The sequence below is a fragment of the Aeromonas sp. TECH754 genome (genome assembly GCF_056279295.1).
Genome location: NZ_JBWBRA010000001.1, coordinates 1436460 through 1897832, shown reverse-complemented (window position 1 = coordinate 1897832; position 461373 = coordinate 1436460). Strand labels below are relative to the sequence as shown.

At 60.2% G+C, this 461373-nt stretch carries 403 protein-coding genes, 5 tRNA genes, 1 other RNA gene, 6 pseudogenes and 1 other annotated feature (2 of these 416 running past the window's edge); of the genes and pseudogenes, 228 read left to right on the top strand and 187 right to left on the bottom strand.

The features are described from left to right. A protein-coding gene (locus ACZ9IL_RS08290) for a citrate synthase (RefSeq protein WP_476003078.1) crosses the window boundary here: on the bottom strand, positions 1-1193 show its 5' portion. 94 nt of this gene lie to the left of the window's left edge; only the first 1193 of its 1287 coding nucleotides appear in the window; the start codon lies at positions 1191-1193; the stop codon falls past the left edge of the window. Positions 1194-1617: 424 nt separating this feature from the next. Here ACZ9IL_RS08290 and sdhC point away from each other — a divergent pair, with 424 nt between their 5' ends. The 9 genes from sdhC (at position 1618) to ACZ9IL_RS08245 (ending at position 12710) form a co-directional block, all read left to right on the top strand. Then, positions 1618-2007, top strand: coding sequence for a succinate dehydrogenase cytochrome b556 subunit (sdhC, locus tag ACZ9IL_RS08285; RefSeq protein ID WP_476003077.1), 390 nt, complete (start codon positions 1618-1620; stop codon positions 2005-2007). Continuing rightward, complete coding sequence (gene sdhD, locus ACZ9IL_RS08280; RefSeq protein ID WP_033132490.1) at positions 2001-2345, top strand: succinate dehydrogenase, hydrophobic membrane anchor protein; 345 nt, start codon at positions 2001-2003, stop codon at positions 2343-2345. The genes sdhC and sdhD overlap by 7 nt, the downstream gene beginning before the upstream one ends. Before the next feature lies 1 nt (position 2346). Further along, positions 2347-4113, top strand: a complete 1767-nt coding sequence (sdhA, locus tag ACZ9IL_RS08275; protein WP_476003076.1) for a succinate dehydrogenase flavoprotein subunit — start codon at positions 2347-2349, stop codon at positions 4111-4113. A gap of 130 nt (positions 4114-4243) precedes the next feature. Beyond that, a complete protein-coding gene (locus ACZ9IL_RS08270) occupies positions 4244-4960 on the top strand; it encodes a succinate dehydrogenase iron-sulfur subunit (protein ID WP_476003075.1) in 717 nt (238 codons plus the stop codon). Between the two features lie 125 nt (positions 4961-5085). Continuing rightward, on the top strand, positions 5086-7896 hold the full coding sequence (gene sucA, locus ACZ9IL_RS08265) for a 2-oxoglutarate dehydrogenase E1 component (RefSeq protein WP_476005324.1): 2811 nt from the start codon (positions 5086-5088) through the stop codon (positions 7894-7896). 94 nt (positions 7897-7990) lie between these two features. Further along, complete coding sequence (odhB, locus tag ACZ9IL_RS08260) at positions 7991-9175, top strand: 2-oxoglutarate dehydrogenase complex dihydrolipoyllysine-residue succinyltransferase (RefSeq protein ID WP_476003074.1); 1185 nt, start codon at positions 7991-7993, stop codon at positions 9173-9175. 174 nt (positions 9176-9349) lie between these two features. Next, positions 9350-10516: an ADP-forming succinate--CoA ligase subunit beta gene (gene sucC / locus ACZ9IL_RS08255; protein ID WP_476003073.1), complete on the top strand. Its 1167-nt coding sequence runs from the start codon at positions 9350-9352 to the stop codon at positions 10514-10516. Next, entirely contained in the window at positions 10516-11388 is an 873-nt protein-coding gene (sucD, locus tag ACZ9IL_RS08250) for a succinate--CoA ligase subunit alpha (protein ID WP_042653610.1), read from the top strand. Before sucC ends, sucD begins: the two co-directional genes overlap by 1 nt. An 884-nt stretch (positions 11389-12272) precedes the next feature. After that, positions 12273-12710, top strand: coding sequence for a YcgN family cysteine cluster protein (locus ACZ9IL_RS08245; RefSeq protein WP_476005323.1), 438 nt, complete (start codon positions 12273-12275; stop codon positions 12708-12710). A 622-nt stretch (positions 12711-13332) separates the two neighbouring features. Here ACZ9IL_RS08245 and pflB read toward each other — a convergent pair. The 3 genes from pflB to ycaO all read right to left on the bottom strand — a co-directional run bounded on the left by pflB (position 13333) and on the right by ycaO (position 18648). Further along, the gene (gene pflB, locus ACZ9IL_RS08240; protein ID WP_042638995.1) at positions 13333-15615 is read right to left on the bottom strand and encodes a formate C-acetyltransferase; all 2283 of its coding nucleotides are present in this window, start codon (positions 15613-15615) and stop codon (positions 13333-13335) included. A gap of 41 nt (positions 15616-15656) precedes the next feature. Next, positions 15657-16505 carry a formate transporter FocA gene (gene focA / locus ACZ9IL_RS08235; protein ID WP_476003072.1) on the bottom strand — a complete coding sequence of 283 codons (849 nt, stop codon included), beginning with the start codon at positions 16503-16505 and terminating at the stop codon, positions 15657-15659. 382 nt (positions 16506-16887) lie between these two features. Continuing rightward, a complete protein-coding gene (gene ycaO, locus ACZ9IL_RS08230) occupies positions 16888-18648 on the bottom strand; it encodes a 30S ribosomal protein S12 methylthiotransferase accessory factor YcaO (RefSeq protein WP_476003071.1) in 1761 nt (586 codons plus the stop codon). A 287-nt stretch (positions 18649-18935) separates the two neighbouring features. Between ycaO and ACZ9IL_RS08225 the strand changes: the two genes are divergently transcribed. Continuing rightward, the gene (locus ACZ9IL_RS08225; protein WP_476003070.1) at positions 18936-19634 is read left to right on the top strand and encodes a B3/B4 domain-containing protein; all 699 of its coding nucleotides are present in this window, start codon (positions 18936-18938) and stop codon (positions 19632-19634) included. 266 nt (positions 19635-19900) lie between these two features. On the opposite strand, the gene sugE is transcribed toward ACZ9IL_RS08225, so the two are convergent. Beyond that, complete coding sequence (gene sugE, locus ACZ9IL_RS08220) at positions 19901-20215, bottom strand: quaternary ammonium compound efflux SMR transporter SugE (RefSeq protein WP_476005322.1); 315 nt, start codon at positions 20213-20215, stop codon at positions 19901-19903. A gap of 335 nt (positions 20216-20550) precedes the next feature. Between sugE and asd the strand changes: the two genes are divergently transcribed. Further along, positions 20551-21663, top strand: a complete 1113-nt coding sequence (asd, locus tag ACZ9IL_RS08215) for an aspartate-semialdehyde dehydrogenase (protein WP_476003069.1) — start codon at positions 20551-20553, stop codon at positions 21661-21663. 127 nt (positions 21664-21790) lie between these two features. Here asd and cspD read toward each other — a convergent pair whose 3' ends face one another. Further along, entirely contained in the window at positions 21791-22009 is a 219-nt protein-coding gene (gene cspD, locus ACZ9IL_RS08210) for a cold shock-like protein CspD (protein ID WP_005300025.1), read from the bottom strand. Between the two features lie 228 nt (positions 22010-22237). Between cspD and clpS the strand changes: the two genes are divergently transcribed. Beyond that, positions 22238-22555 carry an ATP-dependent Clp protease adapter ClpS gene (clpS, locus tag ACZ9IL_RS08205; RefSeq protein ID WP_476003068.1) on the top strand — a complete coding sequence of 106 codons (318 nt, stop codon included), beginning with the start codon at positions 22238-22240 and terminating at the stop codon, positions 22553-22555. Positions 22556-22615: 60 nt separating this feature from the next. After that, positions 22616-24874 (top strand): ATP-dependent Clp protease ATP-binding subunit ClpA, encoded by a 2259-nt coding sequence (gene clpA / locus ACZ9IL_RS08200; protein WP_476003067.1) that lies wholly within the window; start codon positions 22616-22618, stop codon positions 24872-24874. Positions 24875-24943: 69 nt separating this feature from the next. On the opposite strand, the gene infA is transcribed toward clpA, so the two are convergent. The 3 genes from infA to aat form a co-directional block, all read right to left on the bottom strand. Further along, positions 24944-25162, bottom strand: coding sequence for a translation initiation factor IF-1 (gene infA / locus ACZ9IL_RS08195; protein WP_005300033.1), 219 nt, complete (start codon positions 25160-25162; stop codon positions 24944-24946). Between the two features lie 68 nt (positions 25163-25230). Beyond that, on the bottom strand, positions 25231-25947 hold the full coding sequence (locus ACZ9IL_RS08190; protein WP_476003066.1) for an arginyltransferase: 717 nt from the start codon (positions 25945-25947) through the stop codon (positions 25231-25233). Further along, entirely contained in the window at positions 25944-26651 is a 708-nt protein-coding gene (gene aat, locus ACZ9IL_RS08185; RefSeq protein WP_476003065.1) for a leucyl/phenylalanyl-tRNA--protein transferase, read from the bottom strand. Before aat ends, ACZ9IL_RS08190 begins: the two co-directional genes overlap by 4 nt. Positions 26652-26668: 17 nt before the next feature. Here aat and ACZ9IL_RS08180 point away from each other — a divergent pair, with 17 nt between their 5' ends. Further along, complete coding sequence (locus ACZ9IL_RS08180) at positions 26669-27139, top strand: glycine zipper 2TM domain-containing protein (RefSeq protein ID WP_476003064.1); 471 nt, start codon at positions 26669-26671, stop codon at positions 27137-27139. 107 nt (positions 27140-27246) lie between these two features. Here the strand turns inward: ACZ9IL_RS08180 and ACZ9IL_RS08175 are convergent, their stop codons facing one another. From ACZ9IL_RS08175 to ald, 3 genes are all read right to left on the bottom strand, one after another. Then, positions 27247-28494: a diguanylate cyclase gene (locus ACZ9IL_RS08175; protein WP_476003063.1), complete on the bottom strand. Its 1248-nt coding sequence runs from the start codon at positions 28492-28494 to the stop codon at positions 27247-27249. A 56-nt stretch (positions 28495-28550) separates the two neighbouring features. Beyond that, entirely contained in the window at positions 28551-29501 is a 951-nt protein-coding gene (gene trxB / locus ACZ9IL_RS08170) for a thioredoxin-disulfide reductase (protein WP_476003062.1), read from the bottom strand. Positions 29502-29685: 184 nt separating this feature from the next. Next, on the bottom strand, positions 29686-30801 hold the full coding sequence (gene ald, locus ACZ9IL_RS08165) for an alanine dehydrogenase (RefSeq protein ID WP_476003061.1): 1116 nt from the start codon (positions 30799-30801) through the stop codon (positions 29686-29688). Between the two features lie 150 nt (positions 30802-30951). Between ald and lrp the strand changes: the two genes are divergently transcribed. The 7 genes from lrp (at position 30952) to purF (ending at position 40055) form a co-directional block, all read left to right on the top strand. Beyond that, positions 30952-31443, top strand: a complete 492-nt coding sequence (gene lrp, locus ACZ9IL_RS08160) for a leucine-responsive transcriptional regulator Lrp (protein WP_005300047.1) — start codon at positions 30952-30954, stop codon at positions 31441-31443. Between the two features lie 206 nt (positions 31444-31649). Then, positions 31650-34145 carry a DNA translocase FtsK gene (locus ACZ9IL_RS08155; RefSeq protein ID WP_476003060.1) on the top strand — a complete coding sequence of 832 codons (2496 nt, stop codon included), beginning with the start codon at positions 31650-31652 and terminating at the stop codon, positions 34143-34145. Positions 34146-34215: 70 nt separating this feature from the next. Further along, complete coding sequence (lolA, locus tag ACZ9IL_RS08150; protein ID WP_476003059.1) at positions 34216-34824, top strand: outer membrane lipoprotein periplasmic chaperone LolA; 609 nt, start codon at positions 34216-34218, stop codon at positions 34822-34824. Between the two features lie 76 nt (positions 34825-34900). Further along, positions 34901-36238 (top strand): replication-associated recombination protein A, encoded by a 1338-nt coding sequence (locus ACZ9IL_RS08145; RefSeq protein WP_476003058.1) that lies wholly within the window; start codon positions 34901-34903, stop codon positions 36236-36238. Between the two features lie 302 nt (positions 36239-36540). Then, positions 36541-37836: a serine--tRNA ligase gene (gene serS / locus ACZ9IL_RS08140; protein WP_476003057.1), complete on the top strand. Its 1296-nt coding sequence runs from the start codon at positions 36541-36543 to the stop codon at positions 37834-37836. A gap of 188 nt (positions 37837-38024) precedes the next feature. Continuing rightward, positions 38025-38516, top strand: a complete 492-nt coding sequence (locus tag ACZ9IL_RS08135) for a CvpA family protein (protein WP_476003056.1) — start codon at positions 38025-38027, stop codon at positions 38514-38516. Between the two features lie 18 nt (positions 38517-38534). Beyond that, entirely contained in the window at positions 38535-40055 is a 1521-nt protein-coding gene (purF, locus tag ACZ9IL_RS08130) for an amidophosphoribosyltransferase (protein WP_476003055.1), read from the top strand. A gap of 76 nt (positions 40056-40131) precedes the next feature. Here the strand turns inward: purF and ACZ9IL_RS08125 are convergent, their stop codons facing one another. The 3 genes and pseudogenes from ACZ9IL_RS08125 to ACZ9IL_RS08115 form a co-directional block, all read right to left on the bottom strand. Further along, positions 40132-41562: a 6-phospho-beta-glucosidase gene (locus ACZ9IL_RS08125; RefSeq protein ID WP_476003054.1), complete on the bottom strand. Its 1431-nt coding sequence runs from the start codon at positions 41560-41562 to the stop codon at positions 40132-40134. A 33-nt stretch (positions 41563-41595) separates the two neighbouring features. Continuing rightward, positions 41596-42297, bottom strand: coding sequence for a PTS transporter subunit EIIC (locus ACZ9IL_RS08120; protein WP_476005321.1), 702 nt, complete (start codon positions 42295-42297; stop codon positions 41596-41598). A gap of 103 nt (positions 42298-42400) precedes the next feature. Beyond that, positions 42401-43054: pseudogene (locus tag ACZ9IL_RS08115) on the bottom strand (PTS transporter subunit EIIB); the annotation flags it as partial. A 259-nt stretch (positions 43055-43313) separates the two neighbouring features. Here ACZ9IL_RS08115 and ACZ9IL_RS08110 point away from each other — a divergent pair. Continuing rightward, positions 43314-44324 carry a LacI family DNA-binding transcriptional regulator gene (locus ACZ9IL_RS08110; RefSeq protein WP_476003053.1) on the top strand — a complete coding sequence of 337 codons (1011 nt, stop codon included), beginning with the start codon at positions 43314-43316 and terminating at the stop codon, positions 44322-44324. A gap of 104 nt (positions 44325-44428) precedes the next feature. Then, on the top strand, positions 44429-45187 hold the full coding sequence (miaE, locus tag ACZ9IL_RS08105) for a tRNA isopentenyl-2-thiomethyl-A-37 hydroxylase MiaE (RefSeq protein WP_476003052.1): 759 nt from the start codon (positions 44429-44431) through the stop codon (positions 45185-45187). Positions 45188-45332: 145 nt separating this feature from the next. Here miaE and ACZ9IL_RS08100 read toward each other — a convergent pair whose 3' ends face one another. From ACZ9IL_RS08100 to pspF, 7 genes are all read right to left on the bottom strand, one after another. Further along, positions 45333-46118 carry a peptide ABC transporter ATP-binding protein gene (locus ACZ9IL_RS08100; protein ID WP_033129639.1) on the bottom strand — a complete coding sequence of 262 codons (786 nt, stop codon included), beginning with the start codon at positions 46116-46118 and terminating at the stop codon, positions 45333-45335. Positions 46119-46269: 151 nt separating this feature from the next. Further along, positions 46270-47268: a peptide ABC transporter ATP-binding protein gene (locus ACZ9IL_RS08095; protein ID WP_476003051.1), complete on the bottom strand. Its 999-nt coding sequence runs from the start codon at positions 47266-47268 to the stop codon at positions 46270-46272. Positions 47269-47350: 82 nt separating this feature from the next. Continuing rightward, on the bottom strand, positions 47351-47479 hold the full coding sequence (locus tag ACZ9IL_RS08090) for a hypothetical protein (protein ID WP_476003050.1): 129 nt from the start codon (positions 47477-47479) through the stop codon (positions 47351-47353). After that, positions 47479-48372 (bottom strand): ABC transporter permease subunit, encoded by an 894-nt coding sequence (locus tag ACZ9IL_RS08085; RefSeq protein ID WP_476003049.1) that lies wholly within the window; start codon positions 48370-48372, stop codon positions 47479-47481. Before ACZ9IL_RS08085 ends, ACZ9IL_RS08090 begins: the two co-directional genes overlap by 1 nt. Before the next feature lie 383 nt (positions 48373-48755). Further along, a complete protein-coding gene (locus tag ACZ9IL_RS08080) occupies positions 48756-49715 on the bottom strand; it encodes an ABC transporter permease (protein WP_476003048.1) in 960 nt (319 codons plus the stop codon). A gap of 79 nt (positions 49716-49794) precedes the next feature. After that, positions 49795-51387, bottom strand: coding sequence for an ABC transporter substrate-binding protein SapA (sapA, locus tag ACZ9IL_RS08075; protein WP_476005320.1), 1593 nt, complete (start codon positions 51385-51387; stop codon positions 49795-49797). 195 nt (positions 51388-51582) lie between these two features. Further along, the gene (gene pspF / locus ACZ9IL_RS08070; protein WP_476003047.1) at positions 51583-52629 is read right to left on the bottom strand and encodes a phage shock protein operon transcriptional activator; all 1047 of its coding nucleotides are present in this window, start codon (positions 52627-52629) and stop codon (positions 51583-51585) included. 196 nt (positions 52630-52825) lie between these two features. Here pspF and pspA point away from each other — a divergent pair, with 196 nt between their 5' ends. The 12 genes from pspA (at position 52826) to hutW (ending at position 64008) form a co-directional block, all read left to right on the top strand. Beyond that, positions 52826-53503, top strand: coding sequence for a phage shock protein PspA (gene pspA / locus ACZ9IL_RS08065; protein WP_476003046.1), 678 nt, complete (start codon positions 52826-52828; stop codon positions 53501-53503). 3 nt (positions 53504-53506) lie between these two features. Continuing rightward, complete coding sequence (gene pspB / locus ACZ9IL_RS08060) at positions 53507-53743, top strand: envelope stress response membrane protein PspB (RefSeq protein ID WP_033129602.1); 237 nt, start codon at positions 53507-53509, stop codon at positions 53741-53743. Further along, on the top strand, positions 53740-54144 hold the full coding sequence (pspC, locus tag ACZ9IL_RS08055; RefSeq protein WP_476003045.1) for an envelope stress response membrane protein PspC: 405 nt from the start codon (positions 53740-53742) through the stop codon (positions 54142-54144). The genes pspB and pspC overlap by 4 nt, the downstream gene beginning before the upstream one ends. An 83-nt stretch (positions 54145-54227) precedes the next feature. Further along, entirely contained in the window at positions 54228-55634 is a 1407-nt protein-coding gene (locus ACZ9IL_RS08050) for a YcjX family GTP-binding protein (RefSeq protein ID WP_476005319.1), read from the top strand. A 55-nt stretch (positions 55635-55689) separates the two neighbouring features. After that, on the top strand, positions 55690-56736 hold the full coding sequence (locus tag ACZ9IL_RS08045) for a YcjF family protein (RefSeq protein ID WP_476003044.1): 1047 nt from the start codon (positions 55690-55692) through the stop codon (positions 56734-56736). Positions 56737-56913: 177 nt separating this feature from the next. Further along, a complete protein-coding gene (gene phhA / locus ACZ9IL_RS08040; protein WP_476003043.1) occupies positions 56914-57735 on the top strand; it encodes a phenylalanine 4-monooxygenase in 822 nt (273 codons plus the stop codon). 50 nt (positions 57736-57785) lie between these two features. Then, positions 57786-58136, top strand: coding sequence for a 4a-hydroxytetrahydrobiopterin dehydratase (locus ACZ9IL_RS08035; protein ID WP_476003042.1), 351 nt, complete (start codon positions 57786-57788; stop codon positions 58134-58136). A 132-nt stretch (positions 58137-58268) separates the two neighbouring features. Then, positions 58269-59816, top strand: a complete 1548-nt coding sequence (tyrR, locus tag ACZ9IL_RS08030; RefSeq protein WP_476003041.1) for a transcriptional regulator TyrR — start codon at positions 58269-58271, stop codon at positions 59814-59816. Between the two features lie 198 nt (positions 59817-60014). Then, on the top strand, positions 60015-60563 hold the full coding sequence (yfiR, locus tag ACZ9IL_RS08025) for a regulatory sequestration protein YfiR (protein WP_476003040.1): 549 nt from the start codon (positions 60015-60017) through the stop codon (positions 60561-60563). Continuing rightward, positions 60560-61807 (top strand): diguanylate cyclase DgcN/YfiN, encoded by a 1248-nt coding sequence (gene dgcN / locus ACZ9IL_RS08020; protein ID WP_476003039.1) that lies wholly within the window; start codon positions 60560-60562, stop codon positions 61805-61807. The genes yfiR and dgcN overlap by 4 nt, the downstream gene beginning before the upstream one ends. A gap of 38 nt (positions 61808-61845) precedes the next feature. Then, positions 61846-62334 carry an outer membrane lipoprotein YfiB gene (gene yfiB / locus ACZ9IL_RS08015; protein WP_476003038.1) on the top strand — a complete coding sequence of 163 codons (489 nt, stop codon included), beginning with the start codon at positions 61846-61848 and terminating at the stop codon, positions 62332-62334. Positions 62335-62652: 318 nt separating this feature from the next. Next, the gene (gene hutW, locus ACZ9IL_RS08010; RefSeq protein ID WP_476005318.1) at positions 62653-64008 is read left to right on the top strand and encodes a heme anaerobic degradation radical SAM methyltransferase ChuW/HutW; all 1356 of its coding nucleotides are present in this window, start codon (positions 62653-62655) and stop codon (positions 64006-64008) included. Between the two features lie 70 nt (positions 64009-64078). Here the strand turns inward: hutW and xseA are convergent, their stop codons facing one another. From xseA to ACZ9IL_RS07985, 5 genes are all read right to left on the bottom strand, one after another. Continuing rightward, positions 64079-65437, bottom strand: a complete 1359-nt coding sequence (gene xseA / locus ACZ9IL_RS08005) for an exodeoxyribonuclease VII large subunit (RefSeq protein ID WP_476003037.1) — start codon at positions 65435-65437, stop codon at positions 64079-64081. Between the two features lie 124 nt (positions 65438-65561). Next, complete coding sequence (locus tag ACZ9IL_RS08000; protein WP_476003036.1) at positions 65562-66473, bottom strand: DMT family transporter; 912 nt, start codon at positions 66471-66473, stop codon at positions 65562-65564. A 148-nt stretch (positions 66474-66621) separates the two neighbouring features. After that, positions 66622-67044, bottom strand: a complete 423-nt coding sequence (locus ACZ9IL_RS07995; protein ID WP_476003035.1) for an ExbD/TolR family protein — start codon at positions 67042-67044, stop codon at positions 66622-66624. Next, a complete protein-coding gene (locus tag ACZ9IL_RS07990) occupies positions 67044-67799 on the bottom strand; it encodes a MotA/TolQ/ExbB proton channel family protein (protein ID WP_476003034.1) in 756 nt (251 codons plus the stop codon). The genes ACZ9IL_RS07995 and ACZ9IL_RS07990 overlap by 1 nt, the downstream gene beginning before the upstream one ends. A 3-nt stretch (positions 67800-67802) precedes the next feature. Beyond that, positions 67803-68591 (bottom strand): energy transducer TonB, encoded by a 789-nt coding sequence (locus ACZ9IL_RS07985; RefSeq protein WP_476003033.1) that lies wholly within the window; start codon positions 68589-68591, stop codon positions 67803-67805. A 460-nt stretch (positions 68592-69051) separates the two neighbouring features. Between ACZ9IL_RS07985 and ACZ9IL_RS07980 the strand changes: the two genes are divergently transcribed. The 6 genes from ACZ9IL_RS07980 to ACZ9IL_RS07955 all read left to right on the top strand — a co-directional run bounded on the left by ACZ9IL_RS07980 (position 69052) and on the right by ACZ9IL_RS07955 (position 79680). Then, positions 69052-72261, top strand: a complete 3210-nt coding sequence (locus tag ACZ9IL_RS07980; protein ID WP_476003032.1) for an alpha-amylase family glycosyl hydrolase — start codon at positions 69052-69054, stop codon at positions 72259-72261. Positions 72262-72853: 592 nt separating this feature from the next. After that, positions 72854-73489, top strand: coding sequence for a YitT family protein (locus ACZ9IL_RS07975; protein WP_476003031.1), 636 nt, complete (start codon positions 72854-72856; stop codon positions 73487-73489). Between the two features lie 257 nt (positions 73490-73746). Further along, complete coding sequence (guaB, locus tag ACZ9IL_RS07970) at positions 73747-75210, top strand: IMP dehydrogenase (RefSeq protein ID WP_476003030.1); 1464 nt, start codon at positions 73747-73749, stop codon at positions 75208-75210. Between the two features lie 83 nt (positions 75211-75293). Further along, a complete protein-coding gene (gene guaA, locus ACZ9IL_RS07965) occupies positions 75294-76883 on the top strand; it encodes a glutamine-hydrolyzing GMP synthase (protein ID WP_476003029.1) in 1590 nt (529 codons plus the stop codon). A gap of 588 nt (positions 76884-77471) precedes the next feature. Further along, positions 77472-78827, top strand: coding sequence for a leucine-rich repeat-containing protein kinase family protein (locus tag ACZ9IL_RS07960; RefSeq protein WP_476003028.1), 1356 nt, complete (start codon positions 77472-77474; stop codon positions 78825-78827). A 205-nt stretch (positions 78828-79032) separates the two neighbouring features. Further along, entirely contained in the window at positions 79033-79680 is a 648-nt protein-coding gene (locus ACZ9IL_RS07955; RefSeq protein ID WP_476003027.1) for a thiopurine S-methyltransferase, read from the top strand. A 281-nt stretch (positions 79681-79961) separates the two neighbouring features. On the opposite strand, the gene ACZ9IL_RS07950 is transcribed toward ACZ9IL_RS07955, so the two are convergent. Continuing rightward, positions 79962-82736 carry an insulinase family protein gene (locus tag ACZ9IL_RS07950; protein WP_476003026.1) on the bottom strand — a complete coding sequence of 925 codons (2775 nt, stop codon included), beginning with the start codon at positions 82734-82736 and terminating at the stop codon, positions 79962-79964. A 161-nt stretch (positions 82737-82897) separates the two neighbouring features. Here ACZ9IL_RS07950 and sixA point away from each other — a divergent pair, with 161 nt between their 5' ends. From sixA to ACZ9IL_RS07935, 3 genes are all read left to right on the top strand, one after another. Next, the gene (gene sixA, locus ACZ9IL_RS07945; RefSeq protein WP_476003025.1) at positions 82898-83365 is read left to right on the top strand and encodes a phosphohistidine phosphatase SixA; all 468 of its coding nucleotides are present in this window, start codon (positions 82898-82900) and stop codon (positions 83363-83365) included. Between the two features lie 133 nt (positions 83366-83498). Further along, positions 83499-83705, top strand: coding sequence for a DUF1107 domain-containing protein (locus tag ACZ9IL_RS07940; protein WP_005324080.1), 207 nt, complete (start codon positions 83499-83501; stop codon positions 83703-83705). 199 nt (positions 83706-83904) lie between these two features. Beyond that, a complete protein-coding gene (locus ACZ9IL_RS07935; RefSeq protein ID WP_476003024.1) occupies positions 83905-84825 on the top strand; it encodes a DMT family transporter in 921 nt (306 codons plus the stop codon). 59 nt (positions 84826-84884) lie between these two features. On the opposite strand, the gene ACZ9IL_RS07930 is transcribed toward ACZ9IL_RS07935, so the two are convergent. Then, on the bottom strand, positions 84885-86501 hold the full coding sequence (locus ACZ9IL_RS07930) for a peptide ABC transporter substrate-binding protein (RefSeq protein WP_476003023.1): 1617 nt from the start codon (positions 86499-86501) through the stop codon (positions 84885-84887). 368 nt (positions 86502-86869) lie between these two features. Between ACZ9IL_RS07930 and fbp the strand changes: the two genes are divergently transcribed. Then, positions 86870-87904, top strand: coding sequence for a class 1 fructose-bisphosphatase (fbp, locus tag ACZ9IL_RS07925; RefSeq protein ID WP_042638614.1), 1035 nt, complete (start codon positions 86870-86872; stop codon positions 87902-87904). Positions 87905-88109: 205 nt separating this feature from the next. Here fbp and mfd read toward each other — a convergent pair whose 3' ends face one another. Both mfd and ACZ9IL_RS07915 read right to left on the bottom strand, forming a co-directional pair. Further along, on the bottom strand, positions 88110-91574 hold the full coding sequence (gene mfd, locus ACZ9IL_RS07920; RefSeq protein WP_476003022.1) for a transcription-repair coupling factor: 3465 nt from the start codon (positions 91572-91574) through the stop codon (positions 88110-88112). Between the two features lie 56 nt (positions 91575-91630). After that, on the bottom strand, positions 91631-92206 hold the full coding sequence (locus tag ACZ9IL_RS07915) for a PilZ domain-containing protein (protein WP_476003021.1): 576 nt from the start codon (positions 92204-92206) through the stop codon (positions 91631-91633). Between the two features lie 76 nt (positions 92207-92282). Between ACZ9IL_RS07915 and ACZ9IL_RS07910 the strand changes: the two genes are divergently transcribed. The 3 genes from ACZ9IL_RS07910 to lolE all read left to right on the top strand — a co-directional run bounded on the left by ACZ9IL_RS07910 (position 92283) and on the right by lolE (position 95525). Further along, positions 92283-93518 carry a lipoprotein-releasing ABC transporter permease subunit gene (locus ACZ9IL_RS07910; protein WP_476003020.1) on the top strand — a complete coding sequence of 412 codons (1236 nt, stop codon included), beginning with the start codon at positions 92283-92285 and terminating at the stop codon, positions 93516-93518. 82 nt (positions 93519-93600) lie between these two features. Beyond that, complete coding sequence (lolD, locus tag ACZ9IL_RS07905) at positions 93601-94284, top strand: lipoprotein-releasing ABC transporter ATP-binding protein LolD (protein ID WP_476003019.1); 684 nt, start codon at positions 93601-93603, stop codon at positions 94282-94284. After that, positions 94284-95525: a lipoprotein-releasing ABC transporter permease subunit LolE gene (gene lolE / locus ACZ9IL_RS07900; protein WP_476003018.1), complete on the top strand. Its 1242-nt coding sequence runs from the start codon at positions 94284-94286 to the stop codon at positions 95523-95525. The genes lolD and lolE overlap by 1 nt, the downstream gene beginning before the upstream one ends. Positions 95526-95660: 135 nt before the next feature. Here the strand turns inward: lolE and yfbR are convergent, their stop codons facing one another. Further along, entirely contained in the window at positions 95661-96251 is a 591-nt protein-coding gene (gene yfbR, locus ACZ9IL_RS07895; RefSeq protein WP_476003017.1) for a 5'-deoxynucleotidase, read from the bottom strand. Positions 96252-96341: 90 nt separating this feature from the next. After that, the gene (locus ACZ9IL_RS07890) at positions 96342-96776 is read right to left on the bottom strand and encodes a YccF domain-containing protein (protein WP_476003016.1); all 435 of its coding nucleotides are present in this window, start codon (positions 96774-96776) and stop codon (positions 96342-96344) included. A 430-nt stretch (positions 96777-97206) separates the two neighbouring features. Between ACZ9IL_RS07890 and tig the strand changes: the two genes are divergently transcribed. From tig to ppiD, 6 genes are all read left to right on the top strand, one after another. After that, entirely contained in the window at positions 97207-98517 is a 1311-nt protein-coding gene (gene tig, locus ACZ9IL_RS07885) for a trigger factor (protein WP_476003015.1), read from the top strand. An 86-nt stretch (positions 98518-98603) separates the two neighbouring features. Continuing rightward, on the top strand, positions 98604-99227 hold the full coding sequence (gene clpP / locus ACZ9IL_RS07880) for an ATP-dependent Clp endopeptidase proteolytic subunit ClpP (protein WP_005324106.1): 624 nt from the start codon (positions 98604-98606) through the stop codon (positions 99225-99227). Between the two features lie 70 nt (positions 99228-99297). Next, on the top strand, positions 99298-100572 hold the full coding sequence (clpX, locus tag ACZ9IL_RS07875) for an ATP-dependent protease ATP-binding subunit ClpX (RefSeq protein ID WP_033129954.1): 1275 nt from the start codon (positions 99298-99300) through the stop codon (positions 100570-100572). A 140-nt stretch (positions 100573-100712) separates the two neighbouring features. Then, positions 100713-103067, top strand: coding sequence for an endopeptidase La (gene lon, locus ACZ9IL_RS07870; protein WP_476003014.1), 2355 nt, complete (start codon positions 100713-100715; stop codon positions 103065-103067). Between the two features lie 240 nt (positions 103068-103307). Next, a complete protein-coding gene (gene hupB, locus ACZ9IL_RS07865) occupies positions 103308-103580 on the top strand; it encodes a nucleoid-associated protein HU-beta (protein ID WP_005315375.1) in 273 nt (90 codons plus the stop codon). A 149-nt stretch (positions 103581-103729) separates the two neighbouring features. Continuing rightward, on the top strand, positions 103730-105643 hold the full coding sequence (ppiD, locus tag ACZ9IL_RS07860) for a peptidylprolyl isomerase (protein WP_476003013.1): 1914 nt from the start codon (positions 103730-103732) through the stop codon (positions 105641-105643). Between the two features lie 233 nt (positions 105644-105876). On the opposite strand, the gene ACZ9IL_RS07855 is transcribed toward ppiD, so the two are convergent. The 5 genes from ACZ9IL_RS07855 to ACZ9IL_RS07835 form a co-directional block, all read right to left on the bottom strand. Continuing rightward, on the bottom strand, positions 105877-107469 hold the full coding sequence (locus ACZ9IL_RS07855) for an ABC-F family ATPase (protein ID WP_476003012.1): 1593 nt from the start codon (positions 107467-107469) through the stop codon (positions 105877-105879). 154 nt (positions 107470-107623) lie between these two features. Continuing rightward, positions 107624-109279, bottom strand: coding sequence for a cation acetate symporter (locus tag ACZ9IL_RS07850; RefSeq protein ID WP_476003011.1), 1656 nt, complete (start codon positions 109277-109279; stop codon positions 107624-107626). Next, positions 109276-109587 carry a DUF485 domain-containing protein gene (locus ACZ9IL_RS07845; RefSeq protein ID WP_476003010.1) on the bottom strand — a complete coding sequence of 104 codons (312 nt, stop codon included), beginning with the start codon at positions 109585-109587 and terminating at the stop codon, positions 109276-109278. Before ACZ9IL_RS07845 ends, ACZ9IL_RS07850 begins: the two co-directional genes overlap by 4 nt. Positions 109588-109694: 107 nt before the next feature. Beyond that, on the bottom strand, positions 109695-110327 hold the full coding sequence (locus ACZ9IL_RS07840; protein ID WP_476003009.1) for a 3'-5' exonuclease: 633 nt from the start codon (positions 110325-110327) through the stop codon (positions 109695-109697). Next, positions 110324-112111, bottom strand: coding sequence for a putative nucleotidyltransferase substrate binding domain-containing protein (locus tag ACZ9IL_RS07835; RefSeq protein WP_476003008.1), 1788 nt, complete (start codon positions 112109-112111; stop codon positions 110324-110326). The genes ACZ9IL_RS07840 and ACZ9IL_RS07835 overlap by 4 nt, the downstream gene beginning before the upstream one ends. 154 nt (positions 112112-112265) lie before the next feature. On the opposite strand from ACZ9IL_RS07835, the gene ACZ9IL_RS07830 reads away from it, so the two are divergent. Continuing rightward, positions 112266-113072, top strand: a complete 807-nt coding sequence (locus ACZ9IL_RS07830; RefSeq protein ID WP_476003007.1) for a crotonase/enoyl-CoA hydratase family protein — start codon at positions 112266-112268, stop codon at positions 113070-113072. 64 nt (positions 113073-113136) lie between these two features. On the opposite strand, the gene ACZ9IL_RS07825 is transcribed toward ACZ9IL_RS07830, so the two are convergent. Then, positions 113137-114630: an alanine/glycine:cation symporter family protein gene (locus tag ACZ9IL_RS07825; RefSeq protein ID WP_476003006.1), complete on the bottom strand. Its 1494-nt coding sequence runs from the start codon at positions 114628-114630 to the stop codon at positions 113137-113139. Positions 114631-114932: 302 nt separating this feature from the next. Here ACZ9IL_RS07825 and ACZ9IL_RS07820 point away from each other — a divergent pair, with 302 nt between their 5' ends. Both ACZ9IL_RS07820 and ACZ9IL_RS07815 read left to right on the top strand, forming a co-directional pair. Next, a complete protein-coding gene (locus ACZ9IL_RS07820) occupies positions 114933-115370 on the top strand; it encodes a GNAT family N-acetyltransferase (RefSeq protein ID WP_476003005.1) in 438 nt (145 codons plus the stop codon). An 18-nt stretch (positions 115371-115388) separates the two neighbouring features. Then, entirely contained in the window at positions 115389-116183 is a 795-nt protein-coding gene (locus ACZ9IL_RS07815; protein WP_476003004.1) for a M90 family metallopeptidase, read from the top strand. Positions 116184-116283: 100 nt separating this feature from the next. On the opposite strand, the gene ACZ9IL_RS07810 is transcribed toward ACZ9IL_RS07815, so the two are convergent. The 8 genes and pseudogenes from ACZ9IL_RS07810 to ACZ9IL_RS07775 form a co-directional block, all read right to left on the bottom strand. Next, the gene (locus tag ACZ9IL_RS07810) at positions 116284-116880 is read right to left on the bottom strand and encodes an acetate uptake transporter (RefSeq protein WP_476003003.1); all 597 of its coding nucleotides are present in this window, start codon (positions 116878-116880) and stop codon (positions 116284-116286) included. A 628-nt stretch (positions 116881-117508) separates the two neighbouring features. Then, a pseudogene (locus tag ACZ9IL_RS07805) lies at positions 117509-120449 on the bottom strand (DUF748 domain-containing protein). A 301-nt stretch (positions 120450-120750) separates the two neighbouring features. Next, a complete protein-coding gene (locus tag ACZ9IL_RS07800) occupies positions 120751-121164 on the bottom strand; it encodes a MerR family transcriptional regulator (RefSeq protein ID WP_476003002.1) in 414 nt (137 codons plus the stop codon). Positions 121165-121239: 75 nt separating this feature from the next. Beyond that, positions 121240-122211 carry a hydroxymethylglutaryl-CoA lyase gene (locus ACZ9IL_RS07795; protein WP_476003001.1) on the bottom strand — a complete coding sequence of 324 codons (972 nt, stop codon included), beginning with the start codon at positions 122209-122211 and terminating at the stop codon, positions 121240-121242. Then, positions 122208-124217: an acetyl/propionyl/methylcrotonyl-CoA carboxylase subunit alpha gene (locus tag ACZ9IL_RS07790; protein ID WP_476003000.1), complete on the bottom strand. Its 2010-nt coding sequence runs from the start codon at positions 124215-124217 to the stop codon at positions 122208-122210. The genes ACZ9IL_RS07795 and ACZ9IL_RS07790 overlap by 4 nt, the downstream gene beginning before the upstream one ends. 103 nt (positions 124218-124320) lie before the next feature. After that, positions 124321-125169, bottom strand: a complete 849-nt coding sequence (locus tag ACZ9IL_RS07785) for an enoyl-CoA hydratase-related protein (RefSeq protein ID WP_476002999.1) — start codon at positions 125167-125169, stop codon at positions 124321-124323. A gap of 10 nt (positions 125170-125179) precedes the next feature. Continuing rightward, entirely contained in the window at positions 125180-126826 is a 1647-nt protein-coding gene (locus tag ACZ9IL_RS07780; protein ID WP_476002998.1) for a carboxyl transferase domain-containing protein, read from the bottom strand. Then, positions 126823-127971, bottom strand: a complete 1149-nt coding sequence (locus tag ACZ9IL_RS07775; RefSeq protein WP_476002997.1) for an isovaleryl-CoA dehydrogenase — start codon at positions 127969-127971, stop codon at positions 126823-126825. The genes ACZ9IL_RS07780 and ACZ9IL_RS07775 overlap by 4 nt, the downstream gene beginning before the upstream one ends. Positions 127972-128106: 135 nt before the next feature. Between ACZ9IL_RS07775 and ACZ9IL_RS07770 the strand changes: the two genes are divergently transcribed. From ACZ9IL_RS07770 to ACZ9IL_RS07640, 27 genes are all read left to right on the top strand, one after another. After that, on the top strand, positions 128107-128235 hold the full coding sequence (locus ACZ9IL_RS07770) for a hypothetical protein (protein WP_476002996.1): 129 nt from the start codon (positions 128107-128109) through the stop codon (positions 128233-128235). A gap of 37 nt (positions 128236-128272) precedes the next feature. Then, the gene (locus ACZ9IL_RS07765; RefSeq protein ID WP_476005317.1) at positions 128273-129784 is read left to right on the top strand and encodes a CoA-acylating methylmalonate-semialdehyde dehydrogenase; all 1512 of its coding nucleotides are present in this window, start codon (positions 128273-128275) and stop codon (positions 129782-129784) included. Positions 129785-129894: 110 nt separating this feature from the next. Continuing rightward, positions 129895-131052 (top strand): acyl-CoA dehydrogenase family protein, encoded by a 1158-nt coding sequence (locus ACZ9IL_RS07760; protein ID WP_476002995.1) that lies wholly within the window; start codon positions 129895-129897, stop codon positions 131050-131052. A 99-nt stretch (positions 131053-131151) separates the two neighbouring features. Next, positions 131152-131958, top strand: a complete 807-nt coding sequence (locus tag ACZ9IL_RS07755) for an enoyl-CoA hydratase (protein WP_476002994.1) — start codon at positions 131152-131154, stop codon at positions 131956-131958. Between the two features lie 50 nt (positions 131959-132008). Continuing rightward, positions 132009-133115: an enoyl-CoA hydratase/isomerase family protein gene (locus ACZ9IL_RS07750; protein ID WP_476002993.1), complete on the top strand. Its 1107-nt coding sequence runs from the start codon at positions 132009-132011 to the stop codon at positions 133113-133115. A gap of 131 nt (positions 133116-133246) precedes the next feature. Then, the gene (mmsB, locus tag ACZ9IL_RS07745) at positions 133247-134155 is read left to right on the top strand and encodes a 3-hydroxyisobutyrate dehydrogenase (protein ID WP_476002992.1); all 909 of its coding nucleotides are present in this window, start codon (positions 133247-133249) and stop codon (positions 134153-134155) included. Between the two features lie 85 nt (positions 134156-134240). Beyond that, a complete protein-coding gene (locus ACZ9IL_RS07740; RefSeq protein WP_476002991.1) occupies positions 134241-135002 on the top strand; it encodes an SDR family oxidoreductase in 762 nt (253 codons plus the stop codon). 381 nt (positions 135003-135383) lie between these two features. Continuing rightward, complete coding sequence (gene arcD, locus ACZ9IL_RS07735) at positions 135384-136820, top strand: arginine-ornithine antiporter (RefSeq protein WP_476002990.1); 1437 nt, start codon at positions 135384-135386, stop codon at positions 136818-136820. Between the two features lie 92 nt (positions 136821-136912). Then, the gene (locus ACZ9IL_RS07730) at positions 136913-137701 is read left to right on the top strand and encodes a sulfite exporter TauE/SafE family protein (RefSeq protein WP_476002989.1); all 789 of its coding nucleotides are present in this window, start codon (positions 136913-136915) and stop codon (positions 137699-137701) included. A 102-nt stretch (positions 137702-137803) separates the two neighbouring features. Beyond that, an RNA gene (ffs, locus tag ACZ9IL_RS07725) (signal recognition particle sRNA small type) lies at positions 137804-137900 on the top strand. A gap of 113 nt (positions 137901-138013) precedes the next feature. Further along, entirely contained in the window at positions 138014-139231 is a 1218-nt protein-coding gene (locus tag ACZ9IL_RS07720; RefSeq protein ID WP_476002988.1) for a tyrosine-type recombinase/integrase, read from the top strand. Between the two features lie 314 nt (positions 139232-139545). Further along, positions 139546-139848 (top strand): hypothetical protein, encoded by a 303-nt coding sequence (locus ACZ9IL_RS07715; protein WP_429009950.1) that lies wholly within the window; start codon positions 139546-139548, stop codon positions 139846-139848. Further along, positions 139835-140764, top strand: coding sequence for a hypothetical protein (locus ACZ9IL_RS07710; RefSeq protein ID WP_476002987.1), 930 nt, complete (start codon positions 139835-139837; stop codon positions 140762-140764). The genes ACZ9IL_RS07715 and ACZ9IL_RS07710 overlap by 14 nt, the downstream gene beginning before the upstream one ends. An 812-nt stretch (positions 140765-141576) precedes the next feature. Beyond that, positions 141577-141777: a hypothetical protein gene (locus ACZ9IL_RS07705; RefSeq protein WP_059169927.1), complete on the top strand. Its 201-nt coding sequence runs from the start codon at positions 141577-141579 to the stop codon at positions 141775-141777. 130 nt (positions 141778-141907) lie between these two features. Continuing rightward, entirely contained in the window at positions 141908-142534 is a 627-nt protein-coding gene (locus ACZ9IL_RS07700; protein WP_476002986.1) for a helix-turn-helix domain-containing protein, read from the top strand. A 161-nt stretch (positions 142535-142695) separates the two neighbouring features. Beyond that, a complete protein-coding gene (locus ACZ9IL_RS07695; RefSeq protein ID WP_476002985.1) occupies positions 142696-142938 on the top strand; it encodes a hypothetical protein in 243 nt (80 codons plus the stop codon). A 35-nt stretch (positions 142939-142973) separates the two neighbouring features. Then, positions 142974-143450: a hypothetical protein gene (locus ACZ9IL_RS07690; protein WP_476002984.1), complete on the top strand. Its 477-nt coding sequence runs from the start codon at positions 142974-142976 to the stop codon at positions 143448-143450. 565 nt (positions 143451-144015) lie between these two features. Further along, a complete protein-coding gene (locus ACZ9IL_RS07685; protein WP_476002983.1) occupies positions 144016-145797 on the top strand; it encodes a hypothetical protein in 1782 nt (593 codons plus the stop codon). A 482-nt stretch (positions 145798-146279) separates the two neighbouring features. After that, positions 146280-146609 carry a hypothetical protein gene (locus tag ACZ9IL_RS07680; protein ID WP_201355933.1) on the top strand — a complete coding sequence of 110 codons (330 nt, stop codon included), beginning with the start codon at positions 146280-146282 and terminating at the stop codon, positions 146607-146609. Beyond that, positions 146610-146942, top strand: a complete 333-nt coding sequence (locus tag ACZ9IL_RS07675; protein WP_124929597.1) for a hypothetical protein — start codon at positions 146610-146612, stop codon at positions 146940-146942. It begins immediately after the preceding gene. Positions 146943-146999: 57 nt separating this feature from the next. Continuing rightward, on the top strand, positions 147000-148019 hold the full coding sequence (locus ACZ9IL_RS07670; protein WP_476002982.1) for a major capsid protein: 1020 nt from the start codon (positions 147000-147002) through the stop codon (positions 148017-148019). A 2080-nt stretch (positions 148020-150099) separates the two neighbouring features. Further along, positions 150100-150240, top strand: a complete 141-nt coding sequence (locus ACZ9IL_RS07665; RefSeq protein WP_476002981.1) for a hypothetical protein — start codon at positions 150100-150102, stop codon at positions 150238-150240. Positions 150241-150246: 6 nt separating this feature from the next. Beyond that, complete coding sequence (locus tag ACZ9IL_RS07660; protein ID WP_476002980.1) at positions 150247-151059, top strand: hypothetical protein; 813 nt, start codon at positions 150247-150249, stop codon at positions 151057-151059. Positions 151060-151999: 940 nt separating this feature from the next. Beyond that, entirely contained in the window at positions 152000-153793 is a 1794-nt protein-coding gene (locus tag ACZ9IL_RS07655) for a type I secretion system permease/ATPase (RefSeq protein WP_476002979.1), read from the top strand. Then, positions 153790-155148 (top strand): HlyD family type I secretion periplasmic adaptor subunit, encoded by a 1359-nt coding sequence (locus tag ACZ9IL_RS07650; RefSeq protein ID WP_476002978.1) that lies wholly within the window; start codon positions 153790-153792, stop codon positions 155146-155148. Before ACZ9IL_RS07655 ends, ACZ9IL_RS07650 begins: the two co-directional genes overlap by 4 nt. A 102-nt stretch (positions 155149-155250) precedes the next feature. Further along, a complete protein-coding gene (locus tag ACZ9IL_RS07645) occupies positions 155251-157182 on the top strand; it encodes a multicopper oxidase family protein (RefSeq protein ID WP_476002977.1) in 1932 nt (643 codons plus the stop codon). Between the two features lie 52 nt (positions 157183-157234). Next, on the top strand, positions 157235-157855 hold the full coding sequence (locus ACZ9IL_RS07640; protein WP_476002976.1) for an SCO family protein: 621 nt from the start codon (positions 157235-157237) through the stop codon (positions 157853-157855). A 121-nt stretch (positions 157856-157976) separates the two neighbouring features. Here the strand turns inward: ACZ9IL_RS07640 and ACZ9IL_RS07635 are convergent, their stop codons facing one another. Continuing rightward, positions 157977-158621, bottom strand: coding sequence for a LuxR C-terminal-related transcriptional regulator (locus ACZ9IL_RS07635; protein ID WP_476002975.1), 645 nt, complete (start codon positions 158619-158621; stop codon positions 157977-157979). Between the two features lie 1480 nt (positions 158622-160101). On the opposite strand from ACZ9IL_RS07635, the gene ACZ9IL_RS07630 reads away from it, so the two are divergent. Next, positions 160102-171813, top strand: coding sequence for a peroxidase family protein (locus ACZ9IL_RS07630; protein ID WP_476002974.1), 11712 nt, complete (start codon positions 160102-160104; stop codon positions 171811-171813). Positions 171814-172173: 360 nt separating this feature from the next. Here the strand turns inward: ACZ9IL_RS07630 and ACZ9IL_RS07625 are convergent, their stop codons facing one another. Then, positions 172174-172347, bottom strand: coding sequence for a hypothetical protein (locus ACZ9IL_RS07625; protein WP_476002973.1), 174 nt, complete (start codon positions 172345-172347; stop codon positions 172174-172176). Between the two features lie 184 nt (positions 172348-172531). On the opposite strand from ACZ9IL_RS07625, the gene ACZ9IL_RS07620 reads away from it, so the two are divergent. Beyond that, on the top strand, positions 172532-172828 hold the full coding sequence (locus tag ACZ9IL_RS07620; RefSeq protein ID WP_476002972.1) for a hypothetical protein: 297 nt from the start codon (positions 172532-172534) through the stop codon (positions 172826-172828). Positions 172829-172903: 75 nt separating this feature from the next. Here the strand turns inward: ACZ9IL_RS07620 and yjfF are convergent, their stop codons facing one another. The 4 genes from yjfF to ytfQ form a co-directional block, all read right to left on the bottom strand. Next, complete coding sequence (yjfF, locus tag ACZ9IL_RS07615; RefSeq protein WP_476002971.1) at positions 172904-173920, bottom strand: galactofuranose ABC transporter, permease protein YjfF; 1017 nt, start codon at positions 173918-173920, stop codon at positions 172904-172906. Further along, positions 173913-174935: a galactofuranose ABC transporter, ATP-binding protein YtfT gene (ytfT, locus tag ACZ9IL_RS07610; RefSeq protein ID WP_476002970.1), complete on the bottom strand. Its 1023-nt coding sequence runs from the start codon at positions 174933-174935 to the stop codon at positions 173913-173915. The genes yjfF and ytfT overlap by 8 nt, the downstream gene beginning before the upstream one ends. Before the next feature lie 8 nt (positions 174936-174943). Continuing rightward, on the bottom strand, positions 174944-176446 hold the full coding sequence (gene ytfR, locus ACZ9IL_RS07605) for a galactofuranose ABC transporter, ATP-binding protein YtfR (protein WP_476002969.1): 1503 nt from the start codon (positions 176444-176446) through the stop codon (positions 174944-174946). Positions 176447-176536: 90 nt separating this feature from the next. Continuing rightward, positions 176537-177496 (bottom strand): galactofuranose ABC transporter, galactofuranose-binding protein YtfQ, encoded by a 960-nt coding sequence (ytfQ, locus tag ACZ9IL_RS07600; RefSeq protein WP_476002968.1) that lies wholly within the window; start codon positions 177494-177496, stop codon positions 176537-176539. 496 nt (positions 177497-177992) lie between these two features. Here ytfQ and ACZ9IL_RS07595 point away from each other — a divergent pair, with 496 nt between their 5' ends. Beyond that, positions 177993-181658, top strand: coding sequence for an ImpA family metalloprotease (locus ACZ9IL_RS07595; protein ID WP_476002967.1), 3666 nt, complete (start codon positions 177993-177995; stop codon positions 181656-181658). 92 nt (positions 181659-181750) lie between these two features. Here ACZ9IL_RS07595 and ACZ9IL_RS07590 read toward each other — a convergent pair whose 3' ends face one another. Then, positions 181751-182620: a LysR family transcriptional regulator gene (locus tag ACZ9IL_RS07590; RefSeq protein ID WP_476002966.1), complete on the bottom strand. Its 870-nt coding sequence runs from the start codon at positions 182618-182620 to the stop codon at positions 181751-181753. A gap of 161 nt (positions 182621-182781) precedes the next feature. On the opposite strand from ACZ9IL_RS07590, the gene fdhD reads away from it, so the two are divergent. The 3 genes from fdhD to ACZ9IL_RS07575 all read left to right on the top strand — a co-directional run bounded on the left by fdhD (position 182782) and on the right by ACZ9IL_RS07575 (position 187250). Next, positions 182782-183567: a formate dehydrogenase accessory sulfurtransferase FdhD gene (fdhD, locus tag ACZ9IL_RS07585; protein ID WP_476002965.1), complete on the top strand. Its 786-nt coding sequence runs from the start codon at positions 182782-182784 to the stop codon at positions 183565-183567. Next, positions 183551-185848, top strand: coding sequence for an FdhF/YdeP family oxidoreductase (locus ACZ9IL_RS07580; RefSeq protein WP_476002964.1), 2298 nt, complete (start codon positions 183551-183553; stop codon positions 185846-185848). The genes fdhD and ACZ9IL_RS07580 overlap by 17 nt, the downstream gene beginning before the upstream one ends. Positions 185849-186116: 268 nt before the next feature. Beyond that, the gene (locus ACZ9IL_RS07575; protein WP_476002963.1) at positions 186117-187250 is read left to right on the top strand and encodes a hypothetical protein; all 1134 of its coding nucleotides are present in this window, start codon (positions 186117-186119) and stop codon (positions 187248-187250) included. Positions 187251-187278: 28 nt separating this feature from the next. On the opposite strand, the gene ACZ9IL_RS07570 is transcribed toward ACZ9IL_RS07575, so the two are convergent. The 3 genes from ACZ9IL_RS07570 to ACZ9IL_RS07560 all read right to left on the bottom strand — a co-directional run bounded on the left by ACZ9IL_RS07570 (position 187279) and on the right by ACZ9IL_RS07560 (position 190095). Then, positions 187279-188856: a sensor domain-containing diguanylate cyclase gene (locus ACZ9IL_RS07570; protein WP_476002962.1), complete on the bottom strand. Its 1578-nt coding sequence runs from the start codon at positions 188854-188856 to the stop codon at positions 187279-187281. 82 nt (positions 188857-188938) lie between these two features. Further along, entirely contained in the window at positions 188939-189181 is a 243-nt protein-coding gene (locus tag ACZ9IL_RS07565) for a hypothetical protein (RefSeq protein ID WP_476002961.1), read from the bottom strand. A 23-nt stretch (positions 189182-189204) separates the two neighbouring features. Further along, on the bottom strand, positions 189205-190095 hold the full coding sequence (locus ACZ9IL_RS07560; protein WP_476002960.1) for a LysR family transcriptional regulator: 891 nt from the start codon (positions 190093-190095) through the stop codon (positions 189205-189207). Between the two features lie 199 nt (positions 190096-190294). Here ACZ9IL_RS07560 and ACZ9IL_RS07555 point away from each other — a divergent pair, with 199 nt between their 5' ends. Then, positions 190295-191728 (top strand): glycoside hydrolase family 1 protein, encoded by a 1434-nt coding sequence (locus ACZ9IL_RS07555; RefSeq protein WP_476005316.1) that lies wholly within the window; start codon positions 190295-190297, stop codon positions 191726-191728. 116 nt (positions 191729-191844) lie between these two features. Here the strand turns inward: ACZ9IL_RS07555 and ACZ9IL_RS07550 are convergent, their stop codons facing one another. After that, positions 191845-192855, bottom strand: a complete 1011-nt coding sequence (locus ACZ9IL_RS07550) for a helix-turn-helix domain-containing protein (protein ID WP_476002959.1) — start codon at positions 192853-192855, stop codon at positions 191845-191847. 228 nt (positions 192856-193083) lie between these two features. Here ACZ9IL_RS07550 and ACZ9IL_RS07545 point away from each other — a divergent pair, with 228 nt between their 5' ends. From ACZ9IL_RS07545 to ACZ9IL_RS07535, 3 genes are all read left to right on the top strand, one after another. Beyond that, positions 193084-195120 carry a glycoside hydrolase family 3 protein gene (locus ACZ9IL_RS07545; RefSeq protein WP_476002958.1) on the top strand — a complete coding sequence of 679 codons (2037 nt, stop codon included), beginning with the start codon at positions 193084-193086 and terminating at the stop codon, positions 195118-195120. A gap of 210 nt (positions 195121-195330) precedes the next feature. Next, the gene (gene nfo, locus ACZ9IL_RS07540) at positions 195331-196176 is read left to right on the top strand and encodes a deoxyribonuclease IV (RefSeq protein WP_476002957.1); all 846 of its coding nucleotides are present in this window, start codon (positions 195331-195333) and stop codon (positions 196174-196176) included. Positions 196177-196219: 43 nt separating this feature from the next. After that, positions 196220-197230: a Gfo/Idh/MocA family protein gene (locus tag ACZ9IL_RS07535; RefSeq protein WP_476002956.1), complete on the top strand. Its 1011-nt coding sequence runs from the start codon at positions 196220-196222 to the stop codon at positions 197228-197230. A gap of 88 nt (positions 197231-197318) precedes the next feature. Here the strand turns inward: ACZ9IL_RS07535 and ACZ9IL_RS07530 are convergent, their stop codons facing one another. Continuing rightward, the gene (locus ACZ9IL_RS07530) at positions 197319-198209 is read right to left on the bottom strand and encodes a LysR substrate-binding domain-containing protein (protein WP_476002955.1); all 891 of its coding nucleotides are present in this window, start codon (positions 198207-198209) and stop codon (positions 197319-197321) included. A gap of 102 nt (positions 198210-198311) precedes the next feature. Between ACZ9IL_RS07530 and ACZ9IL_RS07525 the strand changes: the two genes are divergently transcribed. The 4 genes from ACZ9IL_RS07525 (at position 198312) to ACZ9IL_RS07510 (ending at position 202759) form a co-directional block, all read left to right on the top strand. Continuing rightward, positions 198312-199292, top strand: a complete 981-nt coding sequence (locus tag ACZ9IL_RS07525; RefSeq protein ID WP_476002954.1) for a TDT family transporter — start codon at positions 198312-198314, stop codon at positions 199290-199292. Between the two features lie 259 nt (positions 199293-199551). Next, a complete protein-coding gene (lpxM, locus tag ACZ9IL_RS07520) occupies positions 199552-200541 on the top strand; it encodes a lauroyl-Kdo(2)-lipid IV(A) myristoyltransferase (protein ID WP_476002953.1) in 990 nt (329 codons plus the stop codon). A 153-nt stretch (positions 200542-200694) separates the two neighbouring features. Beyond that, entirely contained in the window at positions 200695-201690 is a 996-nt protein-coding gene (locus ACZ9IL_RS07515; protein ID WP_476002952.1) for an LpxL/LpxP family acyltransferase, read from the top strand. A 208-nt stretch (positions 201691-201898) separates the two neighbouring features. Further along, a complete protein-coding gene (locus tag ACZ9IL_RS07510; protein ID WP_476002951.1) occupies positions 201899-202759 on the top strand; it encodes a PA4780 family RIO1-like protein kinase in 861 nt (286 codons plus the stop codon). 143 nt (positions 202760-202902) lie between these two features. Here the strand turns inward: ACZ9IL_RS07510 and ACZ9IL_RS07505 are convergent, their stop codons facing one another. The 3 genes from ACZ9IL_RS07505 to ACZ9IL_RS07495 form a co-directional block, all read right to left on the bottom strand. Beyond that, entirely contained in the window at positions 202903-203211 is a 309-nt protein-coding gene (locus ACZ9IL_RS07505) for a hypothetical protein (protein WP_476002950.1), read from the bottom strand. A 132-nt stretch (positions 203212-203343) separates the two neighbouring features. Beyond that, the gene (locus ACZ9IL_RS07500) at positions 203344-204222 is read right to left on the bottom strand and encodes a pirin family protein (protein ID WP_476002949.1); all 879 of its coding nucleotides are present in this window, start codon (positions 204220-204222) and stop codon (positions 203344-203346) included. Positions 204223-204311: 89 nt separating this feature from the next. Continuing rightward, positions 204312-205169, bottom strand: a complete 858-nt coding sequence (locus ACZ9IL_RS07495; RefSeq protein WP_476002948.1) for a hypothetical protein — start codon at positions 205167-205169, stop codon at positions 204312-204314. Between the two features lie 188 nt (positions 205170-205357). On the opposite strand from ACZ9IL_RS07495, the gene ACZ9IL_RS07490 reads away from it, so the two are divergent. Next, entirely contained in the window at positions 205358-207760 is a 2403-nt protein-coding gene (locus tag ACZ9IL_RS07490) for a DNA polymerase II (RefSeq protein ID WP_476002947.1), read from the top strand. A gap of 604 nt (positions 207761-208364) precedes the next feature. Here the strand turns inward: ACZ9IL_RS07490 and ACZ9IL_RS07485 are convergent. After that, on the bottom strand, positions 208365-209459 hold the full coding sequence (locus ACZ9IL_RS07485; RefSeq protein WP_476002946.1) for an NADH:flavin oxidoreductase/NADH oxidase: 1095 nt from the start codon (positions 209457-209459) through the stop codon (positions 208365-208367). A 188-nt stretch (positions 209460-209647) separates the two neighbouring features. On the opposite strand from ACZ9IL_RS07485, the gene ACZ9IL_RS07480 reads away from it, so the two are divergent. Beyond that, complete coding sequence (locus tag ACZ9IL_RS07480) at positions 209648-210556, top strand: AraC family transcriptional regulator (protein ID WP_476002945.1); 909 nt, start codon at positions 209648-209650, stop codon at positions 210554-210556. Between the two features lie 362 nt (positions 210557-210918). On the opposite strand, the gene ACZ9IL_RS07475 is transcribed toward ACZ9IL_RS07480, so the two are convergent. The 7 genes from ACZ9IL_RS07475 to ACZ9IL_RS07445 form a co-directional block, all read right to left on the bottom strand. Then, positions 210919-210995, bottom strand: a tRNA-Val gene (locus tag ACZ9IL_RS07475). Positions 210996-211029: 34 nt separating this feature from the next. Next, a tRNA-Val gene (locus ACZ9IL_RS07470) sits at positions 211030-211106 on the bottom strand. A 110-nt stretch (positions 211107-211216) separates the two neighbouring features. Further along, positions 211217-211293, bottom strand: a tRNA-Val gene (locus ACZ9IL_RS07465). A gap of 15 nt (positions 211294-211308) precedes the next feature. Continuing rightward, positions 211309-211385 (bottom strand) — tRNA-Val (locus tag ACZ9IL_RS07460). An 11-nt stretch (positions 211386-211396) separates the two neighbouring features. After that, positions 211397-211473: transfer RNA gene (locus tag ACZ9IL_RS07455), tRNA-Val, on the bottom strand. A gap of 172 nt (positions 211474-211645) precedes the next feature. Further along, the gene (locus ACZ9IL_RS07450; RefSeq protein ID WP_476002944.1) at positions 211646-213025 is read right to left on the bottom strand and encodes an MATE family efflux transporter; all 1380 of its coding nucleotides are present in this window, start codon (positions 213023-213025) and stop codon (positions 211646-211648) included. A gap of 153 nt (positions 213026-213178) precedes the next feature. Beyond that, on the bottom strand, positions 213179-213385 hold the full coding sequence (locus ACZ9IL_RS07445) for a YaeP family protein (protein ID WP_476002943.1): 207 nt from the start codon (positions 213383-213385) through the stop codon (positions 213179-213181). A 147-nt stretch (positions 213386-213532) separates the two neighbouring features. On the opposite strand from ACZ9IL_RS07445, the gene ACZ9IL_RS07440 reads away from it, so the two are divergent. Next, entirely contained in the window at positions 213533-214144 is a 612-nt protein-coding gene (locus tag ACZ9IL_RS07440) for a riboflavin synthase subunit alpha (RefSeq protein WP_476002942.1), read from the top strand. A gap of 141 nt (positions 214145-214285) precedes the next feature. Here the strand turns inward: ACZ9IL_RS07440 and ACZ9IL_RS07435 are convergent, their stop codons facing one another. The 5 genes and pseudogenes from ACZ9IL_RS07435 to ACZ9IL_RS07415 form a co-directional block, all read right to left on the bottom strand. Beyond that, positions 214286-214489 carry a CPXCG motif-containing cysteine-rich protein gene (locus ACZ9IL_RS07435; RefSeq protein ID WP_476002941.1) on the bottom strand — a complete coding sequence of 68 codons (204 nt, stop codon included), beginning with the start codon at positions 214487-214489 and terminating at the stop codon, positions 214286-214288. A gap of 353 nt (positions 214490-214842) precedes the next feature. Next, positions 214843-214941, bottom strand: a pseudogene (locus ACZ9IL_RS07430) (hexitol phosphatase HxpB); the annotation flags it as partial. 31 nt (positions 214942-214972) lie between these two features. Beyond that, positions 214973-215632: a hexitol phosphatase HxpB gene (gene hxpB / locus ACZ9IL_RS07425; protein WP_476002940.1), complete on the bottom strand. Its 660-nt coding sequence runs from the start codon at positions 215630-215632 to the stop codon at positions 214973-214975. 106 nt (positions 215633-215738) lie between these two features. Further along, positions 215739-216917, bottom strand: coding sequence for a formate-dependent phosphoribosylglycinamide formyltransferase (gene purT / locus ACZ9IL_RS07420; protein WP_476002939.1), 1179 nt, complete (start codon positions 216915-216917; stop codon positions 215739-215741). 70 nt (positions 216918-216987) lie between these two features. Next, complete coding sequence (locus ACZ9IL_RS07415; protein WP_476002938.1) at positions 216988-217878, bottom strand: DMT family transporter; 891 nt, start codon at positions 217876-217878, stop codon at positions 216988-216990. A gap of 225 nt (positions 217879-218103) precedes the next feature. Between ACZ9IL_RS07415 and ACZ9IL_RS07410 the strand changes: the two genes are divergently transcribed. Further along, positions 218104-218691, top strand: coding sequence for an FMN-dependent NADH-azoreductase (locus tag ACZ9IL_RS07410; RefSeq protein ID WP_476002937.1), 588 nt, complete (start codon positions 218104-218106; stop codon positions 218689-218691). An 81-nt stretch (positions 218692-218772) separates the two neighbouring features. Here ACZ9IL_RS07410 and ACZ9IL_RS07405 read toward each other — a convergent pair whose 3' ends face one another. The 3 genes from ACZ9IL_RS07405 to ACZ9IL_RS07395 all read right to left on the bottom strand — a co-directional run bounded on the left by ACZ9IL_RS07405 (position 218773) and on the right by ACZ9IL_RS07395 (position 219765). Then, positions 218773-218949 (bottom strand): hypothetical protein, encoded by a 177-nt coding sequence (locus ACZ9IL_RS07405; protein ID WP_476002936.1) that lies wholly within the window; start codon positions 218947-218949, stop codon positions 218773-218775. Positions 218950-219109: 160 nt separating this feature from the next. Further along, complete coding sequence (locus ACZ9IL_RS07400) at positions 219110-219298, bottom strand: DUF4250 domain-containing protein (RefSeq protein WP_476002935.1); 189 nt, start codon at positions 219296-219298, stop codon at positions 219110-219112. Continuing rightward, positions 219295-219765 (bottom strand): MarR family winged helix-turn-helix transcriptional regulator, encoded by a 471-nt coding sequence (locus tag ACZ9IL_RS07395; protein WP_476002934.1) that lies wholly within the window; start codon positions 219763-219765, stop codon positions 219295-219297. Before ACZ9IL_RS07395 ends, ACZ9IL_RS07400 begins: the two co-directional genes overlap by 4 nt. Before the next feature lie 594 nt (positions 219766-220359). Between ACZ9IL_RS07395 and ACZ9IL_RS07390 the strand changes: the two genes are divergently transcribed. Further along, positions 220360-221241 carry a CvfB family protein gene (locus tag ACZ9IL_RS07390; protein WP_476002933.1) on the top strand — a complete coding sequence of 294 codons (882 nt, stop codon included), beginning with the start codon at positions 220360-220362 and terminating at the stop codon, positions 221239-221241. Beyond that, a complete protein-coding gene (locus ACZ9IL_RS07385) occupies positions 221242-221553 on the top strand; it encodes a DUF1289 domain-containing protein (RefSeq protein WP_476002932.1) in 312 nt (103 codons plus the stop codon). A gap of 38 nt (positions 221554-221591) precedes the next feature. Here the strand turns inward: ACZ9IL_RS07385 and ACZ9IL_RS07380 are convergent, their stop codons facing one another. The 6 genes from ACZ9IL_RS07380 to minC all read right to left on the bottom strand — a co-directional run bounded on the left by ACZ9IL_RS07380 (position 221592) and on the right by minC (position 225305). Continuing rightward, a complete protein-coding gene (locus tag ACZ9IL_RS07380) occupies positions 221592-221915 on the bottom strand; it encodes an HI1450 family dsDNA-mimic protein (RefSeq protein ID WP_476002931.1) in 324 nt (107 codons plus the stop codon). Positions 221916-222201: 286 nt separating this feature from the next. Continuing rightward, complete coding sequence (mtgA, locus tag ACZ9IL_RS07375; protein WP_476005315.1) at positions 222202-222909, bottom strand: monofunctional biosynthetic peptidoglycan transglycosylase; 708 nt, start codon at positions 222907-222909, stop codon at positions 222202-222204. 53 nt (positions 222910-222962) lie between these two features. After that, positions 222963-223289: an HI1450 family dsDNA-mimic protein gene (locus ACZ9IL_RS07370; RefSeq protein ID WP_042638474.1), complete on the bottom strand. Its 327-nt coding sequence runs from the start codon at positions 223287-223289 to the stop codon at positions 222963-222965. Between the two features lie 193 nt (positions 223290-223482). Further along, a complete protein-coding gene (minE, locus tag ACZ9IL_RS07365; protein WP_005311265.1) occupies positions 223483-223749 on the bottom strand; it encodes a cell division topological specificity factor MinE in 267 nt (88 codons plus the stop codon). A gap of 2 nt (positions 223750-223751) precedes the next feature. Next, entirely contained in the window at positions 223752-224564 is an 813-nt protein-coding gene (minD, locus tag ACZ9IL_RS07360) for a septum site-determining protein MinD (protein WP_005311266.1), read from the bottom strand. A gap of 18 nt (positions 224565-224582) precedes the next feature. Next, positions 224583-225305 (bottom strand): septum site-determining protein MinC, encoded by a 723-nt coding sequence (minC, locus tag ACZ9IL_RS07355; protein ID WP_476002930.1) that lies wholly within the window; start codon positions 225303-225305, stop codon positions 224583-224585. Between the two features lie 106 nt (positions 225306-225411). Here minC and ACZ9IL_RS07350 point away from each other — a divergent pair, with 106 nt between their 5' ends. Both ACZ9IL_RS07350 and ACZ9IL_RS07345 read left to right on the top strand, forming a co-directional pair. Then, the gene (locus ACZ9IL_RS07350; protein WP_476002929.1) at positions 225412-225690 is read left to right on the top strand and encodes a YcgL domain-containing protein; all 279 of its coding nucleotides are present in this window, start codon (positions 225412-225414) and stop codon (positions 225688-225690) included. Further along, positions 225690-226649 carry a lytic murein transglycosylase gene (locus ACZ9IL_RS07345; protein WP_476002928.1) on the top strand — a complete coding sequence of 320 codons (960 nt, stop codon included), beginning with the start codon at positions 225690-225692 and terminating at the stop codon, positions 226647-226649. The genes ACZ9IL_RS07350 and ACZ9IL_RS07345 overlap by 1 nt, the downstream gene beginning before the upstream one ends. A 143-nt stretch (positions 226650-226792) precedes the next feature. Here the strand turns inward: ACZ9IL_RS07345 and ACZ9IL_RS07340 are convergent, their stop codons facing one another. From ACZ9IL_RS07340 to ppnP, 3 genes are all read right to left on the bottom strand, one after another. Continuing rightward, on the bottom strand, positions 226793-228163 hold the full coding sequence (locus tag ACZ9IL_RS07340; RefSeq protein WP_476002927.1) for an L-serine ammonia-lyase: 1371 nt from the start codon (positions 228161-228163) through the stop codon (positions 226793-226795). A gap of 288 nt (positions 228164-228451) precedes the next feature. Beyond that, complete coding sequence (locus ACZ9IL_RS07335; RefSeq protein ID WP_476002926.1) at positions 228452-229834, bottom strand: L-serine ammonia-lyase; 1383 nt, start codon at positions 229832-229834, stop codon at positions 228452-228454. A 169-nt stretch (positions 229835-230003) separates the two neighbouring features. Beyond that, entirely contained in the window at positions 230004-230288 is a 285-nt protein-coding gene (gene ppnP, locus ACZ9IL_RS07330) for a pyrimidine/purine nucleoside phosphorylase (RefSeq protein ID WP_476002925.1), read from the bottom strand. A gap of 269 nt (positions 230289-230557) precedes the next feature. Between ppnP and ACZ9IL_RS07325 the strand changes: the two genes are divergently transcribed. After that, positions 230558-231805, top strand: coding sequence for a dicarboxylate/amino acid:cation symporter (locus ACZ9IL_RS07325; protein WP_476002924.1), 1248 nt, complete (start codon positions 230558-230560; stop codon positions 231803-231805). Positions 231806-231922: 117 nt separating this feature from the next. On the opposite strand, the gene ACZ9IL_RS07320 is transcribed toward ACZ9IL_RS07325, so the two are convergent. Then, the gene (locus tag ACZ9IL_RS07320; RefSeq protein WP_476002923.1) at positions 231923-232321 is read right to left on the bottom strand and encodes a MerR family transcriptional regulator; all 399 of its coding nucleotides are present in this window, start codon (positions 232319-232321) and stop codon (positions 231923-231925) included. Positions 232322-232456: 135 nt separating this feature from the next. Between ACZ9IL_RS07320 and ACZ9IL_RS07315 the strand changes: the two genes are divergently transcribed. Continuing rightward, positions 232457-233620, top strand: coding sequence for a thiolase family protein (locus ACZ9IL_RS07315; protein ID WP_476002922.1), 1164 nt, complete (start codon positions 232457-232459; stop codon positions 233618-233620). Positions 233621-234067: 447 nt separating this feature from the next. Then, complete coding sequence (locus ACZ9IL_RS07310; RefSeq protein WP_476002921.1) at positions 234068-235372, top strand: outer membrane protein transport protein; 1305 nt, start codon at positions 234068-234070, stop codon at positions 235370-235372. A 163-nt stretch (positions 235373-235535) separates the two neighbouring features. On the opposite strand, the pseudogene ACZ9IL_RS07305 reads toward ACZ9IL_RS07310, so the two are convergent. The 11 genes and pseudogenes from ACZ9IL_RS07305 to ACZ9IL_RS07255 all read right to left on the bottom strand — a co-directional run. After that, a pseudogene (locus ACZ9IL_RS07305) lies at positions 235536-236153 on the bottom strand (EAL and HDOD domain-containing protein); the annotation flags it as partial. Between the two features lie 117 nt (positions 236154-236270). Beyond that, positions 236271-237527 (bottom strand): OmpP1/FadL family transporter, encoded by a 1257-nt coding sequence (locus ACZ9IL_RS07300; protein ID WP_476002920.1) that lies wholly within the window; start codon positions 237525-237527, stop codon positions 236271-236273. 251 nt (positions 237528-237778) lie between these two features. Continuing rightward, positions 237779-239065, bottom strand: a complete 1287-nt coding sequence (locus ACZ9IL_RS07295; protein WP_476002919.1) for an outer membrane protein transport protein — start codon at positions 239063-239065, stop codon at positions 237779-237781. A 408-nt stretch (positions 239066-239473) separates the two neighbouring features. Further along, positions 239474-240220 (bottom strand): DUF3379 domain-containing protein, encoded by a 747-nt coding sequence (locus tag ACZ9IL_RS07290; protein ID WP_476002918.1) that lies wholly within the window; start codon positions 240218-240220, stop codon positions 239474-239476. Next, the gene (locus tag ACZ9IL_RS07285) at positions 240213-240803 is read right to left on the bottom strand and encodes a sigma-70 family RNA polymerase sigma factor (RefSeq protein ID WP_476002917.1); all 591 of its coding nucleotides are present in this window, start codon (positions 240801-240803) and stop codon (positions 240213-240215) included. The genes ACZ9IL_RS07290 and ACZ9IL_RS07285 overlap by 8 nt, the downstream gene beginning before the upstream one ends. A 40-nt stretch (positions 240804-240843) precedes the next feature. After that, positions 240844-242301 carry a BatD family protein gene (locus tag ACZ9IL_RS07280; RefSeq protein ID WP_476005314.1) on the bottom strand — a complete coding sequence of 486 codons (1458 nt, stop codon included), beginning with the start codon at positions 242299-242301 and terminating at the stop codon, positions 240844-240846. 68 nt (positions 242302-242369) lie between these two features. Continuing rightward, positions 242370-243908 carry a tetratricopeptide repeat protein gene (locus tag ACZ9IL_RS07275; RefSeq protein WP_476002916.1) on the bottom strand — a complete coding sequence of 513 codons (1539 nt, stop codon included), beginning with the start codon at positions 243906-243908 and terminating at the stop codon, positions 242370-242372. Positions 243909-243926: 18 nt separating this feature from the next. Continuing rightward, complete coding sequence (locus tag ACZ9IL_RS07270; protein WP_476002915.1) at positions 243927-244925, bottom strand: VWA domain-containing protein; 999 nt, start codon at positions 244923-244925, stop codon at positions 243927-243929. After that, positions 244922-245497: a DUF4381 domain-containing protein gene (locus tag ACZ9IL_RS07265; protein WP_476002914.1), complete on the bottom strand. Its 576-nt coding sequence runs from the start codon at positions 245495-245497 to the stop codon at positions 244922-244924. Before ACZ9IL_RS07265 ends, ACZ9IL_RS07270 begins: the two co-directional genes overlap by 4 nt. Further along, positions 245482-246498, bottom strand: coding sequence for a DUF58 domain-containing protein (locus tag ACZ9IL_RS07260; RefSeq protein WP_476002913.1), 1017 nt, complete (start codon positions 246496-246498; stop codon positions 245482-245484). Before ACZ9IL_RS07260 ends, ACZ9IL_RS07265 begins: the two co-directional genes overlap by 16 nt. Then, the gene (locus tag ACZ9IL_RS07255) at positions 246479-247429 is read right to left on the bottom strand and encodes an AAA family ATPase (protein WP_476002912.1); all 951 of its coding nucleotides are present in this window, start codon (positions 247427-247429) and stop codon (positions 246479-246481) included. Before ACZ9IL_RS07255 ends, ACZ9IL_RS07260 begins: the two co-directional genes overlap by 20 nt. Positions 247430-247611: 182 nt before the next feature. Between ACZ9IL_RS07255 and fadI the strand changes: the two genes are divergently transcribed. The 4 genes from fadI (at position 247612) to ACZ9IL_RS07235 (ending at position 252250) form a co-directional block, all read left to right on the top strand. After that, on the top strand, positions 247612-248922 hold the full coding sequence (fadI, locus tag ACZ9IL_RS07250; protein ID WP_476002911.1) for an acetyl-CoA C-acyltransferase FadI: 1311 nt from the start codon (positions 247612-247614) through the stop codon (positions 248920-248922). Between the two features lie 14 nt (positions 248923-248936). Beyond that, complete coding sequence (gene fadJ / locus ACZ9IL_RS07245) at positions 248937-251087, top strand: fatty acid oxidation complex subunit alpha FadJ (protein ID WP_476002910.1); 2151 nt, start codon at positions 248937-248939, stop codon at positions 251085-251087. Positions 251088-251383: 296 nt separating this feature from the next. After that, the gene (locus tag ACZ9IL_RS07240) at positions 251384-251524 is read left to right on the top strand and encodes a TIGR02808 family protein (RefSeq protein ID WP_081966246.1); all 141 of its coding nucleotides are present in this window, start codon (positions 251384-251386) and stop codon (positions 251522-251524) included. Positions 251525-251692: 168 nt separating this feature from the next. Further along, entirely contained in the window at positions 251693-252250 is a 558-nt protein-coding gene (locus ACZ9IL_RS07235) for a YaeQ family protein (RefSeq protein ID WP_476002909.1), read from the top strand. Between the two features lie 112 nt (positions 252251-252362). Here the strand turns inward: ACZ9IL_RS07235 and ACZ9IL_RS07230 are convergent, their stop codons facing one another. The 3 genes from ACZ9IL_RS07230 to ACZ9IL_RS07220 all read right to left on the bottom strand — a co-directional run bounded on the left by ACZ9IL_RS07230 (position 252363) and on the right by ACZ9IL_RS07220 (position 254650). Continuing rightward, complete coding sequence (locus ACZ9IL_RS07230) at positions 252363-252902, bottom strand: glycine zipper 2TM domain-containing protein (protein ID WP_476002908.1); 540 nt, start codon at positions 252900-252902, stop codon at positions 252363-252365. A 276-nt stretch (positions 252903-253178) separates the two neighbouring features. After that, positions 253179-253718 (bottom strand): glycine zipper 2TM domain-containing protein, encoded by a 540-nt coding sequence (locus ACZ9IL_RS07225; RefSeq protein WP_476002906.1) that lies wholly within the window; start codon positions 253716-253718, stop codon positions 253179-253181. 191 nt (positions 253719-253909) lie between these two features. After that, a complete protein-coding gene (locus ACZ9IL_RS07220; RefSeq protein ID WP_476002905.1) occupies positions 253910-254650 on the bottom strand; it encodes a hypothetical protein in 741 nt (246 codons plus the stop codon). A gap of 438 nt (positions 254651-255088) precedes the next feature. Between ACZ9IL_RS07220 and ACZ9IL_RS07215 the strand changes: the two genes are divergently transcribed. Next, complete coding sequence (locus ACZ9IL_RS07215; RefSeq protein ID WP_476002904.1) at positions 255089-256711, top strand: acyl-CoA synthetase; 1623 nt, start codon at positions 255089-255091, stop codon at positions 256709-256711. Positions 256712-256902: 191 nt separating this feature from the next. Here the strand turns inward: ACZ9IL_RS07215 and ACZ9IL_RS07210 are convergent, their stop codons facing one another. From ACZ9IL_RS07210 to hisG, 11 genes are all read right to left on the bottom strand, one after another. After that, positions 256903-257199, bottom strand: a complete 297-nt coding sequence (locus tag ACZ9IL_RS07210) for a hypothetical protein (protein WP_476002903.1) — start codon at positions 257197-257199, stop codon at positions 256903-256905. Positions 257200-257390: 191 nt separating this feature from the next. Continuing rightward, positions 257391-258026, bottom strand: coding sequence for a bifunctional phosphoribosyl-AMP cyclohydrolase/phosphoribosyl-ATP diphosphatase HisIE (gene hisIE / locus ACZ9IL_RS07205; protein WP_476002902.1), 636 nt, complete (start codon positions 258024-258026; stop codon positions 257391-257393). Further along, on the bottom strand, positions 258019-258792 hold the full coding sequence (gene hisF / locus ACZ9IL_RS07200) for an imidazole glycerol phosphate synthase subunit HisF (RefSeq protein ID WP_476002901.1): 774 nt from the start codon (positions 258790-258792) through the stop codon (positions 258019-258021). The genes hisIE and hisF overlap by 8 nt, the downstream gene beginning before the upstream one ends. Positions 258793-259013: 221 nt before the next feature. Beyond that, positions 259014-262436, bottom strand: a complete 3423-nt coding sequence (locus ACZ9IL_RS07195) for a PAS domain S-box protein (protein ID WP_476002900.1) — start codon at positions 262434-262436, stop codon at positions 259014-259016. Between the two features lie 90 nt (positions 262437-262526). After that, a complete protein-coding gene (locus ACZ9IL_RS07190) occupies positions 262527-263636 on the bottom strand; it encodes a response regulator (RefSeq protein ID WP_476002899.1) in 1110 nt (369 codons plus the stop codon). 129 nt (positions 263637-263765) lie between these two features. Next, entirely contained in the window at positions 263766-264500 is a 735-nt protein-coding gene (gene hisA, locus ACZ9IL_RS07185; protein ID WP_476002898.1) for a 1-(5-phosphoribosyl)-5-[(5-phosphoribosylamino)methylideneamino]imidazole-4-carboxamide isomerase, read from the bottom strand. 5 nt (positions 264501-264505) lie between these two features. Continuing rightward, positions 264506-265132 (bottom strand): imidazole glycerol phosphate synthase subunit HisH, encoded by a 627-nt coding sequence (gene hisH / locus ACZ9IL_RS07180; protein WP_476002897.1) that lies wholly within the window; start codon positions 265130-265132, stop codon positions 264506-264508. Between the two features lie 64 nt (positions 265133-265196). Then, complete coding sequence (gene hisB, locus ACZ9IL_RS07175; protein WP_476002896.1) at positions 265197-266330, bottom strand: bifunctional histidinol-phosphatase/imidazoleglycerol-phosphate dehydratase HisB; 1134 nt, start codon at positions 266328-266330, stop codon at positions 265197-265199. Positions 266331-266344: 14 nt separating this feature from the next. After that, positions 266345-267442, bottom strand: coding sequence for a histidinol-phosphate transaminase (gene hisC, locus ACZ9IL_RS07170; protein ID WP_476002895.1), 1098 nt, complete (start codon positions 267440-267442; stop codon positions 266345-266347). Further along, the gene (gene hisD, locus ACZ9IL_RS07165) at positions 267439-268758 is read right to left on the bottom strand and encodes a histidinol dehydrogenase (RefSeq protein WP_476002894.1); all 1320 of its coding nucleotides are present in this window, start codon (positions 268756-268758) and stop codon (positions 267439-267441) included. The genes hisC and hisD overlap by 4 nt, the downstream gene beginning before the upstream one ends. A 10-nt stretch (positions 268759-268768) precedes the next feature. Then, entirely contained in the window at positions 268769-269665 is an 897-nt protein-coding gene (hisG, locus tag ACZ9IL_RS07160; RefSeq protein ID WP_476002893.1) for an ATP phosphoribosyltransferase, read from the bottom strand. Positions 269666-269690: 25 nt separating this feature from the next. Continuing rightward, positions 269691-269819: a sequence feature (His leader region), on the bottom strand. A 185-nt stretch (positions 269820-270004) separates the two neighbouring features. On the opposite strand from hisG, the gene ACZ9IL_RS07155 reads away from it, so the two are divergent. From ACZ9IL_RS07155 to rnd, 7 genes are all read left to right on the top strand, one after another. Continuing rightward, positions 270005-270247 (top strand): hypothetical protein, encoded by a 243-nt coding sequence (locus tag ACZ9IL_RS07155; RefSeq protein WP_476002892.1) that lies wholly within the window; start codon positions 270005-270007, stop codon positions 270245-270247. Positions 270248-270375: 128 nt separating this feature from the next. Further along, positions 270376-272313: an ATP-dependent DNA helicase gene (locus tag ACZ9IL_RS07150; protein WP_476002891.1), complete on the top strand. Its 1938-nt coding sequence runs from the start codon at positions 270376-270378 to the stop codon at positions 272311-272313. A 120-nt stretch (positions 272314-272433) separates the two neighbouring features. Beyond that, positions 272434-273147, top strand: a complete 714-nt coding sequence (gene tsaB / locus ACZ9IL_RS07145; protein WP_476002890.1) for a tRNA (adenosine(37)-N6)-threonylcarbamoyltransferase complex dimerization subunit type 1 TsaB — start codon at positions 272434-272436, stop codon at positions 273145-273147. 41 nt (positions 273148-273188) lie between these two features. Beyond that, positions 273189-273707 carry a Slp family lipoprotein gene (locus ACZ9IL_RS07140; RefSeq protein ID WP_476002889.1) on the top strand — a complete coding sequence of 173 codons (519 nt, stop codon included), beginning with the start codon at positions 273189-273191 and terminating at the stop codon, positions 273705-273707. 26 nt (positions 273708-273733) lie between these two features. After that, complete coding sequence (locus ACZ9IL_RS07135; RefSeq protein WP_476002888.1) at positions 273734-274573, top strand: alpha/beta fold hydrolase; 840 nt, start codon at positions 273734-273736, stop codon at positions 274571-274573. A gap of 196 nt (positions 274574-274769) precedes the next feature. Further along, entirely contained in the window at positions 274770-276446 is a 1677-nt protein-coding gene (gene fadD / locus ACZ9IL_RS07130) for a long-chain-fatty-acid--CoA ligase FadD (RefSeq protein ID WP_476005313.1), read from the top strand. 91 nt (positions 276447-276537) lie between these two features. Next, positions 276538-277650 carry a ribonuclease D gene (gene rnd / locus ACZ9IL_RS07125; protein ID WP_476002887.1) on the top strand — a complete coding sequence of 371 codons (1113 nt, stop codon included), beginning with the start codon at positions 276538-276540 and terminating at the stop codon, positions 277648-277650. 197 nt (positions 277651-277847) lie between these two features. On the opposite strand, the gene ACZ9IL_RS07120 is transcribed toward rnd, so the two are convergent. Both ACZ9IL_RS07120 and dusC read right to left on the bottom strand, forming a co-directional pair. After that, positions 277848-278216 (bottom strand): TraR/DksA family transcriptional regulator, encoded by a 369-nt coding sequence (locus tag ACZ9IL_RS07120; protein ID WP_476005312.1) that lies wholly within the window; start codon positions 278214-278216, stop codon positions 277848-277850. A 96-nt stretch (positions 278217-278312) separates the two neighbouring features. Beyond that, a complete protein-coding gene (gene dusC, locus ACZ9IL_RS07115) occupies positions 278313-279257 on the bottom strand; it encodes a tRNA dihydrouridine(16) synthase DusC (protein WP_476002886.1) in 945 nt (314 codons plus the stop codon). 235 nt (positions 279258-279492) lie between these two features. Here dusC and ACZ9IL_RS07110 point away from each other — a divergent pair, with 235 nt between their 5' ends. The 4 genes from ACZ9IL_RS07110 (at position 279493) to ACZ9IL_RS07095 (ending at position 283768) form a co-directional block, all read left to right on the top strand. Further along, positions 279493-279870 (top strand): YbaN family protein, encoded by a 378-nt coding sequence (locus ACZ9IL_RS07110; protein WP_476002885.1) that lies wholly within the window; start codon positions 279493-279495, stop codon positions 279868-279870. A gap of 133 nt (positions 279871-280003) precedes the next feature. Further along, on the top strand, positions 280004-280549 hold the full coding sequence (apt, locus tag ACZ9IL_RS07105) for an adenine phosphoribosyltransferase (RefSeq protein ID WP_476002884.1): 546 nt from the start codon (positions 280004-280006) through the stop codon (positions 280547-280549). 183 nt (positions 280550-280732) lie between these two features. Next, positions 280733-283309: a DNA polymerase III subunit gamma/tau gene (gene dnaX / locus ACZ9IL_RS07100; protein WP_476002883.1), complete on the top strand. Its 2577-nt coding sequence runs from the start codon at positions 280733-280735 to the stop codon at positions 283307-283309. 129 nt (positions 283310-283438) lie between these two features. Further along, positions 283439-283768 carry a YbaB/EbfC family nucleoid-associated protein gene (locus ACZ9IL_RS07095; RefSeq protein ID WP_100858344.1) on the top strand — a complete coding sequence of 110 codons (330 nt, stop codon included), beginning with the start codon at positions 283439-283441 and terminating at the stop codon, positions 283766-283768. Positions 283769-283970: 202 nt separating this feature from the next. Here the strand turns inward: ACZ9IL_RS07095 and ACZ9IL_RS07090 are convergent, their stop codons facing one another. Beyond that, complete coding sequence (locus ACZ9IL_RS07090) at positions 283971-284891, bottom strand: LysR family transcriptional regulator (protein ID WP_476002882.1); 921 nt, start codon at positions 284889-284891, stop codon at positions 283971-283973. Positions 284892-285008: 117 nt separating this feature from the next. Between ACZ9IL_RS07090 and ACZ9IL_RS07085 the strand changes: the two genes are divergently transcribed. From ACZ9IL_RS07085 to rplY, 9 genes are all read left to right on the top strand, one after another. Beyond that, positions 285009-285875 (top strand): pirin family protein, encoded by an 867-nt coding sequence (locus tag ACZ9IL_RS07085; protein ID WP_476002881.1) that lies wholly within the window; start codon positions 285009-285011, stop codon positions 285873-285875. A gap of 532 nt (positions 285876-286407) precedes the next feature. Beyond that, positions 286408-287187, top strand: coding sequence for a COG4705 family protein (locus ACZ9IL_RS07080; protein ID WP_476002880.1), 780 nt, complete (start codon positions 286408-286410; stop codon positions 287185-287187). Positions 287188-287659: 472 nt separating this feature from the next. Continuing rightward, positions 287660-288187, top strand: coding sequence for a phosphatase PAP2 family protein (locus tag ACZ9IL_RS07075; RefSeq protein WP_476002879.1), 528 nt, complete (start codon positions 287660-287662; stop codon positions 288185-288187). Positions 288188-288364: 177 nt separating this feature from the next. Next, positions 288365-290233, top strand: coding sequence for a potassium transporter Kup (locus tag ACZ9IL_RS07070; RefSeq protein WP_476002878.1), 1869 nt, complete (start codon positions 288365-288367; stop codon positions 290231-290233). Positions 290234-290556: 323 nt separating this feature from the next. Beyond that, on the top strand, positions 290557-291627 hold the full coding sequence (locus ACZ9IL_RS07065; RefSeq protein ID WP_476002877.1) for a helix-turn-helix transcriptional regulator: 1071 nt from the start codon (positions 290557-290559) through the stop codon (positions 291625-291627). Positions 291628-291711: 84 nt separating this feature from the next. Further along, on the top strand, positions 291712-292134 hold the full coding sequence (locus ACZ9IL_RS07060; protein ID WP_476002876.1) for a CBS domain-containing protein: 423 nt from the start codon (positions 291712-291714) through the stop codon (positions 292132-292134). Positions 292135-292307: 173 nt separating this feature from the next. After that, positions 292308-296243, top strand: coding sequence for an ATP-dependent RNA helicase HrpA (gene hrpA, locus ACZ9IL_RS07055; RefSeq protein WP_476002875.1), 3936 nt, complete (start codon positions 292308-292310; stop codon positions 296241-296243). Between the two features lie 86 nt (positions 296244-296329). Next, positions 296330-297175: a type IV pilus assembly protein FimV gene (locus ACZ9IL_RS07050; protein ID WP_476002874.1), complete on the top strand. Its 846-nt coding sequence runs from the start codon at positions 296330-296332 to the stop codon at positions 297173-297175. A gap of 256 nt (positions 297176-297431) precedes the next feature. Next, complete coding sequence (gene rplY, locus ACZ9IL_RS07045; protein WP_476002873.1) at positions 297432-297719, top strand: 50S ribosomal protein L25; 288 nt, start codon at positions 297432-297434, stop codon at positions 297717-297719. Positions 297720-297854: 135 nt separating this feature from the next. Here rplY and ACZ9IL_RS07040 read toward each other — a convergent pair whose 3' ends face one another. The 3 genes from ACZ9IL_RS07040 to selD are packed head-to-tail and all read right to left on the bottom strand — an operon-like array spanning position 297855 to position 300657. Beyond that, entirely contained in the window at positions 297855-298499 is a 645-nt protein-coding gene (locus tag ACZ9IL_RS07040; protein WP_476002872.1) for an MBL fold metallo-hydrolase, read from the bottom strand. Then, the gene (gene mnmH, locus ACZ9IL_RS07035; RefSeq protein WP_476002871.1) at positions 298493-299623 is read right to left on the bottom strand and encodes a tRNA 2-selenouridine(34) synthase MnmH; all 1131 of its coding nucleotides are present in this window, start codon (positions 299621-299623) and stop codon (positions 298493-298495) included. Before mnmH ends, ACZ9IL_RS07040 begins: the two co-directional genes overlap by 7 nt. Beyond that, positions 299620-300657 (bottom strand): selenide, water dikinase SelD, encoded by a 1038-nt coding sequence (gene selD / locus ACZ9IL_RS07030; RefSeq protein ID WP_476002870.1) that lies wholly within the window; start codon positions 300655-300657, stop codon positions 299620-299622. The genes mnmH and selD overlap by 4 nt, the downstream gene beginning before the upstream one ends. A gap of 353 nt (positions 300658-301010) precedes the next feature. Here selD and ACZ9IL_RS07025 point away from each other — a divergent pair, with 353 nt between their 5' ends. After that, the gene (locus tag ACZ9IL_RS07025; RefSeq protein ID WP_476002869.1) at positions 301011-301451 is read left to right on the top strand and encodes an EamA family transporter; all 441 of its coding nucleotides are present in this window, start codon (positions 301011-301013) and stop codon (positions 301449-301451) included. Between the two features lie 106 nt (positions 301452-301557). Beyond that, positions 301558-302202 carry a glutathione S-transferase family protein gene (locus ACZ9IL_RS07020; protein ID WP_476002868.1) on the top strand — a complete coding sequence of 215 codons (645 nt, stop codon included), beginning with the start codon at positions 301558-301560 and terminating at the stop codon, positions 302200-302202. Between the two features lie 70 nt (positions 302203-302272). Here ACZ9IL_RS07020 and ACZ9IL_RS07015 read toward each other — a convergent pair whose 3' ends face one another. Next, the gene (locus ACZ9IL_RS07015; RefSeq protein WP_476002867.1) at positions 302273-303463 is read right to left on the bottom strand and encodes a class I SAM-dependent methyltransferase; all 1191 of its coding nucleotides are present in this window, start codon (positions 303461-303463) and stop codon (positions 302273-302275) included. Between the two features lie 166 nt (positions 303464-303629). Further along, positions 303630-305060 carry a methyl-accepting chemotaxis protein gene (locus tag ACZ9IL_RS07010; RefSeq protein ID WP_476002866.1) on the bottom strand — a complete coding sequence of 477 codons (1431 nt, stop codon included), beginning with the start codon at positions 305058-305060 and terminating at the stop codon, positions 303630-303632. 82 nt (positions 305061-305142) lie between these two features. Between ACZ9IL_RS07010 and ACZ9IL_RS07005 the strand changes: the two genes are divergently transcribed. After that, the gene (locus tag ACZ9IL_RS07005) at positions 305143-305415 is read left to right on the top strand and encodes an acylphosphatase (RefSeq protein ID WP_476002865.1); all 273 of its coding nucleotides are present in this window, start codon (positions 305143-305145) and stop codon (positions 305413-305415) included. Between the two features lie 14 nt (positions 305416-305429). Then, positions 305430-306185 carry a CHAD domain-containing protein gene (locus ACZ9IL_RS07000; RefSeq protein WP_476002864.1) on the top strand — a complete coding sequence of 252 codons (756 nt, stop codon included), beginning with the start codon at positions 305430-305432 and terminating at the stop codon, positions 306183-306185. Positions 306186-306275: 90 nt separating this feature from the next. On the opposite strand, the gene metG is transcribed toward ACZ9IL_RS07000, so the two are convergent. Further along, positions 306276-308309: a methionine--tRNA ligase gene (gene metG / locus ACZ9IL_RS06995; protein ID WP_476002863.1), complete on the bottom strand. Its 2034-nt coding sequence runs from the start codon at positions 308307-308309 to the stop codon at positions 306276-306278. A gap of 185 nt (positions 308310-308494) precedes the next feature. Between metG and apbC the strand changes: the two genes are divergently transcribed. From apbC to ACZ9IL_RS06975, 4 genes are all read left to right on the top strand, one after another. After that, positions 308495-309577 (top strand): iron-sulfur cluster carrier protein ApbC, encoded by a 1083-nt coding sequence (gene apbC / locus ACZ9IL_RS06990; RefSeq protein WP_476002862.1) that lies wholly within the window; start codon positions 308495-308497, stop codon positions 309575-309577. A 108-nt stretch (positions 309578-309685) separates the two neighbouring features. Continuing rightward, complete coding sequence (udk, locus tag ACZ9IL_RS06985; RefSeq protein WP_476002861.1) at positions 309686-310330, top strand: uridine kinase; 645 nt, start codon at positions 309686-309688, stop codon at positions 310328-310330. A 63-nt stretch (positions 310331-310393) separates the two neighbouring features. Beyond that, positions 310394-310975 carry a dCTP deaminase gene (dcd, locus tag ACZ9IL_RS06980; protein WP_476002860.1) on the top strand — a complete coding sequence of 194 codons (582 nt, stop codon included), beginning with the start codon at positions 310394-310396 and terminating at the stop codon, positions 310973-310975. A gap of 359 nt (positions 310976-311334) precedes the next feature. Beyond that, complete coding sequence (locus ACZ9IL_RS06975; protein WP_476002859.1) at positions 311335-312807, top strand: inorganic phosphate transporter; 1473 nt, start codon at positions 311335-311337, stop codon at positions 312805-312807. 623 nt (positions 312808-313430) lie between these two features. On the opposite strand, the gene rne is transcribed toward ACZ9IL_RS06975, so the two are convergent. Beyond that, a complete protein-coding gene (gene rne, locus ACZ9IL_RS06970) occupies positions 313431-316628 on the bottom strand; it encodes a ribonuclease E (protein ID WP_476002858.1) in 3198 nt (1065 codons plus the stop codon). Positions 316629-317041: 413 nt separating this feature from the next. Between rne and rluC the strand changes: the two genes are divergently transcribed. Both rluC and ACZ9IL_RS06960 read left to right on the top strand, forming a co-directional pair. Next, positions 317042-317986 (top strand): 23S rRNA pseudouridine(955/2504/2580) synthase RluC, encoded by a 945-nt coding sequence (gene rluC, locus ACZ9IL_RS06965; protein WP_202963165.1) that lies wholly within the window; start codon positions 317042-317044, stop codon positions 317984-317986. After that, positions 317986-318633, top strand: a complete 648-nt coding sequence (locus ACZ9IL_RS06960) for an HAD family hydrolase (protein ID WP_476002857.1) — start codon at positions 317986-317988, stop codon at positions 318631-318633. The genes rluC and ACZ9IL_RS06960 overlap by 1 nt, the downstream gene beginning before the upstream one ends. A gap of 76 nt (positions 318634-318709) precedes the next feature. On the opposite strand, the gene ACZ9IL_RS06955 is transcribed toward ACZ9IL_RS06960, so the two are convergent. Further along, positions 318710-319291 (bottom strand): Maf family protein, encoded by a 582-nt coding sequence (locus tag ACZ9IL_RS06955; RefSeq protein ID WP_476002856.1) that lies wholly within the window; start codon positions 319289-319291, stop codon positions 318710-318712. Positions 319292-319500: 209 nt separating this feature from the next. Here ACZ9IL_RS06955 and ACZ9IL_RS06950 point away from each other — a divergent pair, with 209 nt between their 5' ends. Then, positions 319501-320151, top strand: coding sequence for an START domain-containing protein (locus ACZ9IL_RS06950; protein WP_476002855.1), 651 nt, complete (start codon positions 319501-319503; stop codon positions 320149-320151). Between the two features lie 27 nt (positions 320152-320178). Here ACZ9IL_RS06950 and ACZ9IL_RS06945 read toward each other — a convergent pair whose 3' ends face one another. Next, the gene (locus ACZ9IL_RS06945) at positions 320179-320532 is read right to left on the bottom strand and encodes a hypothetical protein (protein WP_476002854.1); all 354 of its coding nucleotides are present in this window, start codon (positions 320530-320532) and stop codon (positions 320179-320181) included. Positions 320533-320892: 360 nt separating this feature from the next. On the opposite strand from ACZ9IL_RS06945, the gene yceD reads away from it, so the two are divergent. The 15 genes from yceD (at position 320893) to ACZ9IL_RS06870 (ending at position 333084) form a co-directional block, all read left to right on the top strand. Continuing rightward, complete coding sequence (gene yceD, locus ACZ9IL_RS06940) at positions 320893-321414, top strand: 23S rRNA accumulation protein YceD (RefSeq protein ID WP_042638331.1); 522 nt, start codon at positions 320893-320895, stop codon at positions 321412-321414. A 21-nt stretch (positions 321415-321435) separates the two neighbouring features. After that, positions 321436-321603: a 50S ribosomal protein L32 gene (gene rpmF / locus ACZ9IL_RS06935; protein ID WP_081966227.1), complete on the top strand. Its 168-nt coding sequence runs from the start codon at positions 321436-321438 to the stop codon at positions 321601-321603. Positions 321604-321612: 9 nt separating this feature from the next. Continuing rightward, entirely contained in the window at positions 321613-322632 is a 1020-nt protein-coding gene (plsX, locus tag ACZ9IL_RS06930; RefSeq protein ID WP_476002853.1) for a phosphate acyltransferase PlsX, read from the top strand. Between the two features lie 7 nt (positions 322633-322639). Beyond that, positions 322640-323599 (top strand): beta-ketoacyl-ACP synthase III, encoded by a 960-nt coding sequence (locus ACZ9IL_RS06925; protein ID WP_476002852.1) that lies wholly within the window; start codon positions 322640-322642, stop codon positions 323597-323599. Between the two features lie 73 nt (positions 323600-323672). Further along, positions 323673-324608, top strand: coding sequence for an ACP S-malonyltransferase (gene fabD / locus ACZ9IL_RS06920; protein ID WP_476002851.1), 936 nt, complete (start codon positions 323673-323675; stop codon positions 324606-324608). 13 nt (positions 324609-324621) lie between these two features. Continuing rightward, positions 324622-325356 carry a 3-oxoacyl-ACP reductase FabG gene (gene fabG / locus ACZ9IL_RS06915; RefSeq protein WP_476002850.1) on the top strand — a complete coding sequence of 245 codons (735 nt, stop codon included), beginning with the start codon at positions 324622-324624 and terminating at the stop codon, positions 325354-325356. Positions 325357-325513: 157 nt separating this feature from the next. Beyond that, a complete protein-coding gene (gene acpP, locus ACZ9IL_RS06910) occupies positions 325514-325750 on the top strand; it encodes an acyl carrier protein (RefSeq protein ID WP_005300909.1) in 237 nt (78 codons plus the stop codon). Positions 325751-325832: 82 nt separating this feature from the next. After that, positions 325833-327074, top strand: a complete 1242-nt coding sequence (fabF, locus tag ACZ9IL_RS06905) for a beta-ketoacyl-ACP synthase II (RefSeq protein ID WP_476002849.1) — start codon at positions 325833-325835, stop codon at positions 327072-327074. Between the two features lie 78 nt (positions 327075-327152). Next, entirely contained in the window at positions 327153-327959 is an 807-nt protein-coding gene (gene pabC / locus ACZ9IL_RS06900; protein WP_476002848.1) for an aminodeoxychorismate lyase, read from the top strand. Further along, the gene (gene mltG, locus ACZ9IL_RS06895; protein ID WP_476002847.1) at positions 327949-328950 is read left to right on the top strand and encodes an endolytic transglycosylase MltG; all 1002 of its coding nucleotides are present in this window, start codon (positions 327949-327951) and stop codon (positions 328948-328950) included. The genes pabC and mltG overlap by 11 nt, the downstream gene beginning before the upstream one ends. Next, positions 328950-329591 (top strand): dTMP kinase, encoded by a 642-nt coding sequence (gene tmk, locus ACZ9IL_RS06890; RefSeq protein WP_476002846.1) that lies wholly within the window; start codon positions 328950-328952, stop codon positions 329589-329591. The genes mltG and tmk overlap by 1 nt, the downstream gene beginning before the upstream one ends. Continuing rightward, positions 329576-330523, top strand: a complete 948-nt coding sequence (gene holB / locus ACZ9IL_RS06885; protein ID WP_476002845.1) for a DNA polymerase III subunit delta' — start codon at positions 329576-329578, stop codon at positions 330521-330523. Before tmk ends, holB begins: the two co-directional genes overlap by 16 nt. Before the next feature lie 31 nt (positions 330524-330554). Further along, positions 330555-331334 carry a TatD family hydrolase gene (locus ACZ9IL_RS06880; RefSeq protein ID WP_476002844.1) on the top strand — a complete coding sequence of 260 codons (780 nt, stop codon included), beginning with the start codon at positions 330555-330557 and terminating at the stop codon, positions 331332-331334. Between the two features lie 370 nt (positions 331335-331704). Further along, the gene (locus ACZ9IL_RS06875) at positions 331705-332646 is read left to right on the top strand and encodes a site-specific integrase (RefSeq protein WP_476002843.1); all 942 of its coding nucleotides are present in this window, start codon (positions 331705-331707) and stop codon (positions 332644-332646) included. 159 nt (positions 332647-332805) lie between these two features. Beyond that, entirely contained in the window at positions 332806-333084 is a 279-nt protein-coding gene (locus ACZ9IL_RS06870) for a RepB family protein (protein WP_476002842.1), read from the top strand. 238 nt (positions 333085-333322) lie between these two features. On the opposite strand, the gene rsmF is transcribed toward ACZ9IL_RS06870, so the two are convergent. From rsmF to ACZ9IL_RS06850, 4 genes are all read right to left on the bottom strand, one after another. Next, positions 333323-334753, bottom strand: coding sequence for a 16S rRNA (cytosine(1407)-C(5))-methyltransferase RsmF (gene rsmF, locus ACZ9IL_RS06865; RefSeq protein WP_476002841.1), 1431 nt, complete (start codon positions 334751-334753; stop codon positions 333323-333325). Positions 334754-334900: 147 nt separating this feature from the next. Further along, positions 334901-337453, bottom strand: coding sequence for a PqiB family protein (locus ACZ9IL_RS06860; protein ID WP_476002840.1), 2553 nt, complete (start codon positions 337451-337453; stop codon positions 334901-334903). A 54-nt stretch (positions 337454-337507) separates the two neighbouring features. Continuing rightward, positions 337508-338110 (bottom strand): paraquat-inducible protein A, encoded by a 603-nt coding sequence (locus tag ACZ9IL_RS06855; RefSeq protein ID WP_476002839.1) that lies wholly within the window; start codon positions 338108-338110, stop codon positions 337508-337510. Further along, entirely contained in the window at positions 338094-338720 is a 627-nt protein-coding gene (locus ACZ9IL_RS06850; RefSeq protein WP_476002838.1) for a paraquat-inducible protein A, read from the bottom strand. Before ACZ9IL_RS06850 ends, ACZ9IL_RS06855 begins: the two co-directional genes overlap by 17 nt. A 264-nt stretch (positions 338721-338984) precedes the next feature. Between ACZ9IL_RS06850 and ACZ9IL_RS06845 the strand changes: the two genes are divergently transcribed. The 3 genes from ACZ9IL_RS06845 to ACZ9IL_RS06835 all read left to right on the top strand — a co-directional run bounded on the left by ACZ9IL_RS06845 (position 338985) and on the right by ACZ9IL_RS06835 (position 341522). Beyond that, complete coding sequence (locus tag ACZ9IL_RS06845) at positions 338985-339299, top strand: YebG family protein (protein WP_476002837.1); 315 nt, start codon at positions 338985-338987, stop codon at positions 339297-339299. Positions 339300-339575: 276 nt separating this feature from the next. Next, a complete protein-coding gene (locus ACZ9IL_RS06840) occupies positions 339576-340859 on the top strand; it encodes a tyrosine-type recombinase/integrase (RefSeq protein WP_476002836.1) in 1284 nt (427 codons plus the stop codon). Between the two features lie 474 nt (positions 340860-341333). Then, positions 341334-341522 carry a hypothetical protein gene (locus ACZ9IL_RS06835; protein ID WP_476002835.1) on the top strand — a complete coding sequence of 63 codons (189 nt, stop codon included), beginning with the start codon at positions 341334-341336 and terminating at the stop codon, positions 341520-341522. Positions 341523-341547: 25 nt separating this feature from the next. Here the strand turns inward: ACZ9IL_RS06835 and ACZ9IL_RS06830 are convergent, their stop codons facing one another. Beyond that, a complete protein-coding gene (locus ACZ9IL_RS06830; RefSeq protein ID WP_476002834.1) occupies positions 341548-341946 on the bottom strand; it encodes a hypothetical protein in 399 nt (132 codons plus the stop codon). A gap of 703 nt (positions 341947-342649) precedes the next feature. Here ACZ9IL_RS06830 and ACZ9IL_RS06825 point away from each other — a divergent pair. Further along, positions 342650-343000, top strand: a complete 351-nt coding sequence (locus tag ACZ9IL_RS06825; RefSeq protein ID WP_476002833.1) for a DUF3653 domain-containing protein — start codon at positions 342650-342652, stop codon at positions 342998-343000. A gap of 39 nt (positions 343001-343039) precedes the next feature. On the opposite strand, the gene ACZ9IL_RS06820 is transcribed toward ACZ9IL_RS06825, so the two are convergent. The 9 genes from ACZ9IL_RS06820 to ACZ9IL_RS06780 all read right to left on the bottom strand — a co-directional run bounded on the left by ACZ9IL_RS06820 (position 343040) and on the right by ACZ9IL_RS06780 (position 349683). Then, a complete protein-coding gene (locus tag ACZ9IL_RS06820) occupies positions 343040-343291 on the bottom strand; it encodes a hypothetical protein (protein WP_476002832.1) in 252 nt (83 codons plus the stop codon). Between the two features lie 427 nt (positions 343292-343718). Continuing rightward, positions 343719-343997 (bottom strand): hypothetical protein, encoded by a 279-nt coding sequence (locus ACZ9IL_RS06815; protein ID WP_476002831.1) that lies wholly within the window; start codon positions 343995-343997, stop codon positions 343719-343721. A 200-nt stretch (positions 343998-344197) separates the two neighbouring features. After that, positions 344198-345400 carry a zonular occludens toxin family protein gene (locus ACZ9IL_RS06810; protein ID WP_476002830.1) on the bottom strand — a complete coding sequence of 401 codons (1203 nt, stop codon included), beginning with the start codon at positions 345398-345400 and terminating at the stop codon, positions 344198-344200. A 3-nt stretch (positions 345401-345403) separates the two neighbouring features. Next, positions 345404-345718 carry a DUF2523 family protein gene (locus ACZ9IL_RS06805; RefSeq protein ID WP_476002829.1) on the bottom strand — a complete coding sequence of 105 codons (315 nt, stop codon included), beginning with the start codon at positions 345716-345718 and terminating at the stop codon, positions 345404-345406. Between the two features lie 3 nt (positions 345719-345721). After that, on the bottom strand, positions 345722-346987 hold the full coding sequence (locus ACZ9IL_RS06800; protein ID WP_476002828.1) for a hypothetical protein: 1266 nt from the start codon (positions 346985-346987) through the stop codon (positions 345722-345724). Positions 346988-347116: 129 nt separating this feature from the next. Next, a complete protein-coding gene (locus tag ACZ9IL_RS06795; protein ID WP_476002827.1) occupies positions 347117-347326 on the bottom strand; it encodes a Flexible pilin in 210 nt (69 codons plus the stop codon). Between the two features lie 304 nt (positions 347327-347630). Next, positions 347631-347951, bottom strand: a complete 321-nt coding sequence (locus ACZ9IL_RS06790; protein WP_042653776.1) for a hypothetical protein — start codon at positions 347949-347951, stop codon at positions 347631-347633. 27 nt (positions 347952-347978) lie between these two features. Further along, positions 347979-349445 (bottom strand): replication initiation factor domain-containing protein, encoded by a 1467-nt coding sequence (locus ACZ9IL_RS06785; RefSeq protein ID WP_476002826.1) that lies wholly within the window; start codon positions 349443-349445, stop codon positions 347979-347981. After that, positions 349432-349683, bottom strand: a complete 252-nt coding sequence (locus ACZ9IL_RS06780) for a hypothetical protein (RefSeq protein WP_050717044.1) — start codon at positions 349681-349683, stop codon at positions 349432-349434. Before ACZ9IL_RS06780 ends, ACZ9IL_RS06785 begins: the two co-directional genes overlap by 14 nt. Before the next feature lie 125 nt (positions 349684-349808). On the opposite strand from ACZ9IL_RS06780, the gene ACZ9IL_RS06775 reads away from it, so the two are divergent. The 3 genes from ACZ9IL_RS06775 to fabA all read left to right on the top strand — a co-directional run bounded on the left by ACZ9IL_RS06775 (position 349809) and on the right by fabA (position 352867). After that, entirely contained in the window at positions 349809-350198 is a 390-nt protein-coding gene (locus ACZ9IL_RS06775) for a helix-turn-helix domain-containing protein (RefSeq protein WP_476002825.1), read from the top strand. A gap of 53 nt (positions 350199-350251) precedes the next feature. Beyond that, positions 350252-352228, top strand: coding sequence for a Lon protease family protein (locus ACZ9IL_RS06770; protein ID WP_476002824.1), 1977 nt, complete (start codon positions 350252-350254; stop codon positions 352226-352228). A 78-nt stretch (positions 352229-352306) separates the two neighbouring features. Then, on the top strand, positions 352307-352867 hold the full coding sequence (gene fabA, locus ACZ9IL_RS06765) for a 3-hydroxyacyl-[acyl-carrier-protein] dehydratase FabA (protein ID WP_476002823.1): 561 nt from the start codon (positions 352307-352309) through the stop codon (positions 352865-352867). A 174-nt stretch (positions 352868-353041) separates the two neighbouring features. Here fabA and rmf read toward each other — a convergent pair whose 3' ends face one another. The 14 genes from rmf to ACZ9IL_RS06695 form a co-directional block, all read right to left on the bottom strand. Further along, positions 353042-353221 (bottom strand): ribosome modulation factor, encoded by a 180-nt coding sequence (gene rmf / locus ACZ9IL_RS06760; RefSeq protein WP_005315693.1) that lies wholly within the window; start codon positions 353219-353221, stop codon positions 353042-353044. Between the two features lie 159 nt (positions 353222-353380). After that, positions 353381-355033, bottom strand: coding sequence for a DUF3466 family protein (locus tag ACZ9IL_RS06755; RefSeq protein WP_476002822.1), 1653 nt, complete (start codon positions 355031-355033; stop codon positions 353381-353383). Positions 355034-355041: 8 nt separating this feature from the next. Next, a complete protein-coding gene (gene uup / locus ACZ9IL_RS06750; RefSeq protein ID WP_476002821.1) occupies positions 355042-356952 on the bottom strand; it encodes an ATP-binding cassette ATPase Uup in 1911 nt (636 codons plus the stop codon). Between the two features lie 85 nt (positions 356953-357037). Further along, positions 357038-357280: a glutaredoxin family protein gene (locus ACZ9IL_RS06745; protein ID WP_476002820.1), complete on the bottom strand. Its 243-nt coding sequence runs from the start codon at positions 357278-357280 to the stop codon at positions 357038-357040. After that, positions 357280-359484: a bifunctional 23S rRNA (guanine(2069)-N(7))-methyltransferase RlmK/23S rRNA (guanine(2445)-N(2))-methyltransferase RlmL gene (gene rlmKL, locus ACZ9IL_RS06740; RefSeq protein ID WP_476002819.1), complete on the bottom strand. Its 2205-nt coding sequence runs from the start codon at positions 359482-359484 to the stop codon at positions 357280-357282. Before rlmKL ends, ACZ9IL_RS06745 begins: the two co-directional genes overlap by 1 nt. 325 nt (positions 359485-359809) lie before the next feature. After that, positions 359810-360346, bottom strand: coding sequence for a cell division protein ZapC (locus ACZ9IL_RS06735; protein ID WP_476002818.1), 537 nt, complete (start codon positions 360344-360346; stop codon positions 359810-359812). 85 nt (positions 360347-360431) lie between these two features. After that, positions 360432-361442 carry a quinone-dependent dihydroorotate dehydrogenase gene (gene pyrD, locus ACZ9IL_RS06730; RefSeq protein WP_476002817.1) on the bottom strand — a complete coding sequence of 337 codons (1011 nt, stop codon included), beginning with the start codon at positions 361440-361442 and terminating at the stop codon, positions 360432-360434. A gap of 59 nt (positions 361443-361501) precedes the next feature. Then, positions 361502-366343, bottom strand: a complete 4842-nt coding sequence (locus tag ACZ9IL_RS06725; RefSeq protein WP_476002816.1) for an NAD-glutamate dehydrogenase — start codon at positions 366341-366343, stop codon at positions 361502-361504. A gap of 274 nt (positions 366344-366617) precedes the next feature. Continuing rightward, complete coding sequence (locus tag ACZ9IL_RS06720; protein ID WP_476002815.1) at positions 366618-366839, bottom strand: DUF2835 family protein; 222 nt, start codon at positions 366837-366839, stop codon at positions 366618-366620. An 88-nt stretch (positions 366840-366927) separates the two neighbouring features. Then, the gene (gene pepN / locus ACZ9IL_RS06715; protein WP_476002814.1) at positions 366928-369552 is read right to left on the bottom strand and encodes an aminopeptidase N; all 2625 of its coding nucleotides are present in this window, start codon (positions 369550-369552) and stop codon (positions 366928-366930) included. 150 nt (positions 369553-369702) lie between these two features. Beyond that, positions 369703-371718 (bottom strand): carboxy terminal-processing peptidase, encoded by a 2016-nt coding sequence (gene prc, locus ACZ9IL_RS06710; RefSeq protein WP_476002813.1) that lies wholly within the window; start codon positions 371716-371718, stop codon positions 369703-369705. Positions 371719-371726: 8 nt separating this feature from the next. Continuing rightward, positions 371727-372365, bottom strand: coding sequence for an RNA chaperone ProQ (proQ, locus tag ACZ9IL_RS06705; RefSeq protein WP_476002812.1), 639 nt, complete (start codon positions 372363-372365; stop codon positions 371727-371729). Positions 372366-372467: 102 nt separating this feature from the next. Then, positions 372468-372926, bottom strand: a complete 459-nt coding sequence (locus ACZ9IL_RS06700; protein WP_476002811.1) for a GAF domain-containing protein — start codon at positions 372924-372926, stop codon at positions 372468-372470. Positions 372927-373035: 109 nt separating this feature from the next. After that, positions 373036-373494 carry a hypothetical protein gene (locus ACZ9IL_RS06695; RefSeq protein WP_476002810.1) on the bottom strand — a complete coding sequence of 153 codons (459 nt, stop codon included), beginning with the start codon at positions 373492-373494 and terminating at the stop codon, positions 373036-373038. 281 nt (positions 373495-373775) lie between these two features. On the opposite strand from ACZ9IL_RS06695, the gene ccoN reads away from it, so the two are divergent. The 11 genes from ccoN to ttcA all read left to right on the top strand — a co-directional run bounded on the left by ccoN (position 373776) and on the right by ttcA (position 383978). Then, complete coding sequence (gene ccoN / locus ACZ9IL_RS06690) at positions 373776-375200, top strand: cytochrome-c oxidase, cbb3-type subunit I (protein ID WP_476002809.1); 1425 nt, start codon at positions 373776-373778, stop codon at positions 375198-375200. Positions 375201-375216: 16 nt separating this feature from the next. Continuing rightward, a complete protein-coding gene (ccoO, locus tag ACZ9IL_RS06685; protein WP_476002808.1) occupies positions 375217-375831 on the top strand; it encodes a cytochrome-c oxidase, cbb3-type subunit II in 615 nt (204 codons plus the stop codon). Between the two features lie 11 nt (positions 375832-375842). Then, complete coding sequence (locus tag ACZ9IL_RS06680; protein WP_033131822.1) at positions 375843-376022, top strand: cbb3-type cytochrome oxidase subunit 3; 180 nt, start codon at positions 375843-375845, stop codon at positions 376020-376022. Continuing rightward, complete coding sequence (ccoP, locus tag ACZ9IL_RS06675) at positions 376022-377011, top strand: cytochrome-c oxidase, cbb3-type subunit III (protein ID WP_476002807.1); 990 nt, start codon at positions 376022-376024, stop codon at positions 377009-377011. Before ACZ9IL_RS06680 ends, ccoP begins: the two co-directional genes overlap by 1 nt. Before the next feature lie 113 nt (positions 377012-377124). Further along, entirely contained in the window at positions 377125-377613 is a 489-nt protein-coding gene (locus ACZ9IL_RS06670) for a FixH family protein (protein WP_476002806.1), read from the top strand. Between the two features lie 90 nt (positions 377614-377703). After that, positions 377704-380112 carry a heavy metal translocating P-type ATPase gene (locus ACZ9IL_RS06665; RefSeq protein ID WP_476002805.1) on the top strand — a complete coding sequence of 803 codons (2409 nt, stop codon included), beginning with the start codon at positions 377704-377706 and terminating at the stop codon, positions 380110-380112. 118 nt (positions 380113-380230) lie between these two features. Further along, on the top strand, positions 380231-380419 hold the full coding sequence (ccoS, locus tag ACZ9IL_RS06660; protein WP_476002804.1) for a cbb3-type cytochrome oxidase assembly protein CcoS: 189 nt from the start codon (positions 380231-380233) through the stop codon (positions 380417-380419). Further along, the gene (locus ACZ9IL_RS06655; protein ID WP_476002803.1) at positions 380403-381089 is read left to right on the top strand and encodes a sulfite exporter TauE/SafE family protein; all 687 of its coding nucleotides are present in this window, start codon (positions 380403-380405) and stop codon (positions 381087-381089) included. The genes ccoS and ACZ9IL_RS06655 overlap by 17 nt, the downstream gene beginning before the upstream one ends. 68 nt (positions 381090-381157) lie before the next feature. Then, positions 381158-381913, top strand: a complete 756-nt coding sequence (locus ACZ9IL_RS06650) for an FNR family transcription factor (RefSeq protein ID WP_476002802.1) — start codon at positions 381158-381160, stop codon at positions 381911-381913. A gap of 141 nt (positions 381914-382054) precedes the next feature. Continuing rightward, entirely contained in the window at positions 382055-383002 is a 948-nt protein-coding gene (uspE, locus tag ACZ9IL_RS06645) for a universal stress protein UspE (protein ID WP_476002801.1), read from the top strand. A gap of 67 nt (positions 383003-383069) precedes the next feature. Then, complete coding sequence (gene ttcA, locus ACZ9IL_RS06640) at positions 383070-383978, top strand: tRNA 2-thiocytidine(32) synthetase TtcA (protein WP_476002800.1); 909 nt, start codon at positions 383070-383072, stop codon at positions 383976-383978. Between the two features lie 86 nt (positions 383979-384064). On the opposite strand, the gene ACZ9IL_RS06635 is transcribed toward ttcA, so the two are convergent. Next, positions 384065-384730: a DUF2987 domain-containing protein gene (locus tag ACZ9IL_RS06635; RefSeq protein ID WP_476002799.1), complete on the bottom strand. Its 666-nt coding sequence runs from the start codon at positions 384728-384730 to the stop codon at positions 384065-384067. Positions 384731-384757: 27 nt separating this feature from the next. Continuing rightward, entirely contained in the window at positions 384758-385510 is a 753-nt protein-coding gene (locus ACZ9IL_RS06630; protein ID WP_476002798.1) for a hypothetical protein, read from the bottom strand. A gap of 302 nt (positions 385511-385812) precedes the next feature. Here ACZ9IL_RS06630 and ACZ9IL_RS06625 point away from each other — a divergent pair, with 302 nt between their 5' ends. From ACZ9IL_RS06625 to ACZ9IL_RS06595, 7 genes are all read left to right on the top strand, one after another. Continuing rightward, positions 385813-386430, top strand: a complete 618-nt coding sequence (locus tag ACZ9IL_RS06625) for a glutathione S-transferase family protein (RefSeq protein ID WP_476002797.1) — start codon at positions 385813-385815, stop codon at positions 386428-386430. A gap of 205 nt (positions 386431-386635) precedes the next feature. After that, the gene (gene rbsD / locus ACZ9IL_RS06620) at positions 386636-387055 is read left to right on the top strand and encodes a D-ribose pyranase (RefSeq protein WP_476002796.1); all 420 of its coding nucleotides are present in this window, start codon (positions 386636-386638) and stop codon (positions 387053-387055) included. A 19-nt stretch (positions 387056-387074) separates the two neighbouring features. Beyond that, positions 387075-388607 (top strand): ribose ABC transporter ATP-binding protein RbsA, encoded by a 1533-nt coding sequence (gene rbsA, locus ACZ9IL_RS06615; protein WP_476002795.1) that lies wholly within the window; start codon positions 387075-387077, stop codon positions 388605-388607. Next, positions 388604-389572 (top strand): ribose ABC transporter permease, encoded by a 969-nt coding sequence (gene rbsC, locus ACZ9IL_RS06610; RefSeq protein WP_476002794.1) that lies wholly within the window; start codon positions 388604-388606, stop codon positions 389570-389572. Before rbsA ends, rbsC begins: the two co-directional genes overlap by 4 nt. Positions 389573-389607: 35 nt before the next feature. After that, positions 389608-390483: a ribose ABC transporter substrate-binding protein RbsB gene (rbsB, locus tag ACZ9IL_RS06605; protein ID WP_476002793.1), complete on the top strand. Its 876-nt coding sequence runs from the start codon at positions 389608-389610 to the stop codon at positions 390481-390483. Positions 390484-390588: 105 nt separating this feature from the next. After that, positions 390589-391521 (top strand): ribokinase, encoded by a 933-nt coding sequence (gene rbsK, locus ACZ9IL_RS06600; protein WP_476002792.1) that lies wholly within the window; start codon positions 390589-390591, stop codon positions 391519-391521. After that, positions 391521-392543, top strand: a complete 1023-nt coding sequence (locus ACZ9IL_RS06595) for a substrate-binding domain-containing protein (protein WP_476002791.1) — start codon at positions 391521-391523, stop codon at positions 392541-392543. The genes rbsK and ACZ9IL_RS06595 overlap by 1 nt, the downstream gene beginning before the upstream one ends. Before the next feature lie 102 nt (positions 392544-392645). On the opposite strand, the gene ACZ9IL_RS06590 is transcribed toward ACZ9IL_RS06595, so the two are convergent. The 9 genes from ACZ9IL_RS06590 to pheS form a co-directional block, all read right to left on the bottom strand. Next, positions 392646-394289: a GGDEF domain-containing protein gene (locus ACZ9IL_RS06590; protein WP_476002790.1), complete on the bottom strand. Its 1644-nt coding sequence runs from the start codon at positions 394287-394289 to the stop codon at positions 392646-392648. Beyond that, positions 394286-394762, bottom strand: coding sequence for a putative pterin-binding protein (locus ACZ9IL_RS06585; RefSeq protein ID WP_476002789.1), 477 nt, complete (start codon positions 394760-394762; stop codon positions 394286-394288). Before ACZ9IL_RS06585 ends, ACZ9IL_RS06590 begins: the two co-directional genes overlap by 4 nt. Positions 394763-394848: 86 nt before the next feature. Beyond that, a complete protein-coding gene (gene cobB, locus ACZ9IL_RS06580) occupies positions 394849-395622 on the bottom strand; it encodes a Sir2 family NAD+-dependent deacetylase (protein WP_476002788.1) in 774 nt (257 codons plus the stop codon). Positions 395623-395694: 72 nt separating this feature from the next. Next, complete coding sequence (locus tag ACZ9IL_RS06575) at positions 395695-396309, bottom strand: GNAT family N-acetyltransferase (protein WP_476002787.1); 615 nt, start codon at positions 396307-396309, stop codon at positions 395695-395697. Then, on the bottom strand, positions 396306-397556 hold the full coding sequence (locus tag ACZ9IL_RS06570; RefSeq protein ID WP_476002786.1) for a response regulator: 1251 nt from the start codon (positions 397554-397556) through the stop codon (positions 396306-396308). The genes ACZ9IL_RS06575 and ACZ9IL_RS06570 overlap by 4 nt, the downstream gene beginning before the upstream one ends. A 1-nt stretch (position 397557) precedes the next feature. Beyond that, the gene (locus tag ACZ9IL_RS06565) at positions 397558-401493 is read right to left on the bottom strand and encodes an ATP-binding protein (RefSeq protein WP_476005311.1); all 3936 of its coding nucleotides are present in this window, start codon (positions 401491-401493) and stop codon (positions 397558-397560) included. A 54-nt stretch (positions 401494-401547) separates the two neighbouring features. Then, entirely contained in the window at positions 401548-401844 is a 297-nt protein-coding gene (gene ihfA, locus ACZ9IL_RS06560; RefSeq protein ID WP_005300715.1) for an integration host factor subunit alpha, read from the bottom strand. A 3-nt stretch (positions 401845-401847) separates the two neighbouring features. Continuing rightward, positions 401848-404235, bottom strand: coding sequence for a phenylalanine--tRNA ligase subunit beta (pheT, locus tag ACZ9IL_RS06555; RefSeq protein ID WP_476002785.1), 2388 nt, complete (start codon positions 404233-404235; stop codon positions 401848-401850). 12 nt (positions 404236-404247) lie between these two features. Continuing rightward, complete coding sequence (pheS, locus tag ACZ9IL_RS06550) at positions 404248-405231, bottom strand: phenylalanine--tRNA ligase subunit alpha (RefSeq protein ID WP_476002784.1); 984 nt, start codon at positions 405229-405231, stop codon at positions 404248-404250. Between the two features lie 558 nt (positions 405232-405789). Here pheS and ACZ9IL_RS06545 point away from each other — a divergent pair. Next, positions 405790-406511 (top strand): annotated as a pseudogene (locus ACZ9IL_RS06545) (aldo/keto reductase); the annotation flags it as partial. A 279-nt stretch (positions 406512-406790) separates the two neighbouring features. Here ACZ9IL_RS06545 and ACZ9IL_RS06540 read toward each other — a convergent pair. Next, on the bottom strand, positions 406791-406940 hold the full coding sequence (locus ACZ9IL_RS06540) for a hypothetical protein (protein ID WP_476002783.1): 150 nt from the start codon (positions 406938-406940) through the stop codon (positions 406791-406793). Between the two features lie 94 nt (positions 406941-407034). Between ACZ9IL_RS06540 and ACZ9IL_RS06535 the strand changes: the two genes are divergently transcribed. Next, complete coding sequence (locus tag ACZ9IL_RS06535) at positions 407035-407727, top strand: alpha/beta hydrolase (protein ID WP_476002782.1); 693 nt, start codon at positions 407035-407037, stop codon at positions 407725-407727. A gap of 115 nt (positions 407728-407842) precedes the next feature. Then, a pseudogene (locus ACZ9IL_RS06530) lies at positions 407843-408117 on the top strand (IS1595 family transposase); the annotation flags it as partial. Positions 408118-408321: 204 nt separating this feature from the next. Here the strand turns inward: ACZ9IL_RS06530 and ACZ9IL_RS06525 are convergent. After that, positions 408322-409308, bottom strand: coding sequence for a phage integrase (locus ACZ9IL_RS06525; RefSeq protein ID WP_476002781.1), 987 nt, complete (start codon positions 409306-409308; stop codon positions 408322-408324). 282 nt (positions 409309-409590) lie between these two features. Between ACZ9IL_RS06525 and ACZ9IL_RS06520 the strand changes: the two genes are divergently transcribed. Next, on the top strand, positions 409591-409776 hold the full coding sequence (locus tag ACZ9IL_RS06520; protein ID WP_476002780.1) for a hypothetical protein: 186 nt from the start codon (positions 409591-409593) through the stop codon (positions 409774-409776). Between the two features lie 93 nt (positions 409777-409869). Beyond that, entirely contained in the window at positions 409870-410124 is a 255-nt protein-coding gene (locus tag ACZ9IL_RS06515) for a DUF6868 family protein (RefSeq protein WP_476002779.1), read from the top strand. A 351-nt stretch (positions 410125-410475) separates the two neighbouring features. Here ACZ9IL_RS06515 and ACZ9IL_RS06510 read toward each other — a convergent pair whose 3' ends face one another. From ACZ9IL_RS06510 to ACZ9IL_RS06495, 4 genes are all read right to left on the bottom strand, one after another. Continuing rightward, entirely contained in the window at positions 410476-411363 is an 888-nt protein-coding gene (locus tag ACZ9IL_RS06510; protein ID WP_476002778.1) for a putative phage abortive infection protein, read from the bottom strand. 321 nt (positions 411364-411684) lie between these two features. Then, positions 411685-411927, bottom strand: coding sequence for a DUF8087 domain-containing protein (locus tag ACZ9IL_RS06505; RefSeq protein ID WP_476002777.1), 243 nt, complete (start codon positions 411925-411927; stop codon positions 411685-411687). A gap of 67 nt (positions 411928-411994) precedes the next feature. After that, a complete protein-coding gene (locus ACZ9IL_RS06500) occupies positions 411995-412420 on the bottom strand; it encodes a hypothetical protein (protein ID WP_476002776.1) in 426 nt (141 codons plus the stop codon). Positions 412421-412569: 149 nt separating this feature from the next. Continuing rightward, a complete protein-coding gene (locus tag ACZ9IL_RS06495) occupies positions 412570-413259 on the bottom strand; it encodes a LexA family protein (RefSeq protein ID WP_476002775.1) in 690 nt (229 codons plus the stop codon). Between the two features lie 122 nt (positions 413260-413381). Between ACZ9IL_RS06495 and ACZ9IL_RS06490 the strand changes: the two genes are divergently transcribed. The 10 genes from ACZ9IL_RS06490 (at position 413382) to ACZ9IL_RS06445 (ending at position 418877) form a co-directional block, all read left to right on the top strand. Further along, a complete protein-coding gene (locus tag ACZ9IL_RS06490; RefSeq protein WP_476002774.1) occupies positions 413382-413579 on the top strand; it encodes a Cro/CI family transcriptional regulator in 198 nt (65 codons plus the stop codon). 19 nt (positions 413580-413598) lie between these two features. Continuing rightward, entirely contained in the window at positions 413599-413868 is a 270-nt protein-coding gene (locus tag ACZ9IL_RS06485; protein ID WP_476002773.1) for a DNA-binding protein, read from the top strand. A gap of 37 nt (positions 413869-413905) precedes the next feature. After that, positions 413906-414415 (top strand): phage regulatory CII family protein, encoded by a 510-nt coding sequence (locus ACZ9IL_RS06480; protein WP_476002772.1) that lies wholly within the window; start codon positions 413906-413908, stop codon positions 414413-414415. Positions 414416-414428: 13 nt separating this feature from the next. After that, positions 414429-414881 carry a hypothetical protein gene (locus tag ACZ9IL_RS06475; RefSeq protein ID WP_476002771.1) on the top strand — a complete coding sequence of 151 codons (453 nt, stop codon included), beginning with the start codon at positions 414429-414431 and terminating at the stop codon, positions 414879-414881. 67 nt (positions 414882-414948) lie between these two features. Continuing rightward, a complete protein-coding gene (locus ACZ9IL_RS06470; RefSeq protein WP_476002770.1) occupies positions 414949-415125 on the top strand; it encodes a hypothetical protein in 177 nt (58 codons plus the stop codon). Between the two features lie 2 nt (positions 415126-415127). Continuing rightward, positions 415128-415388 carry a helix-turn-helix domain-containing protein gene (locus ACZ9IL_RS06465; protein ID WP_476002769.1) on the top strand — a complete coding sequence of 87 codons (261 nt, stop codon included), beginning with the start codon at positions 415128-415130 and terminating at the stop codon, positions 415386-415388. Continuing rightward, positions 415381-415836, top strand: a complete 456-nt coding sequence (locus ACZ9IL_RS06460; RefSeq protein ID WP_476002768.1) for a hypothetical protein — start codon at positions 415381-415383, stop codon at positions 415834-415836. Before ACZ9IL_RS06465 ends, ACZ9IL_RS06460 begins: the two co-directional genes overlap by 8 nt. After that, entirely contained in the window at positions 415833-416090 is a 258-nt protein-coding gene (locus tag ACZ9IL_RS06455; RefSeq protein ID WP_476002767.1) for a hypothetical protein, read from the top strand. The genes ACZ9IL_RS06460 and ACZ9IL_RS06455 overlap by 4 nt, the downstream gene beginning before the upstream one ends. Next, positions 416087-418378 (top strand): replication endonuclease, encoded by a 2292-nt coding sequence (locus ACZ9IL_RS06450; RefSeq protein WP_476002766.1) that lies wholly within the window; start codon positions 416087-416089, stop codon positions 418376-418378. The genes ACZ9IL_RS06455 and ACZ9IL_RS06450 overlap by 4 nt, the downstream gene beginning before the upstream one ends. Then, complete coding sequence (locus tag ACZ9IL_RS06445) at positions 418368-418877, top strand: hypothetical protein (RefSeq protein WP_476002765.1); 510 nt, start codon at positions 418368-418370, stop codon at positions 418875-418877. Before ACZ9IL_RS06450 ends, ACZ9IL_RS06445 begins: the two co-directional genes overlap by 11 nt. A gap of 153 nt (positions 418878-419030) precedes the next feature. On the opposite strand, the gene ACZ9IL_RS06440 is transcribed toward ACZ9IL_RS06445, so the two are convergent. From ACZ9IL_RS06440 to ACZ9IL_RS06425, 4 genes are all read right to left on the bottom strand, one after another. Then, positions 419031-419492 (bottom strand): right-handed parallel beta-helix repeat-containing protein, encoded by a 462-nt coding sequence (locus tag ACZ9IL_RS06440; RefSeq protein WP_476002764.1) that lies wholly within the window; start codon positions 419490-419492, stop codon positions 419031-419033. 292 nt (positions 419493-419784) lie between these two features. Then, the gene (locus tag ACZ9IL_RS06435; protein ID WP_476002763.1) at positions 419785-420036 is read right to left on the bottom strand and encodes an Ogr/Delta-like zinc finger protein; all 252 of its coding nucleotides are present in this window, start codon (positions 420034-420036) and stop codon (positions 419785-419787) included. A gap of 59 nt (positions 420037-420095) precedes the next feature. After that, positions 420096-421115, bottom strand: coding sequence for a phage portal protein (locus ACZ9IL_RS06430; RefSeq protein ID WP_476002762.1), 1020 nt, complete (start codon positions 421113-421115; stop codon positions 420096-420098). Beyond that, complete coding sequence (locus ACZ9IL_RS06425) at positions 421112-422935, bottom strand: terminase large subunit domain-containing protein (protein WP_476002761.1); 1824 nt, start codon at positions 422933-422935, stop codon at positions 421112-421114. Before ACZ9IL_RS06425 ends, ACZ9IL_RS06430 begins: the two co-directional genes overlap by 4 nt. A 190-nt stretch (positions 422936-423125) precedes the next feature. On the opposite strand from ACZ9IL_RS06425, the gene ACZ9IL_RS06420 reads away from it, so the two are divergent. From ACZ9IL_RS06420 to ACZ9IL_RS06325, 20 genes are all read left to right on the top strand, one after another. Further along, complete coding sequence (locus ACZ9IL_RS06420) at positions 423126-424007, top strand: GPO family capsid scaffolding protein (protein WP_476002760.1); 882 nt, start codon at positions 423126-423128, stop codon at positions 424005-424007. A gap of 14 nt (positions 424008-424021) precedes the next feature. Then, the gene (locus ACZ9IL_RS06415) at positions 424022-425098 is read left to right on the top strand and encodes a phage major capsid protein, P2 family (protein ID WP_476002759.1); all 1077 of its coding nucleotides are present in this window, start codon (positions 424022-424024) and stop codon (positions 425096-425098) included. Between the two features lie 3 nt (positions 425099-425101). Beyond that, entirely contained in the window at positions 425102-425818 is a 717-nt protein-coding gene (locus tag ACZ9IL_RS06410) for a phage terminase small subunit (protein ID WP_476002758.1), read from the top strand. A 110-nt stretch (positions 425819-425928) separates the two neighbouring features. Further along, on the top strand, positions 425929-426390 hold the full coding sequence (locus ACZ9IL_RS06405; RefSeq protein ID WP_476002757.1) for a head completion/stabilization protein: 462 nt from the start codon (positions 425929-425931) through the stop codon (positions 426388-426390). Beyond that, on the top strand, positions 426387-426896 hold the full coding sequence (locus tag ACZ9IL_RS06400; protein ID WP_476002756.1) for a phage tail protein: 510 nt from the start codon (positions 426387-426389) through the stop codon (positions 426894-426896). The genes ACZ9IL_RS06405 and ACZ9IL_RS06400 overlap by 4 nt, the downstream gene beginning before the upstream one ends. After that, positions 426893-427618, top strand: coding sequence for a phage virion morphogenesis family protein (locus tag ACZ9IL_RS06395; protein ID WP_476002755.1), 726 nt, complete (start codon positions 426893-426895; stop codon positions 427616-427618). Before ACZ9IL_RS06400 ends, ACZ9IL_RS06395 begins: the two co-directional genes overlap by 4 nt. A 1-nt stretch (position 427619) precedes the next feature. Next, positions 427620-428729: a DUF2586 domain-containing protein gene (locus tag ACZ9IL_RS06390; protein ID WP_476002754.1), complete on the top strand. Its 1110-nt coding sequence runs from the start codon at positions 427620-427622 to the stop codon at positions 428727-428729. A gap of 3 nt (positions 428730-428732) precedes the next feature. Continuing rightward, positions 428733-429185, top strand: coding sequence for a phage protein (locus ACZ9IL_RS06385; RefSeq protein ID WP_476002753.1), 453 nt, complete (start codon positions 428733-428735; stop codon positions 429183-429185). A gap of 16 nt (positions 429186-429201) precedes the next feature. Beyond that, entirely contained in the window at positions 429202-429516 is a 315-nt protein-coding gene (locus ACZ9IL_RS06380; protein ID WP_476002752.1) for a phage holin, lambda family, read from the top strand. A gap of 27 nt (positions 429517-429543) precedes the next feature. Further along, positions 429544-429804, top strand: coding sequence for a putative phage tail assembly chaperone (locus tag ACZ9IL_RS06375; RefSeq protein ID WP_476002751.1), 261 nt, complete (start codon positions 429544-429546; stop codon positions 429802-429804). Positions 429805-429845: 41 nt separating this feature from the next. After that, a complete protein-coding gene (locus ACZ9IL_RS06370; RefSeq protein ID WP_476002750.1) occupies positions 429846-429989 on the top strand; it encodes a DUF6890 family protein in 144 nt (47 codons plus the stop codon). Positions 429990-429993: 4 nt separating this feature from the next. After that, the gene (locus ACZ9IL_RS06365; RefSeq protein ID WP_476002749.1) at positions 429994-431871 is read left to right on the top strand and encodes a phage tail tape measure protein; all 1878 of its coding nucleotides are present in this window, start codon (positions 429994-429996) and stop codon (positions 431869-431871) included. Beyond that, positions 431868-432203, top strand: a complete 336-nt coding sequence (locus tag ACZ9IL_RS06360) for a DUF2590 family protein (protein WP_476002748.1) — start codon at positions 431868-431870, stop codon at positions 432201-432203. Before ACZ9IL_RS06365 ends, ACZ9IL_RS06360 begins: the two co-directional genes overlap by 4 nt. Next, positions 432200-433387: a baseplate J/gp47 family protein gene (locus ACZ9IL_RS06355; RefSeq protein WP_476002747.1), complete on the top strand. Its 1188-nt coding sequence runs from the start codon at positions 432200-432202 to the stop codon at positions 433385-433387. Before ACZ9IL_RS06360 ends, ACZ9IL_RS06355 begins: the two co-directional genes overlap by 4 nt. Beyond that, positions 433380-433970, top strand: a complete 591-nt coding sequence (locus tag ACZ9IL_RS06350) for a phage tail protein (protein WP_476002746.1) — start codon at positions 433380-433382, stop codon at positions 433968-433970. Before ACZ9IL_RS06355 ends, ACZ9IL_RS06350 begins: the two co-directional genes overlap by 8 nt. Beyond that, complete coding sequence (locus ACZ9IL_RS06345) at positions 433967-436630, top strand: phage tail-collar fiber domain-containing protein (protein WP_476002745.1); 2664 nt, start codon at positions 433967-433969, stop codon at positions 436628-436630. Before ACZ9IL_RS06350 ends, ACZ9IL_RS06345 begins: the two co-directional genes overlap by 4 nt. After that, the gene (locus ACZ9IL_RS06340; RefSeq protein WP_476002744.1) at positions 436627-437505 is read left to right on the top strand and encodes an MCP four helix bundle domain-containing protein; all 879 of its coding nucleotides are present in this window, start codon (positions 436627-436629) and stop codon (positions 437503-437505) included. Before ACZ9IL_RS06345 ends, ACZ9IL_RS06340 begins: the two co-directional genes overlap by 4 nt. Further along, a complete protein-coding gene (locus tag ACZ9IL_RS06335; RefSeq protein WP_476002743.1) occupies positions 437502-438050 on the top strand; it encodes a baseplate complex protein in 549 nt (182 codons plus the stop codon). The genes ACZ9IL_RS06340 and ACZ9IL_RS06335 overlap by 4 nt, the downstream gene beginning before the upstream one ends. Then, positions 438047-439663: a hypothetical protein gene (locus ACZ9IL_RS06330; protein WP_476002742.1), complete on the top strand. Its 1617-nt coding sequence runs from the start codon at positions 438047-438049 to the stop codon at positions 439661-439663. The genes ACZ9IL_RS06335 and ACZ9IL_RS06330 overlap by 4 nt, the downstream gene beginning before the upstream one ends. 635 nt (positions 439664-440298) lie before the next feature. After that, on the top strand, positions 440299-441120 hold the full coding sequence (locus ACZ9IL_RS06325) for a hypothetical protein (protein ID WP_476002741.1): 822 nt from the start codon (positions 440299-440301) through the stop codon (positions 441118-441120). A gap of 168 nt (positions 441121-441288) precedes the next feature. On the opposite strand, the gene nadS is transcribed toward ACZ9IL_RS06325, so the two are convergent. From nadS to thrS, 6 genes are all read right to left on the bottom strand, one after another. Beyond that, positions 441289-441495 carry a NadS family protein gene (gene nadS / locus ACZ9IL_RS06320; protein WP_476002740.1) on the bottom strand — a complete coding sequence of 69 codons (207 nt, stop codon included), beginning with the start codon at positions 441493-441495 and terminating at the stop codon, positions 441289-441291. Between the two features lies 1 nt (position 441496). Next, entirely contained in the window at positions 441497-441829 is a 333-nt protein-coding gene (locus ACZ9IL_RS06315; RefSeq protein WP_279986724.1) for a type II toxin-antitoxin system RelE/ParE family toxin, read from the bottom strand. A 253-nt stretch (positions 441830-442082) separates the two neighbouring features. Next, positions 442083-442439, bottom strand: coding sequence for a 50S ribosomal protein L20 (gene rplT / locus ACZ9IL_RS06310; RefSeq protein ID WP_005300683.1), 357 nt, complete (start codon positions 442437-442439; stop codon positions 442083-442085). Positions 442440-442453: 14 nt separating this feature from the next. Beyond that, positions 442454-442651 carry a 50S ribosomal protein L35 gene (gene rpmI, locus ACZ9IL_RS06305; protein WP_005315535.1) on the bottom strand — a complete coding sequence of 66 codons (198 nt, stop codon included), beginning with the start codon at positions 442649-442651 and terminating at the stop codon, positions 442454-442456. 85 nt (positions 442652-442736) lie between these two features. After that, positions 442737-443267 carry a translation initiation factor IF-3 gene (gene infC, locus ACZ9IL_RS06300; protein ID WP_476005310.1) on the bottom strand — a complete coding sequence of 177 codons (531 nt, stop codon included), beginning with the start codon at positions 443265-443267 and terminating at the stop codon, positions 442737-442739. 21 nt (positions 443268-443288) lie between these two features. Further along, positions 443289-445217, bottom strand: a complete 1929-nt coding sequence (thrS, locus tag ACZ9IL_RS06295; RefSeq protein WP_476002739.1) for a threonine--tRNA ligase — start codon at positions 445215-445217, stop codon at positions 443289-443291. Positions 445218-445535: 318 nt separating this feature from the next. On the opposite strand from thrS, the gene ACZ9IL_RS06290 reads away from it, so the two are divergent. Continuing rightward, a complete protein-coding gene (locus ACZ9IL_RS06290; RefSeq protein ID WP_476002738.1) occupies positions 445536-445748 on the top strand; it encodes a hypothetical protein in 213 nt (70 codons plus the stop codon). Between the two features lie 44 nt (positions 445749-445792). Here ACZ9IL_RS06290 and ACZ9IL_RS06285 read toward each other — a convergent pair whose 3' ends face one another. After that, a complete protein-coding gene (locus ACZ9IL_RS06285; protein ID WP_476002737.1) occupies positions 445793-446383 on the bottom strand; it encodes a tetratricopeptide repeat protein in 591 nt (196 codons plus the stop codon). Between the two features lie 172 nt (positions 446384-446555). Between ACZ9IL_RS06285 and ACZ9IL_RS06280 the strand changes: the two genes are divergently transcribed. Next, entirely contained in the window at positions 446556-447611 is a 1056-nt protein-coding gene (locus ACZ9IL_RS06280) for a PA0069 family radical SAM protein (protein ID WP_476002736.1), read from the top strand. Between the two features lie 13 nt (positions 447612-447624). Here ACZ9IL_RS06280 and ACZ9IL_RS06275 read toward each other — a convergent pair whose 3' ends face one another. Both ACZ9IL_RS06275 and gyrA read right to left on the bottom strand, forming a co-directional pair. After that, positions 447625-447921, bottom strand: a complete 297-nt coding sequence (locus tag ACZ9IL_RS06275; protein ID WP_476005396.1) for a hypothetical protein — start codon at positions 447919-447921, stop codon at positions 447625-447627. A gap of 212 nt (positions 447922-448133) precedes the next feature. Next, positions 448134-450905 carry a DNA topoisomerase (ATP-hydrolyzing) subunit A gene (gene gyrA / locus ACZ9IL_RS06270; protein ID WP_476002735.1) on the bottom strand — a complete coding sequence of 924 codons (2772 nt, stop codon included), beginning with the start codon at positions 450903-450905 and terminating at the stop codon, positions 448134-448136. A 187-nt stretch (positions 450906-451092) separates the two neighbouring features. Between gyrA and ubiG the strand changes: the two genes are divergently transcribed. The 5 genes from ubiG to yfaE all read left to right on the top strand — a co-directional run bounded on the left by ubiG (position 451093) and on the right by yfaE (position 456892). Next, complete coding sequence (ubiG, locus tag ACZ9IL_RS06265; RefSeq protein WP_476002734.1) at positions 451093-451809, top strand: bifunctional 2-polyprenyl-6-hydroxyphenol methylase/3-demethylubiquinol 3-O-methyltransferase UbiG; 717 nt, start codon at positions 451093-451095, stop codon at positions 451807-451809. Next, the gene (locus tag ACZ9IL_RS06260; protein ID WP_476002733.1) at positions 451809-452495 is read left to right on the top strand and encodes an HAD family hydrolase; all 687 of its coding nucleotides are present in this window, start codon (positions 451809-451811) and stop codon (positions 452493-452495) included. The genes ubiG and ACZ9IL_RS06260 overlap by 1 nt, the downstream gene beginning before the upstream one ends. A 551-nt stretch (positions 452496-453046) precedes the next feature. After that, complete coding sequence (gene nrdA / locus ACZ9IL_RS06255; RefSeq protein WP_476002732.1) at positions 453047-455314, top strand: class 1a ribonucleoside-diphosphate reductase subunit alpha; 2268 nt, start codon at positions 453047-453049, stop codon at positions 455312-455314. Positions 455315-455380: 66 nt separating this feature from the next. Beyond that, on the top strand, positions 455381-456514 hold the full coding sequence (gene nrdB, locus ACZ9IL_RS06250; protein ID WP_476002731.1) for a class Ia ribonucleoside-diphosphate reductase subunit beta: 1134 nt from the start codon (positions 455381-455383) through the stop codon (positions 456512-456514). A gap of 60 nt (positions 456515-456574) precedes the next feature. Then, complete coding sequence (yfaE, locus tag ACZ9IL_RS06245; protein WP_476002730.1) at positions 456575-456892, top strand: class I ribonucleotide reductase maintenance protein YfaE; 318 nt, start codon at positions 456575-456577, stop codon at positions 456890-456892. Between the two features lie 123 nt (positions 456893-457015). On the opposite strand, the gene mltA is transcribed toward yfaE, so the two are convergent. Next, positions 457016-458167 carry a murein transglycosylase A gene (gene mltA, locus ACZ9IL_RS06240; protein ID WP_476002729.1) on the bottom strand — a complete coding sequence of 384 codons (1152 nt, stop codon included), beginning with the start codon at positions 458165-458167 and terminating at the stop codon, positions 457016-457018. Positions 458168-458484: 317 nt separating this feature from the next. Then, positions 458485-459042 (bottom strand): hypothetical protein, encoded by a 558-nt coding sequence (locus ACZ9IL_RS06235; RefSeq protein WP_476002728.1) that lies wholly within the window; start codon positions 459040-459042, stop codon positions 458485-458487. Positions 459043-459256: 214 nt separating this feature from the next. On the opposite strand from ACZ9IL_RS06235, the gene ACZ9IL_RS06230 reads away from it, so the two are divergent. After that, positions 459257-459532, top strand: coding sequence for a DUF1289 domain-containing protein (locus ACZ9IL_RS06230; RefSeq protein ID WP_476002727.1), 276 nt, complete (start codon positions 459257-459259; stop codon positions 459530-459532). 20 nt (positions 459533-459552) lie between these two features. Here the strand turns inward: ACZ9IL_RS06230 and ACZ9IL_RS06225 are convergent, their stop codons facing one another. Together ACZ9IL_RS06225 and ACZ9IL_RS06220 are read right to left on the bottom strand one after the other, a co-directional pair. Continuing rightward, positions 459553-460707, bottom strand: a complete 1155-nt coding sequence (locus ACZ9IL_RS06225; RefSeq protein ID WP_476002726.1) for an AGE family epimerase/isomerase — start codon at positions 460705-460707, stop codon at positions 459553-459555. A gap of 72 nt (positions 460708-460779) precedes the next feature. Further along, positions 460780-461373: the 3' portion of a PTS system mannose/fructose/sorbose family transporter subunit IID gene (locus ACZ9IL_RS06220; RefSeq protein ID WP_476002725.1), read on the bottom strand. It continues 255 nt past the right edge of the window; the window shows 594 of its 849 coding nt (coding positions 256-849); its start codon lies beyond the right edge, outside the window — the gene reads right to left on this strand; its stop codon occupies positions 460780-460782.

Here is a 461373-nt window from a genome sequence, read left to right as displayed (position 1 = left end):
TCATTCCAGTGAGCGATCCAGCCGATGGTGCGGGAGATGGCGAAGATCACGGTGAACATGGACATGGGGATGCCGATGGCCTTCATGATGATGCCGGAGTAGAAGTCCACGTTCGGGTAGAGCTTCTTCTCGATGAAGTAGGAGTCCGACAGCGCGATACGCTCCAGCTCCATGGCCACATCCAGCAGCGGATCCTTGATCTGCAGCTCTTGCAGCACCTCGTGACAGGTCTGGCGCATGACCTGGGCACGGGGATCGTGGTTCTTGTAAACCCGGTGTCCGAAGCCCATCAGACGGAAGGGATCGTTCTTGTCCTTGGCCTTGGCGATGAACTCGGGAATGCGTTCCACCGAGCCAATCTCTTCGAGCATCTTGAGGCAGGCTTCGTTGGCGCCGCCGTGCGCCGGGCCCCACAGGGAAGCGATCCCCGCGGCGATACAGGCGAACGGGTTGGCACCGGAGGAGCCGGCCAGACGGACGGTGGAGGTAGAGGCGTTCTGCTCGTGATCCGCATGCAGGGTGAAGATGCGGTCCATGGCCCGTTCGACGATGGGGTTGACCTTGTACTCTTCGGTCGGCACACCAAACATCATGTGCAGGAAGTTGCCGGCATAGGAGAGGGCGTTACGCGGCTGCATGAACGGCTGACCGATGGAGTACTTGTAGCACATGGCGGCCAGGGTCGGCATCTTGGAGAGCAGACGGAAGGCGCAGATCTCGCGGTGCTCTTCGTTGTTGATGTCGAGGGCATCGTGATAGAAGGCGGACAGGGCACTGACCACTCCGCACATGATCGCCATGGGGTGGGAGTCACGACGGAAGCCGCGGAAGAAGAAGGCGATCTGCTCGTGCACCATGGTGTGGCGGGTGACCAGACGTTCAAATTCAGCGTATTGCGTCTTGGTGGGCGCCTCGCCATACAACAGGATGTAACAGACTTCGAGGTAGCTGGCCTGGGTGGCCAACTGGGCGATGGGGTAACCACGGTGCAGCAAGACACCCTGATCGCCGTCGATATAGGTAATGGATGATTTACAGGCACCGGTGGCCATAAAACCGGGATCGAAGGTGAAGTACCCTTGTGCACCGAGTTTTCTGACATCGATGACATCGGGGCCGACGGTACCGGACAGGATCGGTAGTTCTACCGGCTCTTTTCCGGGCAGATGTAGGGTGGCTATTTTATCAGCCATAGCACGTCTCCTTTGCTCTTTTATAATTTGGTTCCAGTCCTACTTTATTACGACTTTCATGACGCTGGCAAAGGTTCTTATCCCGTACCACGGCGGCTGGAGCGCCTTATTTGAACCAGAAATCCACTGCTTTGTCAATTTTTCAGGATGATCATTAATGACTTGTTAAAGTCGTTGTGGGATCTGGTTTACGGTTTTGGGTTTTCTATGTAGCTAATTGATTGTCATTGGTTAAGGCCGCCGATATACTGCGCCACGTGGGTGATGGTCGTCGGTGTTTGAAACGCTTTCGCAAAGCCAGATGTGATATTGAAAATGTTATTTTTGGCTTTCCTGAGTTGTTTTGGTAACAAAAACCTAACAAATGCCACTCCTAGCCCTCAAAGCGTGTAAAAACAATAACTAACGTGCTCAATGGAGCTGAGTGGGCAAAGCCGTGAAAAATAAACAGAGACCTGTAAACCTCGACCTACAGACGATCAGCTTTCCTGTCACCGCCATCGCTTCCATCTTGCATCGTGTCTCAGGGGTCATCACCTTTGTGGCGCTTGCCATCTTGCTGTGGATGCTTGGTACTTCACTCTCCTCTCCCGAAGGATTTGATACCGTCGTTGCCATCATGGACAACTTCCTGGTCAAGTTCGTGTTATGGGGGATCCTGACTGCGCTGGCTTACCACATTGTGGGCGGCTTGCGTCACCTGGTCATGGACATGGGGCATTGGGAAGAGCTGGATTCCGCGAATCAGAGTGCCCGTGTGGCCTTCGTGATCACCGCGGTTCTGGCGGTATTGGCGGGGGTACTTGTATGGTAACCAATTCTGCAACTTTCGGGCGCAGCGGTGTTCATGATTACATCCTGATCCGCGCCACCGCCCTCATCATGACGGCTTACGTCCTCTACCTGGTTGGCTTTGTCGCGTTCAACGACATCAGCTACGAGGTGTGGACCGGCTTCTTCGCTAAAACCTTCACCAAGGTCTTCACCCTGCTGACACTGCTGTGCATCCTGATCCACGCCTGGATCGGCCTGTGGCAGGTGCTGACCGACTATATCAAACCGGTCGGATTGCGCGGCGCGCTGCAATTTGCATTGGTTGTGGTGCTGTTTGTCTATCTGATGACGGGTTTCGTCGTGCTGTGGGGGGTGTAAGGTGACTATTCCAACTCGTGAATTTGATGCGGTCGTGATCGGTGCCGGTGGCGCCGGCATGCGCGCCGCGCTGCAGATTGCCCAGTCCGGCAAGACCTGCGCCCTGTTGTCCAAAGTATTCCCGACCCGTTCCCACACCGTTTCCGCCCAGGGCGGGATCACGGTTGCGCTGGGCAATGCCCACGACGACAACTGGCAGTGGCACATGTACGACACCGTCAAGGGCTCCGACTACATCGGTGACCAGGAAGCGATCGAATACATGTGCAAGACGGGTCCGGAAGCCGTCTATGAGCTGGAGAACATGGGCTTGCCCTTCTCCCGCTTCGACAACGGCTCCGTCTATCAGCGCCCGTTTGGCGGCCAGTCCAAGAATTTTGGTGGCGAGCAGGCGGCCCGTACCGCGGCTGCGGCCGACCGGACCGGTCATGCGCTGCTGCATACCCTCTATCAGCAGAACGTCAAGAACAAGACCACCGTCTTCTCCGAGTGGTATGCGCTGGATCTGGTGAAAAACCAGGACGGCCACGTCGTCGGCTGTACCGCCATCGACATGGAGAGCGGCGAAGTCGTATACTTCAAGGCCAAGGCCACCGTACTCGCCACTGGCGGCGCCGGTCGCATCTACCAGTCCACCACCAACGCTCACATCAACACCGGTGACGGTGTCGGCATGGCGCTGCGCGCCGGCGTCGGCGTGCAGGACATGGAGTTCTGGCAGTTCCACCCGACCGGCATCGCCGGGGCCGGGGTGCTGGTGACCGAAGGTTGCCGTGGTGAAGGCGGCTATCTGCTCAATAAAGATGGCGAACGCTTCATGGAGCGTTATGCGCCGAACGCCAAGGATCTCGCCGGTCGCGACGTGGTGGCCCGCTCCATCATGATCGAGATCCGCGAAGGTCGTGGCTGTGACGGCCCCTGGGGTCCGCACATCAAGCTCAAGCTGGATCACCTTGGCAAAGAGGTGCTGGAATCGCGTCTGCCGGGGATCTGCGAGTTGTCGCGTACCTTCGCCCACGTGGATCCGGTCAAGGAACCCATCCCCATCATCCCGACCTGCCACTACATGATGGGCGGCGTGCCGACCAGCGTGAACGGGCAGTGCCTGACCCAGGACAAGAGCGGCAACGACGTGCCGGTGGTCGGCCTGTTCGCGGTGGGCGAAATTGCCTGTGTCTCGGTGCACGGTGCCAACCGTCTGGGCGGCAACTCGCTGCTGGATCTCATTGTGTTTGGCCGCGCCGCGGGCATGCACCTGGTGGAGACCCTTGGCTCGATGGAGCATGGCCGTGAGGCCTCCGAGGCCGACATCGCGACCGCGCTGGCCCGCTTCAACCGCTGGGAAGCCAACCGTGACGGGGAAGACCCGGCCCAGATCCGCAAGGACTTGCAGCGCTGCATGCAGAACAACTTCTCGGTGTTCCGCGAAGGGGATGCCATGGCAGAAGGGTTGGCTGAGCTCAAACTCATCCGCGAGCGCCTCAAGAACGCCCGACTGGACGACACCTCAAGGGAGTTCAACACCCAGCGCATCGAGTGCCTGGAGCTGGACAACCTGATGGAGACGGCCTATGCCACTGCGGTGGCGGCGAACTTCCGTACCGAGAGCCGTGGCGCCCACAGCCGATTCGACTTCCCGGACAGGGACGACGAGGGCTGGTTGTGTCATAGCCTCTATCACCCTGACACCGAGTCCATGACCCGTCGTGCTGTCAACATGTCTCCAAAAACGCGCGAGGCATTCCCACCCAAGGTGCGGACCTACTGACGATGGAGCCAAGTGCAATGCAGGCCACATTATCGATGTATCGCTACATCCGCTGGTCTGCGAAGAGGTGGGAGGCATTCCCATCTCTCTCATCCAAGGTGCGGACTCAACGATTGCGGAGCCAAGTACAATGAACGTCACATTCTCGCTATATCGCTATAACCCGGACGTTGATAACGTTCCTCATATGAAGGATTATCAGCTCGATATTCCTGAAGGCTCCGACATGATGGTGCTCGATGCACTGATCCAGCTCAAAGAGCTGGATCCCACGCTCTCCTTCCGCCGCTCCTGCCGCGAAGGGGTCTGTGGATCAGACGGTCTCAACATGAATGGCAAGAACGGTCTTGCCTGTATCACCCCGCTCTCTGATCTGCTCAAAAAAGGCAACAAGGTCGTCCTTCGTCCTCTGCCTGGCCTGCCGGTGATCCGCGATCTGGTGATCGACATGACCCAGTTCTACACCCAGTGGGAGAAGGTTAAACCCTTCCTCATCAACGACGAAAAACTGCCGCCCGTGCGTGAGCACCTGCAATCCCCCGAAGAGCGCGCCAAGCTGGACGGTCTGTACGAGTGTATTCTCTGTGCCTGCTGCTCCACCTCTTGCCCCTCCTTCTGGTGGAACCCGGACAAGTTCATCGGCCCGGCCGGGCTGCTCGCCGCCTACCGCTGGTTGGCAGACAGCCGCGACACCGCCGCGACCGAACGACTGGGTAACCTGGACGACGCCTTTAGCGTGTTCCGCTGCCACGGCATCATGAACTGCGTGAACGTCTGCCCCAAAGGCTTGAATCCGACCAAGGCCATCGGTCAGATCAAGTCGATGTTGCTCAACCGGGCTGTGTAGTATCAGGGCAGGGCGCCTGGCGCCGGGCCCGCCTCTGGATAGCCATCCAACACCCCAGGGATGCGGGATGGCTATTTAAACCCTACGAGCTGCGCATGCAGCGACAAGATGTACAAGGGATAGAAATGCATAACGGCGTGATGAAGGCCTGGTTGGAGTCATCTCACCTGGCTGGTGCGAATGCAAGCTATATTGAGGATTTGTACGAATCCTTCCTGGAAAACCCCGAATCCGTGGCCGATGAGTGGCGCAGCCTGTTCGAACAGCTGCCCCAGGTCAATGGTCATGTGGTAGAACAACCTCACTCCCCGGTCCGCGACTATTTCCGCCGCCTGGCCAAGGACAACTCCCGTTACAGCACCCCTGTCAGCGATCCCCAGGTGGACGCCAAGCAGGTTCGCGTGCTGCAAATGATCAACGCCTTCCGTTTCCGTGGCCATCAGAATGCCAATCTGGATCCGCTCGGCCTATGGCAGCGTGAAACCGTTGCCGAACTGGATCCCGCGTTTCACAACCTGCAGGGTGCAGACATGGAGGCCACTTTCAACGTGGGCTCCTACGCCATCGGTCGCGAGACCATGGTGCTGTCCGATCTCTACGCCTCCCTGAAGAAGACTTACTGCGGCAGCATCGGCGCCGACTACATGCACATCACCTCTACCGAGGAGAAGCGCTGGCTGCAAGACCGTCTTGAATCTATCGAAGCCACCGGCAATTACAGCGCCGAGGAGAAGACCCGCTTCCTCGAGAGCCTGACCGCCGCCGAAGGGCTGGAAAAATACCTGGGGGCCAAGTTCCCGGGGGCCAAGCGTTTCTCCCTGGAAGGGGGCGATGCCATGGTGCCCATGCTCAAGGAGCTGATCCGTCGCGCCGGTGAGCAGGGCTGCAAGGAAGCCGTCATCGGCATGGCCCACCGTGGCCGCCTCAACGTGCTGATCAACGTGCTCGGCAAGCGGGCGCAAGAATTGTTCGACGAGTTCGCCGGCAAGCACGGCGAGTCCTGGGGCACCGGGGACGTGAAGTACCACATGGGCTTCTCCTCCGACTTCGCGACCCCGGGCGGCAACGTCCACCTGGCGCTGGCGTTCAACCCATCCCATCTGGAGATCGTCAACCCGGTGGTCATCGGCTCGGTACGGGCGCGGATGGACAGACACGGCGACAAGGATGGCTCCAGCGTCCTGCCCATCACCATTCACGGTGACTCGGCCATCGCCGGCCAGGGGGTCGTGGCAGAAACCTTCAACATGTCCCTGACCCGTGCCTACGGCGTCGGTGGCACGGTGCGCATCGTCATCAACAACCAGGTGGGTTTCACCACCTCCCATTTCCGGGATCTCCGCTCCACCGAATATTGCACCGACATTGCCAAGGCGGTGCAGGCCCCCGTGCTGCACGTCAACGGTGACGATCCGGAAGCCGTGGTGCTGGTGACCCAGATTGCGCTGGATTACCGCAACACCTTCAAGCGCGACGTGGTGATCGAGCTGGTCTGCTACCGTCGTCACGGTCACAACGAGGCCGATGAGCCGAGTGCAACCCAGCCGCTGATGTACCAGAAGATCAAACAGCATCCGACCCCGCGCAAGATCTACGCCGATCAGCTGATCGCCGAAGGCTGCGTCACGCCGGAGCTGGTGACCGCCCAGCTCAACGACTATCGCGACGCCTTGGACAAGGGGGAGCGGGTGAGCAAGGAGTGGCGTCCGATGGAGCTGCACTCCGTCGACTGGACTCCTTATCTGGGTCACGACTGGGCCATGAGCTACGACAGCACTGTGCCGATGGACCACCTCAAGTCCCTGGGGGAGCGCATCAGCCAGTACCCAGCCACTCACGTGCTGCAGCGCCAGGTCGAGAAAATCTACGAAGACCGCCGCCTGATGGCCGCCGGCGAGAAGCTGCTGGATTGGGGCTTTGCCGAGACCCTGGCCTACGCCACTCTGGTGGACAAGGGGGCCCGCATCCGCTTCACCGGGGAAGACTCCGGCCGTGGCACCTTCTTCCACCGCCACGCCGTGCTGCACAACCAGACCGATGCCAGCACCTATACCCCGCTGTGCAACCTGCACGACAAGCAAGGTCCGTTTGAAATTTACGACTCCGTGCTGACCGAAAACGCGGTACTGGCGTTCGAATACGGCTACGCCAGCGCCGAGCCGGCCGGTCTCACCATCTGGGAAGCCCAGTTCGGTGACTTCGCCAACTGCGCCCAGGTGGTAGTGGATCAGTTCCTCTCCTCCGGTGAGCAGAAGTGGGGCCGGATGTGCGGTCTGACCATGCTGCTGCCCCACGGCTATGAGGGACAGGGCCCGGAGCACTCCTCCGCCCGTCTGGAGCGTTACCTGCAGATGTGCGCCCAGCACAACATGCAGGTCTGTGTGCCGTCCAACCCGGCCCAGGTGTTCCACATGCTGCGCCGCCAGGTGGTACGCCCGATGCGCCGTCCGCTCATCGTGATGACGCCCAAATCCCTGCTGCGCCATCCGCTGGCGGTGAGCAGGCTTGAGGAGCTGGCGGAAGGCACCTTCCAGAACGCCATCGGCGAGATCGATGCGCTGGATCCCAAGGGCGTCAAGCGCGTGGTGTTCTGCTCCGGCAAGGTCTACTACGACCTGCTCGATGCCCGTCGCAAGGCCGAACAGCAAGACGTGGCACTGGTGCGGATCGAACAGCTCTACCCCTTCCCGGAAGAGGAGGTGCGCGCCATCCTCGCCGATTACGCTCACGTCACCGATTTCGTCTGGTGTCAGGAAGAGCCGCAGAACCAGGGCGCCTGGTACAGCACCCGCCATCACTACGATAGCGTGCTGCCAAGCGTTGCCCGTCTGCGTTATGCCGGTCGTCCGGCCTCGGCCTCACCCGCCGTCGGCTACATGTCCGTCCACGCCAAGCAGCAAAAAGCGCTGGTGGAAGACGCTCTGACCCTGGAATAAACGAGTTGCGAAGGAGAGGGCGCTCCTCGGGAGCCGACCCTCTCCGACTCTGGAATTAAGCCTGCTGGCCAAGAAGTAACAAGGAACTGATTACATGACTATCGAGATCAAGGTACCGGACCTGCCCGAATCAGTGGCAGATGCCACCATCGCCACCTGGCACAAGAAACCGGGCGATCTGGTTGCCCGTGACGAAGTGCTGGTTGACATCGAAACCGATAAAGTCGTGCTGGAAGTCCCCGCGCCGGAAGCCGGCGTGCTGGGCGACATCCTGCAAAACGAAGGGGCGACCGTGCTGTCCCGCCAGCTGATCGCCATGCTCAAGCCCGCCCCGGTGGCCGGTGAAGAGACCCGCGAGAAGCCGGTGGAAGCCGTTGCCGATGACAGCACCGAGGCCTTGAGCCCCTCCGTGCGCCGCCTGATCGCCGAGCACAGCCTGGATGTCGCCAAGCTGAGCGGCACCGGCAAGGGTGGTCGCATCACCAAGGAAGACGTGGAAGCCTTCATCAAGGTTGGCAACAAGCCGGCCCCTGCACCGGTCGTCGCCGCGCCTGCCGCCCCGATCGCACCGCTGGCGAGCCGCACCGAGAAGCGCGTGCCCATGACCCGTCTGCGCAAGCGCATCGCCGAGCGTCTGCTGGAGGCCAAGAACACCACCGCCATGCTGACCACCTTCAACGAGATCAACATGGCGCCCATCATGAAGCTGCGCAAGCAGTACGGCGAGATCTTCGAGAAGAAGCACGGCATCAAGCTCGGCTTCATGTCCTTCTACGTGAAGGCAGTTGTTGAATCCCTCAAGCGCTACCCGGAAGTGAACGCGGCGCTGGATGGGGACGACATCGTCTACCACAACTACTTCGACGTCAGCATCGCCGTCTCCACCCCCCGTGGTCTGGTGACACCGGTGCTGCGCGACTGCGACAACATGAGCCTCGCCGACATCGAGAAGGCCATCAAGGATCTGGCCGGCAAGGGCCGTGACGGCAAGCTGACCGTGGATGAACTGACCGGCGGCAACTTCACCATCACCAACGGTGGCGTGTTCGGCTCCCTGATGTCCACCCCGATCATCAACCCGCCCCAGAGCGCCATCCTGGGGATGCACAAGATCCAGGACCGCCCCATGGCCGTTGATGGCAAGGTCGAGATCCTGCCGATGATGTACTTGGCGCTCTCCTACGATCACCGCATCGTCGATGGTCGCGAATCGGTCGGTTTCCTGGTCTCCATCAAGGAGCTGCTGGAAGATCCGACCCGCCTGTTACTCGACGTCTAAGTAGCAAGATGATGATCGTCGGGGCATCAGAGGCCCCGACCGATCTGAGTCAGGGTTGCTGGATGTGTGAGCGAAATTAAAAAGATAACGAGGGGCCCCCGAGGCCCCTTTCACAGGGGATTGAGAAACAACCAGCCCCGGACAGTAAAGACCTACAACACGGATAGAGCATCTATGAATCTGCATGAATATCAGGCAAAACAGCTGTTTGCCGAGTATGGCCTGCCGGTCTCCGAAGGTTATGCCTGCGCCACCCCGCAGGAAGCGGCCGAAGCGGCCGACAAGATTGGCGGCAACACCTGGGTCGTCAAATGCCAGGTCCACGCCGGTGGCCGCGGTAAAGCGGGCGGCGTCAAGCTGGCCAAGAGCAAGGACGAGATCCGTGCCTTCGCCCAGGACTGGCTCGGCAAGAACCTGGTGACTTACCAGACTGACGCCAACGGTCAGCTGGTCACCAAGATCCTGGTGGAGTCCTGCACCGACATCGCCAAGGAGCTGTACCTCGGCGCCGTGGTCGATCGTGGCAGCCGCCGCGTGGTCTTCATGGCTTCTACCGAAGGTGGCGTGGACATCGAGAAGATCGCTCATGAGACCCCGGAACTGATTCACAAGGCGGCCATCGATCCGCTGGTGGGCCCGCAGGCCTACCAGGCTCGCGAGCTGGCCTTCAAGCTGGGTCTGGTCGGCGATCAGATCAAGCAGTTCACCAAGATCTTCATGGGTCTTGGCCAGATGTTCCTGGACTGCGACTTCGCCCTCTTGGAAATCAACCCGCTGGTGATCACCGCCCAGGGCAACCTGCACTGCCTGGATGGCAAGATCAACATCGACGCCAACGCCCTGTATCGTCAGCCCAAGCTGCGCCAGATGCATGACCCGTCCCAGGACGACCCCCGCGAAGCGCACGCCGCCCAGTGGGAGCTGAACTATGTGGCGCTCGATGGCAACATCGGCTGCATGGTCAACGGCGCCGGTCTGGCCATGGGTACCATGGACATCGTCAACCTGCACGGTGGCTCACCGGCCAACTTCCTGGACGTCGGCGGCGGTGCCACCAAGGAGCGCGTGACCGAGGCCTTCAAGATCATCCTGTCTGACAGCAAGGTCCAGGCCGTGCTGGTCAACATCTTCGGCGGCATTGTGCGCTGCGACATGATCGCGGAAGGCATTATCGGTGCGGTCAAGGAAGTGGGGGTCAAGGTCCCCGTGGTAGTGCGTCTGGAAGGCAACAACGCCGAACTGGGTGCCCGTAAGCTGGCCGACAGCGGCCTCAACATCATCGCCGCGACGAGTCTGACTGATGCAGCTCAGCAAGTGGTTAAAGCCGCGGAGGCCAAATAATGAGCGTTCTGATCAACAAAGACACCAAGGTGATCTGCCAGGGCTTCACCGGCGGTCAGGGTACCTTCCACTCCGAACAGGCGATTGCCTACGGAACCCAGATGGTCGGCGGCGTGTCCCCGGGCAAGGGCGGTACCACTCACCTGGGCCTGCCGGTGTTCAACACCGTCCGTGACGCGGTCGAAGTGACCGGCGCCACCGCCTCCGTCATCTATGTGCCGGCCCCGTTCTGCAAGGACGCCATCCTGGAAGCCATCGATGCCGGCATCAAGCTCATCGTCACCATCACCGAAGGCATTCCGACCTTGGACATGCTGCAGGTCAAGGTGAAGCTGCAGGAAACCGGCGTGCGCATGATAGGGCCCAACTGCCCGGGCGTCATCACCCCGGGTGAGTGCAAGATCGGCATCATGCCGGGCCACATCCACAAGCCGGGCAAGGTAGGCATCGTCTCCCGCTCCGGCACCCTGACCTACGAAGCGGTCAAGCAGACCACGGACGAAGGTTTCGGCCAGTCCACCTGCGTCGGCATCGGTGGTGACCCCATCCCGGGCTCCAACTTCATCGACATTCTGGAGATGTTCCAGAAGGATCCGCAGACCGAAGCCATCGTCATGATCGGCGAGATTGGCGGCAGCGCCGAAGAAGAGGCGGCGGCCTACATCAAGGCTCACGTCACCAAGCCGGTGGTCTCTTACATCGCGGGCGTCACCGCCCCGGCGGGCAAGCGCATGGGTCATGCGGGTGCCATCATCGCCGGTGGCAAAGGCACCGCGGCAGAGAAATTTGCCGCCCTGGAAGATGCCGGCGTGAAAACCGTGCGCTCCCTTGCCGACATCGGCAAGGCCCTGCGCGAAGTCACCGGCTGGTAAGTCTTTCAGCCCGTTACTTCTGCTAAAAATGCCGCCTTAGGGCGGCATTTTTTATGCCTGCGGGGTTTCAGTACGCGCAGTGCCAACCTGCCTCTTTCCGCTGTGTCGGTTGAGGCTGGGCTGGTGGCCGGAAGGAGGGTCCAAACGCCGGCCCGATGAAATGGCCTGAGGCCTGAGATGGGCCCTGGGGAAGCGGCCAGGGCTGTGCACTTATTCTGTTAAAACAGCGATGTCCTGCTGGGCATGCTGTGGGAGGGTGGCAGCAAAGTTATTCTGACCCCCTCCTTTGCCATAAGGGTGATCCACTCCTCCAGACGGGGGATCACCTCCCGCGGCAGGCGCTTCTCCCGGGAACTCCGAGGAGGAGCAGGACGCGAGCAATAGCGAAGCCGCTATTAGCAACGCAAGTTTCAACGTCTTCATGACAACGTCCTCTGTCCAGCTAACGGGCTGGACTTGCGACTAATCAGTTTAGGTCCTGTTGACCGGGCGCAATGCCTCAAGGGGGATTGACTCTGTAGCCATTGGAAGCTGGCTGGCGGGAAACTTTTACAAATTCAACGGCAATAAGGCCACGGCAAATTTGCCAAAAAATGCGTGGAAGTCGACAACGGTGAGTCATGCTCGGCTCTTTGGATGAACGCCGACCGAAAACGGAGCCAGTCTGGTTGATGTCGCCGATGGAAAGCGATCCACTCAAGCGTGGGGTTAATCGGCCTTGGGCGCGGCTTCGCGAAGTGAAGCCCAAGGTTTATCCCCCATTTTCGACTTTTTCGCCGCGCTGGGATCTTCTCATCTACCTTGAAAAATCAGGCCATAAAGGGTATAACCACGCGCTTTCCTGGTCTATTGAGCGAGCCCCTTCCATGCAGCAAGTCGAGAACATGCAGCCAACTCCCTTTTGGCAGGCGAAGACCCTGCAGCAGATGACCATGGCCGAGTGGGAGTCCCTGTGCGATGGCTGCGGCAAGTGCTGCCTGAACAAACTCATCGACGAGGACACCGAGGAGCTGGTGTTCACCAACGTCGCCTGCAACCTGCTCAATACCAAGACCTGCCAGTGTTCCGATTACGGCAACCGCTTTAAAAAAGAGCCGGATTGCCTGCAGATCACCGTCGACAAGATTGCCGAGTACGACTGGCTGCCGTCGAGCTGCGCCTATCGCCTGCTGGCGGAAGGGGAAACCCTGCCGGCCTGGCATCCGCTGATCACCGGCAGCCGCAGCGCCATGCACCAGGCTGGCCAGTCGGTGCGCGGCAAGGTGGTGCACGAGGCGCAGGCCGGTGACTGGGCCGACCATATCATTACCTGGGCGAGCTAAGCCTTAAACCGCCGTTTATCGCTGAATACAGGGACAGGGTAGTAATACTCCACTGTCCCTGTTGCTTTTGGCATATAAATGATGTGTTTTTTGCGTCAAAGGCAGTTTAAAGTGCTATGGCGAGGCGAAAGCATCGTGAAGTCGTGAGAGGTCGTCCCTAACGCCGCCAGTCCCCGTTAAACCGCTTCCAGATAACAAGGGCAGCAGAGTTCACACTCTGCTGCCCTTGTTGCTTTGTGGCGCCTTCTAGCTTCCCCTCACCCTGGCCCTCTCCCAAGGGGAGAGGGAATAGATCGAGGTTGCTAGGCAAAACCCGTGGTGGTCGAGCATGGTTCTGCTCTGCTTTTCTGAGTGCCTGAGTGCCTGAGTGCCTGAGTGCCTGAGTGCCTGAGTGCCTGAGTGCCTGAGTGCCTGAGTGCCTGAGTGCTTGTGAGCGCATCAGTGCATAAAGCGGAGGAAGGGAGTGGAGAGGGGCGTTATGGGAGTTAACGCTTAGTCAGAGCCAGTGGATCAGCGGGTCAACGCCAGTGGGTCTGTGAGGTGGGAACCGGCTCGGCGACCTGCAAACAGCCATAAAAAAACCGGCGCCTAGGCGCCGGTTTTTAGTCACTGCGACTCTTGATTACAGAGAAGCGGTGAAGGTACGGGTGATGACGTCTTGCTGTTGCTCTTTGGTCAAAGAGTTGAAGCGAACGGCATAACCGGATACGCGGATGGTCAACTGCGGATATTTCTCCGGGTTTTCCATGGCGTCCAGCAGCATTTCACGGTTCATCACGTTGACGTTCAGGTGCTGACCGCCTTCCAGGTTGGTTTCGTGATGGAAGTAACCATCCATCAGACCCGCCAGGTTGGATTTCTGGGATTCCATGTCTTTACCCAGGGCGTTCGGTACGATGGAGAAGGTATAGGAGATACCATCTTTGGCGTAGGCGAACGGCAGCTTGGCGACGGACGTCAGTGAGGCAACGGCGCCCTTCTGATCACGACCGTGCATCGGGTTGGCACCCGGGCCGAACGGCGCACCGGCGCGACGGCCATCCGGGGTGTTACCGGTCTTCTTGCCGTACACCACGTTGGAGGTGATGGTCAGCACGGACTGGGTCGCCACGGCGTTGCGATAGGTGTTGAGCTTCTGGATCTTCTTCATGAAGCGCTCGACCAGGTCACAGGCGATGTCATCGACGCGAGCGTCGTTGTTACCGAACTGCGGGTACTCGCCGTCGATTTCGAAGTCGATGGCGACGCCATCTTCGTCACGGATCGGCTTGACCTTGGCGTACTTGATGGCAGACAGGGAGTCCGCTGCCACGGACAGACCGGCGATGCCGCAAGCCATGGTGCGGTAGACATCACGGTCGTGCAGCGCCATCAGGGAGGCTTCGTAGCTGTACTTGTCGTGCATGTAGTGGATGATGTTCAGGGCGGCGACATACTGCTTGGCCAGCCAGTCCATGAAGTGATCCAGCCTGTCCATCACGTCGTTGTACTCGAGGTACTCGCCCTTGACCATTTCGGTCTTGGGACCGATCTGGATCTTGAGCTTCTCGTCGATACCGCCGTTGATTGCGTACAGCATGGTCTTGGCCAAGTTGGCACGAGCACCGAAGAACTGCATCTGTTTGCCGATGATCATCGGGGACACGCAGCAAGCGATGGCATAGTCATCGTTGTTGAAGTCCGGACGCATCAGATCGTCGTTCTCGTACTGAACGGAAGAGGTCTCGATGGATACCTTGGCGCAGTACTTCTTGAAACCGACCGGCAGCTTCTCGGACCACAGGATGGTCAGGTTCGGCTCAGGGGACGGGCCCATGGTGTACAGGGTGTTCAGCATACGGAAGCTGTTCTTGGTGACCAGGGTACGGCCATCAACGCCCATACCGGCCAGGGTCTCGGTCGCCCACATCGGGTCGCCGGAGAACAGTGAATCGTATTCAGGAGTACGCAGGAAGCGAACCATGCGCAGCTTCATGACCATGTGGTCCATCAGCTCCTGGGCTTCTTGCTCGGTGATCAGGCCTTTCTTCAGGTCACGTTCGATGTACACGTCCAGGAAGCTGGAGGTACGACCGAAGGACATGGCGGCACCGTTCTGGGACTTGACTGCCGCCAGGTAGGCGAAGTAGGTCCACTGCACGGCTTCTTTGGCGTTTTTGGCCGGGACGGAGATGTCGCAACCGTATTTGGCGGCCATCACCTTCATCTGTGCCAGGGCACGGTGCTGCTCGGAGATCTCTTCACGCAGACGGATGGTGGCTTCCAGGTTGACGCCGTTTTCCAGATCGGCTTGCAGGGACTTGAACTGGGCCAGCTTGTCGGCCATCAGGAAGTCGATGCCGTACAGGGCGACACGACGGTAGTCACCGATGATACGGCCACGGCCGTAGGCATCCGGCAGACCGGTGATGACGCCAGATTTACGGCAGTTCAGGATGTCCTTGGTGTAGACATCGAACACGCCTTGGTTGTGGGTCTTGCGGTATTCGGTGAAGATCTTCTCGACCATGGGGTCAAGCTGACGGCCGTACACTTCGCAGGAGGTCTTGACCATCTTGATACCGCCGTTGGCGATGATGGCGCGCTTGAGCGGCTTGTCAGTCTGCAGACCGACGATTTGCTCCAGGCTCTGGTCGATATAGCCGGCATCGTGAGCGGTAATGGTGGAGGGCAGGTCAGTATCAAAATCGACCGGCGCATGAGTGCGGTTCTCGATCTTGATGCCTTCCATGACCTTGTCCCACAGCTTGGTGGTCGCTTCGGTCGCGCCAACCAGGAAGGACTCGTCACCTTCATACGGGGTGTAGTTCTTCTGGATGAAGTCACGGGTGTTGACAGAGGTCTGCCATTCACCGGCCGCGAAGCCTTCCCATGCTTTTTGGAACTGTTCGTTAAGTTCTGCCATTTTCATTACCTCTCAAGGTATTTATGTGTCTGCCGCCATCCTTAATGATGGCGACGGAAGATAAACCAGTAAGTCAGACCAACCATCACGCCACCACCAATGATATTACCTATGGTGACCGGGATCAGGTTGTGTAGAACGAAGTTGGATACGGTCAGATCGGCGAAGGTCGCCGGGTCCTGGCCGATGGCCTGCCAGAATTCCGGGCTCGCGACGCTGTGAATCGCGATACCGACCGGGATCATAAACATGTTGGCGATGCTGTGCTCAAAACCGGAGGCCACGAACATGGCGACGGGGAGCAACATGACCATCACCTTGTCGGTGGCACTGCGGGCGCCGAACGCCATCCACACGGCGAGACACACCATGAGGTTGCACAGGATGCCGAGGGTGAGGGCCTCGAAGAAACCGTGATGGATCTTGTGCTGGGCGACCTTGAGCGCATTCAGACCCCATTGACCATCCGCCGCCATGTACTCGGCCGAGACGATGATGAGCCCGACCACGATGAGCCCGCCGATGAAGTTGCCAAAGTAGACCAGTCCCCAGTTCTTGAGCAGTTGTGCCCAGGTGATGCGGTTGGCGGCCTTGGCCACCAGCGTCAACGTGGTGGAGGTGAACAGCTCGGCACCGAGCAGTACGCACAGGATGAGGCCGAGGGAGAAGCAGAGACCACCGACCAGCTTGCTGAGGCCCCAGGCCACATTGCCGGCGCCGGTGGTGACGGTGATGTAGAAAACAAACGCAAGAGCGATGAAGACGCCCGCGGTGATGGCCAGAGGGATGACCTTGTATGCGGGCTTGGTGGCCTTGGCATAGGTAATGTCTTCTGCCAGGGCGGCGATGGCTTCGGGCTTCAGACAATCAAAGGGAGATTCTGCTTTCAATTCTCATGTACCTGCATATTTTGCCTGTGGAAATCATAACAAAGGGCCTGATCGCCAAAATTGACATCGATCAAGAATTACAGATTGTGAATGTAATTTTACTACAGAAATTTGAGCCCTCTGGCAGCTTGACTTTACAGCCTATTTCAGGTGAAACAGAATTGATGTAATTTGTAAGCCTATGATTTTAAATCATTTAAAATTATTTATTCTTAAAATATATCGGCAAGATATCTTTGCGGCAACACTGCACACAACTGGCCTGGTTGACAACCCCCTAAGAGGTATTTTTTGTTTTTTATTTCATCCCTGAATAACAGCCAGCCAAAGCGTAGACCATAAAACTGAAGGGGCCATCAGGCCCCTTCGTCACATTACCACATCAGGCCCAGGAATGGGCTCGTTTGGCCTTCTGTAGTTTCTCATAGGCCGCCAGCAGCTTCTGGTGCAGCGGGAACTGGGACAGGGACAGATCCGCCGCCTCCAGCCCGTGGAAGCGTGCCTCGCCGCTGGCATGGGCCCAGGCCTCGGCCAGCGTCGCTTCCCCGAACATGCGGCTGAACACGGCGCGGTACTGCTCGGGATCGCGCTCCTCATCCAGGAACAGCTCGACACAGGCGCGCAGGGCACGGTAGTAGTTCGCGCGATCGCTCGGGAACACCGACTGGTTGTACTCCATGGTCCAGTCGATGAGATCCAGCGCGCTTTCCAGCTCGCCGGCGGCCAGCGCCAGCATGGCTTTGAGCTCGCCGACCCGCAGGGTGTGCAGGGCAGTGCCCTTGGCGGCGGCGATGCCGAGCAGCTCGCGCACCCGGGTACGCTCGTCGTGGCCTTCTTCGTCCAGCTGGTCGAACAGCGCCATGTACTGCTCCGCGTCCCACTCCAGCGCCGGCAGGGCCAGCAGGGTTTCACGCAGGTGGGCGCCCATGGTGTTGTTGGCCAGCAGCAGATCCTCGACCGGATAGATGTCGGACATGCCAGGCACCAGGATGCGACAGGCGTAGACGCCGAGGTGCTCGTAGTCGGCGATGTAGACCGGCTGCTCCAGCTCGTGGAAGATGCCGATCAGGTGATCGAACTCCTCTTGCGAGGTGCCGCGGAAGTCCCAGTCGGCGAACTCGAAGTCCGCTTCCTGTTTGAACAGATCCCAGCTGATGAGGCCGGAGGAGTCGATGAAGTGGGTCTCCAGATTGTGGTGATCCGCCACCTGCTCGTTGTCAAACGAGGGCGGCACGAACACGTCCAGATCCTTCAGACCACGGCCCTGCAGCAGCTCGGTGACGGTGCGCTCGAACGCCACTTCGAAGCGCGGGTGGGCGCCGAAGGAGGCGAAGCAGGTGCCGTTGCGCGGGTTGAGCAGCACCACGCAGATGACCGGGTAGCGACCACCGAGGGAGGCATCGAAGCTGTAGATGGGGAAGCCTTCGGCCTCGAGTGCGGCGATGGAGGCCGCTATGCCGGGATAGCGGGCAATCACCTCGGCCGGGATCTCCGGCAGGCTGATGGCCTCGGCGATGATCTTGTTCTTCACGTGGCGCTCGAACACCTCGGACAGCCCCTGGGTGCGGGCCTCGGTCTTGGTGTTGCCGGCGCTCATGCCGTTGGAGACATAGAGGTTGCCGATGATGTTCATCGGGATGTAGACGGTCTGATGATCGGACTGGCGCTCGAACGGCAGCGCGACGATGCCGCGCTCCTCGTTGCCCGATTGCAGATCCACCAGCATGTCGGCGGTCACTTCCCCGTCCGGGTTGTAGAACTTGCGGGTGAAGCCGTCGAGCAGGCCGGCCGGCAGTTGATCCCCCTCGATGGGGAACCACTTCTCGTTCGGGTAGTGGACGAAGTCGCCGTTGGCAACTTGCTCCCCCAGATAGAAGTCGGCGAAGAAGTAGTTGGTGGAGAGACGCTCGAAGTATTCGCCGAGCGCGGAGGCCAGGGCCGCCTTCTTGCTGGCGCCCTTGCCGTTGGTGAAACAGAGGGCGCACTCCTTGTCGCGGATGTGCACGGACCAGACATTGGGCACGGGGTTGAGCCAGGAAGCCTCTTCGATATCAAAGCCCAAGGCTTGCAGCTTGGTCTGGAAGCGTTCGATGGAGTCTTCCAGTGCCGCGTCCTTGCCGGGAATAAAAGTGTGGTCGGTCATCACAATATCCTGATTTTTATTGACTCATGTTTGGTCGCAGATAATAGCATGAGTCGGCGCAGAAGCGGCCAGGACAATGGCGCCCTGGATGCGTTTCGGGGCCCGGCGGCGGCAGTAGAGGAGGGTTGGTTATTAAAATTTCTTAACAGGATTAAGAATAAGTAGCTTTTATTATGTCCAGCAGTTTCCCATGATGTGGCCATCTTCACCCGGGCGAGCCGCGCCCCCATGTCGCCCGCTGGTCATCGTTCACCCGGTTCGCCCTTTATCACCCTTTGGGAGTCTTTATGTCGTCCATGACACCGTTAATCGATGCCGATATCGCCGCCGTCGCCCCCGGGTTTCGGGCCCTCAGCATCCTGGTCGAGGCCGCCCCCGTGGCCGATCGACACATTGGCGCCCAGGCGCTGGCGCAGGCCTGCCAAGCCGTCATCGCGGGCAGTGTCCCTTGGGCTCAGGATCATCTGTCGGCCTGGGCCGAGGTGTTCAAGCAGTTTGGCGCCAAGCCGCAGCGGTTTCCCTGCTCGGCAGAGGCCCTGCGCAAGCGGGTGCTGCGCGATGGCGATCTGCCGAGCATCGATCCCGTCGTCGATCTCTACAACGCCATCAGCATCGAGTACGCCATCCCGGTCGGCGGGGAGAACCTGGTGGCCTATGAGGGTGTGCCTCGGCTGGTCATCGCACAGGGCAGCGAGCTGTTCGACACCATGAAGGAGGGGCTCCCCGTCCATGAGAATCCGGAGCCCGGTGAGGTGGTCTGGCGCGACGACAAAGGGGTGACCTGCCGCAGGTGGAACTGGCGGCAGGGGGTCAGAACCCGACTCAGCGTGGAGTCCGAGCAGATGTGGTTCATCCTGGAGAGCTTGCCGCAGATGCCGCTGGCCGCGCTGCATGAGGCCGGCGATCGGCTGATCGATGGCTTGAGGCAGATGATGCCCGGGGCCCGCATCGAGAAAGAGCTGATCGGGATCCCGCTCGGTGCATAGGGCAGGGAAGGAAAGAGGAAAGAAAAAATGGCCACCTTGAGGTGGCCATTTTTATACGTGGCGATGGACGCAGGTTGCGGCCATCGACACGTCGGATGGCGCCGGGATAGGGCAGATAAACCCACCACCCGGCATCCATGTTACCGACAAAAACAGATTAAAAATTACACGAAACAGTAGATTGTCGTCCTGCGTGCAGGGGCACTGGCACTTGTCACGGCCTCGCCGCAGAAAGGCGGTGATCCCGGCGCCCGGCTTGTTGCCCCTTATCCGATGAATTTCAGACCCAATATCCCGCCAACGATCAGCGCCAGGCAGAGTACCCGGGCCAGGTTGGCCGGCTCGTTGAACAGCCAGATCCCCATCAACACGGTGCCGACCGCGCCGATGCCGGTCCAGACCGCATAGGCGGTGCCGAGCGGCAGCTGTTTGACCGCCATGGCGAGCAGCAGCACGCTCACTCCCATGGCAGCCAGGGTCAGCAGGGTGGGGAGGGGGCGGCTGAAGCCGTCGGTGTATTTGAGGCCAATGGCCCAGGCGACCTCGAACAGGCCGGCCAGTAGCAGCAGTATCCATGCCATCATGGGTTTTCCACAGGGGCAGGGTCGTCCCTGCGAAAGAAAGGAAGCCTCGGGGTCGTCCCCGAGGGGCAGTCACTGCCAGTGGGTGTCAATCATGCCTAAAGGTGGCTGCCGTGCCAAGGGGCTTGCCTGCCAGAGGGGCGGTGGATATTGCGGCAATCGACACAGAATATTGCGCAATTCGACTTGCGCCTGTCGCCACAATCCGTAATGTGGACAAACGCATATCTTGCAACTCAATCGTTGTGACGAACTTGTGAACGGACCCGCGTCCGGCAAGGGGTCACGGTGTATGACGCTTCGTTTTCAATAGCAGCTATCCAGGGTAGGACATTATGAAAAAAGTAGGTTTGGTCGGTTGGCGTGGCATGGTGGGTTCGGTGCTGATGAGCCGGATGCAGGAAGAAAAAGACTTTGCCCGCATTCAACCCACCTTCTTCACCACCTCCCAGGCCGGTGAGGCCGCCCCCAACTTCGGTGTCGATGCCGGCACCTTGCAAGATGCCTTCGATCTCGAGGCGCTGGCTGCGCAAGAGATCATCATCACGGCCCAGGGCGGCGACTACACCAAGGATGTCTACCCGCGCCTGCTGGCCGCCGGCTGGAAAGGCTACTGGATCGATGCCGCGTCCTCCCTGCGCATGGAGAAGGACGCGGTCATCATCCTGGATCCGGTCAACGGCGACGTCATCGACGAAGCGCTGGCCAAGGGCGTCAAGACCTTCGTCGGTGGCAACTGTACCGTCAGCCTGATGCTGCTGGCCCTCGGTGGCCTGTTCAAGGCCGATCTGGTGGAGTGGGTGAGCGTGGCGACCTATCAGGCCGCCTCCGGTGGTGGTGCCCGCCACATGCGCGAGCTGGTCACCCAGATGGGGCTGCTGCGCGATGAAGTGGCGGTGGAGCTGGCGGATCCCGCCTCGGCCATCCTCGACATCGAGCGCAAGATCACCGAGAAGACCCGCTCCGGCACCCTGCCGGTGGACAACTTCGGCGTGCCGCTGGCCGGTGGTCTCATCCCCTGGATCGACACCAAGCTCGACAACGGCCAGAGCCGCGAGGAGTGGAAGGGGCAGGCGGAGACCAACAAGATCCTGGGGATTGAAGACGCTGCCATCCCGGTGGACGGTCTGTGCGTGCGGATCGGCGCCCTGCGCTGCCACAGCCAGGCCTTCACCATCAAGTTGAAGAAGGATGTGCCGCTGGCCGAGATCGAAGCGCTGATCGCCGCTCACAACGACTGGGTCAAGGTGATCCCGAACGAGCGCGACATCACCGCTCGCGAGCTGACCCCGGCCGCCGTCACCGGCACCCTCAGCATCCCGGTGGGGCGTCTGCGCAAGCTCAACATGGGGCCGGAATACCTGGCGGCCTTCACCGTGGGTGATCAGCTGCTGTGGGGCGCCGCCGAGCCGCTGCGCCGCATGCTGAACATCCTGCTGGCGCGCTGACAAGCCGTTCGCCACGGGAACTGATACAAAAGGAAGGCTCAGCCTTCCTTTGTTGTTTCTGATGGCGTTGGCCATAAAAAAACGGCAGCCGCCTGGCATGCCGTTTTTTATTGATCCAGTTTGACTCTTACATGTTCTGTGCTTCGTTTGGCACGATGACAGAGGCGTGATTTCCTTTCGGCCCCTGCTGCAGTTCAAAGTTGACTGCCTGACCCGCTTTCAGGGTCTTGTAACCTTCCATTTGTATCGTGGAGTAGTGAGCGAAGATATCTTCACCACCGCCTTCCGGACAGATAAACCCAAATCCTTTTGCGTTGTTGAACCACTTGACTGTTCCGGTTGCCATACATCTACATCCTTTTATTGATTACCCTGAAGTCGTTGAGTAACCTGCGCCAGCCTTATATAACTAGAACATCAGCCCATAGCAGACGGGCGCCGATTAGCAAGTAACCAATCTAGTCCAACTTTTGAACGAGTCAAGAAGATGTTAACAACCGATGTGATCTGGTTAACAAGTCTATTGACAATCTTCGGCGAGACGGTAGTAATCTAGAGGTACCACAGCGCAATTATGAGCAAGCAGAAAGAACTCTTTGCTAATGAAGAGATTGCAGAGGCAGAGAAAACGAAGCTGCAACCGCCACCCATGTACAAGGTCGTGTTGAACAACGATGACTACACGCCCATGGAGTTCGTGGTGGAGGTGCTGCAAAGGTTCTTTGGTATGGATCTGGACAAGGCCACTCAGGTGATGCTGAGCGTGCATTATAGTGGTAAGGGAGTCTGCGGCACATTCACCGCCGAGATTGCCGAAACCAAGATGGTCCAGGTGAACACCTACGCACGTAACAACGAACATCCACTGCTATGTACCATGGAAAAGGCTTGAATCTGATGACTTGATGGCGATAACGACACCGCATTGTTGTTGTACTGAGGGGAGGTGCCTATGTTGAACAAAGATCTAGAAAAGACGCTGAACGAGGCTTTCAAGTTGGCTCGTGACGAGCGCCACGAATTCATGACTGTCGAGCACCTGTTGTTAGCCCTGTTGGATAACAGCTCCGCCCATGAGGCGCTGAGCTCATGTGGTGCTGATGTGGAGTTGATGCGCAAGGAGATCCGCGCATTCATCAATCAAACGACCCCGCTCATTCCCCGCGATGATGAAGACCGCGAAACCCAACCCACCCTGGGCTTCCAGCGCGTGCTGCAACGGGCCGTGTTCCATGTCCAGTCGTCCGGCAATACCGAGGTGAGCGGTGCCAATGTCCTGGTCGCCATCTTCAGCGAGCAGGAATCCCAGGCCGCCTACTTCCTGAAAAAAGCCGAGGTCAGCCGGCTGGACGTGGTGAATTTTCTCTCCCACGGGGTGCGCAAAGACAGCAAACCCGAGAGTGGCAACAGCGGCAACAATGCCGAGTCTGACGACGAGGTCTCCTCTGCCCAGATAGAGAGCTTTGCCACCAACCTCAATCAGCTGGTGCTGGAAGGGCGCATCGATCCGCTCATCGGCCGGGATCAGGAGCTGAGCCGTACCATCCAGGTATTGTGCCGTCGCCGCAAGAACAACCCGCTGCTGGTGGGGGAAGCCGGTGTTGGCAAGACCGCCATCGCCGAGGGGTTAGCCTACCGCATCGTCAAGGGCGATGTGCCCGAGGTGATTGCAAACAGTACCATCTATTCGCTGGACATGGGCTCTCTGCTGGCGGGGACCAAGTATCGCGGTGACTTCGAAAAACGCCTCAAGGTGCTGCTCAAGCAGATCGAGCGTCAGGAAGGGGCCATCCTGTTTATCGACGAGATCCACACGATCATTGGGGCGGGTGCCGCCTCTGGTGGTCAGCTGGATGCAGCCAACCTCATCAAGCCGCTGCTCTCCAATGGCTTGCTGCGCTGTGTGGGGTCCACCACCTATCAAGAATATTCCCAGATCTTCGAAAAAGACCGCGCCTTGGCCCGTCGCTTCCAGAAGATCGACATCGTCGAGCCGAGCGTGGACGACACCACTCGCATCCTGATGGGGCTCAAGAGCCGCTATGAGTCACACCATGGCGTGCGTTACACCGTCAAGGCCATCCGGGCTGCGGTGGAGCTCTCGGCCAAGTACATCAACGACCGCCACCTGCCGGACAAGGCGATCGACGTGATCGACGAGGCGGGTGCCGGGCAGCGTCTGCTGCCGGCCAGCAAGCGCAAGAAGGTGATCAATGTGCCGGAGATCGAGGCGATCGTTGCCAAGATTGCCCGCATCCCGGAAAAATCGGTCTCCTCCTCCGACAAGGAGGTGCTGAAAAATCTGGAGCGCAATCTCAAGATGGTGGTGTTCGGGCAGGACAAGGCCATCAGCGTGCTGACCGATGCCATCCGCCTGTCACGCTCCGGCTTGGGCAATGAACGCCGACCCGTGGGTTGCTTCCTGTTTGCCGGCCCGACCGGGGTGGGCAAGACCGAAGTCACCCAGCAGCTTGGCAAGGCGCTCGGGGTCGAGGTGCTGCGTTTTGACATGTCCGAGTACATGGAGCGCCACACCGTCTCTCGCCTGATCGGGGCACCTCCCGGCTATGTCGGTTTCGAACAGGGGGGCTTGTTGACCGATTCGGTGCTCAAGCACCCGCACTCTGTGGTGTTGCTCGATGAAATCGAGAAGGCGCACCCGGATGTTTTCAATCTGCTGCTGCAGGTGATGGATAACGGCACCCTGACGGACAACAACGGGCGCAAGGCGGATTTTCGCAATGTGATCCTGGTGATGACCACCAACGCGGGCGTGCAGGAGACCCAGCGCAAGTCCATCGGCTTCCAGCAACAGGACATGAGCCACGACGCCATGGCGGTGATCAACAAGACCTTCAGCCCGGAATTCCGCAACCGGCTCGATCACACCATCTGGTTCAATCATCTGGACATGGCCGTGATCAATCAGGTCGTCGACAAGTTCATCGTCGAACTGCAGGTACAGCTGGATGCCAAGGGCGTGTCACTGGAGGTATCCGAAGAGGCGCGTCACTGGCTGGCCGAGAAGGGCTACGATCGGGCAATGGGTGCCAGACCCATGGGACGGGTCATTCAGGAGCACCTCAAGAAGCCGTTGGCCAATGAGATCCTGTTTGGTTCACTGGTCGATGGCGGGGTGGTGAGGGTAGAGTTGGTGGATAACAGCCTCAGCTTTGATTTTCAGGTCAATGTTGAAGCTGTCTCCCACTAAGTGTGTTCAATGCCAGAAATGACAAAAAACCCCAGCCGAGAGGCTGGGGTTTTTTGCTGAATTCCTGGCTTAGCGAGAGCGGAAAACAATACGTCCCTTGGAGAGATCGTACGGAGTCAGAGCCACCGTTACTTTGTCCCCAGTCAGGATACGGATGTAGTTTTTGCGCATCTTGCCGGAAATATGAGCGATAACCACGTGACCATTTTCCAGTTCCACACGGAACATGGTATTGGGCAAGGTTTCGAGAATGGTACCCTGCATCTCAATACTGTCTTCTTTAGCCATTGAATCCTCTTGATAAGCCACAACAAAAAACCGCTGGATCATGCCGGATTTAAGGCTATGTGTAAAGTTTACTCGGGCCTGGTGTCGAATTTTTTCCATTCTCCCTGTACCAGCAGCTCGTGGGGCAGGTATTGGCGCTTGTAATTCATCTTGCGGCACGCCTCCACCAGATAGCCGAGATACAGCCAACTGCGACCGGTGCGCCGGGCAAGTTCCAACTGACTCAGAATGGCGAAGGTACCAAGGGAGCGATCGGCATAGTCCGGATCGAAGAAGGTGTACATGGCGCTTAAGGAATGGGGCAGCAGATCGGTGGTGGCGACCCCGATGAGCCGCCCTTCTTTGCGCATCTCGAGGTAGAGCGGGGGCATCCAGTCGCAATGCAGGAAGCCCTTGTACTGGGTACGGCTCGGCGGGTACATGCTGCCATCGCGGTGGCGCTCGCGAATGTAGCGCTCGTAGAGCTGGTAATATTCGGGCTTGTCGTCGTAGCTCAGCACCAGCTCCAGGTCCCGGTTCAGCTGGCGAATGCGTTTCTGGCCGCGACTCGGTACGAAGCGCTCGCTATGGATACGCAGGGATTGGCAGGCGCTGCAAGCCGGGCAGTGGGGGCGATAGATGTCGTTGCCGCTGCGCCTGAAGCCCGCCGTCAGCAGCCGTTCATAGCCCGCGGCATTGAGCAACTCGTGATCCATCAGCACCAGCAACTGCTCCTGCTCGTGGCCGAGATAACTGCAGGGGTGTTTGGGGGTCAGCCCCACCTTGAGGATCACTTCTTCGGTCATAGACTGATGCTCCCTGCCTGCCAGCAGCCATCGGCCAGCTGCTGCTGACTCAGATTCGTCAGGGCCGTGAGAAACTGGCGCCTTGGCCACTGCTCTATCCCCAAGGTCGCGAGGAAGTCGTTTTGCATCTGGCAGTCGATGAGGGCGCCACCATGGCGGGCGAAGTGGCGACAGAGCGCCACCATGGCCAGTTTGGCGCCGTTATCGATGCGGCTGAACATGGACTCGCCGCAGAAGACGCGACCGAGAGAGAGACCGTACAACCCGGCCTGCAACTGGCCGTTCTGCCAGATCTCGATGGAGTGGGCGTGGCCCAGGCGATGAAGTTGCTGATAGGCGTCGATCATGGGAGTGCTTATCCAGGTTCCACTGGCACTGCGACGGGGGGCGGCGCAGGCCGCTATCACCTCATTAAAGGCGCAATTGATGGAAATATCGAATGAGGTTCGGCGGATAAACTTGTGCAGGCTGCGCCCGATGTGTAACTGCTCGGGTTCAATGACGCCTCTGGGATCCGGCGACCACCACAGCAGGGGCTGGTGCGGCTCATTCCACGGGAAGATCCCCCTGTGATAAGCTGCCAGCAAGCGGTCAGGAGAGAGATCGCCGCCGATGGCCAGCAGGCCGTTGGGCTCCTCCAGTGCATGGCTGGGGGAGGGGAACCAGCACAGCTCATCATCCAGTTGGGTAAGATAGCGAGACATAAGACAGAGGTTCATAGATGAAGGCCATTATCCTGATAGTATCCAGCTTGCTCGGCTTTGTCACGGCGCCTGCCTGGAGCGCAGTTTACGAGCGCAACACGGCGCGCCCCGTGGATCAGGTGGTGTTTGGTCAGGTGGATACGGTGCGCAACATCACCCAGCGCCAGATAGTGGAATCCGAGCATTCCGGTTGGAAAACCCTGGGTGGCGCCCTACTGGGCGGCCTGCTAGGCAACCAGTTTGGCGGCGGGCACGGGCGGGAGATCGCCACCGCGGTGGGGGCCCTGGCGGGGGCGGCCGTGGCACAGCAATACCAGTCCGGCGGCAGCGTGGTGGAGAACAAGCTGGTGGAGCTGCTCATTCGCAACGAGCAGGACGGGCTCATCAACGTGATCCAGGATTACGATCCGGCCATGGTGTTCGCCAGTGGCGACAAGGTGCGGATCCTCTACTTCAGCGATGGGGTGCGGGTCGATAAGACCTATTGAGTCAGGCCGTCTGTCGGGAAGAGAAAGCAAGAAGGGAGATTAAAAGCGGGAAGAATAACCCGGCAGCCCCGCGAGGGGCGCCGGCGGTACTACACGGAATACCCCTGTCAGGCAGAGGTGTCCTGAGACACTACCTTGTCGCGGCCGGTGTTCTTCGCCTGATACAACTGGCGATCCGCCTCGCTCAGCGCCTCGTCCATGGAGAGCCGTCCGACGTTGATTACGCCAAAACTGGCGCGCACGAACAGCGATATCTCCCGGGACAGGGGTTGCTGACGCATCTGCTGTCGTAGCCCCTCCAGCCGCTTGAGCAGCACGGACACGGTGCAATGGGGCACCATCAGCGCAAACTCCTCGCCACCGAAGCGGGCAATCATGGCGTCGGGGAAGAACTGGGTGAGCAGCCGGGTCAGGTGGCAGAGCAGCAGATCGCCGATGGCATGGCCCCAGTGATCATTCACTTGCTTGAAGTGATCCACGTCGAGCACGCACAGGGTGAGCTGCGCTTGCTGGCGCTGATGCTCCTCGAACCACTTCTGTCCCTCATTGAACCAGTAGCGCCGATTGTAGAGCCCGGTCAGGTAGTCGCGATTGGCCGACTCCTGAATGCTGTTGAACTGCTCCAGCGCCTCCAGATTGTGGCTGACCCGGCACTGCAGCTCCTCGGGTTCGAACGGCTGGTTGAGAAAATCGTTCGCACCTTGCTTGAGGTAACGGGCGGAGAGTCCGCGCTTGTCCGACACCGAGATGCCGATGATGGCGAGCCGCTGCTTGCTGTAGCGCTCCCGCAACATGCGCACCAGGCTGATGCCGTCGATCTCCGGCATGTAGTAGTCCACCAGCATCAGTCGAATGGCGGGATTCTGCTCGAGGATGGCGAGGGCGTCGCGGGCGCTGTTGGCCTCATGCACCAGCAACAGCTGTTTGCGCAACTGGGCCATGGTGCGGTGGCGGGCGGTACGGGAGTCATCGACCACCAACACCTCGATGGCCTGGTTGAGGTAGAGACGGTGCACCAGGCTGACGGCGTATTGCAGGGAGTGGCGTGAGTCCTTCATCACATAGTCCATCACGCCGGCCTCCAGCCAGGCCTCCCGCTTCTCCTCGCTGATGTCGGCGGTGAGGATCACTACCGGCAGGCCCTGAGTCAGCAGCACATTGACCGCTTCTCCATTGGGGGCATCCGGCAGGGTGAGATCCACCAGGGCGACCACGTACTCTTCCCCCTTACAGTGGCTGGCCCCCGCCAGCGTGTCGAAGGCGTCGATCTCTAGCCCGGTTTGCTGGGTGATGGCCTGGATCAGCATGCGACGGATCGTCAGGCTGTCTTCGACTATCAATATTTTACGTTTCATCCGGCTCCTTAAAACAAAAGGGCATGCCTCTTGGCATGCCCTTTATATCTTTGCGCTTATTGTGCGTCCAGATATCGCTCTGCATCCAGTGCCGCCATGCAGCCGGTGCCGGCAGAGGTGATCGCCTGACGGTAGACATGGTCGGCCACGTCCCCTGCGGCAAACACGCCTGGGATGCTGGTCTGGGTCGCGAAGCCTTCCAGGCCGCCACGCACCTTGAGGTAGCCATTCTCCATGGCCAGCTGGCCCGCGAAGATCTGGGTATTGGGCTGGTGGCCGATGGCGATGAAGACCCCCATCAGCGACAGCTCGGAGGTGGACTCATCCCGGGTGCTGCGCAGGCGCACGCCGGTCACGCCCATGTTGTCACCCAGCACTTCATCCAGAGTCTGATGGGTGTGCAGCACGATATTGCCGCTGGCCACCTTGTCGTGCAGGCGCTTGATCAGGATCTTCTCGGCGCGGAACTCGTCGCGGCGATGGATCAGGTGCACCTTCTTGGCGATGTTGGCCAGGTAGAGCGCCTCTTCCACGGCGGTGTTGCCGCCACCGATCACGGCCACTTCCTGGTTGCGATAGAAGAAGCCGTCGCAGGTGGCACAGGCGGAGACGCCACGGCCCTTGAACGCCTCTTCGGAGGGCAGCCCCAGATACTTGGCGGAGGCGCCGGTGGCGATGATCAGCGCATCGCAGCTGTATTCGCCGTTGTCACCCTTGAGACGGAACGGACGCTGGGTCAGCTCCACTTCATTGATGTGATCGAACAGGATACGGGTATCGAATTTTTCCGCATGGGCCTGCATGCGCTCCATCAGGGCCGGACCGGTCAGCCCTTCTGCATCACCTGGCCAGTTTTCCACCTCGGTGGTGGTGGTCAGTTGACCACCTTGCTGCATGCCGGTGATGAGCAGGGGATTGAGGTTGGCGCGGGCGGCATAGACGGCGGCGGTGTAGCCTGCCGGGCCTGACCCCAGGATCAGCAGTTTGCTGTGAGTAACTTGGCTCATGATGTGATTTCCGAGACGTGATGAGTTTGCGCGATTGTAGGTAATTCGTGATCCGGGGTCAAAGGCCAGCGCATCGATTGTGGCAATCGCCCCCGAGAGGGAAAGGGGCTGGGATGACGCCATAAAAAAACCGCCCATCGCGGGCGGATTTTCACTCATCACGTCCCCTTGCGGGGCCGGGCGATCAGTTCAGCAGGGTCAGGGGGTCCGTGTAGGCCAGATTGTGCGCCTCGGCGACTTCCCGGCAGGTGATCTTGCCGTCCATCACGTTCAGCCCGTGCAGCAGATGGGGATCTCCCAGCAGCGCCTTGCGATAGCCCTGCTCGGCCAGTCGGATGATGAAGGGCAGGGTGGCGTTGTTGAGGGCCACGGTGGAGGTTCTGGCCACGGCACCCGGCATGTTGGCCACGCAGTAGTGCACCACCTCATCGACGATGAAAGTCGGATCCTGGTGGGTGGTGGCGTGGGAGGTTTCCACGCAGCCGCCCTGATCGATGGCCACGTCGACCACGGCCGAGCCCGGCTTCATGCGCGCAATGTGGTCACGGCTGACAAGTTTTGGCGCAGTGGCACCGGGTACCAGCACGCCGCCAATCACCAGATCCGCCGCCAGGATGTGGCGCTCCAGGGTCTCGCGGTTGGAGTAAACCACCTTGGCGGCTCCCTGGAATTCGCTGTCGAGGCGACGCAGGGTGTCGATGTTGTTGTCGAGGATGGTGACGTCGGCGCGCAGGCCGATGGCCATACGGGCTGCGTTGGAACCCACCACTCCGCCACCGATGATCACCACCTTGGCAGGTTCGACACCGGGCACACCGCCGAGCAGCATGCCGCTACCGCCACGGGACTTCTCCAGCGCCTGGGCACCGGCCTGAATAGACATGCGCCCCGCCACCTCCGACATGGGGGCCAGCAGCGGCAGGCCACCGCGGCTATCGGTGACGGTTTCATAGGCGATGCAGACCGCGCCGCTGTCCTGCAATTCACGGGTCTGGGCCAGGTCCGGCGCCAGATGCAGGTAGGTGAACAGGGTCTGGCCCGGGCGCAGCATGGCGCGCTCGACAGCCTGGGGCTCCTTGACCTTGACGATCATCTCGGCTTTGGCGAAAACATCGCCAGCAGAGGCCAAAATTTCGGCTCCGGCAGCCAGATAATCTGCGTCACTGAAGCCAATGCCACTTCCTGCGCCGCTTTGGACGAAAACAGTATGGTTTCGTGCTGTTAGTTCACGTACACTGGCTGGAACCATGCCTACGCGATATTCATGGTTTTTTATTTCCTTAGGTACACCGATAATCATGCTATCCCTCGTCTATCGATTGGTGGTTTATGTTGCCGTTATGTTAAGCGACATTTGCGCCTAGTATATTCAGGTATTGACAGGATTTGTGACCATAATTATAAGATAGCTGGTGATTCTTACCAAAAAATAGCCAAAGGATGGAATTAAATGATGGAAGCTAAGAGTCGGCTAAAGGATTTGGACAGGATTGACCGCAACATTTTGAATGAACTGCAAAAGGACGGCAGGATTTCGAATGTTGAGTTGTCCAAACGAGTTGGCCTGAGTCCTACACCGTGTCTGGAACGGGTTCGTCGCCTTGAGCGACAAGGTTATATCGAAGGATATGCCGCTATTCTGAACCCTCATTATCTGGATGCGTCTCTGTTGGTATTCGTGGAGATTACCCTCAATCGTGGCGCCCCCGATGTGTTCGAGCAGTTCAACAAGGCTGTTCAGGTGCTCGAAGAGATCCAGGAATGCCACTTGGTCTCCGGTGATTTCGATTATCTGCTCAAGACCCGCGTCAGTGACATGTCGGCTTACCGCCGCTTGCTTGGGGAGACGCTGCTGCGTCTGCCCGGGGTCAATGACACCCGCACCTACGTGGTGATGGAAGAGGTCAAGCAGAGTAGTCGTCTGGTGATCAGCACCCGCTAAGCGGGTTATGCTGTGACTTGCAAGTTCCATGACGAGTCACGATAGTCAGAAACGAGCGGCTGGTCCGCTCGTTTCTTCTTATGGCGTATTCATGTTATTACCCTGTTCATGGCCCCGCCTCAGGCACAGGCTGACAATGGGTGGGCTTTTCAGGGATACTAGGCCCCCTATCCCCGCATTAGTTGTTTTCAGAAAGGAGCCGGAGTTTGGCCGATAAAAAGCTGTTTACTCCTTTATCAGGTACCCAACGGATCTTCGAGGCCGTCTTGATCGCCATCACCCTGATGGCTGCCTATCTCTTGCTTGCCCTGTTGTCCTATCACCCCGCCGATCCCGGTTGGTCCCAGACCTCCTGGCAGGGGGAGGTGAAGAACCTGGCAGGCAGCGCCGGTGCCTGGCTTGCCGATATCACTATGTTCACCTTCGGCGCTTTCTCCTATCTGGTCCCCCCGCTGGTGGTGCTGCTCGGCTGGAGCCTGTTCTGGCGCCCGAGTCGACTGCTGGAGGTGGACTATCTCACTCTGTCGGTGCGGATCATCGGCTTCGTGCTGACCGTGCTCGGCATGTCGGCCATCGCCAGCATGAACTTCAACGACTTGCAGAATTTCTCCGCCGGCGGCCTGGTGGGAGACGTGATCGCCTCCGCCGTGGTGCCGCTGTTTGGCGGCGTCGGTGCCAACCTGATGCTGCTCTGCTTCGTGGCCACCGGCATCACCCTGTTTACCGGCTGGTCCTGGCTCACCATCGTCGAGCGGATCGGTGCCACCTGCACCGGCAGCGTCAGCGCCGTCTATCACTTCCCCACCACCCTGGGCCGCTGGTTGACCGGTGGCTGGCGCCAGCCCCGCTATGAGGGGCCGGATCCCCTGCTGGAAGGGGGCGTTGGCGCCCTCGATCTGGGTGACGAAGACGATGAGCCGCACAGCAGCTGGACGCGCAATCCCAAGGCCGGCGGCAAGGCCCAGCAGGCAAAATCTGACCAATGGCTGCCGGAGCTCGACGAGGATACCTTCCAGTTCGACCCGCAGTTTGACGACGAGGATGACGAGGCGCCGGCACCGGTTGCCAAGCCCCGTCGCGTAGCCAATACCCGTCCGCAGCCAATCGTGGATGAGGACGATCTCGATCTGCCCTGGGCGGAAGGGGAGGACGAGCCCGCGGCACCGGTTGCCGTCGCGCCCAAACCCAAGCGTCGCCCGCAGCCGAACATGGCCCCCTTGCCGAGCGTTGAGCTGCTGGACAGACCGCCCGCCAAGACCCAGATGATGAGCAAGGACGAGCTGGACCGCATGGGCCGGCTGGTGGAAGCCAAACTCGCCGATTACAACGTGCAGGCCAAGGTGGTCGGCGTCTATCCGGGGCCCGTCATCACCCGCTTCGAGCTGGATCTCGCGCCTGGCATGAAGGCGAGCAAAATAACCAACCTGTCCCGCGATCTTGCGCGCTCGCTGTCGGCCAGCAGCGTGCGGGTGGTGGAAGTCATTCCGGGCAAGACCTTCGTCGGCATCGAGTTGCCAAACCGGGTGCGCCAGACCGTCTACCTGCGCGAGACTCTGGACTGCGAGGCCTTCCGCGAGAGCCGCAACCCGCTCACCATGGGCTTGGGTCAGGACATCGCCGGCGAGCCCGTGGTGGTCAACCTCGCCAAGATGCCGCACCTGCTGGTGGCCGGTACCACCGGCTCGGGCAAATCGGTGGGGGTGAACACCATGATCATCTCCATGCTCTACAAGTCGTCCCCCGACGATCTGCGTTTCATCATGATCGACCCCAAGATGCTGGAGCTGTCGGTCTACGAGGGGATCCCGCACCTGCTGACCGAGGTGGTCACCGACATGAAGGACGCCGCCAACGCCCTGCGCTGGTGCGTGGGCGAGATGGAGCGTCGCTACAAGCTGATGTCCGCGGTCGGGGTGCGCAACCTCAAGGGTTACAACGACAAGGTGCTGGCCGCGGCCGCCGAGGGGCAACCCCTGCGCGATCCCCTGTGGCGCCCTGGTGACTCCATGGATCAGATGGCGCCTGAGCTCGAGAAGCTGCCCCACATCGTGGTGGTGGTGGACGAGTTCGCCGACATGATGATGATCGTCGGCAAGAAGGTGGAAGAGCTTATCGCCCGTATCGCCCAGAAGGCGCGGGCCGCCGGTATTCACCTCATCCTCGCGACCCAGCGTCCGTCGGTGGATGTGATAACGGGCCTCATCAAGGCCAACATCCCGACCCGGATCTCGTTCCAGGTATCGAGCAAGATCGATTCACGCACCATCCTGGATCAGGGCGGCGCCGAATCCCTGCTCGGCATGGGTGACATGCTCTACATGCCGGCCGGCACCTCCAACCCGACCCGGGTGCACGGTGCCTTCGTCGACGACCACGAGGTTCACAAGGTGGTGGCCGACTGGAAACTGCGCGGCGAGCCGAACTACATCGACGAGATCCTCTCCGGTGAATCGGACGGCGAGGGTGGCGGTGGCGACTACGGCAGCAATGGCAACGAAGAGCTCGATGCCCTGTTCGACGAGGCGGTGGCCTTCGTGGTGGAATCCCGCCGTGGCTCCACCTCCAGCGTACAGCGCAAGTTCAAGATCGGTTACAACCGGGCGGCCCGTCTCATCGAGCAGATGGAGAATCAGGGCATCGTCAGTGCCCCGGGCGGCAACGGTCAGCGCGACGTGCTGGCCCCGCCGCCGGTACGTGACTAAGCCTCCATATCATCCTGGCCATGTCTGCGGACATGGCCTGTTATCTGACCCTCTTATTACGGGAATCGTGATGAAAAAAGCATTATTGATGGGTTCTGTTCTGCTGCTGGCCAGCAGCCAGGTGTGGGCCGATGCCGCCAGCGATCTCAAGCAGAAACTGGCCGGCGTGAGCCTGTTCTCCGCCAAGTTTGCCCAGGTGGTCTACGACAGCAAGGGCAAGGAGCTGCAACGGGCTGGCGGCGATCTGCTGGTGCAGCGACCAAATCGCTTCAACTGGCACACCACCACCCCGGATGAGAGCCTGATCGTGGCCGATGGCAAGGATGTCTGGGTCTACGATCCCTTCGTCGAGCAGGTCACCGCCCTCAAGCTCAAGGACGCCGTGCTCAATACTCCCTTCGTGCTGATTGCCGGCAACGACAACGCGCTCTGGAAGAACTACGACGTGACCCAGCAAGGGGATGTCTATACCGTCACCAGTCGCAATCAGGACGAGCTGATCGCCTCCTTCCGCATCACCTTCGATCGGGCCAACAACATCAGCCGCTTCGACGTGAAAGAGGCGCAGGGGCAGTGGAGCGAATTCACCCTGAGCGGCTTCAATCGCAAGCCGGTGCTCAAGGGCAACGAATTCGTGTTCAAGGCTCCGAAGGGGGTCACGCTGGACGATCAGCGTTGATAAGCACGCTGGTGCCGGATTTTTCGTCGGGCTGCCTCCTGCTGGCGGCTCGCATCACGCTGGATGACCGAGGCTGATGAACAACCTGTCGCTGGATTTTTCGTCTGACTTTCGCCCGCTGGCGGCCCGGATGCGGCCGCAAACCCTCGACCAATACATAGGTCAGCAGCACATCCTGGGGGCGGACAAGCCCCTGCGCAAGGCCATACTGGCGGGGCATTGCCACTCCATGATCCTGTGGGGGCCTCCCGGCACCGGCAAGACCACCTTGGCCGAGCTGATGGCGCACTATTGCCAGGCCGAGGTGGAGCGCCTCTCCGCAGTCACCTCCGGCATCAAGGAGATCCGCGCCGCCATCGACAAGGCGAAGGAGAACAGCTGGCGCGGGGTGCGTACCATTCTGTTCGTGGACGAGGTGCACCGTTTCAACAAGAGCCAGCAGGATGTGTTCCTGCCCCATATCGAAGACGGCACCATCACCTTCATCGGTGCCACCACCGAAAACCCCTCGTTCGAACTCAACAACGCACTGCTCTCCCGGGCCCGGGTCTACCTGCTCAAACGACTGGAAGAGGACGATATCCTCGCCATGATCGATCAGGCGCTGAGCGATCCCCGCGGTCTCAATGACCCGACCCTGACCTTCGCCCCCGGGGTGAAGGAGGCGCTGGCCAAGGCGGTGGACGGGGACGGACGCAAGTCTCTCAACTACCTCGAGCTGCTGGCCGACATGGCCGAAGCCGACGGGGCAGGGAAGCGCATCATCGACAGCGCCCTGCTGGCCGCCGTGGTGGGGGAGCACGTGGCCCGCTTCGACAAGGGCGGCGATCACTTCTACGACCTCATCTCGGCGGTGCACAAGTCCATCCGTGGCTCGGCGCCGGATGCGGCGCTCTACTGGTATGCCCGCATGGTGAGCGCCGGTTGCGATCCGCTCTATATCGCGCGTCGGCTGCTGGCCATCGCCTCGGAAGACGTGGGCAATGCGGATCCCCGCGCCATGCAGGTGGCGCTGTCTGCCTGGGACTGCTTCCACCGCATCGGTCCGGCGGAAGGGGAGCGGGCCATCGCCCAGGCGATCGTCTATCTCGCCTGCGCCCCCAAGAGCAATGCGGTCTACACCGCCTGGAAGGCGGCGCTTCACGATGCCAAGAACCTGCCGGACTTTGAGGTGCCGCCGCACCTGCGCAATGCGCCGACCAGGCTGATGAGCGAACTCGGCTACGGCGCCGAGTACCGCTACGCCCACGACGAGCCCGGCGCCTATGCGGCGGGGGAGAGCTACTTCCCTCCCGAGCTCGCCGGCAAGCACTACTATCAGCCGACGGAGCGGGGTCTGGAGAAGCAGATCGGCCAGAAGCTCGACTACCTGCGTGAACTCGACCGCCAGAGCCCGCGCAAAAGAGACGAGTAGCCCTCGTCTGGGCGCCTGGGCGGCAATCGGCCGGACAGACGAACATTGCCCTGCCGACCCCCTCAAACTTGGTAAAAACGACAGCAATACGCCCTGTTCGGGCGGGGGTGCGGTCTGTTACACTGCCCCTCTGACCCCGTTTGTCTTGGCCTGGTGCCATCTTCTTGATTTTGAAGGCCTGATGTTCACGGCTCGATACTCAAAGACGACAGGGGTGCGCCAACCGATGTTAACTTCCGGATCTGTATTCTCGCCAGGGCGGATAACCCAGGCCAGATCCCATTACAAAAAGTAGGTAAACCATGCTGGATCCCAAATATCTGCGCAGCGATATCGCCGAGGCTGCCGCTCGTCTGGCGACACGTGGCTACGTTTTGGACGTAGCGGCTGTCAATGCTCTGGAAGAGAAACGCAAGGATCTGCAGTCCCGCACCCAGGAGCTGCAGGCCGAGCGCAACGCCCGCTCCAAGTCCATCGGTGAGGCGGCTCGTCGTGGTGAAGATGTGGCCCCGCTCAAGGCCGAGGTGACCAAGATCAACGACGAGCTGGAGACCAGCAAGGTCGAGCTCGAAGCGCTGCTGGCCGACATCAAGGCCATCGCCGACGCCATCCCCAACCTGCCGAGCGACACCACCCCGGTGGGTCGTGACGAGAACGACAACGTGGAAGTGCGTCGCTGGGGCACCCCGCGCGAATTCGACTTCCCGGTGCGCGATCATATCGATCTCGGCGAAGCGGCCAAGGGCGTGGATTTCAAGAACGGCGTCAAGCTCTCCGGTGCCCGCTTCGTGGTGATGAAGGGGCAGATCGCTCGTCTGCACCGCGCCCTGGCGCAGTTCATGCTTGACCTGCACACCCAGCAGCACGGTTACACCGAGTGCTACGTGCCCTATCTGGTGAACCCGGACAGCCTGTACGGCACCGGCCAGCTGCCGAAGTTCTCCGAAGACCTGTTCAACACCGGCATCAACGGGGAAGGGGACGACGAGGGCAAGGTGCGCAAGTTCTCCCTGATCCCGACCTCCGAAGTGCCGCTCACCAACATGGCCCGCGACGAGATCTTCGACGAGCAGGAACTGCCCATCAAGATGACCGCCCACAGCCCCTGCTTCCGCTCCGAAGCCGGCTCCTACGGTCGTGATACCCGCGGTCTCATCCGCATGCACCAGTTCGACAAGGTCGAGATGGTGCAACTGGTTCACCCGGAAAAATCCTGGGATGCGCTGGAAGAGATGGCCGGTCACGCCGAGAAGGTGCTGCAACTGCTGGAGCTGCCGTATCGCGTGATGGCGCTCTGCACCGGCGACATGGGCTTCTGCGCCGCCAAGACGTACGATCTGGAAGTGTGGCTGCCGGCCCAGAATACCTACCGCGAGATCTCGTCCGTCTCCAACTGCACCGACTTCCAGGCGCGCCGCATGCAGGCTCGTGTGCGCATCGACGGCAAGCCCCAGCTGCTGCACACCCTCAACGGCTCCGGCCTGGCGGTGGGTCGCACCCTGGTGGCGGTGATCGAGAACTACCAGCAGGCCGACGGTCGCATCGCCATCCCGGCGGCGCTGCAGCCCTACATGGGCGGCCTGAGCCACATCGGCTAAGCCCGCGCCGGTAACGACAACGCCATGGCCATGCCATGGCGTTGTGCATTTCGGCGCCGCTCAATCGTTTGAATAGGGCTGAAAGCCGTCTCCATTGGCCCCCTGTTGGGTTGTTAACACAATTTTATCAAGCATTGCGCAATCGTTTTTGTTAGACTGCGCCGCAATTTCGCAGGACATCTTTTTCTATGGTCTGGATTGATTACGCCATCATCGGCATCGTCGGTTTCTCCGCGCTCATCAGCCTGGTGCGCGGCTTCGTCAAGGAAGCCATGTCCCTCGTCACCTGGTTTATCGCCTTCTTCATCGCCAGCCATTTCTATCCTGATCTCGCCGTTTACTTCACTTCGTTCTCAGATGATCTCGTGCGCAATGGCCTGGCCATCGCCGCCCTGTTCGTGGCGACCCTGATCCTCGGCAGCGTGGTGAACTATGTGGTGGGCTTGCTGGTAGACAAGACCGGCCTGTCCGGTACGGACAGGGTGCTCGGCGTCTGCTTTGGCGCCATTCGCGGGGTGCTGATCGTCAGTGCCCTGCTGTTTTTTATGGACACCTTCACCGGTCTCTCCCAGAGTGACTGGTGGCTGGCGTCCAAGCTGGTGCCGGAGTTCAAGCCGGTGATCCAGTGGTTTTTCGGGTTCATGTTGAACTCATCGAGTTTTCTCCAACAGGTACAGTGACTTCGAGGTAGCAAAGACATGTGCGGTATTGTCGGTATAGTTGGCACCACCCCCGTCAATCAGGCCCTCTACGACGCCTTGACGGTGTTGCAGCACAGGGGACAGGATGCCGCCGGGATCGTGACCATTGACAGTGGAAACTTCCGGCAACGCAAGGCCAACGGCCTGGTGAAGGATGTGTTTGAAGTGCGCCACATGCAGCGGCTGCAAGGGAATATCGGCATAGGACATGTCCGTTATCCCACCGCAGGCAGCTCCAGTGCCGCAGAAGCCCAACCTTTTTACGTCAACTCTCCCTACGGCATGGTGCTGGCCCACAACGGCAACCTCACCAACGCCAAGGCGCTCAAGGAGCAGCAGTTCAAGGTGGCCCGCCGCCACATCAACACCACCTCCGACTCGGAAGTACTGCTGAACGTGCTGGCCCACGAGCTGGACTTGTGTGACAAGATGGAACTGCGCCCGGAGGATATCTTCTCTGCGGTGCGCAAGACCCACCAGCAGATCCGCGGCGCCTACGCCGTGGTCACCCTGGTGATCGGCCACGGTCTCATCGGTTTCCGTGATCCCAACGGCATCCGTCCCTTGATCCTGGGTCGCCGCGCCGACGAGCAGGGCCAGGTGGAGTACATGCTCGCCTCCGAGAGCGTGGCGCTCGACGCCATCGGTTTCGAGACGGTGCGCGATGTCGCCCCGGGCGAGGCCATCTACATCACCGAGCAGGGTCAGCTGTTCTCCGAGCAGTGTGCCGAGCACCCGCAGATGAGCTCCTGCATCTTCGAGTACGTCTACTTCGCCCGTCCCGATTCCTGCATCGACAAGGTCTCGGTTTATGCCGCCCGCCTCAACATGGGCCGCAAGCTGGGCAAGAAGATCGCCCGCGAGTGGGAAGATCTCGACATCGATGTGGTCATTCCCATCCCCGAGACCTCCTGCGACGTGGCGCTGGAAATCGCCCATACCCTGGACCTGCCATACCGTCAGGGCTTCGTGAAGAACCGCTACATCGGCCGTACCTTCATCATGCCGGGCCAGACCCAGCGCAAGAAGTCGGTGCGCCGCAAGCTCAACGCCATCGGCTCCGAATTCAAGGGCAAGAGGGTGCTGCTGGTGGATGACAGCATAGTGCGCGGGACCACCTCCGAGCAGATCATCCAGATGGCGCGGGAAGCCGGTGCGGCCAAGGTCTACTTTGCCTCCGCCGCCCCCGAGATCCGCTTCCCCAACGTCTACGGCATCGACATGCCCACCGCCAACGAGCTGATCGCCCATGGCCGGGAAGTGGACGAGGTGTGCAAGCTGATTGGCGCCGATGGCCTGATTTTCCAGGATCTGGAAGATCTGGAAGAAGCGGTGCGGGAGATCAACCCCGAGCTGCGTCACTTCGAGACCTCGGTGTTCAACGGTCACTACGTCACCTCGGACGTGGATCAGAGCTACCTGGATCACCTCAACGCCATGCGCAGCGACGACAACAAGGCGGTGCGCGAATGGCAGGAAGGCACCAGCAACCTGGAAATTTTTAACGAAGGCAGTTAAACGTTTTCTCGCCGTCGATGAAATGAAGAGGGGGGCCTGGGCCCCCCTCTTTTTTATCTGTTTTACTGCGATCCCGTCACGCCAGATCTTCCCCGTGGCTGGCGATTACCTTCTTGTACCACCAGAACGACTTCTTGCGCTTGCGCGCCAGGGTGCCCTTGCCGGCATCGTCCCTGTCCACATACACGAAGCCATAGCGCTTGCGCATCTCGCCGGTGGAGGCGGCCACCAGATCGATGCAGCCCCAGCTGGTGTAGCCCATGAGCGGCACGCCGTCCTCGATGGCATCCCCCATGGCGCTGATGTGCTCACGCAGGTAAGCGATGCGGTAGTCATCCTCGATCTCGCCCTGCTCGTTGATCTCATCGACGGCGCCAAGGCCATTTTCCACCAGAAACAGCGGCTTCTGGTAGCGATCATAGAGGGTGTTCATGGTGATGCGCAGGCCGAGGGGATCGATGCCCCAACCCCATTCGCTGACCTTGATATGGGGGTTGCGCAGAGACTTGACCACATTGGCGGCGCTGGTGTTGCCCGCGTTCATGTCGGCGGAGGCGCAGCGGGAGGCGTAGTAGCTGAAGGAGACGAAGTCGACCGTGTGTTTCAGGATCTCGTCATCCCCCGGCTCCTTGATCAGGGTCACGCCCTTCTCGCGAAACAGGCTGGCGGCATAGGCCGGGTAGGCGCCGCGGGCCTGCACGTCGATGAACAGCAGGTTCTCCCGCTCCTTTTGCAGCGCAGCCCAGATGTCTTCCGGCTTGCAGGTGTAGGGATAGAAGTTGCCCCCCGCCAGCATGCAACCGACCTGATTGCTCGGGTTCACCTCATGGGCGATGCGGGTCGCCAGCGCACTCGCGACGAGCTCGTGGTGGGCCGCCTGATACTTGACCTGCTCCTGATCTTCACCCGCGTCGAACACCAGCCCGGCGCCGGAGAAGGGGCTGTGCAGCATGATGTTGATCTCGTTGAAGGTGAGCCAGTACTTCACCAGCCCATCGAACTGCTCGAAGCAGGTGCGGGCGTAGCGGGTGAAGAATTCCACCATCTTGCGGTTGCGCCAGGAGCCGTACTCCACCACCAGGTGCATGGGCACGTCGAAGTGGCACAGGGTCACCAGCGGCTCGATGCCGTATTTCTTGCACTCCTCGAACACCGCCCGGTAGAAGGCGATGCCCTCGGGGTTGGGCTCTTGCTCGTCACCCTTGGGGTAGAGCCGGGCCCAGGCGATGGAGGTGCGAAATACGGTGAAGCCCATCTCGGCCATCAGCGCGATGTCTTCCTGGTAGCGGTGATAAAAATCGATGGCGTCGTGGCTCGGATAATACTCGTCGTCGCGCAGGGTGAAGCGCTGCTCCTGGCCGAGCTTCACCGCCATGCGGTTCGGGCCGTGGGGGATCATGTCGACCGTGGTCAGGCCCTTGCCCCCCTCGCGGTAGCCCCCCTCCGCCTGGTTGGCGGCCAGCGCGCCGCCCCAGAGGAAGTCTTGTGGAAATCTTGCTAACGACATCTGTTACCTCTTGTCATGTCGGATGATGCGAATTCACAGGCTGGCGGCCGTCTTGACCTGCAGCGTCGGCACGGCCTCATCGGAGGCGGCCCTGGGGTGCTCCTCCTGTACCGGAATGTCTTCAAAGCCCATCAGCAGGGTGAGCACGAAGGAGAGCACCACCGAAAGCGCCATGACCCCGAACACCCAGGCGATGCTCATGGGGTTGGCCGGATCGAAGAACTGGACGCTGGTAAAGAGGCCAGGGGCCGCCATGGAGTGACTGGCAAGCCCGGCCATGCCGGCCACGGCGCCGCAGATGAAGCCGCTGATGAGGCTGGCGATGAGTGGCCGCTTCAGGCGCAGGGCCACCCCGTAGAGCGCGGGCTCGGAGATCCCCGCCATGATGGCGGAAGCCGCCGCGGCCAGCGCGGTCTGGCGCAGCTCGGGGTTCTTGGTACGCCAGGCCACCGCTAGGGAGGAGCCACCAAGGGAGAGATTGGCACCGATCTCGGAGGGCATCACCATGCCTTCCTTGCCGGTCTCGGCGATGGTCTGGATGATGGTCGGGGTAAAGACGCGGTGCATGCCGGTCATCACCAGCAGCGGCCACAGGGCCCCCATGATGGCCACCGACAGCCAGCCCAGATAGTCGTGAACGGTATAGACCAGGCCGGAGATGGCGGTGCCGATCCAGATGCCGATGGGGCCGATCAGCAGGATGGCCAGCGGCGCCGCGATCAGCACGATCAGCATGGGTTTCAAGAAGTTCTTGGTCACCGCCGGGGTGGATGCGGTCGACCCAGCGCTCGATGTAGGAGAGGCACCAGGTCATCACCAGGGCCGGGATCACGGTGTAGGTGTATTTCACCGCGGTGACCGGGATAAAGCCGAAGCTGACCTGCTCCCCCTGGGCGGCCCTGGCCATCAGTTCGATGAAGCTTGGGTGCACCAGCACGCCGGCGATGGCGATGGCGAGCGACATGTTGGTCTTGAACTTGACCGCCGCCGAGGCCGCCACCATCAGGGGCAGGAAGAAGAAGGCGCCGTCACCGATGGCGTTGAGGATGATGTAGCTGGGGGAGGTGACTTCGACCATGCCGCTCATGCTGAGCACCATGGCCAGCAGCTTGACCATGGAGCCGCCGATGATCGCCGGAATGAGCGGCGACATGGTGCCGATCAGGGCGTCGAGGATGCCGGCGCCGAGGCGCTTGAGGCTGAAGCCGGGCTGCACCTCCGGCACCATCCCGTGCTCTCCCGCAGGCAGCAGGGCCTGCACCTCGCGGTAGGCGTGGGACACCATGTTGCCGATGATCACCTGGCACTGGTTGTCATTGTTCACTACCCCCATCACCCCGGAGGTGGCTTTCAGGGCGGGGTTGTCCACTCGGCTTGGATCCTTCAAGACGAAGCGCAGGCGCGTCATGCAGTGGGTGACCGCGACGATGTTGTCTGCTCCCCCCAGGGCACTGACGACGGCACTGGCCAGGGCCGCATAGTTCTTTGACATCTGGTTTATCCTTTTTGACCAAGAGAGACCGGCCATAGCCCGCCAGTGGCGTGGGGATGGACGGTGTGAAACTGCACGTGTGGAACCGGTTCCACACAGAGTGCTCAGTTTCTTTCTGCGATACAAGATGGTCCCCCGATCATTGTGCAGATCCGTGAATGGGATCACTCAATGACCCCTCCTGCCCGCATTCTTGCTACGACAACCCCAGGCCGGTGCAGTACACTGCGGCCCGTCAAGCATAACGGGATGGAGCAAAATGACGACGATGCTGGAGGTGGCAAGACGGGCAGGGGTGTCGAAGGCGACGGTCTCTCGCGTGTTGTCGGGCAATGGCTACACCAGCCAGGAGACCCGGGATCGGGTGTTTCAGGCCATCGAGGAGAGTGGCTATCGCCCCAACCTGCTGGCGAGACAGCTGGCGACCAGGAACACCCAGACCCTGGGGCTGGTGGTGACCAACACCCTGTATCACGGTGTCTATTTCAGCGAGCTGCTCTCCCATGCGGCGCGGATGACCGAGGAGCGCGGCCGCCAGCTGATCCTGGCCGATGGCAAGCACAGCGCCGAGGAAGAGCGTCAGGCCATCCAGTACCTGCTGGATTTGCGCTGTGACGGCATCATCATCTACCCGCGCTTCCTGAGCGTCGAGGAGATGGACGAGATCATCGAGCAGCACGCCCAGCCCATCATGGTGCTCAACCGCAAGCTGCGGCGACATCAGGATCACTGCGTCTATTCGGATCAACAGGCGGCGGCGGAGGCCGTGGTGCACCAGCTGGTGGAGATGGGGCACACCGACATCGCCTTCATCAGCGGCTCGGCGGACTCGCCGACCGGCATCGAGCGGCTGGCCGGCTACCGCCAGGCCTTGGCCCGGCACGGGATCCCGCTGCGCGCCGAGCTGATCGCCCCCGGCAAGTGGACGCCCGCCTGCGGCGCGGCCGGGGTCGCCGCCCTGCTGGCGCGAGGGGCCCGCTTCAGCGCCCTGGTGGCCTGCAACGACGACATGGCGATCGGCGCCATCAAGCAGTTGCACGAGGCTGGGGTGTCGGTGCCACAGCAGGTCTCGGTGGTGGGGTTTGATGACATAGCGCTGGCGCCCTATGTGATCCCGTCCCTTGCCAGCGTCAAGATGCCGGTGACCGAGATGATCCAGGAAACCATCAGCCGGCTGATCGCCATGGTGGAGGAGGGGGAGGCCGGTGAGCCGCCCTCCTTCAGCGGCAAGCTGGTGCGGCGTGACTCCCTCAAGCGTCTGCTGGAGTGAGGCGCTGATCCATCTTCAAGGTGGTGGGCAGCACAGACGGGATCCGCTAGCATAGGCGCCCCGGCGCCTGGCGCCGACTGTCACAGCAACAAATGAGACTTTAGATGGATGACCTGCTCGCCCCCGTTCGCCAGTTCCTGCATTGTGAGACCCCCGACGAGTGGGTGGCGATGGCGCGGGATCCCGCCCAGTTGCCGACCCTGCTCATCGATCACGCCAACTGCGAGAACAAGGCCGCGCTGACCGCTCACAGCCTGGTGCGCCGCTACTGCCTGCCCAAGGGCAAGCGCCATCTGCTGCCCAAGCTGGAGTTTTACCGTGAGCTGGACGCCATCCCCGAGAAGGCGGAGATCCTGGGCAAGAGAACCATGGGGGAGGCCGATCTCACCGTCTTCGCCGAGCTGGAGCGCAATCCGCTGCTGTTTCCCATGGTGCGGCTCATTCAAGAAGAGCTGCATCACTTCGAGCAGGTGCTGGCGCTGATGCAGGCGCGCGGCATTGCCTACGGCCCGGTCAGCGCGTCGCGCTACGCCCGCAGCCTGCTCACCCATGTGCGTACCTACGAGCCGGCCGCGGTGGTGGACAAGATGATCATCGGCGCCTACATCGAAGCGCGCTCCTGCGAGCGTTTCGCCAAGCTGGCGCCGCACCTGGACGAGGAGCTTGGCCGCTTCTATGTCTCTCTGCTGCGCTCCGAGGCGCGCCACTACCAGGACTACCTGGCCCTGGCACAGCAGTATGCGGGGGAGGACATCAGCGAACGGGTGGCTTTCTTCGGCGCCATCGAGGCCGAGCTCATCTGCTCACCGGACCCACAATTCAGGTTCCATAGCGGACTGCCTGTCAGATTTGACAGTTGTTGAGCCCGCGGGGCCCACCTACTATCGCGGTGTTCCTACTACGAGCGACGCAATCACTTTTTGAGCGCAATACCCGGCACTGATACGACATCAGGCCGGGTTTTTTTATGGCAGCGGGAAGGAGGACAGGGGGCCGGAGCCCCGGGGATCAGCGGCGGTATTCGTTGTTGTAGTTCTGGATGAGGCGGCGGGTCACCTCGTGCTGGGGATCGGCAAACACCTTGAGGGTCTTGCCGCGCTCCACCACCCGACCGTCGTGCATCACCAGCACCTCGTCGCTGATGTGGCTGACGATGCCCAGATCGTTGGCCACCAGCACATAGCTCAGCCCCATGGTCTCCTGCATCTCCAGCAGCAGGTTGATGATCTGGGAGCGTACCGAGATATCCAGGGTCGACAGGGCTTCATCCGCTACCACGATTTTGGGGTTGAGGATCAGCGCCCGTGCCAGCCCCACTCGTTGTTGCTGACCGGCGGAGAGCATCTGCGGGTAGAAGAGAGCGTGATCCGCCAGCATGCCCACCATGCGCAGGGTCTGCACCACCTTGTCGCGGCGCTCCTCCTCGCTCATCTCGGTGTTGAGGCGCAGCGGCGTCTCCAGGATCTGGCCGACCCGAATTTTTCGGTTAAGAGACGTGTTGGGATCCTGGAAGATCATCCGCAGCAGCTTGCAGCGAGTCTGGTAGTCACCGTGCACCAGGCGCTGGCCCTCGACGGCTATTTCGCCGCCGCTCGGCTCTATCATGCCGGCCAGGATGCGGGCGAGGGTGCTCTTGCCTGAACCCGCCTCACCGACGATGGCCAGGGTCTGGCCCACGCCGAGATCGAACGACAGCGGCTTGATGGCCTCCACTGCCTGGCGCCGGAACAGACCGGTGCGGTTCTGGTAGGTTTTACAGAGGCCTCTGACCTGTAACAGAGCGGGTTCGATCACTGTATTGACTCCTTCGTAGCGAACTCTGCTGCCACGAATCGATAACGTAGTAGATGCATATGGTGGGCGCTGCCGCCCTCGGCGGGATCTGGTCGCTGAAGCCAGGGTCCTTGGCGCTGTGCATTGATCACCGATTGGGGATGGGCCTGGATCATTTTTTCGGCTCTTCCATGTTCAGCGGGAAGTGGCAGCTGAACTGGTGACCCTTGATCTTGCTCATCAGCGGGGTCTGGACGCACTGCTTCTGGGCATAGGGGCAACGGGGACCGAGCCGGCAACCGATGGGCAGGTGCTGCAGCGGCGGGATCACCCCGGGCAGGGTCTCGAGCCGGGACTTGTGGCGTACCAGCTTGTCGAAGTCGGGAATGGACTTGAGCAGGGCGTCCGTATAGGGATGATGGGGCGATGTCAGGATCTGTTCCCGGGTGCCGACCTCCACCATCTGGCCGCAATACATGATGTTGATGGTATCGGTCAGGTTCGCGATGGCGGCGATGTCGTTGCTGATGATGAGGATGGTGGTGTTGCCCAGCTTGTTCATCTTGTCCAGCAGTCGCAGGATCTGGGAGTGGGTGGTGGACTCCATGGCGCTGGTGGGCTCGTCCGCCACCAGCAGACGCGGCTGGTTGGCGATGGCCATGGCGATCATCACCTTCTGGCACATGCCGTCCGACAGCTCGTGGGGGTAGGCGCGCATCACCTTGCGGTGATCCTTGACGCCGACCCGGTGCAGCAGGGCGATGGCCCGCTTCTTGCGCCACTGGAAGCGCTGCCAGAATTTGCCGACGAAGGCGCTGGTCGGAATGGCCTCCTCCAGCTGGGTGCCTATCTCCTCGGAAGGGTCGAGACAGCTGATGGGGTCCTGGAAGATCATGGCGATCTCGCGGCCCATGATGCGGCGCCGCTCCTTGGGGGCCATGGTCAGCAAGTCCATGTCGTTGAAGCGCATCCGGTCGGCGCGCACTATCCAGTTGTCCTTCTGGATGCCGACGATCACCTTGGCCACCAGGCTCTTGCCGGAGCCCGATTCACCCACCAGACCGCGAATTTCCCCCTCGTTCAGGGTCAGGCTGACCCTGTCCACCGCCTTGACCTTGCCCTGGGGCGTGTCGATCTCGATGGTGAGGTTGCGTATATCAAGCAGAGGCATCAGTGGCGCTCCTCATGAGGGTGTGGCACGGCGTGTTGCATCGGGGCGATGTGGTCCTTGATGGTATAGAGCAACAAGATCATCAATCGTTCCCCTCTTTGAGCGCTTCGCAGATGCCTTCACCCACCAGCGATCGGTTGACCAGCACGCCGTACAGGAATGGGCAGGGGCCAAGGGTGAACATGCCTATCTTGGGCAGAGAGCGCTGCATCAATCGTTCCCCTCTTTGAGTGCTTCGCGGATGCCTTCACCCACTAAATTGGTCACCAGCACGCTGAACAGGATGGCCATGCCCGGCAGGGTCACGGTCCAGGGGGCCAGATAGATGAGATCGCTTGAATCCGCCAGCATGGCGCCCCACTCCGGCTGCGGCGACTGGGCGCCGAGGCCGAGGAAGCCCACCGCCGAGATGTCCAGGATGGCGGCGGAGAGGGTGCGGGTGGTTTGCGCCACCAGGGTCTCGACGATGTTCGGCAAGATGGCCAGCCGCATGATCCGCCAGGGGGGCGAGCCATCGAGGCGGCTGGCGATGATGTACTCCTTCTGCATCTCGGCGTGGACCGCGTTGTAGGTCGCCCGGATGAAGGGGGGGATGAGTGCCAGCGTGATGGCGATCAGGGTGTTGAAGAGGCCAGGCCCCAGGATGGCCACCACTATGATGGCCAGCAGCAGGGAGGGAATGGAGAGCAGGGTGTCGAGCAGGTGATGCAGCACGCTCGACTTCACTCCCTTGCTCATGCCGCCGAGGATGCCGATGGTGGAGCCGACGACGAGGGCAATCATCACCACCAGCAGGGCGTTGCCGAAGGTGAGGCGGGCGCCCACCACCAGGCGCGAGAGGATGTCGCGGCCCAGATCGTCGGTACCGAGGAAGTAGTCGATATTGCCGGTGCTGGCCCAGGAGGGCTCCAGCAGCAGGCGGCTGCTGTGCTGATCGTCGATGCCATAGGGCACCACCAGGGGGCCGATCAGGGTGACCAGCAACAGCAACACGAAGCACCAGAGGCCGCCCATGGCCAGCGGATTGCGACGATAGGAGGCCCAGGTCTGCTCCAGCGGAGAGAGGATCCTGAGCTCCGGGTAGATGTTCGATTTATCTTGCATGAGTCAGGCTCCAGCTCAGGGCATGAGCAGGTTTGGTCTTGTTGTGCATAGCGTGCTTTGCGCCCTGCCGGGTACCGCATAACGGCGGTGAGCAGCTCGGCACCGACGATATGGCCCTTGCGTAGCAGGGGCTCGCCATTTGGGCACGTTCGATCTTGTCTTGCATAGCGTGCTTTGCGCCGTGCCGGATACCGCATGACGGCGGTGAGCAGCTCGGCGCCGACAATATGGCGCTTGCATAGCAAGGGCTCGCCATTTGGGCACGTTCAATCTTGTCTTGCATAGCGTGCTTTGCGCCCTGCCGGATACCGCATGACGGCGGTGAGCAGCTCGGCGCCGACAATATGGCGCTTGCGCAACAGCGGCTTGCCCGATAAGCGAATTCAGTCCTGTTTTGCATAGAGCTCTTTACGCCGTGCCGGGTACATGATGGTGGTAAGCAACTCGGTGCTGACGCTGATGAAGATCACGAAGCTGGCCACCACCAGGAAGGCGCCCCGGATGGCGGCGTAGTCCTGCAGCGCTATGCTGTTGACCAGCCAGCGGCCGATGCCGGGCCAGTCGAACACGAATTCGGTGATCATGGCGGAGGTGAGCACGCTGCCAAGCTGCAGGCCGAGCAGCGGCAACACCGGTGGCAGGGCATTCTTGAGGCCGTGGCGCCAGACGATCTGGCGGCGGGAGAGGCCCCGGCTCGCCGCGGCCTTGATGTAGTTCTGCTTCATCACGTCGATGAGGGAGCTGCGCACATGGCGGATCACCTCGGTGGTGGGCACCACCGCCAGCACCAGGGACGGCAGCACCAGATGGCGCAGGGCATCGTGCAGGGCTGCGTCGCGCCAGGGTTCGTGGCTCAGCAGCACATCGACGATGGCGATGCCGGTGATGGAGGGCACGTCGTAGAGCAGGCTGATCTGGCCGGAGGCGGGCAACCAGCCGAGATCCAGCGAGAACAGCATCACCATCAGCAAGGCGAGCCAGAACACCGGCACGGCGTAGCCGATGAGGCCGGCGGCCATGATGGAGAGATCCAGTCCGCGTCCCTGATAAAGCGCGGCCAGGGTGCCGAGCGGAATGCCCACCAGCAGCGAGATGGCGAAGGCCGCGAGACAGAGCGTCAGGGTTGCCGGGAAGTAGTGACGGATCTCGTCCAGCACCGGCAGGCCGGAGACGCTGGAGAGGCCGAAATCACCGGCGAAGATGCGGCGCAGGAAGTCCGGGTAGCCGTGCCAGAGATCCAGCACCTGACCGATGAGACGAAACTCCAGCAGGTAGGCCGCCAGGGTCAGCACCAGCAGGGTGATGAGCAGCAGGGTGATGCGGCGCAGGATATAGAAGAACATGGTTATGCCTCCGCTCGCGGGCTGGTCGCTGACCGGCAAGAGATGCGATCAGCGATGAAGTGGATATCGAAACGCATGCTCACTCCCGATAGGCCTGGTTGAAGGTGGTGCCACCGAAGGGCATCAGGGTCAGTCCCTCGATGTCGCTGCGGCTCACCTGGGTGCGCAGGGCATGGGCCAGCGGGATCAGCGGCAACTGCTCGTTGAGCAGGGTCTGGGCATAGTAGTAATTGCGCAGGCGGAAGGCGAGCTGAGGGGTGGTCACCGCATCGTCCAGCAGTTGATCGAAGGCCGGGCTGCACCAGCGGCTGTAGTTGTTGCCCCGCTCGACGGCGGCGCAGCTCAGCAACTGGCGGAAGAAGTTGTCCGGATCGGCGTTGTCGGCGATCCAGCCGGACAGCAGGCTGTCATATTGCCCCTTGGCGAGCCGGGTCTCGATGACCGGCCAGGCCTGCTGCACGATTTTCAGCTTCACCCCTATCTTGGCGAGATCGCTGCGCATCAACTGGGCGGTCTTGAGGCCGTCCGGGTTGTAGGGACGGGCGCCTGGTTGCACCAGCACCTGCATCTCGAAGCCCTGCGGGAAGCCGGCCTCCGCGAGCAGTTTGCGGGCGAGCTTGAGGTCTGGCTTGCGCAGTTGCAGGGAGGGATTGTAACCCCAGGACAGCGGCGGCAGCAGGCTGGTGGCGGGCTGCCCGGTTTCGAAGTAGACCGCCTGCAACAGGTTTTGCACGTTGATGGCACTGGCCAGCGCCTGGCGCACCTGCACCTTGTTGAAGGGCGCCTTGCGGGTATTGAGGGCCAGGAAGGCGACGTTCATGCCCGACTGTACCGACAGATTGAGGTGGGAGTCCTTGTCGATCACCGACAGCTGGCTGGCGGAGGGGGTGCTCATCACGTCGCACTCGCCGGTCAGCAGCTTGGCGAGCCGTTTGGACGATCTGGGGGTGATGTCGTAGACCAGCTGCTCGATCTTGGCCTCGCCGCCCCAGTAACCGGGATGGCGCAGGTAGCGCACGAACTCGTTGTGGCGGTACTCCTTGAAGCTGAAGGGGCCGGTGCCGATGGGGCGGCTGTCGAGCAGCGTGGGGGTGCCGGCCTTGATCATCTGTTCCCCATACTCGGCCGACAGCACGATGGCGTAGTCGCTGGCCAAGGTGGCGAGGAAGGAGGCATCCGGCCGGTTGAGCTCGAACACCACCTCGTGGGGCCCGTGCTTGTCGACCCGCTTGATGAGGGACGCCAGCCCCATGCTGTAGAAATAGGGGTACTCGCCGCCCGAGATGGCGTGGTAGGGATGACGGTCGTCCAGCAGGCGATGATAGGTGAACAGCACGTCGTCGGCGTTGAACTGGCGAGAGGGGCTGAACCAGGGCGTGCGATGGAAGGTGACCCCCTTGCGCAGGGTGAGGGTATAGGAGAGGCCATCCTCGCTCACGCGCCAGTGGGTGGCGAGGCCTCCCTCGAGACTCAAGGTATTGGCATTGACCTCAAGCAGGCGATCGTAGAGCGGGCGGGCGCTGGCATCCAGGGTCATGCCCGAGTTGGCGAGCTGCGGGTTGAAGGTCTGGGGCGCCCCGTCGGCGCAGTAGATGAGCCCCGTCTTTGAGGCATCGTCTTGTTTCTGACAGCCGGTGAGTACCAGGAGACCGAGCAGCAGTGGTGTGAGCATTCTCATTGTGGAGCCATGTCTTCATGCGAAATGTGTTCATGCAAGGTTGCCCGCGGGAGGGCGGGCGCGTTGCGGGATCCTGCCGGGCAGGGCATCCCTGCGGGATCAGCCGAGCTTAGCGCTGTCATTGTTGCCATCCCTCTCGAGTCGCAGGTCATCGTGCGGTATTCCCCGAGGAGGGATGCTGATTCAGAGTCAGGCAGTCTCTGCATTGCCATTGTTGTCATCCCCCTCGAGCAGCTGGTATTTACGCAGCATACCCCTGAACTGGTGGTAGCTCAGGGCCAGCAGATCGGCCGCTTTGCGCTGATTATACTGGGATTGCTGCATCGCTTGCTTGAGTAAATTGACTTCGAACTCAGCGACCGTGCTCTTGAGATCCAGCGGCAGGCTGGGGGCCTGCGGTTCAGTGGTTGATGCCAACCCGGCTGACTCGGCAGGCACTTCGGTCCGGGCCCGGGGGCGCCAGGGGGAATCGAAGGGATTGATCACCAGCTCTGCCAGCGGCAACTGTGGGTTGCCCTGGCGATAGAGGCTGCGCTCCACCACGTTTTTGAGCTCCCGCACGTTGCCGGGCCAGGGGTAGTCCAGCAGCAGCTGGGTCGCCTTGCGGGAGAACCCGGCAAACAGCGGATAGCCCAGCTCCCGGGTCATGCTGTGGGCGAAGTGCTCCGCCAGCATCAGGATGTCGTCCCGTCGCTCCCGCAGGGGGGGCAATGTGATGACGTCGAACGCCAGCCGGTCCAGCAGATCGTGGCGAAACTGGCCCCGCTCGGCCAGCGCGGGCAGATCCTCGTTGGTGGCGCACACCAGTCGCACATCCACCTTGAGGGGCTTGGCACCGCCCACCCGCTCGAACTCGCCATATTCGATGACCCGCAGCAGTTTTTCCTGCACCCGGGCGCTGGTGGTGGCCAGCTCGTCGAGGAACAGGGTGCCGCCATCGGCGCGCTCGAACCGGCCCTGATGGCGCTTGGCAGCGCCGGTGAAGGCGCCCGCCTCGTGGCCGAACAGCTCGGTTTCCAGCAGGCTCTCGCTCAAGGTGGCGCAGTTGATGGTGACAAAGCTTTGATCCCAGCGGGCCGAGAGATAATGTAGGCGGTGGGCGATGAGCTCCTTGCCGGTCCCTCGCTCGCCGATGATCAGCACGGGTTTGCGCAGGGGCGCGAGGCGGGAGGTCTGCTCGATGATCTCAAGAAACGCGTTGGACTCACCCAACAGGCTTTCCGTGTCTGTGCTCATCCTTACACCCTGCTCGTTGAAAAATCTGGTCAATCTTACCAAAAGTTAGTGATTTTTATCACCCGTTGTTCCGGGTGACTTGAAACTCATGAAGTGTGCCCATATAAATCAATGAGTTAAAATTTGTTCCAGATTGGCACACAAGTTGCCATTGTCAATGGAGAAACAACCCAATGCCCATCACAGGAGTAGAGTCATGAGTATTTTTTCCCGCCTGGCCGACATCATCAATTCCAATCTGACGGCCCTGCTCGACAAGGCAGAAGATCCCCAGAAGATGGTGCGCCTGATCATTCAGGAGATGGAAGACGAGCTGGTGAAGGAGCGCTCCAACCTGGCCCGCTTCCTCGCGAACCAGAAAGAGATTGGCCGCCAGGTCAGCCGCCATCAGGAGCGGGTGAACGAATGGCAAGCCAAGGCCGAACTGGCCCTGACCAAGGGGCGCGACGATCTGGCCCGCGCCGCCCTCATCGAGAAGAAGAAACAGACCGAGCTGGCCGATGCGCTGGTGCGTGAACAGCAGGCGGTGGACAGCGGCATCGACAAGCTGGGCGACGAAATTCGCCAGCTGGAAGCCAAGCTCGAAGACGCCCGCACCCGCCAGAAGGCGATGGCCATTCGCAGCGAGGCGGCCAGCAGCCGTTTGAACGTGCAAAGCCAGGTGGCCCGTGGCGACAGCCAGGCCGTGGTCAGCAAGTTCGAGCGCATGGAGCGCCGCATCGACGAGATGGAGGCCCGCGCCGATCTCGGTCAGTCCGACAAGGCGCTGGCCCAGCAATTTGCCGAGCTGGAGGTGGACGATCAGATCAGCCGTGAGCTCGAGGCCATGCGCCAGAAGCTGGGCCAGAGCGACGCCACCAAGCAGGGGGAGTAACGAATGGAAGATATCATTGGCATATTGGCGACGCCGCTCATCGTCTTCATGGTGATAGTGGCCCCCATCTGGCTGGTGTTGCACTATCGCGCCAAGGGGCGGATCGGTGTGGGTCTCGCCGACGGTGAGCGGCAGCAGCTGGAAGGGCTGCTGGTGCGCGCCGAGAAGATGCAGGAGCGAGTGGGGGCACTGGAATCCATTCTCGATGCCGAGGTCCCCGGCTGGAGGAACAAGGTATGACGCTGTCAAATCAGACGAGTCGCAATCTCTACCGTGACCCCCAGCGGGGCAAGATAGCGGGGATCTGCGCCGGCCTCGCCGACTACTTCGGGGTGGAGATCTGGATAGTGCGGCTGCTGGCCATCACCGGCCTCATCTTCGCCGGTTTCATCACCTTCACTGCCTACATTGCGGCCTGGTTCCTGCTCGACAAGAAGCCGATCACCCTCTATGGGGAGAAGGATGCCGAGTTCAGCGATCTGCGCATGAAATCGCGCAGTTGGCAGGCGGGGGTGACACCTCACCAGGCGCTGGGCCGCATCGCGCAGGAGCTGGATGCGCTCGAACCCAGAGTGCAGCGCATCGAGAAGCTGGTGACCTCCAAGGAGTTCAACTTGCAACGGGAATTCAGCAAGCTGTGATGAGATGACCCATAGCGTCCCGGGCCAGGGAGGGCCGGGGCGCGACCACAGAGAGGATTGAGCACGCCTTGACACCTAAAAAATTGCTACGCAACAAGCTCGAACAGCAGTGGTCTGTGCTGCAGCACAAGGCCAATGAGGTGGTGAACCGGGTACGGGATCGCCACATCCGGCTGGCGGTCACCGGCCTGTCCCGCAGCGGCAAGACAGCCTTCATCACGGCGCTGGTGAACCAGCTGGAGCACGCGGCCATCGATGGCCGGCTGCCCCTGTGGGATGCCCAGCGCCAGGGGCGGATCCTGGGGGCACGCCGGGTGCCCCAGCAAAATGCCCACATCCCCACCTTCCCCTACGAGCGCGGGCTCGACTCCCTGTTTGGGGATCCTCCCGCCTGGCCGGAGCCGACCCGCGGGGTGGCCGAGGTGCGCCTCGAAATTCGCTATCGCACCCGCCATCCCCTGCGCAAGCACCTGGGGGAGATCTCCACCCTCTACGTGGATCTGGTGGACTACCCGGGGGAGTGGCTGCTGGACTTGCCGCTGCTCGAACTCAGCTACGAGCAGTGGAGCGAGCAGGTGCAACAGCAACTGCGCCGCCCCGAACTGCAGGCGCTCGCGAGCGGCTGGCTTGAACCGCGCTGGCAGGCCGAACAGTCCTTCGAGGAGCGGCCCGCCAGCGAGCTGGCCGAGCGTTACACCGATTATCTGCACGCCTGCAAGCGCGAGCTCGGCCTGCACCTCATTCAGCCCGGTCGCTTCGTCTTGCCCGGGGAGTATGCCGGTGCACCGCTGCTGCAGTTCGTGCCCTGGGTGTGGGACAAGCCCACCGGCGAGCCCGCCGATGGCAGCCTCTATGCCACCTTCAAGCAGCGCTTCGAGCAGTACAAGCAGCACCTGGTGCAGGGTTTCTACGAGCAGCACTTCGCCGGTTTCGATCGCCAGATAGTGCTGGTGGATTGCCTGCAGCCCCTCAACGCCGGCGCCGCCAGCTTCGGCGACATGCAGCAGGCCATCGCCCGCATCATGGAGAGCTTCGCCTACGGCAAGAGCAACTGGTGGCGGCGGCTGTTCGCCCCGCGTATCGACAAATTGCTGTTCGTGGCGAGCAAGGCGGATCACGTGACGCCGGAGCAGCACGGACCCCTGGTCTCCCTGCTGCAACATCTGGTGAGTAGCGGCCGCGGTCAGGCGCGCTTCGAGGGCATAGAGACCGAATGCCTGGCGCTCGCCGCCATCAAGGCGACCGAGGTGGGCAAGGGGATCGCCAACGGCCGCGAGTTTCCGGCCATTCGCGGCACCAGCTTAGGGGGCGAGCCGCTGCTGCTGTTCCCGGGGGAGGTGCCGTCCCATATTCCACCGGCTCAGTGGTGGCACAGCCAGGGCTTCGATTTCCAGGCGTTTCGCCCGCTGCCCATGAGCGCCCATCAGGCCTTGCCCCATATCCGGCTCGATGCGGCGCTGGAATTCCTGCTCGGGGATCACCTCGAATAATCAGCTGGCCGCTCTGCGGGTTAACCCCGCAGTGCGGCGCGGAGGAAGATAAGCGATGAACGATCAGACCAAATTGCGGACGCCAGACGAGGGCGTCCCGCTGCAAGGCAAGGTGGTGCTGGAGCCGGTGATCTCGGCGGCGCCAGCGGAGCAGGCGCCCGCCCCGGCCCAGCGGCTGGAGGAGGCAAGTTTCGAGCGCCTTGATGAGCTCAGCGACTTCACTGAAGTCGAGCCGGCCCTGACCATCAAACCCCGCCGCCGTCACCGCCTGCTGGGCTGGGGGCTGGGGGCGGTCGGCCTGCTGTCCCTCGGCCAGTTTGGCAGCTTCCTTTATGATCAGTTCGTCTCATCCCCGCTCTGGGGCGGCGCCTGGCTGCTGGCCTCCGGCCTGGTGCTGGTCGGCACGGCCGGGGTGGCGGGGCGGGAGTGGCTGCGACTACGCACCCTCAAGCGGCGCCAGGATGTGCGCTCGCGCGCCGAAGACCTGCTGGCCCGCCAGGGGGTGGGGCAGGGGCAGGCGTTTTGCGAAGCCCTGGCGACGCGCAGCGGTGACAAGGGGCGGGAGGGGTACAACCACTGGTTATCTCAGCTCGACGAGAGCCACAGCGATCGGGAGGTGCTGACCCTCTACAGCCAGTTGGTGCTGACCGAGCGCGACAAGCTGGCCCAGGCCAGGGTCGCCAAATGGTCGGGGGAGGCCGCCGTGCTGGTGGCCCTGAGTCCGCTCGCCACCGTCGACATGATGCTGATGTTGTGGCGCAATCTGCGGATGATTGAAGATATTGCGGACGTTTATGCCATCGAACTCGGTTACTGGAGTCGCATTCAATTAATCCGTCAGGTGTTTCGCAACATGCTCTACGCCGGCGCCACCGAGCTGGTGACCGAGGTGGGCATGGATCTGCTGGGGGCCGAGCTCACCGCCAAGCTCTCCGCCCGCGCAGCGCAAGGGGTGGGGGCCGGTCTGCTCACCGCGAGGCTGGGGCTGCGCACCATGGAGGCGTGCCGCCCGCTGCCCTGGTGCGGCGATGAGAAGCCCAAGTTGGGTGAGTTGCGCAAGCGGCTCATCGGTCAGCTGGCAGGTTATCTCAACAAGTCCTGAGGCGTGGCGACGGCCCTGTCTGTCACAAATTATTTACATCTCTGGCAAGCAGCCGACCTCAGGGTCGGCTGCTTTTTCAGGGGGCAAACCGTTACAGTGATCCCATAGACCTGCGCAGACAGCCTGTGCAAACAGACCAATGCAACATCGCCCTTGAGGGCGGAGTGGAACCGGATCATGGCAAGCCTCTACACGGCACATCAAGCGGACGAGCAGGGCGTCATCCACTACAGCGATGAAGAGCACGGCACCTGGCAGATCCTGATCGATCGTCAGCTCGCTGCGCTGGACGGCAAGGCCTGCGACGAGTACCTGGCGGGGCTGGCACGCCTCGATCTGCCGCGGGATCGCATCCCGCAGCTCGGCGAGATCAACGCCGTGCTGACCCCTGTCACCGGCTGGTCGGTGGTGGCCGTGCCGGCGCTCATCTCCTTCGATCGCTTCTTCTCGCTCTTGGCCAACCGCCAGTTCCCGGTCGCCACCTTCATCCGGCGCCGGGACGAGCTCGACTACCTGCAAGAGCCCGACATCTTCCACGAGATTTTCGGCCACTGCGCCATGCTGACCAACCCGGCCTTCGCCCACTTCACCCATGTCTATGGCCAGCTTGGCCTGCGGGCGAGCAAGGAGGATCGGGTCTATCTGGCGCGGCTCTACTGGTTCACGGTGGAGTTTGGTCTGGTGCGAGCGGATTTGGCTCAGCAAGGGGAGGGGCTGCGCATCTACGGCGGCGGTATTCTCTCCTCCATCGGCGAGACCGCCTATGCCCTCGGCGGTGAGCCCGTATTGCAGCCGTTCGACCCCATAGAAGTGCTGCGCACCCCCTATCGCATCGACATCATGCAGCCCATCTACTTTGTCCTGCCGCGGCTCGACGAGCTCTATCAGCTGGCGGATAGGGACATCATGGCGATGCTGGGGGAGGCTCGCCGTCTCGGCCTGCATGCCCCGCGCTTCGCACCCGACTTCCATAAACACCTGGGCAAGCAGGCGAGCTGACGGCCGCGTTTCCCCATTTTCTGCGATCCATTGATGATAAGGAGTCCCGAATGTCCGAACTGGCAAGCCAACGGTGCGAAGCGTGTCGCGCCGATGCCCCCAAGGTCAGCGACGAGGAGCTGAGCGAACTGATGCATCTCATCCCCGATTGGCAACCTCTGGTGGTGAAGGGGGAGCTGCAACTGCGCCGGGAGTTCGCGTTTCGCAACTTCAAGGAGGCGCTGGCCTTCACCAACCGGCTCGGCGCGCTGGCGGAGGCGGAGTTTCACCACCCGGCTATCTTGCTGGAGTGGGGCAAGGTGACCGTCAGCTGGTGGACCCACAAGATAGGGGGCCTGCACCGCAACGACTTCATCATGGCGGCGCGCACCGATGAGCTGATGACGTCAGCCGCGGCTTAACGCGCGAGACCAGCAGGGCCTGCCCGGTGAAAACGGGGTGGGCCCGCATTTTTATGGGTCAGCCCTCGCACTGGCGGGATCGAGTCTGTATCATTCGGTTATTCAGAATGTTAGCTAGGAAGTGTGTGCCGAATGCGTCTTGAAGTCAGCTGTGAAGACCGCTTGGGCCTGACCCGGGAACTGCTCGATCGTCTGGTGGAGCACAACATCGATCTGCGCGGCATCGAAATCGATACCTCAGGCATCATCTATCTCAATTTCCCCGAGCTGGAGTTTCGTGATTTCCAGCATCTGATGCCGGAGATCCGCCGCATTCCCGGCATCTACGACGTCAAGACTATCCCCTACATGCCCTCGGAGCGGGAGCATCACGAGATAGAGGCGCTGCTCAAGGCATTGCCGGATCTGGTGTTCTCCCTCGATGGCAAGGGCCGGGTGACCCAGGCCAATCAGGCCGCCCTCACCACCCTGGCGCTGCCGCCGGAAGAGGTGCGCGGCGTCTCCCTTGGCTCCCTGGTCAAGGGCTTCTCTTTCAGCCGCTGGCTGGAGGCGAGCGAGATCCGGCCCCAGACCTGCAAGCTCAGCCTCGGCGGCGAGGAGTACCTCGGCGATCTGATGCCGTTGTTCGTGGCCGAGGAGAAGGGCAAGCAGGCCCTGGCCGGCGCCGTGGTGGTATTGAAATCCGCCCGCCGGGTCGGCATGCACTTCAGCGCACTGCACGCGGTGGAGGTGGGTGGCTTCGAGCACCTGCAGGCGGAGAGCCAGAAGATGAAAGAGGTGCTGGCCCAGGCTGCGAAGCTTGCGATGCAGGATGCCCCCTTGCTCATCGTCGGCGAGACTGGCACCGGCAAGGAGCTGCTGGCCCGCGCCTGCCATGGCGCCAGCCTGCGATCCAGTCACCCCTTCATGGCGCTCAACTGCGCCGCCATGCCGGACAATGTGGCCGAGAGCGAGCTGTTCGGTTACGCCCCCGGCGCCTTTGGCAACAACACCGAGGGCAAGCGCGGCGTGCTGGAGCTGGCGAGCGGCGGCACCCTGATGCTGGACGAGATCGGCGACATGTCCCCCCATCTGCAGACCAAGTTCCTGCGGGTGCTGCAAGATGGCGTGTTTCGCCGGGTTGGTGACGAGCAGGAGGTACGGGTCAACGTGCGCTTCATCTGCACCACCCAGAAACAGCTGCTGGATCTGGTGCACGAGGGTAAGTTCCGCGAAGATCTCTACTATCGCCTCAACGTGCTGAGCTTGGCGCTGCCCCCCCTGCGCGAGCGCAAGGCGGACATCATGGCGCTGGCCCAGCAGTTTGTCTCCCGCTTTGCCAGCGAATTGCAGCGGCCCCGTCCGCGCTTTACCCGCAACATGGCCGAATACCTGACCGCCTACCGTTGGCCCGGCAACGTGCGCCAGCTGCGCAACTGCCTCTACCGGGCCATGACCCTGCTGGAAGGGGACGAGATTGGCCCCGAACACGTGGACTTGCCGGTGGCGGCCGACGCCATGCCACTCATCGACGAGTGGTTCGAGGGGGGGCTGGACGAGGCGGTGAAGCGCTTCGAGAGCCGGCTGCTGGAGCGGCTCTATCCGGCGTTTCCTTCCACCCGCCAACTGGCCAAGCGGCTCGGGGTGTCTCACACCGCCATCGCCAACAAGCTGCGAGAATACGGGATCGGCAAGAAGTAGCCGGATGAAGGTGTATGTTTCATGGCGCCCGACTCAGGTCGGGCGCTTGTCATTGCTGCGACACGGGGTGACGCAATCGGCGCGCGGCCTGATGGGGGCCGGCCTTGGGGCTGATAAGCTCGAGGCGACTCCTCTCTGGCACTCCCTTCATGGGCGCCGGGCCACCTCGGTCCCGGTGTGGGCATAAGCGCAGGCATCATGCAATCATTCCATCTCATCCGGGCCATGGCCTTGCTCGCCCCCCTGTGCTATTCGCTGACCTTGATGGCGGAGCCCGGGGCCCTGACCTCGGCCGAGGTCCGCAGCGATCACGTGCGTCAAACCGTGCTCGACATCCTCAGCTACACCCGCTGGCCCAGCGAACCCACCGAGCTGCGACTGTGCATCACGGCGCCGACGGCGTACGCCAGCACTCTGCTTACCATCAAGCAGCAGGCCAACGGCCGCCTGGTCGATGTGCACCGCTACGAGACCGATGACGAGGCGCTGAGTCAGCGCTGCGATGTGATCTACCTGGGGGTTTTGGCCCCCGAGCAGCGGCTGGCACTGTTCGAGCGGCTGCGGGGACACGCCATCCTCAGCATCAGCGAGCAGAGCAGTGAATGCATCGCCGATGCGGTGTTCTGCCTGCAGGCCGGGCTGGATCGGGTGCGCTTTCGGGTCAATCTGGATGCGCTGGCCCGCAGCGGCGTGCGGGTGCATCCGGCGGTGCTGAAACTGGCCAGGGCGGACGAGGGGGCGCGATGAAAAACCACGCTCATTCCGTCGGCCCGCGCATCACCCTGCGCCAGAGTCTGGGGCGCACCCACATGGTGACCTCCCTGACCGCCGTCTGCATGGCGGGGGTGTTCCTGACCATCACCGCCTTGCTGGCGCTGCGACTCTATGCGGATCACAACCTGGAGCTGCTGGCTCGCGCCATCAGCTACACCACTGAGGCGGCCGTGGTGTTCCACGACGAGGATGCGGCCAAGGATGCCTTGCAGACCATCACCGCTCACGAGGACGTGGTCAGCGCCACTATCCTGCTGCCCAATGGTCAGGTGCTGGCGAGCTGGACCCGCGACATCACCAGTCCCTGGTCCAATCTGGGGCAGTACCTGGCGCGGCTGATCCTGCCGGGCCCGGTGGATCTGCCGATGATGCGCGAGGGCAAGGAGATAGCCCGCATCCATCTGGTCGGTCACGGCCAATACCTGCTGCGCTTCTTGCTGCAGACCCTGCTGGCGACCCTGGTCTGCCTGCTGCTCAGCATACTGGCGGCCCTCCATGTGGCGCGCCGGATGCAATATTCCATCACCGCGCCCCTCAAGGCGCTGGCGCAGGTCGCCTACAGCGTCCGCCGCCGGCGCACCCTCAACCAGCGGGTGCCCTCCGCCAACATCGCCGAACTGCACGAGCTGGGGGAGGATTTCAACTCCCTGCTCGACGAGCTGGAGGCCTGGCAGGCCCACCAGAAGCGGGAGAATGCCAGCCTGCTGCATCAGGCGACCCACGACTCCCTGACCGGTCTCCCCAATCGCTCCCTGTTCGAGGCTCGTCTGGCTCAGGCCATCAGGTTTGGCGAGGCGACCAATGAGCGATTCGCCTTGCTGTACCTCGATTGCGATCGCTTCAAGCAGATCAACGACAGCCTGGGCCACGCCGCCGGAGACGATGTGCTGGTCGCCCTGGCGCGGCGGGTGCAGCATCAACTCAGGCCCATGGACCTGGTGTGCCGGTTGGGGGGGGACGAGTTCGCCATCCTGCTGGCGCCGGTGCAGCACGAGCACGAAGTGCGTGAGGTGATGCTGCGGATCCAGCAGGCGATGGTGGCCCCCGTGGTGTTGGGAGATGGTCATCATCTGGTGGCCGACGTCAGTGTCGGCTATGCCATGTACCCCGAGCAGGGGGTGACGGCCGACGAGCTGCTGCAGCATGCGGACAGCGACATGTATCAGGCAAAACGGCAACGCAGGGAGGGGATCACCGGCAAGCAAACGAAAAATTGATGTTTTTTTCAGGCAAAAATAATAAAAGGATAATAACAATGCACATTTCCAACCTGATGAAGGCAGGCCTCGTGGGGCTGCTGCTGAGCGTGCTGGCGGCTTGTCAGAGCGCACCGCGGGGTCTCTCGGCTGAGCAGGTCGCCGTACTCAAGGAGCAGGGATTCCATCTCACCGACGAGGGCTGGACCCTGGATATCTCCAACAAGGTGCTGTTCGCCAACAACGTGGGTGCCCTCAATCCCGGCACCCGCCAGGTGGTGGAGCAGCTTGGCAAGGCCCTGATCTCGGTGGGCCTGAACAAGGCCAGGGTAGACGGCCATACCGACTCCAACGGCGAGGCAACCTACAACCAGCAGCTCTCCCTGAAACGGGCCCAGTCCGTGGCAGACGTCCTGGTGTCGGTGGGCATGCCGGCGGCCAATGTGGATATTCGCGGCCGGGGTGAAGAGGCGCCGATTGCCGACAACGGCAACGCCGCCGGACGGGCGGAGAATCGCCGGGTTGCCATCATCATCGGCAACGACTGATCCCGGTCGTGCATCAACAGCTAGCACCTTCTGTTTTGCGGGCCATGACCCACCTCTCTTGTTAGTCTGAATGCGTGTGTACGACCACTCTCCTGCCAGCACCGCTGCAGACGGGGGAGTGGCTATCGCCGCAAGCAGCGTCTTCTTTGCACGATACTCGGCCAATCGACCGGGGATCGTTCGATACCCTGGGCTTAACTGCCGCCCAGTGCCCCTGACTTGATCCAGCACAAGGTCATGGTTAACTGATATTCGTTATCATTTGCATTATTTTCTGATGGTAACTTGCCAGTGACGACAGCACAGATCACCCCGACCATGACCGGACTCGCTACTCCGGACCCCCTCAAATTCGCCTTCGCCGCCAAGACCTCGGCCCATGCCAGCCGCGGCGGTATCCGCCCTCTGACCCTTGACGACACCGGTTGGCAAGCCTGGTGGCAGCAGGAGAGCCAGGCGGATGAGCGAGCGATCTACATCCACATTCCGTTTTGCCGCAAACGCTGCAGCTTCTGCAACTTCTTCGAAAATGGCGCCAATCCGGCGCGGATGAGCCGTTACATGGCAGCCTTGTGTGGCAGCCTGCAGCAGGCCGCCGACTCTCCCCTTGGCAAGAGCAGGCCCTTCTCGGCCGTCTATGTGGGGGGTGGAACCCCCACCGACATGGCGGCGGGCGATCTGGCGCGCCTTGCCGGGGCCATTCGCCGTTTTCCGCTGACGGCCGATGCGGAAGTGACCCTGGAGGGGCGCCTGAACGGCTTCGATGACGAGAAGTGGCAGATCGCCCTCGCGGGAGGCTTCAACCGCTTCTCATTCGGGGTGCAGAGCTTCGATACACAAGTGCGTCAGCAGGCGGCCCGTTTCGATGACAGGGAGACCCTGCTGGCCCGGCTGGAGTCGCTGACTCGAGATGATGCTGCCGTGATAGTGGCGGATCTAATCTTCGGCCTGCCGGGTCAGGACGATGCCGTGTGGCGCCAAGACATCGCGGACGTGATGGCGAGCGGGGTGCACGGGGTGGATCTCTATCAGCTCATCGCCATGGCGGGCACCAATCTGGAGCGCGCCGAGGCGAAGGGCAAGCTCGGCTGGTCGGCCGATGGCCCGCAGCGCGCCAGCATGTATGCCTATGGTGCCCAGACCCTGGAGCAGGGCGGTTGGCAGCGTCTCTCCAGCAGCCATTGGCGCCGCGGTGACGCCGAGCAGAGCCGCTATAACCAGATGGCGAAGCGCGGCGCCGAGATCCTCCCCTTCGGGGCGGGGGCGGGGGGCAGCGTGCACGGGCATGGCCTGATGTATGGCCGGGATCTGGCACTCTGGCATGAGGCACTGGCGCAAGGGGGTCGTGCCCCCGGCATGGTGATGGGGCGCAATCCCAATGCGCGCATCGACGGTCTGCTGCGCGGTGCGCTGGACACCGGCTGGCTCGCCCTCGACCGCCTGCCCGCGCCCTTGCAAGCCCATCTGCTGCCGCTGTTTGAGAGTTGGCAGCGCCACGGGCTGGCGGAGCTGACCGACCAGCGGCTCGAGTTGACCCTAGCGGGCCGCTTCTGGAACGTCAACCTGCAGGCCGGGTTGTTCGAATTCCTGCAGCTCAACCCCCTGGGGGGCGGGCCAGCCCTCTCCGCCAGTCTGGGGCACCCGGGCGGAGCGGTACGACATTCGCTGGTATGAGTGAATTGCACACTATAAAAATGGCCCATCCTGTGATGGGCCATTTTTTATGCTGATAAATGCCTTGTGGCTAGTCGCCGATGCTGTCTACCCGCACCCGCAGGCTGCCCTCGGCCAAGGTGGTAACAAGCTGCTGGCCGGCGCTCACCTGGTGGGCGTGACTGACTACCTCGCCGTGCTGGGTGCGGGTGATGGAGTAGCCCCGGCCCAGGGTGGCCAGCGGGCTGACCCCGTCGAGCCGGGCGCTCAGCATGGCGAGGCGATGGTCGGCGAGACTCTGGCGCTTGGCCATCAGGCTATGGAGGCGCTCCTCGGCCAGCTGATGACGGCGCCGACCGGCCGCCAGCAGCTTCTCGGGGCTCTGGGCCTGCAGGCGAAGCTCGAGGTTGGCGAGGCGCCGCTCTCCCCGCTGCAGGCGTTGGCCGAGCAACTGCTGCAAGCGGCTGCTGAGCTCGTCGAGGCGCTGGGATTGCTGCTCCAACCGGCGCTTGGGATCCTGGTGTTCCAGCCGTTTTTGCAGCAGGGCGAAGCCGTGGCAGGCGGTAGTCTGGCGCCGCGCCATGGCCTGAGCGAGCCGCTGGCGCAGGTGAGTGAGACGTTGGGCTCGGGCGCTTTGATCCGGTGCCACCAGTTCGGCGGCGGCGGAGGGAGTGGGGGCGCGCAGGTCGGCGGCAAAGTCGCTGATGGTGACATCCACCTCATGGCCGACCGCGCTCACCACCGGAATGGCGGAGCGGCTGATGGCGCGGGCCACCGCCTCTTCGTTGAAGCACCAGAGATCTTCGAGCGAGCCGCCACCGCGACCGACGATCAGCACGTCCACCTCGGCGCGGCGGTTGGCCAGTGCAATGGCCGCCACTATCTGGCCGATGGCGGCGCTGCCCTGCACCTGGGTCGGATAGATAAATATCGGCAAGTCCGGCGCCCGGCGCCCCAGCACCGTCAGCATGTCGTGCAGGGCGGCGCCGGTGGCGGAGGTGATCAGCCCCACGGCGCGCGGCTCGCGGGGCAGCGGTCGTTTGCGAGCCTCGTCGAACAGCCCCTCGGCGTCGAGCCGGCGCTTGAGCTCCTCGAAGCGCAGGGCCAGCATGCCGTCGCCGGCGGGCTGCATGCTTTCAATGATGAGCTGGTAGTCGCCGCGGGGCTCGTAGAGGGAGACCCGCGCCTGTACCAGCACCTGCATGCCGTCTTGCGGGCGGAACGGCACCCGTCGGTTGTTGCCCTTGAACATGGCGCAGCGCACCTGGGCGGACATGTCTTTGAGGGAGAAGTACCAGTGACCGGAGCTTGGCATCGCCAGGTTGGAGAGTTCCCCGGTCAGCCACACCAGCCCGAGATCCTGCTCCAGGATCATGCGCACGGCGCTGTTGAGGCGGGTGACGGTGAAGATCTGCTGCCTGTTTTGGCTGGATTCGTCGCGGTGATTCAAGGTTGGTCCTGCTGCTGTGCCCGGCCCGAGGCGGGGGAGAAGACGATGGGGCCTATCTTACCCCAGTTCCAACAAGGAGCCGAGCCCGTGTGGGCTCGGCGCGACAGTTGAAACAAGGTGCGGGTTAGCGTATCGGCTGGCCCGCGGGTTTCGCGGTTTTGGCCGGGCTCACCACCAGCCAGACCGCGAGGCAGACGACGGCACCGCCGACGACGAAGCCGCCGGTGAGGGTCTCGCCGAGCACCAGATAGCCCCACAAAATGCCGAACGGGGGGATGAGGAAGGTGACCGTCAGGGAGCGCAGCGGCCCGATATCTGCGATCAGCCGGAAATAGAGCAGGTAGGCGAGGGCGGTACAGAGGAAGCCGACGGCCAGGATGCTGGCCCACACCTCGGGGATGGCCCAGTTGACGGCAGGTCCGGCCACCATGGTGTAACCGAAGAAGGGCAGCAGGAACAGGCAGGCCCCCAGCTGGCTGCCGAAGGCGACCAGCTTGGCATCGAGACCGCCCTGCTCGGTGATCCAGCGCCGGGTCAGGAAGCCGGCGCAGCCGTAGCAGGCGGTGGCGAGCAGACAGGCCAGTACCCCGGTGATGAAGTTGCCGGTCAGGCTCAGCTCCCCCGTGGTGGTGATGAGGGCTATCCCCACCAGGCCCAGCATGACGCCGGCCCATTTGCGCAGGCTCAGCGGCTCGTTGAAGCAGGAGAAACCGATCAGCGCCCCCATCAGCGGGGTGGTCGCGTTCAGGATGGCCGAGTAGCCGGCGGGCAACCAGAGCGCGGCGATGGCGTACATCAGGAAGGGCACCCCCGAGTTGATGATGCCGAGCACCATGGCGGACTTCAGCTTGCCCTTGAAGCTCAGGGGGGTGCGCAGCAGAAGCAGCATGACGGCGAGCCCGATGAGGGCGAAGAAGACCCGCAGGAAGGTGGTGTTGACCGAGCCGAACGCCGGCGCCGCGATGCGCATGAACAGGAAGCTGGCGCCCCAGATGGCGGCCAGCGCCAGCAGTCTCACATAATCCGATGTTCTCATCTTCTCTCCTTGAAATGGCGGGGCGGCCTTGCATCATGCAGGGCAGTCCCGCCTCTGGCAACCGGGTGAACGGGGGGCAAATAAACAAGGCACCACCCGGGTGATGCCTTGCTGCTACTCAATCTCTGAATCTGCGCTGGAATATGTGTTATTCGGCTTCCGGCTGGCTGACAAAGGCTATCTTGTGCAGACCGTGCCGGGAGGCTTGGGCCATCACCTTGGCGATGGCGCCGTACTCCACGCTCTTGTCGATGCGCAGCTGGATCTCGGGGATCTCCGGCTTGGCCTCGCTGGCCTTGACCATCTGGGCGAGCAGCGCCGGCTCATCGACCTCTTTGTCGTTCCAGTACATCTTGCCGGCCCCGTCGATGGAGAGGATCACATCCTCCTGCTTGGGCTGGTTGACCTGACTGCTGGCCTCGGGCAACTCGAGCTTGACCGCGTTGGTGAGCAGGGGGGCGGTGATCATGAAGACGATCAGCAACACCAGCATGACGTCGATCATCGGGATCATGTTGATCTCGGACAGCGGCTGCTCATCCGCATCCCCGGGAAGTTTGCCGAAGGCCATTACATCTGCCCCTTCTTGGCGGTCTCTACATCGGACAGCTGGGTCACGTTGGATGGGGTCTTCTCGAATCCGGTCACCAGCAGGGCAAACAGGTCGTAGGCAAACTCGTCGAGGGCGGCAAGCTTGAGGCGATTGCGACGCACGAAGAAGTTGTAGATGAGCACCGCCGGCAGGGCGACGGCGAGGCCGAAGCCCGTCATGATCAGCGCCTCACCAACCGGGCCCGCCACCTTGTCCAGGCTGCTCTGGCCGGCCGCACCTATGGCCAGCAGCGCGTGATAGATGCCCCAGACGGTACCAAAGAGCCCGATGAAGGGTGCCGCCGATCCCACCGAGGCGAGGAAGGCCAGGCCATGCTCGAGGCGGATCCGCTCCGTGGTGATGGCGTGACGCAGGGCGCGCAGCAGGAAGTCGTCAGGGGAACCCAGCTTGAGGGAGACGGCGCGCTCCTGGGCCCGATCCAGCTGGGCAACGGCCCCAAGGGCTGCGTTGGTGATCCGGCCATAGGCCTCTTCGGGAGGGGTATGGGAGAGGTGGCGCTCCATATCCTGCACGCTCGCATGCTGCCAGAACTGATTCACGAAGCGGGCGTTCAGGCGCTGCTCGCGATAGCCGAGGTAGAGTTTGAGCAGTGCATAGTAGCAGGTGCCAAGCGACATCAGTACCAGCAGGATCAGTGGGACCAGACCCACCCCGGTGTTTTGGCTGAGCAGGTGGTAGATGCCCATCGAGTTTGTTTCGATTTCCGGATTCATGGCTTATGCCCCTAACTTGAAAATAATGGTGACCCCTGTCCAGGCAGCAACGGCGGTATTGTTCTGCTTGGCTGGAATGAAGCGCCAACGGCTGACGGTCTTGCGGGCGACCATGTCCAGGCGTCGATGGCCACTGCTGCGCTCAACTTCGACCGACTCGGCGGTGCCCTCTTTGGTGACGCGTACCTTCAATACCACGCGCCCTTCTTCACCCCGTCTGCGCGACTCCTGGGGGTAGGGGGGCTCGGGGTTGTTCAATCTGGCATCCCGTGCGATCGGGGCGCTGCTGCCGGCCCCGGCACCCGTTTGGCGGGCCTTGGTCGGCGGCGCATGGGCGCCACTGGTGCTCGGATTCGTGCTAGTGGCGGCCGTCTGCGGGGTCGCGGGCGCGGATGGCGCCACGACCGGCGCGGCTTTGACCACTGGCGCAGGCTTGGTGACCGGTACTGGTCTGGGCTTGGGCGGAGTAGGGGCCGGCTTGGGTATGGGTTTCTTGGCGACCGGCTTGACCACCTTGGGCGGAACCGGTGTCGGCTTCTTCACCACGGGTGGCGCAGGGACGGCCGCTGGTGCCGCCGGTTTGGCCGGTGCGTCATCGATGTTTGACTCGCCGGCCCAGCGGGCAGACAAGGTGATGGGTTCGGGTGGCTGGATGGGGTCGGGGCGGGTGCTGTAGACCAGCCACAGGATGGCGAGATGCAGCGCAATCGCGGCGACCAGACAAACCAGCTGAGCAGGGCCAAACGGCAGAGTGTCACGACAGGGTGCTGGCCTCGATATGCAGGCGTCCATCACCCTTCTTTCTTCCAGATCGTCATATTCATACTCAAAAAACGTAATGGTGCAGGCGCCAGAACAGGGCCCAAGCGCCCAAGAATGCGACATTTCACGGACGCAAACAAGAAACATTATCAATCTTACTTTAATCGTATGCGCAGAGGGTCGGAGTGACTCCCAAAAGAGGGGCGGTTCGGTTCTGTTTCATCGACAGGGAGGGGAGATCGCCCCGGTCGGTGAGCGAGTCCTCGCCCTTCGTCTGCCCAGCAATGCCGGCGCAGAAATGAAAGCGCTATCAATCACATCTCGCCGATATCGAAGTCGATTGTGGTCACATTCCGCACGATTTAGCCGTGAATCCGTTTTTTTGCGCCCTAGACTGGCAGGGCTCATCTGAAGGCGGGACTGTAGCGGATGGGGGAATGCCGGGGCACACCGGCGTCACACACAAAACAATGAAAATAAAGGACTATCAATGGCTAGATGGATAATCGCGGCCGGATTGTTGGGGACACTCATGGCCTCGCCCGGCGTAACGGCGGCTGAGTGGTTCTTCCGCGGCACCGCGAACGGGTGGGCGGCGACCGCCATGGTCTCGACCGATGGCGTCAACTTCGATACCTGCCAGTTGTTCCAGAGCGGGGATGCCAGCGGCGGCCCGCGCTTCAAGATAGACAGATACGGCAACTGGCAACAGAGCTACCCGGCGGCCGACAAGCTAGTCAATGCCAATACCCACTATCAGATCCGGATCAATGCCGGCACCCAGGCCATCACCGCCACGGCGGTCGACCGCTGTGCGGCATCCGGTTTTGCCAAGAGCTGGCCACAGATGCAGGTGCGCGGCACCTTCAACGGCTGGGCCAGCCTCCCCATGGCGCTGGTAGCGGATCACCTGTGGCAGGCCGAGGCCTACATGGATGGCAAGGCCAGCCAGCGCCTCAAGTTCGATCAGGCCGGTGACTGGGTAACCAGCTTTGGCGACAGCAACGCCGACGGGGTGCTCGAGCGCAGCGGCGGCGACATCTTCTGGAGCGGGACCGGCACGGTGCGCTTGCAGGTCAACGACGAGACCCTGGCCTACAGCATCACCCCCTTCGGCGACGACAACCAGCCACCGCTGGCGGTCATCACCCCGGGCGGCACGGTGCGGGTCGCGGTGGGGGACGCCTTGACCCTGAGCGGCAGCGACTCCACGGATCCCGATGGTCAGATAGCCAGCTACCTCTGGAGCAGCGGCGAGACCACCGAGAGCATCGTCGTCAACACCAGCCAGACGGGTACCTTCACCTACGGCCTGACGGTCACTGACGATCAGGGGGCCAAGGCCAGCAGCAGCGCCAGCGTGGCGGTGGCGACCCCGCCAGTCGGCGACAACTGGTACTTCCGCGGCACCCCCAACAACTGGGGCCTCACCGCCATGACCAGCCAGGACGGGGTGATCTTCTGTACCGAGCAGGCCTTTGGCAGCAGTGATCCCCGCTTCAAGGTGGATCACAAGGGTGACTGGACCGAGGCCTATCCGGCCCAGGACTACAAGGTGACCGGCAACACCCGCTACCGCATCTGCTTCGATGCCCAGCGCAAGGCGCTGGACGTGGCCCCGGTTGCGGGCGCGGACACCCAGGCACCGACGGTCAGCGCGAGCCCGGCCTCCGGCAACTATGCCCAGGCCCAGTCCATCACCCTCACGGTGAGCGACGACAAGGACAGCGCGCCCAAGGTGTATTTCACCCTGGATGGCAGCACCCCCACCACCGGCTCAGCCCTCTATAGCGGGCAGGTGTTCAGTGCCAGCGACAAGGGCAGCGGCGCCGATCTGGTGATCAAAACCCTGGGCGTTGATGCTGCCGGCAATCGCCGTGAGCAGAGTTTCAGCTACTACATCGGCGATCAGGCAGTGGCTGCGGGTGATTTCCGCGGGGAGAGCATCTACTTCCTGCTGACCGCCCGCTTCTATGACGGGGATGCCGGCAACAACTATTACAACCGGGATCGCTACAAGGCGGGGGACCCGCACTGGCGCGGTGACTTCAAGGGGCTCATCGGGAAGCTCGACTACATCAAGGATCTCGGTTTCACCGCCATCTGGGTGACGCCGCCGGTGGAGAACCGATCCGGCCTCGATTACCACGGCTACCATGCCTACGACTTCTACCGGGTCGATCCCCGACTGGAGTCGCCGGGGGCGGGTTACCGGGAGTTTATCCAGGCGGCCCATGCCAAGGGGATCAAGGTCATCCAGGACGTGGTGATCAACCACTCCAGCCAGTACGGCCTGCGCGGCAAGACCTGGATCGATCGCCTGCCCGTCAAATACTATGTGCCGACCGGCTCCAAACAGGGACTGATCAACAACGGCCCTTACCAGGGCAACCTCGGGGATTACGCCAGCGCGAACCGCTGCGATGATGACAACCCGGCGGCTCCGGACTGGTACAAGGCGCGCTGTCAGTCCGATCCGGAAGGGCTGGTGCCGCTGGTGGATCCCAAAACCGGCAGCACGGTGCCGAGCGCCGGCTACAACCCCAACCGCTTCTTTGGCATCGACGCCCAGACGCTGGATCCCGCCTGGTATCATCTTGACGGCTTCATGTCCGGCGGTGACTGGGAGAATCCGCTCTCCCTGCAGCGCAAGCACATGGCGGGGGACTGCATCGATCTCGCGACCGGCAACCAGAACGTCAAGGACTACATCAATGGCGCCATCCACCAGTACCTCGACATGGGGGTCGACGCCATCCGCATCGATACCCTCAAGCACATCGAGCGTGACGAGCTGCTGACCTATGTCCACGACTGGCAGGCCCACAAGCCGGGGCTGTTCGTGTTCGGCGAGAACCTGGTGAAGGGCACCGGCTGGGGATCGGAGATCGCCAATGACAACGCCTCGGCGGTGATCCGCCCCTGGTGGTACACCCGCACCACCCGCGATCCGGCCAACCCGCGCGCCGGCGGTGACTCCGGTCTGTCGGTGCTCGACTTCTCGCTGTTCTCCACCTTCCGTGACAACGTCACCAAGGGCAGCTTCGGCGGCGTCGGCGGGATCTTCGGCATGGACTGGGTCTATGGGGATGCCACCAAGCTCATCACCTTCTTCCAGAACCACGACGTGGGGCCGGACAACGACTTCAAGTACCGCTACGGCGGGGAAGAGGGCAATGCGGCCATGACCTACAACCTGCTGTGGACGGCGCGCGGCATCCCGACGCTCTACTACGGGGAGGAGGTGATGTTCCAGGCCGGCAAGCCGCAGGACATCGACGGTGCCACCATGACGGTGGATCAGACCGGTCGCGCCTACTATGGCGATGTGCTGGACAACCCGGCGACCGCCTCCCACCCCCTCTATCAGCACATCAAGCGCCTGAACCAGATCCGCAAGGCGGTGCCCGCTTTGCAAAAAGCGCCCATGAGCCAGGTGAGCGAGTGGGGCAGCGGCATGAGCTTCGTGCGGGATCTCGGCGCCGAGGGCAGCTACGCAGCGGTGGGTCTTACCGCCAACTCGGCCCAGCAGATCACCATCAGCGGCGTCAAGAACGGCAGCTACACCGATGCGGTGACCGGCACCACGCTCAGCGCCAGCAACGGCAGCCTGAGCTTCCAGGTACCGGCCTACTCGGCCCGGATCTGGGTGCTCGGCGGCCCCGGCAAGATAGGGAGCGATGGCAAATACCTGAAGTGATGAGGCTGGTGCTGCCCCGCCTGACAAGGCGGGGTAGCACGTCGCTGGCGTGATAACGAACCAGTACCGAGAGTCGGCCTGCGGGCCGACTTTTTCATGCCCGCTGTCTGCCCGCAGAGTGCGTAGAGGACGGGCGAGGGGATAGGGTTGCACCGAAATGAGGCGGGCGCACAAATTTGGTGCGCTCTTTCAGGCTGGTCGGCATCGAGCTGACCCTGACAATGTCGCCGCAGGTGGCTGTCAACGGCAACCCCTGCATGGCGCCAAGGCTTGTGGAACAAGGGCTGGCGGCGTGAGCCCGTGAGCCCGGGAGCGTCGCCGCGCGGCCCCTTCATCGCCAACATCGCAAATATGCTGGCTGGCCGGATCCTGCCGTTTTCAGACTGGTGTTATCGACTGGTATCAGTCTGTGTATTGGAATTTAAATTCGAATATGTGGTGTTTATCGGGCTCTTGTTTTGATTGGCGCCGTTTTTGCTGTGCTTTATCGCGGGGTTTGCCCATGGAAAGGGCAAGTCCCCCATTCCCGTCAAACACGGCGTCTCATCGGCCGCAAAAACGGGCCAGCAGTTCTGTTATTGAAAGGAGTCATATGGAAGGTGAAATGACCATGCAGCCGCTCAGCGCGAGCAAGGGGCTGGCCCATACCCTCAAGGACGATGTCTACGGCATGGTGCTCGGCATCATGTTCATCGCCGTGGGACTCAACCTGCTCAAGTGTTCCGGCATGATCACCGGCGGCATCGCCGGCATTGCGCTGCTGCTCGCCCATGTCAGCAGCCTGCCCATCGGCCTGCTGTTCTTCCTCGCCAACCTGCCTTTTCTGGTGTTCTGCTACTTCAGCATGGGGCGTGACTTCATGTTCAAGACGCTGGTGGTCAACGTGGCGCTCTCGGCCGCCACGCAAGCGGTACCGCTGCTGCTGACGGTCAGCTACATACACCCGCTGTTCGCCGCCTTGGTAGGAGGCACTTTCCTCGGCATGGGGGTGCTCTCGCTTGCACGGCACAATGCGTCGGTGGGGGGCATAGGCGTGGTGACGCTCTGGTTGCAACGCCGCGCCGGCATCAACGCGGGTAAGAGCCAGATGCTGCTCGACGTGCTGGTATTTGCCCTCTCCCTGCTCACCCTGCCGCTGCCCTTGTTGCTCTGGTCTACCTTGAGTGCACTCGCCATGAACGCCATGCTGATGAACTGGCACAAGCCGGGTCGTTATCAGGGCGGTTGATGACGGGCGAGGGCATGCTGAAACATTGCCGGTTCGTGCGCGTCGAGACCGAACCGGGACCACCGCCAAAACAGATCCTCTTGTCGTGGAAAACGGCATGGTTGCAGCTGAATTTATTGGTTTTTTGCCCCGTTGGCGGCGTTAAACCGGGCTACGTCATAAAAAATTCAAAATACTTCTTTACCAGTGGCCAATGCATGAGTAAAATTTGTCGGCAATATTTTCCACCCCCACTTCCACAACGGTGAGATATTGCCATGCTCAGGATTGCCAAAGAAGCGCTGACCTTCGACGATGTATTGTTGGTTCCAGCCCACTCCACTGTTCTTCCGAATACCGCTGACCTGCGCACCAAGCTCACGTCTGCTATCTCCCTGAATATTCCGATGATTTCCGCTGCCATGGACACAGTGACCGAAGCCCGTCTGGCTATCGCACTGGCCCAGGAAGGCGGTATCGGCTTCATTCACAAGAACATGTCCATCGAGCAACAGGCCTTCGAAGTGCGCAAGGTCAAGAAGTACGAGAGCGGTGTCGTCTCCGACCCGGTCACCGTGCGTCCCGACATGACCATCGCCCAGATCAAGGAGCTGAGCCTCAAGAACGGCTTCGCCGGTTACCCCGTGGTGACCGACGGCAATCAGCTGGTCGGCATCATCACCGGCCGTGATGTGCGCTTCGTGATCGATCTCTCCCAGACCGTCGAACAGGTCATGACCCAGAAAGACCGCCTGGTCACCGTGCGTGAAGGGGCACCTCGTGAAGAGGTGGTCGCCCTGATGCAGAAGCACCGTATCGAGAAGGTGCTGGTAGTCGATGCGGACTTCAAACTGAAAGGCATGATCACCGTTAAAGATTTCCAGAAAGCCGAGCGCAAGCCGAACGCCTGTAAAGACGAACGCGGTCGCCTGCGGGTCGGTGCCGCCGTCGGTGCCGGTGCGGGCAACGAGGAACGCGTCGCTGCCCTGGTGGAAGCCGGTGTGGACGTGCTGCTGATTGATTCCTCCCACGGCCACTCCCAGGGCGTGCTGGATCGCATCAAGGCCACTCGCGCCGCCTATCCTGACTTGCAGATCATCGGTGGCAACGTGGCCACCGGCGCCGGCGCACTGGCGCTGGTTGCGGCCGGCGTCAATGCCGTCAAGGTCGGTATCGGCCCGGGCTCCATCTGTACTACCCGCATCGTGACCGGTGTCGGCGTGCCCCAGATCACCGCCATCTCCGACGCCGTCGATGCGCTGGAAGGCACCGGTATTCCGGTGATTGCCGATGGCGGCATCCGCTTCTCCGGTGACTTGGCCAAGGCCATTGCCGCCGGCGCCAGCAGCGTCATGGTCGGCTCCATGTTCGCCGGTACCGAAGAGGCGCCGGGCGAGATCGAGCTCTACCAGGGTCGTTCCTTCAAGTCCTACCGCGGCATGGGGTCTCTCGGTGCCATGTCCAAGGGCTCAAGCGATCGCTACTTCCAGACCGACAACGCCGCCGACAAGCTGGTGCCGGAAGGGATCGAAGGGCGGGTGCCGTACAAGGGCCGCCTCAAGGAGATCATTCACCAGCAGATGGGCGGCCTGCGCTCCTCCATGGGCCTGACCGGCAGCGCCACCATCGATGAGATGCGCACCAAGGCCGAGTTCGTGCGCATTTCGGGCGCCGGGATGAAAGAGTCCCACGTCCACGACGTGACTATCACCAAAGAAGCCCCCAACTATCGGATGGGCTGACAAAACGGGGCTCTGGCCCCGTTTCTTTAACCCCTTTTTCTCCCCACGCTTTTTGTGATAAATCAGCTTGATGCAGGAATAAAATGACTAACAATATTCACGCTCACCGCATTCTCATCTTGGATTTCGGTTCCCAGTACACCCAGCTTATTGCCCGCCGCGTCCGTGAAATCGGTGTCTACTGCGAGCTCTGGGCCTGGGATGTGACCGAAGCGCAGATCCGCGAATTCAACCCCAACGGCATCATCCTCTCCGGCGGCCCCGAGTCCGTGACCGAGGCTGGCAGCCCCCGTGCCCCCGAGTACGTGTTCAACGCCGGCGTGCCGGTGTTTGGTATCTGCTACGGCATGCAGACCATGGCCGAGCAGCTCGGCGGCAAGGTGCAATCCTCCACCGAACGTGAATTTGGCTATGCCCAGGTTGAAGTGCTGGGTCAGTCCGGCCAGACCAGCGCCTTGCTGCGCAACATCGAAGACGCCATCGCCCCGAGTGGCCAGGCCCTGCTGGACGTCTGGATGAGCCACGGCGACAAGGTCACCGAGATCCCGGCCGGCTTCACCACCATCGCCCAGACTGCCACCTGCCCACACGCCGCCATGGCCTGTGAAGAGAAGAAATTCTACGGCGTGCAGTTCCACCCGGAGGTGACCCACACCCGTCAGGGTGCCCGTCTGCTCGAGCACTTCGTCAAAGACATCTGCGGCTGCGCATGCCTGTGGACCCCGGCCACCATTATCGATGACGCCGTTGCTCGCATCCGCGCGCAGGTGGGTGACGACGAGGTGATCCTGGGTCTGTCCGGCGGGGTGGACTCCTCCGTCGTCGCCATGCTGGTGCACCGCGCCATCGGCGATCGCCTGACTTGCGTGTTCGTGGACAACGGCCTGCTGCGCCTGAACGAAGGCGCCCAGGTGATGGAGATGTTCGGTGACCACTTCGGTCTGAAGATCATCAAGGTCGACGCCGAGGATCGCTTCCTGTCGGCTCTCGCGGGCATCGACGAGCCGGAAGCCAAGCGCAAGGCCATCGGCCGCGTCTTCGTGGAAGTGTTCGACGACGAAGCCAAGAAGCTGAAAAACGCCAAATGGCTGGCTCAGGGCACCATCTACCCGGACGTCATCGAATCTGCCGCCAGCGCCACCGGCAAGGCCCACGTCATCAAGTCTCACCACAACGTCGGCGGCCTGCCGGCCGAGATGAAGATGGGCCTGGTGGAGCCGCTGCGCGAGCTGTTCAAGGACGAGGTGCGCCGCGTCGGTCTGGAGCTGGGCCTGCCCTACGACATGCTCTACCGTCACCCGTTCCCGGGCCCGGGTCTGGGTGTGCGGGTGCTGGGCGAAGTGAAGAAAGAGTACTGCGAACTGCTGCGCAAGGCCGATGCCATCTTCATCGAAGAGCTGCGCAAGGCCGACCTCTACAACCAGGTCAGCCAGGCGTTCGCCGTCTTCCTGCCGGTGCGCTCCGTCGGCGTCATGGGCGATGGTCGCAAGTATGACTGGGTCATTGCCCTGCGCGCCGTCGAGACCATCGACTTCATGACTGCTCACTGGGCCCATCTGCCCTATGACTTCCTGGGTCTGGTGTCGAATCGCATCATCAACGAGATCAACGGCATCTCCCGCGTGGTGTACGACGTCTCCGGCAAGCCGCCTGCAACCATCGAGTGGGAATAAGCGGTTAACGCTGTTTTCTGCCGATAGTGCAAAACTGTCAAAAAGACGCCCTTGAGGCGTCTTTTCTTTTTCCAATCGTTTGCGCAGCAATCGGCTTCTATAGCAGGGTTTCTGCAGGTCTGATTACGATGACTCTTTTCGGGTCAAAAATCGTTCATTTCCTTGAGCTGATGGGCTTTCTCATTAAATGGGTTATTGATTTACCTCTGAAGATGATAAGAGCGTCCTATTTGAGGGAAGGTGTCGTGGCCATTTTTGATATTGAGAAAGACGAATTACTCCGGTTCTCCGATACCCAGCGCGAAGAGTTGATCGCGCACCTTGCCGAGACTGAGATAGCAGCCCATGACCATAGCCCTGCCTATGTACGTTGCGCTTGTTGCACTCTACCGGGGAGGGGTTCGTAAATCCGGATGGAAGCAGCGTCGTTGACCATCATGCACCGTCACCAAAGCAACAAAAGGGGCGATCTGTACCCCAAATTCTCTATAATGCTCCCCTTTATAACCGCCGGGCCCATGTCCGGCGGTGCCATATGGTCTGCTTTAGCGTCGCTAAGCAGGGCCACGACAAGATTGAGAAACGGTTATGCATACCCTGGCACAGCTGCGCGCTGGCGAATTGAACGGCGCTCGCCATCTGAAACTCGCTGAAAACCTGACGGTATTTCCACCCGAAATCCTGAGCCTGAAAGAGACGCTGGAGGTGCTGGATCTCACCGGCAACCAGTTGAGCTCGCTGCCGGACGAGCTGGCCGAGTGCACCAAGCTGCGCATCATTTTCTGCTCCGAGAACAACTTCACCGCGCTGCCCGAGGTGCTGGGGTCTTGCCCGGCGCTCTCTATGGTGGGCTTCAAGGCCAATCGGATCAGGGTGGTTTCCCCCCAGTCGCTGCCCGCCCAGCTGCGCTGGTTGATCCTGACCGACAACGCCATCGAGCAGTTGCCCGATGAGTTGGGTCAGTGCACAAGCCTGCAAAAGCTGATGCTGGCGGGCAACCGACTCACCGCCTTGCCAGAGACACTCGCCAACTGTCGACGCCTCGAATTGCTGCGCATCGCCGCCAACCGGCTAACGGAATTTCCTGCGTGGTTGCTCTCCTTGCCACGGCTCGCCTGGCTGGCCTACTCGGGCAATCCCTTCTGTGAGACGTGGGAGCAAGAGGCTGGTAGGGCGACGGTCGTCACCGATATCCCCTGGCGCGAGCTGACGCTGGGCGAGCTGCTGGGGCAGGGGGCCTCCGGGGTTATCCATCAGGCGCAGTGGCACTCTGATGGGGAAGTGCCTCGCACCCTGGCACTCAAGCTGTTCAAGGGTGCGGTGACCAGCGATGGCTTGCCGGGGGCCGAGATGACGGCCGCCATGGCGGTGGGCCGGCATCCGGCGCTCATCGAGGTGCAGGGGCGGATAAGCGATCACCCCTCGGGCATCCCGGCGCTGGCGATGGAGCTCATCGAACCTGATCTGCAAAACCTCGCCGGCCCGCCCAGCCTGGTGTCTTGTACCCGTGATATCTATCCGGCCGAGCTCAGGTTCACGCTGCCGGCTGCGCTGACGATGGCCTGGCGCATCGCCTCGGCCGCCGCCCATCTGCATCGGCTGGGCGTCATGCACGGGGATCTCTATGGCCATAACATCCTCCATGACGGCCAAGGTGCCGCCCTGCTTGGGGATTTTGGCGCCGCCTCGTTCTATCCAGTGAGCGATACCAGTCTGGCTTCACGGCTGATGCGGCTGGAGGTAAGGGCTTTTGGCTGCCTGCTGGAGGAGCTGCTGGCCCTGTGCCCGGCGCAGGAGAGGGATCATCCGGCGTTGTCTCAGCTGGTCGGGGATTGCCAGCAGCAAGCGGTCGCGCGGCGCCCGGACTTTGCCGACATAAGCAGGCGGTTGCATGAGGCCAGGGCACTGCTTGACTCAGACATGGCTGCTTCGATCACCCCATAAATACCGAGAGAGAGCGACATTTCATTCCCTGGGGGATGTCATGACGCTACTGCGCAGTAAAATATGCTGAAAAATAACTATCAAATAGTTGTTTACTTTGCAATCCATTATCTCGCAGAACGGGGTCGGCGCAGACGACAAGGCTTGCACCGCCTCGGTGAAGTTGTGATATTGATGCATCATTGCGAATGACGAGAGGATGAAGATGGAAGCGGCATTTTGGCATCAGCGTTGGGAAGAGCACCGAATTGGCTTTCATCAGGCCCAGTTCAATCACTGGTTGCAAACCGGGTGGGGGAGTCAACAGAGCACTGAGCCGGTACTGGTACCCCTGTGCGGCAAGTCTGGCGACATGCTCTGGCTCAATCGGCAGGGGCATCCCATCGATGGCTTCGAGCTGTCGGAGCTGGCCATCGGCCAATTTTTCAGTGAAAACGACCTCACCGAGACGGTGACCGAGGTCGGGCCTTATCGCTGTCATAGACACGGCACCCTGAGCCTCTATCAGGGGGATTTCTTCGCGGCCCCGACGCTGGAGCGCCGTTACCGGCTGGCCTACGACAGGGCTGCGCTCATCGCCTTGCCGACCCTCATGCGGCGCCAATATGCCGAGCTGATGAGTCGCCTCATCGAGCCGGATGGGCAAGTCTTGCTGGTGACGCTGGAATATCAGCCCGAGCAGCAGAAGCAGCCGCCATTTTCGGTGGGGGAGATGGAGGTGCGCAGCCTGTTCGAGCGCGATTTTGGCGTGGAGGTGCTGGGGCGATCGGCCGAGCAGGATCACCCCAAGGTGCAATCCGGTCAGCTCTCCTACTTCGATGAAGTGGCCTACCGTCTGACTCGCCGCGCCTGAGTGTCGGCCTTGAAAGCAACACGAGCGCGAGACTCTTTTTACCTCTTTTGACATAGATCAACGTGGTGGTGCAGGGCTCTGTCTAAGATGATCCTGTTTCTCAATCACTGTTGGTCTCGGCCGGTGGGCTCTGGTTATCTCGCCTGGCTCGTCATCGACTCAGTGTCTGATTTTCACGCTCATGTTCACTTTTGGCGGCTTTGGTCGCAATTGATAATGGTATTTCCAGCCGACCCGAGGGTCGGCTTTTTATTGTCCATCATCTGCTGTAGTGAAGGGGTTCAGGCGTTGAAGGTGCTGGCATTGAGCCGAAATGCCTTGGGATCGTCGATAAACTGGCCGGTGATCCGCTCGTCGTGCTCGTGGCCAAGGCCATAGCTGCAGAGGATCAGCCTGTCCGAGGTACGTGAGCGCAACTGGGTGATGAAGCGCACCAGATCGGCGCGGCTGAGCTGGCCCACCTCTTCGCAGACCCGTTCCCGCTGATCGAAACCAAGATCCTTGTTGCCGATGCTGACCCAGAGCCGCTGGCCACGGCTGCGCAGGTTGGCGTCCCGCTCGCTGAGCTGGGCCTGCAGGCCGGCCTTGCTGTCTTGCCACTGCCGCTCGGTGAACTCCAGCATGGCGATCGGGAAGAGGTCGATGAATTCCTCCACCGCATCCAGCAGGATCTGCGGCCCCGCCACCGGCGACTGGATATAGAAGATGAGGCCGGGGTGGCGGTTGAGCGGCAGGTTGCCGGCCCCCACCACGTAGCCGAGCTGCTGGCGGGTACGCAGTTCGTGGAAGAAGGTGGACGACATGATGTGATTGGCCAGGGTGAAACAGGCGAGATCCCGTGGCCGCACGGTACGGGACTGGTAGTAGACCAGCAGCGCCGAGTCCTCGTGGTCGCAGCCCTGCTCGCGAATGAGGGTGCCCCTGTCCTGGATGGAGATGAGGGGGCGGCGAGTCTCGGCACTGGGCTGGCTGTTGTCACCGAGATGGCGCTCCAGCAGAGCCGCCAGCTCCAGTGCTTCGGTCACGTCCCAGTCGCCGTGGATCAGGGTTTCCACGTGGACATTGGCAAACAGCTGGGCGACGAAGGCGGGCATCTCCTCCAGGGTGATGGTGCGCAGGTGGCGCAGCAGTTGCTCGAACGGCGGGTTGTTGGGCTGCAGCAGGCTGGTGAGCTGGTTGAACAGCTGGGAGATGGGCCGGGTCTTTGACTGGTTCTCCCAGTTGCGAATGAGCTGCTCCTTGATCTCACTGAAGCGCGCCGGATCCGGGTATCCCAGGGTGCGGTTGCCGAGGATCATGTCCAGCAGCAGCGGCTGCTTGTCGGCAAAACCATTCATGTTGATGGTGAAGCCACCCTGGTGGGCATAGATCTGGTAGCCGAGCCCCGCGAGCTCCGCCGGGTAGGTGAGGGCATTGAGGTGATCCGTCAGCAGCTCCACCGCGAGGCGGGCCATGGCGATGTGACGCGGGCTCTTGACCGCATATTCGCTGTCGATGGAGATGTAGAGGTTGCCCTTGGGCACGCCAAACAGGTGCTCGTGCAGGTGCCAGAGCCTAAAACCGGGTCTGTCGATGAGGCAGGCCGGGATGTCGGCGGGCAGGGACGGCGCCCGGGCGTCCAGCCGGTTGCTGATGAAGGGGTTGGGGCTGGGCAGGTGCAGGGCCGGATCCGGCTCGCTCTGTTTCCAGCGGATCTTGTCCGCCTCCGCGATGGGGGTGACGCTGTAGGGAGTCTGATACCAGCGGGCGAGGCGATCCGTGCTCACCTCCGGGGCCTGAATGGTCATGCGCAGGTTGTGGGGGGTGAGCTTGGCGAGGAAGCGGCGGATCAGCGTCTCGTCATACTCACGCATCATGTAGTCGCCGTGGAGCAGATCGTCCGGGGCATAGCTGAACAGGTTCAGCACCAGGCCGGAGACGGTGTCGAGCGCCCGGCCCCGTTCCTGGAAGCGAAATGCCGATTCGAGCACGCTGCGCTTCTCGTCATAGCGCCAGGCCTGCAAACCATCCCGCTCGATGAGTTTCAGGTAGCCGAACAGTTCGGCAATGATGTCGTCCACATGTTCGAGCCCGAGCGGGGTGAGGCCGAAACTCACCCCGAAGTCCTTGAAGTTGGCGCCGCTGACACCGCCACCGGCGGCGAGCTGATTGACCCAGCCACGGGCCTTGAGCAGGGAGAGCAGGCTGCCATCCCCCTCGTAGCCGATGAGGTGGCTCAGGAAGGTGAGTGGCTTTTGTGGGTAAAACGCATCCACGCTTGGCAGCGGGAAGGTCAGCGCCAGCTTGCGGCTCTCCTTGACGGGCCTGATCTGGATGCTGATGCCGAGATCCTCGAGCCGGTAGAGTGGGGCCGAGAGGGTGGGCACCCCCAGATTGCGATCCGGGATGGAGCCAAAGAAGCGATCACACCAGCCGAGTTGGGTTTCGATGGATTCCGGAGAGAGCATCACCAGTGCCATGCGATCCGCACTGTAGTGTTGTTCGTAGAATGCTATGAGATCGGAGCGCAGATCCCGGCCAGGCAGATCGGCCAGGGTATCGAGATTGCCGACCGAGAATTTGGAGAAGGGATGGGCCGGGTTGACGGTCTCTTTATGGACCTGATAGCTGCGCCGCACATCGTCTTGCAGCTTGAGGCGATACTCGGAGTCGACCGCGTTGCGCTCCTTGTCGACCCATTCCGGCGCGAAGGTGGGACAGATGAAGAACTGGGAGAAACGGTCGAGCCCGGCCTCGAAGAAGCCGTTGTCGATATCGAAGAAGAAGTTGGTGAACTCGGTCCCGGTCCAGGCGTTGTTGCTGCCGCCGTGGCGACTCATGAACTGCTGATATTCACCGGGCTTGGGGTAGGTGCGGGTGCCGAGGAACAACATATGTTCGAGGAAATGGGCCATCCCCTGGCGGTCGACGGGATCATCGAAATGGCCGGTGTTGACGGCCAGCGAGGCGGCGGATTTGTCGGTATCCGGGTCGCAGATCAGCAAGACCCTGAGCCGGTTTGCCAGCTCCAGATAGTGATACCGCCGATGGTCATTGGGACTGGCATGTGGGCTCATTAGGGCTGACTCGCGGTGAATTTATTTGAATTTAAACATGATTATCGACCCCGCTATCTCACGAGGCAAACCCTTTTCTGAGAGGTAGCGCAATTGTTTCCCTCGGCATGGCGGGGTAAGATTCTCCCGCTATTTAAACAGGCCCCTTGGGCGAGGTTGTAATGAAGATCTACATCATGCGTCATGGCCAGGCTGGCATGAATGCAAAAACGGATGAGCAGCGCCCACTGACCGAGCAGGGAATCGAAGAGTCCCTCCACATGGCGCGCTGGTTGGCCCCCCAGCTGGCGGGCTCGCTGGGCAGGGTTCTCCACAGCAACTACCTGCGGGCCAGACAAACCTGGCAGACCATAGCGCCCGAGCTGCCCGAGGCCGGCACCGTCGAAGAGAGCGGCGAGATCACGCCCTATGGCGATCCGGCGCTGGTCGCGAGCTATCTGACGGCGCTGGCGGCGCAGCACGACAGCATCCTGCTGGTCAGCCACCTGCCGCTGGTGGGGTATCTGGTGCAGAGCCTCTGTCCGGCGGCGGGTGCCCCCATGTTTGCCACCTCGGGAATGGCCTGTATCGAGTGGCAAAATGGCAAGGGGGTCTTGCTCTGGTTGGAAGGACCACATACAATACGTTAAAAGTTAATAAAAAGTTACGAATTGGTTTTTTTGGGATGAAAGAGGCGATTTTTCCGGTTTTTTATACATATTTAACGGAATTATTTCGCAGAAGCTGCTGTCATACGGATACAACTGCAAGAGGTTGCAAACGATGAGAGTATTCAAGAAGTACCTGCCGCTGATGGTGGCAAAGCATGTCAAAACCTTCTTCAAGGGACGGATTTACATTCACGGCAGGGGGCGCTTCGATTTCCAGTCGGGCTTGTTGATGATGCCATTGCAAGCCGACATTCCCCACCGCCAGACGGTGCTCGAGGTGAACGAACTCATTTCGAGGCTGCACATGGATGCGGCGTGATCCCCTCGCCAGCAGGATGATCTCCCCCATGCCCGCCATCGTGCGGGCATGATTGTTTTTGGGGCCTGCCGACGCCAGAGTGGTTCTGTTTGACGCCGTTTTTGACTGACTTTGCCGACCCCTGTTGGTGGTGCTTGCTTATCCTGTTTGCCCCTCTATACTCCCGCGAAATACCCGCCTTTTCCCTCTGGATATCGCAATGCCCCTTGCCTTTCTGTTTCCTTTCTCCTGCATGGCTATCTGGGCCGGCAACGGCATCGTCAGCAAGCTGGCGGTGGGGATACTCTCGCCGGCCGCGCTGGCCTGGTCGCGCTGGATGGTGGCGGCCATCATTCTCACTCCCTTCCTGGCACGGCGGGTCTGGCGTGAGCGCGCCAAGCTGCGGGCCGGTTTTTACCAGCTGGCGATGCTGGCGTTGCTCGGCATGGTGCTGAACCAGACCTTCGGCTACTACGCGGCCCAGACCCTGGGGGCCACCGAGATTGGCCTGATGATGGGGCTGACGCCGCTGATGACGGTGCTGCTCAGCATCTGGCTGCTGCGGGAGCGACCGACCTGGGGCGCCCTGCTCGGGGGTATCATCTCCCTCTTCGGATTGGCCATCCTGCTCGGGCAGGGGGATCCTGCCCGGCTGTTCACTCAGGGCATCCACGTCGGCTACATCTACATGCTGCTGTCGGCGGCAACCTATGCACTCTACAGCGTGCTGCTCAAGCGCTGGGATCTGGGGCTCGACAACTGGTCCATGCTCTACGGCCAGGTGCTGTGCAGTCTGCTGTTCCTCACCCCCTTCTACCTGCTGGTGGATGGCAAATGGCCCGACGGCAGCGCGCTCTGGCTCATCCTCTATGCGGGGATCCCCACCTCGGCGCTCTCTCCTTGGTTGTGGATGCAGGGCATAGCGCTGCTCGGGGCGAGCCGCACCGCCATTTTCATGAACCTGTTGCCGGTGATGACGGCGGCGCTGGCCATCAGCATGCTGGGTGAGACGCTCACCAGCTACCACCTGATCGGCGGTGGCATGACGCTGCTGGGGGTCTTGCTGGCCCAGTTGCTGGTCAAACCCGTGGTCGTGCGGCGACGGGCCAGGCTGGCGGTGGCCACTTGCCCGGAAGATTGACAGAAAAAGACCGCCGAAAGGCGGTCTTTCTGGATCCGGGTCTTGGGGCCGGATGCGGGCTATTGCGCCGTCAGATAGAGATCTTTCGAATACACCAGATCTTGCGGGTTGTGGTAGGGATAGCCCTTGACGTTGGGCTTGAGCAGCCGTGATTTGACGTAGAAATAGACGGGGGCGATGGGGGCCTCCTCGTCGATCAGCGCCTCGGCCTGTTGATAGAGCCGGTTGCGCTCGGCCGGATCCTGGGCGTCATGGGCCTTGGCCAGCAGGGCGTCATACTGCTTGTTTGACCACTTGCCGCTGTTGGCCGTGCTGCTGGAGGTCATGATGTCGAGGAAGGTGGAGGCATCGTTGTAATCCCCGTTCCAGGCGTAGCGGCTGACCACGAAATCCCCCTCGTTGAGCACCGACACCATGGTCTTCCACTCCATGTTGTTGAGCTCTGCCTTGACCCCCAGGTTGTGTTTCCACATGGAGGAGATGGCCAGCGCTATCTTCTTGTGCCCCTCGTTGGTGTTGTAGAGGATATCTACATCCAGCGGCTTGTCGGGGCCGTAGCCCGCCTCCGCCAGCAAGGTCTTGGCCCTGGCTATCCTCTCCTCCTTGCTCATCAGCTCGCTGGCGGGGCGCTTGAGCTCGAAGCCATCCACGCTGGGAGGCGTCAGGCTGAAGGCCGAGAGTTGCCCTTGTCCCAGGATCTTCTCGGTGATGGTGTCCCGGTCGATGGCGAGCGACAATGCCTTGCGCACCTTGGGGTTGTCGAAGGGTTTGCGCTGGGTGTTGAACACGTAGTAATAGGTCGAGAGCAAGGGGGCGCTGACCAGCTCTTCGGGGCTCTGGCTCTTGAGCTGCTTGTACTGCTCCAGCGGATAGGTGGTGTACTGCAACTCGCTGGCGCGGTAGCGGTTGTAAGCGGCGGTCTCGGAGACGATCTCCAGATAGACCACCTTGTTCAGCACCGTATGCTGGTTGTCCCAGTAGTGGGGATTGCGCTCGGCAACCAGCTGCTCGTTCGGGGTCCACTCCTTCAGCACGAAGGCGCCGTTGGAGACGATGTTGCCCGGTTTGACCCACTCGTGGCCGAACTTCTCGATGGTCGCCCTGGGCGCCGGGAAGGTGGTGTAGTGAGCCAGGGTCTTCAAGAAGAAGGGGACAGGTTTTGTCAGGGTGATCTGCAGGGTGTGGGGATCGAGGGCCTTGATGCCGAGGGCCCCGGGCTTGGCCTTGCCCTGGATCACCTCACCGGCATGAGCCACCCCGGTCAGCTCGATGAACCAGGCGTAGTTGGAGGCATTTTTGGGATCCGCCGCCCGCTGCCAGCCATAGACATAATCTGCCGCGGTGACCGGCTCACCGTTTGACCACTTGGCGTCGGGTCTGAGTTTGAAGGTGTAGACGGTGCCCGTGGGGTCGAGCTCGTAACCGAGCGCCCCCGCCGCCAGCAACTTGCCATTCCCATCCAGGGTGTAGAGCCCCTCGAACAGATCGTTGACGATCTCGCTGCCAGAGCTCTCTTCCACCATTTGGGGGTCGATGGAGCCTGGCTCTGCGCCGATATTGCGCACGAAGGTCTGCTGCGCTGCGGGGAGAAGTTGGGTGCCGGCAGGCACCTGGGCCCCTAGGGCGGGGAGGGAGATCAGGGCGGCAACCGTGCCGGTAATAAGAGTCCTTTTCATTGAATATCCTTATGTTTTTTTGCTTCCAAAGCCTGGCCAGTGTGCGGGATCGATGGCGAGATCTCAAGGGGGCTGGCGCGGGATCCCCGGCTTGACCGGATGGGGGGAGGCGGACTGAGCGGTATGAGCGCAGTACATTCTTGTCACGAATTAACATGTAAAAAGAGGCCGATTGAGCCCTGTTTTTCGCCGTGCCACCCGGTTTCAGGGGGAAAACTGGCGATTTATACGCCGTCTTAATTCGCTGCAAAAACAAAAAACAACCGTTACATTAGGTTACAAAATGACGCTGCCGAGGATCGGCACTTTTTTTGCCGATGCTTGCAAACGTTTTCAACGCCAACGGAAACGCTCCTAAAGGAACAAGAATGCGAAACATGATCACCATGGGCGAGTTCATCGTCAAAAAGCAGGCGGACTATCCCACCGCGACCGGCGAGCTGACCTCCTTGCTCAGCTCCATTCGTCTGGCTGCCAAGGTGGTGAACCGGGAGATCAACAAGGCGGGGCTGGCGGATATCATCGGCTCCATGGGCGCCGAAAACGTGCAGGGCGAGGTGCAGCAGAAGCTGGATGTCTACGCCAACGAGCGCTTCAAGGCGGCGCTGGAGGCCCGTGGTGAGGTGTGCGGCATGGCCTCCGAAGAGGAGGAGGACTTCGTCTCCTTCGATTCCGAGCTCTCCCGCCACTCCAAATACATAGTGCTTATCGATCCCCTCGACGGCTCCTCCAACATCGACGTCAACGTCTCGGTCGGTACCATCTTCTCCATCTACCGCCGGGTCAGCACCCCGGGGGCCGGCGTGACCCTGGAAGACTTCCTGCAGCCGGGCAACCGTCAGGTCGCCGCCGGCTACGTGGTGTACGGCTCCTCCACCATGCTGGTCTACACCACCGGCTTTGGGGTCAACGGCTTCACCTATGACCCTTCCATCGGCTGCTTCTGCCTCTCCCACGAGAACATCCGCATCCCCGAGGAGGGCAAGATCTACTCCATCAACGAGGGCAACTACATCAAGTTCCCGGACGGAGTGAAGAAGTACCTCAAGTACTGCCAGGAGCGTGACGAGGCGACCCACAGACCCTATACCTCCCGCTACATCGGCTCCCTGGTATCGGATTTCCACCGCAACCTGCTCAAGGGCGGCATCTACATCTATCCGTCCGGCACCAACTCCCCGAACGGCAAGCTGCGCCTGCTCTACGAGTGCAACCCCATGGCGTTTTTGGTGGAGCAGGCGGGCGGCAAGGCGTCTGACGGTTTCGGCCGCATCATGGACGTGCAACCCACCGCCCTGCACCAGCGCACCCCCTACTTCGTCGGCTCCACCAAGATGGTGGAGCGGGCAGAAGCCTTTATGCGGGAGTTCTCCGCGCACGAGGATCCGGCAAACCAGGGCTGAGTTTGGCGCGGGGCTCTGCCTATAATCGCCAGCAAGGTCAGTGCGGATAGCCGCCAGAAAAATGCAGATAAAAAACGGGAGCCTCAGGGCTCCCGTTTTGTTGTCGTCATCCGTCGTGACGCTCGCGACCCCTGCGCTCAAGGTAGCGCCAGCGCCGCCTGTCAGGGACAAGACCCGTCGAGACGAGGCGCGAGCGCCGACCTCATCAGGGCAGGGCGTGCTTGGCCAGATCCGCCAGCAGGGAATCCACCAGTTTCAGGCGCATGGCCCTGTCCTGGGTCGGCATCTGGAAGCGCAAGCGGGTCGGTCCATCCATTTTATAGATACGTGGCTGCTCGGAAAGCAGCTTTACCAGATAGGTCGGATTGACCTTGGTGTCCTGATGGAAGTCGAGATAGCCGCCGCGCTCACTCATCTCCACCCGCCGGATACCCAGGGCCGTGGCCCGCTGGCGGAAGGCCGCAATCTCCATGAGCGTCTTGGTCGGCTCCGGCAGCAGGCCGAAGCGGTCGATCAGCTCCACCTTCAGTTCGCGCAACTCCTGCTCGTCCTTGGCACTGGCGATGCGCTTGTACATGGACAGACGCATGTTGACGTCCGGGATGTAGTCGTCCGGCAACAGGGCCGGCAGGCGCAGCTCCACCTCGGTGTGCTGGCTCATCAGCTGATCCAGCGATGGCTCCTTGCCGTTCTTCAGTGCCTCCACCGCCTGCTCCAGCAGCTCCATGTAGAGGGTGAAGCCAATCGACTCGATCTGGCCGCTCTGATCGTCGCCGAGCAGCTCGCCCGCGCCGCGGATCTCCAGATCGTGGGTCGCCAGCGCGAAGCCGGCGCCGAGATCCTCCAGCGATGCGATGGCCTCCAGCCGCTTGATGGCATCCTTGGTCATCAGCTTGGGATGGGGGGTGAGCAGGTAGGCATAGGCCTGGTGGTGGGAGCGACCAACCCGGCCGCGCAACTGGTGCAGCTGGGCCAACCCCAGGTGATCCGCCCGGTCCATGATGATGGTGTTGGCGCTCGGCACGTCGATGCCGGTCTCGATGATGGTGGTGCAGACCAGCAGATTGAAGCGCTGGTGGTAGAAGTCCGACATCACTCGCTCGAGCTCCCGCTCGCGCATCTGGCCGTGGGCGACGCCGATGCGCGCCTCCGGCACCAGTGCGGCCAAGTCTGCCGCGCACTGCTCTATGCTCTCCACGTCGTTGTGCAGGTAATAGACTTGCCCGCCGCGTTTGAGCTCCCGCAGCACCGCCTCCCGGGTGACCGCCGGCTCCTGCTGGCGCACGAAGGTCTTGATAGCGAGCCGCTTGGCCGGGGGAGTGGCGATGATGGAGAGATCCCGCATGCCGGACATGGCCATGTTGAGGGTGCGCGGAATCGGTGTCGCCGTGAGGGTAAGGATGTCCACGTCGGCCCGCAGCGCCTTGATCTTCTCCTTCTGGCGCACCCCGAATCGGTGCTCTTCGTCGACGATGAGCAACCCCAGATCCTTGAAGGTGAGATCCGAACTCAGCAGCTTGTGGGTACCGATGATGATGTCCACCTTGCCCTCGGCCAGCTCCTTCATGACGGCGGTCTGCTCCTTGGCGGAGCGGAAGCGGCTCAATACCTCGACCCGCACCGGCCAGTTGGCGAAACGATCGCGGAAGTTGTCGTAGTGCTGCTGGGCCAGCAGGGTGGTGGGCACCAGCACCGCCACCTGCTTGCCGCCGTGTACCGCCACGAAGGCGGCTCGCATCGCCACCTCGGTCTTGCCAAAGCCCACGTCGCCGCACACCAGCCGGTCCATGCTCTTGGCCTGGCACATGTCGCCGAGCACCGCATTGATGGCATTGAGCTGATCCTCGGTCTCCTCGAACGGGAAGCCGGCGGCAAACTGGCGATAGGCTTCCTTGTCGTGCTGGAAGGCGAAGCCGTGGCGCGCCGCCCGCAGGGCGTAGACATCCAGCAGCTCCGCCGCCACGTCGCGGATCTTCTCCGCCGCCTTGCGCCGCGCCTTGGTCCAGGCCTCGCCGCCGAGCTTGTGGCTGGGGGGATTGTCAGAGCCGGTATAACGGCTGATCAGGTGCAGGTTGGTGACCGGCACGAACAGCTTGTCGCCGCCGGCGTATTCCAAGGTCAGGAACTCGGTGGGCAGGCCACCGGCATCCAGGGTCTCGAGACCGAGATAGCGACCGACCCCGTGATCCAGGTGCACCACCGGCTGACCCTGAGTCAGCTCGCCGAGGTTGCGGATCACCGCATCCGAGCTCAGGTTCTTGCTCTTGTCCCGCGCGCGCCTGCTGCGGATCTTGCCGCCGAGCAGTTCGGTTTCGGTGATGAGGGCGAGCTCATCCTGCCCTGATTCTTGCAGCAGGAAGCCCCGCTCCAGCGGGCTGACCAGCAGGCCGTGGCGGGCCTTGCTTCCCATGAAGGCATCCAGCGAAGCGAACTCCTTGGGCTGCAGTTGGATGCGGGCGAGCAGATCGCCGAGCACCTCGCGCCGCCCCTCGGACTCCACCGCAAACAGGGTGCGGCCCCTGAAGCCTTGCAGGAACTGGTTCAGCGCCAGCAGCGGCTGCTCCTTGCTGTGATCGAGCTGCAGGTCGGGCAGGGGGGCCGTCGGCAAGTTCCACTGACCGGCGCCGCCGTCGGTAGCGTCCGCCTGCAGCCGCACGGCGCCATATTGGCCCAGCGCCGCAAACAGCTGCTCCACCGGCAGATAGATCTGCGGGGGGGGCAGCAGGGGACGGGTGTTGTCCCAGCGTCTGTCCTCATAGCGCTGACCGATGTCATTCCAGAAACGCTGGGCGGCAGGATAAATCTCGCCCACCGTGAGCAGCAGGGTGTTGTCCGGCAGGTAGTCAAACAGGCTGGCGGTCTGCTGGAAGAACAGCGGCAGATAGTACTCGATGCCGGCGGGCCAGCGTCCCTTGCTCACCTCCTGATAGACGGAGCCCTCGGCGCGCGACAGCTCGAACTGTTCGCGGAACTGGCCACGGAACAGCTCGATGGCCCCCTCGTCGGTGGGAAACTCCCGGGCGGGCAGCAGGCTCACCGACTTGACCGGCTCGCTGGAGCGCTGGGTCTCGGGATCGAAGGGGCGGATGGAGTCCACCTCGTCATCGAAGAAGTCGATGCGATAGGGGCTGTTGCTGCCCATGGGGAAGAGATCCAGCAAGGAGCCACGGGCGGCGAACTCGCCGTGTTCCAGCACCTGCTCCACCGCCACGTAGCCTGCCTCGGCGAGGCGCCCGCGCAGCTGTTGCAGGTTGAGGCGCTGGCCCGCTTTGACCATCAGGCTGTATTTGTCGAGATAGATCTGGGGCGCCGTGCGCAGCATCAGGGTGGAGATGGGCACGATCAGTACCCCGCTGCTCATCTGCGGCAGCTTGTAGAGCGTCTCGAGCCGCTGGGAGATGATGTCCTGATGGGGGGAGAAGGTGTCGTAGGGCAGGGTCTCCCAGTCAGGGAACATCAGCACCGGACAACCCTGGTCGGCCAGCAGGTGCTGCAGCTCCTGCTCGAGGCGCAGGGCGCTCGGGGTATCGGCGGTCACCAGCAGGACGGGGCGATCGGCCTCCTTGGTGAGGCGGGCGGCAACCAGTGCCAGGCTGCTGCCGACCAGCTGGCCGAGCGTTAACTTGTGGCCCGCTTTGGCGGGCAAGGCGGGGAGTGTCATTGGCATCATGGGCATCTTTTAACGTGGCGTATTAGCGTTGACGTTGACGTTGACGTTGGCTGTGGTTAGCGCTGGCGCTCTTGGGCACGCAGCTTGAGCTGTTTCGATTGCACATGCAGGCTGGCGCGGACCAGCAGTTCCCGGTCATCTTCACGGATGCGGGCATAGTCGAGCACTACATGGGTGCCGTGTTCGCCAGACTCAAGGTGTTTGACCTCGGCATAGCAGTAGACGGCGGCCGCCTCTTCACGCAGGAAGATCTTGAGTCGCACTATCTGGTGGAGGTGAGGCAGCTCGCCGTGACCCTGGCGCGGGTGCAGGTAGGTGAGCTGGCCGGCGCCAAAGCGCAGGGTGTGGAAGCGATGCTCAGGGTGATCCTGCACCGCCAGCACATAGCCCATGATCATGTCGATCTTGCGGGACTGCTGGTTGATGATCTCTACCAGATCGTGCATCGACTCGTTCTGGTTGCGCAGCAAGCGGCTGCTGACGAGATCGATGGCGGTGATGGCGGAGGCGATGCGAAAGGGCTCGGGCAATTCGGCGTCCAGCGCCTCCAGCGTCGGCAGGTGAAAGTCGGCCGGCATGGGGATCACATTGACCGGCGTGGCGTGGGTGACGCTGAAGAACTGTTCCTGCATGGAGGCTATCCCTTGTTGTCATAGACGGTTTCCCTTTATTATCCGGTATCTTATTTTGTTGGCAACGTAGATATCCTTGAAGACTGGACTTTTTCAGCCACTGTCGCTGGCCATCGGCCTGCGCTATGCAGGCTCGCGACGCAGTAACCGCTTCGTCTCTTTCATCTCCCTGTTTTCCACCTTCGGCATCGCCATCGGGGTCGCCGCCCTGATGGTGGTCATCTCCGTGATGAACGGCTTCGAGGGGCAACTCAAGGGCCGTATCCTCGGGGTGATCCCCCACGTGGTGGTGACCAATCCGGCGGGCCGCATCGATGCGGCCCCCGCAGGGCTGCCCGATTTGAGCACGCTGCCCCACGTGATAGCCCATGCCCCCATGCTCGACAGCGAAGGCATGTTGCAGAGCCCGGGGCAGCTCACCGGGGTGAGCGTGCAGGGCATCGATCCGGCGCACTGGCCCAAGGATGACATCCTCCATGCCCAGATGCTGGGCGGGCGCTTGGACAGCCTGCAGCGCGGGGCATACCGCATCGTGCTGGGACAAGGGGTCGCCAATCGTCTCAAGGTGTCGATAGGGGACGAAGTGCGCCTCATCCTGACCGAAGGCACTCGCTTCACGCCGTTTGGCAGGGTGCCGGCCCAGCGCCTGTTCACCGTCTCCGGCATCTTCGGGGTCGGGGCCGACGTGGACAGCCAGGTGGCGCTGATTGCGCTCGGCGATGCCCAGCGCATGTTGCGCCTGCCCGAGGGCACCGTCGGCGGCATTCGCCTCTGGCTGGACGATCCCTTCGCCGCCGATCAGGTGATCAAGACGGCGCTGCCGAGCGGGCTGGAGTGGCAGGACTGGCGCCGCGAGCGCGGTGAGCTGTTCCAGGCGGTGGCCATGGAGAAACGCATGATGGGGCTGATGCTGGTGCTGATCATCGCGGTCGCCACCTTCAACATCCTCTCCGCCCTGGTGATGGTGGTGACCGACAAGGAAGGGGAGGTCGCCATCCTGCGTACCATGGGCATGAGCGAGTCAGGCATCGTCAAGATCTTCATGGTGCTCGGCGCCTCCAGCGGGGTCATCGGCGCCCTGTTTGGCGGCCTGGCGGGGCTTGGCCTCTCTCTGGGGCTCAATCCCCTGCTCGATGCGGTGGGTCTCAACCTTTATATGGCCGCCGGCGGCTCGGGTCTGCCGGTCATCGTCGAGTCGGCGCAGGTCATCACCATCTTGCTCGGTGCCGTGCTGCTCAGCTTCAGTGCCACCCTCTACCCGGCGGCCCGTGCGGCCCGGGTGAAACCGGCCGAGGCATTGCGTTATGAATAGTGCGACCAAGGGGGCGCCGATGAGTCGCGCCCCTAACCATGTATCTTCCATCGTTTCTTCCCCTGTGAGTGGAGCCCCCGCTATGAATGAACCTTTGCTGCGCTGCGAGGCCCTGAATCACGTCTATCAAGAGGGCACTCTCGAGACGCAAGTGCTCAAGGGGATCGACCTCTGCGTGGCCCCCGGTGAGATGCTGGCGGTGGTGGGCAGCTCGGGATCGGGCAAGACCACCCTGCTGCACCTGATGGGGGCGCTCGACAACCCGTCCAGTGGCGCCGTGCTGTTCAAGGGCCAGGACATCCATCACTGGGACAGCCGTACCCAGGCGAGATTCCGCAACCAGGAGCTGGGCTTCGTCTACCAGTTCCACCACCTGCTCGCCGAGTTCACCGCGCTGGAGAACACCGCCATGCCGCTGCTGATCGCCGGCGAGTCGGTGAAGAGCGCCACCGACAAGGCGAGCAAGATGCTGGGGAGGGTGGGGCTCTCCCATCGCCTGCACCACAGGCCGTCCGAGCTCTCCGGCGGTGAGCGTCAGCGGGTGGCCATCGCCCGTGCCCTGGTCAACGAACCTAGCCTGGTGCTGGCGGACGAGCCGACCGGCAACCTGGATCACGCCAGCGCCACCGCCGTCTACGAGCTGCTGTGCGAGTTGAACCGGGAGTTGGGTACCGCCTTCGTGGTGGTCACCCATGACCTGAGTCTCGCCGCCAAGCTGCACCGGCGGGTGACCCTGGTGAGCGGCATCATGGCGGAGGTCGCCTGATGTTCAAGCCGCTGCCCCTGTTCCTGGGCCTGCGTTACAGCCGCTCCCGCCGTCGCAACGGCTTCATCGCCTTCATCTCGGCCTCTTCCCTCATCGGCATCGCCCTCGGGGTGATGGCGCTGATCCTGGGCCTCTCCGCCATGAACGGTTTCGAGCGGGAGCTTAAAAACCGGGTGCTCTCGGTGGTGCCCCACGGCGAGCTCGTCGGCATGGAGGCGCCGCTGCCGGACTGGCCGAGGCTGCGGGATTACCTGCTGGCCCAGCCCGGCATCGAAGCCGCGGCGCCCGTCATTCGCCTCGATGGTCTGCTCGAGCACGGCTCTGCCCTCAAAGGGGTACAGCTGCGCGCCGTGTTGCCCGAATTGGAAGCCAATCTGTCCGATGCGGGCAAGTACATGACCGGCCGCGGTTTGCGCGAGCTGCAGCCGGGCGAGCGGGGGGTGATCCTCGGCAAGACCATCGCCGACAAGCTGGGGGTCACGATTGGTGACACCGTCGCCCTGTTGTTGCCGCAAGGGGGCGATGCCGCTGGCATCAAGAACCCCAAGCGCGAGGCGCTCACCGTGGTGGGGCTGTTGGAAATCGGCGGCCAGTTGGATGGGCTATTGGGCTTTATGCACCTGACCGATGCTCAGGCCATCACCGGCATGGGCAGCGCGGTGGAGGGCTTCAGCCTCAAGGTCAATGACGTGCTCAAGGCGCAGTCGATCACGGTGGCGGCGGCGAGCAAGTTCCCGCACTACGTCTACATCAGCAGCTGGATGAGCCGCCAGGGCTACCTCTATCAGGACATCCAGATGGTGCGCACCGTCATGTACGTGGTGATGCTGATGGTGGTGGCGGTGGCCTGCTTCAACATCGTCTCCACCCTGGTGATGGCGGTGAACGAGAAGCGCAGCGAGATCGCCATCTTGAAGACCATGGGGGCGAGCCCGGGCCAGATCCGGCTTACCTTCGTCATTCAGGGCATGGTGAACGGAGTGCTCGGGGCCTTGCTCGGGGCCTTGCTCGGCGGCCTGCTCTCCAGCAAGCTGACCCAGATCCTGAGCTTCATCGAAGGGGTGATCGGCCATCGTTTCCTCAACCCGGACATCTACTTCATCGACTTCCTGCCAACCGAATTGCACATGCAGGATCTGGTGATAGTGACCAGCGCCGCCATCCTGATGAGCCTGCTGGCGACGCTTTACCCCGCCTGGCGGGCGAGCGGTCTGGTGCCGTCCCGGGAATTGGGACACTGATGCGGTGACATGACAACAGACGAGATCACAAAAAGGGCCCGTTGGGGCCCTTTGTTTTGGATGTAAAATAGAGGTTTGCTTGGCGTTTAGGCTACCTGAAGGCTCGATTCAATGCAGGAATGCTTAAAGGCAGTGTTAATGGGCATTCAGCTCATCGAGGGGCAGTGAGAAACTCGCCACGAAGACGTCGATGAAGTAGCGCATCGGCGGGTTCATCCGGCTCGCCAGCATCTGCTCGAGGCGCTTCCTGGCAGGTTCGAACTCCCGGTTGCCTGCATTGATCTCCTCCAGGCACTTGGTGTAGGCGCAGAGGGTATCGGCATCCTTCACCAGCCGGCTGAGTTCGCCATCCTGCGCGGCGGAGTCCAGCAGGGGGCGAAAATCCTCGACCAGCGCCGGCGGCAGCATGCCCAGCAGACGTTGCTCGGCCGCGAGCTCTATCTTCTTGTATTCACGGGCAATCTCGGGATTGAAATACTTGACGGGGGTGGGCAGGTCGCCGGTCAGCACCTCGCTGCTGTCGTGGTAGAGCGCCATCACCGCGGCCTGGTTCGCATCGAGCTTGCCATCGAACAGCCGGTTGCTGATGACCCCGAGGGCGTGGGCCACCATGGCAACCTGCAGGCTGTGCTCGGCGATGTTCTCGGGCTGGATGTTGCGCATCAGGGGCCAGCGGTAGATGAGCCGCATGCGGGCGAGGTTGGCGAAGAAGTGACTGGGCAGCATGAATGACCTCGAGCGATGACAAAGAAAAAGGGCAGACCCTAGTCTGCCCTTTTTTTACGTCGCAGGCACCGCCTGCTTGGTGATCCTGTCTCAGCGGATATAGCGACCGGACTCGGCTTCCTGGTTGGTGACGATCATCTGGCCGATGGGGGCCAGCGCGATCAAGGCGAGCTTGAGGTGCTGGATGCCAAACGGAATGCCGATGATGGTCACGAAGCAGGCCAGTGCCGAGGCGATGTGGCCGATGGCGAGCCAGACCCCGATCACCAGGAACCAGAGGATGTTGCCAATCATCCCGAGCGTCCCGGTGCCGATGTCACTCTGCCCGGTCATGCTCTTGCGGCTCACCGCCTGCTTGCCGAACGGGAAGAAGGTGAAGGTGCCGATGACGAAGCAGGCGCGTCCCCAGGGGATCCCTATCAACGACACGAAGCAGAGCAGCCCGGCCAGCCACCAAGCCAGCCCCATGAAGACGCCCCCCAGCACAAACCAGATCAGGTTAAACAAGAAGCGAAAAAAGGACATGTGGGTCACTCCAGACTCATAAATTGGTTGTCACCATAGCGAGCGGCGCCCGGGGACGCAATGGCTGATACGAGAAGGTGGACAATTTGGGTCGCAACACTACCAAGAAAGGCGCTTTTGCGGGCCATTGAGGTGAAGAAAGCGGGTCTTTGTGGGTAAAAAGGTGAGCGAGCGCAAATTATTGTGGGTCCGCTGCTTGAACTGGGGCCAGGGTTTCCCCATATAGAGGGCAGTCTTGCGCAAATTGTGCTGTCTGTGCCCCGGATGGGGGATGTGCGGCTCGACGCGACCAATGTGCGCCGCTATAATGTCGCGTCATATTTTCTCATCACAAAGACAGTCGTTGTCTTTATAAACAGGAAGACTCCGGGGCTTTGCCCAGGGGCAATAAAGGGTCAGCACGCAGTGCTGAGTTGAACGAGGTAAAAGAATGCAAGTTTCTGTAGAGACAACCCAAGGTCTGGAACGCCGTCTTACCATCACCGTACCGGCTGCTACCGTTGACGCCGCCGTGCGTAAAGAATTGAATGGCCTGGCCAAGACTCGTCGCATCGACGGTTTCCGTCCTGGCAAGGCTCCGGTTGCCATCATCAAGAAGATGTTCGGCGCCATGGCTCATGCCCGCGTTGCCGATGAAATGATGCAGAACAACTTCATCAAAGCCATCATCGAAAACAAACTGAGCCCGGCCGGTGCGCCGACCATGGATCCGAAAGAGATCAAGGAAGGCCAGGATTTCGAATTCACCGCCACTTTCGAAGTGTACCCGGAGTTTGAAGTTGCGGGCCTCGAGACCATCAAGGTCGAGAAGCCGGTTGCGACCGTCAAGGATGAAGATCTGGCCAACATGATCAACACCCTGCGCAAGCAGCACGCCACCTGGACTGACGTTGATGCCGCTGCCGCCAATGGCATGCGTGTTACCCTGGACTTCGTCGGTTCCATCGACGGTGAAGAGTTCGACGGTGGCAAGGCCGAAGGCTTCTCCCTGGAGCTGGGCGCTGGCCGCATGATCCCGGGCTTCGAAGATGCCATCCTGGGCAAGAAGGCAGGCGACGAGTTCACCATCGAGGTGACTTTCCCGGCTGACTACCACGCCGAAAACCTGAAGGGCAAGGCGGCCAAGTTTGCCTCCAAGCTGATCAAGGTTGAAGAGCAGGTGCTGCCCGAGCTGACCGAAGAGTTCGTCAAGCGTTTCGGTATCGAGAGCGGCAACGTTGAAGAGCTGAAGGCCGAAGTGCGCAAGAACATGGAGCGCGAACTGGCTCAAGCCCTGAAAAACAGCGTGAAAGAGCAAGTGCTGAACGGCCTGGTTGAAGCCAACCAGATCGATCTGCCGAAGGCTGCCGTTGCCCAGGAAATCGACACCCTGCGTCAGCAAGCGCTGCAGCGTTTCGGTGGCTTCCAGGGCGGCAACGCTCCCGAGCTGCCGGCCGAGCTGTTCCAGGCTCAAGCCGAGCGCCGTGTGCGCGTCGGTCTGCTGCTAGGTGACGTCATCCGTACCAACGAGATCAAGGCTGACGATGCCCGCGTGACCAGCATCATCGAGTCCATGGCCACTGCCTACGAAGATCCGAAGGAAGTGATCGAGTACTACCAACAGAACGAGCAAATGCTGAACGGCGTGCGCAATCTGGCGGTGGAAGATCAAGCCATCGACCTGATCCTGTCCAAGGCTCAAGTGACCGAGAAAGAAGTGGCCTTTGACGAAGTGATCAACAAGTCCGGTGCCGCTGCCTAAGAACATTTGACTTAAGGTCAAAACTGTTAAGTATAATGGCTCGTGTGATCTCCACTCGGGCCATTTTATTTTAGGGACAATGCCTTATGTACAAGAACTATAACGATGTGACTGAATCCCCACGCAATGCGCTCATCCCTATGGTGGTCGAGCAAACGGCGAAAGGGGAACGTTCTTACGACATCTATTCCCGTCTGCTCAAAGAGCGGGTGATCTTCCTGACCGGTCAGGTTGAAGATCACATGGCGAATCTGGTGGTGGCTCAGCTCTTGTTCCTCGAATCCGAGAACCCGGATCAGGACATCAGCATCTACATCAATTCGCCAGGTGGTGCCGTCACTGCGGGTATGTCCATTTATGACACCATGCAGTTCATCAAGCCGGACGTCAGCACCGTCTGCATGGGGCAGGCCTGCTCCATGGGCGCCTTCCTGCTGGCCGGTGGCGCCAAGGGAAAGCGTTTCTGCCTGCCCAACGCCCGCGTGATGATCCACCAACCCCTTGGCGGTTTCCAGGGCCAGGCATCTGACATCCAGATCCATGCCCAGGAGATCCTGAAGATCAAGAATACCCTGAACGACCGTCTGGCCTTCCACACCGGGCAAGACATGGCGACCATCGAGCGTGACACCGACCGTGACAACTTCATGTCGGCCGAGCAGGCCGTGGCCTATGGTCTGGTCGATGGCATCCTGAGCCAGCGCGGCTGAGCAGGGTATCCCGGACTGTTGTAAACTCAACAGAACGATCCATCCTCTATTGATAAAACGAGGTTGCTGAATGACAGAGAAACGCAAGGGTGAGGGCGACAAGCTGCTTTATTGCTCTTTCTGCGGCAAAAGCCAGCATGAAGTGCGCAAGCTGATCGCGGGCCCTTCCGTCTACGTATGTGATGAGTGTGTCGAGCTGTGCAACGACATCATCCGCGAGGAGATCCGCGAGATCTCTCCCAAGCGCGATGGTAGCGAGCTGCCGACCCCTCATGAGATCCGCGCTCACCTGGATGACTATGTGATCGGGCAGGAATACGCCAAGAAGGTGCTGGCGGTTGCCGTCTACAACCACTACAAGCGTCTGCGCAGTGGCAGCGAAGCCGGTGGTGTGGAGCTTGGCAAGTCCAACATCCTGCTGATCGGCCCGACCGGCAGCGGCAAGACCCTGCTGGCCGAGACGCTCGCACGCCTGCTGGATGTGCCCTTCACCATGGCCGATGCCACCACCCTGACCGAAGCCGGTTATGTGGGCGAGGACGTGGAGAACATCATCCAGAAGCTGCTGCAAAAGTGCGACTACGACGTGGAGAAGGCCCAGCGTGGCATCGTCTACATCGACGAGATCGACAAGATCTCCCGCAAGTCGGACAACCCCTCCATCACCCGCGACGTGTCCGGGGAAGGGGTGCAGCAGGCGCTGCTCAAGCTGATCGAAGGCACCGTCGCGTCGGTCCCGCCGCAAGGTGGCCGCAAGCACCCGCAGCAGGAGTTCTTGCAGGTCGATACCTCCAAGATCCTGTTCATCTGTGGTGGCGCCTTCGCCGGCCTGGACAAGGTGATCGAGCAACGTTCCGTCAAGGGCACCGGCATTGGGTTTGGCGCCGACGTCAAATCCAAGAATGCCAAGGCTACCTTAAGCGAGAACTTTGCCAAGGTGGAACCGGAAGATCTGATCAAATACGGTCTGATCCCCGAGTTCATCGGTCGTCTGCCGGTGGTGGCGACGCTCACCGAGCTGGACGAGGCTGCCCTCATCCAGATCCTGAAAGAGCCGAAGAACGCGCTGACCAAGCAGTATGCTGCCCTGTTCGCGCTGGAAGAGGTGGAGCTGGAGTTCCGCGACGACGCCCTGAACGCCATTGCGCGCAAGGCGATGGAGCGTAAAACCGGTGCCCGTGGCTTGCGATCCATCGTCGAAGCCGTGCTGCTCGACACCATGTATGACTTGCCGTCCCTGGAAGGGGTCAGCAAGGTGGTGATCGACGAGACGGTGATCAAGGGGGATTCCGCCCCGCTGATGATCTACGACAATCCCGAGACTCAGGCCGCCGCCTCAGAGTAACTGGCTGATCTTTAATCACATAAAGGGGCTTTTTGCCCCTTTCATGCTTTTTACGGCCAAGGCGATTGAATCTCATCTTCGCGCCCCCATATACTCAGCCACGTGCTTTGCCAACGGTATAACAAGCCGAGAGGACATATATGAACCTAGAGCGTTCAGAACGCATCGAGATTCCCGTCCTGCCTCTTCGTGACGTGGTGGTTTACCCCCACATGGTCATTCCACTCTTCGTGGGGCGGGAAAAATCCATTCGCTGTCTGGAAGCGGCCATGGAGCAGGACAAGAAAGTCCTGCTGGTGGCCCAGAAGGATGCGTCGACTGACGAGCCAACGGTGGAGGAGATCTTCTCCGTCGGGACAGTGGCCAACATTTTACAGATGCTCAAGCTGCCGGACGGCACCGTCAAGGTGCTGGTGGAAGGGGGCCAGCGTGCCCGTCTTGAGCGGATGATCGATGACAAGGACTTCTTCGTCGGGGAGGCACAATACATTGCGTCTGCCGCCATCGAAGAGAAGGACCAGGATGTGCTGGTGCGCTCCGCCATCGGCCAGTTTGAAGGTTACATCAAGCTCAACAAGAAGATCCCGCCCGAGGTGCTGACCTCGATCTCGGCGATCGACGATGCTGCGCGTCTAGCCGACACCATGGCCGCGCACATGCCGCTCAAGCTCGAAGACAAGCAGAAGGTGCTGGAAATCGACTCAGTGTCCGAGCGCATCGAGTTTCTGATGGCCATGATGGAGTCGGAGATTGACCTGCTGCAGGTCGAGAAACGCATCCGCTCCCGGGTCAAGAAGCAGATGGAGAAGAGCCAGCGCGAGTACTATCTCAACGAGCAGATGAAGGCCATCCAGAAAGAACTGGGTGAGCTGGAAGACAGTCCGGACGAATTCGAAGCCCTCAATCGCAAGATTGAAGAGGCGGGCATGCCGGAAGATGCCCGTGAGAAGGCGCTGGCCGAACTCGCCAAGCTGAAGATGATGTCCCCCATGTCAGCCGAAGCCACCGTCGTGCGCAGTTATGTCGACTGGATGGTACAGGTGCCCTGGAAGGTGCGCTCCAAGGTCAAGAAGGATCTTGGCAAGGCGCAAGAGGTGCTGGATGCGGATCACTATGGTCTGGAGAAGGTCAAGGATCGCATCCTCGAGTATCTGGCGGTGCAGGCGCGGGTCAACAAGCTCAAGGGCCCCATCCTCTGTCTGGTTGGGCCTCCCGGTGTGGGCAAGACCTCCCTGGGTCAGTCCATCGCCAAGGCGACCGGTCGCAAATACGTGCGCATGGCGCTCGGCGGCGTGCGTGACGAGGCGGAGATCCGCGGTCACCGTCGCACCTACATCGGCTCCATGCCCGGCAAGCTCATCCAGAAGATGGCCAAGATCGGCGTGAAGAACCCGCTGTTCCTGCTCGATGAAATCGACAAGATGAGCTCGGACATGCGCGGTGATCCTGCCTCCGCCTTGCTGGAAGTGCTGGATCCAGAGCAGAACAACAGCTTCAACGATCACTATCTGGAAGTGGACTATGACCTGTCGGACGTGATGTTCGTGGCGACTTCCAACTCCATGAACATCCCGGGTCCGCTGCTGGACCGGATGGAAGTGATCCGCCTGTCCGGTTACACCGAGGACGAGAAGCTCAACATCGCCAAGCAGCACCTGGTGGCCAAGCAGATCCAGCGCAACGGTCTGAAAGAGTCCGAGATCACCATCGAAGACTCGGCGCTGATCGGCGTTATCCGCTACTACACCCGCGAGGCGGGGGTGCGTAGCCTGGAGCGCGAGATCTCCAAGATCTGTCGCAAGGCGGTCAAACGCATCCTGCTGGACAAGAGCATCAAGCATGTTCAGGTCAATCAGGACAACCTCAAGGAGTTCCTCGGGGTGCAGCGTTTCGATTACGGCAAGGCCACCGATCAGAACCAGATCGGCCAGGTCTGTGGGTTGGCCTGGACCGAGGTGGGCGGCGATCTGCTCACCATCGAGACCACCAACGTGCCGGGCAAGGGCAAGCTCACCTACACCGGCTCCCTCGGTGACGTGATGCAGGAGTCCATCCAGGCGGCCATGACGGTGGTGCGGGCTCGCGCCGAGAAGCTGCGCATCAACGCCGACTTCTACGAGAAGCGCGACATCCACGTGCACGTGCCGGAAGGGGCGACCCCGAAGGATGGCCCGAGCGCCGGTATCGCCATGTGCACCGCCCTGGTCTCCAGCCTGACCGGCAACCCGGTGCGCGCCGATGTGGCCATGACCGGGGAGATCACCCTGCGCGGTGAAGTGCTGCCCATCGGTGGCCTCAAAGAGAAGCTGCTGGCGGCGCACCGTGGCGGGATCAAGCGGGTGTTGATCCCGTTTGAGAACGCTCGTGACCTGGAAGAGATCCCGGCCAACGTCAAACAAGATCTTGAAATTTATCCGGTTCGCTGGATTGATGAGGTGTTGGCGCTGGCGTTGCAGGACAATCCGCAGGGTTTCGAACGCGTTTCTGTCGTGTAAATGTTGATGCGCCGCAAATTTGGCGCATTCGGGAGGTGGTTAAGGCTTGCATGCGCCGGATAACGGAAGTAGCCTTGACCACCGATCGGGTACTCATGATGAGTCGCAATGCGTGATGTGGCGCGGGTTTGCGCCAGATTGTCACTTGCAACTGATCAGGAGGCTTGCTATAAAACCTCCACTTGTTGTGGCCAGGGAAATCAGCGCCGCAGCGATGTTCGATAAAAGGGGAATATAAGAGTGAATAAATCTCAACTGATTGACAAGATTGCAGACGGTGCTGATATCTCCAAAGCCGCTGCTGGCCGTGCGCTGGATGCCTTCATCGATGCGGTAGGTGAAGCTCTGAAAGAGGGTGACCAGGTTGCTCTGGTTGGTTTCGGTACTTTCGCTGTTCGCGAGCGTGCTGCTCGTTCTGGCCGTAACCCACAAACTGGTGCGACCATCGAAATCGCCGCCGGTAAAGTTCCTGCCTTCAAAGCCGGCAAGGCCCTGAAAGACGCGGTCAACTAAGCCGGGCGCTGATCTTCATCGGCTCCGTCCTTGGTCGCAGACCAGACAAGTGAGAGGGCTCTCCCTCATACTGATTGACCAAGGCGCATCGCAATCGGTGCGCCTTTTCATTATTTACGCCCATCGAGTTCGGGAGCATAAGTACAAACATGATGTTGGATAAACTACGCGAAGGGGCGCAGGGCAAGGTAGCCAAGATTATCTTGGGCCTGATCATCCTCTCCTTTGCCTTGGCCGGGGTAGGCAGCTACCTCAATGGCCCGGCACGTACCGCCCCCGCCACCGTCAACGGCAATGACATCAGTGCCCCCGCACTGGAGAATGCCTATCGCAACGAGCGGGCCCGCATGGAATCTCAAATGGGTGAGGCCTTCAACCAGATGGCTGCCAACCCCGATTACATGAAGCAGTTCCGCCGTGGTGTGCTGGACCGGCTGATCGATCAGGCGCTGATCGATGGCAAGGCTCGTGAACTCGGCCTGCGCGTCAGCGACGAGCAGATCAAGCAGGCCATCGTCGCCATGCCGGAGTTTGTCGAAGACGGCAAGTTCAACAACGAGCGCTATCTGCAGCTGATCCGTCGTGCCGGTATGACCCCGGAGATGTTCCGTGACTCCCTGCGCCAGGACATGGTACGTCAGCAACTGATGGGTGCCCTGCTGGGCTCCGAATTCGCCCTCAAGGGTGAAGCCGAGCAGCTCGACAGGCTCTACAACCAGACCCGCGATCTGCGCCTGGTGCGCCTGCCTGCCTCCGCCTACATGAATGAGGTCGTGGTGACCGACGCCGAGGTGGAGCAGTTCTACAAGGCCAACAGCGCCCGCTTCATGAACGACGAGAAGGTCAAGGTCGATTACCTGCTGCTCGATGCCACCACCCTCGGCAAAGAGATCAAGGTCACCGAACAGGATGCCCAGGATTATTACGATCAGCACCAGGACCAGTTCCAGCGTGCCGAGCGTCGCCAGGTGGCACACATCCTGATCCCGTTTGGCAAGGATGAGAAGGCCGCCGAGCAGAAGGCAAACGAGCTGCTGGCGAAAGCCAAGGGCGGTGAAGACTTCGCCGCGCTGGCCAAGGCCAACTCCTCCGACACCTTCTCCGCCAAGAAAGGCGGCGAGCTGGACTGGTTCGAGAAGGGCGTCATGGATCCGACCTTCGAGAAGGCCGCCTTCGAGCTGGCCAAGGCCGGCGATCTCTCCGCCGTGGTGAAGAGCCCGTTCGGCTTCCACGTCATCAAGCTGCTGGCCGTCGAGCCTGCCCAGACCAAGCCGTTCGTCGATGTGATGGGTGAAACCATCAGCCGTCTGCAAGCTGACAAGGCCAAGGAGCAGTTCTTCGCCCTGCAGCAGAAGATGGCCGACAGCAGCTTCGAAAACCCGGATTCGCTGGATCTCACCGCCGAGACCATGGGCCTGAAGGTCGTCTCCTCTGACTACTTCAGCCAGGCCGATGCACCGGCACCGCTGAGCGATCCCAAGGTGCTGGCGGTGGCGTTCTCCGAACAGCTGCGCGATGACAACACCAACTCCGATGTGATTGAGCTCGGTGATGGCAAGGCGCTGGTGCTGCACATCATGAGCCATCAGCCCAAGGCGGCCAAGCCGCTGGCGGACGTCAAGGAGCAGGTGGTTGCGGCCATCAAGCATGACAAGGCCAGCGAAGTGGCGCGCAGCAAGGCGCAAGGATTGCTGGACAAGCTGCACGCCGGCGAAGACATCCAGGCGGATCTGGCCGCGCTGGGACTGAAGGTAGAGACCCATAACGGCGTCGCTCGCTTCACCCAGGATCTGGATCAGAACCTGCTGGCCCAGGCCTTCCGCATGCCTCATCCGAAGGATGGCAAGCCGAGCGTCGAGCTGGTCGCCGAAGCCAATGGCGATCGGGTCGTGGTCGCGCTGGACAAGGTCAATGTGACCGAGGAGCCGTCCCAGATGGTCAGCCTGTTGCAGGGTCAGCTTGGCCAGGGCAAGGCACAGGCCTCCTACAAGTCGCTGATCGACGAGCTGCGCAAGACCGCCAAGATCGAGTACTTCACCGATGTGGAAGCGGCCGTCGAATAATCCCGACACCGCAACCCATTGAAAACGGCCCCACGATGGGGCCGTTTTTTTATCTGTAAAATCGTTGCTTGCTGGTGTGATATTCCACCAAAAATTCCTTCATGCAGATATTTTTTGCCCGTCGTCGCATCCTGGCAGAGCCTCGGACCGTCATGTCAGCAGGGGGTCTCAAAGCGGGCAATAAAAAACCGGCGCCTTGGCGCCGGTTTGCATTGGATAAGCGGGGAGGGTGCTTACACCACGCCCTGGGTGCGCAGGTAATCCTCGTAGGTACCGCCGAAATCGCGGATGCCGTTCTCGGTCAGTTCCATGATGCGGGTCGCCAGGGAGGAAACGAACTCACGGTCGTGGGAGACGAAGATCAGGGTGCCCTGATACATCTCCAGCGCCATATTCAAGGATTCGATAGATTCCATGTCCAGGTGGTTGGTCGGCTCATCCATGATCAGGATGTTGGGGCGCTGCATCATCAGCTTGCCGAACAGCATGCGGCCCTGTTCGCCACCGGAGAGCACCTTGACCGGCTTCTTGATGTCGTCCTGGGTGAACAGCAGACGGCCCAGAATGGAGCGCACTGCCTGCTCGTCTTCGTTGGGCTGCTTCCACTGGGTCATCCAGTCGAACACGTTGAGATCGGTGTCGAAGTCTTCGGCGTGATCCTGAGCGTAGTAACCGATCTGGGCGTTTTCGGACCACTTGATGGTGCCGCTGTCCGGCGTCAGTTCGCCCATCAGGGTCTTGATCAGGGTGGATTTACCGATGCCGTTGGTCCCCAGAATGGCGACCTTCTCGCCCACTTCCAGCATCATGCTGAGGCCCTTGAACAGCGGCGCATCACCGTAGCCCTTGGATACCCCTTCCACTTCCAGGATGTTGCGGTACAGCTTCTTGTCCTGCTCGAAGCGGATGAAGGGGTTCTGACGGCTGGAGACCTTCACTTCCTCAATCTTGATCTTGTCGATCTGCTTGAGGCGGGAGGTGGCCTGGCTGGACTTGGAGGCGTTGGCGCTGAAGCGGGAGACGAAGGACTGCAAGTCGGCAATCTGGGCCTTCTTCTTGGCGTTGTCGGACAGCAGACGCTCGCGGGCCTGGGTGGCCGCGGTCATGTACTCGTCGTAGTTGCCCGGGTAGACGCGCAGCTCGCCGTAGTCCAGATCCGCCATGTGAGTACAGACGGAATTCAGGAAGTGACGATCGTGAGAGATGATGATCATGGTGCTTTCACGATCGTTGAGCACCTGCTCCAGCCAGCGAATGGTGTTGATGTCCAGGTTGTTGGTCGGTTCGTCCAGCAGCAGGATATCGGGGTTGGAGAACAGCGCCTGTGCCAGCAGCACCCGCAGTTTCCAGCCCGGTGCCACTTCGCTCATGGGGCCGTTGTGTTGCTCGATAGGGATACCGGCACCCAGCAGCAGCTCGCCCGCGCGCGCTTCGGCGGTGTAGCCGTCAAATTCGGCGACGGTGCCTTCCAGCTCGGCGGCACGCATGTAGTCGTCATCGGTGGCTTCCAGGTTCGCGTAGATGGCATCACGTTCGGCGATGGCGGCCCACAGCTCGACGTGGCCCATCATGACCACGTCCAGCACGCGCATCTCTTCGTAGGCGAACTGATCCTGGCGCAACTTACCGATGCGCTCGTTGACGTCCAGGCTCACATTACCGCCAGTGGGCTCAAGGTCGCCGCCGAGGATCTTCATAAAGGTGGACTTGCCACAGCCGTTGGCGCCGATGAGGCCGTAGCGGTTGCCGCCGCCAAACTTGACGCTGATGTTCTCAAACAACGGCTTGGCGCCGAACTGCATGGTGATGTTGTTGCTGCTTAACAAAGGAGATGTCCCGGTTGGTCTGTCAAATGGCGCGCATTATGGCACAGATCCGCCGAAAGTTTTAGCAGGAACTGTGATCTGGCGCTATTGCATGGGGGAAGGAGGGCATGAAAAAAGCCGGCGCAGGGCCGGCTTGTCAAGAGACTCAATCTTATCAGTGGGAGCTGGCGCCGGAGGCACCGAGCCCGGTCTGGGAGCGGACGAACTGCGGGAAGAACTTGGTGTGTTCGTCGGCCGCGTTCTGGGACTTGTCGGTCACCGAGAAGAACCAGATCCCGACGAAGGCCAGCGCCATGGAGAAGAGCGCAGGGTATTCGTAGGGGAAGATGGCGGCCGCATGACCCAGCACCTTCACCCAGATGGTGGGGCCCAGGATCATCAGGGTCACGGCGCTGATGAGGCCCAGCCAGCCACCGTAGACGGCGCCACGGGTGCTCAGGCGTGACCAGAACATGGAGAGGAACAGCACCGGGAAGTTGCAGCTCGCCGCGATGGAGAAGGCCAGGCCCACCATGAAGGCGATGTTCTGCTTCTCGAACAGGATGCCAAGACCGATGGCGACCACACCCAGCACTAGCGTGGTCATCTTGGAGACGCGCAGCTCGTCGGCTTCGTTGGCCTTGCCATCCTTCAGCACGCAGGCGTAGAGATCGTGAGACACCGCGGAGGCACCCGCCAGGGTCAAGCCGGCGACTACCGCGAGGATGGTGGCGAAGGCCACGGCGGAGATGAAGCCGAGGAACAGGCTGCCGCCGACCGCATCGGCCAGGTGCACCGCCGCCATGTTGGTGCCGCCGAGCAGGGCGCCGGTGGCGTCCTTGAAGTCCGGGTTGGTGCTGACCAGCAGGATGGCGCCGAAGCCGATGATGAAGGTCAGGATGTAGAAGTAGCCGATGAAGCCGGTAGCGTAGAACACCGACTTGCGCGCTTCCTTGGCATCGCTCACGGTGAAGAAACGCATCAGGATGTGGGGCAGGCCGGCGGTACCGAACATCAGCGCCAGTCCCAGCGAGATGGCGGAGATGGGATCTGCAACCAGGCCGCCCGGGCTCATGATGGCGGCGCCGTTGGCATGGACCTTGACCGCCTCGCTGAACAGGGCGCCGATGTCGTAGTTGACGGACTTCATCACCATGATGGCCATGAAGCTGGCACCGGAGAGCAGCATCACCGCCTTGATGATCTGCACCCAGGTGGTGGCCAGCATGCCGCCAAACAGCACGTAGAGCACCATCAGGATGCCGACCAGCACCACGGCCACGTGGTATTGCAGGCCGAACAGCAGCTCGATGAGCTTGCCGGCACCGACCATCTGGGCGATGAGGTAGAGCGCCACCACCACCAGGGAACCGCTGGCGGAGAGGGTGCGGACCGAGGTCTGCTTGAGGCGATAGGAGGCCACGTCGGCGAAGGTGTACTTGCCGAGGTTGCGCAGCCGCTCCGCGATCAGGAACAGGATGATGGGCCAGCCTACCAGGAAGCCGATGGAGTAGATGAGGCCGTCATAGCCGGAGGTGTAGACCAGGGCGGAGATGCCGAGGAAGGAGGCGGCAGACATGTAGTCGCCGGCGATGGCCAACCCGTTCTGGAAGCCGGTGATGCGGCCGCCTGCGGCATAGTAGTCGGAGGCCGAGCGGTTGCGCTTGGAGGCCCAGTAGGTGATGAACAGGGTGGCGGCCACGAAGGCCACGAACATGACGATGGCCGGCACGTTCAGGGGCTGGCGTTGCACCTCGCCGGTCAACGCATCGGCCGCCAGCAAGGGGGTGGAGATGAGGCCGCCGAGCAGCAGCAGAGACTTGCCTTTCATGATTGCACTCCCTTGAGGATCTTCTGGTTCAACTCGTCAAACTCGCCGTTGGCGCGATACACATAGATGCCGGTCAGCACGAAGGAGGAGAGGATCAAGCCCACCCCGACCGGGATGCCACGGGTGATGGCCGAGCCTTCGCTGAGCGGGGTGCCGAGCCAGCCGGGGGCGAAGGCGATGAGCAGGATGAACGCCAGGTAGAGCCCCAGCATCAGGATGGAGAGGGTCCAGGCGAAGCGCTGGCGCTTGGCGACCAACTCCTGAAAGTTGGGATCTTGCTGGATCCTCAGATAGCGTTGCTGTTCCATTGCAGTTCTCCGTGACGGTTGTGTCAGCTGTGAATGAAGGTTGTCCCTACCGAGCAGGAGGTCTGCTCATGTAATCAAAATGTGAATTAAATGTTATTTGTCGGCAATTAGACTTTGGGATAAGTCAAGGGTCCGCCATGGCGCAGGCGCAGGAAGATGAGGGCGGCGGTGACGGCGTCACTCAGGGCGTCGTGAGGAGGCAGGGCAGGCAGCCCCAGATGGCTGCAGATGGCAGCCAGGTGCAGATCGATGACGGCGTCCGGGTAGCGCCGATAGAGCCTGTCGTGATAGAGACGGCTCACCTCTATGCCCCGTTGTGGCAGCGTCAGTCCCCACAGTGTCTGGCAGGCCAGATTGAGGATGCGCAGATCGTAGGCGATGTGGTAGCCCACCAGTTCACGGGGGCCGATAAAGGCCAGCAGCTGGCGCAGCGCCTGTTCCGGCGCCAGTCCCTGCTGCAGATCCTGATGACGCAGACCGTGGATCACCACCGACTGCTCGCTCAGGCTGGCGGGGGGCAACACCCGCAGGGAGAGCGCCTCGCCGCTGAGCAGTCGGTTGCCCTGGATGCGCACCGCGCCGATAGAGACTATCTCGGCCCGCTCGGGATCCAGGCTGGTGGTCTCCAGATCCAGCGCCACCCACTCCTCCGCTGGGGGACAGTCAAACAGCGGGGCAAAGGGCTCCTCGCGAAAGGCGCGGCCAAGCCAGCGGCGGCGCCAGTGGTGCCACAGGGTCATTGCCGCAACCGAAAGTGGACGCCCAGCCACTGCTGGAACTTTTTCACCTGATGCAGGGCGTGGCGCAGCAGATCCCGGTCCCCGTGGCTGAGGGCATCCACCTGTACACGGTTATCCCCCGTCTTGAGCTGCCCGCCGAGCCGCAGCCGGATGAAGAGCCGGAACGCCTCCGCCAGGTTGGCGCCGTAATCGGCGCTGAGTCTGCCCGCCGCCACCAGTGCCTCGATGCGGCCCAGGGTCGAGGTTTCCAGCACGCCTGCCTCCAGTGCCAGCACCCGCAGGCCGTGTACCAGCGGAAACAGGCCGCCGCGCTTGAGATCCAGCCCCTCGGGGGCCTGCTCCAGCCGGCCGAACAGGGTGAGCGGGGTGTGAAAGGCGATGGCGGCGCGGGCCATCTCCGCCAGCAGATCGGGCCGGTCCGCCAGTCGCTCTCGCAGGTATCGGGCGATCGGGGCCAGCAGGTCCCTCTCCCCCGCAATGGCCTGGGCATCGGCCAGGGTGGCGAGCCACAACAGATCGGCCTCGCTGGCGCGCACGCACGCCTGCTCTATCTCATCCTGCCACTGCTGGGCCCCCTTGACCCACTCCGGATTGCTGACCATGACCCGCCCCGGGCAGGGGGGATAGCCGAGGCGCTCGAGCAGGGCGCTGAAGGCGGCCAGATCCTCCTGTCGAGTCGGCCAGTGCAGGTCGGCGGGCAGGATCAGGGCATTGTCCTGATCGGTCTTCTGGATCTGCTCGCCGCGCCCCTCCGAGCCCAGCATCAGCAGGCACACTTTGTCTTGCACCTCGGGGGGGATCACCAGGGCGAAGGCCTTGGCGATCAGCTGTTCGTTGAGGGTGGCGATGAGCTTCATCAGGAACAGAGTGTGGATCCCCTGGGCAAACAGGGCGCGGGTCAGCTGTTGTTGTTCCCTGGCGACCGTCTCCAGGGCGGCCAGGCTGTCGGCCCGGGCGATGCGCAGGGTCAGCACGTGGGAGTGGGTGGAGAAGAGCCCGAGTACCTGGGTCAGGTGCAGGATTCCCGCCACCTCCTGTCCCTGCCAGATCACCAGCCGCTTGATGCGATGGCGGGTCATCAGCAGCAGGGCATCGAACAGGTAGCTGCCAAGGGGGAGCCCTATCAGAGGGGCCGGGGTCAGGAGCGTGAGGGGGGTTGTCAACGGCAACCCCTGCAGAGTCAGCGCGTGCAGCAGGGTCTTGCGGGTTGCGAGGCTCAGGCTGCCATCGGGGGCCGGGTAGATCAGGCAGTCGGTGCCACGGGCCGCCATGGCCTCGCTCGCGGCGAGCAGGCTGGTATGCCTGTCCAGCAGCAGGGGGGCTTGCAGATGGCTTGGGTCGATGCGGGTCAGGATGAATTCCGCCAGGTTCTGCTGGCCGAGCTGGCTGCGCCGCTCCTGCTCGCGCTGACGCTCCGCCAGGGTGGCGGTGAAGTAGTGGGCGAAGGCGGGGTTGTCGGCGCAGAGCCCCTGAAACACCGCGCGGGGAATGAGCTGGCAGAGGGTGTCTTCCAGGGCACCGAAACGGTGGCGACAGTGGCCATCGAACTGGGCGCGCACGTCGAACAAGTCCCCTTCACCATAATCCCCGAATGACTGGTGGGGGCTGGACTCCTCCACCGCTCCCTTGATGACGAGATAGAGACCCGGTGGGGCCTCGGCGGCCTTCAGCACCGTCTGGCCGGCCCGAAAGTAACAGATGCTGAGGCGCTGGCCGAGTTGTAGGCGCGCTTGCTCGTCGAGGCCATCGAAGGGGGGGCGGTCGAAGTTGAACAAGATGGTCATGACAATGCTCGGCCGGGGGGATGGGGCCAGTCTGGCAAAGGCGCCGGACAGGAACCAGCCGACTTTAGTCGCAGAGGGGGCGCAGCCTCCCTGTACCCGCTGGTAACAGTCTGGTAACGTTGTGGTATGACCAGTATCAAGGAGGAAAGGGGACATGGATAAACCAAGGGTCAAGTGCGAGATCCGGGACGGCATCGCCGAGGTGATGCTGGCGCGGGGAGACAAGCTCAATGCGCTGGACAGGGCCATGTTTGGCGCCATCGACGAGACGCTCACCCGGTTGCAGCAACACAAAGGCTTGCGGGCGGTGATCCTGCACGGGGAGGGACGGGCGTTCTGCGCCGGGCTGGATGTGAAATCCATGCTCAAGCAGCCGGTAGCGGCCCTGGACATCCTCAAGCGTGAGGCGGACGAGGCCACCAATCTGGCCCAGCGGGTCGCCTATGGCTGGCATCAGTTGCCGGTGCCGGTGATCGTCGTGACCCAGGGAGTCTGTTTCGGTGGCGGCCTGCAGATCGCGCTCGGCGCCGATTTTCGCTTCAGCACCCCGGATTGCCGCTTCTCGGTGATGGAGATCAAGTGGGGCATCATCCCCGACATGAGCGGCAGCGTCACCCTGCGCAACCTGATGGGGATGGACACCGCCATGGAGCTCGCCATGAGCGGCCGTGAATGCGATGCCAGCGAGGCCAGGGCGCTCGGCCTGGTGAGCCGGGTCTGCGCCGATCCGCTGGCCGAAGCGCGGGAATTTGCCAGGACCCTGATCACCAAGTCGCCGGACGCGCTGGCGGGGATCAAGCAGCTCTACACCCAGGCCTGGGCCCGCAGCGACGAGGTGATGCTGAAAGAAGAGACCCGCTTGCAGAAGCAGATCCTGGGGCGGCCGAATCAGTGGCGTGCCACGCTCAACAGCCTGTTTCGCTGGCGCCTGCCGTTCGGGCCGAGACGCAACGCGCTCTGATCTTTCCCCAATATAAAATGGCAGCCAGGGCTGCCATTTTTTCCTCTTGTTATGCGCCTAAGGATCAGGAGATTTTGCGATCCGGCTCGAAGGCGTGACCGGCCTGTTCCTGCTCCAGGTTGTCTTCGGAGCGGCGACCCATCCAGTAGTCGGCGTTCTTGATGCCGAGTTTTTCCGGGTGGAACACGGGATCCAGCCCCTTGGCCTGCTGGGCCTCGTAGTCTTTCAGGCAGACGAGGGCGGTCTTTTGCAGCAGCAGGATGGCACCGATGTTGAGCCAGGCCATCAGCCCGACCCCGATATCCCCCATGCCCCAGGCGAGATCGGCGGTCTTGACGGTGCCGTAGACGGTGGAGGCCATCAGCGTCAATTTCAGCACAAAGGTCAGCCAAGGGCGGTTCACCTTGCGGTTGATGTAGGCGATGTTGGTCTCGGCGATGTAGTAGTAGGCGACGATGGTGGTAAACGCGAAGAAGAACAGCGCGATGGCCACGAACATGCTGCCAAAGCCGGGCATCATGCTCTCCATGGCGGTCTGCACATAGCCGGGACCGGCGGCCACACCGGCGATGCCGGTGTAGATGGCTGCGCCATCCGGCCCCTGCACGTTATAGAGCCCGGTAATGAGCAGCATGAAGCCGGTGGCGGAGCAGACGAACAGGGTGTCGATGTAGACGGAGAACGCCTGCACCAGCCCCTGCTTGGCCGGGTGGCTGACCGCGGCGGCGGAGGAGGCGTGGGGTCCGGTGCCCTGGCCTGCCTCGTTGGAGTAGACCCCGCGCTTGACCCCCCACATGATGGCGAGCCCCAGCACGGCGCCAAAACCGGCGTCAAAGCCGAAGGCACTCTTCCAGATCAGCATCAGCACGCCCGGCAACTGACCGATGTTGAGGGCGATGATGACGCAGGCGACGATGATGTAGCCGAGCGCCATGAAGGGCACCACGGTGCTCGCGAAGTGGGCGATGCGCTTGACGCCGCCAAAGATGATGAAGCCGAGCAGCAGCGCCAGACCGGCGGCGGTAACGTTCGGATCGATGGCGAAGGCGGTCTGCAGGCTGGCGCCGATGGAGTTGGCCTGCACCCCCGGCAGCAGTACGCCGCAGGCGAAGATGGTGGAGATCGCGAAGGTCCAGGCGTACCACTTCATGCCGAGCCCTTTCTCGATGTAGAAGGCCGGGCCGCCGCGGTATTCACCGTTGATCTTCTCCTTGTAGACCTGACCCAGGGTGGATTCAACGAAGGCGGAGCTGGCGCCGAGGAAGGCGACCATCCACATCCAGAACAGGGCACCTGGGCCACCGAAGGTGATGGCGGTGGCGACCCCGGCGATGTTGCCGGTGCCGACCCGGCCGGCCAGGGTCATGGCCAGCGCCTGGAAGGAAGAGACACCGGCATCGGTGCTCTTGCCATCAAACATCAACCGGACCATCTCCTTGATGTGGCGCAGTTGCAGGAAGCGGGTGCGCAGGGAGAAGTAGAGGCCGACTCCCAGGCATAAAAAAATCAGCGCGGGGCTCCATATCACCCCATTGATGGCATTGACGATCTCATTCATGTACAACAACTCCTTTGTTGTGTTCGCTTGGGCGAGGTCTGTGCCTCGCTCTCTCGAAAAAGCAGGCGACCAAGGAGGTCACCCAAGATTTTGGGCGGAACTTTCGACTGCCAAGTCCGCGGGTTTTAACATATCCATTTGTTTCACGGCTTTCTAGCAAAAGCTGTTGCTTGATTGTTAATTTGTGAATTGACGTTAACAAATGGCCAAGGACGCTGGACAAGATTCGGTCGTTGCCCATCATGTGCGCAAGCAGGCTGTCGATGGCGCGCACGGGAGGGAGGATAAAAGTGGGGTCAGGCATGAAAATGAAAGCAAATAGCTGCGCCATTCGCCTCGCAGGCGAGGACGACGGTACCGCCCTCGTCGCGCTGTTCGAGCAGTTGGGTTATCAGACTGAGAAGGGCGAAGTGGTAGCGCGCCTGCTGGCACCGGATCCGGCAACCGAGGTCCTGCTGGCCTGTCGCGGTGACGAGGCATTGGGCGTCCTGGTGTGGCATCGCCTGCAACCTTTGCATGTGACCCCGGCCTGGGGCCTCATCTCGGCGCTGGTGATCGACGAGCAGGGAAGGGGGGGCGGGATCGGTGCCCAACTGATGGCAGCGGCAGAGCGGCGGGCCACGGCCTCGGGTTGCGGCCAGCTGGAGCTCTCCAGCAGCCTAAAGCGGGAGGGAGCCCATCGTTTCTATCTGGCGCAGGGGTACCTCGAGCGCCCCAAGCGATTCGTCAAAGTGTTCTGACTGGCAAGAGGAGTCCCTGTGTTCTGGTCCAGATTGAGAGGTCTATTTGGTCGTCCCTCGGATGCGAGGAGCAATGCCCCCCAGGCGCTGGAGTGGCAACAGGCCCTGGCCGCCGTGCCCATCTTGCAGGGTTTTTCCCTGGCGGATGAACAACGGCTGGTGGAGTTGGCCCAACAGTTTTTGGCCCGCAAGACGCTCACCCTGATCGGGGTCGAGCTCACGGCGCGCCAGCAGGCGGTGCTGGCCCTGCAGGCGGTGCTGCCCATACTGCATCTGGGGCTGGATTGGTATCGTGGCTTTCACGAGGTGATCATCATTCCCGAGCCCGTCACCCGTCGGCAGGAGGTGCAGGACGAGTTCGGGCTGGTGAGTGAATGGGAAGAGGAGAACGCTGGCGAATCCTGGCCCCAGGGGCCGCTGGTACTGGCCTGGAGCGAGTTGCAGCAGGACGGGGACTGGGATGGCTTCAACCTGGTGATCCACGAGCTGACCCACAAGCTCGACATGCTGGGCGGAGCCGCCGATGGCGCCCCCCCCCTGCATGGCGGCATGGATCCCAGACAATGGACCCAGGCCATGCAGAGTGCATTCGACGAGCTGAAGGCGCAGCTCGCCCGGGGTGAGGTGACCGATATAGACCCATACGCCGCCGAGCATCCCGCCGAGTTCTTCGCGGTGTGCAGCGAGAGTTTCTTCACGGATCCGCTGCGCCTGCGGGCGGTCTATCCCGCCGTCTATGGGCAGTTCGAGCGCTTCTTTGGCCAGCAGCCAGCGGCGCGTTTTCCGGCGACCCGTCTGTTGGCGGGGCAGTAAGCGTCTCGATGTGAGTCGTGAATCGCAGAATGACGGATAAACAAAAAGGCACCCCTGAGGGTGCCTTTTTACATTGGCTCGTGCGCCAGGTGGCCGCGAATTATGCGGCAGCCTTGAGCTGCACGGTGGCGGCTTTCTTGTGATCGCCAATCGGCAGCACGGTGCGGCCAAATTGTTCGTTGATCACGGTGGCCATGGCCAGGTAGATGGCGCTGGCGCCGCAGATGATGCCTTCGAAACCGGCGATGGTGCCGATCAGGGTGCTGCCGGTGAAGTCACGGGCGGCCAGCAGGAAGAACAGCACGGTCAGGGAGGCGAACACGAACTGCTTCACGCGCGGGAAGTTGATGGTGCCGACCAGCATGAACAGGGTGAACATGCCCCACATCAGCAGATACCAGCCCATGAAGGCGTGGGGAGTGGCTTCGGCCAGACCCATGCCCGGCATCATCAGCAGGAACACCAGGCTCCACCAGAAGGTGCCGTAGGAGATGAAGGCGGTCACACCGAAGGTGTTGCCACGCTTGTACTCCATGATGCCGGCGATGATCTGGGCCAGACCACCGTAACACAGGCCCATGGCCAGGATCATGGCGCTGATGGGGAAGAAACCTGCGTTATGGATGTTCAGCAGAATGGTGGTCATACCGAAACCCATCAGACCCAGAGGGGCAGGGTTGGCCAATTTTTCGCTCACGTGGTGTTCTCCAAAAATAGAGGGGGGTTGATAAAAGACGCGCGATTTTAGGCAGGCTCTCGGCCCCTCGCAAGGGGGGACACGGCAGAAAAGGTAAAAAAACTACAGGAAATTTTACCCGGGCCATCATTCGTGTCATCCAGGTAGGAAGCAGGTAAATGAATGACGTTTTCTTGGTTGATTTTTTGTGTAAATGACGGCGATGTGAAAATAAATGACAGGGCGGCGCCGACTCTATGGCTGACCGGCCCCGGCCGATACCTTCCAATCCCGTTCACTGGAACGGTGACTGGCGGGGGCTTTTCTTGCAGTGCTCAAATAGCACTCTTATATGCCATCAGACAAAGCTATTTTATGCCTGTTTGACGCGAGCAGGTGGCGAGCTGTCCGCCGTGAATGCACGTGAATGGTGCATTCCACTGCGGGTATTCATGGGGGTGGCGGAAGATGCTGATGGAAGGGGTGGCAGGTCCGTGCTGACAAGGGGTCGCAGGGCTGGCGCGGACAGTGCAGAGCAGGGCTGCGCCGCGCCGCAGGAGATAGTAGGGGAAGGCCTCGAAGAGGGGCGAGGGATGAAGCATCGGCAGAACGACAAACAGGGCGGGGCAGCCGAGGCCGCCCCGCGCGGTCAGTTATCCAGGGTCAACACCACCTTGGCGTCCTTGTCCGTCTCTTTCACCTGGCTGTCGAGCACAAACAGCCGCTCGGGGGCCAGCCCCTGGGTATCCACCAGATACTCCTTGGTGTTCTGGGCCCGGCGCATGGCGAGGTTGCGCAATGACTTGGCGGTGATCAGCTGCTGGTCACGCAGCAGGATCACCGCCTGCGCGCGCAGGGCCGGGCTCTGCTCGGCGAGCTTGAGCCGCTCAGCCAGATCGCCGAGATCTTCCTTGAACTTGGCCTCATAGGCCTCGGCCAGGGCGCTTTGCAGGGCGGGATCTTGCTCCAGCAAGGCGAGATCCGCCGGCGCGCCGGTGATCTTGGCCAGCACCCGCTCCAGCTTCTGGCGCTGCAAGATGGGGCGCTCCTCGTTGAAGTTAACCTTGCCCCTGATGTTCATGCTGAGCTTGGGTCGCTCCTTCAATGCCTGCGCGAGCTTGGTCAGCTTGGTCTGCTGAGTCGGGGTGAGGCTCGGATCCCCCAGCAGGAAGGGCAGTTCATCGAGATCCTTGGTGCCACCGGTGAGGGAGGCCAGCAGGGAGAAGGGGGAGCTGATGGCCTTGGTCAGGGTATTGCCGAGCACGTCCCAGAAGATATTGCCCAGGCTGAAGTTCGGTTGATCCAGATCCCCCTTCACCTTGAGGTTCATCTTGATGACGCCGCTTGCGTCGCTCAGGAGGGCGATGGCGAGCCCGAGGGGCAGATCTCTGGCCTGCTCGCTCTTGATCTTCTCGCCGAGCTGCAGCTTCTTGATGGTGATGTCGTTGTCCCCCTCCAGCCGCTTGCCCTGCAACTTGTAGTTGAGCTTCATGGAGAGCTGCCCCTTGTCGATGGCGTAGCCTGCGTAGGTGCTGGAGTAGGGGGTGAAGGTGGTGAGCTCCAGGTTGGTGAAGGCCACGGCGACGTCGAGCACGGGATCGTCGATCAGCAGGTTGGCGCCGCCCCGTATGGTGACAGGGGCATATCTGTCCACCTTGCCGTTGAAGCTGAGCTCCGAGCGCTGGCCGGGGTTGTTGCTGATGTGGCGGTTCTGGCCATTGAGGGAGGCGATGTCGACCACGAACTCCGGGCTCAGGCTGCGATCGGCGAAGCGCAGGTTGCCCTGCTCGGTGCGCACCTGATCGATGAAGATGCGCGGGGCGGGACCTTGGCTGGCCTTGTTGCCCGGCCGGGGCAGCAGCAACTGCTGGACGTTGGTGATCCCCTCCTCACTGATCTCGATGCGGGCGAAGGGTTGGCGCAGCAGGATATCGTCGATCTTCAGCTGCTGGCGCATGCCGTCATAGTGCAGCCCGCTCAGCTCCAGCCGTTCAATCTGCAGCAGACGCTGGTTGTCGGCGCGGTCCAGCACGTGCAACTTGTCGATGTAGAGCCCACCTTCCAGCTCCAGCTGGCTCAGCACTCCGGTCGCGTCGGTGGCGATGGCCAGCTTGGTGCGGCTGCTGAGCAGGCCGTCCTGCACCTTTATCCGCAGCAGATCCTGCAGATAGGGCTGGGCCCAGCCGAGGGGCAGCCCCTGCTGCCTGATCTCGCCGCGTAGGGCGAAGGGGGCGGGGACAATGGTGCCGTCAAAGCTGAGCTGGCTCTGGCCATCGAGGGTGCCCCGCAAGTTCAGCGGGCTGGCCTGATCGGTGGCATTGCTCAAGGCGCCCAGGGTGAGCTCCAGTCCGGAGAGGGTGCGTGGCAGCGCCTTGCCGCTGCTGGACTCGGTCAGCTTGAGCTCACCACCGCTGATGCGGGTTTGCTTGAGCTGCCAGCGCCAGGGTTTGGCGGCCGGTTGTTTGGTCTTTCTTCGGCGCTTTGCCCGCCGGCTTGGCGGGGGGCTGCGGGATCAGCAGATCGCTCAGATCCAGTTGCTGCTTGTCATCGAGCACGGCCGTGATGGCCGGGGACTTGAGCGCGATGGCATCGACGCTGAGGGACTGCTTGTTGCCATCGAGCCTGATGCCGGTCAGGGCGAGTTGGTTGAAGCGGGCAAACTCGGCGCCCTTGGGGCGCTTGAACTGCCCGTTGTTCACGACCAGCTTGCCCTGTGACAACTGCCAGTCGAGCCCCTGTTTGCCCGGCGAGAGCTTATAGGCCAGCTCGGCGCTGGCCTCTCCTCTGGTCAGATTGACCTTGAGATAGGGAGCCCAGAGCGGCGCAAAAGGAGAGAGCACAAGCTTGCCCAGGCTGAGGTGCCCCTTGCCGGCCCCGGTCATGACATCGAGTGTCCCCTCGGCCTTGAGCGGGCTCTTCTGATTGAGGAATGCCGTCAGCCGATAGTGGTTGGCGTACCCCTCGGCGCTGGAGAAATCGGCCAGTTGCAGGCCAAGCTCGCTCAGCTTGAGGCTGGGCACCCAGCCCGGGCTGTTGCGCTTGCGCTCATCCCGGTACTGGAGCTGCCCCTGCTCCACGGCCAGCCGGTCTATCTTCACCGGCATGGGCTCGCCGCTCGTCGCCGGCTGTGCCGAATCCGGGGGCAGGCTGCCCAGCAAGGGGGCCAGCGCCTCGATCAGGTTGAAGCGCACCTCGCCCTTGCGCGCCTTGTCCTTGCTCTCCTCGAGACGGGCCAGATCCAGCGTCGGCTTTATCAGGGTGGCCTCCTCGAACAGGATGGCCTTTTGTTGCCAGCTCTCTTTCAGTTTGGGAATGAGCCTCAGCTCCTCGAACGCCACCATGGGCTGCTGCTTGTCGTCGAGCAGGGCGCTGGAGCCCAGGGTGAGGGCAGGGGAGCGCAGATTGACCCTGATCTCACCCAACGTCAGTTGCAGACCATAGTGCTTGGCCAACCAGCCGGGCAGGTGCCGCTGGATGAGGCCGGGTGCTTGCCACAGCATGATAGTGAGAGAGACGAGCAGGGCGGCACAGAGGTAAAGGACGTAGCGCAACAGGCGAGCGGACAGAGGCTTGGGCATGACGGTCTCCATTTGATGCGCACATGGTAGCAATTAATCGAAGAGTAATCATGAGGCGACGACAGGAACTGCGCCGGACTCTGACCGGGATCGGCCAAGGTGTGTACAAACCACCGCACTCATCCACAGGAATGCGGATCTGCCGGGGCCTGTTTCGCTGCGCTGATTGGCGCTGGGGGAGGTCTCCCTTGGGGGCATTACCCCGGATCGCCAGCGGGACGACGATGCTGGCCCGCGCCTGCCATCAACAGACTCCCCCTGATCAACGGCCGTATTTGATGGCCGCACCGGGATCGGGATGCCCCGGCACCGGTCAATCCGCGCCGGTTTTCAAGCCGTTGAGGGAGTTGATGCAGCGTTGCTCGGCCACCTCCAGCTCGGCCATCACCATCTGAATGTCTTCCAGCTGCTGGCGCAGGGAGTGACGCCTCGCCTCGATGATCTGGATCATGGAGTGCAGCTGGGTCCGGCTGGTCTTGTCGGTGTCATAGAGATCGAACAGCTCGCGGATCTCCGCGAGGCTGAAGCCGAGCCGTTTGCCACGCAGGGTCAATTTCAGGCGGATCTTGTCCTTGTGGCTGTAGATCCGGGTCTGTCCCTCCCGGGTCGGGGTGATCAGCCCCTCATCCTCGTAGTAGCGAATGGTGCGCGGGGTGACGTCAAACTCCTGGGCCAGCTCGGAGATGCTGTAAGTCACCTCCTTGCCACAGAAGGGGGTGGCTTTCATGGTGCGCTCCTTGGCAGGTCAAAGGAGCGCACCGGCACGGAATGAGGGTCGGTGATCGCCTTGCTGGCGACAGGATCAGGGACCATGGCACTCTCCTTGTGCTATCTCAGCTGTCGTTGTTCCAAGGTGCAGGGCCTTGGCATGCAGCGCCTGGCCGACCCGGGAGCCGTTGACGCGCCCCAGCTGCTCGCTCACCCACTGGCCGGTGGCGGCGAGTTTGTCCAGGTCTACCCCGGTGTGCATGCCAAGGCCGTGCAGCAGATAGACCACCTCCTCGGAGGCGACGTTGCCGCTGGCCCCTGGCGCATAGGGGCAACCGCCGAGCCCGGCCACCGAGCAGTCGATGGTGCGGATGCCGCGCTCCAGCGCCGGCAGCAGGTTGGCCAGCCCCTGGCCGTAGGTGTCGTGAAAGTGCACCGCGAGCCGTCCCGCCGGTACCTCGTGCAGCACGGCGTCCAGCATGGGGGCGACCGTGCCCGGGGTGCCGACGCCGATGGTGTCGCCAAGGGAGATCTCGTGGCAGCCGAGATCCAGCAGCCGCTCCGCCAGGGCGGCCACCCTTTTTGGCCGGGTGGGGCCGTCATAGGGGCAGGCGATGACGGTGGAGAGGTAGCCGCGTACCTTGATGCCGAGGCTGCGCGCCTCCAGCACCAGGGGGGCGAAGCGCACCAGCGACTCCTCCACGCCGATGCCGATGTTGGCGCGGGTGAAGCCGTCCGAGCAGGCGGTGAACAGGCCTATCTCGTCGACCCGGGCGGCGATGGCGGCCTGCAATCCTTGCAGATTGGGCACCAGAGCGCCGTAGCGGGTGGGGCCCTTGCGAGGCAGCCTGCCAAGCAGGGAGGCGGAGTCCGCCATCTGCGGCACCCGTTTTGGCGAGACGAAGGCACCCACCTCGATTCGCTGCAGGCCGCTATCGGCGAGGCGCGCGATCAGTGCGAGCCTCTGATCCAGCGTCAGGATGCGGGTCTCGTTTTGCAAGCCATCCCGTGGCCCCATCTCCACCAGGCTCACCCGATCGACTGGCCTGGTTTGTTCTCTGCTCATGATGCGCTCGCTTCTCTCTTCTCGCCGCTACCGTTGTTGTCGGTACTGCTCTCGTGGGTGCCGCTGGCCGGGTCGGCGAAATGCACCAGCAGGGCGCCCTGGCTCACCTGCTCTCCCACCTTGCAGTGCAGGGTTTCGACGACTCCGTCCCGCTCGGCCCTGAGGTTGTGCTCCATCTTCATCGCTTCGAGCACCAGCAGGGATTGACCCTTGCGGACAAGTTGGCCCACCTCGACCTGCAGCGCCACCACGATGCCGTGCATCGGTGCGATCGCTCCGGCAGCCCCGCCGTCCTGGTCCTGATCATGGGAGAGGGGATGGCGCTGATCGTCGGCGCCGAAGCGAACCAACCGGTCGCCCAGGTGCAGGATATAGTCTCCGGAGCTGCCGCTTTGTACGGCATGGCGTTGCCAGCGCCCCTCCCGCCGCAAGCGAATGTGATCCGCGCCCAGCTCATAGGGAAGTGACTCTCCTTGCCAATCAATGCTGCCCTGACGCTCCCGCAGGCTCAGGGTTCGAGCCTCCTCGCCGATGCGCACCGCCGCCGTCCAATGCTTGCCGCCTAACCGAAAACCCCGGGCCTGTTGCCAGGGTGCGCTGCTCGCGCCGCGACTGGCGAGCCAGAGGGCGGCCAGCGGCCAGGCGAGTGCGGGAGTCGGCAGCGGCTCGGTGGGGATGGCCCACTGGGTGTGATGCGCCATGGCCAGCACCTCGGGATCCTGACACAGGCGCAGCAGCAGCGGGCCGTTGTGGACGAGAGGGCCAATCTCCAGTGCCGCCAGCCCATCGGCAAGCATGGCAAAGGCCTCGGCCCGGCTCTGGCCGTGGGCGACGAGCTTGGCGATCATGGGATCGTAATAGGGGCTCACCTCATCGCCGGCGGCGACACCGGTGTCGATCCGCAGCCCAGCTGGCCAGTGCAGCCAGTGGATGGGGCCGCTCGCGGGCAGGAAACCGGCCGCCACGTCCTCGGCGTAGAGGCGTACCTCCACCGCGTGGCCGCTCTGCACCACGTCCTCTTGTTTCAGCGGCAGCGGTTTGCCCTCGGCCACCGCCAACTGCCAGGCCACCAGATCCTGTCCGGTGACGCACTCGGTGACCGGGTGCTCCACCTGCAAGCGGGTATTCATCTCCATGAAGAAAAATTCCCCGTCACACAGCAGAAATTCGATGGTACCGGCCCCTTGATAGTCGATGGCCCTGGCGGCGGCCACGGCCGCCTCACCCATGGCCTGGCGCAATGCATGGGGAATATCGGGGGCAGGCGCCTCCTCGATCACCTTCTGATGGCGGCGCTGCAAGGAGCAGTCCCTGTCTCCCAGATAGATGGCGTTGCCGAGGCTGTCAGCGAAGATCTGCACCTCTACGTGACGGGCGCGGGCCAGGTAGCGCTCCAGCAGCACGTTGTCATCGCCGAAGGCGGCGAGTGCCTCGCGCTTGACCGCGGCCAGCGCTTCGTCGAATTCGTCCATCCCCTCGACCCGCCGCATCCCCTTGCCGCCGCCACCGCTGGCGGCCTTGATCAGCAGCGGGAAGCCGGTCTGGCGCGCTTGATCACGCAGTATCTCCGGGTGCTGATCCGCGCCGTGGTAGCCGGGCAGCACGGGAACGCCGGCGGCCTGCATCAGCGCCTTGGCGCCGGACTTGTCCCCCATGGCGAGGATGGCGGCGCCGCTTGGGCCGATAAAGCGCACGCCTTGGGCGGAGCAGGCGCTGGCGAAGTTGCTGTTCTCGGACAGGAAGCCGTAGCCGGGGTGGATGGCGTCGGCGTTCGCCTCGCGGGCGATGCGCAGCACCTTGGCGCCGTCGAGGTAGCTGTCACGGGCGGGGGCCGGTCCCAGGTGCCAGGCTTCGTCGGCGTCGCGCACATGCATGGCGCTGGCGTCGGCGTCCGAGTAGAGGGCGATGCTGTGAATACCGAGGCGGCGGGCGGTCTTGATGATCCGCACGGCGATCTCGCCACGGTTGGCAATCAGCAAGCGCTTGATGGAGGCGTTATGAGTCATTTTCGCTCCTCGTTGACGCAGGCAGGCAGGAGCGAAAGGCGTTGATCCGCACTCGGATTATCCTCGCCATGGTTTGCAATACATAAGCGCTTGATGGGGTTGGTCATGTCTCGTCCTTGAAACGGGGTCGCCAGCTGGGGGGGCGTTTGTCGAAGAAGGCCTGCATACCCTCCTGAGCCTCGAGACCGATCCGCACCCGGGCGATGGTCTCGACGGTGGTCTCTTCACATTGGTGAACGGCCTGGCCCTCGATGGCGGCCAGCAACCGTTTGGTCTCTCTCATCGCCGCCGGGCCGTTGCGACACAGGCGCAGGGCCAGCAGGCGTCCCTCGGTCAGCAACTGGGTCGCCGGCATCAATTGGTGGGCCACATTGAGTCGGCAGGCGGTGATGGCATCGAACGGCTCGGCGCTCAGCATATAGCGGCGCGCCTGGCGCATGCCCATGGCGCGCACCACATAGGGGCTGATCACCGCCGGCACCAGCCCCAGGCTCACCTCGGAGAGGCAGAAACGGGCATTGTCGGCGGCGAGCACGATGTCGCAGGCGCAAATCAGGCCGAGCGCCCCGCCGTAGGCGGCCCCCTGCACCAGGGCGATGGTGGGGAAGGGCAGCTCATCCAGGGCCTGCATCAGCCTGGCCAGCACCCTGGCGTCTTCCCGATTCTTCTCAAATGAGCTGGGATCGAAGTCCACATGGGCCTGGCTGCGCATCCAGTCGAGATCGGCACCGGCGCAGAAATGCTTGCCCTCGGCCCGCAGCAGCAGGGCATGAGGTCTCCCGGCGTCGGTCTGGCCCTGAGTCAGCTCATCGAGGCCATCGAGCAGCCCCTGCATGAGAGCGGCATCCAGCGCATTGTGGCGCTCCGGGCGTGCCAGGATCAGCTCGACCAGGGGGCCATGGCGTTCCAGCCGGCATCCGGCCAGGGGGTCATTGAAGAGTTGCTCGGACATGGTGCGCTCCTTACATCCGGAAGATGCCGTACTGCTCGGGGCCAATATCGGCTCCCTGGCTGGCGGCCAGCGCCAGCGCCAGCACGGTGCGGCTCTGGGCGGGATCGATGACGCCGTCGTCCCACAGCCGTGCACTGGCGTAGTAGGGGTGGCCCTGTTGCTCGTACTGGGCTATGACAGGGGCGCGGATGGCCTCGGCTTCCTGCTCGCTCAGGCTCTTGCCCGCGGCCGCCAGCTTGTCGCGGCGTACCTGCACCAGCACGCCGGCCGCCTGTTCGCCCCCCATTACCGATATGCGGCTGTTGGGCCAGCTGAACAGGAAGTCGGGCTCATAGGCGCGGCCGCACATGCCGTAGTTGCCGGCGCCGAAGCTGCCGCCGACGAGCAGCGTGATCTTCGGCACCCGGCTGCAGGCCACGGCGGTGACCAGCTTGGCGCCGTGCTTGGCGATGCCCTCTCTTTCCGCCGCACTCCCCACCATAAAGCCGGTGATGTTCTGCAGGAACAGCAGGGGGATGGCGCGTCGGTTGCAGAGCTGGATGAAGTGGGCCCCCTTCTGGGCACTGTCGCTGTGCAGCACCCCGTTGTTGGCGAGGATCCCCACGGGCATTCCCTGAATGCGGGCAAAGCCGGTGACCAGGGTGGTGCCGAACAGCGCCTTGAATTCATCGAACTCGGAGCCATCCACCAGACGGGCGATCAGCTCCCTGGCGTCATAGGGACGCTTGAGGCTGGTACCCACCAGGCCATACAACTCTGCTATGGGGTAGAGGGGCTCGTCGTAGGTCGGAGCTGAGCTTGCTAAGCCCAACACCGGAATATCTCTCGGCTGCGAGGGGGGATTCCCCAGATTGGCCACCAGAGTTCGGGCGATGGCGAGCGCATGGGCATCGTCCCGCGCCAGATGATCCGCCACCCCGGAGTGGGCGCAGTGCACCTCGGCACCGCCGAGGGCCTCGGCGCTGATGGTCTCGCCGGTGGCGGCCTTCACCAGCGGCGGACCCGCCAGGAAGATGGTAGCCTGGTTCTTGACCATGATGGACTCATCGGCCATGGCGGGCACATAGGCGCCGCCGGCGGTGCACAGCCCCATCACCACCGCGAGCTGGGGGATGTTCTGGGCCGACATGCGTGCCTGGTTGTAGAAGATGCGGCCAAAGTGCTCCCTGTCGGGAAACACCTCGTCCTGCATGGGCAGGAAGGCGCCGCCGGAATCCACCAAATAGAGGCAGGGCAGCCGCAGCCGCTCGGCAATGGCCTGGGCGCGCAGGTGCTTCTTCACCGTGAGCGGGTAGTAGGTGCCCCCCTTGACGGTGGCGTCGTTCACCACCAGCAGGCAGAGCCGGCCCGCGATCTGGCCGAGGCCGGTGATGATGCCCGCCGCGGGCACCAGATCGTCATAGACCTGCCAGGCGGCCAGGGCCGAAAGCTCGAGGAAGGGAGAGCCGGGGTCGAGCAGTTGGTCGATGCGCTCGCGGGGCAGCAGCTTGCCACGGGCCTGGTGGCGGGTGTTGTTGGCGGCGCCGCCCCCCTGGGCTATTTCGTCGAGGCGGGCGTGAAGATCGCTGACCAGCGCCTGCATCGCCGCGCGGCTCTCGACAAACTCCGGGCTACCCGTGTCGAGGCGAGAGTGAATGCGGGCGTGGATCTGGCTCATGCCTGCTCTCCCATCAGCTCGCGGCCGATCAGCCAGCGGCGGATCTCCGAGGTGCCGGCGCCTATCTCGTAGAGTTTGGCGTCTCGGAGCAGGCGGCCGGTGGGATAGTCGTTGATATAGCCGTTGCCCCCCAAGAGTTGGATGGCATCCAGCGCCATCTGGGTGGCGTTTTCGGCGGCCAGCAGGATGGCGGCGGCACAATCCTTGCGGCTGGTGTGACCCTGGTCGCAGGCAGCGGCCACCGAATAGACCAGGGCGCGGCTGCTGGCGAGGCGGGTATACATGTCGGCGAGCTTGCCCTGTACCAGCTGGAACTCACCGATGGCCTGGCCGAACTGTTTGCGTTCGCGCACATAGGGCAGCACCACGTCCATGCAGGCCTGCATGATGCCGAGCGGCCCCGCCGCCAGCACCACCCGCTCGTAGTCGAGGCCGCTCATCAACACCTTGACTCCACCGTGCAGGGGGCCGAGCAGGTTCTCTTTGGGCACCTTGCAGTCGTCGAACACCAGCTCGCAGGTACTGGAGCCGCGCATGCCGAGCTTGTCGAGCTTCTGGGCCGTGGTAAATCCCGGGGTGCCCGCCTCGACGATGAAGGCCGAAATCCCCTTCGCCCCGGCTGATGCGTTCGTCTTGGCATAGATGACAAAGGTATCGGCATCCGGGCCGTTGGTGATCCACATTTTGTTGCCATTGAGTAGGAAGTGATCGCCCCTGTCTTGCGCGCTCAGGCGCATGGCGACCACGTCGGAGCCCGCCCCCGGCTCGCTCATGGCGAGCGCCCCGACGTGCTTGCCGCTGACCAGATCGGGCAGATAGCGCGCCTTCTGATCAGGGGTGCCGTGGCGATGGATCTGGTTGATGCAGAGATTGGAGTGGGCGCCGTAGGAGAGGCCGACCGAGGCGCTGGCACGGCTCACCTGCTCCATCACCAGCACGTGGGCAAGGTAGCCGAGGCTCACCCCGTCATAGGTTTCCGCTACCGTGATGCCGTGCAAGCCCAGCTCACCCATCTTGGGCCAGAGATCGCGCGGGAAGGCGTTGCTGCGATCTATCTCCTCGGCACGCGGCGCTATCACTTTCTGGCAGAAAGCCTCGACCTGCTCGGTCAGGGCCTGGAGGGTTTCATCCATCAGGGCATGCATCCTTGCTCTCCTTATCTAGGGTTGTGCTCACCAGTTTGACTCTCCCGGGCAAGGGAAAAGGGGTCAGTCCACTCGTGAGTCAAGTTTACGTTAGCGTAAACGTAAATGAATTGTTAGTCTAAGGTAAATGCGTTGATGAATGACCGCAAGGAGCATCTCGGCGTGATCGCACTCTGGGGCGGGCAAGATGATCCTGACATGACACCGGTCTTCCTGCCGGTGGCATGGCTTGCGGCTCAGTGGTGCGTCGATATGGCGGGATGAGGGCACGAATGAGAACACAGATGCAAACAAGGGGGAGATCAGCATGAGCCAGACCCGGTACGGGGATCTGCCGCTGCACATCGGCGGCGGGGCCTATCCATCGGCAAGCGAGCAGTGGATCGAGGTGACCAATCCGGCAGATCAGAGTCTGCTGGCGCGGGTGCCGAAGGCGACTCGGTCCGAGCTAGAGCTCGCGGTACGCACCGCTCACGAGGCCTATCTGCTGTGGCGGGAAGTGCCCGCCTCCGAGCGGGCGCGGGTGATGTTCAACTACCAGCATCTGCTGACGGTGCATCACGACGAGCTGGCGACCCTGCTGGCCCAGGAGACCGGCAAGAATCTGGCGGATGCCAAGGGCGACGTCTGGCGCGGCATCGAGGTGGTGGAGCAGGCCTGCGCCATCGCCAGCCAAACCCTGGGGGAGACCATGGGCAACGTGGCGCGCCGGGTCGACGGTCACTCCTGGGTGCAGCCGATCGGGGTCTGCGTCGGCATCACGCCGTTCAACTTTCCGGCGATGATCCCGCTCTGGATGTTCCCGTTGGCAGTGGCCTGTGGCAACGGCTTCGTGCTCAAACCCTCGGAGCAGGATCCGCTCACTCCCATGCGACTGGCCGAGTTGTTCACCGAGGCGGGGGCGCCAAAGGGTATCCTCAGCGTGGTGCACGGCGGCGCCGAGCAGGTGGATGTGCTGCTCGCCCATCCCGAGGTGAGAGCGGTCAGCTTCGTGGGCTCGGCCCGGGTTGGTGCCCATGTCTATCGCACCGCCACCGACCATCTCAAGCGGGCGCAGTGCTTTGTCGGCGCCAAGAACCACATGGTGATCATGCCGGACGCCAACAAGAGCCAGGTGCTGAGCAATCTGGTGGGGGCTGGGGTCGGCGCCGCCGGTCAGCGCTGCATGGCCATCAGCGTGGCGGTATTCGTGGGGAGCGCAAGGGAGTGGATCCCGGAACTCGCCGCCGAATTTGCCAAGGTGAAGCCCGGGATCTGGCACGATCCGGAGGCGGCCTACGGTCCTCTTATCAGCCCGGAAGCCAAGGTACGAGTCGAGGGGCTGATCGAAGCAGGCATCAAAGAAGGAGCCGAGTGCCTGCTGGACGGTCGCTTCTACGGCGTACCCGGTTACCCGGTGGGCAACTGGGTGGGGCCGACCCTGTTTCGCGGCGTGACCCCCGACATGCGCATCTATAAGGAGGAGATCTTCGGCCCTGTGCTCGCCTGTCTCGAGGTTGCGAGCCTGGACGAGGCGCTCGGCCTCATCAACAACAATCCCTACGGCAACGGCACCTCCATCTTCACCGGCTGCGGCGCCGCAGCCCGCAAGTTTCGCCACGAGGTGGCGGTGGGTCAGGTGGGGATCAACGTACCCATCCCGGTGCCGCTGCCGTTCTTCTCCTTCACCGGCTGGCGCGGCTCCTTCTACGGGGATCTGCACGCCTACGGCAAGCAGGCGGTGCGTTTCTACACCGAGACCAAGACGGTGACCGAGCGCTGGTTCGACGAGGACATCCCCAGTGGGCCCAATATGACCATCCATTTGCGTTGAGGGATGGGCGATGGGGCGAGGACAGTCCCGCTGGATCTAACCAAGGCCATTCACCTGCGTTGAGTCATGGGCCTGCGACAGACAATCGAGATCACGAGGAAGCGAACAAGATGGATTTTACCCTGACCGAGGATCAACAGGCCTATGTCGAGGCGGCCGGTGCCTTCGCCGACGAGGCGCTCAAACCCCATGCCGCCCGCTGGGACAGGGAGCACGAGTTCCCCATCCCCACCATCAAGCAGGCGGCGGCGCTCGGCTTCTGCGGCCTCTATACCCCGGAGCAGTACGGCGGGCTGGCCCTGCCACGACTCGATGCGAGTCTTATCTTCGAGCGCCTGTCCATGGGCTGCACCTCCACCACGGCTTATCTGACCATCCACAACATGGTGAGTTGGATGCTGGGCACCTGGCTGCCGGAAGAGGTTGCCAAGGAGTGGGTGCCAAGGCTCGCCAGCGGCGAGTTGCTGGGCTCTTATTGCCTCACCGAGCCGGGGGCCGGCTCGGACGCGGCGGCCCTCAAGACCCGCGCCGTGCGGGACGGGGAGTATTACCTCATCGACGGCAGCAAGGTGTTTATCTCCGGGGCGGGCAGCACTCAGGTGCTGGTGGTGATGGCCCGCACCGGCGGCGAGGGGGCAAAAGGGATTTCCGCCTTTATGGTACCCGCCGACACGGACGGGGTGAGCTATGGCAAGGCGGAGGAGAAGATGGGCTGGAACAGCCAGCCGACCCGAGAGGTGAATTTCAGCGCCGTGCGCATCCCCGCCCGCTACCGGCTGGGGCAGGAGGGGGAGGGCTTCAAATTTGCCATGCAGGCCCTGGACGGGGGGCGTATCAACATCGCCAGCTGCTCGGTGGGCACGGCTCAGCAGGCGCTGAACGACGCCCTGGCCCACGTGCAGCAGCGCCAGCAATTTAGTCGCCCGATCAGCGAATTCCAGAGCGTGCAGTTCCGCCTCGCCGACATGGCCACCGAGCTTGTCGCCGCTCGGCTGCTGGTGCGCCAGGCCGCCGACAAGCTGGACAGGGGCAGCCCGGACAAGAGCGCCTGGTGCGCCATGGCCAAGCGGCTCGCTACCGACGTGGGCTACAAGGTCTGTGACGAGGCTCTGCAACTCTTTGGCGGCTATGGTTATATCCGCGAATACCCGCTGGAGCGTTACCTGCGCGACACTCGGGTACACCGCATCCTGGAAGGGACCAACGAAGTGATGCGGCTGATCATCGCCCGCCGCCTGCTGGCGGATCCCGGTCTTTCGCTGGAGTAACTCTCCCCCGGATCTGGGAGCAGGCTTTGTGAGCCAGCCGAAAGTCGGCTCCATTCAACCCTGTCATCATGGGGCAGGTTTATTCACAAGGACGATGCAATGACAAGGATCAGGCTCGAATACCACGGCCACGTGGCCTACATCACCCTCGACCATCCGCCAGCCAACACCTGGACCCTCGCCAGCCTGCAGGCTTTCTTGCAGATGATGGTGGAGCTCGACGGCCGCCCCGACGTGGTGGCCCTGGTGATCCGCGGGGCTGGGGACAAGTTCTTCTGCGCCGGCGCCGATCTCAAGATGTTTGCCGATGGGGATCTGGAGCACGCCCGCGCGGTGGCCGAGGCCTTCGGTCGCGCCTTCGAGGCGCTTGCCCGTTTTCACGGTGTCAGCATCGCCGCCATCAATGGCTATGCCATGGGCGGCGGGCTGGAAGTGGCGCTGGCCTGCGACATCCGCATCGCCGAGCAGCAGGCCAAGCTGGGGCTGCCGGAGGCCTCGGTCGGCTTGCTGCCCTGCGCCGGTGGCACCCAGCGTCTCACCGAGCTGGTGGGGCCGGGCTGGGCCAAGCGCATGATCCTGTGCGGCGAGAAGGTGAGCGCCACCCTGGCCTACGAGATGGGGCTGGTGGAGGAGGTGGTCACCGAGGGCCGCGCCTGGGCGGCGGCGCAGCAGATGGCGCAGTTGGTGGAGCGCCAGAGTCCGAGCGCCCTGCGCGCCTGCAAGGTCCTTATCAATCAGGGGCGCAGCGGCCATCGAGACGAGGCCTTGCCGCGCGAGCGTAGCCTCTTCCTCGAGCTGTTTGCGGATGCCAATCAGCGTGAAGGGGTGGCGGCTTTTCTCGAGAAGCGGCCGCCGCGCTGGCAGTACGGCGCCTCTGCGGGCCTGAATGGAGCGGTCAATGAGTAAATCGGTTTGGCCAGTCCATGGGGATCATCATCGAAATGAAGGGGCCGCTAATGAGTGAATCCGTACAACTGGCGCTATATCCCACGGGGGACGGTCGCCGGATCGGGGTCTTGACCCTCGACAGTCCCGCCTCCCTCAACGCCCTGAGCCTTGAGATGATCCATCGCCTGCAGGAGGCACTCACGGCCTGGGAGCGGGATCCCGATATCGTCTGCGTCTTGCTGCAGGGGGCTGGCGAGAAGGCGTTCTGCGCCGGCGGCGACATCCGCTCCTTCTATCACCGCAGGCAGGAAGCGGATGAGCAGGCACTGTTTCACTACGCCCGCGACTTCTTTGAACAGGAATACCGGCTCGATCACCATATCCACCGCTATGCCAAGCCGCTCATTTGCGTGGCGGACGGCATTTGCATGGGAGGTGGCATCGGCCTGTTTGCCGGCGCTGCGTTCCGGGTGGTGACCGAGCGGAGCCTGTTCGCCATGCCGGAGGTGACCATAGGCCTTTACCCGGATGTGGGCGCGAGCTGGTTCTTGAGCCGCATGCCGGGTCGGCTCGGGCTCTGGCTCGGGCTCACCGGGGCCCGCTTCAACGGTGCCGACGCCATCGGCCTCGGTCTCGCGGATCACGCCATGGCCAGTGCGGAGCGTGCCGAGCTGCTGCCCCGTCTGGCCGCCCTCGACTGGTCGGGGAACGAGCCCCGCGAGCAGCTGGATCGATTGTTCAGGGGACTTCAAGCAGAGGTTACTGCTGATTTTCCGGTACCCCTGCTTTTGCCTCATCAGGCCAGGATCGACGCCCTGCTGGCGGGTCTCAGCCTGGAGGGCGTGCTGACCAGACTGTTTGAGGCCAGCTTCGACGACAGGAGCCTGGCCCTGGCCCGGGAGACTTGCCTAAGCGGCAGCCCCATTAGCCGCGCCATCCTCTGGCGCCAGTATTGGCAGGCTCGCCGCCAGTCCTTGGCGGAGGTATTCGCCGACGAGCTGGCGCTGTCGGTCAACTGCGTGCTCAGGGGAGACTTCGTGGAGGGGGTGAGGGCACTGCTCATCGACAAGGACAAGTCCCCCCGCTGGCAGGCACCGCAGCCGGGCACCGGCTGGCTGGACGCCTTCTATCGCTGGCCCGATGGGGTGAATCCTCTGACGGCGGATCCTCTGTAGAGACCTGGCAAGGTGCGATTTCTTTCCCCTCTTGTGGAGAAGGGCTGGGGATGAGGGAGAAAGGTAATAGCGAGTGGGTGGATGAGGTCCAGGTGCCGCCGTCAGATGACAAGCAAGACAAGGAGCAAACAATGACAAGGATCGGATTTATCGGGCTCGGCAACATGGGGGGCCCCATGGCCGCCAACCTGGCCAAGGCGGGACACGCGGTGCAGGTATTTGATCTGGTGCCCGACAACCTGACCAGGGCGATCGCCGCCGGCTGCGTCGCCGCCGGGGATGCCCGGGAGGCGGTGAGCGGCTGCGAGGTGGTCATCAGCATGCTGCCGGCCGGGGAACATGTGCGTGCACTCTGGCTTGGCGAGGAGGGTGGGCAGGATCTGCTGGCCGCCTTGCCGACGGGGGCCCTGGTCATCGACAGCTCCACCATAGACGTGGCCTCGACCCGCCGGGTGGGGGAGGCGGCAAAGTCGCGCGGCATCCGTTTCATCGATGCCCCCGTCTCGGGAGGCGTGGCCGGTGCGGCGGCGGGAACCCTCACCTTTATCGTCGGCGGCGAGCCGGCGGATTTCGACGCGGCCAGGCCCATCCTGGCCCTGATGGGGCAGAATCTGTTCCACGCCGGGGCCTTGGGGGCGGGCCAGATCGCCAAGATGTGCAACAACATGCTGCTCGCCATCCACATGGCGGGCACTGCAGAGGCGCTGGCGCTAGGGGTAAAGGAGGGGCTGGATCCAAGCGTCCTCTCCACCATCATGGGTAAGAGCTCGGGCAACAACTGGAGCCTTGAGCGCTACAACCCCTGGCCAGGAGTGATGGAAAATGCCCCCGCATCGCGCGGCTATCAGGGGGGCTTTATGACCCGACTGATGGTGAAAGACTTGGGGTTGGCCATGGCGCTGGCCGAGCACGCCCACAGCGCCGTGCCGCTCGGGGCTCTGGCTCGCAACCTGTTCAACCTGCACGCGAGCCAGGGTCAGGGGGGCAAGGACTTTTCCAGCATTCTCGAGCTCTATCTGGACAAATCACAGCCGGGTTAAGTGGCGGCGAGCCGCCCATCATCCCATTTACCGAACGTCTTGGCCGTACTCAGGCCAGCGGCCAGCCCAATCACCAGGAGCATTCATGGACATTCATAACAGAGTCATTGCCATCACGGGGGCGGGACGGGGGCTCGGTCGCGCCATTGCCCAGAGCCTCGCCAGCCAGGGCGCCGTGCTGGCCCTGATCGACGTCAACCGCAGCGATCTGGAAGTGACCGAGGCCGAACTGCGCAGCCGTGACGGGCGCTGCGCTCTGTTCGTCTGCAACGTGGCAGACGAGGCCGAGGTGGAGGCGACTTTCGCCGCGATCAAAGACAGCCTTGGTAGCTTGCACGGCCTTATCAATTGCGCCGGGATCCTGCGGGACGGCATGCTCATCAAGGTCAAGGAGGGGGAACTGGTGGAAAAGATGAGCCTGGCCCAGTGGCAGGCGGTCATCGATGTCAATCTCACCGGCACCTTCCTGTGCGGGCGCGAAGGGGCGGCGCTGATGGCCAAGGCAGGGCAGGGTGGTGTCATCATCAACATCTCCTCCATCGCCCGCGCTGGCAACATGGGCCAGAGCAACTACGCCGCCAGCAAGGCGGGAGTGGCCTCCCTGGTGGTGACCTGGGCACGGGAGCTGGCTCGCCATCAGATCCGGGTGATGGGCATAGCACCCGGGGTCTTTGCTACCGACATGACGGCGGCGATGAAGCCCGAAGCCATGGCGCGCATGCAGCAAGCCATTCCGGTCGGTACCCTGGGGGAGGCGGCGCAACTGGCCCAGACGGTGCAGTTCATCCTCGCCAACGACTATCTGTCCGGGCGGATGATCGAGCTGGACGGCGGGCTGCGTATCTAGCCCCATCTGCGATGCACCGACGCCCCTCTCCCCGAGGGGCGTTTTTATTGTGGCGCGGGTTGGCGAGTCGAGGCTGACCCGCTCTTGCCGCGATGAATACCCATGCAGGTCTTGCCAGAAAAGGGGCGCAAGGTCATTGAAAAATGTGAAATATCAACGGGTCTCTCTTAATTTGAACCAGCTCACAGGCCGTCCGAGTCAGTGCTGTAGAATTGCGCGCGGTCAAGACGGTGCATGATCGGCGCTATGAGGGATTGCGGTCGGAATAGTCATGCAATATAGTTGCCGCCTTTTTCACGGGGTACGGATTTTTCGCCCCTCCCATGTCGCGCGCAACATGAATATGGATGCTCTGTCGCCGCCTAATAAAACAGGATTGAGATGGACAAGAAACTAGGGCTCGGCGCCCTCATTTCGCTGGTGATCGGCTCCATGGTCGGTGCCGGGGTCTTCAGTCTGCCACAAAATATCGCGGCGCACGCCAGCGCCGGTGCCGTCGCGCTGGGGTGGGCCATCACCGGGATCGGCATGATCTGCCTGGCCCTGGTGTACCAGAACCTCTCCATGCGCCGCCCGGATCTCGATGGCGGGATCTTCAGCTATGCCAAAGCCGGTTTCGGTGATTTCGTCGGCTTCAACGCGGCCTGGGGCTACTGGCTCTGCCAGCTGCTGGCCAACGTCTCCTACGCCATCGTGGTGTTCAGTGCCCTGAGCTACTTCTTCGATACGCCGGACAACGTCATCTTCGGTGACGGCAACACGCCGGTCGCCATCACGCTGGCATCCATCCTCATCTGGTCGGTGCATGCGCTGGTGTTGCGCGGGATCCAGGTCGCCGCGCTGGTGAACATAGTGACCACCATCGCCAAGATGGTGCCACTCATCGTGTTTTGCGTCGCCGTGCTGCTCGCCTTCAACATGCAGACCTTCACCCTGGACTTCTGGGGCCATGGCAACACCGAGCTCGGGTCGGTGATGGATCAGGTCAAGTCCACCATGAAGGTAACCCTCTGGGTCTTCATCGGTATCGAAGGCGCCGTGGTGGTCTCGGCGCGCGCCCGTCATCGCAAGGATGTGGGCCGCGCCACCGTGCTGGCGCTGCTCGGCGCCCTGGCGCTTTACGTGATGGTGACTCTGTTCTCTCTGGGGGTCATGAACCAGCCGCAGCTGGCCGCACTCAAGAATCCCTCCACCGCCATGATCCTGGAGGCCGTTGTCGGCCCCTGGGGTGCCTGGCTCATCAACATCGGGTTGGTGATCTCGGTGATGGGAGCCTTGCTGAGCTGGACGGTGCTGGCGGCCGAGGTGCCCTACATCGCGGGCAAGACCGGAGTCTTCCCCGGCTGGTTTGCCAAGGAGAACAAGAACGGCTCACCCCAGGTGTCGCTCTGGTGCTCCACCTGTCTGGTGCAGGTCTTCCTCATCATTATTTACTTCCAGAACAGCACCTATCTGGCGCTGGTGAACATCGCCACCTCGGCGGCGCTGGTGCCCTATGTCTTCTCCGGCGCCTATGGCCTCAAGCTGGCGATGCAGGGGACGACCTACGAGAACCAGCCCCATCAACGCAAGCGTGACCTGTTGCTGGCGCTGGTGGCCACCGGCTACGGCTGCTGGCTGGTCTATGCCGCCGGGGTGGAATACTTGCTGCTGGTGGCACTGCTCTACAGCCCAGGCATCTTCATCTACTGGAAGGCGCGCCAGCACCATGGCCTGCGCAGTCTCAACCGGCTGGAGCAGGGGATGACGGCGGCCCTGCTCGGTTGCGCCGTGCTGGCCTTCTACAAGGTGATGGACGGTACCATTCCCCTGCATTAATCGGCACAATGAAGAGATGGCTCGGGCCATCTCTTTTTTTATGCGCGGTTCCTGGTCAATCTGACCACCACAATGCAAGGGAAGGAATTTTTATGCTGTTTCTGGGGTATCTGGTGTTGGGGGCCTTCGCGGGTCTGTTGGCCGGGCTGTTTGGCATAGGGGGAGGGCTCATCATAGTGCCGGTGCTGGTCTTGAGCTTCCACGCTCAGGGCGTCTCCCCCGAGATCATCACCCACCTCGCCCTCGGCACCTCGCTGCCCACCATGATCTTCACCGGCTTCAGTTCGCTGCGGGCACACCAGGAGGCCGGCGCGGTCGACTGGGTGATGATCCGCCGACTGGGGGTAGGCATGCTGCTCGGCGCCTGGCTCGGCGGCATGACTGCCAGCCAGCTCAGCGCCAGCACCCTCAACATCATCATCGGCTGCTTCGCCTGGACCATGGCGGTGCAGATGGGGCTGAACCTCAAGCCCAAGGCGGAGCGTCGTCTGCCAGGTCCTGTCGGGACCGGCATCGCAGGCACCTTCATCGGCTGGCTGTCGGCGTTGTTCGGCATCGGTGGTGGCTCCATGACGGTACCTTACCTGAGCTGGAACTCGGTACCGATGCGCAATGCCGTAGCGGCCTCCGCTGCCTGCAGCATCCCCATCGCGGTGGCGGGCAGCCTGAGCTATCTCTACGCCGGTTGGGGCCGCACCGACTTGCCCGAGTGGAGTGTCGGCTTCATCTATCTGCCAGCGCTGCTCGGCATCATCCTCACCAGTACCCAGTTTGCTCGTATTGGTGCGCGGCTGGCGCACCGCCTCTCGCCTCAGCGCCTCAAGCAGGCCTTTGCCCTGTTGATGCTGGTGATCGGGGCCAAGTTCATGCTGTTTAGCTGATTTAATTGGCAGTCTGTTGAAAAATAAGGCAAACAAACAGTCATCTGGCAGAAAGCCATTGCATTGGCAGGCCAGTTTGCCTATTCTCCTCGCCGGTGGTCCTATTGGTCCTCTCGCATTGATAACCCGTCGACCTGGTCAGGACCGGAAGGTAGCAGCCAAGGTGGGGGACTCGAGTGCCGGGATGTGGCTGGTAGGGCCACCACTTGTTTCTGCAATTCCCGTTTAAGATCAGTAACTTAGCTTGTTGAAGGCAAGCTGTTTGTGTATCACTGTCACACAAACTGGCACACAATCCTCATAGGGGGTGCCATGTACTTACTGAATAGAAACGGCATTTACTACTACCAACGAGTGACCATGTGTAATGGTCGTCGTCAGACCTTCCGTAAATCCCTCAAAACAAGAGATAAGGCAAAAGCCCAGCTCTTGGCTCTTCAAATTCACTTCAATCATTCCAGCCCTGATGTGCAGCAAGCTGTATGCATCTCCGATGCTGCTTGCCGTGATGTCATGTCTAAACCCGTTGGGCTTGAAGCTGAAGCATCAACGACACAACATCCCCCGCTAAACGGGCACGTTCACATCCCTGCTTGCACCGGCAGCCCCTCTGGGGTCGAGTCCCCCGTTGTACCTTCCGAACACACATCACCAGACCAAGAAGAAAAGCTTTCCGGTCACGTAAAGTCATACATTGCTGAAAAGCAATTGTCATGGGCTCCTAAAGAGACCAAGAACCAACAAAACTACATCAACACCTTTATTGAAAACGTTGGTGATAAGTGTCTGTCTGAGTACACAAAGGCTGATGCGGTCTTGTTCAAAACTTGGCTGTTGGGTTCTGGCAAGTCTCCGACCACAATCAATAAGTACATTCAAAAACTGAGTTTGTTGTTTAGTTGGCTTGCTGATCATACCGAACAAACCACAGACATCTTTAAGGGGTTGAAGCTCAAGAGGGTCAAAGAGGTCAACGTCAGATCCGGTTACACAGATCCAGAGCTTAAACAATTCGATGTATGGGCCAAGGAGCAAGAGCCGTGGCGCATGTTCATCGCCATGATAGGGCGATACCACGGATTGCGTTCTAATGAAGCCTGCCAGCTCTACAGCGACGATATAGAGCAAGTTAATGGTGTCTGGTGCTTCAACATCCGAGCCACACGGAAAGATCAGAGCCTCAAGACAGAAGCAAGCCAACGGCTTGTCCCAATCCATAGCAAGTTGTTGGGGGCTGGATTCCTGGACTTTGTAGCAAGCAGGAAAGGGGGTAGGGTGTTCAAGGAGCTGCCTTATCGGAACAACTGCTATAGCCATCTGTTTGGGCAATGGTTCAGCCGCAACAGGCCAGTTGATAAAGACTTCCACAGCCTACGGCACACAGTAGCCAGCAAGCTGAAAGCTGCGGGCATCCCTTTGCAGTATGCTGCTGCAATCTTGGGCCACACCAACAAAGCTATCAGTTATGACCGATACGGCGGTGATGTTCCATTAGACAAGCTCAAAGAAGCGTTGGAGGTTGCACTATGAACACAAAAATACTTTTAATGTTATCTCTCACGATACCATCATTTGTTTATGGTGCAGCTTATGACACATATCGCCTTGAGTCACAGGAGATAAAGGGAAAGAATCGTATTTGCTATTATGAAAATGCAAGAGGCGAGGGGTACACCATTACCCAACCCAAAGCTAAACAGTGTAAACAACATATAAAATTGAATTGAATATCAACTTGTGATGTAAGTCATTGACACACAACATATTAATATATAGCCTCTTGGAGTCCTTCGGGGCTCCATTGTTTAATGTTGAGCAATGGAACACAACATAAGAGGTAATTAATGTACGAAAATACAGAAACAGTTCTATCTGATATAAAAAAGCATTTAGAGTTAAAGTTTAGTACTGGCGATTTAAATTTACAGAGTGAATTTAGATTTGCTAATTTATACAATGATAATTTTCATTTCGTTATAGATGCATGCTTTATACAATGTCGAACCGAACATGACTTCTTAGTCCCTATTGAAAACAGGATTGATGACGCTATAGGTGAAGTTTGTATTGAAGCTGGTAAGAAATATAAATTCACTATAGAAAACGGCAAAGAGACATTGCCAGATTATACAGTTGTTGAAGTCTAGTTTTATCATTAATATTTGGCGATCACAATGGTCGCCTTTTTCTTTTAAATTTATGGGGGATGAAATGGCGGGAAGTGATAAGAAAAGTATGAAAACAATTTACTTTGTCGGAGGAGTGATATTGCTGTCAATGTATCTATCTCGTGGAAATGAACCTACTAGCAATGTTACCCAACATAACGAATCACCAATCCACCTATCAGAAGGGGATTACAATGGCATATGTATCGGTGTTGTAAGCGCAGAAAAAGGCATAGCTCCGAGCGATTTATATTTTCAAAAATTTTATCTTCCTTCCACTCCAACAGTTCAAGTGTCAAATGGAAAGAAGATGTATGAATGCCAATTTCCTGATACCTTTGTTGATCTTAGAGTATCAGATGATCAAGGGAAAACATTTTCTGATCTGAGTTCACAGAATAAATATAGGTATAAAGGAGATGGAATAGAACAATCAGGCTATTTCATAATGCAAAACGCCAAAGGTGGTGAAGAAGTATCAAAATTTAACAAGATAACTAGTGCTAATATAGATATTGGAGCGAAGCTGATAAGCAATGCAGAACTAAATAAAGTCTGCCAACAAGCAATTGCCATTGAATTTGGCAAAAAGCCTAACTTGATTAATGTTAAAGAACCGCTTGTTGTTGGTGGCGACACGATCAAAGTTGGTTATGTAAGACCACAAGATAAGACAGTATGGAACTATGAATGCAAAGTTAATATGAATGAGAATGGAATTGTTTGGAGAGGCCTGCCTGGGACAAATATCGATCACGTAGGCAGATGGCGTGATGGTTCGAATGGCTTTGAAGGTGAGGACTCTACTATTAATTTCAATGTATTAAAGAATGATATTAAAATTGCAGTGAAATATAGTGATGGTAGCGGAAGCACTGGAAACATAAAGAGATAATCCAAAATAGTAACGCACCCGTGTGCGAGACTAGGTGACGCAGATATGTGCGTAGGTAGTAACGCACCCGTGTGCGTAGGGGTCACGCAGATATGTGCGTCGTAAAAGAAGAGATATAATAAAAGACTAAAAGAAAAGATATTAAAAGAATATATGGGCTCGCCCTGTCTGTTGTCGCTTATGCTCCAACATCCAATGTCGCCAACCGCTTCGCTTGTGGTCGCCCTAAACACAGTCATGGAATGATAATGTAATGATTGTGTTATCTATTATTCTTTACTTAATTAGATAAGACAAATAACCACTAACTATACATTCGCTAACACTCATTCCTTGTTGTGGTTCATAAGAATAGACAACACAAATATTATGTTCGTGTGCCACTCACTCCATACTTGTGTTTAAGGAACACATGGAATGATAATGTAATGGGTTTCTTGTTTTTCTTATAATATATAGAATAACAGTTAACAAACTCAATGCGCTAACGCTCCATGAGTCTGTTACTCACCACTAAAAACATAAATTATATGTTGTGTGTTGGCCAAGTGTTTATATAGGTAGAGTGTTGGAATTGAAATTTGATATGTTTTGGTGGGTCTAATGGTGTGTTTCGCAAATAAACATACATGTCAAATTTATTTTTTAAAAGTATTGAATTTTTAGGAATAAATGATAAACTAGATATTATGAAGTGAGAAATTAAAGAAGCAATTATCTTTCCTTCATACTCACATCAATATTAATTGGCCTCCTGTTTCCTAATACAACAGGCTTGGCCTTTTTGCGTTTAAATTTTATACGAGGATGAAATGGCATATTGGAATGTTGCAGAGGCTGTTACAGAGTACATTGAGAAATATCAAGATTTAAAAATCGCAATTCAGCGAGCACAAACCCTGAAGCTAAGCTCACGAACAAAGAAACGTTCAGATTTCTGGTTGGCTGTTGAACTTGCATTGAAAGAGCTGAAGCCTACCAAGCAACTTAAAACACGATACAAAGAGGAGTAAATAATGCAATTAAACCTCCCACGTCTAATTTTGCGATGGATTAACGACAATCGCGGAACCCTGAGCATTCAATCATTTATCATCAAAACATTAACAGAATCCCAAGACTTTAAAAACTACGAGGAACTAAATGGACAAAGCAGTAACCAACAACGATAAATTTTTCCGCGCATTCGATGAAATTTATAAAATTAAAAAAATCAAAGGCTATACCTTCAATCTAAACCACAAATCTGTTTATTGCTTCCTTCTTAATTATCAGATGATGAGTGGTAAAGTTTTCCCGTCCTATAAGCATATCCAAGATAATTTAGGGATCGGCAGCGATAACACTGTCAAAAAGTATCTTGATGAGCTTGAGGAGATGGAGCTGGTAAAAACTACCTCCCGTAAAGGAACCTCGAAACTCTATGAGCTTGTGACACTGGAAGGATTCAATGCATTAGATACAGAAGAACAGCAGACAAGAAAGCAGCCGAACAAGAATCTACATATTAAATCTGCTGTAAAGCCGGTAGAACAACCTAAACCTATTGCACAGCCTGAACCAGTAAGTAAACAAGACGACTTTCCTGACCCATTCCTTGATGATTGTGGTATATCCCATGATGATATGTTCGAGGAATTTATCCAAGCTAAACCCACAAAACATTCCCATCATCACGAACCTGGAAGATTGTGTGATAAGTGTTTCAGGGATAGAAATGGTGAATGGGATTGTAGTGATGAATTTTGTCAAAATTGCATTCCTTTCTGAGGTCTACATGAGCAGTAACAATAAACAATTACAGATGTTTCGTGTATGGCTAAAGTTGCAACTTATAATTTTAAAAATGGATGCATTATGAGACGTAGACATAAATCATGGTACTTCTTGAACAACAGAAATAAACAACAATAACTAAACTGGAGAATAATATGAAAATTGAAGAATATCTGAAACAACTGGGTCTGCAAGTTTGTAAAGCTCTTAATGAAACTAATGAGGAAGTGCGATCCGAGTACAAATATAACCTCCTTGAACAAATTGAGTGTCTGGTAGAAATTAGCAAGTCTCGGGACAACATGATCCTCACCACTGCCGCCATGATTGATAATGCGAATAAGGGCGAAGCAGCAGAGTACACCGCCGTCATGCGCAAGATGGTATTTGAAAACTAACTATAACAATTAAAACAATAATAATAAGAGGAACAGTGAAACTAAACATAACGGTCGAATTTTATAAAAAATTAAGCTCTTTTGATAAAGCTAAATTGTTTGAATCAAGAACAAAAAGAAAAACAAGCAGAGTGCGCAGATTAATTTATAAGCATGGTACGCTAGACGTGAGTTTTCCAGTAGCGATTAAGATAGAAGGGCGAGTTTTCTATCACCCTGCTTATCAGTGCTGGGCTAATATGCTACGTAGAACTTACTATAATAAAAATAGTGTTAAATATAATCCTTGTATTGTCAGTGATGAATGGCATTCTTTTTCAAATTTTCATATGTGGTGGAAACAAAATTTTATCGAAGGATTTGAATTAGATAAAGATCAGGAAAGTATTCTGCAAGGGTTGCAAATAGCCACGTACAGTCCAGATACTTGTAGATTTATCCCAAAGTGGATTAACCTACTTTACCGTAAAAGAAAAGATGGCCGCCTTATGGAAATTAGACAAGCTGCCTAAACCTATAAAGTAAACCGCAATAAAACAGCCTGAATGGCCTCTATTTTAAATAGTTAGGGGTTGGCCTAAGCTAACCCCTTGCCTAAACGTCTGAATTGAAAATGAGGCTGTTTTAGAGCGTTTTTAATAATCGTATTAGTTTATATACCAAAGAGGAAAAATGCTTGCGAATGACACTAAAAAGCAGACAGCCATTCTAACAAAACTTAAGACATCGTGCCCTTGGCACGTCTACCAAATTGGCGACTTGGTGTTTTGTTATCGCGAAGACAGCCGCAAATACCTGGAAGGAAGTGGAACAGAGAGATACGAACTCCCATTTCCTGAATGGAAAGTATATTGCTTCCGTATTCTAAGCGGTTCTCGCAATGATAGCTTGTTTAGCATCCTATCGTTATTGCAAAAAACAACAAGATTATATTGTAGAGATCTCGGAGTTTATCACACTCTTCTTGATATTCCAGAAAAATATTATCGCCAAACTAAAACAACAAGAATTAAAAACTCAGAGTCATATACAAATTTCATCCAATTTTAATTAAATAAATTATTAAATAGAGGAATAATGTCTACATCAATTGAAGTTAGTAAAATAATCAATGAAGTCTCTTTCAGAATAAATAACAACGAATACAAACGCGCCACAGATAGAATCAAAAAAATTGCAGGGCTATTTAATAAGTCTACCAACCAATATGCTCAAAGCATGCAAGCTGGAAAGCGTATGGCCAATGTCCAAGCAAAATCAACAAAAGACCAAACTCGGGCAGAACTAAAAGCATATAGACAAAAACAACAGACACTAAAAGCTGACCAAATCAGATACCGCGATCAAATTAAAAATAGTGAACAATTTAGGAAATCACTACAAAAAATCAACTTGGATTTCCTGCTTGGAAATAAATCGTTTAAAGAGCGAGCTGCATCAATCGGACAGCTGAACAAACAATATAAATCTCTGAACCAGCAGGCAAGCAAACACAACCGCCTGAGCAGTGTTAAGGGTATTGTGGGGCGAGCTGGTAGCTCTGCTTTAGCCGCTGGGGTGGTAGGTGCAGGTGTTATTGGTGCGGGTGGCTATGCATCCACAAGAGGTTTTGGAGCAGTTAAAGCGCAAGGCCAACAGTTCGAGAGTCTGAATATCTCGTTAGACAATATCTTCGGTGCTAGATCAGTTGAGATAAGTGATAAAATTGCAAAGATGGCAAACGATATGGGTCGCCCCATTATCGAGTTAGGCAATGGCTTGGTTGAATTTGTATCTCTAATGAAGCCACTCGGATTAAGTGTGGATGATGCTATTACCAAATTTCAACAGCAATCTGATGCAATGGCGGCCTATGGGATCAGTGGTGAAAGGGCACAGGGTTTCCAGACACAACTAACCCAAGCACTTGACCAGGGCACGCTGGACTCCTTCAAAGAAGCGTTTGCTTGGGCTCCTCAACTACGTTCCGATCTGTTGCTGTATGTTCAAAAAGAAATGAACATCAAATCAAAAGATTTTCAAGCTGGTTTAACTAATGGCAAATACTCCTTGCGTGAAACGTGGTTTAAGTTCCTAGATGCAAATACTAAGAAGTATGCCGGAATGGCCCAACTATCAAAACAATCAAGTCAGGCGACTGATGTTCGTGCATCTAACCAGCTATCAATTGCAATTATGCGGATCTTTGAAAGTTCAGGATTCAAAGTTGCTATGGAACAAAGTTCAAAAATAGTTATGAATTTTGCGCGACTTCTTGAATCCCAGTCAAACAAGATCGGGACAGTATTCGGCAATTTGTATACAGTAGCTCAAGAATTAAGCAATGACGCTTTTAAAGGCATGGATGTTTGGTTGAAAGAGATTACAGCACAAGACATCAAACAATACTTTGGAGATTTGAAAACAGGTATCTCTGATTTTGTGGACGTGGTGCAGCGTCTTGTATCGTTCCTTGATAGTGTTCTGCCCGAACAATTTAAGCAAAACATTCAATCTTCAAAGGTAAAAGATAAAGATCGCTCGAATTACAATAGTGCTGAGTATGGTAGGGCGTATGTAGAAGAGGAGCGCAGATTGTTGAACAGTGGCATGGAGCCATCCGTTGCAGCACAACGAGCTGAAATCTTTGCACAACAAGTTAGTCGTATAATCCAACCCCCCAAACTATCTTTTACTCCTCAAACATCGCCGAGTAACTATGTGATGCGAAGCTCCCAGAATGCGCCACAAGCAATATCTAATCTAGCTGGTAAATTAGTCTTGGATGTAGAGGCGAACGTCAAACAACAAGGCTTCTCTGATTTTGTTGATTTGAGAATTAATGATAATAATCTTAAAATTTTGAATGTGTGGGAATAAATGAAAAACATTGACATTTTTATCAAAATATGGCTATGAGCTATTGAATAATTTAGGAAAATATGTTAATATGGTATTGTAGTTTGATGAATAAGTTTTCTTAGACCGTTAGCTTAGGAATCATATTATAACCTCCTTAGGGCTGCTGCCGATCATCAGTAGCCCGATTTATTTATATGTTTTGTTAATGCTCAGAATATATAAATAAAACATTTCTCCAGATGTTTTAGTTTCACCTCTTCATGTTTTCATAATTTTATAGCTTCGCTCCTTGCATATGGGCGAGCTATTTTTTAATAACATTTAGCAATGAGTGTCATTAAACAATAGTGCAAGGCACCGATGCCAAAGGCATCATTAAACAATAGAATAAATAACTCCGTTAAAAATGGTTTACTCCATTCAGAAAGGCGAAGGCTTAAAAACCTCGCCTTTTTGTTTATTCTTAAACAACCAAATTTTGATAAATAACTTGGAGTAATATGGATAACCTTTTAGACGTTGCTAATGAAGCAGTCAAAAACAAATTTAATGTTTCTGCACCAGTTGAAAAGAAAGCAGAAGCAGAAAAGAAAAGCCCGCACCTTGCTTTGTGCCATACTGATAACCCATCAGCAAACAACCGCCATAAATCATTAATGCTTAAATCTAATGATATTGGGTTTGTTGATCTTATTAAATCAGAACACGAAGCCGCACAATTTGAGGCATTTTGTAATACCCTTACAGATTCCTCAGTTTTGCTTGATCTTTATAATATTGTCAAATCTGACAAACAATTACTAAAAAATATAATTAAGGGAAATAAATAAATGAAAATCTCTCAAGAAGCGCGCAGCCGTCACGATGTTCTACAGTATGCTGTTGATGATGTTTGGAGTGTCCGAACTATTCCTTTCTCTTCTGGTATTCCAGCAGACCTAACCAGCGGTGATGCTATCGACCCAGCCACCATGGCTAAAGTCACTGGTACTTCAACCGCTTGTGTTGTTGTCGCAGACCCAGTAAAGGCTGGTGCAAAGTATGTTGTGGTGTTCGACAAGCTGGTTAGCCTAATTAGCTCTCAAATCTCTGGTGCTAGTGCAGCAGGCACAACCAAGGCGCTTGAACTGCTCGGCAACAATCAATTTATTCGACTTGTATAAATTATCTAATAATAATTAGAGCAAACAACAACAATAAATAATAAGAAAGGAAATAAAATGTCTGATGTAAATAATTATATCGTAAGTGATTTCTCTAAGATTTTTGAAGATCGACCAGTTCGTAACCGACTCCTACAAAGTCTTGGTATGTTTGGTTTTGAGGCAGTGGATGAATCGCGTGTCAATTTTGATTATCTGCTGAATAACAATCAAAGCACTGCTGATGCTGTTGCCCGTTATGGCTCTGAATTCCAAAGCACACCAAAAGCAAAAGCATCTCTGCACCAATTTGAAATTCCGCATTTCGCACTGCTAGACACCATCACCCCCGAAGATTGGCAGGGCAGGCGGGCACGTGGTGAAAACCGTCCTAAAATCGCAGAGGATTGTATTGCTGAATATCTCGTATCTCACTATGAGACGTTTGAGGATACCATCGAGAAATATTACGCCGATGCAATTTTCCGAGGGGTACAGAATGCAGCATATACCCAAGAGCCGGTTATCGACCTGCAAGCTGAGTTTGGCCTGAACCAACAAACCCAGAATATTAACTGGTCATCTACTGCAACCGATGTTGATGCCGCGACTGATGATATTCAGATTAAAATCAAGACTGCTCTTGGTGAGAAAGTGCGCATGATGGATAAAGTTGTTTGTGTGTGCGGTAGTGGCTATTTCAAAGCAGTCAAAGCGAATGAGAAAGTTCGGGAAGCGTTTACTTTCGTCAAGCCATACGAGCCCCAAAACATCATCCATAATTTCTATGAGATTCTGCCAGGTGTTCAGTATTTTGATTATAATGGCATTCTGTTTATTATGACTACTGACCCACTGCATGGCATTGATTCTAATGATGCTTATTTCTTCCCGAAAATGAAAAAAGAATCGGGTGTATTCAAGCACTTTGGTGGCCCTGCTTCCCGTCATGGCGATATTGCAATGAAGGGCGGTGCACGTTATCACCAGTACCAACTTAAAGAGGCCAAGTGGGCTAATTACGATGTAGTTGGTGAGATGGGGATTATTGCTTGTAACCACCTGCCAAACATTGTTGTTAAGTCTACTAATGCTTAATAGCTAGCTTTCTAAGGGGTGTCTTTATATGACACCCTTTTAATTTTAACATTTAAAATATAGGCGGGGCATGGATAATTTCGACCCTATTAGCCTTTTGATTATCATGTTTGGTATTGCAATGATTGTAGGAGCAATCCTAACGATATTGTGGTATCTAAATTTATGGCCGCCATTCGTTATATATCTGATGATAAAATCAGTCAGTAACTGTCTAAATTGGCTATTTAATAAATAGGAGTGTATATGTACCGTGTTACTGTAGAACAGTTTACAGATAAAGGCTGGCAAACAGTGGCTAAGACCACTGACCCAAAATCATTTCTGACATTTATCAATATGTCACAATTTGCCAAGCTATTTAATCTAACTCGGGCGCAACTTAGATACCGCCTCAAAAAGCTATGAATATATTAAGCATCCAATGTAACTTATTGGGTGCTTTTATTTTATATAAACACATTAAACGTGATTTAAATTGAATTAATTTGAACATTCCCATTTGAATCTATATTATTTCTTCTATGCAAAATCAAATTCCCCAAACCCCGCTATAACCCCCGCCACATAAGGCTTGGTCAAGTATTGGCTACAGCTTTAAATATCAGATAGTATCATCAAACAACACCAATATATTCTAGATATTAAGTCCCAATACCCCCAAAAAAGATTTTAATTAAATATTCTATTTATTCTTGTCTCGTTATTTTTACCGTTAAGTCCCAGTTACGCACCTGATAATAATTCTCATTATGATTTTAAAATATCAGAGACTAATTATTCATTGGATCGCTGCAATCTGAATTTATCCACACCATTCATACTTATCCACAACACACACGATTACAGTCTTTTCAGCCAGTTCCGTCCTGCTTCTTCTCCTGCATGATTCATCTATAAATCAATGTGTGCCACTAAAAGCACTGTAAACCATTGTTGTTACTGCTGTTTGTCTGTCTATGTGTGACACAGTGCAATCAGGGTGGCTCAATGAGCCACTACATATCCGGCAGTGTCTTTACCTCTCCATGTTATCTCTCACATGTGAACACCTCATAAAGTTGTATGCGGCAACCATATTGATCATTCACTAATTATTCGATGCTGTAGCACGTCTGTAGCCCTAGTGTGGCACGTCAAATCCCCTGTGAGAGGGTGTTTTTGTAACTTGTGAAACCATTAAGAGAGTGGAAAGTTGATATTGTTTAGCAACACAAAAATTGACCGTGTTTAGCCAATGTTGGATCAAGCCACATCATGTAAGGCTTGCAGGGCAGGGGACTGATGAAGTATCTATAGGTTGTGATTTAATATGTGATTAACGCGCATTATTAGTTTATTTATTAAACCGTGTTTTAAATGGATTATTGGGGTAATTAACGATATAATTCAGGTCATTACATGTGGTTTAAACCCATGTTGAAGGCGCTAAGTTCGGTCTTATAGTGGAATGGTCGTGCATGGTAGGGCCACCACTTGTTTCTGCAGATCAATAAGTTACGATCAATTATCCCCTTCAGACCTCTTGGTAATCCACTTTGTGTGGATGGATCAGGAGTCTTCATAGTGAATCTCTGGCTCTCTCCGCAAGGTATCTGGTACTACCGCAAGGTGACCGTGCTCCCCTGTGGTCGTCGTAAAGACGTCAAGAAATCTCTCCGTACTCGGGACAAGCTGGTCGCATGTGTGATGGGCTTGCCTACGCTCGTTCGCGCGTAAAGCCCGTGGCGGTCCGGCCATCGTCTCAACTTGTCGCTCAGCAGCAGTCACCACCTCGCTTGAATTGCCCTCCTTTATTCTCCATCAGCCCTCTCGACGTTTTTGTTGTAACCAACGCAAAAGCCACGATGATGTTTTCATATGATCCGAGTGATTTCTCCATCAAGGCGCGACTACCTCATTTTTCACACCGTTTCTGGCCGTAGATCCGCAAGGATTGGCGGGGGTTCAGAATAAGTTCAGCGCTACCGCGGTATCATTTGTGTCGCCTTAATCGGTGCTCGGCACCCACGACATGGCAGCGAGAAGTGGTCCTTGTTTATCTTCATCACACCGATACATTGACCGTGACGTTATCTGCATGGCCGATAGCCAGCAGCCATCGTCGTTCATGCTCATAGATGAGATTGAGTTTCTGCCGTTCAACCTGCCGGGCCACTGGCTGATGCTAGCTTGGTTCGATGGGATCGGTGCCTCCACCATTTTCATGATGTTCCCGTAGGACAAAATGACCGAACGCTATTTACGCAAGCCCTCCCACCTTATTCGTCAGCTCATACTGGGTCTGGCAGCCGGCGGCATGGGTTTTTATTTTTTGAGTCATTCGATCCCTTCGCCTCAGAAGAAGATACCTACCGTGATTGCGGCTGCTCCCACGCCCTTGCTATCCATGGCGTCCGAGCCAAGCCAGCCTCAAGCCAGTCGTGAGGCATCAGTCTGGGTTCTGGCGAATACGCTGGCACTGCCCCTGCCGGGATTGGTTTCTGATGCGAAATATGCTGCGAAGCAGCAGAAGCTCACCGATAGGGTGACGTCGGTGGCCGATAAGTCGGCCAATGAGGTGTTACGGAATCAGGCTGATGCCACTATGGCATCCAAGCCCTCGATGTTGTCGGATCCCACGCAACAAGCCAGAGATCCAATCGCTGAGTCCCAGGTTACAGCCGAGCTTGATGTCGCGGCCAAGTCAGAGGCCGTTTCCAAGCCGAAGATCAAGCCGCAAAGTGAGGAGCCCGGTAGCGTCATATTGACGCCAGCCCGTATTCTGCATCAGAAGGAGAGCAATCACCTCAGCGTGCAACTCATGGGGGCGAGCCGATTGGATGCCATCGAGCGGTTTGTGGTCAGCAACCGGCTTGCTGGCAAAGTATGGGTCTATCAGACGCAGTTACATGGTCATCCCTGGTATGTGGTACTGAAAGGGGATCATGCTAGCCAGACTTTGGCTATGGCGGCCATTCGTAACCTGCCGTCGGCCCTGCTTGAAGCGAAACCTTGGCCCAAATCATTTGCTCAAGTGAAGAAAGAGCTCAAGCGATAGGTGACGATCCGATGATGTAGCCGGGTGTCGTTGATCGCCATCATTCAACAATGGATGTTTGCAGAGCGTTCGATAGCCAAGGATGGCTGGACACAGTTACACGACGCTATCCATGGCATTGACCAACGACGCCTTGGGTTATCCCCCCAAGTTCTATGGATGTAACTGTTGGCGAGAGGTCCCCGGCTCTTCGAAGTAGGCAAAAGCCTATTTTCCACCGGTAATGGCCTGGTATCGCACACGCCGGACCCAAGCAAACTCAACTCATTCCTATTATTTGGATTTCTTATACTTCATCGCACCTCTTCTGGACACGTCAAGAGCCTCGGACTCTAGGCTCAGCATAAGTAGACACGGCACATGACAATGCGCTGCTGGAGGCGTTGCGCTAGTTTATAAGGCTCGAACGGATTCTCATTAACAGTTGTGTAGATCACGAGGAGGCTCGGCAGGACGTATTCGATCACATTGACATGCTCTACACCTCCAAGCACAAACACAGTCGCCACGTCGGTTATCGCCAGTAGACCAGTAGAGTGTGACCAGTAATATATTGAGAGATCCCAAAGTGTCTAATTATCTGGGTTTATTTAACCATTATGTAAATGGAGTCATCTAAAAGTATTGTCGCTTATTCGTATGGGGGTATTAGTACCAGTTAATATAAAAGTATTAGTATTGGTTAATATGAAGGCATTAATATGCTTTTAATATGAAAGCACCATAATTAAGTAATATTAAAGCATCCCCATAAATTGATATGGGGAAAGGCCACAGTTCAACTAGACTGTTTTAGTGAGAGATAGGTACCACATATGAGCGCGTGATTATTGGCTCGGCAGATGGATTTGTTATTTTAAATTGAGTGCTTTGTCTTATCCAACTTTATTTTTCAATATTTAATATTCCCGGCCAGGATGGCCTATAAAGGGAGTGAGAAATGAAATTTCTCGGAGCACGTAATGAACTCACCACCGCACTGTTTAGTGCCAAGCCGGTTTTTGCAACTTTAATCCTGTTTAGTTGTGTCATTAATTTATTGATGTTCGCCCCTTCAGTTTACATGCTACAGGTCTATGATCGCGTGTTGGCGAGCCAGAATACAACTACTCTTTTCATGCTGACTTTACTGATAATTGGTGTCTATCTCCTTATAGCGATGCTAGAAGGTGTACGCGGTTTGGTGATGATTCGGATCGGCAATAGATTAGAGCAGCAGCTAAATAAGCGAGTATTTGGCGCCGCATTCGAGCGCAATCTCCGTCAAGGTCAAGGTACTCCTGCTCAGGCTCTGTCAGACTTGACCAGTGCCCGTCAATTCTTGGCAGGCAACAGCTTATTTGCCTTTTTTGATGCCCCCTGGACTCCACTTTATTTAGCCGTTGCCTTCTTGATCCATCCCTTGCTGGGCTGGCTAACCCTATTTGGATCCAGTCTATTGGTTGTCTTGGCCTTGATAACGGAAAGCTTAACCAACAAGCCCTTGGCGCAAGCCAATAAATTGGCTATGGCGGGCAGCACCCTGATTAATAACCAGTTGCGTAACAGTGAGGCGATTGAGGCGATGGGAATGTTATCTACCATGCGCCAGCATTGGTTAGCCCTGCAGCATCAGGTATTGGGTTTACAAACAATGGCCTCTGATCGCGCTGTATTTGTGAACAGTATTACCCGCTTTGTCCGGGTATTGTTGCAATCCCTGGCGCTGGGAGCGGGTGCCTTGCTGGTAATCGAGGGTGAGATCACACCTGGCATGATGATCGCCTCTTCTATCATTCTTGGCCGCGCCTTGACACCAGTAGAACAGGTAATATCGAGCTGGAAGTTGCTGTTGCAGTTCAGGGGAACTTGGCATCGTTTACTGACCCTTCTCAATGACTATCCCGCTCGTCCTGCGCAGGTGTCATTACCACGGCCAAATGGGAATCTCTCGGTTGAAGGGGTGTTTGCCACGGCCCCGAGCGGTGGGCCAGCTATCTTGCGTAACTTCAATTTCACTCTTTCTGCAGGCGAGATACTCGGGATTATTGGCCCTTCGGCCTGTGGCAAGTCGACTTTGGCAAGGTTGTTGATGGGGATATGGGCTCCTCAGTCCGGGACGGTTCGGCTTGATGGCGCCGATATTTATCAGTGGGATAAAGCTGAATTAGGCGCATCTCTTGGCTATCTGCCGCAAGAAGTTGAGTTGTTTGACGGCACAGTCGCACAGAACATTGCCCGCTTCGGAGAACTGAACAGCGAGGCGCTGGTTGCTGCAGCCAAGTTGGCTGGGGTACATGAGATGATCCTGCGTTTTCCACTTGGCTATGAGACCCCTTTAGGCGTTGGTGGCTGCCTGCTGTCTGGTGGGCAGAAGCAGAGAATAGGGTTAGCACGGGCACTCTACGGCGATCCTGCACTGATTGTCCTGGATGAGCCCAACGCCAGCCTGGACGATGTGGGAGAGGCGGCCCTGATCCAGGCAATCCAGAGGTTTAAGCAAAAAGGTCACACCTTGGTGTTGATCTCTCATCGGCCAACCATTCTGGGCGTCGTGGACAAAGTCTTGCTGCTCAGTGATGGCATGATGAAAGCATTTGGTACCCGTGACGAAGTATTTGCTGCACTGCGAGAGGCCAGCATGCTGCGATCTGTACCCGTACAAGGGCCTGATATCACCACAGAGATTACCCAAGTAGCAGTAGACAGCATCAATAACCAGAAACAAGCTGTGCGATCAGGAGAGTCATCATGAAAGAACTCGCGGTAAATGACTCACTGCAGGAGCCCTCTTCATCAGTTGTAGATTGGCAAGGGGAGGTTGATGTCCAAGTGATGCGGCCACTGCTGATCGGATTACTCGTTATTGTGATAGGGCTGGGTAGTTTCTTATTTTGGGGCGTCATAGCACCACTGGATGCTGGTGTTGTAGCAAATGCGACGGTCACGATAGCCAACAACAGAAAGACAGTGCAACACCTTAACGGCGGCACGGTCAGCGATATTTATGTCAAGGAGGGGGATCTGGTTGAACGTGGGCAACCTTTATTGCAACTGGATAAAACTCAAGTGCTAGCACGTCAGAATGCCCTCGAGGCCCAATATCTGGTGGCAAAGACGATCGAAGATCGTTTGTTGGCTGAACGAGATGATCTTACCGAGGTGCAGTTCGATCCAAAAACCATTACTCGGTTTCAAGGTAATCCACGTTTGGCTGACGCCATCAATTTACAACAGAAGGTATTTACAGCACGACGGAATGCTAATGCTGGAGAGACATCCATTTTACAAGAGACTTTGCAAGGTGCGCTGGCTCAAAGTAGTGGCTTGAGTCAAGTGCAATATTCACGTAAGCGGCAATTAATGTTGATAGAGCGCGAGTTAGATGCAATTAGACGTCTGAGCAAGAATAATTATTATCCAAAAATGCAACTGCTCACGCTTGAGCGAGAATCGGCGGATATCAGTGGTAAACTCGCTGAAGATATTGTGAACATCGGTCGTATATACAGTCAAATTAATGAAATAAAGCTACAACTACTACAGCGTGCAAATGAATTCAAACGAGATGTTGTCACCGAATTGACAGCACAACAAAAAGAAGTTGCTACATTAGAAGATGAACTGGATTCAGCAGATTATGATGTGGAACATACCACGATCCGTGCTCCTATTGGGGGTATTGTTTTAGGATTGCATGTGACAACGGTCGGTGGGGTGATCCAGGCTGGAGGAGCGTTGCTTGATGTGGTGCCTGGTGATCAACCACTGCAAGTTGATGCGATGATACCTGTACAGTCAATTGATAAAATGGAGTCAGGCCTGCCAGTTAACATTAGTTTCCCTGCATTTAATCATGCCCAGACTCCTATCATCCCAGGTAAGGTGATCACGATTTCGGCAGATCGAATGATTGATGAGGCAAGTCACCAACCTTATTATTTAGCTCAAATTGGGGTTACCGACGCAGGAATGAAACTATTAGGTACTCACCAAATAAAAGCCGGTATGCCTGCTAGTATCACGATTAAAACAGGAGAGAGAACGCTTCTTAGTTATCTATTGAAGCCCCTGCTAGATCGATTTGACAAATCATTTAAAGAGCAATGAATTATCAGCTGTGATTCAAGGTTGTTATATTTTCATGATAATGAAATTGAACTAATTTTCACCATCTTAGGCGACTGATTGGATCATTCTAGAGAGGTTAATATGGACTTTTCACATAAAGATATGGAATCGAACAAACCGCTGACTCCAATCGAACTAGAAGGTAGCGATGAGGTATGTGAAGATAACACGGTATTAAATCATTCAGTAACCAGGCGAGAATTATTACACTCAGCGGGCATATTATATGCCACGTCGGCATTGATTAATAAAAATCCAGCTCATGCAGGTAGTGATGATGATGATGTCACGACGGCACCTATTTTACCACCAAGCCCAGCGACTGCTGGTTGGGGGTACACCCTGCCTCGGAATATTACCTATTTGAAGCCCCGAGATCTTTTTCCGGTACCTCAAGAAACAGCCAATATTGCAGGAGGTGAAGCAGGCCGTCTTCCTCATCCATTTTGGGCTCAGGTTACGCATGCACAAAACTTGGCCGATTTTAAGTCTAGATATTATGAATTGTTTGCAGTTCAATTTAATTGGGTATTTCATCCTAACTATCCAGCGCAACCAATTTGGGGCTATCAGGATAGTGCTGTATTAACGAAGTCACCGGAGATGCCCAGTGCCATAGTGGCAGCACATTATGGGCATCCCCTTCTTTGTCGGATATGGAATAAATTACCAGCAGGGCATGTTGGTTTCGGTGCACCCTATATATCAACCCACTTGCATAATTTGCATACTGGTTCAGAGAGCGATGGTTTTCCTGGTGACTGGTATAGTTCAACAAAGTACGGCCCGACGTTAACAAAAGCAGGTGGCTTTAAAGATCATCTCTATCTCAATCTTAAAGCAGATTTTACTAATACAGTGGATTGGCCACCTTTTGGATCCACTGGGTTGAGTCTTGGCGATCCGGCAGAAGCTTTGGGGACCTTATTTTACCATGATCATACTGAAAACTTTACTGGCCCCAATGTTTATCGTGGTTTATCCGGATTCTACTTGTTATTTGATGAACTGGATTCAGGGAATGAGAAAGATCCTAGCAATGACGCTCTCCACTTGCCGAGTGGTGATTATGATTACCCTTTCAATATTTGTGACCGACATTTTGATGACAAAGGCAAGCTCCTTTATGACCAGTTAAATCCAGAAGGGACATTGGGGGATAAAATTGTCATTAATGGTCGCATAAAACCAGTGTGGCGTGTCAGCCCGCGTAAATATAGAATGCGTATTCTTAACAGTGGGCCAAGCCGTTTTTATAACTTGGCGATAGTCAATGCAAACAATGTAATTCAACCTTTTGTCTACATTGCTAATGATGGCAATCTTTTGCCAAAGCCGATCAGAAATGTGAAAAATATATCATTAGGTGTTGCCGAACGATCAGATATCGTCATGGACTTTAAAGGATACCCTAATAAAACAGAACTTTTTTTGGTCAATAGGCTAACGCAAATATCTACCCGCAAACCGGATAAAGTGGTACTGCCTGGTGATCGCATAATGAAAATTGTCGTTGATTATGATATGGGTATTGTTGACGATTTTAGCGAAATTAGGGATTATTTAAGGCCTCTTCCTGCTGATAAGTTTGCACTGTCAGAGGATGAAATTAAGCGATTGAATGTACCAGTACGGCGTTTCGAATTTGAGCATAAGAGTGGATTGTGGGTTATCAATGATAAGATTTTTGATGTTACAAAGCCCACAGTGAAAGTTAAAAAGGGAACAGCAGAAGTGTGGGAATTGGTGAATGACTCCGGTGGATGGGAGCACCCTATTCATATTCACTTTGAAGAAGGGCGAATTTTAAGCAAGTTTATTGATGGGGTTAAAGTGCCGGTCCCCCTCCATGAGCAAGGGCGAAAAGATGTATATGTATTAGAGCCGAACTCGATGACTCGAGTATATCTGGAGTTTCGAGACTGTACCGGTAAATACGTTATGCATTGCCATAATATGATCCATGAGGATCATGCCATGATGCTTCGTTGGGATATAGTAGAGGGCTCATAGCGGTATGTTGTTTACTCAACATAAACCCTTTCAATAAATAAGGTATAAGTGTATGGATATCAACATTAATAATCGTCGACATTTCATCCTGGGTTTGGGAGCAACTGTGGTTGCGGCCACGATAATGGCTAGCTTTCCTGTTGTAGCCAAAAAAGGAACTACTCTTGACGTACCCAAGCTTGGTCCAAGTAATATACCCAATGCTCCTTTGTGGACACATGAAGGCAAAGAGATAAAATTTTATGACGATGTAGTAAAAAACAAGATCCTTCTTATTAACATGATGTATGCCGACTGCATGGATAGCTGTCCATTAACCACAAGCAATCTGATGCAAGTACAACGATTAATTGCTAAAAAAATGCAAGGTATACCAATACAGATGTGTTCAATAACGTTAAAGCCAGAACAAGATACGGTTACCCATCTATCCCATTATGTGAAACAGCACCATATACCACCAGGCTGGTTATTTCTGACAGGTAAACCTGAGATGATCAAATTAGTGCGCTATAGCATGGGGTTCTATGATCCCGATCCTGCTCTTGACGGCCTCAGTACAAGCCATACTGGAATGCTAAGAGTTGGTAATAATAAACTGTCGCGCTGGAGTATGGCGCCGGCGTTATCCAGGCCAGATCAGATACTTAAATTGATAGAGCAGGTGACATAGTGGTCATCAGTTGAGTTAGAGGAAATAGTACGAAAATGGCCCAGTTCCAAAGACCATATAGTCAAGGATTACTGCTACGGCTCTTTGGCTCAGGTTGTTAACCATCAGTGGCAGAGCTGCATCAGCTAGAACTGGTTAGATCTAGGTATTCCTTGGCCCAGATGACAGCTTGCAATCGATTCTTGACGTTGAGCTTCTTGAAGACATTGTAGAGATGAGACTTGATGGTATGTTCGCTGACGTACAATTTACTGGCTATCTCAACATTAGAGGCTCCTGTCATCAGGCAGCGAATGATTTCGCACTCACGGGTTGTGAGCAAGTTTTGGTTGGTCTGAGCCAGAACCATTCCCTGCCGATAGTAGTTGGTCAGCTCAGATAGCAGGTGGCGCGGAATCCAATACTCACCCTGCATCACCTTTTTGAGGCCTTCAGCTAGACGCTCCAGGGAGTCCTGATGAAAAAAGAGACCGCTTGTATTTGGCCACATGAGCAATAGATCGAGATCTGCGCTGGCTGGCGCATTGAGTAGCACAGTATTGGCCAATTCGAAAGTGGTGATATGCCGATTCCAGCTGAGCTGCTGGCTGTATCTGAGGTAGTCAAGATCGATCAAAAACAGGTTGCTACCCTCGCTCTCCAACAGCTGATTAGGATGATTGATCAAATCTATTGGTGTGCCGAGCTGAGCTGCCAGGTAAGTGGTTAAGGTTGTTGCCTGAACATTGGCTTCGGTGACAAGTATCAGTGGAGTCTCTATTTTCATAGGAGTCGTCCTTGAACAGTGTGCCTAGTGGTTTAAGTTAGTCTTCCTAGGGCGTTGTTGGCCACAAAAGAGTCGTAAACCCCGCACATATGTAGCATGAAGAAGGCATGAGACATTGTTCAAATCAGCATTGAACAGTATTTCTTGATAATAGAGTAGGTGAGGGGATTTGTGAGGAAGTTCTTAATTATGCAAGTATCAAGTCGTAATGTAATGATCTTAAAGGATTAAATGTTTTTATTGGAAAGCTGTACTGGCCTGATCCATCTCAATGCGTCGGCTGGTTTCTGTATTCTCCTTGCTGGAGTGCTCCTGAGCCGCTTCGACTGAGACAACCTCTAACCCACTTCTCCTGGTGATGGAGCCAAGTGATGATAACTTGCTTATTCAATATATCGAAATCGTTTTTATATCGATAACCTGTTGCAAGTGATAGACCATAATTGATGATTTATTTTCAAGGTTGCTGGAGAGTACGGTAGAGTTGTTCGTTCTGCTTTTTTGCCAGCAATGAAGTGATGTGGAAATCTTTTCTTTAGATAAAATATGAAATGAATGGCTAGCACAGTTGTTAATATGAATCCGAAACATCAATAGCATTTTACAGCCGGAGACAACCAGGGCTTAATTGCTATTGAGAGGTGTTATCATTCATGTTTTCCATGTCTAAATTAATATTGATTTATCATTTTTATCAATATGAAAGTATTAGCTATGAATGAGGCGAATGTATTACTAATGGCTAAGAGGAAGGTATTGGCATCAATTAATATGGTAAATTAATGCATTATACGACTAAACTGTTTATGAGTGTTCTAGGACTGAGTTGCCAGAAATTAACTCAGCTCCATTTAGGGTTCTTTGAGGTAAGTGGCGCCGCTGCTACCAATAAATTTAAATGATGTAGATTATTGCGTTTTTTAACATGGTTGTCATTTTAAAATGTAATTAGGTAAAGTTAAGTTAATCAATAGCGCATTTCTCTGCATTGTTAGTGTGTATAAAAACAGGTTTAGATATGACAGTTGGAATCATTGTTGTTTGAGTGATTATCGATTGACTTTATTTGTATTGTCTTATGAGTGTTTGGGAATCTTCGTGTTATAGACCTTGGCGCAGTGGGGATGTCGCTCCGGCTGGAGCCAGTCATCATTTTGGCAACGTAAGGCGATATTCCTGAGGGAGTAGAACATGTCGATCATTTTGCTCTTTTACATGGAAACTAGGCTATTTAAAACGTTCGTTTTTACTTCTTGTCTCCATGGTCCACCAGGAGCCCTGATTCGCTCTGCCTAAATTGCCCAGTGAGTGATTCATTGTGCGAGTTCCAGGCGTCGATGCGGGCTAACGACTTTGTCTATCTCGTATCTGCCATCGCCAAAAGACTGAACCAATACGCTGCGGAAGTCAGCGCCTGATGGGGTATGGGCAGGATTTTGTTGTTCCTCTCCTTCCCCCTGATAGATCAAGGGAAATGAAAATGGCCAACTTCAATATGTCGGATCTGGAGTTCATCCTCCAGCAAATCCTTATTGCAGAAGCGCATGCCGACGGCGCAGAACTCAGTGATTTGCTCCCCAACAGCCAGGTGCCATTCGGTCTACGTACCGTTGATGGCAGCTACAACAACCTGGTCGCCGGACAGAGTGAATTTGGCGCTGCGGACAATGACTTTCAGCATTTGCTAGATCCCTCATTTCTTGCGGGATATGACGCAGCAGGGAATGTGCTTGACCCGCAACCACGGATTATCAGCAACCTGATTGTTGATCAGACCGCCAGCAACCCGGCGGCGGTTGCAGCGAATGGCGGAGCCCTTCCGGTGCTCAGCCCGGGCCTGGATGGTGTATTCGGTACGCCCGATGACAAACCTGTGTTTTTCATCCCCAACGTGTCGGCGGATGTTGGTCTGACAGCCGGCTTCAATCAGTGGATGACCTTCTTCGGCCAGTTTTTCGACCATGGTCTCGATTTAGTCACCAAGAGCAACACAGAGACCGTATTTATTCAACTACAGCCGGATGATCCGCTGTTCGTACCGGGTAGCCCAACCAACTTCATGGTGCTGTCGCGGGCGGTGCGCACTGCGGGTGCGGACGGTGTGATTGGCACTGCCGATGATGGGCAGACCAATACCACTTCGCCGTTTGTAGACCAAAGCCAGACCTACAGTTCGCATCCTTCACACCAGGTATTTTTGCGCGAGTATGTCCTTAATGCGGCTGGTGAGCCTGTGGCGACTGGCAGGTTGATCACCAATCACGTGATCAATGCGGATGGAACGCTGGGTGCCGAAATTGGCGGCATGGCCACTTGGGCCGTAGTAAAGGCACAGGCCGAACAGATTCTCGGTATCCACCTGACGGATCAAGATGTATTCAACGTCCCACTGCTGGCGACCGATGCGTATGGTAACTTCCTGAAGGGAGCCAACGGTTTCCCGCAAGTGATGATGACCGACGGATCTGTAGCTGAAGGCAGCCTCACCGCACCGGTCAGCCTAGTCAACGCCGTACATACCGGCCATGCCTTCCTCGATGATATTGCTCATAACGCTGCGCCCACTGCGGGTCTGATAGCCGATGGCGACACAGTGGTAAACACGGGTCCATTGGCCGCTGGCACCTACGACAACGAACTGCTCAATGCCCACTACATTGCCGGTGATGGGCGGGTGAACGAGAACATCGGTCTGACCACCGTGCATCAGGTGTTCCACTCCGAGCATAACCGCCTGATCGAACAAACCAAGGAGACCCTTCTTGCCTCCGGTAATCTAGCTTTCCTCAATGAGTGGCTGGTTAACGACGTGGCCGCCATCCCGACAACGCCCGCCGGGATTGCTGCGTTGGTGTGGGACGGAGAACGGTTGTTCCAGGCTGCCAAGTTCGGTACCGAGATGCAGTACCAGCATCTGGTATTCGAAGAGTTCGGGCGGACCGTACAACCGCAGATCGATGAATTCCTTGCCCCCAACGGCTATGACAGCTCGATCAATCCGGCCATTCTCGCCGAGTTTGCCCACGTGGTGTATCGCTTCGGCCACTCAATGTTGACCGAAACAGTCGATCGCTTCGACCCCGATTTCAATCCGCTGCTCACCTCCGGCTCGCAAATGGGCCTGATCGCCGCTTTCCTCAATCCGCTGGCGTTTGCGAGCAGTGGCTCATCACCGGATGACGCGGCTGGCGCGATCATTCGCGGCGCCACTCGTCAGTTGGGCAACGAGATCGACGAGTTTGTCACCGAAGCACTGCGTAACAATCTGCTCGGTCTGCCGCTTGACTTGCCGGCGTTGAATCTGGCTCGTGGCCGCGATACCGGCATCCCCACGCTGAACGAGGCACGCCGGGAGTTCTATGCCTCAACCGGTGATAGCCAGCTCAAGCCGTACATCAGCTGGGTTGACTTGATGGATAGCCTCAAGCACCCCGAGTCGTTGGTCAACTTCATCGCGGCCTTCGGTACCCATGCAGCATTGACTGCGGTTGATGTGGATACTTTGGTCGAGATGCGTGCCGTGGCTGCGGCTTTGGTGTTTGGTGGCAGTGCAGTGATCAATGCTGGTACTGCCAATGCACGAACCTTTACCGCCGATAACACGGATCGCTTGGCATTTCTCAACAGCACCGGCACCTATGCGATGGTCAATGGCGTCACCACCACGGGTGTGGATGACATCGATTTCTGGGTCGGTGGCCTGGCAGAGGAGAAAATGCCGTTCGGCGGCATGTTGGGGTCGACTTTCAACTTCGTGTTCGAAACCCAGATGGAGGCGTTGCAGAACGGCGACCGTTTCTATTACCTGTCACGCACTGCGGGCCTGAACTTCGGCACCGAGCTGGAGAACAACTCCTTCGCCAAGTTGATCATGCTCAACAGCAACGTCACCCATCTGTCGAACACCGTGTTCCTGACACCGACCTTTACCCTTGAAGTCGATCAGAGCAAGCAGTTCACTGGCTTGGGGGCAGATGGCCGCGCCGATCCGACGGGTGGCATCATGATCAACGGCGTGCAAATCGTGCCGTTGGTGATCCGCGACAATCCCAATACCGACGGTCCGGATAACAACTACCTGCAGTACACCGGGGAAGACCATATGGTCCTGGGCGGTACTGCGGCCAATGACATCATCATCTCTGGCGACGGTGATGACACCGTTTACGGTGACGCTGGCAATGACCGCCTTGAGGGCGGAGCGGGCAACGATGCCGTCCTGGGTGGTGACGGCGATGACATCATTACCGATTCGTTCGGTGACAATCGCCTCGAAGGCAATGCAGGTAATGACGTCATCGTAGCTGGCAGCATGCTGGTCGGCGGCGTGGGTAACCTGATCCTCGGTGGGGATGGGCAGGACTTTATTATTACCACCGAAGACATCACTACCACCTTTGGCGGCAGGGGAGACGACTTCATCCTCGGTGCCAAGACCAACCTGCCACCGACTGGCAACGAAGGCGATGACTGGATCGAACATGGTACCCAGGACGGGGCTCCCGGCGACAATGCGGCCCCCTTGCTGACTGACGACGTGATTGGCAACGACATCTTCGTCGGCGGTGGCGGTTTTGACGAAATGATCGGCGAGGGAGGTGATGACATCTTCGTCGGCAGCGATGCCCAGGACAAAATGGACGGCATGTCCGGTTTCGACTGGGTGACCTACAAGAACGACAATATCGGCGTGACCGTCGACTTGTCGCTGGCCGCGTTGGCCCAGCCACACGGCAACGCGCCAAATCAGAATGCCGGGATATTCAACCCGGTAGGGGCATCACCCGCCTCGATCCTTGACCGCTTCGCGGAAGTGGAAGGCTTGTCTGGTTCACGGTTCGGCGACGTACTCAAAGGTGATGATGTCAATGCGGACACTATCATCAATCACGGAGGGGCCACCGGTAGCGCACTGACCAATGTGGCACTGATCCGTGGGCTCGCGCAGCTCCTGGCTGATGCGGGCTTGCCGACCACCGGTTTTGCTACCGGTAACATTATCCTCGGCGGTAATGGCAGCGACCTGATCGAGGGCCGTGGCGGCGATGATCTGATCGACGGCGACAAATGGCTCAATGTCAGGATCGCCGTTTACGCACCAGGTGATGTCAATCATACCGGCCCCGAGATCGCCAGCTTCGACAGCATGACCGACATGATCCCCGCGATGATCAATGGCACCTACAACCCTGGTCAGCTCAAGGCCGTGCGGGAAGTCCTGCCCGGCACCTCGACAGGGGGGGCTGCGTATGACACTGCGATTTATGCAGGCGTGCAAGATAATTACACGGTGACGCAGACTCGTGGCGCCAGCACTCTCAATGATGCGACGGATGATGTCTGGACGGTGACCGACAACGTTGGCAACGAAGGCACCGATACCTTGCTGCATATCGAGCGGCTGCAGTTTGCTGACGGCCAGCAAGTGCTGGCAACCGGGAACGCACAACCAACCGGTTCACCGACCGTCGTTGATCGAAACGGCGGGTCGCTCAGGGTGGGCGATACCCTGACAGTGTCGATGCTCGGTGTGCTCGATGTTGACAACGTGGTTGCTGTGACTCCGGGCAACCCAGGCAATCCGACCGGGGCAGTCACCTCGTCGGTGTCCTACTATTGGCAGTTCGAGGCCACGCCAGGCAGCGGCGTGTTTGAGGATATCATCCTGTTGCCTGCCGGTGACTTGGCATTCCAAAGTGCCGACGGCACCACGTTCAAGGTCTCTCCGGACCTCCTTGGCTTGTCGCTGCGGGTCAAGGCGATCTACCAGGATGCGCACGGCACTACGGAGATCCTGTTCTCCGCACCAACTACGGCCGTCGCTGCCGGTGCGACAGTCGTACCAACAGCGCCGGTACCCGTGGTCGATGCCACAGAGGGTGGAGAGGGCCTGAATATGGTTCGCTCCGATCTCAACTTCATCCTCGCTCAGATCAAGATTGCCGAGGCTGAGGCGGCAGGTCAGGACATTCTCTCGCTGATCCCGAATATTCGCGCGCCTCTCGGGCTGCGCCATGTGGATGGTAGCGGTAATAACCTGATGAACCTCAACGGCACCGATAACACCGAGTTTGGTGCTGCCGACAATGTCTTCCCGCGGCTGACCGACCCGGTGTTCAATCCGGCGCAAGGTGCGCCTGCCGGCTTCTTTGGTCCCGGCTCGCCAGCCATTCCGGGTTCTTCGTACGCGCAAACCAGTGGTCCGGTATTTGACTCCGAGCCGCGTACCATCAGCAATCTGATCGTCGATCAGACATCGAACAATCCAGCGGCTTATACCGCGGCCTACGACCCGGGTGCGGACGGTGTGCTGAACTTTGGCATCGTGGGGGCGGGTAACGACGACGTGCTCAAGGATGGTGTACGGATAGTCGCCAGCCCAGGCATGGATGGTCAGTTCGGGACTGCCGACGACCGTGATGTGTTCCTTTTCGAGAACACGGCACCGGATGCGGGATTGTCTGCACCATTCAACTCCTTGATGACGTTCTTCGGGCAGTTCTTCGATCATGGTCTGGACCTGGTCACCAAGGGTGGATCAGGGACTGTGTACATCCCGCTGCAACCGGATGACCCGTTATATGTGGTGGGTGGTAATACCAACTTCATGGTGCTGACCCGTGCGACCAACCTGCCGGGACAGGATGGGCTGCTTGGCACGGCCGATGACATTCATGAGCACACCAACACGACCACGCCGTTCGTGGATCAAAACCAGACCTACAGTTCGCACCCCTCACATCAGGTGTTTCTGCGGGAGTACAAAATCGGTCCGGACGGTGACCCACATGCGACCGGCCGGTTGATCACCAATCACGAGCTCAACGTCAATGGCACGCTGGGTGCTGAAATCGGTGGTATGGCAACCTGGGCTGTGGTGAAAGCACAGGCTCGTGAAATGCTCGGGATCAACTTGACCGATGCCGATGTTGGAAACGTGCCGCTGCTGGCAACCGACGCCTACGGTAACTTCATCAAGGGACCAAATGGCTTCCCGATGGTGGTCATCCGCACTGGAAATGGTGCGGACGGACTGGCAGGAACTGTCGACGACATCACGACAGAAGTCGAAGGTAATCCCGCCAACCCAATCAGCTTGGCCAACGCGGTACGTACCGGTCATGCCTTCCTCAACGACATCGCGCACAATGCGGAAGTGGTGTTCACGTCAGGGCTCGGTGTCGACGGTATCGCCAATACGGCTGACGATCTTGCTCCTGATGCCGATGTCGCTATCGGAAATGCCGTGCCTGTGGGGCCGCAAGGCAACAATCTGGCCTACGACAATGAGCTGCTGGATGCGCACTACATTGCGGGGGACGGCCGGGTTAACGAGAACATCGGCCTGACTACGGTGCATGCGATCTTCCACTCCGAGCACAACCGTCTGGTCGCGCAGACCAAAGACACTGTGCTCGACTCGAATGACTTGGACTTCATCAACGAATGGCTGCTGGTCGACGTGACGTCGGTCGCCCAGGCCCTTACCCAGGCAGCCGCCGGCACACTGCAGTGGGATGGTGAGCGCCTATTCCAGGCCGCCAAGTTCGGTACCGAGATGCAGTACCAGCACTTGGTGTTCGAAGAGTTTGCGCGGACCATCCAGCCTAACGTCGATCTGTTCTTTGCACCGACTCAGGTCTATGACGTCGACCTCGATCCTTCGATCGTCGCCGAGTTTGCCCACACCGTGTATCGGTTTGGCCACTCTATGCTGACCGAGACCGTCGATCGCTACGACATTGATTTCAATGTGGTCAACGATCCGAACAGTACCGCTCCTGATCAGCAACTTGGCCTCATCGCAGCCTTCCTCAACCCGTTGGCCTACGTGGCCAGTGGCGATAACCCAGAGGATGCGACCAGTGCGATCATCCGTGGGGCCACTCGCCAGGCGGGCAATGAAATCGATGAGTTCGTCACCGAGGCACTGCGCAATAACTTGCTCGGCCTGCCGCTTGACCTGCCGGCGATCAACATTGCTCGCGGTCGCGACGTGGGGATCCCCTCGTTCAATGCGGTGCGTCGTGAGATCTATAGCCAAACCGGGGACACCCAGCTCAAGCCGTACACTAGCTGGGCCGACTTGGTGCAGCATCTCAAGCATCCTGCCTCGTTGATCAACTTCATTGCAGCCTATGGCATACATGCCGCATTGCAGGCCGCTGACGTTGACACTCTGGAGGAAAAACGTGCCGTGGCTCTGGCCCTGACCGTGGGCGGTAGTGCGGTGATCAATGGAGGGACCCCCGATCAACGGGTGTTCACCGCGACTCCCGCCGATCGCCTCGCATTCCTCAACGGTACCGGTGACTACGCCAGTTTGCCCAATGGTGTGACCGTCACGGGGGTCGATGACATCGATCTGTGGATAGGTGGCCTGGCCGAAGAGAAAAACCCGTTCGGTGGCATGCTCGGCTCCACCTTCAACTTTGTGTTCGAAAACCAGCTGGAAAAACTGCAAGACGGCGATCGCTTCTACTATCTGGAGCGTACTTCCGGCCTGTCGATGAATGCCGAACTGGAAAGCAACTCGTTTGCCAAGTTGATCATGGCCAACAGCTCGGCTACGCACTTGCCGGGTCTGGTGTTCTCCGATCCCGGGTTCTATCTGGAAGTGGACAGCACCAAGCAGTTCAACGATGGCCTGGGCAGTGCCGATCCGCTGGGTCCCAACGGCGAGCAGGTGGTCTTCCGCGATAACCCACTGACCGCCGGGACTGACACCAACTACATTCGCTACGCCGGTGACCAGCACATCGTGTTGGGCGGCACCAATGGTGCCGATATCCTCATTGCCAGTGAGGGGGATGACACGGTTTGGGGGGATGTCGGCAACGATCGCATCGAAGGCGGTTACGGCAACGACCAACTGCGTGGTGGTGCGGGTGACGACATCATCACCGACATGGGCGGCGACGATAATATCCAAGGTGGCGACGGCAACGATGTGCTGCACGGAGGCAATGGCGTCAACCTGATCATTGGTGGCTTTGGCAATGACTTCATCATCACCGGTGAGGATGCCTCCGAAGCCATTGGTGGTCAGGGTAACGACTTCATCCTGGGCAGCAAGGCCAACGAACAGGACATGGGTAACGAGGGGGATGACTGGATCGAGAAAGGGACCTCAGATGGCGCACCTGGCGACAACTTCGACCCGCTCGGCAACGATCCGGTAATAGGTCACGATGTGTTCATCGGTGGCAACGAGAACGACAAGTTCAATGGGGAGGGAGGTGACGACATCATGGTCGGCAGTCTCGGCTTCGGTGACCGCTATATCGGTGGCTCTGGCTACGATTGGGCGACCTTCAAGGATCTCACCCAAGGCGTGACCATCGATTACAGCGACCGCTTCTTCGATGTACCGCCGATGCCGGGATCGGGTGCTTCGGCCTTGGTGCGGTTTGACATCATGGAAGGCCTGTCGGGATCGTCGCATGGGGACTTCTTGCGCGGCGACAACGAAGACGCCACCTCGCTGCCTACAGCGGGTGCAACCGGCAGCGTGCTGACCAACATCGACCTGATCGATGGACTGCGTGCCCTGCTACCGGCCGGAGCGACCTTCTTCGATGGTGGCAACATTATCCTGGGCGGGAGCGGTAGCGATCTCATCGAGGGCCGTGGTGGTGATGACATCATCGATGGTGACAAATGGCTGAACGTACGCATCAGTGTGCGGCAGAACGCGGATGGCACTGGCCCCGAAATCGCCACCTTTGACAGCATGGCGCCGATGGTGCCATTTATGCTCAACGGCACCTACAACCCGGGGCAACTGGTCATAGTGCGGGAGATCCTGACCGGTAATGATCGCTATGACACTGCGCTGTTCTCCGGTACTGCGGGGGAATACGAGGTTGTTCAGGATGGGGACACCCTTATCGTGACTGATTCGGTGGCTGGGCGTGATGGCGTTGATCGTCTGACCGGCATAGAGCGTCTGCAGTTCTCAGATTTTGCGATATCGGGATTTGGCACCGCCGTGAACAATGACCCGACGAGCCACCTGGCGATCCTCGATGCGGCCACCGGTGAGCGTAACGACACATCGGTTGCTGGCCAACTGCTGCGGGTCAGTGACCGGGCCGTGCACGACCTGGACAACGTGAGTGGGGCTAATCCGACCGGTGCTATTACCGGTGCGGTGTCCTATTACTGGCAGGTTGAGAACGTGGCGGGTTCGGGTGTCTATGAAGACATTACCTTTGTCGCCGCCGGTGAGGTCTCGCGGGCGACCGGTAGCACCTACCGGGTAGCGGACGATGTGGCGGGTCTGAACATCCGTGTCCGTGCTGTGTATCAGGATACCAAGGGGACGCTGGAGATCGTTGACTCGGCGGCGAACACCGCACCGCTAGGGGCGACCATCACCGGGGTGGCTGCGCAGAACCAGTTGCTGACCCTGGATCCAGCCAACATCATCGAACTGGATGGTGTAAGCAATGCCTTGGCCAGTAACGGGTTCAGCTATCAATGGCAGGCTGACAGTGGTGATGGTTTTGCCAACATAGCGGGGGCAACAACCAGTAGTTTGGCACTGTCGCAAGCGAATGTTGATCAGTTGATCCGAGTGGTGGTCAGCTATGTGGACGATTTCGGTGTGGCGGAAACCGTCGAATCAGATCTGGTCGGGCCGGTGGCCAATGTCAACGATGCACCGACAGGCGCATTGCTGGTCAGCGATACGACGCCGACTCAAGGGCAAATACTGACCGCGCTGACGGCCGGTATTGCCGATGTGGACGGGCTGGGAGCATTTAGCTTCCAGTGGCAGCAAGGTATTGGCAACGCGTTCACTGACATCAATGGGGCGACCGCCGAGACCTTCACCACGGGTCTGGCACAGGCAGGTCTGCAACTACGTGCGCTGGTGAGCTATATCGACGGTTTCGGTGCGCCGGAAACGGTGATTTCTGCGGCAACAGCGGCTGTGTCTGGTGTCGTGCTGACGGGTACCGACGCCGCCAATATCCTGTTCGGTACCGTGGGCAATGATGTGCTAATCGGTCTGGGAGGGAGCGATGTGCTGAATGGTTTGGCGGGTATTGACCAGCTGTTCGGTGGATCCGGTGACGATATTCTAGACGGCGGTTTGGGTGCTGACGTGATGGACGGTGGTGCTGGCAATGACACCTTTGTGGTCGACAATGCTGGTGACTCTGTCATAGAGGCATTGGGCGATGGTACCGATCTGGTTAGAACCAGCCTGGCCAGCTACTCGCTGGCTGCCAACGTTGAGAACCTGACCTACACCGGGCTAGGTAGTTTCAGCGGCACCGGCAATGCGTTGGCCAACATCATCACCGGCGGTATTGGTAACGACATTCTCAACGGTGGAGATGGCGATGACACTCTCAACGGCGGCTTGGGCACAGACGTGATGAACGGTGGCACAGGTAACGACACCTATATAGTCGATGTGGCCACGGACGCGGTGGTCGAGGGTGTGAATGGTGGTACTGATGATACCGTGCGAACCAGCCTGGCGAGCTATGTGCTCGGCGCCAATGTCGAAAACCTGACCTACACCGGGCTGGGCAACTTCAGCGGCACCGGTAATGCGCTGGCCAATAGCATCACCGGCGGAGCTGGCAACGATATCCTCCGTGGTGGCGTGGGTGCCGACAGGCTGGTTGGCGGCGCAGGTAATGATACCTACGAGGTGACAGATGCCGGCGATGTAGTGATCGAGGGTGTTGGAGGGGGTGTTGATAGCGTCTGGACATCCCTGAACAGTTACACCTTGGGTGCAAACATCGAGGACTTGTTCTTTGGCGGTACCGGCAACTTTAGCGGTACCGGTAATGCGCTGGCCAATAGCATCACCGGCGGAGCTGGCAACGATGTCCTCCGTGGTGGCGTGGGTGCCGACAGGCTGGTTGGCGGCGCAGGTAATGATACCTACGAGGTGACAGATGCCGGCGATGTAGTGATCGAGGGTGTTGGAGGGGGTGTTGATAGCGTCTGGACATCCCTGAACAGTTACACCTTGGGTGCAAACATCGAGGACTTGTTCTTTGGCGGTACCGGCAACTTTAGCGGTACCGGTAATGCGCTGGCCAATAGCATCACCGGCGGAGCTGGCAACGATGTCCTCCGTGGTGGCGTGGGTGCCGACAGGCTGGTTGGCGGCGCAGGTAATGATACCTACGAGGTGACAGATGCTGGCGATGTAGTGATCGAGGGTGTTGGAGGGGGTGTTGATAGCGTCTGGACATCCCTGAACAGTTACACCTTGGGCGCAAACATCGAGGACTTGTTCTTTGGCGGTACCGGCAACTTTAGCGGCACCGGTAATGCGCTGGCCAATAGCATCACCGGCGGAGCTGGCAACGATGTCCTCCGTGGTGGCGTGGGTGCCGACAGGCTGGTTGGCGGCGCAGGTAATGATACCTACGAGGTGACAGATGCTGGCGATGTAGTGATCGAGGGTGTTGGAGGGGGTGTTGATAGCGTCTGGACATCCCTGAACAGTTACACCTTGGGCGCAAACATCGAGGACTTGTTCTTTGGCGGTACCGGCAACTTTAGCGGTACCGGTAATGCGCTGGCCAATAGCATCACCGGCGGAGCTGGCAACGATGTCCTCCGTGGTGGCGGGGGTGCTGACAGGCTGGTTGGCGGCGCAGGTAATGATACCTACGAGGTGACAGATGCTGGCGATGTAGTGATTGAGGGTGTTGGAGGGGGTGTTGATAGCGTCTGGACATCCCTGAACAGTTACACCTTGGGCGCAAACGTTGAGGACTTGTTCTTTGGCGGTACCGGCAACTTTAGCGGTACCGGTAATGCGCTGGCCAATAGCATCACCGGCGGAGCTGGCAACGATGTCCTTAATGGTGGGGCTGGCAATGATATCCTGAATGGGGGGGCCGGTAATGATACCGTCACTGGCGGCGCTGGTAACGATACGATGGATGCCAGCAATGGCAACGATATCTTCCTGTTTGCTGCGGGCTTCGGGATCGATCGGATCACCGGTTTTGATGTCAACGCGGCGGGAGGCCAGGATCGTATCAATATCGCTGCGTTCAATATCACAGCCGCGACCTTTGCCAGCCGAGTCACCATCATTGACGCGGGTGCGGATACCTTGCTCAACTTCGGAGGAGCTGATTCTATCCGCCTGGTAGGCGTCGCCGATGCAACAACCGTCACTGTTACAGACTTCCTTCTGTCTTAGTTGGTGCTGTCACAGCGGACGTGAACCATGAAGGGGAGGGCATAGTGCCCTCCCTTTTTATGGCTATTAAGCCTGCTCCAGCCTTCAACGCATTGACTACCCTTGTCACCAGGCTCCCTTCCGGTCACAGCAAAGCGAGCTCATACTCCTTCATGTTCGAGATCAACAACAACCGGTTGCAGATTATCCTTACTGCCTTACTGCCTTACTGCCTTACTGCCTTACTGCCTTACTGCCTTACTGCCTCACTGCGATCCCGTCAGGTTCTGATCTTCTGCCTTGCATCCCCTCGCTTCTTGTCAGAGACACGACACCTTTTCGCTGCGGATACACACAAGCAAACTGTCGATCGCCATCACCTCAACCCAGCGCGGCTTTGCCCTTGACGTGGGCGAGGCACAATTCGTCGGCGCCGAGCACGAACTCCGGGTTGTCGGTCAGGCGTTCGACGGCCAGATCGATGAAGCGTCGCATCTGGGTGGGCTGGGCTGCCCGGCTGCCGTAATAGAGAAACAGGCTGTGCACATCTGTCATGTGTTCGAGCAGCAGGGGGACTTGAATCGCCGGCGCCACTTTTCGCTACACCCGGGATCATCGCATCCTGCTCCGCCAGCATGTGAGCCACGCGCCGACACTGAGCAGCCCCGCCGGTGCGACCGATGCCTTGCGGCAGCGCCACCGGCATCTGCTCTTGTTGCGTTTTCCCGCGCGGCAGGATATGGCGTTCGCCCATAGCTGGTCCGGGCTCATCAGCGTGAGTCGCAACGGGCGCCGTTACTGGGGACTGTTTGGATCACATATTTACGCGGCATTGGGATGCAATGGCGCCGGGATCAGCAAGCAGACCATCGCGGGCAAGGCGCTGGCCGATCGGGTGTGCGAGGTGGCAAGCCCCTGGGGCGAGCCGATGCGAGCCTTGGGGGCAGCGAACCGTATACCGCCAAGGCCCCTGCTGGATCTCGGCATACAGGGCTATCTCTGGAAGGAGCGGTTGCTCGGCGCCGGAGAATACTAGCGGCCTTGCCACGGCGTGGTGACAAGCCTCATGGGTCTGCGGCACGGCCAGCCATGCCGCAGACCCATGCCTGGCTCATTCCAGAGCGGTGTTGGCGGCGGGCATCTGCCGCTTGAAAGGACTCGGCTTGTTGGCTTTGCGATGTTCCGAAAAGACGATCAGCATGCGCTGTAGGCCGATAAAGCTGAACAGCAGGATGCCGATGATGATCTTGGTCCACCAGGAGCTGAGGGTGCCGTCGAAGTTGATGTAGGTCTGGATCAGCCCCTGGATCAGCACGCCGAACAGCGAGCCAAAGACGGTGCCCACCCCGCCGCTGAGCAGGGTGCCGCCAATCACCACGGCGGCGATGGCGTCCAGCTCCACCCCGACGGCAGCCAGCGGATAGCCGGCCGAGGTATAGAGCGCAAATACGATGCCGGCCAGGGTCGCGAGGGTAGAGGAGAGCAGATAGATGCGGATCGTGGTGTGACGCACCGAGATCCCCATCAGGGCCGCCGAGGTGGCGTTGCCACCGACGGCGTAGACGTTGTTGCCAAAGCGAATGCGATTGGCAATGACCATGCCAACCAGCACCACCGCCAGCATGATCAGGGCCAGCAGGCTCAGGCGACCGCCCCCCGCGATTTTCCACGACAGGCTCGACAGCGCGGTGAAGGTCGGGTGATCGATGGGCAGGGACTGCTCCGAGATGAGGAAGCTGGCCCCCCGCAGGAAGAACATGCCCGCCAGGGTGATGATGAAGGCGGGGATCTTCAGGGTGTCGATGAGCCACCCCATGAGGGCCCCGAAGCCTGCCCCCAGCACCATGACCGGGGGGATGGCCAGCAGCGGGCTGACGCCCTGATCCCCGATGAGCTTGGCCAGCAAGACCCCGGTGAAGGCGATGACGGCACCGACCGACAGATCGATGCCGCCAGAGAGGATCACGAAGGTCATTCCCACCGCGACTATGCCCAGAAAGGCGTTGTCCGTCAGTATGTTGCAAATAATGCGGGTGGACAAGAAGGCGGGGAAGGAGGCCAGGCACAACAGATAGCCGACCAGAAACACCATGATGGTCACCATCAAGGGAAGATTGCGCTTAAACATGGCGTGACCTCCGGGGGAGCAGCTGGCTGAGGGCCGGTGACTGCATGATGAGCACCGCCAGCACCACGATGGCCTTGACGATTTGATTCCACTGGGGCTGATAGCCGGAGAGCAGGATCCCGGTATTCACCCCCTGAATGATCAGTATGCCGACCAGCGAGAGGGCGAGATTGAAGCGGCCGCCCATCAGCGAGGTACCGCCTATCACCACCGCCAGGATGGCGTCCATCTCCAGCCAGAGGCCGGCGTTGTTGGCATCGGCCCCCCTGATGTCGGCGGCGACTATCATGCCGGCGACGGCGGCCAGCATGCCGCTCAGGAGATAGGTGGCGATCACCACCATGGGGGTGTTGAGGCCGGCGTTCTTGGCCGCCTTGATGTTGATCCCCACGGCTTCGATGAAGAGTCCGAGCGCGGTGCGCTTGGTCAGCAACCAGATCAGCAGCGCGGCCCCCAGGGTGATGATGACCGGGGTGGGCAGGTAAAACAGGGAGCCGCTGCCGAGCCAGGCCAGGGCCTCGTTGTTGAAGGTGATGATCTGCCCCTCGGTGATGAGCTGGGCGATGCCACGGCCAGCCACCATCAGGATCAGGGTCGCGACAATGGGCTGGATCTTGAAGACGGCGACCAGCAAGCCATTCCACAAGCCGCACAGCAAGCCGACCCCGAGCACAGAGCACAGAATGATCGGCAGGCTGTGGCCACTGGTCGCCATGCTGGCCATGGTCGCCCCGCTGATCGCCATCACGGCGCCCACCGACAGGTCGATGCCGCCGGTGGCGATCACCAGGGTCATGCCAAGGGAGAGCAGGGCCACCGGGGCGCAGCGGTTGAGGATGTCGATCAGGCTGCCAAACAGGCGGCCGTCCTGTATATGGAGGGCGAAGAAGTTGTCGGCAACCAGGGCGTTGATGAGGAGCACGCAGAGCAGGGCACCGCACTGGGCCGTGCCCGTGGGCAAGTAGCGGCCAAGCGGTGCTCGCCGGGCGGGAAGCGGTAAAATGGATGACGTCATATCAGGCCTCACATGGCAATGGCGTTCATGATGGCAGGGACGGAGAGCTCGCCAGTCGCGAGCTCTGCCACCTGTTTTCTGTCGCGCAATACGATCACCCGGTCGGCATAACTCACCAGCTCCTCCAGCTCGGAGGAGATGACCAGCAGCGCCAGACCGTTGGCGCAGAGTGATTCGATCAGGCGGATGATCTCGGCGTGGGCTCCCACATCGATGCCGCGGGTGGGTTCGTCCAGGATCAAGAATTGCGGTTTGGTCAGCAGCCAGCGGGCCAGCAGCACCTTCTGCTGGTTGCCCCCGGACAAGAACTGGATCGGCTGCTCCGGGCCCGGGGTCTTGATCGCCAGCTGCTCGATGAGGCGGGCGGTGATCTCGTCCTGCTCCTTGCGTGACAAGGGGTGCAACCAGCCTCGCTGGGCTTGCAGGGCCAGTACCATGTTCTCGCGTACCGAGGCCGAGGCGATGATGCCGGCGTTCTTGCGATCCTCCGGGCAAAAGCCAAAGCCGCTGGCGGAGGCCTGGCGCGGGGAGCGAATGGAGGTGACCTTGTCGCGCACCCGGCACTCGCCGCTGTCGCTGGCCTGAATGCCGAACATCAGCTCGGCGGTTTCGGTACGACCCGAACCAAGCAGGCCGGCCAGACCGACGATTTCTCCCGGCATGACCTCCAGGTTGAAGGGCGCTATCACCCCTTTCTTGCCGTAGCCCTTGAAGGAGACCATGGGGTGGTTGCTGCGCAGGGTCTTGCCGGCGCGCTGAAGGGCATTCTCGGCCAGCTCGCGCCCCAGCATCATCTTGACCAGTTCCAGCTGCGGCAGGGTGGCGGTGTCGCGGGTGCCGACCAACTCGCCATTGCGCAGCACAGTGATGCGATCGCTGATGTCGTAGACCTGATCGAGGAAATGGGTGATGAAGATCAGGCTGACGCCCTTGTCTCTCAAGCTGCGCATGATGGAAAACAGCATCTGCACTTCGCTGGTATCCAGGCTCGCCGTCGGTTCATCGAGGATCAGGATCTTCGCCGACAGCGAGACGGCGCGCGCGATGGCGACGATCTGCTGCATGGCGACCGAGTAGTGACCCAGTGGCCGCGAGACATCCATCTCGAAGCCATGGCTGGCCATGATGGCCTGAGCTTGCCTCGTCATGCCGGTTCGATCGATGAGGCCAAAGCGGCGGGGCTCGTGGCCGATGAACAGATTGTCGGTCACCGACATGTTGGGCAGCAGGTTGACCTCTTGGTAAACGGTGCCGATGCCCAGATGCTGGGCGTGGGCGGTGTCCGTGGGGGTGATAGGGACGCCATCCAGCTCGATGCGGCCCGCATCCCGTTGATAGACGCCGGTGAGGGTCTTGACCAGGGTGGATTTACCCGCCCCGTTCTCGCCGAGCAGCGCCATGATCTCCCCTCGCCGGAGGGCAAAATCCACCTGATGCAGCGCCCTTACCCCGGGAAATGCCTTGCAGATCCCGCTGGCATTCAAGATCAGTTCGTGATGATTGTCTGACATGTAAATAGACACTCCGACATAGCACACCATATAAGTGACGGTACTTATATGGCGTGCTATTAAAAGGACTGACTCACGACGGGCGTGACCTTAATAACCCATGCTCTTTTTCATGTCGAGCTGTGCCTGGGCACTGTCAGGTTGGAACAGTATCGACTCTGTCTTGATGTTTTTCGGGGGCAGGCTGCCATCTTTCTTGTAGGCCAGCAAGGCATCGAAGGCGGGGCCCGCCATATTGGGTGTTAATTCAACCGAGGCATTGGCTTCACCGGCTATCATTGCCTTGAATATATCCGGCACGCCATCGATGGAAATAATCTTGATGTCTTTGCCCGGTTTCAGGCCCGCTTCTTTAATCGCCTGGATGGCACCGATGGCCATGTCGTCATTATGGGCATAGACGGCGCAAATATTCTTGCCGTTATTCTCGGCCTTGATGAAGCTCTCCATCACTTCTTTACCCTTGCTGCGAGTAAAGTCGCCGGACTGGGTCCGGATGATCTTGATGGCCGGCACCGATGCCACCGTATCCTGGAAGCCCTTCTTGCGATCCAGCGCGACACTGGCACCCACAGTACCTTGCAATTCAACGACATTGCAGGCTTTCCCATCGAGTTGCTCGACCAGCCACTGCGCCGCCACCGCCCCTTCATGCACGCTGTCGGCGGCGACGCCGGTCATGAACAGGGAATCATCCTTCACGCTGATATTGCGATCCAGCAGGAAGACGGGAATATCGGCTTCCTTGGCTTCCTGCAATACGGGGTCCCAGCCAGTCTGCACGACGGGGGCAATAAAGATGGCATCCACGCCTTGGGCGATAAAGGAACGGATGGCCTTGATCTGGTTCTCCTGTTTTTGCTGGGCGTCAGCAATTTTCAGGATGATACCGCGTTTTTGTGCCTCTGTTTTGGCTACCGAAGTTTCGGCCGCCCGCCAGCCAGACTCGGAACCTATTTGCGAGAATCCCACCGTCATCTCGCTGGAATAAGCCGTGGCCGAGAGCAAGATTGCACTTATTATTCCCGCCAGTTTCATCTTCTTATACATATGACACTCCTTGTGCGATGCGCTATGAAATAAACAGGGTCTAGCCAAACTCCTTATTATGCGAGTCAAGAGTAGAGGCTTGGTTATTTTGCGATGGGAGATGGCTCACAGAATATTTTTGGCAGCATGATCCTTCATACAAACAGCAGGGAAGTTCATATGTTCGGCGGGGGTGCCATTGATTTATTTGCATATTTATTTAACCCCCCAGCACCTCTGTCCAGAGCCACAGTTGCTGGCGCTACCGATGGGGTAATCCCGGTGGGTAAGCGCACCGGTGTGAATCGGGTGGTATTCGAGCAGCCGGGAGCGCCATGGCAAGGGCCGTCATCCTCCTGCTACCTCAACTGCCCTGGCGGCATCGCATTTCTATCGGAGAGGACAGGGAGAGAGTGGCCTGTCGACGCTTAAAATGGGATTCGTTCAGGGTTGAAATTACGCAGCACGCCCCCTACACTGCCGGCCCCAAACAGCCTGGTAGAGAGGAGGAGAGAAGATGAGAAGAGTGATTCTCACACCCTTGCTGGCCCTTGTCATGAACGGATGCGGTGGCGGCGGGGAGGCAGAGCAGGACAAGGTCAGCCCCCCCACGGCGACAGCGCATTTCGAGGCATCCACCCAGAGCGGCCAGGGCGGGCAGTTGAGCCCGATCAGCCTGCGCCTGGGCGCGGGCGAGCAGGGCAGTTTCACCGTCGCGCCCGACACCGGCTATGTGTTGGCGCAGATTGCGGGCTGTGAGGGGACGCTGGACGGCCTCACCTACACCACGGGTCCCATGCGCGGCGATTGCCAGGTCTCGGCGAGCTTCAGTCAGGAGACGGCCCCCGTCTATTTCGAGGCCACGACCAAGAGCAGCCAGGGCGGGCAGTTGAGCCCGGCCAGCCTGCGTTTGAGCGCGGGTGAGCGGGGGCGTTTCACCGTCGAGCCCGACGCCGGCTTCGTGCTGGATCGCATCGCCGGCTGTGAGGGGACGCTGGACGGCCTCACCTACACCACGGGCCCCATGCGCGGCGATTGCCAGGTCTCGGCGAGCTTCAGTCAGGAGACGGCCCCCGTCTATTTCGAGGCCACGACCAAGAGCAGCCAGGGCGGGCAGTTGAGCCCGGCCAGCCTGCGTTTGAGCGCGGGTGAGCGGGGGCGTTTCACCGTCGAGCCCGACGCCGGCTTCGTGCTGGATCGCATCGCCGGCTGTGAGGGGACGCTGCACGGCCTCACCTACACCACGGGTCCCATGGGCGCCGATTGTCAGGTATCGGCTCGCTTCATCAAGCATGCCGCCCATGCCATTGCCCAAGAGGATCACACCCTCGCCAGCGACATGGAGCTCATCGCCCATGCCCGTGGCGCCATCGCCGACAGCGAGGCGCGCCGCATCGAGCTGGTGCGCACCCTCTATCAGGGCCTGGATCCCATCAGCTGGAACCCGAGCCACGACTCCATCACCTTCTCCAGCTTCCAGCCCGAGAGCACCCTGACCCTGCTCCCCTCCAACATCAATGGCAAGGGGGAGAGCGAGACTCGCGGCCTGGTGATGGTGTCCGAGCAAGACGGCTATCGCCGGGCGGCCATGGGGGCGAACCTGTTTGCGGTGGATCGCACGCCCCAGAGCGAGGTGCTGCTCAAGCGCCTGATCGGCTGGCTGACCCGGGGGAGGGATAGTGATGACGATGGTCTTCGCATCCTGACCGCCCAGATGCCGAGCCGCGCCGACAGCGGGTATTTCCCCCATAACGAGGGGATCCGGGATTGGCTCAAGGCCCTCTATCTCGACGCCCACAGCATCAATCAAGCCAATGAGTGCGACTATCAGGCCCTCAGCGCCTGCATCGACAGCATGGCGCCGGATCTTATCGTGATAAGCGATCTCGATCGCCAGGGGCTCGGATACCGGGGCATAGCCCAGGCCATCGCCAAGGCGAAGGCCGCCGGGATCCCGCTGCTGCTCTCCAACTACCGGCGGGAGGCCAGCCCGCTGCTGGCACCCCTCTATCTGGAGATGGGGCTGGTGACCTGGGGCAACTACTGGTCGAAGCTCAAGGTCAGCGATCTGGCGGCGAGCACCCTGCTGGCACTGGATCCCCAGCTGATGGCGGTCGATTCGCTGCTGGTCAACCTCAGGGACGGACATTTCAGCACTCAACTGCTGGACACCTGCGGCGGCAACTTCCTTAACTGCGGTGGCGTCGAGGAGTTCAACGCGCAGTTCAAGCAGGGCGCAGACTGGCTCAGGAATGCCGCCATCACCCTGGACAAGGCGGGGATCAGCCCCTTCGCCCGCGATGGCCTGGCGTTGCTGCCGGCCAGCCTGCTGCTGGCCGACAAATACCGCGCCGCCATCGATTACCCCATCGGCTGGGACGAGCATCAGGCCTGGCAGCGGGCGATGTTTGCCGACTGGCTGGTGAGCTATGCCCGGCTCCGCAATCCGCCGCAGCCCGATCTGGGGGAGTACGTCATCGATCGCAGCCAGGTGACCAAGGGAGATCAGGCCCACTATGCCTACCCCGAGGTCATCGACGATAGCCGCAGCATCTCGGTACCTTATTCCGGGCAGTGGACCTCGACGGGTTGGTATGCCTTGCCGGGTCAGCGTATTACGCTGAAACGCACGGATAATGCGGACGTTTTGGCTGCCATCAGGCTCAATTACCACAGACCCAACACCAACAGAGCCTATGAGCAGAAGGTCTATCGGGTGCCGCTGGAGCTGAGCACGGGGCGACTTCCCTTGCACAAGGGCGACAGCGTCAGCTTCACCTCGCCCTACGGAGGACCCCTCTATCTCTATCTGGAAGGGGGGGCCGGGGAGCTAAAGGTGGAGGTGACCGCCAGCGGCGTGACCCGCCATCCGGCGATCCTGGATTTCAGTGATGAGCAGCAGGCTCGAGACTTCAACGAGCGGCTGGAGCAGACCGAGTTGCCTCACGTCGATCTCAGAGCCGATGGCGCCGAGCAACATCTGCGCCGGGATCGCTTCACCGGGGCCATCGGGGGCGCCATTGCCGACACCGATGCCTTGCTGGAGAGCATCTCCCGGGATCATATCAACAGCGTCTATACCCTGGCGGGCTTCAAGATCCAGGGCAAGAGCCTGGCGGAGTCGCTGCCCCTTGAGGTCAAGAGCGCCTGCGTCGCGCTGCTGGGGGAGGGGTGCCTCGACGAGTCGCTGCATACTCGCACCATCATCCAGCATGCCAACTATGACCAGAATGCCCATTGCGGGGTCGGTTGCAGCGGCAATCCATGGGACTCTTCCGGCAGCATCAGCCCGACCGGCTGGCTGGACAATCACGAGCTGGGGCACAACCTGCAAACCCAGCGCCTGAACGTGCACTACGCCGCCGCCAAGGATGCCGACAACTGGAGCCGCTACGGCAGCCGGGCAGGGGAGAACTCCAACAACATTTTCCCCTATGTGGTGAAGTGGCAGGCCCACTACCTGCGCGACGGCAACCAGGCGCCCATCAGGGATGGTCACATGAATCACAAGGATCTGTTCTACGTCTTCATGTCCGACGCGGCCCAAGTGAAGGACAAGAGCGGCAACCGGGTGGTGCTGGCGGCCAACTGCAAGCGGCTGGATCTGGGGGAGAGCCGCTACGAGGCGCCCTGGCAGAGCAATGCCTATGCGGTCAACAACGGCTATCGCATGGCATTTTATATCCAGATGGCGCTGCGTGCCCACGGCATGGTGCTGGCGGACGGCACTCGCCTGCGCAACGGCTTCAACATCTTCACCCTGCTCTATCAGTATTCACGGATCTTTGGCGCCGTTGCCGAGACCGAGAGCGACTGGAATGCCAACAAGGACAGACTCGGCTTTGGTCTCTTCCCCTTCGAGGGGCATGCCGTCTATGGCGGCATGCGGGTGCGAGACATACCTGGCAATGACTTCATGCTGGTTGCGCTGAGTCGGCTCACCGGCCTGGACTGGCGCAGCCACTTCGATCTGCTGGGCTTGCGCTACTCCAGCCTTGCCGTTGCTCAGGTACTGGCGAACCAGCCCTCGGGCGTCCTGCCCATGGGGATGTACGTGCTGGAGGACGATCTTCCGCCCGCCACCATGAGCGAGGGGCTGACATTCCTGTCCCTCTCCGAGACGGATGGCAGCACCCGCTGGCCCCGCGACCAGGGATCGCCGGCCAGTTGCGCTGTCCCTTAAGAATAAAAAACGCCCTCAGGGGCGTTTTTTATTGGGTTGCGTACTCATCGGCCGCGACGATCGAAGGTGGGCCGACCAGTTCTGATGGCGACTCATTCCCCTAGCAGACCGAGGAAGGCCTTCATGGCCGGGGTGACGCTGTGCTTGCGGGTGATGAAGGCGGTGGTGCCGGCGGTCACGTCGGTGAGGGGCTGGCAGGGCACCTTGAACAGCTGGCGGGCGGTGGCCGCGATGCCGGCGCTGACCACGGCGGTGCCCAGGCCATGGCTCACCGCATTGACCAGGTGGAACAGGGAGTCGGTTTCGAGCACGACCCGCAGGCTCAACTGCTGACGGGCGACGGCCTCGTCGAAGTGGTGGCGAAACTGCATGGTCTTGCTTGGCAGGATCAGGGGCAGGGGTTGCAGATCGGCCAGCCGCAGTGGCGCGTCAGTCAGGGGGCCCGTGCCCAGCACCGCCATCGAATTGGGGCGACTGAGGTGCAGCTCGAAGGCGCGACGCTGGTGGTCGGTGAGCAGCTCGTCAAAACCGAGGGCAATGTCGAGCTGGTGCAGATCCAGCTGCTCGAGCAGGGCGGCGTGGGTCATCACCGACAGGCGCAGCATGACGTTGGGAAAGGCGTCGTTGAAGCGCTTGAAGATCGGCATGATGTCGACACTGGATTGCGGCACTATGCCGATGCGCAGGGCGCCGGACAGCTGGCCCCCGAACAGGCTCAACTCCTGGCGCATCGAATCCTGCTCGAGCAGCATGCGCTCGGCGTGGCGCAGCACAACGTCGCCCGCCTGGGTCAGCGACACGAACTGGCTGTTGCGCACTACCAGTTCGGTGCCGAGGGACTTTTCCAACGCCGTGATGCTGGCGGAGAGGGTCGGCTGGGTGATGAAGCAGGCCTTGGCGGCCCTGGCGAAATGGCGATGCTGCGCCAGCGCGTAAAAGTACTGCAACTGCTTGATATTCATTGGAGATAGGGAAGGGGAAGCCGATGATGGCTGACAAATTTAATCAATCGACTCGTCACTTGCAATAGAAGTTGCCTATCGGCGAATAGATTTGTTTCATTGGTTTTGAGGTCTCGAGTTATCTAAACTTGAGGCCCGAATACATTTTATAAGCGCCTCGCATGGTTCCTCTCAATTCGCGGTTGCCCAGGTTGGATGAGCTGGTGGAAGAAGTGGCCGTCTCCATCAACATCAACGGCATCAACCACGCCGTCATGATGACCACCCCCGATGATCTCGACGATTTCGCCATCGGTTTCCTGTTTGGTGAGGGCATCATTCAAGGCAACCACGACGTGCACGACATCCAGCTCACCCCCTCTGAATACGGCTTCGTGCTCGATGTGACCATCGCCAACCGCTGCCTCGCCGTGCTGAGCCAGCGCAAGCGCCGTCTCACCGGCGCCACCGGTTGCGGCATCTGCGGGGTCGAGGCCATCGAGCACGCGCTGCCCAGCCTGGCGCCCCTGACGCCCCGCTTGCCCCCCAGCGCCGACCTGCTGCTCAACCTGCGCGAGCGCATCGCCCCCTGGCAGCGCAAGGCCCTCCTGAGCGGGGCGCTGCATGCGGCGCTGGCGCTGGATGAAGGCGGCGAGATCCTGGCTTGCCGGGAAGACATCGGCCGGCACAATGCGCTGGATAAACTCATCGGCATGCAATTGCGCCAGCCCAGGCGCAGCACTACCCTGGTCATCACCAGCCGCTGTGGCAGCGAACTCATCCACAAGGCGGTGCAATTTGGTGCGGCGCACCTGATAAGCCTCGCGTCCCCCAGCCAGCTCGCGGTGCGACTGGCCCTGAAATATCACCTGAACCTCATCCATGTGCCCCGGTTTGATGCCCCGGTTTACTATTCCCATACGGGCACCTCAGACCTGATCGGAGAACGCAATGTCCAGCCATATTGAGAAACCGGCCAAAGCCGGCGGATTTTCCTCCCTGCAGTCCACCTTCAAGCAGGTGCTGCGCAGCCAGAAGACCCGCCAGAACATCAAGAACTTGCTGCGGGTCAACCAGAGCGACGGCTTCGACTGCCCGGGCTGCGCCTGGGGTGACAACAAGCAGGGGGCCTTCCAGTTCTGCGAGAATGGCGCCAAGGCGGTGGCCTGGGAGTCGACCGGCAAGACGGTGGGGGCGGACTTCTTTGCCGAGCACTCGGTGCGCCGCCTCTCTAGCCAGAGCGACTACTGGCTCGAATATCAGGGCCGATTGACCGAGCCGATGCGCTACAACCCGGCAAGTGATCACTACGAGCCGGTAAGCTGGGACCAGGCCTTCGGGATCATCGCGGACAAGCTCAAGAGCTTGGCCAGCCCCGACGAGGTGGAGTTCTACACCTCGGGGCGCGCCAGCAACGAGGCCTCCTACCTCTATCAGCTGTTCGGCCGCCTCTATGGCACCAACAACTTCCCCGACTGCTCCAACATGTGCCATGAGGCGAGCGGCGTTGGCCTCATCCAGTCCGTCGGGGTGGGCAAGGGCACTGTGGTGCTGGAGGATTTCGACCAGGCCAAGGCGATCTTCGTGTTCGGCCAGAACCCGGGCACCAACCACCCGCGCATGATGAACTCCCTGCGCAAGGCGGCGCGCAACGGCTGCCAGATAGTCACCTTCAACAACTTGAAAGAGGTGGCACTCGAGCGCTTCGCCAGCCCCCAGAGCCCGGCCGAGCTGTTGACTCCGGCCGCCACCCGCATCAGCCATCAATACCTTACCCCCAAACTTGGCGGTGACATGGCGGCGGTGCGCGGCATGGCCAAGTACATCCTGGAAGAGGAGGGCGGGCGCATCGATCTGGCCTTCATCGAGCAGCATACGGTGCAGTTTGATCAGTACGTGGCCGAGGTGAAGGCCACCGACTGGGCACAGATCGAGGCCCAGTCCGGTCTGCGCCGAGACGCCATCACCCAGGCGGCGCAGATCTTTGCCCACAGCAGCAGCGTGATCAGCTGCTGGGCCATGGGGATCACCCAGCACAAGCACTCGGTCGATACCATCCGCGAGATAGTCAATTTGCACCTGATGTGCGGTCAGCTCGGCAAGCCGGGGGCGGGGCTGTGCCCGGTGCGCGGCCACAGCAACGTGCAGGGCAACCGCACCATGGGGATCAACGAGAAACCCAACACCGCCTTCATCGACCGGCTGGAGCGCCGTTTCCCGGTGGGGCTCAAGCGCGCGCCCGGGCACAACGTCTATGAGGCGCTCAAGGCACTGCATGCAGGCAAGAGCAAGATGATCGTCTGCCTCGGGGGCAATCTGGCGGCCGCCGCGCCGGACACCGACTTCACCTATGAGGCGCTGCGCAAGAGTGAGCTCAACGTGCAGATCAGCACCAAGCTCAACCGCAGCCATCTGATGGTATCCAAAGATGCGCTGATCCTGCCCTGTCTCGGCCGCACCGAGCTGGACATACAGCGCGCCGGCATCCAGAAGATCACGGTGGAGGACACTTTCAGCATGGTGCACGCCTCCACCGGCATGAATGAGCCGGTCTCCCCGCTCTGCCTGTCCGAGATAGACATAGTGGCGCGCATGGCCGAGGCCACCCTGGGTAGCGAGCGGGTCGACTGGTTGGCCCTGCGCGATGATTACGCCAAGTTGCGGGATCTCATCGCCGAGACCATCGCCGGTTTCGAGGATTTCAACCGCCGCATCGAGGAGCCCTGCGGCTTCCACCTCGAAAATGCGGCGGCCACATTGCGCTTCAACACCCCAAGCGGGCGCGCCGAGTTTCGGGCCGGTCGCCTGCCGGACTCTATCCTGCCCGAGTGCACCAGCCACGCCGAGCAGATGGTGGGCGAGCCGGTATTGCTGCTGCAGAGCCTGCGCTCCCACGATCAGTACAACACCACCATCTACGGCATGGACGATCGCTATCGCGGCATCAAGGGGCGGCGCAACGTGGTATTCATGAACGAGGAGGACGCCAAACGACTCGGGATCAAAGAGGAGCAGCAGGTGGACATGGCGGCCATCTGCAACGACGGTCGCGAGCGCATGGTCAGCGGCTTTAGCGTGATCTTCTACGAGATCCCGCAGGGCAACATCGCCGCCTACTACCCGGAGACCAATCCCCTGGTCGCCATCGACAGCGTGGGGGAGGGATCCTTCACCCCGACCTCCAAATCGGTGCCGGTGCTGGTGACGCCCACCAGAGCGCCGGCCGTCAGCCTCGCCGTCAATCTGTAACCGTTGTCCCGCCAGACCCCTGCCCATGGCAGGGGTCTGGCTATGTACAATCCTCATCTGAGCCAATCTGTCCTCCAAGCTGTAGGATGGCTGTATGGCTAACCATCTTTAGGTAGAAGGGGGCCGGGGATGCCGATATCCTTACCGCCCTTTCCCGGCCGCAGGCGACAGACGCCTCGGTCGACAACCTGAAATGGACCGTGCCTGCAGAGCCGGGCGCCCAGCGCCGCGGTTCGCCGACGTGATCCTGTGTGGACATCATCGCGACATGCTCAACTCAACCTTACCCCTCCTGACCGGCCTGGCACTGACGCTGGCCGCATTCCCCCTGTATGCCTCCTCCCCCGCGAGCGGCGAGGAAACGACAGAGGCCAGCCAGGCTGGCAAGGCGAGCGAGCCGAAGGAGAAGAAGGTCGAGCGCTCCCCCTGGTTGTTCGTGCCCCTGCTGAGCTCCAGCCCCAAGCTGGACACGGCGGCAGGTATGATGGTGGGCTATCTGCACCAGTTCGACGAGAAGTCGCGTCCTTCCCTGTTCACCGTCTCGGCCAAGTACACCACCTCGGCATCCCTGATCGCCAGCGTGTTTGCCAAGACCTCCTTCGGGGCGGATCACCACCGCATCGTCGGCGGCATCATCTCGGGGGATATCAACAACGACTACGAGAACTATCTGGGCTCGGGCCACGCCCTGGAGACCAACGACAACTTCAATTCGGCCTTCTTCCGCTATCTCTATCGGGTGGAGGGTGACTGGTTCGTCGGCGGCATGGCGGCCTATTCCAACTACGAGATGAAGGGACAGGATGCCCAGTCCGAGCTGATCCTGGACGAGCTGGGGCTGGAGGGGTTCACCTCGGGCGGGCTGGGGCTGGTGGTGCAACATGACTCCCGCGACAGCGACTTCAGCGCCACCAAGGGCTGGTATCTCAACGTCAACAACCTGGCCTATCGAGAGGAGCTGGGCGGGGAGCAGGACTTCGACATCTATCGGGTGGATTACCGTGGCTACTGGAGCCACGGCGATGGCCATGTGCTGGCCTGGCGCAACCGCAACCAGTTCTCCAACAACGCGCCGAGCGGCTCCTATTCCCCCATCTACCTGCGCGGCTACACCCCGGGCGAATACCTGGGTCAGCACATGTCGGCGGTAGAAGTGGAGGAGCGCTACAAACTGGCGGAGCGCTGGACCCTCACCGCCTTCGCCGGGGTGGCCTGCCTCTACGGCGATTCGGTGAGTGGGGAGTCTCTTGACTGCGGCGACAGCGACAACGTCTATCCGGCCTGGGGCGCGGGGGTGCAGTATCTGCTCAAGCCCGAGGAGGGCATAGTCGCCAACCTCGAGTACGCCATGGGCAAGGACAACAACTCCGGCATCTACCTGAAGATGGGTTACAGCTTCTGATAATACGCGGCCCCTCATGGGGCCGCGTTCAGATGGCTTCCACCACCACGCGATTTCGGCCCTGGCGCTTGGCCTCATAGAGCGCCTCATCCGCGCGCTTGAGCGCGGCCCCGAGATCCTGCTCCTCCTGACCCGACCAGTGGGCGACACCGAGGGAGATGGTGATATGTCCCGCGGTCGCCATCTCGTGGCTCGCCACCTTCAGTCGCAACCGCTCGGCGATGGCCTGGGCCTGGGCCAGGGAGGTCTGCGGCAACAGCAGCAGAAACTCTTCGCCGCCGCTGCGGCACAAGGCGCCATCCGGCCTGACGTCCTGTTGCATCAGCTGAGCCAGCGCGACGATCACCTCGTCCCCGACGTCGTGGCCGAAGCTGTCGTTGATCTGCTTGAAGTGATCGATGTCGAGGGCGATGACGCTGAGCGGCTGAGGCTGCAACAGGGCTTCATCCAGCCTCTGCTGCATCGCCCGCCGGTTGAGCAGACCCGTCATGGGGTCGGTGTGGCTGTCGTTGTGCAGCTTGTCGATCTTGGTGTTGAGCAGGCCCAGCCCCTTGAGGATGGCTTGCTTCAACTGGGCGGCCTCGAAGTACCAGGCGCGGATGCCGGAGATGTTGGAGACAGCCTCCTGCTGATCCATCAATCTGGCCTTGTTGGCCAATTGGCGCAGCGGCTTGGAAATGACGGTGGCAGAGAGCCAGATGACGAAGAGGATGAGCAGAGTGATGGGGATCATCCGCATCAGCGCACCGCTCATCTGTTCATCGAGTCCCGCCAGGGTCGCGCTCAGGGGGCGCTGGGCCACGATGCCCCAGCCAGTGCTGGCCACGGGGGAAAACCCGGCCAGCATCTCGACGCCATCGGTATTGGTCACGCTCTGTGAGCCTTCGATACCATGCAACACCTCGTTGACCACGGGGTTTTCGTAATAGTGGCGGCCAATCTTCTTCTGATCCGGGTGATAGATGAGGGTGTTGTTCTTGTCCATCACATAGAGGTAGGAACCGTCCTGATAGTAATGTTTGCCGAGCACGGTGGAGAGGATGCTGGTGGACTGCAGATAGATGGTCCCTGCCACATAGCCGAGGTAGTGCTTGTCCTCGTTGAAGATCGGGTAAGAGACGGTGATGAGGTAGTTGCCGGAGAGCGAGATGAAGGGATCCGAGATCAGCGGCTTCTGGGCGGCGATGGCCTGCTGGGAGATGAGGGAGATGAGTTTGGCGCCCTTGACTTGCAGCGTCTCGGGGGAGACGGCGACCACGATGGCGTCGGTATTGACGATGACCACGGAGTTGAAGGTGCGGGTCTGCAGGCGCAGGCGGCTGACCTCCTGCTCCAGCATTTTTCCATTGCCGGCCTGCAGCATGGGCGCCAGCAGGGAGGCGCTGTAAGCCAGCTGGTTTTGGGCCGATTGCAGCATGGTCTCGGTGGTGGTAGCCAGCTTGGCCGCATAGACCCGGTTGGCCTCGAGGGTGCTGGAGATCAGCAGCTGGCGCTGGGTCTGGTAAATGGTGTAGAAGCTGTTGCCAAAGGTGGCCAGGACGCCGAGCACGGCCAGGGCCAGGATGAGGCGATGCAAATCAAACTTCGGCAGCCAGTGAGGTTGCATGGGAGACGGAGATCCTTGTCAGTCGGCACTTGGCCAGGGCAATGAGCCGATTCTACTGGGGTTGTCCGCCCAAAAGCCACCTCTAATCGGACTGCCCTAATCCCTCTGGATGGCCGTTCCGGCTTGCCCGACCGCGGATCCCGTGACCGGGCACCATGGGATCCAGACTGTGATCCCCGTCGTTGCGGGCGTTGTGCAGGCAGGAGTGGCCGATGCCGCAATATGGGCGTTCGATCACCAGATCGTCAGCGTGACGTGCAAACGGGAAGGGAAGATGTGGCGCCTTGGCCGACTGGACGGCACGACCGAGCCCTTTCATCGCCATGGTTTCCTCGTCCGGGGCGGGGTCTATCCCCCCTCCTGCGAATTGGTGAGCGCGGGATCCTTGAGTTCGGCCACCGTCTGCCAGAAAGTGTCGATGAGCGGGTTGTCTGCGCCGGGCGGGCGGATGAGGCCTATGGTCCAGCTCGCCTCGGGTTCGGTGAGGGGGAGGCTTATCACATCAGGATGCTCGATGGTGGTGGAGGAGGGCACCAGGGTCCAGGCGATGTCCGCGGCGGCGGTGGCGATGCCGGCGGCGAAGTCGTTCACATACTGGATGTCACGAAAACGCAGGCCGCTCTGGGCCAGATAGTGCACGAACTGATCGTGAAAGGAGGGGGCCTTGTCCCGGCGCAGGATGGCCAGCGGCCTGTCTACCAGATCCGCGAGCCCCTTCACTCCCGCGTAGCTGGCGGGCAGCACCGCGATGAAATGGGCACGCACCACCGGCAGGCAGTGCCAGCCTCTGGGGGCGGGCAGGCGGCAAAAGCCCAGATCCAGCCTGCCCTCGGAGAGCGCCAGCAGCTGGTGATGGGTGGAGAGATCGTTGAGCTCGATACGCACCCCCGGGCGCGCGGCCCGCAGACGGGCGATGGCCGCGGGTACCAGCAACTTGGTGGCGACCCCGAAGCCGATGCGCAGGGTGCCGCCGTTGCCCGCCAGCACGTCACGGGCGGTGCGCCCGAGCTGCTCGCTCCGGGCCACCAAGGCGCTGGCGTCGGCATAGAGTGCCCGCCCGAGCAGGGTGAGCCGGGTGCTGCTGGCGTTGCGCTCGAACAATTCCCCGCCAAATTCCGCCTCCAGCCGCCTTATCTGCTTGCTCAGGGCCGACTGGGTGATGTGCTGGCGCGCCGCCGCCTGGCCGAAGTGCAGCACCTCCCCCAGGGTGACGAAGGCCTTCAGATCTCTGAGTTCCATCCCTTCTCCTTTCTCGTCTGTGCTTCATTTCTTGATTGACCATCATTCCTGTTGGGAATGTTGAATGGCCTAAATTGTCATTGGACGGAATTTTAGAACTGTTCGATGCTTATGCCAATTCATTCGGGGTGCACCTGTGACAGGCACCCGTTCATTCGAGGTGGCCAGCGCCATCGACAAGCAGAAGGAGAGAGACCAGATGCATCATCCCAAGATCAACGACTTCCCCCAGGATTTCCTGTGGGGCGCCGCCTCCGCCGCCTACCAGGTGGAAGGGGCCTGGAATGACGATGGCAAGGGCCCCTCGGTGTGGGATGTCTTCACCAAGCTGCCGGGCAAGACCTTCCAGGGCAGCAACGGCGACGTGGCGGTGGATCACTACCACAGAGTCGAGGAAGACGTGGCGCTGATGGCCGAGATGGGGCTCAAGGCCTATCGCTTCTCGGTGAGCTGGCCGCGCATCTTCCCCACCGGTCGCGGTGAGGTGAACGAAGCAGGGCTCGCTTTCTACGAGCGGCTCATCGACAGCCTGCTGGCCCACGGCATCGAGCCGGTGCTGACTCTCTACCACTGGGATCTGCCCCAGGCGCTGCAAGAGGAGTACGGCGGCTGGGAAGACAGACGCATCATCGACGACTTCGAGCACTATTGCGTCACCCTCTACCAGCGTTTCGCCGGCAAGGTGAAGTACTGGGTGTCCCTGAACGAGCAGAACTACAACCTGACCAACGCCTATCAGCTCGGCACCCATCCGCCCGCGGTGCAGGACAGGACGCGCTTCTTCGCGGCGAACCACATCGCATTCCTGGCTAACGCCCGGGTCATCAAGGCGTTCCGCCAGCATGTGCCGGGGGGCCTCATCGGTCCGAGTTTCGCCTATTCCCCCGCTTATCCGGCGTCTTGCGCCCCGAGCGACATGCTGGCCTATGAGAACGCCGAGGAGTTCACCAACCTCTGGTGGCTGGATGCCTACTGCTTCGGCCGCTACCCTCAGGCGGCGCTCGCCTACCTGCGGGAGACCGGCGAGGCGCCTGAGATCCTGCCGGGAGATCTGGAACTGCTGAAGGAGGGTGCGCCGGATTACATCGGGGTCAACTACTACTACACCCTGACCTTCACCGACAACCCCATCGGCGGCCAGACCATGCAGCGCATCAACACCACGGGCCAGAAGGGCACCACGCCGTCCAGCGGCGTGCCGGGTCTGTACAAGACCACGCCGAACCCCAACCTCGAGACCAGCAACTGGGACTGGGCCATCGATCCCACCGGGATGCGCATCGCCCTGCGTCGCCTCTCGTCTCGCTACGGCCTGCCGCTGATGATCACCGAGAACGGCCTCGGTGAGTTCGACAAGCTGACCGCGGATGGCCGGGTGCAGGATGACTACCGCATCGATTACCTGCGCAGCCATCTGAAAGCTTGCCAGGAGGCGCTGCAGGACGGGGTCGAGCTCATCGGCTACTGCGCCTGGTCCTTCACCGACATCCTGAGCTGGCTCAACGGCTACCAGAAGCGCTACGGCTTCGTCTATGTGGAGCGCGACGAGCAGGGCGGCTCCTTGCGCCGCATCAAGAAGGAGAGCTTTCACTGGTATCGCCAGGTGATCGCCTCCGGTGGCAAGGCGCTGTAAGCGTCGAGTCGACGGGCTTTCCCGCCCGTATCGTCCGCTGACAAGGCCCCCTCTTCGCTGGGGGCCTTGTTGTTTGTGGATGCGAACATGGGGTGGGGAATGCCCTGGCCGCCGAGTCAGACGCGGCTGCGCCTTGAGCGGTACTGGCTGGGAGAGAGCGCGAATGCCCCCTTGAAGAAGCGGGTGAAGCTGCTCTGGCTGGCGAAGCCGAGCCGGCCACCCACCTCCTGCAGCTGCAGGCTGGAGTCCTGCAACAGGCGGCAGGCTTCCTCTCTTCTCACCTGCTCCAGCAGGGCCGAGAAGTGGCAGCCCTCCTCGCGCAGGTGGCGATTGAGGGTCCAGCGGGTCAGCTTGAGCGCCTCGCAGATCCCGGCCAGCAGGGCGCGTGGCTCGGCGCTCTCCTGCCACAGCTGCTGCCGGATCAGCGCCTGCACCCGATCCCGGTAATGGAGGCGGGGACGCAGCAGGTTCATCTGGCTGTCGAGCTCCCCCAGCAGCAGGGGCTGCAGGGGGCCGTTGTACCCCTCATAGGCCTGATCGAGCAGGGCGGCGGGGAAGCGCAGCTGATAGCCATCGCCGAGTTGCAGCCGCCCTCCCAGCCAGGCGGCGAGCTCGCGCCACAGTTTGGGGCGCACCGGGGTGGGCAGCACCAGCAGGCCCTGGCCCGGATGGTAGAACTGCAGCAGGGCATAGAGGTGGCAGAGGTTGGCCAGGCTGCTGAGGGCAACCACGTCCGGGTGATCGGAGTCCGAGTAATAGTAGAGCCGGGCCCAGCCATCCTCCTCCTGCAGGGTGATCCGGTCGCATTCGCCGATGAGGGGGCGAAAGGAGAGGAAATAGTGCAGCGCCTGGCGCCAGCTGGCGGCGTTGCAACACAGGCTCGCGAGCGGCAGGAAGTCCGCAAACAGGCCGGTGAGGGAGGGGGGCGACCAGCTGTGGCTCATGTCCGCATGGGGGGCGACCTGGGCCAGCAGCCGGAAGTGGCGCTGGGCATCGATCCGTCCCTGCGGCAGTAGCAGCTCCTCCTGGGCGATGCCGGCACTGAGCAGTAGCTGGCTTGGGTCCCGTCCCTGCTGCTGCCAGTGGGTGATGCAGTGCAGGGCTATCCGGTTTGAGACAGTTTTCACGGCGAAATCCTTGTCGACGAGGGCCCACCATCATCGGCCAGCCGGTAGAAATTGCCGTGAGCCAGGCACGGATAATTGTTTCATTTATGTAACCAAGGGTAACCCTGCAAGCCTTTTCACAGTTTTGAACACTGCTCCCAACCGGCAATTTCCTGCACCCGGCGGACAAGTTGGGGCGGTCGATTTTGCATACAGTGGCCTGACCTACACACAAGGAAGACCACAATAATGAAATACCATCGTCTCGCCATGACCCCGCTCGCCCTGACCATAGGCGCCCTGCTGCTGGCGGGTTGCAATGACAACGACTCCAGTCCCAAACCGGAACAGCCCACCCTGGGTCACCGCACCGTCAGCCTGCTCGAGCAGGATGGCTTGCAGTTCAAGGATCTGGACGGCAGCGGCACCCTGACCCCCTATGAGGATTGGCGCCTCGGCGCCGCCGAGCGGGCGCAGGATCTGGTGGGCAGACTCTCCCTGGCCCAGAAGGCCGGCCTGATGATGCACGGCACCCTGGTGCTGGATGGGGAGGGGCGGGTCAACCTAGACGCCATGGCGAAGATGTTGCAACAAGATGGCGTCAACACCTACATCACTCGAATGGCTGGCGATCCGGCGGCCATCGCCGAGGACAACAACCGGCTGCAGGCGCTGCTGGAAGGGGTGGGACTCGGCATCCCCATGACCGTCAGCACGGATCCGCGCAACCATTTCACCCATGATCCCAACGCCACCAGCATTGGCGCCGGTGCCTTCTCCCAATGGCCGGAGACCCTGGGGCTCGCCGCCATCGGCGACGCCGCCCTGGTGCAGCGCTTCGGTGACATCGCCCGCCAGGAGTATCGTGCGGTCGGTATCCACGAGGCGCTCTCACCCCAGGCGGATCTCGCGACCGAGCCGCGCTGGGGCCGCATCAACGGCACCTTCGGCGAGAACAACCAGCTTGCCAAATCCCTGGTCAAGGCCTACATCGAGGGCTTCCAGCAGGGCGGCAACGGCATCGGCAAGGAGAGCGTGATCACCGTGGTCAAGCACTTCGCCGGGGCTGGCCCCCAGAAGGACGGGCTGGATGCCCACAACCCCTGGGGCAAGGAGCAGATCTATCCGGGCGGCCAGTTCGCCTATCACCTGGTGCCCTTTGAGGGGGCCTTCGAGGCCAAGGTGGCCGCCGTCATGCCTTACTACGCCCTGCCGGAGGGGCTGACTTACGAGGGTCAGGCCATCGAGGAGGTGGGCTTTGGCTTCAACCGCCAGATCATTACGGATCTGCTGCGAGGCCACTTCAAGTTCGACGGCGTGGTACTGAGCGACTGGGGCATCATCAACGACTGCGATACCCGCTGCGAGGAGGGGCTGAGTCAGGTGCAGGTGGATGCCGGCGTCAGCCCCTGGACTGTGCCCTTTGGCATGTCATGGGGGGTGGAGAAACTGACCAAGGCCGAGCGTTACGCCAAGTCCATCGCGGCCGGGGTGGATCAGTTTGGCGGGGTGGAAGATTCGGCACCCCTGCTGGCGGCGGTGCAGAGCGGGCTGGTGACGGAGGCGGCGATATCGGCCTCGGCCCTGCGCATCCTGGAGCAGAAGTTCGAATTGGGACTGTTTGAGAACCCCTACGTCGATACCCAGGTGGCGGTCGCCCTGGTGGGCAAGGCCGAGTTCCAGCAGGAGGCCCAGGCGGCCCAGGCGGCGTCCCACGTCTTGCTCAAGAATGAGGGCGCATTGTTGCCCCTCAAGGCCGAGGGCAAACGGGTCTACCTCTATAACGTCAATGCCGAGGTGGCCACCGCCAACGGTTATACGGTAGTGACAAACCTGGCAGAGGCGGATCTCGCCATCGCCCGGGCCAATGCGCCGGGCGAGCAGGATCCCCGCTTCCCGTTTGGCAGCATCCACTTCGGTCAGCTCGGCTTTGCAAGCGCGGATCAGCTGGTGCAGGAGACGGCCCACGAGGGGGTCTATCATGGGGCGGACGACTTGGCCGCCATCCAGGCCATCGAGCAGGCTGGGGTGCCCCTGGTGCTCTCCGTCTATCTGGACAGACCCGCCATCCTGACCGAGGTGGCGCCCGCCGCCAAGGTGCTGTTGGCCAACTTCGGCGCGCTGGATCAGGCGCTGTTCGATGTTATCAGCGGCAAGACCAAGGCCCGCGGCAAGCTGCCCTTCGAACTGCCCTCCCACTGGCAGGCGGTGCTGAACCAGGCCTCGGACGTGGCGAGCGACTCGGTCAACCCGCTCTATGCCTATGGCGCCGGACTGGCTTATTGAGGCCGCGATCGCAAGACGAGTATCACAACAGGCGCCTGCGGGCGCCTTTTCTATGGCCCTCATCGAGGATCTCGGTTTGGCGTGGGCGAGGGGCTTGGGCATAATGACGCCCACAGAAGGGAGCGCTCGTCATCGCGCGACGTGCAGGTGCGATACGGCCAGGCCGGACAGATGAGCACCCTTGACAGAAAACAGTGCAGAGGAGAGATGATGAAATTTATCGGAGCCCACGTCAGTGCGGCCGGCGGGGTGGAGAACACCATCGCCCGTGCAGAGGCCATCGGCGCCAACGCCTTCGCCCTGTTCACCAAGAACCAGCGTCAGTGGCAGGCGGCGCCCCTGTCGGATGCCAGCATCCGCGCCTTCAAGCAGGCCTGCGACAAGGCGGGCTTTCGCCCCGAGCAGATCCTGCCCCACGACAGCTATCTCATCAACCTGGGCCATCCCGATCCCGATGCCCTCGCCAAGTCCCGCGATGCCTTTCTGGACGAGATCAAGCGCTGCGAGCAGCTGGGGCTCTGCTATCTGAACTTTCACCCCGGCAGCCACCTCAAGCAGATCCCGGAGGCCGTCAGCCTCAAGCTCGTGAGCGAGTCCATCAACTGGGCGCTGGAGCGCAGTGAGGGAGTGACCGCCGTCATCGAGAACACCGCCGGCCAGGGCACCAACCTCGGTTGGTCGTTCGAGCAGCTTGCCGCCATCATCGACGGGGTGGAGGACAAGCGCCGGGTCGGCATCTGCTTCGACACCTGCCACGCCTTCGCCGCCGGCTATGATCTGCGCACCCCCGAGAGCTGCGTCGCCGTGTTCGCCGAGTTTGACCGCATCGTGGGGTTTGAGTACCTCAAGGGGATGCATATCAACGGTGCCAAGTGTACCTTCGGTAGCCGGGTCGATCGCCACCACAGCCTGCGAGAAGGCAACCTCGGGGAGGCGGTGTTCCACCACATCATGAATGACGCCCGCTTCGACGGCATCCCGCTGATCCTCGAGACCATCGACGAGACCATCTGGGGCGACGAGATCACCTGGCTGCGCAGCCTCGCCAAGGCGTAACGGTCGCGATCAGGACATTCAAAAAGCGGTATCAGGAGACAAGATGCAACCACAAGACATGCCGGCAACCCTGCGCTGGGGTATCGCAGGCGCAGGGGCCATCGCCCGGCGTTTTTGCAACGACGTCAACCAGCATGCCAGGGGTGGGCGGGTGTTGGCGATCGCCGCCCGTGATCAGGGGCGGGCCCAGGCCTTTGCCGATGAGCAAGGCCTGCCGCTGGCCTATGGCAGCTATCAGGCGCTGGCGGCGAGCCCCGAGGTGGACGCCGTCTACGTGGCGGTGATCCACCCGGAACACGCCGAGCTGATCAGGCAGATGCTGCTGGCGGGCAAGCACGTGCTGGTAGAGAAACCGGCGGTGACCAGGCTGGCAGATTGGGATGCGCTGAGCATGCTCGCTCGCGAGCGCGGTCTGCTGCTGCAGGAAGCCATGAAGGTGATGTGCTTCCCGGCCATGCGCGAATTGCTGCAACGCCTGCCCAACCTGTCCGCCCCGCAGTCGCTGCGGGCCGCCTTTGGCTCGGCGCCGCCCCGGGAGGGCAAGCTGTTCGACCCGACCCTTGACGGTGGCGCCGCCTGGGATGTGGGCGTTTATCCGCTCTGGCTCTATGCCGCCTTCTGTGAGCGCCTTGGACTGGTGGCGGGGGAGCCCGAGATCAGCCTGGTGCGGGCTCCGGGCGAGGTAGATCTGGTGGCAAACTTCACCTTCGGCGGGGCGCTTGAGGCCGAGCTCGGCGCCTCCATCATCGAGGATCTCGACAAGGCCGCCTACTTGCGCGGGGGGGAGGGCGACGAGCGCTGGGAGCTGGTCATCGAGGGCAAGTGGTGGAATCCGCAAACGGTGCGCTGGCTCGCGGGCGAGCCCCTTGCCGCCTGGCCAGGCGACATAGTGCTGCCGGTGGAGGGGGGTGGCATGCAGCACGAGGCGGATCACTTCGCCCGCTGCGTTGCCGAGGGACTGCTGGACTCCCCCTGGGTGCCCCAGGCCCTGACACGCCGGGTGCTGGGCTGGGTCGAGACGGGGCTGGGGTCGGCGCACGACAGAGAAGCGTGATCACCAAGGTAGGTATCGGCTTGATCAACAGAGGGCGCCATGGCGCCCTCTGTGTTATCCGGCATCTGCACCTCGGCGGGCGATGCGTTCAGGCGTCAGGCAGGCTCTGCTTGCGGCAGAAGGCCAGGAAATGGCGCAGGGCGGCGGAGTGATACTTCTGCTTGTGCCAGACGAGGGAGAGCTGGCGCGGGAAGCGGCGGTTGAGGGTGAGGGCCACCAGCCGACCGCTCGCGAGCCTGTCCGAGACCGCGAGGCGGGAGACGAAGGAGAGACCCAGACCATGCTCCACCGCCAGCATCGCCGCCTCCAGGGTGTTGAACTCGAGCCCGGCCCGCCAGCGCGGCAACTTGGGCTGGAGCTGCTGCTCGAACTGTTCGCGACTGCCGGACTGGGGCTCGCGCAGCACCCAGGTTTCGCCGGCCAGCTGACTGAGCGGCAGCTCGAGCCGATCGGCCAGGGGGTGATCAGGCGGCGCTATGATCAGCATCTCGTCTTCGAGCCAGGGCTCGCTCAGCAGATCCGGGTGATGGTTCTCTCCCTCGATCAGCGCCAGATCCAGCTCGAAGTGGGCGAGGGCGTGGCACAGCAGGTGGGTGTTGGCGATGGTCACCCTGGGCGGCAGCCCCAGCTCGTGGGCACTATCGGCCAGCAGGCTGGGTAGCAGGTAGTTGCCTATGGTCTGGCTGGCGCCGAGCCTGAGCTGACCGCTCGGCTCTGCATCCGGGCTGAACAGCTGCTCGATCTCCTGCATCCGGGTCAGCAGCTCCTCGGCGGCCGGTTGCAGCAGGCGTCCCTCGTTGTTGAGCTGCAACCTCGGGTGGACCCGATCAAACAGCGGGGTGGCGAGCTGGCGCTCCAGCTCCTGCAACGCCTGGGAGACGGCACCCTTGCTCAGGAAGAGTTCGTCGGCGGCGCCCCCCAGGTTGCCGTGGCGGGCGATGGCGGCGAAGACCTTGAGTTGTTGCAGGGTCAGCTTCATGTGTTTAGTTTTCCTTAACGCTTAATTCAATTCATTTAGATATCGTAAACGATACGCCCCCTTTATCCTATGCCCATCGTCATCAAGAAGAGGGTATCAGACATGATCGCAAGCACCCGCCGTGCCCTAGCCTCAGCCCCGACACCCATGGCCGGACTGGCTTTGGGGATCGCCAGCCTCGGCTGGTGTTGGGAAAACGCCGGTCAGTTCGATGGTCGCCTGCAACTGCTGGGCGCCGCCATCGCCGCCGCGCTGCTCCTGATCCTCACCTGCAAGTTTGTGCTGCACCCGCGCCTGCTGTGGCAGGATCTCGCTCACCCCGTGGTGGGCAGCGTGGTGCCGACCTATGCCATGGCCACCATGGTGGTCTCCAAGGCCGTCGGCATGCTGGCCCCCGCGTTCGGTCAGGGGCTCTGGCTGTTCGCCGTGGCGCTGCACCTGGTGTTCCTCGCCACCTTCATCTGGCACCGGGCCAAGGAGTTCGAGCTCCATCACATGGTGCCGAGCTGGTTCGTGCCGCCGGTCGGGATCATCGTCGCCGACGTCGCCTACCCGGGTGGCCCCTTCGCCGGGCTGGCTGATGGCCTGCTCTGGTTTGGCATGATCTGCTACGGCCTGATGCTGCCGCTGATGCTCTATCGCCTCATCTTCAGCCATGAGGTGCCGGACGCCGCCAAGCCGACCATCGCCATCCTGGCGGCGCCTGCCAGCCTGTCCCTTGCCGGTTACCTGACCGTGAGTGAGGAGCCGTCCCTGCTGCTGGTGGCCACCCTGCTCGGGATCGCCATCCTGATGACAGGCATCATCTACCTGGCCTTCATCAAGCTGCTGCGACTGCCGTTCTCACCAGGGTTTGCCGCCTTCACCTTCCCGCTGGTGATCGGTGCCACCGCGCTGTTCAAGGTCGGTCATCTGCTGGCACAGTGGCCTGAAGCCGCCCACTATGCGGAGCAAGTCAATCAGCTGGCCCATCTCGAGCTCGGTGCGGCCACCCTGATCGTCGGTTATGTGGCACTGCGCTACCTGATGTTCTTCCTGCCGCTGGGACAGGGCGAGGTGCTGAGCCAGCCGCTGCGCCGCTGATTGGCGACGACGGTCCCGGACTGTCGTCAACAAGACACCCCGCCACGCGGGGTGTCTTGCCTTGAAGGCCCCAAAAACCGGACGGCGGGGCGGGATGATCCCCGAGGGAAAAGGCCGGGGGAGGCCACTGTTGTCAAGGTGGGATTCGGCTCAAATACTCGGTCATTAAGGTGATATTAAGGTGATATTAAGGTGGTTTTCACTGGTATTACCTGTCAGGATGACCGCAATTGCCCACTGCCACCGTTCGATAGTATTCATGTCCTCTCAAGATCCTGTGTTTGACTCTTCTTTTCAGCCCCGTTTGTTGCATCCGCGCTACTGGTTGAGCTGGCTCGCGCTCGGCGCGCTCGGGGTGCTCGCCTTCGTGCCGCCGCGCTGGCGTGACAAGCTGGCCGATGTGCTGGCGCCGCTGGTGCTGGCCATCTCGAAGAAGCAGGTCTATATCGCCAGAACCAACCTCGCCATCTGTTTCGGTGACAGGAGCGAGGCCGAGCGTGACGCCATCCTGATGACCTCCATCCGGGTCGGCCTCAAGAGCCTGCTCGGCTTTGGCGAGTTCACCTGGCGCAGCCCCGCCTACCTGATGAAGCGCATCCAGGTCAGCGGCTGGGAACATATCGAGACCGAGCGGGCCGCCGGCCGACCGGTGATCCTGGTGGTGCCCCACAGCTGGCCCATCGATGCGGCCGGTTACTACTTCTCCCAGCAGGGGGTGCCCATGTGCACCATGATGAAGAGTGCCCGCAACCCGGTATTCGACTGGCACATCAACCGCGAGCGGGCCAAGAATGGCTGCCGCGTCTATGAGCGCAGCGCCGGCATCAAGCCGGTGATCAAGGCGGTCAAGTCCGGTCTGAGTTTCTTCTATCTGCCGGATCAGGATCACGGCCGTGAGGCGAGCATCTTTGCCCCCTTCTTCAATCATCCCAAGGCGACCCTGCCGGCCTTGCCGAGGCTGGTGAAGCTGACCCGCGCCAAGGCGGTGCCGGTGCTGGCCTGCTATGACGAGGCGGCCCATTGCTACCGACTGGAGGTGGAGGCGCCCTTCGTCGACTACCCGAGCGACGATCTGCTGGCAGACACCTGTCGCATGAACGATTGCGTTGAGCAGCAGCTGACGCGCCACCCGGGTCAGTACATGTGGTTCCTCAAGATCTTCGATACCCGCGAGGATCAGGAGGGGGAAGACGGCCTCTACGAAGAGGGGATCCGCCGTATCCGCAAGGGGCTCTCGCCCCATCCCTGAACCCCTGCTGAACCGCGCAGTTGCAAATGGCCCCATGTGGGCCATTCTTTATTTCTAACTAGTCTGATCAGTGACTTGGCGCGGCTTCCCGGGAGTCTCAGGGTAGAAATAAATGTCAGGATCACTAAAATAACCGTCTGTTTTGACGATTCGATGGCGACCATGTCCGCACAAGATCCGGTGTTCGACACCTCTTTTCATCCGCGCCTGCTGCACCCCCGTCTGTGGGGCAGCTGGCTGGCCCTTGCACTGCTCTCCCTGCTGGCCTGGGTCCCGGCCAGGTATCGTGACCGACTGGCCGATGGCATGGCGCCCGTGCTGCTGCGCTGCTCCAGGAAGCAGGCCTACATCGCCGAGACCAACCTCAAGATCTGCTTCCCCGCGCTGGATGCCGCCGGACGCAATGCGCTGTTGCTCAAGTCCATCCGCACCGGGCTCAAGACCTTCATGGGCTTTGGCGAGCTGACCTGGCGCAGCAAGGCGTTTCTCAAGGGGCGCATCAAGGTGCGCGGCTGGGAGCATATCGAAGCCGAGCTGGCCACCGGGCGGCCGATGATCTTCGTGGTGCCCCACACCTGGGCGGTGGACACGATCGGCCGCTACCTGACCGATGAGGGGGTGCCCCTGTGCACCATGATGAAGAGCCCCAAGGATGCGGTGTTCGACTGGTACATCAACCGCGAACGCAGCAAGGGCGGCCGGGTCTATGAGCGCAGCGTCGGTATCAAGCCCGCCATCAAGGCCCTGCGCGGCGGTGACAGCTTCTTCTATCTGCCGGATCAGGATCATGGTCGGGAGGCGAGCATCTTCGTGCCCTTCTTCGGTCACCCCAAGGCGACCCTGCCGGCCCTGCCCAAGCTGGTGAAGCTGACCGGCGCCAGGGCGGTGCCTATCCTGGCCTGTTATGACGAGGATGAGGAGTGTTACCGGCTGGAGGTAGAGCCGCCGTTCGATCCCTATCCCACGGCGGATCTGGTGGCGGACGTCAATGCCATGAACCGCATGGTGGAGCGGCAGCTCGGCCGCTTCCCCGAGCAGTACATGTGGTTTCTCAAGATCTTCGAGACCCAGGAGCATCAGGAGGGGGAGGATGGCCTCTATGAGGAAGGGATCCGGCGTATCCGGCAGGGGCTGCCGCCCGAGCCATAAACCGGCGGCCCGTCTGGCCCTGATGGCGACGGGCATGCTAAAGGCTCGTTTGTCCCCTGTTTTGGCGCCGTCTTGCCGAGTCGGGCGGGGGCTGGCAAGGGATCCTAGTGTGGCAGGGCGCAAAGAGAGTAAAACAGGCCAGTGGCGGACGCTTTCGTCCTACGCAAACAAGGTGCAAACAAGGTGCAAATAAGGTAAAAGGGCGGTCATGAAAATTCCAAATCGAATCCAACCTCTGGTTGATGACGGCCTGGTCGACAATGTCATCAGCCGGCTGATGAGCGGCAAAGAAGCCGACGTCTATGTGGTGCGCTGCGGCGACGAGATCCGCTGCGCCAAAGTCTATAAAGAGGCGGCCAAGCGCAGCTTCAAGCAGGCCGTGGTCTATCAGGAAGGGCGCAAGGTGCGCAACAGCCGCAGTGCCCGCGCCATGGAAAAAGGCTCCAAGTACGGCCGCAAGCAACACGAAGAGGTGTGGCAGAACACAGAAGTGGATGCCCTGTTCAAGCTGGCCGCCGCCAACGTGCGGGTGCCGCGGCCTTACGTCTGCCTCGATGGCGTCTTGCTGATGGAGCTCATCACCGACGAGGAGGGCAACGTGGCGCCCCGCCTCAACGACGTGGCGCTCTCTCCCGAGCAGGCCCTCACCGATCACGCCAAGGTGATCCGCTACGTGGTGCGCATGCTCTGTGCCGGCCTCATCCACGGAGATCTCTCCGAGTTCAACGTGCTGGTGGACAGCCAGGGCCCGGTCATCATCGACCTGCCCCAGGTGGTGGACGCCGCCGCCAACAATCAGGCCAAGGCGATGCTGGAGCGGGACGTCAACAACATGCGCAACTACTACGGCATGTATGCACCCGAGCTGCTCAAGACCCGTTATGCCAAGGAGATGTGGGCGCTGTTCGAAGATGGCAAACTCACCCCGGAATCCGAGCTGACCGGTCTGTTCGAGGAGAGTACCGAGGCCATCGACATCGATGCCGTGCTGCACGAGATCGAGAGCGCGGAAGAGGAGGCGATGGAGCGGCGGGCGCGCATGAAGGCCGAGCAGGAAGAAGAGTTCTGATGCGAACTTGAGGTGCTTCCTCTGCCTACCCCCCTTTATCAGGCCGGTTGTGCAAAGGGGTTGTAATGACGAGAGGGGCTATATGCCCCTCTTTGTTTAAGTGGTGAATCAGCCGGGAGCCTGGGCCCACTGAACAAGCCGGGTCAGCAAGTCAGCCGATTGGCGCGGCGCGCAACCACAAACACCAGCGTACACAAGACGATCGGCACCAGAAAATCCAGCACACTCCCCAGTTCCCAGACTCTGGGATCGAATCCGCCCCACCAGGGCATGTTGATCCTCCGCCCTTGGCCGAGCAGTGCTATCCACCTATATTCCGCCTGTGTCTGCTCTCGTGCGACAAACCATATACACCCAATGAGGCCGCCATATCCCCAGTGCCCCAGACGATATCCGATCAGAGCCTGTATCGAGACCGCTGCGCTGGCGTGATAGAAGGGAGATAAATCCATAAACAATCCTTGGTACTCATCGAGAGAGCCCGCCACCTGCTTTGTGAAACGGCCTGTGCCAATGCGGGTAAGCGGGTCTGCGGGCTGCCTTTTGTAGATATAGGCTGTTACGGCCAGTCTGTCTCGCCGGGATCAGAGTCCGGCCAGGGGCGGGGCTATGAGACGGGGCCCGGGGTATCCGGCCACCTCGCCGAAGCGCGGATCACCGCTCTCCCAATCCAGGGCGGCAGTGCGAATGGCCTCCCGCTCAAAGCTCACGAAGTTCCACCAGATCTGCAGCGGCCTGGCCAGGGGCTCGCCACCAATCAGCAACAGCCGGGCGCCCTGGGCCAGCTCGATCTCCAGGCTCTGCTCGCCCGGCGGCAGGTAGAGCAGCTGCTCGGCGGCGAGAGGCTCTTTGGCGATGCTCACCTGACCCTGCAGGGCGAACAGCCCGTGTTCGAAGGCCGGGTCGAGGGACAGCCGCACCCGCTGCGTCTCGCCGGCGTGCAGATCCAGCCCCAGGATGGGGGAGAAGTGCAGGGTGGGGGCACTGCGCCCCTGATAGTCACCGACAAGCAGGGTGAAGGTGGTGTCGCCCTCCTGCCAGCGGGGCAGATCCGGGTAGTGATCGAAGCGCGGCGCTATGTCCTGATCGCTCTCTGGCAGCGCAATCCAGAGCTGGGCGGCGTGCAGATCGGGATGGCCCGCCAGCGACTCCTCGGTGTGCGCTATGCCGCGTCCGGCGGTCATCAGATTGACCTGGCCGGGGCGGATCATCTGCTCGCTGCCGAGGCTGTCGCGGTGCAATATTTCGCCTTCCAGCATCCAGGTGAAGGTCTGCAGGCCGATGTGAGGGTGAGGCCCCACATCCAGGCCCGCCGCGCCGGGGGCGAAGCGGGTCGGCCCTATGTGATCGAGGAAGCACCAGGGGCCTATGGTGCGCCGCTCCTTGACCGGAATGGCGCGGGCCACCGGGATCCCGCCCACGTCGGTGAGGCGGGAGGCAATGCGTTGCCACTGTGGTTTCATCTTCTGCTCCTTGCTGGGCGGTGATCTTGCTGCATCAGGATAGTGTACCCCTCGCGCTCGCCGAGGGCGGTGAGCGCGAGGAGTCAGGGTTAGCGGCGGCGGCCGCCACCGAAGCTGCGCATGGGGGTGAAGCTCGGCCTTATCGCCGGTCTGACGGTGGGTGTGCGCACCGGGGCGGTCATGGAGCGGGGAAGGTGCGGTCTGGCATCCACCCTGGGTTGGGTCCCGGGGGTCAACACACCGTTATTTGTCTTGGGCAGAGTGGAGGGGGCCAGTGCGCCGGTATTGTTGCTGGGCAGGGTGGAAGGTACCAGCAGGCCGCCGTCGACCTTGGGCTGTGCCCCTGGTGTCAGCAAACCGTTATCGACCCTGGGGGGTGCTCCGGGTGTCAGCAAGCCGTTGTCGATCCTGGGCGGGGTCGAAGGTGTTGGCAGGCCGCTGTCGACTTTGGGCCGCGGCGTGGGCATCGGCATGCCATCATCGACTCTGGGCAGGTGGCTGTTTCTGTAGTCCAGTGGTGAGCGCGGGGAGTTGTCAGGGTTGCTCACGCTGGGTCTGCTCTGGCGGTTGTCACGCAGCGCCTCTTTCTGCTCCGGTGTCATGGCATTCCAGCGGGTCGCCAGCTCGCCCCGCAGCGCGGCCACATCCGGCTGGCCATTGTTCTCCTGCCAATCCTGATACTTGTCCTTGATCTCCTGCTGGCGCTCTGGATCGAGCCCGCTCCACCACTTCTTGATCAGCTCGTCGAAGTCCCCCTCGTTGTCGCAGCACCAGGGATAGTAGTCATTCCAATAGCCGTAATAGTCGTCATACCACCAGTAAGAGGCGCCATAGTGACTGCCGTAATAGCCACCAGAGCCGACCCCCACACTGCCGCCTGACGAGGAGGTGTTGCTGCAGCCTGCGAGGCCGAGAGCCAGCAGGGGGACAAACAGGGCGATACGCATGACGACTCCACAACCTTGAAATGACGCAATGAACTGATGATAAAGTAAATATGCACTAATCCCGCTCAGGATGGCAGGCCTTGGCCGGATAAAACGGCTGCCTCCGACCTTCACCGCCTCGGGATAATTGCGGCCCGGCACTGTATGAACGTACAATAGTGCCATCCGAGAGCCACTCCCTAGCCTGCATGACTGTCACCCAGACCCGATCCCCCGCCAGTCCACCCCTTGATGGCTTCATCCTGACCCGTCATGGACGGGACGTGCGCGGGCGCACGGAGATCGTGATGTGGCTCTGGAGCGAGCAGGGGCCGGTGCGGTTGGTAGTGCCCGGACAGGAGCCGGTGTTCTTCCTGCCACAGAGCCACATGCAGGAGGCGGCGGAGCTGTTCAAGGGCGCCGGGGTGAGCGGCCGGTTTCGGCGCCTGCCCATGCATACCTTCGACGGGCGCGCCGTGGTGGGCTGCTATTTCGCCACCCTGAGTGCCTTTCACCGCGCCATCGAGTTGTTGCTCATTCGCGGGCTCGAGCACTTCGAGGCGGACATCCGGTTGCCGGAGCGCTACCTGATGGAGCGCTTCATCACCGCCGGGGTCCGTTTTGGCGGCAAGGCGTCCCACAAGGGCGGCAAACAGGGCCATTGGGAGGTAAACGAGGCGCGCTGTGCCCCCCAGGCGGTGACGCCGAGCCTCTCCTGGGTATCGCTGGACGTGGAGTGTGCCATGGATGGCGCCCTGTTCTCGATAGGGCTCTATAGCCCCGAGGATGCCAGGGTCATCATGATCGGCGTCCCGGATGCCGGTGCCGAGGCGTGGGAGACGAGCGTTGAATGGGTGGCGGATGAAAGCGCCCTGCTCGGCGCGCTGGAGGCCTGGTTTGGCCGCCACGATCCCGATCTCGTGATCGGCTGGAACGTGGTGAACTTCGATTTTCGCCTGCTGTTGCGCCGGGCTGAGCTCAACAAGCGGCGGCTGCGGCTGGGGCGGGGGCGGGAGCTCTGCTTCTGGCGCTCGTCGCGGGGCGATCCCCAGACTGGCAACGTCATCATCCCCGGCCGCATGGTGCTCGACGGTATCGATACCCTGAAAAGCGCCACCTGGCAGTTTGCCAGCTACAGCCTGGACGCGGTAGCGAGCGAGCTGCTCGGTCGCGGCAAGGACATCGAGGACGTGGCGAACCGGGGGGAGAAGATCACCGAGCTGTTCCACTCGGACAAGGAGGCGCTGGCCCGCTACAACCTGGAAGACTGCAAGCTGGTGTGGGAGATCTTCGAGCATTGTCATCTCATCGCCTTCGCCATCGAGCGCGCTTCCCTCACCGGACTGGAGCTGGACAGGGTGGGGGGCTCGGTGGCGGCCTTCACCAACCTCTATCTGCCACGACTGCACCGCGGTGGCTATGTGGCACCCAATCTGCCTGCCGACGGCGGCCTCGCGAGTCCGGGTGGCTATGTGATGGATTCCAAGCCCGGCCTCTATCGCCATGTGCTGGTGCTGGATTTCAAGAGCCTGTACCCCAGTATCATTCGCACCTTCTGCATCGATCCCATGGGATTGGTGGAAGGCTTGCAGCAACCCAACACCGCGGTGCCCGGTTTTCGCGGTGCCCTGTTCTCCCGTACCAGGCACTTTTTGCCGGATCTTATCGCCACCCTGTGGGCGGCGCGGGACAGGGCCAAGGCGGCCAGCAACAAGGCGCTCTCCCAGGCCATCAAGATCATCATGAACTCCTTCTACGGGGTGCTGGGCTCCGGTGGCTGCCGCTTCTACGATCCCCGGCTTGCCTCCTCCATCACCCTGCGTGGTCACGGCATCATGCAGCAGACCCGGGAGTGGATCGAGGGGCAGGGTTATGAGGTGATCTATGGCGACACCGACTCCACCTTCGTCCACCTCAATCGGGCAGTCAGCCCGGCACAGGCGGACGAGATTGGCCGCACCCTGGCGCAGATGATCAACGAGAACTGGATAGCCTTGATCAAGCGCGAGTTCGACTTACCCTGTTATCTCGAGATCGAATACGAGACCCACTACCGCCGCTTCCTGATGCCCACCATCCGTGGTCTGGAGAAGGGCAGCAAGAAGCGCTACGCCGGACTTGTTGGGGAGGGCGAGGATGAGCATCTGGTGTTCAAGGGGCTGGAGACGGTGCGCACCGACTGGACAACCCTCGCCAAGCAGTTCCAGACCCGGCTCTACGAGCTGGTGTTCCACGACGAAGATCCCAGTGGCTACGTGCGCCGCATGGTGGACGAGACCCGGGCCGGCCTGCACGACGAGCTGCTGGTCTATCGCAAGCGGCTGCGCCAGAAGCTCGAGGAGTACCAGAAGAACGTGCCGCCCCACGTACGGGCGGCGCGTCTGGCGGACGAGGAGAACCTGCGCCGGGGCCGGCCCCAGCGTTATCAGCACAGAGGTACCATTGCCTACCTGATGACGGTGGTGGGGCCGGAGCCGATCGAATATAGGCGCAGCGCCATCGACTACGAGCACTACATCGACAAACAGATCAAACCCATCGCCGACGCCATCCTGCCGTTTATCGGCGAGTCGTTCGAGCGTATCTGCGGCCAGCAGCTGGATCTCTTCTAAATGGCGATGTGCTCGGCGTTTGCGGTACTAATGTGAATCGCCCCGGCTTCTCTAAACCGTTCGAAATATTGTTTTTCACACTCTACTGGCGATAGCCCGTTGTTGAAACTGTACCGGCGCAAGCACCTCGCCAACCCGTTCTTCATTGGTATAAGGGTCATAGGCTTCGGCGGTATCGAATAATGTGACCCCTTTTGGGTGAGCCTCCTGTATCGTCCTGCTCCCCTGAGTTTTCCCCGCGGCCGGGCCATAGTTGGCGCTGATACTCATACATTCGGCACCCAGCGTTGAAACCATCCTCGATCCCCGTTTTCGAGTCGGCATGGCTTCTGCCTGGAGCCTGACGTGTGTGCTGATGAAGCTGCGAGCACCTCATACGGCAAACTGCCCACAATCAGCCCTGCCCCCATGAAGGCAGAAGAGGACAGCAAGGCGCGTCGGCTGAAAGCGCATGAGTTTTCAGGACGTTGTGCAGTCCGGGATTTTGACTGACTCATATCGTTTTCCGCTAAGCAAGGGATTCCATGGCAGGGTATCCTCGCGAATACCCTGACGAGGGCTGTTTCGGGCAGGTGCGTGGCCGGGATGACGCAACCTGTGATTGTCATTCGGACCAGTTTTGTAGCCAGTACGCATAGGGCGTAGGTAATACGGTATGCGGGTCGTTGATCGCAAGCTCTTGTGCCGCGCGATAAGGCCAGTGCGGATTTGCCAGCAATGTGCGGGCAAAAAAGATCACGTCCACTTTTCCATCCTGGATAAATTCATTCGCTTCTTTCGCCTGGGTAATCATCCAGCTTGTCCCGACAGGCATATTTTTCTCTCGGCGAACGCGTGCGGCCCAAGGCACCATAAAGTTGGCCGCCCACGGGATATCCTCAGCTGGCGTTGTCAGAGAAAGGCCCACATCAACAAAATCAATACCGGCGTCATTCAGCCAGCCGATGACCTTGAGCGATTCGCTGAACGAATGTTCAGGACAATCGTCAAACTCAACCACCCCCATGCGTACCGTTAAGGGCAGATTGTCAGGCCACAGCTTGCGGACTTCTGCCACGGTTTCCAGTAAGAAGCGGGCACGATTCTCAAGAGAACCGCCATATTCATCTGAACGTGTGTTTGACTGTGGGGAAAGAAAACTTTGCGCCAGGAAACCATGGGCAAAATGCAGTTCAAGCCACTGGAAACCCGCCTGGCAGGCCCGCTGTGCCGCGCGTGCAAAGTCCTGCTGCGTTTGCCGGATATCGTCTTTGGTCATTTCACGGGGAATATAGTCATTCCCCGGAATGAAGGGGATTGCGGAAGGCCCCACAGGTTCCCACGCCTGTGCATCATTGCGATCCAGAGGCGCACCATCCTGCCAGGGCGGCGTACAGCCCGCTTTGCGGCCCGCATGGGCGAGTTGTATCCCGGCGACTGCGCCTGCTGCATTTATTGCTGCCGCAATAGAAGACAGTCCTGCGGTATGTTCATCCCGCCACAAGCCGACATCGCCTGGCGTAATGCGGCCCTCAGGTGCCACGGCCGTTGCTTCAACGACAACGAGGCCTGAGCCCCCGCGTGCAAGCGTGGAATAATGCGCACTGTGCCAGTTATTGGTAAAGCCATCGACAGCCTGGTACTGACACATTGGAGAAGCCGCGATCCGATTGCGCAGCGTGATGTCTTTCAGCGAAAAGGAAGAAAATAAACCAGTCATAAGGATCTCTACAGTCGGGGACAGGGTAGAGGCATTATTTGATCCTGGCGCGGGAGAATGACTTGCTCTTTTCGTCGCAATTATTGCCTGAAATGATTTATTTGTGTTGCTTCAGGTTATTGCCAGATAAAGGTGGTAACTTACTCTAAGTGTCATTAAAGAGGCGTATTGCCTTGCCAGGTAATGAAATGCACGATTTTTCAGTTGAAACAAACCTAAAAACTCTCGCTGAGAAGATAGGTAGAATTGCACAAAACGATGGCGATTTCACGACGGCTGTTCCATCGCTGTCGGTGCACCGACGAGATGCACCGACCGCCCCCGTTCATTGTATCTATGGCATAGGACTGGGTGTGGTTATCCAGGGCAGTAAGGAACTGGTACTGGGAGGCAAAGTCACCGGCTACCGGGCAGGACAAACGCTGCTCACCACGCTGGAACTTCCGGTCATATCGCATGTCACGACAGCGACGGCCTCTGCGCCGTTCCTCGGGATGATGGTCACCATCGAACCCGCAGCGGTGATGCAGGCGGCGGCAGTGATGCCATGTCGGCCAGCAGCAAAAGAGCGAGGCTTTGATCCGCTGGCCGTCAACGAGCTTGACGCGGGCCTTGCTGATACGCTGAGAAGGTTGCTGTCACTGAATGATGATCCCCCTCCTTTAATTCAGCATCTTGCACCGCTTATACAACAAGAGATCATCATTCGGCTGCTGATGGGACCTTATGGCAGCGCGCTGCGTCATATCGCATCGCCTGGCTCGCCGGGACAACAGATTTCCGGTGCCGTTGCCTGGCTTAAACAGCATTTCACTCAGCCGATCAGAATAGATGAACTGGCATCCAGTGCGTCAATGAGCACATCCTCTTTTCGTCACCATTTCAGGACGATAACTGGCATGAGTCCACTACAGTTTATTAAAAAGCTCAGACTTCAGGAGGCTCGGCAACATATGTTGAACAGCCACCTTGACGCGGTGAGCGCGGCGGTGAAAGTGGGCTACGAAAGTGCATCCCAGTTTAGCCGCGAGTACAGCCGGGAGTTTGGCGAGTCGCCACTACGCGATGTCAGACGTCAACGTGGAGACATCATCTAATAAAAATAACCTTCAGCGTGTTTTCAGTAGGGGTCTTCCGCCCCCTCTGTATGTAGTCATCATCTACAGAGTGTTCATATGATTGGCAATCACGATCCAGCCAAAGCCAGCAGCAGCTGCCATCTTGCGGCGACGGTCCCTAATGAATTGATTTTTCGAATGTTGCTGCGGGTGATACATGGCGCGATAGCGTGGATCGCCCGACAGGGTAGGGGTCAGACAAGGGCACTGAAATATCGCAGGAGAGGCAAAGATTTGGGCACAGGATTAGTTTGGGTTGTCATCAATGCGCATTGTAATGGTTAGAAAAAATAATGAAAAATGAAAACAAAAAGCCCGCTATCAAGCGGGCTTCTTTAATTTGGTGCGTCCTAGTGGATTCGAACCACCGACCCCCACCATGTCAAGGTGATGCTCTAACCAGCTGAGCTAAGGACGCAGAGTGCGCAAGGCGACTTTATGTTGCAGGGGAGTGGTGGGTTTAATTGGATTCGAACCAACGACCCCTACCATGTCAAGGTAGTGCTCTAACCAACTGAGCTATAAACCCACATCTGTGCTCAACTGGATTCGAACCCACGACATCACCTATGCCATGTCAACGTACTGTTCTGACCAACCGAGCTATAAATCCACATCTGCAATTTATTCAAACTGTTATGGTGCGTCCTAGTGGATTCGAACCACCGACCCCCACCATGTCAAGGTGATGCTCTAACCAGCTGAGCTAAGGACGCATAACAGTGTCGTGATGGTGCGTCCTAGTGGATTCGAACCACCGACCCCCACCATGTCAAGGTGGTGCTCTAACCAGCTGAGCTAAGGACGCATCACGAAAAGTGGTGGGTTTAATTGGATTCGAACCAACGACCCCTACCATGTCAAGGTAGTGCTCTAACCAACTGAGCTATAAACCCGCTTTTCATCACGCAAGCGAACACGACGTCGCTGGCGTGGTCGGCATACTACCCATGCCCCCCAAGGCTGTCAACAAGGGACATGCACAAAGGGGACTGTTTGCCCAGTTCTTGCGCAGCCTGTTGATTTTGCAGGCGAGCCGCGCCAGTTAGCGGCTCGCCGAGCGCCGCTTTACTGGGCCCGGGAGAGGGCGGTGCAGGCCTCCGGACTCGCGAAGCGGCCATAGATGAGGCGCAGTCGGGCACCCAGCATCAGGGCGGCCCCGGTGAGGCCGACGATGAAGCCGACCCAGAAGCCTTGCGGGCCCATGCGTGGCACCAGCCAGTCGGTCAGCCCCAGGATCATGCCGGTGGGCAGCCCGAGACCCCAGTAGGCGACGATGGTAACGTAGAAGATCGCCTTGGTGTCCTTGTAACCGCGCAGGGCCGCGGCCGCCACCACCTGTACCGAATCGGAGATCTGGTAGATGGCGGCGAAGAACAGCAGGGTGGCCGCCAGCGTGATCACCTGCATGTCGTCGGTGTAGATCCCGGCGATATGCTCACGCAGCAGCACGGTGAGGGCGGCGGTGCCGGCGGCGACCGCCATGCCCAGCATCAGGCCGGTACGGGCGGCGACCCTGGCGTGATCAGGATGGCCTTCGCCTATGCTGTGGCCGACCCGGATGGTCACCCCCACCCCGATGGAAAGTGGCAGCATAAACACCAGGCTGGAGAAGTTCAGCGCTATCTGGTGGCTCGCCACCGTCTCTGCGCCGAAGGGGGCCAGCATCAGGGCTACCACGGTAAACAGGGTCACCTCGCAGAAGATGGCCATGGCGATGGGGAAGCCCAGGCGGAACAGGCGCACGATCCGGCTAAAGTCGGGACGGGCGAGCTGGGCAAACAGATCGATCTTCTTGAAGTGGGAGGAGAACTTCACGTAGAGGATCATCGCCAGCAGCATGGCCCAGAGCACGATGGCGGTGGCGACGCCGCAACCGACCCCGCCGAGCTTGGGCATGCCGAAGTGACCGTGAATGAAGACGTAGTTCGCGGGAATATTGACCGCCAGCCCGACGAAGCCGATCACCATGGTGGGCATGGTGTGGGAGAGCCCCTCACTGAAGTTGCGCAGCACCTGGAACAGCACGAAGGCGGGCAGGCCCCACATGATGGCGTGCAGGAAGCCGGTGGTCTTGGCGGCCATGACCGGATCCACGTCCATCAGGTGCAGCGCCAGCGGGCTGAAGTAGAGCGCCAGCATGGCGAAGGGGATCACCATCAGCGCCAGCCAGAAGCCCTGGTGCACGGCGGGGCGTACCTCATCCCGTTTGCGGGCGCCGTTGAGCTGGGAGACGATGGGGGTGAGCGCCATGATGATGCCCTGGGTCAGCAAGATGATCGGCAACCAGAAGCTGGAGGCCACCGACACCGCCGCGAGATCCACGGCGCTGACCTGGCCCGCCATCACGGTATCAACGAAGCTCATGGCGACCTGGGCCACCTGGGCGACCAGGATGGGGCTGGCTAGACGAACGAGTTGCTTCGCCTCGGACCAATAACGTTGCACTGACACCTCCGAGTGGATCAGATAAAAGAGAAAGAACGGATGATTGAGAGGGGCTTTTGTCTCCTCGTCCCGGAGGAGACAAAATGCGGGGGTGTCATTCTAGCCTGAAAAATGGCCAATCCGAAAGCGGTGGCGGCGTATTTTGGTGCGAGATCAGGCGTCTTCGTGATCGCTGATCAGTAGATTGGCGGCGGCATAGGCGGCCTGCTCGCGCAGCTCGCCGGGTACCCGCTCGTCGCTTGCCACGGCGTTGAGCGCCCTGATGGTGGCGGCGATGGCCTGCGGCACATAACCCTGCTCGCCGGAGCCAATCTGGCTATAGGCGATGCGAATGGCCTCACAACACTGATATACCTGCATTATTTTATCCTCAATCGGCAAACTGTACTGGTCGCCACTATAGCGATAGGGCCCGGGCTTGTCAGCTGGTGCGCTTGTCTTGGCCGATGGCGGGGGTTAACCTGCCAGCGATTTTTCAGCCCATTTTTCACGACATGGAGACGAAACATGTTCACCGGCATAGTACAGGGGACCGCCGAACTGGTGGCCATCACCGAGCGACCCAACTTTCGCACCCATGTGATCCGCATGCCCGATCCAGCCTGGGGCGAGGGGCTGGCGCTCGGCGCCTCCGTGGCCCACAACGGCTGCTGCCTGACGGTCACCCGGATTGAGGGGGAGCTGGTCAGTTTCGATCTGATGCAGGAGACCCTGCGCCTCACCAACCTCGGTCAGTTGCAGCCGGGTGACAAGGTGAACGTGGAGCGGGCCGCCCGCTTTGGCGACGAGATTGGCGGCCACGCCATGTCCGGCCATATCATGGGCACGGCGGACGTCATCTCGGTCATCGACACCCCGAATAACCGCCAGATCTGGTATCGCCTGGCCCCAACGCTGATGAAATACGTGCTGACCAAGGGTTACATCGGCATCGACGGCATCAGCCTGACCGTGGGGGAGGTGCGCAGCAATGAGTTTTGCGTCAACCTCATCCCCGAGACCCTGGCTCGCACCAACCTCGGCTGGGTCAAGGCAGGCTGGCACACCAACATCGAGATCGATCCCCAGACCCAGGCCATCGTCGATACGGTAGAGCGGGTGCTGGCGGCGCGAGGTTAAGCCGACATCCCCGGTTCGACAGCAAAAGGCCAGCAGATCGCTGGCCTTCTTTTAATTCTACAGATCGTCCATCTTGCTAATCTTGCGTTAAACAGTGCAATGAACTGCCTTATGGGTGCTGAGCCAGCATGCCCGGCGTCGTTAAAACATCTGCTCGTCGTCCGCATCCACAAACAGCTGCAGGCAGTCGCGCACCTCATCCCGGTGCAGGCGCAGGTGGATGGGATTGCAACAGGCCATGCAGTCTTCGTAGAACTCCTGATCCCCCTGGCTCGCATCGAGCTCGATGCGGGTGTGGTGGCCGCAGTGGGGGCAGACGATGCGCTTGCTGGTGTACTCGATCATGGTGACCTCCTCGGGCCGACTGGCCGCCTCTCTATCCTGATTCTAGTCGGCAAGGGGCGGTGCAACCGCGAGCGAGCGCACGTTTAGGGCAGGGATCGGTATCCGGGGCGCGCCCCTTATCCAACCACCGGCATGGCGCCGCGAGTCCAGATGGCTGATGGATGAGGCAATAAAAAGCCCCGCTAGGGCGGGGCTACAAACAGGGTCGGTGTTGTCAGCCGACTCAGGCTAGCCAGCTATCCAGCGTGGCGCCATCCAGTTCGGCCAGCGAGGCGAGCTGGTGATCGGCGATGACGAGGCGGGGGTCACCGACCAATGCCGGGCGCATGGAACGATCAGCGCCTCTCGATGACTCAGGCTATCCAGCGCGCCAGCATGGCGTCATCCAGCTCGGCCAGCGAGGCGAGCTGGTGATCGGCGATGGCGAGGCGGGGATCGCCCACTAATGCGGGGCGCATGGAACGATCAGCGCCTCTCGATGACTCAGGCTATCCAGCGCGCCAGCATGGCGTCATCCAGCTCGGCCAGCGAGGCGAGCTGGTGATCGGCGATGGCGAGGCGGGGATCACCCACTAATGCGGGATCCGGCACGATCAGCGCCTGCATGGAGGCCGCCTTGGCCGCCAGCAGGCCGGTGAAGCTGTCCTCGATGGCCAGACAATGCACCGGCAGGACCCCGAGCTTCTCGGCGGCATGGATATAGACATCCGGGTGCGGCTTGCCGAAGCGCTCCACCTCGGCGGAGTGTACCGCGAGGAAGTGCTCCTTGATGCCAAGCTTGTCGAGCACCGCGTCCACCATGGCAAAGGGCGAGGAGGTCGCGAGCCCAATCTTGAGGCCACGGGCCTGCATCAGCGCCAGCGCCTCCAGCACGCCCTCTTTGGGTTGGCCTTCCTGCAAGATGAGGGCGATCACCTGATCCAGGATGCGCTGCACCACCTCTTCCTGGCTCGGGCTGCTCCAGGGGCGGATACGGTACCAGTGGGCCACCAGCTGATCGATGCGCACGCCTATGGTGGAGTTGCAGTCTTCCTCGGTGTGGAAGTGGCCAACTTCGGAGAACACGGCGATCTGGGCGCGCTGCCAGAAGGGTTCGGAATCGATCAGGACACCGTCCATATCGAAGATCACGGCAGTTAACATCATCTACTCCTGACAAGGTTGAACGGGGATTATAAGCCGGACGGGCAAATGCAAAAGGGGCATTTCACTGCCCCTTGCGCCGGATCATGTGGGAAGCGGCGTTCGCTTAAAAGATGACCTCTACCTTGGCGGCCACGGCCTTGGCCCGCTCGACCGCCTCGTCGCAATCCTGGCCTCGGGCCAGGGCCACCCCGAGCCGGCGGCGACCGGCGATCTCGGGCTTGCCGAACAGCCGCAGCTGGGCACCCGGCACCAGGCTCAGGGCCTCGCCAATGCCCCGATAGCGGATATCCTGGCTGTGGCCCTCTCGCAGCACCACGGCGGAGGCGCTCGGCCCGTATTGGGTGATGTGGCCTACGGGCAGCCCCAGGATGGCGCGCACGTGCAGGGCGAACTCGGAGAGATCCTGGGAGATGAGGGTCACCATGCCGGTGTCGTGGGGGCGGGGAGAGACCTCGCTGAACCAGACGTTGTCTCCCTGTACGAACAGCTCGACCCCGAACAGACCATGGCCGCCGAGCGCCTCGACCACCCTGGCGGCGACCTCTCTGGCACGGGCCAGCGCCAGCTCGCTCATAGCCTGGGGCTGCCAGGATTCGCGGTAGTCCCCGTCCTCCTGGCGATGGCCGATGGGCTCGCAGAAGTGGATGCCGTCCACCGCCCGCACCGTGAGCAGGGTGATCTCGTAGTCAAAGGGTACAAAGCCCTCGACAATCACCTTGCCACGACCGGCGCGCCCCCCCTCCTGGGCATAGGTCCAGGCGTCATCGACCCGGGCCAGCTCGCGCAGCAGGCTCTGCCCCTTGCCGGACGAGCTCATCACCGGCTTCACCACGCAGGGCAGGCCGATGGCCGCCACCGCGGCGACGAACTCCTCCTTGCTCTGGGCGAAGCGATAGGAGGAGGTGGGCAAGCCGAGCTCTTCGGCGGCGAGGCGGCGGATCCCCTCGCGGTTCATGGTGAGCTGGGTGGCGCGGGCGTTTGGCACCACGCAGACTCCTTCCTGCTCAAGCTGCGCCAGGGTATCGGTGGCGATGGCCTCTATTTCGGGGATGATGAGATCCGGTTTGAGTTGTTCGACCAGGGCGCGCAGGGCCGCGCCATCCAGCATGTCCAGCACCTGGGCGGCGTGGGCCACCTGCATGGCGGGGGCATTGGGGTAACGGTCGGCGGCGATCACCTCGATGCCGAGGCGCTGCAGCTCGATGGCGACTTCCTTGCCGAGCTCTCCCGAGCCGAGCAGCAGGGCACGGGTGGCGCCGGGGCGGGTGGCGGTTCCAAACATCTGATCTCTCCTTAGGTCCAAGTATCTATAGCCAATGAGCGGACAAAAAAAGAGGCACGCATGGCGTACCTCAGGAAACGGATTTGTGAGCACGCTGCTCGAGATGAGTCAGCAGCGTGATGGCGCCGATGATGATGGCGGCGCCGAGCCACAATCGGCCGGGGGGTGCCCAGCCAAATACCAGCCAGCCGGCCAGCACATTCATCGGCAGCTTGGCAAAGTCGAACGGCTGCACAAACGACGCCTCGGCCACGCTGTAGGCACGGGCGATGGACATCTGTGCCAGCGCCGACAGCACGCCAGAGGCCGCCAGCAACAGCCACTGGGTCTCGCCCGGCCACTGCCATTGGGGCAGGGCCAGCATGGCGTTGAACGGGGTGCTGAAGATGAGCAGGTAGACCACTATGGTGTGGGACGACTCGCTCGCCGCCTGATAGCGCACCAGCAGGGAGTAACCGGCCCAGAACAGGGCCGCCGCCACCGGCAGCAGGGAGGCCATGCTGAAGTCATCGGTCCAGGGGGCCAGGATCAGCATGGCGCCGACGAAACCGGCAAGGGTGGCCAGGATGCGGGCCCGGCTCACCCGCTCCTTGAGCAGCAAGGCGGAGCCAAGCGTGGCAAACAGGGGCGAGGTCATCAGCAGTGCGATGCCCTGCCAGATGGGCACGGGCACCGCCAGCGCCCACAGCCAGAACTGGATGCCGATGACCGCCAGCAGCACCCGCAGCAGGTGCAGGCGCAGCTGGTTGGTCATCAGGGATTGGCGCAGGCCGTGGCGAACCAGCCAGGGCAGCAGACACACCAGAGCGATCAGGTACTGGTGGAAGGCGACCAGGGTGGAGGGGAGGCCGAGGGTGAAGCTGACGTACTGGCTCAGGCTGTTGACGGCGGCGAAGCAGAGGCCTGCCACCATCATCCAGACGGCGCCGGCAAAGGGAGAGTGCCTGCGGGAGGGTTCCATGGGGTCCGGGGTCATGCAAAAAAGTGCCGCGGATCATAACGGCAATCGTTTGTTCTGCCAAGGGCAGGGTGGCGGCTGCATCGCCGCTGGCGATAAAATATCCATGCATCAAAAATTTTGAACAAATTGAGCATCTATTTTCGCTATCAGCCTTGAACCCCAATGTTTATAGTGACCTCCATCGACAGTCCTGCTGTCCAACTGACAATCAAATGGAGTCTTACCATGGCGAACATCCTCGTACTCAAGTCCAGCATCCTGGGTCAATATTCCCAATCCAACGCCCTGATCGACGGCTTCCTGACCGATCACCAGGACGACAACATCACAGTGCGCGATCTGGCTGCCCTGAACCTGCCGGTGCTGGATGGCGAGCTGGCCTTCGGTCTGCGCGGTGGTGAGAACCTGAGCGAGCGTCAACTGGCCGTGCTGGCGCAGTCCGACGAGTTGATTGCCGAACTGAAGGCGAGCGATCTGGTGGTGATTGCTGCTCCCATGTACAACTTCAACATCCCAACCCAGCTGAAAAACTGGATCGATCTGGTGGCTCGTGCTGGCGTGACCTTCCGCTACACCGAGACTGGCCCGATCGGCATGGTGGAGAATACCCGCGCCCTGGTGGTCAGCCCCCGCGGCGGCATGCACGTCGGCGCCGCCACCGATCTGGTCACCCCTTACATGCGCACCGTGCTTGGCTTCATCGGCATCAAGGACGTGGACTTCATCTACGCCGAAGGCATGGGCATGGGCCCGGATGCACAGGCCAAGGGCATCGAGCAGGCCAAGGAGCAGCTGGAAGCCCTGGCTATCTAAGCGGTCACTTACGCCAGACAGAAACAACAACGCAGCCATCAGGCTGCGTTGTTGTTTTGGGATAGGGGCGCCGCTGGGCACTCACTCCTGCAGGAAATGGCGACAGCCGCTGACGACCATCAGGCACACCGCCACCAGTGCACCCAGTAACAGGCTGCTGAGCCACTGCTCGGCGCTGTCTGGCAACTGGGGGGAGAAGAGGCTGATCGTGAAGAGGGCGCTGAGAATGATCAGGCTGGTCTGGCGGGTGAGGATCATGGGCGTCGTCCTTGGCTGGTGGATCTGGGGAATACTCACCACTGTGTGTGACAGCCTGATGTATCCATACCTCAGGCAACGGCTCGGCACGTGGTCGCTCTCACCTTAGCAGTTTTTGCCGCCAGAACCAGCGCCATGGGGCAGTCTGTGATCCGGATCCCTATCTGAACTGTTTTTGATCCGCCTGATAGTGAAAGTCGCCACAGGCGAGTCTGGCGACCAGCGCCGCCTGATCGAGATCCTGTGCCTTGCAGAGATCGTCCAGATCATCGTAACGATCACGCAGTTGCATGTTGACCAGGCTCAGCAACATGTTGACGTCCATGGTGGCAAAATTTTTCAGGTTCATGACTGTTGCTCGTTATCCAGCAGGTGGAGTTGCTCGATGGCGTCACTGACGCTCTGCAGGTGCAGGCGGATGCTCTCCCGCGCCTCGCTCGGCAGGTAGTCGGTGAGGGTGTGTTGCCAGCTGCCGGCCTCGGTCTTGAGCTGCTGGAACAAGACAAGCCCGGCATGGGTGAAGGAGACCAGGCTGATGCGCTTGTCCTGCGGGCTGCTCTCGGTGACCAGGATCCCTTTCTCCACCAGCCGGTGGATCTCGCGGGAGATCCGCACCTTGTCCATCCCGCTTGCCTCCACCAGCTCTTTCTGGCTGATGGGGTAGTTGGGGCCGAGCACCATCATCAGGCGCCATTGGGGCACCGTCAGCTGATAACGCTGCTGATAAAACTGTTCGAAGGTATCGCGCACCATCTCCGCGGCATGGACCAGCTGATAGGGAGGATAGTGGGCGAGCAGCTCTATGATTTTTGACATATGACATCCTGCTGTGGCGGCTGCATCGGGTGCAGTTTCTCTTGATACTTTGAACCTGATGATACGTAACACCGGGGCATTTGTCTGAACAAGCACCAGAAAAATGTGCGTTTGCGCACGTGTTGCATCATGAATAAAGTTTTAAAGGTTTCAATTGAACTAATCCGTCACGCTTTTTTGTAACGAGATCAAGGCATTGTGGCTTGGCCAGATGTCATTGCCCTGCAAAACAGTGCGCGGCATCACATTTCAACAAATGGCCTGTCAGTCCGGCTCTGTGCCCCTGGAAACACCGGGCACTCTTGTTTATCGCCTGCGCGCCTCATCGAGGTGTCGCCGGATTTTACGGTGGCGAAGTCTACCCAAAAATGGGGTGATATGCAGCAAGCCGCAGGTCGAATGCTGCTAATATGGCCAGGGCGATACCACGCTCAGGGGAAAATAGTGCAGGGGCAGGAGCAAGGGGCTAGGCCCTGTCACGGCTCTGGGGTAACATGCGCGCCTGCATGAGAAAGAGCCTGACTGGCGTCACTTACCGACGACAGCGGCGATGCGCATCGATGACGGGCCCCGACATGCTGGCCCATCCGAATATTGAAAGAAGAGATCACCATGTTACAGATTGGCAAGATGAACACCCTCACCGTCGTTGAACTCGAAGACCGTGGCGCCTGGCTGGCGGCGGGCGAATATGGCGAACTGCTGCTGCCCAAGCGCCAGTTGCCGGAAGGCGTCACCGAGGAGAGCGAGGTGTCCGTCTTCCTTTATCTGGATGCCGACTGCGAGCCGGTGATCACCACCGACAAGCCCTATGCCATGGTGGGCGACATCGTGGGCCTCAAGGTGGTCAACGCCAACAAGATCGGTGCCTTCCTCGACTGGGGCATGAAGAAGGACTTGTTCGTGCCGAGTCGCGAGCAGAACAAACCCATGCAGGTGGGTCATGTCTATCTGGTGCACCTGATGCTGGATAACGAGGGCCGCATGGTGGGCACCAGCCGCCTGGAGCGATTCCTCAGTACCGATGTTCCTCCCTTCAAGGCCGGTGACGAGGTCACTGCGTTGCCGGGTGAGCACACGCCGCTCGGCATCAAGGCGGTGGTCAATGGTCAGTATTCCGGCATGCTGTTCAAGAACGAGGTGTTCGGCCGGGTGATGACGGGCCGCCCGCTGACCGCCTGGGTCAAGCAGGTGCGTGATGACGGCAAGCTGGACTTGACCCTGCAAAAACCCGGCATGGCGCGGATGGATGATGCCGGCGGCCGGATCCTGACCCGTCTGCAGAAGCAGGGCGGCAGCCTGGCGGTGGGAGACAAGAGTGAACCCGAGCTCATCTATCAGATGTTCAACATGAGCAAGGGCACCTTCAAGAAGGCCATTGGCGGCCTCTACAAACAGGGCAAGATTGTCATCGACGACAACAGCATCAGCCTGGTCGCCGGTAATGCGGACGACAGTGGCGTGAGCGAGATCTGAGTGCCGAGCCCCTGCATCGGTGACTGTCGGGCCAGGGACGGGCTCTGTCTCGGCTGCGGCCGCACCCTGACCGAGATCGGGCAGTGGTCCGCCATGGACAGCGAGGCCCAGCTGGCACGGATGGCCGAGCTGGATGGTACGCGCAGCACCCACCAGTGCCCTGGCTGCGGCGAGCCGGCGTTTTGCGCCGTCTCGGCCGGCGAGGATATCTCGGCCTGCTGGTGCAGCCAGTTGCCTCCGCTGCCGATGAGCGAGGAACCCCGCTGCTGGTGTCGTCGCTGTCTGGCCAAGGCGATCGCCGCGCGGCCCTGAGTCGCTGCTAATGAAAAAGGCACCCTGGGGTGCCTTTTTCATGCCTGTTGCTGACGGTGCCAGCGCACGTGTACCTCGTGCTCACTCTGACTGCGGGGCAGCAGGTAGGTGGCGTAGATCACTTCAAACTCTTCCTGATGATCCAGCAAGCCGACCCATACCTCGGCCCAGCGCTCCATGTCGACCGGCACGCCGAGCTCGGCCGACCAGTCGGCGTTGGGCAGAGTTGCCTCGACGGCGCCGCGTTGCTCGAATTCGAGGGTGATGTCGACGATTTGTTCGGGGGCCAGCATGTCGGCGGCCTGCTCAAGAAATTGATCATAGGCCCACTCGACCAGCTGATCCGGGCTGCGTTGTTCCATGAAATCACTCCAGATACATCCAGGTTCGCCACTGTAGCAATTATTGAAGAGGGCGGCCAGTGAGGGGCGCAGACAAGCCCCTCTATCCAATGGCCGGATCAGGGGATAAGGTTAACAGAGTCGCCGCCATCCGGTGGTATGAGAAGGCATGTGGGCAGCATGAAAGGACGACAGCAGAAGCGACAGCTCAAACGGCGGCGGGAGACTTGGTGGTGGCACTATCTGCCGCTGCATCGGGAGACCATAGGCGGTCATCTGGGGCCGGCGGCGGAGCCCGCCGACCAGTCTAGTCGGCCTCGTGTACCCGGTTCAGGGTGACCTGGCCGAGCTGGCCCATCTGGCGGCGGATCCAGGCTGAGCGCTGCTGCACATAGGGGGAGGGCGGCTTGACCCGATAGCGCCAGGGATTGGGCAGGGCGGCGGCGAGCAAGGAGGCCTCGTAGCGGGTCAGGCGGGATGCCGGCTTGCCGAAGTAGTGCCTGGCGGCGGCTTCGGCACCATAGATGCCGGGCCCGAACTCCACAATATTCAAGTAGACCTCGAGGATGCGGGACTTGTCCCAGCCCAGCTCCATCAGCAGGGTGAACCAGGCCTCGATCCCCTTGCGCAGGAAGCTGCGATCGCTCCACATGAAGAGATTCTTCGCCGTCTGCTGGCTCAGGGTACTGGCCCCCCGCACCCGCTCGCTGCGCTGGTTGTGTTTGAGCGCCGAGTTGATGGCCGCCATGTCGAAGCCATTGTGCTCGGCGAAGTGCTGATCCTCGGCGGCGATCACCGCCAGCTGCAGCTCGCCGGAGATTTTCTCGAGCGGCACCCAGTCATGTTTGACCTCGGTTATCTTGGCGGGCGGGAATAGAGCGCGCTCGAGGCGCCAGGTCCACATCGGGGGATCGATGAAACGCAGCAGCACCACCGAGACGATGGTGCTGAGCAGCGCTCCCAGCAGCAGCTTGCCGAGCCAGCCCAATAGGCGGCGCATCAGCACCGGCCGCACGGGGTCTGGCTCGGGTTCCCAGACGTAGTGGCCAGGATCATCGGGATCCGGAATTATTGGGGTAGCCATTCGATGTGGCAGAACTTCTCGTCGACCCGGCGGGAGAGCAGCATGCGGGCAAACAGGTGCTCGTACTCTTCTTCCGCGTTGCCAAGGCCTATCCAGATTTCGGCGTATTCCTCATCGCTCACGGCAAAACCCACGTCCGCTTCCCAGTCATCGGCAGGATCGCTCTCGGCCAGCAGGCCGCGGTTGTTGAACTCCTGGTTGAACAGGGCAATTTCCTGTTCCGGCAGGTTGTCCGAGGCCAGCTCCATAAAGAGTTCAAGGGCGGTATCGAGCAGTTCCTCGACGCTGTGCATTTCGTCGTTCAAAGACATAAGTCATCTGTTCCAGATAATAAAAATAAGAAGCCCCGTCGTGAGCGAACGGTGGTGCGCGGTATTCTAGCTGGCCCCTCGTCCCTTGGCGAGATGCAGCAGCATGCTGACCGGCGTCAGGGTAATAAAAAACCGGATCCTGCTACAGGATCCGGTCTTCATTGGGGGAAGGGGTCACGCATGGGGCGTCAGCTCATCCCTTCTTGTCATCGGCGAAGGTGATGTTGAGCTCCAGTACCGACAGCTCATCACTCTTCTTGTCGAGCTGGACGGTGATCTTGTCCGGATCGATCTGCACATATTTGCGGATCACGTCGAGGAGGTCCTGCTTGAGCTGGGGCAGGTAATCCGGCCCCCCTCTGGATGAACGCTCGTGCGCGACGATGATCTGCAACCGCTCTTTGGCCAGTTGTGCGGTGTTTTGTTTCTTGTTGGAACGAAAATAATCCAATAATGACATGTTTAACTCCCGAACAGTCGGCTAAAGAAGCCCTTCTTTTCTTCTTCCAGAAAACGAAAATCCTTGGTGTCACCCAGCAGGCGGGCAACGGCATCCTCATAGGCCTGACCGGCATCGGACTCTTTGTCCAGAATGACCGGCTCTCCCGAGTTGGAGGCGCGCAGCACCGCCTGGGACTCCGGGATCACCCCGAGCAGCTTGATGGCCAGGATATCCTGCACATCCTGCACGCTCAGCATGTCGCCCCGATTGACGCGGGTCGGGCAGTAGCGGGTCAGCAGCAGGTGCTCCTTGATCGGGTCTTCACCACGCTCGGCACGGCGGGACTTGGAGGCCAGGATGCCGAGGATCCGATCCGAGTCACGCACGGACGAGACTTCCGGGTTGGTGGTGACGATGGCCTCGTCGGCGAAGTAAAGCGCCATCAGGGCCCCTGCCTCGATGCCAGCCGGGGAGTCGCAGACGATGTAATCGAACTTCATCTCCGCCAGCTGATCCAGGATCTTCTCGACCCCTTCGTGGGTCAGGGCGTCCTTGTCCCGGGTCTGGGAGGCGGGCAGGATGAACAGATTTTCGCAGCGTTTGTCCTTGATGAGGGCCTGATTGAGGTTGGCCTCACCATTGATCACATTGACGAAGTCGTACACCACGCGCCGCTCGCAGCCCATGATGAGATCCAGATTTCGCAGGCCAATGTCAAAATCGATGACCACTGTCTTGTGGCCACGCTGAGCTAAACCGGTGCTCAGGGCCGCGCTGGTAGTGGTCTTGCCAACGCCGCCTTTGCCCGATGTAACGACTATGATTCGCGCCATTCTCGCTTCCTTGTAACTCTATTTGATACGGTCTATACGGAGTTGTTCGTTGTCCAGTCGGATATGGACTGGCTCTTGGATAAGACCCGCCGGCAATGCATCGCTCAGCTGAAAAGTGCCGGCGATGGAGAGCAGCTCGGCCTGTAATTGCTGACAATAGATGCGGGCCCGGGGGTTGCCCTTGGCCCCCGCAATGGCTCTGCCACGCAGGGCGCCATAAATATGGATGCTGTCGTCGGCGATCACTTCCGCGCCCGGACTGACCGAACCCAGCACCACCAGCGAGGTACCGGCGGCATACAGCTGCTGACCGGAGCGTACCGGTCCTATGTGAACCTTGCTCGGCACCAGGGGCGCCGGTGCAGGCGCTACCTGAATGGTTTCGGTTGGCTGGGGAGCCGGTGCCGGATCGGGTTCGGACTCCACCTTGCGGCTCTTGCCGGACACCATCACCGCGAGGCCTGCCACCCTGGCCGCCGTCTTCATGGCCTCATCCTTCGCCCCCGTGATGCCGACCAGCACGAAGTCTTCCGACTCGACCAACTCCCTGAGTTGATCGAAATCCGGGATCTCTGCCAGTCGTTCCACATTGATGACGAGGGGGGCACAATTAAAAAACTGGGGGGCTTGCGCGACCTTGGCCGCCAGCAATTGACGGATCCGGGTCGGATTGCCATCGCTGAGATGCAACACAGAAATAGTGAAGGTAGTCCCTTTCAATTCGTTATCGCGTTCAACCATGAATCTTCCCCGAACCGAGACGGTAATACGTTATTGTTATTCAATTCCTGATGTTATAGTTTGCCACCACCAGAGGCAATAAACCCGTCGGATTATATCAATTTCCATGTTGTGTGCAGTCTATAAAAGTCGCAAAAAAGCCGAGACCTATCTCTTTATTGAAAGAAGAGAGGATTTCTCCCGGGTGCCAGAGGCACTGATGAGTACCTTCGGTCGTCCCGAGCTGGTATTGATGACCAAGCTCGATCCCGCCAAGCCCCTGGGGATCGCCTCGACCGAGCGGGTGATGGAGGCGCTCAAGCGGCAAGGCTTCTATCTGCAGGTCCCGCCGCCGCCGGAGAATCTGCTGGAACAGCACAAGGCACAATTAAAGGCCTCGTCCTGATGAGAGGGCGGCTGGCGCTGTTATTGCTAAGCGGCATATTAAGCATGCCGCTGCAGGCCAGCCCCGCGTTCGATGACTATGTCGTCGGGCTCAAACGAGATGCCGTGGCGGCGGGGATCCCTAGCGCCACGGTCGAGGCCGCGTTTGCCGATATCCGGATAATCGAGACGGCCATCAAGCACGACAAAAACCAGCCGGAATTCAAACTGACGCTGGATAGCTATATTCCCCGCGCCGTCCCCCAATGGAAAGTCAATCAGGCGAGAGTGTTATATCGCCAACATCTGCCGCTGCTCACGAAAATAGGCCATCAATATGGGGTGCAACCCCGTTTTATTGTCGCCCTGTGGGGAATCGAAACCAATTTCGGCAAATTGACCGGTAATTTCCCCCTGATATCTTCCCTGGCGACTCTGGCCTGGGAAGGGCGTCGAGAGGACTTTTTCAAGGGACAGCTGTTCGATGCGCTGCGCATCATAGAGCAGGGGCACGTGACTCCCGCCACCTTCAAGGGCTCCTGGGCCGGTGCCATGGGGCAGGTGCAGTTCATGCCCTCGTCCTTCCTCAAATACGCGGTCGATCAGGATGGGGATGGCAGGAAGGATCTGTGGGGCAATCTCGCCGATGTGTTTGGTTCGGCTGCCAATTATCTGCATCAGAACGGCTGGCGGGGCGATGAGACCTGGGGGCGGCGGGTGAGGGTGCCAGCGAGCCTGGACCGAGCCTTGCTCGGGCTGGAGCAGAGCAAGTCGCTCGCACAGTGGCAGGCACTCGGGGTTCGCCAGCAGGATGGCTCTCCCTTGCCCAAGGTCAAGATGCAGGCCTCGCTCATTCGGCCGGACGACGTACATGGCCGCAGTTATCTGGCCTATGACAATTATCGGGTACTGCGTCACTGGAATCGCTCACCCTATTTCGTGGTGGCGGTCGGGACCCTCGCCGATCGTATCGTGGAATAACGGCGTCGGCCCGATGCCGTTTCCTCTGAAATAGCCGAGGTTCGCCTCGCAATATCAGATGGAAGCTTTGAGCGGCATCATCGAAATAACAGGCAATAAAAAAGGCGGGATATCCCGCCTTTTTTACATGTCACCGCCGCGACTTACTCACAAGCAACCTGCATCACCTTGATGGCCAAGCCACCACGGGAGGTTTCACGGTACTTGGAGTCCATATCCTTGCCGGTGATGTACATGGTCTCGATGACCTTGTCCAGCGACACGCGTGGCTTGGAGGTGCGACGCAGCGCCATGCGCGAGGCGTTGACGGCCTTCATGGCGGCGATGGCGTTGCGCTCGATGCAGGGTACTTGCACCTGACCGGCGACCGGGTCACAGGTCAGACCCAGGTTGTGTTCCATGCCGATCTCGGCGGCTTCACACACCTGCTCCGGGCTGCCGCCCATCAGTTCGGTCAGACCGGCGGCGGCCATGGAGCAGGACACGCCCACTTCGCCCTGGCAGCCCACTTCGGCGCCGGAGATGGAGGCATTCATCTTGTAGAGCATGCCAACGGCGGCGGAGGCCAGATAGAAACGGGTGTACTCGTCGCGGCCAACCGGCTGGATGAACTTGTCGTAGTAGGCCAGCACGGCCGGGATGATGCCGGCGGCGCCGTTGGTCGGTGCAGTGACCACGCGGCCACCGGCGGCGTTCTCTTCACTCACCGCCAGGGCAAACATGTTGACCCAGTCGACAATGCTCATCGGATCGTTGGAGAGGTGCTCGTTGGTGGTCAGCTGACGGTAGAGCGGCGCGGCACGACGGGGGACGCGCAACGGGCCGGCCAGGATCCCTTCGGTGCGGCAACCGCGCTCGATCCCTTCACGCATGGTGGTCCAGATCTTGCCGAGCTTCTTGTAAATCTCTTCCGGGGTGTTGAAGCACTTCTCGTTTTCCAGCATCAAGGCGGAGACGGAGAGACCGGTCTGGCTGCAGTGGGCGAGCAGTTCGGCCGCGCTCTTGAACGGATAGCTGACGGACATGTCGCCGCTGTCGGCCTTGCCGAAGTTCTCTTCGTCGACGATGAAACCACCGCCGATGGAGTAATAGGTCTTGCTGTAGACGGCGTCGTCGTCGATGAAGGCGGTCAGCGTCATGCCGTTTTCGTGCAGCGGCAGGGCCTCGTCATGGAACACCATGGCATCGCGGGGGAAACTGACGGTGTGGCAATGCAGCCCGATCGGCAGGCGGCCGGTCTGCTCGACCCGGGAGATGAACTCGGGGATGCCGTCGATGTCGACATTTTCCGGCAGGTTGCCGGCCAGACCCATGATGATGGCGGTATCGGTATGGTGGCCTTTACCGGTCCAGGAGAGGGAGCCATAGACGTCGACCTGGATCCGGGTGATGTCACGGATCTTGCCGCCTGCACGCAGTTCATCCACGAACTGCTTGGCTGCTTTCATCGGGCCGACAGTGTGGGAAGAGGAGGGGCCAACACCGATTTTGAAGATATCAAAAACGCTGATCATGTAACAATTACCTCAGGGTAGAAGGGGGCGCCATGCCCGCTCGCAGAAAGGGGGGTGATCCATGGGACGAGTCTGTCGTCGCAAAGGCCGATGAACCAGCTAACCGCAGTGTAACGGCTCAAGGCTTAAAAAAAGTTGAAACAGATCTATTTTTGTTGAAAAACTGGCGCGAGTATAAAATTTATTTTGATAGTTATCCAATTTGTTAAGCGAGTGGCAAACGTTTTGCGAAAAAATACCCGGACGAGCCGGGTATCTTAGTGTCAAATGCTACCGTGTTACTTCGAATTAACATTCCGTGATATTGACGGCGAGGCCACCGCGGGCGGTCTCCTTGTACTTGGTCTTCATGTCGTTGCCGGTCTCCCACATGGTCTTGATCACCTTGTCCAGCGACACCTTGTGCTCGCCGGTGCCGCGCAGGGCCAGGCGGGCGGCGTTGATCGCCTTGACCGCGCCCATGGCGTTGCGCTCGATGCAGGGCACCTGCACCAGGCCGCCGATGGGATCGCAGGTCAACCCCAAGTTGTGCTCCATGCCGATCTCGGCGGCATTCTCGACCACGGCGGGGCTGCCGCCGAGCAGCTCGGCCAGGGCCCCGGCCGCCATGGAGCAGGCAACCCCCACCTCGCCCTGACAGCCCACCTCGGCTCCCGACAGGGAGGCGTTCTTCTTGTAGAGAATGCCGATGGCGGCGGCGGTGAGGAAGTAGTGCAGCAGCAGATCGTCATCCACCTTGCGCACGAAGCGATCGTAATAATGCAGCACGGCCGGAATGATGCCGGCGGCGCCATTGGTCGGCGCCGTGACCACCCGGCCACCGGCGGCGTTCTCTTCGTTGACGGCCAGGGCGAACAGGTCGACCCATTCCATCACCATCAAAGGATCCTTGTTGAAGTTGGTCTCGCCGTTGAGCTGGCGATAGAGGGCCGGGGCACGGCGCCTCACCTTGAGGCCGCCCGGCAAGATGCCCTCGCTGCGACAGCCGCGCTCGACACAGCCCTGCATCGCCTGCCAGATCTTGCGCAGACCCGCTTTTATCTCCTCTTCACTGCGAAACACCTTCTCGTTGGCCAGCATCAGCCCGGAGATGGAGAGGCCGCTCTCCTGGCAGTGGGCCAGCAGTTGGGCACCGCTCTCGAATGGATAGGGGACGGGGTGGGCCGCATCGAAGCGGGCGGCTTCCTCCTTGGCATTGGCGAAATGGCTCTCCTCGATGATGAAGCCACCGCCGATGGAGTAGTAAGTCTGCTCAAACAGCAGGTCGTTGCCCGCGAAGGCGCGCAGGGTCATGCCGTTGGAGTGGGCGGGCAGGGTCTTGCGCCGGTTGAAGATGATGGCGCCAACCCGGGGAAACAGGCTGGGGCGCTCCCCGCGCAGGAGCAGGGATTGACTGTGCTCCACCTGATTGAGGAAGTCCGGGATCCCCTCAATATCGACGGATTCCGGCTCGAACCCGGCCAACCCCAGGATGATCGCCTTGCCGGTGCCGTGGCCCTTGCCGGTCTGGCCAAGCGACCCGTAGCACTCGACCACGACCCGCTCGGTCTGGGTGAGCAGATCGGCCTGCTTGAGAACATTGACGAAGGCACAGGCGGCCCGCATCGGCCCCACCGTGTGAGAGGACGAGGGACCTATCCCGATGGAAAACAGGTCGAAGACGCTGATCATGACGTCACTCCGATGATGGGTTTTGTATCAACATTGTATTTTTTGTTGTAAGCGATGAACAGAGGAGAAGCGGTGGCTTGTGATGGCGGTGTGGAAATGGGGGAGATGAACTGACAAAAAGAGCCATGAGTGCCGGTATTGGCGCCTCATGGCTCGGGATTGTTCGGGATCAGTCGAGAAACTCGCACAGATAGGCGGTCGGTGTCTTGACGGCCAGCTTGAAGGAAGAGTCACCGGCAACCTCGAAGGATTGACCCTGGCCATAGGTGCGCCATTCGTCTTCATCGGCCAGCTGGATGGTGAGGGCTCCCTTGATCACCGTCATCCGCTCGGGGGCGGCGGTGTTGAACAGGTAGTCGCCTGCATCCATCACACCGACGGTGGCTTTCTCGCCCTTCTGCTCGAAACCGATGGATTTAACATTCCCGTCAAAATACTCGTTAACTTTCAGCATCTTTTCCTCCCTGTATGCACGTTTTCCGAGCCAACGTAGCACACTTTTTTGGCTGTTGTCATGGTGAAATAGGGAAAAACGGCTTTGCTTCTTATGAGTCTTGATTTTATAGGGGAAATGCTAAATTCATCGTATTCAGGAATCATAATGTTAAACGGCAAATAAATATGAGATAAAGCGCGCCGCCAGCGTAATGGGGAGACTTTTTTGCGCTGGATAGTCAATAGCACTGGGAAAGTGTCAGTCGTTGCTCATTAAAGGAACATTCTGTGTTAACAAAAGGATTAATCAAAAACATTGGCTTCCAGGTCGTGGTCGCCATGGTGCTGGGGGCCCTGGCCGGGGCGTTCATGGGTGAAAACGCCACCGTCTTCGCGCCGCTCGGCACCCTCTTCATCCAGCTGATCAAGATGCTGGTGATCCCGCTGGTGGCGGTGGCCATCTTGTCGGGGGCCGCCAACCTCGGCGCCAGCCCGGCCGCAGGCAAGATAGGGGCCACTACGCTCGCCTTCTTCCTCGGCACCTCGGCGCTGGCGGTGCTGCTGGCGCTGGTGATGGGCCAAGTCTTCAAACCCGGGGTCGGGGTCGATTTTGGCTCCATGGGGGCCATGTTCTCCGGCGACTACGCCGACAAGGGAGCCCTGCCGGACGCCGTGGCCACCCTGCTCGGCATGATCCCGACCAATGTGTTCCAGTCCTTGAACGAGGCGAACATTCTGCAGATCCTGGTGTTCTGCATGTTCCTCGGCATCGCCCTGGCCAAGCAGCCTCGCGAGCGGGCCAAGCCGCTGGTAGACGGGCTCAACACCCTGGTCGATGCCTTCGTCTGGATGATCAACAAGGTGATGCTGATAGCGCCGCTCGGGGTGTTCGGCCTGATGGCCGATGCCATCGGCACCTACGGCTTCGACGTGCTGACCCTGGTGCTCAAGCTGTTCCTGGTCTATGTCGGCGCCATCCTGATCTTCGGCTTCGTGGTCTACCCGCTGCTGATCGCGGTCTTCTCCAACACGCCGGTGCGCAAGTACTTCTCGGCGATGAAGAAACCGCAGATAGTGGCGTTCTCCACCGCCTCGTCCATGGCGACCCTGCCGGTCAACATGGAGACCTGCGAGCAGGAGCTGAAGGTGACCAACGCCACCGCCTCCTTCGTGCTGCCGCTTGGCGCCACCATCAACATGAGTGGCAACGCCATCTATTACGGTCTGGTCGCGATCTTCTTCGCCCAGGTCTACAACATCGATCTCAGCATGGGGGCCTGGGTGGCCATCATCCTGACCTCAACCCTGGGCGCCATCGGCCAGGCCGGCGTGCCGGGGCCGAGCTTCCTGGTGGTGGCCGTGCTGCTGGCAGCCGGGATCCCCATCGAGGGCTTGCCGCTGTTGTTTGCGCTGGATCGCTTGTTCGACATGATCCGTACCGCCCTCAACATCACCGGTGATGCGGCCTGTGCCATCATCGTCGATCGCTACAGCCCGGATTACGATCCGGATCGCTGGAGCAAGGAAGCCCGATAAGGCGCCATCGGCGCCAAGGTGAATGCAAAAGAGGGAAGCGAATGCTTCCCTCTTTTCGTTGGTGCACGTAGCACTTCTCATTATCCCGCTGTGGTGGAGAACCGCGCTTTCGGGCAATCAGGGCGTCAGCTGGACCAGGGCTTGCTGGCAGCGCTGCTCGGCGGCTTCCAGCTCCAGCAAGACCATCTTGATATCCTCCAACTGCTGTTGCAGCGTCTCCCGCTTGTCGGCCACCAGCCCCAGCATGGTCTGCAACTGGGTACGGCTGCTCTTGTCCGCGTCATAGAGATCGAACAGCTCGCGAATGTCCGCGAGGCTGAACCCCAGCCGCTTGCCACGCAGGGTCAGCTTGAGGCGCACCTTGTCCTGTCGGCTGTAGATGCGGGTCTGGCCCTGACGGGTCGGATTCAGCAGCCCCTGATCCTCATAGAAACGGATACTGCGGGTGGTCACATCAAATTCACGGGCCAGCTCGCTGATGCTGAAGGTCCGGGCGTCATCCTTGGATCTGGTCATAGGGTTATCTTGGCCGTCATCTCGATTGTCAAGGCAGGCTGGCACCTTACCCAAACGTCAACTTCCCCGCAAGTCTTGTTCCGATCCCGGCGAGGGCATATGTTATCTCCATGTAACAAAAGGAGCGGGTGACGAATGGACATAGTAATAGTGGCGGCCAAGCGTACTCCCATGGGGGCCTTCCTGGGCGCCCTGAGCAGTCTGAGTGCGCCCGAGCTCGGCGCCTGCGCCATCAGGGAGGCCATGGCGGCGGCCGGGCTTGCGGGGGATCGGGTCGACGAGGTCTACATAGGCAATGTGCTGAGCGCCGGGCTCGGGCAGGCACCGGCCCGTCAGGCGGCGCTGAAGGCCGGTTTACCCGACAGCGTGCCCTGCACCACCATCAACAAGGTGTGTGGCTCGGGCATGAAGGCGGTGATGCTGGCCGCGGACAGCCTGCGCCTCGGCGAGGCCGAGGTGGTGGTGGCCGGCGGGATGGAGAGCATGAGCCGGGCTCCCTATCTGCTCGACAAGGCACGCAGCGGCCTTCGTATGGGCCATCAGACGGTGCTGGATCACATGTTCCTCGACGGCCTGCAGGATGCCTACGAGGGACAGCTGATGGGACATTACGCCCAGCTGAGTGCGGATCGGGCCGGCCTGACCCGGGCCGACATGGATGCCTATGCGCTCGCCTCCCTCGATCGGGCCCTGGCGGCCCAGCGCAGCGGCGCCTTCGAGGCCGAGCTCGCTCCGCTGACGGTGGGAGAACGATTGTTGCTGGCCGAGGATGAACAGCCCGCCAACGCCAGGCCCGACAAGATACCCACACTCAAGCCCGCGTTTAGCAAGACCGGCACCATCACCGCCGCCAATGCCAGCTCCATCTCCGATGGGGCGGCGGCGCTGGTGCTGATGCGGGCCGAGACCGCTGCCCGCTTGGGGCTGCCGGTGCTGGCGCGGCTGGTGGGTTATCAGAGCCACGCCGCCCTGCCGGCGGAGTTCACCAGTGCCCCCGTCGGCGCCATCCACAAGTTGTTGGCACGGGTGGGCTGGTCGGTGGAGGAAGTGGACCTGTTCGAGGTGAACGAGGCCTTCGCCATGGTCAGCATGCTGGCGATGTCAGGCTGCCAGATCCCTCACGCCAAGCTGAACGTGAATGGGGGTGCCTGTGCCCTGGGCCATCCCCTCGGCGCCAGCGGCGCCCGCATCCTGGTGACCCTCATCCATGCCCTGCGCGCCCGTGGCCTGCGGCGAGGGGTGGCGAGCCTCTGCATCGGGGGCGGGGAGGCCACCGCGATGGCCGTCGAGCTGGACTGAGGCCCAGGCCCAATGCCGGCGTTGCCCGATGGTGCGCCGGCGCATGATTCCCTTCTTTATCTTCCCTCTCTATTCCGATGACCCGGAGGCCGCACTGGCCGCCGCCGGGCCATCCTTGCTCATCAAGGCCTAGTTGGCGTCTCCGGGCGGCCCGTTACCCGCTTGTCATAAGGGGCGAGTCAACGCTCAGGTGCATCGATAAGTTGCGCCGAAAAGCCCGATTATGGCCGGGAAAAGAGGCTTATTTGCCTCTATTCAGCCGGCATTAAGTTTGGCGGCCAATTTCGGGACTGGTCTGATTTGTGGCAACGAAGAGGCTCCCTACTATGCGCATCTATTTTTGTCGCTCTTGCGTTGACGCCGATGACTCAGGGCACTGTTGCATCGCGTAGCCCAGGCCGCCGTGATGATCATCGCCCGCTATGGGCGCGTAAACGAGAACCTTTGATGACCACCCATTTCAAGCTCAGCCTCCTTGCCAGCGCACTGGCACTGCTCGCGACCAATGCCTCCGCCTCTGGCTTCCAGATCAACGAACACTCCGCCTCCGGCCTCGGCCGCGCCTTCGCGGGTGAAGGGGCCATCGCCGACAACGCGTCCGTGCTGGGCCGCAACCCGGCCGCCATGATGATGTTCGACAAGACCGCCGTCTCCATGGCTGCCACCATGGTGGATCCGGATTACAGCGTGGACGGGAACTTTGTCACCGATCTGCCGGGCAACAGGCTGGACTCCAGCACTGCTGCCAGCCATGGCAACGCCGGTCCCAATGCCGTGGTGCCCGCCGCCTATATGATCCACCCCATCAACGAGCAGTGGGCCGTCGGCTTTGCCATGATGACCAACTATGGCCTCGGCACCCGCTTCGATGACAGTTTCGGTGCCGGCAGCAATCCAGCCGCCGGCTTGCTGGCGGGTGAGACCTCGCTGATGAGCGTCAACCTGAACCCGAACGTGGCCTACCGCATCAACGAGCAGTGGAGCGTCGGTGCCGGTATCAACTACACCATCGCCACCGGTTATGTGGACAGAGTCAATCCCAATGGAAACCCCAATGGTGCCCACAATACCCTGGCCAACTTCGATGGCGCCGGCAACGGCTGGGGCTGGAACGTCGGCGGCCTGTTCGAGATCAACCAGGATAACCGCCTGGCGCTGACCTACCGATCCGAGATCGACGTGGAGCTGGAGGGGGATTACACCGGCGCCGTGGGTGCACCCGGTTACCAGGCCGAGGCCACGGTGGATGTCCCCATGCCCGCCATTGCCGAGTTCTCCGGCTACCACCGCCTGAACCCGCAATTTGCCCTGCACTACTCGGTGATGTGGACCGACTGGAGCGCATTTGAAAAGCTGGAGGCGACCAGCGCACAGTGCAACCTGCCGGGCGGCGTCTGCCTGAGCAAGAATGAGCAGTTGCAAGATGCGATGCGCTACGCGGTCGGTGCGACCTGGTATGTGAACCCGCAGTGGGAGGCGCGAGTCGGCGTCGCCTATGACGAATCCGCCGTGCAGAGCGAGCACGCCACCATCAGCCTGCCGGATGCAAACAAGTGGTGGTACAGCGCCGGGGCGACCTACCGTTTCGATGAGACCAAGAGCATCGACGTTGGCCTGACCTACATCAACGGCGAAGCGGGTGAGGTGAAGGAAGGAGTCCACAGCAACGACCCGGGCCAGCCGTTCTACTTCGAGGGCAACAACGAAGGCAATGCCTTCCTGGCCTCGGTCCAGTTCAACATGCTGTTCTAAGCTTCTCTCGCCGCCAGACACCAAAAACGCCCCTCTCGAGGGGCGTTTTTTTATGGTATTTGCCGTGACTGTTACGCAGGCGTGCCCCGGATGGCGAGCATCCACAGCACCTTTATTTGTGAAGGACTTTTTCAATCAAGTGCTTGAGTGACGGCTCATGGTGCATCACCAGCAGCTGATCCGGGTGGCTGGTGGTCTGCTGAACCATCTGCGGCCGGCTGAAGAAGAAACCCTGAAACAGTGCGACTCCCAGTGCCTTCATCCGTTCAAACTCCGCCTTGTTTTCCACCTTCTCGGCGAGATAGGTGAGCGGCAGGTGACGGTGGCTCTCGATGAAGGCCTCGATGCTGGCGAGGGGCGTGGCCCTCAGGTCGAACTTGATGATGTGGACATAGGGCAGGAAACGGTCCCAGGTCGTGGAAAGAGTGAAATCATCCAGTGCCATGCGATAACCCAGTTGATTCAGCTGTATCACCTTGGCAAGCAGCGCATCGTCCGGCTCGGCATCTTCCAGGATCTCGATGATCACCTTGTCCTGGGGCAGGCATTCGGCCAACCCGTCGAGCAGCAGGGAATGAGGGAAGTTGATGAAGCAGGGGTGTCCGTCCAGCAGTTGATCGATGTTCTGCTGCAAAAACTGTTCGGCCACCAGTCGGGCGGTGGCCTGTTGCGCCGAGATGAGGGGAAACACATTATCCAGGCTGTCGCGAAAAAGCAGCTCATAGGCATGGGTCTTCAACTCCCGATCCAGGATGGGCTGCCTTGCTACGTAGGAATACATTCATCTCTCCAGCATGAGTGCTGGCTTGATTCTATGGTGAAGCGGATCACTATGCCAGTGCTGACCGGCGCCCAAGGGTCAACAACTGGCATAGCATCTGGCGGGGAAATCGGTGATTTAGAACAGATAATTGAGCTGCAGGCCGGCCAGCCAGGCGTCCCCTTCCGAGGTGCCCTGGAAGCTGGAACTGGTCTGCGGCACGCCGGGTTTGAGCTGCATGGTCTCGGTCACATCCACCTTCTTGCCATCGAGCAGGGTGAGCCCGAAGTCCAGCGACAGGTTGCGATCCAGCTGATAGCCAACCCCGGCGCTGTACCAGATCCGGTCCGAATCCGGGATGGAGATAGTGCGGCGTTCGGCGGGGACCGGGCTGCGATCATAGGCAATGCCGGAGCGCAGCTGCCACTTGGGGGCCAGCTGGTAGGTCAGGCCGAGGGCGTAGCGCCAGCTGTCTTCCCAGTGCTCGTCCTTGATGTGCATGGTGCCATAGTGATCGAGCTCGGCCTCGAGCTGGGTGAACTTGCTCCAGTTGGTCCAGTTGATGCTCGAATGCAGCGCCAGGGCCGGTGTCAGCTGATGGAAGAGGGCGAGCTCCGCGGTGGCGGGCAGCGGCAGATCCAGGCTGCCGGTGTCGGTGAAGGTACGCCCCTGCAGATCGGTGCCGATGGCGTCGCCGGACAGGGTCAGGGTCACATCGTGACGGTAGGAGAGACCGATGCGGGTCGCCTGTGACAGCTCCAGCAGGGCACCCAGATTCCAGCCGAGGGCCCAGCCATCCCCTTTGAGGTGCTTGGCTATCTTGTTGTTGGAAGGGAAGGTGCCGCCCACTTCTCCCTCGCCCTGGATGGCGGACAAGCCAGCTCCCAGGCTCCACAGCTCGTTGATGCGATAGGCCAGAGAGACGCCGAGATCCATGGTCTTGATGTCGGAGACATTGCCGAAGTGGCCGGCGTTGTAGTTGTCCGGCATCTGCACGCCGAGACCGTAGTAGGAGGTGGCCGCCAGTCCCAGCCACCAGCGCTCGTTGAGCGGCATGATGAGATAGGCATTGGGCACCCAGGCATCCCCCGCGATGTCGTAGGCGCTCGCGTCCAGGCTCACCGGCCCCGTGGCAGTCGGTACCCGGGTGTTGCCCTCGATGTTGACGTCGGGGTGGATGTGGATGACGCCACCGGAGAAGGCCGTGCGTTCGAAACGGGTCATGGCGGCGACGTTGCGCGACAGCACGCTGGCGTTGTCGGCGATGGCCGCTTCCCCGGCGAAGGCGCGCCCCATGCCGGTTGCCGATTGCTCCGCCAGCTGAAAACCGGCCGCCTGGGTCTGGCTCGACACCAGCAGCAGGGCGATGAGGGAGGGCTTCATGTTCGAATGCATTGCTTTTCCTTGGGATGAACTTGGGGTTCATTCTGTTATTTGGTTGGGGGCGGGATTTTATATGGTATGACCAGCAAGGCAACAGGGGTGGGGTGGCTTGGGCCAAAACGGGATTAAATGCTGGAGGGATAGGGGCTAACAGGCTGATAAAAAACGAAAAGAGTACAGTTGTTTGCTACAGCTGTGCGCTGAAATGGCGATTCGGTATAAAAAAAGAGCGCCCAAGGGCGCTCTGTTTGCTAACGGGTAAATCAGAATTTCATGTTGAACTGGGCAGAGGCCAGGAAGGCGTTGCCGTGGGAGGTGCCCTTCCAGCGAACCGGATCGGTGTGACTGGTCAGGCCTTCGTTCACGTCCACTTCCTTGCCATCCAGGTAGGCCATGCCGAAATCGACGCTCATGTCCTGATCGATGTGGTAGGTGGCGCCAGCGCTGTACCAGACACGGTCGGAATCCGGGATGCTCAGGCTGCGGTATTCCGGCTCGATCGGGCTGTTGTCATAGGCGAAGCCGATGCGGGCTTCCCAGGCCGGGTTGATGTACCAGGTACCGCCCAAGGCGTAACGGGTAGAGTCCTTGAACTTCTCGTCTTTTTGCAGACAGACACCGCCAGCACAGGAGTTGCTGGTGGCCTTGAGCTCCTGGAAGGCGCTCCAGTCGGTCCAGTTGACGGAGTAGTGCACCGCGAACTGCTGGTTCAGACGGTGGTAACCGGCAAACTCGGCCTGGGCCGGCAGATCCAGTTTCAGGTTGCCATCGACGGTCTTGTAGCCGGAGGTCAGGCCTTTGAAGTCGCCGTCAAAGCTCAGGTCCACCTGGGAGCGATAGGTCAGCGCCAGGCGGTTGTTGTCGTTGATCTCGTACAGGGTGCCGACGTTCCAGCCAAAGCCCCAGGTATCACCCTTGAGGTGTGCGATGGCGGTGTCGCTGTTATGCACGATACCGCTCTTGGCGGTCAGACCCGGTGCCAGGGCACCGGCATAGCGGTTCAGCTCGGCCTGGGCATAGACGGCGTTGATACCGGCGCCGATGCTGAAGTTGGAGTTGATGCGATAGGCGATGTTGGGGTTGATGTTGAAGGTCAACAGGTCGGTATCACCGGCACCGGCGCCAGCCGGGAAGGTCTTGGAGTATTCGGTGGCCAGACCGTAGTTGGAGAACAGCCCCAGGCCCCAGGCCCACTGATCGTTCAGCGGCTGGATGAAATAAGTCGCCGGTACGAAGGCATCCGGTGCTATGTCGCTCTCGCTGGAGGAGGCCAGCTTGGTGGGGCCGGCATAGATGTCACCCGCCACATCCACATCGGGCTTGATATAGGTGCCGGAAACAGACAGTGCCATCTTGTCAAAGGTGGTCATGGCGGCCGGGTTGCGAGCCAGTACGGACGCGTTGTCCGCGATGGCCGCTTCCCCTGCATAGGCGCGACCCAGACCGGAGGCCGAGTGCTCGTTCAGCTGGAAGGCAGCAGCAAAGGTCTGGGTACTGACCAGGGTCACGGCCGCGGCGATCAGGCTTTTCTTGAAAAAGGCAGTTGTCATAGTGTTCTCTCTTGTAAGCAGATTTTCTGTCGATATCACGGCTCTTTGGCCGCTATACACGACAAGATCTGTTGTTATGTAAGCTTCTTCCCATTCACTTCTGGCGTGATTCTATGGATCTGGTAGGAGGTAAGAAATCAGACCAGTGACAGCAGAATACATAAAAGTTTCCATTGTGTTAATCATTTGTTTTAACTTGCCGTTTTAATAGCCAAAATCATCCATTATTGGGTAATTAATGTACTGAGGGTGCTGTATGAGTCAGTGAAATAAATTCAGGGGGCTGGCGTGGAAAATCGGGCAATGAGCGGGGAATATCGCGCTATTTGAAATGAACAGGCAGACAACGGGTTTGTCTGCCTGTGGTGTGGAGGGGGGTAAAGCTCAGTCAGCCAGGGTTAAGATCTGTTAAATGGACCAGTGCAGACGGGACGCCAATTGCCGTGCCACCGGGGCAAGCTGCTCCTGCATATCACCGATCAGCACCATGTTGGCACCCTTGAGCGACAGGATCTCCCCCTTGAGCTGGCCATCTGCAAAATCAGGCTGGATCTTGAGGGGCACGTGCTTGGGCACCAGGAACAGGGAGACAGGTCCCATCTTGCCCTGCAGCACCATGTGCAGGGCCGGCCCCTGATAGAAGGCGCAATGATTGACATAGGTTACCTTCATGCCCGGCATGCCCATCAGGGTGGCGCCGTATTTCCCCATCTTGGCGTTGATGGTCTGCAGGCTGACCTGTTCATCGACCCCCTTGATGAAGGGCTCCTCCCCATAGACATGGGCCATGGCGACCTGGGCGAGGGACGCCTCGTCCGGCGCCGTCAGCGGCCAGCTCACCCAGCGGGTACTCATGCCGAGCAAGAAGGCGATCGAGGCCGCCATGGCGAGGGGACGCCATCCGGTGCGTACCGGCGGGGGCGACAGCGGCACCACTTCATCCTCGTCAGGTTCCACCGCCTGTCTGAGCAGGATGCGTTCGGCCAGGCCCGCCGGCACCTCGACCTCGAGGATGCGGTGCAACTGGCGATCCAGTTGCTTCATCTCGTCCAGATGATTGCGATTGGCGGGGGACGCCTGCGCCGCCTCGAGAAAGGCAGGATCTGCATCCGTTGGATGGGCGATGGCCCTGCGGCGAAACTCAAGCTCATCCATTTGTGTGTCCTCTTCGTTGTGCCGCTGACTCCATGGCCTCTTTGATCTGGTTGCGTGCCCGAAACAGCCGGGTCATGACGGTGTTCTTGTTCAACCCCAGCTGCTCGGCGATCTCCTCGCCGCTAAATCCCCCTAGCACCTGCAGCAACAGCGGCTCCTGATACTCGGCGGGCAGCCTGGCGATGTGGCGTCTGAGCCATTCGTGCTCCATCTCCTGTTCATTGTGCAGGGCCCCCGGATCGCTCAGTGGATGCTCATCGAGACTGATGAGATCGAACTGCTTGCGCTCGAAGCGACGGGCATTCTCCCGCCTGAGGATGGTGATGAGCCAAGCCTTGGCGGCCTTGTCGTCCAGCAGGGCGTCGATGGACTTCCAGGCGCGCAAGAAGGTCTCCTGCACCAGATCCTCGGCTACCTGCGGATCCCGGCACAGCCAGTAGGCGTAGCGATAGATGTCTGCGTGCAGGGCGTGCACCAGGGCTTCGTACTTGGTTTGTTTGTCTGCCATATCCCCATAGACCGGCGTGGCCCCGGGATCCTTTCCCGTTCCTGAGCCTTTTTTTCTGAAAAAACCTAACGCCATGATTGGGCTTCCTTTTTATTCGGGGTCGCTGGCCGTGAGCTCAAGGGCGCAGCCACGCCAGTATCCTGAGACCAGAGGCTATTGCAACAGTATCGAAGGCGCACAACGCCTTGGCGAGCCTCTGCCAGTCGGTCGGATTTTCTGCCGCGCAAGTCGGGGAGAAGCAGGCCCGATCCAGGCTGTCGAGCAGGCCCCCGATGGCGGGGTTGCGATGACAGGGCAGGCTGGCAAGGTGCTGGTGGGTGGCTCCCCAGCGCAGATCGGCCCAGCTCAGCAGGGCCCACCGCGCGGGATCCGGCTCTCCTTGCGCAAGGGTGCGTTGCAGGCGGTAGAAAGCCAGCCAGCGGAATCCACCCTGCCACAGGGCGCGCAACAGCAAGGCCAGCAACACCCAGTGCAGGCTCTCCCCCGCAGGTTCTGGCTCCTGCCCGGATGAGAGAGGCGCGGCCTCGAACAGCAGCGTCTGTGCCGGCAGGCGGGCATGCTCGATGCGCCCGGTCCGGGTATTGAACCAGGGCAGATCCACGGCGGGCAACGGATAGTGGCCCGGCACCTCGGCGCTCAAGGCCTGGCGCCACTGGCGCTCGAAGCGCAGCGCCCCCTTGGCCACGAAGCGCTCCTCCTGTTGCTCGCCATCCGGCCTTGCCAGCAAGCCCGCCGGCAGCCTGGACTGCGCCGGCCTTGGCAAGCGGCTGCCGTCTCCCCCTTCCATCACCAGCGTCAGGGTACGGATCACCGGCTCCCCAACCCTGGCTCCCGTGGCCGGGCTGAGCTGCTGGCGCAGGGTCAGCATGCTCGCCACCGGCTCCACCGGCGCCTTGTCCACCTTCACGTACTGGGTGGCGGCCCTGGCGGAGAGGCTGTCACTGATGCCGTCAGTCATGGGCAGGCGCCCCTGAAAGCGGGGAGACTCCAGTGGATGGAGTCCCGGCTCTCTGGCCTGCAGCAGCCATTTGCGAGTCAGCCGGCCAGGCATGCCGGGATCGGCGGGGGATTCCCACTGATCGTTACCGAGGCGGCGAATGATGAAGCCAGTGCCGACCGGTTCGCTGAGGTTGGGGGCCTCCAGGTTGGCGGGCAGCCAGAGGCTGAGTTGGTAGATGAAAGGCTGCCCGGGATAGAGCGGTCCCTGATGCAGCACGCTGGCCTGCAATTCGATGGGGGAGAGGGTGGGTGCTGCCTTGGGCTGCTGCGGCTCACCGTGCTCGGGCAGCGGCAGTGGCGGCGTCCATTCGGTACCGAGCGCGAGGGCGGGCACCTGACTGGCGTCGCTTGCCGCACGGTGCAGCGGGATCTGCCAGCGGGTGAGGCTGCGTACCTCGGTGGTGACGCGGCTTAATGTCACCCGGCCCACCGCGAACTGGCGCAGCAAGGGGGTGAGGACGAGCTCATCGCCGCGCAGTTGCCCGTCGGCTTCGATGATGAGCAGCCAGTCGTCGTCGCTCGGCCCCGGCAGCAGTTCGGCTCGCGGCGACGCGGCCAGTGCCTGGCTCGCCATCACAGCACAGAGCAGCAGAAGGAGCAGCCGCTGGCCGAGGCCACCGATGTGTTGGCGCGAATCGAAGATCACCAGGGTCCCTCCGGCTTGGAGGATAAGGCATCCGGTTGGTCTGCCAGGGCGCGGCGCTGAGCCTCCTTGCGCAGTCGCTGCTCGAGCAGCAGCACCGGTGGCGCCGGAGGCTGCGGGCTTTCCGGTGCGGCTGCCGGCGGCTGAGTTTCCGAGGGCTTGGACACGTCGCCGGACTGGGGTTGCTGCGAGGCGCTTTGCGGCGGCGTGCGCAGCAGGGCCAGATTGAAGAGCGCATCCTCGTGGCCGGGCTCGAGCGCGAGGGCGGCCAGATAGGCCTGCTCGGCGGCCGCGAGCGAACCTAACCGTACCAGCGCATTGCCCCTGTTGTAGTGGGCGGTGGGGCTGTTGACGCGAGCATAGGCCGAGACAGCCCGGGGGTAGTCGCCAGCCCTGTACCAGGCATTGCCCTGCCAGACGGGATCCTGAAAATCGCGGGCGGCCGCAAGATAGTCTCCCTGCCGGTAGGCCTGCCAGGCCTGTTGCTCCTGCAAGGAAGGGTCAGACAGGCGCACGCTGGCCTGCAATGGCGGCGAGTTGAGAAGGCCCATCCCCACCCCGAGCAAGAGCAGCCAGTGCGCCCCGAGACGGGCCAGCAGCGCTAGCTGCAGCAAGGGGAGCAGCAGCCAGGGTCCGAGATCCCGGGACTGATCCGTGGTCAGCGTCTGGCTCATGGGCAGGGGGGCAAACCTTGGCAACCCGGCCTGCACCCACTGCAGATCTCCCCCCAGACGGGTCGCGAGCTGCTGTATGGCCGCCCCATCGGGGGCCGGCAGCCTGCGTCCAAGGGCGCTGCCGAGCCCTTGCCGGGCCTCGGGGGCGGGCGGCAGCTCGGTGGCCTTGCCCCCGTTGGCCAGCAGGATGTCGAGGCGAGGCGCCGCCGATTGACGACAAAACAGCGTGCTCTGGCAGGGCCACTGCTCGGCAATGCCCTCGATCTGGGTCGGTGAGAGCCCGTCGGTGACGAGCAGCAGCCGTGCGCTCTGGCCTGCGGGGATCTGCGCAAGGGCCAGTGCGACGGCACGCTCGGGGGCACTGCCACGGTGTGAGGTCAGCTGCGGCATGATGGCCGGGCGCAAGTCCGGCAGCAGCAACGAGATGGCCTGATGATCCCGACTGGGGGGCATGGCGAGATAGGCATCGCCGGCGAACAGGATGAGCGCGATGGGGCGTCGCTCCTGGCCTGTACTCGTGCTGGAGGCTGCATCCAGCATGTCTTGCAGCAACAGCCGTACCCGGGTTGCCCGATCCGGCGGCAGATCGCCGGCCCGCATGGAATCGGAAAGATCCAGCAGCCAGATATCGAGGGCGGGGCTGTCGATGGGCTGACTCTGCTGGCGCAGTGCCGGGCCGCAGAGGGCCAGTATCAGGGGCAGGCAGGCGAGCCAGAGCCAGGGGATGGCGCGGCTCTGACCCGGCAGCAGATAGGCCTGCATGGCGGGGGCGAGCAGGGAGGGCTGGCGGCGACGGCGCCACCCCTGCCACAGCCAGGGCAGCAGGGCCAGCAGCCAGAGTGGGCGCAGCAGCATCAACTCCATGGCGAAGATCCCCGGCACTTACCCATGGGGCGGCTCCTCTGGCGGGGCGGCGCGCCGCCCTCTGGGCCACAGCGAGGCAAGCCCGCTCAGGCGGGTCGGCCAGCTCAGCAGCAGCCAGGCCAGCGCGAGCGGCCAAGGATAGAGCTCCTGATTGGGACGATAGACTGTCTCCGGACGGGCCACCGGCTCCAGGCTGTCGAGGGCCTGGTTGATGGCCATCAAGTCGGCCTGGCTGCGGGCGCGAAAATAACGGCCGTGACCGAGCTCTGCCAGCCGTTGCAGCAGGGGTTCATCCAGCTCGGCGCTGGGATCGGCTCCCCCCTGCGGCTGGGCAAAGGTGCCGGGATCGGCGCCCACGCCCAGGGTGTAGAGCCGGATCCCCGCGGCGGCGGCCAGCCCGGCTTCGCGCAACGGATCCGCATTGCCCGCGGTGTTGCGGCCATCGGTGACCAGCAGCAGGGCGGTAGGGCGGGCAGGATCCGCATGCTGGCGCGCCAGCAGTATGGCTTCACCGAGGGCCGTGGTGCGCCCCACCAGATCGAAATCGAGCTCATCGCCCAGGGTCAGCAATGCCTTGGTCTCCTGAGTCAGGGGGGAGAGCAGGTAGGCGTGATCGGCGAAGACGATCAGGGCGATGCGATCGCCGGGGCGGGCGCTGATCAGGGCCTTGAGTTGCTGGCGCACGGCGCCGAGCCGGTCGCGTTGCTCCCCTTCATCCAGCATGTCCTGAGTGCGCATGCTGTCGGAGAGATCCACCGCCAGGATGAGATCCCGGCTGGCCTGATAATGAATGAGGGGCTCGACCTGCCATTGGGGGCGGCACAGTGCCAGCACCAGGGCGCACCAGCACAGCGTCATGCGCCAGAGCGGCTGCCCGGCCTGGGGCAGCAACAGGGGGAAGCCGTCGTGGACGAGTCGGGGACGAGCTCGGGTCTTGGCCTGGAGAGGGGGCAGACCGAAGCGCACCAGCAAGGGCAGCACCAGGGCGAGGGCGAACCAGGGCCAGGCGAGGATCATGGGGCGCCTCTGCGGCCCTGGGCCGGGACTCGTCGTTCCTTGAGCGGCCTTATCCATGGCGAACTGACACAGTGGCGCCCCCAGCCAAGGTAGGCGCGCCGCAACAAGGCCCGCTGCCGATCATCTGGCTGCTGCTGAGCGTAGAGCCAGCCGGACCAGTGTTCAGCCAGATCGCCAAAGTGGCTGCCTCCCCTGGCATCGAGCCAGGCGAGCCAGGCTTCCCCCTGCAGGGCGCGCGCCTCGGGCCAGCGGGCCAGCGCGGCTTGACGCAGCACGGCTTGCAGCTCGGGCACCAGCTCGGCGCTCTGCCAGTTAATCTGCCGTGCCCAGCGATGCTGGCGCCACAGTCTCAGCGTCAGGCTGGTGATCAGCGCCATGGCTAGCAGCGTGATCAACAACCAACCCCAGGCCAGCAGGCGAGGATCGGCCGCCGCCGCTAGCTCGGGCCCCGGGTGGATGTCGCGCAGCTGGCTCTGGATCTCATGTAGCCGCGCCTGATCGAGCGGCACCTGATCACCCGCGAGTGTCGCGGCTGAGGATGGGGTCGGGGTGATGCTCAGAGCAACCGGCATCCACCCTCCTGCCATTGGCGCTGCAGACTCTGGCCGTTGTCGAGCCGATAGAGGCGCTGGACCAGCGGCAGCAGTTGCTGCTGGCTGAGATCGCTCTGCTGCTCGGCCGCCTGCCGGTAGCGCTGGCGAAAGGCTGGCTGCCCCGCGTCGAGCCAGCCGCTGCGCTTGCCTGCCTGCACCGCCAGTCGCCCTTCGGTGGGCAGGCTTGCCTCGAGGGGATCCCGAATTTGCCAGTAATGGATATCGTGGCGACGACCGAGCAGTTGCAACTGCTGGGCGAGGGGCTCATCACAGGGCCGGTGATCGCCGATGATGGTCAATCTGGCCCCCTGGGGCAGCCGCAGCCGCGCCAGGGTCTGAGCCAGTGAGTGGGGAGGTGGCGTGCGCGCCAGTCCCGCCTCGTACTGCTGGCAGAGGGTCTGCAGCAAGGGCACCAGGGAGCCGCGCTGGTGCGCTATCTGCGGGGCCAGCCCGTGGCAGACTAGGGTGTTGGCCTGCTTTTCTCCCTGCCAGAGCAGGGCGGCGGCCAGCTCGCAGCAGAGGCGAGCCTTGAGTTGTGGCCCGGAGCCAAAATAGAGGGAGGGGGAGAGATCGAGCAGCAGCCAGTGGGCCTGCTCCTGCTCCTCGCCGTAGAGTCGGGTATAGGGGCGGCCGAGCCGGGCGGTCACCCGCCAGTCGATGTGACGCACCTCATCTCCGGCCTGATAGGCCCGCAGTTCGCGAAAGCTCAAGCCCGGTACCCGGCCGATCCGTCCCTGCCTCGCCTGATGTACCCGCGCCCTATGTCCCTGCCTCGCCCACAGCCGGATGGCCAGCAGTCGGGTCAGCGGCAAGGCGATGTCGGGATGGGCGCAGGGGGTTGGGATCAGGGACAAGGGATGGGGTCCGGCAGCTGTGTGATGAATGCCTTGTTGGCGGGAGTCACCATCCGTATCCGATGTCTGGGCCGGCGATAAAGAAGTGAAACGGCTTGGCAGAGGCTCAGGGGCATGGGATGACATCCAGCAGCAGCGAGATCAGCGCCTCGTTGTCGAGGTTGTCGGCCAGGGCCTGATAGCTGGGAATGAGGCGGTGGCGCAGCACGGCGGGGGCCAACTGCTGGATATCCTCCGGCAGCACGAAGTCCCGTCCCGCGAGCCAGGCCCGGGCCCGGGCGGCACGCGCCAGCCCTATGCTGGCCCTGGGGCTGGCACCGACCTCGATCAGAGGCTCGAGCTCGGGACAGAGCCCGCTGCCGGGGCGGGTGGCGCAGATCAGTTGCACCAAATAGTGCTCGAGGCGCGCCTGCATCTGTACGGCCAGCACCTCGTTTCTCGCCGCCAGCAGTGCATCCTGACTCAGGGTCATCGACGGTGGCTGCAACTGCTCGCCACGGGCATTGAGCTGCAAGATGGCGAGCTCCATGGCGGGGCTGGGGTAATCCACCATCAGCTTGAGCAGGAAGCGATCGAGCTGGGCCTCCGGCAGGGGGTAGGTGCCTTCCTGCTCGATGGGGTTCTGGGTCGCGGCCACCATAAACAGCGGCGGCAAACGCCAGCTCTTCTTGCCGACGGTGATCTGGTGCTCGGCCATGGCTTCCAGCAGGGCTGATTGCACCTTGGCCGGGGCCCGGTTGATCTCGTCCGCCAGCACCAGGTGGTTGAACAGGGGGCCGGGCTGAAACACAAAGCTGGCATCCTGGGGGTGAAACACCTCGCTGCCGGTGAGATCGGCCGGCAGCAGATCCGGAGTGAACTGGATGCGGGCAAAGCGCCCCTCCACCACGCCGGCCAGCGCCTTGACCGCCCGGGTCTTGGCAAGGCCGGGTGCCCCTTCGATCAATACATGTCCTTCACATAACAGGGCGATCAAGAGCCCCTCGATGAGGGGGCCCTGTCCCAGAACTTGACTGCCAAGATAGTCACTAAGTTGTCGGAACCCGGTCACGGCCATGGGATGAACCCGTTGTTTTAATAGAAGTTGCTCTTTTTATACCCCAGATACCCCCCGAGGGCGAGACGGGGGGCCAAGATGGTGACAATTTAGTTTCAATCAGCCGTATGAAAGTTGTGAGTGGATTGTTAAGATGTGGCGCAATGAGGTCAGACCTCTTCCCTTTTAACCAAGGAGCCAGGATGAAACAGCCATTGAAACTGACCACGCGCCAGGGCGAACGGATTGCCGTCGTGGCGGGTCTGCGCACTCCCTTTGCCAAGCAGGCCACCGCCTTTCATGGCGTCCCTGCGGTGGATCTCGGCAAGCTGGTGGTGAGTGAACTGCTCGCCCGTACCAGTCTCGACCCCAAGCTCATCGATCAACTGGTGTTCGGCCAGGTGGTGCAGATGCCGGAGGCGCCGAACATCGCCCGCGAGATAGTGCTCGGCACCGGCATGAGCGTCAGCACCGACGCCTATAGCGTGTCGCGCGCTTGCGCCACCAGTTTCCAGGCGGTGGCCAACGTCACCGAATCCATCATGGCCGGCACGGTCGACATCGCCATCGCCGGCGGTGCCGACTCCTCCTCGGTGCTGCCCATCGGGGTCAGCAAGAGCCTGGCGCGCGCCCTGGTTGACTTGAACAAGGCCCGCAATCTGCAGCAGCGCTTCAATATCCTGCGCCGTTTGCGGTTAAAAGATCTGATGCCGGTGCCGCCAGCGGTGGCCGAATACTCTACCGGCCTCTCCATGGGGCAGACCGCCGAGCAGATGGCCAAGAGCCACGGGATCAGCCGCGAGGCGCAGGATGCCCTGGCCCATCGCTCCCACAGCCTGGCAGCCCAGGCTTGGGCCGAGGGTAAGTTGAACGCCGAGGTGTTTACCGCTCACGTGCCCCCTTACAAGTCACCGCTGGAGCGGGACAACAACATCCGCGAGAGCTCCGATCTCGCGAGCTACGCCAAGCTCAAACCCGTGTTTGACCGGGTACACGGCTCCGTCACCGCCGCCAACGCCACCCCGCTCACCGACGGCGCCGCCGCCGTGCTGCTGATGCGCGAAGGCCGGGCCAAGGAGCTGGGTCTCGAGCCCCTCGGCTACATCCGCAGTTTCGCGTTCTCCGCCATCGACGTGTGGCAGGACATGCTGATGGGTCCCTCCTATGCCACCCCGCTGGCACTGGACCGCGCCGGCATCACGCTCGCCGACTTGACCCTCATCGACATGCACGAAGCCTTTGCCGCCCAGACCCTGGCGAACCTCAAGATGTTCGCCAGCCACGAGTTTGCCCGCGACAAGTTGGGCCGTGATCAGGCCATCGGCGAGGTGGACATGGATAAATTCAACGTGCTTGGTGGCTCCCTGGCCTATGGCCACCCGTTCGCCGCCACCGGTGCCCGCATGATCACCCAGACCCTGCACGAGCTGCGTCGTCGCGGCGGGGGCCTGGGGCTCAACACCGCCTGCGCGGCGGGTGGGCTGGGTGTGGCCATGGTGCTGGAGGTGGAATGATGGAGGCGAGCAAGATGAACACAGCAACATTTACCCTGGATATTCGCCAGGACGGCATCGGCATCCTGACCATGGATGTGGTCGGCGAGAGCATGAATACCCTCAAGGCCGCGTTTGCAGACGAGATCCGTGCCGTGCTGGCCGAGGTGAAGGGAAACAAAGATCTGATCGGTCTGGTGATCGTCTCCGGCAAGAAAGACTCCTTCGTCGCCGGCGCCGACATCGGCATGCTGGCGGCCTGTGCCAGCGCCCAGGATGCCCAGGCCATCTCCCGGGAAGGGCAGCTGGTGTTCGCCGAGATCGAAGCGCTGAGCATCCCGGTGATCGCCGCCATCCACGGTCCCTGCCTCGGTGGCGGGCTGGAACTGGCCCTGGCCTGCCATGGCCGGGTCATCACGGATCACGGCAAGACGTTGCTGGGTCTGCCGGAAGTGCAGCTCGGTCTGCTGCCGGGCTCCGGCGGCACCCAGCGTCTGCCGCGCCTCATCGGGGTCGCCAAGGCGCTGGATCTGATACTGACGGGCAAGCAGGTGCGCGCCAAGCAGGCCAAGAAACTCGGCCTGGTGGACGACGTGGTGCCACCCTCCATCCTGCTCGACGCCGCCATCAAGCTCGCCAAGAAGGGCAAACCGCGCCACGCGCTGAAACGGGATCTGCAAGGCAAGTTGCTGGAGACCAATGCGCTCGGTCGCAAGGTGCTGTTCGATCAGGCCGCCAAGGGCGTCAAGGCCAAGACCCGTGGCAACTACCCGGCGCCTGAGCGGATCCTCGAGGTGGTACGCATCGGCGTGGAGGAGGGGATGCAGGCCGGCCTCATCGCCGAGGCCCGTCACTTCGGCGAGCTGGTGATGACCCCGGAATCCGCCGCCCTGCGCTCCCTGTTCTTCGCCACCACCGAGATGAAGAAGGAGGTGAGCTATCAGGGCGCCGCCCCGCGCAAGGTGACTCATGCCGCCGTGCTCGGCGGGGGGTTGATGGGGGGGGGGATCGCCTTCGTCACCGCCACCAAGACCAGGGTGCCGGTACGGATCAAGGACGTGGGGAGTGCCGGCATCGGCAACGCCATGCGTTACAGCTACGATCTGCTGGCCAAGAAGCTTAAACGTCGTCAGATCTTGCGTAGCGAACTGGAAAAGCAGATGAGCATGCTGTCCGGTACCCTGGACTACTCGGGTTTCCACCGGGTCGACATGGTGGTGGAGGCGGTATTTGAGGATCTCGCACTCAAACATCAGATGGTGCAGGACGTGGAGCGCGAGTGCGGCGAACACACGGTGTTTGCCTCCAACACCTCCTCCCTGCCGATCAACCAGATCGCGGCCAATGCCGCTCATCCCGAGCGGATCGTGGGACTGCACTACTTCAGCCCGGTGGACAAGATGCCGCTCGCCGAGATCATTCCTCACGCCGGCACCAGCCCCGAGACGGTGGCCACCACCCTGGCCTTCGCCCGTGCTCAGGGCAAGACCCCGATCGTGGTGAAGGACGAGGCCGGCTTCTACGTGAACCGCATTCTCGCCCCCTACATGAACGAGGCGGCGCGGCTGGTGCTGGAAGGGGAGCCGGTGGAGGTGCTGGACAGCGCCCTGCTGGACTTCGGCTTCCCGGTCGGCCCCATCACCTTGCTCGATGAGGTGGGGATTGACGTGGGCGCCAAGATCTCTCCTATCCTCGAACGCGAACTTGGCGGCGAGCAGTTCCAGGCGCCCAAGGCGTTTGACAAGCTGCTGCAAGACGATCGCAAGGGCCGCAAGAACGGCAAGGGCTTCTACCTCTATGGCAAGGCCGCGCCGCGCAACAAGCTCACCGGCAAGGAGGGCAAGAAGACGGTGGACACGAGCGTCTACGGGGTGCTCGGGGTCTCCGTCTCGCCCAGGCTGGCCCGCCAAGAGATCGCCGAGCGCTGCGTGCTGCTGATGTTGAACGAGGCGGCCATGGCGCTCGATGGCGGGGTGGTGGCCTCGGCCCGGGACGGCGACATCGGCGCCATCTTCGGCATCGGCTTCCCGCCCTTCCTCGGCGGCCCCTTCCGCTACATGGACAGCCTCGGCATCGAGCATCTGGTCGGCCGACTTGAACACTACCAGAAGCGCCACGGGGACAGATTCGCCCCCTGCGCGCGGCTCAAGGCGATGGCGGCGGAGCAGCTGCGTTTCTACTCATAGCTCAGGGCCTGCCCGAGCAGATGGTGCAAGAGAGGCGACCCGGGTCGCCTCTCTTTTTTGCCGCCCTTGGCTGGGCTATGGTTGAGGGGAGGGTCGAACCCGCCACCGTGGTGGGCTTGGCAAGCAGATAATCGACTCAATAAGGGCTAAATTATTGATCTAGCGCAAACAAGTGGCCCATTTATTACTTTGGTGGCATAGGCGTTAGGCGCCGGTTGAGTTCAAATAGCGGCATCAGGAGCGGGGCATACCCGCCGCCAACGGGAACACCCATTTCACTGGATGAAGGACACACTATGAGTCTGCTTGAACAAACCATCTGGAACATCTTGGGATACGGGGCCATGCCTTTTATCTTTCTGAGCGGGTTCGTGGCCGTGGCAGTGACCTGCTGCTTGCTGCTCAATGCATTCGGGGTCAAGCCCGCCGAGAAGTGAGTCACCCTCGTTCATAGCGCCAAATGCCAGTCTCACGACTGGCATTTGTTTTTGTGCGTCCCCCAGACCCAAGGGTTTCACCAAGGTGGTCGAACCCGGCGCCGATTTTGATTACACTGGCGCGCAGTTTCAGGCGATCCCGCCCATTTCCAGCTATTCAAGGTTTTTATGGCTCTCAAGGCAACCGTATTCAAGGCCCAGCTCAGTCTGTCCGACATGGATCGCCACCTCTATCAGGATGTGTCCCTCACCCTGGCCCGTCACCCCTCCGAGACCGACGAGCGGATGATGATCCGGCTGGCCGCCTTCGCCTGGCATGCCGCCGAGCGGCTGGAGTTCACCAAGGGGCTCAGTGCCGACGATGAACCGGAGCTCTGGTGCAAGAACTACACCGACGAGATCGAGCTCTGGATTGAACTGGGTCAGCCCGACGAGAAGCGGCTGAAGAAGGCGTGCAACCGCTCCCGCCAGGTGGTGCTCTATCTCTACGGCGGGCGTGGTACCAGCGTCTGGTGGAAGCAGAACCAGGGCAAGCTCAGCCAGCATGACAACCTCAGCGTCATCGAGCTTTCCGACAGCCAGACCCTGCCGCTGACCGCCATGGTGGAGCGCACCATGCACCTCACCTGCACCATCTCCGATGGTCAGCTCTGGATCAGCAATGGCAACCAGGAAGTCACCCTCGACCCCGTGGTGTTGATGGGTCGCTCCGCCCGCGAACTGTAAACTGACTCGCCATGTTCGGCACACTGCTCGATATCGTCATTCCCGTGTTTGCATGAAAAAGGCCCACCTCGACGGTGGGCCTTTTTCATGGCAAGGCGCTCCTAACGGAGGCTCAACCCTGCGCTGTGCCCAGCACCAGCTTGCCGTCCTTGACCGGGATGGTGGCGCCCGGTGCCTGCTCCATGCGAATGATCCCTTCCTGACCGGCAAGGCGGTAGGTGACGTCATAGCCCAGGGTGCGGGTGCTGCTGTCCTGAATGGTCTTGCAGCGCTGCTCCGTGGTGGTGTAGGTGTCTTTGGCCTGGCGGTTGGCCTGTGCCTGACCGCCGGCATAGCCACCGGCCACGGCGCCAGCGACGGTGGCCACCTTCTTGCCGTTGCCACCGCCGAACTGGTTGCCGATGGCCCCGCCGATCGCCGCGCCGACCAGTTTGCCGGCGACTCTGTGCTCATCCTGCACCGGTTGCTGGTGGGTGACGGTGACGTCGTGGCACTCCTGGCGTGGGGTCTTGATGGTCTCGGTCACCGGCTTGCTGGCCAGCACCTCGGCGAACTGGGGCTCGGCGGAAAACATGGATCCGCTGGCGACGGCCGACAGCGCCAATGCGGAGGCGATGCCGACGCCGATACCTGCCAACATGGATTTGTTCATCTGACTCTCTCTAATGTGTAATTGGTCAATTGCGGCCTATTGTTGGATTTTTACTGCCACGGCTCAAGGGAAGGGCCCGCCAACTGCGACAGAGGCTGACGACATGAAAAGTGGCAGTGCCAATGCGATGTCGGCGATTGGCGACACAGGAATCAAGAGAGGCTATCGAGGCGGGGAAGGGCGTGTCTTGAGAGCGTGGCCGAGACGGCACAGATGAAAAAAGGCCCATCCTGACGGGATGGGCCTTTTTCCTGGCAGGGCGCTCCTAACGGAGTATCAACCCTGCGCATTGCTCAGTACCAGCTTGCCATCCTTGACCGGAATGGTGGGGCCGGGTTCTTTTTCCATGCGGATCACCCCTTCCTGGCCGGCGAGACGATAGGTCACGTCATAGCCCAGGGTGCGGGTGCTGCTGTCCTGCACCGTCTTGCAGCGCTGCTCTGTGGTGGTGTAGGTATCACCGGCCTGCATGTTGCCCTGTACCTGGTTACCGGCATAGCCACCGGCGGCGGCGCCGGCGACGGTGGCCACCTTCTTGCCGCTGCCGCCGCCGAACTGGTTGCCCAGCACGCCTCCCAGGGCTGCGCCTACGACGGTGCCCAGAATCTTGTGTTCATCCTGCACCGGCTTGCGGTGGGTGACGGCGACGTTGCGGCACTCCTGACGCGGGGTCTTGACGGTTTCGGTCACCGGCTTGCTGGCCAGCACCTCGGCAAATTGGGGCTGGGAGGAAAACAGGGATCCACTGGCGGCCGCTGACAGTGCCAGCGCAGAGGCGATACCGATCCCGACACCTGCCATCATGGACTTGTTCATCTTTCTCTCCTCGCTTGCTGTGATTGCCCACTGCTGGGGCTTGTGCTCATTCTTGGCATTTTGTGTCCAAGGCTCAAGCAATGAGGCCCTTGGTTGCGACAGAGGCTGACCGCGTAATAAACGACCTCCTTAAAAAGGCGTCTGTGATTGGCGACAAGAGGGAGAGGCTGAGCGGGGCGGAATAATTCAGATCAGGCGGGAATGAGGTTGCCGGGCTGTGGCAGAACCGGCTGATAGCTGCCCTGCGCCCCCATGTCGAGGATGGTGTAGTCCGCCAGATCCGGCGTGGCGGCATCCCGTCTGAGGCTCCGCTTGAGGGTGTCGAGCATGAGCGTCTCCAGCGCGAGGCGGTAGTCCATGAACTCGGCTTCGGTCAGTCGAAGCCGAGCCGTGATGAGATACGCCTGGCGATCGTGCGGCGCCAGATGCTGGACCCGAGCCTGCAGTCCCTCGATCAGCTGGTTCTTGAAATGCAGGGGGAAGCGGGCCGAATCCCGGAATGCCACGTGTTTGGGAACCCGCAGGCGAAAGGCCAATCCGGCTTGCATGGTCACGAGTTCGAGCTTCTCCAGCTCGCGCAAGTAGAGGTAGAACGAGGGGGCATCGAGCCCGAAATGCTGGCGCAGTGCCTCGGGGTCCGTGCCCTGCTGCAGGATCTGCAGCAGCAGGCTGTAGAGCTCGGGGCGCTGGCAGAAGGCGGCATCCTGCTGAGGGGTGAAGTGAGCGACGCTCGCCGCCAGCTGTTCGGCCTCCGTCAGGATCCGGGAGAGGGGAACATCGATCAGCGCCGCCATCGCCAGCATGCGATCCTGGGTCAAGGGTTGCGCCTGATTCAGCAGCCGCTTGTACGAGATGCCGGCACCCTTGAGGTAGCGCTTGAACAACTGGCATATCGCGTGATCGATGCTCTCTATGCCTTGGGGGGAGGTCATCTCATTATCCATTGGGTATCTCCTGATGACCGTTCTCTCGTAATGCCGGTCTGTTTTGGGCGAAGAGAGGGAGCCGGGAATGGACCGCAGAGAAATGGGGAGCATTGGGAGCCGGTCTTGCCCCTGCCGGCCGGGGTGCTGGCGTGCTTGCTGGTGTGTCTGGTGTGTCTGGTGTTCGGGCTGGCGGCCTGGGTTTGAGGTGTAAGCCCTGAACGGCGGGCCTGGCGATTGGTTGGGGGATCTGACTCATCTCCGCCAACCTAAGACGTTTTGCTAATACCTGTCGCGGATCCCCCTTGATACCCTCTCTTTCCATGAGACATTCGCCAGCAGGCATGATGCCCGGCGCCGTTTCTCGGCCGCACTTTAGCCGCACTTTAGCCGCAGTCTGGCCAATGACCGCCACCCGCTTTGTGCCCCATGTGAGGAAGGAACTCGATGACACAGCAGCACATCTATGAGACAGGCCTCGATAAGACCACCGCCAACTTTGACGCCCTGACCCCCTTGATCTTCCTGTCCCGGGCGGCCCGGGTCTACCCCGATTATCCGGCGGTGATCCACGGGGCACTGCGCCAGAGCTGGGCCGAGACTGAACGACGCTGTCGCCGGCTCGCCTCGGCCCTGCGCCGGCATGGCATCGGCGAGGGGGATACGGTCTCCATCGTCGCCCCCAATATCCCGGCGATGTTCGAGGCTCACTTCGGGGTGCCCATGAGCGGCGCTGTGCTCAACACCATCAACACCCGGCTCGATGCCGAGTCCATGGCCTTCATCTTTCAGCACGCCCAGAGCAAGGTGCTGCTGGTGGACAGGGAGTTTGGCGCCGTGGTGCGCAAGGCGCTGGCCCTGCTCGAACAGCCGCCGCTGGTCATCGCCATCGACGATCCCCTCTATCGGGAAGGGGAGCTGATAAGCGGGCTCGACTACGAGCAGTTCATCGCCACGGGGGATGCCGAGGAGCCCGGTTGGCTGCCGGCGGATGAATGGCAGGCGATTTCCCTCAACTACACCTCGGGCACTACCGGCAACCCCAAGGGGGTGGTCTATCACCACCGTGGCGCCCACCTCAACGCCATCAACAATGTGCTCTCCTGGGCGTTGCCCAAGCATCCCGTCTACTTATGGACCCTGCCGATGTTCCACTGCAACGGCTGGTGCTTCCCCTGGACCCTGGCGGCTACCGCCGGGGTGAGCGTCTGCCTGCGCCATGTGCAGGCGGGGGCCATCTATGAGGCGCTGCACACCCACAAGGTGAGCCATTTCTGCGCGGCGCCCATCGTGCTCAACATGCTCAACAACGCCGATCCGGCGCTGAAGTTGGGGCTCGATCACCCCATCAAGGTGATGACGGCGGGGGCGGCGCCTCCGGCGACGGTGATCGCCGGCATGGAGGCGATGGGCATAGCGGTGACCCACACCTATGGCCTGACCGAGACCTATGGCCCCTGCGTGGTGTGCGAGCCGCAGCAGAGCTGGGAGGGGCAGGATGCCGCCGCCCTGTCGCGACTCAAGGCACGCCAGGGCGTCGCCTCGCCGCTGCAGGGGGAGATGCGCGTTGCCAATCCCGTCAGTGGCGAGCCGGTGCCCCGGGATGGCAAGACCCTGGGGGAGATCTTCCTGCGTGGCAACATAGTGATGAAGGGTTACCTCAAGAATCCCTCCGCCAGTGAGGAAGCGATGGCCGAGGGCTGGTTCCACAGCGGCGATCTCGCGGTCTGGCACCCGGACGGCTATGTGGAGATCAAGGACAGATCCAAGGACATCATTATCTCGGGTGGGGAGAACATCTCCAGCCTGGAGGTCGAAGATGTGCTCTACCGTCATCCCGACGTGGACGAGGCGGCGGTGATCGCCATGCCGGACGAGAAGTGGGGGGAGGTGCCCTGCGCCTTCGTCAAGCTGAAAGAGGGCAGGGAGCTGAGCCAGGCCGAGCTGATTGCCTTCTGCCGCGAGCAGATGGCCCACTTCAAGGCCCCCAAGCGCATCATCTTCACTCCGCTACCCAAGACCTCCACCGGCAAGGTGCAGAAGTTTATGCTGCGCAAGAAACTGGAGTGAGGGGTTTGTCTTGCCGTCAAAAAAACGGGCCTTGGGCCCGTTTTTTTATCACCGCGGCAATGCCGATGAGGGATGGGGCCGAGTGATGGCGTTTGGCCTGCCCATTACCAATGCGTCAGCAGAGCCTTGCCCGGAGAAAAGAGACGATGGGTGGCTGAACGCTAGGCCCATCTGTGCTGATCTCGCAGAGGCTAGCGGGCATGACTGCCCTTGATGCGCTTGCTCAACGCCTCCCACAGGCCGGTGATGAAGTAATACAGCCCTCCCTCCTCACTGGCCTTGGTGTACTCCGTCAGCGGCTCAATCATGCCGCTCCTGAATTTCTCGATGGCCTCTTGATCGTCTGCCGCGTCGATATAATCCCCCACCACCTCGAAGCCTTGCTCGAGCAGTTGCGCCTTTTCAGGCAAGAAGGAGGGGGATGACATCAGCAAGAAGGTGACACTGGCGTGATCCTGTTCTTGGCGGAAGAACTGGTATTTGCTCATAAGGCCTCTAGCGGTGGGGGACGCAATAACATCATTATTCAGGGGAATCACCCCCTTGGGCAGACCCCATCTGCGGCATCAAAAGAGCCCCTTGTTCAGGTCAGCTTCAGTCAGCCGCACAATGACTTACCCTTCCCAAATTGCGGGCACAAAAAACGGGCCAAGTGGCCCGTTATTTATGCTATTGCGTGTTATTTGTTGTGGCGCTCGGCGAGCCGCTGTACCACATCCTTCAGGCCCAGCCCCTCGTTTTGCAGCAGGACGGTGAGGTGGTAGAGGAGATCTGCGGATTCGTTGATGAGCTCCTCCCTGTCCTTGGCCATGGCGGCGAGCGCCACTTCCACCCCCTCTTCACCGACCTTCTGGGCAATGCGCTTGGTGCCCTTGCCATAGAGGCTGGCGGTGTAGCTGGTAGCGGGATCCGCGCCCTTGCGCCCGGCCAGGATCTGCTCGAGCTCCGCGAGGAAGCCCAACGGCGGCACAGGGTGGCCGTCGAAGCAGGAGACAGTGCCAAGGTGGCAGGTGGGACCGACGGGATCGGCGGCGATCAGCAACGAGTCATTGTCACAATCGGTGTTGATGGCGATCAGTTTCAGTACATGGCCCGAGCTTTCGCCCTTGGTCCAGAGCCGCTGCTTGCTGCGGCTGAAGAAGGTGACCTGGCCGGTGGCCTGGGTTTTTTCCAGCGCCTCGCGGGTCATGAAGCCCTGCATCAGCACCTGGCCGCTGGCGGCGTGCTGGACGATAGCGGGGATCATGCCGTCGGTCTTGTCCCAGTCCAGGCGATCGATCAGTGGGGTCTGGTTGTTTACTGCTTGGTTATTCACGGATGGCGACTCCTTCGTTTTTCAGCCAGCGTTTCAATTCGGGAATGGGAATAAGGCCCTTGTGGAACACCGAGGCCGCCAGGGCCCCGTCCACGTCGGCGATAGTAAAAGCATCGAGGAAGTGGGCCATGGTGCCGGCACCACCGGAGGCGATGAGCGGCACCTTGCACAGGGCCCGTACCAGCTTGAGCTGTTCGAGATCGTAACCCTGGCGCATGCCGTCCTGATTCATCACGTTCAGCACGATCTCACCCGCGCCCCGCTGTTGCACCTCCTTGACCCACTCGAGGGTGGTCCAGGCGGTGGTGCGGGTGCGGCTCTCGTCACCGGTAAACTGCTTGACCTGATACTGACCACTGTCGGCATCGAAGTAGGAGTCGATGCCGACCACTACGCACTGCACGCCGAAGCGCTCGGCCAGGGCGGTGATCAGGGTGGGATCCGCCAGGGCGGGGGAGTTGATGGAGACCTTGTCGGCGCCAAATTCCAGGATCTGGCGCGCATCCTCCACGCTCTTGATGCCGCCGGCGACGCAGAAGGGAATGTCGATAACCTCGGCCACCCGGCTCACCCAGCTCTTGTCCACCACCCGGGCGTCACTGGAGGCGGTGATATCATAGAACACCAGCTCGTCGGCTCCCTCGCTGGCGTAACGGCGGGCCAGTTCGACTATGCCCCCCATGACTTCGTGATTTCGAAACTGCACTCCCTTGACCACCACGCCGTCTTTGACGTCGAGACAGGGGATAATACGCTTTGACAACATGCTCGTTGCTCCATGTAAAGCACGGTTAACAATCGATTCAGCCAGACGAGCCGGCATTCTCGCGATCCTGGATAAAGCGGGTTGGCATGGCGCAACCGCTGGCCGCATCTTGCGTGCTGGCAAGGGGGCCGGCACCGGCCGGGGCGGGAGAGCCCACACTATAAGCACGACCCCGTGCCCCGATCCAACCCTTTCTCCGCGATTCCTCTCCCCGCCATTGCTCAATGCCGGGTGATGGCGCCGGTTCCTTCCGAACGGAAGGCCAGCAGGTTGTCCTCCACCTGCTTCAGTCCCCTGATGGTGATCAGGGCACCGTCAAAGTCGAACCCCTTCAACTGCTGGGCCAGCAGGGTGCCTTGTTCGCCAAGGCCGGTGAGCATGGCGCCGGCGTGTTGATCGAACAGGGTGATGGCGGCGGTATCGCTCTGGGCCAGCAGTGCCTCCAGCTGGCGCAGCAACTGTTGCTGCCAGTGGCTGCTTGGTAGCGGGGCCAGGATGTCCGTCTGCTCATCTTCGGCCCCCAGCCGGAGCTCCAGCTCGACCAGATCCCGGCCGATGCCGGCGATCAGGGCCGCCAGCAGATCCTCTTCCTGCGCCCGCAGGGCCTGCTCCAGTTGCAACCCCTGCTCGGCAAGGCTGGTCAGACCCAAGGTCGCGGCGGCGCCGCGCAGACTGTGGGCCAGGCCAATGGCGCAGGGACGATCCCCTTTTGCCAGGCACTCGGCCAGGCGTTCTGTATCGCCCTGATGCTGGGCCGAGAAGAAGCGCAACAGCTTGAGGTATTTCTGTTGATCCCCTTGCAGCGCCGCCAGACCCTGTACCATATCCCAGCCGGGCATCTCCTGCAGCCGGGCGAGGGGCGCGCACCAGCGCTCGGCTGGCCGCAGAGGCGAGACTGCGCTAGGGGTGCCCGCCGGCAGCCACTGGCGCAGCGCCTCGAACAGCCTGGCCGGGGTGACGGGCTTGGTGATGAAGTCGTTCATGCCGGCGGCCTCGCAGGCCTTCCTGTCCTCCTCGAACGCACTGGCGGTGAGCGCCAGTATGGGCACCTGGTCCTGGTCGGGCAGTGCCCGGATGGCGCGGGTAGCGCTGTAGCCATCCATCAGCGGCATCTGTATGTCCATCAGGATGAGATCGAACGACTGGTGGCGGATCTTGTCCAGCGCATCCAGCCCGTTGACCGCGGTCTCTATGATGAGACCGCTGCCGGTGAGCAGCTCGGTGATCACCTCACGGTTGATGGCGTTGTCCTCCACCAGCAACAGGCGGGCCGGATAGGAGCAGAAGAATGGCTGCTTGGGCTGACTTGGCAGCACTGGTGGCAGGGGAATGCTCTTGCCTGGGGCGAGCTGGGCGGTGAACCAGAAGCAACTGCCCTTGCCGGGGGTGCTGTCGACCCCGACCTCCCCCCCCATCAGCTTGGCCAGCCGGCTGGTGATGGCGAGCCCCAGGCCGGTGCCACCGTACTTGCGGGTGGTGGAGACATCGGCCTGCTCGAAGGCCTGGAACAGCCTCTCGCGCTGCACCGCCGTGATGCCGATGCCACTGTCCTCCACCTCGAAGCGCAGCTGGTAACCATTGAGCAGCTTGCGCAGCATCCGTACCCGCAGGGTGATGGTGCCCGTCTCGGTGAACTTGATGGCATTGCCGGCGTAGTTGAGCAGCGCCTGACGCAGACGGGTGATGTCGCCGTTGAGCCAGACCGGGGTGCCATCGAGATCAATCTGGATGTCGAGCCCCTTGGCGCTGGCCTGCTCGTCCATCAGGGCGCAGACGTTGTCCAGCATGGCGACGAGGGAGAAGTCGTGACACTCCAGCACCATCTTGCCCGCATCGATCTTGGAGAGATCCAGGATGTCGTTGATCAGGGTGAGCAGGTGCTGGGCCGCGTTGTCTATCTTCTCCAGGCGATCGTGCTGACCGGCCTCTTTGGCGTCCCGCTTGAGCAGGTAGGTGAGCCCCAAAATGGCATTCATGGGGGTACGGATCTCGTGGCTCATGTTGGCGAGGAAGGCGCTCTTGGCCTGGTTGGCGCTCTCGGCGCGCTGATGAGCCTGGGCCAGCTGCTGGGTGCGCTCGCTGACCATCTCCTCCAGGTGGAAGCGATACTGATCCAGCTCCTTGCCGAGTTGCTTCTTCTCGGTGATGTCCGCCTGTACCGTCACGAAGTGGCTCACCTTGTCGTGATCCTGGCGAATGGGGGAGACGGAGGCCAACACCTGATAGTGGCTGCCATCCTGGCGCTGGTTGATGAACTCCCCGTGCCAGCGCAGGCCCCGCTTGAGTGCATCCTGCAAGGCAATATGGGTCGCCGGCGGGGTGAGGCCGGAGTCGAACAGCTGAGGGGTCTGCCCCAGCACTTCTTCCTCCGTGTAGCCGCTGGCGCTCAGGAAGGCGGCGTTGACGTACTCGATGCGCGAGTCGGTGTTGGTGATGAAGACCCCGTCCGGGCTCTGCTCAAGGGCTAGCGACAGCTGCCGCAACTGCTGCTCGGCCTGCTTGCGCTCGGTGATATCCTGCACGGTGCCATACAACTCAACTATGGTGCCATTCTCGTCTCGCAGGGCGGCGCCGCGGGCGATGATCCAGGCTCGCTCCCCGCTGGGGGTGATGACCTGGGCATCGCACTCGTAGGGGGCGCCATCCTGCAGGCAGCGATCCACGGCCAGACCCAGGGTGTGCCAAGCCTCTGGTGTGAAGTAATCCTGCACCTCGGGGTAGACGGCGGGGGGGAGCGAGGGATCCCGGCCATAGATGCGAAAGATCTCCGGGGACCAGTAGTGACTGTCCTGGGTCAGGTGCCAGCGCCAGTTGCCTATCTTGGCCAGCCGCTGGGATTCGCGCAGGATCACCTCGTTGCGGCGCAGGGCGGCTTCGGTCTCCTTGCGTTGCTGGTTGTCCTCGATGATGGAGATGAAGTAGTCCGGTTGCCCCAGCAGATCCTTGACCAGGGTCGTGGTCAGGGTTACCCAGAATGCCTCGCCCCCCTTGCGCAGGTAGCGTTTCTCCAGGGTGTAGTGCTGGCGCTCGCCGGCCAGCACCTGATCCACGTAGCCCTGGTCGATGAAGAGATCGTCCGGGTGGGTGATCTGCTGGAAGGTCATCTCCATCAGCTCGTCGACGCCATAGCCCACCATGTCGCACAGACGCTGGTTGACCCGCAACCACTTGCCATCGGGGGAGACCAGGGCGATGCCGACGGCCGCCTGCTCGAAGGTGGCCTGGAAGCGATCCTCGCTCTGCTGCAACCGGGACTGGGTGTTCAGCAGCTCCTGCCAGCGCTGGCTCTCCCTGATGCGGGAGCGGTGCATGGCTGCACTCAGCAGGGTGATCAGAATGCCGTTGGCAACCAGCAGACCCCATTGCACCTGATCCTGGCCGGAAGCGATAGAGAATTCGTGGCGTGGCGACAGGATGAAATAGGTGGTCATCAGGGCCACGCATAAGGTGCTGATGAGGCCGGGCAGCAGCCCCCCCAGCAGGGCGCAGACGATGATGGGCAGCATGAACAACACCAGCAGCGGCCGCTCCTCGACGGGGATGGGCAGCTGCAGCCGGATCAGCAGCACGAACAGGGGCATCAGTATGGCCAGCAGACAGGCGCCTATCCATTGCTGCCTGTTCAGGGGAAAAATCCATTTCATGCGGAACGCTCCTCGGGCGACAGGGGGAACCTGGGGCAGGGGATCTGGTGTGCAAATGGCATGGCCGAGGCCTTGGCGAGCAGCAGGTGCCTAGTCATGGGGCTCCTCGTGATCGTCACGGTAGCGCTCGGCGATGGCAATAAACTGCTCGAACTGGGTGTCGAAGACTGCCACCACGTCCGGATCGAAGTGCAGTCCGCTGCCCTGGAGGATGAGGCTCCTCGCCTGCTGATAGGGCATGGGGGGCTTGTAGACCCGGATGGTAACGAGGGCATCGAACACATCGGCCAGCGCCATCAGCCGGGCCGAGACCGGGATATTGTCGCCGTCCAGGCCGTCGGGATAACCGCTGCCATCCCACTTCTCGTGGTGCCAGTGCGCTATCTCCTTGGCCAGGGTGAGGAAGGCCAGGGGTTGGTCTATGTCTCGCTCCGCCTCCTCGATGGCGTCGCTGCCGAGCTTGGCGTGAGTACGCATGATGGGCCACTCCTCGTCGGTCAGCTTGCCCGGTTTGAGCAGGATCTGATCCGGGATCCCCACCTTGCCGATGTCGTGCAGGGGGGCCGAGCGGCTCAGCAACTCTATATAGGCGGGCGTCAGGGTATCGGTGAAGCGGGGATGGTTCGAAAGACCAATGGCAAGCTGCCGCACATAGAGCTGGGTGCGCAGTATGTGGTTGCCGGTCTCGGGATCCCGGATCTCCGCCAGATGGGCAAGGGCGCGGATGGTGACCTGCTGGATCAGATCGTTCTCCGCCATGCGCCTCGACACCTCGGCTTCCAGCAGCGCGTTCTGGCTCTGCAGCCCATCCCTCGCCTGTTGGGCCTCCAGCTGGGTGCGTACCCTGGCCTGGACGATGGCGGGATTGATGGGCTTGGTGATGTAGTCGGTGGCGCCGAGGGCCAGTCCCTGTGCCTCGCTGCGAGGATCGGAGAGGGCGGTGAGCAGCACCACGGGAATGTTGCGGGTGGCCGGATCGGCCTGCAGTCGGCGCAGTACCTCGTAGCCATCCATGTCCGGCATCATCACATCCAGCAGGATGAGATCCGGCTTGGGGGTGCCGGTGGCGATGCGCAGACATTTCTCGCCGCCCTGGGCGGCCAGCACGCGATAGACAGGGGTGAGCAGATCGGTCAGCACCATCAGATTCTCGGGCGCATCGTCGACGATCAGGATGGTGGCGGCTTGGGCCGTGAACATGGCGCCTCCGTGACGCAAAAGTGTCAGTCGAGTATAGAGTCGATTGTTACCAAAGGATAAATGATGGCTCAGACTCGACGATGCACCAGTATGGAGCCCGCAAAAAGCGGGCTCACCCAGCGGTCCCGATCAGCGAGCCCAGCAGTCGATGGCGTCCCTGACGTCGAATTTGCCCTCCAGGAGGGCGCGTCCGAGGATGATCCCCTCGACCCCTGTGCCCTTGAGCGCCTCGATGTCGGCAAGACCACCGATGCCGCCGGAGGCCTGGAAGGCGACGCTCGGGTAGCGGGCGCAGAGATCCCGGTAGAGCTCGACGTTGCTGCCGGCAAGGGTGCCGTCCCGGCTGATGTCGGTGCAGAGCACGTGCCTGAGGCCGACGGGGAGGAAGCGCTCGATCAGTGCCTCTATGGTTACCCCGCTGTTTTCCTGCCAGCCCGCCACCGCGATCTGGCGATTACCCTCGGCGTCGATATTGACGTCCAGCGCCAGTACGATGCGCTCGGCGCCATATTTTTCCATCCAGCTCGCCACCAGCTCCGGGGACTTGACCGCGGTGGAACCTATTACCACCCGGTTGGCGCCGGCGGCCAAGAGATCGGCCACGTCCTGCTCGGTGCGCACCCCACCGCCCACCTGCACCGGTGCCCTGGTAGCGGCGAGCAGCTCGGCGATGAGGGCAAGCTGGCGCGCCTTGGCATCCTTGGCACCATCCAGATCCACCAGGTGAAGTTGCTGTGCCCCTTGCGCCACGTAGTCGTCGAAGCGCGTCTGAGGGCTGCTGCTGTAGGCGGTCTTCTGGCCGTAGTCGCCCTGGTAGAGGCGGACCACCTGCCCGTTAATGAGATCAATTGCCGGAATAATCATGCCAGTTACAGCTCCAAAAAGTTTTGCAGTAGGCGGGCACCGGCCGGGCCGGAGCGCTCCGGGTGGAATTGGGCGCCAAAGAAGTTGTCTCGCCCGACGATGGCGGTGAAGGGGCTGCCATAGTCGCAGCGGGCCAGCGTCGCGTCCGTCACCTCCAGGGCATAGGAGTGGACGAAGTAGAAATAGCTGCCGCTCGGGATGTCGCGCAGCAGCGGGTGGGTCTCGTCGTGTTCGATCTGGTTCCAGCCCATGTGGGGCAGGCGCAAGTTGCCCACCTCCATCAGCCGGATCTTGCCGGGGACTATGCCGAGGCAGTCGATCAGCGCACCGTCGTGGCCATCTTCGCCCGCCATGGTCTCCTCGGAGGCCTGCGCCAGCATCTGCATGCCGAGGCAAAAGCCGAGCACAGGTTGCTTGGCTGCGCGAATAAGCGGGACCAGGTTGCGCTCGTTGAGGTTGCGCATGGCGGCAACGGCGGTGCCGACCCCCGGCAGGATCAGCTTGTCGGCAGCCTCGATGTCGGCGGCCTGGCAGGAAACCTGCGGCTGCACGCCGAGGCGCTCGAACGCCATCCGCACCGAGGCCAGATTGGCGCAGCCGGTGTCGATAATCACCAGGTTCTGCTTGCTCATGTCGTGCTCCCCATGCTGTTGCCTGAGGTTGGATCGTCGATGCTGACCAGTGTCTGCTTCGTCATCACAACACCCCCTTGCTGGAGGGCAACTCGCTTCCCTCGACCCGGATGGCTTGGCGCAGGGCGCGGCCGAAGCCCTTGAACAGCGCCTCCACCTGGTGGTGAGTGTTGCCGCTGCCGACCTTCATCTGCAAGGTGATGGCCATGGCGTCCGACAGGGAGCGGAAGAAGTGCGGCACCATCTCGGTGGCCATCTCCCCCACGCTGTCACGGCCAAAGCCGCTCGGGCAGTCGAACACGAAGTAGGGGCGACCGCTCAGGTCCAGCGCGGTGGCGACGTCGAGCTCGGTGAGGGGGGCTGCGTCATCGCTATGGCGAGGACGGCCATCGATCACCGCCTGCACCTCGTCCATTGCCAGCACGAAGCCGAAGCGACCGATGCCGCGCTTGCTGCCGAGCGCCTGGCGCAGGGCCTGACCCAAGGCGAGGCCGACGTCTTCCACAGTGTGGTGATCGTCGATGTGAAGATCGCCGCTTACTTTGAGCTTCAACCTGAAACCCGCGTGGGTCGCAATCTGATCCAGCATGTGATCGAAGAAGCCGATGCCGGTGACGATCTGGTTGCCGCCGCTCTTGTCGAGATCCACCGCCACCTGGATGCGGGTCTCCTTGGTGTAGCGCTCCACCTCGGCGATCCGCCCCTTGGACAGCAGCTGATCACGGATGGCGAGCCAGCCGTGATCTTGCGGCTGGTAGCGGATGCCACGGATGCCCATGTTGTCGGCGAGTTGCAGGTCGGTCTGCCGATCGCCAATCACGAAGGAGTTCGCGAAATCGATGCGACCGGAGGCGAGGTACTCTTTCACCAGCCCGAGGTTCGGTTTGCGGCAACTGCAGCCGTCGGTCGGGAAGTGAGGGCAGATCAGCACCTGCTCCCAGTTGACGCCCTGTGACTCGAACAGGTGCATCATCAGGTCGTGAGGCGGCTGGAAGTTCTCAAGGGGCAGGCTGGCAGTGCCAAGCCCATCCTGGTTGGTCACCATCACCAGCACGTAACCCGCGGCCTGCAGCTCGCGCAGCACCGGGATCACCATGGGCTCGAAGCGCAGCTTGGCGAGGCTGTCCACCTGCTTGTCGGTCACCGGCTCCTCGATCAGGGTGCCGTCGCGGTCGATAAACAAAAACGGGGTCTTCATCTGTTACATCCTTATCAGCGAGTGGCAGACAGCTTGTCGGCGGGTATGTGGTTGGCAGAGACATTGCGCAGCACCTCGAGCACCGCATCCATCTCTCCCTGATAGCCGATGGTGATGCGGATACTGTTATCGAGCCCCGGCTTGGTGGAGAAGTCCCGCAGTATGATGCCGGCGGCCTTCATGGCGGCAAAGACGCTGGCGCCATCGTCAAAACGCACCAGCACGAAGTTGCCCTTGTCCTCGAAGATCTCCTTCACGCAGGGAAGCTTGGTGAGCTCGGCCTTGATGATGGCTTTTTGCTTGTTGAGCTCGATCACCCGCTCCTGCATCAGCTCCAGCCCCATGGGGGAGAGTGCCTGGGCCGCGATCTGGGCGATGGGCTCGGGGATGGGGTAGGGCGCTATCACCTTGGCCAGCATGGCGATGACCTCCGGATCCCCCAGGGTGAAGCCGCAGCGGATGCCTGCCAGCGCAAAGGCCTTGGAGAGAGTGCGAGTCACCACCAGGTTCGGGAAGCGGGTGAGCAGGTCGACCACGGACGCCTCCGGGCAGAACTCGATGTAGGCCTCGTCTACCACGATGAGAGCGCGATCCTGGGCCTTCTCCAGCAGCTTGATGAGGCCCTTGCGGCCCACCAGATCCCCGGTCGGGTTATTGGGGGAGCAGAGGAATACCAGCTTCACGTCTGACAGGCGATCCTGGATGGCGGGCCAGTCCGGCTGGCGGCTGGCGGTCAGCGGCTGCTCGACGATGCCGACGCCGCAGGTCTCGGCGCTGATGGCGTACATGCCGTAAGTGGGCGGGCAGATGAGGATCTGATCCTCCCCGGCCTCGCAGAAGGTGCGGATCAGCAGCTCGATGGCCTCGTCGGCACCGCGGCTCACCAGCACCTGGTCCGGGTTCACCCCCGCATAGGCAGCGTAGCCGTTGACCACCGCGGCCGGTTGGCACTCGGGGTAGCGGTTGAGGCGGCTTCCCTCGATGGTGAAGGGGTAGGCCAGCGGTGCCTCGTTGGCATTGAGCCAGACATGGCCGTTACCACCGATGCGGCGGGCAGACTGATAAGGGGTGAGGGCCCGCACCACGCGACGAGCCAGATTGGCGATGCTCATGACAAATCCTTCTGCTGTGCTTTTTGTTGGAGGGCAAGGGCGTTCAATCGCAGGGTAACGGCGTTCTTGTGGGCATCGAGCCCCTCTGCCTCTGCAATGCGCTGGACGATGGGGCCAAGCCCCTGGATGCCCTCGCGGCTCAGTTCCTGCACCGTGTAGCGGCGCTGGTAGTCAGCAAGCCCGAGGCTCGAGCAGGTGCGGGCATAGCCATAGGTGGGCAGGGTGTGGTTGGTGCCGCTGGCGTAATCCCCCACCGATTCCGGTGTCCACTGGCCGAGGAAGATGGAGCCGGCGTTCTCGAGCCGATCCAAGAGGTCCCGCGGCGCCTCGGTCTGCACTATCAGGTGCTCGGGGGCGTAGGCATTGGAGATGGCGCAGGCCTCGTCGAGGCTGTCGCACAGGACAACCAGGCTTGAACCGAGGGATTGCGTTGCGATATCGCGGCGACTGAGCCGGGCCAGCTGCGCTTTTATCTCGCCACCGATGGCATCGGCCAGGCGCGGCGAGGTGGTGACCAGCACCACCTGGCTGTCCGGGCCGTGCTCGGCCTGGGAGAGCAAGTCTGCCGCCACGAAGGCCGCGTTGGCACTCTCGTCGGCAATCACCAGCACTTCGGAGGGGCCGGCCGGCATGTCGATGGCGGCGCCGCGCCAATCGCGGGAGACCTGCCCCTTGGCCTCGGTCACGTAGGCGTTGCCCGGGCCGAAGATCTTGTCCACTTTCGGAATGCTCTCGGTGCCATAGGCCATGGCGGCGATGGCCTGGGCGCCGCCGATGGCAAACACCTGGCGCACGCCGCAGGCGCGGGCGGCAAACAGGATCTCGTCGCTGGCGGGGGACGGGGTACAGAGCACCACCTCCCGGCAACCGGCGATGGCGGCCGGAATCGCCAGCATCATCACGGTGGAGGGGAGCGGCGCGCTGCCCCCCGGCACATAGAGGCCGACCCGACTGATGGGCTGGGTTCGCAGCTCGCAAACGACGCCGGGCTGGGTTTCCACCCGCACAATCGGCTGCACTTGGGCTGCGTGGAAGGTGCGAATGTTGTTAATGGCCGTATTGATAGCATCTTTGATGTCATCACCGAGACGCGCGCAGGCGGCGTCCGTCTCGGCCTCGCTCACTCGCAACTGCTCGCGAGGGACGCGCTCGAAGCGCAGGCTCAGCTCGCGCAGGGCCTGGTCGCCCCGGCTGCGCACGGCGGCGATGATATCTCGCACCACGGCGCCGATGTCGGCCTCGTCACTCAAGGCAGGCCTGGTCAGCACGTCGGCCTGTTGGGCGGGGGAGAGGGTCTTCCAGATCAGGGTCTGCATGTGTCTCTCCTTATTCCATCATTTTTTCGATGGGCAGCACCAGAATGGAGCTGGCACCGAGCGCCTTCAGCTGCTCCATGGTCTCCCAGAACAGGGTCTCGCTGGATACCACGTGCAGCGCCACCTGATTGGTGTCACCGGCCAGTTGCATGATGGTGGGACGCTCGGCACCGGGCAGCAGATCCGTGATGGCATCGAGCTTGTCCTTGGGAGCGTGCAGCATGATGTACTTGCTCTCGCGGGCCTGTTGCATGCCCTGGATGCGGGGCAACAACTTGTCGATGATGGCTTGCTTGGCGGCGTTCAAGGGGTTGGGAGCCTGCACCAGCACCGCCTTGGAGCGGTAGATCACTTCCACTTCCTTGAGGCCGTTGGCCTCGAGGGTCGCGCCGGTGGAGACCAGATCGCAGATGGCGTCGGCCAGGCCTGCACGCGGTGCCACTTCCACCGAGCCACCCAGCATCACGCTCTTGAAGCTGAGCCCCTGCTCGTCAAAGAAGCGCTTGAGCAGACCCGGGTAGGAGGTGGCGATGCGCTTGCCCGCGAGGCTGGCAGGCCCCTGATACTCCACGTCATCGGGAATGGCGAGGGAGAGACGGCAGCCACCGAAATCGAGCTGCTTGAGGGTCTTGACCGCAAACGGCTGGCCCTGGCTGGCGCGAATGAGCTGCACCTCTTCCAGCACGTTCTCGCCGATGATGCCCAGATCGACCACCCCTTCCATCACCAGCCCCGGGATGTCGTCATCGCGCACCCGCAGGATGTCGATGGGCATGTTTTCCACGTGGGCGATGAGACGCTGCTCGCGCAAGTTGATCTTGAGGCCGCAGCTCTTGAACAGAGCCTGGGAGTCCTGGCTCAGGCGACCGGATTTTTGCATGGCGATGCGCAGACGTTGTGTTTCCATTGCTCGATTTCCTTACTGGTCAAAAACGAAAAAACCCTCGGAAGTGTGTGCTTCCGAGGGTTTATGAATCTTGCGGTCCTTTTGGAAGTCACCAGTTAAGTGTCTTCCAGCAGTCAACCTCCTGAAAGACTATTCGGGATGATGATGGTGGTGATGAGTCTTCAGTTGATTGAACTTCATGTAATGAATCCTTTACGAAAAAGATGTCGTAGATGACGCCTGATTTACATTACCGACCTTGACGGAAATTGCAACCCGAGAATGTGACTTGATGGATTAAAATCAAGAAAACGATTGTTCGGTCGATAACTAATCAACCAGCTCAGCCGGAGTCGCATCATGCCCAGTCAGGACCTGTTATTCCCCATCTTGCCACGGGCGCCGGCGTCCCCGAGCCCCGATGACATCAAGCGGGAGGTGACTCAAGTCAGCCAGAAGCATCAACTGCGTAAAACCACTGCCGACGGTGATGGCTCCCAGTCACGGCAGCAACCGCCATCCCCGCCAAGACATGATCAGAGCGTGACTAAAGATGACGATCACAAGCCGGACCCCGAGCACCGGATCGATATCTTCGTCTGAGCAGGCCCTTGGCTAGCTTGTGACCGGTACTTCACTCAGTCCTGACAACCCTTGGTCGGTACCTCATTTAACGATCCCGCTTTGTCCGCACTTTTGGCATAATGACCGCTTTTGCGCGGGACTCCCCTTTGACCATACAGACCCTGTTCAAGCCTGACGGCCCCCTGGCCAGCCACATCGATGGCTTTGTCGCCCGCGCGCCGCAACTGGCGATGGCCGAGGCGGTGGCCCGCGCCATCAAGAGCGGCGGTCGCTTGCTGGTGGAGGCGGGGACGGGCACCGGCAAGACTTACGCCTATCTGGTGCCGGCGCTCGAATCCGGCAAGCGGGTGGTGATCAGCACCGGCTCCAAAAACTTGCAGGAGCAGTTGTTCTACCGGGATCTGCCCACCATCACCGGGGCGCTCTCCTATACCCCGCCGGTGGCCCTGCTCAAGGGGCGCAGCAACTACCTGTGCATCGAGCGCATGAATCGCCTGCTCGGCGAATCCCATCTGCAAAAGCCCGAGGTGCTGACCGATCTGGTCAAGGTGAAGTCCTGGTCTACCGCCACCCTGACCGGTGATGTGGGAGACATTCCGGGGCTGCAGGAGAACGCCGAAATCCTCCCCCATATCACCAGCACCAACGAGAATTGCCTCGGCCGCGACTGCCCCTATTACGACGACTGCCACCTGGTGGTGGCTCGCCGCCGCGCCATGGATGCCCAGGTGGTGGTGATCAATCATCACCTCTTCTTCGCCGATATGGCGGTAAAAGACACCGGATTTGGCGAGCTGGTGCCGGAAGCGCAGGTCTATGTGTTCGATGAGGCGCACCAGTTGCCGGAGATTGCCACCAACTACTTTGGCAAGGCGGTGGGCAGCCGCACCATTCTGGATCTGGCGCAGGATATCCAGCTCGCCTATCGCGCCGAGGCCCACGACATGGCTCAACTCGGCAAGGCAGCGGATCGACTCTCCATCGCGAGTCAGGATCTGCGGCTCGCCTTCGGAGTGGAGGGAGGCCGTGGCAATACCCGCGACATGTTGCGTCAGCCGCTCTGGGCTCAGGCGCTGGCCCGGCTCAACGATGCGCTGGGCTTGTGCTACGAGGTGCTCAAACTCGCGCTCGGGCGCGGCGAGCAGCTCGATCACGCCTTCGAGCGGATCTGCGAGCTGCGCACCCGGCTCGGGGAGGTGCTCGCCATCAACCAGACCGGTTTCTCCTACTGGTATGACTGCTCGCGGCTGCACTTTTCGCTCAATCTTACCCCGCTGTCGGTGGCCGAGCGCTTCGGCGCCGAGGTGCTGCGCCCCGAGGTGGCCTGGGTATTCACCTCCGCGACCCTGACGGTGGACAATCGCTTCGATCACTTTGTGGCGGAGCTCGGACTCGCCGGCAGCGCCGAGCTTATTCTCGACAGCCCGTTCGATTACGGCGAACAGGCGCGGCTGTGCGTGCCGCGCTTCCTGCCCGAACCCAATGCCTTCGGTCGGGGCGAGCTGCTCGCCAATCTGATGATCCCGCTCATCAACAAGACGCCGGGGGGCTGTTTCTTCCTCTGCACCAGTCATCAGGTGATGCGCCAGGTGGCCGAGGTGCTGCGCCGGGAGATCGGTCGCACCGTCTTGCTGCAGGGGGAGGACAACAAGCAGCGGTTGCTCAAGACCTTCGTGGACAACGGCCGCGCCGTGCTGGTGGCCACCAGCAGTTTCTGGGAGGGGATAGACGTACGGGGCGCCGCATTGTCCTGTGTTATCATCGACAAGCTGCCGTTTGCCAGCCCCGATGACCCCCTGCTCAAGGCGCGGGTCGATGACTGCAAGCTCAAGGGCGGGGATCCCTTCGCCGACATCCAGCTGCCCAAGGCGGTGATCGCCTTGAAGCAGGGTGTCGGTCGACTCATTCGTGATCGTACTGATCACGGCGTGCTGGTGATCTGTGATCCACGGATGGTCAACAAGCCCTATGGCGCCACCTTTATCAAGAGCCTGCCGGTCATTCCCCGAACCCGGGAGCTTGCCACGCTGGGTGATTTTTTCGAACGAAGCGGCTCATCCGGGAATGATCCGGCCCGCCGCTGAACGCTGCCACACCGGCGTTCTCATCGAGGGGCTCAAGGCTCCTTGAAAGCTGATTTGCATAAAGGGCAGAGAATCGTTCTGCCGATGATCTAACTGACTGATGTGAAGAGAATAAAGAGAATGGATGAGTTGAAGATCCTGGCCGTTGATACCGCCACCGAAGCCTGCTCCGCCGCTCTGCTGGTGGGCGACAAGCTGTTCTCCCGCTGGGAAGAGGCGCCGCGGGATCACACCCGTAAAATCCTGCCCATGGTTCAGGCTGTGTTAGAGGACGCCGGAATATCGTTGGACCAACTCGACGCCATTGCCTTCGGCCGCGGTCCAGGCTCCTTTACCGGGGTGCGGATTGGCATCAGCGTGGCCCAGGGCTTGGCCTTCGGAGCCGGCGTGCCGCTCATCGGCGTCTCGACCCTGGCAGCCATGGCGCAGGGCGTCCACCGGCTGGAGGGGGCAACCCGGGTACTCAGCGCCATCGATGCGCGCATGAACGAAGTCTACTTCGGTCGCTATGAGTTGCAGGCGGGTTGCATGCAGCTGGTGGGAGAGGAAGTAGTGAGCGAACCGACCCTGTTGGCGGCGGCGTTGACTGCCGATGGTGCCCTGACGGGCCAGTGGTCGGCGGTGGGCACGGGGTTTGAAACCTATGGTGAAACCTTGGCCAATCTGGCCGAAGATCTGATAAGGAGTCAGGCAGTGCGTTTCCCGGCGACACTCGACATGTTGCCGCTGGCTCGCACTGCCTGGTTGGCGGGGGAGGCGGTCGCGGTCGAGCAAGCGACCCCTGTGTACCTGCGTGACAAGGTGACCTGGAAGAAACTGCCGGGTCGCGAATAACGGTGAATCGCGGGCAGTTGCCCGGCGAAGGAGTCAGAACGATGAAACGCATGATCATGCTGGGTGTGATGGGGCTGCTGCTCAGTGCCTGCAGCTCGGTGCCCAAGGAGCTGGCCTATGAGCCGGAGAGTGCGCTGGTGGCCTATCAGCCGGCGCTGCAAGGCATGAATGGCAAGCCGGCGCGCTGGAGCGGGATCATCGCGGCGGTGCACAACGAGCAGGATCAGAGCATCATCGAGGTGGTCTATCTGCCGCTCAAGAGCAACGGGATGCCGGAGCAGACAGAGCAGAGCCCCGGGCGTTTCCTCGCCATCATGAAGGGCTTTGTGGATCCCGGCCTCTACGCCAAGGGCCGCAGCCTGACGGTGCTCGGCACCCTGGAGACGCCGGAGGAGAGCGCGATTGGCAAGCACCAGTACCGCTTCTCGGTGCTCAAGGTGACCGCCAGCAAGCTGTGGCCGCCGGTCAAAGAGGTGGAGATCCGCTACGCGGACCCTTACTTCTACGACCCTTTCTATGATCCCTACTGGCCGAGACGGTCGCTGCACCGCTACTGGTGATGAGCACCGAGCCGGGCACGGGGTCGATGCGCGAATACCGACTGCCGCTGGCCGATGGCCGCGAGGTTGCCCTGCTGGATAACGACCGGCAGGGCAAGCCGCTGCTCATCGCTCTACACGGCTGGCTCGACAATGGGGCCAGCTTTCTGCCGCTTGCCCCTTATCTTTACAATTTCCACCTCATCTGCGTCGAACTGCCGGGTCACGGCCACTCGGATCACAAGCTGACGCCTTACGTCTTCGTCGACTGGCTCGATGATCTCCATCAGATATGCCGGGCTGCGGGCTGGCAGCGCTTCGTGCTGCTCGGCCATTCGCTGGGCGCCTTGATTGCCTGTGCCTATGCCGGTGTCTTCCCCGAGCAAGTCGAGCGCCTCATCATGCTGGAGGGACTGGGGCCGCTCAGCCAGCCCGACGAGGCGGTGGCGGAGCAATTGCGCCGCGCCATCTTGAATCGCAGCCGTACCCGTGAGCGGGCCGCGGTGGGGTTTGCCTCTCTCGATGAAGCGGTGGCCGCCCGTTGCAAGGTGGCGGATATCGACGTGCAGGCTGCGCGTCTCATCTGCGAGCGGCAGCTGATCGCACGAGACGGGCGCTGGCACTGGCGCAGTGACCCCAGGCTGCGGGACTTGTCGCCGATGCGCATGAGCGAAGGGCAGGCCAGGGCGCTGATCCGGGCCATCGAGTGCCCCGTGCTCTTTGTGCGCGGGGAGCAGGGATTCCCGGCCCTGATCCAGCAGTGGCAGCAGCGGGCGGACGCCTTCAGGCAGATAGAAATGGCTGTGGTGGCAGGAAATCATCACTTTCATATGGAAAATTCAGCAGATACCGCCGTTTATATCGAAAACTTTTGCCAGATCCGTTAGGATCAACGGCTTTACATCATTTCAGGTTTGCTTTCTCCCTCACATTTCTCGTTGTTAATTTGCTGTTAATCGATGTTGCCTTATGTAAATATGGCGGCATTAGAGCTTGAGCTTAAAACAAGCGATTGAAATGGATGTGGACAGGGACGGAGGCAACACAGTGAGCGCACAGGTGCTAGTTATGCAGGACAAGTTCGTGGAAAAAGTCTGGCTGAAACGTTATCCGGAAGGGGTCCCCGCCGAGATCAATCCAGACCAATACGGCTCTCTGGTAGAGATGTTTGAAGAGTCGGTGAGCCAGTTTGCCGATCAGCCCGCCTTCGTCAACATGGGGCAGACCATCACCTATCGCCGTCTGGAGGAGCAGTCCCGTGCCTTCGCCGCCTACCTGCAAAACGAGCTCAAGCTCGGCAAGGGCGACCGGGTGGCGGTGATGATGCCGAACCTGCTGCAATACCCCATCGCCGTGTTCGGCATCCTGCGGGCCGGCATGACGGTGGTCAACGTCAACCCGCTCTATACCCCGCGCGAGCTGGAGCATCAGCTCAAGGATTCCGGCGCCAAGGCCATCGTCATCGTCTCCAACTTCGCCCATACCCTGGAGAAAGTGGTCTACGACACCCCGGTCAAGCACGTGATCCTGACCCGGATGGGGGACAACCTGGGGCTGGCCAAGGGCACCCTGGTCAACTTCGTGGTGAAGTACGTCAAGAAGCTGGTGCCCAAATACAACCTGCCCCACGCCAGCACCATGCGCCAAGCGCTGGCCAAGGGCCGCTACCTGCAGTATATCAAGCCGGAGATCAGCAACCAGGACATCGCCTTCCTGCAATACACCGGCGGCACCACCGGTCTTTCCAAGGGCGCCATGCTGACCCACCGCAACATGATTGCCAACGTCGAGCAGTGCCTCGGGGTCTATGGCCCGGTGCTGGAGAAGGGCAAGGAGTTCGTGGTGACGGCGCTGCCGCTCTACCACGTGTTCGCCCTGACCGTGAACTGCCTGCTGTTCATGCGCCTCGGTGGCTACAACCTGCTCATCAGCAATCCCCGCGATATCCCGGGTTTTGTCAAAGAGATCAAGAAGTACCCCTTCACCTGCATCACCGGGGTCAACACCCTGTTCAATGCGCTAGTCAACAACGGCGAGTTCCAGAGCATGGACTTCTCCGGGTTGAAACTGACCATAGGCGGTGGCATGGCGGTACAGCGGGCGGTGGCCGAGCAGTGGAAGGCGCTGACCGATACCCCGTTGCTGGAAGGCTACGGCCTGACCGAGTGCTCGCCGCTGGTGAGCGTCTGCCCCTACGATCTGGTGGACTACAACGGCTCCATCGGTCTGCCGGTCTGCTCCACCGAGATCCGTCTGGTGGATGACAAGGGCCAGGTCATCACCGAGCAGGGCGCCCCCGGCGAGATGCAGGTGCGCGGACCCCAGGTGATGACCGGTTACTGGCAGCGCCCCGAGGCGACCGCCGAGGTGATGCAGGATGGCTGGCTCTGTACCGGCGACATCGCCGTGTGCGACGAACAGGGCTTCTTCAAGATCGTCGATCGCAAGAAGGACATGATCCTGGTCTCCGGCTTCAACGTTTATCCGAACGAGATAGAGGACGTGGTGGCGCTGCATCCCAAGGTGCTGGAAGTGGCGGCGGTGGGGGTACCACACAAGGTGTCCGGCGAGCTGGTGAAGATCTTCGTGGTCAAGAAAGATGCAACCCTGCAGGAGGGCGAGATTATTGCGCACTGCCGCAAACATCTGACTGCCTATAAGGTACCGAAACTGGTAGAATTTCGTGACGAACTTCCCAAGACCAATGTGGGCAAGATCCTGCGCCGCGTGCTGCGCGACGAGGAAATTGCCAAGCAATAGCGGGCAGACAGCTTGATGTCATGCAAAACCGTGGGTCATCCCACGGTTTTTTCTTTCCGGGTCCCGACTTCCGACCAAGGTGCAGGTAACGATGCAATATCAACTCATTTCTCAGCAAGCCGAACTGGAACAGTATCTCGCTTCTCTGGCCGATGTACCCCTGGCCATCGATACCGAATTCGTGCGCACCCGTACCTACTATCCCCAACTCGGTCTGTTTCAAATCTACGATGGCCACCAGCTGGCGCTGCTGGATCCCCTGACTCTGGACCTGTCCGGACTATGGCAGCGGCTCGGCCGGGCAGGGCAGATCGCCATACTGCACGCCTCGGGTGAAGATCTGGAGCTCATTCAACATCAGGCAGGCCATCTGCCGAACCTGATGCATGATACCCAGCTGGCGACGGCTTTCCTCGGCCACGGTGTCTCGGTCGGCTTCGGCGCCCTGGTCAAGGAGTTCCTCGGCGTCGAGTTGGAGAAGGATCAGGCCCGCACCGACTGGCTGGCCCGCCCGCTCACCGACCGTCAGCTCGAATACGCGGCGGCGGATGTGTTCTATCTGATGCCGCTCTACGACAAGGTGATGGCCGCGCTGCGCGACAGCGGCAAACAGGCCTGGTTCGAGCAGGAGTGCCAGAACCACTGCGCCCGCAAGACCCAGGGCAGCGATCCCCGTCAGGCCTACCTCGAGATCATCAACGCCTGGCAGTTGGGACGGCGCGAACTCGCCATCCTGCGCGAGCTGGCCGCCTGGCGTCAGCAGGAGGCGGTGCGCCGGGATCTGGCCCTTAACTTCGTGGTCAAGGAGCTGCACCTGTTCAAGGTGGCGGAGCGCAAACCCACGTCACTGCGTGATCTCAACGAGCTGGGACTGGCGCCGATCGAGATCAAGATCCACGGCAAGCGGATGCTGGATATCGTCGCCTCGGCCCAGCAGAGCGCGCCGGACTCCTGGCCCGAGCCCATTCGCCGACTGGTGGATTACCCCCAGTACAAGGCCGAGCTCAAGCGCATCAAGGCCATGGTGGAAGAGAAGGCCAAGGCCCACAACATCCCGCCCGAGCTGGTGGCGAGCAAGAAGATCATTCACCAGTACTTCACCTGGAGCTGGCGCATGAATGACGAGGAGCGCGCGCGCGCCGACAAGCCGATGCTGCTGCAAGGCTGGCGTCTGGAGCTGGTAGGCCATCTGCTGGCCCAGTAGTAGGCTTTTCTGCTGTTTGCTGAGCAGGAAAAAGGATAAAGGGGAGCCCATGGCTTCCCTTTTCTATTCGCCATCGCGTGAATGGCAAGATAGCGAGAAGCGCCGGGCGACGAGACCAGCTCAACGGTAACGATGCAATCTTGGGGGATCTACAGGAGAGGGCAAATTGTGGTGATGAGGCACAGATTGTGCCCCATTCAGAGTTCGTGCGCGTGGAAGCCCTTGCGATAACGGGTGTCACAACGCGGGCAACGTTGCAGGGTCGGATCCTGCTCGAGCTGGGCGATGGCCAGCGGCTCTTCACAATCGGAGCAGAGGCCATAGATGCCCAGCTCCATCTGGCAGAGGGCGGCATCGATCCGCTTGAGGCAGGCCACGCTCTGCTCCACCTTCGGCAGATCGAGGTGGCTGGTCAGCTCCACCAGCTGATCGCGTTCACAATGATCCACTTTCTCGGCCCAATCGTCCCGCCGATTGGCCTTGAGTTGATCGATAAACTCTTCTCTTACTTGCGCCCAGTCGGTCAGCAGGCGCTCACGCCATTCGGCCAACTGGGTTTGCGTCATTTCACACACACGCGCCTCCATAGACGAATTATAAAACTCGGCCAGTATAGGGAAGCGAGTGAATTATCAAGATGACATGAGTCAAGTAAAGGGCGGTTAGCTCACGGTTTTCGCGGCGTGCAGCAGTGCTTCCCGGATAGGTCCCGTTTCTTTATGCAGACGAATATCCTGAAACAGCTCCGCAGCTTGCGGATATTCTCGCTTAAGGTAGCTGAACCACTGCTTGATCCGGCTGGGATAATAGTCGGCCTTCTCGCTTGCCAAATCCTGCTCCGTGTAGCTCACCATCAATTGCAGCACCTCGGCCCAGCGCATGTGGGGGCAGCCGGTCTTCATGACGTTGGCCAGATTGGGCAGAGAGATGGCGCCTCGGCCCACCATGAGGACGTCGCAGCCGGAGACCCGGGCGCAGCTGAGCGCGTCGGCATGGTTCCAGATCTCGCCATTGGCGGTGATCGGAATGGGCAGGGCGCGGCGGATGGCGTCCACATATTCCCAATGGGCCGGCGCCTTGTAACCTTCCCGCTTGGTGCGGGCGTGCACCGCCAGCTCGCAGGCCCCGGCCTGATAGACCGCCTGGGCGTTGTCGAGATAGAGCTCCTTGTCGTCGTAACCGAGGCGGATCTTGGCGCTGACCGGCAGGTGGGCGGGCACCGCCTCACGCACCGCCTTGACGATGCGATAGACGGTCTCGGGCTCCTTGAGCAGCACCGCGCCGCCCTTGCTCTTGTTGACCGTGGGGGCAGGGCAGCCAAAGTTGAGATCGACCCCGGGGGAGCCGAGCTCGATGGCGCGCACCGCGTTTTCGGCCAGCCATTCGGGGTGCTGACCCAGCAGTTGCACCCGCACCGGGGTGCCGGCGCGGGTCTTGCCATCCTGGCGCAGCTCGGGGCAGAGGCGATGGAACACCTTGGCGGGAAGCAACTGATCGACGACCCGGATAAATTCGCTGACGCAGAGGTCGTAATCATTGACGGAGGTGAGAACCTCCCGCATCAGGTGATCCAGCACCCCCTGCATGGGGGCCAAAATAACGCGCATAACCGGTTCCGAAGGGATAGATGTCAAAAAGAAGCGGAATTGTAGAAGGAATAGGCCTCGCTGTCAGCCTTTGCCCGGCGTGACAGGGCAATCGGGCCGGTTTGCAGGGGGAAACAATGCTACCGGACCAAGGAGCTGTCATATTCTGTGGGGCAAAGGTTTTCGGCAGCGGCGATGCTGTCGGCGGTTGGGGCAACTCTGTTAGGCTAGGACGGGTGCATAGAGAGGAGTACAAATGAAGCGTTGGTGTCTGATGGCCCTTGGCTGGTTGGCCTTTGTCACGGGTATTGTCGGGATAGTGTTGCCATTGCTGCCGACCACGCCCTTCATGTTGCTGGCGGCGGCGCTGTTTGCCCGCTCGTCCCCCCGTTTCCACCGCTGGTTGCTGGCCCACCCCTGGTTTGGGCCCCCGATTGTGGATTGGCAGCAATATCGCGGCATTCGTCGTCATGCCCGGCGCCGGGCCATCGTTTTCATCCTGCTCTCCTTCTCGGTGTCGCTGCTGGTGGTACCCATGGCCTGGGTACGCCTGTCGCTGGTTGCCATAATGGTGATCCTGCTCACCTGGTTAATGCGCTTGCCGGTGTTGGAGCCAGTTGCAATGGAGAAGTGAAATCCCTAAGCTATTGCAGCAATAATGCTATGGAGTCGGCCCGTCATTTTTGCGTGACGGGCCTTTTTATTGCCCCCTGGCGGACATCACACTAGACGCCACTGCAGGGCTCAAAAAAATAAGCGGTCAAACAATGAATCCGGATACCCTGAAGTTTATCGAAGCGAGCATCAAGACCATTCCCGACTATCCGAAGCCGGGTATTCTGTTTCGCGATATCACCAGCCTGATCGAGAATGCCGAGGCCTTCAAGGCCACCATCGATCTGCTGGCTGCGCATTATCGTGATCAAGGGATCACCAAGATTGTCGGCACCGAGGCCCGTGGCTTCATCTTCGGTGCTCCCGTCGCGTTCGCGATGGGCCTGGGCTTCGTGCCGGTACGCAAGCCGGGCAAACTGCCCCGCGCCGTCATCGAGGAGTCCTATGCCCTCGAATACGGTACCGACACCCTGCAACTGCACATCGACGCCATCGTGCCCGGTGACAAGGTGCTGGTGGTGGACGATCTGCTGGCCACCGGCGGCACCGTCGATGCCACCGTCAAGCTCATTCGTCGCGCCGGCGGCGAAGTGGCCGATGCGGCCTTCATCATCTCCCTGCCGTCCCTCGGCGGTGATGCCCGCCTGACCGCCGCTGGCGTCAAGGTGGTCTCGCTGGTTGAACTCGCTGGCGAGTAAACCGCGGGTTTGAATGACAGGCAGGCCTCGTCAGCCTGCCTGTTTTGCCTTGCTGCCGATGCCTGACTGGGCATCGGTTTGAAAATCAAGCGATCCCTCCCAACAGGGCCGTTAGCCCATACAGCCCTCCCTGCATTTGTGTTAGCATCCGGCTCAATGCCTCGTTTTCCAGCATCGAGATCTATGAGCTATCAGGTTCTGGCGCGTAAATGGCGCCCCCATACGTTTGAACAAGTGGTTGGCCAGCAACATGTGCTGACGGCCTTGACCAATGCCCTGGATCAGGGCCGGCTGCATCACGCTTATCTGCTGAGCGGCACCCGCGGGGTGGGCAAGACCACCATCGCCCGCATCCTGGCCAAGAGCCTCAACTGCGAACAGGGGATCAGCAGCCACCCGTGCGGTGTCTGCGACACCTGCCGCGAGATCGATCAGGGCAACTTCGTCGATCTGCTGGAGATCGATGCGGCGTCCCGCACCAAGGTGGAAGACACCCGCGAGCTCTTGGACAACGTGCAGTACCGCCCGGCTCGTGGCCGCTTCAAGGTGTATCTCATCGATGAGGTACACATGCTGTCGCGCCACAGCTTCAACGCACTGCTGAAAACCCTGGAAGAGCCGCCCCCCTATGTGAAGTTCCTGCTGGCCACCACGGATCCGCAGAAGCTGCCCATTACTATTCTCTCCCGCTGCCTGCAGTTCCATCTGAAGAGTCTGGATCAGAGCCAGATCGCCAAGCAGCTGGAGTGGGTGCTGGATCAGGAAGGTCAGCCATTCGAGCCCCGCGCTCTGCTGGCCTTGGCCAAGGCGGCGGATGGCAGCATGCGCGATGCCCTGAGTCTCACCGATCAGGCGCTGGCTCATGGCAATGGCAGCGTGCGGCTCGACAGCGTGCTGACCATGCTGGGGACGCTGGATCATCATCATCTGCATCAGCTGCTGGAGGCCATCCTGCGCCAGGACGCCCCGGCGACCATGGCCAAAATCACCGAGATCGCCACCCTGGGGCCGGATTTCGATCAGCTGCACGCCGAGCTGGAGGCCTTGCTGCACCGCGTTGCCATGGCGCAGCTGTTGCCTGCCAGCGTGCAGGAGCAGGGGGCGGATGCCGACGCGCTGTTGCAGCTCGCCCAGGCCATGAGCCCGGAAGAGGTGCAGCTTTGCTACCAGATCGTGCTGGGGGGCCGCAAGGATCTGCCCTGGGCCCCGGATGGCCGCACCGCCCTTGAGATGACTTGTCTGCGCATGCTGGCGTTCTCGCCGCGCCGCGAGGTGCTGCATCCTGCCAACCTGAGCGCCTTGCCCGTCTCCATGGCGGGATCGCCCGTGGCTGGGATGGGGGTTGCACCGGCCAGCCTGGGAAAGCCTCGCGGGGCTGAGCCTGCCCCCGCTCCGGCGATAGCCGCCGCACCCGCGCAGCTATCTGCCAATCCGGCAGACTCGAAAGCCACGACTCCGTCCGCGGCTCCCGAGGCAGATGGTCCGGTGCATGCCAGTGCAGGGCTGGAGATGGGCAACGATGGAGAAGATGCCGGCGATGAGCCGGTCAATCCGCTGTTTGCCGAGCAGGATGAGTTGCTGCGCGAGGCGCAGCAGATGGGTTATCAGGCGCAGCTTGTTGAACCGGACGTCTCTTTGGATGTCGCCATCACAAATGCCGACGAGGCGATGACGGCCACGCACGACGAGATGGCCCAGGTCGAGGCGACAACGGTGTCGGTTGCAGACCCGGCACTGACCCCGGCCTCGAACCTGCAGAGCCTGCTCGGCAAGCGCAACTTGCTGCGCAGCCGGTTGCGCAGTGAACCGGGGGCGGCAACAGCGTCTCCCCGTGTGACACCAGTCAAGCCTGCCGTGACTCCCGAGCCCTGGACGGCGGCCCCGCAGGCGCCGTCGCCAATGAGCGCGCCACCGGCGAGCGCTGCCTGGCAGCCAGCTGCGCCATCACCGAGCCAGCAGAACGTTGCGCTGGGTTATGAGGATCTGCCGCCTCTCGATGCCTATGACGACAGTGGCAGCGATTATGAGGAATACCTGGATCAGGGCTTTGGTGACGTGCTGGCCAGCGCTCCGCCCATGGGAGTGCACGCCGCGGCTCAGGCGTCGCCAAGCCAGCACCAGGCCGCGCCGCTCAAGGCTCGCCCTGATCCCGATGATTTGCCGCCCTGGGATCTGGACGGCGTGCCCGGTGCCAGGCCCGCCCTTGCCGCTGCGCCGGTGACGCCGGTCGCCATGCCGAATGACGTCGCGAGTGAGGCGCAGCCCGTGACAACCCAGGCGATGGAGACCATCGACTGGGATGAGCTGGAAGGGGATGCCGAGCCTGAGGAGGGGGAGGAGGTTGCCCGCTTGATCCCATCGTCCCTGCTCGCCAGCTGTGGTGATCCCTGGGCCGAGCTCATCGCCCACACCGGGGTGGGGGGGCGGCTGCGCCAGCTCGCTATCAACTCCCTGATGACCCGGCAAGGGGAGTTGGTGTCATTGCTGCTCAAACCCGAACAGCGCCATCTGGTCAGTGACAAGGCCTGCGCCGACTTGGCCGGGATCATCGGCCCTGAGCTCGGCCAGACGGTGCGCGTGGAGGTGACCCTGGGCACGGACCCAACACGGGAGACGCCGCTTGAGATCGAGCATCGCCTCTATCTCGGGGTGCGTGAGCAGGTGGCCCGGGATCTGGCCGAGGATCCCCATGTACAATTTCTACAGCAGCGATTCGGCGCCGTGCTCCATCCCGAGAGCATAGAGCCGCTGAGTCGTTGATCGTGATCCGTTAAAACCCATGCCGGGGATTGGTTCCCCGGTTGAAAATGATGATGGCTGCCCCCATTTAGGGCAGAACAAGCCCACAGCCCGGCGCTGGATGCCGGATTTCAAGACGAGAGACGACCTATGTTTGGTAAAGGTGGAATGGGTAACCTGATGAAACAGGCCCAACAGATGCAAGAGCGCATGCAGAAGATGCAAGAGCAGCTTGCCCAGATGGAAGTAGTCGGCGAAGCCGGTGCTGGCATGGTCAAGGTCACCATGGCCGGCAGCCACAGCGTGCGCCGTATCGAGATCGACCCGAGCCTGATGGAAGATGACAAGGAGATGCTGGAAGATCTGGTCGCCGCGGCCGTCAACGATGCCGTGCGCCGGGTCGAAGAGCAGAACAAGAGCAAGATGGGCGAGCTGACCGGTGGCATGCAACTGCCCCCTGGCATGAAGCTGCCGTTCTAAGGCGCCTGGCGCGCCCGGTCGCCTGCTTGGCAGGTTGCCGGAGCGCAGTCAATGCCGATTAAAAAGGCCAGAGCAATGCTCTGGCCTTTTTGCTGCGCGTCGTGACGACGTCACCGCTCTGGTACGACAATGCCGACGAAAACGACAGGAGGCTGGTTGGCCTGGCGCTGTCGTTACCACACGGCTGGATGTGATTGCCGCGCTAGGCGCCGGATGATGTTTCCGCCAGGGGCGCAAAGCCGTGCACCAGGTGATCGATCAGGGCGCGCACGGAAGGCAGCAGCCCGCGTCGCGAGGGGAAGACCGCATGGATCACCTCCCGGCGAGGCGCCCAGTCAGGCAGCAGCCGCACCAGGCTGCCATCGGCCAGCGCCTCCTGCACCATCATGGCGGGCAGCTGTGCCACTCCTACCCCCTTTATCGCCGCCTGGCGCAGGGTCTGCATGTCGGTGGTGGCGAACCTGGGGGTGTGGTGCTGCTTCACGTGAGCACCGTCCTCGGCCTGCAGGATCCAGCGGTGCCCCTCGAGGGAGGCGCCATGTCCCAAGCTGGGCCAGGACACCAGCTCCACCGGAGCCCGTGGCATGCCGTGCTGTGCGATAAGCTCAGGGCTGGCAACCAGATACTGGTTCGCATAGCCCAGCACCCGCATGGCCAGATCGCTGTCCTCCAGCGGCAGCGGTCGCACCCTTAGCGCCATGTCCAGCCCTTCGGCAACCACATCCACTGCTCTATTCACCCCGACGAGCTGAATGCTGACGCTCGGATACTGCAGGGCAAAGCTCACCAGCATGTTGCCGACGTGGGCATGCTGCAAGTCGATGGGGCAGGCTAGCCGCAGCACGCCACAAGGCTCGTTCTGGGTCGATGCAATCACGGCCTGCGCGGCCTCGGCCTCCACCAGCATGGCCCGGCAGCGGGCATAGTAGGCCTGTCCCAGCTCGGTGATCTGGAAGCTGCGGGTCGAGCGCTGGATCAGCCGCACCCCGAGTCGCTCCTCCAGCATGGCGATGCGCCGGCTGAGCTTGGACTTGGGCATGCCGAGCGCCCTGCCGGCCTGGGCAAAGCCCCCGTTATCCACCACCTGGACGTAGTAATAGAGATCGTTGAGATCCTGGTGCATCGTTTATCGTTCACAAAATAGGACGCTGAGGTCAAATTCTACGCCTACCGACGATGTCGTTCCATATGCACAATGTATCCAACGCCACACAGGCTGAGGACAACCTTGGAGATCATCATGAAAAGAGTCATCGGTATCTACAGTGCGCCGCGCCAACACTGGGTGGGTGACGGCTTTCCGGTTCGTTCCCTGTTCTCGTATCACAGCCATGGCAAGGCCCTGAGCCCTTTCCTGCTGCTGGACAGGGCAGGACCTGCGGATTTTTCCCCCGCCGAGCATCCTCGCGGTGTTGGTCAACACCCGCACCGGGGCTTCGAGACGGTCACCATCGTCTATCAGGGGGAGGTGGCTCACCACGACTCCACCGGGCAGGGCGGGGTGATAGGGCCGGGGGATGTGCAGTGGATGACGGCCGCGGCCGGCATCATGCACGAGGAGTTCCACTCCGAGGCGTTCGCCCGCTCAGGGGGCACCCTCGACATGGTGCAGCTTTGGGTCAACCTGCCGGCCAAAGACAAGATGTCGCCCCCGGGCTATCAGGCTATTCGCAGCGACAATATTCCGGTGCACAAACTGGCCGATGAGGCGGGGTTGGTGCGCATCATTGCGGGTGGCTATGCGGGACTGACGGGGCCGGCCCGTACCTTCTCACCGATGAATGTGTGGGATCTGCGGCTGCATGGCGGGGCCAACGTCCAACTGCCTGCCATTGACGGCTGGAACACGGCCATAGTGGTGCTCAAAGGAAAGGTGCGGGTCAATGGTCAGGAGGAGGTGGGCGAGGCGCAGATGGTGTTGCTGGACCCCCGTGGCACTGGCATTGAGCTCGAGACCCGTGAGGATGTCATCTTGCTGCTGCTCAGTGGGGAGCCCATCGACGAGCCCATCGTTGGCTATGGCCCCTTCGTCATGAACTCGCAAACGGAGATAACCCAGGCCATCGACGACTTCAACAACGGTCGTTTTGCAACGATCTCTCAGTAACCCCAAGCCTGACGCCACCCGGCATCAGGCTTTGTGCATGCGATGCTCCGTCGGGCAATTGCCATCCGGCGGCGGTTTATCGTCCCTGCTATCACCCTCACTATTCCTCCCACGGCTCCCTGGGCTGTATCGGTGCTTGTGCTGTGGCAAGTCGCGTGGGGTGTCCAATCTGCGGCTTTCCCCACGGGGTGATTCCCAGTGCTATTCCCACACGCCTTTCAATACCTCTTTGACGACCCAGGGGCTGGTCGCCACATCAAGTTGGCTGTCATATTGTGGTTTGATTGTTTTTTAGACGGATGTTTATATCCCTTTCGTGTTATCACCGGCTCACTCGGATCATCTGGCGTGCCGAATCATCGTTTATTTCTGGTAGCAGAATGCGGGAGAAACCCGTGCGCGGCATGAGTGAACGGTAGCAGCCAGTACATTCTCTGATGAAAATAATAATAGTGACCTTAACGGTCTCTTAAGAATGCCTCTCTAGTCTCAGCATTGACGAAGCGTTCGTCTTACCACTGGAAGGTATCTCATGCCAACACCACGCGCAGACTCATTGAGTAAAGTCCCCGAAATCACCCTGGCATTCTGGGTGACCAAAATCTTGGCGACGACATTGGGGGAAACCGGTGGCGATGCCGTCACCATGTCGATGGATTTGGGTTATCTTGTCGGCACCATTATTTTCTCGGTTATCTTTTTGTTTGCCGTTTATTTTCAAATTTCTGCCAAACGTTATAACCCGGCACTGTATTGGGCAACCATTATTGCGACGACAACGGTGGGCACCACCATGGCTGATTTTGCCGACAGATCCCTGGGGATGGGTTATGCCGGCGGCTCGACCCTGCTACTAATTTTATTATTGGGTTCATTTCTTTTGTGGTATCGAGCCCAAGGGGAAATATCAACGAGTTCCATTTCTTCACCCAGAACGGAGATGTTCTACTGGATCACCATCATGTTCTCACAAACACTGGGCACCGCACTGGGTGACTGGATGGCGGATGATGCCGGCTTCGGTTATGCGGGCAGCTCGGTCTTGTTTGGGGGCATGCTGCTGGCCATCGTCGCCGCCTATTTCTGGAGCCAGATCTCTCGTACCTTCCTGTTTTGGGCCGCCTTCATCATCACGCGCCCCCTCGGGGCCGTGGTGGGTGATTTTCTGGACAAGCCCATCAGTAAAGGGGGGTTGGAGCTGAGCCGTTATTCTGCCTCGCTGGTATTGCTGGTCGCCATTGCCGTTCTGGTCTACCTCTCCACGCTGAGCGGCAAGCGCGCCGCCTCGGTGGCGCTGGACTCTGACAGTTAAATACGAACAGGGCAAGCCACCGATGGCTTGCCCTGTATATAAGTGCAGGACTGCGCTGGCAGTTCATATCCTATTCTATTGTCTGGTATCAGTCTGTATGGATAGGATTTAATGATCGACTTTTAACGAAAAGTTTATGAATGCGGTATTTCGATGTGCTGTTGACTCGGTGAACGGATATATAGCCTTGTCAAGGATGAAGTGATTCAATCATTATGTGTCTCTTCATGTCGTTTGAATGGGCTCCCTTGTGATGTCGAAATGTATTTATTTTATTCTCGCTTGTAAATAAACGCATGATTTGCTTTTGATTCATTGCCTCAGCGTTCAGCTGGAGTGAGATGTTTTGAATGGGTAATAGCAGCGCTTGCCATGTTGTTTATAGTTTTTCTTTAGTTAATGTTCTTGCTGAATGCCCAAATGGCAATTTTACCATTTCTCTTACGTTGACAATAAAATAAATGGAGTTCATATGAGAAAGGAACTTCTCGGCATAATAATATGCGGTGTCAGCTGCACCGTGAATGCCACCAGTGCGTTTGAAAAATATGGTGATATCGGACAATTTGCCATTCCCGCCGTGGCCGCCGGTATATCCTGGTATCAAGACGACTATGACGGGCTGGAGCAATTTGGATATTCCCTGCTGGCGACCACGGCCACCGTCGAGATATTGAAAAATACGGTCGATGCGACCCGTCCGAATGGCGGCAGCAAGAGCTTCCCATCCGGGCACACCGCCTGGGCATTCAGTGGTGCCAGCTACCTGCAGATGCGCTATGGCTGGAGTTATGGGCTGCCTGCCTATGTCGCCGCCGGTGCCGTCGGCTGGTCTCGGGTCGAGTCAGACAACCACTATTGGCGCGATGTGATCGCCAGTGCCGCCATTGCCACCGGTTTCAGCTATTTGTTCACCACCCCCAAGGGGCCGCAGCTGGCGTTCTATCCCCTGTTGATGGATGGCGATGCGAGAGGGATCGGTGCCAGCCTGACTTATTGATGGGCGGAGGCAGGTCGGGGCTGCCTGGTTTACGCCACTCGGCCCCGACCTCGAACTGCTGACCGCGCCGCGTACTCATCTGCGTTTATTCTCTGATAATGATTGAGTTCATGGCCCCGCAAGGAGCCGTTGTTGCCGATAATGTAACGATGAGATGACAACGGCGGGATGCAAGGCATGGAGAAGCGCACGCAACGGGATACTGTCGTGATGGCAATGGGGGCGCTTGGCATCGTCTATGGCGACATCGGCACCAGCCCGCTCTACGCCTTGAAGGAGTGTTTTGCCGAGCGTATCGGTCTCGTGCCATCCCCGGATAACGTGCTGGCCATCGTCTCGCTCATCTTCTGGACCCTGATGCTGGTCGTCTCCCTGAAATACGTGATGCTGGTGCTGCTGGCCGATGACAGGGGGGAGGGCGGCATCATGACCCTGTTATCTCTGGCGCTGCGACAAGGCTCTCCCAGGCAGAAGATGTGGTTGCTGATGCTGGGTCTCGCGGGGGCGGGATTGTTCCTCGGGGATGCGGTGATCACCCCCGCCATGTCGGTGTTGTCCGCGATGGAGGGGCTTCACGTGGTGACTCCCGTGCTGTCACCCTTCGTGATCCCGGGTGCCTTGCTGGTACTGGTGGTCTTGTTCTCGGTGCAATATGTTGGAACCGGCGGGGTCGGCGCCTGGTTTGGTCCCGTGATGCTGCTCTGGTTCTGCGTTCTGGGGTTGCTTGGGCTGTCCGCCATCCTCTCGCATCCGGCCATCCTCTGGGCCCTCAACCCCCTGCACGCATTAAGTTTTATCCAGCAACACGCCGAGCTGGCCTTCATCACCCTGGGAGCCGTGGTGCTCTGTGTCACCGGGGCCGAGGCACTCTATGCCGATATGGGTCACTTCGGGCGAGGCCCGATCCGGCTGGCGTGGGGCAGTCTGGTGCTGCCGGCGCTGATCCTGAATTACTTCGGGCAGGGGGCGCTGATCATGGGAGATCCGGCCGCCATCCAGAACCCGTTTTATCTGTTGGCGCCCAACTGGGCCCTGCTGCCGCTGGTGGGTCTGGCGACCCTGGCCACCGTCATCGCCTCCCAGGCGGTCATCTCCGGGGTGTTTTCCCTGGTTCGCCAGTCTATCCAGATGGGGTATTTGCCGCGTCAGGTCATTCAACACACTTCGGACAAGGAGATTGGCCAGATCTACCTGCCGCTGATGAACTGGATCCTGCTGGCCTGCGTGATAGTGGTCATAGTGATGTTCCAGTCGTCCAGCAATCTGGCTGCAGCCTACGGGATAGCCGTGACCGGCACCATGCTGATCACCACTTTGCTGCTAGCCTTCGTGGCCTGCCAGAGATGGCGCATCTCTCCCTATCTGGTGGCCCTGCTCGGTCTCCCCATGCTGTTTATCGATGCCAGCTTCTTTGGCGCCAATGCCCTCAAGTTTATCGACGGTGGCTGGTTGCCCATCTTCGTGGCGGCCGTGGCACTGCTGGTGATGACGACCTGGCACCGGGGCCGGGAGCTGATGCTGGACAAGCTGGAGCGCAAGGCGTTGTCTCTTCCTCTCTTTATCGCAAACATGGAGGCCTACCCCCCGATCAGGGTGGCGGGGACGGCGGTCTTCATGACCCACTCCACCCGGGGCGTGCCCAATGCCATGCTGCACAATCTCAAGCACAACAAGGTATTGCATGAGCGCGTGGTGTTCATGACAGTGCGCACCAAAGCCGAGCCACGCATCGATCCCAGCGAACGGGTGCAGGTGAACCAGCTAGGTGGGACCTTCTGGCAGGTGAGTGCCTTCTACGGCTACAAGGAAACGCCGGGGGTGAACGAGATCCTGGCCTGTTGCGCGCAAGAGGGGCTGGTCATTCAGATCAGCAATACCTCCTTTTTCCTGTCGAGAAACACCCTGATCAGCACCGATCTCCCCGGCATGGCCCGCTGGCGCGAAGGGCTGTTTGTCTGGATGAACCGCAATGCCTTGAAAGCCACCGACTTCTTCCACATTCCCACCAACCGGGTGGTCGAGCTCGGAGAGCAGGTCGAGTTGTAGTGGCGTCAGCGTTGCCCTGCCAGGTGGTTGATAAAGAGCGCCTCTAGGTGCTTTTTGCATATGAGGGAGGATACGAAGGGAGGAAGGAGCCAGCGCCGCGGCATCCGAGGGAAGGGCTCTTGGCCAAACCGGCTGTATAACGACAAAAGCAATATGAAACATTAGTTTGGATTTAAACATTTTCGCTGGCTTCGGGCATATGTACTTTTCTCATTACTATTTATGGATTGCTCATAAAACCTTTGTTCATTTGACTACTTCTCGGGATTCTCATTGCAGAGTAAGATGCCACCTCAATAAAAATAAGAAAGTGGAGTTCGGGTGTGAAGGCATTAGAAAAAGAAAGGATATCGCCCTATATCAGCCAGTTATACGAGTGCGGTATTAATGATTCTGACATTAAGTTGGTGGTCGACCAATTCCGGTCCGATCTGTCCGGCAGCTCGTCGCTGTTTTTATTACGGGATGATGACAAGAGCGATGGAATAAGGCTCTTTTCCAGCGGCCTCAGCGAGGCCCAGCAGCAGTTCTATGTCCAGCACCATCGCCAGGATGTGTGGTTCAATCACTATCTGGACAAGGGCTGTCAGGGGATCGTCAGCGCCAATGCCATCTCCAATTCGGCGGGGCTGCTGGCGAGTTTCGGTGCCCAGTTTGCCGCTGGCGGTGTCTGTCGGGTCAAGGGGCGCGGCCTGAGCAGCCTATGCAGTTATCGCGGCGCGGCGCAGGATGATTTCAGCGCCAGGGATCTCTTGTCCCTCACCGAGATCTATTCCGGCCTCGCGGCATGGAGCCAGCATTATTGGAATCTGCTGGCCCTGGAAACTCAGAACTACCAGTTGCAACAGCTGGTCAAAAACCATAATAAGCCCAGTGCCATCATCGATGACAAGGGCCATATTCATTATTCCAACGTGGCATTCAACCGTATCTCCGATGAAAATGTGGAGCTGCGGGCCATCAATGGTATTTTCTCTTTGCAAAATAAGGATCAGCAGCGCCAGCTCAAGGAGATATTGAATGGCTTTGCCTATTTGCTGCCGGGCGCCAGCGCCTATATGTCCATTCCCCGCCAGGCCAATTTAAGGCCGCTGTTGATCCAGTGTACCCTGATGAGCGGCCTCAACCGCTTCGAGCGCTATGTGGAGGTGGTGCTGCGCGACCCCGAGCACTCCTTCAATCCGGATATCGAAGCCCTGGCCAGTCTTTATCCCCTCACCATCGGCGAGAAGGAGCTGCTGGTGCTGATGAGCAAGGGTTACAGCAGCAACGACATTGCCGAGCTGCGAGGGGTCAAAGTGGAAACCGTTCGTTCCACCCTGAAGGGGGTGTTCAAGAAGACCGATTGCCACAGCCAGAACGAGCTGCTGTTACTGCTGCAGTCCATTTCCTGATCCCCGACAGGCTATGCTTGCAGTGAGCCGGGCATCCTGTCCGGCTTGCGCCTCCCGCCCGGGAGGCCTGTTGGGGGAAGCGTCATGGAGTCACTCAAGGCGAAGGATTATATGCAGACCAAACCCATCACGTTCGGCGCGGACATGATGGTGCAAAGCGCGGTCACCAAGTTTCTCAATAGCCACCAGCTCGGTGGGCCCGTGGTGGATGTCCAGGGGCATTTGATTGGCTGGGTATCGGAGCAGGACTGCATCGCCGCCATGTTGAAGGAAGCCTATCACTGCGAGCAGGTGGCGCAGATCAAGGATGTGATGCGCAAGGAGGTGCTGGCGGTGGGCCCCGACACCAGCATCCTGGATCTGGCGGAGATGATGATGGGCCAAAAACCCAAGATCTATCCGGTGGTGGAGGAGGGGCGTCTGCTCGGGGTCATCAGTCGCCACAACGTGATGCAGGCGATCCATGCCCAGCTGGGTACCTGCTTCGTGCGCCAGGCGCGAGTCTGACGCCATTTTCGTCTCTGTCATCAGGAGCAGGCCGGGTGCCTGCTCTTTTCATTTGGCGTGAACCCCTGATCCGGTGACGGCTTGCTTTAAGGCTTGCACCGCCCCCGCCCGCTCTTTAGGATCGGCTCCAGCTATCGAATGGCCCATCGGGCTTCTTATAAGGAATCTCTACCTTGTCTCTCTCTCTCGAGGCGCTGCGCCGCCGTCTCTCTGCCTGCATGAATCTCGATGCCCGTCGCCTTTCCAGTCGCCTGCACGGGGTCAAGAAGCTGCCCGAGGCCAAACAGGCCGCGATGCTGGAGACCATCGCCGCCGATCTGGATGTCGCCGAGGCGCGCTATAAGAGCCGGTTGGCGGGCGTCCCCAAGGTAACCTACCCGGACAACCTGCCGGTCAGCCAGAAGCAGGCGGAGATCGCCCGCGCCATCAGCGAACATCAGGTGGTGATCATCGCCGGCGAGACCGGCTCGGGCAAGACCACCCAGATCCCCAAGATTTGTCTGGCCCTCGGGCGCGGGGTGAAGGGCTACATAGGCCACACCCAGCCGCGGCGTCTGGCGGCCCGCACCGTGGCGGCCCGCATCGCCGAAGAGATGGAGTCCGAACTCGGCCAATACGTGGGTTACAAGGTGCGCTTCACCGATCAGGTGAGCGAGCAGACCCACATCAAGCTGATGACCGACGGTATCCTGCTGGCGGAGATCCAGCACGACAGGCTGTTGACCCAGTACGACACCATCATCATCGATGAGGCCCACGAGCGCAGCCTCAACATCGACTTCATCCTCGGCTATCTCAAGCAGTTGCTGCCGAGACGCCCGGATCTCAAGATCATCATCACCTCGGCCACCATCGATCCCCAGCGCTTCTCCCGCCATTTCAACCAGGCGCCGGTCATCGAAGTCTCTGGCCGTACCTATCCGGTGGAGGTGCGCTATCGCCCCTTATTTGACGACAAAAAGTTTGAAGACAAAAAGAGTGACGGCAAGGAGAGCGGGGACGAGCGAGACGAACTGCAGGGGATCTTCGATGCGGTCGAAGAGCTGGCGAGAGAAGGTTTAGGAGACATCCTGATCTTCATGAACGGCGAGCGGGAGATCCGTGACACCGCCGACGCCCTGCGCAAGCTCAACCTGCGCGACACCGAGGTGCTGCCGCTCTACGCCCGCCTCTCCAACGCCGAGCAGAACAAGGTGTTCCAGCAGCACGCAGGGCGGCGCATCGTGCTGGCCACCAACGTGGCGGAAACCTCCCTGACTGTGCCCGGCATTCGTTACGTGATCGATCCCGGTACCGCCCGCATCAGCCGCTACTCCTGGCGTACCAAGGTGCAGCGCCTGCCCATCGAGCCGGTCTCCCAGGCCAGCGCGAACCAGCGCAAGGGCCGTTGCGGCCGGGTTGCAGACGGTATCTGTATCCGCCTCTACAGCGAGGAGGATTTCAACAATAGGCCCGCTTTTACTGATCCGGAGATCCTGCGCACCAACCTGGCCTCCGTCATCTTGCAGATGCTGGCGCTCGGGCTTGGCAACATGGAGGCCTTCCCCTTCGTCGAGCCGCCCGAATCCCGTCACATCAAGGACGGCCTGACCCTCTTGAAAGAGCTGGAGGCGGTGCGTGAGTTGCCAAACCCCCATGGGAGCCAGGAGCAAGAGGCCCGCCTGCAGCTGACCGACACCGGTCGCCAGTTGTCGCGCATTCCGCTCGATCCCAGGCTGGCCAGGATGGTGATCAGCGCCGCCCAGACCGGCTGCCTCAGCGAGGTGCTGGTGATCACCGCGGGTTTAAGCATTCAGGATCCCCGCGAGCGGCCCATGGAGAAGAAGCAGGCCGCCGACGAGCAGCACAGACGCTTCGAGGACAAGGATTCCGACTTCCTCGCCTTCGTGAATCTCTGGAATTACCTGAAAGAGCAGCAGGATCTGCTGGGCAGCAACCCGTTCCGCCGCATGTGCCAGAAGGAATTTCTCTCCTATCTGCGAGTGCGCGAGTGGCAGGATATCCACTTCCAGCTGCGCCAGAGCGTCAAGGAGCTCGGCTTCAAGACCAATGCTGAGCCAGCGGATTTCAAGACGGTGCACTGCGCCCTGCTGACCGGTCTGCTCAGTCACATCGGCAACAAGGATCTGGAGAAACCCGAGTTCCTCGGTGCCCGCAACGGCCGCTTCCACCTGTTCCCGGCCTCGGGCCTGTTCAAGAAGCCGCCCAAGTGGGTGATGGCCGCCGAGCTGGTGGAGACCTCACGGCTCTATGCCCGCATCAACGGCAAGATTGAGCCCGAGTGGGTGGAGCCGCTGGCGGGCCATCTCATCAAGCTGCACCACAGCGACCCCCACTGGTCGAAGAAAAATGGCGCCGTGATGGCCAAGGAGAAGGTGACCCTCTACGGCCTGACCCTGGTGGGCGAGCGGCTTATCAACTTCAGCCGCATCGATCCCGCCCAGTGTCGCGAGCTGTTTATCCGCCGCGCCCTGGTGGAGGGGGATTTCGAGACCCGTCACCGCTTCTTTGGCGAGAACCGCAAACTGTTGGCCGAGGTGGAGGCGCTGGAGCACAAGTCCCGTCGACGTGACATCCTGGTGGACGACGAGGACTTGTTCCGCTTCTACGATGCCCGCTTGCCGGAAGAGGTCATCTCCGCCCGGCATTTTGACAAGTGGTGGAAGGAGGCGCAGAAGCAGGATCCCGAGCGACTCAACTTCGAGAAAGAGATGCTGATGAAGGGGGATGCGGCCCACATCAGCGATCTCGACTACCCGAATTTCTGGCAACAGGGTCGGCTCAAACTGAAGTTGAGCTACCAGTTCGAGCCGGGGGAGGCGGCGGACGGCGTCACCCTGCATATCCCGCTGCCGCTGCTCAACCAGGTCGAAGTGAAAGGCTTCGAGTGGCTGATCCCCGGACTGCGCCATGAGCTGCTGGTGGCGCTGATCAAGTCGATGCCAAAACCCATGCGCAAAAACTTCGTACCGGCGCCGAACTACGCCGATGCGCTGCTCGCCAGCATCAACCCCGATCAGGGACCGCTGCTCGACGAGATGGAGCGTCAGCTGCGCCGCATGACCGGGGTGACCGTGCCCCGCGAAGCCTGGGATTGGGCAGCGGTGCCCGATCACCTGAAACTCACCTTCCGGGTGGTGGACGATAAACACAAGCCCATCGCCGAGGGTAAGGATCTGGAGGCGCTCAAGGAATCCTTGCGTGGCAAGGTGCAAGAAACGCTCTCCCAGGTGGCGGATGACGACATCGAGCAGTCCGGCCTCACCCTGTGGAGCTTTGGCGAGCTGCCCAAGGAATACAGCCAGAAGCGGGCGGGGTTCGAGGTGAAGGCCTATCCGGCCCTGGTGGATCAGAAGGATTCGGTCGCCATCCAGCTGGTGGAGAGCCCTGTGGTGCAGCAGCAACTGATGTGGAGCGGTCAGCGCCGGCTGATCCTGCTCAACGTGCCGTCCCCCATCAAGTACCTGCAGGAGAAGCTGCCAAACAAGGCCAAGCTCGGGCTCTATTTCAACCCCTTCGGCAAGGTGGCGGAGTTGATCGACGACTGCATCGCCTGCGGTTGCGACAAGCTGATCGAGCAGCACGGCGGCCTGGCCTGGGACGAGGCGGGTTTCGAGGCGCTCAAGGAGTTTGTGCGCGCCGAGCTCAACGATGCCGTGGTCGAGGTGGCCAGCCAGGTGGAGGCAGTCTTGACCCTGTCCCATGAGATCAAGAAGCGGCTCAAGGGCAAGATGCAGCTCGACACCGCCTTTGCCATGTCGGACATCCAGCAGCAGCTTGGCAACCTCATCCACAAGGGGTTCGTGACCGAGACCGGGTGGCAGCGGCTGCCGGATCTGCTGCGCTACCTGCGCGCCATCGAGCGGCGCCTCGAGAAGCTGGCCATCGATCCGAACCGGGACAGGGTCTACATGCTCAAGGTGCAGAGCGTCGAGGCGGACTACAAGGCGCTGCTCGCCAAGATCCCCAAATCCCAGCTGATCCCGACCGAGGTGGCCAATATCCGCTGGATGATCGAGGAGCTGAGGGTGTCGTTCTTCGCCCAGCAGCTGGGCACCCCCTATCCGGTCTCCGATAAACGGGTGCTCAATGCGATTGCTCAGTGCTAAGCTGCTATGTGTCTGTTTTCTGAACCATTGTGCGATGCGTCACACAATGGGGTCGGTGAACGAGGGGATCAGGGGGAGGGCATAGGATGCTGGGGATCTGGTTAGGGGTGGCGCTGGTCAACATCAGCGGATATCAACCCATCGCGGAACAAACCTGGGTGCAGCTCAATCCGGAATATTATCCGATGCACCGCGCGGTGCCGCCCATCTTCGTGGCGTGGCGGGGCAATCAGTTCCCGCCGCTGGAGCAGAAGAAAAAGAATGGCCACTGGCTGGTGCTGTTTCCCGCCCGGCTGGTGCCCCCCTTCGATCTGTTCGAGGGGGAGGCCGAGCTCTCCAAGGCGTATCTGGCACGCCTCAAGCGCATCGACGAGATGGCCTATGGCATGGCGCCCCATCAGCCGGTCAATCCGGCCGTCGGGGTGTCCGCCCCCATATTGTCACAGGAGGGGTTGAGCCAGCCCTTTATCGCCGAGTTTTCCCTGCCCGGGATCAGTGAGGGACGTCGCCGACTGCCACCGTCTGAGCCACTGTTGGCCAGCCTGGTGCGCCATGCTGCCTTGACGGCTCCCTATCCGGGGCCAGCACAGATCCAGCTGGCCGCCGCCCCCAGTCTGGCGGAGGAGACGACCCTGACCCTGTCTGCACCGGCGGCGGGAGAGGATTCCCGAGTCTGCCATCAGGTGGCGGCGGGGGAGACCCTGTGGCGCATCGCCAGCGTCCTGGTATCGCAGGGGGGCGCGAGCGGGGCGGATACCTACAGCTATCTGCTGGCGCTGGTGGAAGAGAACCGCAGCAGCATGGGCAAGGGGATCCGGGTCAAGACGGGCCAGAGCCTCTATTGCCCAAGAGCCGAGACCCTGGCCCAGTTCAATGCCATGAGTCCGGCCCAGCGTCAGCAGCAATTTGCCAGGCTGGAGCAAGGACGCTGATGGTGGATGGCCCCAGGCGCCCTGGCCGCCGTGGTTGGTCTGACAATGGTGACCGAAAGGCGGAGGACAGAGCGCCTAGGGTTGAGTTCCGGCGGGTCGAGACCCTCAGCATTGCCCGATGGGAAATCGGGTGCCGATGGTGACGGGTCTTCGGCTTGTATCCACCCTGGGCCCATGCTAGTATTCGCGCTCGTTTTGCGAGGTGCTGACCGGTCGCAGTCAACACCATACATTCATCTTAAAAGAGATAAACACTATGTCTTTCGTATTCCAAGCTGAAGTCCGTTCTGACCTGGGGAAAGGTGCGAGCCGCCGCCTGCGTCACGCTGACCAAGTTCCTGCCATCGTTTACGGTGCCGGTAAAGAAGCCGTTTCTGTCTCCGTGGATCACAAAAAACTGATCCTGGCCCAAGAGAAGCCGGAGTTCTACTCCTCCGAGCTGACCCTGGTCATCAACGGTGAAGAAGTGAAAGTAAACGTCAAGGCGATCCAACGTCACCCTGTACGTTACAAGCTGGTTCACCTGGACTTCGTTCGCATCTAATTGCGACAGTCCGGTTGAATAAAAAGCCACTCCCCGGAGTGGCTTTTTGCATTCTGGCGCTCGGCGATTTCGCGCTACAAGGCGCGAGCCATCAAGAAGGGCGACCCCGGGGTCGCCCTTCTTGTCATCCCATCGTTACCAGACCGGCTGGGTGAGGTAGGGGTTGCTCACCCGTTCGCGGCCGAAGGTGGAGCTGGGGCCGTGACCTGGCACGAAGACGATGTCATCGCCAAGGGGCAGCAGAGTCTCGGTGATCGAGCGGATCAGGGTGGCGTGATCCCCGCGGGGGAAATCGGTGCGGCCGATACCGCCCGCGAACAGCACGTCACCGACCCAGGCGAGCTGCTCGCTGCGGCTCAGCAAGATCACATGACCCGGGGTATGACCCGGACAGAAATACACCTCCAGCTCACAGCGCCCCACGCTCACCTTGTCTCCCTGCGCCAGCCAGCTGTCCGGGCTGAAGGCGGGGGTGTGGGGGAAGCCGAACATCTGGCTCTGCTGGGGCAGCATGTCGAGCCAGAAGGCGTCCTCCTTGTGGGGACCCGTGATGGTGACGCCGGTGCGGGTGCGCAGCTCGGCGGCAGCGCCCACGTGATCGAGGTGACCGTGGGTCAGGATGATCTTCTCCAGCACCAGCTGGTGTTTCTCGATGGCGGCCAGCAGCTTGTCTGCTTCGCCACCGGGATCGATGAGCGCCGCCTGGCGGGTCTCGTCACACCAGATGAGAGAGCAGTTCTGGGCAAAAGGAGTGACCGGGATAATCTCAAATTTCAACATATTGGACTCTTCTGGTTAGCCATTTTCGCATGTTGTTCTGCAAAAAAGGCGAGACAGGCCTGCTTGTCACCCCTGAAATGGATCCGCTCGCGCTTGTTGTCGAGCTGATACAGATACATGGGATCGTAATAGCGGGTCAACAAGAGGCGGATCCAGGCCAGGTGCAGCTCGGTGTTGCCGGTGTTGGCCTGCTCCTGCAGCGCCGCCTGCATCAGTGCATCCAGCTCGCGATGATCCTTGTCGCCGAGGCGGCGCTTGAGCCGGGCCAGGGCATCGGTCAGGTAACCGGCAAACAGCGGCCAACCGGCATCGGCGCCGTACATCTCCTGGTAGCGCAGCCAGAGATCTTGCACGTAATCGATGCGGATCTGCTCGGCGCGCTCGGATTGCGGCACCTCGACCACCACCAGCGGCGCCTGACACATGGCCTCATAGAGGCTAAGGGGCAGGGCGCAGCGACCGATGAGACGGCTCTCGTCCTCTACCACGAAGGCCGATTCCCCAAGGTGGCGACGCTTGAGCAACTCGATGGCCAGCTTGTTCTCGAAGTTGATGTTGCTGGGCTGCCCCCCGGGGAGTTGGCCGAAGGAAGACCCTCTGTGATGGGCGTGCCCCTCCAGATCCACCGCCTGGGCGACCTCTGCCAGCATGTGGGTCTTGCCAGAGCCCGTCATGCCGGTCAGCACGCTCCACTGACACTCGGCCGAGGCGCTGTCCTGAACTTCGATCAGGAAGCGGCGCAGCTCCTTGTAGCCGCCGGCCACCCGCGGGCGGATGACGCCGGCCTCGGCCAGCCACTGCTGCACCGTCTGCGAGCGCAGGCCACCGCGAAAACAGTAGAGCAGGGCGTCGGGTTGCTTGCGCAGCTGCGCCAGCCAGCCCTCGAGTCGCTCGGCCCGCACGGCGTCGCCCACCAGCTGATGGCCGAGCGCGATGGCGGCGGCCTGACCCTGTTGCTTGAAGCAGGTACCGACCTGGGCGCGCTCCTCGTCCGTCATCAACGGCAAGTTGATGGCGCTGGGGAAGGCGCCGTCCTTGAACTCGATGGGGGCGCGCAGGTCGATAAGCGGCACGTCTTCGAGGAAGATGCGGGCCAGATCCGTCGCCTGCGGCAACGCACTCATTGGATGACCTCGATGAAGCGCTCGCCATCCAGGGGCTTCATCACCCCGACGGGGGAGAGGGAGAGACCCGCTTCGCGGGCAATGGCCAGCAGCTCGGCTTCGCTCTCTTTGCCGACCGCCACCAACAGGCCACCGCTGGTTTGCGGATCGCACAGGATGTTGCGGGTGCGATCGTCCATGGCATCGAGCTTGTGGCCATAGGAGTCGTGATTGCGCAGGGTGCCGCCCGGCACGCAGCCCTCGGCGAGGTAGTGATCCACCTCGGGCAAGAGCGGCAGCGCCTTGAAGTCGAGGCGGGCGCACAGCCTGGAGCCCTCGCACATCTCCAGCAGGTGACCGGCCAGACCGAAACCGGTCACGTCGGTCATGGCGTGGACCCCCGGCAGGGCCGCGAAGCGCTGGCCAATCTTGTTGAGGGTGCACATGGCATCCGGCGCCAGCTGCTCGTGCTCGGGCTTGAGTTTGCCCTTCTTCTGGGCGGTGGTGAGGATGCCGATGCCAAGGGGCTTGGTCAGATAGAGCACGTCACCGGCCTTGGCGGTGTCGTTCTGCTTGATGGCACCCAGCGGCACTATGCCGGTCACCGCCAGGCCGAAGATGGGCTCGGGGGCGTCGATGCTGTGACCACCGGCCAGCGAAATGCCCGCCTCGTGACACACCTGGCGGCCGCCGTCGATCACTTGCTGCGCAATCTCGGGCGCGAGCGTGTTGATGGGCCAGCCGAGGATGGCGATGGCGACGATGGGCTTGCCACCCATGGCGTAGATGTCGCTGATGGCGTTAGTGGCGGCGATGCGCCCGAAGGTGAAGGGATCGTCGACGATGGGCATGAAGAAATCGGTGGTGGAGACGATGCCCTGACCGTTGCCGATATCCACCACGGCGGCGTCATCCTTGCTGCTGTTGCCAACGATGAGGGTCGGATCGTCAAACCCCGGGATCTGGCTCTTGAGAATGGTGTCTAGCACCTTGGGGGAGATTTTGCAGCCACAGCCAGCGCCGTGGCTGTATTGGGTCAGACGAATGGAAGACATACTTACCCCTCTTGGTTCAAGCTCGCTCGGGCGCGCGGCAGGATAAGGGCGCAGCCTTCGCGATGCGGATAGTTCGCAGCAGATGGGTGGTCCTGGCAGGCATCGCGGGCAGAGCGGTCGATGGCCGCTGAGTCGGACGGGGTGTCGGGACAAGGGCCCGCACCCGTGCCACCAAGGGCCACGGGACGCGGCATTATGCCACAAAGTGGGTGGGGGATCCGAACCGCAATTCACGCCAATGGTGCTAGCGGGCGCAGCGCTGTGCCGACGTGATAGTGACGGGCCAGCCCTGCTGGCCGCCAGGGGCTCTGCTACAACTAAGGGCACCTCTTCTCTGGCAAGGACGGCGCATCATGACCTCCACCTTAAGCTGGTTTTCCTGGGCCCTGTTGTCGGCCCTCTTTGCCGCCCTGACCGCCATCCTGGCCAAGCTGGGGGTCCAGCAGATCAATGCGGATCTGGCGACCCTGATCCGCACCGCCATCATTTTTGTGCTGCTCTGCCTCTATGTCGCCCTCACTCGGCAGTGGAGCAATCCGTTGCAACTGCCTGGCCACAGCTGGCTGTTTCTCGGCCTCTCCGGGCTCGCGACCGGGGCCTCCTGGCTCTGCTACTTTCGGGCGCTGCAGCTGGGCAATGCCTCCCAGGTGGCGCCCATCGACAAGTTCAGCCTGGTGCTGGTGGTGATCTTTGCCTGCCTGTTTCTCGGGGAGCGACCTTCCCCGCGGGAATGGCTCGGCATCGGCCTCATCGCAAGCGGTGTTCTGGTGCTTGCCCTCAAACCGCAGGGATAGGGGCGCAGCCCATTAATGGTGATATTTGTATCTGCCTTGGTGGTATTTATTGAACGAAACACAATGTAAATCTTGATAAATCAACGGAATATAAGGAATCGGTGATATGAAACTCTATGCCCATCCCTTCTCGTCCTACAGCCAGAAGGTGCTGATCGCCCTCTATGAGAACGCGCTTGCCTTCGAGTACCACAATCTGGAGTCCCCCACGGTCAAAGCCGAGCTCGCCGCCCTCTGGCCACTCCAGCGCTTCCCGGTGCTGGTGGATGAGGGGCGCACCCTGCTCGAGAGCAGCACCATCATCGAGCATCTCCAGCACCACCATCCCGGCCCACACAGGCTGGTGCCGGGGGGAGAGGCCGGCATCGAGGCGCACATGCTGGATCGCCTGTTCGACAACTATGTGATGACCCCCATGCAGAAGGTGGTGGTGGACCGGCTGCGTCCGGCTGCGGATCGCGATCACTATGGGGTGGCGCAGGCCAGGGAGATACTGGACAAGATCTATGCCTGGTTCGATGAGCGCATCAGGGGGCGCGACTGGGCTGCCGGTGATACCTTCACCCTGGCCGATTGCGCCGCCGCGCCCTCGCTCTTCTACGCAGACTGGGCCCACGAGATCCCGCCGGCCTGCGCCCAGTTGCGAGCCTATCGCGCCCGCCTGCTCGGCCACCCTTCGATCGTGCGGGTGGTGGATGAGGCACGGCCCTATCGTCACTACTTCCCGCTGGGGGCGCCCCAGCGCGACTGAGATTACATCCCATAAAAAAAAGGCCCGCATATGCGGGCCTGTTTGATCAGGAAGATTGGATTTTACCCGATCAGCGGGCGCGAACCACCAGCCCCTTGAGGTAGAAGCCTTCCGGGTAGGCGGTACCGATCGGGTGATCCGAAGCCTGGGACAAGAGCTCCAGGATCTGGGCATCGCGACCGGCGTCGAGGGCCGCATCCGCCACGATCTTCTGGAACAGGCTCTGCTCCATCAGGCCGGAGCAGGAGTAGGTCAGCAGCACGCCGCCCGGCGCCAGCAGCTGGAAGGCCAGCATGTTGATGTCCTTGTAGCCACGGCAAGCGCCGAGCAACTGGGCCTTGCTCTCGGCAAACTTCGGCGGATCCAGCACGATGACGTCGAACTTCTCGCCCTTCTCGCGGTATTCGCGCAGCAGCTTGAACACATCGTGGCGAATGAACTGGGTGTTGGAGAGATCCAGCCCGTTCAGCTCGGCGTTCTGGCGAGCGATGTCCAGCGCAGTCTGGGAGAGATCCACGTTGACCACTTCACGGGCGCCGCCCTTGAGGGCATAGATGCCAAAACCACCGGTGTAGCTGAAGCAGTTGAGCACCCGCTTGCCCTCGGTGTACTTGGCGACCGCCTGACGGTTGTCACGCTGATCCAGATAGAAGCCGGTCTTGTGACCGTTGCGGATGTCCACCAGGATCTTGACGCCGTTCTCTTCGATGACCACGGGCTCGGTCGGGGCCTCGCCATGGATGACGCCGGTGCGCTCTTTCAGGCCTTCCTTCTTGCGTACCGCCACGTCGGAGCGCTCATAGATGTTGCACTCGGGGTAGAGGGTGCGCAGGGCCTGGGTGATCAGCTCGCGCTGGAACTCGGCCCCGGCGGAGAGGATCTGGCACACCAGGAAGTCGGCGTAACGATCGATGGTCAGGCCCGGCAGGCCGTCGGATTCGGCGGCGCAGAGGCGATAGCCGGTGAGGCCCTGACGCTTGATCAGCGGATCACGTGACTCTTGGGCATCCTTGAGACGGCGGATAAAGAAGTCCAGATCGATGGTCTCCTCTTTATCGAAGGTCCAGACCCGGGCGCGGATCTGTGAGCTGCCGGACCAGGCACCGCGGGCGAGCCACTTGCCATCGTTGGCGTAGATCTCGACGGTGTCGCCATCGATGGGGTTGCCCTCTACTCGCTCGATCCCCTTGGAGAAGATCCAGGGATGACGGCGCAGCAGGGATTTTTCGCGGCCTTTGACGAGATAGATGTAAGTGCTCATGGGAGTTTACCGATGCCAGAAAGAAGAGGGGCCGTATTTTAGTAGCAACCTCTGCTTTAAGCCAGCTTTCATCCCGTTCGTCAGGCCAGCAAGGCAAGTGCCTGCGAGCCAAACACAAAGGGCCCCCCGGCGGGGAGCCCTTTGTGGCTGCGAGGCGAGTGCCTGACTAGATCCGCAAGCCGGTCATGGCCTGGCTGAGCTCGGTGGCAGTCGCCTTGAGGCCGGAGGTACCGGCCACCGAGGCGCTGGCAGACTCTTCCACCCGGCTTGCCTCGTGGCGTACCTGATCCAGGTTGCGGGTGATCTCCTCGGCCACCGAGCTTTGCTCTTCGCTGGAGGTGGCGATCTGGGTGCTCATCTCCAGCACCGCATCGCTGTGGCTGCTCAGCTTGTCGATGTCCAGCCCTACCTCGGTGATGAGTTGTTGGCTGCTGGCGGCGCGCCCGACCGTCTTCTCCATGATGTCGTTGAGCGCCCCGGTGCCGCTTTGCAGCTCCTCGATCATCTGCTGGATCTCTACCGTGGCCTGCTGGGTGCGGCTGGCGAGGGTGCGGACCTCGTCGGCCACCACGGCAAAGCCGCGGCCCTGCTCGCCGGCACGGGCGGCCTCGATGGCGGCATTGAGCGCCAGCAGGTTGGTCTGCTGGGAGATGGCGTTGATGACGTTGACCACCTCGTTGATGCGGTTGGCGTTGTGGGTCAGTCGCTCGACGGCGCCGGAGGCGTTGCCGATTTCGTCGGCCAGGGTGCTGATGGCGCTGATGGTGCGGGCCACCCGCTCGGCGCCGTTGGCGGCTTCCTCGCTGGACTGGCGGGTCTGCAACAGGGTGTCGTTGGCGTTGCGGGCCACTTCCCGGATGGCGGCAGACATCTGCTCCATGGCGGCAGCCAGGGAGTCCATGTGCTGGCGCTGGGCACGGGCCATGCTCTCGCCGTCGCTGGCGTGCTCGCGGAACTCGTCGGCGGCCATGGTGAGCGCCTCGGCGGACTCATCGACTAGACGCACTATCTTGTGCTGGCGATCGGTGAAGCGGTCGATGCTGCCCGCCAGGATGGAGAACTCGTCCCGCACCGGGAAGAAGTTGAGGCGGAAGGTGAGATCCCCGTTGGCCACCGTTTGCAGCGCCTTGTTGGTGGAGTAGAGCGCACCGGAGACGAAGGTCATCAGGTAGTGGGTGATGAGTGCCAGCAGGGCGGCCAGCACGGCGATGATGGTGAGGGTGGTGCCCTGTCCATCCCACATGGAGTAGCGGCTGGCATCCAGGGTGCCGGTAACAAACCCGGCCTGACCGGCGCTGGCGCTGACGCTGTAGTGATCCCCTTGCTGGCTCAGGCTGACGCTGCCCGTCGGTGCCAGGCTGAACCCGGCCGGCAGGCTGAGGGTCGGCTGCTGGCTCACCAGCTGGGCGACGGTCTCGACGCGCTGCTTGAGCTGATCCAGTCGAACCTGCATCTGCTGATCATGGCTGTCGGCCAGCAGATACCAGGTGAGGAAGGCGATGAACAGGAGCGGGCACCAGAAGGTGATGAGAAATTTTTCGCTGATCGTGAGGTGAATGAGATAGCGGTCAACCCAACGGAATTTTACTTCTTTCATAATGGTATTGCGTCCTGCAAGGGAGATGTGTCGCAGTCATTATCGCCTTGGAGGGAAATTTCTTGAGGAAAAGGTGCTGAAAATGGGAGAGCAATCGTTTGTCCTTCGGGTCTGGGGTCAGGTGCAGGGGGTCGGGTTCCGTTACTTCACCCGGGAGCGTGCACTGCAGCTGGGGCTGCGGGGCCACGCCTATAACCTGGAGGATGGCTCGGTCGAGGTGCTGATCGCAGGTCCCGAGCAAGCCGTGCAGATGATGCTGGGCTGGCTGGAGCACGGGCCCCGCACTGCGACCGTGACCAGGATGGAATGCACCAAGGCCGCCCCCCCCACGGGCGCCGGTTTTCATACCAACTAGCAGGAGGCAGAGGGATGGAGATGATGGTGCGAACGACATGGCTCGAGCAGGCGCGTCGGCTCATCGATCAGTACGGCGCCGCCACCCTGGCCTTGCGCCAACAGGCGGCGCCAGCCGAGGTGCATGCCTACCGGATCGCGGCCCGCCGTCTGCTGGCCTTGCTCGCCCTGTGGCGACCCCTCATCTATCAGCCTGGACTGGAGCGACGGTTGCTGCGGGCGGCGGGCAAGCTCTCGGCCCTGCGCGATGCCCAGGTGTATGAGGCGCGCTTTGGTGGCAAGTCCCACGGGATCCCGGTGCCCCGTGTCCCCATGTTGACGGTGCGGCTGGAACGCTGGCTGGAGCGGCTGGCGCAGGTGCCCAGTGATTTCAATCCCTTGCCGCTGTTTCAAATGCAGCTGGCACTCTCTCTTGCCGATGGGCTGGCCGAGACGGGGCTGGACGGCCTCTGTGCCAGCAAGAAACACCAGCTGCGCCATTGGCACAAGTTGCGGCTGATCCTCAAGCAGACCCGCTACGGGGTCGAGCTGCTGCTGGGGCAGGGGGAAGGGGATCCGGCCTGGCTGGTCATGCTGACGGCGTGGCAGGACAGGCTGGGTCAGTTGCAAGATGCCCGGCAGTGGCGTAAACGACTGGGTCGCAAGGGCGGCGGCAAGAAGCAGCGTCAGCGTGCGCGCTTGAAGGTGGCGATGGGCTGTCAGCTGCAACAGCTGGATTGCCAGCAGGCGGAGCTGGTGGGGCTGCGGATGGCGATGCTGCCGGTGCTGTGAGGCAAATGGCGGCAGGCTCGTCGACATCGAAAGATGAAAAAAGAGAGGCCCAAGGGCCTCTCTTTTTGATCAGGGTATCAGTGGCTGCACTTACTTGACGCGCATGCCTGGCTGGGCGCCTTCCTGGGGCTCCAGGATCCAGAGATCCTTGCCACCCGGGCCTGCGGCCAGCACCATGCCCTCGGACATGCCAAAGCGCATCTTGCGCGGCGCCAGGTTGGCCACCATCACGGTCAGCTTGCCTTCCAGGTCTTCCGGATTGTAGGCGGACTTGATGCCGGCGAACACCTGACGGGTCTCGCCGCCCAGATCCAGCTGCAGTTTCAGCAGCTTTTCCGCTTCCGGCACGGCTTCGGCTTTCTTGATCAACGCGACCCGCAGATCCAGCTTGGCGAAATCCTCATAAGAGATGGTTGGGCTGATGGGGTCATCCGCCAGCGGGCCAGTCAGCTTGGGGGCCTGTTCTTTGGCCAGATCATCCTTGGAGGCTTCCACCATGGCTTCCACCTTGGCGGGTTCGATACGGGCGAACAGCGCCTTGAACGGAGCCAGCTGGTGGTTGGTGAGCGGCAGGGCCACGCCATCCCAGCTGAGGGTCTCGCCAAGGAAGGCTTCGGCGCGCTCGGCCAGGAGCGGCATGACGGGTTTCAAGTAAGCCATCAGCACCCGGAACAGGTTGATGCCGACGGAGCAGACCGCTTGCAGCTGTGCGTCTGCACCTTCCTGCTTGGCCAGCACCCAGGGGGCCTTGTCATCCACGTAGCGGTTGGCCTTGTCGGCCAGCGCCATAATCTCGCGAATGGCGCGGCTGAATTCGCGGGCCTCGTAGGCTTCGGCGATGGAGGCGCTGGCGTTGGCAAATTCGGCGTAGAGCTCGGGCTCGGCGCAAGTGTCAGCCAGCTTGCCGTCGAAGCGCTTGGTGATGAAACCGGCGTTGCGGGAGGCCAGGTTGACCAGCTTGTTGACCACGTCGGCGTTGACGCGGGAGACGAAGTCTTCCAGGTTCAGGTCCAGATCGTCGATGCGGCTGTTGAGCTTGGCGGCGTAGTAGTAACGCAGGCACTCCGGATCCAGGTGCTTCAGGTAGGTCGAGGCCTTGATGAAGGTACCCTTGGACTTGGACATCTTGGCGCCGTTGACGGTCACATAACCGTGCACGTTGACCTTGGTCGGCTTGCGGAAACCCGCGCCTTCCAGCATGGCCGGCCAGAACAGGCAGTGGAAGTAGGCGATGTCCTTGCCGATGAAGTGATAGAGCTCGGCTTCGGAGTCGGCTTTCCAGTAGCTGTCGAAATCGATGTCGCCGCGCTTGTTGCACAGGTTCTTGAACGATGCCATGTAACCGATGGGGGCATCCAGCCAGACGTAGAAGTACTTGCCAGGGGCTCCCGGGATCTCGAAGCCAAAATAGGGGGCGTCGCGGGTGATGTCCCATTGCTGCAGGCCGCTCTCGAACCACTCTTGCATCTTGTTGGCCATCTCTTCCTGGATGGCGCCTGAGCCGCGTACCCAACCGGCCAGCCAGCTTTCAAACTGCGGCAGATCGAAGAAGAAGTGCTCGGAGTCTTTCATCACCGGGGTCGCGCCCGAGACGGCAGATTTCGGATCGATGAGCTCGGTCGGGCTGTAGGTAGCGCCGCAGCTGTCGCAGTTGTCACCGTATTGCTCGGGGGATTTGCACTTGGGGCAGGTGCCCTTGACGAAACGGTCCGGCAGGAACATGGACTTTTCCGGGTCGAACAGCTGGGTGATGGTACGACCCTTGATGAAGTCGCCGTCCTTCAGCCGACCGTAGATCTGCTCCGCCAGCTCGCGGTTCTCGTCGCTGTGGGTGGAGTGATAGTTATCAAAGCTGATATTGAAGCCGGCGAAATCGGTCTGATGCTCTTCGGACACGGCCGCGATCATCGCTTCCGGGGTGATGCCGAGCTGCTGCGCCTTGAGCATGATGGGGGTGCCGTGGGCATCGTCGGCACAGACGAAATGCACCTGATGGCCACGCATTCGCTGATAACGAACCCAGATATCGGCCTGGATGTGTTCCAGCATGTGGCCAAGATGGATGGAGCCATTGGCATAGGGGAGGGCGCAGGTTACCAGCATTGTACGAGGATCAGTTGCCATAATACGTTCTTTATGTGCCTGTTGGGATGATACAGTGCCGAGCATGTTACCCGAATTGGGGGCGGCCTGCCTAGGGTTGTGGCCCTGCCTGGCTTGGCAGAAGGTCTCTCGAATGTACAGGCAAGCCACTGATTTGTGTGCGGTAACCGTTCACCTCAGCATAACGACAACATAATGGGGAGTTAATGGTGATTGATTCAGTAAAACAGATCCTCGCCGAATTTAAGCCAGCAGGGTGGGGCAAGGATCTGGTCGCGGCCGGTTTCGTGCGCGCCATCGAGTCCCATGGGCAGAGCCTGACCATCAAGCTGGTGCTGCCCTTTGCCGGGCAATCCTGGTTCGAGCAGCTCAAACAGGACTTTGACGCCCGTCTGCGCACGGCCACCGGGGCCGTTACCATCGACTGGCAAGGTGAGATCGAAGTGGCCAGCATGCCCCGCGCCCAGCAACTGGCGGCGGTGCAAGGCATTCGCAACATCCTGGTGGTCGCTTCCGGCAAGGGCGGGGTGGGCAAATCCACCACGGCGGTCAACCTGGCGCTGGCGCTGCAAAAAGAGGGGGCGCGGGTCGCCATCCTGGATGCGGACATCTATGGGCCTTCCATTCCGACCATGATGGGCACCCTCAAGGAGCGGCCCCACAGCCTCGATGGCAAGCTGATGGAGCCGGTCATGGCCTGCGGCCTGAAGAGCAACAGCATCGGCTATCTGGTGGACGAGCAGGATGCCACCATCTGGCGCGGCCCCATGGCGAGCAAGGCACTGGCGCAGATCCTGCATGAGACCCGCTGGGGCGAGGTGGATTATCTGGTGGTGGACATGCCGCCAGGCACCGGTGACATCCAGCTCACCCTGGCCCAGCAGGTGCCCACCACGGCGGCGCTGATCGTCACCACACCGCAGGACGTGGCACTGGCGGATGCCCGCAAGGGGATCGCCATGTTCAACAAGGTGAATGTGCCGGTGCTCGGCATCGTCGAGAACATGAGTTATCACGTCTGCAGCGCCTGTGGTCATCATGAGCCGCTGTTCGGGACAGGCGGTGGTCAGAAGATGGCGGCTCAGTACAAGATGTCCCTGCTCGGTCAGTTACCGCTGCACATCGACATCCGCCAGCACATGGACAATGGCAGCCCCACGGTGTTCGGTACACCGACAGGCGAGCTGACCGAGATCTATCTGAAGCTGGCCCGTCGGGTCGGTGCCGAGCTCTATTTCAGCGGTAAACCGATTGCGACCCCGCTTTACACCGTGGCGCTGGACGAATAATCGACTGTCGACCGTCAGGGATGGATTTAGGGTGGGCATGGCTCACCCTTTTTTATATAATGGATCGGTTTAAACAATCCCCAGTGCTCTTCTCTTTAGGTATTTTCAATGTCTGATACTCAACATTCGTGTGTGATCATCGGTATTGCTGGTGCATCCGCATCCGGCAAGAGTCTTATCGCTCAAACCATTTATGAAGAGCTGGTGGCCGAACTGGGCGCAGGTCAGATTGGTGTGATCACCGAGGATTGCTACTACCGTGATCAGACCCACCTGACCATGGAAGAGCGGGTCAAGACCAATTATGACCACCCCAACGCCCTGGATCATGATCTGCTGGTGCAGCATCTGACTCAACTGGTGAAAGGCGACGCGGTCGATATTCCCCAGTACTCCTATACCGAGCACACCCGCATGAGCGAGGTTACCGCCTTTGCTCCGCGTCGGGTCATCATCCTGGAAGGGATACTGCTGCTGACCGACAGCCGTCTGCGTGAGCTGATGGATGCTTCCATCTTCATGGACACGCCGCTGGACATCTGCCTGCTGCGCCGTCTGGTGCGCGATGTGCAGGAGCGTGGCCGCACCATGGATTCCGTGCTCAAGCAGTACCAGAAGACGGTACGCCCTATGTTCATGCAGTTCATCGATCCGTCCAAGCAGTACGCGGATGTGATCGTGCCCCGCGGGGGCAAGAATCGCATCGCCATCGACATGCTCAAGGCGCGTATCCGCCACATGTTGATCGGATAAGAGGTTGCAAGCCGGGCGATGCCCGGCTTTTTTAAATGAATCATTTATCAGGAGAGTCGCCCAATGCGTCTTTGTGATACCGATATCGAACGCCATCTGGATGAAGGCAAGATAGTGATCGAGCCGAGACCCGGCATCGAGCGGATCAGTGGCGTCAGCGTCGATGTGCTGCTTGGCAACGAGTTCCGGGTGTTCCGCGATCACACCGCCCCCTACATCGATCTCAGCGGCCCGAGCAGCGAGATGGCCGATGCCATCGATCGGGTGATGAGCGACGAGATCCACATCCCGGACGGGGAAGCCTTCTATCTGCACCCGGGTCAGCTGGCGCTGGCGGTGACCTACGAATCCGTGACCCTGCCAGCCGATATCGTCGGTTGGCTGGACGGTCGCTCCTCCCTGGCTCGTCTTGGCTTGATGGTGCACGTCACCGCGCACCGCATCGATCCGGGCTGGTCCGGCCGCATCGTGCTGGAGTTCTACAACGGCGGCAAGCTGCCGCTGGCGCTGCGCCCCAAGATGAAGATCGGCGCGCTCAACTTCGAGATGCTCTCGGGGGCGGCTGCCCGCCCGTACAACAAGCGGGAAAACGCCAAATACAAGAGTCAGCAAGGGGCGGTGGCCAGCCGGATCAGTCAGGACTGAGCCATTAATTTTGCTGTTCATGTTGATAAAGGGTGCCAAGGCACCCTTGTTATTTTTCCTGCCCGCGAGGGGAACGGCACGAGTACTCGTGGCGAACTATCCTTCCACGATTGAGGTTTGGCGGGGGAGGAAAGTGTCGGGAAAAACAGTCATTTATTGATTGAATGGGGTTGATTGAAGCCTTTCTATGATTGTCGAATGGGCTTTAATTAATCCTCGACAAGGCGCATTCCTGCAGGCCCTAAGACATTTTCTGACGGAATGCCCTTTTTTTTTCTTACTGAAATATTTCAACAACGGGTATGGCGCATCGAGCCTTCTGGCATAATCCGCCGCAACTCATAAACAGGTTCGTTTTTATGTTTGAAATGTTTAGTGGTTTGGGTTTGTGGTGGTCAATCGGTTTGGTATTGGCCGTTTTTTTTGTGCTTGCCTATGAATTCATCAACGGCTTTCACGATACCGCGAATGCGGTAGCAACGGTTATCTATACCAAGGCGATGCCGGCACACACTGCGGTTGTGGCTTCCGGCTTGTTCAACTTCGCCGGGGTCATGATGGGGGGGTTGGGGGTGGCTTACGCCATCGTTCATCTGCTGCCCATCGATCTGTTATTGGGCATGGACTCTACTCAGGGTCTGATCATGGTGTTCTCTCTGCTGTTCTCCGCCATTGTCTGGAACCTGGGTACCTGGTTCTTCGGCATTCCGGCGTCCAGCTCCCACACCCTGATCGGCTCCATTCTGGGGGTAGGCGGCGCCTATGCCTGGATGAGCAAGCAGCCTCTGACAGAGGGCATCAACGTCGGTAAAGCCATCGACATCATGCTCTCCCTCATTATTTCCCCTACCGTGGGCTTCATCATCGCCGCGTTGCTGCTGTTTGCCATGAAGCGCGTCTGGCAAGGCAGCAAGATCCACAAGACCCCGGAAGAGCGTCTGCTGGTGGACGGCAAGAAACATCCGCCGTTCTGGGCACGAGTGACGCTTATCTGCTCCGCGATGGGGGTCAGCTTCGTGCACGGCTCCAACGATGGTCAGAAGGGTATCGGTTTGGTGATGCTGGTGCTGATCTGCGTGGCGCCTGCCTACTTCGCGCTGGACATGAACAGCCGCTCCTACGATCTGGACAGAACCCAGGATGCCAACCAGCGCATCATGGAAATCTATCAGCGCAACCACAAGGTCGTCTCCCAGGTCGTCGATTTCAGCGTTCCGGCACATGCCCAGGAAGAGCTGATGACTCACTGCGAGGCCGGTGAGGCGCTGGAAGCCATGGCAACCCTGAACAGCCGTCTGGGCCAGGTGCGTACCTATGAGCAGATGGATCTGACCGATCGCCGCGAAGTGCGTCGTCTTCTGCTCTGTATCGACGATACCGCCCGCAAGGTCTCCAAGCTGCCGCTGCCGGCCAAGGAGCTGACCGATCTCGCCAAATGGCGCAAGGACCTGACCGCCACGGCCGAATATGCGCCGACCTGGGTCATCGTCTCCATCGCCCTGGCGCTGGGTTGCGGCACCATGGTGGGTTGGCGTCGTATCGTCTACACGGTAGGCGAGAAGATCGGTTCTTCCGGCATGACCTATAGCCAGGGGATCGCCGCCCAGATCACGGCCGCTGCCTCCATCGGTGTGGCGAGTCTGACCGGGATGCCGGTCTCTACCACCCACATCCTCTCCTCTGCGGTCGCAGGGACCATGGTAGCGAACAAGTCGGGCCTGCAGAGCCAGACCATCAAGACCATCCTGATGGCCTGGGTGCTGACCCTGCCGCTGACCATGGCGCTGTCTGGTGGCCTGTTCCTGCTCAGCAACTACCTGTTTGGTGGTTGATAAGGCAGACAATGCGATTGAATGACGAAGGGCCTGCGGGCCCTTTTTTCGTTTCTGGCAATCAACGGGTGATGAGAGAGTCTGTCGGCGTGAGTGAAAACATCATGCTGTATGCCATCAAACTAAGATTCTAACCATCCTATACAAACTCGCTCACCTCACCTCAATCCCCGACAAACCCTCTGTCAGCAGAAGGAGCGTTCAGGCACCGCAACAGAGCCACGCCATCCACTGTCGGCAACAGGAGCATCTCATCCAGATTTACTGCCACAAGTCATCAGTGACGCTACCAGCCCTGGTTTGGTCCTTCTGTGGTCGCCGCTGTGCTTATGGCTACAAGGGTTGCCTGATGATGGCAGTTTGGTTTGTTTCAATGAATCATCATCAATTTGGAGGTAAGCCTGCTTATTACGAACATCAATGGCTGAATGGTGTGACAGCGAGGGCAGGGGATGACGTCGGCTTGTGGTATCTGGGCAGCTAAGAGGCTGTGATGCGACAAGGCCAGGTGTCGATATGACGACATGGGATAAGGAGTCAGCGCGCCATGAGAATACCGGAAGCCAGATAAAAAAAGAGCCACACAGGGTGTGGCTCTTTTATCAGGCTAGCAAGCTAATGGATCAGGGACGACCCGCTGGGCTCTTTGCCACGTTGCTGGCGGCGGTGCTGCCAGCGTGACGGCCTGAGCTGGCGACTTCGCTACGCACCAGCGGAGCATGTTCAACCGGCTCGCGAGCGGCCTGGGCAGGCGCGGCTGCCGGCGTTGCCATCGGTGCAGAGGCTTTGCGAGCGCGGGCCAATACGCCGTCACCCTTGTTGACCGGCTTGGTCACGGGGGCGATGACGGCAGGCTCAGCCGGTGCAGTCACCACTGCTTCAGCTTCAACGACGGGGGCGACCACCTCTTCGAGCTGTGGTGCAGGCGCGGGCTCGGCAGCCGCGACTGGCGCGGTTTCAACCGCTACCGGTGCAGGTGCCACCTCGGTGACGACGGTTTCAACAACCGGCGTTTCCTCGGCCACGACTTCCACTTCAGCAGCAACCGGCGTTTCCTCGGCCACGACTTCCACTTCAGCAGCAACCGGCTCGGCAGTCGCGACTGGCGCCACCTCTTCGACAGCGGCCACAGGCTCAGCAACCTCGGCAACCATCGGGGCGGCAGTGACCGCTACGGCCTGCTCATGAGCGTCTTCGGCGACAGCCTCGGCGATCACGTGCTCGGTCAGTGCGGCAGAGGCTTGCAATGCAGCAGCCACTGCTTCGGCGCTCGGGATGGTGACGACAGGCACAGCGGGTTCTTCCACCTTCACCTGAGCCGCATCCGATTGAGCGGCAGCCGTCAGCTGGACCTCAGCCTGAGGTTCGTCATCGCGCTGGCCACGGGCATCTTCGTTGATACGCTTGCGACGTTGGCCTTCGATACGCTGGCTGCGCGGGGTACGGCGAGAGCGGCGCTGACCATCTGTCTGCTCCTCTTGCTCACCGGCCACGGCTTGAGCGTCGACCACGTCGTTCACTTGCTCGTCCACCGACAGGGCAGGGGTATCGGCAGCAACAACGTCGACCCGAACCTGCTTGCGCAGTTGGCGACGTTCGCGGCGCTCGGCCACCTTCTGCTCTTTCTCTTGCTGAGGCTCGGTATTGCCAGCTTCAACCTGGACATTGATGGCGTCTACCGCTTCAACGACCACGTCGGCACGGACTTCGCGCGGAGCACGGGGTTCACGAGCCGGGCGCGGAGCGCGGGGTTCACGTTCCTGACGGGGCTCACGAGGTTCGCGATCCAGACGCTGTTCGTTGCGTTCAGCGCGGGGCTCACGCTCCTGGCGAGGTTCACGTTCCATGCGCTGTTCACCACGCACTTCACGTTCCTGACGAGGCTCACGTTCTTTACGCGGACGACGGTTGCGGTTCTCACCACCCTCGCGATTGGCATTGCCTTCACGCTTCTCACCGGCTTCCGCCGTGTTGCGGCTGCCGCGGTTGTCATCACGACGACCACGTTGACCACGGCTGCGTGTCTCATCGCGCTGATGACGGTGACCGTCCTCTTTGCTCGCCTCACGCACGGCCGGTTTCTCGGCGGGTGCTTTCACGTCGCTAGGCGCCGCATCGGATGCGAACAGACCGGAGATGGCCTTGTACAGCTTGCCAAACAGACCTGGCTCGGCGGCAACCGGCGCCGGTGCTGCCACAGGGGCTGGCGCGATCGGCGCGGCAGGCTGGGGCGCCTGAACGAAGCCTTGCAGCAACGGTTGCTCACGCTCGATCACCTGAGCCTGCTTCGGTTGGTAGACCGGCTTGGCAATCTCGGTTTTCAGCTCGTAGCTGGCCGCTTCCGCGATCTCACCCTTGCGGATGCGGGTGACTTCGTAGTGCGGAGTCTCCAGATGCTGGTTCGGGATGATGTAGACACGGATCTCGTTGCGCTGTTCCAGACCGGCAATGGAGGCACGCTTCTCGTTGAGGAGATAGGCGGCAACATCGACCGGCACCTGAGCGTGTACCTGCTCGGTGTTGTCCTTCATGGCCTCTTCTTCGATGAGACGCAGGATGGACAAGGCCAGTGATTCGTTGTCACGGATCACACCCTGACCCTGGCAACGAGGGCAGATGTGGCTGCTGGATTCGTTGAGGGAGGGGCGCAGACGCTGACGGGACATCTCCAGCAGACCGAAACGGGAGATCCGTCCCAGCTGGATGCGGGCTCTGTCCTGATGCACGGCTTCACGCAGACGGTTCTCCACGTCGCGCTGATGACGCACTGGGGTCATGTCGATGAAGTCGATGACAATCAGGCCACCCAGGTCACGCAGACGCAATTGACGGGCGATCTCGTCGGCCGCTTCCAGGTTGGTCTGCAGCGCCGTCTCTTCGATATCGCCGCCCTTGGTGGCACGGGAGGAGTTGATATCGATGGAGGTCAGGGCTTCGGTCGGATCGATGACGATGCTGCCGCCGGAGGGCAGGCGCACCTCACGCTGGAAGGCCGACTCGATCTGGCTCTCGATCTGGAAGTGGTTGAACAGGGCGACATCACCCTTGTACAGCTTCACGCGATTGAGGAAATCGGGACGAACCAGCTCGATGTGAGACTTGGCACGTTCAAAGATAACCGGGTTGTCGATCAGGATCTCTCCCACATCGCGGCGCAGATAGTCACGAATGGCACGCACGATGACGTTGCTTTCCTGGTGGATAAGCACCGGCGCCGAGCGATTCTGCGAAGCCTTGTGGATGGAGTCCCAGTGGTTGAGCAGAACGTTCAGATCCCACTCCAGCTCTTCCGGGGATTTGCCAACACCGGCGGTACGCACGATGAGGCCCATGCCGTCCGGTACGGTCAAACCATTGAGGGCTTCCTTCAACTCGGTCCGCTCGTCACCCTCGATGCGACGGGAGATACCGCCGGCACGGGGGTTGTTCGGCATCAGCACCAGGTAGCTGCCGGCCAGACTGATGAAGGTGGTGAGGGCTGCACCCTTGGTGCCACGCTCTTCCTTGTCAATCTGGACGATGACTTCCTGGCCTTCGCGGACCACTTCTTTGATGTTGGGGCGACCCTGATAGGAATAACCGGAGGGGAAGTAATTGCGGGCGATTTCCTTCAATGGCAGGAAACCGTGGCGCTCGGCGCCATAGTCAACAAAAGCAGCTTCAAGACTGGGTTCTACGCGGGTGATTTTACCCTTGTAAATGTTCGCTTTCTTCTGCTCGTGTCCCGGACTTTCAATATCCAAATCGTAGAGCTGTTGTCCGTCAACCAGCGCTACGCGCAACTCCTCTTCCTGAGTCGCGTTGATTAGCATTCTTTTCATTGAGTTCTCATTATTTTGTCATTTTGATTCCTCCACAGGATCCTGCCGGCGCCGGCCTCGGGTCTTCAGCATGCTTGGGCAACCTCCCGGTTGGGGCATGCATGAGGCGCAAACTAAGGGCACTCTGGTTCAGCCTTCTCGAGAAGACATGAATTAAGGATACCGATGTGGAGACAATTAAACTGGTTCTGTTTGCGTTCTCCATGCGTTGTACCTCGCACCCGGGAACCGTCATGTTCTTGTATACACGGTGTTTCGGGATTGGGTGGCATAAATTTTGGCCACTTAGTACAAGGCTTGAACACAATGACAAAACCTTGTTTATTATCCCATTTAAACCACTTTTATAGCAAGACGCCATTTTTTAACAAAGCATGCAGCCAAGGGCCACCGGCAGTGTTAAAATCCGCGCCATGACACAGATACATCAACAAGTGCAGCTGCTCACCATCGAAGCTGAGCATGAAGGGCAGCGCATCGACAATTTTCTCAAGACTCAGCTAAAGGGCGTCCCCAAGAGCCTGATCTATCGCATCCTTCGTAAAGGCGAGGTGCGCGTCAACAAGAAACGCATCAAACCCGAATACAAACTCTGTGTCGGCGACGAGGTGCGGGTCCCCCCCGTGCGCGTGGCCGAGAAGAACGAGTTGCCCTCTGCCAACCTCGGCAGCATCCAGCGTCTGGAGAGCCAGATCCTGTTTGAAGATGAGGCCATGATAGTGCTCAACAAACCGTCCGGCATGGCCGTGCACGGTGGCAGTGGCCTGAGCTTTGGGGTCATCGAGGGGTTGCGTGCCCTGCGCCCGGAGGCCCGCTTCCTGGAGCTGGTACACCGGCTCGATCGCGACACCTCCGGCGTGCTGCTGGTTGCCAAGAAGCGCAGCGCCCTGCGTAGTCTGCACGAGCAACTGCGCGTCAAAACCATGCGCAAACAGTATCTGGCGCTGGTGCGTGGCCAATGGCAACCCCACGTCAAGGTGGTCAATGCGCCGCTGCGCAAAAATGATCTGCAGTCCGGCGAGCGGGTGGTGCGGGTCAGCGGCGATGGCAAGCCATCCGAGACTCGCTTCCGCATTGCCCGTCAATTTGCCGAGGCAACCCTGGTGGAGTGCAGCCCTATCACCGGTCGTACTCACCAGATCCGGGTTCATACCCAGCATGCGGGTCATCCCATCGCCTGCGATGACAAATACGGCGAGGCTGCCTTCGATGAGAAGATGCGTGCCCAGGGCTTGAAACGGTTGTTCCTGCACGCCTGGAAGCTGAGCTTCACCCATCCGGTGGATGATCGGGAGATGCAGGTGGAGGCGCCGCTCGCGCCCGAGCTCGACAGCTTCCTGAACAAGCTGGCCCGCTGATGAAGGGGATCCGGCTCGCCATCTTCGACTGGGATGGTACCCTGATGGACTCGGTAGGGCGGATCGTCGCCTGCGTGCAGGGGGCCGCTCGTGATTGTAGCGAGCCCGTGCCCAGCGCTCAGCAGACGCACCAGGTCATCGGGCTTAGCCTCGAGGTGGGGATCCCCCGTCTGTTTGAGTTGGGGCAGGGGAGCGAGCGGGCTAAGGCCCTGATTGCCCGCTATCGCCACCACTACCTGCATGACGACACTCCGAGCCCGCTGTTTGCCGGGGCGAGTGAGTTATTGCACCAATGGCACGCACAAGGCATCACCCTGGCGGTTGCCACCGGCAAGTCCCGCCGCGGGCTGGACCGGGTATTGGATGAAACGGGTTTGCGACCCTTGTTCGCGACCACCCGTGGTGCGGACGAGGCGAATTCCAAACCCGATCCGCTGATGCTGACCCAGATCCTGAATGAGCTGGGCCTCCTGCCCGAGCAGGCGGTGATGATCGGCGATTCTATCCACGACCTGGCGATGGCGCAGGCTCTGGCCATGCCGAGTATTGGCGTGACCTGGGGCGTACACGACAGGCAGCACTTGCAGGCCCATGATCCGGTTGCGGTGGTCGACACCATGAATGAGCTGAGACTGCTGTTGGGCTGACCCTTCACGACACAAAAGAAAAACGGGAGCCTTGGCTCCCGTTTTTTATATCGTCAGTTTCTATTTTTATAGCAAATTATGGCAAGGCCACACCATGGTGTGCCAGCAGCTCGATCAGACCGATAAGGGGGAGGCCGATCAGTGCATTGGGATCTCGTCCCTCCAGGGCCTTGAACAAGACGATGCCCATGCCCTCGCATTTGAAACTGCCAGCGCAATCGAGGGGGAGCTCTGCCTCCACATAGCGACGAATGGCGGCTTCATCGAGGCGGCGAAAATGCACCGTGAAGGGTTCAACCAGTTGCTCTGCTTTGCCACTGGCCGCATCCAGCACGCAGAGGCCGGTATAGAAGGTGACACTTTTGCCTTGCGCCGCCATCAGCTGCGCCACCGCCTTCTCTACAGTACCTGGCTTGCCCAGGATCTGACCCTCACAGACGCACAGCTGATCAGACCCTATGATCAACCCCCGATCATGGTGCCGGGCGACGGCACCCGCCTTGGCAAAGGCCAGTCGCGCGACCAGGGCTTGGGCCGATTCCCCCGGTAGCGGCGACTCGTCAACCTCGGGAGAGACGCATTGAAACGGCAAGCCGAGTTTTTCCAGCAACGCCTTGCGATAGCGGGAAGTCGAGGCAAGGATCAGGGGAGCGCTCATAGTCTGATGATATCCATTTATAAATCAATTGGTTGATTCTATATGGCTGCATGGTTAGGCGCAAACGAATGGGCCGGTCAGGACCTTTAGCCTGAGGTTGGATAGGTAAAAGCCGAGAGCATGAGAACGCATTGATTGGCCCATGACGAAGATGGGGCGGTTGCACGAAAAACGGCTATAAGCATAGGAGTGAGCATGAGGAGGCAAGGATGAAAAAAGTTGGCGTATTGGCCTTGATGCTGATCACCCTCTCGAGCTGGGGGCAGGGGTGGCAACCTCAGCAGGGGGAGGGGGGAGTCAGCCTCTGGACTCAGCCACGTCCACCCGGTGCCTACCTGGCGCTTCGCCTGGAGATGCGCGTCTTGGCCGAACCTGCTGCGCTCCTGACCGTGCTGCGCGACACCAGCCGGCACCGGGAGTGGTTGCCCAAGAGCCGCGAGGTGCGGGTTCTGGCAAGGTCCGGCGCCGATGATGAACTGGTTTACACCCGACTGGAATCCCCCTGGCCGGTGCAGGACAGGGAGCTCATCACCCGCTCTCATGTGTCAAGAAGAGCCGATTGCGGATTGGCGCTCAAGGTCTGGGCCGAGCCCGATGCGCTGCGTGAGCGACCTGGTCTGGTGCGGATCCGGGCCAGCGATGGGCGCTGGGAGGCCTTGCCACAACCAGATGGAACTACCCTGATCCGGCTAGAAACTTACACCAATCCGGGCAACAACCTGCCGGGCTGGGTAGTCAATCCGGTCGCCATCAAGGCGGCTCTGGAGAGCTTCCACGCCATTCGCCGCCTGATGGAGGCTATGCCCCGGCATCAGCCATCCTTGTTCAGCGCCAAGGCCGCTTGTACGGCGACCCCCTGAGCCCTTGAGCGAGAGAAAGACATTGATTCAATCATCCATCACCAGTACGGGACAGGTCGGTGGACTGTCGGGCCGGCTGGTGAGGACGGACTCGATGCGATAGAGGCCATCGTAATCGGCCGCGATCCCGTCGCTGTTGGCGTTATCCTCGAAATGGCCGGTGACCTCCACATAGAGCGGGCGAGGGGCATCCTGCTGATGCTCGTTCAGCTTGCGCAGATGATCGCGCAAGGGTTGCAGCACTTTCTTGTCGCCCATTACCCAGAAGGCGTTATCCGAACCACAGGGGATGAAGGACTCAACCTCCTGCGCCTGGTAGTAGTGTCCTGAGGTCTTCTCTTCGGCAATCGCGGATGATTGTGACCCGATAATCCATAACATCAGCGTCAACGAACAGGGTGTAACACCTTTCATAAACAAGCTCCAATAGTATCTTTCACTGAGGTCCGTCAGCATATTGAATACAGCTGCTGATGCAGGTTTGAGTACCCTCAAACTCGGCCGATGGCGCAGGCCAGCCATGGAATTGAACCGATTGCTCTGTCCGCCTGGTTTGCCCGCGCAGCCAGCGGGAGCATGGTTGATCGTGCAGGATCCTGTATTGGATCCCGCTGTTTGTGGCATAATCAGCTACCGATGAACACAAGTTCCTGTATTCAGGGGCTTGCGCTGTTAAAATCATCGGCGGTAAGGACTTTTTCCTTTGACTATCCCTTGTTGGACCTATAATATTCGCGCCCTATGCAAAAGGTGAAGTTGCCCGTTAAGGTTGATCCAGTCCGTAATGCCTTGAAGCTACTCGATTATGTCGGGATAGTGGAAAAGTCGCAGATGCCCAGACTGGAAGCATCGACCGAAGGCTTGCAAAGTGATGTTAATGTCACCCTGCAGTTTGGTAAAGACATCCAGAAGTTGACCGTTATGAAAGGCACTGCCCATGCCAAGGTCGACCTGGTTTGCCAACGTTGCGGTGAGACGTTCGAACACCTTTGTGAAGCTGATTTTATCTACACTCCGCTGTTCGAAAGGACAAACGAGGAAGAGCTGCCGGAAGCTTATGAGCCCATTGAGTTGGACGAAAACGGCGAAATAGATCTTCATCAAATCCTGGAGGATGAACTCATCCTCTCGTTGCCTCAAGTGGCTATGCATCCGATGGATGCCTGCCCACGCGGTAACATGGAGATGACCTGGGGTGATATCGAGCCTGCTGATGAGCGTCCGAATCCCTTTGCAGCTCTTGAAGCGCTCAAACGTAAGTGAATTTTTAGGAGTTAGCCTACCATGGCCGTACAACAGAACCGTAAAACCCGCGCCAAGCGTGGCATGCGTCGTTCCCACGATGCACTGACCGCTGCTGCACTGACTGTTGATCAGACCAGTGGCGAAATTCATCGTCGTCACCACGTGACTGCCGATGGTTTCTACCGCGGTAAAAAGGTAATCGCTTAAGGATTGCCTTTGTCTACGCAAACTGTCGCGCTAGACATAATGGGGGGAGATATTGGCCCCTCGGAAACAGTGCCTGCCGCCGTGCAGGCACTGTCTCTTCTGCCTCAGCTAAAACTTATTCTGGTCGGTGACCAACACCAGACCGCCTCCTTGCTGCAGCAACATGGCTTGCTGACTCATCCCCGTGTTCGTTTCGTCCATGCCTCCCAGGTCGTTGCCATGGGTGAAAAACCGATCGTCGCGCTGCGTACCCTCAAAGACTCCTCCATGCGGGTGGTGCTGAACCTGGTCAAGGCCGGCGAGGCTGATGCTTGCGTCAGTGCCGGCAACACCGGTGCCTTGATGGCCATGGCCAAGTGTGTGCTCAAATCCTTGCCTGGCGTCGACAGACCCGCGCTCATCAAGGCACTGCCTACTCTGGGCGGCAAACGCACCGTGATGCTGGATCTGGGGGCGAACGTGAGCTGCGACGCCGATACCCTGCTGCAGTTTGCGGTGATGGGATCCGTGGTGGCCGAGAAGGTGGAGGGAATAGCCTCTCCCCGGGTCGCCCTGCTCAACGTGGGGGAGGAGGAGATCAAGGGGAACGATCTGGTGCGCCACAGCGCGGAGCTGCTGCGCCAGTGCCCCGCACTCAACTTCGTCGGCTTCGTCGAGGGAGACAGGATCTTCAGCGGTGAAACGGATGTGATCGTCTGTGATGGCTTCGTTGGCAACGTGGCGCTCAAAACCGCCGAGGGGGTGGTGCGGATGATGGCTGAACTGGCCGGCTATCCCCGTAAAAAGCGCAGCTTTCTTGGCCGAGTCGCCGGATTTATGTTCAAACGGCGTTTTTCTTACCTGAACCCCGACCAGTATAATGGCGCAAGTCTGTTAGGATTGCGCGGCATTGTGGTAAAAAGCCATGGGCGGGCCGAACGGCGCGCTCTGTGTCATGCGATCCTGCTGGCCGCACAGGAGGCCAAGCATCAACTTCCATTGCAAATAGCGGATCGCCTTGAATCTGTCTTTTCCGACAGGGACTTATAAGAACTCTATGCATAGCAAAATTCTGGGTACTGGCAGTTACCTGCCGAGTGCGGTGCGTACCAATGCCGATCTTGAGCAGATGGTCGAGACCAGTGACGAGTGGATCGTGGAACGTACCGGGATCCGTGAACGTCGCATCGCAGGGGCCGACGAGACCGTCGCCACCCTGTCGCATCAGGCTGCCTTGCGGGCGCTGGAGGCGGCGGGTCTGGCCGCGGCCGATCTGGACATGATAGTGCTGGCCACCACCAGTGCCGAAAACGCCTTCCCGGCCGCCGCCTGCGAGTTGCAGGGGATGCTCGGGGTGCCGGGGATCCCGGCCTTTGACGTGGCCGCCGCCTGCGCCGGTTTCACCTACGCGCTGGCCATCGCCGATCAGTTCGTCAAATCCGGCGCTGCTCGTCATGTGCTGGTCGTGGGCGCCGACGTGCTGTCACGCATGTGCGATCCGAAAGATCGTGGCACCATCATCATCTTCGGTGACGGGGCTGGGGCCGTGGTGATCGGGGCGAGCGAGACGCCGGGCATCATCTCCACCCATCTGCACGCCGATGGGCGCTATGGCGAGCTGCTCAAGCTGCCGCAGCCGCACCGTGGCATGCCGGGCGCCGAGCTCGAAGCCTACATGTATATGAAGGGCAATGATGTGTTCAAGGTTGCGGTGACCCGCCTGAGCGAGATCGTGACCGAGACCCTGGCCGCCGCCAACATCGACCCCAGCGAGCTCGACTGGCTGGTACCGCACCAGGCCAACTTCCGCATCATCAACGCCACCGCCAAGAAACTCGGCATGGAGTTGGACAAGGTCATCTTGACCCTGGATCGCCACGGCAATACCTCCGCCGCCTCCGTACCCATCGCTTTCGATGAAGGGATGCGTGATGGCCGTATCAAGCCGGGCCAGCTAGTGTTGCTGGAGGCCTTCGGCGGTGGTTTCGCCTGGGGTTCTGCGCTGGTGCGCCTCTGATATCAAGCCGCGCCCTTGAGATCCGTCTCGGGCGCCCGCTTGTCGATTTCGTCTTACCTTAAAGGAATCAATGATGACCCGATTTGCCATTGCCTTCCCGGGACAAGGCTCCCAGAGCGTCGGCATGCTGGCCGAGCTGGCTGAGCAACACGCCGTGATTAAAGAGACCTTCGCCGAGGCAAGCCAGGTGCTGGGTTACGATCTGCTTGCCCTGGTCATGCAAGGCCCGGCCGAGGATCTGAACAAGACCTGGCGCACCCAACCTGCGCTGCTGACCGCCTCCGTCGCCCTGTGGCGCTTGTGGCAGCAGCAGGGGGGGGCGACGCCGGCCGTCATGGCCGGTCACAGCCTCGGTGAGTACTCCGCCCTGGTGTGCAGCGGTGCCCTCGACTTTGCCGATGCGGTCAAACTGGTCGAGCTGCGTGGCCTCGCCATGCAGGAAGCCGTGCCGGAAGGGACGGGTGCCATGGCCGCCATCATCGGCCTGGACAACGATTCCATCGCCGCCAACTGCGAGAAGGCGGCACAAGGTCAGGTGGTCTCTCCGGTCAACTTCAACTCTCCGGGGCAGGTGGTCATCGCCGGCCACAAGGAAGCGGTCGAACGCGCCAACGTGCTGATGAAAGAGTCCGGTGCCAAGCGTGCGCTGCCGCTGCCGGTCTCGGTGCCATCGCACTGCGCCCTGATGAAACCGGCTGCCGAAAAATTGGCCGCCGCGCTGGATGGGATCGAGATCAAGGTTCCAAGCATCGCAGTCATCAATAATGTGGACGTATCCTGTGAACAGGATCCGGCCGCTATCAAGCAAGCCCTGGTGCGTCAGTTGTTCAGCCCGGTACGTTGGACCGAAACGGTCGAGCGGATGGCAAACGACGGCATCACCCTCGAGATCGAGATGGGACCGGGCAAGGTATTGACCGGCTTGGCCAAGCGTATCGATGCGCGCGTGGAAGGTGTTCACGCCAACGATGCGGCCTCTTTCGAGCAGGCGCTGGCCCAGTCCAAGTAAACAGGAGCGAGTCATGAGTTTTACCGATAAGGTTGTGTTGGTCACCGGTGCCAGTCGTGGCATCGGCCGTGCGATTGCCGAAACCTTTGCGGCCCGTGGCGCCAAGGTAGTGGGTACCGCGACCAGCGAGAGCGGCGCCGAGGCCATCAGCGCCTACCTGGGCGAGCAGGGCTGCGGCATGGCACTGAACGTGACCAGCCAGGAATCCATCGAGACCGTCTTTGCCGCCATCAAGGCCCGCTTCGGCGAGATCGACATTCTCATCAACAACGCCGGTATCACCCGCGACAACCTGTTGATGCGCATGAAAGATGACGAGTGGAACGAGATCATCGACACCAATCTCACCTCACTGTACCGTCTGAGCAAGCCGGTATTGCGTGCCATGATGAAGAAGCGCAACGGTCGCATCATCAGCATCGGCTCTGTGGTGGGTACCATGGGCAATGCGGGTCAGGTCAACTATGCCGCAGCCAAGGCGGGTCTGGTTGGTTTTACCAAGGCGCTGGCCCGTGAAGTGGCATCCCGTGGCATCACGGTGAATGCCGTGGCCCCCGGTTTCATCGAGACCGATATGACCAAGGCGCTCAACGAAGAGCAGCGCAGCGGCATCATGAATCAGGTGCCGGCCGGCCGTTTGGGTGATCCGAAAGAAATTGCCGCCGCTGTGGTATTCTTGGCGTCTGATGACGCTGCTTATATCACCGGCGAAACCCTGCATGTTAATGGCGGGATGTACATGGTGTAATCAATTTGTCGTGAGATCTGTTCAAATTTGCGATAGTACGCCGAAGTTTGGCACTTTTCGTGGTTTGACCAGCGGCAAGCTACTTGCAAACTCCAGTCAATTGAATAAACTACCCCAACCAGACGCAATAGCGTATTTTTAAAGGAAAATTCAGGTCATGAGCAACATCGAAGAACGCGTAAAGAAAATCATCATCGAACAACTGGGTGTTAAAGAGGAAGACGTTAAGAACGCTGCCTCCTTCGTCGACGACCTGGGCGCTGACTCTTTGGATACCGTTGAACTGGTAATGGCGCTGGAAGAAGAATTCGATACCGAAATTCCTGATGAAGAAGCCGAGAAGATCACCACTGTTCAAGCGGCTATCGACTACATCACCGCTAATCAGGAATAAGTTCCTGTTCTGAAAGAAGCGGCCCAAGGGCCGCTTCTTTTATGTTTACTCCCTCTCAAAACACCTCTCGGAGACTACCTCAGTGTCAAAACGCAGAGTCGTGGTGACCGGCCTGGGGATGCTTTCCCCGGTGGGTAACACTGCCGAATCCAGCTGGCAAGCCCTGCTCAACGGGCAGAGCGGCATTTCCCTCATCGACCATTTTGATGCCAGCGAGTATGCGACCCGTTTCGCAGGTCTGGTCAAAGAGTTCGATCCTGAACAATACGGCATCAACCGCAAAGAAGCCCGCAAGATGGATCTCTTCATCCAGTACGGCGTGGCGGCGGGCGTGCTAGCGCTGGATGATTCCGGCCTGGTCATCGACGAAGAGAATGCAGAGCGGGTTGGCGTGGCCATCGGCTCCGGCATCGGCGGCTTGGGGCTCATCGAGCAGAACCACAGCAGCCTCGTCAATGGCGGCCCGCGCAAGCTGAGCCCCTTCTTCGTGCCATCCACCATCATCAATATGGTGTCCGGCCATCTCTCCATCATGAAGGGAATGCAAGGCCCGAACATCGCCGTGACCACTGCCTGCACCACCGGTACCCATGCCATCGGCATGGCGGGTCGGATGATAGCGTACGGTGATGCGGACGTGATGGTCGCCGGCGGCACCGAGAAGGCCTCCACCCCGATGGGAATGGGCGGTTTCGCGGCAGCCAAGGCACTCTCCACCCGCAACGACGAGCCGCAAAAAGCGAGTCGCCCCTGGGACAAGGATCGCGACGGCTTCGTGCTGGGCGATGGCGCCGGGGTACTGGTGCTGGAAGAGTACGAACACGCCAAGGCGCGTGGCGCCAAGATCTATGCCGAGCTGGTTGGCTTTGGCATGAGCGGTGATGCCTATCACATGACGGCGCCTCCCTCGGACGGGAATGGCGGTGCTCGCGCCATGAAGAACGCCATCAAGGATGCCGGCATTGCTCCCGAGCAGATCGGTTACATCAATGCCCATGGCACTTCCACCCCGCTGGGTGATGTGGCCGAGTTGCGCGGCATGAAGCAGGTGTTTGGCGAGCATGCCAAGTCACTGATGATCAGCTCCACCAAATCGATGACGGGTCACCTGCTGGGTGCTGCCGGTGCCATCGAGGCCATCATCACTGTGCTGGCGTTGCGGGATCAGATGGTGCCACCGACCATCAACCTGGACAATCCGGATGAGGAGTGCGATCTGGACCTGGTGCCTCACGTGGCCAAGGCTGGTCAGTTTGACTATGCCTTGTCCAATTCGTTTGGTTTCGGCGGCACCAATGGCTCCCTGATCTTCAAGCGCGTATAATCCGCTCTGGGCGGCATTCTAAGCAAAGAATCGGGCCCGATACGCCAGTATCGGGCCTTTTTTATCAAAGGGACACCCATGTTGATCAACGGACTGCCAACAGAAGCCTTATCCGCCAGGGATCGCGGTCTCGCGTACGGAGATGGTCATTTCACCACCATGCTGGTGAAGGATGGTCAAGTGGTCTGGTGGCCGGCGCACCTGGCGCGTCTGCAGCACGCCTGTGCCAGACTCGGCTTTGCCGAGCTGCCCTGGGACCAGCTGGCCACTGAGGTGGCGCAACTTGCGGCAGGGCAGACACAGGCTGTCGTCAAGGTCGTGCTGACCCGCGGCAGTGGTGGCAGGGGCTATGATGGCGCCGATTGTCATTTACCGACCCGTATCGTCTCCCTTGCGGACTACCCGCTCCACTATCAGGGCTGGCAGCGCGATGGCATAGTGGCGCTGGTCTGCCAGCAACAGCTCGGCGATGCGCCCATGCTGGCGGGGCTCAAAACCCTGGGCCGGCTGGAGCAAGTTTTATTGAAGAGCGAACTTGCCGCACGGGGTGGAGTCGAAGGTATAGTATTGAACAGCCGTGGATTTCTGGTAGAAGGAGTCAGCGCAAATCTGTTTTGGCGTCGTGGTAAAACGGTATTCACACCGGATCTCTCCCGCGGGGGGGTCGACGGCATCATGCGCAGACGCGTGATGATGATGCTTAAACACATGGGCATTGAACTGCGTGTCGTGGAGGCTCCGTTGGAGTCGCTGTGGCAGGCCGAAGAAGTATGGCTGACCAATACCCTGATGGGCATAGTGCCGGTGATCGGCATCGGGGATCTGCACTATCCCAGCCCGGTATTGAGCCGTCGTTTACAGGAGCGTTTGGTCATTGAAGTTTAATCGGCTTTACACCCTGCTCGCGGGGGCGGCCCTGTCGGTTGCCGTCGCCGGGGGCTATGCATATTACAAGTGGCAAGAGGTGGAGACCCTCACCAACAAGGGGCCGACGCGCCTCTTCACCGTCGAGAAAGGCGCCCACGCGGCGCGTCTGATCGCCGAGCTGGGGGAGGGGGACACCAGTCCCTGGGCGGTACGCCTCTGGTTGCGTGGTCATCCTGAACTGGTCGCCATCAAGTCCGGTACCTACGAGATCAAGGAAGGGGCCCCTCTCAAGGAGACCCTCTCCCTGTTTGCTTCCGGCAAGGAGTTTCACTTCAGCCTCACCTTCGTCGAGGGATCCCGTTTCGAGGACTGGTTGAAGCAGCTCTCCGGCGCTCCTTATCTGGAACGGCTGACGGTGGAGCAGAGCGAAACCGATCTGGCCCAGGAGCTGGGTATCGAGAACGGCAAGCTGGAAGGCTGGTTCCTGCCAGAGACTTATGCTTATACCACTCATGCCAGCGATATTTCCATCTTGCGTCGCGCCTACCAGGACATGAAGGCCTTCCTGCAGGAGAGCTGGGACAAGCGGCAGGCAAACCTGCCGTACAAGACGCCCTACGAGGCGCTGATCATGGCCTCCATCATCGAAAAAGAGACCGGCCAGCCGGAGGAGCGGGCCCAGATCGCCTCGGTGTTCGTCAACCGCCTGCGCCTTGGCATGAAGCTGCAGACCGATCCCACCGTCATCTACGGGGTGAAGGACAGATACGATGGCAACATTCGCCGCAGCGATCTGACCGATGCGAATCCGTACAACACCTATGTGATCGACGGTCTGCCGCCGACGCCCATCGCCATGCCGGGCAAGGCCTCCATCGAGGCGGCGCTCAATCCTCTGTCGACCGATTATCTCTATTTTGTCGCCAAGGGGGGCGGGGCACACTATTTCTCCAAGACCCTCGATGAACACAATCGGGCGGTTCGCGAATACATATTGAAGAAACCCTAATGTCTAAATTTATCGTGATTGAAGGATTGGAAGGGGCAGGGAAGAGCTCCGCGGTGCGTTATGTCACCGACTACCTGCAGGCCCACGGCATCGAGCGGATCGAGTGTACCCGTGAACCGGGTGGCACTCCGCTGGCCGAACGGATGCGAGCCATCGTGAAAGAAGTGCATGACGAACGCCTCACCATCGAAGCCGAGCTGCTGCTGATGTACGCCTCCCGGGTGCAGCTCGTGGAGACTCGGATCAGACCCGCCCTGGCCGAGGGCGTTTGGGTGGTGGGGGACAGACACGACCTCTCCTCCCAGGCCTACCAGGGGGGCGGCCGCGGCATCGATGCGGGGCTCATCGATGCCATCAAGCAGGCGGTGCTCGGCGACTTCAAGCCGGACTTGACCCTCTATCTCGATATCGATCCCGCCATCGGATTGCAGCGGGCCCGCCATCGCGGCGAGCTCGATCGCATCGAACTGGAGCAGCTCGGCTTCTTCGTGCGCACCCGCACCCGTTATCTGGAGCTCGCCGCCGCAGACGATTCCATCAAGGTGATCGATGCCGGACAAACGCCGGAACAGGTCAAGGCCGCCATCGAGACGGCGCTGAGCCAGTACATGTCAGATGAGTCGCTATGTATCCCTGGCTGATCCCGGACTGGCAGGCTCTGAGCCAGAGTGCCAAGGCGGGCCGACTGGCCCATGCCTGGCTGCTGCTCGGCGATCCCGGCCTTGGCAAGGAGCAGCTGGCCGAACGGCTGGCGCGGTTGCACCTTTGCCAACAGCCGATAGGGGGCGAACCCTGTGATCAGTGCCACTCCTGCCAACTGCTGAGCAAGGGTCATCATCCGGATCTTGGTTCCCTCGGTACCGACACCAAGACCATCGGCGTCGAGGCCATTCGCGAGATCTGTACTCGCCTGCAGAGCACGGCCCAGCTTGGCCGTGGCAAGGTGGTGATCATTCCGGATGCGGAGCGCATGACGGAATCTGCCGCCAACGCCCTGCTGAAAACCCTGGAAGAGCCGGCCGGCGACAGCCTGCTGCTGCTCATCGCATCCAGAGTCTCCCGTCTGTTGCCCACCATCCTCAGCCGTTGCCACAAGCACGTCTGTCAGTTGCCGGCGGAAGGGGAGACCCTGCGCTGGCTGGCGGAGCAGGGCCATCAGGCAACTCAGGCCCAGGTGCGGATCTGTCAGGGGGCGCCGCTGCGGGTGTTGCGTTACATCGAAGAGCAGCAAGATGACGCTCGCCGGACTCTGCTGGAAAGCTTCGTCTCCCTGTCACAGGCGCCGACCCGGGCGGCCAATGTCTGTGCACAATTGGCAGAGGAGAGTCAGGTGCGCCTGCACTGGCTGCAGCTGTTCCTGTGCGACGCCCTCAAGACGCAAGCCGGTTGTGGCCATCACCAACTGGCGATGCCGGATCTGGCGGTGCTCAGCCAGAAGTTGGCCGAACGCCACTCCAGTGAGAAACTGCTGGAAGCGGAGCAGCAGCTCGTCGCCCTGAAGGCTGCCTGCCAACCGGGCCAGCTCTCCAATCCCACCATTCATCTGATGAACTGGCTCAATCGCTGGTTATGATGGCCGATTAAGCAAACAAGCAAGGTTGTGTATGTTACTCGTTGATTCCCATTGTCACCTCGATCGCCTCAGCTATGGCAGCAAACAGACCGACATGGCAGATGTGCTGACCAAGGCGGCGGCGCAGGACGTGGGATATTTTTTGTGCGTGAGCGTGACCCAGGCACAGTTCCCGACCATGATGGCGGCGATCGCCCCTTATTCCCAGGTGTTCGCCTCCTGTGGCGTGCATCCGCTCAATCAGGATCCCGGAGTGGATGCCGCACTGCTGTTGACCCAGGCCACCGACCCTCGCGTGGTGGCCATTGGTGAAACCGGGCTCGATTACTTTTATTCGCCGGAAAACAAGGAGGTGCAGCAAGCCTCCTTCCGGGAGCACATCCGGGTAGCGCGAGCGCTGAACAAACCGCTGATCATTCATACCCGTGATGCCCAGCAGGACACTCTGCAGATCATGCGCGAAGAGGGAGCCGAGCAGGTGGGCGGCGTGCTGCACTGCTTCACCGAATCCCTCGAGATGGCGGAGGCGGCCATGGCGATGGGCTTCTATATCTCCATCTCTGGCATCGCTACCTTCAAGAATGCCTTCGCGCTGCAGGCCGTGGTCAAGGCATTGCCGCTGGAGCGCCTGCTGGTCGAAACGGATTCTCCGTATCTGGCCCCCGTGCCCCATCGGGGGAGGGAGAACGAACCCGCCTTCGTGCGCGATGTGGCCCAGTTTGTGGCCGACCTTCGGCAGATCCCGTTGGCGGAATTGGCACAGGCCACCAGCCACAACTTCTTCGAGCTGTTCAAGCTGGCAAAGAAGTAATCTAAGGCCCCAGGAGATGGGGCCTTTTTATTTCCAGCGTTCAGCATAATCCCCCTGATAAATCCTGGGAAACAACTTCGTTATCTCTCACTCCCCATATGCCACAGTTTCTTCGACGCTGGTGACTGGCGTCATGTAATCGATAATGCGGAAGAGAGGCAGTGATGCCAGGAGGGTTAAAATCAAGCTGTGATAAGTATCGATAATATTCATTATCGATACTTGATGGATCTGAAAGATCCTGTAAGATCTTCCGAAACTTCGCATAGAATCATCAGGTTACGTGGCATATCCAACCATTCAAAACCCCGCTCAGCAATCATTGCAGGCAGTGTTCGATCCTCAGCTCAACAGCAGGGCCAGGCGTTTTTTGCGCAGTGCCAAGGCGGACTCTACCCTCAATGCCTACCAGGCTGATACTCGTATCTTCGTATATTGGTGTCAGTTGCAGCAGCTGGATCCCCTGCAAACCAACCACCACGACATCATGAACTTCCTGGCGGATCAGGCCGATGGCATCCTGGCGGACTGGGTATGGTTGGACAAACACGAGGGGAAAGGGGAACTGCGCAACGGTGAGCCGCGCAAACCCGCGACTCTGGTGCGAAGGCTCGCCGGGATCCGCTACGCATTCAAGCAGAAGGGGGTTCACCCCATGCCGACAGAACATGCTGAGATCAAGGAGATGATGCGCGGCATAGTGCGGCTCGGCGATAACCGCAAACGCAAGACGGGAGCGCTGACCTTGCAACCGCTGAGCCGGGTGCTCGATGACATCGATACCTCCAATTTGGCCGGGCTGCGGGATCACACCCTGTTGCTGCTGATGTTCAGCGGTGCCTTGCGCCGCTCAGAGGCCGCCCGTATCGAGGTGAGCGATCTCGATTTTGTGGGGCAGGGGATCAGGCTTCGCCTCAAGCCGAGCAAGCATCAGCTTCACGAAACCGAAATAGCGCTCATCCCGGGCAAGCAATATTGCCCGGTGTCGGCACTGAGCAACTGGCTCAAGAAAAGCAGGATCAGCGAGGGGGCGCTGTTTCGCCGCATGACCCGCTGGGGTCAGCTCATGCCTGAGCCACTCGGCCCCCAGGGTATCAACCTGATGATCAAGCGGCGCACCGGCCAGGTCATCGACGATCTCTATGTCAGTGGCCATAGCCTGCGCCGAGGCTTCATCACCTCGGCCGTGACCGCCGGTAAACCCATGAACAAGATCATCGAAGTGACACGGCATAAAGACATGCGTACCCTGCAGGAGTACTTCGATGACGCACACAAGTTTTCCGACCACGCTCTTGAGGGGCTGCTTTAAGCCAACCGCGTCACCACATTTTTTATGTTAAATAGCATCTCATTGTTTTGCTGTTGCTTTTCCCCTTGCCTGAGCCAGGTGAGGGGAGAGCGGCTTCTTTACGAGACGCGATAAATGGTGAGAGATAACAACTTGGTTAATCGAGAACATCACGGTCATATGAGCCAGGAAAATAAAGAATTAACACTGCAGCCAGAGGCACAAGACAACGCCGAGCGACAGCGCCAGCATGTGAAACGCAAGCAGGAAACCCACAGCCGGTTGCAGTGCTGGATCAGCAATCGTCACGCCGAGCGGTTGCATGAACTCGGCCTGCACCTGGAAGACAGTCAGGCCTCGCTCATCGAGCAGGCGATCGACTTGCTCTATCGCCATGAACTGGTACCAACCAGTCAGCCTGAGCAAGAGAGCGTCGAGCTCATCGATGAGCAGGCATAAAAAAAGCCAGGTACGAATTCCTTGTACCTGGCATAGGGGAATTGGCTCCTTGCAGAGCCGTGCGCTAACCGGTGTGCAGATAACCTTAAGCTTAGACAAGGCGCTAGGCATTTCAAGATCTGACTAAAAGTTCAACCAGAGTGGAGGTTTTTCAGACTCGAACAGGTGTTAGGCAACTGGCTTTCATGCATCGGTCACATCAGTGGATTCCCTCGATGTGACCGCCTCATGGGCCAGTTCAACGGTTGAACAGGTTGTTGTCGCGCACCAGCTCACGGGGCAGGGCATTCTTGATGCGGCTGCCGACCCATTTCCCCATGCCCAGCGGATACCCCTGATAGCGGACTATTACCTCACCCGCGCCAGCCTCCAGCTCCGGCCAGACATCCCGACCCATCATGAACTCCCGTGCATTGCTGGCATCCAACTCGACTGTTCCCCGTGTGGCTTGGCTACCATAGGCCAGAGCCCACTCGTGAGTCAGCCGATAACCCTTCTTGAAGGTTTCCGCCAGCTTGATGCCAATGCGATCGAAACGCAGCTTGCCCTGTACTTGCTCAAACAAGGTAGGGAACAGCCAGATCTCGTCATTACGGCCAAACAACTGCCCCTGCGGGATCACCCCGAAAGCCGCCTCAATCTCACCCAGCATGGGGTCGGCCTCCTTGGCTGGCAGCGGGGAGAAGGGGAACTTGCCGAGTCTGCCCGGCTTGAACATGGTATTGGCCACCGAATGATGCTTGCGCAGCCGCGCTACGAAGAAGCCTTCGCTGTCGAATATCTGGGGCCAGACGTGCAGATAACCCTCGCCGGTACAGGCCTGTTCGGCGCCGGGGAACAAGTCCGCCAGCGAGTCAATACTCAAGGCATCACCGAATTTGTCCCGCAGCGACTGGCAGACATCCTGGTTCTCCTGGACACTCAAGGTGCAAGTGGAATAGACCAGCACGCCGCCCGGTTTCAGGGCATGGAAGGCGCTCTCCAGCAGTCCCTGCTGCACCGCAGCGATCTCGTCGATGCTCTCGATGCTCCAGTTGCGCAAGGCATCTTCGTCCTTGCGCACCGTGCCTTCCCCCGAACAGGGGGCATCGAGCAGGATGGCATCGAAGGTTTCCGGCAACCACTGGCCGAACACCTTGGCATCGAAGTGCGTCATGCCCACATTGGTCACACCGCAACGCTGGATGTTGGCACTGAGTACCTTGAGCCGGCTGCTGGAATATTCGTTGGCGACCAGCATGCCCTGATTGTTCATCAGCGCCGCGATCTGGGTGGTTTTGGAGCCCGGTGCCGCCGCCGCATCCAGCAGCATGCCGTCCCGTTTGACCTTGTCGCTCGCAAACAGCGCCGTCACCGGCAGCATGGAGCTGGCTTCCTGGATGTAAAAGAGCCCGCAGAGGTGCTCGGCGGTGTTGCCAAGCGGCACGGTTTCATCATCCCGAGTCAGCCAGAAACCGGTCTCGCACCAGGGCACGGGCTCCAGCTGCCAGCCCAGCGGCTGCATCCGCGCGACAAAGTCAGCGACAGCAATCTTGAGGGTGTTGACCCGGATGCTGCGCCGCAGTGGTCGCCGACAACTCGCCACAAACTCGTCGAGGGAGAGATGGGCCGGCATGATGGCCGCGATGTGGCGCAGGAAGTGATCGGGAAGGTAGGTGTTGTCGTGCACGGTGCAATCTCGCAGACCCAAAATGAGGGGCGATATCCTACCACACACCGGCCGTTTTCTTCAGAGGGGCTTTCGGGCATGGTGAGGAGCCAAAATAAAAAAGCCCGGCAGTAGGAAATGCCGGGCTTGTGGAGAGCGGGGAGGGGATCAGGGCTGGATGCGAGGACTCCACTCCAGCCACTCTTTCTCCGCCTTGCCATGGAGCTGATAGCTGTGACCCGCCTTGACGGTCGGCCCCATCTGCCGCTCCGGGGTGTTGAAGGCGATGCCGCCGGTCAGCAGACTCTGCACGGTTTCCACCTCTATGGTGCCGCCGGTCAGGCCGATGTCCGCCTTGACGCCGGAGACGTTCCAGAAGCGGCTGTTGGCTCGCACCAGGTGGGCATATTCTGCATCGACGTTCACATCGATCAGCACCTCGCTGCCATCCCGGGCCAGCGCGACCTGAGTGACGCTGCCAACCATCAACTTGCGAAACAGCAGAGGGCTGCCGACGCTGACGCCGCTGACCGAGGGGCTCTTGAGGGTGAGCGCCAGCCCGATGGGGCCACTCTGACTCAGGGGGAAGCGATCCCGCCCAGCACCTTGACCCGGGCTGGCCTCGACGAAGGCCCCCTTGATCAGGGTGTCGAGGTGGGCGACGCCGCCGAGGCCCAGTTTGGCCTGTACCAGGGTGAAACGGGCACCGGACTGCAGGAAGCGAGCGGCATACTGCCCGTCCAGCTCGGCCTTGAAGCTCACCTGACCGAGGGAAGGATCGAGCTCGACCTGCTCCACCTTGCCGATGTCGACGCCCCGATAGCGGATGGGGCTGCCGACCCCGAGCCCCGGGTTGCGATCCGCGGTCAGCGTCAGGCTGCGCACCCGAGTCTTGGCTTGCTCCTTGTTGTCGAACAGCTGATGGCTGCTACGATCGGTGCCGAGCCGGTCAAACTCGATGGCGCCCCGTAGCAGGGTAGCGAGGTTGCCCATCTTGACCTGAACCCCGTCCAGCCGGATCTTGCCGTCGATGGCCGCCTTCTTCCAGAACTGGGGTTGCTGCTTGAGCAGGGGCGCATAGCTGGCGTTGATCTCCAGCGTGATCTCGACGCCGCGGGCATCCGCCCTCAGTGCCTTGACCGAGCCGGCTTCCAATCCCAGGTAGAGCACCGGAGAACCGATGCCAATGCCATCGGCCTGCTCGGCGCGTAGGACCCAGGGTTGTGGCCTGGCATTGCGACTACCCAGCAGAGCCAGCTCCTGGCTGGGGTAGAGCCGGTCAATCCGCTCGCCGCTCGGCGCCTGAACCAGCTTGATCCCACCCGCCAGCCAGGTGCTGGCCGGGCTGGACTCCACCTTGATACCGCTCAGGTCGGCGGCGATCTGCAGCGGCGCCGCCCGATAGAAGCGGGCCCGTGTCAGCAGAGGGCGATACGCCTCGCCCACTAGCAGCTCGATGCTCGCATTGCCGCGGGCATCGAGCGTCAGCTGCCCCACCTGGCCAATCTGCAATCCTTTGAACAGCAACGGGGCCCCTTCGCTCACCCCGGCGAGATCATCCGCCTGCAGGGTCAGCTTGATGCCACCAGGCTGCGCCTGATCCGTCAGCGTCATGGTGCTCACCCGGTCGCCCGTCACATAGTCGAGCCGGATGGCGGGCCCGGCCAGCAGGCGATCCGCGTGCTTGAGCCCGGTCGGGGAGACTGACACCGTCTCCCAGACGAGGCGGCTGTTGCCCGTCACGCGAAACGCCTGCTCGGGGTTGACCAGAGCGGTGACGACCCGGCCCCGTTCGGTCAGACGGATGGGGTCAACCCGGCCAATCTCGATGCCTTCATAGAGGATCGGCATCCCTTCCTTGATGGGCAGGGCGCCGGCCTGGATGTCGATACGCACCCCCCGCGCCGCCTCGGCCAGCCCCTTGTAGAGGGTGAAGGTCTGTCCCTTCTCCGGCAACGGGGAACCCTTGGGAGAGTCAAAAGCGATGCCGCCACTCAGTATGGAGGCAAGGCTGCCCGCTTCGACGCTGACGCCGGCCAGGCTGAAAGATCCCTTGATGCCGCTGATGTTCCAGAAGCGGGTATCGGCCTTGATGAGGTGCTCGAAGCGCGGCTCTATCACCAGATCCAGGATCACATTCTGGTTATCCTCACCCAGACGAGTGTTGATGACGCTGCCCACCTCGATGCCACGGAAATAGATCTTGGCGCCGATGCCGACCGATCCCAGCGAGTCGGCGGTCAGATGCAGGGTACGGCCCTGGGCCTGATAACCGGGGGGAGGGCCATCGACCGCATCGAATTCCTCCTCCAGCGGCTTGTTCTCCCGGCCCGGCTGCAGGTTGATGTAGTTGCCGGAGACCAGGGTATCGAGGCCGGAGATCTCGGTCAGGGAGGCCTTGGGGCTCACCAGCCAGAAGTCGGATCCCTTGCGAATGAGCGGACGGGCACGGCTGTCGACCTTCACCAGCACGGCTATCTTGCGACCGTCCGCCGCCAGCGCCAGCTCCTGTACCACCCCGATGGCCACCCCCTGATAGCGCAACTGGGTCTTGCCGGGCAAGATGCCGTTGCCCTGGGCAAAGTTGATACGGATGAGCTGGCCACGGGTTGCCACCTGCTGATAGATAAAGCCACCGGCCAGCAAGAGGGCGATGACAGGCAACAACCAGACCGGCGACAGCCAGCGGCGCTTCTCGATGACGGGTTCAGCCCCGATCATATCGACTCCTTAGACAATGAATGTGCAAATGAAAACCAACGGAGAGAAGCGCCATCAGCGCGCCTCCTTGTCCCACAATAGCCGGGTATCCAGCATGCGGGCCGACATCATGGTGAGCAGCACCACGCAACCAAAGGCGGTAGCCCCCGGCCCCGCCAGCACGTTGAGCAATACGCCGCGATCAACCAGGGCCATCATCAACGAGATGACAAACAGGTCCAGCATGGACCAGCGACCGATAAAATCGATGATGCGATACATGATGAGCTGACGCCTGCGCCGCACCGGCTTGGCCCGTTGCAACTGCCAGCAGATCCAGCCAAGCCCCAGTATCTTGCCAACCGGCACCACTATACTCGCCAGGAACACTATGGTGGCGATGCCGGACATGTGGCTGTTGTAAAGCGAGATGATGCCGCTAAAAATAGTGTCGGATTGCAGCAGCCCCTTGGTGTAAAAATGGGTGATGGGCAGCAGGTTCGCCGGCAGCAGCATGAAGGTAGCCAGAGCCAGCAAACCCCAGGAGCGGGCGAGGGAGTGGGGGATGCGCACCTGCAACTTGCTGTGACAGCGAGGACAGACAGTGCCTGCTTGATAGCGCACCAGCAGGCCACAGGTGTGGCAACCGCACAGGCCCTGCTCACGGGCGCTGATCATGATTGGGCTCCTCCATGGGGACCTGCTCCCAGTAGGGAGCGGGATCGAACAGGATCAACAGGGCGAGAGTGAGCAGCATCAAACAGCTCAGGCTCAGAAAGCCTCCTCCAAAGCGCACATCCGCGATATCGACCAGTTTGAACAGGGATACCAGCAAGCTGGCGATATAGACCTCCAGCATGGCCCAATGACGAAACACGGCCACCGCCTTCAGGGTCAGGGGCAAGATATGCCAGCGTTTCGCGAGGCCGGAGGCGAGGGCAAAGATGCCGAGCAGCAACCCCATCGGCGCCAGTGCACCGCACCACAATACCAGCGACGCGACCAGCAACTCGTTCTCCCGCGCCAGCAACACTATGCCCTTCATCATGTTGGCATCGGTGTTGACACCCGCCAGGCGCACATAGAGCAGGGGTTCGAAGAAGGCAGAAGGCAACAACAACAAACCGGTGAGTGTCAGCGCCATCAGGTGGGAAGGGCGAAAGGCGTAGCGTCCATACAGATGCTGATGACAGCGGGGACAGTGGGCGTGACGGCGCAGCGGCAGCAACTTGCGTTCGATCAGCAAGTCGCAAGCCGGGCAGACGATCACGGAGCAGGGATCCGACATACGATTCAACCTGTTGAAGGAATTGATAAAATCTACCCTAAAACCGGTTCTCTGTCTTGCCCGGCGCGGTCTGCCGCCAAGAAAACCCGGAATATCCCTTCAAGTTGGCAGGGAAATCGGCGCCGCATGTCGCCTGAGATGATGGCGCTGCGGTGAAGGGGACGTGGCTGCCGCTACGGACTCTGATACTGCTGCCTGGGTGTTATTTGCAATACTGTATATACGTACATATAATCATGGTCACTATCATGAGGAGGACGCCGTATGGCCGTTGAGATCAAGTATGTTGTGGTGCGTGGGGGAGTGGAGAAGATGACCTTTGCCAGCAAGAAAGAGGCCGATGCCTATGACAAGCTGCTGGATACCGCCGATGAGTTGATGGCGTTGCTGGCCGGTGCACCGGTTGAGCTGACGTCCGAGCAGCAAGAGAGCCTGGCCTTCTACCTGGCCGAACAGCGGGATCTGCTGCAAAACCTGCTACGTGGCGGAAAAGGGCTGGGTACAAACCCCAAAGAGGAGAAGCTTGATGCTGAAAATAGCGATAAACCCAAAGGAAAATCCCTGAAAAGCGTAGCCTGACAAGAAGAGGGGGAGACTGCCTGAACCGCAGTCACCCTGCCTTCAATATTCAATTCCATGCATTATTAGCCAATTTGCTTTGTATTTTCCCCGAGATTTTTCCAACCAGATTGCATATTGAGTGAATATATTCATCCGCCATTGCACTGCACCCACAAAACGAGCCGATGGCACGTCCTGAGCGAGCAAAGCGCATGGATGTCATGACCCCATCTCGCGGTATCAACACCAGGCAGTACTTGCCTCACTACAGACAACGATAACCACAGCATCACTATGACTCATCCACCACTTCCGCCCGCCATGCCGCTGTTCGATAGTCTGCTCCATCTGGAGGCGGGCAACCCTCAAGTCAACCTGTATCTGGCCAACCTCAGCATGGCCAACGTGCCAGATGCGGGTCTGGTCTACGAGCTGGCCGTCGACTGGCTGCTCGAACAACGCCACAGCGAAAACAACTACAAGACCTATCGCAGCGAGCTGACCACCTTCCTGCACTGGAGCTTCGGCGAGATGGCCATCAGCCCAAAGGATCTCACCAGGCGGATCATGATGCGTTACCTCGACTATTGTCAGGCGCCGCCGCCGGCGCTGATCGCCTATCGGAACGTGGCCCAGTTCGTGCTCGACAAGGAGTGGGGAGAGCGACTGCCCAATCCCCAGTGGCGACCCTTTCTGGGCAAACGGGCGCTGGGCCGTGAGTTGCCCTACCGCCTGAGCGAACAGGCCATGAAGACCAAACTCGCCATCCTGTCGGCCTTCTTCCAGTTCCTTGTCCAGGAGGAGTACATGGATCGCAACCCGGCACTGCTGCTGCAAAGAGTGAAAAAGCCGATCCATCAGGAGAGTGACGAACAGAGCCAGGCCTTCAGCGAGTTGCAGTGGTCCTACGTGATGCAGGCCGCCGAACAGCTGGCGGCCGCATCGCCGGCTCAGCACGAGCGCAGCCGCTTTCTCATCTGTCTGATGTATGCCTGCTACCTGCGGATCTCGGAGGTGGCGGCCAGACCCGGTTTCAGCCCCGTCATGGATCAATTTCGTCGCGACCACAAGACCGGTGTCTGGGGCTATTACATTCCCCGCAGCAAAGGCGGCAAGCGGCGTACCGTGGCCGTTTCCCAAGCATTGCTGGATGCCCTGACACGCTACCGCACCTTTCTCGGACTGTCGCCACTGCCGGCACCGAACGAGCAGACCCCCCTCTTCGTGCGCCACAAGGCGGCGGCCCATGGCCGGCAGCAGGGAGAGCTCAATGCCAACCTCGGGATCCGCCAGCTACGCGAGCTGGTCATGGCGGTGCTGGAGCAGGCGGCCTTGTTGGCCGAGCTGGATGGCTTTGCCCAGGACGCGGCCGAAATGCGCAACCTGACGCCACACTCCATCCGCCACACAGGCATCACCCACGACATCAACTTGAATGGTCGGCCACTGTCCCACGTGCAGGCCGACGCGGGCCATGACAGCATCGACACCACCTCCAAATACCTGCATACCGGCAACAGCGAACGCCACGAAAGTGCGAGCCACAAGCCCCTTGATCACCTGCATGGCCAGCAATGAACCCACCACCGACCGGATAGAGTCAGGACATCGCCTTTACCGGTCTGCATGCGGCTAGCCACCCGCTATCGCTCAACGTCTCACAGCACCACATCGGCCGTGACGCATCCAGGTGACCCCCATGACACACCCAAAGCTGCTCATGGGGTTGAATGGATAATCCCCATGAGCAGCATTATGTCTATGGGGTAGGGGCGATGCGTTGGGAAAGAGGCTATTTCTGTCTGCGGATGGGCTGAGGGGAGCTGAGCGAGGGCGGCTCGCGAGGAGAAAGACGCAGGAATGGCGAATATTGTCAGCATCAGGTTCGAGAGAATCAAAGTGGGTGCCTTGCCGATCAACTGACAAAGCGCTCTACATAATCACAGGAGGCATCGCCAGGGTAAGCAAACAGAGTGTAAAGATAGTTTTGCGCTGAAGAAAAACTGTCATAGGATGCTACTGACTGGACAATCAAAAGGACTTGCAATGCCCATGTTTCAAGTAGTTATCGTATCAGGACAGCAAAAAATCCCATTCGAAATGGTATCAAGCCAAACACCTACCGCGCAGGAAGCGACCACGTATTTCCTCAATAGCAAGCTGTGCAGTCAGCTCTGCACGCCCGATATCAAAAGCACCCAACTGTTTCTATTTGAACTCAAACAAGTCGAATGTGCTTGAAGCAGGGAAAGCTTCATTTCCTACTTTAGTTCTGCAGAACTCCCTCCCATGTCTCGCGGCGAAACACGCCCATCTTGCCCTGATACGCACTCACCCCTTTCCCTGCTAAACCGGCTTTTGAGGCTTTCCGGCCCTGGGGGAGGCGAACGCTACAGCGCCGCACTGGTTTTTCAGGCGCCAGCCCTCCGGGTAGTAATACGGGGGTAATTCTTCCACCTTTGCCAAACCCTGGGCACGCTCCTTTAAAACCCCAGCCCGCAGGGCTGTTATCTCTTACCTGGGCAATTGACTCCCTGGATCGGCAATGATCAAATCCGCTGATCTGATGTTGTTGGGGGTTTTGACTATGGGGCCTTTCTTCTTGGTTCTCCTTGAAATCGTCGTTCTGGTTGCCTGCCTTTTGGGCGGTCTGTTTGGTCAGCATGCTTGGATCGCGTATCTCTTCCTTTCCATTCTGACGGCTCCAGTTTGGGGCGGGATTCTGTTCCTGGGGGTGGTCTGGGTTGCTGGTTGGCTAGAGCAACGAGCACGTGCAAGGCGTATAGCCCGGGCAAAGGCTCTTAATTGCGGGCCCTAGTTGAGGCTTGAAAATTTCGTTACCTAAATGTGTTAAAATTCACTTTCATTTTGATAACTAAGGGAAAGTGTAATGGTTTCAGATAAAGACAAGGTAACTAAACGTCGTATGCACTCTATGCCTGAATTGCCGCCTGAACGACAAAGAAGTCTTAAATTGTACATATATTCTGATTCACAGGATGGCCCAACTCTCACTTACGAAGGTGAGCGTCAGGGTGGTGCCGTCAGAGGCCATTGTGTCCGTTCAGCAACGGAGCTTGATGCGTCCGCTTTGCAGTGGATACAGCGTGAGCTTGAATCACGTACTTCAACTGAGCTGTTGCATCGACACACTCCGACGGGTCATGTGTTTCTAGAGCCACTTTGATGCGGTAGAGGCTGATGCCGATATATGTACTTATCGGCATCAAAACCCCAGGGGCCTATCGGCCCCTTTGTCATGCCCCAAGCCTGACCGCGCATAATGTCCGGTTTTGTTAAATGCCCATCTGAAACCTGCCGATAAGCCAGCCCACGCAATTTTGCTGGTTTATCAGGTAATTACTTGGATGGAACGAGAGTTGACCAAAAACTTCATTTTTCGCTGGTTCGAGTGCGGTTTATCTGAGGAAGAGACGGCAAACCTATGTTTCGTTTCTGTGAGGCAAGTCACAAACTGGGATAGGGGTAAAGAGATCCCGCCTGTCTGTAAGCGGCTAATGCGGATGGTATCGGGGCGGGAGCTGCCGACCATCTTCAAAGACTGGGAAGGCTGGCGGATGAAGAATGACTGCCTTGTCGCCCCTAATGGCGTGACGTACGACAGGAGAAGGATCGAGGCCATGGCTATCATCCATGCCGAACGTTCGGAGAAGCAAAAAGAGACGTTCTACTGGCGAAAAAAACTAGGTATAAACTAAAGAAAAGGGGGCTAGAAGGCCCCCGAATTCAAAGCCAAACTATCTCACCAATGCAGACTCAATGCGATCAGCGTATTCTGAAAGGCTATTCAACTCGCTTTGAACATGAACGCCCCCACTTGCAAGCTTGGTATTTATCAATTCAAGAGCACAAGCCACAGCTATGGCTCGTCGCTGTTCAAGACTCGTCTCATAAAAGCGCACACTAGAAGCGGCAGAGCGCTTTGGAATGCCAATATATTCAGCAAAAACCGCGCCTTTCTCGGCATCAACAACCACTTTATCAGTCATATAATCACCTAAGGTCAGAGCTACATGCTCACGATCTATATGGGGCTTAACGCTCACAGTTCAAACTATTAATGACGATTTATCTAAAAAGCTTAAGGCCAGCTATCCTCATGAGCTTGAATTCCCCCCGTATTACTACACGGGGGGAGGGGACAGCCGGTTCCCCTGGGCAGTCAGTCGTCAGGACGGCGCAAGACCTTGAGAACAGCTTGTCTACGACAGGAGGCCCAGGCAGTCACCACACGCGCCCCATAGCCTTCGGCTGGTCGCTCTGACTGAGGCATTAAAGACGGGTTTGGCAGGGAAGGGGGTGGCCCCAGGCTCAGGGCAAGATGGGCGTGTTTCGCCGCGAGACGCTTGGAGGCTTCATCAGCAGCAGAGGGCGGCTTATAGGGGCTAACGCCCCAAGTCATTATTAACGCAACCGTTACTTTAAAACTTCACCACCGCAAGCGTTATCGAGCGCATCAATGAGCCGCTGTACCGATTTGGCGTCAACCTCAACCCCAGCATGATGCCCATGGGATTTGGCATAGTTCAAGAGGGCACTCAACACCAACACATCGCCCTTATTTACTGTCACTGTGACGTTTTTTTCTTTCTGCCTGGCACGATACGCCGCTTGCTTCTGTGCTGGTGTCATAGCCAGCCCCGTTACAGGCCGACCACGACCCCGTTTTTCAGATTGATCCACATTTTCGGTCACAGTCACCTCCATATTAATAAACGCGGGCTCACTTTCAGTAACAGTAGCATTAACTCTAATGTTAATAGCTGACTTTTAGGCAACCGTTACTGATTTAAAAACTAGCACACAGCTGCCGAGGACAGACCAACTTGGTCCCTATTTAACATAACAAACACCATATCGCGGTGATGTTTTTTTATGCCCGTGCATCATTATTGCTATGTCCGGTCATCGGATGATTCACTCTTGCTATCCCTGCCGGCAAAGAGGGCAGCATTGACCCGTTTGCGCAGTGCATCGCCGTCAGGGTCGCAATAGATGTCCACGGGTTGCCCTTGGTACTGGATCACCGCATGGCAGGCCGTCATGGCCTTCACATCGACGAAGTATTGCGGCCACTCCTCGGCATAGATGGCTTGCTCATCGTCACCCTTGCGCAGCGCAAAGCAGTATTCGACGTTGTAGACGTCTCGATCACTCTTGGTCAGCACGTGGCAGTTGATGATGAGGCGGTATCCAGCAAACGGCCCTACAGCAAGGACGCCAGCAGTAGACGCAGCAGGAGCGCCGCCAGGACGTACATCAGCAGTGGGCGAACCACCCACCGCCCCAGGAGCCGGAGCAGCGGCAGGAGAGGGCGCAGAGGCCTTAGCAGGCGCATCAATATATTCAGGCTTGATGAAGCCAAAGAATACACAGAGTCCCCAAATCGCCAGAATAAAGAGAATTTTAGGATCTCGCAGCATCGAGCTGCCCGCGATTGTATCCGAGACTTTACCGGTTGTAGTCGAGTCATAAAGCTTGAAAACATGCTTGGGCACCTTGTTGAATGGCTTGGCCTGCAGCACATCGGACATGGACGTGCCGGAATTATCGGAGAGGTGAAGCACCGTCTTATAACGGCCGCCGATGCCCAATATCGCCATATTGGTGTGGCGAATAGCGGTTTCGGCAGCAGCGCGGATTACCTGGTGCACCTTTTTGATGTTCGGAGTCGTTAATACAAAGTCCCAGTTATGGTGACGGTGCATATCAAAGGCCACATCAATAGTTTCCGGTCGACCTTCTTCCTTGGCTTTATCCGGCCCACCAGGAAAAGCGAGCGCATCTAAGTCGCTTTGGCGCCAGGCAGGCGGAAATACCCGTTGCACCTCATCGACCAGGAAAAACGCCCCTTTGGGTGCCCAGTGATGAAACCGTGCCAAACGGTCGCGCCCCTCCTGGGATTCCGTCTCGATATAGAGCACCTCAAAGCCGTCCGGCACATCCTTACCCAGCACCTCACGGCAACGCTCCACCGAGAAGCCGCGCACGTTGGTGACGATGAAGCGGCCAGCCTTGATGGCGGGGATCACATCGGTATGAATGGCTCCGCTGGACTTATAAGAACCAGGAGCACCGTGATGGATTTTAATGGACATGGATCACCATCCAAACATATTGAGCATGAGGCGGGTCACAAACGCTTGGGTAATAATCGACAAGCCTTTGTCCAGATGCAGGTAAAGCAATATATCTCGCACATCGTTGGGCAAGTTATTAAAGGATTGCGAGATCAAATCGCTGAATTGCAGGTTAATCAGGATTTCCCTGGCAACGTCCCAGGAAAACATCAGCATGAATAACTTGAACTCGACCCACTGGATCGCCAGCTTTACCGAAATCCAGGCAGTTACCTGGACAGCGAGATCATAGATATCGTTGAATAACCCGCTAAACATATCCCCTAACCATTCCATGATTTATCTCCTGGTAACAATCATCAATGCGACAAAGTAGAATACAAACATCATGATGGCCGCCAAGGTTTCCCAATAGGCGCCCACTGACGGACAAACCGAATAGGTCTTGCCAAATAGCGAATACATCTCGAAACATTTCGGCACCGAACCAGAGCCGCTTAACTGGAATTTAAATATATCGGCGACCTCAGACTTTATTCCCTTATAGGCGCTCTTTAATGCCTCTTTGCTCTCGTCATACTGCTTATTGATCTGTCCCAGGTCGAAGGCACAATTAGCACCGTCCTGGCACAAGTTGGATTTATATTCTGTACCTGCCACCTGTAAAGGATTACCCGCCGCACCTGGCATTTTTGAATAATCGATACCCGGGCCACCCTCACCGCCAGAACTACCACCAGAGCCTTGACCATCCTTTATCATCCCTTTGATAGCCGCCAAATCACCGGCCATTTGCGTTTGCAACTTTATTTGCGTGCCGCCCATGCCCTCCGTCATGCCCTTAATTGCCCCTATATCACCAGATATATAGGCTGCCTGATTATTAATGGACTGAAGATAGTTGGGGTTCATACTCCACCAACTCATGGCCGTCTGCATCATGTTTTTAATGGCTGCCGTATCCTCCGATGAGGAACCACCGCCGCCAGAACCACCCAGGTGTTCACAGTTATTCCCTTTGGGGTTAACCACACAATTAGTTAATTGCTGTAAAGTATCTTCGGTTCTACCCAAGGTTGTTAGAATGGAAAATTGCGTTTTACCGTATTCCTCAAAGGAACTGCTTTGCACAGTTAATGCATCGGTGACTTTCATCAAGTCCTTACCAAAGGCATTAAACGTGGCAACCATCTCTTTGCCCTGGCCATAGTTTTTAATGGCAAACCAACGCAGATCCTCGTCAATTTGTTTTAACGCTGCTGTAGTACCCTCTTGATATGCACCACCGACACCTATCGGACTGATCTGGTTTTTAAACGGGTAGTCATAAGGTGCCTCACCACCGCCTGTCTCGCCACCATCGCCATCGCCACCCCCATCACCGCCGCCGCCAAGCTTGCATTCGCCCCCCGTTGTCTCGATAGGGCCTTTGGAATCAGCACCAGGAAGCTCGACACACACACCAGGACAAGCGACCTGACAGCCACCCAGGCTGGAGGATTCCCATTTCACGCAGAAAGGCAACGCCGTGCTTATTGGCACATTAGATAGCTTGATACCTGCTGGACAGCTCGCCAGCGCCCCCAGCGGCAGCAGGAGCAGCAAATAAAGGACTCTCACACGACCCCCAATAAAAAAGGCGACCGGAGCCGCCTTGTGTCATATCGAAAACGATGATCTGTAGCCTTCGACAAAGAACAGAAACCACAGCGTCCCAATGAGCAGGGACATGGCTTAGGCCTTACGGATCAGCCCGATGAGGATGACGCACGCCACGACCGAGGCGACGACCATCATCACCTTGGGCGAGGTGGTATCCACGTCGGCCTTGGCCGCGTCCAGGGCAGCAGCCGCAGCGGCAGCCGCGCCACCTTCAGCATTCGCTGCCATAGCAGTCATGGAACAGGACAGGGCAATACAGCCATTGCGGAAATAGTTTTGCATACTCGTTTATCCTCTTTTTGCACCTACGATTAATCGGGCAATTGCGCCCACTTTTAAACCCAGAGCCCATATAACAATGCCAGAGCTAAAGGCTATTCCTACCTCCGTCATATCAAACTGAAACCAGTTGGATATATCGGTGAGTTTGGAATGCTCCTGGACAGTCAGGAGCACATATTGACAGTTATCCGGCTGAGCGAGTCTGATATATCCCTCAGCGGTTATATCCATGCAGATCATGGTTTTTCCACGCTATCGTCGTCGGTCGCTGCGCGCCCTCGCTCCTCCTCCTCAGCGCGGCGAATTAGAGAGGCTTCTTGGTTGCCTGGAAGGCCACTACCACGTTGCGGGTCGGATTACTGGGATCCGCTTCCAGGACGAGATCCACCGCCACCAATTTCGGGCAGTCGGACAGCTCTTTAATAGTGGCCGCGTCATTGCGCAGAGCTAATTGGCGAACCTCATAGCCCCAGGAGGTGATATTGCATTCAGGCTTGTTGACGTTATTGGCCGGAGCCAGATACTCCACCTGAGCGAAGTCATACGGCACCGGAGAGCCAGATTTACGGGATACGCCATAACCATGAGTCACGCGAGTGACCAGAACACCGGACAGAATAGACATTGATATTTCCTCGTTGAAGAACCTTCGTTAGGTCATAAATACAGGCAGCTCGCCCACATCAGGCGGAAGCGGCATCGTTAACCGCGCTGGAATATCCAACGGTTCCAGGTGCGCTGTTAATTGGTTAACGATCTTGTCAGGGGATAGCCCCTCAATATTCGCTAACCAATTGACAAGGCGGCCCGCCATTCTCGACATATTGAACACCGCATTATCCCGTGAGGTTTTAAAGCGGTTCTTAAAGGTGGTGATCCGAATTGGTTCACTTTCTACCTGGGCGATTTGTTCCAGCCACTTGGCAAATTGCGGATACATGCCCGCGAAATAGGGATCTGGATTCAACAGTACATCCAGGGGAATGATCCGGTCTTTATTGTGCAACTCGCCTTCGGCCCGTACCCAATCAGGGAAGTCTGCCGACTGCATCTGTTTACCTTTCTCATAGATGCGCGCGCACTTGCCATTGATACGGCTGCCCACGTAGAAGGAGCAGCCCTTGGAAGGCTTGAGGCCGTAGCGCTTGACGATGCCCTTGGCGACCTCAGAGGGCACGAACTCACCGGACTGGATAGCCATCCAGCAAGGGGCATTGCCCCGTTGTGGGTGGAACTGGCCGGACTCGGCCGCCTCGACAGCATTGAGGTAGCTGATGGTTTTGCCCTGGTAATCGTCCAGGGCCAAATCGACCCGAGTAATACGAATGCCAGGAACGTGAGAGATAACATTGTGCAGCGCTTTGAAATCCAGGGCCGCACAACCCGCGCCAGAAAAACTCACCATACAACCATGGTTCGCCGCACCCCAACCGATAAGGCCACAGGGCAGGCCATCACACAGCAGGTCGGCGGAATGGGCGTAACCGTGCAAGCCGGAGCGGCGATCCCGTTTGCTGAACCGAGGGGAGGGGATAGGCACCCCAATCTGGTGATTCAGCTCCTCCAGCCAGAGATCGATCTCGGCGCAGCAAAGGGCATCCAGGAACTGGACGCCGTAGCTGTCGATGATGTCGTTATAGGCGTGCCAGTATTTGGCATCGGGCACCACCTCAAATTCGGAGAAGTCGAGGAGGGCAGAGCAGACCGCTTTCAGCTCTTTGCGCATGTCGGCGCGGGATTTGTAGTCGGAGTGCAAGGCAGCTTCCATCATCTGGGTCATGGAAGGGGTGAGTACCGGCGCCACAGGGCGAGCCTCTGGCTTGGGATAGACCTTATCCCGTAACCGCTGGGTTTCTTGCTCAAAGCGGGAGAGGGGAGCGAAGGAGGCGGGGCGCTTCCACAGATAACGCAGATCCGCGACAGCCGGCACAGCAAAGGCAGCCTTGATGCCGAGCACCTGGGTATCAAAGCGCGGGATGGCCTTGAGCAAGGCACCTTGCTTGGCCAAGTCGGTCATCCGGCGCAATTCGTCGGGTGCCCAGGTAAAGGACAGATAGTCGATCAGGGTTTTATCGCCGATAACCCCATTTATCGGCATTACGGAGCTATGACCAGTCATCGAAAAACACTCCCTGGTCATAGAAGCCTTGCCATGTCTCCTCAGTCACCTCGACCAGCTCAAAGGCAGTGTCGGGGTACGTCATGGACAGGTAGATCCGCAGCTCATGCAAGTCGCGGAACATCTCAACCTGACCCGCCACACACGCGGACATGTCGCCCGTGGGCTCATCCTGCCAATAGACCTTGCGCTCCAGGAGCGCAGGCAGATCGGTGTGTTGTGGGCTAGAGTGGGTCATGGATAAGTCAGCAAGCTAATGAACTGACCGCATTAGATCAGTTAATTAGTGGACTGACAACCGAGGCAAATGGCTGGAAAATGCGTATGATGAACCCACTTTCATAGGCCCCAGGAGGCAATGATATGGACTCTAAAGCACTGATTCAGGCTTACATGAGAGCCAAAAAGTTCAGCCAGTATCAGCAAGTCGCCGCTGAGCTTGGTTTTACCAAGTCACACATCTCCAGCCTTACCACTGGCAAGATGCAACTCACTGATGCGACTGCGAAAAAGATTGCCCAGGAAATCGGAATGGACGTGCAGGAGGTGCTGTTAAGTCTGGCGGCCGTTCGCGAGACAGATCCCGAGCTAAAACAGGCTTGGTACGACATCCTGGCAAAGTACACCAAGGGCACCAGTGCGGCGCTAGCCCTTGGTATGGCTGTGCTCCTGGCGCCAAACCCCGGGCCTGACCTAACCGCGCATAATGTACATTATGTTAAATTGAATGTGCTTGATTCCTGTTCCCGCTAGTCGAACTGTGTATAATGGAAACAATTGATCCTATCCTCGACCGGATGTCTTAAGTGGCTGAATTAACATCAGAACAATTAAAACCCGCTTTTACGATTGAGCAGTTTCCTGCGCTTAGCGAACTCGAACCTATCCCTTTCGCGGCCCTGCAACCCAGAGCTATTTCTGGCATCAAGCGACTGGCCAGTTTTGATGGCGACTGCCCGGTCATGTTGCTCAACGGTTTCCCTGGCGCGGATTACGAGAGTGTCTGCCAGATTCTGATCGCCGCCTCCAACGGCAAAGATGGTGATCTGTTCGATCTCTGCTACACCGAGAACCTCAACAACCCGTTCAAACCTATCTGGTTGCGCCTGCAACCCGGTACCGGGTTTGAGTTCTGCGAGATGGTTGGCGAACTGCTCAAGTTGATGAGCCATCACCTGGATGCCGAGCGCCTGGTCACCAGGATCATCCGCAAACAGGAAAATGACCCCAAGATCGTGGATTTTCTCTCCGATCTGGCGGCCCATGTGGCTCAGGGGCTTGAGTTCCAGCATCCGGTGCTCATCAACCTGCTGATCCATCACGAGGAACAGCAAGCCCCCGTCATCTATGGCCGGGATCTGAACTGGGACACCCTGTTCGGCTCCATCAACTACCAGACCGAACAAGGCTCCGTCTACGCCAACCAGCACCTGCTGGAACCGGGCCTGATGCGCGAAGCCAACGGCGGCTATCTCATCTTGCAACTCGATGAGCTGCTGGATCAGCCCCACCTCTGGTTCAAGCTCAAGAATGCCATGTTCAAGGGTGAGCTGGACTGGAATGCCTATCAGGAAGGCAAGACGCTGACGCCTTTCTTCACCCCGGAAGCCACGCCCATTCGGCTGAAGCTGATCCTGGTCGGCGATCGTCTCGAGGTGGCCGAATTCCAGATGCTGGACAGAGACATGTCTGAGCGCATCTTCCTGCGGGCCGACTTGGTGTCCGAGGTGGAGATTGACGAGGATCTGCCGGCCTTCCTGCAATACCTGGCCTGGCTGCGCCAGCGCTGGAATCTGCTGGACTTCACGCCTGCCGCCCTCCTCGCCCTGTGTCGTCATGCCAGCCGCCTGTGCGACCATCAGGAGTGGCTCGCGCTTTCCGAGGTGCAGCTCAGCGCCATCATGCGCATGGCCGACAGTCTAGCACGGGAGCTGGAGGCGCCCGAGGTGACCGATGAGCACATTCTGCTCGCCCTGGAAGAGCAGGATTACCGCCTCAACTACCTGGTGGAGCAATCCGATCAGGGCGTCATCGACGGCCAGATTCTGCTACAGACCGACGGCGAGGAAGTTGGCCAGATCAACGGTCTGTCGGTCATACAGGTGGCCGGTCACCCCTATGATTTCGGTGAGCCCGTGCGTCTGACCGCGACCGTGCACCTTGGGGATGGGGATGTGGCGGACATCGAGCGCAAGGCTGAGCTTGCCGGACACATTCATGCCAAGGCGATGATGATCATCCACGGTTATCTCTCCAACAAATTTGGTGCAGAGAACCCCTCGCCCCTCTCGGCCAACCTGGTATTCGAGCAGTCCTACCACGAGATCGATGGAGACAGCGCCTCCCTGACCGGTCTGTGTGCCCTGCTCTCTGCCCTCGCCCGCCAGCCCATCTATCAGCACTTCGCCGTGACCGGCGCGGTGGATCAGTTCGGCAACGTGCAGGCGGTGGGCGGCGTGAACGAGAAGATTGAAGGCTTCTTCCGGGTATGCAAGATCCATGGCATCACCGGCAAGCAAGGCATACTGCTGCCCGGCACCAATGCCCAGCAACTCAACCTGTCCGACGAGGTGATTGCCGCCGTCGAAGCGGGCCAGTTCCATATCCACCCGGTGGATCATGTGGAAGATGCCATCGAGTTGCTGACCGGCTGTGTGGCGGGTGAACCGGACATGCCGGATACTCTGTTTGGTCGGATCCAGGAAAGACTGGATGAACTCAATGGCTCATCCCCCAAAAATGGGCTGCTGCGCAGTCTGTTCGGCCGCCTATTCGGCCTGTAAATGAAGAGATCGGAGTTGTTTAGCGAACAACTGTAAGCTAAATTGGCCCGGCTTTGACCCATATGAAGGATAAACAGCGTGACCCTAGATAACGACACCACTCATCCCCGCCTCTCCCTGTGTGAACAAGGCAAAGATTCGTTTACCCGCGAAGAGCTGCTGGCCTGCAGCCGTGGCGAATTATTTGGTGAGGGGAACAGCCAGCTGCCCGCCCCCAACATGCTGATGATGGATCGCATCGTCAGGATCAATGACAACGGTGGTGAACATGGCAAGGGCGAGATCATCGCCGAGCTCGACATCACCCCGGATCTCTGGTTCTTCGACTGCCATTTCCCGGGCGATCCCGTCATGCCAGGCTGCCTTGGCCTCGATGCCATGTGGCAACTGGTCGGCTTCTTCCTTGGCTGGAAAGGCGGCCCGGGCAAAGGACGGGCACTGGGTGTGGGTGAAGTGAAATTCACCGGCCAGATCCTGCCGACCGCCAAGAAAGTCACCTACAAGATCACCTTCAAGCGTGTCATCAACCGCAAGCTGGTGATGGGCATCGCCGATGGCGTGGTAGAGGTAGATGGTCGTCCCATCTACAGTGCCAGCGACCTGAAAGTGGGTCTGTTCAAGGACACCACCGCCTTCTGATCACCGGTGTGTATGAACCATGCAAAGGGGCCACAACGGGCCCCTTTGCTTTTGTCATGACAAGTGATGCAGGGACGAGGGAGCGGATCTCCGCCGGGTATTATGTGTGTTCAGGGACAACGTAAAGGGGCCGCCATGGCCCCTTTCCTTTTGCAATGAGTGATGAAGTATCGGTTACTTCATGAAAAGGCCTGAGCCTCGCCCTTCCATGGCGTCGCGCCAACCACCAAGCCAATGCCCTCTGGCATCCAAGCATTGGTACGGACACGCTTCTTTCTGTTTGCCGACTACGCCAGCCTGATAACCACGAGCGCGAGCTCTCTCCAGACGGTCCCGTTTCTGTCTCTTCATCATCTACGACCCTCTTCGTGGAACAAAAAAAGCGACCAAGTTTTCACCGGTCGCTTTCATCTTTACCCCAGAGGAGGAAAAGGGTCAAACAAAAAATTCCATGCTATTCAGGCCCTGTGACACAAGATACTGAACTGCATTAATTTTTCATGACACTTCATTTTATCGTGGGTGACGGCGCAGCCAGGCAAACGGCACTGCCAGCAGAGTCAACCAGAACAGGCTGCCACCGCCACTACCTTCGCCATCCTGACCGGTCTGGTTATTGACCGGCGCGTTGCTGACCACATAGTTGGCGGGCGTGTTGCCTTCATAATCGGCCACAACCGGCTGCAACTTGACGGCTACTACGGTGGCGTTGGCACGGTTGTTCAGATCGCTCTCACTGCCGTAGCGATAAGCCGTCGCCGAGATGGTGCCATCGGTGCTGATGCCGCTGGCATAGGCAATGTGGTAGTAATAGCCATTCTGGCTACACTGCTTGGCCCCGGCATCATCCAGTCCACAGATCAGATCGTTGAGGTACCAGCTGTTATTCGGGGCAGCCGCATTGAGCAGGAAAGCCTCCTGCATACGGTTGGTACCATTGGCCACCGGCTGAGTCTGATGACGGGAATCACGCCAGCCGACCACCATGTTGTGATCGTTGATGGCCGCCCCCTCGGATCCCGAGCCACTGAGCGGGCTGTCTTGCAAGGGAATCGCAGCTGCCGTGGTCGGCGCAGCCAGATTGAACAAGAACATCTCGATCGGCCGGTTCTGGCCTTTATTGATGCTCCAGCGCTGGTTACCGATCACATAGCCATTCTTGTTGATGCTCACCGCCCAGCTGTGCTGCAGCTTCTCGTCATCTTTTCCTGGCTCCCCTTCCGGCAGCGGGATCCGCTGGGTGGTGCCCACGGTGCCGGCATCCGGATCCAGGGTCCAGAAGCTCGCCAAGTTACGGCCATCCAGATCGCCGGAACCCACTTCACCGGTGGAGCTGTAGCCCACCCCGTACAGGGTGCCCTTGTATTCGCCCGCGTCGAGCGCCGAAGCCGTCTGCAGCACCTCATCGCGTCGATGGGCATAGTCGGGGGCCTGCATCAGCTTGTTGAAGCCGCCGCTGGCGTTGAGCAACCAGAAGCTGGCCTGGGTATCGACACCCGGGCAGTAGCGGAAGTCACCGTACTCATCATCATTGCCGGCAAAGCACCAGTTATAGAAATCACCGCCGACGTTATGACGATACTGGCCGCTGGCGGCCGTGCCGGTCACCAGATACTTGCCACTGTCGAGCTTCTTGATGGCGGTCGGTACACTCAAGCTGTGAGTGCTGGCACCATCCTTGAGTTCAACCGGATTAGCGTCATTGACGACGGCGAAGGCGGTACGCAGCTTGCCGTCCATCTTGTAACCCACGCGATCGGTGGCGGTGTCACCCAGACCGGTCACCAGACCATCGGTTTCTGTGCTCACCACAACACCGACGTTGCTGCGCTGATCGAGGCCATCGAGGAAGTCACGGCGCCACTGATAGGCGTAGGTCGGCGTCGGGCCCTCATCCCAGAAGGTGTTGCACACATCATCAGACAGCATGCAGCCCTGCTCGAAGCTGAAGCGATCGACCAGGAAGTCGGCAGATCTCACGGTCGAGAAATACTCGGCCAGGTTGTTCCTGGTATTGATCCCGATGAGGCTGTTGCCATCGGCGCTGATCCCGCTGGCATATCCCTTGTCAGACGCATCAACAATGGTGAAAAAGGAGCTCTGTGCCGCCTGCGCATTGAGGCTGGCGCCGACCAACATGGCCAGCATGGATAATTGCTTTTTCATCTACTTCCTTAGTCTTGATGTTTCAACGCTTCCAACTCCTCCCAACGGGAGAAGGCGTGTTCCAGTGCAGCCTCTGCTGCATTCAATGCATCCAGCTTGAGCTGGGTCTGCTCCGCAGGCAAGGAGAAGAAACCGGGGTCATTCACCTCGGCCTGCAGGGCATCAAGTTCGGTCTCCAGCTGTTCCAGTCGGGCCGGCAGATTATCCAGCTCCAACTGCAACTTGTAAGAGAGTTTACGTGTTTTTTTCGCCGGCTCCACCGCCGCCGCGACAGGCTCTGCCACTTTGGGGGCCGCGGCCTTGACTGCCTGCTGCGCCTCTTGCAGGGCTCGGGTCTCCATCATGTCGGCATAGCCGCCCACATAATCGCTGATCCGGCCATCCCCTTCAAACAGCCAGCAACCGGTGACCGTGTTGTCGATGAAACGACGATCATGGCTGACCAGCAGCAGGGTGCCGGGATAATCCGACAACAGCTCCTCCAGCAATTCCAGCGTTTCGACATCCAGATCATTGGTTGGTTCATCCAAAATCAACAAGTTACTGGGCTTCAAGAACAGCTTGGCCAACAGTAAACGGTTTTTCTCGCCCCCTGACAAGGCCTTGACCGGGGTCCGAGCCCGCTTGGGTTCGAACAGGAAGTCCTGCAGATAACCCAGGATGTGGCGAGAGCGGCCACGCACCATGACCTCCTGCTTGCCCTCCCCCACGTTCTCCATCACCGTCTGCTCGGGATCGAGCTGATCGCGATACTGGTCAAAATAAGCCACTTCCAGCTTGGTACCGCCCTTGACCACACCACGGCTGGGTTCGAGTTGGCCCAGCAGCAGTTTGATCAGCGTGGACTTGCCGCAACCGTTGGGGCCGACCAGTGCAATCTTGTCGCCGCGCAGCACCTGCAGATCCAGCCCCTGGAACAGGGTACGATCGCCGAAGTCCAGACCGAGCCCTTCGGTCTCGAACACCAGTTTGCCGGAGCGATTCACATCGTCCATCTGCAGCTTGGCTTTGCCCTGCAGCTCGCGGCGCTGACTCCGCTCCATGCGCATCGCCTCGAGGGCGCGCACCCGGCCTTCGTTACGGGTGCGGCGGGCCTTGATCCCCTGACGAACCCACACCTCTTCCTGCGCCAGCTTGCGATCGAATTCAGCGTTTTTCAGCTCTTCGACCCGCAGCCACTCTTCCTTGCCTTGCAGGTATTGGTCGTAGTTGCCGGGCCAGGAGGTGATCTCGCCGCGGTCCAGGTCGATGATCCGGGTCGCCAGCTTGTGGATGAACTCCCGATCGTGGGAGATGAACACGATGGCACCACGGAAGTCTTTCAGAAACTCTTCCAGCCAGTGAATGGCGTCGATGTCCAGGTGGTTGGTCGGCTCGTCGAGCAGCAGCAGATCCGGATCGCAGGCCAGGGCGCGGGCCAGCGCCACCTTGCGCAGCCAGCCACCGGAGAGACTGTCGAGGGTCGCATCGGGATCGAGATTGAGCAGGGTCAGCACCTGGCTGATGCGGGTCTCCAGCTGCCAGCCATTCTGATAATCGAGCTGCTCTTGCAGCTCGCTCATCTTGCGGATGTTGGCGTCGGAGGGATCGTGGCCGAGCTCGATGGCGATATGGTGATACTGCTTGAGCAACTCCCCCACCCCGGCCAAGCCTTCGGCGGTATAGTCAAACACCGTCAGATCGCTCGAGGCGGGCGGATCCTGCTCGAGGCGCGTCACCTTCAGATCCTGCTGCAATACCAGACGACCGTCATCGAGGGGCAGTTCGCCGGCGATGACCTTCATCAGGGTGGACTTGCCCGCCCCGTTGCGTCCCACCAGACAGAGACGCTCACCGCGCTCGATCGCCAGTTCCGCATTGTCGAGCAGCGGGAAATCACTGAACGACAGATGAGCGCCGTGCAATGTCAATAAAGCCATGTCTTTTCCTTATCTTTCATGAAAAAGCGGGCCGGATAGTGCCGGCCCTCTTCCTCGTTATGCTGTTTGCCTGAGGCTGGCCGGCCTATTTTTCCTGAGCCTGGGTGGCGGCCACCCAGGCATTGAGCGTTGCCAGGGTGAAGGGCCAGCCCAGCTCGCGGCCAGATCCGTCGCGCAACACCGGAATGCGTACCCGATACGCCGCCAACCAGCTGGCATCCTCCATGATGTCGCACTGGCGGGTCTGCGCGGTCAATCCCGCCTCTTCCACCAGCTGCCAGGCCTGCTCGCACAGGTGGCAACCGTCGGTATGAAACAGGGTCAGCATCAGCCGGCATCTACCGTGTCGTCTGCGTGGGTGATCAACCAGCAGTTATGGATATGTACGTTGCGCTCGAAGTCTTTCGGCCGGGTCTTGTTCGTGATGTTCTGGGCCTTGAGACCCGCGGCCTCCAGACCGGCCAGGTCCATCTTGAAGTGACGCTTGTTGTTGGAGAACACCAGGGTGCCGCCAGTGGCCAGCAGTCGCTTGAGATGTTGCAACAGCAACAGGTGATCGCGCTGCACGTCGAAGCTCTCGTCCATCCGCTTGGAGTTGGAGAAGGTGGGCGGATCGATGAAGATGAGATCGTATTGCCCATCGGCGTCAGAGAGCCACTTCAGGCAGTCGGCCTGCACGAATTTATGCTGACGACCGACCTGCAGGTTCAGACGCATGTTGTCCTGCGCCCAATCCAGGTAGGTGTAAGACATGTCGACCGTGGTGGTTTCGCTGGCACCGCCCAGCGCCGCGTGCACGGTGGCACTGCCGGTGTAGGCGAACAGGTTCAGGAAGCGCTTGCCCTTGGCCATCTGGCCCAGCATGCGGCGCGTCTGACGGTGATCGAGGAACAGGCCGGTATCCAGGTAGTCATAGAGGTTGACCCAGAGACGGGCGCCGTACTCTTGCACCTCCATCCGGTGCTGCTCGGTGGAGAGCTTTTGATACTGCTGTTTGCCTTCCTGGCGCTCACGCACCTTGAGGATCACCTTCTCGCCGTCCATGCCGGTCACCTTGATGGCGGCCTGTACCATGTCGAGCAGACGCTGACGGGTCTTCTGGGCGGGGATGTCCTTGGGCGCGGCGTACTCCTGCACCACCAGGTAATCCTGATAGCGGTCGATGGCGGCATTGTATTCCGGCAAGTCCGCATCGTAGATGCGATAGCAGTCGATGCCCTCCTTGCTCGCCCACTTCTCCAGGGTCTTGAGGTTCTTGCGCAGACGGTTGGCGAAGTCCTGGGCCACCTCTTTCTGGGAGGCCACGGAGTCCAGCGCTATCTGGTAGTTGCGCAGCTGGCATTCCAGCGCGCCGTTGAACAACCGGTATTGCTTGTCGGCCCGCAGGCGCAGGCAGCTCAGCAATTCCGGTGAGGCGGACAGAATGGAGACGCGCCAGCCCTGGAAGCTGCGACGCAGGGCATCGCCCAGCGCCTGATGCACTTCGAGCAGGGCCGGGAATTCACCGAGACGTTCGCCATAGGGCGGGTTGGAGATAAGCATCCCCACCGGCTGTGCCAGCGCTTGCTCATCCTGCGGCGCCGCGGCGTCGAGGGCAATCTTGGGCAGCGGATTCTCCAGCGCGGTCACGTCGGCCTGCTTGAAGGTGATGAGATGGGCCACGCCGGCTGCCTTGGCGTTGTCTCGCGCCTTCATCAGCACCCGCGGATCGGCGTCGCAACCAAACAGCTTGGCCTCACAGCGCTGCATGCCGCGCTTGGCACGGACCTGGGCTTCCATCATCAGGCTCTGCCACAGTTCAGCGTCGTGTTGCAGCCAGCGGTCGAAACCGAAGCGCTCGCGGCGCAGGGCCGGTGCCATGTCGGCGGCGATGAAGGCCGCTTCGATAAGCAGGGTGCCGGAGCCGCACATGGGATCCATCATCGGCTCACCGGCCCAACCGCTGCGGGCTATCATGGCGCAGGCCAGGTTCTCTTTGAGCGGCGCCTCGCCGGTGCCCTGGCGATAGAAACGCTGGTGCAGAGCCGGACCAGACAGGTCCAGGGTGATGTTGGCCTTGCCCTTGCCAAGGTGCGCCATGATGCGAATATCCGGCGACTTCTTGTCGATGTCCGGGCGCACGTGGCCACGCTTGGTGAAGCGATCGACGATGGCATCCTTGATCTTCAAGGCGCCGTACTGGGTGTTGCGAATGGCGGGGTTGGTACCGGTGAAGTCCACCGCTATGGTGGAGGTGCCGGGGAAATGCTCCTCCCAGGGGATGGTGTGGGCGCCGAGGTAAAGATCCAGATCGTCGTTCATCTGGAATTCGGACAGCACCAGCACGATGCGGGAGGCAAAACGGCTCCACAGGCAGGCCTTGTAGCCCATCGCCAGTTCGCCTTTGAAATGCACGCCAGCCACGGTCTCACGGACCTGCTCTGCGCCCAGGGTGGTCAGCTCGTCGGCCAACAGGTTTTCCAGCCCCTTGGGGCAGGTTGCAAAGAATTCTTTCATCACGCTCACGGGGATGCCATAAAAATAGTGCCGCATTATACCTTATCGGCCTGCACTCGGCATCCGAACCTTGGGCTCCACGGGAATATAAAGGGCCAGCGGTCTGGAGAGCGGCCAAGGGAAGGGTCGGATATCGTCGACATCCGGCCTGTGCCCCTAGGTTATGTGCCTATCGCGCAATCTGGCAGCAGCGTTGAACTGTTTTATCGATATGAAGCAGCATGGCGTGCTGCCACCTTTCCCTCGATGAACCGGCAAGTTCATAGGGTCGCAGCGCAGCAATAACCGGAGATAGGAAGATGGAAGAAAGGAATAGAAAATAAACACCCATAAAGGATCTGTCTGACGATTGCTTTATCCGTCAGCTGACTTGCCGATATTGCGCCGCTGGGGCAGCCCTCACTTGCATGCGATTATTCATCACCTTGATCACCCCGAACCTGGGCAGGATCTTGCTGGTGGTCAATATCAGATCCTCGGTCAGGTTCAGGCAGACACTCGCCTGCTCCCCCGCCTCGATCACCATGAATTCGCCATTACCATGGAGGGTCTGCATGCAGACCAGAGAGCCTGTCTCAAGTAAACATTGCGCATGCTGTTCATTAAAGAACCAGCTTTGCGGCATCAAGGGTTTATAAAAGCGGCTGACGGCGATGGCATTCAGTACCAGTTGAACCTGATGGGGTGTACTCCAATTGAGTTCGGCGATCTTGTCCATCAGCTGATAATAGAGGGCGGCATCGTCCACACAGAATGGCTGGGTGGTGAAGGAGCAGGGCACAAGCTGTCGCCCTTTATATTCGGTTACAAATATCATGCGATCGGATAAATCCAGCATCAGACGATCATCTTGGGCATCGTAATGCCACTGCCAATTGTCATTAGGTTGGATGCACATGAAGTTGCCCTTACTTAAGCCGTTACTCGACTTTATTCCATGTCGAGAATTTGAGCAACTTTAAATAAGGGCAACGGATTATTTTTTAAATATGGGTGACGATCTCTTTGACCAGACTCGGGCCCTTATAAATAAACCCACTGTAAATTTGGACCAGTGTGGCACCCGCGGCCAATTTCTCCCGGGCGGCCATGGCACTGTCGATGCCCCCGACCCCGATAATCGGCAACGCCCCGTCCAGCGCCTTGGCCAGCTGGCGGATCACTTCGGTGCTCTTGTGCTGCAGGGGACGTCCGCTCAGACCACCCACCTCACCGGCGTGGGGCAGATCATAAATCATCTCACGATCCAGGGTGGTATTAGTGGCGATGACCCCATCGATCCCGTTTTTGATCAAGGACGCTGCCACCTGGCTAATTTCATCCAGGCTGAGATCCGGCGCAATCTTGACGGCAAGCGGCACATACTTCTTATATTTCGCCGCCAGTTCCTGTTGTCGAACCTTCAGCGCCGCCAGCAACTCATCGAGCGCCTCGCCGTATTGCAATTGACGCAGACCCGGGGTGTTGGGCGAGGAAATATTGACCGCAATATAACCGGCATGATCATAAACCTTATCCATGCAGATCAGGTAATCGTCCTTGCCCTGCTCGATGGGGGTGTCCTTGTTCTTGCCGATATTGATGCCGATGACGCCCTGATATTTGGCTTCCCTGACCCGGGCTACTAGATGATCGACGCCCTTGTTGTTGAATCCCATCCGGTTGATGATCCCCTCGGCCGGAATAACCCGAAATAGCCGGGGTTTGTCATTTCCGCTCTGGGGTTTGGGGGTCACTGTCCCCACTTCGATAAAACCGAATCCCATGGCGCCAAATGCATCGATACACTCCCCGTCTTTATCCAGACCGGCGGCAAGACCCACCGGATTGGAAAAATTAAGCCCCATGCAGGTGACGGGGCGTTTGGGCAGTGAATGACGGAAGAAACAATCGAGTGGTGTACCGAGGAGGCGGGGCAAATATTTGATGGAGAGATCGTGCGCCCGTTCCGGATTGAGCTTGAACAGGAAATGCCTGGCGAGGGGGTACAGCATGTTTGCTCCTTAAAAAAGCCCCGGCGACTGGCCGGGGCTCGTGATGATGCCAACAGACGTTATATCGAGGTTCGGCAATTCAACTGGAGCAGGTTCAACTCCCGCAAGGCCACCGAGAACTTGGCGAACTCGTGAGTGCTGGTGGTCTTGAAGTCGGCCAACATGTGGGTCCAACGGGACAAGAGTTGCTCATGCTCCGAAATCCAGTCGGCCAGTATGGTAGCGCATTCTCCCTGCTCTTTGCACCCTTCCAGTACCACTGAGGTGAGGCTGCGTTGCTGCCAGTCCAGATCCTCGCGGAAGGAAGACCTGGCCATCGCCTGCCAGTGGTTGCCCACCGGCTGATGGTTGATCTGCTCGAGGAACCAGTGCAGATCCAGCTTGGCGCCGAGGCGGTAGTAGACGTTGGCGGCCAGCAGGATATCGGTCTTGTGCTCCGCGGCAATCTGCGCGAGATCCAAGCTGGAGAACAGGCTGCTCATGTGTGCCACCTGACGGGCGATGTGCTCGGGCACCTGCTTGGCCACCAGGATGGCGACCGCCTGCTGGTGCTCGGCCACTTCGCTCTCGTCCATCACCTCGTAGAGATGCTCCCCCAGGGTCTCGAAGGCCGGGCGGAAGAAGGCGATGTTTTCGCTGATGCTCCAGCTGCGATTGCGGGCACGCAGGAACCAGCGGGTGGCGCGGCGCACGATGCGACGGCTGTAGAACATCAGCTCGAGCTGGGTATTGGCATCCACCAGGTTGTCGCATGCCTCGATGTCACGCCACAGCTGATTGAGGCCAAACACCTCGCGGGCCATGGCGAAGCAGCAGGCCACTTCGGCCACGGAGGCCCCGGTCTCGTCCTTCATCCGGCTGGCGAAGTTGAGCCCCATGTCGTTGACCAGCATGTTGGCAACCCGGGTCGCGATGATCTCGCCGCGCAGCGGGTGCTGGGCCAACTGGGCACCGAAGCGCTGCTGCAGCTGAAGCGGGAAGCTGGTCACCAGCATGTTGGCGAGGAAGGGCTCCTCGGTCACCTCTGGGCAGTTGAGCTGCTCTTTGAGCACCATCTTGCCGTAGGCCACCAGCACGGCGAGCTCTGGACGAGTCAGACCCTGTCCTGCCGCCATCCGCTCGGACAAGTCCTCATCGGAGGGCAGGAACTCCAGGGCGCGGTCCAGCTTGCCTTCACGCTCTAGCCCCTGGATGAAGCGTTGCTGTTCTTTCAGCTGCTCGGCGCCGCGGAAGGCGGTGACCGAGATGGACTGGGACTGGCGATAGGCGTTGGTGATGACCACTTGCGCCACCGCGTCCGTCATCTCGTACAGCATCTGGTTGCGCTGCTTGAGGGTCATGTCCCCCGCGGCCACCAGCTGGTTGAGCAGGATCTTGATGTTGACCTCGTTGTCGGAGCAATCCACCCCGCCCACGTTGTCGGTAAAATCGGTGTTGATGTGACCGCCCTGGCTCGCGTATTCCACCCGGCCGAGCTGGGTGAAGCCGAGGTTGCCGCCCTCCCCCACGATGCGGGCGCGCAGATCGCGGCCGTTGACCCGCAACACGTCGTTGCTGCGATCGCCAACGTCGGCATCGCTCTCGCGGGCGCTCTTCACATAGGTACCGATGCCGCCGTTCCAGAGCAGATCCACGTTCAGGCACAGCAGCGCCTTGATCAGCTCGTTCGGCGCCATGCTCGCCTTGTCGGTGCCGAGCAGGGTCTGCATCTGCGGGCTCAGCTTGATGGACTTGGCCGAGCGCAGGAAGATGCCGCCGCCTTCGGAGATCAGCTCGCGGTTGTAATCATCCCAGCTCGAGCCCGGCAGGTCGAACAGGCGCTGGCGCTCGACGACACTCTTGGCCGCGTTCGGCGTCGGGTCGATGAAGATATGCATGTGGTTGAAGGCGCCCACCAGCCGGGTGTGCTCGGACAGCAGCATGCCGTTGCCGAACACGTCCCCCGCCATGTCGCCAATCCCCACGCAGGTGAAGTCCGTGGTCTGGCAGTTGAGGCCGAGTTCGCGGAAGTGACGCTTGACCGATTCCCAGGCGCCGCGGGCGGTGATGGCCATCTTCTTGTGGTCGTAGCCGACCGAGCCGCCGGAGGCGAACGCATCGCCAAGCCAGTGACCGTATTCGTGGCTCAGCTCGTTGGCGATGTCGGAGAAGGTGGCGGTGCCCTTGTCGGCGGCGACCACCAGGTAGTAGTCATCCTCATCGTGGCGCACAACATCACGGGGCGGGATCACCTCGCCGGCGATGATGTTGTCGGTCACGTCCAGCAGGCCGCGGATGAACAGGCGATAACAGGCCTTGCCCTCCTCCTGAATGACGGCGCGCGGGGCACCCACCGGCATCTGCTTGCAATAGAAGCACCCCTTGGCACCGACCGGCACGATGACGGTGTTCTTGACCTGCTGCGCCTTGACCAGACCCAGCACCTCGGTGCGGAAGTCTTCCTTGCGATCGGACCAGCGCAGGCCGCCACGAGCCACCTTGCCCCAGCGCAGATGCACCCCTTCCACGCGCGGCGAGTAGACGAAGATCTCGAATTTCGGCAGCGGCAGCGGCATGTCGGTGATGCTGGAGGGGGCCAGCTTGAAGGAGATGTAGGGCTTGATGTTGCCCTCGCTGTCCAGCTGATAGAAGTTGGTGCGCAGGGTGGCGTCGATCATCTCCATGTAGCGGCGAATGATGCGATCGTCGTCCAGGTTTGCGACCTGATCCAGCTTGGCGGCCAGCTGCTCGTGCAGCTTGGTCTGCGCCTTGGCGTCCTGTTTCACGGCCGGGTTCAGGCGCAGATCGAACAGGGTGAACAGCAGCTGGGCGATGTCGGGGTAACGGGTCAGCGTCTCCTCGATGTAGGACTGACTGAAGGAGACCCCGGTCTGGCGCATGTACTTGGCATAGGCCCGCAGCACCGAGACCTGGCGACCACAGAGGCCGGCCCCCAGCACCAGACGGTTGAAACCGTCATCTTCCAGAGTCTTGTTCCAGATGGCGGCGAAGGCCTGCTGGAAGCGCTGCTGGCTCTGGGCCAGGCTGAACGGCTGATCGCCGCGCAGCAGCATGGAGAAGTCCAGGATCCAGAACACCTCGCCGGCGGGCGTGCGCACCTGGTACGGCGTCTCGCCGATGACCCGCAGCCCCATGTTTTCCAGCATGGGCAGCACGTCGGACAGGTGAATGGGCTCGGTGCGGTGGAACAGCTTGAGACGGACCCGGCGATCGTTCTCTTCTTCCTGAGCGCGATAGAACAGCATACCCAGCGGCTCGGCTTCGCTCAGGCTGTCGAGGGCCATGATGTCGGCCACGGCGGAGCCCGGCAGCACGTCTTCCTTGTAGGCGCGGGGGAAGGCGGTGCTGAAGCGGCGGCGCAGGGCGTTGCCACGGGCCTCGCCGTAGTGGGAAAGCAGCACGGAATCCAGGCGGTCATCCCAGCTGCGGGCGGCTTCAATCAGGTTGTTCTGTACTTCGTTCACATCGACATCCACGTTGTTATTGTTGACCCGCACTATGTAGTGGGTCCGCGCCAGCACGCCTTCGGAGAAGTAGACGTTGAACTCCACCTCGTCGTTGCTGCCGAAATATTGCTGCAGTATCTGCTGGGTCTTGACTCGCAGCGCCGTGTTGTAGCGCTCCTTGGTGACATAGACCATGCAGGAGAAGAAGCGACCGTACACATCCCGGCGCACGAACAGCCGCAGCATGTCCCGCTCCTGCATCTCCAGCACGCCGAGACCGGTGGCCAGCAGCTCTTCCTCGCGGGCCTGGATCAGCTCATCGCGCGGGTAGGTCTCCAAGACGTTCAGCAGTGCCTTGTAGGCGTGGGAGCCCTTCTCGTGACCGGAGGCGGCCATGATGCGTTCGAGACGGTGGCTGATGAGCGGGATCTGGGTCGCGCTGGTGTTGTAGATGGAAGAGGCGTAGAGACCGATGAAACGATCCTCCCCCACCACCTTGCCGTGCTCGTCGAAGCGCTTGATGCCGATGTAATCCACATAGGCCGGGCGGTGAACGCGGGCCTTGCTGTTGGACTTGGTGAGGATCAGCAAGGAGGAGCTCAGGGCCGCGTGGCGGGCGCTGGCGGGCATGTTGCCCAGGCGCTGGCCCTCGTCCTTGATGGAGTTCTTCATCAGCCCCAGGCTCGACTCCGCCAGCGGCAGGATCTCGTGATCCCCTTCCACCGCCTTGACGTCATAGCGTCGATAGCCCATCAGGGTGAAGTTGTTGGCCGCTACCCATTTCAGGAAGGCAACGCTGGAGTCCACCTCGGCCTGACTGACCGGGTTCTTGCGCTTGGGCAGCTCGGCAATGATCTCGTTGAGACGGGCCAGCATCGGCTGCCAGTCCCCCACCGCCAGCGCCACTTCACCGGCGACGGAGTTCAATTCGGCGGTCAGCGCCTCCATCTCATCTTCACCGGTGAGGTGATCGATCTCGATGAGGAAGGCGGTCTCTACCGACGTCTGCTCGGCGGTGTTGTCCAGATCCAGGATGGCACCTATCTTGCCTTCGCTGCCGCGAATGAGGTGCAGCGGTTGGTGCAGCATCATGTGGGCGGTGATGCCCCGGCGCTTCAAGGCCATGCGAATGGAATCCACCAGGAAGGGGGAATCCTGCAGGATGATTTCGACGATGGTGTGGGGGGATTGCCATCCGTGGCGGGTCAGCTCGGGGTTGTAGACCCGGATATAGGGGTCGGTACCGCTGCGCAGGTTGAGCGCATTCCACAGGCTCAGGGCCGCCCCGTAGAGATCGCTGTCATTGCGATCGTGCAGATCGGTGCTGGCCATGTTGCCGTAGAACTTGGCAACGAAGCACTCGACCAGAGAGGCACTCTTCTTGGGCAACTTTTGGTGGATCAGGCTGAGAACGTTTTCGAGCAGAACTGAGGTAGGGGCGTCTTTCAATGCCATTGCTAGTTTCCTTTTCGGACGACATCACCGACACGGCGGCATCCACCCTGGATGCCCGCCGGTACAGAGTTGCTGCGAAGTGTAATGGCTTGGATCCAGGAAGGCGAGCAAAGGTGATAACGAGATGTTAAAAACAAGGGGCAGATCACGACTTGGGTTGTGGTAAATTTTGCCAAGTCGCCAAAAATCAGAAAATCCAACTGGCTTTAGGCCAATTAACCGGATAGATAATGATGTAAAGCGGATAATTACTCGGAAATATGTTCTGTTTTTGTTAATTTATGCGTTTCAGGCTGACGAAGCGGTGATCGTCCTGGGTTTGAAGCGAAAAGTAGCCAGATACACCACTCAATGTGACGAATGGTCGAATTTTCTCCAGCCCAAGCTCCAGAGTCAGCCCCTGCTCGGTACGCACCACCAGCCGCTTGGCATGGCCCTGATACATCAGCATGATCTCCTCGTGGTTCAAGGTCAGTCGAAAGGTATATTGCCTCATGGCGGGTGCTCCTCCTGTCGGGGCTTGTCACAATGAAACGGGCAGGAGAGCCTGACTCCCCTGCCCGCGTTCAAGGCCAGGTTGCCGATTACTGCGCCAGCGCCTTGCTCACCTTCTCGAACAGATCGCGCGCCAGTCCATCCAGCGTGGCCAGGCGCGTCAGCTCGGCGCGGACCAGGGTCTTGCGCTGCTCATCGAGCCGCTTGAACTGAATGAGCGGGGTGATGAGACGCGATGCCACCTGGGGGTTCACCTCGTTGAGCTCGATCAACAGATCGGTCAGGAAGCGGTAGCCGCTGCCATCCCTGGCGTGGAACTGCACCTGGTTGTTCATGGCAAAGCTGCCCACCAGGGCCCGCAGCCGGTTCGGGTTGCGGATGCTGAAGGTGGGGTGCGCCATGGCTTGGCGAACCTCGACCAGCACATCGGCGGCCGGTTTGCTGCCAACCAGTCGCAGCCAGTTGTCCAGCACCAGGCCATCGTGAGCCCATTTGCCCTCGAAGTCGGCCAGCAGCTCGGCGCGGCACGGCAGCAGATAGCCGTTGGCCACCTGCAGCGCCGCCAGGGTGTCGGTCATGTTGTCCGCCGCGGCGTATTGCTCGCGCACCAGGGCATCGGCCTGGACCGGATCCAGCGCCGCCAGATAACCGAGCACCACCCCCTTGAGGGCACGCTTGGCTACATCCTCGTGGATCACCCGATAACCGGTCAGGCGCAGGCTCTGGTAGGTCGCCGCCAGCCGCGCGCCGAAGGCCTCGGCCAGTTGACCGTGGATGGCATTGCGCACCCGGTGAATGGCGTCGATGTCAGCGGTGTCAAACAGCTCGGCCAGGGTCGCCTCCCCCGGCAACGCCAGGATCTCGGCCTTGAGGGCCGAGTCCAGCGCGGCGTCATCGAAGATGGCGACGAAGGCGGCCAGCAGGGACTGGGAGACAGGGACATCCTGCCCTTGCCCGACGTGGGCCACACCGGCGATCACCGCCTTGTTGACCAGCATCTGGGCCGCATCCCAGCGGGCAAACTCGTTGCGGGCATGGCGCATCAGGAACGCCAGCGCCTCGTCGCTGTAGTCATAGTGCAGCTTGACCGGCGCGCTGAAGTCCCGCAGCAGGGAGGGAACCGGCTTGACCGGCACCCGGTCGAACACGAAGGTCTGCTCTTCTTCCAGCACGTTCAGCACCTGGCCGATCTGCTCGCCCTGATGCTGCAACGGGATCACCGCGCCCTGCTGGTCATACAGCTCGATGTCCAGCGGGATGTGCAGCGGCAGCTTCTGCGGCTGATCCTGGGTCGGCGGGGTGTGCTGGCGCACGTGCAGGCGGTAAGTGCCGGTGGCCGCGTCATAGTCATCCGTCACCGTCAGTTCGGGGGTGCCGGACTGACTGTACCAGCGGCGGAAACGGCCGAGATCCACGCCGGAGGCATCCTCCATCGCCTGCACGAAGTCGTCACAGGTGGCGGCACAGCCGTCGTGGCGCTCGAAGTAGAGCTTCATGCCGGCTTGGAACGCGGCTTCACCCAGCAGGGTGTGCAGCATGCGTATGACTTCGGAGCCCTTCTCGTAGACGGTCAAGGTGTAGAAGTTGTTCATCTCGATCACCACATCCGGGCGGATGGGGTGGGCCATGGGGCCGGCGTCTTCGGCAAACTGCGGGCCGCGCACGGTGCGCACGTTGTTGATGCGGTTGACCCCGCGCGAACCCAGATCGGAAGAGAACTCCTGATCCCGGAACACCGTCAGCCCCTCTTTGAGGCTGAGCTGGAACCAGTCGCGGCAGGTGACCCGGTTGCCGGTCCAGTTGTGGAAGTATTCGTGGGCGATGACCCGCTCGATGCCGTGATAATCGGTGTCGGTGGCGGTGGCGGGGTTGGCCAGCACGAACTTGGAGTTGAAGATGTTCAGCCCCTTGTTCTCCATGGCGCCCATGTTGAAGAAGTCCACCGCGACGATCATATAGATGTCGAGATCGTACTCGAGCCCGAAGCGTTGCTCATCCCAGCGCATGGCATTGATGAGGCTCTCCATGGCGAAACCGGCGCGGTCCAGGTTGCCCTTGTCGACGAAGATCTCGAGCGCCACCTTGCGGCCGCTCTGGGTGATGTAGTGGTTGTGCTCCACGTCGAAGTCGCCGGCCACCAGGGCGAACAGGTAGCTGGGTTTGGGGAAAGGATCCTGCCACTGCACGAAGTGACGGCCACCGTCCAGATCGCCGCTCGCCACCTTGTTGCCGTTGGAAAGCAGGAAGGGGTACTTGGCCTTGTCGGCACTGATGCGGGTGCTGTAACGGGCCAGGATGTCGGGGCGGTCGAGGTAATAGGTGATGCGACGAAAACCCTCGGCCTCGCACTGGGTGCAGTAGGCGTCGCCGGATTTGTAGAGCCCTTCCAGCGCGGTGTTGGCGGCGGGATCCAGCAGGGTGACTATGGTCAGCACGCATTCGGCCGGCAGGTTGAACAGGGTCAGGCTGCTCTCCCCTTGCTCGAATTGGGCAAAAGGCACGCCATCCACGCTGATGCTGTGCAGGGAGAGTCCCTCACCGTCCAGTACCAGCGGCTCCTTGTGCTCACCGTTGCGGCGCAGGCGGGAGATGGCGGTGACCTGGGTCAGCGGCTCCTGCAGCTGGAAGTCGAGATCGATGCTGTCGATCCAGTAGAGCGGCGCCCGGTAGTCCTGGCGATATTTGGCCGTCATGGCCTGGGAGTGATCGGTCATTATTATCTGCTTCCACGCGTTGTTATAGACGTGTCAGAGGCTGTCACAACCGATCGGCAGGGTCAAATAGTTTGCATTCCGTGCCCGGCGCAGACAAAAAGAAAGGGCGACCTAAGTCGCCCTTTTCAGCACAGATGTCTGTGATAACCGTCAGCTTTTCTTGCTCAGGCTGGCGAGATCCGCCGTGATGTTGGCGGCCTCAACCTGATACTCGTCCGGTGCCTCGAAATCGGTCGGCAAGGCATCCAGGCTCTTCACCGTCGGTTTGCCAAGACGGGTCAGTCGCTCATTGGCTCGCGCCAGCGCCTTCTCGTCCTGCTTGGCCTGTTCGGCCAGCCGCTCGGCTTCGTTCAGGGAGACGGACTTCTTGTCCTTGTCCGCCTGATACTCCTTGATGTCCTGCATCACGTAGGCAAATTCGGGATCCTTGTTGATCCGCGCCTCGTGATCCGCCTTCAGCTTGGGCAACAGGCTGCTGAAGTCCCCAAGTTTGCCGTAGCTGGCCGAGGCAATCTGATCCCAGGGCAGCGCGTTGAACTCCTGACTCTCCCCGGTCTCATCCGCCGAGGCGGCGGTGGGGAAGCCGATGTCCGGTGCCACGCCTTTGTTCTGGGTGCTGCCACCGTTGATCCGGTAGAACTTGGCGATGGTGTACTGCACGCTACCCAGCGGCTGCTCGTAGAAGTCGTACACCTTGGCGAGGCTGCGATGCTGCTGCACCGTGCCCTTGCCGAACGAGTTCTCGCCGAGGATCAGGGCGCGGCCGTAGTCTTGCATGGCGGCGGCGAAGATCTCGGAAGCCGAGGCGCTGTAGCGGTCGATCATCACCGACATGGGGCCGCCGTAGTAGACGTTGCCATCGTCGTCGCCATTGACCGTGATACGGCCCATGTGATCACGAATTTGCACCACGGGACCGCTGGCGAAGAACAGGCCGCTCAGGGCCGAGGCCTCGGTCAGGGCACCGCCGCCGTTGCCGCGCAGATCGACGATGAGGCCATCGATCTTCTGCTTGTTGAGGCTGGAGAGCTCCTTGATGGCATCGTCGTGCAGATTGACGTAGAAGCTCGGGATCTCGAGTACCCCTATCTTCTTGCCTTCCGCGTTAATCACCTTGGACTTGGCGGCCCTGTCTTCCAGACGCACCTTGTCACGGGTCAGCTCGATGAGCTCGGTCTTGGCGCTGGCGCCCTTGCCGCGCTGGATCTCCAGCTTCACCTTGCTGCCTTTGGGGCCCTTGATGAGTTCGACCACGTCGTCCAGACGCCAGCCGATGACATCGACAATCTTGCCGTCGTCCTGCCCCACGCCAGTGATCTTGTCATCGGGCTTGAGGTGGTTGGACTTGGCGGCCGGGCCACCGGGCACCAGGGAGCGAATGACGGTGAAGTCATCCTCCGCCTGCAACACGGCGCCTATCCCTTCCAGCGAGAGGTTCATCTCGGTGTTGAAACGATCGGCACTGCGCGGCGACAGATAGCTGGTGTGTGGCTCGATGGCACGGGCGAAGGAGTTCATGAAGAGCTGGAACACGTCTTCGCTCTCGGTCTGGGACATCCGCTTGATGGCGTTGTTGTAACGCTTGCCAAGCAGCTCCTTGATCTCGGGCCACTCCTTGCCGCTGAGCTTGAGGCTCAGGGCGTCGAACTTGACCCGCTGGCGCCACAGCTCGTTGAGCTCGCCCTCATCCTTGGGCCAGGCAGCCCCTTCCCGATCGAAGATGTAGTTATCTTTCTGGGTGAAATCGAAGGGAGTGTCGAGCAGTTTAAGGGCGTATTCGAACCGCTCGTAACGCCGCTGCTGACTCAGGTTGAACATCTCGTAGGCCGGCGCCAGCCGCCCTCTTTCGAGGTCGGTGTCAAAACCGGTACGGTATTTTTCAAAACGGCTGATGTCAGAGGCCAAAAACAGGTTGCGGCTGTAGTCCAGATTCTCCAGATACTTGTCGAAGATCACGGAGGAAAAGGCATCGTCCAGCTTGAACTGTTTGTAGTGAGAGCGGGTAAACAGATTGGCAATTCGCTTGCTGGCCGTAGCATGTTGGCTCTCTTGAGCCAACACAGGCAAATCACTTTCCTTGAGCACCGGCTCGATGGCCTGTGCAAGCCCGGCAAGCGCCAGGCTACAGGCAACGAGGGAAAAACGAATTACGCCATGCTTCAACATTCGTCTCCTTAGAGAACCAGATGCTCGAACTTGACCCGCAACATCATGCCGGTCTGCAATTGAACCTGTACGTCATCCTTGGTCACTTCCTTGATGGTCGCAGGCACAGGAGACTTGCCCAGCACCACGCGCACACCCTGATCCACTTTCAGCGTAGCGGCATCAACCTTGACCAGCGGGGCCTCGGCTACAGGCGCGGCCTTGGGAGCAGCCTTGGGCTTGTCGGAGCGGGCGGCGTCAGCCTTGCGCGGCGCGTTGCGGCGCGGCTGCTTTGGCTTGTCTTCCTTTTCCTTGGTGTTGGTACGGCGGCTGGCAAAGACACGTTCTTTGCTCTCTTTGAGCGCCTGCTTGGCATGTTCGATGTGCTCTTCGGTCAGCACTTCACCCGGATTGCCATCCAGGTCGACACGGGCCTGGCCAGCCTTGAGGCCATGCAGGTAACGCCAGCTGGAGGTGTATTGACGCAGAGCAGAGCGCAGCATGGTCTTGGAGACTCTCTCGTCGTCAGCAAGACGCGCGGCCAGATCCTGGAAGATGCCAATCTTGAGTGGCTTGGCCTCTCCTTCAGCGATGAAGCAGGCCGGGAATTTCTCGACCAGGTAGGCAACGATCTCTTTACTGTTCTTCAGCTTTTCAGTGTTTTCCATGTATAACCTTGGCTTTCATATAGACGTACGGGGCAGCCCCGAACACAACAAAGGCCCTATTATAGAGAGCTTGGGGCCTTTTGCGAACCATCTAGCAATGACTTAGAGCATGCTTTCCAAAATTTGCACCGTTTCTTCGAGGCCAATCCGGTCCTCCTGGTCGAAACGGTTAAAAACTGGACTATCAATATCCAGCACCCCGATGATCTCGCCAGCGCGGCGCAACGGGATCACAATTTCCGAGTTGCTGGCACCGTCACAGGCGATGTGACCCACGAATTGGTGTACGTCGTCCACCAGCTGGGTCTTGCCCTCGGCCACCGCGGTGCCGCAGACACCCCGTCCGACCGGAATGCGCACGCAAGCCGGTTTGCCCTGGAAGGGGCCGAGCACCAGGGTATCCCCTTGCAGCAGGTAAAAGCCGACCCAGTTGATGTCGGTCAGCTCCTGGTTGAGCAAGGCGGAGAGGTTCGCCAGCGTGGCGACAAGGTCCGGCTCCCCTTCCAGCAGCGCCTGGGCCTGCTGGTTGAGGGTGCGATAAAATGCTTGTTTTTCAATCATGATTAAATGAACTTCACTCCTTGATAATCACTGCAAGGTACCGTCCTGCCTGAAAAATTCAAATCAAATTTCACTTATTACCCCCTTCTGGGCCCCAAACTGACGACCGTTAACGGGAAACGCTGAGCGCCAGTTGCTGGCGCTGGCCATTGCTCCACTCGATATTGAGCAGCCAGGTCATGGTCGCCGAGGTGCAGGAACCGACTTGGGCCGTCCCCTGCCAGCCGCCCGTTTGCGCCTCAAACTGCACCGGGATGCGGCCCATGAACATCTCCTTGCCTTCCAGCCAGGCGCTGACCGGGGTGATGGCCGGATCTCCGCCCTGAAGATGCACAACAAAGTCATGTTCAGCCTTGACCGGCAGCGTCGCGACGCCGGCCGTCAGCGTCTTATCGCCGACCAGCAGAGGGCACGGGCTGTGGGACAGATCACAAATCTGATCATTTGTTCCCGCCGCGACTGTCGTCTGCGGGGCCGCAAACCAGGTTCGATAGGCCACCAGGGAGAGCAAAATAGCCAAAACTATCGCCAAGTGTCCGATTTTGCGTGAAGTGAGTCTCTCTTTCATGAAAAAACAGCCTTGTAAGGTACTTAAAAAATGCCATTTTCGTGATCTCGCGCAAGGTAAAAACTGGCAGGCACGAGACCCGTCGGAGCCAAATATATCACTGTTTGTACTGTTATTTTACCGGTCAGTTCAGTATCATTCTCAATGAATTTTCATTTAACCACCTTTTGCTTTTCCTTTTATTAACAGATGTTAACGAGAGAATTTTGCAAATATGGGGTGAAAATGGTCCAGGTCACCGGACAAAAAACAAACAACAGCATCGGAAGCGGAAAACAACGATGAGCCATACAACAAACCACCCTGAGTACAACTACACCGTTGTGCGCCAGTTCACCGTTATGACGATCGTCTGGGGAATTGTCGGCATGTCGGTAGGCGTACTGATCGCAGCCCAGTTGATCTGGCCTGCCCTTAACTTCGACACCCCCTGGCTGACTTACAGCCGCCTACGTCCCCTGCATACCAACGCGGTCATCTTCGCATTTGGTTGCAGCGCCCTGATGGCAACCTCTTTCTACGTGGTGCAACGCACCTGTCAGACCCGGCTGTTCGGTGGCAAACTCGCCTCCTTCGTGTTCTGGGGCTGGCAGGCCATTATCCTGTCGGCCGCCATCTCGCTGCCGCTGGGATACACCACTTCCAAGGAATACGCCGAACTGGAGTGGCCCATCGACATCGCCATCGCGATAGTCTGGGTTGCCTATGCCGTCGTCTTCTTCGGAACCCTGGCCAAGCGCACCACCTCCCACATCTATGTGGCGAACTGGTTCTTTGGCGCCTTCATCATCACGGTCGCCGTGCTGCACATCGTCAATAACATGGAGGTGCCGGTCTCCGGCATGAAGTCCTACTCCATGTATTCCGGTGCCATGGATGCCATGGTGCAGTGGTGGTACGGCCACAACGCGGTCGGCTTCCTGCTGACGGCCGGCTTCCTCGGCATGATGTACTACTTCGTGCCCAAGCAGGCGGGACGTCCGGTCTATTCCTATCGCCTCTCCATCGTGCACTTCTGGGCGCTGATCTCCCTCTATATCTGGGCCGGTCCGCACCACCTGCATTATACCGCGCTGCCTGACTGGGCCCAATCGCTGGGCATGGTGATGTCACTGATCCTGTTCGTCCCCTCCTGGGGCGGCATGATCAACGGCATCATGACCCTGTCCGGCGCCTGGCACAAACTGCGTTATGACCCCATCCTGCGCTTCCTGATCGTGTCCCTGTCGTTCTACGGCATGTCCACCTTCGAAGGTCCCATGATGGCGATCAAGACGGTCAATGCGCTCTCCCACTACACCGACTGGACCATCGGTCACGTCCACTCCGGCGCGCTGGGCTGGGTTGCCATGGTATCCATCGGCGCCGTCTATCACCTGATCCCGAACCTGTTCGAGCAGGGCCGCATGTACAGCATCCGCCTCATCAACATTCACTTCTGGCTGGCGACCGTGGGCACCGTGCTCTACATCGTCTCCATGTGGATTTCCGGCGTGATGCAGGGTCTGATGTGGCGTGCAGTCAACGACGACGGTACCCTGACCTACAGCTTCGTGGAAGCGCTGCAAGCCTCCTATCCCTTCTACTTCGTGCGCTTCCTGGGTGGCTGCTTCTTCGTCACCGGCATGTTGCTGATGGCCTACAACGCCTATCGCACCATCACTGCGCCCAAGGGTTCCCTGGAACCTGTCGCACAGCCAGCATGATTGAAGAGGTCAACCCATGAGCAACAATAATCGTCACGAGATCTTCGAAAAGAGCGTTCCCATGCTGGTGGTCGGCATCATCTTTGCCATCAGCCTGGGGGGCCTGGTCGAAATCACCCCGCTGTTCTTCCAGAAGCAGACCACCGAGCCGGTGGAGGGCCTCAAGCCCTACACCGCCCTGCAGATGGAAGGACGCGATATCTTCATCCGCGAAGGCTGCACCGTCTGCCACAGCCAGATGATCCGCCCGTTCCGCGCCGAGACCGAGCGCTACGGTCACTACTCGGTCGCCGGCGAGAGCGTGTGGGAGCATCCCTTCCTGTGGGGCTCCAAGCGTACCGGTCCGGATCTCGCCCGCGTCGGCGGCCGTTATTCCGATGACTGGCACCGTGCTCACCTAATCAACCCGCGCGACGTGGTGCCCGAGTCCAACATGCCCTCCTTCCCTTGGCTGGAGACCAACGTGCTGAGCGGCGAGCTGACCGGCAAGAAGCTGGCGCTGTTTCGTGATCACTTCGGCGTGCCTTATACCGATGCGGACATCCAGGGAGCGGGCGAAGCCGTGAAGGGCAAGACCGAGCTGGATGCCCTGGTGGCCTATCTGCAATCACTGGGTCATGCCCTGAAATAAGGAGTCGGGATATGGATTACGGCACATTTCGCGGCCTGTATACCCTGCTGTTGATGATCATCATGATCGCCATCATCGTCTGGGCTTACAGCAAGCGCCGCAAGGCCTCCTTTGACGAGGCTGCCAACCTGGTTTTTGCCGACGACGAGCAACCCAGTGCTGATAACAAGAACGCAGGAGCGAAGCAATAATGAGCACTTTGTTTAGCATTTTTGTGACCGTCATAAGTCTGGGCACCATCATCGGCTGCTTCTTGCTGCTGATGTGGTGCATGAAGGACAAGATGGGCACCGAGGAAGGTCAACCCATGGGCCACACCTTCGACGGCATCGAGGAGATCAACAACCCCTTGCCGAAGTGGTGGTCCTATATGTTCCTCTTCTTCATCGTGACCGGGCTCATCTACCTGCTCGCCTTCCCGGGTCTTGGCAACTTCAAGGGACTGCTGGGCTGGCAGAGCTCCAACCAGGACGTTCGCTCGCTGGAAGAGTCCAAGGCCGCGGTGGCATCCGCCAAGGCAGAAGGGCGCGCGGTCGAGTATGACCGTGAGCTCGCCAAGGCCGATGTCGTCTACGGGGCCAAGTTCCGTGAGCTGGCCTATCAGGCCGATGGCAAGACCTACCGCGCCATCGAGGAGATCGCCGCCGATCCGGAAGCCCGCAAGGTGGGTCAGCGTCTGTTCTTGCAGAACTGCTCCCAGTGCCACGGCTCCGATGCCCGTGGCGGGCGCGGCTTCCCGAACCTGACGGACAGCGAGTGGCAATGGGGCGGTCAGCCTGATCAGATCAAGACCACCATCATGGGTGGTCGGCAGGGGATCATGGCGGCCTGGGGTGAAATCCTGGGTCAGGACGGCGTCAAGGAAGTGGCTTCCTATGTGCTGAGCCTGTCCGGTCGCAAGGTCGATCTGGTGGAAGCCAAGAAGGGTGAAGCCCGCTTCGCCATGTGCGCCGCCTGTCACGGCCCGGATGCCAAGGGCGGGATCGCCTTCGGCGCACCGGATCTCACCAACAACACCTGGTTGTACGGTGGCTCCCGTCAGGTGGTCGAGCAGACCATCACCCACGGTCGTCATGGGGTCATGCCCGCCTGGAAGGATATTCTGGGGGAAGACAAGGTCCAGCTGCTGGCATCCTACGTCTATAGCTTGTCCCACAACGGCGAGCAAACTAAGCAGTAACATGTGATAAGCACGTGATTACGCAGCAAAAAGCCTCGACTCTTCGAGGCTTTTTGTTATCTTGTGTTGGCTAAAACCCCTCCATTTTGTTAATCATAGGTTTCGGTAGCACTATGACCCAACCCTGGTATCGCCAATTCTGGCCCTGGTTCATCATCGCCCTCCCCTGCGCCGCCGTGGTCGCGAGCATCGCCACCGCCATCATCGCCAGCAAAGACGGCGTCAATCTGGTGGCCGAGGATTATTACAAGCAAGGCAAGGAGATCAATCAGGATCTCAGCAAGTTCGATCGTGCGGAGGCCTTGGGCATTCGCATCGCCCTCTCGGTCAGCGGCAGCGAACTGACCTTGAAGCCGCTGGCCGGCGAAATTCCGCCCGGCCAGGCACTGCACCTCTCCCTGTTCCACCCAACCCTGGCAGGCATGGACAGCGAGCACCTGATGACGGCCGACGGCAACGGCGTCTATCGCCTGCTGCTGGACAAGCCACTCACCGGCAAGTGGCACCTGCGGGTCGATGCCTTCGATCACGAGTGGCGTCTGCAAGAAACCGTACAACTGCCGACCAAGGCTCCCGTCGAGCTGGATCCCAAGGGGCGATAAGCCCCCTCATGAGTTGGTCGTCAAACCCTTCCCATCCACGACCAACCCTTGCTTCGCTCAGGATCGCCATCTCAAGGAGGAATCAATACCATGACCGGCTGTTTTCACTGTGGTGAGTCGGTGCCCAATGGCAGTGGCGACTATGGCCTCGAGATCAAGGGCATAGTGCAACCCATGTGCTGCCCCGGCTGCCGGGCCGTGGCCCAAACCATTCTCGAATGCGGTCTCGCCAGCTATTACGAACATCGCACCGCCCCCGGCATCAAGGGAGAGCTGGTGCCGAGCGAACTGGCCGCCCTCGGCCACTACGATCTGGCCGAAGTGCAGCAGGATTTTGTCACCGACAGCGCCACGGGCAGCCACAGGGTGCGCGAGGCCCAGCTCAGTGTGGAGGGTTTGACCTGCGCCGCCTGCGCCTGGCTCATCGAGCGTCACTTGAACCGGCTGCCCGGTCTGCACTACATCAACGTCAACACCACCACCCACCGGGCCCGCATCAAGTGGGATCCGGACCGCCTCTCCTTAAGCGATATCCTCAAGGGATTCGCCAAGGTCGGTTATCGCGCCTACCCCTTCCAGACCCACAGCCAGGAAGCTCTCTACGCCCGCGAGGTGCGCAGCTACATGTTCCGGATGGCGTTGGCGGGCCTAGGGTCAATGCAGGTGATGATGTGCGCCGTGGCGCTCTACATGGATCTATTCGTCAGTGTGGAAGAGGAGTTCATGATCTATTTCAAATGGATCAGCCTGCTGCTCTCGACTCCCATCATGATCTACTCGGCACAGCCGTTTTACGTCGGCGCCTGGCGCAGCCTGAAGCAGGGCCACCTCTCCATGGACGTGTCGGTGTCGCTGGCACTGATCGGGGCCTTTGTCGCCTCCATCTGGGCCACGGTGTTCAACACCGGCGAGGTCTACTACGACTCCATCACTATGTTCGTGTTCTTCCTGCTGCTGGGCCGTCTGCTCGAGCTGCGGGCCAGACGCAAGGCGTCCGAATCCAGCTCCAACCTGGCGCGACTGGTGCCCATCATGGCGACCCGCCTCGATGAGGAGGGTGAGCACGAGGTGGCCGCCAAGACCCTGCGAGTGGGAGACCGGGTGCGGGTGCTGGCCGGCGCTACGCTGCCCGCTGACGGCATCATCCTCACAGGCACCGCCAGCCTCGACGAAGCCATGCTGACCGGCGAACAGCTGCCCTTGCTCAAGCAGGCGGGGGATCCGGTCTATGCCGGCACCATCAACACCGACGCGCCACTCGAGATCCGGGTCAGCCACCCCATAGAGGCGTCGCGCCTCGCCCAGATCATGCGGCTGCAGGACAATGCCCTCATCGACAAGCCCGCCATCGCCCAGCTGGCCGATGTGCTCTCCCGCCACTTCATTCTGGTGCTGCTCATCATCGCGGCCGCGGTCTGGACCTACTGGCACGTCCATCAACCTGAGCAGGCCTTCTGGGTCACCCTGGCGGTGCTGGTGGCCACCTGTCCCTGCGCCCTGTCACTCGCCACCCCGACCGCGCTCACCTCGGCCACTGCCAATTTGACCCATAACGGCATACTGCTGCGCCGTGGCCATGTGCTGGACGTGCTGACCCGCGCCAACCGGGTGGTAATGGACAAAACTGGCACCCTGACTACCGGCAATATCAGCCTGACGGGCACCCAGGTGCTGGCCGAAATGGACGAGAGCCAATGCCTCGCCATCGCCCGCACGCTGGAGAATTACTCCGAACACCCCATCGCCCGTGCATTCAGACGCTCGACCACCGATGATGCCGCGCTGCTGCCGGCCACCGAGGTCACCCCGGTCATCGGTCACGGTATTCAGGGCATGATCGCGGGCACCCAATATCGAATTGGCAGCGCCCGCTGGCTGGGGCTGGTCGACGATGAGGGACTGAACAAACAGGAAGGCGGCCTTGCCATCTATCTGGCCGACGAGTCCCGGCTGCTGGCCCGCTTCAGCCTGGCCGATACCCTGCGAGCCGATGCCAAGGAACTCATTGCAGCCTTCCAGGCAGCCGGCCTCAAGACCACCATACTCACGGGCGATGGCTCGGCCGAGGCCGATACGGTGGCCCGCGAACTCGGGGTGGATGAGCTGGTAAAAGGCATGACACCGGATGGCAAGCTTGCCTATCTCAAGGCGCGGGAAGCGGCAGGGGACATCAGCATCATGGTGGGAGATGGCATCAACGATGCCCCCGTGCTGGCGGGCGCCCACGCCTCCTTTGCCATGGCGGGGGGCACGGATCTGGCCAAAAACAGTGCCGATGCCATCCTGCTGGCCGATGATCTCTCCCGTCTGCTGACGGCCAGAACCCTGGCGCTGCGCACCCGCAAGATCATCAAGGAGAACTTCGCCTGGTCCATCGGTTACAACCTGCTGGTACTGCCGCTGGCGGCCAGCGGCTGGCTCCCCCCCTATCTGGCAGCGGCGGGCATGTCCCTGAGCTCCCTCATCGTGGTCACCAACTCCATGCGGCTGAACCGGTGAACCGCCCCTTGAAAACCGGGAGACTTGCGCCAGACAGCCAGCGCCGCCCGTCAAATGAAACGGGAGCATCCACCCTGTCCTGGTTTATCATGACGATCCCCACCGCAAGGCCTGCATCATGAACATCATCTTCGTCCTCATCCCCATTGCCATCCTGTTTGTCATCATCGCCGGGGTCGTCTTCTTCTGGGCCATTCGCTCCGAGCAATTTGAAGACCTGGATCGCCAAGGCTCCAACATCCTGTTCGACGAGGAGCCGCAGGTGAACAAGAAGCAGAACAAAGAAAGCGATGATCAGCAGCCTTGATCTGATGGGAGCCCTGCTGGTGGGACTGGCGGGCTCGGGTCATTGCATCGCCATGTGCGGCGGCGTCTCCGCCGCCCTCTCCATGGCCATTCCGCCTGACAAGCAGCACTTCTGGGGCAGGCTGGGCTACCTGCTCAACTACAACCTTGGCCGGATCCTGAGCTATGTGATTGCTGGTGCCCTGGTGGGGGGATTGCTCGCCACCACGAGTGAGCTCGGGGCCGGCAAGCATGCCATTGCCGGCCTGCGGCTGGTCGCCGCGCTGCTGATGATAGCGCTCGGCCTTTACCTCGCTGGCTGGTGGCAAGGCATACTGCTGCTGGAGCGGGCCGGCGCGAGACTCTGGCCCCATATCAAGCCGCTGGCGGGCAAGTTCATCCCTTTCCGTTCAGCTCTGCAGGCCCTCCCTTTTGGCATGGTATGGGGCTGGCTGCCCTGCGGTCTGGTCTACTCCATGCTGACCTGGAGTGCGGCGGCGGGCTCCGCCAGCGGCGGGGCGCTCATCATGCTCAGTTTTGGGATCGGCACCCTGCCGACCCTGTTTGCATTGGGGGGGCTGGCAGACAGATTGCGCTACTGGCTGACCCTGCGCAGTCTGCGACTGGGAGGGGCCCTGCTGCTCATCGCCTATGGGCTTCATACCCTCTGGATTGGAATTGCATCCTTTTGAAACCCTATCCAAAACGGGTGGGTTGATGGTAAACTTGTTTGATATAAATCAATTATTCATATGAGCCTATGATCCCGGACAAGAAACCTGGCAGACGTATTCAGAGCGGTGGCTGTGCAATTCATTGCCAGGATTGCAGCATCAGCCAGCTCTGCATCCCCTTCACGCTGAACGACAGTGAACTCGATCAGCTGGACAGCATCATCGAACGCAAGAAGCCGATCCAGAAGGGTGAGGAACTGTTCAAGGCCGGTGATGAGCTCAAATCGCTCTATGCCATCCGCTCCGGGACCATCAAGTCATACACCATCACCGAACAGGGTGACGAGCAGATCACCGCCTTCCACCTCGCGGGCGATCTGGTCGGCTTCGACGCCATCCACAAGCAGGCACACCCCTCCTTCGCCCAGGCGCTGGAAACCGCCATGGTGTGCGAAATTCCGTTCGATGTGCTCGATGAGCTCTCCGGCAAGATGCCCAAGCTCCGTCAACAGATCATGCGGTTGATGAGCAGCGAGATCATGGGGGATCAGGAGATGATCCTGCTGCTCTCCAAGAAGAATGCCGAAGAGCGTCTCGCCGCCTTCCTGCACAATCTGTCGGTGCGCTTCTCCGAGCGCGGCTTCTCCGCCAAGGAGTTCCGTCTCTCCATGACCCGTGGTGACATCGGCAACTACCTTGGTCTCACCGTCGAGACCATCAGCCGTCTGCTCGGCCGCTTCCAGAAATCCGGCCTCATCAGCGTCAAGGGCAAGTACATCACTGTGCTGGATCACGTGGCGCTTGGCGTCATGGCCGGTGCAACCCGCCCCTCCTGCGGCTGATCTGCGGCCCCGCACAATTTATCCCCAGCCGGATCGGTTTGACCCGAAATTTGATCCGGCACACCTTCTCGCTCTCCCCCTTGGACTAAGCTGTAAAAGCTAAAGAGTTGCCATCATTGGCTTTTTGCCAAGGAGGAGAACATGGTCAAGTACCGAAACATTCTGGTGGTGATCAACCCCGAAGAGGAGCGCCAGATTGCGCTCGAACGGGCGGTCAAGGTCGCCGAGCTGGACGAGGGCGCCCAGCTGACTCTGCTGCTGACCATCTACGACTTCTCGTACGAGATGACCGCCATGCTGTCGGTGGATGAGCGGGAAGAGATGCGTCACGGCGTCATCTCCCAGCGCAGAGAATGGCTCGACGAGATCTTGCGGCCCTATCGCGCAAGAGGGCTCGAGTGCGAGATCAAGGTGCTGTGGCACAATCGCCCCTTCGAGTGCGTGATCCAGGAAGTGTTGACCCAGCGCCACGATCTGGTGGTCAAGGCGACCCACAAGCACTCCTTCCTGCAGACCTTCATCTTCACCCCGACCGATTGGCACCTGCTGCGCAAGTGTCCCTGTCCCGTCTTGCTGGTCAAGGAGGGTCACTGGCAGCGCGGCGGCAACATCATCGCCGCCATCAACTGCTCCAGCGACGATGTGGAGCAGAAGGTGCTCAACGAGCGCATCACCTGCGAGGGTACCTCCATTGCCGACTTGCTCGGCTCCAACCTCTATCTGGTCAACACCTATCCGGGCACCCCGGTCAACGTGGCCATCGAGCTGCCCGAGTTCGATCCCAACGCCTATAACGATGCCATTCGCAAACATCACGAGGATCTGCTGCGCGAGCACGCCGATCAGTTCGGCATCGGCCACATGTGGACCCGAGTCGCCGAAGGGTTGCCGGAGGAAGTGCTGCCCGACATGGCGGACAGCCTCAAGGCCACCCTGATGATCATGGGCTGCGTGGGCCGCACCGGCCTCTCCGCCGCCCTGCTCGGCAACACCGCCGAGCACGTGGTGGATCGGCTCAACTGCGACATTCTGATCCTCAAGCCGGACGATTACAGCTGTCCGGTGGATGACAGACGCCATCCGGCATAAGCGTTTCTTGCCCTCCCCCGGGACATGGCTATAATAAGCCGCTTATTTTTGTCCCGGGTTTGAGGCCATGCACGAAGAGCTTAACGCCAAAGAGAAATACAGTTTCAACAAGCTGCAGAAACGCCTGCGGCGCAACGTGGGTCAGGCCATCGCCGACTTCAACATGATTGAAGAGGGTGACAAGATCATGGTGTGCCTGTCTGGCGGCAAAGACAGCTTCGCCATGCTCGACATCCTGATGAGCCTCAAGGCCAGCGCCCCCATCCATTTCGATCTGGTGGCCGTCAACCTGGATCAGAAACAACCCGGCTTCCCCGAGCACGTGCTGCCAGAATATCTGGCCACCCTCGGCATCGACTTCAAGATCGTCGAGGAAGACACCTACTCCATCGTCAAGGACAAGGTACCGGAAGGCAAGACCACCTGCTCCCTCTGCTCCCGCCTGCGCCGTGGCATCCTCTATCGCACCGCCCTGGAGCTGGGCTGCACCAAGATTGCCCTCGGCCATCACAGGGATGACATTCTGGAGACCCTGTTCCTCAACATGTTCTACGGTGGCAAGCTCAAATCCATGCCGCCCAAGTTGGTGAGCGACGATGGCAAGAACGTGGTGATCCGTCCGCTGGCCTACTGCAAAGAAAAGGATCTGGTGCGTTACGCCGAGGTCAAGGCCTTCCCCATCATCCCGTGCAACCTGTGCGGCTCGCAGGAGAACCTGCAACGTCAGGCCATCAAGCAGATGATGCAGGACTGGGATCGCCGTTTCCCCGGCCGAATCGAGACCATGTTCACCGCCATCCAGGACGTGATCCCGAGCCACCTGCTCGATCACAAGCTGTTCGACTTCAAGAGCATCAACCGCGACTCCGGCATCATAGATGGCGGCGACAAGGCATTCGATCCGCCCGAATTACCCACCGCGCCCCTGCTCAACATCGACGAGATGGACATGCTGGACGTGATCGAGGTGCGCTAACCCGCGTTGGCGCTATCATGCAGCAATGAAAAAGGAGCGCCTGGCGCTCCTTTTTCATTATCCGCTGTCTCACCTATCCGGCATCATCACTGCTTGTGCAGCCAGGGAGTGAGGCGCAGGATCTCGCCCTCAAGTTGCAGCTTGCCCGCCGCATAATCGGCCAGTTGTTCGTTGCCGAGCAGCAGTTGCCCCTGTTGCCAAGGGAGGGTCTGCCGACGCTCGCCATCGATGAGATAGGCGGTGCCGCTTGGCTGCGCCAGGCTTATCCGTACCCCCTCCATGGCAGGCAGGAAGTATTTGCCGATCATGCCCGCCAGCTTGTCCAGCAGCGCTTGCATGTCTTGCTGACCCGCCAGCAAGGCGCTCACCTCGATCCCCCCCTCGGGTGCATCCGCCATCACCTGCACCGACAGATCGCAGCGCTCGTGGGGCTCGCCCAAGGCCACCATCACGCTGGCCTTGTCGAGGTTGAGGTCGTCGTCATAGGGCAGACGCAGTTCGCTGTCGACCGTGACCTCGGCCGCCACCTCCCGATCCGGGGTCGTCACCCGGGCCGAGATCAGGGTGCAGCGCTGGCCGGTTTGTGGATCGGTCAGATAAAATCCCAGCCGGGCCTGACCAAACTCACCCTTGGCAAAGGTTTTCATCTGGCTGTAGAAGGTGCCGTATTGCAGCTCAAGAGAGGGTTGCGCCAGTGCCAGGGCCGGCAGCATCAGCAAGGTTGCTGCCGCGCCGTATCGAAACCGCTTCATGTGCCATCCTTTTGCGTCACGCATGATTCATGCATTGAAATGATCGGGGCCCGCCTCGGGGTTCTGATCGCTCACCTCGGTCACCTCGACGGCGATCCCGCACAGATCCCGATAGAGGATCCCCTTGCAGTTGAAATAGAGGGGGGCCACCCAGATAAGCCCCAGCCCCATGGGGATCAGAGCCAGGAAAAACAGCGCCATCATGACGCCGTGCAGCAGCACTATGCTGGGCCAGCCACGGGCAAACAGCTTGAGAGAAACCAGAATGGCCTGGGCAGGCGACAGGCCGCGCTCCAGCACCAGCGGCACGGTGAACACCAACCCCATGCCGACCAGGGCCGAGGGGATGAAGGCCAGCACTACCGGCAGCCCCACCAGTTCGAACAGCGGGCCAAACAGGCTGGTGATGAGGCTGCCGAGCAGGCTCAGGCTACCCAGACGCAGGAAGTGGCGGAAGAAGTCGAACACCTGGTTCGGACGGGCCCGTACCCCCACCGATTGCTGCAATCCCAGCATGTCGAGGGAGGAGGTCATGGGGGACATGATGACAGTGATGAGCAGGCTGATCACCAGCGCCATGTCCATGTCACCCTCCTGGCTGACATAGGGCGCCAGCAGCTGGTTGCTCAGCAGGATCCAGATCGCCATGACACCGCCGATGGCCAGCGCCAGGCCGAAACCGGTGCGGCGGGTCTGTTGCCAGCCCTCTTTCAACACCCCTTGCAGGTCCAGACGATATCCCTGGCTGAGGGACTGTTCGAGGGTTCCACCGATCCGCATTTTATTACTCAATTGACTATCCAACATCGAAAGCGACTGATCCAAGGTGGCACATTATAGCGATTTGACCGGGCATGCGTAGCCGTTTTTCCTGTTATCTTCTGTTCAGAAAGCCATTGATTTCACTGAGAGGTGTTCAGTTTTTCCATACGGCTGCAGAGCCTTGAGTGGACCCAGGTAGCGACTCGAACAACCCTCCCTTGGCCCCGGCGACACATGGGGGTAGGATGCCGAAGGCCCACCCGCTTACCCACGCGGCGAAACCGGACTTACCGCATCTCTCGTTCACAAGGAAAATTGCCATGTCTGATCTGACGCTCTATCTCGCCCCCGGCACCTGCGCCATGGCGGTCCACATCGCCCTGGTAGAGGCCGACGCCCCGCACCAGATCAAGTCGCTCGACTTCGCCGCCGGTGAGCAGCGCTCCCCCGCCTATCTCGCCATCAACCCCAAGGGACGGGTGCCGGCCCTGGTCACCGAGCGGGGCGTACTGACCGAGACCCCGGCCCTGCTGCTCTATGTGGCCCAGCGCTTCCCGGCAGCACGGCTCGCCCCCCTGGACGATCCCTTCCTGCTGGCCCGCATGCAGGAGGTCAACAGCTTCCTCGCCTCCACGGTGCACGTCTCCCACGCCCACGGTCGCCGCCCCGGTCGCTGGGCCGATGACGAGCAGGCCATGGCCGCCATGCAGGCCAAGATGCCGCAGAACATGCGCGACGGTTTCGACCAGATAGAGCACCACTATCTGGCCGGTCCTTGGGTGCTGGGTGAGCAGTTCAGCCTGGCCGATATCTATCTGTTCGTGGTCGCCAGCTGGCTTGCCAGCGACGGCGTCGCCATCGACGAATTCCCCAGGGTGGCGGCGCACACCCATCGGATGCTGGCTCGCCCCGCCGTGCGGCAGGTCCTCGCCATCTAGTCCCTTATGCGCGGGAGCCTGTGCTCTTCTGGCTCCCGCTTTGCCTTTGGCATCCTCCCGCATTGAGATCGTTTTCACACTTTCATCATCTGTTGCTAGACCCGTTAACAGTAAGCGCCTATCTTTCGCCTCAAGACGCAACCGGTTGCGTAACCGGTTGCCATGTAGAATAACCATGTGCGGGACCAACCCGTTGAGGTGTTGTATGAAACGAGGCGTACTGCTCAATGCTCCCCTGAGTGCCGTGCTGGCACAGATGGGCCACACCGACGAGATCACGGTTTGCGATGCCGGTTTGCCCATCCCGGCAGGGCCGGAGCGTATCGATCTGGCGCTGATGGCGGGGACCCCCAGCCTGCAGACCGTGCTGCTCGCCCTGCTCACCGATCTGGTGGTGGAAAAGGTGATCATGGCGAGCGAGATAAAACTGATCAGCCCCGACGCCCATCAGGCCCTGCTCGATCAGCTGGCGGCGCACGCGGCGGCCCAGGGCAAGCCCATCACCATCGAATACGGCTCCCACGAGGCGTTCAAGCAACGTACCAGACAGAGCAAGGCCATCGTTCGCAGCGGCGAAGTCACCCCTTATGCCAACTTGATCCTCTGCGCCGGCGTGGCGTTCTAAACCCTCAAAGGAAGCGGTTATGAGCACAACCTCCTCAGCCTCCTCGCCCATCCTCGAGCTCAGCGGGATCGTCAAGACCTTCCCCGGCGTGCGCGCCCTCGATGAGGCGGGCCTGCGAGTCTATCCGGGCCAGGTGATGGCCCTGCTCGGTGAAAACGGCGCCGGCAAATCCACCCTGATGAAGGTGCTGACCGGCATCTATCAGGCCGACGCGGGCAGCGTCAGCTATCGCGGCCAACCGGTCCACTTCAAGGGACCACGCGATTCCCAGGATCAGGGCATCAGCATCATCCACCAGGAGCTGAACCTGCTGCCTGAGCTCTCCATTGCCGCCAATATCTTCCTCGGCCGCGAACCGCGTACCCGTTTTGGCAATATCGATCACCGGCAGTTGCGCGAGCGGGCCAGCACCCTGCTGTCCCGACTCGGGGTCAAGCACGGGCCGGACACCCGGCTCGGGGATCTCTCCATCGGCGAGCAGCAGATGGTGGAGATCGCCAAGGCGCTCTCCTTCGAGGCCAGCGTCATCATCATGGATGAACCCACCGACGCCCTCACCGACACCGAAACCGAGCAGCTGTTTGCGGTCATCCGCGAACTGCGCGAGCAGGGTTGCGGCATCGTCTACATCTCCCATCGCCTCAAGGAAATCTTCCAGATCTGCGATCGGGTCACCGTGCTGCGCGACGGCAAGTGGATCGGCGAGAAGGCCGTGAGCGAGCTGGACGAGGACAAGATCATCGAGATGATGGTCGGTCGCCGGCTGGAGGAGCAGTACCCGCGCCTTGACCGTGAACTCGGCCCCATCAGCCTGCAGGTAAAAGAGTTGGCAGGCCCCGGCGTGCGCGGAGTGAGTTTCTCCCTGCGTCAGGGCGAGATCCTGGGCTTCAGCGGCCTGATGGGAGCGGGGCGCACCGAGCTGATGAAGCTTATCTACGGCGCAAATAGCATCGCGGATGGGCAGATCCAGGTGGATGGCAAAGCCATGGTGCCGCGCAGTCCCGCCGATGGCCTGGCCGCCGGTATCGCCTACATCTCCGAGGATCGCAAGGGGGATGGACTGGTGCTGGAGCTGTCGGTACGCGAGAACATGAGCCTCTGCGCCCTCAATGAGTTCAACAAGGGGGGCAGGATCGACGGCAAGGCGGAGCGCCAGGCGGTATCCGACTATGTGCGGCTCTTTAACATCAAGACCCCGAGCCAGGATCAGCTCATCAAGCTGCTCTCCGGCGGCAACCAGCAGAAGGTCGCTATCGCCAAGGGACTGCTGACAAGGCCCAAGGTGCTGATCCTCGACGAGCCGACCCGCGGCGTCGACGTGGGCGCCAAGAAAGAGATCTACCAGCTGATCAACCAGTTCAAGAAGGAGGGAATGAGCATCATCCTGGTCTCCTCCGAGATGCCGGAAGTGCTCGGCATGAGCGATCGCATCCTGGTGATGCACGAAGGGCGCATCAGCGCAGAATTCATGGCCCAGGACGCCAATCAGGAGAAACTGATGGCGGCGGCAGTGGGTAAACAGTGGCAAGCAGAGCAAGAGGCACAGCAATGACAACCCAAACCCTTCCCCGCCGCGGCATCATGAGCAAGAGCTGGTGGATAGAGAACAAGTCCCTGGTCGCCCTGCTGGTGCTGATCGGCGTGGTCTCTTTCCTGAGCCCGAACTTCTTCACCGCCGACAACCTGCTCAACATACTGCGCCAGACCTCGGTCAACGCCATCATCGCCGTCGGCATGACGCTGGTCATCTTGACCGGTGGCATCGATCTCTCGGTGGGCTCGGTGCTGGCCCTGTGCGGCGCCCTGGCCGCGACCATGGTCGCCATGGAACTGCCTATCTGGCTGGTGGTGCCGCTCACGTTGGGTGCCGGCGCCCTGCTTGGCAGCATCAGCGGTCTCATCATCGCCAAGGGCAAGGTGCAGGCCTTCATCGCCACCTTGGTCACCATGACGGCCCTGCGCGGCATCACCATGGTCTACACCGAGGGGCGCCCCATCTCCACCGGTTTCAGCGACGGCGCCGATCACTTCGCCTGGCTCGGCACCGGCTACCTGTTTGGCTTGCCGGCCCCCGTCTGGCTGATGGCCATCGTCTTCCTGCTGGCCTGGTTCATGCTCAACCACACTCGCCTTGGCCGTTACATCTACGCCCTCGGTGGCAACGAGTCGGCCACCCGCCTCTCCGGCATCAACGTGGCGCGGGTCAAGCTCGCGGTCTACGGCCTGTGCGGCGCGCTCTCCGCCCTGGCAGGCCTCATCGTCACCTCCCGCCTGTCGTCGGCCCAGCCGACCGCCGGCATGGGCTACGAGCTCGATGCCATCGCCGCCGTGGTGCTGGGGGGCACCAGCCTGATGGGGGGCAAGGGCCGCATCATGGGGACCCTGATAGGGGCACTCATCATCGGTTTCCTCAACAATGCCCTCAACCTGCTCGACGTCTCCTCTTATTACCAGATGATCGCCAAGGCCAGCGTGATCCTGCTCGCCGTGATGATCGATAACAAAAGCAATCGATAACAACCTAGACCCTGCCACACACAAGGAATGAAATGATGAAAAAGCTCAATACCCTGCTCGCCGCCGCCATCATGTCCGTGCTGGGCACCGCCCAAGCCGCCGATCAGACGCTGGCCATGGTGGTTTCTACCCTCAACAACCCCTTCTTCGTCACCATGAAGGAAGGGGCCGAAGCCAAGGCCAAGGAGCTTGGCTACGAGCTGGTGGTGCTGGACTCCCAGAATGATCCGGCCAAGGAGCTTTCCAACGTGGAAGATCTCACCGTGCGCAAGGTCAACGCCATCCTGATCAACCCGACCGACTCCGAAGCCGTGGGCAACGCCATTCGTCTGGCCAACAAGGCCAACATCCCGGTGTTGACCCTGGACCGCGGGGCCGCCCAGGGTGAGGTCAAGGCTCACATCGCCTCCGACAACGTGGCCGGTGGCAAGCTGGCCGGTGACTTCATCACCGAGAAGCTCGGCAGTGGCGCCAAGGTGATCCAGCTCGAGGGGATTGCCGGTACCTCCGCCGCCCGTGACCGTGGCGAAGGCTTCGCCCTGGCCGTGGCCGCCAACAAATTGCAGGTCTTGGCTTCCCAGCCCGCCGACTTCGATCGCACCAAGGGCCTGAACGTCATGGAGAACCTGATGGCGGCGCACCCGACCGTCCAGGCGGTATTCGCCCAGAATGACGAGATGGCGCTCGGTGCCATCCGCGCCGTGCAAGCGGCCGGCAAAGAGGTGATGATCGTCGGCTTCGATGGCACCGACGATGGCAAGGCTGCCGTGGCCAAGGGTAAACTGGCCGCCACCGTGGCCCAACAGCCGGCGCTGATCGGTGCCATTGGCGTGGAAACCGCCGACAAGGTGCTCAAGGGCCAGCCGGTGGAGCAATCCATCCCGGTCCCGCTGCAAATCGTCAGCAAGTAAGTCTGACAGGGGGGAGGCTCGCCTCCCCCTTTCCTCTTCACATGCCTCTCGGCTTGGGTGCCACGGCCCGAGTATCCAAGCCAAGATGCATCAGGAGTAACCAATATGAATCGTCTCGTCGTCCTCGGCAGTGTCAATGCGGACCATGTGCTGCGCGTCCCCCACTTTCCCCGTCCCGGTGAGACCCTGACCGGCCACAGCTATCAGGTCGTGCCCGGCGGCAAGGGTGCCAATCAGGCGGTGGCCGCCGCCCGCCTCGGCGCCTCCGTCTCCTTTATCGCCCGGGTCGGCGACGACGCCATCGGTCACCAGATGAAGGCCGCTTTCGCCCGGGACGGCATCGACGTGAGCGCGGTGGAGCAGGATGAGACACTCCCCACCGGCATCGCCATCATCTATGTGAGCGATGAAGGAGAGAACAGCATCGGCATCTCCGCCGAAGCCAACGGCGCCCTGAGCCCCGCCATGGTCCAGCGTCACGAGGCCATGATTGCCAACGCCCACACCCTGCTGCTGCAACTCGAGGTGCCGCTCGACAGCGTGTTCGAAGCGGCACGTCTCGCCCGCGCCCACGGCACCCGGGTGGTGCTCAATCCGGCGCCGGCCCAACCGCTGTCAACCGATCTGCTGGCGCTGGTGGACATGATCACCCCCAACCAGACCGAGGCCGAGCTGCTGACCGGCGTCAAGGTGAGCGACGAGGCCAGTGCCCGCGAGGCCGCCACTCGCTTCCACCAGATGGGGATCCGGGAGGTGATGATCACTCTGGGCTCCCAGGGGGTCTATTGCAGCAACGATGCCGGACAGCGACTTGTTCCTGGATTCAAGGTGGAAGCAGTCGATACCACTGCGGCAGGCGATACCTTCAACGGCGCCCTGCTGGCGGCCGAGCTCGCGGGAGAGGATTTCAATAGCGCCGTGCGCTTCGCCCACGGCGCGGCGGCGCTGTCGGTCACTCGCCTCGGCGCCCAGAGCTCCATCCCGGCCAAGGCCGAGGTGGATGCCTTCCTGCTCGCCCACACCCAGCTGGGGCACTGATGGCCAACATCAAGGAGGTCGCCGCGCGGGCGGGCGTCTCCACCACCACGGTTTCCCACGTGATCAACGAGACCCGCGTCGTGGCACAGGAGACTCGCGAGCGGGTGTTCTCCGCCATGCAGGCGCTCAACTACGCCCCCAGTCTGGTGGCCCGCAGCCTCAAGGTGAAGGAGACCAACAGCATCGGCATGCTGGTCACCACCTCCAGCAACCCCTTCTTCGCGGAGGTGGTGCGCGGGGTGGAGCGCTACTGCTTCGAGCAGGGCTACAACCTGATGCTGGGCAACACCGAGGGCCAGGCCGAGACGGCGCTCTCCTACCTCAAGATGATGCTGCGCAAGCGAGTCGATGGCCTGCTCATCATGTGCAGCGAGGGGCAACAGGAGGTGTTCAACCAGCTCGACTGGCTCAAGAGCCTGCCGGTGGTGGTGATGGACTGGGGCATGGAGAGCCGCGAGGTGGATCTCATCGCCGACAACTCCCATCAGGGGGGCTATCTTGCCACTCGTCACCTGATTGGGCTGGGCCATCGCGATATCGGCTGCATCACGGGCCCCCGCAGCCGGGCCCCTGCCGATCAGCGGCTTGCCGGCTTCGTCCAGGCGATGCAGGAGGCGGGGCTTGCCATCAATCCGGCCTGGATCCAGGAGGGGGATTTCGACTGTGCCAGCGGCCACGATGCCATGGTGCGTCTGCTGACTCTGCCCGAGCGCCCGAGTGCGCTCTTCGTGTGCAACGACATGATGGCCATGGGGGTCATCAGCGCCGCTCATCGCGCCGGCCTCAGCATCCCCAGGGATCTCTCCCTTGTCGGCTACGACAACGTGGCGCTGGCCAAATACATGTCGCCGCCGCTGACCACCGTCAATCAACCAAAGGAGGAGCTGGGACGCCTCGCCGTCACCCGCCTGCTGGCGCGGATCAACGGTGAGACCATCGACAATCACATGATCACCGTCGACCCGGACCTGGTGATCAGAGACTCCTGCGCCCCCTTCCCTCGTCACTCTCTGCTCGACTGAGCCGGAGAGGAAAAGACGAACAGACGAGCAAGAGAAGCTTGCGCAAGATAAGAAGGGCGGCCCATTGGCCGCCCTTCTCACTTCTCCATACACAGTTTGAAATCAGGCCACGCCAACCTCATTTTGCACCGAGTCGACCCTGCCCAAGCGCCGCAATGCCAGCCAGGTCGCCAGGGGTTGCAACAGCGCCTCGAACTCGGAGGGCGCTGGCAACCAGTAGCGGATCGGCCAACCGGTCTGCAGGAGTTCAGGCGCATGGCTACCCAGCTCACCCAACGCCAGCAGGCAACCGCTCTGGCGTACCTGCGCCAGCAGCACGGCATCCGGCATCAGGGTCGGCAATGCCAGGATCAGCGATCCCTCGGGCTGCGCCGGTAAATAGGCCAGCACATGGGCCAGCTGCGCCTGCTGTTGCAGCCTGAAAAGCAACGGCAGCGAACCAGTTGAATCGGCCAAGAGCCGCGCCACCACGGGGCCCAGGATGCCACGCTCCTGCAGCCAGCCCATGTCGCACACCTGGCCCCCTGCCCGCCAACGCAGGCTGATGGCCGCGACCCGCTCTCCCTGCTCGTCCTCCAGCTCATCCTGCACTGTTTCAAGCGGTGATGGCGCGGCCCCTTCCAGCCAGCCTCGCAGCTGGTGCAGCTGACGTTGATGCATATTCAGGGCGGCTTGCATTCCGGGCTGGAACCAGACGAGAGCAGCATTGTCCCGCTTGGCCTGATTGAGCGCCAAGATGGCCTGCTCCAGCAACACGCTGCCGGCCATCCCCCTTGTCGCTTGCGCTACCCCGAAGCGGCAGGCAAGCGCGAAGCTGCTCTCCCTAGTCACAAACTCGAACTGCAACAGGCTTTGCAAGGCGCCCATCTGGTGCTCTGTCTGCGCCTGATCGCCGGTCAGGAACACCGCAAACTCATCGCCCCCCAGGCGGCAGGCCCGTCCCGGATGGGCCTGCCGCAGCTTGGCGGCGACCGTCTGCAGCAGGCGATCGCCGACCTGATAGCCGAGCAGGTCATTGACCTGCTTGAAGCGCTTCAGATCCAGCACCACCAGACTTGAGGCCGGGTTCTTCAACAAGGCTTGTTTCAGTTGCGCCTGTAGGGCACGGCGATTGCCCAGCCGCGTCATGGGGTCGAGCAGGGAGAGGCGACGGTTTTGCAGGTTCGCTTTAATCAGGGCAAGCACCAGTATGCCCCCCGTCAGCAGCAGGATCAGCTGCCAGATCTGGAGCCAGAACAGGCTCTGGCGCATCTGGTTGACCGACGCCTCCCGCTCTTGGCCGGAGAGGATATGCTCCCCGATCTGCTCCACCTGGCGGGTCAGCTCGGCAAGATTGGCCTGGATCCGGTCCAGCGTTTCTCCCTCCCGCAGCGCGCCTGCCTGCATCTGGGGCTCCAGCAGCTTCAGTTGATCGAACAGTTTGGCCAGCACCTCGCCCAGCCCGTGACGGGCACGCGCATCGGCGGTCTCGCTGCTGACCAGAAACACATCCAGCCGGTTCCACAGCATGTCGTAATCCAGGTTCAGGGTTGCCATGTCCAGTTGCCCCGCCCGATAGAGTCGCAGATCGTAGAGGAAGCGCTGGGACTCCAGCATGGCCTGGCTGATATTCCAGTGGGTGTTGCGGTAGAAAATGTCGACCAGCTGTTCGTGCCGGCTCTGCAGGTAGAGACCCCAGACGGAGGAGAACAGGAAGGAGATCGAGATGGCGGCGAGCAGCAGATTGTGGCGTTGGCGACGAGTCACTTGATGACCTCGATGCGGACCAGCTGCCACACCATGCCGCTGTGGATGGCGGACAAGTCCAGTTCGGGATACGCCGAGAAGGGCATCAGCAGCCAGAGCGGGCCCTTGTTGCGGCGCGTCAGCGGCCGATCATCCTGATAGCGCACCAGTGCCAGCGGCACCTGATCGAACAAGGAGAGGTCCAGCTGCTGCTGATAGCCGTTGAGGCCGGTGGCCTCGATAAGGCTGGCATGTTCGACTCCCTGTGCCGCCAGCACGGATGCCAGGGTCGGGCCACGGTAACTGTGGGTGCCCGTGGTCCAGGGGGTCTGCGTCTTGAATTCGGTCTGGGGCAAGGCGGCCAGCGCCGCCTCGTCCAGATTGACGACCCGCTTGTCAGCCAGCACCAGCTGCAGCAGGGGGGAAGAGGCCTGGGCGCCGAAGGTGATCAGTGCCAGCAATAAACAAGGAAACCAGTACTTGGAGATACGCATCTTGGGTCGCGCCAGCTGCATTCGGGATTTTACGAGTCAGTGTGGCGACTTCATTAAACCATTGCAACCGTGTTGTTACACAATAGTTATTGGCCGCGCATCTCCATCCAGTTGTGTCCCGGCACAACCTTGGGCTGATGCACACCCAGCTGCAGCAGCAGCTCATCCACGAAGGCCGGCACCAGCACGGATGCTGGCCCGTAGCGCTTCTCGTCAAACTGGCTGCCCACCTCGCTCGGCTCCAGATTGAGCTCAATGGTATGGGCCCCGTTGAGCCCGGCCTCATGCACGAAACCGGCCGCCGGGTAAACAGCCCCGGAGGTACCGATGGAGATGAAGAGATCGCATTGGGCCAGGGCGCTGTAGATCCTGTCCAGCCCGAGCGGCATCTCGCCAAACCAGACCACGTGGGGGCGCAGCGGCTGGGGCAGCTGACAGCAGGAGCAGAGTTCATCCTGATGAAGATCCTCGCGCCACTCGATCACCTGACCCGACACCGGGCAACGGGCCTTGAGCAGCTCCCCGTGCATGTGGATGAGGTTCTTGCTGCCCGCCTCGGCGTGCAGGTTGTCGATGTTCTGGGTCACCAGAGTCACCCGCCCCGGCAACAAACGCTCCAGCCTGGCCAGGGCGTAATGGGCTGGATTGGGGTGGATCTCGGCGCTTTGCAGTTGTTCACGGCGGGCGTTATAGAAGCCTTGCACCAGCACGGGATCCCGGGCATAGCCCTCCGGCGTCGCGACATCCTCAACCCTGTGATCTTCCCACAGGCCATCACTGGCTCGAAATGTCTTGATGCCGGACTCGGCCGAGATGCCGGCGCCGGTGAGGATCACGATATGTTTGGCTGACTGCACCATGGTGGATTTCCTCCGACGAATGACAGCCTGACCTTAGCACAGGGAGCGAGGCAGGCACATTCGCCCTTGGTATTAGGCCAGCCGGTCGCTCTGGTTGTCGAGCACACTCAAGTCCAGCCTGACAAACACCATCTCTCGTCCCGTCACCAGGGTCAACGGCAAGCCCAACCCCTTGAGCAGGGCCAGCATGGGGCGATTCTGGCTCAGCACCTCGGCGGTCCACTCCCGGATCCCCTCCCCATGAGCCAGCAGTGCCAGCGCCAGCAAGATGCGCCGTCCGGCCCCGCGATGCTGGAAGTGGTCTGCGACTATGCAGGAGAACTCGGCCCGATCCGGGTGCAACCGGCGCCGGATAGACTGGGCCATGGCCAGGGGCACACCATCGACATCGGTCAGCAGCAGGCCAATCTGGGGGGCGCGGGGATAATCGACAAAAAAAGCGACCTGCTCGGCACTGGGGGCCAACTTGGGGCGCATAAAGCGCAGATAGAGGCTCTGCTCGCTCTGAGCGGCGTAGGCGGCCTCAAGCAAGGTGCTATCGTAACCCGCCAGCTCCCGCAACCAGCAATCCCGCCCGCCGACCCCCATCATGATGGGCAGAGCGCTCCGGCTAGCGGGATGATGCCAACCCGCCAGCCCCGCCCGCAGACGCCCCTCGTCGGCCGGCCAGCACAGATAACGTGTCACCAGCGCCCCGAGATGCCGCGATCCTGCCAGAGGGCGACATCCTGTACGTTGAAGGGATCGTCGAGATAGAGGGCGATGCCCAGCTCCCTGGCGCGGCCGATGAAGCGGCTCAACAGGGAGTCCGCCGCCATCGCCTCCAGCTCCGGCAGCAGATGCTGTCCCAGCAGCAGGTACTGGAACGGCAGCCGCTCCAACTCATCGAAGGGCAGGTGCTGGCCACTGTCGAGCAGCAGTGCCAGGCCCCCTCCGGCCATGCTGGCCTGCAACGCCAGTGCGAAGCGATCCGCCTGGCTCAGCACCTGATCGCGCTTGTGAACCACCAGAGTCAACTCGACTGCCTGCCGGCCATGCTGCTCCAGCCACGTCTTGAGCTGATCCCAATGGGGAGGCAGCCCGCTCACGGCCAACCAGATTGGCAGCCCCGATGCGGCGGCATCCGCCAGCACGCCGAACTGGCCGAGCGAGTCCCCCTGCCAGCTGCGGATGGTGCGTTTCAAACCGTTGAGCCTGAGCGGATGTTGCGGCCCAAGGTAGAGCGTCTTGAGCAGACGCAGCAGATCGTTGTTCTTGAGCGGCTTGGCCAGCGCCGCCAGCACGTTGAAACCGGCATCGTGCAGCAGGCGGCGGGCACCGTCGATCAGGGTCTGATCGTGGGCGGAGAGCAGGATGATGGGCAGTCCATTGCGACAGGACTGGGGGTGACCCATCAGCAAACTGATGGCATCTTGCTCCGCCAGGCTGAGATCGCAGATAAGCAGTCCCACCTCCCCCCCTTCGAGGGCATTGAGGCAGGCGTCCCCATCCTGTACCCATTGGCAGGGCAAACCCAGTCCCTGTACCTCCTGCGCAATGCAGGCGCCCTGGAAGGGATGATCCTCCAGCAACAGCACCCGCAGTCCCGCCAGCCAGGTGCGCCAGCGCTGCTCTCGCTCCTGCAGTCCCGCCAACCAGGGATCCGTCATCTGATAGATCCCCCGCCCCGGCGTCATCAACTGCTGGGCATAGGGCTTTCCGACATGGGCCGCCGGATCGAACAGGGCGATGTCACTGGCGGTGAATCCCCCCTCCCAGCGCCAGTCGGGGTCTGGTTGACTTCGATGCAGGCTGGCATAGGCAGGCACGCCCGCCGCTTTTACAGCCTGATAGGAGACCGCATCCAGGGCATAGATGCTGACAGGATGGAACAGTGACTCCAGGCTCACGTCCTCCTCCAGCAATGCTAACAACTCTTCCTCTGTGATGATCATCTCATGCTCTCTTGTTCAGTTGCCGACAGACCTCTTCCACGGCATCTGTCAGCGGCTCAACCAGGGGGTGTTCAGGCTCCTGCTGCCAGGTCTCGATGACCTGCACCAGCGGGCTGGCCCCCACCATTTTGGCGGCCCCCTTCATCTTGTGTAAAGCCGTCTTGAGGGCCACGCCGTCCCCTTGTGTGACACAGCGCTCAATGTCGGCCAAATCCTGCCTGGTCGATGCCAGATAGAGGCTGATCAGCTCGCGGCTGAGGGGAGTCAGCATGCTCTCGGACCAGCCAGCGACGGTCTCCTCCTGCACGATAGGCAACTCGCCCCCCTGACCGGAGACGCTGCGCAGCAGGATGGCCAGATCGTTCAGCAGGACCGGCTTGTCCAGATGGCCATGGCAACCGCACTCCGCCAGCCGCTCCGCCGCCTGTTCGCTCAAGTCGGCGGTGATCACATAGACCGGCAGATGCTGCCAGGCTTCGCTGTCTCGCAGCTGCTTGCACAGCTCGGCGCCATCCATCACCGGCATCTGCAGGTCGGTCAGCACCAGATCGACCGCCTCGTGCTGCAAGATTTCGAGCGCCAGACGACCGTTGGCAGCGCTCAGTACCCGGGCCCCCAGCTGGCTGAGCTGCATGTTGATCAGCACCCGGTTCACCTCGTGATCTTCGACCAGCAGGACGCGCATGCCGGCCCCCGGCAGACTGACCATCTCCTCGGGCCCCTGGCTCAATCTGGGTTGCAGCAGGGTCACCACCGAGCCCGGGAGCCAGGGCTCCTCCTGCCAATACCAGTGGCGCAGACCCCGCTCATCCACCATGGCGCTCAGACAGGGCCCTGTCGGTGTTTCCGTCACGCCTACCTCGCGCAGCCAGCTGCGCATGTAATCGAGCTCCTCGCCCGCCAATTGCAGGCAGATCTCGCGCACCCTTGGCTGCCAGGGAGAGTCCTCCTGCAGAGGACGCAGGGGCAAGGTGCAGCTGAAGCGACTGCCGCCACGGGCCAGAGACTCGACCCCGATGCTCCCGCCCATCTGTTCCATCAGTTGGCGGCAGATGGCAAGCCCGAGGCCGGTGCCCTGCGCCCGGATCTGGCCCGGCGCCTCCCCCTGCTCGAAGGGCAGGAACAGCCGGGGCAGCAACTCGGCACTGATGCCCGGCCCCTCGTCATCCACCCCGCAGCCAATCCACTCTCCCTGGCGCCGTGCCCATATCACCACCTCGCCAGCCGAGCTGAACTTGATGGCATTGGAGATCAGGTTGTGCAGCACCTGTTGTACCCGATGGGGATCGAGCTCCATTAGCGCCGGCAGCGCGGGATCGAGCGCGAGGCGCAGTTGCAGTCCCTTGGAGCGCGCCTTGGACCAGTGCACCGCCGCCACGTGCTCGCACAGCTCCACCAGATCGGTTGGCTGCGGGGAGAGCCGCAGCTGGCGCGTCTCGTTGCGACTAAAATCGAGCACGTCGTTGAGCAGCCCCAGCAGCTCGTTGCCCGCTTGCCTGACATGGGTCAGCGCCGAGGCCTGCTCCGGCGAGAGCGCCGTCTGATCGAGCCACTCCAGCAGCCCCAGAATGGCATTCATGGGGGTGCGTATTTCGTGGCTCACTGCGGCTAGGAAACGCCCCTTGGCGAGCACGGCCTGTTGGGCCTGCTCGTGGGAGATCTGCAGCGCATTGTCCTGCTCGACCCGGATGGTCACATCCTGCACCACCCCATAGATGCGCCACCCCTCTCCCTGACGACGGCCCCGACCGGAGAACTGCAGCCAGCAGGTCCCCTTGGTCGGATGGCGATAGCGCAGCAGATGGGCAAAGGGGCGCCCCATCTGCAACATGGCCAGCATGGGCGCCCGCATCTCCCGCCGGTCCTGATGGGCCAGCCGGGTGAGGGTCTCGTTGGGATTGAGCCGGATCTGCTGGCTGGCCAGCCCCAGCAGCTCGTAGCTGCCGCGACTGACAAACTCCACCCGGGAGATGGCTCCCCCGTGCAGGGTGAACTGGAGCACCACCCCGGGCACCGTATTGGTGAGGGCCCGCAGCCGGCGCTCCGCCTGGCGCAACAGGCGGGTACGCTCGCGCAGGGCGCTGATGTCGGACAGGGCGATGAGATCGCCGGCCGGCGCCTGATCCCCCAACCGCAGCGGGATCTGGGCATAGGAGAAGATCTGCTCGCGCAGGGCAAACTCCCCTTCCGCCCCCTGCAACTGGGGCTCGGGCAGAGCCAGCGCGGCAGAGTAGCGTGCCTCCAGCCGCTTGGCCCGCTTGTTGCGCTTGATGATCTCGCCCTGCGCATTGCGCAGGAACACCGGCACCGGCAGCGCCTGGAACAGAGATTCACGGAACTTGCTCTCCAGCGCCAGCGCCTGCTCGGCCTTGCGCCGCTCCCGCGCCTCCTGGGCCAGTTGCTGACGAGAGCGCCAGATAGACCAGATCACGGCCGCGCTGACGAGCAGCGCCAGCAACACAGAGCCGAGCCAGAATCCGTAGCTGACCCCCTCCTGTTGGGTAAGGATCAGCCGGCGCCAGCGCTGGACCAGCTCGTCCACCTGCCGCTCGTTGATGGTCATCAGGCTCTGCTCGATCACCCCCGCCAATCTGGGTTGATCAGGGCGGATGGCAAACCCCAGCCCGAAGGTTTGAGGCAACTCCTTGATGGTCAGCTCGCTCAACAGGTTGTTGCGCAGCGGATACTGCAGTTGATAGAGCTCGGCCAGCATGGCCTCCGCCTTGCCGTCCTGCACCGCCGCCAATCCTTGCTCCAGATCGTCCGCTTCCATCCACTCATGCTGCCCGAAGTGGGCAAGCAGGCTGGTGTCATAAAGCATCCTGGGCACCACCACCTTGCCTTGGACCTCGGCAAGGGACTGATGTGCGATACGCTTGCGACTGATCAGGGCGTAACGGCTCATGGCCACGATACGGGTGAAGTCGAATTCCACCTCCAGCGCCGGGGACTCCAGCAGACCGGCCATCATGACGGCCTCCCCGCTGCGCAGCTTGGCCAGCGCCTCCTCCTTGCTGGCCACCGGAATGAGCTCGAAATCCAGCCCGGTCTGCCGGCTCACCCGCCGCAGCACATCGCCACTCCAGCCGATGAGATCCCCCTGCTGATTGACGCCGCTGTAGGGCATGAAGCCGGGATCCGCGACCAGCTTGATGGTGCGGGCGTTGCCGATAAGCCAGGCCTGCTCCTTGTCGGTAAAGTGCAGCGGGTTGATGTCCTGCTCGCTCTGGGGCAGATAGCGCCCCAGATCCCGATAGAGGCTGCCCGGCGGCAGATAACGGATCGCCGTGTCCATCAGCTGCAGCAATTCGGGTCTGTCTCGCATCATCAGCCGGTAGCCGATCACCAGATCGTCGCTGCGCAGGCGGCGCAGACGCAGCCCTTCATCCGGGTACTCGCGCATCAGGTAGCGCAGTTGCAGATAATCCCCCAGATAGGCGCTGCCCTTGCCTGCGATCAGCGCCCCGTACCAGTTGTCGGCATCGGTCAGCTCCTGCTGGGATGACTGGGGATAGAGCCGCTTCAGGGTCTCTTGCGCCTGCCAGATGGGCGACACCAGGAAGGTGGCGTGCTCAAGCTCGCCCTGATAGAGGATGGCGGACTCGGCCTCCAGCATGGCCCGGCTCAGCGCCATGCCAGGCAGTGTCTGCATGGAGGGCCCGATATGGGGGATGAGGTCGCAACGTCCGTCGAGCAGCCCCTGCTCCACCGCGGACCAGTTGGGCAACTTGTCAAAATGCAGCGGTACTGGCAGCTGCTGCGCCAGCCGTTGCATCTGATCGATGAGCAGGCCGCCCTGAGCTTCCAGATAGGGTGGACGCTGCAGGTTGGGATAGCAGAAGGTCAGTTTGCTGAGTGAATCGACATACGTCTGAGTCTCAGACGACAGGGGGAGCACGGCGGCGCGCAGCGGCAAGGCCAGCAGCGCACCAAACAGAAGGAGTGTTTTTCTCATCGAAACGCAAAAGCCAGGCGGTTGCCTGGCTTTCTATTACTCGTTGGGTTCAACATTTTCTACCCTGGCCTTGAGCTTCTGGCCAGGCCGGAAGGTCACCACCCGTCGGGCGCTGATGGGAATATCCTCGCCCGTCTTGGGGTTACGTCCGGGACGCTGGTTCTTCTCGCGAAGATCAAAGTTACCGAAGCCTGAAATCTTGACTTGTTCACCGCGCTCTAGCGCCTGTCTGATTTCCTCAAAGAAGGCTTCCACCATATCTTTGGCTTCACGCTTGCTCATCCCGAGTTGGGTGAACAGGTGCTCTGCAATGTCGGCTTTGGTAAGCGCCATAGATCAATCCCTCAAGGATGCATTCAACTCTTCACCGAGGGCCCGCACGACATTGTCTACGGTCTCGGCAATCTCTTTCTCCTCCAGGGTGCGCTGGGTGTCTTGCAGAACAAGACTGATGGCCAGGCTCTTCTTGTCCTCTGCCATACCAGCACCCTGGTATACGTCGAACAAGTTTATTCCAACTAACTGATTTCCGCCAACTTTTTTAATTACCGCGAGGACATCGCCGGCAAGAACCTCCCTGTCAACCACCACGGCGATGTCGCGACGGTTGGCCGGGAAACGGGATACCTCGGCCGCAACCGGCACCTTGGCGGGCATCAGCTTGTCCAGTTCCAGCTCGAACATGATGGCACGGGTCTTGAGACCCAGCTTCTTCTCGAGGCTCGGGTGGATCACGCCGATGTGGCCGATGACGGCGCCATTGCGCAGGATGGCCGCGCTCTGGCCCGGGTGCAGGGCGCTGTGCTCGGTGCGCGCGAAGCTGAAGCTCGCGCCTTCGGCGGTGAGATCCAGCACGGCTTCCAGATCCCCTTTCAAATCAAAGAAGTCGCTACCGCGGCTCTTGATGTCCCAGTGCTCGTCGCTCTGGTTGCCGGTGATGATGCCGGCCAGCATGGGCTCCTGACGGATGCCGTTTTCGGCGCTCACGTCCTTGATGAAGCGCAGCCCCTGCTCGAACAGACGCACACGGCCCTGTTGACGGTTCTGGTTGTAGACTACCGCCTGCACCAACCCCGGGAACAGGGACACGCGCATGGCGGACATCTCGACCGAGATGGGGTTTGGCAAGACGATGGCATCGCTCTGCGGGAACAGGGTCTGCTGGGCCTTGGGATCCACGAAGCTGTAGGTGATGGCTTCCTGGAAACCACGGTCCACCAGCAGATCGCGCACCCGCTTGAGAGTCACCTGCCCCTCGGCCTGCTCCACCATCGCCAGGGAGGCGGCGGGTTTCAGGTTCGGGATGTTGTTGTAGCCGTAGATGCGGGCCACTTCCTCGATGAGATCTTCCTCGATGGCGATATCAAAACGCCAGGAGGGGGCCAGCGCGGTCCAGCCATCGGCGTCCACGGTCACTTGCATGCCGAGGCGAGTCAGGATTTCGAGCACCTGGGCATCGCCCACGCTGATGCCGATCACCTTGTCGAGCTTGGTGCGGCGCAGCTTGATCGGGGCAGCCTTGGGCAGGTGGGCGTCGGACTTGACCTCGATGACCGGACCCGCTTCACCGCCACAGATATCCAGCAGCAGACGGGTGGCGCGGTCCATCACCTTGGCTTGCAGTTGTGGATCCACCCCGCGCTCGAAGCGGTGGGAGGAATCGGTGTGCAGACCGTAGGCACGGGCACGGCCGGTGATGGAGAGCGGCGCGAAGAAGGCGCACTCCAGCAGCACGTCTGTGGTCTCGGTGGAGACACCGGTACGCGCGCCACCGAAGATGCCGGCCATGCAGGCGGGGCCTTGGCTATCTGCGATCACGAGGGTGGTCTCTTTGAGCTTCACCTCGGTGCCATCCAGCAGGGTCATGGGCTCATCGGCCCTGGCGCGGCGCACCACCAGCTCCCCTTCCAGCTTGGCCAGATCGAAGGCGTGCATCGGCTGACCGTATTCCAGCAGCAGGAAGCTGGTGATGTCGACGATGGCGTCGATGGAGCGAATGCCGCCGCGGCGCAGCTTCTCCTGCATCCAGAGCGGGCTCATGGCATGCAGGTTCAGCCCCTTGATGACACGACCGAGGTAGCGCGGGCAGTCCGCCGCTGCCTCGACCCGGATCGGGAAGGTCGCGTCTGTGGTCGCCACCGCTGGCGCCCAGCTCGGCTCGACCACGTCGACGCTGTTGAGCACGCCTATCTCGCGGGCCAACCCGGCGATGCCGAGGCAATCGGCACGGTTCGGGGTGAGATCCACGTCGATGGCGACGTCGTTGAGGTTCAGGTATTCACGGATATCGGTGCCGACAGGGGCATCGCTTGGCAGCTCGATGATGCCGTCCGCTTCCACGTCGATGCCGAGTTCACTGAAGGAGCAGAGCATGCCGTGGGACGGCTGGCCGCGCAGCTTGGCCTTCTTGATGGTGAAATCGCCCGGCAGGGTCGCGCCCACCTTGGCCACGCAGACCTTGAGACCGGCGCGGCAATTCGGCGCGCCGCAGACGATGTCCAGCAGCTCAGCTTCGCCCACGTTGACCTTGGTCACCCGCAGCTTGTCGGCGTCCGGATGCTGGCCACACTCGACCACTTCCCCCACGACCACGTTGTTGAACTGGCCTGCGACCGCCTCGATGGCGTCCACTTCCAGGCCGGCCATGGTGATCTGTTCGGCCAGCGCGTTGTCACTCAACTCGGTGCGGACCCACTCCATCACCCAGGATTTACTGAATTTCATGTTCTCTCGCCCTTACTTGAACTGCTTGAGGAAGCGCAGGTCGTTTTCGAAGAAGGCACGCAGGTCGTTGACCCCGTAACGCAGCATGGTCAGGCGCTCGACGCCCATGCCAAAGGCAAAGCCGGAGTATTTTTCCGGATCGATGCCGACCGAACGCAGCACGTTCGGGTGCACCATGCCGCAACCCAGCACTTCCAGCCACTTGCCGTTCTTGCCCATCACGTCCACTTCGGCGCTCGGCTCGGTGAACGGGAAATAGGAAGGACGGAAACGGATGGTCAAGTCTTCCTCGAAGTAGTTGCGCAGGAAGTCGTGCAGGATCCCCTTGAGCTCGGTGAAGCTGGCATGCTCATCCACCAGCAGGCCTTCGACCTGATGGAACATCGGGGTGTGGGTCATGTCGTAGTCGTTACGATAGACACGGCCCGGCGCTATGATGCGGATCGGCGGCTGTTGCTGCTGCATGGTGCGGATCTGCACGCCCGAGGTGTGGGTGCGCAGCATCAGGTCCGGATTGAAGTAGAAGGTATCGTGATCGGTGCGCGCCGGGTGGTGGGCCGGGATGTTCAACGCATCGAAGTTGTGGAAACCGTCTTCGATCTCTGGACCGCGCTCGACCTTGAAACCCATCTCGCCAAACAGGCGCTCGATGCGCTCGACGGTGCGGGTCACCGGATGCAGGCCACCGTTCTCGATGCGACGGCCCGGCAGGCTGATGTCGATGGTCTCGGCGGCCAGCTTCTGGTTCAGCTCCTGGGCGGCCAGCTCATCGCGGCGCTCGTTCAGAGCATCCTGTACCTGCTGTTTGGCCAGGTTGATCACGGCACCCGCGGCGGGGCGCTCTTCGGCGGACAAGGCGCCAAGCGTCTTCATCTGCTCGGTAAAGAAGCCTTTTTTACCCAGATATTTGACCCGGATCTCGTCGAGGGTCACAACGTCGTTGACGCCCTCAATTTCGGCCTTGGCCTGGCCGACTACTTCTTCAAGCTGTTGCATGTCTTCCTCGTCACCACTCCCGGAACAGGAGCCTGTTAGGCTAAATAAGGTCAAGAGGGGGATAATACAAAAAAAGCCCCTTGGCTGACCATAGTTAAGGTGGGCTTTTCTCCCGAGAAATCATTTTGTTATGACAAGTGGAGTCAATGGTTGCCACGTCCCGGTGGCTGACGGCCATTTTTGCAAAGCCGATGCCCTGCCCGATCACGCTCTAGAATATAGTGCCAAATCAATATGATGGATTTTTTCTCCCCGCCTTCCCCGCAAACCCCCGCTCCTGCCAAGCCCGCCGCCGTCTGATACAGCCGATGAACAGCACGAGCCGGAGCATGCCCCTCAGGCAAACAACCCTCGTCTGTGGGTGAGCTTCACAACCTAGGCCCCTAGTGAAGATAACGCTTAAACCTTGATTCTTTGCCTGATGGCGGCCGGCATCAGGCCGCGAGTGGAAGCTCGCCGATTGATGAGCCCAGCCGATAGGACCCGGTGGATACCGCTATCTAATCCAATGAAAGGTGCCGCGTTATGCTATCTGCACCGCACAGAAAGGATAATGCTATGAAAACTGCCATATTGAACAACGAAAAACCCATGCCCCTGCTGGGTTTCGGGGTCTTTCAGATGACCGATGCGGCCGAGTGCGAGCAGGCCGTGATCGATGCCATCGAGAGATGGCTACCGCCTCATCGACACCGCCGCCTACCAGAATGAAACCCAGTTGGGCAACGGGATCCGCCGCAGCGGGATCGCACGGAACGAGTCGTGCATCACCAAGCTGTGGCGGCAAGATGCCAGTTACGAAGGGGCCAAGGCCCAGTTCGAGCGCTCCTTGAACCGGCTGCAACTGGACTATGTGGATCTCTACCTCATCCATCACCCTGCGGGGATGTGCACTGTGCCTGGCGCGCCATGGAAGAGCTGTATCGGGCGGGCAAGTGCCGCGCCATCGGGGTCAGCAACCTCCACCCGGATCGGCTGGTCGATCTCGTCGCCTTCAACCAGATCCCCCCTGTCGTCAATCAGATAGAGGTGAATCCCCTCCATCAGCAGCGTCACCCCGTGCCCTGGATGCAGAGTCGCGGCATAGTGCCACAGGCCTGGGCCCCTTTTGCCGAGGGACGAAACGGCCTGTTCCAGCACCCGCAACTCGCGGCCATCGGCGAGCGCCATGGCAAGAGCATGGGCTAGATCGTGTTGCGTTGGCTGTTCAGCACGGCATCCCCTCCCTCGCCAAGACGGTGCGCAAGTCACGCATGGCCGAGGACCTCGAGCTGTTCGACCGCGGCGCCAGTGCCTTGATGGCATGGCTCAGGGCGGATTGCGAAACTCCGAGTTTGCCCACCGCCCCAGTTAAAGTTGCGCTCTCTGGCCACGGCATAAAGGGCTGGAGATCATTGAAGTTTTCTTTCAACACGCCCGTTTCCTTGAGTGATCGCAGGGTGTCAGCGCGATAAGAACCGGGCTGTCGATGTCATCGCCATCCCCCTGTTGAGCCATCTATTCCCCATTCACCCGCCTGCTCCTTCCTCTTGCAAGAGGAGACAGGAGGACACTGGTTCTTATCGCCGACAGCCGGGTGCTTGCGCCAGGGACTTGAGCATGGAGCCGGAAGCCACGCTCCGACGCATGTCACCCTTGCCCTTGCTGGTCTGGATGCGGGGAGCCTGGAATGGCAGCAAGCTTGCCGCCAGATCAAAAACCGCTTTCAAGCGCGGCGCAACCCGCAGGAGGGGGCACCACTATACTGGTGTACTGTCAGCGTCCCGCACGTGGCCGCCCGGTTGACATGAGGAGAACCGCACCATGAACGAACAACCCACCATCATCCTGGTACACGGCTTTTGGGGCGGCGCCATGCACTGGCGCCGCGTCATCACCCAGCTGCTTCGCCACGGTTTCACCCAATTGCAGGCGGTTGAGCTGCTCCTGACCTCGCTCGCCGACGATGCCGAGCGGACCTGCAAGATGGTGGCGCAGCAGCCCGGCCCCGTGCTGCTGGTCGGTCACTCCTACGGCGGCGCCGTGATCACCGAGATGGGCAATATGCCGAGCGTCATTGGTCTGGTCTATATTGCCGCCTTCGCGCCCGAGGCCGGCGAAAGCGCCGGCGCCATTACCCAGGCCAGCCCGCCGGCGGCCATGGCCAACATAGTGCCCGACAGCGATGGTTATCTCTGGCTCAAGCAAAGCGAGTTCCACGCCAGCTTCTGCCAGGATCTCACCCCGGAAGAGGCGCAGGTGATGGCCATCACCCAGAAGGCCCCGCTGGGCTCGACCTTCGGCAACGCCATCACGACTCCGGCCTGGCAGCACAAGCCGAGCTGGTATCAGATCTCCAGCGACGACCGCATGATAAGCCCGGACAACCAGCAACGGATGGCAGCGCGGATCCAGCCGCGCAAAACCATCACACTGATGGCCAGCCATGCGTCTTTGGTCTCGAGAGCCGACGAAGTGACCGCCCTCATCATCGAAGCCGCCACCCAGACAAGATGATCCCCATCTCCCCGGTCGTGGCTGCCGGGGGCACTTGCCATAAGAAAGGGCGCTGTCCCAATTACGTGTTGGAAGACTAATCTTGGAGTAGGTCATCACCTTGAGGGCCTCCATCATGGATACCCAAGCCTTCCAACATATCCTTACCCTGTTCCCGCAACTCTCTGTTCGACAACGACATATCGCTCAGCGTGAGTTACAGCAACCCAGTTTGCCTCCTCCCATTAACTCCCTGCTACCGGATTGCCCTGCTTGTCCCCATTGTCATGCACAACCAGACCAGCTCGCACCTTGGGGTTGGAGTCGGGGGGGGGGGGGCGGCGTTACCGTTGTAGACAATGCTTGCGGACCGGCTCTACCTTGACCAAGATGCCATTGGCGCGCCTGAGAATATTGGCCCAGTAATCAGGGGATGAAGAGCGCGATGGCAGAAACAAAAAAGGAGGCCTGAGCCTCCATATAATGGTCATGAAAAACAATTACTTATATTTAAATCAATGACTTATCTGTGACTGCAGGGCACTGAAAAACACCTCTCATGACACCAGTTGGGGCAATTTGTGGACACTTTGCCATTTCTCCCCTCCCCCTGACTCAGGCTGCATCCAGTGGGTTTTCCAGCGGGTTGAACCGCACAGCATCGCTCAGGTAATCCGGTGCGAAGTGGGCATAGGTCATCGTCTGCTGGATATTGTGATGCCCGAGGATCTTCTGCAGCGCCAGTATGTTGCCGCCTGCCATCATAAAATGAGATGCGAAGGTGTGGCGAAACACATGCACCGCCTGCCCGGCTGGCAGGTCAGGGGCGACCAGCTTGATCACTTCACGTACCTGCAGGTAATCCAACTGCCGGAACAACGGTCCCCGGTTAATCCCTTGGGTCATCTCCTGGGATAAGGTTACCGAGAGCGGCACCGTCCGATTCTTGCCGTTCTTGGTGTTGATATAGGTCACCCGGCCGGCGAGCACATCCTCTCGCCGCAGACCCGCCGCCTCGCCCCAGCGAGCCCCCGTCGCCAGGCACAGCTTGACCACCTTCCGGTTATCACCGTCGAGCTTGGCCAAGATGGCTCCTATCTCATCCTGGGTGAGATACCCCATAGGGCGTTCCACCAGTTTGACCTTCTTCATCTCTTTGAGCGGGTGTTCGTGATGATAGTGACCAAGATCGATCAGCACCGAGAATACCCCGCCCAACATCTCCTGCTCACGGTTCACTGTCTTGGGCTGACGCCCCGCCTCCAGCCGCTGGGCCCGATACTCCGAGAATCGTGCCCGAGTGATCTCCCTCGCCAACGGGTTGCGCAATGCTACATCTATATTGTGGAGTTTCTTGCGGACCGTCTCTCCCGCCTTCAGGGTCTGACCATGGTATCGCCACCACAACTCAATTAGCTCCGAGAGCGGGCGGTTATCCGACGGCCGCTCCTGCCACTCCTTGTTGTGCTCGGTGGCGATCACCCAACGCTCAAACTGCTGAGCCTCCGCTCTGGTCTTGAAGCGCTTGCGGATCCGCTTGCCCTCCCGCCCCTGGGGACGGATATCGACCAGGTAACCCTCGGGGGTGGACTTGATGCTCATCGCTTCCCCCTATACAGGAAGGCGCTCACCCACCCCCGCTGCCAGTGCACCGGCACGGCCCCCAACCTCTGCTCTTTGTCGCTCATAGTCCCTCCACCAAACCACTGTGAATTTATACAGCAATCGGTCACCAATGGCAGTGTTTAACAGAGGCCGTCTCATACATAGAGGCAGCCGTAAGTGGAGAAATGAGGGTGGGCTAAACTCAAGATCGACTTGTCCAACTTGGCCGACTCGTTCAGCCAGTCCACTGGGCAAGGCGAAGCAGTAGAGGACATGGTCATGAAATTCTGGAAAATTTGCCTGATAGCGGCCCAACTGATGCTGGCTGCCTGCGCGTCGTCCGGAGGTTCGAGCCCTCCCCCTCCCATGGATAATGGGATGTTTGACGGTGGTTTCGACATTGACAAAGGTGGGGGCATTGATGGCGGTCCGGGCATGGGCGGCGGCCACTACTTCACCTATTAGGCGCCGAGCCGTTCGGCATACTGGGGTGCCCATCATTCCGTGATAACGCTGGTAATGGGCACTTCCCCTGACTGGTCACCATAGGACGCTATGATGGATCTGCAACTGCTCAAGACATTCCTGCTCTGGAACCTCTCCATCAACTATCTGATCATCATCGTCTGGTTTGCCGCCTTTGTGTTTACCCACGACGGAATGTACCGGCTGCACAACCGCTGGTTTCCCCTCTCGGTGGAGCACTTTAATGTCGTCCACTACCTGGGCATATCGATCTACAAAATCGGGGTGCTGCTGTTCAACTTGGTGCCCTATTTTGTACTGCTGTACCTGACAGGGCTGGGTAGCTAACAGTGTCGGATCAAATCGGCACAGGCTGTCTATCAGTCTCCCCTCTGCCTTTCCTGCTTGGGCTTACCAGCACAAATGCTCAAATGCCAGCGCCTCTTCCTTTGCGGCAAACTGCTTACACACTCGGGGTGTATTGGGGTTTGACTTGCCAGATTGCCATTCAGCATAAATCTCAGCGAGCTTTTTTTATTATGTTTCCTATCTATACGGCCATGATCCCTCCAGTAATTGCTAATGCACAGTGATCAAGGTGATTGGAATCATTTGCATTATCTTCCATCATTCATATTTATATATATTTAAACGAAGACTACCAAAATTACAATCCATTTTTTTATAAATAATAAGCCACTAGCCATGGGCGATAGCTAAATAAAGTGACCGAATATCATCCATTGAGTAATTTTTTGCTCTGCCGCCACCAATCCTCCTTAAATTTTCATTCATGCCATCTAGCATGGTAGCTATATCAAGATCATATATGTGCTCAAAAAAAGAATATTTTTCAACAAGTTCTTTAAATTTTTCACTACGCCCATAACACAAACAATTTACGTAGAGCAAAATCAACTCATAGTTTGACAATTGAGCCCGAAGTATATTCGAATAAACCATTTTTTCATCTAAGGTCATATCACTTTTATCAATAAACTTCATGATCTGATATATATATCTAAAGTAATGGCCAATCTGGTCGTAATGTTCTTTCATAAACAATCCATATATAACTCTCAAATGTTCCATAATCATCATGCTTTTATCTTCACTGGTGATCGCAGTTCTTGCATGCATAATTATATTGTTGTGCATTTTAAAAAAACCATTCGCATCCCTAATCCTTGAAGATATCGAATTATGCAATGAAATCATATTGAAAAAGGTATTTTCAAATACCTGTCTTTGCATTGATTTTGTTTGTTGTGAGAGCTGCTCACCCTGATTTTTAATCTCATGTCTTGTAGCTTTCAATTCTTCTCTTGTTGCCTTTAACTCTTCTCGCTGGAGGTATATAGATGTGATAATCCCAATAAATGCCAATGCAGAAAAAAGTGTATTTAATGCACCATAAGAGTCACCAAAAACTCCCATTTCAGATAGTTCTGTGTTATTGAATATGTCTTTGTATTTATAGCTCCAATTTGGATAGAAGAACCATAAAGAAACCACAACAATAAAAACCAGCATGATAAAAAACCATCCCTTAAAAATACTGTCTTCTAGTTCAATATCTTTAGACATTTCAGTCTCCATTATTTATTTAATTTTTATTAAAAAACTAGTTGCAGAATGATTAGTTCACAATAATAGATTTACCCCAAACGACAGAGCTTCGGATTCTAGCGACGTCACCATGTCAATGCAGTGATGGCTGACCGCTTCCAGTAGCCGCTTACCTAGGTTACCTTGTAGGCTGTTTTTTCATCATTCCTTTGGAATATTTCAGATACAAAAACAGGGTGCATTAGCACCCTGCTTGTCTTTTTCTAAATGGCTTATTTTCAGTCATCAGACAGATGTGGTGGGTGCTCTGTCGTTCGGAATAAAAGGCCGGGCTCCTCATCACGACTCCTGATGTACCAGACCATACTCCTCGACCAACGCTTCCCATTGATTGCTATCGAGCTCATCACCGATAGCGGAAGCGTCATCCTTGTGGGCCTCATCGATGACGCTGACGATGTAAAACTCGCCATCATCGACAAAGTCCTTATCTTCTGGACCATACACATCTTCGACAACCAGCCTCAGCCCATCCACTTTCCTGGTGGAAACATACAGTCCAGTTTTAGGTAAAGTTTTCATGTTCTCGCTCCCACCTAAGGATGCCCAGATACCCGGTTATTGTTTAAAAACACACATCATTCGAGCATCATACCGACGACCCTGCCGAATCTTTTTCCGATTCAGCATTAGGCAATGACTGACGCCTCTGCCCCAGGTCAACATTGATGTCTCTGACATCAGCCTCCCGGAGTTCCTTTGCAAGAGCGATCGCGCTCTTTGCACTTATATGGTTAAGTTCAACTGTCCTGTCACCAACACGGTACGACAGGCTGGCACTGGAATAACGGTTAATCAGGGCTATCAAGACGCCGCATATCTCCCCAACCTGTACCGGATTTTTGGATATCCAATCGAAGATCTCGATGAAATATTGCGCCCCTTGGCTAAATATCGGGACGGGCTGATTAGCCTCAATCGGTAGATCTTTCAGCAGATCGGTCAGAGGCGTATGATCATTGCCACGCACATACAGGATCAGACTTCCAGGTTCTTTATAACGAAAGTGATTCATAGATTATCCACTTACCACGAGGTTTACATGACTGAACTGGCGATAGCCTCCGCCCATCTCATCGACGCATTTGCATACATGATTGAAATGCTCAGCTTCCCGCTGATGGTGTTTATTCTGTTGAAGGCAATGAAGAACTAAGCACAAGTTCACCCGCCCCTCTTGAAGAAACTGCGGTGCTCGACCACGACCCCGATGATGCTGATCTGAGTTTGGTCAGTGCTGAGGGTTTCGTGGTCTTCGTTCAGGGGGACCAGCTCGAAGCGAGGCTGACCGTTATCGTACTCACCGCGCGCCCGGTATTTCTTGAATGTCGCTTCATCGCTGCCGTTGCTGGCTACCACGAAGTCACCAGGGCGTGGGGTTTCGTCGGGATCGACGATGATGAGATCACCCTCTTTGAACTGGGGAGACATGGAGTCACCGCGCACCCAGAGGCCGAAACCACATGGCCCAACCTCTACCCCTGCCGTCACATACTCGACGTTGCCATCGAAGGCCGTCGCCTGATCGCACATCTCCCGCCAATGACCCGCCTGCACATAACTCAGCACCGGCACCCGCGACCCTTGCGGGATTACGGCTGGCTCGACGTTGTGGTAACCAGGTATCGACTTTGCCGTCGGTAGCACTGACGAGCTGCCATCGCCTGCCAGTAGCCAATCAACTGTAACTCCCAGTGCATCAGCCAAGTCATTGAGATAGCGGCCTTTTGGTTCTGCACCGCCCCTCTCCCAATGGCTAACGGCCACCCTCGTTACACCAACACGGGCAGCTAACTGTTCTTGTGTAAACCCACAGGCTGATCGCCGGGTTTTAATCCGTTCGCTTACGTTCATGTAAGAGAGATTACACCTTAAGTTTCGTAACTTGATTTACCTTTGGCGTAAATTAACTTGCTCTTATGCGTACAAGGATCGTAAAGTAAGTTTCGTAAGTTAATTAACCAAGGTGGAAACATATGAAAACGGCAGATGCAGTTGCCCATTTTGGGGGGATTACCCCTTTAGCAAAGGCAATAGGAGTAAAGACACAAGCGATATCTCAGTGGAAAGAGAAAGTCCCCGAGTTGCGCTCCTACCAGATCGAGGTAATGACCGGCGGCAAGTTAAAGGCCGACCCGAACATCAACCCACAACAACCCACTCCCCGCGTCTGACCCTTCAAAAGGATTCGCCATGGTCACTCGATCCAAACCCATCCGCATTCCCAGCGACGTGCGTCAGCTACCGCTCGACTACCCCTTTGGCAACCGCATCAGCGAGAGCCTGGAGGAATATGCCAAACGGCAAGGCATGACCCTCGGGGCTATCCAGAAACGCGCCGACCGCGGTCAGTTACCCATCCTGCAAGATGGCCCGGGCTATCCCCGCGAGGTCAATCTCTATGCCCTCTTCCTGCAGGCCCGCTATCACGCCGAGCGCTACATCACCATGACGGTCGCGTGAACCCGTGAACACCATAACGGGCCAAGGAGAACGACACATGTTTATCGATTGCGCCAGCAAACATCCGCACTGGGTCAGCGCCTGCCAACGCTTTGCGGCTAACCACAATGTGGCCGAACTCGCCGACAGGGCAGGCATGAACCCGCAGACCCTGCGCAACAAGTTAAACCCCGATCAGCCCCATGAACTGACGGTGGCCGAGCTGATTACCATCACCCAGGCGAGTGACGGCGATGAAACCCTGTTCGACGGTGCCCTGTTCTGCTGTGGCCTGACTGCGGTCGCCATTCCCCAAGCCGAGCGGGCACCGTCCCTGCCCCATCAGGCCATCAGCCTCAACGCTCAGGTGGCCAACATCGGCCAGCGGGCACTGGAGCTGACCGACCGCGGCCGCATCACTCGCTCTGAGCGCAACACCCTGGTGAGCGTGGCCACCTCGGCCATGGGATCACTTGCCATCTTGATCCACGACATCGAGGCCCGCTTCCAGGCGGTACCAACCCTGGCCTGCGCATCAGACATCCTGATGCAGGCCGCGACCATGTAAGGGAGACAACCCCATGCAACACCCCAACACCGAACAGCGAAACCTCGCTGGCCTGACGCCATCAGAGCAGGTCGCCCTGAACACCGCCGGCTGCATGCTGCTGCGAGAGCTGTTTGGCAAGACGAGTTCCAGCCTGAACGTTGATTGGTTGGCGATCGATACCACACGGAAAACCGCCATCTTGACCATCGCTCGCCAGCCGAGGGATGCCCTGATGCACGCCACCCTGTCGGCATTACCACACCCGCAACGTGAAGCGATCCGGTTAGCCGTTATTGCCCTGGATTATCAGAAGTTGTTCCGCTGCGGCTGTGACACGAAAGCGTGGCACCCCGCCCCCACCACCAGACCAACTGGGGATATCGAGCGGGAGAAAAAGGAGAGAGCCGCCCGCTTACGCATGAAAAGCGCTGTGCTGGCTGGCCGTGAGATGTGCAAGCAGGGCCCGCGACCGATCGGGCAATAAAAAAGCCCGCATTTCGGAGCTGTAACTCCAAGCGGGCCTTCTATCAACAACCACCTAGGAAGTCGACATGGCAACTTTAGCGATCCCCTGCGCCCTGCGCAACCTTCGCATCCAACAACGCAAGATGACGGGCCGATATGGCGCCAGCATCACCCGAAACTCCGATTGGATTGCCGCCGCCGAGCGATCCACCGCGCTGGCTTGGGCCTCCTTGTTCAGCTGCATCAACCATCAAGGAGCTTGACCATGAACGCACAGCCGACCCAGATCAACCTGCTCAACCTGCTCAACCACCATGCCGCCAAGCGTCTACGCCAGTTGCGTGAGCGGTTGAAGTTGAGCCGACCCAAGTTTGCCGATCAGCTGGGGATCCCACCCACCACGCTCAAGAACTACGAGCTGGGATACCGCGAGATTGGTGGTGGCCTGTTCCTGCTAGTCGCCAATCACCCGGAACTGAAACAGCACTGCGACTGGCTGCTGACCGGAGGCCCTGCCGATGAGTGATGCCATCAAGATAGCCCGCCAGGCGCCAAAGCTTATCGAAGGGCTGCTGGCCGATATGTTCGCGGCCAAGGCCGACGATAACCGGATCTGCCTGGGCGGGGTTTACGCCGGCCAGCAGTACATTCAGATCCAGCTGATTGCCACCAGTAACCCGGCAGCCCTGCTGGATGATGACGGCAATGAGGATGATGAAGAAATGGGGCCGGCTGCGGCCCCTGTTCACAACCCGTTGGCCACCCACTGGTTGGCGGCCCGCGCCGATTTCATCACTGCAGGAGGTGAAGCCCGGGGAGACAGAGACATCACCCTCGAGCTATTGGCGCTTGGCGCCGTGCGCTCTGTCTACTGGCTGGCACTGAGTCAGGGCGACACGGCCCTGGCGCGGGAGATTGGCGACTGGTGGCGTGAGTGCGCCCCATTGCATGGCCAAGGTGAGGTGATCCAATGAGCCATCAGTTGCAATGGGAGGTCACCCTCCTGCTTGATCGCTGGCAAGACACCTATCGGGATGATGCCACGCGGTTGCGCCTTTATCAGCGAGAGCTGGCCAATGCGCGCCGGCTCCCTGCCCGTCCTCATGCCAGCATCGTGTTGCTGCTACGCCAGTGCGCCGCAGCCCGCAAGATGAAGGCACATGCCCAGAACACAATCCAGGGCTGCCGCTCCCGCATTCAGTTGCTGTCTGGAACTACCACCCAATGACCCGTACCACCAAGCTGCCGCTGTCCAAAAGGACACTGCGGCAGCGCATTGATGCTCTTTCCAATCTACTCCCGAGTGTTGATATCAGCCCCCTCGGTACCATCTTTACCGGCACCCCAGGCCAGAGCGATCTGGTCTGGGCCATACAGCTGCTCGATGGCCTATCACCCCAGCTCACTCAAACCCTGTTCAAGCAGTACATGCGCCGCCGCAAGGATGGTTCAAGCCGGAACTGCCGCAATGCCAACATCTGGCTCCGTGAGCGCACCAAGTGGGTGCGCGGCCTTATCCAGGCACTTCCGGTGGACCCACAGCAGTTACGTGATGAAGAGGGTCGCAAGCGGGTGGCTCACCAATTTGCCAACCAGACCGCCGCGATCTGGAGCCACATTGAGCGAGGCATCAAAGCAGGGAGCGAACCGGATCTGGTGCAGACATGGGAAGCCATTCGTCAGCCTGCCGACTTGTGGCGGTTCATCCCCACGCAACCGAAGTTCAAGACCCAGGAAGCCCGGGATAACTGGATCCTCAGCGTGATGGTGCGCCTGCTCTCTGCCAAGTGGTGGGAGAAGCGCATCAACCGCTGCTGGGACAGGCTGCAGGAGCACATCAATATTCTGCTCGGCAAGGTGCGCAAAGGGGTCTCCGCCTATGTGTCGAACGCCACCATGAAGGTGGTGCGTGAGCGCAAGCGGGCCATGATACGCTGGCTGGCCGAGTCGGAAGTGATGAACGAACAGCATGATCTGGTCGTCTCGATGAAGGATTGCTGGGAAGCCAGCACCTCGAATCCGGTTAACCGCCGTAACGAGATGATGGTGAGAATGCGCGGCTTTGAAGACTATGCCGAAGAGCAGGGACATGTCGGGGTGTTCTTCACCTGGACGGCCCCTTCTCGCTTCCATGCCTGGAAGACCGGGCGCAATGGCAAAACCGTCGAGAACGAGAGATATGAAGGTGCGACACCGCGCGCAACTTGCGCTTATCTGGGCAAGCTGTGGAGCCGTGCCCGCGCCTCCCTTAAGCGCTGGGAGTCACCCGTCTATGGCTTTCGGGTGTGCGAACCCCATCACGACGGTACCCCGCACTGGCACATGCTGCTGTTTATGCGCCCAGCCGACAAATGGCGAGTGATCAGCACCCTGCAGCACTATGCCCTGACCGATGATCATCAAGAGCTGGTGCGTGAACTCCAGGGATGCCCTCCCTTTACCGACATCACGCCCCGTTTTGACTGGAAAGAGATCGATCCAGCCAAAGGAGACGCCACCGGCTATATCGCGGCCTATATCGCCAAGAACATCGACGGCGAGCACGTGGATGGTGATCAGGAGTCTGGCACTCCTGCTGATCAGGGTGCTCAGCATGCTTGCGCCTGGGCCAGTTGGTGGGGGATCCGCACCTTCCAGCAGATCGGCGGCGCCCCTGTCGGCATCTGGCGCGAGCTGCGTCGTATCAGCAACGCCAAAAAGCACGGCGATCTGGTCGGCCCGCCCAAACCTGTGCTGCAAGACTCGCATTTTGAAGCCGCCCGCTATGCCGCCGACAACGGCATCTTTCGCTGCTACCTGCATGCCATGGGCGGGGCGCTCTCCACCCGTGCTGATCACCCCATCAAGCTGGCCCATCTCATCGAAGAGCAGGCAAGCAGCTATGGCGAAGACATCAAGCGGTTGATGGGGCTGACCTCTACCCGCCTCTGCATCAAGACTCACCTTCAAGGGTGGGAGGTCGTTCCGGCAGGCACCTATGACGCCACCAAAGCCGCCAGTGGTTCGGCTTGGGGGGTTGGGGTTAAGTCGGGCGACAGCCCGGCTCCTTGGAGCTCTGACAATAACTGTACGCGGCCGGATCCTGATGCCTTCGCAGACCAGATCATGAGAGAGCAATGGGGATTATCGCCCTTCTCCATCGACCGATTACGGGCTGGCGCCAGTGTCAGGGCAGACGGTTTCACCCTCTGGCTTGAGAACGGCCAGCTGCAGTCGAGCAGAACACTCCCGAGTGAGCCTGATTGGGTGCCCGATGACCAGCCGCCAACCGAACAGGCCGGAACGGATGAATACGCGATCCCGGCTGATGACCAGGATTGGCCAAAGCTGGTCCAACTCTGCGGCGATCTGTACCAGGTGCAAGGCCATGCCGGTACGCGCAACTGGATAGAGATGCTACCGGAGCCATACCGATCGGAGATGTGGCGGGTGTTGAAGGGACTGGATACGCCGCAGTGGCTGCAAGAGCAGAACGACTACAGCGAACAAGCGTGGGAGGCATACAGTGAACAGTAACCGCCAAGGCGCCAGCGCCCAGACAGTCAGCCGGGATGAGTACCGCCGCCTGGATAACAGGGTGAGCTGCATCCTCCAGCAGCGCTGGCCAGCCAGCGAGATCAGCCAGTGGGTGGCCATGCTCCAGGGAAAACAGCAGGCCGTGGCCTGCGCCATCCTGCGCCGCCGTCATCCACGCCCAACGCAGCTGGCCCTGCCGGTCATCGCAGCCGAGGTACCTAACCTGCTTCTGGCCAAGTCAAACCGTCCCACCGTGCCGGTGCTCACAGCAGATGGCCGCCAAGTCGGTAGGCGCCACATTGTCGAAGGGCTCACCCCCGTGGCCATTGACCAGAGCGGCACCATCCGGTGCGCCGTCACCGGCCGCACCCTCTTTATCGCACCGAGCAGCACCATCGACAGAGCCAACCCGGGCGCAGCCGAACAGCTCAACCAAACATACCGGCCAGCACTGCATCAGGTAGTGGCTGACCAGCGTCAACGTGTAGAAGCTGTGTAATAACAATCGATATGAACGTATATCAAGCAAGGAGAGGATGAAATTGATACAGAAGGAAATGCGATCTAAAGTTGATTAAACGAGACACCGGCTTGAGACCGGTGTCTCGTGATAACTAAAGTTGTAAACTATTTAATAAAAACTATTATAAGACTATGACTGTGAAAATAATGACTTATAGTGTTTTAAAGTAACAAGACCACAAGCTACCACAGCAGATACAGCTACTATTATTGGATCCACTGATGCAATACCAGAAAAAAGCGCGGTATTACCTAATACATCTTGTATTACCTCGCCACGCCTAGCCTTTTCACTCTCTTTATGAATAACTTGCGTTATTATAAACTCAAGTTGCTCATGATTAATGATTTTGGGGTCAATTCCAAGATCAGAATATATTGCCTCAACGCCGTTATTTTTTATAATGGCATTAACGGCAGACACTTCACTATCTTGTACTGAAACACCATGTCCAAAATTGTTTGATATATTAGCCCCATCTAACGCAACGTAGCTACCACCCTCAACGACAACACCTCCTCCAACGTTCCCTGTAATTGTCGCGCCTTCAGCAAAAACTTTACTATTTCCAGATGCGTATATCCCTGCCATTTTATGCTTCCTATATTAGACACTTAACAGCATTTTAAAACGCGTTAACGTTACGACCTGGTATCAATCTAGACAGTTTAAAAAATATTGACCTAGACAGACTAAAGCATAGTCGTGCTCCGACCTAAGATGGTATCAAACGAAAACGAGCCAAGGGAGTTAAATATTATATTTTACGCTAAATTTTGGTTGATTGTTGATACAGGTCAGCAAACAAGGTGGATGATAGGAACTCGTCGATATCCACCGGTACTGGAACTGTGCACAGTGGAACACAAAATACGTGAGGACGCTATTGCGCCCCCAGTCCTTCTAGGATCATCTGCCGCCCCTCTGGCGTCAGTGAACCCATCAAGCTCAGCACCAGCTGGTTCGTGGTCTTGGCTGAGGGGCTTAAGGTGTGGGCGAATGACAAGGTGGCCACCCAGCTGTGGCCACACTCGGCGTCCGTGCACTGGCAATAGAGATCAGAGACATCATCGCTCAGTCGATTGGTCTTGGTTATGCGGCCACGCTGGCCACACACTTTGCAATAAACCCGCATCACGTCCCCCTTCCCCATAAAAATCAACAATCTATTTTGCCATAGCGTTCACTGTTTGTTTATACAGTGGCGCCAACATTCTCCCGAAAATCAACCCAGAGTGAACGCGGGATCCCGCTGCTGTTGATGGTGTCCTTGATGAGTTCACACAGCGGCAGCACCTCGTTGCGGGTGTAGGTCGCGCTGTACTTCTCGGGATCTCCCAGGGCGGCCCCGTTGATCGGGATGATGCCGGCCAGCGCCGCCGGGAAGCGGTGCGAGGTCAATACGTCCTGACTGGTGATGGCCTTGATGGCAGCGAACTCGTCCTTGGTGGCGATGTCCCCCACCGGGATGAGCTTGATCCCGTCCGGCTTGCCGTTCGGGATGTTGACGAACATCGAGCGGAAGTTCCCCACCCCCTTGGCGCTGGCGATCATCTCCTTCATCGCCTCCTCCTGGTCATCGTCCATGTTCGGGTCGGTGGCGTAGAAGATGAACCCCATGTGGGCGCCGTTCAGGAAATACTTGCGCCGAAACAGGGTCGCGTCCCGGTTGAGCAGCGCCGACTGCATGCCCCCCAGGTAATCCGGCAGGCCGTAGACCTGCTGCTCCGGGTCATACTGGGCCAGCCAGATCACGTCTTCCTCCGGGATCGCCCGCTGCAGGCCGTTGGGCTGTAGCAGCACGAACCGGCCACGGCCCCGGCGCAGGTAAACGCTGGAGAGCGGGTAGAGCCCCACCACCTGGCCCCAATGGTTGCGCAGCTTGAGCAGGGCCGCATCCCCGCTCTGCAGGTAGTTGTGCACGAAGGCCGTGATGGTGGTGCGCGGCACGCCCTCACTGGTGAAGCGCCCCGCCACCATGTTGCGCCTGGCCATCAAGATGGCACCGTGGTGGGCATTGGCGCGGGTCAATCTAGCCAACCCCTTGCGGTCGATGGGCGGCTGGTAATACTCCCCCCAGGGGTCGTAAAACACCTCGGTGTAGTGGGTCATCCAGGAAGTGGGGTCCACCGGCTCGGGCAGCTCGAACATGATACTCGGCTTGTCGCTGGTGACGGCCCCCTGGGCCGCCGGATTACGCTTTGATTTGCTCATGCGACTCTCTTCAATGGGCTCACCGCCCAGGTGGATTTGCGTTTACGGGTGGTGTTGAGCGGCTCGTTCGCCACGGCGTGGGCCACGGCCCAGAACACATCGGCGTGACCGGTCACGCTGTCGCGTCCGGCCCTGAAGGTCATCTGGCCGCCGCCGGTGGTGGCGCGCTTGATGGCCAGGAACGCCGCCGGGATGTCTCTGTCGTCTGCGGCCCACTCGATGCGGTCGGCCTCCACCACGTCGATCATCTTGAGCACCATGGCCCCCTTGGTCTCGACGCTGTAGTGGATGGGGCGCAGCACCCCCTTGAACACCGGCTGCAACAGGTCAACCACACCGGCGCCAATACCGGAGACATCCACCCCGAGGTAGGTCACGTTGAATTTCTTGGCGATGCGCTCTATCTCCTGCGCCTGGTACTGGAAGTTGAGGCCACGCCAGTAGTGGCGCTCCAGAATGCGGAACCGCTCGCCGGCGGCCATCGGCGGGGCGACCACTACCAGAGTGGCATTGTCACGGGTGCGACTCGGGTCATAGCCGAGCCACACCTCTCGCAGCCCGAACGGGCGTGAAGTGCCGCCCTGGTAGTCCCCCCAGCGGCTGGGATCGACCCCGGCCCGCTCCATGTGCTGGAACTTGAACACCGACAGGGCATCGTCGATGAACTTGCACATGAACAGTCGATCGAACGCTTCCCCCGGGTATTCGTCACGCAGCAGCTCGATGTCGATAAGGTGGCAGCCCAGGCGCACCGCATCCTCCACCGTGATGATGTAACGCCACTGACCATCGGGGCAGACCCGGCCGCCGTCCAGCAGCTCGTCGGGCTTGGGAAAATCGACCGCCTGGCGCTTGGGCACATCCCCTTTCCAGCGCTCACCGGTCCAGAACCGATAGGCTTGGTGCGCCTTGCTCGAGGGGGTCGAGAAGAAGGTCTTGCGGTAGTGGCTCTGAGTCGCCATGGCCGAGGCCACGTCGGCCAGCTTCTCGAAACCGCCGATCCAAAAATATTCGTCGATGTAGACGTTGCCGCTACGGGACTGGGCGCTGTCGGAGTTGGTGGAGCAAAAATGCAGCTCGGCCCCGTTCGACAAGACGATGGGATTGCCATTGGAGAGAGTGACCCCAAGGAAGGTGCTGGCGATCTTGCGGATGTAGGAGCGAAACACCTCGGCCTGCACCTTGGTGGCCGACAGGAAGATCTGGTTGTGGCCGGTGAGCACCGCATCCTCGAACGCCTCGCCGGCGAAGTAGTAGGTCATGCCGATCTGACGGGACTTCAAGATATTGCGGGTGCGCGGCACGGCCGGATCGTCCTTGGCCGCCCGCACGTGTAGCTGGTAGCCAAACAGGGTCTCGAGCCAGGGGGCGAAGTCCTCGGGGGTCAGCTGGCTGATGTCGTTCTTGCCGCCCTTGCGGGGCTTCTTCTTGCCCTCTCCCCTGCCTTCGCCACGCCCCTCGCTTCGGTTCCCTGACGGGCTCGCCTCTCCCTCGCCGCGCAGCCGTTCGCTGGCCGCCGCCTGCCGTTCGGCCAGGCGCACCGCCTTCTCCTTGAGTTTGACGTGGTGCTCGATGAGACGGTCGAGTTCCTCCTGCTCGCCTTGGCTCTTCTTCTCGCGGTGCAGCAGAGTCTGCACCCGGCGATTGATCGCATCCTCGACCGATTCCTCGGTCAGGAGGTCGCGCCAGCCGAACTTCTCGGCCCAATAATAGACGATGCGGCAGGAGTTCAGGCCCAGTTCGTCCTTGATCTCCTGGGGTGTCCAGCGCTTAAGATACAGCCCCCGCGCGGCCGCGCGGAGCTCTTCGGGATACGCCACGGCGCCTCCATCCTGGTGAATGATGGCGCCAGCTTAGCGACCCCCTCCCCCGACTTCGGCCCCCGATGTTCGGATGAATTCGGATATGCCCCGAAATCCGAATCGCCTTGAACAACACCGAGTGAAACCCCCGTCAAGGCCCGATAGCCTGAGCCCGCATAGACCACCCCAGAGGCACCGCGAGCACGGCATGAGCACCCCCAACGATTCCACACTGCGCACTGGCTGGGTGTGTATCGCCACCGAAGGCACCACCGTCGACGATCGGGAGATCACCGCGGCCTGGCTGACCGACATGGCCGAGACCTACGACCCCAGCTATTACACCGCCCTGATCTGGCCCGATCACGATCGCTGGTTCAACTTCGGCTATGTGCAGGAGCTCAAGACCGAGAGCGTGGATGGCAAACTCAAGCTGTTCGCCATCCTGAGTCCGACCCGGGATCTCATCTATTACAACCAGACTGGCCAATACCAGTTCTGCTCCATCGAGCCGCAGGAGCAGTTTGCCGATCTGGGCCGCACTTACCTGCGCGGCCTTGGCGTCACCGATGAGCCCGCCAGTACCGGCACCACCCACCTGAAGTTCAAGGATGGCCGCAGCGAGTCGCGCCTCATCGGGCGCAGCGAACCGCTGGATCTCTCCGCGTTCAAGCTCCCCAAACACGAGAAGGCCGACGGCCTGCTCAAGAAATTTTTCAGCTTCCTGGCCAGCCATGGCGAGGAACTCGACATCACTCCACCGCCCACCCAAGAGGACGAGGCAATGAACCCTGAACAATTCAACCAGATGCTGGGGGCGCTGACCGGCCTTGGCGGCAAACTCGACACCCTCGCCAGCAAGGTCGAGACCTTCTCCGTCAAACCGGCCGACGAGAAACCCACCGAGCAGCCTGCCATCACTGAGTCGCCCATTATCAGCGCAGAGCAGTTCAACAAGCTGGAGCAGGCGCTGACCGGCATGGTCGGCAAGCTGGACTCCCTGACCCAGACCATCGAACAGTTCTCCGCCGAAAAGCCGGGCCAGCGCCCGGATCTCCTCGGTGGCGACGATCTGCCCAGCCCCGTTTAAGGAACCCCACGACCATGAGTCAAACCCTGACCCCGCAAGCCGAGCAGGTATTGCAAAAATACTGCTCGCAACTGGCCAAGGCCTACAACATCCCCGAGACCAACCTCGGCAAGCAGTTTTCCGTCACCGGTCCGGTGGAGACCCGGCTGCGCCAGGCGCTGCTCGAAGCCGTCGAGTTCCTCAAACTCATCACCTGCCTGGATGTCGACCAGATCAAGGGTCAGGTGGTGCAGGTGGGCGTCGGTGGCCTCTACACCGGCCGGGTGGCTGGCGGACGCTTCAAGAAGTCGATCGGGGTCGATGGCAACACCTTCGATCTGGTCGAGACCGATTCCTGTGCCGCACTGGACTGGGCAACCCTCTGCTCCTGGGCCAATGCCGGCAGCGATGGCGAGTTCATCCGCCTGGTAAACGACTTCACCAACCGCTCCTTTGCCCTCGACATGCTGCGCATCGGCTGGAACGGCGTTTCCATCGCCACCACCACCGATCCGGACACTAACCCGCTCGGCGAGGACGTCAACAAGGGCTGGCAGCAGCACGCACGCGAGTGGAACGGCGGCAGCCAGATCATCAAGGCTGCTGCCGGTGACAAGATCTATTTCGACCCGGCTGGCGAAGGTGATTACGTCACCTTGGACCAGATGGCATCGGACCTCATCAACACCACCATCGACCCGGTGTTCCAGAATGACCCGCGCCTGGTGGTACTGGTCGGTACCGACCTGGTGGCCGCCGCCCAGGCCAAGATCTACAGCGAAGCCAAGACCCCCACCGAGCAGGTGGCGGCCCAGCAGCTGGCCAAGTCCATTGCCGGGCGCCGGGCCTATATCCCGCCCTACTTCCCGGGCAACCGCATGGTGGTCACCACCCTGGATAACCTGCACATCTACACCCAGCGCGGCACCCGCAAACGCGAGGCCAAGGACAACCAGGACGCCAAAGCGTTCGAGAACAAGTACTGGCGCATGGAGGGCTATGCCCTGCCCGAGTACAAGGCCTATGCGGGCTTTGAAGAGGCCGACGTGGTGATCGGGCCCCGCCCCGGCACCTCGCTGACGGCTGGCGCCCCGGATGGTGAGGACGCTTAAGTCATGCTCTCCCCCGCGCTACGCCACAAGCTGCGTCATGAGGCCAACCAGGCGGCCAGCAAGGCCGCCGTCACCGGCCAGGCCACCGGCGCCATGGCGGACAGCCTGCACCTGCAGCTGATCGCCCTGGAGCAGGACATTCACCGCCTGCGCCAGTGCACCCGCATCGCAGATCGAGTGATCATGAAGCGCAGCGAGCTGTTGCCCAAGTACCGCCCCTATGTGGAGCGTTACCTGGAACACGGGGTGGCGCACCGCAACGAGCTGTTCGCCCAACTCATCATCTGGGCGTTCGACGTGGGGGACTTTGACACCGGGATCGCCTGGGCGCTGATCGCCATCGAGCAGCACCAACCCACCCCCAGCAATATCAAGCGCGACTGGGCCACCTTCGTGGCCGACACCGTGCTGGAGTGGGCCGAGACCCAGGCCACCAACGGCCACGCGGTCGAGCCCTGGTTCTCCCGGGTGTTCGACCTGGTACGCACGACATGGCGCCTCAACGAGCGCATCACCGCCAAATGGTTTCGGGCTGCGGGCTTGCACCTGCTGCGTGACAGCGAGGGGCAGCCCCGCCCGAGCGCCGTCAACGATCGCAATGTGCTGGAGCAGGCCGACCACTGGCTGGCCCAGGCCGAGCAGTACCACGGCAAGGTCGGCGTCACCACCTTGCGCCACAAGATTGCCATGCGCCTGCGGGCGCTCAACCCAGAGCAATAACGGCTCTCCGTGCCGCCGCCCCCCGGCGGGAAGGAGTGGGACGCCACCAGGCTCACCCCGTCTCCATTCCCGTGGCATCAGGGGGGCTCCCATGACAGCGAGGACGAGACATGTTCACCGGTAAACAGATTGACTACAGCGAGCAAACCATCCGCAACGACGGATGGTGGCCCGACGTGCCCGTCGCCGAGTTCGAGCGGCGAACCGCCCAGCCGGCCGATCTGGACAGCCAGACCATCGCCTCGGCCCTGCTCTCGGCCATTGGCCAAATCAACCTGCAGTTGCAGGCCTACCAGAACGCTAAGCGCGAGCAGGGTTACCAGAGCGCGGCCGCGGTGCCGGGCGTCGCCATCGAGGGCGGCCACAACGCCCTGACCGAGCAGTACCTCGGCGCCGCGTTCGCCCGCGCCCAGGCCGAGCTGCTGCCGGCCGCCGCCAGCGTCACCGAGCGCCCCGTCGCCAACAAGACCAGCGAGCGCGAGCCCCAGACCCGCGAGCAACTGCTCGCCATCAGTCAGCAACTGGTGCGGGTCATCAAGGGCAAGCGCCGCGCGGGAGTGGCCCTGATATGAGCCTGCACCAGGGATATCTGCTGCACGCCCTGCACCAGGCGCTGACCGAGGCGCTGCCCGGCAAATGCCAGGGTCTGCTCGACAGCTGGATGGAGAACGGCACCCTGCGCCTGGACCCCAAGGACATGGGGCCGACCGGTGCCATTCTCGGCTATCTGAGTTATCAGGCGGTCTACACCCTGGAGGCGCTGCCGTTTCGCGAATGCGATCCGGCGGTACTGCTCGCCACCGTGATGGCCTGGTTGCAGGACCACGACCCCGAGCGCGAGCGCTTCGAGTTGGCTGATCCTGAGTTTCGTATCGAGCCCAATGACGAGCACAGCGCCGATCTGGAGGTGCAGATCGACTTTATCGAGCCGCTGCGCCTGACCCCGGATGAACAGGGGCCGGTGCGCTGGGCCGGCCGGTGCTGGGCAGTCATGCCCTATGCGCTCTGGGTGGCCGAGGCGGCCCTGCTGCACGTCGGCACCATTCGCCCGCCGGCGCCCATCGAGGGGACACCATGATCACCCTGACCCTCGATACCCGCCGCACCCAGGAGCAGCTCAAGCTGCTGGCCATGCCCCCCAAGCAACGCCAGCGCTTGATCCGGCGCGCCGCAAGCGAGATCAGAAAGATGAGCGTGCGCAACCTCACCCGCCAGCAGACCCCGGATGGCAGGGCCTGGCCTGGCCGCAAACACGGCAAGCGCAAGATGCTGCTGGGGCTGCGCAAGCTCATCGTCATCGCCGAGAAGCCAGGTCAGGACCAGGCACAGCTGCGCTTTCAGGGTGGCAACTATGGCGCCCATCCCGGCGTCATCGCTGGCACCCATCAGCGTGGCCACACCTACCAGGTCAACGCCAGCCAGCAGGCTCGCAAACTGGCCAAACCGGAGCAAGGCGCAGGCGCCGCATCCGGTGATGCCCCCACTGCCCCCGACAAGATGGCGACCCGAGCCCAGGCCAGGAAGCTGCGCGCCCTCGGCTTCAAGCGACCGGGCAAACGCAAGGGCCATTACCGCTCGGCGTCCTTGGGCTGGATCACCGAGCACCTCGGCTACGCCCAGGCGGGCCTGCTTATCAAGAAGCTCAAAGACGAGCCCACCAAGACCAACTGGCAGATAACGTTGCCGGCCCGGGCCTTCCTCGGGGCGACCAAATCCCAGCGTGAGCAGGCCTTTGCTCGCGCCCTGCAAGGCATCCACTACGGCTGGGACCTCAACAAACAAGACCTAAGGAGCAAGTGAGATGTGGCCATACGTCCAGATCAACAACGAAAACCAGCAGCAGGGGCCGCTCACCGAGATTGAGCGCCACCTGCTGTTCGTGGGCAGCGCCCCAGAGAATACCGGCAAGCTGCTCGCATTCAATACCCAGTCCGACTTCGACCTGCTGCTGGGGGCTGCCGATAGCGAGCTCAAGGCCAACCTGCAGGCCGCCATGGCCAACGCTGGCCAGAACTGGACAGCTGCGGGCTTTGTCCTGCCCACCAATGGCGACTGGATGGACGCGGTGCGCACCGCCCAGGAAAGCACGAGCGTTGAGGGGGTGGTGGTACTGGGCCAAACCTGGACCAAGAGCAGCATCGAGGCGGCCCATGCGCTCAATCAGGAGCTCATCGCCACCTGGGGACGCTGGCAGTTCATGCTGCTGGCGGTGCAGCCCATCGATCCCCTGACCGAGGACTGGACCGACTATAGCGATCGCCTGATTGCCCTACAGACGGGGATCGCCGCCGATTCGGTGGGACTCATTCCGCAGTTGTGGCCAAACCTCATCGGTGCCTATGCCGGGCGCCTGTGCAACCGGGCGGTGAGCGTGGCCGATAGCCCTTGCCGGGTCAAAACCGGCCCAGTGCTGGGCCTTGGCGACAAGCCGGTGGACATGGGCGGCGCCCCGCTCGCCCTCGATACCCTGCAACTGCTCGAGCAGAACCGCTACGCGGCGCCGATGTGGTATCCGGACTATGACGGGATCTACTGGGCCGATGGCCGCCAGCTCGACGTGGAGGGTGGCGACTACCAGGTGATCGAGAACCTGCGCATCGCCTACAAGGTGGCCCGCAAGACCCGGGTGCGGGCCATCTCCCGGCTCGGGGATCGCGCGTTCAACTCTACCCCCGGCAGCACGGCCGCCGCCGTCACCTATTTTGGCAAGGACTTGCGCGAGATGAGCCGCGCCACCGTCATCAACGGCCAGCCGTTCCCGGGGGAAGTGATGCCGCCCCAGGATGGCGACATCACCATCGAGTGGATCTCCAAGAACCTGGTCAACATCTACATCGTGGTGCGCACCGTGGACTGCCCCAAGGGCATCACCGTCAGCATCGTGCTCGATCTCAGCAAGCAGGAGGGCTAACCCATGACCCGTCGTATCTCTGGCATCAACTTCGACACTGAACTCGCGGGCGTGATGGTGCACGTCGACAAGGCCAGCCTCTCCATCACCGACAACTCGGCCATCGCCACCAGTCGCGGCATCCCCGACGGCTTCGTCGATGGGGATGTCTCCGCCGAGCTCGAGTTTGAGCTCGACACCAAGAACTTCAACCTGCTGGGGGAGGCTGCCCGCCGGGCAGGCAGCTGGCGCGGGATGGACACCGACGACGTGCTGTTCTACGCCGATTCGGGCAACGACAGCTTCAAGGTCGAGGCGTTCGGCGTGAAGCTGCAGATCTCCGATTTGCTCGACGTCGACCCCGCCGGCGGCAAGAAAAGCACCCACAAGGTCAAGGGGCTGGTCACCAGCCCCGACTTCGTGCGCATCAACGGGGTGTCCTACCTGTCGTCTGACGACACCCGGCACCTGTTCTAACCCGCAAGGATTCCCCATGCCGAACAAGGATCCCACCCTCTGGGCCATCGTCATCGCCTGGTTGCTCGAGAACGGCTCGGCCATCTATGGCGCCTTGCTGGCGCTGGCCATCGCCTTCCTGCGCATCACCTACCACGGCGGCCGGGGACAGCGGCGGCTCATCGAGGCGTTGCTGTGCGGACTCATCACCCTGGCGGTGGCGACCGGGGTGCGCCTGCTCGGGATCCCGGACGATGCCACCCCCTTTATCGGCGGCGTGGTCGGCCTGCTCGGGGTCGATACCCTGCGAAGCCTCGCCGAGCGCCGCATCGATGCCCGACTCAACGATTAACTCACTCACCTTTAAGGAATACACACCATGAGCAAGACCCTCACCCTGACCGTCGCCGGCCAAGACCTCAACTTCGAGCCGACCCTGACTGCCTATAACGGCTACATCAACGATCTGCTGCCGGGCGACAAGGTCGCGCCCTCCCACAACTACCTCAAGCGCATCGCCAGCACAGAGAGCAAGGCGGCCCTGGATGCGCTGTTGGCCCGTCCCGGCGCCGCCCTGCAACTGGCGGCCGCCATCAACGAGCAGTTCGCCCCAAGCCTGGAGATCAGCGTAAAAAACTGACCGCGCGGGCCGAGGCCATCGAGCGCAACCAGCTCGAGCAGGTGCTGACGCTGCGCCGGCACTACCTGCCAGATGCAGACGATGACATCGACAGCCTCGCCCGCGCCATCTGGCTCGACAAGCACACACGAGAACACCTCAGCCACGCGGTGGCCGAGGGCATAACCAAAGCCTTCAACGGGTAAACACATGGCCTGGATGGAACAACTGATGATGCAGGTGGCGCTGGTTGACGGCGTCACCAAGCCGCTGCTGGGGATCCAGCGGCAGGTCACCGCACTCGGCGATACCGTCGGTCAGGGCTATGAGCAGATGGCCCTGGGCGCCGCGGCCGTGGTCACGGGCGGCCTGGCGATTCAGGCCGTGCTGACCCCGGCCATCGAGATGAAACAGGCGCTGGCCGCCGTGGCCAGCCCCGACATGACCCAGGAGATGCTGGATAGTCTGAGCAGCGCGGCCCTGCAGTTCTCGGTGGACTACGGCCAATCGGCTGTCGGGGTGCTCGAGTACACCGCCGCCATGAAGAAGGCCATGCCGGGGCTGTCGGCGGCCATGCTGGAGAGCGTCACCCAGACCTCGGCCATCCTGGGCACCGCGACCCAGTCCGACGCCGACACCGTCGCCCAGTATTTTCGGATGCTCTACGGCAACTACCAGCAGTCGGCCGACGCCATGGGTCAGCGCGAGTGGGCCGAGCGGGTCGCCGGTCAAACCCATCTGCTGACCCAGCAGTTCGGCGTCTCCATGGACAAGATGATGGGCGCCGTGGAGGGCATGCACTCCCTGCCCTCGACCATGGGGGTCGCCATGGAGGAGCAGCTGGCCATCCTCGCCATGCTGCAGACCCGCATGGGCGACGGGGATGCGGTCACCCAGTTCACCGCCCTGCTGGAAGGTGCTACCACCGCCCAGGAGAAACTCGGGGTCGCCATGGTGGACAGCCAGGGCAACCTGCTGCCCATCCAGCAGATCTTGAAAAACATTCAGCCCCTCATCGACCAAATGGGCGGCGCCGAGGCCTGGGCCCTGCTCGATGAAGCGGGGCTGGGCGATGGCGCCCTGCTGCTGCAACAGCTCATCGGCAACGCCGAGACCCTGGACAAGACACTGGCCAGCCTCAAGGGGGTGAACGGCATCGATGCGCTCAGCGACAAACTCAAGGGCACCGTCTCCCAGTGGGAGCGCTTGACCAATGCCTGGTACGCCATCCGCGCCGCCGCCTTCTCGTCGGTGCTGCCCGCCATCGAGGCGGTGGTCGGGATGTTCGCCGACGGTGCCGCCGTGGTGGTGCGCTGGACCCAGCTTTTCCCCAACCTCACCAAGGCGGTCAGCACCGCGCTACTGGCCATCGTGGGGCTAGCCATCGCCACCGGCGCCTGGGTACTACTCACCACGCTGGGCACCCTGGTGGCCAAGGGCTGGGCTATCGCGCTGATGTTGCTCAAGATGCCCATCATTGTGCTCAGCGGCCTACTCAAAACCTTTCGCGCCATCATGCTGGCGGTCAACCTCGCCATGTACGCCAACCCGGCCATGTTGATTGCCATCGCCATCGGGGTGGTACTGGTCGGGGCGATCGCCCTCGCGATCTATTACTGGGATGAAATCAAAGCCACCCTGGCTGACTGGGGCGTGTTCGAGGGACTGGAGAAGGTGATCACCAACCTCAGCGCAAGCTGGCAGACCTTCACCGCCTTCCTGAGTGACCTCTCGCCCTTTGAGCTGCTGGGCGATGCAGTTGGCTGGCTTATCGATCAGCTCAACCAGATCCCGGGCGTCAGTATCGAGTGGGACGGTTTCACCGACCTGCCCACGGCACCCGCGATCAGCGCCCAGCTTAGCAACGAGCAGATCACCGCGCCCCTCGCCCGCTACCGCCAGGGCGAACCCGCCGCTATTCCCGCCGGCGGGCTCGGCCAGCAGTTGGTGCAGGCCAACGCCCGCGCCACGGCCGCCGCCCAGCCCCCAGGCAAGCGCATGCAGATCGGCGAAGTGCATAACCACTTCCAGAACCCCATGACCCCGCAAATGCTGGCTGAAAACCTCTGGCTGGAGACGCCCGGATGAGTGAACAGAACGCATCGCAGAACTATGTCGACCTCCTGGTCGAGAACGGCGCCTGGGTACTCGATGCCGGCAGTCAGCCGCGTATGACTGCCGATCGCCACAGCATCGGCCAGGACATCCAGCACCGGCTGATGGAGTCGGGGCTCGCCAGCAAGCTTATCGGCGAGCGCAGCGCCACCCTGCGCGCCGACGTGATGACCGAGATCGAACTGCAGGTGGAAAGCGATGTGCGCCTTGTCCCTGGTACCATCAACGTCTTCGAGGAGGCGCCGGGCCGCATCCTGGTGAGCGCCATGACCTACGAATACGGCCTTGTGGAGACCCCCTTATGAGCCAACGCCCCCACGTCGATTTTCTGCCCCTGCTGGCTTCAGCCGGCGTCCCCACCACAAGCGATGCGATGGAGGCCGAGCTGAAGGCCCAGACCGAGGCCGCCGGCTCGTTGATTTCCAACAACGCCGACGTCTCCCCGTTCTGGCGCCTGGTGCGCAGCGTTGTCATCACCCCGGCCATGTGGCTCATCGAGACGCTGCTGGCCACCCATGTGCTGCCGGCCACCTTCGCCGCCACGGCCACCGCCACCTATCTCGATCTCAAGGCCTGGGACGTGAACCTCAGCCGCAAGCCGGCCACCGCCACCCAGGGGGTGATCGAGTATGTGAAGGCCGACCCCACCGCCGAGGTGCTGATCCCGGCCCGGGTCTGGGTCAGTACCGAAGCCATCAACGGCACCCTCTACCGGGTCAAACCCACCCAGGATGTGCTGAGCCCGGCCGGCGAGGCGGTGGCGCGGGTGATCTGCGCCGCCGAGCAGCCTGGCACGGCCTGGAACCTGGCCCCGGGTTACTACTGCCTGCTCTCCGAGCCCATCGAGGGCGTGCTGTCGGCCAGTAACCCAATCGACTGGATCACCGCCCCGGGCGCCGACCAGGAAGAGGACGACGCCCTTGGCCTGCGCATCCAGAACCAGTTCTCCACCACTGGCCACTACCACATCGACGCCGTCTATCGCGGCATGCTGGCGAGCGCCGCCGGGGTGCGCGCCGATCACATCTTCTTTGAGCACGATGGCCCCCGTGGTCCCGGGACCGCGAATGCCTACGTGCTGATGGAAGTGGGCCAGACCCCGACCACCCTGCTCGATCAGCTCAACGACTACGTGGGCCGCCAGGGCTACCACGGCCACGGCGACGACCTCTTTGTGATGGCTCTACCGGAAACCCAGCACGATATCCACCTCGCGCTCTGGCCAGTGGCCAATCTCACCGACGAGGAAAAGGCGGCCCTGGTCACCACCACCGAGCAGATGATCCGCGCCGCCTTTCGAGAATCAGCCGACTACCCCGAGGTGACCCGCACCTGGCCCAGCGCCCGCTTCTCGTTCTCCCAGCTGGGCCACGAGATCCACGCCGCCCTGGGGGCTCAACTGCTCAGCCTGCAATTTACCGAGACCGACATCCTGAGCGCCCTCGCCATCCCGCGCCTGCAATCCGTGGAGGTGACGATCCATGAGTAACCCCCACGACGAACAGGCGCCGCCCCTGCCCGCCTGCGCCCCGCCTTGGTGGGAGGATGGCGAAACCCTGACCGCCACCCTCAAGGAGCCCGCCTTCCTCTCGCGCGGCATCATGGCCTTCTGGCAGAAGGTCCGGGGCTGGCTGCTGATCTCCCTGGGAGCCGTCGACCCGCTCACCTGCAGCAAAGAGCTGCTGGATCTCATCGCCTGGGAGCGGGATATCAAGCGGTTCAATGGCGAGCCGCTCGAGCTCTACCGCAAGCGGGTCAAGTACGCCTTCGTCAACGCCCAGGACGCCGGCGAGGTGGCCGGCTTCAAGCGCATCTTTGAGCGCCTCGGCATCGGCTGGTGCGAGATCCACGAGCGGGTCGAGGGGGCGGACTGGGACGTTGTCATCATCGAGGTGACTGACAGCGCGCTCTCCAACAACCAGGCGCTGATGCAGACCCTGATCCAGCACTACGGCCGCACCTGCCGCCGCTACCGCTTCCAGGTGGTCTACCCGGTCAAGGCCGTGTTGCACCACGCCCGTATCGACATGAACCAAGAGGTGTTTGCCGCCTCACTCAAGGGAACTTCATGAGCCAAGTCATCACCGATGCCTTCTCCAGTTACTGGCAGCAATGCCTCGTCGAGCAGACCCCGGTCGTGCTCGATGAGTTCGTGCTAGCCCACATCCCCGGGCTCGATCCGGACGCCCCCATCGATCCCGCCAGCGGCTTGCCGCCGGCCGACCAGATCGTGCATCGCCACGCGGTCGACCAGCGCGGTCGCATCAACAACGACGCGGTGGCCTACTCCATCGTGATGGACACCACGGTCGGGGATTTCACCTTCAACGCCATGTACCTCATCAACACCGAACTGAACCTGGTCGGGATGTGCGTGCACAAGGGCGAGGAGACCAAACTCGCAACCGACCCGGGCAGCGGCCAGACCGGCAACTCCCTGGTCAAATCCATGCTGATGGAGTACGACCGCGCCGCCGAGGCGAGCCAGACGGTGATCGACGCCAGCACCTGGCAAATTGACTACGCCGCCCGACTGCGCGGCATGGACGAGGACCTGCGCCGCCAGGCCATGGGCACCTTCGGCCACGCCGCGTTCTACGGCGATGGCTTCAAGCTGGTGAACGATGCAGGGCTCTATAAGATGCAGCCTGGCCAGGGCTATGTGGGTGGGCTGCTGGTTGAACTCACCAGCGAGCAGGAGGTGACCCCCAGCGCCAAACCGGTGGGCCTCTGGCTCGACGTGCATCGCGCCGGCTCCCTGCTGAGCCCCTGGGTCAACCAGGTGATCCTGACGCTCAGCACCGCAGATCTGGTCGATTACGTGGATGCCAACGGCTATCCGCACTTTGTCACCCGGCTGGCCACCATCAACGCGGACGACAGCGTTACCGACACCCGGGCCAGGCGCACCCTGACCCTCACCGGTGACGTCACCGGCCAGGCGTCCTTCAACGGCCCCGACAGCCTCGAGCTCGTGGTGACCGTCAAGGACAACAGCCATGGCCACACCATCGGGAATGTGACAGGGCTGCAGGAAGCGTTGGATGAGATGCTTCCCATTGAGTCTTACAACCCTCGGGCAGACGCAATGAACAATGAAGGGGGGACCGTTGGCCAATTCATCGGCGACCTGAACACCCTGACGATGGGCACTTACGTCCTTGCCAAGGGGGCAGGCTCGACCAACTACCCCGACGCGACTGCCGGATACATGTATGTGGAGACCCGGAGCATCTATAGCGCAGATGCGCTGCTGCAAGTTGCCTGGCCCTACGAGGCGGACAGCGCTGTATGGTTTCGGAACTATTCCACCAACACCGACAGCTGGTTGCCGTGGGTCAAGATCTACGACACGGGACATAAACCCACCGCTGCCGACGTCGGTGCCATGCCCAAATCGGGTGGTGCATTCGACGCAGGCGCAAAGGTTACCTTCTCGGGGAGTCTCAATGGCCCAAACGACGTTGCTTTGGATATGGGCAATCAGTCCATCGGTGGGGTACATGGCATCACCTTCTCTGACTCTTCAGGGGATGCTAGTGAGGGGATTTTGTGGCCCAAGACGGGGATCACCAGTGCGGACCCCGACTTGGCAGACTATGACAGTTTTCGGGTCATCGACGGGGTGGTGTATATCAATGCCAACAAGCTCTACCACCAGGCATTCAAGCAACCCGGCACCATAGGCTCTTCCACTGAGATGGGTGCCAATGTTGACTTGGACACCATGATGACTCCAGGCGTATGGCATCAGAGTGCTAATGCTGAGGCATCAACAGATCTGCATTACCCTGAGGCTTCTGCGGGCTCACTGGTTATCTATGCTGCTGCGGGGATCGTGCAGGAGTACCGTGTTTACAACTCTTCTCGCGTCTGGATCCGGGCGCAATACGGCTCAAGTGCCTGGACCGCCTGGGCCAAGCAGTACAACACCCAGAACAAGCCTACCGCCGCAGACGTTGGTGCCTCTCCAGTCGGTCACACGCACACAGCTGCTGATGCGGGCGCCCTGCCTGTGCAGACGTTCAACCACATTTCGCACCCGCCGATCCGGGTGACCTACACCAATACGACAGGGCTGCCGATGCTGGTGACATGTAATACGACGGGCCTTGGCTATAACACCAACGCCCTCGTCGGCATGTACGTTGAGTTAACTGGTGGAACAATACCGGTTAACTTGAGCATCAAGAAAGATTCGTCTGGTGAATATGACGACCTGCAACAAGGGTCTGGTGCATGCATGGTTCCGCCAGGCATAGCCTTTACCGTCCATGCCCATGATGCCATCCTCGGCTATTGCACGGCATATGCCTATACGGCGTTCTTCGCCACTGGCATGAGGCTATATATCGACCCAACCACGTTCGACGATGACGGCGTTATCCGTGCATTCGCCTCCGACGAAGAGCGCGACGAATGGGCGCCAGCTTGCTCGGTTGAAGTGCCGGCGATCCCCGATGGGTGGTCGCATGAGCGCCACGCACTGATTGATGGTGCTTGGGTTATCCGTCCTGAATGGCTGGCGATGGTGGAAGTGAAAGAGGTCGAGGGCCGTCGCGCGCGCATGATGGCCAACGCCGCCGCACAAACCCGGCATTTCGACATGATGGGCGAGCTTTCCCAGGCCTCTGCCTGGCGCAGCCACTACCAACAACTCTACGCGCTCGAGCAGGCACCCGGCTGGCCTCTGGTTGAACAGTGGCCCACCGCGCCGGAGCTGGCGGCATGAGCTGGGCCAGTGCAGCCATCGCACTGCCTGCCGCCCTGACCAGTATTCGCCAGCAGGCTGAGACCATCACCAGTCAGATCCCGGGCGTCCTGGCCGAGGCGACCGGCCGGCTAGCGGCCCTGGCCGAACGGGCTCAGTACCGCCGCCACCCCCTGAGCACTGAGGCCGACGCCCTGCTAGGGTTGCGCGCCGAGCTGGATGTCCTGCTCGCCACCGGCCGCCAGCTGGCAGTCACCCCCTTTATGCACGGGATCGGACAGCAGTTGGATGGGCAATGGACGCTCTCCGCCGACACTGCGGTCAAGGCGCTGGCCACCAAGCTGCGCGACGGCGCCGACCCGCTGCAGCCCACAGGCGACTTGCATGCCGTCGGCTGGCTGGTCACCGGCAACCACCCCACCGAGCTGGCCAATGCCCTGGCCGCGCTCTGCCCCTGGCTGCCGTTGCCCGCCTGGTGCGCCACCTTGCGCCGCCTGCAGGCGAGCCAGGACACCATGACCCTGCCGAGCACGCCCAGGACTCCCCATTGGACGCCAGATGAGCCGCTTTGCTGGGATCCGCTGCGCGCGGGGCGCCACCTGGTCGGCGCCGAGCTCGCCCAGTTGGAGAGCCTGGCCGCTGACCAAGCCACGCCCATCGAGCGTTTGAGCCAGCTGGCAGCCCGTCGGCAGGCCCGGCTGGATGAGCTGGCACAACGCCTGGACGACCTGGCCAAGCTGCAGGGCCAGCTCTGGTGCTGGCACGGTCAGGGCAGCGTGGAGAGCCTGGCAGCCCAGTTGGAGCAATCCGGCCCGCCGGGAGCACAGAGCCAGAGCGTCGGCGCCCTGCTGCTCTCCCCCACCCCGCTCACCTTCTGGCAGGAGCTGACACCATGAGCACTACCATGCTGACCCTGGACGGCGAGCCCATCGCCCTGCAGTCGATGCGCATCACCGCCGGCATGCAGTTCATGGACGCCGACCAGTCGGGCCAGACCAGCGCAACCAGCACCTCTGAGCAAGGCGCCAAGGCCAAGGAGCTGGACGTCACCGGCCTTATCGCCTTCAAGGACGAGACACAGCTGGCGCGCCTGTTCGAGCTGGCCGATGCCAAGGGCGATGGCGGCCAGCGCCACCTCTACCGGGTTGGCAGCCTCTTGGCCAAGAGTATCAAGGTGCGCCAGGCCAAATTTGCCGGCCGCATCAGCGCCACCGAGCAGGAGGGGCTGCTCGCCTGGCACATCCAGTTCACCCTGCGCGAGCACAACTCGGTACCGGAGCAACGTGAACAGCGCAAGGCCTCGCCCCCGCCCACCGTGGGTCAAGGCACCGACAACACCAGCTCGACCGGCGCCGCGGGCACCACCACCGAGAGCGGCGCCCCGGACCTGACCACCTTTGAGAAATACGTGCTCAAACCGATGGATGACTTCTTCGCATGAAACTGAGTACCCGGGCCGCCGCCAGCGGCCAACCCGTTCACCTGGTCGACCATGACATCGTGCTGGATCTCTCTGCCGGTGGGCGTGCCGCCCTTACCATCAAGGGAGACGTCAGCAAGAAGCAGGTCATCACTGTCGATCTCGGTTACAACGGCGATCTGCGCCGCTACTTCACCGGCTACGCCTACAACGTGACCCCGGCCGAGAACGGCAGCCACCGAGTGCTGTGCCGGGAGCTCGCCGGCGTGCTCGGCAGCCGCTTCCCGATCAGCCAGCAACACGCCACCCTGCGCGGCCTGCTAACCTGGCTCAGCGAGCAGAGCGGCCTGGCCTTCTTGTTACCCGACGGGGCCGACTACACCGATCGCCCCATTCCCAACTTCGCCAGCTCAGGCACCGGCTATCAGCTGCTGGCCCACGCGGGACGCGCCTTCGCCATCCCCGACTTTTGCTGGTATCAGCAGCCCGACGGCGCCGTCTTTGTGGGCAGCTACGCCCATAGCCGCTGGCATGGCAAGGATATGCCCATCTCCCCCGCCTGGTCGGCCAAGCAGTCGGGCGACACCCTGACCATGGCCCCGGTACCGCCCCTGCGCCCGGGAGCCACTCTCAACGGCCAGCGCGTGACCCGGGTGCGCCTCACTGGCGACGAGATGAGCCTGACCCTGGCCACCCCGGGCAAGATGGTGAAATCCCCCCAGCGTAGCGCCGTGGAGCACGAGTTTCCGGAGCTGGCCGACCAGTTGCATCTGCCCAAGTTTGGGCGGGTCGAGGCCATCAGCGACCAGGCGCACGCCGGCCAGCACAACGATCCCTTCCGCCCCCGCTATGCGGTGGACGTGCAACTGCTCGGTGAAGATGGCCAGCCTGATGAGGCCACCCCACTCTATCGGGCGGTGCCGCTGCCAGTGATCATGGGGGGCCCGGAGCAGGGGCTGCTGCAGTACCCGCTACCCGGCACCCTGGTCGAGTTGGGGTTTGCCTTTGGTCGTGCCGACCGGCCCTTCATCCGCACCGTGCTCGGTACCGGCTGGCCACTGCCGGACATCGCCCCGGGCGAGCAGCTCCAGCAGCAGAGGGCCGAGGTACTCGCACGTACCGATGCAGTGGGCAACCAGACCCGCACCACGGACCGCGACCAGTTCGACGGCGCCCTGCGCATGCACCGCCAGGCTGACGACTACCTTGGGGAGTTTGGCCAGCACCGCTTGCGAATAGGACAGCACAGCATCGAGGAGGTAGGCGGCCTCAAGCGCATCGAGGCGCTGGGTGCCATCGAGCTGCTGGCCGGTGATGACGTGATGCTGGGGAGTCTTGGCAACATGAGTCAGACCACAGCCGGGGATCTAGTCGAGGTGGTGGGACAGCTGCGCCGGACCGTTGCCGGCGAACTGCAGCACCTGGAGGCGCCCCTTTCGTGGATGGGCACGGACAGCGTGAACATCTTCCAGCTACTGCTGCAACTGATGAGCGTGGTGGAGCAGTTGGCCAACACCTCCGCCACCCACACCCACCCGGATAGGAACCAGCCCCCAAACCAGGGGGATGCCTTCAGTCAGCAAGCTCAGCAGGCCCAAGTCCTCAGCGAGCAGCTCACCCCCATCATCGAGTGACCCACCAAGCAAAGAAGGCCCCACACTGTGGGGCCTTCTTCTATCTGCCTGATAGCGTCTGAGCATGGCCAGGGAAAGGCGCCGCATGGATAGACGCCATCAGGCAGACCGGCATCATACGTGAAGCCTGGGCGCGCTCACAGCCCCTCCCAGCGCATGGCAGCAATGCCCACGGACTGAGCCGCGCCACGGAATCCGCGCTCTTCCGCTCCCGCCTGCGGACTCTGTGAGTAAAAATTTTGCAAAAGCTGGATACCGCAGAACCAATACGCCAAGCCGCGCCAGCCCTAGGATCTCAGGAGAGGATCAGGATCTGAAAGGATCGAAAGAAGTTACAGTGAATTACAGTTTGAGGGATTCCAAATAGCGACAGCATGATAGTAACTAATTGAATTACATGGGGATAGTGTGCTTTTCGTGGCTATTGGAATGATCTGGCAGGATCTGTGCGGCTGCTCCTGAATGACTGAAAGGCTTTTTTTTCATACGGTTAGATGGTGATTACTATGATCTGGAAACTGAAAAATTGAAAGCTCGCGTCATGCACCCCAACTGCTGATACACATTTTCATCCGCTATAGGAACGGTACAATAATGGATATGTTTGAAGCTTATAATATCTTGCGTAGGGATACATGAAGAAGAAAAAAGAGATCAACTGGGAGCGGTGGCGCTGGTTACGACAACACCTCAAACAGGCACGAAAGTCACCAAATCCAGAAGAGCCCCAAGCCAAGATAGCCACATTCCTGACGACAGTATTTGCAGCAATCCCGATCATCACAGCTGGCATCTATTTATCCGGAATGGCATATCATTTTGGCGAATGCCTAGTTGATGGACTGGATATTTTTGAGTTTCCGTGGCCTACGGATCTAAATCTCGCCTGGGGATACATGCAATGGCTGGACGCAGGTAATACCTATCTCAAGCCGGTGTTTTGGGGCATCGTTACCATAATCATCATCATCGTCATTTTATTCTTTTGTGTCGGCCTGCGGATCAGATGGGCATGGTATTGTCATCGCTTATGCTCAATACCTCTTCCAAGGACAAAGAAATTCTTACGTAGAAGAGCACAGGTGCCAACACCAAGGCTCTTTATCTTCTTTCTCTGGTTGAAAATAGTCTACGACCGATTTGCCATTTTGATCATACCGGCCATGCTCGTTCTCTTACCCGCATACTTTAGTTTCAATGAAGGTACTAGCTCTGCCCAAGCAAGGGCACAAAGACTAGAGAATGGCCAATTAACGACAGAGGATGCCAAAGCACAATCACCTCGGCTTGGCGAGACGTCACACATCCGTTTGATATGCAACAGTGTTCATTGCGCCTATCGGCTAAAAGGGGGGCAAGTCCGGCTTGTGCGTCACGATCAGGTTGAGCAAGTGACGTGGATGGCCCCCAAAGACACTTCAGATAACTCGTCAAAAGAAAACAGCACAGAGAAATAACACTGCTCAAAAGAATGGTGCTTATCTACACAATCCAAAAAAGAAGGCTCCAAAATATGGAGCCTTCTTTTTGCCGTTTTGTGTAAAGGTCAGTGAGCCGCCAACTCACGAAACAGGTCTGGCTTATCCTGGATAAGCCCCAACACTTTCGCCGCCAAACCGGTGGGGTTACGGCGCCGGGTTTCCCAGCTTTTGACCGTATCCACACTCCGTTCCCAGTGCTTGGGCAAACTCCTGTTGCGATACCTTGAGGGCCAGGCGGATGGCCTTAACGTCAGCGACCTCGTATTTGGTCCGTGCAGCAGGCTCTACGCGACCCTGCTTGATCTCGACAGCCTCTTCGAGGGAAGCCTTCAGTTCGTCAAACATGTTCATATCAAACCTCCCCTTTCAGTAACGTGGTCAATTTCTTCAGCTCTGCCTTTTCTGCAGCAGTGAGGCTCTCTTTCTCACTCTTCGCATACGCCAGTACCAGGTAAACCGTCTCTACAGTTGCCAAGAAGTAGATCACCCTAGCACTGCCGCTTTTCCCTTGCTGGCCTGTTGCCATGCGAACTTTTCGCAAGCCACCAGTACCTTGGATCAAGTCGCCTTTTTCTGGCTGGGCAATCAGCTCGACTTGCAGTGCTCTGAGCTCATCGTCTGTCGCTAAGGCTTTTATCTGTCTAGTGAAGATAGACGTCTCAATAAATTCAATCGCGTGACTCACGCATCACTCACTCTGAGCATTCATCATGGTGTACATAGTACACATCACGAGTCAGCGAGGCAACATGGCCATTCTGGCTGTGCCACACCCCTGCCGCCAATGCGTCCACTAAGCTCTCAGGCTCCGATGGCATCGAGCCAAAAAAATGGGGCAATATGTGGACACTAAAAACAAAAAATCCATATAAAACAGCTAGTTACGGATACAAAAAAGGAGGCCTGAGCCTCCTTTTATCTTTCATAACAGAACCGGATTAAACCAGTGCTGCTTTGGCCTTTTCAACCAGGGCGGTGAAAGCCAGTTTGTCGTGAACGGCGATATCGGACAGGATCTTGCGATCGATCTCGATAGAAGCCTTCTTCAGACCGTTGATCAGACGGCTGTAGGACAGACCGTTCTGACGGGCAGCTGCGTTGATACGCGCGATCCACAGTTGACGGAACTGACGTTTCTTCTGACGACGGTCACGGTAGGCATACTGACCGGCTTTGGTTACCGCTTGTACCGCTACGCGGTAGACACGGGAACGGGCGCCGTAGTAACCCTTGGCGGCTTTCATTACTTTCTTGTGACGAGCGCGAGCAGTCACACCACGTTTAACTCTTGGCATTTTTCACATCCCCCTTATGCGTACGGCAGACAAGCGACAACACGTTTGTGGTCGGCAGCAGAAACCATGAACTTCGGCCCCAGCTTACGCTTACGCTTACTGCTCTTCTTGGTCAGGATGTGACGCAGGTGGTTGTGCTTGCACTTGAAGCGACCTGAGCCAGTCTTCTTGAAGCGCTTTGCGGCGCCCCGGTTGGTTTTCATCTTCGGCATTTCATACTCCGCATTGTGAGTGACAACAAAATCGCAAGGCGAACCGACTCATGGGACATGCCCATGAGTCAATTTCTTGTGGGCCTTAAGATTTCTTCTTAGGTGCGAGGACCATCACAGCTTGACGGCCTTCGACTTTCGGGAACGACTCCACTACGGCCAACTCTTCCAGATCGTTTTTGACACGCTCCAGGACCTTGATACCAAGCTCCTGGTGGGCCATTTCACGACCACGGAAGCGCAGGGTGACCTTAGCCTTGTCCCCGTCTTCCAGAAAGCGAACCAGGTTGCGTAGTTTTACCTGATAGTCGCCTTCGTCAGTACCAGGACGGAATTTGATTTCCTTGACCTGGACGACTTTCTGCTTTTTCTTCTGTTCTTTGGTGGTCTTGCTCTTTTCGTAGAGGAATTTGCCGTAATCCATGATCCGGCAAACGGGCGGCTCAGCGTTAGGACTGATCTCGACCAGATCCACTCCAGCCTCAAGGGCCAAGTTCAGAGCATCTTGAATGGTGGTGATGCCAATGGCCTCACCATCCAGACCGGTCAGACGAACTTCTTTCAGACGGATCTCTTCATTGATCCGGTGAGCGCGGGCTTGCGGTTGCTTGCCCAGTTTTTTTCCGCCTTTTATAGCTTATTCCTCCACTTTCTTTTGTCCGCGGGTCTGAACTTCCTGGGTCAACAGAGCGATTAGCTCTTCAACAGGATAAGTGCCCAGGTCAGCCCCTTTACGAGTCCGTACTGCAATCTTGCCGGCTTCAACTTCTTTATCGCCGCAGACCAGCATGAAAGGAACTCGTTTCAAAGTATGCTCGCGGATTTTAAAGCCAATCTTCTCATTTCTCAAGTCCGCTTTTGCGCGAAGTCCCGCATCATTCAATGCTTTGGCAACTTTCACCGCATAATCGGCCTGATTATCCGTGATATTCATGACCACGGCCTGAGTCGGTGCCAACCAGGTCGGGAATAGCCCGGCGTACTCTTCGGTCAGAATACCGATGAAACGCTCGAGAGAGCCCAGAATGGCGCGGTGGATCATAACGGGCACATGGCGCTCGTTGTCCTCACCCACATAAGTAGCGCCCAGACGACCTGGCAAAGCAAAATCGAGCTGCACGGTACCACACTGCCACGCACGATCAAGACAATCGTGCAGGGTGAATTCGATCTTGGGACCGTAGAAGGCCCCCTCACCCGGCTGCAGATCGTACTTCAGACCGTTCAGCACCAGGGCTTCGGCCAGGGCGGCCTCGGCGCGATCCCAGGCCTCATCGGAGCCGATACGCTGCTCTGGACGAGTGGACAGCTTGACCACTATGTTCTCGAAACCAAAGGTGCCGTAGACGTCGTAGACCATACGGATACAGGCGGACACCTCTTCCATGATCTGCGCTTCGGTACAGAAGATGTGAGCGTCATCCTGGGTAAAGCCGCGCACCCGCATCAGACCGTGCAGGGATCCAGACGGCTCGTTACGATGGCAGGAGCCGAACTCGGCCATGCGCAGCGGCAGATCGCGGTAGGACTTGAGGCCCTGATTGAAGATCTGCACGTGACCCGGGCAGTTCATCGGCTTGATGGCGTACTCGCGATTCTCGGACTGGGTGGTGAACATGCCTTGGGCATATTTATCCCAGTGACCTGAACGCTCCCACAGCACGCGATCCATCATGGAGGGGCCTTTCACCTCCTGATAGTCATACTCGCGCAGCTTGGTACGCATGAAGGCTTCCAGCTCACGGAAGATGGTCCAGCCATCGTTGTGCCAGAACACCATGCCGGGCGCTTCTTCCTGCATGTGATACAGGTCGAGCTGCTTGCCAATCTTGCGGTGATCGCGCTTGGCGGCCTCTTCGAGACGCTGCAGATAGGCCTTGAGCTGTTTCTTGTCGGCCCAGGCAGTCCCGTAGATGCGCTGCAGCATCTTGTTGTTGGAGTCGCCGCGCCAGTAAGCGCCGGACATCTTCTGCAACTTGAAGTGGTGGCAGTGACGCATGTTCGGCACGTGCGGGCCGCGACACATGTCGACGTACTCTTCGTGATGATACAGACCAGGCTGGTCATCACGGGCAATGTTCTGATCCAGGATCTCGACCTTGTAAGTCTCGCCACGGGCTTCGAACACGTCGCGTGCTTCCTGCCAGGAGACCTTCTTCTTGATGACGTCGTAATCCTTGGCGGCCAGCGCCAGCATGCGCTCTTCCAGGGCAGCCAGATCCTCGTCAGTCAGGGGGCGATCGAGATCGACGTCATAGTAGAAACCGTTGTCGATGACCGGACCTATGGCCATCTTGGTCTGCGGCCAGAGCTGCTTGATGGCATGGCCCAGCAGGTGAGCACAGGAGTGGCGCAGGATATCCAGACCGTCTTCGTCTTTGGCGGTGATGATGGCCAGGGAGGCGTCGGCTTCGATCAGCTCGCAGGCATCCACCAGTTCACCGTTTACCCGACCGGCAATGCACGCCTTGGCGAGGCCCGGACCTATGTCCGCGGCGACGTCCATGACAGAAACGGCGTGGGCAAATTGACGTTGACTGCCGTCAGGCAGAGTAATGATTGGCATCAGGTGTTTCCTTGTACAGTGGTGACCCCTACCAAAGGCCACATGCAGATTGAAAGAGTCCTCGAATGTCCGGCCATTCACCCCGCTGTTTCACCGTTCACAATACGGTTTGTACAGAGGAATGAGGCGCACGCTGAGTACCGTGCGAGGCTTTTATTCACAGGAACAGTGAGGATTGTATCAGACGTCACGACTCAGACAAGTTGCCAGGGCGATTTTGCGTACCGTCACGGCCGTGCTTTGCCTCTGCTGACGCAGCGGTAATGGCCAGCGGGTGCTAGGTTTCGAGATAGGCGTCCGTTTGAGAGGAAGATGAAGATGTACAGCTATGAGATTTCGTTTCCGGAGCATGCGGAGAAGATCATCCATCCGGATCACGTGTTGACGACCCACTGTCCCGTCCATCTTGGCGAGCTGGTGATCCTGAGCGACGGCAGCAAGCGCGAGGTCTGCAGCATAGTGCACAGCAGCGAACGCAGCACCCTCTATGTCACCGACGTCAGCCCTGGCAAGGTGACCGCCAGTGCCTGAAGCAGCAGATAATCCATAAGAAGAGTTGGGCCGGCCACGAAAGGCTAGCCCTCTCCCAGCAGCGACTGGCCGTTGAAGTCGAAGCTGCTGCTCCCCTCCTCGGCAAGCGCCAGCTCCTGCAACACCCTCAGCGCCAGCTTGTTGCCCTTCTGGGAGGCCTGATAGAGCCACTGTTTCGCCTGCGCCATGTCAACCCGGCCGTTGGCTCCCATCAGGTGCAGTACCCCCACCTTCAACATGGCGGGCACGTCCCCGTTGCGGGCGGCCAGCTCCATCCAGTGAAAGGCCGCGCGCAAATCCCGTGGCACCCCGACTCCGCGCAGATAAAGGTCGGCCAGCCGATATTGACCGAAGGCATCCCCCGCCTCGGCGGAACGACGATAGAGCGCGGTCGCCTGCGCCAGATCCTGCTCGCTCCCCTGCCCCAGCTCGTGACTCCAGCCCATCAGCGCCTGTGCACGGGGAAGCCCCCGCTCCGCCAGCGGCAGCCAGATGTGGGTCGCCTGCTCGAAGTGGCCGATGCGCCAGGCCCGGTTGGCCGATGCCAACTCCTGCTCGGTGGAGAGTGGGACCAGGCGCCAGATGACCAGGCCGATCACTCCGATAAACAACCAGCGTGAGGTAGTGGGCTTCATGTTGATTTCCGTGATCCAGTTCGCATTTCGTCTATGTAAACGAAATGTAGCAACAGATCAAGCGGGAGATTCATTTGCGATGCAGTTTTACCTAAGGTGAACGGTCGGACTTGCAGTTTGCCGAGACCCTCGCCACAATAACTGTATATATAAACAGTATTGGTACGGTGAGATGGCAGGACGAGGCAGCAGTTACAATGTCGAGCACCGCTTCAGTGGCCCCCAGATCGAGGCCGTCGACGATGGCTGGCAAGCGCAGGAGTGGGAAACCGCGTTTCAACCGCAGGCGCCTCAAACACAAGTGCGCGAGATAGAGGCCAGGAGCATCATCAGCCACAACCTCTCGCCGGACGTGCCCTTCGGCCGTTCAATCAACCCCTACCAGGGCTGCGAGCATGGCTGCATCTACTGCTACGCCAGGCCCAGCCACGCCTATCTGGAGCTCTCCCCCGGCCTCGATTTCGAGACCAAGCTGTTTGCCAAGCTCAATGCCGCCACGCTGCTGCGGCGGGAATTTGCCAAGCCAAGCTATCAGCCGCAGACCATAGTGCTCGGCGCCAACACCGATCCCTACCAACCCATAGAGCACCATTACCGCCTCACCCGCGCACTGCTGGAGGTGATGCTGGCCCATCGCCACCCGGTGGGGATCATCACCAAGAGCGCCATGATATTGCGGGATGTGGATCTGCTGGCCGAGTTGGCCAAAGAGGGACTCTGTCAGGTGATGGTGTCGGTCACCACCCTCAACGAGACACTCAGGCGGCAACTGGAGCCTCGCGCCAGTACCGGCGCCGGGCGATTAAAGGTCATCGAGAAGCTGGCACAGGCGGGAGTGCCGGTCGGCGTGCTGGCCGCCCCCATGATCCCGCGCCTGAACGAGCCCGAGCTCGAGCAGATCATCAAGTCGGCGGTCGAGGCCGGCGCCGGTTGCGCCGACTACATACTGCTGCGGCTGCCCCACGAGCTGACCACCCTGTTTTGCGACTGGCTGGATGAGCATTATCTCGGCCAGAAGGAGGCCATCCTGAACCAGCTGCGGGCAAGCCGGGGCGGCGCTCTCAACAGCCCGGCCTTCGGCACCCGCATGCGGGGAGAAGGTCAGTTTGCGGATCTGCTCGCCCAGCGTTTTCGACTGATCAGCAAGCGCCTGCAACTGGGCAAGCGCCACATTCAACTGAACCTGACCAGCTTCATTCGCCCCAACGAACAACTGCGGCTGTTCTGAGGGCAGCCGCCGCTCAGCCTCTGGGCCGCGCCGGGTAAGGACGCGCAGGTTTCACCTGTGCAATCAACTCCGCCGGCAGCCGCGATGGCTCATGAGCGACCTCCTCTTCATCGGCAAAGGCGGCCTTGGCCTCTGCTCCCCACATCCGGCTCCACCAGATCTCCCACATTATCCAGCTGGTCATGGCGTTCTCCTCTTGGACGATATCGATGGGCTTGCCGAGTTCGCCGTTGGCGCTCGACAGTGGCAGCTTGCAGCGCGCCTGTGACAGCGAGATGACGGCGGGATGACCCCTTGATGAAGCCGACATCCCCTGTCAGTGCCGACCCTGCCAGCCAGCCGCCACGAAAGTGAACACAACAGAACAAAATTCCACATAATGAATACTTAACGACATGTATAAGCAGTAAAATTGGAAATGGCAGCGACTCAAGGAAGTAACATCGTCGGGATGGCAACGAAAACAGCGCAATAAAAAGAGCGACCCTGGGGCCGCTCTTTTTCATGGAGGTAGACGTGCGATTATTCGTCGCTCGCCGCACCCTCTTCACCGGCGTCGGCGTCGGTCGCGCCGGCATCCGGCGCGGTATCCGCACCTTCAACCTGCTCGCCGTCGATGGCCACGACGTCATTCTCTTCCTCGTCGCTCTCGGCGATGCGCTGCAGGCCGACCACGGTCTCGTCTTCACCGGTACGGATCAGACGGACACCGCCGGTGTTGCGACCGATGATGCTCACTTCGCTCACGCGAGTACGCACCAGGGTACCACCGTTGGTGATCAGCATGATCTGGTCGGTATCCTCGACCTGGATCGCATCGATCACCTTGCCGTTGCGGTCATCCACCTTGATGGAGATGACGCCCTGGGTACCGCGACTCTTGGTCGGGTACTCGTCAAGGGCGGTGCGCTTGCCGTAACCGTTCTCGGTGGCGGTGAGGATGGCACCGGCCCCACGGGGGACGATGAGGGAGACCACCTTGTTGCCACTCGGCAGACGGATGCCGCGTACCCCGGCGGCGGTACGACCCATGGGACGCACGCCCTTGAAGGTGCCCTTGCTCTCGGTGCTGTCGGCGCCTTCGGCGTTGTCGCTGCCGTCATCATCGTTGCCGGCGTCGTCATCGCTCTCGACGTCATCGCTGGCATCCGCGTCCGCGCGGCCGCTGCCTTCGGCGAAGCGAACCACCTTGCCCGCATCGGAGAACAGCATGATCTCGTTGCTGCCGTCGGTGATGTCCACCCCGATCAGCTCATCGCCCTCTTTGAGGTTGATGGCGCGAATACCGGAGGAGAGCGGACGGCTGAACGCAGACAGGCTGGTCTTCTTCACGGTACCGTCGGCGGTGGCGAAGAACACGTACTTGTCATCGCTGTACTCGTTCACCGGCAGGATGGCGGTGATGCGCTCACCCTCTTCCAGCGGCAACAGGTTGATGATCGGACGGCCACGGGCGCCACGGGACGCCTCCGGCAGCTGATACACCTCAAGCCAGTAGACCTTGCCACGGGTGGAGAAGCACAGGATGGTGTCGTGGGTGTTGGCCACCAACAGACGCTCCACGAAGTCCTCTTCCTTGATCCGGGTGGCCGATTTGCCCTTGCCGCCACGACGCTGCGCCTCGTAGTCGGTCAGCGGCTGGTACTTCACATAGCCCTGGTGAGACAAGGTCACGACCACGTCTTCCGGAGTGATCAGATCCTTGGTATTGAGCTCGACGTTGGAGAAGTTGATCTCGGTGCGACGGGCGTCGCCATACTGCTCGCGCACGGCCAGCAGCTCATCGCGGATCACTTCCATCAGCCGTTCCGGGCTGGCCAGGATGAACAGCAGCTCGGCGATCAGATCCAGCAGAGATTGGTACTCTTCCAGGATCTTCTCGTGCTCGAGGCCGGTCAGCTTGTGCAGACGCAGGTCGAGGATGGCCTGGGCCTGCTGCTCGGTCAGGAAGTATTGGCCTTCACGGATGCCGAACTGTGGCTCCAGCCACTCGGGACGAGCCGCGTCGTCGCCGGCTTTTTCCAGCATGCCAGCCACGTTGCCGAGCTCCCAGCCTTTCGCCACAAGCTTGGCCTTGGCGTCTGCCGGGGTGTCGGAGTGCCGGATCAGATCGATGATGGGATCGATGTTGGCCAGCGCGACCGCCAGGCCTTCCAGGATGTGCGCCCGATCCCGCGCCTTGCGCAGTTCGAACACGGTCCGGCGGGTCACTACCTCACGGCGGTGCAGCAGGAAGGCATCCAGGATCTCTTTGAGGTTCATCACCTTGGGCTGATTGTTATCGAGCGCCACCATGTTGATGCCGAACGTGGTCTGCATCTGGGTGTGCTTGTAGAGATTGTTCAGCACAATCTCGCCGGACTCGCCGCGCTTGATCTCGATAACGATGCGCATGCCGTCTTTATCAGACTCATCGCGCAGGGCACTGATGCCCTCGACCTTTTTCTCTTTGACCAGCTCGGCGATCTTCTCGATCAACCGTGCCTTGTTCACCTGATAGGGCAGCTCGTGAACGATGATGGTCTCGCGACTGGTCTTGTCGTCCACTTCCACTTCGGCCTTGGCACGCACATAGATGGAGCCACGACCGGTACGGTACGCCTGCACGATGCCGGAGCGACCGTTGATGATGGCGCCGGTGGGGAAGTCAGGGCCGCTGATATAGGTCATCAGCTCATCGATGGTGAGATTGCCATTCTCGATCAACGCCAGACAGCCGTTGACGATCTCGGTGAGGTTGTGAGGCGGAATGTTGGTCGCCATGCCCACCGCGATACCGGAAGAGCCGTTGACCAGCAGGTTGGGCACTTTGGTGGGCATGACGGCCGGGATCATCTCGGTGCCGTCATAGTTCGGCACCCAGTCCACGGTCTCTTTGTCCAGATCGGCCAGCAGCTCGTGGGAGATGCGGGCCATCCGCACTTCGGTGTAACGCATGGCGGCGGCGCTGTCGCCGTCGACCGAACCGAAGTTGCCCTGACCGTCGACCAGCATGTAACGCATGGAGAAATCCTGCGCCATACGGACGATGGTGTCATACACGGCGCTGTCGCCGTGCGGGTGATATTTACCGATTACGTCACCGACCACACGGGCCGATTTTTTATAGGGCTTGTTCCAGTCGTTCCCCAACTCGTTCATAGCAAACAGAACGCGGCGGTGAACCGGTTTCAAGCCATCACGCACATCCGGCAGAGCTCGTCCTACGATCACGCTCATGGCGTAATCCAGATAGGAACTCTTGAGCTCTTCTTCGATGTTGATCGGCGTGATCTCTCTGGCCAGATCGCTCATAGAAAGCCTTAATCCCTAATTAGTTGTTCTTTGTCTTAAACAGCGCGCAATAGTAACACAACGCACGACATACCTTAAGCCACAAATCGGGCTGGTTTGCATAAGTCCGTTCGTTATAATGCCCGCCAGGACAATAGATTGCGCGCCTGTCACCAGGCTTGTGCGCCCTGCCACAGGATCCACGAAAATGAATAGTGATGCCAATGTCGATCTGACAGAAATCGCCAAATTTGAAGCCATTGCCTCCCGCTGGTGGGACATGGAAGGTGAGTTCAAGCCGCTGCACCAGATAAATCCGGTGCGCCTTGACTGGATCACCGACCAGAGCGGCGGCCTGTTTGGTAAACGCATCCTCGACATCGGCTGCGGTGGCGGCATCCTCTCCGAGAGCATGGCGCGCCGTGGCGCCAGGGTCACCGGCATCGACATGGGCAAGGAGCCGCTTGGCGTCGCCCGCCTCCACGCCCTGGAGGCCGGGGTCGAGCTCGACTATCAGCAGATGACCGCCGAGCAGCATGCCAGCGAGGCGCCGGGTCAATATGATGTGGTGACCTGCATGGAGATGCTCGAGCACGTGCCGGATCCGGCCTCGGTGCTGCGTGCCATCGCCACCCTGGTACGCCCGGGCGGCAAGGTGTTCGTCTCCACCATCAACCGCAACCCCAAGGCCTATCTGATGATGATCCTGGGCGCCGAGCATCTGCTGAAGATGGTCCCCAAAGGGACCCACGATCACAACAAGTTCATCACCCCGGCCGAGCTGTGCCGCATGGGGGAAGCCGCGGGCCTGCTGGTGCGGGACATGAGCGGGGTGCATTACGCGCCGCTTGCCAACCGCTTCAAGCTCGGTGCCAACGTCGACGTCAACTACATGGTGGCCTTCGTGCGCCCGGAGCAAGGCTGATGAGCACCACCGCCAAGGCGCCCCTGCGCTGCGTGCTGTTCGACTTGGACGGCACCCTGCTCGACACGGCCCCGGACTTGGGCGCCGCCGTCAATCATGTGCTGGTGAGCGAAGGCTTCGCGCCACTCTCTGACGACATCATCCGCCAGACCACCTCCCACGGGGCACTGGGGTTGCTCAGGGCCGGTCTGGGTGACGAACTGCTGGAGGAGCTGGGGGCCGGTCGCCTGCGCAGCGCCCTGCTCGATCACTACGCGGCCAACCTCTGTGTCGGCACCCGTCCCTATGAGGGCATGCTTAACCTTATCGAGTGGCTGGACGAACGCGCCCTGCCCTGGGGCATCGTCACCAACAAGCCGGGCTTCTTGACCGAGCCCCTGCTGGCCGCCCTGCCGGCGCTCGCCAACTGCGGCGTGACGGTCAGTGCCGACACCCTGCCGGTGCGCAAACCTGATCCCGCCCCCATGCATTTTGCCTGCGAGCAGCTCGGCGTGGCGGCGGCTCACTGCCTCTATGTCGGCGATCATGTGCGCGACATCGAGGCCGGCCGCAACGCCGGCATGCGCACCGCGGTGGCGGGCTGGGGTTATCTGCACGACGACGAGGATCCCGCCGACTGGGGCGCGGACTTGCAGTTCGACACCGTGCAGGCGCTGCATCACTGGCTGCGCTACGAGCTCGGCTGAGCGAGCCGCCCACCAGACCGGCAATGATGATGGATGTGACGGGCAACTTATCTCGCCATCCATCGTTCACCTGCCCGATGCGACATGCGGCGGATGACGCCGAACACGGAAGGAGGGAGCCGCTACCGGCTCCCTTTTCATTGCCATGGAGTCAGCGCTTGCGGCCTGTTCGGACAGCTTTTGACCCAAGCTGCACAAGGGATAACCAGCCTGAATTTGCTAGTAAAAACGTCCCGTTTTCGCAAGCAAAAAAAGTTATTTAAATTTTCCATGTTAGATCATCGGACTTGCATTTAGCGGAGCGGACGCATGAAAACCCACTCACTGTGAGCGTCCACTAACATCCGTCATGACACCCACAATTTATCCACAGCAATCAGGTTATCCACACGTTGCAATGCGGGGACGACCTCACTATCTTGTAGTTCGAAATCAAAATAACACTATATCTTGTGATTCATCGCGCAGTACGCCCCTAGCAGTTGCCAAGATTGGCCCGCCGGGAGCGTGGCGCGATGGTTTTTCGGGAATCAACTAAAGGTCATCAGCCAATGAACTTGTTTGTGACGAAGCGTAACGGCCACAAAGAACCCATCGATCTGGATAAAATTCACCGCGTGCTCGACTGGGCCGCCGAGAAGCTCGACAACGTGTCGGTCTCCCAGGTGGAGCTCAAGTCCCACATCCAGTTCTATGACGGTATCCGTACCGCCGACATCCACGAAACCGTCATCAAGGCTGCCGCCGATCTGATTTCCGAACAGAGCCCGGATTACCAGTACATGGCCGCCCGCCTGGCCATCTTCCACCTGCGCAAGAAGGCTTATGGCCAGTTCGAGCCGCCCCACCTCTACCAGCACGTCGCCCGTCTGGTGGACATGGGCAAGTACGACAAGCACCTGCTGACCGACTACACCCAGGCCGAATTCGAGGAGCTCAACGGCTACCTGGATCACTGGCGTGACATGGACTTCTCCTACGCGGCGGTCAAGCAGCTGGAAGGCAAGTACCTGGTGCAGAACCGGGTCACCGGTGAAATTTACGAGAGCCCGCAGTTCCTCTACATCCTGGTGGCGGCCTGCCTGTTCTCCAAGTATCCGAAAAATACTCGTCTGGACTACATCAAGCGCTTCTACGATGCGGTCTCGACCTTCAAGATCTCCCTGCCCACCCCGATCATGAGCGGCGTGCGCACCCCGACCCGTCAGTTCAGTTCCTGCGTGCTGATCGAGTGCGATGACAGCCTGGATTCCATCAACGCCACTGCCAGCGCCATCGTGCGTTACGTCTCCCAACGTGCCGGCATCGGCATCAATGCCGGTCGCATCCGTGGTCTTGGCAGCCCCATTCGTGGCGGCGAAGCCTTCCACACCGGCTGCATCCCCTTCTACAAATACTTCCAGACCGCGGTCAAATGCTGCTCCCAGGGCGGCGTGCGCGGCGGGGCGGCCACCCTGTTCTACCCGCTGTGGCACACCGAGGTGGAGAGCCTGCTGGTGCTCAAGAACAACCGCGGCGTGGAAGAGAACCGGGTCCGTCACATGGACTACGGGGTGCAGATCAACAAGCTGATGTACCAGCGCCTGATCAAGGGCGGCGACATCACCCTGTTCTCCCCCTCCGACGCGCCGGGTCTGTACGACGCCTTCTTCGCGGATCAGGACAAGTTCGAGCAGCTCTACGTCAAGTACGAGCAGGATCCGGCCATTCGCAAGAAAACCATCAAGGCGGTCGATCTCTTCTCCCTGATGATGCAGGAGCGCGCCGGTACCGGTCGTATCTACATCCAGAACGTGGATCACTGCAACACCCACAGCCCGTTCGATCCGAGCGTGGCGCCGGTGCGCCAGTCCAACCTCTGCCTCGAGATCGCGCTGCCGACCAAGCCGCTCAACAACGTGGATGATGAGGAAGGCGAAATCGCCCTGTGCACCCTGTCGGCCTTCAACCTCGGCGCCATCGAGAAGCTCGAAGATCTCGAAGAGATGGCGGATCTCGCCGTGCGCGCCCTGGATGCCCTGCTCGACTATCAGGACTATCCGCTCAAGGCCGCGATGAAGGGCAGCATGAACCGCCGCACCCTGGGGATAGGCGTCATCAACTACGCCTACTACCTGGCCAAGAACGGTGCCCGCTACTCCGACGGCTCCGGTCTGGCGCTGACCCATCGCACCTTCGAGGCGATCCAGTACTATCTGCTGAAGGCCTCGGTGCAGCTGGCCCGCGAGTTTGGCCCCTGCCCGGCCTTCAACGAGACCACCTATGCTCAGGGCATTCTGCCCATCGATACCTATAAGAAGGATCTCGATGTGCTGTGCAACGAGCCGCTGCACCTGGACTGGGAATCCTTGCGTGAAGAGATCAAAACCGTGGGTCTGCGCAACTCCACCCTGACCGCCCTGATGCCGAGCGAGACCTCCAGCCAGATCTCCAACGCCACCAACGGCATCGAGCCGCCGCGCGGTCTGGTGTCGGTCAAGGCCTCCAAGGACGGTATCCTCAAGCAGGTGGTGCCCGAGTATCACCGCCTGAAGGATCAGTACGAACTGCTGTGGAAGCAGCCGAGCGTCGATGGTTACCTGCAACTGGTCGGGGTGATGCAGAAGTTTGTGGATCAGGCGATCTCCGCCAACACCAACTATGATCCCGCCCGTTTCGAAGGCAACAAGGTACCGATGAAGCAGCTGCTCAAGGATCTGCTGACCGCCTACAAATACGGCCTCAAGACCCTGTACTATCACAACACCCGTGATGGTGCGGACGATGCCCAGACCGATCTGCAAGACGACGGTTGCGCCGGCGGCGCCTGCAAAATCTGATGAACCGGGCGGGAGCGACAAGCTCCCGCCCTCCTGTTTCCTCTCATTCAAGATATCGACATCACCATGGCCTACTCAACTTTCTGCCAGACCCAAAATGACCAGCTCAAGGAGCCGATGTTCTTCGGCCAGTCGGTCAACGTGGCCCGTTACGATCAACAAAAACACGACATCTTCGAGCGGTTGATCGAGAAGCAGCTCTCCTTCTTCTGGCGCCCGGAAGAGGTAGATGTGTCCCACGACCGCATCGACTATCAGGCCCTGCCGCCCCACGAGCAGCACATCTTCATCTCCAACCTGAAGTACCAGACCCTGCTGGATTCCATCCAGGGTCGCAGCCCGAACGTCGCGCTGCTGCCGCTGGTCTCCATCCCGGAGCTGGAGACCTGGATTGAGACCTGGGCCTTCTCCGAGACCATCCACTCTCGCTCCTATACCCACATCATCCGCAACATCGTCAACAACCCGGGCCAGGTGTTCGACGACATCATCACCAACGAGCAGATCTTGAAGCGTGCCGGCTCCATCAGCCACTACTACGACGATCTGATCGAGGCGACCGCCCTCTACCATCTGCACGGTGAAGGCACCCACAGGGTGGGTGAGCGCGAGCTGACCATCACCTTGCGGGGGCTGAAGAAGAAGCTCTACCTGTGCCTGATGAGCGTCAATGCGCTGGAGGCGATCCGCTTCTATGTGAGCTTCGCCTGTTCGTTTGCCTTCGCCGAGCGCGAGCTGATGGAAGGCAACGCCAAGATCATCAAGATGATCGCCCGCGACGAGGCACTGCATCTCACCGGCACCCAGCACATGCTGAACCTGATGCGCAATGGCCTGGACGACCCCGAGATGGCCGAGATCGCCGCCGAGTGCGAGCAAGCCTGCTTCGAGATCTTCAAGGAGGCTGCCATTCAGGAGAAGGAGTGGGCCGAGTACCTGTTCCAGGACGGCTCCATGATCGGCCTGAACAAGGACATCCTCTGCCAGTACGTGGAGTACATCACCAACCTGCGCATGAACGCGGTCGGCCTGGCACCTGCCTTCGCCGGCGCCAAGCAAAACCCCATTCCCTGGATCAACACCTGGCTGTCCTCCGACAACGTGCAGGTCGCCCCTCAGGAAGTGGAAGTGAGCTCCTATCTGGTCGGCCAGATCGACAGCGAAGTGCATGCAGACGATCTCGGTGACTTCGAGCTGTGATCCCGCGCTACGGGATGCAGGTTGTCGGCACCACCACTGTCGACACACTGAGATTGCGCCATGAGTGACGCCGTCAGCATCCCATCCCCTGCCCCGCAGCAGGGATCGGAGCAAGAGCCGCAGGCCTTGATTGTCCATACCCGCGACGGCGCCCTGCTCGCCCATTCCGGCGAGAGCCTGCTGGAAACCTTGGAGCGCCACGGCCATCGGCTGGAGTTCCAGTGCCGCAGCGGCTATTGCGGTGCCTGCCGCACCCCGCTGCTGGTCGGCAAGGTGCACTACCCTCATGTGCCGCTGGCCTTCGTCTCCCCAGGCGAATGCCTGCCCTGCTGCTGCCAGCCGGTGGGCGCCATCCGCCTGGATCTGAAGAAAGACTAAGTTCAGCCCCAGCACGAGGCTCATCGCACTTGCGTGATGACCGCCCACAAAAAAGCCGCCGGAGCGATCCGGCGGCTTTTTTATTGCTCACTGCATGCTGCCCGGTTCGGCCAGCTCATGGCATCAGATCCAGGGGGCGGCCGTCGGCCCCTGATGCAGGCCCAGCTTCCAGACCCGGCCAAAGTGCTTGTAGTGACCGGCGGCTATCCCGGCCTTCTCCCCCATGCCGTGGTAGAGATCCAGGTGCCCCTTCTTGACTGCCCCGCCCACGTCCAGCGCGATCAACAGCCGCAGCTGGTGCTTGCCGGTCCAGTTACCGGCCTTGTCGAGCAAGGGCACTTCCGCGAGGATGGGGGTGCCCATCGGCAGCAGGCTCTTGTCGGCCGCCACCGCCGCCATGGGCAGCAGCGGTATGCCGGCCGCGCCTATCACGTCATTGGTGGGCCTGCGCTCGAAGAACACATAGGAGGGGTTCTGCTCCACCAGCTCCATGACGTTCTCTTCCGGCTGGCGGTTGGCCCAGTCCTTGATGGCCTGCATCGACATCTGCGCCTTGGGCACCTCGCCTCTGTCGATCAGCACCCGGCCGATGCTCACATAGCCGTGACCATTCTTGCCGCTGTAACCCAGGTATTGCAGCCTGTCATCATCGCCGTAGTGGACAAAACCCGAGCCCTGCACATCCATCAGGAAGTTGTCGATGAGAGACTTGCTGTAGCCCAGCTCCAGCCCGCGGTTGGCCAGCGCCCCCTGGTGGATCTGGGCCCGACTCGGGCAACGACCCGCACAGTTGGGCATGGCGTAGATAGGGTACTTGTACTTGGCATCCGGCCGGTTGCGCACCTCCAGCACCGGCGAGTAGTAACCGGTGAACAGCACGTTGCCCATGCGATCGGCACCGCCGAGCTGGGCCAGGCTGATGCCGTACTGGGTGATCTGGGCCGGATTACCGCCCCCCGCCACCCAACGGGAGAGCTGGCGATAGAGATCGCCGTAGCGGCGAGTCATCTTGCCGGAGCGCTCCAGCACCAGCCGGCTCTGGGGGCCAAACTTGCTGAAATCTGATCCTTGGCGGCTGTTGACACGCTCTACCCGCACCAGATCGTCTGGCAGGGCACCGTCCAGATACTGCTTGCCCAGATTGACTGGCACCTCGCAGTTCAGAAAGCATCCGGATCCTGTCTTCTTCGGGGGCACCTTGACGGGTTCAGGGTTGCCCGCACAACCGGCCAGCCCGACCACGGCGGCGGCCAGCCAGTACGCGTGTTTTTTCATATGTCCTCATCTAACCGTAAAACGCTAACATCATGAAAATGATGATAAATCTAATCAGAGACAATAACAGACAACCAGTTGGCGCCGTTTGTTCACCCACACCGGCGGGACGGCCATTCCCGCAGCGCCTCGGCAGGCGGCGCTATCATACAAAAACAAAGGCCCTCTTGGCCCCATAAATTGCATCATCCGGCGGATCTGCGGGTGATTTCATCATCCAGTGACGCGCGCATGGGGGCGGCGGGTCACTGGCGAAGCAGGTTGAGGGTATCGCAGATGACTAGATGCCGGACGCGTGCACGTCCGGCCATGAGGGGTCAGTTGGCGTACGGGAGGGAGGAGTGGTGCAGGACGATGCGCACCTTGCCATCGTCTCCCTTGCGAAATCCCCAGGTCTTGTCGACATCGACCTCCTTGTTGTCGCGATCGACCAGGTGCACAGTGCCCATGGTTAGCCCCATGTTTCCGTTGATGTAGACGGCCGCGTTGTCGTAGCGATAGCTCTTCCAGTTCTTGAGGGCAAAACCGGTATCGGCCGGATAGGCCGGGTCATGGCCGACGAAGTAGGCGAGCGCCCCCGCCTTGGTCAGGCGAAAGGTCTGCTCCCCGCTCGCCAGGGTGGGCTTGAACAGCACGGGTCCGTCGGCGTAGCCATAGGCGCTGTCGAGCACCTGAGTGGCGGTGGCCTTCGCCTTCTCGATCCCCCCCGCTCGATAGTCATCGCTGATCTGGATGAGGGCCTTGCCCCAGCCATCCTGCGCCGCCTTGATCTCGGCCTCGGTGATGTTGTGATTGACGATCTCGGTGGCACCGAGCACGCCGCTGGCCGCGAGCAGCATCAGGACGAGGCCGGCGCTTTTGCTAAACCGTTTCATAGGATCATGACTCCAGAGGATGATGGGACTGCATCTGGAAGCTTAGATGACCGCCATCAGGAATCGAGAACCGCCGCAGGGCGGGCCGTCCGGAACCTCTGCTCCCCACAGCGGCCAGCATGCTGATCAAGCCGGTCGCCCCCATCCCTCCACGGCTTTTTCCAAAAGCGGGCAACTGGGTTATAACAGGGTGACAGGATGTGAGGGGTTGTGGATGGAACAGCTCGAGATCTTCCCGCTGCAGAGCCCCTGTATCGGGGTATGCGAAGTGAACAACAAGGGTTACTGCAAGGGCTGCCTGCGCAGTCGGGAGGAGCGTTTCAACTGGCAGACCATGAGTCCGATCCAGCAGCAGGAGGTGATGCGCCTGTGTCGCGGCCGTAAGGCCAGGGTGGAAGCGGCCCGGCGCAAGGCCAGAGAGGGCGAGCCGCGCGAGCCGCAGACACTCACCCAATCGCTGCCACAGGAACCATCGGGCTGGGATTTCTAGCCTCTCGTCATAGGCCCGCTCTACTCAATCCCGGCGATCCTCGCCAGTTCGCTGAATGCCACAAACAGATGATAAAGCGTGCTGGCGGGGGCATGGGGAGCCAGGGCACGTCCCTCGTCGTCTACCTGATCCAGCCACTGCCCCGGGATCGCTGGCGTAATGTAGTAACGAAATATTCGGTCAACCGCTTCCTCGATCTGACGCGCCATGCCGGCATCCCCTTGCCGCTCGTAAACCGCCAGCAATGCCTTGAGGTGCTCGGTCTGACACCACAGGCGGCTGGTCGCACGAAATACACTCCCCTGATCCGTCACCTCATCCATCACCAATCCGGTAGGACCATGACCATGGCGAGTGGCAAAACGGGTCAGGATCTCGCACACCTCGTCGATCTCGGCGCCAGTAGGCTCATCCTCCCATCCCTTGCCAAGTGAGCGGTAGTGGGCCAACAGCCAGCACCACTCGTAGTGATGGCCAGGGTCGATCAAGCGGGAATCGGCGTGGTGCGGCAGCAGTTTCTCATCGAAAAACTCCCGGAGTAAGCCCGGCTCCAAGAAGCGCTGACGAAACAACCGGTATAGCGAGCCCGCCCGCCGTTGCCAGCGGGGATCGTCGATACACTCGGCGGCCACCAGCAGCGCCTCAAACAGATGCATATGAGGATTTTGACTGCGCGGTGCGCTGGGCGGCCAGGTGGAATGAAACCCGCCGTGGTGCGGATCAGCAAACAGCTTCTCGATGGCCAGATAACGCCGCTCTGCCTGTTGCTGCCAGCGGGCTTCCCCCGTGAGACGAAAGAGCCAGCATTCTGCCAGCAAGGCAAAAGCATACTCGTAGCAGCAGACAGATCCGTCTGCGATCGCACCATCTCGGCTCAGGGAGAACACCCCCTGCCCTCTCCCATCGTCAAAACGCCTCATGCCTACTTGCCCACACCGCTCGGCCAATTTCCCCCCGTCATACCAGCCCAGTAGCGCGGCATGGCTAAACACATAGATCTGGCGGCTCTGCACCCGAAACCGGGTCGGTTGCCACAGGGGCGCTCCCGCCTCGTCCAGCCCTTCGGCAAACAGCCCACGCTCCACGTCAAATCCCTTCGCGGCCCAGTGAGGCAGCGCCTCCGCCACCAACCAGCGCTGGCACCGCTGCGCGGCCCTCGTTACCTCGATATGCATAGCTTCCCCTTCGATTGACATGAAAAGGGAGAGCCTAGCTCTCCCTTTTGGCTCAGATGACGTCTGGCCCGATCAAAACAGACCGATGGCGACTCCGATGAAGGCCAGCACCAGCAGGCCGAGCATCGCCTTGACCGGCGAGACATTGCGCTTGGCCATCAGATACCAGGTGCCCAGCACTACCAGCAGCGGCATCAGTTTGGGGAAGATGCCATCCAGCATGCTTTGCACCTGGATGTTGACCCCGTCCGAGGTGACGAAGTCGAGCCCAGTGGAGAGGTTGACGTAACTGGCCGCCACCCCGCCCATCACGAAGACCCCGAGCAGGGAAAGCGCCTCGCGCAGCTTGACCGATTCGGAGCTCACCAGTGACTCCACCGAGCCGGTCCCCAGCTTGTAGCCCTTCATGAACAGCATGTAGGAGCCGGTGATGACGATGGCATTGAAGCTGATGATGTAAAACAGGGGACCCAACATGCTGCCACCGGCCGCCAGGGCCATGCCGATACTGAGCAAGATAGGCACCAGCATGCCGGGGATCATGGAGTCACCGATCCCGGCGATGGGCCCCATCAAACCCACCTTGAGGGTGTTGATGGTCTCGCCGTCGATCTTCTCCCCGTTGGCTCGTTTCTCTTCGAGCCCGACCGCCAGCCCGTTGATGAT

Coding starts and splice junctions, on each gene's coding strand:
- sdhD (WP_033132490.1), top strand. CDS start 2,001: ATGGTAACCAATTCTGCAACTTTCGGGCGCAGCGGTGTTCATGATTAC.
- ACZ9IL_RS08270 (WP_476003075.1), top strand. CDS start 4,244: ATGAACGTCACATTCTCGCTATATCGCTATAACCCGGACGTTGATAAC.
- sucA (WP_476005324.1), top strand. CDS start 5,086: ATGCATAACGGCGTGATGAAGGCCTGGTTGGAGTCATCTCACCTGGCT.
- odhB (WP_476003074.1), top strand. CDS start 7,991: ATGACTATCGAGATCAAGGTACCGGACCTGCCCGAATCAGTGGCAGAT.
- sucC (WP_476003073.1), top strand. CDS start 9,350: ATGAATCTGCATGAATATCAGGCAAAACAGCTGTTTGCCGAGTATGGC.
- sucD (WP_042653610.1), top strand. CDS start 10,516: ATGAGCGTTCTGATCAACAAAGACACCAAGGTGATCTGCCAGGGCTTC.
- ACZ9IL_RS08245 (WP_476005323.1), top strand. CDS start 12,273: ATGCAGCCAACTCCCTTTTGGCAGGCGAAGACCCTGCAGCAGATGACC.
- pflB (WP_042638995.1), bottom strand. CDS start 15,615: ATGGCAGAACTTAACGAACAGTTCCAAAAAGCATGGGAAGGCTTCGCG.
- ycaO (WP_476003071.1), bottom strand. CDS start 18,648: ATGACCGACCACACTTTTATTCCCGGCAAGGACGCGGCACTGGAAGAC.
- ACZ9IL_RS08225 (WP_476003070.1), top strand. CDS start 18,936: ATGTCGTCCATGACACCGTTAATCGATGCCGATATCGCCGCCGTCGCC.
- sugE (WP_476005322.1), bottom strand. CDS start 20,215: ATGGCATGGATACTGCTGCTACTGGCCGGCCTGTTCGAGGTCGCCTGG.
- asd (WP_476003069.1), top strand. CDS start 20,551: ATGAAAAAAGTAGGTTTGGTCGGTTGGCGTGGCATGGTGGGTTCGGTG.
- cspD (WP_005300025.1), bottom strand. CDS start 22,009: ATGGCAACCGGAACAGTCAAGTGGTTCAACAACGCAAAAGGATTTGGG.
- clpS (WP_476003068.1), top strand. CDS start 22,238: ATGAGCAAGCAGAAAGAACTCTTTGCTAATGAAGAGATTGCAGAGGCA.
- clpA (WP_476003067.1), top strand. CDS start 22,616: ATGTTGAACAAAGATCTAGAAAAGACGCTGAACGAGGCTTTCAAGTTG.
- infA (WP_005300033.1), bottom strand. CDS start 25,162: ATGGCTAAAGAAGACAGTATTGAGATGCAGGGTACCATTCTCGAAACC.
- ACZ9IL_RS08190 (WP_476003066.1), bottom strand. CDS start 25,947: ATGACCGAAGAAGTGATCCTCAAGGTGGGGCTGACCCCCAAACACCCC.
- aat (WP_476003065.1), bottom strand. CDS start 26,651: ATGTCTCGCTATCTTACCCAACTGGATGATGAGCTGTGCTGGTTCCCC.
- ACZ9IL_RS08180 (WP_476003064.1), top strand. CDS start 26,669: ATGAAGGCCATTATCCTGATAGTATCCAGCTTGCTCGGCTTTGTCACG.
- ACZ9IL_RS08175 (WP_476003063.1), bottom strand. CDS start 28,494: ATGAAACGTAAAATATTGATAGTCGAAGACAGCCTGACGATCCGTCGC.
- trxB (WP_476003062.1), bottom strand. CDS start 29,501: ATGAGCCAAGTTACTCACAGCAAACTGCTGATCCTGGGGTCAGGCCCG.
- ald (WP_476003061.1), bottom strand. CDS start 30,801: ATGATTATCGGTGTACCTAAGGAAATAAAAAACCATGAATATCGCGTA.
- lrp (WP_005300047.1), top strand. CDS start 30,952: ATGATGGAAGCTAAGAGTCGGCTAAAGGATTTGGACAGGATTGACCGC.
- lolA (WP_476003059.1), top strand. CDS start 34,216: ATGAAAAAAGCATTATTGATGGGTTCTGTTCTGCTGCTGGCCAGCAGC.
- ACZ9IL_RS08145 (WP_476003058.1), top strand. CDS start 34,901: ATGAACAACCTGTCGCTGGATTTTTCGTCTGACTTTCGCCCGCTGGCG.
- serS (WP_476003057.1), top strand. CDS start 36,541: ATGCTGGATCCCAAATATCTGCGCAGCGATATCGCCGAGGCTGCCGCT.
- ACZ9IL_RS08135 (WP_476003056.1), top strand. CDS start 38,025: ATGGTCTGGATTGATTACGCCATCATCGGCATCGTCGGTTTCTCCGCG.
- purF (WP_476003055.1), top strand. CDS start 38,535: ATGTGCGGTATTGTCGGTATAGTTGGCACCACCCCCGTCAATCAGGCC.
- ACZ9IL_RS08125 (WP_476003054.1), bottom strand. CDS start 41,562: ATGTCGTTAGCAAGATTTCCACAAGACTTCCTCTGGGGCGGCGCGCTG.
- ACZ9IL_RS08120 (WP_476005321.1), bottom strand. CDS start 42,297: ATGCTGATCGTGCTGATCGCGGCGCCGCTGGCCATCCTGCTGATCGGC.
- ACZ9IL_RS08110 (WP_476003053.1), top strand. CDS start 43,314: ATGACGACGATGCTGGAGGTGGCAAGACGGGCAGGGGTGTCGAAGGCG.
- miaE (WP_476003052.1), top strand. CDS start 44,429: ATGGATGACCTGCTCGCCCCCGTTCGCCAGTTCCTGCATTGTGAGACC.
- ACZ9IL_RS08095 (WP_476003051.1), bottom strand. CDS start 47,268: ATGCCTCTGCTTGATATACGCAACCTCACCATCGAGATCGACACGCCC.
- ACZ9IL_RS08090 (WP_476003050.1), bottom strand. CDS start 47,479: ATGCAGCGCTCTCTGCCCAAGATAGGCATGTTCACCCTTGGCCCCTGC.
- ACZ9IL_RS08085 (WP_476003049.1), bottom strand. CDS start 48,372: ATGCAAGATAAATCGAACATCTACCCGGAGCTCAGGATCCTCTCTCCG.
- ACZ9IL_RS08080 (WP_476003048.1), bottom strand. CDS start 49,715: ATGTTCTTCTATATCCTGCGCCGCATCACCCTGCTGCTCATCACCCTG.
- sapA (WP_476005320.1), bottom strand. CDS start 51,387: ATGCTCACACCACTGCTGCTCGGTCTCCTGGTACTCACCGGCTGTCAG.
- pspF (WP_476003047.1), bottom strand. CDS start 52,629: ATGAGCACAGACACGGAAAGCCTGTTGGGTGAGTCCAACGCGTTTCTT.
- pspA (WP_476003046.1), top strand. CDS start 52,826: ATGAGTATTTTTTCCCGCCTGGCCGACATCATCAATTCCAATCTGACG.
- pspB (WP_033129602.1), top strand. CDS start 53,507: ATGGAAGATATCATTGGCATATTGGCGACGCCGCTCATCGTCTTCATG.
- pspC (WP_476003045.1), top strand. CDS start 53,740: ATGACGCTGTCAAATCAGACGAGTCGCAATCTCTACCGTGACCCCCAG.
- ACZ9IL_RS08045 (WP_476003044.1), top strand. CDS start 55,690: ATGAACGATCAGACCAAATTGCGGACGCCAGACGAGGGCGTCCCGCTG.
- phhA (WP_476003043.1), top strand. CDS start 56,914: ATGGCAAGCCTCTACACGGCACATCAAGCGGACGAGCAGGGCGTCATC.
- ACZ9IL_RS08035 (WP_476003042.1), top strand. CDS start 57,786: ATGTCCGAACTGGCAAGCCAACGGTGCGAAGCGTGTCGCGCCGATGCC.
- tyrR (WP_476003041.1), top strand. CDS start 58,269: ATGCGTCTTGAAGTCAGCTGTGAAGACCGCTTGGGCCTGACCCGGGAA.
- yfiR (WP_476003040.1), top strand. CDS start 60,015: ATGCAATCATTCCATCTCATCCGGGCCATGGCCTTGCTCGCCCCCCTG.
- dgcN (WP_476003039.1), top strand. CDS start 60,560: ATGAAAAACCACGCTCATTCCGTCGGCCCGCGCATCACCCTGCGCCAG.
- yfiB (WP_476003038.1), top strand. CDS start 61,846: ATGCACATTTCCAACCTGATGAAGGCAGGCCTCGTGGGGCTGCTGCTG.
- hutW (WP_476005318.1), top strand. CDS start 62,653: ATGACCGGACTCGCTACTCCGGACCCCCTCAAATTCGCCTTCGCCGCC.
- ACZ9IL_RS08000 (WP_476003036.1), bottom strand. CDS start 66,473: ATGAGAACATCGGATTATGTGAGACTGCTGGCGCTGGCCGCCATCTGG.
- ACZ9IL_RS07995 (WP_476003035.1), bottom strand. CDS start 67,044: ATGGCCTTCGGCAAACTTCCCGGGGATGCGGATGAGCAGCCGCTGTCC.
- ACZ9IL_RS07990 (WP_476003034.1), bottom strand. CDS start 67,799: ATGAATCCGGAAATCGAAACAAACTCGATGGGCATCTACCACCTGCTC.
- ACZ9IL_RS07985 (WP_476003033.1), bottom strand. CDS start 68,591: ATGGACGCCTGCATATCGAGGCCAGCACCCTGTCGTGACACTCTGCCG.
- ACZ9IL_RS07980 (WP_476003032.1), top strand. CDS start 69,052: ATGGCTAGATGGATAATCGCGGCCGGATTGTTGGGGACACTCATGGCC.
- ACZ9IL_RS07975 (WP_476003031.1), top strand. CDS start 72,854: ATGGAAGGTGAAATGACCATGCAGCCGCTCAGCGCGAGCAAGGGGCTG.
- guaB (WP_476003030.1), top strand. CDS start 73,747: ATGCTCAGGATTGCCAAAGAAGCGCTGACCTTCGACGATGTATTGTTG.
- guaA (WP_476003029.1), top strand. CDS start 75,294: ATGACTAACAATATTCACGCTCACCGCATTCTCATCTTGGATTTCGGT.
- ACZ9IL_RS07960 (WP_476003028.1), top strand. CDS start 77,472: ATGCATACCCTGGCACAGCTGCGCGCTGGCGAATTGAACGGCGCTCGC.
- ACZ9IL_RS07955 (WP_476003027.1), top strand. CDS start 79,033: ATGGAAGCGGCATTTTGGCATCAGCGTTGGGAAGAGCACCGAATTGGC.
- ACZ9IL_RS07950 (WP_476003026.1), bottom strand. CDS start 82,736: ATGAGCCCACATGCCAGTCCCAATGACCATCGGCGGTATCACTATCTG.
- sixA (WP_476003025.1), top strand. CDS start 82,898: ATGAAGATCTACATCATGCGTCATGGCCAGGCTGGCATGAATGCAAAA.
- ACZ9IL_RS07940 (WP_005324080.1), top strand. CDS start 83,499: ATGAGAGTATTCAAGAAGTACCTGCCGCTGATGGTGGCAAAGCATGTC.
- ACZ9IL_RS07935 (WP_476003024.1), top strand. CDS start 83,905: ATGCCCCTTGCCTTTCTGTTTCCTTTCTCCTGCATGGCTATCTGGGCC.
- ACZ9IL_RS07930 (WP_476003023.1), bottom strand. CDS start 86,501: ATGAAAAGGACTCTTATTACCGGCACGGTTGCCGCCCTGATCTCCCTC.
- fbp (WP_042638614.1), top strand. CDS start 86,870: ATGCGAAACATGATCACCATGGGCGAGTTCATCGTCAAAAAGCAGGCG.
- mfd (WP_476003022.1), bottom strand. CDS start 91,574: ATGATGCCAATGACACTCCCCGCCTTGCCCGCCAAAGCGGGCCACAAG.
- ACZ9IL_RS07915 (WP_476003021.1), bottom strand. CDS start 92,206: ATGCAGGAACAGTTCTTCAGCGTCACCCACGCCACGCCGGTCAATGTG.
- lolD (WP_476003019.1), top strand. CDS start 93,601: ATGAATGAACCTTTGCTGCGCTGCGAGGCCCTGAATCACGTCTATCAA.
- lolE (WP_476003018.1), top strand. CDS start 94,284: ATGTTCAAGCCGCTGCCCCTGTTCCTGGGCCTGCGTTACAGCCGCTCC.
- yfbR (WP_476003017.1), bottom strand. CDS start 96,251: ATGCTGCCCAGTCACTTCTTCGCCAACCTCGCCCGCATGCGGCTCATC.
- ACZ9IL_RS07890 (WP_476003016.1), bottom strand. CDS start 96,776: ATGTCCTTTTTTCGCTTCTTGTTTAACCTGATCTGGTTTGTGCTGGGG.
- tig (WP_476003015.1), top strand. CDS start 97,207: ATGCAAGTTTCTGTAGAGACAACCCAAGGTCTGGAACGCCGTCTTACC.
- clpP (WP_005324106.1), top strand. CDS start 98,604: ATGTACAAGAACTATAACGATGTGACTGAATCCCCACGCAATGCGCTC.
- clpX (WP_033129954.1), top strand. CDS start 99,298: ATGACAGAGAAACGCAAGGGTGAGGGCGACAAGCTGCTTTATTGCTCT.
- lon (WP_476003014.1), top strand. CDS start 100,713: ATGAACCTAGAGCGTTCAGAACGCATCGAGATTCCCGTCCTGCCTCTT.
- ppiD (WP_476003013.1), top strand. CDS start 103,730: ATGATGTTGGATAAACTACGCGAAGGGGCGCAGGGCAAGGTAGCCAAG.
- ACZ9IL_RS07850 (WP_476003011.1), bottom strand. CDS start 109,279: ATGAAAGGCAAGTCTCTGCTGCTGCTCGGCGGCCTCATCTCCACCCCC.
- ACZ9IL_RS07845 (WP_476003010.1), bottom strand. CDS start 109,587: ATGGAACAGCAACGCTATCTGAGGATCCAGCAAGATCCCAACTTTCAG.
- ACZ9IL_RS07840 (WP_476003009.1), bottom strand. CDS start 110,327: ATGACCCTGTGGCACCACTGGCGCCGCCGCTGGCTTGGCCGCGCCTTT.
- ACZ9IL_RS07835 (WP_476003008.1), bottom strand. CDS start 112,111: ATGACCATCTTGTTCAACTTCGACCGCCCCCCCTTCGATGGCCTCGAC.
- ACZ9IL_RS07830 (WP_476003007.1), top strand. CDS start 112,266: ATGGATAAACCAAGGGTCAAGTGCGAGATCCGGGACGGCATCGCCGAG.
- ACZ9IL_RS07825 (WP_476003006.1), bottom strand. CDS start 114,630: ATGAATGAGATCGTCAATGCCATCAATGGGGTGATATGGAGCCCCGCG.
- ACZ9IL_RS07820 (WP_476003005.1), top strand. CDS start 114,933: ATGAAAATGAAAGCAAATAGCTGCGCCATTCGCCTCGCAGGCGAGGAC.
- ACZ9IL_RS07800 (WP_476003002.1), bottom strand. CDS start 121,164: ATGAAAGCCACCCCCTTCTGTGGCAAGGAGGTGACTTACAGCATCTCC.
- ACZ9IL_RS07795 (WP_476003001.1), bottom strand. CDS start 122,211: ATGAGCAGAGAACAAACCAGGCCAGTCGATCGGGTGAGCCTGGTGGAG.
- ACZ9IL_RS07790 (WP_476003000.1), bottom strand. CDS start 124,217: ATGACTCATAACGCCTCCATCAAGCGCTTGCTGATTGCCAACCGTGGC.
- ACZ9IL_RS07785 (WP_476002999.1), bottom strand. CDS start 125,169: ATGTCCGAGCAACTCTTCAATGACCCCCTGGCCGGATGCCGGCTGGAA.
- ACZ9IL_RS07780 (WP_476002998.1), bottom strand. CDS start 126,826: ATGAGCCAGATCCACGCCCGCATTCACTCTCGCCTCGACACGGGTAGC.
- ACZ9IL_RS07775 (WP_476002997.1), bottom strand. CDS start 127,971: ATGCATGCCCTGATGGATGAAACCCTCCAGGCCCTGACCGAGCAGGTC.
- ACZ9IL_RS07770 (WP_476002996.1), top strand. CDS start 128,107: ATGAATGACCGCAAGGAGCATCTCGGCGTGATCGCACTCTGGGGCGGG.
- ACZ9IL_RS07760 (WP_476002995.1), top strand. CDS start 129,895: ATGGATTTTACCCTGACCGAGGATCAACAGGCCTATGTCGAGGCGGCC.
- ACZ9IL_RS07755 (WP_476002994.1), top strand. CDS start 131,152: ATGACAAGGATCAGGCTCGAATACCACGGCCACGTGGCCTACATCACC.
- ACZ9IL_RS07750 (WP_476002993.1), top strand. CDS start 132,009: ATGAGTGAATCCGTACAACTGGCGCTATATCCCACGGGGGACGGTCGC.
- mmsB (WP_476002992.1), top strand. CDS start 133,247: ATGACAAGGATCGGATTTATCGGGCTCGGCAACATGGGGGGCCCCATG.
- ACZ9IL_RS07740 (WP_476002991.1), top strand. CDS start 134,241: ATGGACATTCATAACAGAGTCATTGCCATCACGGGGGCGGGACGGGGG.
- arcD (WP_476002990.1), top strand. CDS start 135,384: ATGGACAAGAAACTAGGGCTCGGCGCCCTCATTTCGCTGGTGATCGGC.
- ACZ9IL_RS07730 (WP_476002989.1), top strand. CDS start 136,913: ATGCTGTTTCTGGGGTATCTGGTGTTGGGGGCCTTCGCGGGTCTGTTG.
- ACZ9IL_RS07720 (WP_476002988.1), top strand. CDS start 138,014: ATGTACTTACTGAATAGAAACGGCATTTACTACTACCAACGAGTGACC.
- ACZ9IL_RS07715 (WP_429009950.1), top strand. CDS start 139,546: ATGTACGAAAATACAGAAACAGTTCTATCTGATATAAAAAAGCATTTA.
- ACZ9IL_RS07705 (WP_059169927.1), top strand. CDS start 141,577: ATGGCATATTGGAATGTTGCAGAGGCTGTTACAGAGTACATTGAGAAA.
- ACZ9IL_RS07700 (WP_476002986.1), top strand. CDS start 141,908: ATGGACAAAGCAGTAACCAACAACGATAAATTTTTCCGCGCATTCGAT.
- ACZ9IL_RS07695 (WP_476002985.1), top strand. CDS start 142,696: ATGAAAATTGAAGAATATCTGAAACAACTGGGTCTGCAAGTTTGTAAA.
- ACZ9IL_RS07685 (WP_476002983.1), top strand. CDS start 144,016: ATGTCTACATCAATTGAAGTTAGTAAAATAATCAATGAAGTCTCTTTC.
- ACZ9IL_RS07680 (WP_201355933.1), top strand. CDS start 146,280: ATGGATAACCTTTTAGACGTTGCTAATGAAGCAGTCAAAAACAAATTT.
- ACZ9IL_RS07675 (WP_124929597.1), top strand. CDS start 146,610: ATGAAAATCTCTCAAGAAGCGCGCAGCCGTCACGATGTTCTACAGTAT.
- ACZ9IL_RS07670 (WP_476002982.1), top strand. CDS start 147,000: ATGTCTGATGTAAATAATTATATCGTAAGTGATTTCTCTAAGATTTTT.
- ACZ9IL_RS07665 (WP_476002981.1), top strand. CDS start 150,100: ATGGCCGATAGCCAGCAGCCATCGTCGTTCATGCTCATAGATGAGATT.
- ACZ9IL_RS07660 (WP_476002980.1), top strand. CDS start 150,247: ATGACCGAACGCTATTTACGCAAGCCCTCCCACCTTATTCGTCAGCTC.
- ACZ9IL_RS07655 (WP_476002979.1), top strand. CDS start 152,000: ATGAAATTTCTCGGAGCACGTAATGAACTCACCACCGCACTGTTTAGT.
- ACZ9IL_RS07650 (WP_476002978.1), top strand. CDS start 153,790: ATGAAAGAACTCGCGGTAAATGACTCACTGCAGGAGCCCTCTTCATCA.
- ACZ9IL_RS07645 (WP_476002977.1), top strand. CDS start 155,251: ATGGACTTTTCACATAAAGATATGGAATCGAACAAACCGCTGACTCCA.
- ACZ9IL_RS07640 (WP_476002976.1), top strand. CDS start 157,235: ATGGATATCAACATTAATAATCGTCGACATTTCATCCTGGGTTTGGGA.
- ACZ9IL_RS07635 (WP_476002975.1), bottom strand. CDS start 158,621: ATGAAAATAGAGACTCCACTGATACTTGTCACCGAAGCCAATGTTCAG.
- ACZ9IL_RS07630 (WP_476002974.1), top strand. CDS start 160,102: ATGGCCAACTTCAATATGTCGGATCTGGAGTTCATCCTCCAGCAAATC.
- ACZ9IL_RS07625 (WP_476002973.1), bottom strand. CDS start 172,347: ATGACAGATGTGCACAGCCTGTTTCTCTATTACGGCAGCCGGGCAGCC.
- ACZ9IL_RS07620 (WP_476002972.1), top strand. CDS start 172,532: ATGGCGTTCGCCCATAGCTGGTCCGGGCTCATCAGCGTGAGTCGCAAC.
- yjfF (WP_476002971.1), bottom strand. CDS start 173,920: ATGTTTAAGCGCAATCTTCCCTTGATGGTGACCATCATGGTGTTTCTG.
- ytfT (WP_476002970.1), bottom strand. CDS start 174,935: ATGACGTCATCCATTTTACCGCTTCCCGCCCGGCGAGCACCGCTTGGC.
- ytfR (WP_476002969.1), bottom strand. CDS start 176,446: ATGTCAGACAATCATCACGAACTGATCTTGAATGCCAGCGGGATCTGC.
- ytfQ (WP_476002968.1), bottom strand. CDS start 177,496: ATGTATAAGAAGATGAAACTGGCGGGAATAATAAGTGCAATCTTGCTC.
- ACZ9IL_RS07595 (WP_476002967.1), top strand. CDS start 177,993: ATGAGAAGAGTGATTCTCACACCCTTGCTGGCCCTTGTCATGAACGGA.
- ACZ9IL_RS07590 (WP_476002966.1), bottom strand. CDS start 182,620: ATGAATATCAAGCAGTTGCAGTACTTTTACGCGCTGGCGCAGCATCGC.
- fdhD (WP_476002965.1), top strand. CDS start 182,782: ATGGTTCCTCTCAATTCGCGGTTGCCCAGGTTGGATGAGCTGGTGGAA.
- ACZ9IL_RS07580 (WP_476002964.1), top strand. CDS start 183,551: ATGTCCAGCCATATTGAGAAACCGGCCAAAGCCGGCGGATTTTCCTCC.
- ACZ9IL_RS07575 (WP_476002963.1), top strand. CDS start 186,117: ATGCTCAACTCAACCTTACCCCTCCTGACCGGCCTGGCACTGACGCTG.
- ACZ9IL_RS07570 (WP_476002962.1), bottom strand. CDS start 188,856: ATGCAACCTCACTGGCTGCCGAAGTTTGATTTGCATCGCCTCATCCTG.
- ACZ9IL_RS07565 (WP_476002961.1), bottom strand. CDS start 189,181: ATGGCGATGAAAGGGCTCGGTCGTGCCGTCCAGTCGGCCAAGGCGCCA.
- ACZ9IL_RS07560 (WP_476002960.1), bottom strand. CDS start 190,095: ATGGAACTCAGAGATCTGAAGGCCTTCGTCACCCTGGGGGAGGTGCTG.
- ACZ9IL_RS07555 (WP_476005316.1), top strand. CDS start 190,295: ATGCATCATCCCAAGATCAACGACTTCCCCCAGGATTTCCTGTGGGGC.
- ACZ9IL_RS07545 (WP_476002958.1), top strand. CDS start 193,084: ATGAAATACCATCGTCTCGCCATGACCCCGCTCGCCCTGACCATAGGC.
- nfo (WP_476002957.1), top strand. CDS start 195,331: ATGAAATTTATCGGAGCCCACGTCAGTGCGGCCGGCGGGGTGGAGAAC.
- ACZ9IL_RS07535 (WP_476002956.1), top strand. CDS start 196,220: ATGCAACCACAAGACATGCCGGCAACCCTGCGCTGGGGTATCGCAGGC.
- ACZ9IL_RS07530 (WP_476002955.1), bottom strand. CDS start 198,209: ATGAAGCTGACCCTGCAACAACTCAAGGTCTTCGCCGCCATCGCCCGC.
- ACZ9IL_RS07525 (WP_476002954.1), top strand. CDS start 198,312: ATGATCGCAAGCACCCGCCGTGCCCTAGCCTCAGCCCCGACACCCATG.
- lpxM (WP_476002953.1), top strand. CDS start 199,552: ATGTCCTCTCAAGATCCTGTGTTTGACTCTTCTTTTCAGCCCCGTTTG.
- ACZ9IL_RS07515 (WP_476002952.1), top strand. CDS start 200,695: ATGGCGACCATGTCCGCACAAGATCCGGTGTTCGACACCTCTTTTCAT.
- ACZ9IL_RS07510 (WP_476002951.1), top strand. CDS start 201,899: ATGAAAATTCCAAATCGAATCCAACCTCTGGTTGATGACGGCCTGGTC.
- ACZ9IL_RS07505 (WP_476002950.1), bottom strand. CDS start 203,211: ATGGATTTATCTCCCTTCTATCACGCCAGCGCAGCGGTCTCGATACAG.
- ACZ9IL_RS07500 (WP_476002949.1), bottom strand. CDS start 204,222: ATGAAACCACAGTGGCAACGCATTGCCTCCCGCCTCACCGACGTGGGC.
- ACZ9IL_RS07495 (WP_476002948.1), bottom strand. CDS start 205,169: ATGCGTATCGCCCTGTTTGTCCCCCTGCTGGCTCTCGGCCTCGCAGGC.
- ACZ9IL_RS07490 (WP_476002947.1), top strand. CDS start 205,358: ATGACTGTCACCCAGACCCGATCCCCCGCCAGTCCACCCCTTGATGGC.
- ACZ9IL_RS07485 (WP_476002946.1), bottom strand. CDS start 209,459: ATGACTGGTTTATTTTCTTCCTTTTCGCTGAAAGACATCACGCTGCGC.
- ACZ9IL_RS07480 (WP_476002945.1), top strand. CDS start 209,648: ATGCACGATTTTTCAGTTGAAACAAACCTAAAAACTCTCGCTGAGAAG.
- ACZ9IL_RS07445 (WP_476002943.1), bottom strand. CDS start 213,385: ATGCAGGTATATCAGTGTTGTGAGGCCATTCGCATCGCCTATAGCCAG.
- ACZ9IL_RS07440 (WP_476002942.1), top strand. CDS start 213,533: ATGTTCACCGGCATAGTACAGGGGACCGCCGAACTGGTGGCCATCACC.
- ACZ9IL_RS07435 (WP_476002941.1), bottom strand. CDS start 214,489: ATGATCGAGTACACCAGCAAGCGCATCGTCTGCCCCCACTGCGGCCAC.
- hxpB (WP_476002940.1), bottom strand. CDS start 215,632: ATGTTAACTGCCGTGATCTTCGATATGGACGGTGTCCTGATCGATTCC.
- purT (WP_476002939.1), bottom strand. CDS start 216,917: ATGTTTGGAACCGCCACCCGCCCCGGCGCCACCCGTGCCCTGCTGCTC.
- ACZ9IL_RS07415 (WP_476002938.1), bottom strand. CDS start 217,878: ATGGAACCCTCCCGCAGGCACTCTCCCTTTGCCGGCGCCGTCTGGATG.
- ACZ9IL_RS07410 (WP_476002937.1), top strand. CDS start 218,104: ATGGCGAACATCCTCGTACTCAAGTCCAGCATCCTGGGTCAATATTCC.
- ACZ9IL_RS07405 (WP_476002936.1), bottom strand. CDS start 218,949: ATGATCCTCACCCGCCAGACCAGCCTGATCATTCTCAGCGCCCTCTTC.
- ACZ9IL_RS07400 (WP_476002935.1), bottom strand. CDS start 219,298: ATGAACCTGAAAAATTTTGCCACCATGGACGTCAACATGTTGCTGAGC.
- ACZ9IL_RS07395 (WP_476002934.1), bottom strand. CDS start 219,765: ATGTCAAAAATCATAGAGCTGCTCGCCCACTATCCTCCCTATCAGCTG.
- ACZ9IL_RS07380 (WP_476002931.1), bottom strand. CDS start 221,915: ATGGAACAACGCAGCCCGGATCAGCTGGTCGAGTGGGCCTATGATCAA.
- ACZ9IL_RS07370 (WP_042638474.1), bottom strand. CDS start 223,289: ATGTCTTTGAACGACGAAATGCACAGCGTCGAGGAACTGCTCGATACC.
- minE (WP_005311265.1), bottom strand. CDS start 223,749: ATGTCATTATTGGATTATTTTCGTTCCAACAAGAAACAAAACACCGCA.
- minD (WP_005311266.1), bottom strand. CDS start 224,564: ATGGCGCGAATCATAGTCGTTACATCGGGCAAAGGCGGCGTTGGCAAG.
- minC (WP_476002930.1), bottom strand. CDS start 225,305: ATGGTTGAACGCGATAACGAATTGAAAGGGACTACCTTCACTATTTCT.
- ACZ9IL_RS07350 (WP_476002929.1), top strand. CDS start 225,412: ATGTTGTGTGCAGTCTATAAAAGTCGCAAAAAAGCCGAGACCTATCTC.
- ACZ9IL_RS07345 (WP_476002928.1), top strand. CDS start 225,690: ATGAGAGGGCGGCTGGCGCTGTTATTGCTAAGCGGCATATTAAGCATG.
- ACZ9IL_RS07340 (WP_476002927.1), bottom strand. CDS start 228,163: ATGATCAGCGTTTTTGATATCTTCAAAATCGGTGTTGGCCCCTCCTCT.
- ACZ9IL_RS07335 (WP_476002926.1), bottom strand. CDS start 229,834: ATGATCAGCGTCTTCGACCTGTTTTCCATCGGGATAGGTCCCTCGTCC.
- ppnP (WP_476002925.1), bottom strand. CDS start 230,288: ATGCTGAAAGTTAACGAGTATTTTGACGGGAATGTTAAATCCATCGGT.
- ACZ9IL_RS07320 (WP_476002923.1), bottom strand. CDS start 232,321: ATGACCAGATCCAAGGATGACGCCCGGACCTTCAGCATCAGCGAGCTG.
- ACZ9IL_RS07315 (WP_476002922.1), top strand. CDS start 232,457: ATGGACATAGTAATAGTGGCGGCCAAGCGTACTCCCATGGGGGCCTTC.
- ACZ9IL_RS07310 (WP_476002921.1), top strand. CDS start 234,068: ATGACCACCCATTTCAAGCTCAGCCTCCTTGCCAGCGCACTGGCACTG.
- ACZ9IL_RS07300 (WP_476002920.1), bottom strand. CDS start 237,527: ATGCATTCGAACATGAAGCCCTCCCTCATCGCCCTGCTGCTGGTGTCG.
- ACZ9IL_RS07295 (WP_476002919.1), bottom strand. CDS start 239,065: ATGACAACTGCCTTTTTCAAGAAAAGCCTGATCGCCGCGGCCGTGACC.
- ACZ9IL_RS07290 (WP_476002918.1), bottom strand. CDS start 240,220: ATGGATGAGCTTGAGTTTCGCCGCAGGGCCATCGCCCATCCAACGGAT.
- ACZ9IL_RS07285 (WP_476002917.1), bottom strand. CDS start 240,803: ATGGCGTTAGGTTTTTTCAGAAAAAAAGGCTCAGGAACGGGAAAGGAT.
- ACZ9IL_RS07280 (WP_476005314.1), bottom strand. CDS start 242,301: ATGGCGAGCCAGGCACTGGCCGCGTCGCCGCGAGCCGAACTGCTGCCG.
- ACZ9IL_RS07275 (WP_476002916.1), bottom strand. CDS start 243,908: ATGGAGTTGATGCTGCTGCGCCCACTCTGGCTGCTGGCCCTGCTGCCC.
- ACZ9IL_RS07270 (WP_476002915.1), bottom strand. CDS start 244,925: ATGATCCTCGCCTGGCCCTGGTTCGCCCTCGCCCTGGTGCTGCCCTTG.
- ACZ9IL_RS07265 (WP_476002914.1), bottom strand. CDS start 245,497: ATGCCGGTTGCTCTGAGCATCACCCCGACCCCATCCTCAGCCGCGACA.
- ACZ9IL_RS07260 (WP_476002913.1), bottom strand. CDS start 246,498: ATGTCATCCCATGCCCCTGAGCCTCTGCCAAGCCGTTTCACTTCTTTA.
- ACZ9IL_RS07255 (WP_476002912.1), bottom strand. CDS start 247,429: ATGGCCGTGACCGGGTTCCGACAACTTAGTGACTATCTTGGCAGTCAA.
- fadI (WP_476002911.1), top strand. CDS start 247,612: ATGAAACAGCCATTGAAACTGACCACGCGCCAGGGCGAACGGATTGCC.
- fadJ (WP_476002910.1), top strand. CDS start 248,937: ATGAACACAGCAACATTTACCCTGGATATTCGCCAGGACGGCATCGGC.
- ACZ9IL_RS07240 (WP_081966246.1), top strand. CDS start 251,384: ATGAGTCTGCTTGAACAAACCATCTGGAACATCTTGGGATACGGGGCC.
- ACZ9IL_RS07235 (WP_476002909.1), top strand. CDS start 251,693: ATGGCTCTCAAGGCAACCGTATTCAAGGCCCAGCTCAGTCTGTCCGAC.
- ACZ9IL_RS07230 (WP_476002908.1), bottom strand. CDS start 252,902: ATGAACAAATCCATGTTGGCAGGTATCGGCGTCGGCATCGCCTCCGCA.
- ACZ9IL_RS07225 (WP_476002906.1), bottom strand. CDS start 253,718: ATGAACAAGTCCATGATGGCAGGTGTCGGGATCGGTATCGCCTCTGCG.
- ACZ9IL_RS07220 (WP_476002905.1), bottom strand. CDS start 254,650: ATGACCTCCCCCCAAGGCATAGAGAGCATCGATCACGCGATATGCCAG.
- ACZ9IL_RS07215 (WP_476002904.1), top strand. CDS start 255,089: ATGACACAGCAGCACATCTATGAGACAGGCCTCGATAAGACCACCGCC.
- ACZ9IL_RS07210 (WP_476002903.1), bottom strand. CDS start 257,199: ATGAGCAAATACCAGTTCTTCCGCCAAGAACAGGATCACGCCAGTGTC.
- hisF (WP_476002901.1), bottom strand. CDS start 258,792: ATGTTGTCAAAGCGTATTATCCCCTGTCTCGACGTCAAAGACGGCGTG.
- ACZ9IL_RS07195 (WP_476002900.1), bottom strand. CDS start 262,436: ATGAAATGGATTTTTCCCCTGAACAGGCAGCAATGGATAGGCGCCTGT.
- ACZ9IL_RS07190 (WP_476002899.1), bottom strand. CDS start 263,636: ATGTTCACGGCCCAAGCCGCCACCATCCTGATCGTCGACGATGCGCCC.
- hisA (WP_476002898.1), bottom strand. CDS start 264,500: ATGATTATTCCGGCAATTGATCTCATTAACGGGCAGGTGGTCCGCCTC.
- hisH (WP_476002897.1), bottom strand. CDS start 265,132: ATGAGCAAGCAGAACCTGGTGATTATCGACACCGGCTGCGCCAATCTG.
- hisB (WP_476002896.1), bottom strand. CDS start 266,330: ATGAAGACCCCGTTTTTGTTTATCGACCGCGACGGCACCCTGATCGAG.
- hisC (WP_476002895.1), bottom strand. CDS start 267,442: ATGAGCATCGCCAATCTGGCTCGTCGCGTGGTGCGGGCCCTCACCCCT.
- hisD (WP_476002894.1), bottom strand. CDS start 268,758: ATGCAGACCCTGATCTGGAAGACCCTCTCCCCCGCCCAACAGGCCGAC.
- hisG (WP_476002893.1), bottom strand. CDS start 269,665: ATGGAAACACAACGTCTGCGCATCGCCATGCAAAAATCCGGTCGCCTG.
- ACZ9IL_RS07155 (WP_476002892.1), top strand. CDS start 270,005: ATGCCCAGTCAGGACCTGTTATTCCCCATCTTGCCACGGGCGCCGGCG.
- tsaB (WP_476002890.1), top strand. CDS start 272,434: ATGGATGAGTTGAAGATCCTGGCCGTTGATACCGCCACCGAAGCCTGC.
- ACZ9IL_RS07140 (WP_476002889.1), top strand. CDS start 273,189: ATGAAACGCATGATCATGCTGGGTGTGATGGGGCTGCTGCTCAGTGCC.
- ACZ9IL_RS07135 (WP_476002888.1), top strand. CDS start 273,734: ATGCGCGAATACCGACTGCCGCTGGCCGATGGCCGCGAGGTTGCCCTG.
- rnd (WP_476002887.1), top strand. CDS start 276,538: ATGCAATATCAACTCATTTCTCAGCAAGCCGAACTGGAACAGTATCTC.
- ACZ9IL_RS07120 (WP_476005312.1), bottom strand. CDS start 278,216: ATGACGCAAACCCAGTTGGCCGAATGGCGTGAGCGCCTGCTGACCGAC.
- dusC (WP_476002886.1), bottom strand. CDS start 279,257: ATGCGCGTTATTTTGGCCCCCATGCAGGGGGTGCTGGATCACCTGATG.
- ACZ9IL_RS07110 (WP_476002885.1), top strand. CDS start 279,493: ATGAAGCGTTGGTGTCTGATGGCCCTTGGCTGGTTGGCCTTTGTCACG.
- apt (WP_476002884.1), top strand. CDS start 280,004: ATGAATCCGGATACCCTGAAGTTTATCGAAGCGAGCATCAAGACCATT.
- dnaX (WP_476002883.1), top strand. CDS start 280,733: ATGAGCTATCAGGTTCTGGCGCGTAAATGGCGCCCCCATACGTTTGAA.
- ACZ9IL_RS07095 (WP_100858344.1), top strand. CDS start 283,439: ATGTTTGGTAAAGGTGGAATGGGTAACCTGATGAAACAGGCCCAACAG.
- ACZ9IL_RS07090 (WP_476002882.1), bottom strand. CDS start 284,891: ATGCACCAGGATCTCAACGATCTCTATTACTACGTCCAGGTGGTGGAT.
- ACZ9IL_RS07085 (WP_476002881.1), top strand. CDS start 285,009: ATGAAAAGAGTCATCGGTATCTACAGTGCGCCGCGCCAACACTGGGTG.
- ACZ9IL_RS07080 (WP_476002880.1), top strand. CDS start 286,408: ATGCCAACACCACGCGCAGACTCATTGAGTAAAGTCCCCGAAATCACC.
- ACZ9IL_RS07075 (WP_476002879.1), top strand. CDS start 287,660: ATGAGAAAGGAACTTCTCGGCATAATAATATGCGGTGTCAGCTGCACC.
- ACZ9IL_RS07070 (WP_476002878.1), top strand. CDS start 288,365: ATGGAGAAGCGCACGCAACGGGATACTGTCGTGATGGCAATGGGGGCG.
- ACZ9IL_RS07060 (WP_476002876.1), top strand. CDS start 291,712: ATGGAGTCACTCAAGGCGAAGGATTATATGCAGACCAAACCCATCACG.
- ACZ9IL_RS07050 (WP_476002874.1), top strand. CDS start 296,330: ATGCTGGGGATCTGGTTAGGGGTGGCGCTGGTCAACATCAGCGGATAT.
- rplY (WP_476002873.1), top strand. CDS start 297,432: ATGTCTTTCGTATTCCAAGCTGAAGTCCGTTCTGACCTGGGGAAAGGT.
- ACZ9IL_RS07040 (WP_476002872.1), bottom strand. CDS start 298,499: ATGTTGAAATTTGAGATTATCCCGGTCACTCCTTTTGCCCAGAACTGC.
- mnmH (WP_476002871.1), bottom strand. CDS start 299,623: ATGAGTGCGTTGCCGCAGGCGACGGATCTGGCCCGCATCTTCCTCGAA.
- selD (WP_476002870.1), bottom strand. CDS start 300,657: ATGTCTTCCATTCGTCTGACCCAATACAGCCACGGCGCTGGCTGTGGC.
- ACZ9IL_RS07025 (WP_476002869.1), top strand. CDS start 301,011: ATGACCTCCACCTTAAGCTGGTTTTCCTGGGCCCTGTTGTCGGCCCTC.
- ACZ9IL_RS07020 (WP_476002868.1), top strand. CDS start 301,558: ATGAAACTCTATGCCCATCCCTTCTCGTCCTACAGCCAGAAGGTGCTG.
- ACZ9IL_RS07015 (WP_476002867.1), bottom strand. CDS start 303,463: ATGAGCACTTACATCTATCTCGTCAAAGGCCGCGAAAAATCCCTGCTG.
- ACZ9IL_RS07010 (WP_476002866.1), bottom strand. CDS start 305,060: ATGAAAGAAGTAAAATTCCGTTGGGTTGACCGCTATCTCATTCACCTC.
- ACZ9IL_RS07005 (WP_476002865.1), top strand. CDS start 305,143: ATGGGAGAGCAATCGTTTGTCCTTCGGGTCTGGGGTCAGGTGCAGGGG.
- ACZ9IL_RS07000 (WP_476002864.1), top strand. CDS start 305,430: ATGGAGATGATGGTGCGAACGACATGGCTCGAGCAGGCGCGTCGGCTC.
- metG (WP_476002863.1), bottom strand. CDS start 308,309: ATGGCAACTGATCCTCGTACAATGCTGGTAACCTGCGCCCTCCCCTAT.
- apbC (WP_476002862.1), top strand. CDS start 308,495: ATGGTGATTGATTCAGTAAAACAGATCCTCGCCGAATTTAAGCCAGCA.
- udk (WP_476002861.1), top strand. CDS start 309,686: ATGTCTGATACTCAACATTCGTGTGTGATCATCGGTATTGCTGGTGCA.
- dcd (WP_476002860.1), top strand. CDS start 310,394: ATGCGTCTTTGTGATACCGATATCGAACGCCATCTGGATGAAGGCAAG.
- ACZ9IL_RS06975 (WP_476002859.1), top strand. CDS start 311,335: ATGTTTGAAATGTTTAGTGGTTTGGGTTTGTGGTGGTCAATCGGTTTG.
- rne (WP_476002858.1), bottom strand. CDS start 316,628: ATGAAAAGAATGCTAATCAACGCGACTCAGGAAGAGGAGTTGCGCGTA.
- rluC (WP_202963165.1), top strand. CDS start 317,042: ATGACACAGATACATCAACAAGTGCAGCTGCTCACCATCGAAGCTGAG.
- ACZ9IL_RS06960 (WP_476002857.1), top strand. CDS start 317,986: ATGAAGGGGATCCGGCTCGCCATCTTCGACTGGGATGGTACCCTGATG.
- ACZ9IL_RS06955 (WP_476002856.1), bottom strand. CDS start 319,291: ATGAGCGCTCCCCTGATCCTTGCCTCGACTTCCCGCTATCGCAAGGCG.
- ACZ9IL_RS06950 (WP_476002855.1), top strand. CDS start 319,501: ATGAAAAAAGTTGGCGTATTGGCCTTGATGCTGATCACCCTCTCGAGC.
- ACZ9IL_RS06945 (WP_476002854.1), bottom strand. CDS start 320,532: ATGTTATGGATTATCGGGTCACAATCATCCGCGATTGCCGAAGAGAAG.
- yceD (WP_042638331.1), top strand. CDS start 320,893: ATGCAAAAGGTGAAGTTGCCCGTTAAGGTTGATCCAGTCCGTAATGCC.
- rpmF (WP_081966227.1), top strand. CDS start 321,436: ATGGCCGTACAACAGAACCGTAAAACCCGCGCCAAGCGTGGCATGCGT.
- ACZ9IL_RS06925 (WP_476002852.1), top strand. CDS start 322,640: ATGCATAGCAAAATTCTGGGTACTGGCAGTTACCTGCCGAGTGCGGTG.
- fabD (WP_476002851.1), top strand. CDS start 323,673: ATGACCCGATTTGCCATTGCCTTCCCGGGACAAGGCTCCCAGAGCGTC.
- fabG (WP_476002850.1), top strand. CDS start 324,622: ATGAGTTTTACCGATAAGGTTGTGTTGGTCACCGGTGCCAGTCGTGGC.
- acpP (WP_005300909.1), top strand. CDS start 325,514: ATGAGCAACATCGAAGAACGCGTAAAGAAAATCATCATCGAACAACTG.
- pabC (WP_476002848.1), top strand. CDS start 327,153: ATGTTGATCAACGGACTGCCAACAGAAGCCTTATCCGCCAGGGATCGC.
- tmk (WP_476002846.1), top strand. CDS start 328,950: ATGTCTAAATTTATCGTGATTGAAGGATTGGAAGGGGCAGGGAAGAGC.
- holB (WP_476002845.1), top strand. CDS start 329,576: ATGTATCCCTGGCTGATCCCGGACTGGCAGGCTCTGAGCCAGAGTGCC.
- ACZ9IL_RS06880 (WP_476002844.1), top strand. CDS start 330,555: ATGTTACTCGTTGATTCCCATTGTCACCTCGATCGCCTCAGCTATGGC.
- ACZ9IL_RS06870 (WP_476002842.1), top strand. CDS start 332,806: ATGAGCCAGGAAAATAAAGAATTAACACTGCAGCCAGAGGCACAAGAC.
- ACZ9IL_RS06860 (WP_476002840.1), bottom strand. CDS start 337,453: ATGATCGGGGCTGAACCCGTCATCGAGAAGCGCCGCTGGCTGTCGCCG.
- ACZ9IL_RS06855 (WP_476002839.1), bottom strand. CDS start 338,110: ATGATCAGCGCCCGTGAGCAGGGCCTGTGCGGTTGCCACACCTGTGGC.
- ACZ9IL_RS06850 (WP_476002838.1), bottom strand. CDS start 338,720: ATGTCGGATCCCTGCTCCGTGATCGTCTGCCCGGCTTGCGACTTGCTG.
- ACZ9IL_RS06845 (WP_476002837.1), top strand. CDS start 338,985: ATGGCCGTTGAGATCAAGTATGTTGTGGTGCGTGGGGGAGTGGAGAAG.
- ACZ9IL_RS06840 (WP_476002836.1), top strand. CDS start 339,576: ATGACTCATCCACCACTTCCGCCCGCCATGCCGCTGTTCGATAGTCTG.
- ACZ9IL_RS06835 (WP_476002835.1), top strand. CDS start 341,334: ATGTTTCAAGTAGTTATCGTATCAGGACAGCAAAAAATCCCATTCGAA.
- ACZ9IL_RS06830 (WP_476002834.1), bottom strand. CDS start 341,946: ATGCTGACCAAACAGACCGCCCAAAAGGCAGGCAACCAGAACGACGAT.
- ACZ9IL_RS06825 (WP_476002833.1), top strand. CDS start 342,650: ATGGAACGAGAGTTGACCAAAAACTTCATTTTTCGCTGGTTCGAGTGC.
- ACZ9IL_RS06820 (WP_476002832.1), bottom strand. CDS start 343,291: ATGACTGATAAAGTGGTTGTTGATGCCGAGAAAGGCGCGGTTTTTGCT.
- ACZ9IL_RS06810 (WP_476002830.1), bottom strand. CDS start 345,400: ATGTCCATTAAAATCCATCACGGTGCTCCTGGTTCTTATAAGTCCAGC.
- ACZ9IL_RS06805 (WP_476002829.1), bottom strand. CDS start 345,718: ATGGAATGGTTAGGGGATATGTTTAGCGGGTTATTCAACGATATCTAT.
- ACZ9IL_RS06795 (WP_476002827.1), bottom strand. CDS start 347,326: ATGCAAAACTATTTCCGCAATGGCTGTATTGCCCTGTCCTGTTCCATG.
- ACZ9IL_RS06790 (WP_042653776.1), bottom strand. CDS start 347,951: ATGTCTATTCTGTCCGGTGTTCTGGTCACTCGCGTGACTCATGGTTAT.
- ACZ9IL_RS06785 (WP_476002826.1), bottom strand. CDS start 349,445: ATGACTGGTCATAGCTCCGTAATGCCGATAAATGGGGTTATCGGCGAT.
- ACZ9IL_RS06780 (WP_050717044.1), bottom strand. CDS start 349,683: ATGACCCACTCTAGCCCACAACACACCGATCTGCCTGCGCTCCTGGAG.
- ACZ9IL_RS06775 (WP_476002825.1), top strand. CDS start 349,809: ATGGACTCTAAAGCACTGATTCAGGCTTACATGAGAGCCAAAAAGTTC.
- rmf (WP_005315693.1), bottom strand. CDS start 353,221: ATGATGAAGAGACAGAAACGGGACCGTCTGGAGAGAGCTCGCGCTCGT.
- ACZ9IL_RS06755 (WP_476002822.1), bottom strand. CDS start 355,033: ATGAAAAAGCAATTATCCATGCTGGCCATGTTGGTCGGCGCCAGCCTC.
- uup (WP_476002821.1), bottom strand. CDS start 356,952: ATGGCTTTATTGACATTGCACGGCGCTCATCTGTCGTTCAGTGATTTC.
- ACZ9IL_RS06745 (WP_476002820.1), bottom strand. CDS start 357,280: ATGCTGACCCTGTTTCATACCGACGGTTGCCACCTGTGCGAGCAGGCC.
- rlmKL (WP_476002819.1), bottom strand. CDS start 359,484: ATGCGGCACTATTTTTATGGCATCCCCGTGAGCGTGATGAAAGAATTC.
- ACZ9IL_RS06735 (WP_476002818.1), bottom strand. CDS start 360,346: ATGTGCATCCAACCTAATGACAATTGGCAGTGGCATTACGATGCCCAA.
- pyrD (WP_476002817.1), bottom strand. CDS start 361,442: ATGCTGTACCCCCTCGCCAGGCATTTCCTGTTCAAGCTCAATCCGGAA.
- ACZ9IL_RS06725 (WP_476002816.1), bottom strand. CDS start 366,343: ATGGCATTGAAAGACGCCCCTACCTCAGTTCTGCTCGAAAACGTTCTC.
- ACZ9IL_RS06720 (WP_476002815.1), bottom strand. CDS start 366,839: ATGAGGCAATATACCTTTCGACTGACCTTGAACCACGAGGAGATCATG.
- pepN (WP_476002814.1), bottom strand. CDS start 369,552: ATGACCGATCACTCCCAGGCCATGACGGCCAAATATCGCCAGGACTAC.
- prc (WP_476002813.1), bottom strand. CDS start 371,718: ATGTTGAAGCATGGCGTAATTCGTTTTTCCCTCGTTGCCTGTAGCCTG.
- proQ (WP_476002812.1), bottom strand. CDS start 372,365: ATGGAAAACACTGAAAAGCTGAAGAACAGTAAAGAGATCGTTGCCTAC.
- ACZ9IL_RS06700 (WP_476002811.1), bottom strand. CDS start 372,926: ATGATTGAAAAACAAGCATTTTATCGCACCCTCAACCAGCAGGCCCAG.
- ACZ9IL_RS06695 (WP_476002810.1), bottom strand. CDS start 373,494: ATGAAAGAGAGACTCACTTCACGCAAAATCGGACACTTGGCGATAGTT.
- ccoN (WP_476002809.1), top strand. CDS start 373,776: ATGAGCCATACAACAAACCACCCTGAGTACAACTACACCGTTGTGCGC.
- ccoO (WP_476002808.1), top strand. CDS start 375,217: ATGAGCAACAATAATCGTCACGAGATCTTCGAAAAGAGCGTTCCCATG.
- ACZ9IL_RS06680 (WP_033131822.1), top strand. CDS start 375,843: ATGGATTACGGCACATTTCGCGGCCTGTATACCCTGCTGTTGATGATC.
- ccoP (WP_476002807.1), top strand. CDS start 376,022: ATGAGCACTTTGTTTAGCATTTTTGTGACCGTCATAAGTCTGGGCACC.
- ACZ9IL_RS06670 (WP_476002806.1), top strand. CDS start 377,125: ATGACCCAACCCTGGTATCGCCAATTCTGGCCCTGGTTCATCATCGCC.
- ACZ9IL_RS06665 (WP_476002805.1), top strand. CDS start 377,704: ATGACCGGCTGTTTTCACTGTGGTGAGTCGGTGCCCAATGGCAGTGGC.
- ccoS (WP_476002804.1), top strand. CDS start 380,231: ATGAACATCATCTTCGTCCTCATCCCCATTGCCATCCTGTTTGTCATC.
- ACZ9IL_RS06655 (WP_476002803.1), top strand. CDS start 380,403: ATGATCAGCAGCCTTGATCTGATGGGAGCCCTGCTGGTGGGACTGGCG.
- ACZ9IL_RS06650 (WP_476002802.1), top strand. CDS start 381,158: ATGATCCCGGACAAGAAACCTGGCAGACGTATTCAGAGCGGTGGCTGT.
- uspE (WP_476002801.1), top strand. CDS start 382,055: ATGGTCAAGTACCGAAACATTCTGGTGGTGATCAACCCCGAAGAGGAG.
- ttcA (WP_476002800.1), top strand. CDS start 383,070: ATGCACGAAGAGCTTAACGCCAAAGAGAAATACAGTTTCAACAAGCTG.
- ACZ9IL_RS06635 (WP_476002799.1), bottom strand. CDS start 384,730: ATGAAGCGGTTTCGATACGGCGCGGCAGCAACCTTGCTGATGCTGCCG.
- ACZ9IL_RS06630 (WP_476002798.1), bottom strand. CDS start 385,510: ATGCGGATCGGTGGAACCCTCGAACAGTCCCTCAGCCAGGGATATCGT.
- ACZ9IL_RS06625 (WP_476002797.1), top strand. CDS start 385,813: ATGTCTGATCTGACGCTCTATCTCGCCCCCGGCACCTGCGCCATGGCG.
- rbsD (WP_476002796.1), top strand. CDS start 386,636: ATGAAACGAGGCGTACTGCTCAATGCTCCCCTGAGTGCCGTGCTGGCA.
- rbsA (WP_476002795.1), top strand. CDS start 387,075: ATGAGCACAACCTCCTCAGCCTCCTCGCCCATCCTCGAGCTCAGCGGG.
- rbsC (WP_476002794.1), top strand. CDS start 388,604: ATGACAACCCAAACCCTTCCCCGCCGCGGCATCATGAGCAAGAGCTGG.
- rbsB (WP_476002793.1), top strand. CDS start 389,608: ATGAAAAAGCTCAATACCCTGCTCGCCGCCGCCATCATGTCCGTGCTG.
- rbsK (WP_476002792.1), top strand. CDS start 390,589: ATGAATCGTCTCGTCGTCCTCGGCAGTGTCAATGCGGACCATGTGCTG.
- ACZ9IL_RS06595 (WP_476002791.1), top strand. CDS start 391,521: ATGGCCAACATCAAGGAGGTCGCCGCGCGGGCGGGCGTCTCCACCACC.
- ACZ9IL_RS06585 (WP_476002789.1), bottom strand. CDS start 394,762: ATGCGTATCTCCAAGTACTGGTTTCCTTGTTTATTGCTGGCACTGATC.
- cobB (WP_476002788.1), bottom strand. CDS start 395,622: ATGGTGCAGTCAGCCAAACATATCGTGATCCTCACCGGCGCCGGCATC.
- ACZ9IL_RS06570 (WP_476002786.1), bottom strand. CDS start 397,556: ATGATCATCACAGAGGAAGAGTTGTTAGCATTGCTGGAGGAGGACGTG.
- ihfA (WP_005300715.1), bottom strand. CDS start 401,844: ATGGCGCTTACCAAAGCCGACATTGCAGAGCACCTGTTCACCCAACTC.
- pheT (WP_476002785.1), bottom strand. CDS start 404,235: ATGAAATTCAGTAAATCCTGGGTGATGGAGTGGGTCCGCACCGAGTTG.
- pheS (WP_476002784.1), bottom strand. CDS start 405,231: ATGCAACAGCTTGAAGAAGTAGTCGGCCAGGCCAAGGCCGAAATTGAG.
- ACZ9IL_RS06535 (WP_476002782.1), top strand. CDS start 407,035: ATGAACGAACAACCCACCATCATCCTGGTACACGGCTTTTGGGGCGGC.
- ACZ9IL_RS06525 (WP_476002781.1), bottom strand. CDS start 409,308: ATGAGCATCAAGTCCACCCCCGAGGGTTACCTGGTCGATATCCGTCCC.
- ACZ9IL_RS06520 (WP_476002780.1), top strand. CDS start 409,591: ATGAAATTCTGGAAAATTTGCCTGATAGCGGCCCAACTGATGCTGGCT.
- ACZ9IL_RS06515 (WP_476002779.1), top strand. CDS start 409,870: ATGGATCTGCAACTGCTCAAGACATTCCTGCTCTGGAACCTCTCCATC.
- ACZ9IL_RS06510 (WP_476002778.1), bottom strand. CDS start 411,363: ATGTCTAAAGATATTGAACTAGAAGACAGTATTTTTAAGGGATGGTTT.
- ACZ9IL_RS06505 (WP_476002777.1), bottom strand. CDS start 411,927: ATGAAAACTTTACCTAAAACTGGACTGTATGTTTCCACCAGGAAAGTG.
- ACZ9IL_RS06500 (WP_476002776.1), bottom strand. CDS start 412,420: ATGAATCACTTTCGTTATAAAGAACCTGGAAGTCTGATCCTGTATGTG.
- ACZ9IL_RS06495 (WP_476002775.1), bottom strand. CDS start 413,259: ATGAACGTAAGCGAACGGATTAAAACCCGGCGATCAGCCTGTGGGTTT.
- ACZ9IL_RS06490 (WP_476002774.1), top strand. CDS start 413,382: ATGAAAACGGCAGATGCAGTTGCCCATTTTGGGGGGATTACCCCTTTA.
- ACZ9IL_RS06485 (WP_476002773.1), top strand. CDS start 413,599: ATGGTCACTCGATCCAAACCCATCCGCATTCCCAGCGACGTGCGTCAG.
- ACZ9IL_RS06480 (WP_476002772.1), top strand. CDS start 413,906: ATGTTTATCGATTGCGCCAGCAAACATCCGCACTGGGTCAGCGCCTGC.
- ACZ9IL_RS06475 (WP_476002771.1), top strand. CDS start 414,429: ATGCAACACCCCAACACCGAACAGCGAAACCTCGCTGGCCTGACGCCA.
- ACZ9IL_RS06470 (WP_476002770.1), top strand. CDS start 414,949: ATGGCAACTTTAGCGATCCCCTGCGCCCTGCGCAACCTTCGCATCCAA.
- ACZ9IL_RS06465 (WP_476002769.1), top strand. CDS start 415,128: ATGAACGCACAGCCGACCCAGATCAACCTGCTCAACCTGCTCAACCAC.
- ACZ9IL_RS06460 (WP_476002768.1), top strand. CDS start 415,381: ATGAGTGATGCCATCAAGATAGCCCGCCAGGCGCCAAAGCTTATCGAA.
- ACZ9IL_RS06455 (WP_476002767.1), top strand. CDS start 415,833: ATGAGCCATCAGTTGCAATGGGAGGTCACCCTCCTGCTTGATCGCTGG.
- ACZ9IL_RS06450 (WP_476002766.1), top strand. CDS start 416,087: ATGACCCGTACCACCAAGCTGCCGCTGTCCAAAAGGACACTGCGGCAG.
- ACZ9IL_RS06440 (WP_476002764.1), bottom strand. CDS start 419,492: ATGGCAGGGATATACGCATCTGGAAATAGTAAAGTTTTTGCTGAAGGC.
- ACZ9IL_RS06435 (WP_476002763.1), bottom strand. CDS start 420,036: ATGCGGGTTTATTGCAAAGTGTGTGGCCAGCGTGGCCGCATAACCAAG.
- ACZ9IL_RS06430 (WP_476002762.1), bottom strand. CDS start 421,115: ATGAGCAAATCAAAGCGTAATCCGGCGGCCCAGGGGGCCGTCACCAGC.
- ACZ9IL_RS06420 (WP_476002760.1), top strand. CDS start 423,126: ATGAGCACCCCCAACGATTCCACACTGCGCACTGGCTGGGTGTGTATC.
- ACZ9IL_RS06415 (WP_476002759.1), top strand. CDS start 424,022: ATGAGTCAAACCCTGACCCCGCAAGCCGAGCAGGTATTGCAAAAATAC.
- ACZ9IL_RS06410 (WP_476002758.1), top strand. CDS start 425,102: ATGCTCTCCCCCGCGCTACGCCACAAGCTGCGTCATGAGGCCAACCAG.
- ACZ9IL_RS06405 (WP_476002757.1), top strand. CDS start 425,929: ATGTTCACCGGTAAACAGATTGACTACAGCGAGCAAACCATCCGCAAC.
- ACZ9IL_RS06400 (WP_476002756.1), top strand. CDS start 426,387: ATGAGCCTGCACCAGGGATATCTGCTGCACGCCCTGCACCAGGCGCTG.
- ACZ9IL_RS06395 (WP_476002755.1), top strand. CDS start 426,893: ATGATCACCCTGACCCTCGATACCCGCCGCACCCAGGAGCAGCTCAAG.
- ACZ9IL_RS06390 (WP_476002754.1), top strand. CDS start 427,620: ATGTGGCCATACGTCCAGATCAACAACGAAAACCAGCAGCAGGGGCCG.
- ACZ9IL_RS06385 (WP_476002753.1), top strand. CDS start 428,733: ATGACCCGTCGTATCTCTGGCATCAACTTCGACACTGAACTCGCGGGC.
- ACZ9IL_RS06380 (WP_476002752.1), top strand. CDS start 429,202: ATGCCGAACAAGGATCCCACCCTCTGGGCCATCGTCATCGCCTGGTTG.
- ACZ9IL_RS06375 (WP_476002751.1), top strand. CDS start 429,544: ATGAGCAAGACCCTCACCCTGACCGTCGCCGGCCAAGACCTCAACTTC.
- ACZ9IL_RS06365 (WP_476002749.1), top strand. CDS start 429,994: ATGGCCTGGATGGAACAACTGATGATGCAGGTGGCGCTGGTTGACGGC.
- ACZ9IL_RS06360 (WP_476002748.1), top strand. CDS start 431,868: ATGAGTGAACAGAACGCATCGCAGAACTATGTCGACCTCCTGGTCGAG.
- ACZ9IL_RS06355 (WP_476002747.1), top strand. CDS start 432,200: ATGAGCCAACGCCCCCACGTCGATTTTCTGCCCCTGCTGGCTTCAGCC.
- ACZ9IL_RS06350 (WP_476002746.1), top strand. CDS start 433,380: ATGAGTAACCCCCACGACGAACAGGCGCCGCCCCTGCCCGCCTGCGCC.
- ACZ9IL_RS06345 (WP_476002745.1), top strand. CDS start 433,967: ATGAGCCAAGTCATCACCGATGCCTTCTCCAGTTACTGGCAGCAATGC.
- ACZ9IL_RS06340 (WP_476002744.1), top strand. CDS start 436,627: ATGAGCTGGGCCAGTGCAGCCATCGCACTGCCTGCCGCCCTGACCAGT.
- ACZ9IL_RS06335 (WP_476002743.1), top strand. CDS start 437,502: ATGAGCACTACCATGCTGACCCTGGACGGCGAGCCCATCGCCCTGCAG.
- ACZ9IL_RS06330 (WP_476002742.1), top strand. CDS start 438,047: ATGAAACTGAGTACCCGGGCCGCCGCCAGCGGCCAACCCGTTCACCTG.
- ACZ9IL_RS06325 (WP_476002741.1), top strand. CDS start 440,299: ATGAAGAAGAAAAAAGAGATCAACTGGGAGCGGTGGCGCTGGTTACGA.
- nadS (WP_476002740.1), bottom strand. CDS start 441,495: ATGAACATGTTTGACGAACTGAAGGCTTCCCTCGAAGAGGCTGTCGAG.
- rplT (WP_005300683.1), bottom strand. CDS start 442,439: ATGCCAAGAGTTAAACGTGGTGTGACTGCTCGCGCTCGTCACAAGAAA.
- rpmI (WP_005315535.1), bottom strand. CDS start 442,651: ATGCCGAAGATGAAAACCAACCGGGGCGCCGCAAAGCGCTTCAAGAAG.
- thrS (WP_476002739.1), bottom strand. CDS start 445,217: ATGCCAATCATTACTCTGCCTGACGGCAGTCAACGTCAATTTGCCCAC.
- ACZ9IL_RS06290 (WP_476002738.1), top strand. CDS start 445,536: ATGTACAGCTATGAGATTTCGTTTCCGGAGCATGCGGAGAAGATCATC.
- ACZ9IL_RS06285 (WP_476002737.1), bottom strand. CDS start 446,383: ATGAAGCCCACTACCTCACGCTGGTTGTTTATCGGAGTGATCGGCCTG.
- ACZ9IL_RS06280 (WP_476002736.1), top strand. CDS start 446,556: ATGGCAGGACGAGGCAGCAGTTACAATGTCGAGCACCGCTTCAGTGGC.
- ACZ9IL_RS06275 (WP_476005396.1), bottom strand. CDS start 447,921: ATGTCGGCTTCATCAAGGGGTCATCCCGCCGTCATCTCGCTGTCACAG.
- gyrA (WP_476002735.1), bottom strand. CDS start 450,905: ATGAGCGATCTGGCCAGAGAGATCACGCCGATCAACATCGAAGAAGAG.
- ubiG (WP_476002734.1), top strand. CDS start 451,093: ATGAATAGTGATGCCAATGTCGATCTGACAGAAATCGCCAAATTTGAA.
- ACZ9IL_RS06260 (WP_476002733.1), top strand. CDS start 451,809: ATGAGCACCACCGCCAAGGCGCCCCTGCGCTGCGTGCTGTTCGACTTG.
- nrdA (WP_476002732.1), top strand. CDS start 453,047: ATGAACTTGTTTGTGACGAAGCGTAACGGCCACAAAGAACCCATCGAT.
- nrdB (WP_476002731.1), top strand. CDS start 455,381: ATGGCCTACTCAACTTTCTGCCAGACCCAAAATGACCAGCTCAAGGAG.
- yfaE (WP_476002730.1), top strand. CDS start 456,575: ATGAGTGACGCCGTCAGCATCCCATCCCCTGCCCCGCAGCAGGGATCG.
- mltA (WP_476002729.1), bottom strand. CDS start 458,167: ATGAAAAAACACGCGTACTGGCTGGCCGCCGCCGTGGTCGGGCTGGCC.
- ACZ9IL_RS06235 (WP_476002728.1), bottom strand. CDS start 459,042: ATGAAACGGTTTAGCAAAAGCGCCGGCCTCGTCCTGATGCTGCTCGCG.
- ACZ9IL_RS06230 (WP_476002727.1), top strand. CDS start 459,257: ATGGAACAGCTCGAGATCTTCCCGCTGCAGAGCCCCTGTATCGGGGTA.
- ACZ9IL_RS06225 (WP_476002726.1), bottom strand. CDS start 460,707: ATGCATATCGAGGTAACGAGGGCCGCGCAGCGGTGCCAGCGCTGGTTG.